Annotated in this window: 414 protein-coding genes, 1 tRNA gene, 3 pseudogenes and 3 riboswitches (1 of these 421 cut by a window edge); of the genes and pseudogenes, 172 read left to right on the forward strand and 246 right to left on the reverse strand. The window is 71.2% G+C overall.

Features of this window, described 5'->3' with window-relative positions:
• Positions 1-5 precede the first annotated feature (5 nt).
• From SSP29_RS13120 to SSP29_RS13140, 5 genes are all read right to left on the reverse strand, one after another.
• Positions 6-719 (reverse strand): VIT1/CCC1 transporter family protein, encoded by a 714-nt coding sequence (locus tag SSP29_RS13120; RefSeq protein WP_089100797.1) that lies wholly within the window; start codon positions 717-719, stop codon positions 6-8.
• Between the two features lie 65 nt (positions 720-784).
• On the reverse strand, positions 785-2,011 hold the full coding sequence (locus tag SSP29_RS13125) for an amidohydrolase family protein (protein WP_089100798.1): 1,227 nt from the start codon (positions 2,009-2,011) through the stop codon (positions 785-787).
• On the reverse strand, positions 2,008-3,294 hold the full coding sequence (locus SSP29_RS13130) for an amidohydrolase family protein (protein ID WP_089101586.1): 1,287 nt from the start codon (positions 3,292-3,294) through the stop codon (positions 2,008-2,010). The genes SSP29_RS13125 and SSP29_RS13130 overlap by 4 nt, the downstream gene beginning before the upstream one ends.
• A 13-nt stretch (positions 3,295-3,307) precedes the next feature.
• Positions 3,308-4,192, reverse strand: coding sequence for an SDR family NAD(P)-dependent oxidoreductase (locus tag SSP29_RS13135; protein ID WP_089100799.1), 885 nt, complete (start codon positions 4,190-4,192; stop codon positions 3,308-3,310).
• Positions 4,192-4,995: an acetoacetate decarboxylase family protein gene (locus tag SSP29_RS13140; protein WP_089100800.1), complete on the reverse strand. Its 804-nt coding sequence runs from the start codon at positions 4,993-4,995 to the stop codon at positions 4,192-4,194. The genes SSP29_RS13135 and SSP29_RS13140 overlap by 1 nt, the downstream gene beginning before the upstream one ends.
• Before the next feature lie 207 nt (positions 4,996-5,202).
• On the opposite strand from SSP29_RS13140, the gene SSP29_RS13145 reads away from it, so the two are divergent.
• The 5 genes from SSP29_RS13145 to SSP29_RS13165 all read left to right on the forward strand — a co-directional run bounded on the left by SSP29_RS13145 (position 5,203) and on the right by SSP29_RS13165 (position 10,039).
• Positions 5,203-6,192, forward strand: coding sequence for a DEDDh family exonuclease (locus tag SSP29_RS13145; RefSeq protein WP_089101587.1), 990 nt, complete (start codon positions 5,203-5,205; stop codon positions 6,190-6,192).
• A 113-nt stretch (positions 6,193-6,305) separates the two neighbouring features.
• The gene (locus tag SSP29_RS13150; RefSeq protein ID WP_089101588.1) at positions 6,306-6,539 is read left to right on the forward strand and encodes a metallothionein; all 234 of its coding nucleotides are present in this window, start codon (positions 6,306-6,308) and stop codon (positions 6,537-6,539) included.
• Between the two features lie 86 nt (positions 6,540-6,625).
• Positions 6,626-7,423, forward strand: coding sequence for an SURF1 family cytochrome oxidase biogenesis protein (locus SSP29_RS13155; protein ID WP_174855968.1), 798 nt, complete (start codon positions 6,626-6,628; stop codon positions 7,421-7,423).
• Positions 7,424-7,493: 70 nt separating this feature from the next.
• Positions 7,494-9,278: a glycoside hydrolase family 15 protein gene (locus SSP29_RS13160; protein WP_089100802.1), complete on the forward strand. Its 1,785-nt coding sequence runs from the start codon at positions 7,494-7,496 to the stop codon at positions 9,276-9,278.
• A gap of 5 nt (positions 9,279-9,283) precedes the next feature.
• Complete coding sequence (locus SSP29_RS13165; protein WP_089100803.1) at positions 9,284-10,039, forward strand: SDR family oxidoreductase; 756 nt, start codon at positions 9,284-9,286, stop codon at positions 10,037-10,039.
• A gap of 115 nt (positions 10,040-10,154) precedes the next feature.
• On the opposite strand, the gene amaP is transcribed toward SSP29_RS13165, so the two are convergent.
• From amaP to SSP29_RS13190, 5 genes are read right to left on the reverse strand one after another with little or no spacing between them, the layout of a single operon-like run.
• A complete protein-coding gene (gene amaP, locus SSP29_RS13170; RefSeq protein ID WP_089100804.1) occupies positions 10,155-10,733 on the reverse strand; it encodes an alkaline shock response membrane anchor protein AmaP in 579 nt (192 codons plus the stop codon).
• Positions 10,734-10,737: 4 nt separating this feature from the next.
• Positions 10,738-11,346, reverse strand: a complete 609-nt coding sequence (locus SSP29_RS13175) for a DUF6286 domain-containing protein (protein WP_089100805.1) — start codon at positions 11,344-11,346, stop codon at positions 10,738-10,740.
• Entirely contained in the window at positions 11,346-11,705 is a 360-nt protein-coding gene (locus SSP29_RS13180; RefSeq protein WP_089100806.1) for an Asp23/Gls24 family envelope stress response protein, read from the reverse strand. The genes SSP29_RS13175 and SSP29_RS13180 overlap by 1 nt, the downstream gene beginning before the upstream one ends.
• Entirely contained in the window at positions 11,702-11,896 is a 195-nt protein-coding gene (locus tag SSP29_RS13185) for a hypothetical protein (protein ID WP_089100807.1), read from the reverse strand. The genes SSP29_RS13180 and SSP29_RS13185 overlap by 4 nt, the downstream gene beginning before the upstream one ends.
• Before the next feature lie 19 nt (positions 11,897-11,915).
• Positions 11,916-12,380 (reverse strand): Asp23/Gls24 family envelope stress response protein, encoded by a 465-nt coding sequence (locus tag SSP29_RS13190; protein ID WP_089101589.1) that lies wholly within the window; start codon positions 12,378-12,380, stop codon positions 11,916-11,918.
• A gap of 87 nt (positions 12,381-12,467) precedes the next feature.
• Here SSP29_RS13190 and SSP29_RS13195 point away from each other — a divergent pair, with 87 nt between their 5' ends.
• The gene (locus SSP29_RS13195) at positions 12,468-13,163 is read left to right on the forward strand and encodes a nucleopolyhedrovirus P10 family protein (RefSeq protein ID WP_089100808.1); all 696 of its coding nucleotides are present in this window, start codon (positions 12,468-12,470) and stop codon (positions 13,161-13,163) included.
• 84 nt (positions 13,164-13,247) lie between these two features.
• On the opposite strand, the gene SSP29_RS13200 is transcribed toward SSP29_RS13195, so the two are convergent.
• From SSP29_RS13200 to SSP29_RS59685, 4 genes are all read right to left on the reverse strand, one after another.
• On the reverse strand, positions 13,248-14,051 hold the full coding sequence (locus SSP29_RS13200; RefSeq protein WP_089100809.1) for an enoyl-CoA hydratase/isomerase family protein: 804 nt from the start codon (positions 14,049-14,051) through the stop codon (positions 13,248-13,250).
• Between the two features lie 128 nt (positions 14,052-14,179).
• Entirely contained in the window at positions 14,180-14,398 is a 219-nt protein-coding gene (locus SSP29_RS13205; protein ID WP_046727957.1) for a helix-turn-helix domain-containing protein, read from the reverse strand.
• Between the two features lie 377 nt (positions 14,399-14,775).
• Positions 14,776-16,374 (reverse strand): ABC-F family ATP-binding cassette domain-containing protein, encoded by a 1,599-nt coding sequence (locus SSP29_RS55530; RefSeq protein WP_089100810.1) that lies wholly within the window; start codon positions 16,372-16,374, stop codon positions 14,776-14,778.
• A 92-nt stretch (positions 16,375-16,466) separates the two neighbouring features.
• Positions 16,467-17,618 carry a PQQ-binding-like beta-propeller repeat protein gene (locus SSP29_RS59685; RefSeq protein ID WP_245883100.1) on the reverse strand — a complete coding sequence of 384 codons (1,152 nt, stop codon included), beginning with the start codon at positions 17,616-17,618 and terminating at the stop codon, positions 16,467-16,469.
• Between the two features lie 208 nt (positions 17,619-17,826).
• On the opposite strand from SSP29_RS59685, the gene ypfJ reads away from it, so the two are divergent.
• Together ypfJ and SSP29_RS13225 are read left to right on the forward strand one after the other, a co-directional pair.
• Complete coding sequence (gene ypfJ / locus SSP29_RS13220; RefSeq protein WP_089100811.1) at positions 17,827-18,717, forward strand: KPN_02809 family neutral zinc metallopeptidase; 891 nt, start codon at positions 17,827-17,829, stop codon at positions 18,715-18,717.
• A gap of 116 nt (positions 18,718-18,833) precedes the next feature.
• Positions 18,834-19,247 carry a VOC family protein gene (locus tag SSP29_RS13225; protein ID WP_089100812.1) on the forward strand — a complete coding sequence of 138 codons (414 nt, stop codon included), beginning with the start codon at positions 18,834-18,836 and terminating at the stop codon, positions 19,245-19,247.
• A 45-nt stretch (positions 19,248-19,292) separates the two neighbouring features.
• Here SSP29_RS13225 and SSP29_RS13230 read toward each other — a convergent pair whose 3' ends face one another.
• The 3 genes from SSP29_RS13230 to SSP29_RS55540 form a co-directional block, all read right to left on the reverse strand.
• Entirely contained in the window at positions 19,293-20,675 is a 1,383-nt protein-coding gene (locus SSP29_RS13230) for a hypothetical protein (protein ID WP_089100813.1), read from the reverse strand.
• Positions 20,676-21,158: 483 nt separating this feature from the next.
• Positions 21,159-22,286, reverse strand: coding sequence for an alpha/beta hydrolase (locus SSP29_RS13235; protein WP_089100814.1), 1,128 nt, complete (start codon positions 22,284-22,286; stop codon positions 21,159-21,161).
• A 183-nt stretch (positions 22,287-22,469) separates the two neighbouring features.
• Positions 22,470-23,204 (reverse strand): class II aldolase/adducin family protein, encoded by a 735-nt coding sequence (locus SSP29_RS55540; protein ID WP_089100815.1) that lies wholly within the window; start codon positions 23,202-23,204, stop codon positions 22,470-22,472.
• 196 nt (positions 23,205-23,400) lie between these two features.
• Here SSP29_RS55540 and SSP29_RS55545 point away from each other — a divergent pair, with 196 nt between their 5' ends.
• The 5 genes from SSP29_RS55545 to SSP29_RS13265 all read left to right on the forward strand — a co-directional run bounded on the left by SSP29_RS55545 (position 23,401) and on the right by SSP29_RS13265 (position 27,413).
• Positions 23,401-24,171 carry a lysozyme gene (locus tag SSP29_RS55545; protein WP_089100816.1) on the forward strand — a complete coding sequence of 257 codons (771 nt, stop codon included), beginning with the start codon at positions 23,401-23,403 and terminating at the stop codon, positions 24,169-24,171.
• Positions 24,172-24,345: 174 nt separating this feature from the next.
• The gene (locus SSP29_RS13250) at positions 24,346-25,590 is read left to right on the forward strand and encodes an inorganic phosphate transporter (RefSeq protein ID WP_089100817.1); all 1,245 of its coding nucleotides are present in this window, start codon (positions 24,346-24,348) and stop codon (positions 25,588-25,590) included.
• A gap of 19 nt (positions 25,591-25,609) precedes the next feature.
• Positions 25,610-25,837: a hypothetical protein gene (locus tag SSP29_RS13255; RefSeq protein WP_089100818.1), complete on the forward strand. Its 228-nt coding sequence runs from the start codon at positions 25,610-25,612 to the stop codon at positions 25,835-25,837.
• A gap of 247 nt (positions 25,838-26,084) precedes the next feature.
• Positions 26,085-26,942, forward strand: a complete 858-nt coding sequence (locus SSP29_RS13260; RefSeq protein WP_089100819.1) for a helix-turn-helix domain-containing protein — start codon at positions 26,085-26,087, stop codon at positions 26,940-26,942.
• A gap of 3 nt (positions 26,943-26,945) precedes the next feature.
• Positions 26,946-27,413, forward strand: a complete 468-nt coding sequence (locus SSP29_RS13265) for a hypothetical protein (RefSeq protein WP_145968889.1) — start codon at positions 26,946-26,948, stop codon at positions 27,411-27,413.
• A 253-nt stretch (positions 27,414-27,666) separates the two neighbouring features.
• On the opposite strand, the gene SSP29_RS61185 is transcribed toward SSP29_RS13265, so the two are convergent.
• Positions 27,667-28,008: a DUF397 domain-containing protein gene (locus SSP29_RS61185; protein ID WP_368669240.1), complete on the reverse strand. Its 342-nt coding sequence runs from the start codon at positions 28,006-28,008 to the stop codon at positions 27,667-27,669.
• Positions 28,009-28,135: 127 nt separating this feature from the next.
• Positions 28,136-28,277, forward strand: a riboswitch (cobalamin riboswitch).
• 100 nt (positions 28,278-28,377) lie between these two features.
• Here SSP29_RS61185 and SSP29_RS13275 point away from each other — a divergent pair.
• The 7 genes and pseudogenes from SSP29_RS13275 (at position 28,378) to cobI (ending at position 39,459) form a co-directional block, all read left to right on the forward strand.
• Positions 28,378-29,343, forward strand: a complete 966-nt coding sequence (locus SSP29_RS13275; protein ID WP_089100822.1) for a cobalamin biosynthesis protein — start codon at positions 28,378-28,380, stop codon at positions 29,341-29,343.
• Positions 29,340-30,875, forward strand: coding sequence for a cobyric acid synthase (locus tag SSP29_RS13280; protein WP_089100823.1), 1,536 nt, complete (start codon positions 29,340-29,342; stop codon positions 30,873-30,875). Before SSP29_RS13275 ends, SSP29_RS13280 begins: the two co-directional genes overlap by 4 nt.
• Entirely contained in the window at positions 30,872-34,528 is a 3,657-nt protein-coding gene (gene cobN / locus SSP29_RS13285) for a cobaltochelatase subunit CobN (protein WP_089100824.1), read from the forward strand. Before SSP29_RS13280 ends, cobN begins: the two co-directional genes overlap by 4 nt.
• On the forward strand, positions 34,525-36,525 hold the full coding sequence (locus tag SSP29_RS13290) for a putative cobaltochelatase (RefSeq protein ID WP_089100825.1): 2,001 nt from the start codon (positions 34,525-34,527) through the stop codon (positions 36,523-36,525). Before cobN ends, SSP29_RS13290 begins: the two co-directional genes overlap by 4 nt.
• On the forward strand, positions 36,525-37,124 hold the full coding sequence (gene cobO / locus SSP29_RS13295) for a cob(I)yrinic acid a,c-diamide adenosyltransferase (RefSeq protein ID WP_089100826.1): 600 nt from the start codon (positions 36,525-36,527) through the stop codon (positions 37,122-37,124). The genes SSP29_RS13290 and cobO overlap by 1 nt, the downstream gene beginning before the upstream one ends.
• A 2-nt stretch (positions 37,125-37,126) precedes the next feature.
• Positions 37,127-38,728 (forward strand): annotated as a pseudogene (locus SSP29_RS13300) (cobyrinic acid a,c-diamide synthase CobB); the annotation flags it as partial.
• The gene (gene cobI, locus SSP29_RS13305) at positions 38,713-39,459 is read left to right on the forward strand and encodes a precorrin-2 C(20)-methyltransferase (protein ID WP_089100828.1); all 747 of its coding nucleotides are present in this window, start codon (positions 38,713-38,715) and stop codon (positions 39,457-39,459) included. The pseudogene SSP29_RS13300 and the gene cobI, both read left to right, overlap by 16 nt.
• An 11-nt stretch (positions 39,460-39,470) precedes the next feature.
• Here the strand turns inward: cobI and SSP29_RS13310 are convergent, their stop codons facing one another.
• Entirely contained in the window at positions 39,471-40,199 is a 729-nt protein-coding gene (locus SSP29_RS13310) for a ZIP family metal transporter (RefSeq protein WP_089100829.1), read from the reverse strand.
• A gap of 84 nt (positions 40,200-40,283) precedes the next feature.
• On the opposite strand from SSP29_RS13310, the gene cobM reads away from it, so the two are divergent.
• From cobM to cobC, 6 genes are read left to right on the forward strand one after another with little or no spacing between them, the layout of a single operon-like run.
• Entirely contained in the window at positions 40,284-41,120 is an 837-nt protein-coding gene (gene cobM, locus SSP29_RS13315) for a precorrin-4 C(11)-methyltransferase (protein ID WP_089100830.1), read from the forward strand.
• Entirely contained in the window at positions 41,117-42,388 is a 1,272-nt protein-coding gene (gene cbiE / locus SSP29_RS13320) for a precorrin-6y C5,15-methyltransferase (decarboxylating) subunit CbiE (protein WP_089100831.1), read from the forward strand. The genes cobM and cbiE overlap by 4 nt, the downstream gene beginning before the upstream one ends.
• Complete coding sequence (gene cobJ / locus SSP29_RS13325) at positions 42,385-44,088, forward strand: precorrin-3B C(17)-methyltransferase (RefSeq protein ID WP_089100832.1); 1,704 nt, start codon at positions 42,385-42,387, stop codon at positions 44,086-44,088. Before cbiE ends, cobJ begins: the two co-directional genes overlap by 4 nt.
• Entirely contained in the window at positions 44,085-44,669 is a 585-nt protein-coding gene (locus SSP29_RS13330) for a precorrin-8X methylmutase (RefSeq protein ID WP_089100833.1), read from the forward strand. The genes cobJ and SSP29_RS13330 overlap by 4 nt, the downstream gene beginning before the upstream one ends.
• Positions 44,666-45,592, forward strand: coding sequence for a sirohydrochlorin chelatase (locus tag SSP29_RS13335; RefSeq protein WP_089100834.1), 927 nt, complete (start codon positions 44,666-44,668; stop codon positions 45,590-45,592). Before SSP29_RS13330 ends, SSP29_RS13335 begins: the two co-directional genes overlap by 4 nt.
• Positions 45,582-46,694, forward strand: a complete 1,113-nt coding sequence (gene cobC, locus SSP29_RS13340) for an Rv2231c family histidinol phosphate aminotransferase CobC (RefSeq protein ID WP_089101591.1) — start codon at positions 45,582-45,584, stop codon at positions 46,692-46,694. Before SSP29_RS13335 ends, cobC begins: the two co-directional genes overlap by 11 nt.
• Before the next feature lie 102 nt (positions 46,695-46,796).
• Here cobC and SSP29_RS13345 read toward each other — a convergent pair whose 3' ends face one another.
• The 5 genes from SSP29_RS13345 to SSP29_RS55560 all read right to left on the reverse strand — a co-directional run bounded on the left by SSP29_RS13345 (position 46,797) and on the right by SSP29_RS55560 (position 51,531).
• Positions 46,797-47,726, reverse strand: coding sequence for an SCO1860 family LAETG-anchored protein (locus tag SSP29_RS13345; RefSeq protein ID WP_089100835.1), 930 nt, complete (start codon positions 47,724-47,726; stop codon positions 46,797-46,799).
• A 142-nt stretch (positions 47,727-47,868) separates the two neighbouring features.
• Entirely contained in the window at positions 47,869-48,960 is a 1,092-nt protein-coding gene (locus SSP29_RS13350; protein ID WP_089100836.1) for an amidohydrolase family protein, read from the reverse strand.
• 116 nt (positions 48,961-49,076) lie between these two features.
• Positions 49,077-49,847 carry an amino acid ABC transporter ATP-binding protein gene (locus SSP29_RS13355; RefSeq protein ID WP_089100837.1) on the reverse strand — a complete coding sequence of 257 codons (771 nt, stop codon included), beginning with the start codon at positions 49,845-49,847 and terminating at the stop codon, positions 49,077-49,079.
• A complete protein-coding gene (locus SSP29_RS13360) occupies positions 49,844-50,680 on the reverse strand; it encodes an amino acid ABC transporter permease (protein ID WP_089101592.1) in 837 nt (278 codons plus the stop codon). The genes SSP29_RS13355 and SSP29_RS13360 overlap by 4 nt, the downstream gene beginning before the upstream one ends.
• On the reverse strand, positions 50,677-51,531 hold the full coding sequence (locus tag SSP29_RS55560) for a transporter substrate-binding domain-containing protein (protein ID WP_089100838.1): 855 nt from the start codon (positions 51,529-51,531) through the stop codon (positions 50,677-50,679). The genes SSP29_RS13360 and SSP29_RS55560 overlap by 4 nt, the downstream gene beginning before the upstream one ends.
• 219 nt (positions 51,532-51,750) lie before the next feature.
• Between SSP29_RS55560 and SSP29_RS13370 the strand changes: the two genes are divergently transcribed.
• The 5 genes from SSP29_RS13370 (at position 51,751) to thpD (ending at position 56,294) form a co-directional block, all read left to right on the forward strand.
• Positions 51,751-52,851: a pyridoxal-phosphate-dependent aminotransferase family protein gene (locus tag SSP29_RS13370; RefSeq protein WP_089101593.1), complete on the forward strand. Its 1,101-nt coding sequence runs from the start codon at positions 51,751-51,753 to the stop codon at positions 52,849-52,851.
• 295 nt (positions 52,852-53,146) lie between these two features.
• On the forward strand, positions 53,147-53,662 hold the full coding sequence (gene ectA, locus SSP29_RS13375) for a diaminobutyrate acetyltransferase (RefSeq protein WP_089100839.1): 516 nt from the start codon (positions 53,147-53,149) through the stop codon (positions 53,660-53,662).
• 9 nt (positions 53,663-53,671) lie between these two features.
• Positions 53,672-54,943, forward strand: a complete 1,272-nt coding sequence (gene ectB / locus SSP29_RS13380; protein ID WP_089100840.1) for a diaminobutyrate--2-oxoglutarate transaminase — start codon at positions 53,672-53,674, stop codon at positions 54,941-54,943.
• A gap of 62 nt (positions 54,944-55,005) precedes the next feature.
• The gene (locus tag SSP29_RS55565; protein ID WP_089100841.1) at positions 55,006-55,404 is read left to right on the forward strand and encodes an ectoine synthase; all 399 of its coding nucleotides are present in this window, start codon (positions 55,006-55,008) and stop codon (positions 55,402-55,404) included.
• A gap of 2 nt (positions 55,405-55,406) precedes the next feature.
• Complete coding sequence (gene thpD, locus SSP29_RS13390) at positions 55,407-56,294, forward strand: ectoine hydroxylase (RefSeq protein ID WP_089100842.1); 888 nt, start codon at positions 55,407-55,409, stop codon at positions 56,292-56,294.
• A 197-nt stretch (positions 56,295-56,491) separates the two neighbouring features.
• Here thpD and SSP29_RS13395 read toward each other — a convergent pair whose 3' ends face one another.
• Positions 56,492-57,142, reverse strand: a complete 651-nt coding sequence (locus SSP29_RS13395) for an NAD(P)-dependent oxidoreductase (protein WP_089100843.1) — start codon at positions 57,140-57,142, stop codon at positions 56,492-56,494.
• 417 nt (positions 57,143-57,559) lie between these two features.
• Positions 57,560-58,621 carry an alkene reductase gene (locus SSP29_RS13400; protein ID WP_089100844.1) on the reverse strand — a complete coding sequence of 354 codons (1,062 nt, stop codon included), beginning with the start codon at positions 58,619-58,621 and terminating at the stop codon, positions 57,560-57,562.
• A 152-nt stretch (positions 58,622-58,773) separates the two neighbouring features.
• On the opposite strand from SSP29_RS13400, the gene SSP29_RS13405 reads away from it, so the two are divergent.
• Positions 58,774-59,274, forward strand: a complete 501-nt coding sequence (locus SSP29_RS13405) for a MarR family winged helix-turn-helix transcriptional regulator (protein ID WP_089100845.1) — start codon at positions 58,774-58,776, stop codon at positions 59,272-59,274.
• 31 nt (positions 59,275-59,305) lie between these two features.
• Here the strand turns inward: SSP29_RS13405 and SSP29_RS13410 are convergent, their stop codons facing one another.
• From SSP29_RS13410 to SSP29_RS13425, 4 genes are all read right to left on the reverse strand, one after another.
• Positions 59,306-60,367 (reverse strand): aminotransferase class V-fold PLP-dependent enzyme, encoded by a 1,062-nt coding sequence (locus SSP29_RS13410; RefSeq protein ID WP_089100846.1) that lies wholly within the window; start codon positions 60,365-60,367, stop codon positions 59,306-59,308.
• Between the two features lie 120 nt (positions 60,368-60,487).
• Positions 60,488-61,204, reverse strand: a complete 717-nt coding sequence (locus SSP29_RS13415) for a DsbA family oxidoreductase (RefSeq protein WP_089100847.1) — start codon at positions 61,202-61,204, stop codon at positions 60,488-60,490.
• A 64-nt stretch (positions 61,205-61,268) separates the two neighbouring features.
• Complete coding sequence (locus SSP29_RS13420; RefSeq protein WP_150134093.1) at positions 61,269-61,772, reverse strand: GNAT family N-acetyltransferase; 504 nt, start codon at positions 61,770-61,772, stop codon at positions 61,269-61,271.
• The gene (locus tag SSP29_RS13425; protein WP_089101595.1) at positions 61,769-62,746 is read right to left on the reverse strand and encodes a GlxA family transcriptional regulator; all 978 of its coding nucleotides are present in this window, start codon (positions 62,744-62,746) and stop codon (positions 61,769-61,771) included. The genes SSP29_RS13420 and SSP29_RS13425 overlap by 4 nt, the downstream gene beginning before the upstream one ends.
• 70 nt (positions 62,747-62,816) lie before the next feature.
• Here SSP29_RS13425 and SSP29_RS13430 point away from each other — a divergent pair, with 70 nt between their 5' ends.
• Positions 62,817-64,208 carry an MFS transporter gene (locus tag SSP29_RS13430; protein WP_089100848.1) on the forward strand — a complete coding sequence of 464 codons (1,392 nt, stop codon included), beginning with the start codon at positions 62,817-62,819 and terminating at the stop codon, positions 64,206-64,208.
• On the opposite strand, the gene SSP29_RS13435 is transcribed toward SSP29_RS13430, so the two are convergent.
• Together SSP29_RS13435 and SSP29_RS13440 are read right to left on the reverse strand one after the other, a co-directional pair.
• A complete protein-coding gene (locus SSP29_RS13435; protein WP_089100849.1) occupies positions 64,168-64,776 on the reverse strand; it encodes a DUF1349 domain-containing protein in 609 nt (202 codons plus the stop codon). The two genes, SSP29_RS13430 and SSP29_RS13435, sit on opposite strands and share 41 nt — an antisense overlap.
• A 223-nt stretch (positions 64,777-64,999) precedes the next feature.
• The gene (locus SSP29_RS13440; protein WP_089100850.1) at positions 65,000-66,529 is read right to left on the reverse strand and encodes an aldehyde dehydrogenase (NADP(+)); all 1,530 of its coding nucleotides are present in this window, start codon (positions 66,527-66,529) and stop codon (positions 65,000-65,002) included.
• Between the two features lie 156 nt (positions 66,530-66,685).
• On the opposite strand from SSP29_RS13440, the gene SSP29_RS13445 reads away from it, so the two are divergent.
• Positions 66,686-67,459: an IclR family transcriptional regulator gene (locus SSP29_RS13445; protein WP_089100851.1), complete on the forward strand. Its 774-nt coding sequence runs from the start codon at positions 66,686-66,688 to the stop codon at positions 67,457-67,459.
• Between the two features lie 84 nt (positions 67,460-67,543).
• The gene (locus SSP29_RS13450) at positions 67,544-69,004 is read left to right on the forward strand and encodes a peptidoglycan D,D-transpeptidase FtsI family protein (protein WP_089100852.1); all 1,461 of its coding nucleotides are present in this window, start codon (positions 67,544-67,546) and stop codon (positions 69,002-69,004) included.
• Positions 69,005-69,078: 74 nt separating this feature from the next.
• Here the strand turns inward: SSP29_RS13450 and SSP29_RS13455 are convergent, their stop codons facing one another.
• On the reverse strand, positions 69,079-70,530 hold the full coding sequence (locus SSP29_RS13455) for an NCS2 family permease (RefSeq protein WP_089100853.1): 1,452 nt from the start codon (positions 70,528-70,530) through the stop codon (positions 69,079-69,081).
• Positions 70,531-70,813: 283 nt separating this feature from the next.
• On the opposite strand from SSP29_RS13455, the gene SSP29_RS13460 reads away from it, so the two are divergent.
• On the forward strand, positions 70,814-71,386 hold the full coding sequence (locus SSP29_RS13460) for a SigE family RNA polymerase sigma factor (RefSeq protein ID WP_089100854.1): 573 nt from the start codon (positions 70,814-70,816) through the stop codon (positions 71,384-71,386).
• Complete coding sequence (locus SSP29_RS13465; protein WP_089100855.1) at positions 71,383-72,234, forward strand: hypothetical protein; 852 nt, start codon at positions 71,383-71,385, stop codon at positions 72,232-72,234. The genes SSP29_RS13460 and SSP29_RS13465 overlap by 4 nt, the downstream gene beginning before the upstream one ends.
• A gap of 110 nt (positions 72,235-72,344) precedes the next feature.
• Here SSP29_RS13465 and SSP29_RS13470 read toward each other — a convergent pair whose 3' ends face one another.
• The 16 genes from SSP29_RS13470 to SSP29_RS13545 form a co-directional block, all read right to left on the reverse strand.
• Entirely contained in the window at positions 72,345-73,499 is a 1,155-nt protein-coding gene (locus tag SSP29_RS13470) for a right-handed parallel beta-helix repeat-containing protein (RefSeq protein WP_089100856.1), read from the reverse strand.
• Between the two features lie 162 nt (positions 73,500-73,661).
• Positions 73,662-74,459: an HAD family acid phosphatase gene (locus SSP29_RS13475; protein WP_089100857.1), complete on the reverse strand. Its 798-nt coding sequence runs from the start codon at positions 74,457-74,459 to the stop codon at positions 73,662-73,664.
• A gap of 118 nt (positions 74,460-74,577) precedes the next feature.
• Positions 74,578-75,681 (reverse strand): right-handed parallel beta-helix repeat-containing protein, encoded by a 1,104-nt coding sequence (locus SSP29_RS13480; protein WP_089101596.1) that lies wholly within the window; start codon positions 75,679-75,681, stop codon positions 74,578-74,580.
• Positions 75,682-75,712: 31 nt separating this feature from the next.
• A complete protein-coding gene (locus SSP29_RS13485; RefSeq protein ID WP_089101597.1) occupies positions 75,713-76,702 on the reverse strand; it encodes a pectinesterase family protein in 990 nt (329 codons plus the stop codon).
• 49 nt (positions 76,703-76,751) lie between these two features.
• Complete coding sequence (locus SSP29_RS13490; RefSeq protein WP_089100858.1) at positions 76,752-77,867, reverse strand: pectinesterase family protein; 1,116 nt, start codon at positions 77,865-77,867, stop codon at positions 76,752-76,754.
• A gap of 102 nt (positions 77,868-77,969) precedes the next feature.
• Complete coding sequence (locus SSP29_RS13495; protein WP_438363793.1) at positions 77,970-79,286, reverse strand: pectate lyase family protein; 1,317 nt, start codon at positions 79,284-79,286, stop codon at positions 77,970-77,972.
• A gap of 13 nt (positions 79,287-79,299) precedes the next feature.
• Complete coding sequence (locus tag SSP29_RS13500) at positions 79,300-80,073, reverse strand: rhamnogalacturonan acetylesterase (RefSeq protein WP_089100860.1); 774 nt, start codon at positions 80,071-80,073, stop codon at positions 79,300-79,302.
• Between the two features lie 108 nt (positions 80,074-80,181).
• Positions 80,182-81,516 carry an ABC transporter substrate-binding protein gene (locus SSP29_RS13505; RefSeq protein WP_089100861.1) on the reverse strand — a complete coding sequence of 445 codons (1,335 nt, stop codon included), beginning with the start codon at positions 81,514-81,516 and terminating at the stop codon, positions 80,182-80,184.
• Positions 81,517-81,623: 107 nt separating this feature from the next.
• Positions 81,624-82,763, reverse strand: a complete 1,140-nt coding sequence (locus SSP29_RS13510) for a Gfo/Idh/MocA family protein (protein WP_089100862.1) — start codon at positions 82,761-82,763, stop codon at positions 81,624-81,626.
• A gap of 70 nt (positions 82,764-82,833) precedes the next feature.
• Positions 82,834-83,718 carry a carbohydrate ABC transporter permease gene (locus tag SSP29_RS13515; RefSeq protein WP_089100863.1) on the reverse strand — a complete coding sequence of 295 codons (885 nt, stop codon included), beginning with the start codon at positions 83,716-83,718 and terminating at the stop codon, positions 82,834-82,836.
• Positions 83,715-84,650, reverse strand: coding sequence for a carbohydrate ABC transporter permease (locus SSP29_RS13520; protein ID WP_089100864.1), 936 nt, complete (start codon positions 84,648-84,650; stop codon positions 83,715-83,717). The genes SSP29_RS13515 and SSP29_RS13520 overlap by 4 nt, the downstream gene beginning before the upstream one ends.
• A gap of 97 nt (positions 84,651-84,747) precedes the next feature.
• Positions 84,748-86,502, reverse strand: a complete 1,755-nt coding sequence (gene araD, locus SSP29_RS13525) for an L-arabinonate dehydratase (protein WP_089100865.1) — start codon at positions 86,500-86,502, stop codon at positions 84,748-84,750.
• The gene (locus SSP29_RS13530; RefSeq protein WP_089100866.1) at positions 86,490-87,401 is read right to left on the reverse strand and encodes a dihydrodipicolinate synthase family protein; all 912 of its coding nucleotides are present in this window, start codon (positions 87,399-87,401) and stop codon (positions 86,490-86,492) included. The genes araD and SSP29_RS13530 overlap by 13 nt, the downstream gene beginning before the upstream one ends.
• On the reverse strand, positions 87,398-88,054 hold the full coding sequence (locus tag SSP29_RS13535) for a GntR family transcriptional regulator (protein ID WP_089100867.1): 657 nt from the start codon (positions 88,052-88,054) through the stop codon (positions 87,398-87,400). The genes SSP29_RS13530 and SSP29_RS13535 overlap by 4 nt, the downstream gene beginning before the upstream one ends.
• 284 nt (positions 88,055-88,338) lie before the next feature.
• The gene (locus SSP29_RS13540; protein ID WP_089100868.1) at positions 88,339-89,091 is read right to left on the reverse strand and encodes an MBL fold metallo-hydrolase; all 753 of its coding nucleotides are present in this window, start codon (positions 89,089-89,091) and stop codon (positions 88,339-88,341) included.
• Positions 89,092-89,199: 108 nt separating this feature from the next.
• On the reverse strand, positions 89,200-89,781 hold the full coding sequence (locus tag SSP29_RS13545) for a TIGR03086 family metal-binding protein (RefSeq protein ID WP_089100869.1): 582 nt from the start codon (positions 89,779-89,781) through the stop codon (positions 89,200-89,202).
• Positions 89,782-89,954: 173 nt separating this feature from the next.
• On the opposite strand from SSP29_RS13545, the gene SSP29_RS13550 reads away from it, so the two are divergent.
• The gene (locus SSP29_RS13550; protein ID WP_089100870.1) at positions 89,955-91,184 is read left to right on the forward strand and encodes an MFS transporter; all 1,230 of its coding nucleotides are present in this window, start codon (positions 89,955-89,957) and stop codon (positions 91,182-91,184) included.
• Here the strand turns inward: SSP29_RS13550 and SSP29_RS13555 are convergent.
• Both SSP29_RS13555 and SSP29_RS13560 read right to left on the reverse strand, forming a co-directional pair.
• Entirely contained in the window at positions 91,127-92,284 is a 1,158-nt protein-coding gene (locus SSP29_RS13555; protein WP_089101598.1) for a hypothetical protein, read from the reverse strand. The two genes, SSP29_RS13550 and SSP29_RS13555, sit on opposite strands and share 58 nt — an antisense overlap.
• Positions 92,285-92,313: 29 nt before the next feature.
• Positions 92,314-93,255 carry a 5-dehydro-4-deoxyglucarate dehydratase gene (locus SSP29_RS13560; RefSeq protein WP_089100871.1) on the reverse strand — a complete coding sequence of 314 codons (942 nt, stop codon included), beginning with the start codon at positions 93,253-93,255 and terminating at the stop codon, positions 92,314-92,316.
• 284 nt (positions 93,256-93,539) lie between these two features.
• On the opposite strand from SSP29_RS13560, the gene SSP29_RS13565 reads away from it, so the two are divergent.
• The 7 genes from SSP29_RS13565 (at position 93,540) to SSP29_RS13595 (ending at position 100,936) form a co-directional block, all read left to right on the forward strand.
• Positions 93,540-94,349 (forward strand): NAD-dependent epimerase/dehydratase family protein, encoded by an 810-nt coding sequence (locus SSP29_RS13565; protein ID WP_089100872.1) that lies wholly within the window; start codon positions 93,540-93,542, stop codon positions 94,347-94,349.
• Between the two features lie 285 nt (positions 94,350-94,634).
• Positions 94,635-95,405 carry a DeoR/GlpR family DNA-binding transcription regulator gene (locus tag SSP29_RS13570; RefSeq protein WP_089100873.1) on the forward strand — a complete coding sequence of 257 codons (771 nt, stop codon included), beginning with the start codon at positions 94,635-94,637 and terminating at the stop codon, positions 95,403-95,405.
• 132 nt (positions 95,406-95,537) lie between these two features.
• The gene (locus tag SSP29_RS13575) at positions 95,538-96,908 is read left to right on the forward strand and encodes an ABC transporter substrate-binding protein (RefSeq protein WP_089100874.1); all 1,371 of its coding nucleotides are present in this window, start codon (positions 95,538-95,540) and stop codon (positions 96,906-96,908) included.
• Positions 96,905-97,846: a carbohydrate ABC transporter permease gene (locus SSP29_RS13580; RefSeq protein WP_089100875.1), complete on the forward strand. Its 942-nt coding sequence runs from the start codon at positions 96,905-96,907 to the stop codon at positions 97,844-97,846. The genes SSP29_RS13575 and SSP29_RS13580 overlap by 4 nt, the downstream gene beginning before the upstream one ends.
• Entirely contained in the window at positions 97,843-98,679 is an 837-nt protein-coding gene (locus tag SSP29_RS13585) for a carbohydrate ABC transporter permease (protein WP_150134107.1), read from the forward strand. The genes SSP29_RS13580 and SSP29_RS13585 overlap by 4 nt, the downstream gene beginning before the upstream one ends.
• Entirely contained in the window at positions 98,676-99,665 is a 990-nt protein-coding gene (locus tag SSP29_RS13590) for a zinc-dependent alcohol dehydrogenase family protein (protein ID WP_089100876.1), read from the forward strand. Before SSP29_RS13585 ends, SSP29_RS13590 begins: the two co-directional genes overlap by 4 nt.
• 71 nt (positions 99,666-99,736) lie before the next feature.
• A complete protein-coding gene (locus SSP29_RS13595) occupies positions 99,737-100,936 on the forward strand; it encodes a TerD family protein (protein WP_089100877.1) in 1,200 nt (399 codons plus the stop codon).
• Between the two features lie 34 nt (positions 100,937-100,970).
• Here SSP29_RS13595 and SSP29_RS13600 read toward each other — a convergent pair whose 3' ends face one another.
• The gene (locus SSP29_RS13600; RefSeq protein WP_089100878.1) at positions 100,971-101,537 is read right to left on the reverse strand and encodes a TetR/AcrR family transcriptional regulator; all 567 of its coding nucleotides are present in this window, start codon (positions 101,535-101,537) and stop codon (positions 100,971-100,973) included.
• Positions 101,538-101,689: 152 nt separating this feature from the next.
• Between SSP29_RS13600 and SSP29_RS13605 the strand changes: the two genes are divergently transcribed.
• Positions 101,690-103,138: an MFS transporter gene (locus tag SSP29_RS13605; protein ID WP_089100879.1), complete on the forward strand. Its 1,449-nt coding sequence runs from the start codon at positions 101,690-101,692 to the stop codon at positions 103,136-103,138.
• 449 nt (positions 103,139-103,587) lie between these two features.
• Here the strand turns inward: SSP29_RS13605 and SSP29_RS13610 are convergent, their stop codons facing one another.
• The gene (locus SSP29_RS13610; protein WP_089100880.1) at positions 103,588-104,604 is read right to left on the reverse strand and encodes a 1-aminocyclopropane-1-carboxylate deaminase; all 1,017 of its coding nucleotides are present in this window, start codon (positions 104,602-104,604) and stop codon (positions 103,588-103,590) included.
• Positions 104,605-104,626: 22 nt separating this feature from the next.
• Positions 104,627-105,283 carry a GntR family transcriptional regulator gene (locus tag SSP29_RS13615; RefSeq protein WP_089100881.1) on the reverse strand — a complete coding sequence of 219 codons (657 nt, stop codon included), beginning with the start codon at positions 105,281-105,283 and terminating at the stop codon, positions 104,627-104,629.
• Between the two features lie 112 nt (positions 105,284-105,395).
• Between SSP29_RS13615 and SSP29_RS13620 the strand changes: the two genes are divergently transcribed.
• A complete protein-coding gene (locus SSP29_RS13620; protein ID WP_089100882.1) occupies positions 105,396-106,892 on the forward strand; it encodes a hypothetical protein in 1,497 nt (498 codons plus the stop codon).
• A 310-nt stretch (positions 106,893-107,202) separates the two neighbouring features.
• Complete coding sequence (locus SSP29_RS13625) at positions 107,203-108,831, forward strand: IS200/IS605 family element transposase accessory protein TnpB (RefSeq protein ID WP_089100883.1); 1,629 nt, start codon at positions 107,203-107,205, stop codon at positions 108,829-108,831.
• A gap of 498 nt (positions 108,832-109,329) precedes the next feature.
• Here SSP29_RS13625 and SSP29_RS13635 read toward each other — a convergent pair whose 3' ends face one another.
• Complete coding sequence (locus SSP29_RS13635) at positions 109,330-110,760, reverse strand: hypothetical protein (protein WP_089100885.1); 1,431 nt, start codon at positions 110,758-110,760, stop codon at positions 109,330-109,332.
• 342 nt (positions 110,761-111,102) lie between these two features.
• Between SSP29_RS13635 and SSP29_RS13640 the strand changes: the two genes are divergently transcribed.
• The gene (locus tag SSP29_RS13640; protein WP_089100886.1) at positions 111,103-112,929 is read left to right on the forward strand and encodes a DUF8508 domain-containing protein; all 1,827 of its coding nucleotides are present in this window, start codon (positions 111,103-111,105) and stop codon (positions 112,927-112,929) included.
• 49 nt (positions 112,930-112,978) lie between these two features.
• Here the strand turns inward: SSP29_RS13640 and SSP29_RS13645 are convergent, their stop codons facing one another.
• The 5 genes from SSP29_RS13645 to SSP29_RS13665 all read right to left on the reverse strand — a co-directional run bounded on the left by SSP29_RS13645 (position 112,979) and on the right by SSP29_RS13665 (position 116,642).
• Positions 112,979-113,716: an SRPBCC family protein gene (locus SSP29_RS13645; RefSeq protein ID WP_089100887.1), complete on the reverse strand. Its 738-nt coding sequence runs from the start codon at positions 113,714-113,716 to the stop codon at positions 112,979-112,981.
• Positions 113,717-113,728: 12 nt separating this feature from the next.
• A complete protein-coding gene (locus SSP29_RS13650; protein WP_150134109.1) occupies positions 113,729-114,547 on the reverse strand; it encodes an ArsR/SmtB family transcription factor in 819 nt (272 codons plus the stop codon).
• A 94-nt stretch (positions 114,548-114,641) separates the two neighbouring features.
• Positions 114,642-115,319, reverse strand: a complete 678-nt coding sequence (locus SSP29_RS13655) for a hypothetical protein (RefSeq protein ID WP_089100888.1) — start codon at positions 115,317-115,319, stop codon at positions 114,642-114,644.
• Complete coding sequence (locus tag SSP29_RS13660; protein ID WP_107436214.1) at positions 115,316-115,507, reverse strand: hypothetical protein; 192 nt, start codon at positions 115,505-115,507, stop codon at positions 115,316-115,318. The genes SSP29_RS13655 and SSP29_RS13660 overlap by 4 nt, the downstream gene beginning before the upstream one ends.
• Before the next feature lie 112 nt (positions 115,508-115,619).
• Positions 115,620-116,642: a GlxA family transcriptional regulator gene (locus SSP29_RS13665; RefSeq protein ID WP_089100890.1), complete on the reverse strand. Its 1,023-nt coding sequence runs from the start codon at positions 116,640-116,642 to the stop codon at positions 115,620-115,622.
• Between the two features lie 71 nt (positions 116,643-116,713).
• Between SSP29_RS13665 and SSP29_RS13670 the strand changes: the two genes are divergently transcribed.
• Both SSP29_RS13670 and dapA read left to right on the forward strand, forming a co-directional pair.
• Entirely contained in the window at positions 116,714-117,295 is a 582-nt protein-coding gene (locus SSP29_RS13670) for an HD domain-containing protein (protein WP_089100891.1), read from the forward strand.
• A gap of 405 nt (positions 117,296-117,700) precedes the next feature.
• Positions 117,701-118,612: a 4-hydroxy-tetrahydrodipicolinate synthase gene (dapA, locus tag SSP29_RS13675; protein ID WP_089100892.1), complete on the forward strand. Its 912-nt coding sequence runs from the start codon at positions 117,701-117,703 to the stop codon at positions 118,610-118,612.
• On the opposite strand, the gene SSP29_RS13680 is transcribed toward dapA, so the two are convergent.
• Positions 118,613-119,830: a hypothetical protein gene (locus tag SSP29_RS13680; RefSeq protein WP_089100893.1), complete on the reverse strand. Its 1,218-nt coding sequence runs from the start codon at positions 119,828-119,830 to the stop codon at positions 118,613-118,615.
• Entirely contained in the window at positions 119,827-120,387 is a 561-nt protein-coding gene (locus SSP29_RS13685; RefSeq protein ID WP_089101600.1) for a SigE family RNA polymerase sigma factor, read from the reverse strand. The genes SSP29_RS13680 and SSP29_RS13685 overlap by 4 nt, the downstream gene beginning before the upstream one ends.
• A gap of 141 nt (positions 120,388-120,528) precedes the next feature.
• Here SSP29_RS13685 and SSP29_RS13690 point away from each other — a divergent pair, with 141 nt between their 5' ends.
• The gene (locus SSP29_RS13690) at positions 120,529-121,038 is read left to right on the forward strand and encodes an HAD domain-containing protein (RefSeq protein WP_089100894.1); all 510 of its coding nucleotides are present in this window, start codon (positions 120,529-120,531) and stop codon (positions 121,036-121,038) included.
• A gap of 113 nt (positions 121,039-121,151) precedes the next feature.
• A complete protein-coding gene (locus SSP29_RS13695; RefSeq protein WP_089100895.1) occupies positions 121,152-121,625 on the forward strand; it encodes a hypothetical protein in 474 nt (157 codons plus the stop codon).
• Between the two features lie 132 nt (positions 121,626-121,757).
• Here SSP29_RS13695 and dapD read toward each other — a convergent pair whose 3' ends face one another.
• From dapD to SSP29_RS13720, 5 genes are all read right to left on the reverse strand, one after another.
• On the reverse strand, positions 121,758-122,747 hold the full coding sequence (gene dapD, locus SSP29_RS13700; protein ID WP_089100896.1) for a 2,3,4,5-tetrahydropyridine-2,6-dicarboxylate N-succinyltransferase: 990 nt from the start codon (positions 122,745-122,747) through the stop codon (positions 121,758-121,760).
• A gap of 129 nt (positions 122,748-122,876) precedes the next feature.
• Positions 122,877-123,860: a CU044_5270 family protein gene (locus SSP29_RS13705; protein WP_089100897.1), complete on the reverse strand. Its 984-nt coding sequence runs from the start codon at positions 123,858-123,860 to the stop codon at positions 122,877-122,879.
• A gap of 2 nt (positions 123,861-123,862) precedes the next feature.
• Positions 123,863-124,468, reverse strand: coding sequence for an RNA polymerase sigma factor (locus tag SSP29_RS13710; protein WP_089100898.1), 606 nt, complete (start codon positions 124,466-124,468; stop codon positions 123,863-123,865).
• Positions 124,469-124,585: 117 nt separating this feature from the next.
• On the reverse strand, positions 124,586-125,122 hold the full coding sequence (locus SSP29_RS13715; RefSeq protein WP_089100899.1) for a TetR/AcrR family transcriptional regulator: 537 nt from the start codon (positions 125,120-125,122) through the stop codon (positions 124,586-124,588).
• Positions 125,122-125,442 (reverse strand): DMT family transporter, encoded by a 321-nt coding sequence (locus tag SSP29_RS13720; protein ID WP_089100900.1) that lies wholly within the window; start codon positions 125,440-125,442, stop codon positions 125,122-125,124. The genes SSP29_RS13715 and SSP29_RS13720 overlap by 1 nt, the downstream gene beginning before the upstream one ends.
• A gap of 269 nt (positions 125,443-125,711) precedes the next feature.
• Between SSP29_RS13720 and SSP29_RS13725 the strand changes: the two genes are divergently transcribed.
• On the forward strand, positions 125,712-126,584 hold the full coding sequence (locus tag SSP29_RS13725) for an AbfB domain-containing protein (protein ID WP_089100901.1): 873 nt from the start codon (positions 125,712-125,714) through the stop codon (positions 126,582-126,584).
• A gap of 59 nt (positions 126,585-126,643) precedes the next feature.
• On the opposite strand, the gene SSP29_RS13730 is transcribed toward SSP29_RS13725, so the two are convergent.
• The 8 genes from SSP29_RS13730 to SSP29_RS13765 are packed head-to-tail and all read right to left on the reverse strand — an operon-like array spanning position 126,644 to position 133,199.
• Complete coding sequence (locus SSP29_RS13730; RefSeq protein ID WP_046733484.1) at positions 126,644-126,976, reverse strand: metal-sulfur cluster assembly factor; 333 nt, start codon at positions 126,974-126,976, stop codon at positions 126,644-126,646.
• Positions 126,973-127,440 (reverse strand): Fe-S cluster assembly sulfur transfer protein SufU, encoded by a 468-nt coding sequence (gene sufU / locus SSP29_RS13735; protein WP_089100902.1) that lies wholly within the window; start codon positions 127,438-127,440, stop codon positions 126,973-126,975. The genes SSP29_RS13730 and sufU overlap by 4 nt, the downstream gene beginning before the upstream one ends.
• Before the next feature lie 18 nt (positions 127,441-127,458).
• Positions 127,459-128,715, reverse strand: a complete 1,257-nt coding sequence (locus tag SSP29_RS13740) for a cysteine desulfurase (protein ID WP_089100903.1) — start codon at positions 128,713-128,715, stop codon at positions 127,459-127,461.
• A complete protein-coding gene (gene sufC / locus SSP29_RS13745) occupies positions 128,712-129,476 on the reverse strand; it encodes a Fe-S cluster assembly ATPase SufC (protein ID WP_089100904.1) in 765 nt (254 codons plus the stop codon). Before sufC ends, SSP29_RS13740 begins: the two co-directional genes overlap by 4 nt.
• 7 nt (positions 129,477-129,483) lie before the next feature.
• Complete coding sequence (locus SSP29_RS13750) at positions 129,484-129,810, reverse strand: non-heme iron oxygenase ferredoxin subunit (protein WP_089100905.1); 327 nt, start codon at positions 129,808-129,810, stop codon at positions 129,484-129,486.
• Positions 129,807-130,991: a Fe-S cluster assembly protein SufD gene (sufD, locus tag SSP29_RS13755; RefSeq protein WP_089100906.1), complete on the reverse strand. Its 1,185-nt coding sequence runs from the start codon at positions 130,989-130,991 to the stop codon at positions 129,807-129,809. Before sufD ends, SSP29_RS13750 begins: the two co-directional genes overlap by 4 nt.
• Positions 130,992-131,046: 55 nt before the next feature.
• Entirely contained in the window at positions 131,047-132,468 is a 1,422-nt protein-coding gene (sufB, locus tag SSP29_RS13760) for a Fe-S cluster assembly protein SufB (protein WP_089100907.1), read from the reverse strand.
• On the reverse strand, positions 132,465-133,199 hold the full coding sequence (locus SSP29_RS13765; RefSeq protein ID WP_089100908.1) for a helix-turn-helix transcriptional regulator: 735 nt from the start codon (positions 133,197-133,199) through the stop codon (positions 132,465-132,467). Before SSP29_RS13765 ends, sufB begins: the two co-directional genes overlap by 4 nt.
• A gap of 184 nt (positions 133,200-133,383) precedes the next feature.
• Here SSP29_RS13765 and SSP29_RS13770 point away from each other — a divergent pair, with 184 nt between their 5' ends.
• The 4 genes from SSP29_RS13770 (at position 133,384) to SSP29_RS13785 (ending at position 138,338) form a co-directional block, all read left to right on the forward strand.
• Positions 133,384-134,187 carry an AAC(3) family N-acetyltransferase gene (locus SSP29_RS13770; RefSeq protein WP_089100909.1) on the forward strand — a complete coding sequence of 268 codons (804 nt, stop codon included), beginning with the start codon at positions 133,384-133,386 and terminating at the stop codon, positions 134,185-134,187.
• A 46-nt stretch (positions 134,188-134,233) separates the two neighbouring features.
• Positions 134,234-135,157 carry an ABC transporter ATP-binding protein gene (locus tag SSP29_RS13775; RefSeq protein ID WP_089100910.1) on the forward strand — a complete coding sequence of 308 codons (924 nt, stop codon included), beginning with the start codon at positions 134,234-134,236 and terminating at the stop codon, positions 135,155-135,157.
• Positions 135,158-135,337: 180 nt separating this feature from the next.
• The gene (locus SSP29_RS13780; RefSeq protein WP_089100911.1) at positions 135,338-136,120 is read left to right on the forward strand and encodes an ABC transporter permease; all 783 of its coding nucleotides are present in this window, start codon (positions 135,338-135,340) and stop codon (positions 136,118-136,120) included.
• Positions 136,121-136,304: 184 nt separating this feature from the next.
• A complete protein-coding gene (locus SSP29_RS13785; RefSeq protein ID WP_145968890.1) occupies positions 136,305-138,338 on the forward strand; it encodes a glycogen debranching N-terminal domain-containing protein in 2,034 nt (677 codons plus the stop codon).
• Positions 138,339-138,368: 30 nt separating this feature from the next.
• Here SSP29_RS13785 and SSP29_RS52500 read toward each other — a convergent pair whose 3' ends face one another.
• A complete protein-coding gene (locus SSP29_RS52500) occupies positions 138,369-139,577 on the reverse strand; it encodes a glycosyltransferase family 4 protein (protein WP_167449915.1) in 1,209 nt (402 codons plus the stop codon).
• A 223-nt stretch (positions 139,578-139,800) separates the two neighbouring features.
• Between SSP29_RS52500 and SSP29_RS13800 the strand changes: the two genes are divergently transcribed.
• The 3 genes from SSP29_RS13800 to SSP29_RS13810 are packed head-to-tail and all read left to right on the forward strand — an operon-like array spanning position 139,801 to position 146,291.
• Entirely contained in the window at positions 139,801-142,494 is a 2,694-nt protein-coding gene (locus tag SSP29_RS13800) for an NB-ARC domain-containing protein (protein ID WP_275539761.1), read from the forward strand.
• A 46-nt stretch (positions 142,495-142,540) separates the two neighbouring features.
• The gene (locus SSP29_RS13805; protein ID WP_218036905.1) at positions 142,541-145,198 is read left to right on the forward strand and encodes a tetratricopeptide repeat protein; all 2,658 of its coding nucleotides are present in this window, start codon (positions 142,541-142,543) and stop codon (positions 145,196-145,198) included.
• Positions 145,199-145,253: 55 nt separating this feature from the next.
• On the forward strand, positions 145,254-146,291 hold the full coding sequence (locus SSP29_RS13810) for a COX15/CtaA family protein (protein WP_089100915.1): 1,038 nt from the start codon (positions 145,254-145,256) through the stop codon (positions 146,289-146,291).
• Here the strand turns inward: SSP29_RS13810 and SSP29_RS13815 are convergent.
• The 4 genes from SSP29_RS13815 to SSP29_RS13830 form a co-directional block, all read right to left on the reverse strand.
• Complete coding sequence (locus tag SSP29_RS13815) at positions 146,234-146,986, reverse strand: nucleotidyltransferase (RefSeq protein ID WP_089100916.1); 753 nt, start codon at positions 146,984-146,986, stop codon at positions 146,234-146,236. The two genes, SSP29_RS13810 and SSP29_RS13815, sit on opposite strands and share 58 nt — an antisense overlap.
• Before the next feature lie 18 nt (positions 146,987-147,004).
• On the reverse strand, positions 147,005-148,111 hold the full coding sequence (locus SSP29_RS13820; RefSeq protein ID WP_089100917.1) for an amidohydrolase family protein: 1,107 nt from the start codon (positions 148,109-148,111) through the stop codon (positions 147,005-147,007).
• A 177-nt stretch (positions 148,112-148,288) separates the two neighbouring features.
• Entirely contained in the window at positions 148,289-148,609 is a 321-nt protein-coding gene (locus SSP29_RS13825) for a hypothetical protein (protein ID WP_089100918.1), read from the reverse strand.
• Between the two features lie 67 nt (positions 148,610-148,676).
• Positions 148,677-149,630: a heme o synthase gene (locus SSP29_RS13830; protein ID WP_089100919.1), complete on the reverse strand. Its 954-nt coding sequence runs from the start codon at positions 149,628-149,630 to the stop codon at positions 148,677-148,679.
• 379 nt (positions 149,631-150,009) lie between these two features.
• Here SSP29_RS13830 and tkt point away from each other — a divergent pair, with 379 nt between their 5' ends.
• The 5 genes from tkt to pgl are packed head-to-tail and all read left to right on the forward strand — an operon-like array spanning position 150,010 to position 156,690.
• Complete coding sequence (gene tkt, locus SSP29_RS13840) at positions 150,010-152,118, forward strand: transketolase (protein ID WP_089100920.1); 2,109 nt, start codon at positions 150,010-150,012, stop codon at positions 152,116-152,118.
• A gap of 32 nt (positions 152,119-152,150) precedes the next feature.
• Positions 152,151-153,269, forward strand: a complete 1,119-nt coding sequence (tal, locus tag SSP29_RS13845; RefSeq protein ID WP_089100921.1) for a transaldolase — start codon at positions 152,151-152,153, stop codon at positions 153,267-153,269.
• Between the two features lie 3 nt (positions 153,270-153,272).
• Positions 153,273-154,796 carry a glucose-6-phosphate dehydrogenase gene (gene zwf / locus SSP29_RS13850; RefSeq protein WP_089100922.1) on the forward strand — a complete coding sequence of 508 codons (1,524 nt, stop codon included), beginning with the start codon at positions 153,273-153,275 and terminating at the stop codon, positions 154,794-154,796.
• Positions 154,793-155,911: a glucose-6-phosphate dehydrogenase assembly protein OpcA gene (gene opcA / locus SSP29_RS13855; RefSeq protein ID WP_089100923.1), complete on the forward strand. Its 1,119-nt coding sequence runs from the start codon at positions 154,793-154,795 to the stop codon at positions 155,909-155,911. The genes zwf and opcA overlap by 4 nt, the downstream gene beginning before the upstream one ends.
• The gene (gene pgl, locus SSP29_RS13860; RefSeq protein ID WP_089100924.1) at positions 155,908-156,690 is read left to right on the forward strand and encodes a 6-phosphogluconolactonase; all 783 of its coding nucleotides are present in this window, start codon (positions 155,908-155,910) and stop codon (positions 156,688-156,690) included. Before opcA ends, pgl begins: the two co-directional genes overlap by 4 nt.
• A gap of 61 nt (positions 156,691-156,751) precedes the next feature.
• Here the strand turns inward: pgl and pgi are convergent, their stop codons facing one another.
• From pgi to uvrC, 12 genes are all read right to left on the reverse strand, one after another.
• The gene (pgi, locus tag SSP29_RS13865; protein WP_089100925.1) at positions 156,752-158,404 is read right to left on the reverse strand and encodes a glucose-6-phosphate isomerase; all 1,653 of its coding nucleotides are present in this window, start codon (positions 158,402-158,404) and stop codon (positions 156,752-156,754) included.
• Positions 158,405-158,475: 71 nt separating this feature from the next.
• Positions 158,476-159,732: an MFS transporter gene (locus tag SSP29_RS13870; protein ID WP_089100926.1), complete on the reverse strand. Its 1,257-nt coding sequence runs from the start codon at positions 159,730-159,732 to the stop codon at positions 158,476-158,478.
• A gap of 123 nt (positions 159,733-159,855) precedes the next feature.
• Positions 159,856-160,191, reverse strand: a complete 336-nt coding sequence (locus SSP29_RS13875; RefSeq protein WP_003976875.1) for an RNA polymerase-binding protein RbpA — start codon at positions 160,189-160,191, stop codon at positions 159,856-159,858.
• Positions 160,192-160,401: 210 nt separating this feature from the next.
• Positions 160,402-160,632 (reverse strand): preprotein translocase subunit SecG, encoded by a 231-nt coding sequence (gene secG, locus SSP29_RS13880; protein ID WP_217544850.1) that lies wholly within the window; start codon positions 160,630-160,632, stop codon positions 160,402-160,404.
• A gap of 117 nt (positions 160,633-160,749) precedes the next feature.
• Positions 160,750-161,526, reverse strand: a complete 777-nt coding sequence (gene tpiA, locus SSP29_RS13885; RefSeq protein WP_089100928.1) for a triose-phosphate isomerase — start codon at positions 161,524-161,526, stop codon at positions 160,750-160,752.
• 6 nt (positions 161,527-161,532) lie between these two features.
• The gene (locus SSP29_RS13890; RefSeq protein ID WP_089100929.1) at positions 161,533-162,744 is read right to left on the reverse strand and encodes a phosphoglycerate kinase; all 1,212 of its coding nucleotides are present in this window, start codon (positions 162,742-162,744) and stop codon (positions 161,533-161,535) included.
• 151 nt (positions 162,745-162,895) lie between these two features.
• On the reverse strand, positions 162,896-163,906 hold the full coding sequence (gene gap, locus SSP29_RS13895) for a type I glyceraldehyde-3-phosphate dehydrogenase (RefSeq protein ID WP_089100930.1): 1,011 nt from the start codon (positions 163,904-163,906) through the stop codon (positions 162,896-162,898).
• 274 nt (positions 163,907-164,180) lie between these two features.
• Positions 164,181-167,135, reverse strand: a complete 2,955-nt coding sequence (locus SSP29_RS13900; RefSeq protein ID WP_089100931.1) for a M14 family metallopeptidase — start codon at positions 167,133-167,135, stop codon at positions 164,181-164,183.
• A gap of 168 nt (positions 167,136-167,303) precedes the next feature.
• Positions 167,304-168,293: a DNA-binding protein WhiA gene (gene whiA, locus SSP29_RS13905; protein WP_089100932.1), complete on the reverse strand. Its 990-nt coding sequence runs from the start codon at positions 168,291-168,293 to the stop codon at positions 167,304-167,306.
• Complete coding sequence (locus SSP29_RS13910) at positions 168,284-169,351, reverse strand: gluconeogenesis factor YvcK family protein (protein ID WP_089100933.1); 1,068 nt, start codon at positions 169,349-169,351, stop codon at positions 168,284-168,286. Before SSP29_RS13910 ends, whiA begins: the two co-directional genes overlap by 10 nt.
• Positions 169,348-170,400, reverse strand: coding sequence for an RNase adapter RapZ (gene rapZ / locus SSP29_RS13915; protein WP_089100934.1), 1,053 nt, complete (start codon positions 170,398-170,400; stop codon positions 169,348-169,350). Before rapZ ends, SSP29_RS13910 begins: the two co-directional genes overlap by 4 nt.
• On the reverse strand, positions 170,397-172,529 hold the full coding sequence (gene uvrC, locus SSP29_RS13920; protein WP_089100935.1) for an excinuclease ABC subunit UvrC: 2,133 nt from the start codon (positions 172,527-172,529) through the stop codon (positions 170,397-170,399). Before uvrC ends, rapZ begins: the two co-directional genes overlap by 4 nt.
• A 692-nt stretch (positions 172,530-173,221) precedes the next feature.
• Between uvrC and SSP29_RS13925 the strand changes: the two genes are divergently transcribed.
• Positions 173,222-174,169 carry a hypothetical protein gene (locus SSP29_RS13925; protein WP_089100936.1) on the forward strand — a complete coding sequence of 316 codons (948 nt, stop codon included), beginning with the start codon at positions 173,222-173,224 and terminating at the stop codon, positions 174,167-174,169.
• 26 nt (positions 174,170-174,195) lie between these two features.
• On the opposite strand, the gene SSP29_RS13930 is transcribed toward SSP29_RS13925, so the two are convergent.
• Complete coding sequence (locus SSP29_RS13930; RefSeq protein WP_089100937.1) at positions 174,196-174,624, reverse strand: Rieske (2Fe-2S) protein; 429 nt, start codon at positions 174,622-174,624, stop codon at positions 174,196-174,198.
• A gap of 262 nt (positions 174,625-174,886) precedes the next feature.
• On the opposite strand from SSP29_RS13930, the gene SSP29_RS13935 reads away from it, so the two are divergent.
• The gene (locus tag SSP29_RS13935) at positions 174,887-175,999 is read left to right on the forward strand and encodes a LacI family DNA-binding transcriptional regulator (protein WP_089100938.1); all 1,113 of its coding nucleotides are present in this window, start codon (positions 174,887-174,889) and stop codon (positions 175,997-175,999) included.
• Complete coding sequence (locus SSP29_RS13940) at positions 175,996-176,907, forward strand: carbohydrate kinase family protein (RefSeq protein ID WP_089100939.1); 912 nt, start codon at positions 175,996-175,998, stop codon at positions 176,905-176,907. The genes SSP29_RS13935 and SSP29_RS13940 overlap by 4 nt, the downstream gene beginning before the upstream one ends.
• 186 nt (positions 176,908-177,093) lie before the next feature.
• On the opposite strand, the gene uvrA is transcribed toward SSP29_RS13940, so the two are convergent.
• A complete protein-coding gene (gene uvrA, locus SSP29_RS13945) occupies positions 177,094-180,123 on the reverse strand; it encodes an excinuclease ABC subunit UvrA (RefSeq protein ID WP_089100940.1) in 3,030 nt (1,009 codons plus the stop codon).
• Positions 180,124-180,347: 224 nt separating this feature from the next.
• Between uvrA and SSP29_RS13950 the strand changes: the two genes are divergently transcribed.
• The 5 genes from SSP29_RS13950 (at position 180,348) to SSP29_RS13970 (ending at position 184,635) form a co-directional block, all read left to right on the forward strand.
• Positions 180,348-181,037 (forward strand): maleylpyruvate isomerase family mycothiol-dependent enzyme, encoded by a 690-nt coding sequence (locus SSP29_RS13950; protein WP_089100941.1) that lies wholly within the window; start codon positions 180,348-180,350, stop codon positions 181,035-181,037.
• A 55-nt stretch (positions 181,038-181,092) separates the two neighbouring features.
• Positions 181,093-181,749 (forward strand): MBL fold metallo-hydrolase, encoded by a 657-nt coding sequence (locus SSP29_RS13955; protein ID WP_089100942.1) that lies wholly within the window; start codon positions 181,093-181,095, stop codon positions 181,747-181,749.
• A 332-nt stretch (positions 181,750-182,081) separates the two neighbouring features.
• A complete protein-coding gene (locus SSP29_RS13960; RefSeq protein WP_089100943.1) occupies positions 182,082-182,966 on the forward strand; it encodes an ABC transporter substrate-binding protein in 885 nt (294 codons plus the stop codon).
• Positions 182,963-183,886, forward strand: a complete 924-nt coding sequence (locus SSP29_RS13965) for an amino acid ABC transporter permease (RefSeq protein WP_089100944.1) — start codon at positions 182,963-182,965, stop codon at positions 183,884-183,886. The genes SSP29_RS13960 and SSP29_RS13965 overlap by 4 nt, the downstream gene beginning before the upstream one ends.
• The gene (locus SSP29_RS13970) at positions 183,883-184,635 is read left to right on the forward strand and encodes an amino acid ABC transporter ATP-binding protein (protein ID WP_150134125.1); all 753 of its coding nucleotides are present in this window, start codon (positions 183,883-183,885) and stop codon (positions 184,633-184,635) included. Before SSP29_RS13965 ends, SSP29_RS13970 begins: the two co-directional genes overlap by 4 nt.
• A gap of 4 nt (positions 184,636-184,639) precedes the next feature.
• On the opposite strand, the gene aroQ is transcribed toward SSP29_RS13970, so the two are convergent.
• The gene (gene aroQ, locus SSP29_RS13975; protein ID WP_089100945.1) at positions 184,640-185,113 is read right to left on the reverse strand and encodes a type II 3-dehydroquinate dehydratase; all 474 of its coding nucleotides are present in this window, start codon (positions 185,111-185,113) and stop codon (positions 184,640-184,642) included.
• 158 nt (positions 185,114-185,271) lie between these two features.
• On the opposite strand from aroQ, the gene SSP29_RS13980 reads away from it, so the two are divergent.
• Positions 185,272-186,576 carry an MFS transporter gene (locus SSP29_RS13980; protein ID WP_150134127.1) on the forward strand — a complete coding sequence of 435 codons (1,305 nt, stop codon included), beginning with the start codon at positions 185,272-185,274 and terminating at the stop codon, positions 186,574-186,576.
• Between the two features lie 15 nt (positions 186,577-186,591).
• Here SSP29_RS13980 and SSP29_RS13985 read toward each other — a convergent pair whose 3' ends face one another.
• From SSP29_RS13985 to SSP29_RS14015, 7 genes are all read right to left on the reverse strand, one after another.
• Complete coding sequence (locus SSP29_RS13985) at positions 186,592-187,692, reverse strand: calcium:cation antiporter (RefSeq protein WP_089100947.1); 1,101 nt, start codon at positions 187,690-187,692, stop codon at positions 186,592-186,594.
• A 110-nt stretch (positions 187,693-187,802) separates the two neighbouring features.
• Positions 187,803-188,105: a hypothetical protein gene (locus tag SSP29_RS13990; protein WP_150134128.1), complete on the reverse strand. Its 303-nt coding sequence runs from the start codon at positions 188,103-188,105 to the stop codon at positions 187,803-187,805.
• Between the two features lie 130 nt (positions 188,106-188,235).
• On the reverse strand, positions 188,236-189,237 hold the full coding sequence (locus SSP29_RS13995) for a TerC/Alx family metal homeostasis membrane protein (protein ID WP_089100948.1): 1,002 nt from the start codon (positions 189,235-189,237) through the stop codon (positions 188,236-188,238).
• A 222-nt stretch (positions 189,238-189,459) separates the two neighbouring features.
• On the reverse strand, positions 189,460-191,577 hold the full coding sequence (locus SSP29_RS14000; RefSeq protein WP_089100949.1) for a TerD family protein: 2,118 nt from the start codon (positions 191,575-191,577) through the stop codon (positions 189,460-189,462).
• 50 nt (positions 191,578-191,627) lie between these two features.
• Complete coding sequence (locus SSP29_RS14005; protein ID WP_089100950.1) at positions 191,628-192,206, reverse strand: TerD family protein; 579 nt, start codon at positions 192,204-192,206, stop codon at positions 191,628-191,630.
• A 157-nt stretch (positions 192,207-192,363) separates the two neighbouring features.
• The gene (gene uvrB / locus SSP29_RS14010; protein WP_089100951.1) at positions 192,364-194,511 is read right to left on the reverse strand and encodes an excinuclease ABC subunit UvrB; all 2,148 of its coding nucleotides are present in this window, start codon (positions 194,509-194,511) and stop codon (positions 192,364-192,366) included.
• A 40-nt stretch (positions 194,512-194,551) separates the two neighbouring features.
• Positions 194,552-195,418, reverse strand: a complete 867-nt coding sequence (locus SSP29_RS14015; RefSeq protein ID WP_089100952.1) for an MHYT domain-containing protein — start codon at positions 195,416-195,418, stop codon at positions 194,552-194,554.
• Positions 195,419-195,695: 277 nt separating this feature from the next.
• On the opposite strand from SSP29_RS14015, the gene SSP29_RS14020 reads away from it, so the two are divergent.
• Together SSP29_RS14020 and SSP29_RS14025 are read left to right on the forward strand one after the other, a co-directional pair.
• Complete coding sequence (locus SSP29_RS14020) at positions 195,696-196,565, forward strand: glycerophosphodiester phosphodiesterase (protein WP_089100953.1); 870 nt, start codon at positions 195,696-195,698, stop codon at positions 196,563-196,565.
• Positions 196,566-196,615: 50 nt separating this feature from the next.
• Positions 196,616-197,170 carry a methylated-DNA--[protein]-cysteine S-methyltransferase gene (locus tag SSP29_RS14025; RefSeq protein WP_089100954.1) on the forward strand — a complete coding sequence of 185 codons (555 nt, stop codon included), beginning with the start codon at positions 196,616-196,618 and terminating at the stop codon, positions 197,168-197,170.
• 43 nt (positions 197,171-197,213) lie between these two features.
• On the opposite strand, the gene SSP29_RS14030 is transcribed toward SSP29_RS14025, so the two are convergent.
• Positions 197,214-197,642 (reverse strand): VOC family protein, encoded by a 429-nt coding sequence (locus tag SSP29_RS14030; protein WP_089100955.1) that lies wholly within the window; start codon positions 197,640-197,642, stop codon positions 197,214-197,216.
• 97 nt (positions 197,643-197,739) lie between these two features.
• Here SSP29_RS14030 and SSP29_RS14035 point away from each other — a divergent pair, with 97 nt between their 5' ends.
• Together SSP29_RS14035 and SSP29_RS14040 are read left to right on the forward strand one after the other, a co-directional pair.
• Entirely contained in the window at positions 197,740-198,648 is a 909-nt protein-coding gene (locus SSP29_RS14035; protein WP_089100956.1) for a pseudouridine-5'-phosphate glycosidase, read from the forward strand.
• A 110-nt stretch (positions 198,649-198,758) separates the two neighbouring features.
• Positions 198,759-199,703: a carbohydrate kinase family protein gene (locus SSP29_RS14040; RefSeq protein ID WP_089101605.1), complete on the forward strand. Its 945-nt coding sequence runs from the start codon at positions 198,759-198,761 to the stop codon at positions 199,701-199,703.
• Positions 199,704-199,927: 224 nt separating this feature from the next.
• On the opposite strand, the gene SSP29_RS14045 is transcribed toward SSP29_RS14040, so the two are convergent.
• Positions 199,928-200,722 (reverse strand): methyltransferase, encoded by a 795-nt coding sequence (locus SSP29_RS14045; RefSeq protein ID WP_089100957.1) that lies wholly within the window; start codon positions 200,720-200,722, stop codon positions 199,928-199,930.
• A gap of 280 nt (positions 200,723-201,002) precedes the next feature.
• Here SSP29_RS14045 and SSP29_RS14050 point away from each other — a divergent pair, with 280 nt between their 5' ends.
• Entirely contained in the window at positions 201,003-202,130 is a 1,128-nt protein-coding gene (locus SSP29_RS14050; protein ID WP_089100958.1) for a magnesium and cobalt transport protein CorA, read from the forward strand.
• A gap of 23 nt (positions 202,131-202,153) precedes the next feature.
• Here the strand turns inward: SSP29_RS14050 and SSP29_RS14055 are convergent, their stop codons facing one another.
• On the reverse strand, positions 202,154-202,567 hold the full coding sequence (locus SSP29_RS14055) for a PPOX class F420-dependent oxidoreductase (protein ID WP_089100959.1): 414 nt from the start codon (positions 202,565-202,567) through the stop codon (positions 202,154-202,156).
• Positions 202,568-202,702: 135 nt separating this feature from the next.
• Positions 202,703-203,335: a nucleoside/nucleotide kinase family protein gene (locus SSP29_RS14060; RefSeq protein ID WP_089100960.1), complete on the reverse strand. Its 633-nt coding sequence runs from the start codon at positions 203,333-203,335 to the stop codon at positions 202,703-202,705.
• Positions 203,336-203,514: 179 nt separating this feature from the next.
• On the opposite strand from SSP29_RS14060, the gene SSP29_RS14065 reads away from it, so the two are divergent.
• The 6 genes from SSP29_RS14065 (at position 203,515) to SSP29_RS59710 (ending at position 207,678) form a co-directional block, all read left to right on the forward strand.
• On the forward strand, positions 203,515-204,216 hold the full coding sequence (locus SSP29_RS14065; RefSeq protein ID WP_089100961.1) for a DUF2293 domain-containing protein: 702 nt from the start codon (positions 203,515-203,517) through the stop codon (positions 204,214-204,216).
• Between the two features lie 175 nt (positions 204,217-204,391).
• Entirely contained in the window at positions 204,392-204,871 is a 480-nt protein-coding gene (locus SSP29_RS14070; RefSeq protein WP_089101606.1) for an anthrone oxygenase family protein, read from the forward strand.
• 222 nt (positions 204,872-205,093) lie between these two features.
• Entirely contained in the window at positions 205,094-206,581 is a 1,488-nt protein-coding gene (locus tag SSP29_RS14075) for a glutamate synthase subunit beta (RefSeq protein ID WP_089100962.1), read from the forward strand.
• A gap of 227 nt (positions 206,582-206,808) precedes the next feature.
• Positions 206,809-207,009: a hypothetical protein gene (locus SSP29_RS59695; protein ID WP_150134133.1), complete on the forward strand. Its 201-nt coding sequence runs from the start codon at positions 206,809-206,811 to the stop codon at positions 207,007-207,009.
• Positions 207,010-207,189: 180 nt separating this feature from the next.
• Positions 207,190-207,336 carry a PEP/pyruvate-binding domain-containing protein gene (locus SSP29_RS61190; RefSeq protein WP_150134134.1) on the forward strand — a complete coding sequence of 49 codons (147 nt, stop codon included), beginning with the start codon at positions 207,190-207,192 and terminating at the stop codon, positions 207,334-207,336.
• A gap of 36 nt (positions 207,337-207,372) precedes the next feature.
• Positions 207,373-207,678 carry a phosphatase domain-containing protein gene (locus tag SSP29_RS59710; protein ID WP_275539763.1) on the forward strand — a complete coding sequence of 102 codons (306 nt, stop codon included), beginning with the start codon at positions 207,373-207,375 and terminating at the stop codon, positions 207,676-207,678.
• A 150-nt stretch (positions 207,679-207,828) separates the two neighbouring features.
• On the opposite strand, the gene SSP29_RS14090 is transcribed toward SSP29_RS59710, so the two are convergent.
• A complete protein-coding gene (locus SSP29_RS14090; protein ID WP_089100964.1) occupies positions 207,829-208,104 on the reverse strand; it encodes a DUF397 domain-containing protein in 276 nt (91 codons plus the stop codon).
• The gene (locus SSP29_RS14095) at positions 208,105-208,965 is read right to left on the reverse strand and encodes a Sco1979 family transcriptional regulator (protein WP_089100965.1); all 861 of its coding nucleotides are present in this window, start codon (positions 208,963-208,965) and stop codon (positions 208,105-208,107) included.
• Positions 208,966-209,328: 363 nt separating this feature from the next.
• Between SSP29_RS14095 and SSP29_RS14100 the strand changes: the two genes are divergently transcribed.
• The 3 genes from SSP29_RS14100 (at position 209,329) to SSP29_RS14110 (ending at position 212,653) form a co-directional block, all read left to right on the forward strand.
• Positions 209,329-210,036, forward strand: a complete 708-nt coding sequence (locus tag SSP29_RS14100) for an ATP-binding protein (protein ID WP_089100966.1) — start codon at positions 209,329-209,331, stop codon at positions 210,034-210,036.
• Positions 210,033-210,470: a hypothetical protein gene (locus SSP29_RS14105; RefSeq protein WP_089100967.1), complete on the forward strand. Its 438-nt coding sequence runs from the start codon at positions 210,033-210,035 to the stop codon at positions 210,468-210,470. Before SSP29_RS14100 ends, SSP29_RS14105 begins: the two co-directional genes overlap by 4 nt.
• A 308-nt stretch (positions 210,471-210,778) precedes the next feature.
• Positions 210,779-212,653 (forward strand): ABC transporter ATP-binding protein, encoded by a 1,875-nt coding sequence (locus tag SSP29_RS14110; protein ID WP_089101607.1) that lies wholly within the window; start codon positions 210,779-210,781, stop codon positions 212,651-212,653.
• 279 nt (positions 212,654-212,932) lie between these two features.
• Here the strand turns inward: SSP29_RS14110 and SSP29_RS55590 are convergent, their stop codons facing one another.
• Together SSP29_RS55590 and SSP29_RS14120 are read right to left on the reverse strand one after the other, a co-directional pair.
• Complete coding sequence (locus tag SSP29_RS55590) at positions 212,933-213,112, reverse strand: DUF8839 family protein (protein WP_089100968.1); 180 nt, start codon at positions 213,110-213,112, stop codon at positions 212,933-212,935.
• Positions 213,113-213,266: 154 nt separating this feature from the next.
• Positions 213,267-213,923: a DUF899 domain-containing protein gene (locus SSP29_RS14120; protein ID WP_089100969.1), complete on the reverse strand. Its 657-nt coding sequence runs from the start codon at positions 213,921-213,923 to the stop codon at positions 213,267-213,269.
• Between the two features lie 237 nt (positions 213,924-214,160).
• On the opposite strand from SSP29_RS14120, the gene SSP29_RS14125 reads away from it, so the two are divergent.
• Positions 214,161-215,117, forward strand: coding sequence for an endonuclease/exonuclease/phosphatase family protein (locus SSP29_RS14125; protein WP_089100970.1), 957 nt, complete (start codon positions 214,161-214,163; stop codon positions 215,115-215,117).
• Between the two features lie 129 nt (positions 215,118-215,246).
• Here the strand turns inward: SSP29_RS14125 and SSP29_RS14130 are convergent, their stop codons facing one another.
• The 3 genes from SSP29_RS14130 to SSP29_RS14145 form a co-directional block, all read right to left on the reverse strand.
• Positions 215,247-217,103 carry an FUSC family protein gene (locus SSP29_RS14130; protein ID WP_245883102.1) on the reverse strand — a complete coding sequence of 619 codons (1,857 nt, stop codon included), beginning with the start codon at positions 217,101-217,103 and terminating at the stop codon, positions 215,247-215,249.
• 560 nt (positions 217,104-217,663) lie between these two features.
• On the reverse strand, positions 217,664-218,395 hold the full coding sequence (locus SSP29_RS14140; protein WP_089100973.1) for a DUF7873 family protein: 732 nt from the start codon (positions 218,393-218,395) through the stop codon (positions 217,664-217,666).
• A 63-nt stretch (positions 218,396-218,458) separates the two neighbouring features.
• On the reverse strand, positions 218,459-219,226 hold the full coding sequence (locus SSP29_RS14145) for a nucleotidyltransferase domain-containing protein (protein ID WP_089101608.1): 768 nt from the start codon (positions 219,224-219,226) through the stop codon (positions 218,459-218,461).
• 186 nt (positions 219,227-219,412) lie between these two features.
• On the opposite strand from SSP29_RS14145, the gene SSP29_RS14150 reads away from it, so the two are divergent.
• Complete coding sequence (locus SSP29_RS14150; protein WP_089100974.1) at positions 219,413-219,826, forward strand: RidA family protein; 414 nt, start codon at positions 219,413-219,415, stop codon at positions 219,824-219,826.
• Positions 219,823-220,275, forward strand: a complete 453-nt coding sequence (locus tag SSP29_RS14155; RefSeq protein ID WP_089100975.1) for a GNAT family N-acetyltransferase — start codon at positions 219,823-219,825, stop codon at positions 220,273-220,275. Before SSP29_RS14150 ends, SSP29_RS14155 begins: the two co-directional genes overlap by 4 nt.
• Positions 220,276-220,317: 42 nt before the next feature.
• Here SSP29_RS14155 and SSP29_RS14160 read toward each other — a convergent pair whose 3' ends face one another.
• Complete coding sequence (locus SSP29_RS14160) at positions 220,318-221,046, reverse strand: aspartate/glutamate racemase family protein (protein WP_089100976.1); 729 nt, start codon at positions 221,044-221,046, stop codon at positions 220,318-220,320.
• A 5-nt stretch (positions 221,047-221,051) separates the two neighbouring features.
• Complete coding sequence (locus tag SSP29_RS14165) at positions 221,052-222,533, reverse strand: NCS1 family nucleobase:cation symporter-1 (RefSeq protein ID WP_089100977.1); 1,482 nt, start codon at positions 222,531-222,533, stop codon at positions 221,052-221,054.
• Positions 222,534-222,713: 180 nt separating this feature from the next.
• Between SSP29_RS14165 and SSP29_RS14170 the strand changes: the two genes are divergently transcribed.
• Together SSP29_RS14170 and SSP29_RS14175 are read left to right on the forward strand one after the other, a co-directional pair.
• Complete coding sequence (locus tag SSP29_RS14170; RefSeq protein WP_089100978.1) at positions 222,714-223,382, forward strand: GntR family transcriptional regulator; 669 nt, start codon at positions 222,714-222,716, stop codon at positions 223,380-223,382.
• Positions 223,383-223,665: 283 nt separating this feature from the next.
• Positions 223,666-225,138, forward strand: a complete 1,473-nt coding sequence (locus tag SSP29_RS14175; RefSeq protein ID WP_089101609.1) for a LamG domain-containing protein — start codon at positions 223,666-223,668, stop codon at positions 225,136-225,138.
• Between the two features lie 22 nt (positions 225,139-225,160).
• Here the strand turns inward: SSP29_RS14175 and SSP29_RS14180 are convergent, their stop codons facing one another.
• A complete protein-coding gene (locus SSP29_RS14180; protein ID WP_089100979.1) occupies positions 225,161-225,862 on the reverse strand; it encodes a uracil-DNA glycosylase in 702 nt (233 codons plus the stop codon).
• 300 nt (positions 225,863-226,162) lie between these two features.
• Here SSP29_RS14180 and SSP29_RS14185 point away from each other — a divergent pair, with 300 nt between their 5' ends.
• Positions 226,163-226,783, forward strand: a complete 621-nt coding sequence (locus tag SSP29_RS14185; RefSeq protein ID WP_089100980.1) for an RNA-binding S4 domain-containing protein — start codon at positions 226,163-226,165, stop codon at positions 226,781-226,783.
• Positions 226,784-226,871: 88 nt separating this feature from the next.
• Here the strand turns inward: SSP29_RS14185 and SSP29_RS14190 are convergent, their stop codons facing one another.
• The gene (locus SSP29_RS14190) at positions 226,872-227,564 is read right to left on the reverse strand and encodes a class I SAM-dependent methyltransferase (RefSeq protein ID WP_150134141.1); all 693 of its coding nucleotides are present in this window, start codon (positions 227,562-227,564) and stop codon (positions 226,872-226,874) included.
• 115 nt (positions 227,565-227,679) lie between these two features.
• On the reverse strand, positions 227,680-228,594 hold the full coding sequence (locus tag SSP29_RS14195) for an acyltransferase domain-containing protein (protein WP_089100981.1): 915 nt from the start codon (positions 228,592-228,594) through the stop codon (positions 227,680-227,682).
• A gap of 65 nt (positions 228,595-228,659) precedes the next feature.
• Between SSP29_RS14195 and SSP29_RS14200 the strand changes: the two genes are divergently transcribed.
• A complete protein-coding gene (locus tag SSP29_RS14200) occupies positions 228,660-228,959 on the forward strand; it encodes a DUF6343 family protein (RefSeq protein WP_089100982.1) in 300 nt (99 codons plus the stop codon).
• A gap of 57 nt (positions 228,960-229,016) precedes the next feature.
• On the opposite strand, the gene SSP29_RS14205 is transcribed toward SSP29_RS14200, so the two are convergent.
• From SSP29_RS14205 to rpsA, 5 genes are all read right to left on the reverse strand, one after another.
• The gene (locus SSP29_RS14205; protein ID WP_089100983.1) at positions 229,017-229,403 is read right to left on the reverse strand and encodes a tetratricopeptide repeat protein; all 387 of its coding nucleotides are present in this window, start codon (positions 229,401-229,403) and stop codon (positions 229,017-229,019) included.
• Positions 229,404-229,453: 50 nt separating this feature from the next.
• On the reverse strand, positions 229,454-230,086 hold the full coding sequence (coaE, locus tag SSP29_RS14210) for a dephospho-CoA kinase (protein WP_089100984.1): 633 nt from the start codon (positions 230,084-230,086) through the stop codon (positions 229,454-229,456).
• A 106-nt stretch (positions 230,087-230,192) separates the two neighbouring features.
• Positions 230,193-231,131, reverse strand: coding sequence for a PAC2 family protein (locus tag SSP29_RS14215; RefSeq protein WP_089100985.1), 939 nt, complete (start codon positions 231,129-231,131; stop codon positions 230,193-230,195).
• A gap of 165 nt (positions 231,132-231,296) precedes the next feature.
• A complete protein-coding gene (locus SSP29_RS14220; protein WP_218036907.1) occupies positions 231,297-232,823 on the reverse strand; it encodes a flavin monoamine oxidase family protein in 1,527 nt (508 codons plus the stop codon).
• Between the two features lie 350 nt (positions 232,824-233,173).
• Positions 233,174-234,670, reverse strand: coding sequence for a 30S ribosomal protein S1 (rpsA, locus tag SSP29_RS14225; protein WP_046729628.1), 1,497 nt, complete (start codon positions 234,668-234,670; stop codon positions 233,174-233,176).
• A gap of 368 nt (positions 234,671-235,038) precedes the next feature.
• Between rpsA and SSP29_RS14230 the strand changes: the two genes are divergently transcribed.
• Entirely contained in the window at positions 235,039-235,887 is an 849-nt protein-coding gene (locus tag SSP29_RS14230) for a class I SAM-dependent methyltransferase (RefSeq protein WP_089100987.1), read from the forward strand.
• An 85-nt stretch (positions 235,888-235,972) separates the two neighbouring features.
• Positions 235,973-238,462: an ATP-dependent helicase HrpB gene (gene hrpB, locus SSP29_RS14235; protein ID WP_089100988.1), complete on the forward strand. Its 2,490-nt coding sequence runs from the start codon at positions 235,973-235,975 to the stop codon at positions 238,460-238,462.
• Here hrpB and pgfA read toward each other — a convergent pair.
• The 3 genes from pgfA to SSP29_RS14245 form a co-directional block, all read right to left on the reverse strand.
• Positions 238,452-239,444, reverse strand: coding sequence for a cell envelope lipid trafficking protein PgfA (gene pgfA / locus SSP29_RS14240; RefSeq protein WP_089100989.1), 993 nt, complete (start codon positions 239,442-239,444; stop codon positions 238,452-238,454). The genes hrpB and pgfA overlap by 11 nt on opposite strands.
• Before the next feature lie 21 nt (positions 239,445-239,465).
• Entirely contained in the window at positions 239,466-239,600 is a 135-nt protein-coding gene (locus SSP29_RS51530) for an SPW_0924 family protein (RefSeq protein WP_107436188.1), read from the reverse strand.
• Positions 239,601-239,751: 151 nt separating this feature from the next.
• Positions 239,752-241,509 carry a lytic transglycosylase domain-containing protein gene (locus SSP29_RS14245; RefSeq protein ID WP_089100990.1) on the reverse strand — a complete coding sequence of 586 codons (1,758 nt, stop codon included), beginning with the start codon at positions 241,507-241,509 and terminating at the stop codon, positions 239,752-239,754.
• 313 nt (positions 241,510-241,822) lie between these two features.
• Between SSP29_RS14245 and SSP29_RS14250 the strand changes: the two genes are divergently transcribed.
• The gene (locus SSP29_RS14250) at positions 241,823-242,662 is read left to right on the forward strand and encodes a DUF4184 family protein (protein WP_089100991.1); all 840 of its coding nucleotides are present in this window, start codon (positions 241,823-241,825) and stop codon (positions 242,660-242,662) included.
• On the opposite strand, the gene SSP29_RS52505 is transcribed toward SSP29_RS14250, so the two are convergent.
• Together SSP29_RS52505 and polA are read right to left on the reverse strand one after the other, a co-directional pair.
• On the reverse strand, positions 242,598-242,975 hold the full coding sequence (locus SSP29_RS52505; protein ID WP_145968892.1) for a hypothetical protein: 378 nt from the start codon (positions 242,973-242,975) through the stop codon (positions 242,598-242,600). The two genes, SSP29_RS14250 and SSP29_RS52505, sit on opposite strands and share 65 nt — an antisense overlap.
• A 603-nt stretch (positions 242,976-243,578) precedes the next feature.
• Positions 243,579-246,305, reverse strand: coding sequence for a DNA polymerase I (polA, locus tag SSP29_RS14265; RefSeq protein WP_089100994.1), 2,727 nt, complete (start codon positions 246,303-246,305; stop codon positions 243,579-243,581).
• A 365-nt stretch (positions 246,306-246,670) separates the two neighbouring features.
• Between polA and SSP29_RS14270 the strand changes: the two genes are divergently transcribed.
• The 9 genes from SSP29_RS14270 (at position 246,671) to SSP29_RS14310 (ending at position 256,656) form a co-directional block, all read left to right on the forward strand.
• Complete coding sequence (locus tag SSP29_RS14270; RefSeq protein ID WP_089100995.1) at positions 246,671-248,965, forward strand: FdhF/YdeP family oxidoreductase; 2,295 nt, start codon at positions 246,671-246,673, stop codon at positions 248,963-248,965.
• Between the two features lie 90 nt (positions 248,966-249,055).
• Complete coding sequence (locus SSP29_RS14275) at positions 249,056-249,541, forward strand: PaaI family thioesterase (protein ID WP_089100996.1); 486 nt, start codon at positions 249,056-249,058, stop codon at positions 249,539-249,541.
• 58 nt (positions 249,542-249,599) lie between these two features.
• Positions 249,600-249,986, forward strand: coding sequence for a hypothetical protein (locus SSP29_RS14280; protein ID WP_150134146.1), 387 nt, complete (start codon positions 249,600-249,602; stop codon positions 249,984-249,986).
• A gap of 56 nt (positions 249,987-250,042) precedes the next feature.
• Positions 250,043-250,585, forward strand: a complete 543-nt coding sequence (locus SSP29_RS14285) for a Tat pathway signal sequence domain protein (protein WP_245883124.1) — start codon at positions 250,043-250,045, stop codon at positions 250,583-250,585.
• Between the two features lie 305 nt (positions 250,586-250,890).
• Complete coding sequence (locus SSP29_RS14290; RefSeq protein WP_089100999.1) at positions 250,891-252,126, forward strand: branched-chain amino acid ABC transporter substrate-binding protein; 1,236 nt, start codon at positions 250,891-250,893, stop codon at positions 252,124-252,126.
• Positions 252,127-252,240: 114 nt separating this feature from the next.
• Positions 252,241-253,173: a branched-chain amino acid ABC transporter permease gene (locus tag SSP29_RS14295; protein ID WP_089101000.1), complete on the forward strand. Its 933-nt coding sequence runs from the start codon at positions 252,241-252,243 to the stop codon at positions 253,171-253,173.
• 5 nt (positions 253,174-253,178) lie between these two features.
• A complete protein-coding gene (locus tag SSP29_RS14300) occupies positions 253,179-255,020 on the forward strand; it encodes a branched-chain amino acid ABC transporter permease (protein ID WP_089101001.1) in 1,842 nt (613 codons plus the stop codon).
• Positions 255,021-255,025: 5 nt separating this feature from the next.
• On the forward strand, positions 255,026-255,943 hold the full coding sequence (locus SSP29_RS14305; RefSeq protein ID WP_089101002.1) for an ABC transporter ATP-binding protein: 918 nt from the start codon (positions 255,026-255,028) through the stop codon (positions 255,941-255,943).
• Positions 255,940-256,656 carry an ABC transporter ATP-binding protein gene (locus SSP29_RS14310; RefSeq protein WP_089101003.1) on the forward strand — a complete coding sequence of 239 codons (717 nt, stop codon included), beginning with the start codon at positions 255,940-255,942 and terminating at the stop codon, positions 256,654-256,656. Before SSP29_RS14305 ends, SSP29_RS14310 begins: the two co-directional genes overlap by 4 nt.
• A 165-nt stretch (positions 256,657-256,821) precedes the next feature.
• Here the strand turns inward: SSP29_RS14310 and SSP29_RS14315 are convergent, their stop codons facing one another.
• Positions 256,822-257,475, reverse strand: coding sequence for an ANTAR domain-containing response regulator (locus SSP29_RS14315; protein ID WP_089101004.1), 654 nt, complete (start codon positions 257,473-257,475; stop codon positions 256,822-256,824).
• A 100-nt stretch (positions 257,476-257,575) separates the two neighbouring features.
• On the opposite strand from SSP29_RS14315, the gene SSP29_RS14320 reads away from it, so the two are divergent.
• A tRNA-Leu gene (locus SSP29_RS14320) sits at positions 257,576-257,650 on the forward strand.
• A gap of 76 nt (positions 257,651-257,726) precedes the next feature.
• Here the strand turns inward: SSP29_RS14320 and pyk are convergent.
• Together pyk and SSP29_RS14330 are read right to left on the reverse strand one after the other, a co-directional pair.
• Positions 257,727-259,163, reverse strand: coding sequence for a pyruvate kinase (gene pyk / locus SSP29_RS14325; protein WP_089101005.1), 1,437 nt, complete (start codon positions 259,161-259,163; stop codon positions 257,727-257,729).
• 187 nt (positions 259,164-259,350) lie between these two features.
• On the reverse strand, positions 259,351-260,061 hold the full coding sequence (locus tag SSP29_RS14330; protein ID WP_089101006.1) for an SIMPL domain-containing protein: 711 nt from the start codon (positions 260,059-260,061) through the stop codon (positions 259,351-259,353).
• A 150-nt stretch (positions 260,062-260,211) separates the two neighbouring features.
• Here SSP29_RS14330 and SSP29_RS14335 point away from each other — a divergent pair, with 150 nt between their 5' ends.
• A complete protein-coding gene (locus SSP29_RS14335; RefSeq protein WP_089101007.1) occupies positions 260,212-262,017 on the forward strand; it encodes a bifunctional metallophosphatase/5'-nucleotidase in 1,806 nt (601 codons plus the stop codon).
• A 59-nt stretch (positions 262,018-262,076) separates the two neighbouring features.
• Here the strand turns inward: SSP29_RS14335 and SSP29_RS14340 are convergent, their stop codons facing one another.
• Positions 262,077-263,483: a lysine N(6)-hydroxylase/L-ornithine N(5)-oxygenase family protein gene (locus tag SSP29_RS14340; protein ID WP_089101008.1), complete on the reverse strand. Its 1,407-nt coding sequence runs from the start codon at positions 263,481-263,483 to the stop codon at positions 262,077-262,079.
• On the reverse strand, positions 263,480-264,838 hold the full coding sequence (locus SSP29_RS14345) for a pyridoxal phosphate-dependent decarboxylase family protein (RefSeq protein WP_089101009.1): 1,359 nt from the start codon (positions 264,836-264,838) through the stop codon (positions 263,480-263,482). Before SSP29_RS14345 ends, SSP29_RS14340 begins: the two co-directional genes overlap by 4 nt.
• A gap of 218 nt (positions 264,839-265,056) precedes the next feature.
• Here SSP29_RS14345 and SSP29_RS14350 point away from each other — a divergent pair, with 218 nt between their 5' ends.
• Positions 265,057-265,605, forward strand: coding sequence for a GNAT family N-acetyltransferase (locus SSP29_RS14350; protein ID WP_150134149.1), 549 nt, complete (start codon positions 265,057-265,059; stop codon positions 265,603-265,605).
• Positions 265,606-265,640: 35 nt separating this feature from the next.
• On the opposite strand, the gene SSP29_RS14355 is transcribed toward SSP29_RS14350, so the two are convergent.
• From SSP29_RS14355 to SSP29_RS14370, 4 genes are all read right to left on the reverse strand, one after another.
• Complete coding sequence (locus SSP29_RS14355) at positions 265,641-266,471, reverse strand: NAD(P)H-binding protein (RefSeq protein WP_089101011.1); 831 nt, start codon at positions 266,469-266,471, stop codon at positions 265,641-265,643.
• A gap of 113 nt (positions 266,472-266,584) precedes the next feature.
• A complete protein-coding gene (gene pepN, locus SSP29_RS14360; RefSeq protein WP_167449918.1) occupies positions 266,585-269,068 on the reverse strand; it encodes an aminopeptidase N in 2,484 nt (827 codons plus the stop codon).
• 207 nt (positions 269,069-269,275) lie between these two features.
• Positions 269,276-269,626: a chorismate mutase gene (locus SSP29_RS14365; protein ID WP_089101013.1), complete on the reverse strand. Its 351-nt coding sequence runs from the start codon at positions 269,624-269,626 to the stop codon at positions 269,276-269,278.
• Between the two features lie 35 nt (positions 269,627-269,661).
• Complete coding sequence (locus SSP29_RS14370) at positions 269,662-270,558, reverse strand: helix-turn-helix domain-containing protein (protein ID WP_089101611.1); 897 nt, start codon at positions 270,556-270,558, stop codon at positions 269,662-269,664.
• A 107-nt stretch (positions 270,559-270,665) separates the two neighbouring features.
• On the opposite strand from SSP29_RS14370, the gene SSP29_RS14375 reads away from it, so the two are divergent.
• Both SSP29_RS14375 and SSP29_RS14380 read left to right on the forward strand, forming a co-directional pair.
• Entirely contained in the window at positions 270,666-272,417 is a 1,752-nt protein-coding gene (locus SSP29_RS14375; RefSeq protein ID WP_089101014.1) for a glycoside hydrolase family 35 protein, read from the forward strand.
• Positions 272,418-272,573: 156 nt separating this feature from the next.
• Positions 272,574-273,464 (forward strand): hypothetical protein, encoded by an 891-nt coding sequence (locus SSP29_RS14380; RefSeq protein ID WP_089101015.1) that lies wholly within the window; start codon positions 272,574-272,576, stop codon positions 273,462-273,464.
• A 15-nt stretch (positions 273,465-273,479) separates the two neighbouring features.
• On the opposite strand, the gene SSP29_RS14385 is transcribed toward SSP29_RS14380, so the two are convergent.
• Entirely contained in the window at positions 273,480-274,484 is a 1,005-nt protein-coding gene (locus SSP29_RS14385; protein WP_089101016.1) for an SDR family oxidoreductase, read from the reverse strand.
• Between the two features lies 1 nt (position 274,485).
• Positions 274,486-275,244 (reverse strand): SDR family oxidoreductase, encoded by a 759-nt coding sequence (locus SSP29_RS14390; protein WP_089101017.1) that lies wholly within the window; start codon positions 275,242-275,244, stop codon positions 274,486-274,488.
• A gap of 101 nt (positions 275,245-275,345) precedes the next feature.
• Here SSP29_RS14390 and SSP29_RS14395 point away from each other — a divergent pair, with 101 nt between their 5' ends.
• From SSP29_RS14395 to SSP29_RS14410, 4 genes are read left to right on the forward strand one after another with little or no spacing between them, the layout of a single operon-like run.
• Positions 275,346-276,098: an enoyl-CoA hydratase family protein gene (locus SSP29_RS14395; RefSeq protein ID WP_089101018.1), complete on the forward strand. Its 753-nt coding sequence runs from the start codon at positions 275,346-275,348 to the stop codon at positions 276,096-276,098.
• The gene (locus SSP29_RS14400) at positions 276,091-276,939 is read left to right on the forward strand and encodes a CoA transferase subunit A (RefSeq protein WP_089101019.1); all 849 of its coding nucleotides are present in this window, start codon (positions 276,091-276,093) and stop codon (positions 276,937-276,939) included. Before SSP29_RS14395 ends, SSP29_RS14400 begins: the two co-directional genes overlap by 8 nt.
• Before the next feature lie 14 nt (positions 276,940-276,953).
• Positions 276,954-277,682 (forward strand): CoA-transferase subunit beta, encoded by a 729-nt coding sequence (locus SSP29_RS14405; protein WP_089101020.1) that lies wholly within the window; start codon positions 276,954-276,956, stop codon positions 277,680-277,682.
• Entirely contained in the window at positions 277,682-278,731 is a 1,050-nt protein-coding gene (locus SSP29_RS14410) for an NAD(P)H-dependent flavin oxidoreductase (protein ID WP_089101021.1), read from the forward strand. Before SSP29_RS14405 ends, SSP29_RS14410 begins: the two co-directional genes overlap by 1 nt.
• 4 nt (positions 278,732-278,735) lie before the next feature.
• Here SSP29_RS14410 and SSP29_RS14415 read toward each other — a convergent pair whose 3' ends face one another.
• From SSP29_RS14415 to SSP29_RS14425, 3 genes are read right to left on the reverse strand one after another with little or no spacing between them, the layout of a single operon-like run.
• Positions 278,736-279,893, reverse strand: coding sequence for an acetyl-CoA C-acetyltransferase (locus SSP29_RS14415; RefSeq protein ID WP_089101022.1), 1,158 nt, complete (start codon positions 279,891-279,893; stop codon positions 278,736-278,738).
• Positions 279,894-279,939: 46 nt separating this feature from the next.
• A complete protein-coding gene (locus tag SSP29_RS14420) occupies positions 279,940-280,575 on the reverse strand; it encodes a TetR/AcrR family transcriptional regulator (protein WP_089101612.1) in 636 nt (211 codons plus the stop codon).
• A 15-nt stretch (positions 280,576-280,590) separates the two neighbouring features.
• Positions 280,591-281,379 (reverse strand): SDR family oxidoreductase, encoded by a 789-nt coding sequence (locus SSP29_RS14425; protein ID WP_089101023.1) that lies wholly within the window; start codon positions 281,377-281,379, stop codon positions 280,591-280,593.
• Between the two features lie 53 nt (positions 281,380-281,432).
• Here SSP29_RS14425 and SSP29_RS14430 point away from each other — a divergent pair, with 53 nt between their 5' ends.
• Together SSP29_RS14430 and SSP29_RS14435 are read left to right on the forward strand one after the other, a co-directional pair.
• Positions 281,433-282,572, forward strand: a complete 1,140-nt coding sequence (locus SSP29_RS14430) for an acyl-CoA dehydrogenase family protein (RefSeq protein WP_089101613.1) — start codon at positions 281,433-281,435, stop codon at positions 282,570-282,572.
• Between the two features lies 1 nt (position 282,573).
• Positions 282,574-283,533, forward strand: a complete 960-nt coding sequence (locus tag SSP29_RS14435) for an acyl-CoA dehydrogenase family protein (protein WP_089101024.1) — start codon at positions 282,574-282,576, stop codon at positions 283,531-283,533.
• 105 nt (positions 283,534-283,638) lie between these two features.
• Here SSP29_RS14435 and qcrB (SSP29_RS14440) read toward each other — a convergent pair whose 3' ends face one another.
• The 5 genes from qcrB (SSP29_RS14440) to SSP29_RS14460 form a co-directional block, all read right to left on the reverse strand.
• Entirely contained in the window at positions 283,639-285,300 is a 1,662-nt protein-coding gene (gene qcrB, locus SSP29_RS14440; RefSeq protein WP_089101025.1) for a cytochrome bc1 complex cytochrome b subunit, read from the reverse strand.
• A gap of 77 nt (positions 285,301-285,377) precedes the next feature.
• Positions 285,378-286,103, reverse strand: a complete 726-nt coding sequence (locus SSP29_RS14445) for a vWA domain-containing protein (RefSeq protein ID WP_089101614.1) — start codon at positions 286,101-286,103, stop codon at positions 285,378-285,380.
• A 182-nt stretch (positions 286,104-286,285) separates the two neighbouring features.
• Entirely contained in the window at positions 286,286-287,746 is a 1,461-nt protein-coding gene (locus SSP29_RS14450) for a glutamate synthase subunit beta (RefSeq protein ID WP_089101026.1), read from the reverse strand.
• A complete protein-coding gene (gltB, locus tag SSP29_RS14455; protein WP_245883103.1) occupies positions 287,739-292,277 on the reverse strand; it encodes a glutamate synthase large subunit in 4,539 nt (1,512 codons plus the stop codon). Before gltB ends, SSP29_RS14450 begins: the two co-directional genes overlap by 8 nt.
• Before the next feature lie 431 nt (positions 292,278-292,708).
• Positions 292,709-293,440: a VIT1/CCC1 transporter family protein gene (locus tag SSP29_RS14460; RefSeq protein ID WP_089101028.1), complete on the reverse strand. Its 732-nt coding sequence runs from the start codon at positions 293,438-293,440 to the stop codon at positions 292,709-292,711.
• 298 nt (positions 293,441-293,738) lie between these two features.
• Between SSP29_RS14460 and SSP29_RS14465 the strand changes: the two are divergent.
• The 7 genes and pseudogenes from SSP29_RS14465 to SSP29_RS14495 all read left to right on the forward strand — a co-directional run.
• A pseudogene (locus tag SSP29_RS14465) lies at positions 293,739-294,728 on the forward strand (ADP-ribosylglycohydrolase family protein); the annotation flags it as partial.
• Between the two features lie 353 nt (positions 294,729-295,081).
• On the forward strand, positions 295,082-296,200 hold the full coding sequence (locus SSP29_RS14470) for an ADP-ribosylglycohydrolase family protein (RefSeq protein WP_089101029.1): 1,119 nt from the start codon (positions 295,082-295,084) through the stop codon (positions 296,198-296,200).
• Between the two features lie 8 nt (positions 296,201-296,208).
• A complete protein-coding gene (locus SSP29_RS14475; protein WP_089101030.1) occupies positions 296,209-297,384 on the forward strand; it encodes an ADP-ribosylglycohydrolase family protein in 1,176 nt (391 codons plus the stop codon).
• The gene (locus SSP29_RS14480; protein WP_089101031.1) at positions 297,372-298,931 is read left to right on the forward strand and encodes an ADP-ribosylglycohydrolase family protein; all 1,560 of its coding nucleotides are present in this window, start codon (positions 297,372-297,374) and stop codon (positions 298,929-298,931) included. Before SSP29_RS14475 ends, SSP29_RS14480 begins: the two co-directional genes overlap by 13 nt.
• On the forward strand, positions 298,928-299,821 hold the full coding sequence (gene rbsK / locus SSP29_RS14485) for a ribokinase (RefSeq protein ID WP_089101032.1): 894 nt from the start codon (positions 298,928-298,930) through the stop codon (positions 299,819-299,821). The genes SSP29_RS14480 and rbsK overlap by 4 nt, the downstream gene beginning before the upstream one ends.
• A gap of 62 nt (positions 299,822-299,883) precedes the next feature.
• A complete protein-coding gene (locus tag SSP29_RS14490; protein WP_089101033.1) occupies positions 299,884-301,104 on the forward strand; it encodes a CaiB/BaiF CoA transferase family protein in 1,221 nt (406 codons plus the stop codon).
• The gene (locus tag SSP29_RS14495) at positions 301,101-301,922 is read left to right on the forward strand and encodes an HpcH/HpaI aldolase/citrate lyase family protein (protein ID WP_089101034.1); all 822 of its coding nucleotides are present in this window, start codon (positions 301,101-301,103) and stop codon (positions 301,920-301,922) included. Before SSP29_RS14490 ends, SSP29_RS14495 begins: the two co-directional genes overlap by 4 nt.
• 165 nt (positions 301,923-302,087) lie before the next feature.
• Here SSP29_RS14495 and lgt read toward each other — a convergent pair whose 3' ends face one another.
• The 11 genes from lgt to hisI all read right to left on the reverse strand — a co-directional run bounded on the left by lgt (position 302,088) and on the right by hisI (position 311,126).
• Positions 302,088-303,107, reverse strand: coding sequence for a prolipoprotein diacylglyceryl transferase (gene lgt / locus SSP29_RS14500; RefSeq protein WP_089101035.1), 1,020 nt, complete (start codon positions 303,105-303,107; stop codon positions 302,088-302,090).
• A 92-nt stretch (positions 303,108-303,199) separates the two neighbouring features.
• Positions 303,200-303,976 carry a DsbA family protein gene (locus SSP29_RS14505; protein WP_089101036.1) on the reverse strand — a complete coding sequence of 259 codons (777 nt, stop codon included), beginning with the start codon at positions 303,974-303,976 and terminating at the stop codon, positions 303,200-303,202.
• Positions 303,977-304,093: 117 nt separating this feature from the next.
• Positions 304,094-304,912: a tryptophan synthase subunit alpha gene (gene trpA / locus SSP29_RS14510; protein WP_089101037.1), complete on the reverse strand. Its 819-nt coding sequence runs from the start codon at positions 304,910-304,912 to the stop codon at positions 304,094-304,096.
• Positions 304,909-306,192, reverse strand: coding sequence for a tryptophan synthase subunit beta (trpB, locus tag SSP29_RS14515; protein WP_089101038.1), 1,284 nt, complete (start codon positions 306,190-306,192; stop codon positions 304,909-304,911). The genes trpA and trpB overlap by 4 nt, the downstream gene beginning before the upstream one ends.
• A gap of 78 nt (positions 306,193-306,270) precedes the next feature.
• A complete protein-coding gene (trpM, locus tag SSP29_RS61195) occupies positions 306,271-306,471 on the reverse strand; it encodes a tryptophan biosynthesis modulator TrpM (RefSeq protein ID WP_089101039.1) in 201 nt (66 codons plus the stop codon).
• 21 nt (positions 306,472-306,492) lie between these two features.
• On the reverse strand, positions 306,493-307,302 hold the full coding sequence (trpC, locus tag SSP29_RS14525) for an indole-3-glycerol phosphate synthase TrpC (protein WP_089101040.1): 810 nt from the start codon (positions 307,300-307,302) through the stop codon (positions 306,493-306,495).
• 138 nt (positions 307,303-307,440) lie between these two features.
• The gene (locus SSP29_RS14530; RefSeq protein ID WP_089101041.1) at positions 307,441-307,890 is read right to left on the reverse strand and encodes a DUF2752 domain-containing protein; all 450 of its coding nucleotides are present in this window, start codon (positions 307,888-307,890) and stop codon (positions 307,441-307,443) included.
• Between the two features lie 79 nt (positions 307,891-307,969).
• Positions 307,970-308,230: an HGxxPAAW family protein gene (locus SSP29_RS14535; RefSeq protein WP_089101042.1), complete on the reverse strand. Its 261-nt coding sequence runs from the start codon at positions 308,228-308,230 to the stop codon at positions 307,970-307,972.
• 239 nt (positions 308,231-308,469) lie between these two features.
• Complete coding sequence (locus SSP29_RS14540) at positions 308,470-309,114, reverse strand: TIGR02234 family membrane protein (protein ID WP_089101043.1); 645 nt, start codon at positions 309,112-309,114, stop codon at positions 308,470-308,472.
• Between the two features lie 72 nt (positions 309,115-309,186).
• Positions 309,187-310,674, reverse strand: a complete 1,488-nt coding sequence (locus SSP29_RS14545) for an anthranilate synthase component I (protein WP_089101044.1) — start codon at positions 310,672-310,674, stop codon at positions 309,187-309,189.
• 11 nt (positions 310,675-310,685) lie between these two features.
• On the reverse strand, positions 310,686-311,126 hold the full coding sequence (gene hisI / locus SSP29_RS14550; RefSeq protein WP_174855969.1) for a phosphoribosyl-AMP cyclohydrolase: 441 nt from the start codon (positions 311,124-311,126) through the stop codon (positions 310,686-310,688).
• A gap of 73 nt (positions 311,127-311,199) precedes the next feature.
• On the opposite strand from hisI, the gene SSP29_RS14555 reads away from it, so the two are divergent.
• Positions 311,200-311,835, forward strand: a complete 636-nt coding sequence (locus SSP29_RS14555; protein ID WP_089101045.1) for a TIGR03085 family metal-binding protein — start codon at positions 311,200-311,202, stop codon at positions 311,833-311,835.
• A gap of 10 nt (positions 311,836-311,845) precedes the next feature.
• Positions 311,846-312,244 carry a VOC family protein gene (locus SSP29_RS14560; RefSeq protein WP_089101046.1) on the forward strand — a complete coding sequence of 133 codons (399 nt, stop codon included), beginning with the start codon at positions 311,846-311,848 and terminating at the stop codon, positions 312,242-312,244.
• 6 nt (positions 312,245-312,250) lie between these two features.
• Here SSP29_RS14560 and SSP29_RS14565 read toward each other — a convergent pair whose 3' ends face one another.
• From SSP29_RS14565 to hisD, 10 genes are all read right to left on the reverse strand, one after another.
• Positions 312,251-313,495, reverse strand: coding sequence for an MFS transporter (locus tag SSP29_RS14565; protein WP_089101047.1), 1,245 nt, complete (start codon positions 313,493-313,495; stop codon positions 312,251-312,253).
• Positions 313,496-313,510: 15 nt separating this feature from the next.
• Positions 313,511-314,101, reverse strand: a complete 591-nt coding sequence (locus SSP29_RS14570) for an ArsR/SmtB family transcription factor (RefSeq protein ID WP_089101048.1) — start codon at positions 314,099-314,101, stop codon at positions 313,511-313,513.
• A gap of 124 nt (positions 314,102-314,225) precedes the next feature.
• A complete protein-coding gene (gene hisF / locus SSP29_RS14575) occupies positions 314,226-314,981 on the reverse strand; it encodes an imidazole glycerol phosphate synthase subunit HisF (RefSeq protein WP_089101049.1) in 756 nt (251 codons plus the stop codon).
• Positions 314,978-315,382 carry a RidA family protein gene (locus tag SSP29_RS14580; RefSeq protein WP_089101050.1) on the reverse strand — a complete coding sequence of 135 codons (405 nt, stop codon included), beginning with the start codon at positions 315,380-315,382 and terminating at the stop codon, positions 314,978-314,980. The genes hisF and SSP29_RS14580 overlap by 4 nt, the downstream gene beginning before the upstream one ends.
• Positions 315,379-316,104 carry a bifunctional 1-(5-phosphoribosyl)-5-((5-phosphoribosylamino)methylideneamino)imidazole-4-carboxamide isomerase/phosphoribosylanthranilate isomerase PriA gene (gene priA / locus SSP29_RS14585; RefSeq protein WP_089101051.1) on the reverse strand — a complete coding sequence of 242 codons (726 nt, stop codon included), beginning with the start codon at positions 316,102-316,104 and terminating at the stop codon, positions 315,379-315,381. Before priA ends, SSP29_RS14580 begins: the two co-directional genes overlap by 4 nt.
• A complete protein-coding gene (hisH, locus tag SSP29_RS14590; protein WP_438363794.1) occupies positions 316,101-316,760 on the reverse strand; it encodes an imidazole glycerol phosphate synthase subunit HisH in 660 nt (219 codons plus the stop codon). Before hisH ends, priA begins: the two co-directional genes overlap by 4 nt.
• Positions 316,751-316,915, reverse strand: a complete 165-nt coding sequence (locus SSP29_RS58445; protein WP_167449919.1) for a CG2302 family histidine operon protein — start codon at positions 316,913-316,915, stop codon at positions 316,751-316,753. The genes hisH and SSP29_RS58445 overlap by 10 nt, the downstream gene beginning before the upstream one ends.
• A gap of 4 nt (positions 316,916-316,919) precedes the next feature.
• Positions 316,920-317,513, reverse strand: a complete 594-nt coding sequence (gene hisB / locus SSP29_RS14595) for an imidazoleglycerol-phosphate dehydratase HisB (protein WP_089101053.1) — start codon at positions 317,511-317,513, stop codon at positions 316,920-316,922.
• On the reverse strand, positions 317,510-318,619 hold the full coding sequence (locus SSP29_RS14600; protein ID WP_089101054.1) for a histidinol-phosphate transaminase: 1,110 nt from the start codon (positions 318,617-318,619) through the stop codon (positions 317,510-317,512). Before SSP29_RS14600 ends, hisB begins: the two co-directional genes overlap by 4 nt.
• Entirely contained in the window at positions 318,616-319,941 is a 1,326-nt protein-coding gene (gene hisD / locus SSP29_RS14605) for a histidinol dehydrogenase (RefSeq protein ID WP_089101055.1), read from the reverse strand. The genes SSP29_RS14600 and hisD overlap by 4 nt, the downstream gene beginning before the upstream one ends.
• 200 nt (positions 319,942-320,141) lie before the next feature.
• Here hisD and SSP29_RS14610 point away from each other — a divergent pair, with 200 nt between their 5' ends.
• The 4 genes from SSP29_RS14610 (at position 320,142) to ybaK (ending at position 324,200) form a co-directional block, all read left to right on the forward strand.
• Positions 320,142-321,719 carry an oxidoreductase gene (locus tag SSP29_RS14610; protein ID WP_089101056.1) on the forward strand — a complete coding sequence of 526 codons (1,578 nt, stop codon included), beginning with the start codon at positions 320,142-320,144 and terminating at the stop codon, positions 321,717-321,719.
• Positions 321,720-321,857: 138 nt separating this feature from the next.
• On the forward strand, positions 321,858-322,922 hold the full coding sequence (locus tag SSP29_RS14615; protein ID WP_245883104.1) for a hypothetical protein: 1,065 nt from the start codon (positions 321,858-321,860) through the stop codon (positions 322,920-322,922).
• Between the two features lie 11 nt (positions 322,923-322,933).
• Complete coding sequence (locus SSP29_RS14620; protein WP_089101058.1) at positions 322,934-323,674, forward strand: LON peptidase substrate-binding domain-containing protein; 741 nt, start codon at positions 322,934-322,936, stop codon at positions 323,672-323,674.
• Between the two features lie 16 nt (positions 323,675-323,690).
• The gene (ybaK, locus tag SSP29_RS14625; protein ID WP_089101059.1) at positions 323,691-324,200 is read left to right on the forward strand and encodes a Cys-tRNA(Pro) deacylase; all 510 of its coding nucleotides are present in this window, start codon (positions 323,691-323,693) and stop codon (positions 324,198-324,200) included.
• Between the two features lie 313 nt (positions 324,201-324,513).
• Here ybaK and SSP29_RS14630 read toward each other — a convergent pair whose 3' ends face one another.
• From SSP29_RS14630 to SSP29_RS14645, 4 genes are all read right to left on the reverse strand, one after another.
• Positions 324,514-325,188 carry a DUF2567 domain-containing protein gene (locus tag SSP29_RS14630; RefSeq protein WP_089101060.1) on the reverse strand — a complete coding sequence of 225 codons (675 nt, stop codon included), beginning with the start codon at positions 325,186-325,188 and terminating at the stop codon, positions 324,514-324,516.
• Between the two features lie 34 nt (positions 325,189-325,222).
• Positions 325,223-326,050, reverse strand: coding sequence for an ABC transporter permease (locus SSP29_RS14635; protein ID WP_089101061.1), 828 nt, complete (start codon positions 326,048-326,050; stop codon positions 325,223-325,225).
• A gap of 88 nt (positions 326,051-326,138) precedes the next feature.
• Entirely contained in the window at positions 326,139-327,113 is a 975-nt protein-coding gene (locus SSP29_RS14640; protein WP_089101062.1) for an ABC transporter ATP-binding protein, read from the reverse strand.
• A gap of 226 nt (positions 327,114-327,339) precedes the next feature.
• Positions 327,340-328,569 carry an NYN domain-containing protein gene (locus SSP29_RS14645; RefSeq protein ID WP_089101063.1) on the reverse strand — a complete coding sequence of 410 codons (1,230 nt, stop codon included), beginning with the start codon at positions 328,567-328,569 and terminating at the stop codon, positions 327,340-327,342.
• Positions 328,570-328,789: 220 nt separating this feature from the next.
• Here SSP29_RS14645 and SSP29_RS58450 point away from each other — a divergent pair, with 220 nt between their 5' ends.
• The gene (locus SSP29_RS58450) at positions 328,790-328,966 is read left to right on the forward strand and encodes a hypothetical protein (RefSeq protein ID WP_167449920.1); all 177 of its coding nucleotides are present in this window, start codon (positions 328,790-328,792) and stop codon (positions 328,964-328,966) included.
• Between the two features lie 111 nt (positions 328,967-329,077).
• Here SSP29_RS58450 and dnaE read toward each other — a convergent pair whose 3' ends face one another.
• Entirely contained in the window at positions 329,078-332,617 is a 3,540-nt protein-coding gene (gene dnaE / locus SSP29_RS14650; protein WP_089101064.1) for a DNA polymerase III subunit alpha, read from the reverse strand.
• Between the two features lie 223 nt (positions 332,618-332,840).
• Here dnaE and SSP29_RS14655 point away from each other — a divergent pair, with 223 nt between their 5' ends.
• Entirely contained in the window at positions 332,841-334,214 is a 1,374-nt protein-coding gene (locus SSP29_RS14655; RefSeq protein ID WP_089101065.1) for a DUF2252 domain-containing protein, read from the forward strand.
• Positions 334,215-334,226: 12 nt separating this feature from the next.
• Here SSP29_RS14655 and SSP29_RS14660 read toward each other — a convergent pair whose 3' ends face one another.
• Positions 334,227-335,471 (reverse strand): RNA-guided endonuclease InsQ/TnpB family protein, encoded by a 1,245-nt coding sequence (locus SSP29_RS14660; RefSeq protein ID WP_089101616.1) that lies wholly within the window; start codon positions 335,469-335,471, stop codon positions 334,227-334,229.
• Between the two features lie 383 nt (positions 335,472-335,854).
• On the opposite strand from SSP29_RS14660, the gene SSP29_RS14665 reads away from it, so the two are divergent.
• From SSP29_RS14665 to SSP29_RS14675, 3 genes are all read left to right on the forward strand, one after another.
• Positions 335,855-336,547: a hypothetical protein gene (locus tag SSP29_RS14665; RefSeq protein ID WP_089101066.1), complete on the forward strand. Its 693-nt coding sequence runs from the start codon at positions 335,855-335,857 to the stop codon at positions 336,545-336,547.
• A gap of 109 nt (positions 336,548-336,656) precedes the next feature.
• Positions 336,657-337,475 (forward strand): thioredoxin domain-containing protein, encoded by an 819-nt coding sequence (locus SSP29_RS14670; RefSeq protein WP_089101617.1) that lies wholly within the window; start codon positions 336,657-336,659, stop codon positions 337,473-337,475.
• Positions 337,476-337,580: 105 nt separating this feature from the next.
• Positions 337,581-339,251: an alkaline phosphatase D family protein gene (locus tag SSP29_RS14675; protein WP_089101067.1), complete on the forward strand. Its 1,671-nt coding sequence runs from the start codon at positions 337,581-337,583 to the stop codon at positions 339,249-339,251.
• A 7-nt stretch (positions 339,252-339,258) separates the two neighbouring features.
• On the opposite strand, the gene SSP29_RS14680 is transcribed toward SSP29_RS14675, so the two are convergent.
• Positions 339,259-339,828, reverse strand: a complete 570-nt coding sequence (locus tag SSP29_RS14680; protein ID WP_089101068.1) for a dienelactone hydrolase family protein — start codon at positions 339,826-339,828, stop codon at positions 339,259-339,261.
• A 138-nt stretch (positions 339,829-339,966) separates the two neighbouring features.
• On the opposite strand from SSP29_RS14680, the gene SSP29_RS14685 reads away from it, so the two are divergent.
• On the forward strand, positions 339,967-341,085 hold the full coding sequence (locus SSP29_RS14685; protein WP_089101618.1) for a mechanosensitive ion channel family protein: 1,119 nt from the start codon (positions 339,967-339,969) through the stop codon (positions 341,083-341,085).
• A gap of 9 nt (positions 341,086-341,094) precedes the next feature.
• On the opposite strand, the gene SSP29_RS14690 is transcribed toward SSP29_RS14685, so the two are convergent.
• The 6 genes from SSP29_RS14690 to SSP29_RS14715 all read right to left on the reverse strand — a co-directional run bounded on the left by SSP29_RS14690 (position 341,095) and on the right by SSP29_RS14715 (position 347,019).
• Positions 341,095-341,835: an SDR family NAD(P)-dependent oxidoreductase gene (locus SSP29_RS14690; protein ID WP_089101069.1), complete on the reverse strand. Its 741-nt coding sequence runs from the start codon at positions 341,833-341,835 to the stop codon at positions 341,095-341,097.
• A 200-nt stretch (positions 341,836-342,035) separates the two neighbouring features.
• Entirely contained in the window at positions 342,036-343,622 is a 1,587-nt protein-coding gene (locus SSP29_RS14695; RefSeq protein ID WP_089101070.1) for a Na+/H+ antiporter, read from the reverse strand.
• A 351-nt stretch (positions 343,623-343,973) separates the two neighbouring features.
• Complete coding sequence (locus tag SSP29_RS14700; protein ID WP_089101071.1) at positions 343,974-344,444, reverse strand: GNAT family N-acetyltransferase; 471 nt, start codon at positions 344,442-344,444, stop codon at positions 343,974-343,976.
• Positions 344,441-345,385, reverse strand: coding sequence for an RluA family pseudouridine synthase (locus tag SSP29_RS14705; RefSeq protein ID WP_089101072.1), 945 nt, complete (start codon positions 345,383-345,385; stop codon positions 344,441-344,443). The genes SSP29_RS14700 and SSP29_RS14705 overlap by 4 nt, the downstream gene beginning before the upstream one ends.
• Positions 345,386-345,443: 58 nt before the next feature.
• A complete protein-coding gene (lspA, locus tag SSP29_RS14710) occupies positions 345,444-346,058 on the reverse strand; it encodes a signal peptidase II (protein ID WP_089101073.1) in 615 nt (204 codons plus the stop codon).
• Positions 346,059-346,125: 67 nt separating this feature from the next.
• Positions 346,126-347,019, reverse strand: a complete 894-nt coding sequence (locus SSP29_RS14715) for a TraR/DksA family transcriptional regulator (RefSeq protein ID WP_089101074.1) — start codon at positions 347,017-347,019, stop codon at positions 346,126-346,128.
• A gap of 614 nt (positions 347,020-347,633) precedes the next feature.
• Here SSP29_RS14715 and ileS point away from each other — a divergent pair.
• Positions 347,634-350,771 (forward strand): isoleucine--tRNA ligase, encoded by a 3,138-nt coding sequence (gene ileS / locus SSP29_RS14725; RefSeq protein WP_089101075.1) that lies wholly within the window; start codon positions 347,634-347,636, stop codon positions 350,769-350,771.
• Between the two features lie 378 nt (positions 350,772-351,149).
• Here ileS and SSP29_RS14730 read toward each other — a convergent pair whose 3' ends face one another.
• From SSP29_RS14730 to rsmH, 16 genes are all read right to left on the reverse strand, one after another.
• Complete coding sequence (locus tag SSP29_RS14730) at positions 351,150-352,454, reverse strand: DivIVA domain-containing protein (protein ID WP_089101076.1); 1,305 nt, start codon at positions 352,452-352,454, stop codon at positions 351,150-351,152.
• A 56-nt stretch (positions 352,455-352,510) separates the two neighbouring features.
• Positions 352,511-352,795 (reverse strand): YggT family protein, encoded by a 285-nt coding sequence (locus tag SSP29_RS14735; protein WP_046729537.1) that lies wholly within the window; start codon positions 352,793-352,795, stop codon positions 352,511-352,513.
• A 51-nt stretch (positions 352,796-352,846) separates the two neighbouring features.
• Positions 352,847-353,488, reverse strand: coding sequence for a cell division protein SepF (locus SSP29_RS14740; protein ID WP_089101077.1), 642 nt, complete (start codon positions 353,486-353,488; stop codon positions 352,847-352,849).
• A gap of 126 nt (positions 353,489-353,614) precedes the next feature.
• Positions 353,615-354,334: a YggS family pyridoxal phosphate-dependent enzyme gene (locus SSP29_RS14745; RefSeq protein ID WP_089101078.1), complete on the reverse strand. Its 720-nt coding sequence runs from the start codon at positions 354,332-354,334 to the stop codon at positions 353,615-353,617.
• A 6-nt stretch (positions 354,335-354,340) separates the two neighbouring features.
• On the reverse strand, positions 354,341-355,069 hold the full coding sequence (pgeF, locus tag SSP29_RS14750) for a peptidoglycan editing factor PgeF (protein WP_089101079.1): 729 nt from the start codon (positions 355,067-355,069) through the stop codon (positions 354,341-354,343).
• 10 nt (positions 355,070-355,079) lie between these two features.
• Positions 355,080-356,276 (reverse strand): cell division protein FtsZ, encoded by a 1,197-nt coding sequence (gene ftsZ / locus SSP29_RS14755; protein ID WP_089101080.1) that lies wholly within the window; start codon positions 356,274-356,276, stop codon positions 355,080-355,082.
• Between the two features lie 277 nt (positions 356,277-356,553).
• Positions 356,554-357,351 carry a cell division protein FtsQ/DivIB gene (locus SSP29_RS14760; protein WP_089101619.1) on the reverse strand — a complete coding sequence of 266 codons (798 nt, stop codon included), beginning with the start codon at positions 357,349-357,351 and terminating at the stop codon, positions 356,554-356,556.
• 29 nt (positions 357,352-357,380) lie between these two features.
• Positions 357,381-358,469, reverse strand: a complete 1,089-nt coding sequence (murG, locus tag SSP29_RS14765) for an undecaprenyldiphospho-muramoylpentapeptide beta-N-acetylglucosaminyltransferase (protein WP_089101081.1) — start codon at positions 358,467-358,469, stop codon at positions 357,381-357,383.
• 6 nt (positions 358,470-358,475) lie between these two features.
• Positions 358,476-359,831, reverse strand: coding sequence for a putative lipid II flippase FtsW (ftsW, locus tag SSP29_RS14770; RefSeq protein WP_089101082.1), 1,356 nt, complete (start codon positions 359,829-359,831; stop codon positions 358,476-358,478).
• Positions 359,832-359,897: 66 nt separating this feature from the next.
• Positions 359,898-361,316 carry a UDP-N-acetylmuramoyl-L-alanine--D-glutamate ligase gene (murD, locus tag SSP29_RS14775; protein ID WP_089101083.1) on the reverse strand — a complete coding sequence of 473 codons (1,419 nt, stop codon included), beginning with the start codon at positions 361,314-361,316 and terminating at the stop codon, positions 359,898-359,900.
• The gene (mraY, locus tag SSP29_RS14780; protein ID WP_089101084.1) at positions 361,298-362,368 is read right to left on the reverse strand and encodes a phospho-N-acetylmuramoyl-pentapeptide-transferase; all 1,071 of its coding nucleotides are present in this window, start codon (positions 362,366-362,368) and stop codon (positions 361,298-361,300) included. The genes murD and mraY overlap by 19 nt, the downstream gene beginning before the upstream one ends.
• On the reverse strand, positions 362,368-363,795 hold the full coding sequence (locus SSP29_RS14785; RefSeq protein ID WP_089101085.1) for a UDP-N-acetylmuramoyl-tripeptide--D-alanyl-D-alanine ligase: 1,428 nt from the start codon (positions 363,793-363,795) through the stop codon (positions 362,368-362,370). Before SSP29_RS14785 ends, mraY begins: the two co-directional genes overlap by 1 nt.
• 28 nt (positions 363,796-363,823) lie before the next feature.
• Entirely contained in the window at positions 363,824-365,479 is a 1,656-nt protein-coding gene (locus tag SSP29_RS14790; protein ID WP_150134186.1) for a UDP-N-acetylmuramoyl-L-alanyl-D-glutamate--2,6-diaminopimelate ligase, read from the reverse strand.
• A gap of 42 nt (positions 365,480-365,521) precedes the next feature.
• Complete coding sequence (locus tag SSP29_RS14795; protein WP_150134187.1) at positions 365,522-367,309, reverse strand: peptidoglycan D,D-transpeptidase FtsI family protein; 1,788 nt, start codon at positions 367,307-367,309, stop codon at positions 365,522-365,524.
• 209 nt (positions 367,310-367,518) lie between these two features.
• Positions 367,519-368,082, reverse strand: a complete 564-nt coding sequence (gene ftsL, locus SSP29_RS14800) for a cell division protein FtsL (protein WP_089101088.1) — start codon at positions 368,080-368,082, stop codon at positions 367,519-367,521.
• A 33-nt stretch (positions 368,083-368,115) separates the two neighbouring features.
• The gene (rsmH, locus tag SSP29_RS14805) at positions 368,116-369,072 is read right to left on the reverse strand and encodes a 16S rRNA (cytosine(1402)-N(4))-methyltransferase RsmH (RefSeq protein ID WP_089101089.1); all 957 of its coding nucleotides are present in this window, start codon (positions 369,070-369,072) and stop codon (positions 368,116-368,118) included.
• Positions 369,073-369,426: 354 nt separating this feature from the next.
• Between rsmH and SSP29_RS14810 the strand changes: the two genes are divergently transcribed.
• From SSP29_RS14810 to SSP29_RS14825, 4 genes are all read left to right on the forward strand, one after another.
• The gene (locus tag SSP29_RS14810; RefSeq protein ID WP_089101090.1) at positions 369,427-369,975 is read left to right on the forward strand and encodes a beta-class carbonic anhydrase; all 549 of its coding nucleotides are present in this window, start codon (positions 369,427-369,429) and stop codon (positions 369,973-369,975) included.
• Between the two features lie 393 nt (positions 369,976-370,368).
• Complete coding sequence (locus SSP29_RS14815; RefSeq protein ID WP_089101091.1) at positions 370,369-371,409, forward strand: AAA family ATPase; 1,041 nt, start codon at positions 370,369-370,371, stop codon at positions 371,407-371,409.
• Positions 371,409-372,755: a DUF58 domain-containing protein gene (locus tag SSP29_RS14820; RefSeq protein WP_089101092.1), complete on the forward strand. Its 1,347-nt coding sequence runs from the start codon at positions 371,409-371,411 to the stop codon at positions 372,753-372,755. The genes SSP29_RS14815 and SSP29_RS14820 overlap by 1 nt, the downstream gene beginning before the upstream one ends.
• Positions 372,755-375,139: a transglutaminase TgpA family protein gene (locus SSP29_RS14825; RefSeq protein WP_089101093.1), complete on the forward strand. Its 2,385-nt coding sequence runs from the start codon at positions 372,755-372,757 to the stop codon at positions 375,137-375,139. The genes SSP29_RS14820 and SSP29_RS14825 overlap by 1 nt, the downstream gene beginning before the upstream one ends.
• Positions 375,140-375,476: 337 nt before the next feature.
• Here SSP29_RS14825 and SSP29_RS14830 read toward each other — a convergent pair whose 3' ends face one another.
• The 3 genes from SSP29_RS14830 to SSP29_RS14840 all read right to left on the reverse strand — a co-directional run bounded on the left by SSP29_RS14830 (position 375,477) and on the right by SSP29_RS14840 (position 377,658).
• Positions 375,477-375,863 (reverse strand): SCO2097 family morphological protein, encoded by a 387-nt coding sequence (locus SSP29_RS14830; RefSeq protein WP_089101094.1) that lies wholly within the window; start codon positions 375,861-375,863, stop codon positions 375,477-375,479.
• A 277-nt stretch (positions 375,864-376,140) separates the two neighbouring features.
• Positions 376,141-376,911 carry a class I SAM-dependent methyltransferase gene (locus SSP29_RS14835; protein ID WP_089101095.1) on the reverse strand — a complete coding sequence of 257 codons (771 nt, stop codon included), beginning with the start codon at positions 376,909-376,911 and terminating at the stop codon, positions 376,141-376,143.
• Between the two features lie 183 nt (positions 376,912-377,094).
• Entirely contained in the window at positions 377,095-377,658 is a 564-nt protein-coding gene (locus SSP29_RS14840) for an SAV_6107 family HEPN domain-containing protein (RefSeq protein WP_089101096.1), read from the reverse strand.
• 174 nt (positions 377,659-377,832) lie between these two features.
• On the opposite strand from SSP29_RS14840, the gene SSP29_RS14845 reads away from it, so the two are divergent.
• From SSP29_RS14845 to SSP29_RS14865, 5 genes are all read left to right on the forward strand, one after another.
• Entirely contained in the window at positions 377,833-378,645 is an 813-nt protein-coding gene (locus SSP29_RS14845; RefSeq protein WP_089101097.1) for an ATP-binding cassette domain-containing protein, read from the forward strand.
• Positions 378,617-380,701 (forward strand): YhgE/Pip domain-containing protein, encoded by a 2,085-nt coding sequence (locus SSP29_RS14850; protein WP_089101098.1) that lies wholly within the window; start codon positions 378,617-378,619, stop codon positions 380,699-380,701. The genes SSP29_RS14845 and SSP29_RS14850 overlap by 29 nt, the downstream gene beginning before the upstream one ends.
• Positions 380,702-380,762: 61 nt before the next feature.
• Positions 380,763-381,389 (forward strand): TetR/AcrR family transcriptional regulator, encoded by a 627-nt coding sequence (locus SSP29_RS14855; protein WP_089101099.1) that lies wholly within the window; start codon positions 380,763-380,765, stop codon positions 381,387-381,389.
• Between the two features lie 414 nt (positions 381,390-381,803).
• Positions 381,804-382,418 carry a DUF4126 domain-containing protein gene (locus SSP29_RS14860; protein WP_089101100.1) on the forward strand — a complete coding sequence of 205 codons (615 nt, stop codon included), beginning with the start codon at positions 381,804-381,806 and terminating at the stop codon, positions 382,416-382,418.
• A gap of 47 nt (positions 382,419-382,465) precedes the next feature.
• Positions 382,466-383,938, forward strand: coding sequence for a phytoene desaturase family protein (locus tag SSP29_RS14865; protein WP_089101101.1), 1,473 nt, complete (start codon positions 382,466-382,468; stop codon positions 383,936-383,938).
• 20 nt (positions 383,939-383,958) lie between these two features.
• Here the strand turns inward: SSP29_RS14865 and SSP29_RS14870 are convergent, their stop codons facing one another.
• From SSP29_RS14870 to SSP29_RS14890, 5 genes are all read right to left on the reverse strand, one after another.
• Positions 383,959-384,966 carry an SCO2102 family sporulation regulator gene (locus SSP29_RS14870; protein ID WP_089101102.1) on the reverse strand — a complete coding sequence of 336 codons (1,008 nt, stop codon included), beginning with the start codon at positions 384,964-384,966 and terminating at the stop codon, positions 383,959-383,961.
• Positions 384,967-385,022: 56 nt separating this feature from the next.
• Complete coding sequence (gene metF / locus SSP29_RS14875; protein WP_089101103.1) at positions 385,023-385,946, reverse strand: methylenetetrahydrofolate reductase [NAD(P)H]; 924 nt, start codon at positions 385,944-385,946, stop codon at positions 385,023-385,025.
• A gap of 139 nt (positions 385,947-386,085) precedes the next feature.
• The gene (thiE, locus tag SSP29_RS14880; protein ID WP_089101104.1) at positions 386,086-386,733 is read right to left on the reverse strand and encodes a thiamine phosphate synthase; all 648 of its coding nucleotides are present in this window, start codon (positions 386,731-386,733) and stop codon (positions 386,086-386,088) included.
• Between the two features lie 31 nt (positions 386,734-386,764).
• Positions 386,765-387,130, reverse strand: a complete 366-nt coding sequence (locus tag SSP29_RS14885) for an Rv2175c family DNA-binding protein (RefSeq protein WP_089101105.1) — start codon at positions 387,128-387,130, stop codon at positions 386,765-386,767.
• 133 nt (positions 387,131-387,263) lie between these two features.
• Positions 387,264-388,502 carry an NAD(P)/FAD-dependent oxidoreductase gene (locus SSP29_RS14890; protein ID WP_150134192.1) on the reverse strand — a complete coding sequence of 413 codons (1,239 nt, stop codon included), beginning with the start codon at positions 388,500-388,502 and terminating at the stop codon, positions 387,264-387,266.
• 129 nt (positions 388,503-388,631) lie between these two features.
• A riboswitch (TPP riboswitch) is annotated at positions 388,632-388,743 on the forward strand.
• On the opposite strand from SSP29_RS14890, the gene thiO reads away from it, so the two are divergent.
• The 5 genes from thiO to SSP29_RS14915 all read left to right on the forward strand — a co-directional run bounded on the left by thiO (position 388,741) and on the right by SSP29_RS14915 (position 394,002).
• Positions 388,741-389,901 carry a glycine oxidase ThiO gene (thiO, locus tag SSP29_RS14895; RefSeq protein WP_089101107.1) on the forward strand — a complete coding sequence of 387 codons (1,161 nt, stop codon included), beginning with the start codon at positions 388,741-388,743 and terminating at the stop codon, positions 389,899-389,901. (Overlaps the previous riboswitch by 3 nt.)
• 11 nt (positions 389,902-389,912) lie before the next feature.
• A complete protein-coding gene (thiS, locus tag SSP29_RS14900; protein WP_089101620.1) occupies positions 389,913-390,125 on the forward strand; it encodes a sulfur carrier protein ThiS in 213 nt (70 codons plus the stop codon).
• Between the two features lie 3 nt (positions 390,126-390,128).
• Positions 390,129-390,923 carry a thiazole synthase gene (locus tag SSP29_RS14905; RefSeq protein WP_089101108.1) on the forward strand — a complete coding sequence of 265 codons (795 nt, stop codon included), beginning with the start codon at positions 390,129-390,131 and terminating at the stop codon, positions 390,921-390,923.
• 207 nt (positions 390,924-391,130) lie between these two features.
• The gene (pknB, locus tag SSP29_RS14910; RefSeq protein WP_089101109.1) at positions 391,131-393,089 is read left to right on the forward strand and encodes a Stk1 family PASTA domain-containing Ser/Thr kinase; all 1,959 of its coding nucleotides are present in this window, start codon (positions 391,131-391,133) and stop codon (positions 393,087-393,089) included.
• Positions 393,090-393,123: 34 nt separating this feature from the next.
• Positions 393,124-394,002, forward strand: a complete 879-nt coding sequence (locus SSP29_RS14915) for a deoxyribonuclease IV (RefSeq protein ID WP_089101110.1) — start codon at positions 393,124-393,126, stop codon at positions 394,000-394,002.
• An 18-nt stretch (positions 394,003-394,020) separates the two neighbouring features.
• On the opposite strand, the gene SSP29_RS14920 is transcribed toward SSP29_RS14915, so the two are convergent.
• The 5 genes from SSP29_RS14920 to SSP29_RS14940 all read right to left on the reverse strand — a co-directional run bounded on the left by SSP29_RS14920 (position 394,021) and on the right by SSP29_RS14940 (position 399,419).
• Positions 394,021-394,512 carry a Pycsar system effector family protein gene (locus SSP29_RS14920; protein ID WP_089101111.1) on the reverse strand — a complete coding sequence of 164 codons (492 nt, stop codon included), beginning with the start codon at positions 394,510-394,512 and terminating at the stop codon, positions 394,021-394,023.
• Positions 394,509-395,594: a hypothetical protein gene (locus SSP29_RS14925; protein WP_089101112.1), complete on the reverse strand. Its 1,086-nt coding sequence runs from the start codon at positions 395,592-395,594 to the stop codon at positions 394,509-394,511. Before SSP29_RS14925 ends, SSP29_RS14920 begins: the two co-directional genes overlap by 4 nt.
• Positions 395,591-397,795, reverse strand: a complete 2,205-nt coding sequence (locus SSP29_RS14930; protein ID WP_089101113.1) for a hypothetical protein — start codon at positions 397,793-397,795, stop codon at positions 395,591-395,593. Before SSP29_RS14930 ends, SSP29_RS14925 begins: the two co-directional genes overlap by 4 nt.
• Positions 397,792-398,640 carry a nucleotidyl cyclase domain-containing protein gene (locus SSP29_RS14935; RefSeq protein WP_089101114.1) on the reverse strand — a complete coding sequence of 283 codons (849 nt, stop codon included), beginning with the start codon at positions 398,638-398,640 and terminating at the stop codon, positions 397,792-397,794. Before SSP29_RS14935 ends, SSP29_RS14930 begins: the two co-directional genes overlap by 4 nt.
• A gap of 110 nt (positions 398,641-398,750) precedes the next feature.
• A complete protein-coding gene (locus SSP29_RS14940) occupies positions 398,751-399,419 on the reverse strand; it encodes a Crp/Fnr family transcriptional regulator (protein ID WP_089101115.1) in 669 nt (222 codons plus the stop codon).
• A 264-nt stretch (positions 399,420-399,683) separates the two neighbouring features.
• Here SSP29_RS14940 and SSP29_RS14945 point away from each other — a divergent pair, with 264 nt between their 5' ends.
• Positions 399,684-400,202, forward strand: a complete 519-nt coding sequence (locus SSP29_RS14945) for a DUF4396 domain-containing protein (protein ID WP_089101116.1) — start codon at positions 399,684-399,686, stop codon at positions 400,200-400,202.
• 11 nt (positions 400,203-400,213) lie between these two features.
• Here SSP29_RS14945 and SSP29_RS14950 read toward each other — a convergent pair whose 3' ends face one another.
• Complete coding sequence (locus tag SSP29_RS14950; protein WP_089101117.1) at positions 400,214-400,846, reverse strand: sulfite oxidase-like oxidoreductase; 633 nt, start codon at positions 400,844-400,846, stop codon at positions 400,214-400,216.
• A 199-nt stretch (positions 400,847-401,045) separates the two neighbouring features.
• Between SSP29_RS14950 and bfr the strand changes: the two genes are divergently transcribed.
• Positions 401,046-401,528, forward strand: a complete 483-nt coding sequence (bfr, locus tag SSP29_RS14955) for a bacterioferritin (RefSeq protein WP_089101118.1) — start codon at positions 401,046-401,048, stop codon at positions 401,526-401,528.
• Between the two features lies 1 nt (position 401,529).
• On the opposite strand, the gene SSP29_RS14960 is transcribed toward bfr, so the two are convergent.
• Positions 401,530-401,781: a (2Fe-2S)-binding protein gene (locus tag SSP29_RS14960; protein WP_089101119.1), complete on the reverse strand. Its 252-nt coding sequence runs from the start codon at positions 401,779-401,781 to the stop codon at positions 401,530-401,532.
• A 161-nt stretch (positions 401,782-401,942) separates the two neighbouring features.
• Positions 401,943-403,295, reverse strand: a complete 1,353-nt coding sequence (locus tag SSP29_RS14965; protein WP_089101120.1) for a class II 3-deoxy-7-phosphoheptulonate synthase — start codon at positions 403,293-403,295, stop codon at positions 401,943-401,945.
• A gap of 106 nt (positions 403,296-403,401) precedes the next feature.
• Between SSP29_RS14965 and SSP29_RS61200 the strand changes: the two genes are divergently transcribed.
• Positions 403,402-403,458, forward strand: coding sequence for a trp operon leader peptide (locus tag SSP29_RS61200; protein WP_071659820.1), 57 nt, complete (start codon positions 403,402-403,404; stop codon positions 403,456-403,458).
• Between the two features lie 109 nt (positions 403,459-403,567).
• Positions 403,568-405,448 (forward strand): anthranilate synthase family protein, encoded by a 1,881-nt coding sequence (locus SSP29_RS14975; protein WP_089101122.1) that lies wholly within the window; start codon positions 403,568-403,570, stop codon positions 405,446-405,448.
• Between the two features lie 62 nt (positions 405,449-405,510).
• On the opposite strand, the gene SSP29_RS14980 is transcribed toward SSP29_RS14975, so the two are convergent.
• The 4 genes from SSP29_RS14980 to SSP29_RS14995 form a co-directional block, all read right to left on the reverse strand.
• Positions 405,511-406,539 carry a 6-phosphofructokinase gene (locus SSP29_RS14980; RefSeq protein ID WP_089101123.1) on the reverse strand — a complete coding sequence of 343 codons (1,029 nt, stop codon included), beginning with the start codon at positions 406,537-406,539 and terminating at the stop codon, positions 405,511-405,513.
• A 138-nt stretch (positions 406,540-406,677) separates the two neighbouring features.
• Positions 406,678-407,340, reverse strand: a complete 663-nt coding sequence (locus tag SSP29_RS14985; protein ID WP_089101124.1) for a response regulator — start codon at positions 407,338-407,340, stop codon at positions 406,678-406,680.
• Positions 407,337-408,551, reverse strand: coding sequence for a MacS family sensor histidine kinase (gene macS, locus SSP29_RS14990; RefSeq protein WP_089101125.1), 1,215 nt, complete (start codon positions 408,549-408,551; stop codon positions 407,337-407,339). Before macS ends, SSP29_RS14985 begins: the two co-directional genes overlap by 4 nt.
• Positions 408,552-408,590: 39 nt before the next feature.
• The gene (locus SSP29_RS14995) at positions 408,591-409,316 is read right to left on the reverse strand and encodes a lysophospholipid acyltransferase family protein (protein WP_150134198.1); all 726 of its coding nucleotides are present in this window, start codon (positions 409,314-409,316) and stop codon (positions 408,591-408,593) included.
• Positions 409,317-409,505: 189 nt separating this feature from the next.
• On the opposite strand from SSP29_RS14995, the gene SSP29_RS15000 reads away from it, so the two are divergent.
• The 4 genes from SSP29_RS15000 (at position 409,506) to SSP29_RS15015 (ending at position 412,694) form a co-directional block, all read left to right on the forward strand.
• A complete protein-coding gene (locus SSP29_RS15000) occupies positions 409,506-410,285 on the forward strand; it encodes an alpha/beta hydrolase (RefSeq protein WP_089101127.1) in 780 nt (259 codons plus the stop codon).
• Positions 410,278-410,871: a hypothetical protein gene (locus SSP29_RS15005; protein WP_089101128.1), complete on the forward strand. Its 594-nt coding sequence runs from the start codon at positions 410,278-410,280 to the stop codon at positions 410,869-410,871. The genes SSP29_RS15000 and SSP29_RS15005 overlap by 8 nt, the downstream gene beginning before the upstream one ends.
• Positions 410,872-411,073: 202 nt before the next feature.
• Entirely contained in the window at positions 411,074-411,697 is a 624-nt protein-coding gene (locus tag SSP29_RS15010; RefSeq protein ID WP_089101129.1) for an RNA polymerase sigma factor, read from the forward strand.
• Positions 411,690-412,694: a CU044_5270 family protein gene (locus tag SSP29_RS15015; RefSeq protein WP_150134200.1), complete on the forward strand. Its 1,005-nt coding sequence runs from the start codon at positions 411,690-411,692 to the stop codon at positions 412,692-412,694. Before SSP29_RS15010 ends, SSP29_RS15015 begins: the two co-directional genes overlap by 8 nt.
• 143 nt (positions 412,695-412,837) lie before the next feature.
• Here the strand turns inward: SSP29_RS15015 and SSP29_RS15020 are convergent, their stop codons facing one another.
• From SSP29_RS15020 to SSP29_RS15045, 6 genes are all read right to left on the reverse strand, one after another.
• Entirely contained in the window at positions 412,838-413,584 is a 747-nt protein-coding gene (locus SSP29_RS15020) for an endonuclease/exonuclease/phosphatase family protein (RefSeq protein WP_089101130.1), read from the reverse strand.
• A 152-nt stretch (positions 413,585-413,736) separates the two neighbouring features.
• A complete protein-coding gene (locus SSP29_RS15025; protein WP_089101131.1) occupies positions 413,737-414,690 on the reverse strand; it encodes an ROK family glucokinase in 954 nt (317 codons plus the stop codon).
• Between the two features lie 134 nt (positions 414,691-414,824).
• The gene (locus SSP29_RS15030; protein WP_089101132.1) at positions 414,825-415,286 is read right to left on the reverse strand and encodes a DUF5304 domain-containing protein; all 462 of its coding nucleotides are present in this window, start codon (positions 415,284-415,286) and stop codon (positions 414,825-414,827) included.
• A 75-nt stretch (positions 415,287-415,361) separates the two neighbouring features.
• Positions 415,362-416,516: an ArsA family ATPase gene (locus tag SSP29_RS15035; RefSeq protein WP_089101133.1), complete on the reverse strand. Its 1,155-nt coding sequence runs from the start codon at positions 416,514-416,516 to the stop codon at positions 415,362-415,364.
• Between the two features lie 294 nt (positions 416,517-416,810).
• On the reverse strand, positions 416,811-417,254 hold the full coding sequence (locus tag SSP29_RS15040; RefSeq protein WP_089101134.1) for an SRPBCC family protein: 444 nt from the start codon (positions 417,252-417,254) through the stop codon (positions 416,811-416,813).
• Positions 417,255-417,375: 121 nt separating this feature from the next.
• Positions 417,376-418,173, reverse strand: coding sequence for a metallophosphoesterase family protein (locus SSP29_RS15045; protein ID WP_089101135.1), 798 nt, complete (start codon positions 418,171-418,173; stop codon positions 417,376-417,378).
• A 316-nt stretch (positions 418,174-418,489) separates the two neighbouring features.
• Between SSP29_RS15045 and SSP29_RS15050 the strand changes: the two genes are divergently transcribed.
• Positions 418,490-420,286 carry an AMP-dependent synthetase/ligase gene (locus SSP29_RS15050; protein ID WP_089101136.1) on the forward strand — a complete coding sequence of 599 codons (1,797 nt, stop codon included), beginning with the start codon at positions 418,490-418,492 and terminating at the stop codon, positions 420,284-420,286.
• A 28-nt stretch (positions 420,287-420,314) separates the two neighbouring features.
• On the opposite strand, the gene SSP29_RS15055 is transcribed toward SSP29_RS15050, so the two are convergent.
• Together SSP29_RS15055 and SSP29_RS15060 are read right to left on the reverse strand one after the other, a co-directional pair.
• Complete coding sequence (locus SSP29_RS15055) at positions 420,315-421,949, reverse strand: GMC oxidoreductase (protein ID WP_150134201.1); 1,635 nt, start codon at positions 421,947-421,949, stop codon at positions 420,315-420,317.
• 159 nt (positions 421,950-422,108) lie between these two features.
• Complete coding sequence (locus SSP29_RS15060; RefSeq protein ID WP_089101138.1) at positions 422,109-423,251, reverse strand: glycosyltransferase family 4 protein; 1,143 nt, start codon at positions 423,249-423,251, stop codon at positions 422,109-422,111.
• A 114-nt stretch (positions 423,252-423,365) separates the two neighbouring features.
• Here SSP29_RS15060 and SSP29_RS55620 point away from each other — a divergent pair, with 114 nt between their 5' ends.
• Positions 423,366-424,601, forward strand: coding sequence for a glycosyltransferase 87 family protein (locus SSP29_RS55620; RefSeq protein WP_089101139.1), 1,236 nt, complete (start codon positions 423,366-423,368; stop codon positions 424,599-424,601).
• Here SSP29_RS55620 and SSP29_RS15070 read toward each other — a convergent pair.
• Positions 424,562-425,875 carry an MATE family efflux transporter gene (locus SSP29_RS15070; RefSeq protein WP_089101140.1) on the reverse strand — a complete coding sequence of 438 codons (1,314 nt, stop codon included), beginning with the start codon at positions 425,873-425,875 and terminating at the stop codon, positions 424,562-424,564. The genes SSP29_RS55620 and SSP29_RS15070 overlap by 40 nt on opposite strands.
• 91 nt (positions 425,876-425,966) lie before the next feature.
• Here SSP29_RS15070 and SSP29_RS15075 point away from each other — a divergent pair, with 91 nt between their 5' ends.
• On the forward strand, positions 425,967-426,500 hold the full coding sequence (locus SSP29_RS15075) for a PadR family transcriptional regulator (protein WP_089101141.1): 534 nt from the start codon (positions 425,967-425,969) through the stop codon (positions 426,498-426,500).
• Here the strand turns inward: SSP29_RS15075 and SSP29_RS15080 are convergent.
• Together SSP29_RS15080 and SSP29_RS15085 are read right to left on the reverse strand one after the other, a co-directional pair.
• Positions 426,485-427,681, reverse strand: coding sequence for a hypothetical protein (locus SSP29_RS15080; protein WP_150134204.1), 1,197 nt, complete (start codon positions 427,679-427,681; stop codon positions 426,485-426,487). The two genes, SSP29_RS15075 and SSP29_RS15080, sit on opposite strands and share 16 nt — an antisense overlap.
• Positions 427,682-427,711: 30 nt before the next feature.
• Positions 427,712-428,731 carry a C40 family peptidase gene (locus SSP29_RS15085; protein ID WP_174855970.1) on the reverse strand — a complete coding sequence of 340 codons (1,020 nt, stop codon included), beginning with the start codon at positions 428,729-428,731 and terminating at the stop codon, positions 427,712-427,714.
• Between the two features lie 446 nt (positions 428,732-429,177).
• On the opposite strand from SSP29_RS15085, the pseudogene SSP29_RS15090 reads away from it, so the two are divergent.
• Positions 429,178-429,730: pseudogene (locus SSP29_RS15090) on the forward strand (hypothetical protein); the annotation flags it as partial.
• Positions 429,731-430,011: 281 nt separating this feature from the next.
• Here SSP29_RS15090 and SSP29_RS15095 read toward each other — a convergent pair.
• The 3 genes from SSP29_RS15095 to SSP29_RS15105 all read right to left on the reverse strand — a co-directional run bounded on the left by SSP29_RS15095 (position 430,012) and on the right by SSP29_RS15105 (position 432,880).
• Positions 430,012-431,046 carry a C40 family peptidase gene (locus SSP29_RS15095; protein WP_089101144.1) on the reverse strand — a complete coding sequence of 345 codons (1,035 nt, stop codon included), beginning with the start codon at positions 431,044-431,046 and terminating at the stop codon, positions 430,012-430,014.
• Positions 431,047-431,256: 210 nt separating this feature from the next.
• Entirely contained in the window at positions 431,257-432,600 is a 1,344-nt protein-coding gene (locus SSP29_RS15100) for an NYN domain-containing protein (RefSeq protein ID WP_089101145.1), read from the reverse strand.
• 40 nt (positions 432,601-432,640) lie between these two features.
• Positions 432,641-432,880 carry a hypothetical protein gene (locus SSP29_RS15105; protein WP_009309707.1) on the reverse strand — a complete coding sequence of 80 codons (240 nt, stop codon included), beginning with the start codon at positions 432,878-432,880 and terminating at the stop codon, positions 432,641-432,643.
• A gap of 153 nt (positions 432,881-433,033) precedes the next feature.
• Here SSP29_RS15105 and SSP29_RS15110 point away from each other — a divergent pair, with 153 nt between their 5' ends.
• Positions 433,034-433,828, forward strand: coding sequence for a rhomboid family intramembrane serine protease (locus SSP29_RS15110; RefSeq protein ID WP_089101623.1), 795 nt, complete (start codon positions 433,034-433,036; stop codon positions 433,826-433,828).
• Positions 433,825-434,106: an Lrp/AsnC family transcriptional regulator gene (locus SSP29_RS15115; RefSeq protein WP_089101146.1), complete on the forward strand. Its 282-nt coding sequence runs from the start codon at positions 433,825-433,827 to the stop codon at positions 434,104-434,106. Before SSP29_RS15110 ends, SSP29_RS15115 begins: the two co-directional genes overlap by 4 nt.
• 150 nt (positions 434,107-434,256) lie before the next feature.
• Here SSP29_RS15115 and SSP29_RS15120 read toward each other — a convergent pair whose 3' ends face one another.
• The 6 genes from SSP29_RS15120 to ctaE all read right to left on the reverse strand — a co-directional run bounded on the left by SSP29_RS15120 (position 434,257) and on the right by ctaE (position 441,447).
• Complete coding sequence (locus SSP29_RS15120; protein ID WP_089101147.1) at positions 434,257-435,618, reverse strand: aminotransferase class V-fold PLP-dependent enzyme; 1,362 nt, start codon at positions 435,616-435,618, stop codon at positions 434,257-434,259.
• Positions 435,619-435,788: 170 nt separating this feature from the next.
• A riboswitch (SAM riboswitch) is annotated at positions 435,789-435,905 on the reverse strand.
• A gap of 139 nt (positions 435,906-436,044) precedes the next feature.
• Complete coding sequence (gene trpD, locus SSP29_RS15125; RefSeq protein ID WP_089101148.1) at positions 436,045-437,109, reverse strand: anthranilate phosphoribosyltransferase; 1,065 nt, start codon at positions 437,107-437,109, stop codon at positions 436,045-436,047.
• Positions 437,110-437,241: 132 nt separating this feature from the next.
• Positions 437,242-438,879 carry a cytochrome bc1 complex cytochrome b subunit gene (gene qcrB / locus SSP29_RS15130; protein ID WP_089101149.1) on the reverse strand — a complete coding sequence of 546 codons (1,638 nt, stop codon included), beginning with the start codon at positions 438,877-438,879 and terminating at the stop codon, positions 437,242-437,244.
• Positions 438,876-439,940, reverse strand: coding sequence for a cytochrome bc1 complex Rieske iron-sulfur subunit (gene qcrA / locus SSP29_RS15135; protein ID WP_089101150.1), 1,065 nt, complete (start codon positions 439,938-439,940; stop codon positions 438,876-438,878). Before qcrA ends, qcrB (SSP29_RS15130) begins: the two co-directional genes overlap by 4 nt.
• A complete protein-coding gene (gene qcrC, locus SSP29_RS15140; protein WP_089101151.1) occupies positions 439,937-440,749 on the reverse strand; it encodes a cytochrome bc1 complex diheme cytochrome c subunit in 813 nt (270 codons plus the stop codon). Before qcrC ends, qcrA begins: the two co-directional genes overlap by 4 nt.
• 77 nt (positions 440,750-440,826) lie before the next feature.
• Positions 440,827-441,447: an aa3-type cytochrome oxidase subunit III gene (ctaE, locus tag SSP29_RS15145; protein ID WP_089101152.1), complete on the reverse strand. Its 621-nt coding sequence runs from the start codon at positions 441,445-441,447 to the stop codon at positions 440,827-440,829.
• A 178-nt stretch (positions 441,448-441,625) separates the two neighbouring features.
• Here ctaE and SSP29_RS15150 point away from each other — a divergent pair, with 178 nt between their 5' ends.
• Positions 441,626-442,027: a response regulator gene (locus tag SSP29_RS15150; protein ID WP_089101153.1), complete on the forward strand. Its 402-nt coding sequence runs from the start codon at positions 441,626-441,628 to the stop codon at positions 442,025-442,027.
• Positions 442,028-442,152: 125 nt separating this feature from the next.
• On the opposite strand, the gene SSP29_RS15155 is transcribed toward SSP29_RS15150, so the two are convergent.
• The 4 genes from SSP29_RS15155 to ctaC form a co-directional block, all read right to left on the reverse strand.
• Entirely contained in the window at positions 442,153-443,415 is a 1,263-nt protein-coding gene (locus tag SSP29_RS15155) for a L,D-transpeptidase (RefSeq protein WP_089101154.1), read from the reverse strand.
• A 152-nt stretch (positions 443,416-443,567) separates the two neighbouring features.
• A complete protein-coding gene (locus tag SSP29_RS15160) occupies positions 443,568-443,966 on the reverse strand; it encodes a cytochrome c oxidase subunit 4 (RefSeq protein WP_089101155.1) in 399 nt (132 codons plus the stop codon).
• Complete coding sequence (gene ctaD, locus SSP29_RS15165; RefSeq protein WP_089101156.1) at positions 443,963-445,696, reverse strand: aa3-type cytochrome oxidase subunit I; 1,734 nt, start codon at positions 445,694-445,696, stop codon at positions 443,963-443,965. Before ctaD ends, SSP29_RS15160 begins: the two co-directional genes overlap by 4 nt.
• Positions 445,693-446,655 (reverse strand): aa3-type cytochrome oxidase subunit II, encoded by a 963-nt coding sequence (ctaC, locus tag SSP29_RS15170; RefSeq protein WP_089101157.1) that lies wholly within the window; start codon positions 446,653-446,655, stop codon positions 445,693-445,695. The genes ctaD and ctaC overlap by 4 nt, the downstream gene beginning before the upstream one ends.
• A gap of 324 nt (positions 446,656-446,979) precedes the next feature.
• Between ctaC and SSP29_RS15175 the strand changes: the two genes are divergently transcribed.
• Positions 446,980-448,356 (forward strand): cysteine desulfurase/sulfurtransferase TusA family protein, encoded by a 1,377-nt coding sequence (locus tag SSP29_RS15175; RefSeq protein WP_089101158.1) that lies wholly within the window; start codon positions 446,980-446,982, stop codon positions 448,354-448,356.
• Between the two features lie 87 nt (positions 448,357-448,443).
• Here the strand turns inward: SSP29_RS15175 and SSP29_RS15180 are convergent, their stop codons facing one another.
• Entirely contained in the window at positions 448,444-449,418 is a 975-nt protein-coding gene (locus SSP29_RS15180) for a carbohydrate kinase family protein (RefSeq protein ID WP_089101159.1), read from the reverse strand.
• Positions 449,419-449,551: 133 nt separating this feature from the next.
• On the opposite strand from SSP29_RS15180, the gene SSP29_RS15185 reads away from it, so the two are divergent.
• Both SSP29_RS15185 and SSP29_RS15190 read left to right on the forward strand, forming a co-directional pair.
• On the forward strand, positions 449,552-449,761 hold the full coding sequence (locus tag SSP29_RS15185; protein ID WP_089101160.1) for a hypothetical protein: 210 nt from the start codon (positions 449,552-449,554) through the stop codon (positions 449,759-449,761).
• 104 nt (positions 449,762-449,865) lie between these two features.
• On the forward strand, positions 449,866-451,761 hold the full coding sequence (locus tag SSP29_RS15190; protein ID WP_150134210.1) for a hypothetical protein: 1,896 nt from the start codon (positions 449,866-449,868) through the stop codon (positions 451,759-451,761).
• Positions 451,762-451,850: 89 nt separating this feature from the next.
• Here the strand turns inward: SSP29_RS15190 and SSP29_RS15195 are convergent, their stop codons facing one another.
• Positions 451,851-452,207, reverse strand: a complete 357-nt coding sequence (locus SSP29_RS15195; RefSeq protein WP_030951236.1) for an iron-sulfur cluster assembly accessory protein — start codon at positions 452,205-452,207, stop codon at positions 451,851-451,853.
• A gap of 324 nt (positions 452,208-452,531) precedes the next feature.
• Between SSP29_RS15195 and nadA the strand changes: the two genes are divergently transcribed.
• On the forward strand, positions 452,532-453,728 hold the full coding sequence (gene nadA / locus SSP29_RS15200) for a quinolinate synthase NadA (protein WP_089101625.1): 1,197 nt from the start codon (positions 452,532-452,534) through the stop codon (positions 453,726-453,728).
• Between the two features lie 40 nt (positions 453,729-453,768).
• On the opposite strand, the gene SSP29_RS15205 is transcribed toward nadA, so the two are convergent.
• From SSP29_RS15205 to SSP29_RS15215, 3 genes are all read right to left on the reverse strand, one after another.
• Complete coding sequence (locus tag SSP29_RS15205; protein ID WP_089101161.1) at positions 453,769-455,994, reverse strand: protein kinase domain-containing protein; 2,226 nt, start codon at positions 455,992-455,994, stop codon at positions 453,769-453,771.
• Between the two features lie 277 nt (positions 455,995-456,271).
• Complete coding sequence (locus SSP29_RS15210; RefSeq protein ID WP_089101162.1) at positions 456,272-456,955, reverse strand: response regulator; 684 nt, start codon at positions 456,953-456,955, stop codon at positions 456,272-456,274.
• Positions 456,952-456,988, reverse strand: the 3' end of a protein-coding gene (locus SSP29_RS15215; protein WP_089101163.1) for a sensor histidine kinase. 1,232 nt of this gene lie beyond the right edge of the window; 37 of the gene's 1,269 nt are visible here — the last part of the coding sequence; its start codon lies off the right edge, out of view — the gene reads right to left on this strand; its stop codon occupies positions 456,952-456,954. The genes SSP29_RS15210 and SSP29_RS15215 overlap by 4 nt, the downstream gene beginning before the upstream one ends.

A 456,988-nucleotide genomic window follows, 5' to 3' on the forward strand; every position in this document is an offset into this window, starting at 1 on the left:
AGGCCCTAGACCCCCACCGCCCCCAGCAGACTCCCCGCCCCGTAGGTGACCCCCATGGCCAGCGCCCCGCCGATCACGTTCCGCAGCATCGCCGGTCCCACCGCCGCCGCCCCCAGCCGTGCGCTGCTCCACCCCGTCAGGACCAGGGCCGCGAGGACCGATCCCACCGTCACCGGCAGCCGCCAGTCCGCCGGTGGCAGGACGATCGCCAGCAGCGGCAGCAGCGCCCCGACCGTGAACGCCAGGAAGCTGGCGAGCGCCGCGTTCCACGGGTTGGTGAGCTCGTCCGGGTCGATGCCCAGCTCGACGCTCGCGTGGGCCTTCAGCGCGTCCCGTTCCGTCAGCTGGACGGCCGCCTCACGAGCCACGTCCCGCGACAGACCGCGCCGCTCCAGCAGCTCGGTCAGCTCCTCCAGCTCGGCCTCGGGCTGCTCCTTCAGCTCCCGTTTCTCCTGCGCCAGCGCGGCCAGTTCGGAGTCGCGCTGGGTGGAGACCGACACGTACTCCCCCGCCGCCATCGACATCGACCCGGCGAGCAGCCCCGCCAGGCCCGCCGTCAGCAGGGCGCCCCGGTCGGCGGTGGCGCCCGCGACGCCGACGACGATGCCCGCCGTCGACACGATGCCGTCGTTCGCGCCCAGTACGGCCGCCCGCAGCCAGTTCAGCCGGGAGCCGAGCGCTCCCCCGTGGGCCTCGTTGTCGTGCGTTGGTTCGGTCACAGCAGGGAGGATCGCACCCCGGGGCCGGTACATGCCGTACTGACTTCACCGGACCCGTACCGACGTCACCAGACCCGCACCGAGGCCCCGCGTGCGAACACCGGGCTCGTCGCGTCCGCCGGCGGCTCCGGGAGCGGCTCGGCGATCTCGGCGACCGTCGGTCCCACCTTCGCCGCGATCGGGTCCAGGAGGTCCAGGTCGAAGCCGTACACGCGGGCCGCGTTGCCGCCGAGCATCGCCGCCAGCTCGTCGCGCGGGACGCCGGCGAAGGCGAAGCGCAGGCCCTCCCTGGTGTACGGGTAGGTCCCCTCGTCGTGCGGGTAGTCGCTGCCCCACATGATCTTGTCCACGCCGATGCGGTCGCGCAGCGGGACTTCGTGCGGGCGCATGAAGCTGGCGCCGACGAAGCAGTTGTCGTGCCAGACCGCCGACGGGGGCTCGCCCATCGACTCCGCCAGTCCCACGCCGAACTTCGCCTCGGCGGTCGTCGCCTTCGCCGCCGCCAGCAGGCGGCCGTGGTAGTAGTCCAGCATGGCCAGGACCCCGGGGATCCAGCCGGAGCCCTGTTCGGTCAGGACCAGTCGCAGGTCCGGGTGGCGGCGGAAGGCGCCGCCGAAGACCAGGTGCCACAGCGCGCGGTGCGAGAACCAGGTCGTCTCGACCATGAAGACCGCGCGGGCAGCCGGTTCGTCGCCGAGCGGCGGGGAGGCCGAACCCGCGTGGTGGTTGACGGGGACGCCGAGTTCCGCGCAGACGGCCCAGATCGGGTCGTACACGCGCGCGTGCAGTTCGGGCAGGCCCGAGCCGGGCGGGGTGCCCGGGAGCATCAGGCCGCCTTTCAGGCCTGCCCCGGCCGCCCGGCGGATCTCCTTCACGGCCTCCTCGACGTCGTTGAGGAGGATCTGGAAGACGCCCGCCCTGCGGCCCGGTGCGGCGGCGCAGAAGTCGGCCAGCCAGCGGTTGTGGGCGCGCAGACCCGCCCAGCGCCGCTCGAACTCCGCCGCCGTCGGCGCGGGGGCCATGAGCGAGCCGGACGGGAAGAACGGCGGGATGGTGTTCGGGAAGATCACCTCCGCGACGATCCCGTCCTCCTCCAGCTCCGCCAGCCGCCGCGCGGAGTTCCAGTTCCGGTCCGCCGAGTCGGCGAGCAGGTCCTCGTACGGGTTGACGTACGTCGCCGCCCACATGTCGAAGTCGTCGTGGTAGCGCTTCTCCAGGTAGGGGCGGTAGTCGAGGAGGTCCGCCCCCGCGTGGCAGTCGGCCGAGATCACCGTGTAGCGGTCGTCGCTCACGACGTCACCCCCAGGGTCGGGAAGTCGTTGCCGGTCAGCCAGTGGCGGCCCACCTCGCGCGAGCGGGCCCAGGAGGCCTCCACGGCCGCCTGGTCGGCCTGCTGGCCGAGGTCGGACGGGGTGGGGCCGATGCGGCGGGCCAGCGGGGTCAGGCGCTCCACGTCGAAGCCGAAGACCTCGGCCGCCGCGAGGCCCAGCATCCGGCGGGTCTCGGCCACCGGGATGTCGTGGAAGGTCCGGCGCAGCCACGCGCGCGTGTCCGGCCAGGTGCCCTCGGGATGCGGGAAGTCGCTGCCCCAGAGGATGTTGTCGACGCCGATCTCGTAGCGCTGGGCGAGTTCCCGGCGCTTGGTGTTGGTGGCGCAGACGAACACCTGGCGGTCCAGGTACTCGTGCGGCGGGCGCCGCAGTTCCTCGAACGGGGAGAGTTTCTTGCCACCGTGCGCGCCGAGGTAGAGGCGGTCCATGAACCACAGCAGGTTCGGCAGCCACCAGCAGCCCGACTCGGCGACGCCGAAGCGCAGTCCGGGATGGCGTTCGAAGACGCCGGACCAGAGCAGGAACCACAGCGGGCGGGCCGGCCACCACGTCACCTCGCTGACGTAGATGCCGAGATGGTCGCCGTACTCGTGGCGCGGGGCCGCGCCGGAGTGGGTGAGGACCGGCATCCCGCACTCGGCGGCGGCCGCCCAGACGAGGTCGTAACGACGGTCGTGGTAGGGCTCCTTGTCGACCCACATGGAGGGGATCATCAGGGCGCCGAGGCCGGACTCCTTCGCGCGGTGCACCTCGGCGACGACGCGGTCCGTCGGGGCCGTGACCGGCAACAGGGCCACCCCGCAGTGCCGTTCGGGGTGCTCGGACACGAAGTCGGCCAGCCAGCGGTTGTGGGCCTGCGCGCCCGCCATGCCCAGCTCCGGGTCCTGGTCCCCGGACAGGCCGAGGCCGACCCCGAACGGTGCCGCGGTCCGGCTGTCGACCGCGTCGGCGTCCGGGAAGACCACCTCCGCGGCCACCCCGTCGCCGTCCAGCTCCTTCAGGCGCTGCGCGCCGTCCCAGCCGCCGCGCAGCCCCTCCTCGTTGTCCTGGAACCACTTGGCCGCGAACGCCTCGTTGCGGATGCCGAGCCGGGTCATCTCCTCCCGGCGGCGGTCGCGCCCGGCGAGGAACTCGTCGAAGTCCCGGTGGAACCGGGCGTCCAGATAGGGCCGGTACTCCTCGGTGGGCAGCCCGGCGTGGCAGTCGGAGGAGATGATCAGGTATGGGTCGTCGTACGCGGTCACCACTGCCCCCTGTTCAGTCCAGGATGAAGCTTTCGAGGTACGACGGGTTCGCCCGGTCCAGCATCGACCGCGCCCGCGCCCGGATCTGGGCGTCGCTGTGCTCGCCGGCCGGCAGCAGCCAGAAGCGGTCCGCGCGGATGCCCGCCACGACGAACTCGGCGACCTCCTCGACGGGCGTGAAGGCGACCTCCTTGCCCGCCTCGCGCATCGCCGTCTCCCACTGGCCGAGGCTGCGGTACGGCGTCCTGCGCGGCCGTTCCTTGGCGTAGCGGTCGGGGCGGTTGCGGTGTGACTCCCACAGGCCCGTGCGCAGCATGTGCGGCCCCGGGAAGAGCACGGAGGCGCCCACGCGCGCGTGCTCCGCCCTGAGATGGGCGTACAGGGACTCGGTGAGCGTGACGACGGCCGCCTTGGTGACCGCGTACACGGAGGCCGTGGGCAGCGGTGCGATACCGCCGTCGCCGGAGGATGTATTGACCACATGACCGGGTTGACCCGACTTGATCATCCTCGGCACGAATGCCTGGACGCCGTGGAAGACTCCCCACACATTGACCTCGAACGCCCACTTCCAGTCGTTCGGTTCGTGCTCCCACATCCGGCCCTCGGCGCCGGAGCCGACCCCGGCGTTGTTGCACAGGACGTGCACCGCGCCATAGGTGTCGTAGGCCGACTCGGCCAGCTCCAGGACCTGTTCGCGGACTCCGACGTCGACCACGCGCGCGTGCACGTCGGCGCCCTCCGCGCGCAGCCCGTCGGCGGCCTTCTCCAGAGCGGCCGGCTCCACGTCGGCGAGGACCACCTTCAGGCCCTCGGCGGCGAACCGCCGGGCCATCGCGAGCCCGATCCCGCTCGCCGCGCCGGTGACGACGGCGACCTGTCCTTCGCACAGCTCCATCAGGCTCCGCCCCCTTCGCTGGCCTCCGGGGGCGCGTCGTGGATCTGGCGCGGGTCGTCGTAGCGCTGGTGGACGTACGGCAACAGGGCCTGGGCGTCGACCCGTTCGGCGACCCGGCCGCGCTGGTCGCTGGTCTTCTCGCCGAGGGTGAGGTCCAGCAGGCGCAGTACCGGCAGATCGGCGACCGGGTCGTACGCCGACTCGCGGAGGATCACCTCCCCGGTGACGCGCTCCAGCCGGCGGACCTTCTCCTCGCGTACGCAGTGCACCAGCAGCGGTTCGCCGTCGAAGCCCGAACCGTCCACCGCCGGGAGGAACTTGAAGTAGAAGTCCGTCTTCGGGGCGGGCGCGGGCAGCGGCAGCGGGCCGTCGACCGTGCCGCGCACCTCGACGAAGGCGACGCCGTGCCGGGCGAGGGCCGCGCGGACGCGGTCGCCGTCGCGTTCGACGGTCACCTCGCCGAGTTTCTTGGGCTCGCCGAAGACCTCGCGGCCGCCGGTGAGGGCACGCTCGTGGGTCATCGGCATGACCAGCGGGTACCACCCCTCGACCGCGCCGTGCGCGGCGGCGACCGCGAACGAGCCCGCACCGAGCGGGTATCCGGGCAGTTCGACCTTGCTGATGTTGACGCGGGCCAGGGGCCGGCCGGCCGGCTTGAGCGGCGGCGGCAGGACGGCCGCGACCGCGTCCGGGTCGGTCTCCCAGACGGCCACCACCCCGGTGGACCAGACGTCGGGAAGCTTCGTGGTGCGCGCGGCCGCGATCTCCGCCCCGGTCCGAGCGCCGTACCGTACGCGTACCATCCGCCGTACCGCCCTTCCGTCGGCCGTCTGCGCGCCGGGCGGGGTGCACGCTTGCACCGGGCGGCGAAAAGGTCCATAGCCACGCGAAGGGCAATCAGGACAGCCGGGCGACCGGGGCGGACGGGGAATCAGGACATTCGAACGGGCGGCTGCGGCAGGCGACCTGACGGACAGGGCTGTCGGTCCGGGCCCGTATCCTCAATGACCATGCTCGAAGACCGTACGACCACAGTGTCCCCCGGCACCCCGTGGCCCGCCGCGTATCCCAAGGGGTACGCCGTCGTCGATGTGGAGACCACCGGACTGGCCCGGGACGACCGGATAATCAGCGCGGCCGTCTACCGGCTGGACGAGCGCGGCGAGGTCGAGGACCACTGGTACACGCTGGTCAACCCCGAGCGCGATCCGGGCCCCGTGTGGATCCACGGCCTGACGAGCGAGGTACTCGAAGGCGCGCCGCTCTTCACCGACGTCGCCGAGGAGTTCTCGGCCCGGCTGGACGGCCGGGTGCTGGTCGCGCACAACGCGGTCTTCGACTGGCAGATGATCGCACGGGAGTACGCCCGGGCGAAGGCCGAGGCCCCGGTGCGGCAGCGGCTGTGCACGATCGCGCTCTCCAAGGAGCTGGGCCTGCCGCTGCCCAACCACAAACTGGAGACCCTGGCCGCACACTTCGGTGTCGTACAGCGGCGGGCGCACCACGCACTGGACGACGCGCGGGTGCTCGCGGAGGCGTTCCGGCCCAGTCTGCGGGCCGCGGCGGCGGGCAACGTAAGGCTGCCGCTCCTTGAGTGCCGGCCGCTCACGGAGTGGTCGGACACGCCCCGCATCGGGCAGCAGGCGGGCGGGGGCCACGGCGGCTACCGGCCGAGCAGCTGGCGGCCGTCCCGCAAGCGGCCGGCGTGCCCCTACCCGAACCCGGGACAGTACGAGGACGGCAAACCGCTGCGGCAGGGCATGCGGGTGGCGTTCTCCGGGGACACCTCGATCGACCGGGAGCTGCTGGAGGACCGGGCGGCCGAGGCCGGTCTGCACGTCTCCACGAGCATCTCGCGGCTCACGAGCCTGCTCGTCACCAACGACCCCGACTCGGGCACGTCGAAGGTCCTCAAGGCCCGTCAGTTCGGGACGCCGGTCGTCGACGAGGCGGCCTTCGGACAGCTGCTGCGGGACGTGGCGCCGGCCACCGGGACATGACCGCGCCGGCGGGCCGTACACCCGTCCGCACAGGCCGTACGGACGGGTGATTGCCGTACGACTCGCCCGGCGCCCGCTCGCCCCCGCGCGGCCGACCGCCCACCCTGTGGCGCATGGCGAAATGTGAAGTCTGCGGCAATGACTACGGAATGACCTTCGAGGTGCACGCGCAGGGCGCGGTCCATGTCTTCGACTGCTTCTCCTGTGCGATCCACCGCATGGCCCCGCTCTGCGAGCACTGCAAGGTCTCGATCATCGGGCAGGGCGTCGAGGCCGACAACCAGTGGTTCTGCGGCGCCCACTGCGCCCGCGAGGCCGGGAAGGCGGGCATCGTCGACCGCGTGTGACCGCCCGCTCCGTGTGACCGCCGAGCCGGCCCTCTGGGGGGACCCTCCCTCAGGGGGCCGAAACGCGAGGAGTACGGTCTTTGTTCGTGTACCGCTTCCTGTTGACCCGGCAGTGGGTGATCCTCACCCTCATCTCGCTGCTTCTCATCCCCACGATGATCCGCCTGGGGTTCTGGCAGAAGCACCGGTACGAGGAGCGCAGCGCCCGCAACCAGCTGGCCGCCGAGGCGCTCGGCGCCAAGCCGGTGCCGGTCGAGCAGGTGACCGAACCGGGTCACGCCGTGACCCGCAAGGAGCGGTACCACACCGTCACCGCGACCGGCACCTTCGACACCGCCGACGAGGTCGTCGTCCGCCGCCGTACCAACTCCGACGACGAGGTCGGCTACCACGTCCTCACCCCCCTCGTCCTGACCGACGGCAAGGTGCTGCTGGTCAACCGGGGCTGGATCCCGTCGGACGGCCCGAGCCAGACCGCCTTCCCGAAGATCCCGGCACCGCCGGCCGGCACGGTCACCATCCAGGGCCGGCTGATGCCCGACGAGACCACCGCGGCCAGCGGCATCAAGGACCTCAAGGGCCTGCCCGACCGGCAGATCATGCTGATCAACAGCGAGGAGCAGGCGCGCCGGCTCGGCAAGCAGGTGCTCGGCGGCTACATCGAGCAGACGGCGCCCCAGCCCAAGGGCGACACCCCGGAACAGATCTCCGACCCGGGCAAGGAAGACGCCCCGCTGAACTACGCGTACATGATCCAGTGGTGGCTGTTCGCCGCGGGTGTCCCCTACGGCTTCTTCGTGCTGGTCCGCCGTGAGGCACGCACGCGTGCGGAGGCGGCGGCGGAGCAGGAGACGGCCGAGGAAGCGGAACCGGCCGCCGTCTGAGCGCCGTGCCGCGTCACTCCCCCGGCCCACCCCCTGGTTCGCGCCCCGACCGGACGGGAAACCGGGTCCCGTGGACCGACGCATCGAGGACTACGCGCTCATCGGCGACGAGCAGACCGCGGCCCTGGTCGGCCGGGACGGCTCCATCGACTGGCTGTGCCTGCCCCGCTTCGACTCGGCGGCCTGTTTCGCCAGGCTCCTGGGCGACGAGGACCACGGCCACTGGCGGATCGCCCCGCAAGGCGCCACCACCTGCACCCGGCGCGGCTACCGGCCCGACACCCTGGTCCTGGACACCGAGTGGGAGAGCGCCGAGGGCACGGTCCGCGTCACCGACCTGATGCCCCAGCGCGACCGCGCACCCGACGTCGTACGCATCGTCGAGGGCGTCAGCGGCCGCGTCACCGTGCACAGCACGCTCCGCCTGCGTTTCGACTACGGCTCGGTCATCCCGTGGATGCGCCGCTCAGGCGGGCACCGGGTCGCCGTCGCCGGGCCGGATTCGGTGTGGCTGCGCAGCGATCCGTCCGTGCGCACCTGGGGCGAGGACTTCGGCACGCACTCGGAGTTCACCGTCGCCGAGGGCGAGCGGGTCGCTTTCGTGCTCACCTGGCACCCCTCGCACGAGCCGCGCCCGCCGCTCGTGGACCCGTACGAGGCGCTGCGCACCAGCGTCACCGACTGGCGGCGCTGGACCGCCCGCTGCAGCTACCACGGCCCGCACCGGGACACGGTCGTGCGCTCCCTGATCACCCTCAAGGCGCTCAGCTACGCGCCCACCGGCGGCATCGTCGCCGCGGCCACCAGCTCGCTGCCCGAGGAGATGGGCGGGGTGCGCAACTGGGACTACCGGTTCTGCTGGCTGCGCGACTCCACCCTCACCCTCGGCGCCCTGCTCGCCGCCGGCTACCACAAGGAGGCCGAGCGCTGGCGCGACTGGCTGGTCCGCGCGGTCGCCGGCGACCCGGCGGACCTGCAGATCATGTACGGCCTCGCGGGCGAGCGCCGGCTGCCCGAGTTCGAACTGTCCTGGCTGCCCGGCTTCGCCGACTCCAGGCCGGTACGCGTCGGCAACAGCGCCGTCGACCAGCTCCAGCTGGACGTGTACGGCGAGGTCATGGACTCGCTGTCGCTGGCCCGCACCGCCGGACTGCCCACCAAGCCGCACATGTGGGCCATCCAGTGCGCGCTGATGAAGTTCCTGCAGAAGGTCTGGCGGCAGCCGGACGAGGGCCTGTGGGAGGTGCGCGGAGGCCGCCGGCACTTCGTGCACTCCAAGGTGCTGGTGTGGGTGGCCGCGGACCGCGCGGTACGGACCATGGAGGACTACGCGGAGCTCAAGGGCGATCTGCAGGGCTGGCGCGCGCTGCGCGACGAGGTGCACCGGGAGGTGTGCGAGAAGGGGTTCGACCCGAAGCGCAACACCTTCACCCAGTACTACGGTTCCCGCGAACTCGACGCCTCGCTGCTGCTGATCCCGCGCGTCGGCTTCCTGCCGCCGGACGACCCCCGGGTGGTCGGCACGGTGGACGCGATCCGCGACGACCTGGGCCAGAGCGGGTTCCTGCGCCGTTACGACACGGACGCGATCGGCGTCGACGGGATGCCGGGCGGCGAGGGCGCCTTCCTGGCCTGCTCGTTCTGGCTCGCCGACGCCCTGCACATGACGGGCCGCACCGACGAGGCGAAGGAACTGTTCGAACGGCTGGTGGGCCTCGTCAACGACGTGGGGCTGCTGTCCGAGGAGTACGACCCGGAGACCGGGCGCCAGCTGGGCAACTTCCCGCAGGCGTTCAGTCACATCGGGCTGGTGAACACCGCCCTCACGCTCTTCGACGGCGAGCATGCAGGATAGGGGCCATGGATCTTGGACTGAAGGACCGGGTGTACGTCGTCACCGGAGCCACCCGCGGGCTGGGCCACGCGGCCGCGCGCGAGCTGGTCGCGGACGGGGCGAAGGTCGTGGTGACCGGCCGGGACGAGAAGCGGGCCGCCGACGTGGCGGCCGGGCTGGGGCCGAACGCCGTGGGCGCCGCCGTCGACAACGCGGATCCGTCGGCGCCGGAGCGGCTGATCGCGGTCGCGCGCGAGCGTTTCGGAGGGTTCGACGGCATCCTCGTGAGCGTGGGCGGGCCCGCGGCCGGGTTCGTCGCGGACAACACGGACGAGCAGTGGCAGAGCGCGTTCGAGTCGGTGTTCCTGGGGGCCGTACGGCTCGCCCGCACGGCCGCGGCCGAGCTGGAGGACGGCGGGGTCATCGGGTTCGTGCTGTCCGCGTCGGTGTACGAGCCGATTCCGGGGCTGACGATCTCCAACGGGCTGCGGCCGGGGCTGGCCGGGTTCGCCAAGTCGCTGGCGGACGAGCTGGGGCCGCGCGGGATCCGGGTGGTGGGGTTGCTGCCGTCCCGGATCGACACGGACCGGGTGCGGGAGTTGGACACCATGTCCGCGGACCCGGAGGCGACGCGGGCCGAGCACGAGTCGCGGATTCCGTTGCGGCGGTACGGGGCGCCGGAGGAGTTCGGGCGGGTGGCGGCGTTCTTGATGTCTCCGGCCGCGTCCTATCTGACGGGCGTCATGGTGCCTGTGGACGGGGGGATGAGGCACGGGTTCTGACGGTCGGTTTTACGGGTGCGGGTGGGTGGGGGCTTGTCGCGCCCACGCGGCGGCAGCCGCAAATCGACACAGCCCCGCGCCCCTAAAAGAAGGGGCGCGTCGCCGGACGGCGCTGTCAAGTCACCCTTTCCGCACGATGTTTCACCGACGTCAGTCGGACCTCCGCGGGGAGCTTTTCCAGCGCCGCCGAGTCTCTGGCATGTGTCAGGGCCTGGGCCGTCAGGTCGTCCAGAGCCTCGCCCGGGGCCACGTCCGGCTCCAGTTGGAGCCATACCCGTACCTGCGGTGCCGTGCGGGTGCCCCGTAGGACCGCCTGGGCGTGGGAGACGCCCTGCTGGTGGGCCGCGTCCGTGGCCAGGACCGTCTCCAGGGCCCTGCCGCGCAGCAACGCGCTCTCGCCGTCTCCCGTGTCCACCCGGACCTCGGTCAGGCGGCGTCGGCGCAGTTGCGCGGTGAGCCACCACAGGGCGAGCAGGACCAGGACGGCCAGTGCGGCCAGGACCGTCGGCCACCACCAGCCCGCGTCACGCCAGTGGGTGCGCTCGGCCGTGCTGAGCAGGACGTCGTGGCGGCCCTGGTGGATCCACCAGGACGGGGACGGCGCGCCGAGGCCGACGGCCAGGACCGAGCCGCCGAGGGCCAGGAGCAGGAGGCCCGCGAGGGCGATCAGTACGCGGTTGACGGTGCCGAGCACGGCGTCACCCCTTCCGGCCGGGGCGGATCACGTGGAGGGTCAGGGCGGGTGGACGGGCCAGCCCCATCGCGCGGATCGCGTCGGTCAGGGCCGCCTCCAGGTCGCCCCGCACCTCGTCGAGTTCGCGGAAGTGGGACACGGCGAGGACGTGGGCGCGGGAGCGGCGCAGCCGTACCCGTACCCGGCGCACGCCCGAGATCTCCATGGCCCTGTCGCGCAGCAGCAGGGCGGCCGCGTCACGGCGCAGCCCGGCGCGGACGTCGGGGTGGATGCGGCGCATGGGCAGGAGGTCCCGCAGGCCGGGCGTGACGGCCAGGATCAGCAGCCACAGGCCGAGGGCGGCGGCGATGCCCGCGCCCGCCAGGACCCAGGTGTCGTCGAGGGGCTGCTCCGCGAGACGGTGGGCCAGTGCGCGGCGCCAGTGCATGGCAGGGTGGTGGGCCCGTACAGCCGCGATGTCGTACAGGAAGGCGCCCGCGGTCACCAGGACGAGCACCGCGACCAGGGCCGCGGGGGCCCGGCGCGGGGACCAGAAGCGGGGCTCGTGGCCGGCCGGGGGTGCGGCCGGTGGTGGCGGCGGCTTCTCGACGACCGGTGCCTGCTCGGTGCTCATCACGCCCTCCCCTGGGTCTGGACCGGGTGCAGCCGTTCCACGTGGACGGCGACCTCCGGTACCTCCATGTCCACCAACGCGCCTACCCGCTCGACCACATGCCGACGCACGGCCGCGCACCGGGCGCCGATGTCGGACGGGTAGTCCAGTTCCAGGTGGACCCGGACGCGCGCCGTGTCATGGTGGGTGACCACGGTGGCGTGCGGGGGTACGGCGTCCTTCGGGAGGGGGCCGAGCGCCTCGCGGGCCGCCTGTGCGGCGATCTTCGCCACGACCCGGTCGGCGATCCGGATGGCGCCGCGCTCGCCGGGCGCCACGACCGTCGGGGCGCCGTGCGTCTCACCGCTCGCGGAGCTCATCGCCGGCGGTCACGCCGGTCGTCGCGGCTGCGGAAGAAGTCGCCGAGTTCGATGTCCCCCTCCGCGAACCGGCCGACGACGAACCCGATGGCTCCGAGCGCCGCCACCAGCAGAAAGGCGCCGAACCCGCCGAAGTACCCGGCGAAGCCCAGCGCCATGCCGGCGATCATGCCGACAACGGCCATGCTCATGGTGCGCTCCCCTCAGCGGTCACTGGAGCCGGGACTCCGGCTCCTCTTCCTCTTCCTCCGGAAGCTTCACATCACTCACCGCGATGTTGACCTCGACCACTTCGAGCCCGGTCATGCGCTCCACGGCCGCGATCACGTTCTCCCGGACCGCGCGGGCCACATCCGCGATCGACACGCCGTAGTCCACGACGATCTCCAGGTCGAGCGCGGTCTGCACCTCGCCGACCTCGGCCTTCACGCCCCGGCTCACGGACTTGGAGCCGCCCGGCACCCGGTCGCGCACGACGCCGAAGGTGCGGGCGAGGCCGCTGCCCATCGCGTGCACGCCGACCACGTCGCGGGCCGCCAGTCCGGCGATCTTCTCCACGACTCCGTCGGCGATCGTCGTCCGCCCCCGGGTCGCCGGGTCGCCGCCGCCGCGCCTGACGGTCTTCCGGGTCTGTACCGTCGGGTCCTTCTCGGGCTCCGCCGCCATCTCGGTCATCGCCGTGCGTCCCTTCCCGTCGTCGTCCTGCAACCACGGTACGTGCGGATGTCCTGTCGTGCCCCGGAGATGCGGCAGGCTGGAGCAATGACGGCGGACCGACGGACAGACACGGTACGGCACCCCCTGGGCTTCGGCAGGCTGCTTCCGCTGGGCGGGCCGCGGGACGGGGCGTGGCTCGCGGAGGCGGCGGCGGACGCGGTGCTGCGGCGGGCGGCGGCCGAGGTGGCGGGGGTGCGGCTGGGTGCGGTGCGGATCGCCCTGGCGGATCCGGCGGACGTGGCGGAGGCCGTCGTTCCGTCACCGCCCGGTGCGGTACCGCCGGGGGTGCTGCGGCTTTCGGCGGACTTCGCGGCGACGGCCGCCGAGCCCCTGCCGTCGACGGCGTCCCGGCTGCGGCGGGCGCTGGCCGCGGCCACGGTACGGCTCGGGCTTGCGGTGACCGAGGTGGACCTGCGGGTGACCGACCTGCTGGAGGAGGAACCGGCGGCGCCGGAGGCGGTACGGGTGCCCCGGCCACCGTCGGTCCGGGAGGGGACGGATCCCGAGGGCGCCCGGGTGACGACGGCGGCGCTGGCGGTGCCGGGGGTGGCACGGGTGACGGGGGCGCTGAGCCGGGAGGTCCACTTCGACGCTGCGCTGCCACGCCGGCATGTGCGGGTGGAGGTGGCGCTGACCGACGGCCCGCGGGCCGTGGAGGTGGCCCGACGGGTCCGTACGGCGGTCGGCGAGGCGTTGGACGACCAGCCGACGGTGGCTGTGCTTGTAACGAGCGTCGATTGAAGCGCCCCGTCAGGGGCGCGGGACTGTATCGATATGCGGCTACCGCCGCGTGGGCGCGACCAGCCCCCACCGGCCCGCGGTGAACTACTCGCCCACCCCTGCAAGGTCCCGCAGCCGCCGAGCCTGCGCCTGCCGCTCGGCAGCCCGCTGCTCGTCGTAGGTGCGGCCGGCGGCACCCTGCAGCAACGCCTTGGTCTCCACCACCGCATCCCGCGGCGCAGCCAACAGCGCACCGGCCAGGTCCCGTACCGCCGCGTCGAGTTCGCCCACCGGCACGGCAACGCTCGCCAGCCCGGAGGCCACCGCCTCCTCGGCCTGGACGTATCGTCCGGTCGCGCAGATCTCCAGCGCGCGGGCGTAGCCGACGAGGGAGACCAGCGGATGCGTACCGGTCAGGTCCGGCACCAGTCCGAGGCTGGTCTCGCGCATGGCGAACTGCACGTCGTCCGCGACGACGCGCAGGTCACACGCAAGAGCCAGCTGGAAGCCGGCCCCGATGGCGTGTCCCTGCACGGCGGCGATCGACACGATGTCGCTCTGCCGCCACCAGGTGAACGCCTCCTGGAATTCGGCGATGGCCGCGTCGAGTCCGGCGTCGTCACGGCGCGCGAGCTCGACGAAGGTCGGCTCGCCCGGGATCCCCTCCGGCGTGAACATCTGCCGGTCGAGGCCCGCGGAGAAGGACTGGCCCTCACCGCGCAGCACGACGACCCGGACCGACCCGGGCAGCGACCGCCCGGCATCGGCCAACGCCCGCCAGAGTGCGGGACTCTGGGCGTTGCGCTTGGCCGGGTTGGTCAGCGTCACCGTGGCGAGCGCGTCGTCGACGGTGAGCCGTACGCCGTCCTTGTCGAGAACAGGAGTGAGGTCCTGGTCGGGCGAAGCCATGGGGCGCCTCCGATGTGTGCGGTCATCACGCATTGCCTTACGGCATGCTAAGTGACTGCACAGTAACCACCCGGTCGATCACCCGACCGACCGGGTGGCCACCATCGAAGCCGATGGGCCGCCCGGGGTCAGGACGCGGCTTTCTTGCCCCGCGTCGCCCCGCCACGCCCACGCAGCGTGACACCCGACTCACTGAGCATCCGGTGGACGAAGCCATACGAGCGGCCGGTTTCCTCGGCCAGTGCCCGAATGCTCGCACCGGAGTCGTACTTCTTCTTCAGGTCTGCCGCGAGCTTGTCGCGCGCGGCGCCGGTCACCCGGCTGCCCTTCTTCAGAGTCTCGGCCACCCGTGCCTCCTCATGGGAAGTGCGCTCTGGTCCCCTCATGATCACCCCTCCGGGGCGCGATGGCCACCCATTCGGCAAGGTCCGTGAGACATCGTTGTGACGACAGGAGCGCATCCCCACATGCGGAATCTGTGATTCCGCCGAGGGCCGTCCACGGAGCCGAACGGGTTCATCCGCGAAGTGCCAGGTCAGAAGCAGAAAGCGGCCGATCCCTTGTCGACAAAGGGATCGGCCGCAAAATCGATGTAGGACACACCTCGATACGAGGAGATCTCACACAGATGATGGATCACCGATAGGCCGAATGATCCATAGCCAGTGGATCAGGCATTCGATCAAACGAGGTCGACGCGATCGGATCTTCGGATCCTCGGATCTCAGGCGAGGGCGACCAGGTCCGCGTAGTCGGCGCCCCACAGGTCCTCGACGCCGTCGGGCAGCAGGATGATCCGCTCGGGCTGGAGCGCCTCCACGGCACCCTCGTCGTGGGTGACGAGGACGACCGCGCCCTTGTAGGTGCGCAGGGCGCCGAGGATCTCCTCGCGGCTGGCGGGGTCGAGGTTGTTGGTCGGCTCGTCCAGGAGCAGGACGTTCGCGGAGGAGACGACCAGGGTGGCGAGGGCGAGACGGGTCTTCTCGCCGCCGGAGAGGACACCGGCCGGCTTGTCGACGTCGTCACCGGAGAACAGGAACGAGCCGAGCGTCTTGCGGACCTCGACGAGGTCCAGGTCGGGGGCCGCCGAGCGCATGTTCTCCAGGACCGTGCGCTCCGGGTCCAGGGTCTCGTGCTCCTGGGCGTAGTAGCCGAGCTTGAGGCCGTGCCCCTCGATGACCTCGCCGGTGTCGGGCTGCTCGACGCCGCCGAGCAGCCGCAGCAGGGTGGTCTTGCCGGCGCCGTTGAGCCCGAGGATGACGACCCTCGACCCCTTGTCGATGGCCAGGTCGACGTCGGTGAAGATCTCCAGCGAGCCGTACGACTTCGACAGGCCCTCGGCGGTCAGCGGGGTCTTGCCGCAGGGCGAGGGTTCCGGGAAGCGCAGCTTGGCGACCTTGTCGGAGACGCGGACGGCGTCCAGGCCGGACAGCAGCTTGTCGGCGCGGCGGGCCATGTTCTGCGCGGCGACCGTCTTGGTGGCCTTGGCGCGCATCTTGTCGGCCTGCGAGTGCAGTGCGGCGGCCTTCTTCTCGGCGTTGGCACGCTCGCGCTTGCGGCGCTTCTCGTCGGCCTCGCGCTGCTGCTGGTAGAGCTTCCAGCCCATGTTGTAGACGTCGATCTGGGAACGGTTGGCGTCCAGGTAGAAGACCTTGTTGACGACCGTCTCGACCAGGTCGACGTCGTGGGAGATCACGATGAAGCCGCCGCGGTAGGTCTTCAGGTAGTCGCGCAGCCAGACGATCGAGTCGGCGTCGAGGTGGTTGGTCGGCTCGTCGAGCAGCAGGGTGTCGGCGTCCGAGAACAGGATGCGGGCCAGCTCGATACGGCGGCGCTGACCGCCGGAGAGCGTGTGCAGGGGCTGGCCGAGCACCCGGTCGGGCAGGTTGAGCGCGGCGGCGATGGTGGCGGCCTCGGCCTCGGCGGCGTAACCGCCCTTGGTGAGGAACTCGGTCTCCTGGCGCTCGTACTGCCTGAGCGCCTTCTCGCGGGTGGCGCCCTGGCCGTTGGCGATGCGCTGTTCGTTCTCGCGCATCTTGCGGATCAGTACGTCCAGGCCGCGCGCGGAGAGGACGCGGTCGCGGGCGAGCACGTCGAGGTCGCCGGTGCGGGGGTCCTGCGGGAGGTAGCCGACCTCGCCGGAGCGGGTGACGGTGCCCGCGGCGGGGATGCCGTCACCGGCCAGGACCTTGGTGAGGGTGGTCTTGCCGGCGCCGTTGCGGCCGACCAGACCGATGCGGTCACCCTTGGCGACACGGAACGTGGCGTTCTCGATGAGGATGCGCGCACCGGCGCGCAGCTCGATACCGGAGGCGGAGATCACGGACAGACTCCAGAGCGTACGGATAGTGACGGGTGGGCGGCTGAGGACGTTCCCGCCGTCTAATGCGCGAGGAGAATGGCCATGGGCCAAGTCTAACGGGGCGGCGCAAGCGCTTTTTCGGTGCGCGGGTGTTCGGGGCGGCCCGCGCCGGGGCGCTCGTTGCCCAGCGGTGTGCGGTGCGGAGCGATTCCGCCCAGGTCGTCCACGGCGACGAGCTGCGCGGTCCAGGCGCCGTGCGCGCAGGGCTGGGCGACGAGCAGGGCGGGGCCGTGACGTACGGCACGTTCGGGGCGGAACGCGCAGCCCGCGCGTGCGGGCAGCACCCAGCGCAGGTCGCCGTCGGCGGTGCGGTACGCGGCGATGCGGGCCGGGGTCACGATCGCGAGGATGCCGCGGCCCAGGGGGCGCAGGACGCCGGCGCCGCCCCTGGTGCGCAGCCAGCCGGTCGCCGCGGGCAGGGCACGGTGCCAGCGCACGGAGCGGCCGTCGGTGTCGGTGACGAGCCCGTCGTCCCAGACGGTGAACGCGTGCCCGCGCGCGGGCAGCACGCTGAGCGGGCGGCGCCCCACGCGCGCGTAGCGCCAGCGCAGGGTCCGCCCGTCGTAGGCCTCGACGACGTCGCCACGCGCGCGTGCGGTGTGCGCGGGCGGGCCGGGGGTGAGGCGGTCGCCGTAGGGGGCGGGGCGGATCTGGTGGGCGACGGAGAGGAGCACCGCCGCCAGGAGCAGGACGAGGGCGGGGGCGAGGAGGCGCTTGAGGGGCCTGCGGGCGGGGGGTGCCGCCGGGAAGGCGGTCGGTGCCCGCTGTGGAAAGACCGCCGAAGACCGCTCCGGAACGGTGGCCCGGGGCTGCTTGGGGCGGGCGGTCGCATACGGCTCGGGGCGGGCGGTCGGGGGCTGCTCGGGGAGAACCGTCGGGGGCTGGTCGCGGCAGGCGGTCAGAGACTGCTCGGGGAGAACCGTCGGGGGCTGGTCGCGGCAGGCGGTCAGAGACTGCTCGGGGAGAACCGTCGGGGGCTGGTCGCGGCAGGCGGTCAGAGACTGCTCGGGGAGAACCGTCGGGGGCTGGTCGCGGCAGGCGGTCAGAGACTGCTCGGGGAGAACCGTCGGGGGCTGGTCGCGGCAGGCGGTCAGAGACTGCTCGGGGAGGGCCGTCTGGGGCTGGTCGCGGCGGGCGGTCGCAGACTGTGCCGGGCAGGCCTCGGTGTCGGGTGGCTCGGTCCTCCCGTGGTGCAGAACCGCCACCCCTTCCCCCTTCGGCGCCCGAGCGGGCACCCCTGTGCCATGAGTCAGGCGCAGAGCGTAGCCACGCCCGGCACGGGCGGGCGGGCGTGACGCGGGGGCGGGGCGGGACATCGCCCGTTCGGGCGTTCGTCCGGTCATCGGCGCGAAGTGACGGCGCCGATGGCGCAAGGTGGTTGTGGGGGACGGTGCGAGCAGAAGGCGGTGCCCCATGCAGTTCGACGACGACGCGAACCTGGACACCTCCGAGGTGCAGGATGTGCGGAGCAGCCGGATCCCGGGCGGAAAGGCGACCGTCGGCGGCGGCCTGGTCGGCCTCATCGCGCTGCTTCTCGCCCTGTTCCTCGGTGTCGGCCCGGACCAGCTGGGCCTCTCCTCCGGGGACAGCTCGCCCGCGCCCGCCTCCTCCTCGCTGGCGCAGGTACAGCAGAGCTGCCGTACCGGAAAGGACGCGAACAGCAAGGAGGACTGCCGGATCGTGGCCGTGGTCAACAGCGTGCAGGACTTCTGGACGCAGGAGTTCCGGCAGCGCCACGGCACCTACACGGCCTCCCCCACGGTCTTCTTCAGCGGGCGGGTCGGCACCGCGTGCGGGACGGCGACCGCGGCGGTGGGGCCGTTCTACTGCCCGGGCGACCGGAAGGTCTATCTGGACCTGGGCTTCTTCGACGAGCTGCGGTCCAAGTTCGGGGCGAGCGGCGGGCCGTTCGCCCAGGCGTACGTCGTGGCGCACGAGTACGGGCACCATGTGCAGGACCTGATGGGCACGTTGAGCAGGTCGCAGTCCAATCTGACCGGCGTGAACAGCAATTCGGTGCGGGTGGAGCTGCAGGCCGACTGCTACGCAGGGGTGTGGGCGCACCACGCCACGACCACGAAGGACGAGTCGACCGGCCGGCCGCTGATCACCAGTCTGACGGCCGCGGACATCCAGGACGGGCTGGACGCGGCGGCGGCCGTGGGGGACGACCGGATCCAGGAGCGGTTCCAGGGGCGGGTGACGCCGGAGACGTGGACGCACGGGTCGGCGCAGCAGCGGCAGCAGTGGTTCTACCAGGGGTACCGGAGCGGGGACATGGCGCGCTGCAACACCTTCCGCTGAGTCGCCGACCTGCAACGACGGTGCGGGCCGGGGACGTTGTCAGTGCCGGGTGCAAGACTGGGGACCAGGCCGGAACGACGGCTTTCGGGGGACCGGTACACAAGGGAGTGATCGGGATGGCGGGCACGAGTGGCGGGCGGCCGAGTATCTATCCGTCGCTGCTGTACACGGACGCGAAGGCTGCGATCAAGCAGCTGACGGAGGCCTTCGGCTTCACCGAACTGTCGGTGTACGAGGGCGAGGACGGCATGGTGCTCCACGCCGAGCTGGTGCAGGGCAACGGCGCGATCATGCTGGGTTCCAAGGGCCGCGGCGGCCGGTTCGACGCGGCGATGGAGGGCGCGGGCCCGACCGGGGTGTACCTCGTCGTGGACGACGTCGACGCGCACCACCAGCGCGCCGTGGACCACGGCGCCGAGATCCTGATGCCCCCGACGGACCAGGACTACGGTTCGCGGGACTACATGGCCCGGGACGTCGAGGGCAACATCTGGAGCTTCGGCACGTACGCCCCGGAGATAGGGGTCTGATCCGCCTCGGCCCGACCCGGCGGCCGGCCCGGTCTGTAGCTGCCGCTAGCCGCCGGTGTGCACCTGGAAGGCGGCCCTGCGGACGGCTTTGGCCAGCGCCGGGTCGGGGTGGGCGGCGGCGAGCGCGACCAGGACCTGCACGGTGCGTGGGTGACCGACCGCGCGCACCTCGTCGAGCAGCACGGGGACGGTGGGCTGCAGCGCCGACTCCAGGTGGCGGACCAGCAGCGGCGCCTCGCCGTGGTCGGCGACCGCGGCGGCCGTGTCCACCCAGAGCCAGGTCGCCTCTTCCCTGGTGAGCACCTCGTGGGCGTCCTCGGGGTCGATCCCGTCGTGCTCGGCCAGCCACAGCAGGGCGTACGGCCGCAGGGTCGGCTCGTCGGCGACCGCGCGGACGTCCGGTTCGGCAGGGGCGCCGACGACGCGCAGCGCCTCGAAGGCGAGGCCGCGCAGCAGGGCGTCCTCGCCGCGGGCGGCGTCCACGAGTTCGGTGACGGCGCCGCCGACGGGGCGGGCGGCGAGCCAGGCGCGGTACTCGGCGCGGGCCGCGTTGGGGCGGAGCTGGGCACAGCCGCGCAGCATCTCCTCGGCGGCGACCTCGATGTTCCCGGCGGGGCTCTGCGCGGCGACGCAGATCTGCTCCAGCTTGACCCAGACCGCCCAGCTGCCCAGCGGGGTGAGGGTGGCCTGGCCGTCGCCGTAGGTCAGCGCTCCGACGGAGGCGAGGGCGTGCAGGGCCCAGTCGAGGAGAGGGGCGAGCTCGGCCTCGTCGGCGGGGGCCGGGTCCTCGGCCGGGGCGTGGTCCGCCGGGTCGGCGTCGGCGGAGCGCACGGCGGCGAGCGGCCCGGCGGTCCCGGTCTCCGTGTCGTAGGGGACCTCGCAGCGCTCGGTGCGCAGTTCGGTGACCCGCTGCCCCAGCAGGTCCAGGAGCTGCTCGACCGGGACGGGACCGGCGGACAGCTGGAGGAAGGAGAGCACCTGGGGCATGGCCGAGACGACCTCGGCGACGGCGGCGGCCTCGAACTCCGCGGGCTCCGGGTGAGCGAGCGACCAGGCGTCGAAGAGGGCGACCCAGCCGCGCAGCACGGCACTGTCGTCGCGGTCCCAGGCGCGCAGGCGCCAGCCGGGGCGTGCGCTGTCGCCGTGCACCTCGACCAGACCGGCGAGGCGGGCGGTGTCCCAGTCGGCGCGGACCTGAGCGACGGTCAGGCCCAGGTCCTCGGACGCGCGTTCGGCGGACGCGTCGGAGAGGGTGGCCTTGCCGTCGGCGGTGGCGCCGTCGCTGCCGGGCCCGAGGGCGGTGTCGGCCCAGTGGGCCACGCGGGCCGCGCCGGCGAGGCCGGACCGAGCCATTCTGGCCAGCTCGGCGGGGGCCGGGGTGCCCTCGGGCGGGCGGGGTGCGGGGCGGCGCGCGGGCCGCTGGTTCATCGCTCGGGGGGCGGCGGCCAGGGGTCGCGTTCGGACGAGTCGAAGCCTTGAGTCGCGCGGGATACGGGACGTCACGGGTGCAGTCTTCCGGTTGACGGTCCGAAAACCCAAACGGAATGTCACGGCGGGCGACGGGGTGGGCCAACGCACGGGGTGCGAGGGGAGGCGGGGAGACATGTTCAGGCCAGTGGTACGGCCTTAAACGGAACCTTCGGAACCGGCTGGAATCGGGGTCTCCGGCTTGGGACGGGGAGGGGTCGGGAACGCGGAGGGGAAGGGCCGGCGGGTGCGGGAAGAATCACATCGGGATGCCATCGGGCGAAGGGGCGCGCTTCAAGGGGCGCACGCGTCGAAGAGCGCGCATCAGGGGCGCGCGCTTCGGGCGGCGCGCGTAGGCGGGACCGCGCGCATCCGGCAGCGCACACACCAGGGAGCGCACGCGCCGGGGCACACCACATCGGGGGCGCATTGCATCAGCGCGCATCACATCAGCGGTGTGAGGAACCGGCGCAGCCGTTCCTCGTACTCCTCCGGGTCGGCGTTCCACATCGCGCCGTGCGGGGCGTCCGGGACGGTGTGCAGGGCCACCCGGTCGGGGCGCCGCTCGGCGAGCCGGCGGGAGTACGCCCAGGGGGCCACCGTGTCGTCCGGGCCGTGCACGATCAGGGTGGGCACGGTGAGGTGGTCCGGGTCGACGGGGTCGCCGACGTGGTCGGCGTGCAGGCCGGCGCGGCCCTGGGCGGCGCGCACCGCGAGCGGCAGCAGGGGCTCGGGGGTGTGCCGGGCCTGGGCGAGGGCGCGCAGGGTGGCCTCCCAGCTGAGCACCGGGGAGTCCAGGACAAGGCCGGAGATCCGTTCGCGCAGTGCCGAGTGGGCGGCGGCGCGCAGCGCCATGGTGGCGCCGGTGGACCAGCCGTACAGGACGACACGGCGGGCGCCGTAGCGGACGGCGTAGCGGATCGCCGCGTCCAGGTCGCGCCACTCGCTCTCGCCGAGGTGGTTCAGGCCGTCCGGCGGGCGCGGGGCGCCGAGGTCGCCGCGGTAGGCGAGGGCGAGCACCGGCAGGCGCCGGGCGTGCAGGAACGCCAGGACGTTCATGGGGTGCTCGCGGGTGGTACCGAGGCCGTGCACCGCGATCACCCAGGTGTCCCGGTGGCCGGGCACGAACCAGGCGGGCAGCGCGCCGAGTTCGCCGGGCAGGTCGATGTCGGCGTACTCCAGGCCCAGGGCGGTGTCCGGGTTGCCGATGTGGACGTTGGCGGTGAGCCAGGCCCTGTCGCCGGTCGCGAAGGTGCCGTGGGTCACGCGCTCCAGCCGCCGTACGACGGTGTCGGCGGTGTCCGCGGCGGCCTCCAGGACGGCTCCGACGACCGCGTGCGAGCCGTCGCCGGCCAGGCCGTAGGTGCCGGGGCGCAGCGAGGCGAGGTCCCGGGTGAGGGTGATGCGGCCGGCCGCGGTGCCGTGCACGGTGAGCCGGGGTTCGGTGGGCAGGGGCCGGCCGGGCGGTGCCTTCAGCGCGGCGTCACTGGCGAACCGCCCCGCGGCCACACCGGCCGCACCGGCGGCCAGTACGGCACCGAGGGCAGCGGCCGTGACTTTGACTGGGCGCACCTGTCCAGTGTCGGGGCGGACATCGACGGCGGCCAGTGGAGCGGCGGGGGGCTTCTGCGAGCGGGGCGGGCTTTCGGGCGGGCGAGGGCGGTCCGGCACCGCGGGAAAGGTCCGCCGCAACTCGGCGCCGTCGCGGCCCGGCGCCGTCGCGGCGGGCAGCGAGCGAGGGCGATCCGAGCGGGCTCAGCCCCGTCGCTGCCCGTAACCGCGGAGCCGTTCGCCCGCCTCCGCCACCTGTTCCGGCGACAGCAGGCTCGGGGTCAGACCGGGCACCGAGGACGCCGTCAGCCACAGCCGGCACATCCACTCCAGCTGGGCGGTGCGGTCGTAGGCCTGGGTCAGGGTGGTGCCGTAGGTGATCGTGCCGTGGTTCTGGAGGAGGCAGCCGGAGCGGCCGGTCAGGGCGCGGAGCATGTTCTCGGCCAACTCGCCGGAGCCGTACGTCGCATACGGGGCAACCCGGACCGCGCCACCGAGGGCGGCGGACATGTAGTGGATCGCCGGCAGCTCGGGGACGAGCGTCGAGACGGCCGTCGCGTGGACGGCGTGGGTGTGGACGACCGCCCCGGCGTCGGTGCTGCCGTAGACGGCGAGGTGCATCGGCAGTTCGCTGGTCGGGACCAGGGTGCCGAGGACCTGGCGGCCGGAGAGGTCCACCCCCGTCACGTCGTCCGGGGTGAGCCTGTCGTACGGCACGCCCGACGGCGTGACCAGCACGGTGTCGCCGACGCGGACCGAGACGTTGCCGGAGGTGCCGACGACCAGTCCGTCGGACACCGTGCGCCGGGCCGTGGCGACGAGTTCGAGCCAGGCACTCGCCTCCTCCGCGCGTACATCCCGCCTTCGCGGCTCCGACACACCCTGTGCGCCGGCGGGTCCGTCCCGTCCGTCACGCTCGTCCCGCCGCTGCTCAGCCATGGCCCGATCCTGCCAGGCGACGTCCCAACCGGCCCGCGCGGCAGGGCACTTTAGACCGGGCGTCCCGAATCCAGTAGAGCGCAAATCGACACAAAGCGTTCCATTTCCCGTCTTGGCCGAAGATCGCCGAGGATACGCCGATCTTCCAATAATCTCTGGACGATTTTTCGTACACGTAGCCATTCCGGGGGGAAACATGGCCCGTGACCGCATTCCGCCGTCCCGCCACCGCATCCGCATCCGCATCCGCATCCTGGCGGCGTCCCTGGCGGCGCTCGCCCTCGCGGGGACCACGGCCGCGCTCGCCGGGACACCGGCGTCCGCGGCGAGCCTGCCGAAGGGGCACGACGTCTCCTCGCACCAGAAGAACGTCGACTGGCCGAGCGCCAAGGCGAAAGGCGCCAGGTTCGTATACATCAAGGCAACCGAGTCCACCACCTACCGCAACCCGTACTTCGACCAGCAGTACAACGGTTCGCGCCGGGCGGGAATCCTGCGGGGCGCCTACCACTTCGCCCTGCCGGACAAGTCGTCGGGCGCCCGGCAGGCCGCGTACTTCGTGAGCCACGGCGGCACCTGGACGGCGGACGGCTGGACGCTGCCGCCCGCGCTCGACGTCGAGTACAACCCGTACGACAAGAAGCACAGGTGCTACGGACTGAGCCACTCCGGGATGGTCAAGTGGATCAGGTCCTTCAGCGATGAACTGCAGCGGGAGACCGGCCGGCGGCCGGTGATCTACACGACCACCAACTGGTGGAACCTCTGCACCGGCGGCAGCAGCGCGTTCGCCGCCGACCATGCGCTGTGGATCGCCCGCCACGGCTCGGCGGACGCGGGAACGCTGCCGGCCGGATGGTCGTCCTGGACCTTCTGGCAGTACGACAACAGCGGCAGCCTGCCGGGTGACCAGAATCTCTTCAACGGGTCGGCGGGCCGGCTGAGGTCGTTTGCCTCGGGCCTCTAGTCAAGGGGGGACTGGGCCGCCGGACCGGCACCGGGACGGCGGCTTCGGTCCACCCAGCCCCGGGACACCCTCAAGTCGATTTCATACACCGCCAAGACCGCCCCAGTTCACTTTCCGTTCATCCAGGTTGCCTACGGTCAAACAGCCAATGACCTCGAAAGATTGCCTGGGTAAATGGAAAACTTCTCGCTGATCTTGGCGATTGTGGTGGTAACCGCACTCGCGTTTGATTTCACGAACGGTTTCCACGACACCGCCAACGCGATGGCCACCACCATCTCGACCGGTGCGCTCAAGCCCAAGATCGCGGTGACCATGTCCGCCGCGCTCAACCTGGTGGGCGCCTTCCTCTCGGTGGAGGTCGCCAACACGATCTCCAAGGGTCTCGTCGACGAGAACGGCATTCGTCCCGAGGTCATCTTCGCCGCGCTCGTCGGCGCCATCCTCTGGAACCTCGTGACCTGGCTGGTGGGCCTGCCCTCCAGTTCCTCGCACGCCCTGATGGGTGGTCTGATCGGCGCCACCGTCGCCTCCGCCGGCCTCGGCGCGGTCCACGGCGACGTGCTCGTCACCAAGGTCCTGCTCCCGGCGGTCGCCGCCCCCGTGGTCGCGGGCCTCGCGGCGATGCTCGCCACCCGGCTGTCCTACGGGATCGGCAAGAACGCCGACGACAACGCCACCCGCAAGGGCTTCCGCGCCGGCCAGATCGCCTCCGCCGGACTGGTCTCGCTCGCGCACGGCACCAACGACGCGCAGAAGACGATGGGCATCATCACCCTCGCGCTGATCGCGGGCGGCTCCATCGCCCCCGGCTCGAACCCTCCCACCTGGGTCATCCTCTCCGCCGGCCTCGCGATCGCGCTCGGCACCTACATCGGCGGCTGGCGGATCATCCGCACCATGGGCAAGGGCCTGACCGACCTCCAGCCGCAGCAGGGCTTCGCCGCCCAGACCAGCGCGGCCACCGCCATCCTGGCCTCCTCCCACCTCGGCTTCTCCCTCTCCACCACGCACGTCGTCTCCGGTTCGGTGATGGGCGCGGGCCTCGGCCGCAAGGGCGGCACGGTCCGCTGGTCCACGGCGACCCGCATGATGGTCGCCTGGGTGCTCACGCTCCCGGCCGCCGCGCTGGTCGGCGCCCTCGCCGAGTCCGTGACGGACCTCGGCGACTGGGGCACGGCGGTCGTCGCCGTCTTCCTCGTGGCCGCCAGCGCCGCGATCTGGAAGCTCTCCCGCCGCGAGGTCGTGGACAGCGGCAACGTCAACGACACCGACGCCACGGAGCCGGCCGGCGTGGTGACCACGGCGATCGCCGCCGTGACCCCGCCGCCCGCGGGCACGGTCACGGAGGACCTGACCGCCATGATCCCCGCCCCCGCCCCGGCCGCTCCCGCGACCGACCCGGCCGCCACCGTCTGACCCCCGAGGAAGAAGCGACATGAACATCGACTGGGCAGCCATCGGCTCCGTCTTCGGCGTCAGCCTCGTGGCCACGGTCGGCCTGGTGGCCCTCTTCACCCTCGGCATCAAGGGCCTCTCCGCCCGCGAACGCGCCACCGCCCAGGGCAACTCCGCAACCCTGGCAGTGACCGCCGCCTACCTCTGCTTCGCCGGCTGCGCGGCCGCCGTGGCATGGGGCATCCACCTGATCGTGGCGAAGGCCTGAGGCCTCGGGCGAACCACCACTCCCTACCGTCCCGCGGGGCGGGGAAGCGCACATTCACGCTTCCCCGCCCCGCGTTTCGCATGTCCTGATCAGACGTAGCCGACACGCCACCATCAGGTCGCCATATCCGCAGGAAATGGCGAAGTGACATATGGCATATTGGGCATAGCCACCTGGTATGGTCGAAGCGATCCCAGCGTTCCGCCAGTCCCGCACTTCGGCCCAGACGCAAAGAAATGAGGGCAGGATGCCCCGGCCATTGGATCCGAGCCTGAACCGACGCAGGCTACGCATCGAGCTGCGCAGGGCACGGGAGAAGGCCGAGTTGACTCAACGTGAGGCGGCCGAAGCCCTGGAGTGGTCGCTCTCCAAAATCATCCGCATCGAGGCCGGCGCAGTCAGCCTTTCGGTCACCGACCTGCGGGCCCTGCTCACCCGCTACGGGGTGACGGACGCCCAGCTCGTCTCCGAACTGGAAGAGGCGGCCCGGGGCTCCAAGGGACAGAGCTGGTGGACGCCCTTCGCCGACGTACTGAACCCGCCGTTCACCCAGTACCTGGGATACGAGAGCGCCGCCGACACCGTACGCACCTACCACGCCATTGCCGTCCCGGGCTTCCTGCAGACGGAGGACTACGCAGAGGCACTGCTCGCCCCTCAGGCTCCGAAGGAGCAGGTGCGCCGCGTGGTGGAACTGCGCACGGCCCGCCAGGACCGGCTCTTCGAGGGAGACGAGTCCCCCGAGCTGATGTTCGTGGTCGACGAGGCGGCCCTGCGCCGCCGGATCGGCGAACCCGCCGTGATGCGCCGTCAGCTGCAGCACCTCAAGAACCTGATGGAGCACCCCCGGGTGACCCTCCAGGTGCTGTCCTTCGACGCGGGCGCCCACTATGCGACGCTCGGCAGCTTCATCCTGCTCGGTTTCAAGGACGACGACGACCTGCTGTGGCTGGAGCACGCGACGGGACAGATCGCCGTCCGGGACGACCACGAACTCATCGCCCGGTACCAGGAGTGCTTCGCGCTGCTCACCGACATGGCACTCAAGGGTGACGATGCCGTCGCCCTGATCGACGACGCAGCACGGGACTTCGGCACCAGTTAGGCCATGAGCCCTACGGGAGGGGCGATGGGGCGGCTCACCGAACAACTTACTGCAGCACTGCGGTTCCGGGGACGTGAGCGCTTCCATGTGATGACGGAGGCCGATGCGCCCCCTGAGGAGCCTCAGCGCATCGATCCCCTGTCGGACAACCAGTTACTCGACCGCATCACCGACCACGACCCGAAGACCGAGAACTTCAAGGCCATTCGCGATGCCGAGAGCAATCAGCGCATAGCGGAGGACCAGGCGTTCTCCAGAACCGCGATCCAGCGGTTCGCCGCCGCGACCCTGTGCATAGTCGCGGTCGTGCTCTCCCTGGGCTTCCTCTGCTACGCGGCTCGTGGCATCCACCTGTCGATACCGAGGCCGGTGGCCGTCGCTCTGGGACTGGCCGCCACGAGTGCCTTCAGCGCGGCCGGTGTCGCTCTCGGCCGTTTCCTGCGGCGCCCGGGCCGGGGCGGGCAGGAGTGAGGTGCACGAGACGACGGACCGGTTCCAGGCCGTATCCCCAGCCCACGCCCCCGGCCAAGGCGACGGCGAGCGCCACCGTCCCCCAGACGATCAACTTGTTCCCAGTGCCGTCCACCAGGAGCGAACCGGCTGCTCCCGCCACGCTCGCCACCAGACCGCACATCACGCAGTACCCCGCGAGGACTAGCCCGTCAGTTCGGTGTGTCCCCCGGCTTCCGCTGTCGCTCCACATCTGGCTCCCCTCCCAGGTCGGTCACATCCGCTCGGCGTCGCTGAAAGGGCGGGATCTGAGCCCCACGAGAAACAAGTGCCAGGGGCTTCGCGCGAGATGGATGAGTGCCGAGCCTGTCGGATCCTTCGTGTCGCGGACCAGCACCCCTCCCGAGACGACGGCAATCCCCACGCAGGTATCGCCGTTCAACGAATGGCTGCTGATCCGCCACGCACGCGCGGACGGGCCCCCGTCGACCACACCGACCTCCTCGACTCGCGAGTTCGCATCTCGAAGGTGTCCGCCGATGCCAGCAAACCGTAGCGTCGCCGCACGCAGCCGGACAGGCCCTCCGAGGAATGGGCCGCAAACGCCCTCCACCACTCGCCCTACCGCTCGCCGGACTCTCTTTTTCAGTCTAGAGAGACCGGACCCGGTCGGCCAGTGACCAAACCAGCCTGTGTGTGGGCCTCAGCACACTCCTCCGTAGCAGGTCAACGGCAAGTTGACGGGTCTTCCAGGGGCGTGGTGGACTTCCGGAGCCATGTACGGCGGCAAGGGAGGAAGCCGGTGTGAATCCGGCGCGGTCCCGCCACTGTCACCGGGGTAGCAATCCCCGGGAGCCAGGAACTCTCACCGCCGGTCTCGTCGAACCAGGGCGCGGACACCCTGAGTGAGGACATATCGCCATGCGCGGCTGCCGACCGAGGTTCAGTACCCGGCCCGTCCCCGACCCCGCGGCCGGCTGAGCCGATGGGTGCCGATCGCGTCTTCGCGTACGGCGCCGCCGCCGGCCTTCTCGGTGATCTGCTGCTCGGCGACCCACGCCGGGGGCATCCGGTCGCCGTGTTCGGGCGGGCGGCCGGGGCCGTGGAGCGGGTGCTGTGGCGGGACCACCGCGGGTGGGGCGCGCTGCACACCGCCGTGTGCGCCGGTGGCGCCGTGGCGCTGGGCGCCGTGGCCCAACGGGTCGTACGACCGTCCACCGCCGCGTCCGTCGCGCTCACCGCGGCCGCCACCTGGGCCGTCGTCGGGGGCACTTCACTGTCCCGCGAGGCCCGCGCCATCGGGCGCGCCCTGGAGGCGGGCGACGTCGAGGCGGCCCGTGCGCGGCTGCCGCATCTGTGCGGACGGGATCCGCAGGCCCTGGACGCCGACGGGATCGCACGGGCGGTCGTGGAGTCCGTCGCCGAGAACACCAGCGACGCCGTCGTCGGCGCGCTGGTGTGGGGAGCCGTCGGCGGGGTGCCGGGGCTCCTCGGGTTCCGGGCCGTCAACACCCTGGACGCCATGGTCGGGCACAAGTCGGCCCGGTACCGGCGGTACGGATGGGCTTCGGCGCGGCTGGACGACGTGGCGGGCTGGCCGGGAGCGCGGCTCACCGCCGTACTGGCCGCCGTGGCCGGGAGTGACACCAAGGGAGCGGTGCGGGCCTGGCGGGCCGACGCGGCGAAGCATCCGAGTCCCAACGCCGGACCCGTGGAGGCTTCGTTCGCCGGGGCGTTGGGGGTGCGGCTCGGGGGGACGTTGTCGTATGGCGGGCGGGTCGAGCACCGGCCGGTGCTGAACGGGGAGGGGCGGGCAGTGGAGGTCGCGGACATCGGTCGGGCGGTGCGGTTGTCGCGGCGGGTGGGGTGGCTGGCGCTGGGGGCGAGTGCGGCGGGGGCGAGTGCGGTAGGGGCCCTGCTGCGCGGATCGCTCTCGGGGAGGGCGTCATGAACAACGGCGGTCTCCTCGTGGCCGGTACCACCTCCGACGCCGGCAAGAGCGTCGTCACCGCCGGTATCTGCCGGTGGCTGGTGCGGCAGGGTGTGAAAGTCGCGCCGTTCAAGGCGCAGAACATGTCCCTCAACTCCTTCGTCACGCGCGAAGGTGCCGAGATCGGGCGGGCGCAGGCCATGCAGGCGCAGGCCTGCCGGGTGGAGCCGACCGCGCTCATGAACCCCGTGCTGCTCAAGCCCGGTGGCGAGCAGAGCAGTCAGGTCGTGCTGCTCGGCAGGCCGGTCGGTGAGCTGAGCGCACGCGGGTACCACGGTGGGCGGCAGCAGCGGCTGCTCGGGACCGTGCTCGACTGTCTCGCCGAGTTGCGGAGCACGTATGACGCGGTGATCTGTGAGGGGGCCGGCAGTCCGGCGGAGATCAACCTGCGCCGGACCGACATCGTGAACATGGGGATCGCCCGGAACGCCGGGCTGCCCGTGCTCGTGGTCGGGGACATCGACCGCGGGGGCGTCTTCGCCTCCTTCTTCGGGACCGTCGCGCTGCTCTCGCCGGAGGACCAGGCCCTCGTCGCCGGCTTCCTCGTCAACAAGTTCCGGGGTGACGTTTCCCTCCTTGAGCCGGGTCTCGACATGCTGCACGGGCTCACCGGGCGGCACACCTACGGTGTCCTCCCCTTCCGGCACGGGCTCGGGATCGACGAGGAGGACGGGCTCCGGGTGTCCCTGCGGGGTACCGTCCGGGAGTCGAACACGGCCCCGCCCGTCGGGGAGGACGTGCTCCGGGTCGCCGTCTGCGCGATCCCCCTGATGTCCAACTTCACGGACGTGGACGCGCTGGCCGCCGAACCGGGCGTCGTGGTGCGGTTCGTGGACCGGCCGGAGGAGCTGGCCGACGCCGATCTCGTCATCATCCCCGGCACCCGGGGGACGGTCCGCGCCCTGGAGTGGCTGCACGAGCGGGGGCTCGCGGACGCGCTGCGGCGCCGGGCCGCCGAGGGGCGGCCCGTGCTCGGCATCTGCGGTGGCTACCAGATCCTCGGCGAGCACATCGAGGACGAGGTCGAGAGCCGCAAGGGGGCCGTCGACGGGCTCGGTGTGCTGCCCGTACGCGTCCGGTTCGCCCGGGAGAAGACGCTCACCCGGCCCGTCGGGAAGGCCCTCGGCGAGCGCGTCGAGGGGTACGAGATCCATCACGGGGTCGGTGAAGTGACCGGCGGGGAAGCGTTCATCTCTGATGACAGAGGACACAGCCTGGACGGCTGCCGGGTCGGGCAGACCTGGGGCACGCACTGGCACGGCTCCCTGGAGTCGGACGGTTTCCGGCGGGCCTTCCTGCGCGAGGTGGCGGCCGCCGCGGGCCGCCGGTTCGTGCCGGCCCCCGACACCTCGTTCGCCGCGCTGCGCGAGGAGCAGCTCGACCGGCTCGGCGACCTGATCGAACAGCACGCGGACACGGACGCGCTCTGGCGGCTCATCGAGTCGGGCGCGCCGCAAGGACTGCCTTTCATTCCACCGGGAGCGCCCGCATGAGCACTGTGTTGTTGTTGTCGACCGCAGACACCGATCTGCTGGCGGCCCGGGCCGCCTCCGGTGCCGACTACCGGATCGGCAATCCGACGCGCGTCGACGTCACGGCGGAGCTGCCCGCGCTCGTCGAGGGCGCGGACATCGCCGTCGTACGGCTGCTCGGCGGCAAGCGTGCCTGGGAGGACGGGCTCGCCGCGCTCAAGGCCGCCGGTGTCCCGACCGTGCTGCTCGGCGGCGAGACGGTGCCGGACGCCGAGCTGATGGCCGAGTCGTCGGTGCCGGCGGGTGTGGTCGCCGAGGCCCTCCGGTACCTCGTCGAGGGCGGCCCCGCCAACCTCACCGAGCTGGCCCGGTTCCTCTCCGACACCGTGCTGCTGACCGGCGAGGGGTTCGTCGAACCGCAGAAGATGCCCGAGTACGGCGTGCACGGCTCCCGTACCCGGGAGAGCGGCCGGCCGACCGTAGGGGTGCTCTTCTACCGGGCCCATGAACTGAGCGGCAACACCGCCTTCGTGGACACCCTGTGCGACGCGATCGAGGCACGCGGCGCCAACGCCCTTCCGGTGTACTGCGGTTCGCTGCGCGGGGCGGACGCCGGGCTGTACGAGATCCTCGCCGAGGCCGACGCGCTGGTCGCGACCGTCCTGGCGGCCGGCGGCACGCACGCCTCGCAGGCCTCGGCCGGCGGCGACGAGGAGGCCTGGGACATCGGGGCGCTCGCCGACCTCGACGTGCCGGTGCTGCAGGGCCTCTGTCTGACCTCCTCCCGGCAGGCCTGGGACGAGTCCGACGCCGCCCTCTCCCCCATGGACGCGGCGATGCAGGTCGCGATCCCGGAGTTCGACGGACGGCTGATCACGGTCCCCTTCTCCTTCAAGGAGCGGGGGCCGGACGACGTCCCGGTGTACGTCGCCGACCCCGAGCGGGCCGGACGCGTCGCCGGAATCGCCGTACGGCACGCGCGGCTGCGGCACCAGCCGAACGCGGAGAAGAAGATCGCGCTGGTCTTCACCGCGTACCCGACCAAGCACTCGCGCGTCGGCAACGCGGTGGGGCTCGACACCCCCGCCTCGGCGGTAGGCGTGCTGGACGCGCTGCGGGATGCCGGGTACGTGGTCGAGGGACACCCGGACAACGGCGACGAGTTGATCCACCGGCTCATCAACGCCGGTGGCCACGACGTCGAATGGCTCACCGAGGAGCAGCTGGCCGCGGCGCCCGCGCGGGTGCCGCTCGCGGACTACCGGGCGTGGTTCGAGAAGCTCGACCCGCAGCTCCGGGACGCGATGACGCAGGCGTGGGGCGAGCCCCCGGGCTCGCTGTACGTCGACGGCGACGACATCGTGCTGGCCTCCCTCCAGTTCGGGAACGTCGTCGTCATGATCCAGCCGCCGCGCGGCTTCGGCGAGAACCCGATCGCGATCTACCACGACCCCGACATGCCGCCGTCCCACCACTACATGGCGGCGTACCGGTGGCTCGACAACTCTTTCGGCGCCGACGCGATCGTCCACATGGGCAAGCACGGCACCCTGGAGTGGCTGCCCGGCAAGGGCCTCGGCCTCAGCGGCGGGTGTGCGCCGGACGCCGTGCTCGGCGAACTGCCGCTGGTCTACCCGTTCATCGTCAACGACCCGGGTGAGGGCACCCAGGCCAAGCGGCGCGGGCACGCCACGGTCGTCGACCACCTGGTGCCGCCGATGGCCCGTGCCGACACCTACGGCGACCTGGCCAAGCTGGAGCAGCTGCTCGACGAGTACGCGCTGGTGTCGGATCTGGACCCGACGAAGGCGCCGGCCGTCCGGGCGCAGATCTGGACGCTGGTGAAGGCGGCCGAGCTCCACCACGACCTGCACGTGGACGAGCAGCCGGAGGAGGACGACTTCGACTCGTTCGTCATGCACATCGACGGCTATCTGTGCGAGATCAAGGACGTGCAGATCCGCGACGGCCTGCACATTCTGGGTGGCGGCCCGGTCGGCGAGCCGCGGGTGAACCTGGTGCTGGCCGTGCTGCGCGCCTCGCAGGTGTGGGGTGGGCAGGCCAACGCGCTGCCGGGGCTCAGGGCCTGCTTCGCGGCCCATTTCGGGCTGGTGGAGAAGGAGTTGCTGGCCGAGCCGGGCGCGCCGGTGAAGGTGCCGGTGGAGCTGACGGATCTCGTCGAGGGTCCGTCGCGTACCGCCGCCGACGCGATCGACCTGCTGGAGCAGCTGTGCCGCCGGGTCGCGGAGGGCATGGAGCAGCGGGACTGGGCCGTCGCCGAGAGCCGCGTGATCGTACGGGAGGTCCTCGGCACCGAACTGCCGGACGGCGTGGCGGTGCTGGAGTTCGCGTGCAACGAGGTCGTACCGCGCCTCGCCCGGACCACGGACGAGATCGGGCACATCCTGAAGGCCCTGGACGGCGGTTACGTCCCGGCCGGCCCGTCCGGCTCCCCCACCCGCGGCCTGGTCAACGTCTTGCCCACCGGCCGGAACTTCTACTCGGTCGACCCCAAGGCCATCCCGTCCCGGCTGAGTTGGGAGGTCGGCCAGTCGCTCGCGGACTCGCTCGTGCAGCGGTACCTCCAGGACACCGGCGCGTATCCGAAGTCCGTCGGCCTGACGGTGTGGGGCACGTCGGCGATGCGCACGCAGGGCGACGACATCGCCGAGATCCTGGCGCTGCTGGGCTGCCGTCCGGTGTGGGACGAGGCGTCGCGGCGCGTGACCGGCTTCGAGGTGATCCCCCTCGGCGAGCTGGGTCGGCCGCGCATCGACGTCACGGTGCGGATCTCCGGCTTCTTCCGGGACGCGTTCCCGCACGTGGTCGGGTTGATCGACGACGCGGTGCGCAGGGTCGCCGAGCTGGACGAGCCGGCGGAGTCCAACTACGTGCGGGCCCACGCCGACGAGGACACGGCCGAACACGGCGACCGGCGGCGCGCGACGGCCCGTGTCTTCGGGTCCAAGCCGGGGGCCTACGGCGCCGGGCTGCTGCCGCTGATCGACGCCCGCAACTGGCGCTCCGACGCCGACCTCGCCGAGGTGTACGCGGTGTGGGGCGGTTACGCCTACGGGCGCGGGCTCGACGGGCGGGCGGCGCGCGGGGACATGGAGACCGCGTTCAGGCGGATCGCCGTCGCCGCGAAGAACGTGGACACCCGCGAGCACGACCTCGTGGACGCCGACGACTACTTCCAGTACCACGGCGGCATGGTCGCCATGGTGCGCCATCTGACCGGCACCAACCCCGAGGCGTACGTGGGTGATTCGGCCACGCCGGACCAGGTGAAGACCCGGACGCTGGGCGAGGAGACGCACCGCGTCTTCCGGGCGCGGGTCGTGAACCCCCGCTGGATGGCGGCCATGCGCCGGCACGGCTACAAGGGCGCCTTCGAGATGGCGGCGACCGTCGACTACCTCTTCGGCTACGACGCCACCGCCGGGGTCGTGGACGACTGGATGTACGAGAAGCTCAGCGCGGAGTACGTCTTCGACGCGGAGAACCGGGACTTCATGAAGAAGTCCAACCCGTGGGCGCTGCGCGGCATCACCGAACGGCTCCTGGAGGCCGCCGACCGGGGCCTGTGGGCCGAGCCGGACGCGGACACCCTGGAGCGGCTGCGGGCGACGTACCTGGAGCTGGAAGGCGACTTGGAGGGCGACGACCAGTGAGTACCCCGTTCCCGTTCACGGCCGTCGTCGGCCAGGACGACCTGCGCCTCGCGCTGCTGCTGAACGCCGTCTCGCCGGCGGTCGGCGGCGTGCTGGTGCGCGGTGAGAAGGGCACGGCGAAGAGCACCGCCGTACGTGCCCTGTCGGCGCTGCTGCCCGGCGTGGACGTCGTCGCCGGCTGCCGTTTCTCCTGCGACCCGGCCGCCCCGGACCCGGCCTGCCCGGACGGCCCGCACGAACCGGGCGCCTACGAGTCCCGCCCGGCGCGGATGGTCGAACTGCCGGTCGGCGCCTCCGAGGACCGGCTCGTGGGCGCGCTGGACATCGAACGTGCCCTGGCGGAGGGCGTGAAGGCCTTCGAGCCGGGCCTGCTGGCCGACGCGCACCGGGGCATCCTCTACGTCGACGAGGTCAACCTTCTCCACGACCACCTGGTCGACCTGCTGCTGGACGCGGCCGCGATGGGCGCGTCGTACGTGGAGCGCGAGGGGGTGTCGGTCCGGCACGCGGCGCGCTTCCTGCTCGTCGGGACGATGAACCCGGAAGAGGGCGAACTGCGGCCGCAGTTGCTCGACCGGTTCGGACTCACGGTCGAGGTGGCCGCCTCCCGCGAGCCCGACCAGCGGGTGGAGGTCGTCCGGCGGCGGCTCGCGTACGACGACGATCCGGCCGGTTTCGCGACGCGTTGGGCCGGCGAGGAGGCCGCCGTACGGCAACGGATCGTGGCGGCACGGGAGTTGCTGCCGTCGGTGCGGCTGAGCGACGGGGCGCTGCGGCAGATCGCGGCGACCTGCGCGGCCTTCGAGGTCGACGGCATGCGCGCCGACATCGTGATGGCCCGGACGGCGACCGCGCTGGCCGCGTGGGCCGGACGGACCGAGGTGCTGGCGGAGGACGTACGGCAGGCCGCGCTGCTGGCGCTGCCGCACCGCAGGCGCCGTAATCCCTTCGACGCCCCGGGACTCGACGAGGACAAGCTGGACCAGACGCTGGAGGAGTTCTCCGGCGAGGACGACGAGGACCCCGATCCGGACGGCCCCGGCGGAGGGGGCGGCGGCCCGTCGCCCGAGGACGGCGGCCCGCAGGGCGGCGACACGGGTGCGCGGCCCGAGGCCGGCGAGGACGGCGAACCACAGGCCTCCGGCGCCGGTGCGGGCGAGCAGGCTCCGGCGCGGGCGTCCGAGCCCTTCCGCACCAGGGTGCTGAGCGTGCCGGGCATCGGGGAGGGCGTCGCCGGACGGCGGTCCCGGGCCCGTACCGAGCACGGGCGTACGACGGGTGCGCGGCGGCCCCGCGGGACCCTGACCAAGCTGCACCTGGCGGCGACCGTGCAGGCCGCCGCCCCGCATCAGCGGGCGCGCGGGCGGTCCGGGCCGGGGCTCGTGCTGCGGCGGGACGATCTGCGGCAGGCGAACCGGGAGGGGCGCGAGGGGAACCTCGTGCTGTTCGTGGTCGACGCGTCCGGGTCGATGGCGGCCCGGCAGCGGATGAGCGCGGTGAAGGGGGCCGTGCTGTCGCTGCTGCTCGACGCGTATCAGCGGCGGGACAAGGTGGGGCTGGTCACCTTCCGGGGGGCCGCGGCCGATGTGGCCCTGCCGCCGACGTCGTCGGTGGACGCGGCCGCGTCCCGGCTGGAGTCGCTGCCGACCGGGGGGCGTACGCCGCTCGCGGCCGGGCTGCTCAAGGCGCATGACGTGCTGCGGGTGGAGCGGTTGCGGGATCCGGCGCGGCGGGCGCTGCTGGTCGTGGTGACGGACGGACGTGCCACCGGCGGGCCGGAACCCGTCGCGCTGGCCGGCCGGGCCGCTCGGCTGTTCGCCGCCGACGGGGTGGCTTCCGTGGTCGTGGACTGCGAGTCCGGGCCGGTGCGGCTGGGGCTCGCCGGGCAGTTGGCGGGTGACCTGGGCGGTGCGGCGGTGACGCTCGACGAACTGCGGGCGGACTCGATCGCCGGGCTGGTCAAGGACGTTCAGGGTCGTTCGAGGAGGGCCGCGTAATGCCGCAGGGACAGCCGAGTGTCGTGCCCGATGACGGTCTGACGACCCGGCAGCGGCGCAACCGGCCGCTCGTCGTGGTGCACACGGGGATCGGGAAGGGCAAGTCCACCGCCGCCTTCGGGCTCGCGCTGCGGGCCTGGAACCAGGGGTGGCCCATCGGGGTGTTCCAGTTCGTCAAGTCGGCGAAGTGGAAGGTCGGCGAGGAGAACGCGCTGCGGGTGCTGGGCGCCTCCGGCGAGGGCGGCTCCGTCGACTGGCACAAGATGGGCGAGGGCTGGTCCTGGGTCCAGCGCGACGCGCAGATGGACAACGAGGAGAAGGCCCGGGAGGGCTGGGAGCAGGTCAAGCGGGATCTGGCGGCCGAGACGTACCAGCTGTACGTGCTCGACGAGTTCGCGTACCCGATGCACTGGGGGTGGGTGGACACCGACGAGGTCGTCGAGGTGCTGCGGAACCGGCCCGGGACCCAGCATGTCGTGATCACCGGGCGGAACGCGCCGGAGAAGCTCGTCGACTTCGCCGACCTCGTCACCGACATGTCCAAGGTCAAGCACCCGATGGACGCGGGGCAGAAGGGGCAGAGGGGCATCGAGTGGTGATGTCCTCGTCCGTGCCCCGGCTGGTCATCGCCGCGCCCTCCTCGGGCAGCGGCAAGACCACCGTCGCCACCGGGCTGATGGCCGCGTTCGCCGCGCGGGGGCTCGCCGTGTCCCCGCACAAGGTCGGGCCGGACTACATCGACCCCGGGTACCACGCGCTCGCGACCGGGCGGGTGGGGCGGAACCTCGACGCGTACCTGTGCGGGCCGGAGCTGGTCGGTCCGCTGTTCGCGCATGGTGCGCGGGGCTGTGACCTGGCCGTCGTCGAGGGTGTGATGGGGCTGTACGACGGGGCCGCGGGGGAAGGGGAACTGGCGTCCACCGCGCATGTCGCGAAGCTGTTGCGGGCGCCGGTGGTGCTGGTCGTGGACGCGTCGTCGCAGTCGCGGTCGGTGGCGGCGCTGGTGCACGGGTTCGCGTCGTGGGATCCGGAGGTGCGGGTCGGGGGCGTGATCCTGAACAAGGTGGGGTCGGACCGGCACGAGGAGTTGCTGCGGGAGGCGCTGGAGGCCTCCGGGGTACCGGTGTTCGGGGTGCTGCGGCGGGTGGCCCAGGTGGATACGCCGTCGCGGCATCTGGGGCTGGTGCCGGTGGCGGAGCGGCGGGGGGAGGCGGTTGCCGCCGTGGCGGCGATGGCCGCGCAGGTCTCCGACGGGTGTGACCTGGAGGCGTTGCTGGGGTTGGCTCGGGGGGCCGGGGCGTTGCCGGGTGCGGCGTGGGATGCGGCTGAGGCCCTGGCTTCCTCGCCCCCGCCGCCCCTGCCCGTCCCATCACCAGGGGCTGCCGCCCCTTCGACCCCGCCTTCGGGGGCTGCCGCCCCCGGACCCCCGCTTCGGCCTGAACGGCCTCGTCCTCAAACGCCGGACGGGCTGGAGGGAGCGCGCGCCGGCCTTCGTCCTCAGGCATCGGACGGGCTGGAGGAGGTGCGCGCCGGCCTTCGTCATCAGGCATCGGACGGGCTGGAGGAGGTGCGCGCCGGCCTTCGTCATCGGGCATCGGCGAGGCCGGTTGTTGCGGTTGCCGGCGGGCCCGCTTTCAGCTTCTCCTACGCCGAGCACACCGAGTTGCTTGCCGCCGCCGGGGCCGAGGTCGTCGTGTTCGATCCGCTTCGGGACGAGGGGTTGCCCGACGGGACGTGCGGGTTGGTTGTCGGGGGCGGGTTCCCCGAGGTGTACGGCGGTGAGTTGGCGGCCAACGAGGCGCTCAGGAAGGACGTCGCCGCCCTCGCGGAGCGCGGCGCTCCGGTCGCCGCCGAGTGTGCCGGGCTGCTGTATCTGGGCCGGGAGCTGGACGGGCTGCCCATGTGCGGGGTGCTGGATGTGCAGGCGCGCATGTCGGAGCGGCTCACTCTCGGCTACCGGGATGCCGTCGCCGTGAGCGACAGTGTGCTGGCCGTCGCCGGTACGCGGATGCGGGGGCACGAGTTTCACCGGACGGTGGTGGAGCCGGGGGCGGGGGCGGCTCCCGCGTGGGGTGTGCGCACGCCCCGGCCGCGTGTCGAAGGTTTTGTACAGCGGGGTGTGCACGCCAGTTATCTGCACACGCACTGGGCGTCCGAGCCCGGTGTGGCCCGAAGGTTCGTGGAGAGGTGCCGGACGTCATGAGCAGCAGCAGGTTGGTCGGAGTCGGTGTCGGGCCCGGCGATCCCGAGCTGGTGACCGTCAAGGGGGTCAACGCCCTGCGCGCGGCCGCCGTCGTCGTGGTGCCGGTGATGGACACCGGCGAACGGGGGCGGGCCGAGGCCACCGTGCTGCACTACGTCGGCGGGGAGAAGGTCGTACGGGTCGTCTTCGCGCTGAACGAGCGCAGTGACCGGGGGCGGCGGGAGGCCGCCTGGGACGCGGCGGGGGCCAGGGTGGCCGAGTTGCTGCGCGGGCACGGGACGGTCGCCTTCGCCACCATCGGGGATCCGAATGTCTACTCGACGTTCACGTATCTCGCGCAGACGATCGCCGAGCTGGTGCCGGGCGTGGTCGTGGAGACCGTTCCCGGGATCACCGCCATGCAGGACCTCGCCGCCCGCACCGGGGCCGTGCTCACCGAGGGGACCGAGCCGCTGACGCTGGTGCCGGTGACGGCGGGGGCCGAGGTGCTCAAGGACGCGCTGGGCGGCCCGGGGACGGTCGTGGCGTACAAGTTCGGGCGGCAGGCCGGTGCGGTCGTGGCGGCGCTGCGGGAGACCGGGCGGCTGGAGGATGCCGTGTGGGGGTCGGCGCTGGGGCTGGCGGAGGAGTCGATCCGGCCCGCCGCCGAGTTGGACGGCTCCCCGCTGCCGTACCTCTCCACGCTCATCGCGCCCCCGCGCCGGGACGGTGGCAGAGGCGGGAAGCTGTGAGCGGTCGGGCGTCAGCTGGAAATGCCCACCACCAGCCAGATGAACGCCGCGCCCGCCACCGTGCACAGCAGCGTCGAGCGGGCCGGGTGCTCGTGGTGGGCCTCGGGGAGGATCTCGGCGGCGGCCAGGTAGAGCAGGACGCCGCCGAAGAGGCCGAGATAGCCGCCGAGCAGGGCCTCCGGGATGGTGACGAAGACCGTGGAGAGGGCGCCGAGTACCGGCGCGCAGGCGTCGGCGACCAGCATCGCCACCGCCCGGCGGCGCGCGTTGCCGTACAGGCTCGTGATCGTGAACGTGTTGAAGCCGTCCGCGAAGTCGTGGGCGATGACGGCGAGCGCGACCGCCGCGCCCATGCCGCCGCCCACCTGGAAGGCCGCGCCGATCGCCACGCCGTCCATCGCGCTGTGGCCGACCATCGCCCCGGCCGCCGTCAGGCCCACCTCGGGCGCCCGGTGACCGTGCTCGTCGCCGCCGTGGGCGGCCTGGCGGAGGGCCAGGGTGCGCTCCACCAGATGGGCCAGCAGGAATCCGGCCACGAACAGGAGCAGGGCGGCCGGTACGCCGAAGACCGCGCGGCCGGCCGCGCGCAGCGCCTCCGGCAGCAGGTCGAGGCCGACCACCCCGAGCATCAGACCGCCGGCCAGGCCCAGGACCAGGTGGCGACGGTCGGTCACGCGCTGTGCCGTCCAGCCGCCGGCCAGCGTCATCAGGAACGCGCCGAGCGCGACGAAGACCGCCATGTGCCCTTGCTATCCGATCGACCCGCCTCAGCGCACATCCAGCAGCACCCGTAACACCCTTTGTCCAGAGAGGACCGAATTTCCATGGCCGATGCCGCCGCCGCAGCAGGCGCTCCCGCCGGCAAGGTGACCTTCGTCGGTGCCGGCCCCGGCGCCGCCGATCTGCTGACGTTCCGGGCCGCGCGCGCGATCGCCGAGGCCGACGTCGTGATCTGGGCCGCGAGCCTGGTCCAGGCGGAGGTCCTCCAGCACGCGCGCGAGGACGCGGAGGTTCTTGATTCCGCGACGATGTCGCTGGAAGACGTGGTCGCCGTTTACGAGAGGGCTCATACCCACGGGCTGCGGGTCGCCCGGATCCACTCCGGGGATCCGGCGCTCTGGGGCGGTACGCAGGAGCAGGTGGACCGGTGTGCCGGGATCGGCATCGAGGTCGAGATCGTGCCCGGTGTCTCCTCCTTCTCGGCGGTGGCCGCGCTGGCCCAGCGTGAGCTGACCATTCCCGAGGTGGCGCAGTCCGTCGTGCTCACCCGGCTCGGCGGCGGCAAGACGCCGATGCCGCCCGGGGAGGAGGTGCGGGAGTTCGCCCGGCACGGGACCACCATGGCGATCTTCCTCTCCGCCGCGCGCAGCGGGCAGCTGGTGCGCGAGCTGCTGGAGGGCGGCTACCCGACCTCCACCCCGGTCGTCGTCGCCTATCAGGCGACCTGGCCGGAGGAGCTGGTCGTGAAGTGCACGATCGAGACGCTGGAGGAGACGGTCAAGGAGCACAAGCTCTGGAAGCACACCCTCTTCCTGGTCGGCCCGGCCCTGGACGCCCACGGCACCCGCTCGCATCTCTACCACCCCGGCCACTTCCACGGCTTCCGCAAGGCCGACCCTCAGGCCCGGCGGGCGCTGCGCGAGCGGGGGGCCAGTACATGATCACGGTGGTCGGTACGGGGACGGGAGCGTCCCCGGCTGCGGAGACGCTGGCCGGTGCCGAGCTGGTCGTGGGCGGTAGGCGGCACCTGGAGTCCGTACGGCTGCCGGAGGGGGCCGAGCGGATCGTCCTCGGGCCGCTGGCGCCCGCCCTCGACACCATCGAGGAGTACGTCGGCAAGGACCGGCCCGTGACCGTGCTGGCCTCGGGGGATCCCGGGTTCTTCGGGATCGTGCGGGTGCTGGCCGAACGGTTCGGGGCTCAGGCGCTGGACGTGCGCCCCGGTGTGTCCTCGGTGGCCGCCGCCTTCGCGCGGGTCGGGCTGCCCTGGGACGACGCGGTGGTGGTGAGCGCGCACGGGCGCGAGCTGCGGACGGCGGTGAACGTGTGCCGAGCGCATCCGAAGGTCGCGGTGCTGACGGGGCCGGGGGCGGGTCCGGCGGAGCTGGGGGCGGCGCTGCGGCACGCCTTCGGCACGCCGCAGACCACGTCCGCGCCCGCGGCCGGCGCGCGTGTCCTCGTCGTCGCCTCGGCGCTCGGCTCCGCGCGGGAGAACGTCGAGTGGGTCACGCCCGCCGAAGCCGCCGCCCGGGACTGGGGGGCGGACGTGAGCGTGGTGCTGTGCCTGGACGAGGCGCGGACGCTGAGTGCGGTACGGACGGTGGCGGGCGGCCGGGCGGAGCCCGCCGGGTGGGCCCTCGGTGAGGACGAGTTCGCGCACCGCGACTCCATGATCACCAAGTTCGAGGTACGGGCGCTGGCCCTGGCCCGGCTCGGACCCCGGCCGGGTGACCTGGTCTGGGACATCGGCGCGGGGTCGGGGTCGGTGGCCGTGGAGTGCGCACGCCTGGGCGCCGCCGCCGTCGCCGTGGAGAAGGCGGCGGACGGGGTCGAGCGGATCGCCGCCAACGCCCGGGCGCACGGGGTGTACGTGGATGTGGTGTGTGACATGGCACCGGACGCGTTGCCCGGACTCCCCGATCCCGACGCCGTGTTCATCGGCGGGGGCGGGGCCGAGCTCCCCGCCATCGTCACCGCCTGCGCGGCCCGCGCCCGGCGCACGGTGGTGGTCGCGATGGCCGCCCTGGACCGGGTGCCGGCGGCGCGTGCGGCGCTCACCGGTGCCGGGTTCTCCTGCGACGGGGTGCTGCTGCAGTCGTCGCGTCTTGCTCCGCTGCCGGGTGAGGTCACCCGACTGGCGGCGACCAATCCCGTGTTCCTGCTCTGGGGGACGCGAACCCCCTTGTCTGAAGAAGGAGTTGCTCAGTGATCGGCCTGATTTCCGCCACCGCGGCGGGGGCGGCGGCGCGCGACCGGCTGGCCGCGGCGTGGCCGGACCGCACGCGGGTGTACGACGGTCCCGTCAAGGACGCCGTACGGTCCGCGTTCGCGGAGTGCGAGCAGCTGGTGTGTTTCCTGGCCACGGGTGCGGTGGTGAGGCTGATCGCCCCGCTGCTGGGCGACAAGGCGACCGACCCGGGTGTGGTGTGCGTCGACGAGGGCGGGCGGTTCGCCGTGTCGCTGGTCGGCGGGCACGGCGGTGGCGCGAACGAACTCGCCGGGGAGGTGGGTGAGTTGCTGGCCGCGCAGCCGGTGGTGACCACCGCGACCGACTCGGTCGGGCTGCCCGGACTCGACACCCTCGGCTTCCCGGTCGAGGGCTCGGTGGCCACCGTGTCGCGGGCCCTGCTGGACGGCGAACCGGTGGCCCTGCGCGCCGAGTCGGCGTGGCCGCTGCCACCGCTGCCGCTGGCGCAGGAGGGCGCCCACGCCGTACGGCTGACCGACCGCGCGGTCGAAGCCGCCGAGAACGAGGTGCTGTTGCGGCCGCCGTCCCTGGTCGTCGGCGTCGGTGCCGCCAAGGGCGCCCCCGTCGACGAGGTGCTCGCGCTCATCGGCACGGCCCTGCGGGACGCGGGGCTGTCGCCGCGTAGCATCGCCGAACTCGCCACCGTCGACGCCAAGGCCGAGGAGCCCGGGATCGTCGAGGCGGCCGCACGGCTCGGGGTCCCGCTGGTGACGTACTCCGCCGGGAAGCTGGCCGGGGTCCAGGTCCCCAACCCCTCCAACGCTCCCCTCGCCGCCGTCGGCACCCCGTCCGTCGCCGAGGCCGCCGCGCTGGTGCGGGGCGGCGAACTCCTCGTGCCCAAGCGGAAGTCGGAGCGGGAGGACGGCCGGCCCGCCATGGCGACCTGTGCCGTCGTACGGCGTCCGGCGCGCGGGCGGCTCGCGGTCGTCGGGCTCGGCCCGGGCGCCCGGGACCTGCTCACCCCGCGTGCCAGGGCCGAACTCCGGCGCGCCTCCGTGCTCGTCGGCCTCGACCAGTACGTCGACCAGATCCGCGACCTGCTGCGGCCCGGCACCCGGATCCTGGAGTCGGGGCTCGGCGCCGAGGAGGAACGGGCGCGTACCGCGGTCGCCGAGGCGCGCGCCGGGCATGCGGTCGCGCTGATCGGCAGCGGGGACGCCGGCGTGTACGCGATGGCCTCCCCCGCGCTCGCCGAGGCCTCCGACGACATCGACGTGATCGGCGTGCCGGGGGTCACCGCGGCGCTCGCGGCCGGGGCGATCCTGGGCGCGCCGCTCGGCCACGACCATGTCTCGATCAGCCTGTCCGACCTGCACACGCCGTGGGAGGTCATCGAGCGCCGGGTGCGCGCGGCGGCCGAGGCCGACATCGTGGTGACGTTCTACAACCCGCGTTCCCGGGGCCGCGACTGGCAGCTGCCCAAGGCGCTCGCGATCCTCGCCGGGCACCGCGAGCCGACCACGCCCGTCGGTGTCGTACGCAACGCCTCGCGCCCCGACGAGTCGAGCCGGCTGACCACCCTGGGTGCGCTGGACCCGGCGTGGGTCGACATGATGACCGTCGTGACCGTGGGCAACACGGCGACCCGGAACATCGCCGGGCGCATGGTCACCCCGCGCGGCTACCGCTGGCAGGAGAGCGCTCAGGAGGAGGGCAAGTGAACCGGATCGTCCACCCCATCGAGCAGGAGTCCTTCCGGCGGCTGCGCGCCCGCCTGGACACCTCGCACTTCCCGCCGCTGACCCGGGCGGTGGTGGAGCGGGTCGTCCACTCCGCCGCCGACCTGGAGTACGCGGCCGACCTGGTGACCGACGAGGGCGACCTGGTGAAGGCGCATGCCGCGCTGCACGCCGGGGCGCCGGTCGTCGTGGACGTCGAGATGGTCGCCGCCGGGATCACCCGCCGGGAGACGGTGTGCCGGCTGCGGGACGCCGAGGCCGGGCCGGGCCTGACCCGTTCGGCACACGCGATCCGGCTGGCGTACGAGGAGGTCGGGCCCGGCGCCCTGTGGGTGATCGGCAACGCGCCGACCGCCCTGGAGGAGTTGCTGAGGCTGGACGCCTCCCCCGCGCTCGTCATCGGTCTGCCCGTCGGCTTCGTCGGCGCCGTCGAGTCCAAGGCCGCGTTGCGGGAGAGCGGACTGCCCGCCGTCAGCAACGTGTCCGAGAAGGGCGGCTCGGCGGTAGCCGCCGCCGCGCTCAACGCCCTGCTGTACCACCCCACTTCCGAGGAGACGCTGTGACCACCCCGCCCGCCCTGCTCATCGCCGGCCACGGCACCCGGGACGACGCCGGGGCCGAGGCGTTCCGCGACTTCGTACGGGAGCTGGGGCGCCGCCACCCCGAACTGCCCGTCGCGGGCGGCTTCATCGAGCTGTCCCCGCCGCCGCTCGGCGACGCCGTCGGCGAGCTGGTGGAGCAGGGCGTGCGGCGGTTCGCCGCGGTACCGCTGATGCTGGTCTCCGCCGGGCACGCCAAGGGCGACATCCCGGCCGCGCTGGCGCGGGAGAAGGAACGGCACCCGGGGATCTCGTACACCTACGGCCGCCCGCTCGGGCCTCACCCTTCCCTGCTGTCGGTCCTTGAGCGGCGTCTGGACGAGGCGCTGGGCGGTTCCTCGCGGGCCGCGCAGGACCGTGCGGACGTGACCGTGCTGCTGGTGGGCCGCGGTTCGACGGACCCCGACGCCAACGCCGAGGTGCACAAGGCGGCCCGGCTGCTCTGGGAGGGGCGCGGGTACGCCGGTGTGGAGACGGCGTTCGTGTCGCTGGCGGCGCCGGACGTGCCGAGCGGGCTCGACCGGTGTCTGAAACTGGGGGCGCGCCGGATCGTCGTCCTGCCGTACTTTCTCTTCACCGGGATCCTGCCGGACCGGGTGCGGCAGCAGACCGAGGGCTGGGCGGCCGCGCACCCGGAGGTCGAGGTGCGTTCGGCGGACGTCATCGGGCCCGAGCCGGAACTGCTCGACCTGGTGATGGAGCGGTACCGGGAGGCGGTCGAGGGTGATCTGCGGATGAACTGCGACTCGTGCGTGTACCGGATCGCGCTGCCCGGATTCGAGGACAAGGTCGGGCTGCCGCAGCAGCCGCACTTCCACCCGGACGACGACGGACACCACCACGGACACGGACACCACCACCATGGCGGGCACGCGCATGCGCACTGAGGACGGCTCCGGCGGCCCCGGAGGCGACAGAGACTCCGGAGGTTCCGGAGGCGGGCACGATCTGCGGCACCACGGCGACGCCGAGGTCCGGGACGGCGGTACGGAGCTCGTCGACCTCGCGGTCAACGTGCGCACCGGCACTCCCCCGGTCTGGCTGCGGGAGCGGATCGCCGAGTCCCTGGGCGGGCTCGCGGCCTACCCGGACGGACGGGCGGCACGGGCGGCGGTCGCGGCACGGCACGGGCTGCCGGTGGAGCGGGTGCTGCTGACGGCGGGCGCCGCGGAGGCGTTCGTGCTGCTGGCGCGGGCGCTGAAGGTGCGTCAACCGGTGGTGGTACACCCGCAGTTCACCGAGCCGGAGGCGGCGCTGCGGGACGCCGGGCACACCGTGGACCGGGTGCTGCTGCGGGAGGCGGACGGGTTCCGGCTGGATCCCGCGGCCGTCCCGGAGGACGCCGACCTGGTGGTGATCGGCAATCCGACCAACCCGACGTCGGTGCTGCATCCGGCCGAGGCGATCGCCCGGCTCGCCCGTCCTGGGCGGACGCTGGTGGTCGACGAGGCGTTCATGGACGCGGTGCCGGGCGAGCGGGAGGCGCTGGCCGGGCGGACCGACGTGCCGGGTCTGGTGGTGCTGCGCAGTCTCACGAAGACGTGGGGGCTGGCCGGGCTGCGGATCGGGTACGTGCTGGCGGCGCCGGAGATCATCGCCGAGTTGGAGCGGGCACAGCCGTTGTGGCCGGTGTCCACGCCGGCGCTGGCGGCGGCCGAGGCGTGTGTGGCGCCGCGCGCGCTGGCGGAGGCGGCCCATGCGGCGCACCGCGTCGCCGCCGACCGGGCCCATCTGGTGGCGGGGCTTGAGGAGTTCGCGCCGGAGGGGGTGCGGGTGGCGGGGCCCGCGGAGGGGCCGTTCGTGCTCGTCCGGATGGCGGAGGCGGCGGCCGTGCGCCGGCAACTGCGGGTGCTGGGGTACGCCGTGCGGCGGGGGGACACGTTTCCCGGCCTTGACGAGGAGTGGGTGCGGATCGCGGTGCGGGACCGGGTGACGGTGAACCGGTTCTTGCAGGCGCTTGATCAGGCGTTGATGTTGATACGGGTGTGAGGCGAGGGGGCCGGGGAACTGCGGGCCGTGGGCGAGTGGGTCTCGTCGTGGCTGGTCGCGCAGTTCCCCGCGCCCCTAAAGGGGCGCCTTCAGCGGGCGCTCTCAAGAACTCCTGCGACGAACCAGAAGAAACACTCCTCCCCCGGCGACCATGAGCGCGAGCGCACCACCCGCCACATACGGCGTCACCGAACTGCCGCCCGTCTCCGCCAGCTTCGTCTCCTTTGCCGGAGCTCCCTGCACCTTCACGTCGGACACCGGATCGGTCGGGTCGGACGGATCAGCCGGATCGGCCTGGGCGGCCGCGGGATCCGGCGGCGTCTCGCACGTTGCCTTCGCAAGGGTCAGGGTTCCTTCCACCTCGGCCACGTTGAGCTTCAGCGGGTTGACGGAGACCTTGAGTTCGAGGGCGCTTGCCGCCGCCGAGGTCGATGTCGTCTCGCGCTTGGACAGGTCGAGGCGGACCTCGCCGACGCCGGGGACCTTGACGTCGGTGGGGCCGCCCGCGCTCAGCGTCACGCGCTTGCCGAGCACGGTGACGGCGCCGAGCACGTTGGCGGAGGCCTCCGGCCGCCTGCCGGTCTCGCAGACGGCCTTGGACGTGACCGTGTCGAGTTCGACGAGGGACAGCAGGGGCAGGCCCGGCAGGTGCAGCCGGGCGTGGGCGAGGTGGACGGAGGCCTCGGCACGGCCGTCGGCGACCGTCGCCCTGGCCGCGGCGACGTCCGCGCCGAGGACGTGGAACGGCTTGCCGCCGTCCACTCCGTCGAGCGTGGCGGTCAGCGCGGTCCGGTCGGAACTCTGCGGTGCCCGGACCTCGTTCAGGGAGACCGCGAGCGGGACGTTCACGGTCTTGTCGAGGAGGGAGACGCGCAGGCCGGTGCGCAGGACGACGGCGCTCGCGCGACCGTGGTCGGTGGTCGCGTGTGCGGTGCCCGCGCCGGCCAGAGCCGCGGGACCTGCGGCCAGGGCCGCGGCCGTCGCGAAGGTCGCGAGACGGCGTGCGGGCATACGGAATGTGTCGCTGTTCAAGGTGGTGGGACCCCCAGAGGAAACTTGCTCGGGACCCGCCAAGAATTACGCACTGTGGGTGAACGGGCGGCAATCCTGCGTTACTTCACTCAATAGTGGACTTTCCACGCGCGTATTCGAATCGGCAGGCACAGGCGTTCCTTTACTCGACGACCTGCCCGTTCAGGACCACCCGGCGGGGGGACGCGAGGACGCGTACGTCGGCGCGCGGGTCGCTCTCGTACACCACGAGGTCCGCCGGTGCGCCCTCCTCCAGGCCGGGCCGGCCGAGCCAGGCGCGGGCCGCCCAGCTGGTCGCCGCGAGCGCGTCGAGGGGCGGGATCCCGACGGTGACCAGTTCGGCGACCTCGCCCGCGACCAGGCCGTGGGCGAGGGTGCCGCCGGCGTCGGTTCCGACGTAGACCGGGATACCGGCGTCGTAGGCGCTCCGGACGGTGTCGTAGCGGCGTTCGTGGAGCCGGCGCATATGGGCCGACCAGCACGGGAACTTGGTGTCGCCGCCCGCCGCGAGCTGCGGGAAGGTGGCGATGTTGACGAGGGTCGGGACGATCGCGACACCGCGGGAGGCGAAGAGGGGGATCAGGTCCTCCGTCAGTCCCGTCGCGTGCTCGATGCAGTCGATGCCGGCCTCGACCAGGTCCTGGAGCGAGCTCTCGGCGAAGCAGTGGGCGGTGACCCGGGCGCCGAGCCGGTGCGCCTCGGCGATCGCGGCCTCCACGGCGTCCCGCGGCCAGCTCGGCGCCAGGTCACCCAGATCACGGTCGATCCAGTCGCCGACCAGCTTGACCCAGCCGTCGCCGCGGCGGGCCTCCTGGGCGACGTATGCGACCAGGTCCGCCGGCTCGATCTCGTGGGCGAAGTTCCTTATGTAGCGGCGGGTGCGGGCGATGTGCCGGCCGGCCCGGATGATCTTCGGGAGGTCGTCGCGGTCGTCGACCCAGCGGGTGTCGGAGGGCGATCCGGCGTCCCGGATGAGGAGGGTGCCGGCCTCGCGGTCGGTGAGGGCCTGTTTCTCGGCGGTCGCCGCGTCGACCGGGCCGTGCGGGCCGAGGCCGACGTGGCAGTGGGCGTCGACGAGGCCGGGGAGGGCCCAGCCTTCGACGGTCCGGATGTCCTGGGTGCCGAAGGGGCGGTCGTAGGAGATGCGTCCGCCGAGGACCCAAAGCTCGTCGCGGACGTCGTCGGGGCCGACAAGGATCCGTCCCTTTACGTGCAGCACCGCTTGATCGCTCATGGGACGCACGATAGTTCGTCGGGTGCGGGTGCGTCGTGGCTGGTCGCGCCCGCGCGGCGGTAGCCGCATATCGAATGCAGCCCCGCGCCCCTTTGGGGCGCGTTCCCCACAGCGCGCTATGAAGCATCCTCTTCCACATCCGCCATCGCCGGATCCAGCAGCCGTGACAGGAAGTGGCGGGTCCGGTCATGCGTGGGGTTGCCGATGACCTGCTCCGGGGCGCCCTCCTCCACGATCACTCCGCCGTCCATGAAGACCACCCGGTCGGCGACCTCGCGGGCGAAGGTCATCTCATGGGTGACCACCATCATGGTCATGCCCTCCTGCGCCAGCATCCGCATCACCGCCAGGACGTCCCCGACCAGCTCCGGGTCGAGGGCCGACGTCGGCTCGTCGAAGAGCATCACCTCGGGGCCCATGGACAGCGCACGGGCGATCGCCACCCGCTGCTGCTGGCCGCCGGAGAGGGAGGCGGGGTAGGCGTCCGCCTTCTCCGACAGGCCCACGCGGGCGAGGTTCTCGGCGGCCACGCGCGCGGCCCGCGCCTTGTCCCGCCGGAGCACCCGGCGCTGCGGCAGCGTGAGGTTCTCGGTCACCGTCAGATGCGGGAACAGGTTGAACTGCTGGAAGACCATGCCGATACGGCGGCGCACGGCGTCGATGTCGACGTCCGGGTCCGTCAACTCGGTGCCGCCGACGAACACCTGGCCCTTGGTGGGTTCCTCAAGGAGGTTGACGCACCTCAGCAACGTCGACTTGCCGGAGCCGGACGGGCCGATGACGCAGACGACCTCGCCCTGGCCGATCTCCAGGTCGATGCCGCGCAGCACCTCGTTGTCGCCGAAGGACTTGTGCAGGCCCTTCACGTCGATCTCGGGTCGGCTCATCTGACGGCCTCCTGGGCCTTCGCCTCCATGCGGCGGACGACGAAGCCGAGCGGGATCGTGACCAGCAGGTAGCACAGGCCGGCGACGAGGATCGGCGTGGAGTTGGCGGTCGTACTGGCCAGGTCGCGGCCGTACTTGGACAGTTCGCGCTCCTCCAGGGTGACGCCGAGGAAGAGGACCAGGGAGGAGTCCTTGAAGAGCAGGACCAGTTCGTTGGTCAGCGGCGGGAGGATGATGCGGAACGCCTGGGGGATGACGATCGAGATCATCGCGCGCGCCGGGGAGAAGCCCAGGGAACGGGCCGCCTCCATCTGCCCCTTGGGGACCGCCTGGATGCCCGCGCGGATCGTCTCGGCCATGTAGGCGGCGGCGACCAGGCCGAGGGCCAGGGCCACCTTGCCGTAGGTGCCGCCGACGATCTCCGTGCCCGGGAAGGCGAGCGGGACGGCGACGCCGATGAAGATGAAGATCAGCAGGGCGGGCAGGCCGCGGAAGATCTCGATGTAGATGCCGGCCAGCCAGCGGTACGGCCCGACCGACGACAGCCGCATCAGTGCGATCACCATGCCGAGGGCCAGTCCGACGACGAAGCCGGACAGCGTGTAGAGCACGGTGTTCTTCAGCGCCAGCGTGATGACGTCCGGGAACATCTGCTGTGCGATGTCCCACTGGGCGAACTGGTTCTGGAGCCGTCCCCAGTCGGCGCCGGCCGCGAACGCGACCACGGCGGCGACGAAGACGACGTACTGCGCACCGCGCGACAGCCGGCGCTTCTGCCGCCGGGACAGGCCCTTCCTGCGTGGCTGGAGTCCGGTGTCCGTGCCTACGGTCATGAGGCGGCGGGGGACGCGGCCGAGGCGTCGTAGGGACCGATCCACTTCTCGTACAGCTCCTTGTACGTGCCGTCGGCCTTGGCGTCGGCGATCGCCTTGTTGACGGCGGCGAGGAGCTTGGTGTTGCCCTTCTTCACCGTGAAGCCGTACTGCTCACCGGTGTTGATGTTGCCGGCGACCTGGAAGGCGTTCGCGTTGGCCTTGTCCTTCAGCCAGCCCTGGACCACCGGGTAGTCGATGACCACGGCCTTGACCTGGCCGGTGCGCAGGCCGTTGAGGACGGCGTCGGAGGACTCGAAGGAGACCGGGTCGAAGCCCTGCTTCCTGACGTAGTCCTCGCCGGTGGTCTGCGCCTGGGCGCCCAGCTGCACCTTCTTGGCCTTGGCGTCGGCGAGCGAGGTGATGCCGCTGTTCTTGTCGACGAGGAGGGCCTGGGTGGCGTCGAAGTAGGGGTCGGAGAAGTCGACGTTCTTCTTGCGCTCGGCGGTGATGGTCATGCCGGCCGCGGCCAGGTCGCACTCGCCGGAGTTGAGGAAGGCGCCGGTCTTGAAGTTCTCGAACGGCGTGTCGAGGATCTGCTGCTTCACGCCGAGGTTCTTGGCGACCAGGTCGATCATCGAGACGTCGAAGCCCTGCACCTTGCCGTCGATCTCCGACTGGAACGGCGGGTACGGCAGGTGGGTGCAGGTGGTGAGCTGCCCGGCCTTGACGAGTACGACCCCGCCGGCGGCCGTTCTGGAGGCGCTGGAGCCGTTGCCGCTCGACGTGCAGCCGGCCACGAGGGCAAGCCCGGCCGCGGCGGTGACGGCGGCCAGGGCGCGAGCCCGGCGGCGCCCGAGGAGCGTGGTCACGAGACCTCCCGTGGGTCTGTGGAGGCTCCCCCGCGAAGCTGTGAGGGAGCTTTGGATTCCGATTCTGCGGGTTCCGATTATAAGGAGATGTTTGGGTTCCTCAAACCAAACCCATGGCGGTGGAGCCGTCCGGCCTAAGAAGTCGCCGGTCTCAGGCGTGGACGGGTGCCGGTTACGCTCGTCTTGATCCACCTGTCCGTGACTGAGGAGAGCACCGCCGTGACCCACCCCTTCCTCGACCTGCCCCCGCTGACCGCCGCCCGTTTCGCCGCGATCGAGGACCGGGTGGCCCGCCTGCTGGACACCCGGCAGGACGTCGTGATCACGCAGGGCGAGGCGCTGCTGCCACTGGAGGGCGCGATCAGGGCGGCGGCCGGGCCCGGCACCACCGCGCTGAACGTGATCACCGGCCCGTACGGGCAGACGTTCGGGAACTGGCTGCGGGACTGCGGCGCGACGGTGGTCGACCTCGCGGTGCCGTTCCACACGGCGGTGACGGCCGGGCAGATCCGGGAGGCGTTCGCCGCCCACCCGGAGATCGACTTCGTGTCCCTCGTGCACGCGGAGGCGGCGACCGGCAACACCAATCCGGTCGCGGAGATCGGCGAGGCGGTACGGGCCCACGGCGCCCTCTTCTACCTGGACGCGGTCGCCTCGGTCGGGGCCGAGCCGGTGCTGCCGGACGCCTGGGGCGTGGACCTGTGCGTGATCGGGGCCCAGAAGGCCATGGGCGGTCCTGCCGGGGTCTCGGCGGTGTCGGTGAGCGAGCGGGCATGGGCCCGGATGGCGGCGAACCCGCAGGCTCCGCGCCGCTCGTACCTCTCCCTGCTGGACTGGAAGGAGCGCTGGGTCGACGGCGGCCGCAAGGTGCTGCTGCACGCTCCGGCACAGCTGGAGATGCTGGCGCTTGAGGCGTGCCTGGAGCGGATCGAGGCGGACGGCCTGGACACCGTGATGGCCCGGCACCGCACGGCCGCGCTGGCCACCCGGGCGGGCGCGGCAGCCCTGGGCGGCGGCCTGGAGCCGTACGTGTACGCGGAGTCCGACGCGGCACCGGTGGCCACGACGCTGCGGGTGCCGTCGGGCGTGGTGGCGTCGGAACTGGCCGCCGAGGCCCTGGCGGGCGACGGCACCCTGCCGCTGGCCGCGGGCGGGGGCGCGCTGGCCAAGGAGATGATCCGGGTCAACCACTACGGGGTGGACGCGACGGCCGAGGCCGTCCGGTCGAGCCTGGCGGCGCTCGGCGCGGGACTGGCGCGGCGGGGGCTGACGGTGGACCCGGAGGGGGCCCGGCAGGCGGTGGAGTCCGCCTGGCGGTAGACGGTCCGGCCGGCGGGCGCCGACGGAAGCGTATCGGCGGCGTTACCGGCATCCGAATTCCAAGTAATTTCGAATTCCCTTTCCCGCGATGGCTTACCCGAGTTCTTCTGCCCGCTTTTTGCGATGCTAAACCGGGGGAATTTCATCCGGATTTCAACCCTGTGACGCACCCCACATAACCGGGCCATTTGCCCGCTTTGTAGCGGGTCATATCGGTACATACAGGCACGGCAGGTCGGGCCATCGACTCCACCTGCCGTGCATTTTTGTATTTGCCTCGCTAAATTCAATCCGCATGACTGCCCCACAAGCAGACCTGATCGTCGACCGCCCGCTGGTGACCGACGGCGCCGCTCTCTGGCGTATGGCCAAGGATTCCGGAAGCCTCGATCTGAACTCCTCCTACAGCTATCTGCTGTGGTGCCGGGACTTCGCCGGCACCTCGGCGGTGGCGCGCGGCGCGGACGGCGAGCCCGTCGGGTTCGTGACCGGATACACCCGGCCGGACCGGCCGGACACGCTGCTCGTCTGGCAGGTGGCCGTGGACGCCGCGCAGCGCGGGCGCGGCATCGCGGCCCGGCTGCTGGACGGGCTCACGGCACAGGTGGCCGCCGACCGGCCGCTCACCGCCGTCGAGACCACCATCACGCCCGGCAACACCGCCTCCGAGCGCCTGTTCACCTCGTACGCCGCCCGGCACGGCGCCACCGTCGAGCGCTCGGTGCTGTTCGAGGCCGGTGAGTTCCCCGACGGTCCGCACGACCCCGAAGTCCTCTACCGCATCGGCCCCTTGACCCCCACATCGCACTGAGGAGCCCCCGTGACCATCACCCAGCCCGACCTCAGCGTCTTCGAGACCCTGGAGTCCGAGGTCCGCAGCTACTGCCGCGGCTGGCCGACCGTGTTCGACCGGGCCCGGGGCAGCCGCATGCACGACGAGGACGGCCACGAGTACCTCGACTTCTTCGCCGGCGCCGGATCACTCAACTACGGCCACAACAACCCCGTGCTGAAACGGGCGTTGCTGGACTACCTGGAACGGGACGGGGTCACCCACGGCCTCGACATGTCGACGGTGGCCAAGCGGTCGTTCCTGCAGACCTTCCAGGACCTGGTGCTGCGGCCGCGCGAGCTGCCGTACAAGGTCATGTTCCCGGGGCCGACGGGGACGAACGCCGTCGAGTCGGCGCTCAAGCTCGCCCGGAAGGTGAAGGGGCGCGAGGCGATCGTGTCGTTCACCAACGCCTTCCACGGGATGTCCCTCGGGTCGCTGGCCGTCACCGGCAACGCCTTCAAACGGGCCGGGGCCGGGATCCCGCTGGTGCACGGGACGCCCATGCCGTTCGACAACTACTTCGACGGGACCGTGCCGGACTTCCTGTGGTTCGAGCGGCTGTTGGAGGACCAGGGGTCCGGGCTCAACAAGCCGGCCGCGGTGATCGTGGAGACCGTGCAGGGCGAGGGCGGCATCAACGTCGCCCGGCCCGAATGGCTGCGCGCCCTCAAGGCGCTCTGCGAGCGGCAGGACATGCTGCTGATCGTCGACGACATCCAGATGGGCTGCGGGCGGACCGGTGCCTTCTTCTCCTTCGAGGAGGCGGGGATCGTCCCCGACATCGTCACCGTCTCGAAGTCCATCAGCGGCTACGGACTGCCCATGTCCCTGTGCCTGTTCCGGCCCGAGCTGGACGTGTGGGAGCCGGGCGAGCACAACGGCACCTTCCGCGGCAACAACCCCGCCTTCGTCACCGCGACCGCCGCCCTGGAGACCTACTGGGCCGACGGCCCGGCGATGGAGAAGCAGACCCGGGCCAAGGGCGAACAGGTCGAACAGGGGCTCATCGCGATCGTCGAGGAGAACCTCGCCGACGTGAAGGAGTACCGGGGGCGGGGCCTGGTGTGGGGCCTGGAGTTCCACGAGAAGGAGCGGGCCGGGCGGATCGCCGCCCGCGCCTTCGAACTCGGGCTGCTCATCGAGACGTCGGGGCCGGAGAGCGAGGTCGTCAAACTGCTGCCCGCCCTGACCGTCACCCCGGACGAGCTGGACGAGGGACTGAGCATCCTCGCCCGGGCCGTCCGCGAAACCGCCTGACCGGATCCGTAACAAGCCGGATCGGAACAAGCCGGATCGAACCAAGGAGGCTGTACACCACCGTGATCGTCCGTTCGTTCAAGGAGATCGAAGGCACCGACCGCCATGTGAGGTCCGCGTCCGGGACCTGGGAGAGCAAACGCATCGTCCTCGCGAAGGAACGGGTCGGCTTCTCGCTGCACGAGACCGTCCTGTACGCGGGCACGGAGACGTCGATGTGGTACGCCAACCACATCGAGGCCGTCGTCTGCGTCGAGGGCGAGGCCGAGCTGACCGACCACGAGACCGGGACGTCGTACCGGATCACGCCCGGGACCATGTACCTCCTCGACGGGCACGAACGTCACACGCTGCGCGTCAAGGAGGACTTCCGCTGCGTCTGCGTGTTCAACCCGCCGGTCACCGGCCGGGAGGACCACGACGAGAACGGCGTCTATCCCCTGCTGACGGAGGAGGGCTGACCATGACCACGATCACCGACCTGTACCCGAGCCGCGGCCCCGCCGAGGTCGCCGTCCCCCGCAGGGACCCGGTCGTCTGGTCGGCGCCCGGCGCGCCCGGCCCGATCGCCGCGGACCGGCTGGAGGCGTTCGAGCGCGACGGCTTCCTGGCCATCGACCAACTCATCGGTGACGACGAAGTCGCGCTCTGTCAGCGCGAGTTGGAGCGACTGCTCGCCGACCCGGCGGTCCGGGCCGACGAACGCGCCATCGTGGAGCCGAAGTCCGAGGAGATCCGGTCCGTCTTCGAAGTGCACCGGATCAGCGAGGTGTTCGCGAACCTGGTGCGCGACGAGCGGGTGGTCGGCCGGGCCCGGCAGATCCTCGGCTCGGACGTGTACGTCCACCAGTCCCGGATCAACGTCAAGCCCGGGTTCGGGGCCGGCGGCTTCTACTGGCACTCGGACTTCGAGACCTGGCACGCCGAGGACGGCCTGCCGAACATGCGCGCGGTGTCCGTCTCGATCGCCCTGACCGAGAACCACGACACCAACGGCGGTCTGATGATCATGCCGGGCTCGCACCGGACGTTCCTGGGCTGCGCGGGCGCCACGCCCGAGGACAACTACAAGAAGTCGCTGCAGATGCAGGACGCGGGCACACCGTCGGACGAGGCGCTCACCGCCATGGCGGGCGAGTACGGCATCAAACTGTTCACCGGCAGGGCCGGTTCGGCGACCTGGTTCGACTGCAACTGCATGCACGGCAGCAGCGAGAACATCACACCGTTCCCGCGCAGCAACGTCTTCATCGTGTTCAACAGCGTGGAGAACACGGCGGTGGAGCCGTTCGCCGCGCCGGTGCGCCGGCCGGAGTTCATCGGGGCACGGGACTTCACGCCCGTGCGGTGAGACCGCACCCGGCCTGACCAGGCAGGAAAGAGCTGCCCCGAGAAGCAGCCGGATCCGCCTCCCTCGGAAGGGCGGCCCGTCCGGCTGCTCACGGCTGTCCCCCGGCCGCGGCTACGAGCAGGAGATGACGGAACTACTGTGGGGGCGCCCTGCCGGAGCCGCCGGATGTCGCCCCGGCCACATCCCGGGGCTCGGGATCAGTAGCCGACGGTGAAGCGCTCGCCGATGTGCTGAGGTCGTTCGATCTCATCGAGCAGGGCGACCGCGTAGTCCTCGGCGGAGATGCGGCTGCTGCCGTCCTGGGCGACGATCAGATCGTCCGTGGCGGTGCGGTAGGCGCCGGTACGCTCGCCCGGCTCGATCGTCGCGGCAGGGCTGAGGCTGGTCCACTTCACGTCCCTGACGGTGCGGCAGAAGTCCAGGGCGTCCCCGTGGGCGTGCATGATCTGGAGCAGCGGCTCCGGCAGGCCCTCGGCGTCCCAGACCTGCTTGCCGTCCGGCGTGTACAGGGAACCCGCGCCGCCGACCAGGACGAGCCGGGGTTCGTCGCCCCCCAGTGTGCGGATGCCGGCGACCAGGGCCTCGGCACTGGGCCTGATCGTGGCGATGTGGCCCGGCCCGTCGCCTCCGCCGACCGCACTGATGACGACGTCATGCCCCTTGGCCGCCCCGGCGACGGCTGCAGGGTCCAGGACGTCACCGGTGACCACGGTCAAGTTGGCGTTGTCCCGGGCGAGCTTCGCCGGGTCGCGTACGACCGCTGTGACCATGTGGCCGCGACGGAGCGCCTCGTCCAGAACGCGGGATCCGATGGTGCCGGTGGCGCCGAACAGGATGATCTTGGACATGCCAGTCTCCAGTTCCCGTTGATCGTCTCAGGGTCCGCAGATTAGTGAGACCTCCCGTGGCGGACATGAGGCATCGGGCCGCTCCAGGTGAACATGACCCGTTCAGGCGATACCGTCAGAGCGCAGGACCACCCCGGGGCGCCCCCGGCTCCGGCAACCGCCTCGAAGCCGTGCTCGCCGTGTGCTTCTTCGGGATCACCGGAGTGCGCGCCGTCTGCGTAGTGCACGACGGTCTCTGGCAGTCGGCGGGCCTGGCCTCCCTCCCCCGGGGACCCCTGTGCGGCCCCGTAAGACCGATCAGGGGCGTGTCCGCGCACCTCAGGCGGCCGCTTTGACGCCGCGGCACGGGTACGGCGGGCCGAGTTCGTCAGGGCGCGGGACTGCACGCCCGTCCGCCGTGGCGGCCCCCGGGCCGTGTCACAGTGCCGGGTAGTCCGTGTATCCCTCGGCCCCGCCGCCGTAGAACGTCGCCGGGTTCGCGGTGTTGAACGGGCCGCCGGCCCTGAGCCGGGCCGGGAGGTCCGGGTTGGCGAGGAAGAGCTGTCCGTAGGAGACGAGGTCGGCCGTGCCGTCCTCGACGAGGGCGAGGGCCGCCGGGCCGGTGGGGCCCTCGGTCGCCGGGTTGAGGACGAACACCCCGCTGAACCGCTTGCGCAGCGCGGTGGTCAGCTCCCGGGTGCCCGGTACCTCCATCACGTGCAGATACGCCAGGCCCAGCGGCTCCACCGCGTCGACCAGCGCCGTGTACGCCGGCTCCGGCTCGGGCTCGTCGATGTCGTTGAACGGGTTGCCCGGGGACAGCCGCAGGGCGGTGCGCTCGGCGCCGACGGCCTCCGCCACCGCCTTGACGGCCGCCACCGCGAACCGGATGCGGGCGGCCGGGGAGCCGCCCCACTCGTCGGTGCGCCGGTTGCTGCCCGGGGCCAGGAACTGGTGGATCAGGTAACCGTTGGCGCCGTGCAGTTCGACGCCGTCGAAACCGGCCGCCACGGCGGCCCGGGCGGCGGCCGCGTACTCGGCGACGGTGGCGTGGACCTCGCCGTCGGTCAGCGCGCGCGGCTCGACGAAGTCCTTCGGGCCCTCGTGGGTGTACACCTGGCCGCGGGCGGTGACCGCGGAGGGCGCGACGTTGACCAGCCCGTCCGGCAGCAGGTCGGGGTGGCCGATCCGGCCCGTGTGCATGAGCTGGGCGAAGATCAGGCCGCCGGCGGCGTGCACGGCGTCGGTGACGGTGCGCCAGGCGGCGATCTGCTCGGCGGTGTGCAGGCCGGGGGTGTCCGGGTAGCCCTGGCCGACCGCCGAGGGCTGGATGCCCTCGGTCACGATCAGGCCCGCGGAGGCGCGCTGGGTGTAGTACTCCGCCATGAGCGCGGTGGGCAGACCGCCCTGTGCGGCACGGCTGCGCGTCATCGGAGCCATCGCGATGCGGTTGGCCAGGCGGTGCCCGGGAAGGTCGATCGGTTCGAAGGCAGTGGTCACGGCGTCTCCAGGGATACTTTTATTGGTCGGCCACGTAAAACGGCGCCGCCTACTCTACCCCAGTCATTGGCCGACCAATTAAATCCCTCCGAGCGGGTCTGAGTAGGCTTCGAGGACGGTTACCCGGAAGTCGGAGAGGTGCGGGAGCGACGATGGACGCCACCAAGGAACCGGCGGCGCACGCGGCCGGATGCGGCTGTGTGCTGCCCGCGGCCGCCCAGGGCGGTCCGGTCAGCCACGCGCTGAGCCGGGTGGCGCGGCTGCACCGCACCGCCGCCGCCGGGCTGCTGCGCGGGCTCGGCCTCTATCCGGGCCAGGAGCTGGTGATGATGCACCTGTGGGAGAGCGGCCCGGCCCGGCAGGCGGACCTGATAAAGATGCTCGGCCTGGACCCCTCCACGGTGACCAAGATGCTCCAGCGGCTGGAGCAGGCCGGCCAGGTGCGGCGGCTGCCGGACCCCGCGGACCGGCGCGCGGTACTGGTGGAGGCCACCGAGTCCGGGGCCCGGCTGCTGACCGAGGTGGAGCGGGTGTGGACCGCGCTGGAGGAGGAGAGCCTCGCCGGTCTGGACCCGGCCGAGCGCGAGCAGCTGCTCACCCTGCTCGGCCGGGTCGAGGCCAACCTGTGGACCCGCAACGCGGCACGGACCTGACGTCCGGGGCGGCTCCGGCAGGCCGGCCCGGTCAGCCCGCGAGGGCGTCGAGCAGGCGGTCCACGTCGGCGGGCGTGTTGAAGAGGTGGAAGGCCGCGCGCAGGTTGCCCGCGCGGTTGGAGACCTCGATGCCGGCCCGGCTCAGCTCGGGCTGACGGCCGCCGAGCCCGGGAACCGAGACGATCGCCGAGCCGGGGGCGGGCACCGGCTCGTGTCCGAGGGCCGCGAGCCCGGCGCGGAACCGGTCGGCGAGGCCCACGTCGTGGGCGTGCACGGCGGCCACGCCGAGTTCCTCGATCAGGTCGAGCGAGCGGCGCAGGCCGGCGAACGTGAACAGGGCGTGGGTGAGGTCGAACCGCCGGGCGGAGTGGGCGAGTTCGGCGACCGGGCCGTAGCAGCTGTCCCACGGCTCCTCGCCCGCGACCCAGCCCGCGAGGACCGGGGTCAGCCCGCCGAAGTCCTCGGGGACCACGAGGAAGGCCGCGCCGTGCGGGCCGAGCAGCCACTTGAAGGAGACGGACGCGGTGAAGTCGTACGCGTCGGCGTCCATCGGCAGCCAGCCGGCCGCCTGGGAGAAGTCGACGTAGGTGCGGGCCCCGTGCGCGCGGGCGGCCTCGCGCAGCGCGGGCAGGTCGGCGATCCGGCCGTCCGCCGACTGCGCCGCGCTGACCGCGACGAGGGCGGTGCCCGGCCGGACGGACTCGGCGAGGCGCTCCAGCGGCACCGCGCGGACCTTGAGGTCGCCGCGGACGTGGAAGGGGTTCAGCACGGAGGTGAAGTCGTCCTCGGCGGTGAGGACTTCGGCGCCGGCCGGCAGCGAGGCGGCGATCACGCCGGAGTGCGCGGCGACCGAGGCGCCCGCCGCGACCCGGGTGGCCGGGACGCCGGCGAGCCGGGCGTAGCCGGCCCGGCACGCCTCGACGTCCTCGTACAGCGAGGTCAGGGGCCGGCCCTCGGCCCGCAGCACTGCCGCCTCGTGCAGGGCGGCCACGGTACGGGCGGGCAGCAGGCCGTTGCTGGCGGTGTTGAGGTAGGTGCTCTTCGGGGTGAACTCGGCGCGGACGAGGCTCTCGAACGTCTCCGTGGTCTCCATGCGTCCACTCTGCGGCCCGGGGAACCCCCCGTCCATTGCGGATTTTTACGTGGATCCGCTAAGCGACGCTTATACGACGGCCCTGACCTGGACTTTTCCCGTGCCTGGCCCGGCCGTGTCTCAGTGCTGCGGCACCGCGCACCCGTCCGGACCGCAGGCCTCCGCGCCGCCCTCGTCGATGAGCTTCAGCGGGGGACGCGCTCCCCAGGCCTGGCTGAGCGCCTGCGTGAACACCTCGGCGGGCTGGGCCCCCGAGACCCCGTACTTCCGGTCGAGGACGAAGAACGGCACCCCGTTCGCACCGAGCTCGGCGGCCTCGCGCTCGTCGGCGCGGACCTCGTCGGCGTAGCGGGAGGGGTCGGCGAGCACCTCGCGCACGGCCGCCGCGTCCAGCCCGGCCTCCGCGGCCAGCTCCACGAGCCGCTCCTCGCCCTCGCTGAAGACGGACCGCTCCTCGGCGAAGTTCGCCCGGTACAGGATCTGGATCAGCTCGTCCTGGCGGCCCTGCTCCTTGGCGAAGTGCAGCAGCCGGTGCAGGTCGAAGGTGTTGCCGTGGTCGCGGCCACGGGTGCGGTACGCCAGGCCCTCGGCGGCGGCCTGCGCGCCCAGGTTGTCCTCGCCGGCCTGGGCCTGCGCCTCGCTCATGCCGTACTTCCTGGTGAGCATGGCGAGCACGGGCTGGACGTCGTCCTTGGCGCGGCCGGGGTCCAGCTCGAAGGAGCGGTGCACGACCTCGACGTCGTCGCGGTGCGGGAAAGCGGCGAGCGCCTTCTCAAAACGCGCTTTCCCGACATAGCACCAGGGGCAAGCGATATCGGACCAGATCTCGACGCGCATGTTGTCGGCTCTCCAGGTAGTCACAAGAGGTCTCTCAACTACCTGAACCTTCAAACAGCCAGCGTCATTCCCCGCCCACCGCGTACCGCAGGTACACGTGGTGATCGCCCTCGGCCGGCGGGTTCTCCGGGTCCGGCACCCAGCCCTGGCGGGCGTAGAAGGCCTGGGCCCGCCGGTTGTCGACGTGCACGTCCAGCACGGCGGTCCGCCTGCCGTCGGCCCGCCACTGTTCCAGACAGGCGGTGTGCAGGGCGGTGCCGACACCGGCACGCCAGCGGTCGGGGTCGACATGGAACTGGAACAGCTTGACCGTTTCGGCAGCGGCGCCCTCCGGGGTGCGGAAGGAGGCGACCCCGATGATGGCGCCCGCTTCCACCACGCACAGCACCTGCCCGTCGGGCCGTTCGACGGCGCCGCGCCAGGCGGCCGTCCAGTCGATGCCGTCGTCCGGGAGGCCGTCCGGGTAGTACGTCGACCGGGCCCGGTGGTGCAGCGCCGCGATCGTCTCCGCCTCCGCGGACAGGGCCGTACGGATCACGCGGAGCCCCTTCACACTGTCACTGATCATGCCAGGGAGGACGTGACCGCGTCCGCGCCGGTTCCGAGCCGGCTGAACTGGGCCCGGTAGGCGGTCGGGGTGAGACCGGTGCGGCGGACCAGGTGGGCACGGAGGGAGTCGGCGGTGCCGAGGCCGCAGGCGGCGGCCACCTGGTCCATGGGGAGCGTGGTGGTCTCCAGCAACTCCCTGGCCCGCTCCACGCGCTGGTGCAGCAGCCACTGCAGCGGGCTGACCCCGCTCTCGGCGTGGAAACGGCGGGTGAGGGTGCGCACGGAGACCCCGGCGTGCCGGGCCAGGTCGGTGAGGGTGAGCGGCTTGTCGAGGTTGCGCATGGCCCAGCCGCGGGTGTCGGCGCAGGCGCTCCCGCGCTCGGGCGGCAGCGGGGTGTGGGTGAACTGGGTCTGCCCGCCCGGCCGTACGGGCGCGACCAGGGCGAGGCGGGCGACCTCGTTGGCGACGGCGGCGCCGTAGTCGGTGCGGACGAGGTGCAGGCACAGGTCGATGCCGGCGGCGTAGCCGGAGGAGGTGAGGAAGGGGCCGTCCTGGGCGTAGAGGACGTCGCCCTGGACGTCGACATCGGGGTGCCGGCGGCGCAGTTCGTCGGCGTGCGTCCAGTAGGTGGTCGCCCTCCGCCCCTTGAGCAGTCCGGCCTCCGCGAGGGAGAAGGCGCCGGTGCAGATGGAGGCGATGCGCACCCCCGCGTCGGCGGCCTCGCGCAGCGCCACCAGCACCCGGGGGTCCGGCGAGTAGAGCTTGCCGGTGCCGGCCACGATCACGGTGTCCGCCTCCCGCAGCACCTCCAGCCCGTGCGGGACGTGCAGGTCCAGGCCGCCCGTCGTGGGCACCGGGCCGGGGTCGGGCGCGCAGATCACCACCTCGTACCCGGGCCGCCCGTCGACCTCGACCTTGTCGAACAGCAGCTCCGGAATGGCGAGGTTGAACATCGACACGGGCGGGGACGCGACGACCGCGACTCGCAGCATGGCCAGAACCTCCGGATGCATGGCGTTCGGGCCACTACTCTACGCCGCGCCCGGTCAGCAGCATGGAGCCATGCCAACCGACCAGACCCGACGGCCCGCCCGACTCGACGCCGGAAAAGGCGAGTTGAGGAAGGGGCCGAGCCACACCCCCGCCCTCACCCTGACCGCCGCCCTGCTGGGCTTCGCGCTCATCACCCTCGACGCGTCCGTGGTGAACGTGGCCCTGCCCGCGATCGGCTCGGCGCTCGGCGGCGGCCTGTCCGGACTCCAGTGGACGGTGGACGCCTACACGCTGGCCTTCGCCGCCCTGATGCTCTCCACCGGCGCCTTCGCGGACCGGGCCGGCGCGAGCCGGGCGTACGGCATCGGTATCGCCGTCTTCACCCTCGCCTCGGCGGCCTGCGGCCTGGCCCCGACCCTCCCGGTGCTGATCGGCGCGCGCGTGGTGCAGGGCGCCGCGGCGGCCGTCGTCCTCCCGGCGTCGCTCTCCCTGGTACGGCATGCGTACGCGGATCCCGCACAGCGCGCGAAGGCGGTGGCGCTGTGGGGAGCCGGTGGCTCGGTCGCGCTGGCGCTGGGCCCGGTGGCGGGCGGGGCGCTGACCGCGGCCTGGGACTGGCGCGGGATCTTCTTCATCAACCTGCCGCTCGGGGCGGTCGCCCTGCTCCTGCTGGTGCGCGCCCCGCGCTCGGAGCGCCGCCCGGCCCCGCTGGACCTGCCCGGCCAGCTCATCGCCGTCGTCACCCTCACCGCCCTCACCTTCGCGGTCATCGAGGGCGGTACGACAGGACTCGCGGCCTTCGCCGTGGCGCTGGCCGGCGCCGTCCTGTTCGCCCGCGTCGAGCGACGGCAGGCGCACCCGGTGGTCCCCCTGGAGCTGTTCCGGGACCGGGCGGTACGGGTGTCCGTGGCGGCCGGGGCGGCGTGCAGCGTGGCCTTCTACGGCGTGGTGTTCGTCTTCTCGCTCTTCTTCCAGCAGGTCCAGGGCCGTTCGGCGCTGTACACCGGGCTGCTGTTCCTGCCGATGTCCGGGCTGATCGGGGTGACCAACGTGGTGTCCGGAAAGCTGACCGCCCGCCACGGCCCGCGGCTGCCGATGCTGATCGGCCAGGCGCTGGCCGCGGCCGGCCTGCTGGGCCTGCTGTCCGTCGGCTCCGGCACGCCCGCCGTCGTGGTGGCCGTCCTGCTGGTCCCGATGGCGCTCGGCTGCGCGCTGACCGTGCCGCCGCTGACCGTCGTGATGATGGAGTCCGTACCGGCCGAGCGGGCCGGCCTGGCGGCCGGGGTGCTCAACGCGGCCCGGCAGGTGGCCGGCGGACTCGGGATCGCGGTGTTCGGCGCCCTGGTCGGCGGCGGCTTCGCCGCCGGGATGCGGGCGAGTCTGACGCTGGCCGCGGCCCTGTTCGCCGCGACCTTCGTCCTCAGCTTCCGTCGCGCAGGTCGGCCGGCCAGTCGGGCCTGAACTCGATGTGGTCGTACGTCACCACGCACCCCTCCCCCATCGGCGACTGGGTCATGAAGCCGACCAGGGCGCCCTCCGTCTCCTTCTCGCCGCCCAGGGTGAACAGCCGCACGAAGACCCACTTCTTGCCGTCCCGGGAGGCGTGGAAGGCGAGCGCCCGCCCGGTCCGGCTGATCCGCAGCCAGACCGAACTTCCCTCCACCGTGAAGGCGTTGGAGTCGTCGGAGTGCCCCCGGGTGACCACGGTGCAGACGGTGGGCACGTCCGGGGAGTTCTCCAGGCAGAGCTTGGCCCAGGCCCGGTCGCCGACGTGGACGTACAGCACACCGGCGTCGAAGGCGGCACCGAACCCGACGGTGACCCGGGCGATCAGCTGGAAGTCCCCTTCGGGCGCCCCGAGCAGCCGGGGCGCGTCCGAGGCGGGATCCAGCGCCTCCCCGGTGGGCGACACGAACCGGTCCTGCCGGGCCCCGGCCCACCCGGTGAGCACCCCGTCCTCATAGAACCAGTGCCCGTCGGGCCCATAGGTACGGAGGGAGAAAGGAAGTTCGGGAAGTTCGACGTCCATGGTCAGATTCTGTCAGCAGAACCATCCGACATGCGCACGGCCAACCAACCCAATGCTGCGCGGGGCCGAGCATGAAAGCCAGGGCAAGCCCAGCCGCCCCAAAGGGGCGCGGGGCCGAGCATGAAAGCCAGGACAGGCCCAGCCAACCTGAAGGGGCGCGGGGAACTGCGCGACCAGCCACGAACAACCCGCAGCCGCCGAACCACCCCACGCCCCCACGGCGCTACCGCTCCAGAACCCCGTTGAACCGCCGAGGAAGCCCCAGCGGATTGCCGTCCTTCAGCTCGGCCGGCAGCAAAGCCTCCGGCGCCCCCTGATAGGCCACCGGCCGCAGCCACCGCTCAATGGCCGTACCGCCCACGGAAGTCGACGTCGACGTGGTGGCCGGGTACGGCCCGCCGTGATGCTGGGCCGGGGCCACGGCGACCCCCGTCGGCCAGCCGTTCACCAGCACGCGCCCGGCCAGCGGCGTCAGCTCCGCGAGGATCTCCGCCCCCAGCCCCTCCCCCGCGGCCTCCTCGGCAGAGACATGCACCGTCGCCGTGAGGTTCCCCGGCAGCCGCGACAGCACCGCCGTCGCCTCGCCCCGGTCCTCGTAGCGGACCACCACGGTCACCGGCCCGAAGCACTCCTCGATGAGCAGGTCATGGACCCCCTCCTCGCCCAGCCTCGCCGCCGGCACCGTCAGGAACCCGGCGCTCACGGTGTGCTCGCCGCCCGCCCCGGGCGTCACCGGGGTCTCCACGTCGGGGAGTCCGGCACGCTCGGCGACCCCGGCGACGAAGTTGTCCCGCATCCGGTGGTCGAGCAGCACGCCCGCGTCGGTGTTGCTGACCGCGTCCGTGAGGGACTTGACCAGGCCGTCACCGGCGGCGCCGGCCGGCACCAGCACCAGGCCCGGCTTCACGCAGAACTGCCCGACGCCCAGCGTCATCGACCCGGCGAGCCCGGTACCGATCTCCTCGGCCCGCTCGGTGGCCGCGGCCTCCGTGACGAGGACCGGGTTCAGGGAGCCCAGCTCGCCGTGGAAGGGGATCGGCACCGGACGCGCGGCGGCCGCGTCGAAGAGCGCACGCCCGCCCCGGACGGAACCGGTGAAGCCCGCGGCGGCGACCAGCGGGTGCCCGATCAGCTCGATGCCGGCCTGGAAGCCGTGCACGAGACCGACGACGGCCTCCGGGATGCCGTGCTCGGCCGCGGCCAGGCGCAGCACCTTGGCGACCAGCTCGGACAGGGCCGGGTGGTCGGGGTGGGCCTTGACGACGACCGGGTTGCCGGCGGCCAGCGCGCTCGCGGTGTCGCCGCCGGCGACGGAGAAGGCGAAGGGGAAGTTGGAGGCCGAGTAGACGGCGACGACACCCAGCGGGACCTTGTAGCGGCGCAGGTCCGGGATGGGCGGGGTGGCGGTGGCGTCGGGGTGGTTGATGATGACGTCGAGGAAGGCGCCCTCGTCCACGATGTCGGCGAAGGCCCGCAGCTGGTAGACGGTACGGGCAAGTTCCCCGGTCAGCCGGACGGGGCCGAGCGCGGTCTCCGCGTCGGCGGCCTCGACCAGCCGGTCCTTCGCCGCGTCGAGTCCGGCGGCGGCCGAGCGCAGGAAGGCGGCGCGGACCGTACGGTCGGCGAGGAAGCCACGGGCGGCGTGCGCGGCCGTGACGACGGCGTCGACCTCCTCGGCTGTGGCCTCCACCGCAACCTGTTCACGCTGCTTCCCGGTGCGCGGGTCGACACTCCAGACTGGTGCTGCTGCCACCGCGGGTCCCTCCATGGTTGCGTTCTGCCGCAATATCCGGGTCATATCCGGGTCATTCACCAGGGATGTTCGATATACTGAACGCTGTCTCTGATGATGAATATGCTGTTGGAGACTATAACCACGGTTTCTCGTCCAACGAAGGGGTCAAGGGCGATGTCGGCAGGCGAGACAGGCGGCGGGGCACAGGTCAAGTCCGCGGTACGGACCGTGGAGTTGCTGGAGTACTTCGCCGGCCGGCCCGGTATGCACTCCCTCGCGGCCGTCCAGGAGGCCGTCGGATATCCCAAGTCCAGTCTCTACATGCTGCTGCGCACCCTGGTAGAGCTGGGCTGGGTGGAGACGGACGCGACCGGCACCCGGTACGGCATCGGGGTGCGGGCCCTGCTGGTCGGCACGTCGTACATCGACGGCGACGAGGTGGTCGCCGCGGCCCGCCCGACCCTGGACCGGCTCTCCGACGACACCACGGAGACCATCCACCTCGCGCGTCTCGACGGCACGAACGTGGTCTACCTGGCCACCCGGCAGTCCCAGCACTACCTGCGCCCCTTCACCCGGGTCGGCCGCCGCCTGCCCGCGCACTCCACCTCGCTCGGCAAGGCGCTGCTCGCCACCCACACCGACGAGCAGGTCCGCAAACTGCTGCCGGAGACGCTCCCCCCTCTCACCGAGCACACCATCACGGACCGCGAGAAGCTCATCGAGGAGCTCCACCAGATCCGTGAGCAGGGCTTCGCGATCGACCGCGAGGAGAACACGCTCGGGCTGCGCTGCTTCGGCGTGGCGATCCCCTACCGCACCCCGGCCCGCGACGCGATCAGCTGCTCGGTCCCGGTGGCCCGCCTCACTCCGGCCCACGAACAGATGATCAAGGACGCCCTGTTCGACGCGCGGGACCGCCTGACGCTGGCGACGCGCCGGCTCTGACCCGGCGGGGCTCGCGTGAGCAGCCCATGAGAAATCCGTCCGCAGGGAACGGAGACCCCGTCTTCGCTCGTCTGTCTGAGCGGGATGAACAAGACGATCAGGCGGGCGTCCGTCTTCGCGCTGCTGCTCGTGCTCGCTCTGCTGGTCAGGGCGACATGGGTGCAGTTCTACGACGGCCAGGCCCTCGCGGACAACACGAACAACCGGCGCAACGTCATCGAGACGTACTCGCAGCCGCTCGGGAACATCATCGTGGCCGGTGAGTCGATCACCGGCTCGGCCAGGACGTCGGGCAGCAGCGACCTCAAGTACAAGCGCACGTACACGGACGGCAAGCTCTACGCGGCGGTGACGGGCTATGCCTCGCAGAGCTATGCCCCGACCCAGCTGGAGGGCATCTACCAGGACCTGCTGAACGGCACCGACAACCGGCTCAAGACGGTCATGGACACGGTCACCGGCGAGCGTGCCGAGCCGGGCAACGTGATCACGACGATCGACCCGGGCGTCCAGAAGGCGGCGTACCGGGCGCTCGGCGGCAAGAAGGGCGCGGCGGTCGCGATCGACCCGGAGACCGGCAAGATCCTGGCGGTCGTGTCGACCCCGTCGTACGACCCCTCCTCGCTCACCGACGCCAACACCGCCGGTGCGGCCTGGAAGAAGCTGACCGCCGACAGCGACAAGCCGCTCACCAACCGGGCGCTGCGCCAGCCGCTGCCGCCGGGCTCGACGTTCAAGCTGGTGGTCGCGGCGGCGGCGCTGGAGGACGGCCTCTACGCGAACGTCGACACGAAGACCGAGAGCCCGGACCCGTACACCCTGCCCGGCACGACGACCCCGCTGAAGAACGAGAACACCTCGGCGCCCTGCGAGAACGCCTCGATCCGCACGGCCCTGCGCTACTCCTGCAACAACGTCTTCGGGAAGATGGCCGTCGACCTGGGCCAGGACAAGGTCAGGGCGATGGCCGAGAAGTTCGGCTTCGACGACGACAAGCTGGACACGCCGGTGCGGGCCTACGCCAGCGTGTACCCGTCGAACATGGACAAGGCCCAGACCGGCCTCTCCGGCATCGGCCAGTTCGACGTCACGGCGACCCCGCTCCAGATGGCCATGGTGTCGGCCGCCATAGCCAACGGCGGCAAGCTGGTCTCCCCGCATATGGTCTCGCAGATCACGAACAGCGGTGGTGACGTGCTGAAGGACTACGACGACGAGGCGAGCAGCAAGCAGATCGTCAGTTCCTCGACCGCGGAGCAGTTGCAGTCCGCGATGCAGACGGTCGTCAAGGACGGCACGGGCACCAACGCGCTGATCGACGGCGTGACGGTGGGCGGCAAGACGGGCACGGCCCAGCACGGCGAGAACAACAGCAAGACGCCGTACGCCTGGTTCACGTCGTACGGCAAGTCCGACAGCACGGGCAAGGAGGTCGCGGTGGCGGTCCTGGTCGAGCAGTCGGACGCGGCACGGTCGGAGGTCAGCGGCAACGGGCTGGCGGCACCGGTGGCGAAGGCGATGATGGAGGCGGCGTTGAAGAACTAGGGGGTTCCCTGCGCGATCGGCTGCGGGTTTCGTCGTGGCTGGTCGCGCAGTTCCCCGCGCCCCTACGGGGCGCTTCACTTCACGCCGAGCACCTGCTCCACCGGATCAATCGCGAAGTACACCAGGAACAGCGCCGAAACGGCCCACAGCAGCCAGTTGACCTCCTTCGCCTTCCCCAGCACCGCCTTGATCACGACGTACGCCAGGAACCCCGCCCCGATGCCGTCCGTGATGGAGTAGGTGAACGGCATCGCGGCGATCGTCAGGAACGCCGGGATCGCGATCTCGTACTTGTCCCAGTCGATGTGCTTGACGTGGGTCATCATCAGGAAGCCCACGGCGATCAGCGCGGGCGCCGCCGCCTGGAGCGGGACGATGGTGAGCAGCGGAGTGAGGAAGAGGGCCAGGCCGAACAGGCCGCCGGTGACCAGGTTGGCGAAGCCGGTGCGCGCGCCCTCCCCCACCCCCGCCGCCGACTCGATGTACGCCGTGTTGGAGGAGGCCGAGCCGAGGCCGCCGGCCACCGCCGCCGCGCCGTCGATGAACAGCACCCGCCCGATGCCCGGCACCTGCCCCTGGTCGTCGAGCAGCCCGGCCTCCGCGCTGATGCCGACGATCGTGCCCATGGCGTCGAAGAAGTCGGACAGGATCAGGGTGAAGACCAGCAGTACGGCCGTCAGGACGCCGGCCTTGGCGAAACCGCCGAACAGGCTGAAGTGACCGACGAGCCCGAAGTCGGGCGTGCCCACGATCTTGTCGGGGATCTTCGGCGTGGTCAGGCCCCAGCTCTTGACGTCGGCGGCGGAGTTGATGACGACCGCCACGACGGTCATCGTGACGATGCTGATCAGGATCGCGCCCTTCACCTTGCGCGCGACCAGCGCGATGGTCAGGAGCACGCCAACACAGAAGACGAGCACGGGCCAGCCGGTGAGCCGTCCGACGGCACCCAGCTGCACCGGCACGGTGGTGTCCGCGGCGTCCGGGATCCGGCTGACGAAGCCCGCGTCGACGAAGCCGATGAACGCGATGAACAGGCCGATGCCGACACCGATCGCCTGCTTCAGCTGCTGCGGGATGGCGTTCATGATCGCCTTGCGCAGGCCGGTCAGGACGAGCACACAGATCAGCAGGCCTTCGAGGACGACCAGGCCCATCGCGTCGGACCAGCTCATCAGCGGTGCCAGCTGGAAGGCCACGACGGCGTTGAGGCCGAGACCGGCGGCGATGGCGAGGGGCAGGTTGCCGCCGACGCCCATGACGACCGTCATGACGCAGGCCACCAGCGCGGTGGCGGTGACGAGTTGGCCGGTGTCGAGGGTGTGGCCGAACTTGTCCTTGGCGCTGCCGAGGATGATGGGGTTCAGGACAAGGATGTAGGCCATGGTGAAGAACGTGGCGAAGCCGCCGCGTATCTCGCGGCCGAAGGTGGATCCCCGTTCGGAGATCTTGAAGAACCGGTCGACGCCGTTCCCGGCAGGTGGCGCGGCCCCCTGCGGCCGGACCGCCTTCTGCGTCTCGGACATGGTCGTACTCCTCGTCCCCTGAGCGTGCGTGTGCGGATGCTGGCTGGATTGTTCCCGCGCTGAACCTGTTTCAGGTTTTCCCCGTGTTACGGAATCGCCCTCGGTGTGGTTCGGTGGACCACACCGCGTCCGGCCCCTCGCACGAAGCACATCGAACCCCCGTACGACGCACACGAAATGATCACTGCTACGCTCCGGATCTCGCCGGAACGTTCCTCCGGATACTCGCAAGCCGCCGCATGTCATCTACATGACACAGAATCCCTGACAGAAGAGGTCACCCGTGGGCTCAGTCGTCGACGACGCCGCCTCCGTGGAGTTCCATGCCTTCTTCGAACGCCACTACGCCGAACTCGCCCGTCTCGCCCATCTGCTGACCGGTGAGGCGGACGCCGCCGACGATCTGGCCGCCGACGCCCTGCTGGCGCTGTGGCACCGCTGGGACCGGGTCCGGGCCGCCGACCACCCGGTCGCCTACGCCCGCGGTGTCGTCGCCAACCTGGCCCGCACCCGCATCCGCAGCGCCGTGCGCGAGCGGCGCCGTATCGCCCTGTTCTGGTCGCACCGCGAGGAGACCGCCGAGAACCCCGACGTCGCCGGCGTGGTCGACGTACAGGGGGCGTTGCGCCGTCTGCCGTTCCGCAAGCGGGCGTGTGTGGTGCTCCGGCATGCGTTCGACCTGTCGGAGAAGGACACCGCGCTCGCCCTGGGGATCTCGGTGGGTACCGTTAAGAGCCAGACGTCGAAGGGCATGGCTGAGCTGCAGCGGCTGCTCGGCGACTCGCAGGGTGTTCCGCAGAGGGTGCACGCGGCGATGGTGCCGCGGACCGGGGAGAGCGGAGGAAGGAACCGATGAGGCAGCAGGACGTGCACGACGAGCTGCGCGCCCGGCTGCACGAGGCGGCCGAGGCGCACGAACCCGACCGCGCCCGGATCCTGGCCCGGGTCGAGCGGGGCATGGCCGCGCAGGGCCGCCCGAACCATCGCGCCACCCTTCCGCCCGTGTTCGGCTGGGTCCGGGTGGTCAGCGCCACGGCCGCGGTCGCCGCGGTCCTCGGGGTCGGCGGCTACGCGGTCGCCTCGGCCGTGAAGGACCCGCCCACCGAGAAGACGGTCGCCGTGTCGCCGACGCCCTCCGCGTCCCCGGACGCGACCAGCCGCCCGCCGTCCCGCACGGCCGCCCCGCCGGCTTCCGGCGTGCCCTCGAAGAACGCGTCCCCCAAGGCGAGTTCGACGCCTTCGTCGACCCCGAAGGCCTCCGCCACCCCCGCGGCACCCGTCGCGGAGGGCGAGAAGGACGGCCCCCTCTGGTCGGACGGCTCGGTGGACCCGCACAGCAACGACTTCTGGGCGCAGTCCAACGTGACCCTGAAGACCTCGGGGCAGCTGACGGCACTCACCGTCCAGCTGAAGGTGGCCCAGACGGGCGGGGTGTCCAACGCCGGGGCCTGGCGCTCGCTGCCGGAGACCGACTTCACCCAGTCGGTCACCGAGCAGGACGGCTTCCTGGTCTACACGTGGACACTCAAGCCCGGCAGCAAGGTCGCGGTCGGCGAGTGGGTGTTCGCGGGCCAGTACAACCACAAGCAGGGCGGCCGCGACGCCAAGAACGACAGCTACACCATCACCGGCACCGCGGCGGGCAAGCAGTACGCGGTGACGGGCGACTTCGCAACGCACACGACAGCCGACGGCGACTCATAGGAATACGGCGCCTCTCCGCGCCCCTTCAGGGGCGCGGGGCTGTGTCGATATGCGGCTCCGCCGCGTGGGCGCGACCAGCCACAACGGGCCGCGCAGCCCGCGACGCACCGTCAGTCCATGGTGGATCCGATCGTCGCCGACCCGGTGGTCAGAAACACCGTCACCGGCAACGCCCCACTCGTCGCCCTCGCCCCGTACGCGGACGTCGCGTCCGTCGACTTGAACGCCGGCGTACTCACCCCGCCGTCCCAGCTGTTCGCGGCGGACACGGCCCTGGCCCCCAGCTTGTCCGCCCCGCCCTTGTCGCTCACCGCGAGGTTCCGCGCCAGCCGGGCCTTGCCGGTCTCGAAGAAGAACCCGGCCTGGGCGTTCGCGTAGGCCGTGTTGCGGTTCAGGACGATCGCCCCGGTGTTGGAGTTCTCGGTGAACCCGTTCAGCGTGTTGTCCCAGGCCGCGTTGTCGTTGACGACGTGCGCGACGGCGACGCCCCCGCCGCCCAGCTTGAACCCGTTGCCGTTGCCCTCGAACGCGGAGTCGTTCCAGCGGTTCCTGCCGTTGCCGAAGGCCCAGCTGTGCTCGATCCTGACGGGGGACGAGAACTGCCACAGGTCAAGACCGTCGTCCGAGTTGTTGTACAGACGCGCGCCGGTCACCTTGTTGCCGGTGCCCGAGCCGAACTTGATGGCGATGCCGTCGGCGTTCTGCCCGTGCCCGGCCTTGTCGTAGTTGCCGTAGCTGTCCAGGTTCTGGACGAGGTTGTCCACGGTGTTGTCGCCGCGCAGCGTGAACCCGGAGTCGCCGTTGTCCGCGGTCACGAGGTTCTTGAAGATGCCGCCCGTGGACGAGGTGACGACGAAGCCCTGGGCCGGGGAGTTCTGGAAGGTGAGGTCCTGGACGGTCCAGTAGCTGCCGTAGATCCCGGTGAGCCACTGGCCGGCGGGCAGCTTGGAGCCGTCGATCTTCACCTTCTCGCCGCTGTAGGCCTTGAGCGTGATGCGGTTCGAAGCGGTGCCGCTGACCGTCGACTTCAGGGTGGCGGTCGGGTAGTAGGTGCCCGCGCGCACCTGGATGACGGTACCGGCGACGGCGCCCGCGACGGCCGACTCCAGCTGTGCGGTGGTGGAGACGGTGACCGTGCTGGTGGCGGCCTGGGCACCGCCGTTCGACAGGCCGAGGTAGACGCCTCCCGCCCCCGCGGCGACGGCCACCGCCGCGGCGATCGAGAGGGTACGCGTCCTGCGGTGGCGTCCGGTGCTGAAGCGCACTGGCCGTTCCTTTCCTTGACGTCCGTGACGTGCTGAACGTGCTGGACGTGATCGACGAGGGAGCGAAACGGGCCGGAGGGGCCGCCCCGGCCCGTTTCTGTCTCCCAGTCGCCGCCGTGGCCGGAAAGGGTTGCCACGGACGGTCAGGATTCTCCGCCGGCGTCAGGACACGAAGTACGTCGGGTTCGGCAGCTTGTACGTGCGGTTCGCGTAGCCGCCGTCCAGGTCCGAGTACTGGTCGCCGAAGTTGGCGACGATGTCGTAGCCCAGGTCCTTCTCGATGTGCTCGCGCGTGCCGGACTTGTACTGCACGGTCGTGCAGGTCCAGGTGCCCGGCGTGGCGCAGGAGCTCAGGTAGGACGGCGGGTTGGCCTTGTCCTTGAGGAACATGTGGGCGGCGTCGAGGTTGACGTCGGCGCCGATCTTCTTCAGGTTCTCGACGGCGGCGCTGCGCTGCGCCTCGCTGAGCCCGGAGTTGTAGAAGACCTCGACGCCTTCGCTCTGGGCGTACCGGACGAGCTCGGCGCTGCCGAACACGCCCGGCCGGTCGGCCTTGTTGACGTAGTCGGCCCACGTGGTCGAGTTGTACGTGTAGTTGTAGCGCTTCTCGTAGTCGAGGCTGAGCAGCAGCGTGTCGTCGATGTCGAAGACGACCGCGGGCTTCTCGCCGTGGCGGTGCGCCTTGCGCGCGGCCCGGTCGATGTAGCGCTTGGCGTCCGCGTCGATGCGGGCCAGGTCCTTGGCGTAGGGGCTGGTCGGCGAGGCCTGGTAGACGCCGTTGGCGTCGGCGGCGGTGCCGTAGTAGGCGTCGATGTCCTTCACCAGGAGCCCGATGTTGTACGGCTCGTGGGTGGAGTTCGCGGTCGACTGGCCGGCCGTGGCGGCACCGGCGCCGTAGAGGGCACCGCCGGCGACGGCACACACGGCGGCGATCGCCGCGAGACGAAGTGACTTATGCATGACAGGAGTTCTACGCGCGTCATCCGGGTGGGCGCGAGACCCGTTGCCTGATCGATATCTCATCGGCGGGCAAAAAACGGGTCAAGCGCCCTGGAGGGAGTCCTTCCGGTTCTCCGGTTCAGTTCATGGTGGCTCCGATGGTCGTGCTCCCCGTCGTCAGGAAGGTGGTGGCCGGCAGCGAGCCGTCCGACTGGCGGGCGTTGTACGTGGTGGTGGCGTCCGTCGACTTGAAGGCCGGGGTGCTGATGCCGCTGTCCCAGCTGTTGCCGGCGGAGACCACCGAGGAGCCCTTGCTGACCGGTCCGCTGCCGTTGCTCACGGCGAGGTTCTTGCCGAGCCGGGCCGCGCTGGTGGCGAAGTAGTAGCCCCAGTTGCCGTTGGCGTAGGCGGTGGTGCGGTTGATGACGATCGCGCCGGTGTTGGAGTTCTCGGTGAACCCGTTTCCGGCGTTGCCCCAGGCGGCCGAGTTGTTGACGACGTGCGCGACCACCTCGCCGTCGCCGCCCAGCTTGTAGCCGTTGCCGTCCCCGGCGAACGCCGAGTCGCTCCAGCGGTTGACGCCGTTGCCGAAGGACCAGGTGTGCTCGACGGTGACCGGCGAGGAGAAGGACCAGAAGTCGATCCCGTCGTCCGAGTTGTTGTAGGTCCGTGCCCCGGTGATCAGGTTCCCGGTCCCGGAGCCGAACTTGACGGCGATCCCGTCGGCGTTCTCCCCGTGGGTGGCGGCGTCGTAGTTGCCGTAGGTGTCGATGTTCCTGACGGTGTTGTCGACCGTCCCGTCCCCGGTGAGCGTGAAGCCGGAGTCGCCGCCGTTGATGGTCTTGATGTTGTTCCAGTTGGTGCCGGTGCAGGACTGGCAGACCACCGCGCTGTCCGGGGAGTTCTGGAAGGTGATGTTCGAGACGTTCCAGTAGTCCGCGGTCAGCTTGAAGATCCAGGATCCGGAGGGCAGCGAGGAACCGTCGATCTTGACCGTCTCCGAGCCGTACGCGGTGAGCGTGACCGGCGCGGCGGAGGTGCCGTTGGCCGTGGACTGGAGGGTGGCCGTCGGGTAGTAGGTGCCGCCGCGGACCTGGATGACCTCGCCGGCGGTGGCGTTGAGGATGGCGTTGGACAGGTCGGTGGAGTTGCTGACCACGACGGTCGCCGCGTGTGCCGGGGTGGCGATGACGGCGAGACCGAGCGATGCCGTGGTCACGGCGAGCGCGGTGAAGGTGCTGATTCGACGCATGACGTGCGGGTCCTTTCGTCGATCAGAAGGAACGGATCTGCTGGGGCTTCCAGTCGCCGAGATAGGTCGCGGGGGTGTGCGACGCGGCCTCGGCGTCGGTGAGCTGGGGCCGGTTCCCGGGGACGGTGATCACCGAGCCCGGCCCTGAGTTGCGGTACTCGCGGAACCGCATGGACTGCCAGGGGTAGGCGTCCCGCATGTTCGTGTAGGGCGCGACGGGGTCGATCCCGGGGCCGATGAGACTGTCCCGCACGACCAGCGAGGGCCAGGCGGTGGTCTCGTACGTCGGCACCCAGGGCCGCGCCAGTTTGTACGCCCCGTCCTCCGCGCCGGAGGAGAACCGGCAGCGGACGGCGAGGAACCCGTGCGGGTTGGCACGGGCGGTCGAGGGGGCGAACACCATGCCCTTGGGGGTGAAGGCCACGTCCCGTTGCAGGGTGCGGAAGTGGCAGTGCTCGTACACCGCGGTGGCCCGCCCGAAGACGAAGTCGACGTCGCCCTCGATGTAACACCCCCGGAAGCACTGCCGGTCGAAGGAGCCGAGTTCGGTGGTGTCGGCGAACAGGGTGTCCTGGTGGGCGAGGAGCCGTACGTTCTCGACGTGGGTGCGGTCCCCGGTCAGGTAGGCGGCGACGGCCTGGGTGCCAGTGATGTCCGGGTGGTCGGCGCGCAGCCAGTCGTTGGCGAGGGTGAGGTCGCGCACCCGGAGCCCGGCGGCGGCCGAGGCGAAGGTGGCCGAGCCGGCCGTGCCGTAGGTCCCCGAACCGTCCGGTCGCTGCGTCCCGTTGGCGTTGTCGTGGACGATGACCGCGGCCCGGGGATCACGGCTCGCGCCCCGCAGTGTCAGCTCCTCCTTGTCGGCAGGCACGTTGACGACCTCGCGGTACGTCCCCGGGTGCACGACGATCGTCCACCCCCGCCCCGGCACCGCGTCCACGGCCGCCTGGACGGAGTCACCGGGCCGGACGTGCAGGACCCGGCGGTCCCGGGTAAAGGCCGTGGCCGATCCCATGGCCAGCGCGGCCGCTCCGGCGGCGAGAAGTGCGCGTCGGGTCGGCACGTCAGCACTCCTTCCACGGGGTCCAGTCGCCGAGACAGGCCTCCCGGGTCGCGGACCCGGCCTGTTCGGCGGTGAGCTGGGGCCGGTTCCCGGGGACGGTGATCGCCGCGCCGGGCCCGGAGTTGCGGTACTCGGCGAAGCGCTGGCTCTGCCAGGGGAAGGCGTCCGACATGTTGGTGTAGGGGGCGACGGCGTCGATGCCCGGGCCGAGCCAGGAGTCGCGGACGACGAGCGAGGGGCGGGCCGTGGTGTCGGAGCTGGGCACCCAGGGGCGGGCCAGCTTGTAGGCGGCAGCCGGGGCTTCGCCGCTGATACGGCTCCGGCTGACCAGGTAGCCGTACGGGTTGGCGTTCGCCGTCGACGGAGCGAGCACGAACCCGTAGGGGGCGGCCGCCAGGTCGGTCCGGTCCAGGGTGCGGAAGTGGCACCCCTCGTACACCGCCGTGGCCCGCCCGAAGACGAAGTCGACGTCGCCCTCGGCATAGCAGTGTGCGAAGTACTGCCGGGCGAAGACGCCGAGGGCCGTCGAGTCGGCATACAGGGTGTCCTGGTGGCCGAGGAACCGGCAGTGGTGGAAGGCGCTGCGGTCGCCCTGCACCTTGAGGGCGACGGCCTGGGTGGCGCTGATGTCGGGGTGGTCGGCGCGCAGCCAGTCGTTGGCGAAGGTGATCCAGCGGGCGGTGAAGCCGTCGGCCTGCACGGTGGTGGTGGCGGAGCCGGTGGTGCCGTACGTCCCGCCGCCGGGCTTCGGGGTGCCGGCCGCGTTGTCGTACACGATGACGACGTCCCGCGGGTTCTCGGTGGCGCCGATCCAGGTGGCCTCGGTGCGGGTGGTGTCGACGGCGACCGTCTCCCGGTAGACGCCCGGGGCGAGGACCAGCGTCCGGCCGCTGCCGGTGGCGGCGGTCACGGCGGCCTGGACGGTGGTGAAGTCGCCACGGCCGTGCGGGTCGACGTACAGGGTCTGCGCGGTGCGGCGGCGCTCCGGGGAGCCGTACCGCCCGAAGGGGCGAGCGGTGGCGTGCGCCGGGCGGGCGGCCAGTGCGAGCGCGGCGCCCGCCCCGGCGCCCGCGAGCAGGAAACCCCGTCTGGACAGGGGAAGGTGGGGCGAGGACATGCGGGTGCTCCTTGAAGAGGGAGAGGGGTGGCGGTACTCCTTGCCGTGGGGGGTGGGGCCGGGGCGGACTCCGCTGAGCGCCCCGGCCGCGACGAACGCGCGTCAGCGCAGGTGACCGGCGCCCGCGCCGCAGTCGACGATGCGCGGCACGGCCGGTGCCGGATCGACCTTCGTCCGCAGGGTCGGGGTCCAGGTCGAGCCCGCCGTGAGGGTCTCCGCCGGGATCTGCGCGTTGTGGACGGCGATCAGGTCCGTCACTTCACCGTTGACGTAGTTGTCGTCGGCGGTGAGCGTCGACTCGTTCCACTTCTTCAGGATCGAGCCGGCCTTGACGGAGTCGGGCAGGGTGAACGCGTTGTGCTCGGCGACGAGCTGGGACTCGATCCCGATGCCGTAGCTGTAGCCGTAGCCGTCCTCGGCGACGAAGTGGTTGTTGTAGGAGTCGACCTGCCCGAACCGCACCCGGGGCGCCCGCTCCACCAGGTTGGAGAACAGGTTGTGGTGGAAGGTGACCTTGAGGTGCCCCCGGTCGACGGCCGCGGTGGACGCGCTGTCGCTGTTGCCGACGAGGATCGTCTTGTCGTGATCCGCGAAGACGTTCCAGGAGGCCGTGACGTAGTCGGCGCCCTTGACGATGTCCAGCTCGCCGTCGTGCTGTTCGTAGATCCGCCCGAAGTAGTACGGCAGCGTGCTGTCCGGGTGGTCGCCGTCGGTGAACGTGTTGTGGTCCATCCACACGTGGGTGGACCCGTAGATGACCGCGCTGTCGTACTCGGAGTTCCAGTTGCCGTCCGCGGTGTCGGTCGGGTCCCACTGCGGGAAGCAGTCGAGGGGGCTCTCGAAGCCCAGGTTGCGGACGATGACGTTGTCGACGGCCTTGATCTGCAGGCTGGCGCCCTTGAAACCGGCGTCCTTGCCGATGCCGACGATGGTGGTGTTGGGCGGGACGTACGCCTTGATGTAGGCGTCCTGGGCGGCCTGCGAGGTGCGGCGCAGCCCCTCCGGGCTGTCGTCGGGCTCGTTGTCGAGGTTGGTGGAGTGCCCCCAGGCCTCGGGTGAGTACGTGGCGAGGTAGGCGTCGAAGTCGTAGCCGGGCACGGCGAACGAGTCACAGCTCGGCCCGTCGGCGTCGATCGTCCCCTCGACTCTGATGATCTTCGGCGCGCTGCCGCCGTCCGCCAGCGCGGCCTTGAACCCGTCCCAGGTGGTGACGGTGTAGACGTGCGCGGCGTCGGCGGCGGACCCGCCGGTGGTCCCGGTGGTGGCCGCGCCCCAGCCGTCGTTCGCCGTCAGCACCTGCCGGTCGAGCGCGACCCGGTGGGGTCCGGCGGCCTGGGCGGTTCCGGTCACGGCCAGCACGAGGGCCGTGCAGCCCACGAGCACCATCATGACGCGTCCATGACATATCTGTGTACGCACTGTGCGGGTCTCCTCAGCTTGCGGGTGGCCAGGTGATCCAGGACGTGGGGATGTCCTTGTGCAGCCGGACGACGTCGTGCCGGGCCAGCACCCGGGTGCGCAGCAGCTCCTGCGCCACGAGCCGGGCCACGGCGATGGCCCCCGGCGGGTTGAAGTGCGTGTTGTCCTGCTCGGTGTCCGTCCAGTTGAAGTACGTCTTGGTCGCCTCGACCCCGAGCGACTGCCACAACGCGAGCGACAGCGCCTCGGTGTCGAGCAGCGCGACACGTTCCCGCGCGGCGAGCGCGCGCATCGCCGCCGGGTAGTCCCCGTGCGTCGGCACGGCATTGCCGTCGGCGTCGAACCGCCGGCGCTCGACGGGCGTGGCGAGAACCGGCCGGGCACCGCGCGCACGGGCGCCTTCGATGTAGCGCCGCAGGTAGTCCTGGTAAGTACTCCAGGGCTCGGTGTACCGGGTGGGGTCGCCGCTCTTCTCGTCGTTGTGCGCGAACTGGACGACCAGCAGATCGTGCGGCCGGATGTCGGCGAGGATGGCGTCAAGCCGCCCCTCGTCGACGAAGCTCTTCGAACTCCGCCCGTTCACGGCCTGGTTGGAGACGGCGATTTCCTCCCGGAGAAAGAAGGGAAGCGCCATTCCCCACCCGGTTTCCGGAGCCGCATCGGCGTATTTCTGGGCGGCGGTGGAGTCTCCGGCGATGTAGAGCGTACGTTTCCTGTCGGGAGAACGCCCGACGAGGGGAACGGCGGCGAGGGCAGCGGAAGTTACCTGCCTGCGCGTAAGGAACACGAGGGCCGCCTCTCAAAGAGGGGATGAGGTTTCTTACCTAGGGGCGCGGGGAACTGCGCGACCAGCCACGACGGATCCGCAGTCCCCCACCACCGAAACCACCCGATCTCAGTGGTGCTTCTTCCAGTCCGCCTGAGCCTTATCAATCTGGTCGGCCAGCGTGTCCAGGAACTCCTTCGCCGTCATCTTCCCGAGCAGCACCTTCTGGAAGTTCGGCTCGTTGTCCGCCTTGGAAATGGTGTTCCAGTCCGGCAGATAGTAAGGAAGCTGCACGATCTTGGTCGACGCCCCGTTCAACGCCTCGGCGGCCAGCTTCGTCGGCTCCGACGCCTGCACCCACGCATCCTGCGCTGCCTCGTTGTTCGCCGGCACCTGCCCCGCCGACTCGTTCCACTTGCTGTTGGCCTCGTGGGACGCGGCGAACTCGATGAACTTCCAGGCCGCGGACTTGTTCTTGCCGGACTTGAAAAGACCCAGACCGTCCACGGGGTTGGAGACCTGCACCCGGGTGCCGTCGTCCAGCGTCGGATTCGGAATCCCCTTGAACTTCCCGCTCAGTGCCTTCTCGTGGTCGGCGTAGGAACCGAGGTTGTGGCTCAGCATCCCGATCGTGCCGGAATCCCACTGCGCGACCATCTTGGTGAAGTCGTTGTTGACGTCGGCGGACGGGGTGTCCTTCTTGTACAGCCCGACGTACTTCTCAAGGGCGGCGACGTTCTCGGGGTCGTTGACGGTGGTCTTGTCACCGTTCCAGAAGGAGGTGATCCCGCTCTGCCCGTACATGGCGTCCAGCGCCTGGGCGATGGATCCCTCGCCGCCCCGGATGGTGTACCCGAACCTGTTCTTCGCCTGGTCGGTGAGTTCGCCTGCGGCCGCGTAGAACTTCGTCCAGGTGGTCGGCGGGTCCAGCTTGGCCGCACTGAACAGATCGGTCCGGTACCAGAGCGTGCCGTTGTTCGCGGAGGTCGGCACGGAGTACGTCTTTCCGTCCCCGCCCGCGGACTTCACGCTGTCCAGGAACTTCTCGTTGAGCCTGCCGTTCAGCGAGCTCTTCGCGAGCCGGCTGTCCAGCGGCTCCAGCGCCCCCTGCGCGGCGATCTCCGCGAGCATCGCGGTGCCGACCCCGCCGACGTCGGGCAGCCCGCCGCCCTGGATGGCGGTGTCGTACTTGGACTGGACACTGGCCGCGGGCACCCCGACGTACTTGACCTTGATGTCGGGGTTCTGCTTCTCGAAGTCGGCGATGATCTCCTTCCAGACGTCGGTGCGGACACCGCCGTTGTTGTCCCAGAAGGTGATCGTGCCCTTCCCGGAGCCCTCGCTGCCCTTGTCCCCCGCGCTGCCGCTGCCGCTGTCACCGCAGGCGGTGGCGGTCAGCGCGAGGACGGAACCCAGGGCGACGGCGACGGCCGCGCGCCTGCTTCTGCGGTTGCTGCTCTTCATTGATCGGCTCTCTTCTGTCTCTTCTACGGGTCGCTTCGTCGGGATCCAGCGGAGAAAGGGAGCTGTGGAGTGGTGAGGAGACGGCGCCCGCGGCAGCAGGCCGTCCGTCAGATACGCACCTCGTTCGGCGGACCCCACGGGGCGCCCAGTTCGGAGTAGAGGGAGAGGGTGTCGGCGCAGGCCGCGACCAGTGCGTCGATGCCGGTCACGACCCGGCGCTCCGCCTCGGGCAGGTAGCGCCAGGCGTCGGCGGGCAGCGCGGCCGGGTCGCCGGCCAGTCGAATCGCTTCGACGACCTTCATGAAGGCGCCGGTCGCGTCCGGCTCCACCAACAGGGCGGCACCGGTGGTGAGGTGGTCGGCGAGGTTCTCCAGCAGGTCCGTGCTGCCGTACTCGATCTCCTCCGGGCCGTGGCCCGCCCGCTGCACCAGCACCCGGTCCTGCTTGTACCAGTGGGTGATCCGGCCGCCGGTGCCGTGCACCAGGACGTACGGGTCCCCCGGCTCCTCGGCGCAGAGCGTGGCGGCGACCGTGACCGGGCCGCGCGGGGTGGTGACGCGGACGCAGGAGGTGTCGTCGGACTCGATGTCGTTGGCGCGCAGCAGCTCGGTCTCGATGCCGGTGACGTCCTCGGCGCGGTCGGTGCCGAGCAGGGCGAGGCCGGTGGCGACGGCGTGCGCGAGGGGGTTGGTGAGGACCCCGTCGACGACGTCGACGCCGTTCAGCCGCCGCTTGCCGGCCCAGGGCGCCCGCCGGTAGTAGGACTCCGGGCGGGCCCAGGCACCCGCGCCGCCCACACCCACCACGTCACCGATGGCGCCCTCCGCGATCAGCCGCCGGATCGCGGGCACGGCGTGCGAGCCCAGCGACTGGAAGCCGATCTGGCAGGCCACGCCGGCCTTGGCGACCCCGTCGGCCATCCGCCGGAACTCGGCGTACGAGGGCGCCGGCGGCTTCTCCAGGAGCACGTGCACGCCCCGCTCGGCGGCCGTCAGGGCCAGGTCCGTGTGGGTGGGGATCGGGGTGCAGATCACGGCGATCCGGGCGCCGGTCGCCTCCAGCAGGGCGCCGAAGTCGGCGGACTGGGCGGGCTGCCCGAGCCCCTCCGGCAGCTCGTCCGCGCCCAGCGGGGTCAGCTCGCAGATCCCGGCGAGCCGTACGACGCCCTTCTCCTGGAGCCGGCGGATGTTCTCCAGATGCCAGCGGCCGTGGCCGCGCGCACCCGCCAGGACGAGGTCGATGGTCATGGGGTCCTCCCTGCGTCGTCGATCTTTGCGTGCAGGGTAAGCGTTTGCCCCGGGCCGCCCGTGAGGTGTCTCATCCCTTCACCGCCCCCGCGCTGAAGCCGGTGATCAGCCACTTCTGGATGAAGGCGAAGACGATCACGACGGGTACGGCGGCGATGATGCCGCCCGCGGCCAGCGCGCCCAGGTCCACGCTGTCGGAGCTCATCAGGGTGTTGAGGCCGACGGGGATGGTCTGCTTGCTCTGGTCCGACAGGAACATCAGGGCGAACAGGAAGTGGTTCCACGCGTGCACGAAGGCGAAGGAGCCGACCGCGATCAGCCCGGGCCGCAGCAGCGGCAGGACGACGATCCGGAAGGCGGTCAGCCGGTTGCAGCCGTCGACCCAGGCGGCCTCCTCCAGGGAGTACGGCACGTTCCGGATGAAGCCGCTGATCAGGATCATCGACAGCGGGAGCTGGAAGACGGTCTCGGCGATGATCACACTGCCGAGGGAGTTGATCATCTGGAGCCTGGCGAAGATCTGGAAGAGCGGGACGAGGAGCAGCGCGCCCGGCACGAACTGGGAGCAGAGCAGGGCGAGCATGAAGCCGCGCTTGAGCCTGAAGTCGAAGCGGGCGAGGGCGTAGCCGCCGGCCAGCGCGACGACCGTGGTCAGCACCAGGGTCGAGACTCCGACGTAGACGCTGTTGGTGAAGTAGGTGCCGAAGCTGCGCTCGGTCCACACCTTCCGGAAGTGGTCGAAGGTGACCGGCCAGGGGACGAGGGAGGTGGAGCCGGCCGGGCGGAGGGCGAAGAGCAGGATCCAGTAGAAGGGGATCAGGGTGAAGAGGAGGTAGATCCCGAGGGGGAGGTAGATCTGCCAGCGGGGGGCCTCGTCCCAGGCACGGCGCCTCTTCCCCGGCCGGGCGGGCTCGGACACGACGGGCTCGGCCGCGGGGGCGATCTCGGTGATCACTTGGTCTCGCCCCCGAACTTGCTCAGCCGCAGGTAGACGATGGAGCAGAAGAGCAGGATCACGAAGGCCACCGTGGTCAGCGCGGACGCGTAGCCGAAGTTGTGGGCGTCGACGCTGGTGTTGGCGATGTAGAGGGGAAGGGTCGTCGTCTCCCCCGCCGGGCCGCCTCCGGTCAGGGTGTAGAGCAGGTCGACGTTGTTGAACTCCCACACCGCGCGCAGCAGGGTGGCGAGGACGATGGCGTCCTTGAGGTGCGGCAGGGTGATGTGCCAGAACTGCTTGAGCCGGCCGGCCCCGTCGACCTCGGCGGCCTCGTACAGGTCCTTGGAGACGGACTGGAGGTCGGCGAGGATGAGGATCGCGAAGAAGGGCACGCCCCGCCACAGGTCGGCGACGACGGCCGCCGGGAAGACCGTCGACGTGTCGGAGAGCCAACTGGTGCCGTACGACCCGATGCCCGCGTCGGCGAGGTAACGCGTGATGCCCGTCTGGGAGTTGTAGAGCAGCACCCAGATCGCGGAGGTCAGCACCCCGGAGACGGCCCACGGCGAGAAGACCAGCGCCCGGCCCAGCGCCCGCCCCGCGAACGACTGGTTGACGATCAGCGCGAGCGCGAGCCCGAACAGCAGCTGCAGTCCGACCTCCGCCACGACCCACTTGGCGCTGAAGGTCAGCGTGTCCCAGAACTGCGGGTCGTGCGCGAAGGCCTGTGTGAAGTTGCCGAGGCCCGCGAAGCCGTTCCGCCAGGGCTTGGTGGGGTTGTAGTTCTGCAGGCTGTAGTAGAAGACGCTGAGCACCGGGTAGGCGATGAAGCCCAGCATCAGCAGGGCCGCCGGGGCGATCAGCAGGTACGGCAGCCTGCGCGGCGTCGCGGAGGCACGGCGCCGCCGGGGTGGCGCGGGCGGTTTCGCCACGGCTGCGGCTTGGGCCATGTCCTGTTCTCCGTTCGCAGTGGGGCAATTACAGTGCGCAAGGGAAGCGCTTGCTAGACGGACGTGGTTGAAGCGCTTCGACGATCGTCAGAGAGAGTCAGCCCGCGTACGGGTCGGGCACTTCTCCCGGCCGGGCCAGGAACTCGAAGTCGCAGCCGGTGTCGGCCTGGGTGATCTGCCGGTCGTAGAGCGCGCCGTATCCGCGCTCGTACCGCGCGGGCGGCGGCGTCCACTCGGCCCGGCGCCGCGCCAGCTCCTCGTCGTCCACGTCGAGCCGGAGAACGCGGGCCGCGACGTCGAGGGTGATGGAGTCCCCGGTGCGGACGAGCGCGAGGGGTCCGCCGATGTACGACTCGGGCGCGATGTGCAGCACGCAGGCGCCGTAACTGGTGCCGCTCATCCGGGCGTCGGAGATCCGCACCATGTCCCGCACGCCCTGCTTGAGGAGGTGGTCGGGGATGGGCAGCATGCCGTACTCGGGCATGCCGGGACCGCCCTTGGGCCCGGCGTTGCGCAGCACGAGCACACTGTCGGCGGTGATGCCCAGCGACGGATCGTTGATGGTGCGCTGCATGGTCCGGTAGTCGTCGAAGACGACCGCGCGACCGGTGTGCCTGAGCAGGTGGGGCTCGGCGGCGATGTGCTTGATGACCGCGCCGTCCGGGCAGAGGTTGCCGCGCAGCACGGCGACTCCGCCTTCGGCGGCCACCGGGTTGGACCGCGGCCGGATGACGTCGTCGTCGTGCACCCGGGCGCCGGCCAGCTGATCGCGGTAGGTGTCGTACGACACCGTGGGCCGGTCCAGGTGGAGCAGGTCGGGGATGCGGGAGAGGAAGCCGGGGAGGCCGCCCGCGAAGTGGAAGTCCTCCATGAGGTACTTCTGACCGCCGGGGCGGACGTTGGCGAGGACGGGCACGGTGCGGGCGATGCGGTCGAAGTCGTCCAGGGTGAGCCGCACCCCGGCGCGTCCGGCCATGGCGATGAGGTGGATGACGGCGTTGGTGGAGCCGCCGAGCCCGAGGACGGTGGTGACGGCGTCCTCGAAGGCCTCGGGGGTGAGGAGCCGGGAGAGCCTCAGGTCCCGGTGGACGAGTTCGACGATGCGCATCCCGGCACTGGCGGCCATGCGGTCGTGCCCGGAGTCGACGGCCGGGATGCTGGACGCGCCCGGGACGGTGACGCCGAGCGCCTCGGCGGCGGCGGTGAGGGTGGAGGCGGTCCCCATGGTCATGCAGTGACCCGGCGAGCGGGCGAGCCCGCTCTCCAGCTCCGACATCTCGCAGTCGCCGATGAGACCGGCGCGCTTGTCGTCCCAGTACTTCCACATGTCGGTGCCGGAGCCGAGGACCTCGCCCCGCCAGTGACCGGGGAGCATGGGCCCCGCGGGCACGAAGACGGTGGGCAGGTCGACGGAGGCCGCGCCCATGAGGAGAGCCGGGGTGGACTTGTCGCAGCCGCCCATCAGCACGGCCCCGTCGACCGGGTACGACCGCAGCAGTTCCTCGGTCTCCATGGAGAGGAGGTTGCGGTAGAGCATGGGGGTCGGCTTCTGGAAGGTCTCCGAGAGGGTGGCGACCGGGAACTCCAGCGGGAATCCGCCGGCCTGCCAGACGCCCCGCTTGACCGCCTGCGCCCGGTCACGGAGGTGCACATGACAGGGGTTGATGTCGGACCAGGTGTTGAGGACCGCGATGACCGGCTTGCCGAGGTGCTCCTCGGGGAGGTAGCCGAGCTGGCGGGTGCGGGCGCGGTGGCTGAAGGAGCGGAGCCCGTCGGTGCCGTACCACTGGTGGCTTCTGAGCTCTTCGGGCCGCTTGCGCGGCACGTTCCCGCCGGCGTTCACAGCGACCATCCGGCGGCTATGGCGGCGACCTCGGCGCGCCGTTCCTCGGGCAGCCGCCTGCTGGGCGGGCGGACGTCGCCACGGCAGAGGCCGAGGGACGCGAGGGCCTCCTTGACGACGGTGACGTTGTCGGCGGAGCCGTTCGCGGCGCGGAGTTCCTCGAAGCGGCGGATCTGTTCCCAGACCTTCATGGCGGCCGGGTAGTCCCCCGATCGAAGCGCTTCGATCATATGCAGCGAAACGGCCGGGGAGACGTTCACGAGGCCGGAGGTAAAGCCGGTGGCGCCGGCCGAGAAGTAGGAGGGTGCGTAGGGTTCGGCGAGCCCCGCGACCCAGACGAAGCGGTCGAGCCCCGCGTCACGGGCGAAGGCGGCGAACTTGGCGGCGTCCGGGACGGCGTACTTGACGCCGATCACGTTGGGGCAGGCGTCGGCGAGTTCGGCGAGGCGGGCGCCGGGGAGCTGGGCGTTGCGGATGTACGGGACGACGCCGAGGTCGGGGACGGACGCGGCGATGGCCCGGTGGTAGTCGACCCAGCCGGCCTGCGAGACGTACGGGTGGACGGGCTGATGGACCATCACCATGTGTGCGCCGTGCTCGCGGGCGTGCCGGGCGGAGGCGACGGCGGTGGCGATGTCGTGCCCGACGCCGACGAGGATCGAGGCCCGCGCCCCCGCCTCGTCGAGGGTCGACTCGGTGACGAGCTGCCGCTCCTGGGGGGCGAGGGCGTAGAACTCGCCGGTGTTGCCGTTGGGGGTCAGGGTGCGGACGCCGCCGTCGAGGAGCCGGCGCAGCAGGGCCCGGTGGGCGTCCTGGTCGACGCTGCCGTCCGCGGCGAAGGGGGTCACCGGGATGGCCACCACGTCGGCCAGGGCCGCCCGTTGGGACTCGAACGCCACGCTGCTCATTCCTGGCCCTCCTGGTCGGCCGCCCCGGGGAACGCCCGGTCGACGAAGGACGCGATGTGGGCGTGCAGGGTGCGGGCGGCACCGTCGGCGTCGCCCGCGAGCGCCAGCCGCAGGATCTCGCGATGCTCGCCGGCCTCCTGTTCCCAGGAGGGGGAGGCGGCCCAGGCGACGGCGGAGACGAGGGCGGCCTGGTCGCGGACCTCGTCGAGCATCCGGCCGAGGAGCGGGTTGCCGCACGGGAGGTAGAGGGCGCGGTGGAAGTCGCGGTTGGCGAGGGAGCGTTCGGCGGTGTCGCCGGCGTCGTCGGCGCGGGTGAGGGCGTCGCGCGCGGCGTCCAGGGAGGCGCCGCGTCGCACGGCCCGCCGGAGGGCCTCGGGTTCGAGGAGCAGCCGTACGTCGTAGACCTCGCGCGCCATGTCCGCGTCCACCATGCGCACCGTGACGCCCTTGTACTGGCTCATCACGACCAGCCCGGTCCCGGCGAGGGTCTTGAGCGCCTCCCGCACGGGGGTCTTGGACACCCCGAACTGCGCGGCTAGCTCGGTCTCCACCAGGGCCTGACCCGGGGTCAGCTGTCCGGTCAGGATGCGGTGTTTGATCGCGTCCAGCACGAACTGCGTACGGGACGGAATCGGCATGGGCACAGAGGTCATGCGCGCCTCTCGGGGTCACGTATCAGGTGCGGGACCTGATCTGACGTATCTGATCTCGCGTATCGCGTCTCATATATGACGTATGAAGTGCGACGCGGATGAAGGTAGGAGGACCGCTGTGTTTCGTCAATGCTTCTGACAAGGACGGCCGGGAGGGACTGCGGAGGCGCCTGTTCAGCAGCAGCCGTCTCCGGGGTCGCGCCGGGGGCCGGACGACGGAGCGGGGGGGGCGACGAGCGGGGGCGACGAGCGGGGCGCGCTTCCGCCCGGTGACCCGCCACGTTTCAGAAGCCCCTCGCCTCCCCCTCCCGTGCCACGCTGGTGGGCCGCCCCGACACCACTCCCGCACGGGCCGCCGCCATCTCCCGGGTCAGTGCCGGCCCCACATGGGTGATGAGCAGCTCCCGTGCCCCCGCGTCCCGAGCGATCCGTCCCGCGTCCTCCGGGGTCAGATGAACCCGTTCGCCTTCGCGATGCCTGTCGAGGTCGGCCTCGCACAGGAAGACGTCCGCCCGGGCGGCCAGCTCGGCCAGGGCGGCGCACGGTCCGCTGTCGCCGGAGTACGCGAGCACGCTCCCCTGGCACTCGGCACGCAATCCGTAGGCCTCCGTGCCGTGAGCCACCGCCCGGGTGGCGAGCCGCAGGTTCCAGTGCTGGACGGCGTGGCCGTCGTACAGCGGCCGGAAGTCGAACACCCCGCCCAGGAAGCCCAGATCCGGCCGGCCGAAGAAGCCCGCCAGCCGCTGCGCGCACTCCTGGGGCGCGTAGACCGGGATCGGTGCGGCCGGTGTCAGTCCGCCGAAGGCGTAGGCGTACGCGGCGGCCAGCAGATCCGCACTGTGATCCGCGTGCAGATGCGAGATCCAGATCGCCGTGAGCCGCGCCGGATCCGTGTGCCGCTGCAACTCCGCGAACGTCCCCGTCCCCGCGTCCACCCATACCTCGGCACCGCCGCCCCGCACCAGGTAACCGGAGCACGGTCGGCCGGGCCGGGGGCAGGGAGAGGCGGTGCCGAGGACGGTGAGGCTCAATGGCATGGCGAGGAGAGTACGGATCCGGGTCCCCGCCCGCTCACGGATTGAGCCCTTTTACGGCCGGCCCCTATGGGCCGGCCTCTCCCCACCGGCCCCCTTTCGGCCTGCCCCTCACGGCTTCCATCCCGGGTCCCGGCCGCTCAGGCCCACCGCCCGGTCCAGCAGCCGCGCGCTCTCCGGCACCGGCACGAGGGGGCCGAACGGGCCGCGGTCGCCGGCCGCCGCCATCCGCAGGAAGCCGTACGCCGCCTCCAGCGCCGCCGGGTCCGGGACGTACTCCTGGCCCGTGGCCCGGGCCAGGTCCCAGCCGTGGACGACCAGTTCGTCGGCGGCCACCGCACCCGCCACCCCGCCCGGCAGGTCGATCCCGCCGGCCCGCGTCATGCCGTCCCACGCGGACGGGTCCCGCCAGGCCTCCGCCAGCGCGTCGAGCGCCTTGGGCAGTTCCTGCCGCCACTCCGGTCCGAGCACCGGCAGTGACGCGTCGGGGCGGTGGTCGGTCGTGGTTCCCAGATTCTTGCGGGCGGCGTCCCGGAAGGCCACGGACAGGCCCGCCACATGGCCCAGCAGGTGCCGGACCGCGTAGTCCGGACACGGCGTCGACCCCGCGAGCTGCCCGTCCGCCACCCGCTCCGCGAGCTCCGCCACGATCCTCGCCTGCGGGCCCAGGTCGATCATGGTCGTACCAGTCATCGTGCTGCCTCCCGGTGCACCGGCTCAGTCGTCGTCCTCTTCAGGAGGCAGACCGGACCACCTTGCGAAACTCATCGATCCGCCACACCGACACCCCGCCCAGGAAGCACCACGCCGTTCTAAGGCACCTTCCCGATCCGGGCACCCCCGCCTTAGCCCCACGATGACCAGGCATGACGACCACCTCCTGGGCCGTGGCCCGGCTGCTCCGCGACCGTAACGCGGCGCTCTATCTCATCGGCGTCGTGGTGTCCGGCTTCGGTACCTCCGCGCTCTGGCTCGTGTCCGGCGTCTGGGTCAAGGACCTCACCGGCTCCGACGGCCTCGCCGCACTCTGCACCGCCGCCCTCTGGGCCCCCACCCTCCTCGGCCCCGCCCTCGGCACCCTCGCCGACCGCGTGCGCCGCAAACCCCTGGTGATCCGCACGAACCTCGCCCTCGCCCTTCTCCTGCTGTCCCTCTGGACGGTCTCCTCCCCCGCCGACGTCCGGCTGCTCTTCGCCGTCCTCCTCCTCTACGGCGCGGCGGGCGTCGTCGCGGACGCGGCCGAATCCGCCCTCGTCGTCGCCGCCGTCGACCCCGCCCTCCTCGGCGACTTCAACGGGTTGCGGATGACCGCCCGCGAGGGCATGAAGCTGGTCGCCCCGCTGACCGGCGCCGCGCTGTACACGGCGTACGGCGGACCGAGCGTGGCGCTGCTGGACGCCTGCACGTTCGTGCTGGCGGCAGGGCTGTGCGCACTGCTCCGGGTGCGGGAGGAACGGCCCGAACGGGTGCGCGGCAACTGGCGGCGGCAGACCGCCGAGGGGGTCCGGCTGCTCTGGGCGCACCCGGCCCTGCGGCCGCTGGTCCGGGCCGGCGGCGCCACGATGTGCCTCGCCTCCCTCGGCAGCAGCCTGAACTACGCCGTGGTGGACGCCCTCGGCCACTCCCCCGCCTACACGGGGGTGATGTACGCCGTCCAGGGCGTCGGCTCGGTCGGTGTCGGGCTGGTGGCGGGGCCCGCGCTGCGGCGGCTCGGCGAGCGGCGGTTCGCGGCGTACGGGATCGCGCTGACGGGGGTGGCGGTGGCCGGGCGGGTGGTGCCATGTGACATGGCACTGCTCGCGTGCAGCCTCGCGGGCGGTCTGGGCCTGCCCTGCGTCCTGATCGCCGCCTACACCGCCGTACAGCGCGAGATCCCGGCCGCCGCGCTGGGGCGGGCGACCGCGACGGCCGACACGCTGATGTTCACACCGAACGTGGTCGGACTGGCCGTCGGGGCCGCCCTCGTCGAACTCGTCGACCACCGGCCGCTGTTGCTGCTCCTCGGCGGCGCGCTGCTGGCGACCGCCGGGTCACTGGCTCACCGCAGCGCCTCCCGCACCGCCGCAAGGTCGCCGTCGGACGCCAACCCGGCGTGATACAGCCGCAGTTCGGTCGCGCCCAGCTCGCGGGCACGCGCGGCGTCGGCCGCGAGGGTTCCGGGGCTGCCGCCCATCCCGGAGACCACCGTGAAGTTGGCGGCCAGGACCGTGTCGCCCCGCGTGTGCTCGGCGAAGGGCGTCAGCAGGGCCGTACCGCCCGTGCAGGGGACCACGACGCCGTCCGCGACGGACAGGATCCAGGCCGGGTCCACTCCCGCGTTGGCTCCGCAGTGGTACGTCACCGGGTCCGCGTGGAGGAGGACCTGGAAGCCCTCGGGCGCCGCTGCGCGTACGGCGGCCACGGCCGTCTCCTGGAGTGTGCGGGCCTGCCCGTCGCGCCACGCGCGCGTGGCCGTCGCCACCGGCTCGCCGAGCAGCTTCTCCACCGTCGGCCAGCCGGCGTCGTCGCCGGTGCCCCGCCAGAGCGGCTCCAGGGCCTCCCGTACGGCGGCGGCCAGTTCGTCGGCGGCCAGGCCCTGTTCGCCGTACCCGGTCCGGCACGTGGGGCAGAAGCAGAGCGCCATCAGGTACTGGCCGGCGTCCCCCAGGCCGACCCCGGCGGTCTTGTCGTGGGCGTGCAGGTGCTGGAGGCCGTACCAGCCGAGGGACTCCAGTTCGGTGCCGGCCGCGCCGGGGCGTACGGCGGCCTCGGCGGCGAGGTCGGCCAGGTACGCGCGCGTGGCGGGCTGGGCGATGCAGGGTGCCCAGGGGTAGCGGTCGCCGTAGGCGTTGACGACGGAGGTGTCCGGATGCTCGGCGCCCAGGCGGGAGTTGTGGGCGAGGACCACCCAGGTGTGGACGTCGAGGCCGGCGCCGCGCAGGGCTTCGGCCGCCTCGCCGTAGGCGTCGCCGGGGGCCCAGTCGCCGGCCGGGTAGGGGCGCAGCTCCCGGCCGGTCCAGCGGTCGTCCGCCGGGTAGTAGACGGCGGCGTGTTCGGCGGTGACGATGCGGTGGCGGGGGTGGCGGGGGGTGAGCGCGCGGGTGGAGTGGTAGGCGGAGGCCAGGGTCGCCTGGTGCACGCCGAGCGCGGCGATGCGGTCCGGCGCCGCCGGGTCCCCGTTGACGTCCCAGGGGTATACGAACGCCGACGCCTTCAGTCGCCCTGTCCGGCTCTCTCCGGAATGCGTCACGCGTCCTCCTCCAGCAGCGCGTACCCGCGCTCGATCAGCTGGGCGAGCTGCTTGACATGGTCCTCGGTCGGCTCGTGCAGCGGGGGACGGACCTCGCCGACCTCCAGGCCGCGCAGCCGTACCCCGGCCTTGACGAGCGAGACGGCGTATCCCCGGCCCTGGGCGCGGAGTTCGACGAAGGGGCGGTAGAAGCCGTCCAGCAGGCGCTCGGCCGTCGCCCGGTCCCCGTCGCGCAGGGCGGCGTGGAAGGCGAGGGCGATCTCGGGGGCGAAGCAGAAGACGGCGGAGGAGTAGAGGTCGATGCCGATGGCCTGGTAGGCGAGCTGGGTCTGTTCGGCGGTGGGCAGGCCGTTGAAGTAGAGGAAGTCGCCCGGGGCCTCGGTGCGGACGGCGCTGACGATGCGCTGCATGAGGTCCAGGTCGCCGAGGCCGTCCTTGAAGCCGATGACGCCCTCGGTGCGGGCGAGTTCGACGACCGTGGGCGGGGTGAACACGGCGTTGTCCCGCTGGTAGACGATCACGGGGAGGGCGGTGGCCGCCGCCACCTCCCGGTAGTGCCGCAGCAGGCCCTCCTGGCCGGCGACCACCAGGTAGGGCGGCATGGCGAGGAGGCCGTCGGCGCCCGCGGCCTCGGCGAGACGCGCGTAGCGTACGGCGAGCGCGGTGCCGTAGCCGGCGCCGGCCACCACCGGTACCCGCCCGTCGGCCGCCGCCACGGCCGCGCCCACGCAGGCCTCGAACTCCTCGGGCAGCAGTGCGTGGAACTCCCCCGTGCCGCAGCAGGCGAAGACGGCGGCGGCGCCGGCCTCGACGCCCCGGCGGACGTGCTCGCGGTAGGTGTCGAGGTCGAGGGAGCCGTCGGGGCCGTAGGCGGTGACGGGGAAGAAGAGCGGCCCGCGCGGATCACGAAGCCGGGCGGCGAGAGGGGCTGGCGTCACGGGCGCTCCCTGTCGAGGCGGTCGACGCCGTTCGCTGTGGAACAGACCGGGTAGATCTGACAGATCGGCATGTCGATGCATGTTTCTGATCGGCGTCTATATTCATGAACGTGACCACGTTACGAGGCCGCGTCCGGGCCGGTCAAGGCGGCAAACGACCAACAGTCGAGCGGATTCCCGCACTCCACGGCACACTTGACTCGGCACGTCGCACCTCCCTAGCGTGTCCATGAATGTGAATGCCATACACGGACGCGACCGGCGCTGATCCAAGGAGACCGTGGATGCCCACTCCCCGCACGCTACTGCTCACCGGTGCCGCCGGCGGACTCGGCACCCTGATGCGGTCCCTGCTCCCGGAGTACGGCTACGAGCTGCGCCTGTTGGACGTGCGCCCGATCGAGGGCGAACCGGACGCGATCACCGCCGATCTCGGCGACACGGCGGCGCTGCGCGAGGCGGTGCGGGGCGTGGACGCGGTGCTCCACCTCGCGGGGATCTCCCTGGAGGCGCCCTTCGAGAAGATCCTCCGCTCGAACATCGAGGGCACCTACAACCTGTACGAGGCCGCCCGCCAGGAGGGCGTCCCGCGCATCGTCTTCGCCTCTTCCAACCATGCCGTCGGCTTCACCCCGGCACCGGGTGCGGGCGACCCCCTCATCGCAATCGACACCCCGCGCCGCCCGGACACCTTCTACGGCCTGTCCAAGTCGTTCGGCGAGGACCTCGCCCAGCTGTACTGGGACAAGCACGGCCTGGAGACCGTCTCCGTCCGCATCGGCTCCTGCTTCGCGGAGCCGGCCGACGTACGGATGCTCTCGGTGTGGATGAGCCCCGCCGACGGCGCCCGCCTCTTCCACGCGGCCCTGACCGCCGAGGAGGTCGGCCACACCGTCGTCTACGGCTCCTCCGCCAACACCAGGCTGTGGTGGGACCTGGGCACCGCGCGGGCGCTCGGCTACGAGCCGCAGGACGACTCCGAGCAGTTCGCCGCGAAGCTGATCGCCGAGCGCGGCGAGCTGGACCCGGGGAACCCGGCCCACACCCACCTGGGCGGCCGCTTCGTGAACGACCCGCCGATCTGGCCGTACTAGAGGGCGTAGCGACGCCGAGAACACACCGAAGCAGTACCGAAAACGATCGTTCGAGACAGCGGACGGGCACCGAACGGGCCCGTCCGCTTCCTATTCGGGCACAGATCATGCCCGATCTCACGTCACCCACAGCAGCGCCCCAGGTCCGAGACGGGCACGCCTGAGCGCAACCGGGCGTATACGGGCAGCATCGGGTTCGCAACAGGCCTGGTCAGGGCCGTGCGCCGGAGGTACAACTTCCCCCATGGCCCGAACGGGCAGCTCCACAGGGAAGTGGGTGACGGTATGACCACCAGGACGGCGGAAGAGCGCCAGCGCGAGATCGTGCGGGCCGCCCGGACCACCGGTTCCGTGGACGTCACCGCGCTCGCCGCCGAGCTGGGCGTGGCCAAGGAGACCATCCGGCGCGATCTGCGCGCCCTGGAGGACCACGGGCTGGTGCGGCGCACCCACGGCGGCGCCTACCCGGTGGAGAGCGCCGGTTTCGAGACCACGCTCGCGTTCCGGTCGACCAGCCATGTCCCGGAGAAGCGCCGGGTCGCGTCCGCCGCCGCCGAGCTGATAGGCGACGCCGAGACCGTCTTCGTCGACGAGGGCTTCACCCCCCAGCTCATCGCCGAGGCGCTGCCCGGGGACCGGCCGCTGACCGTGGTCACCGCGTCCCTGCCGGTGGCGGGTGCGCTCGCGGAGGCCGAGAACGTCTCCGTCCTGCTGCTCGGCGGACGGGTCCGCTCCGGCACCCTCGCCACCGTCGACCACTGGACGACGAAGATGCTCGCCGGCTTCGTCATCGACCTCGCCTACATCGGCGCCAACGGCATCTCCCGCGAGCACGGCCTGACCACCCCCGACCCGGCGGTCAGCGAGGTGAAGGCGCAGGCGATCCGGGCCGCGCGCCGCACCGTGTTCGCGGGCGTGCACACCAAGTTCGGGGCGGTCAGCTTCTGCCGGTTCGCGGAGATCGGCGAGCTGGAGGCCATCGTCACCAGCACCCTGCTGCCCGCCTCCGAGGCCCACCGCTACTCGCTCCAGGGCCCCCAGGTCATCCGCGTCTGACCCGCCGAGCCGCCTGACCCACCGAGCCGCCCGACACACCGAACCGTCCGACAAACCGAACACAGTCCCCGAGCCGCACACCCGCGCCCACCCGGGCCCGTTATATCCCCATAAGTTCTCCAGGAGCACCCCATGCGAACCCAGAGCCGACGAACGCCCCGCGCCCTGTTTGCGGTGGCCGCCGCAGGAACGCTGACCACCTCGCTGCTCGCCGGCTGTTCGGGCGCCGGCGCGGGCGGCGGTTCCTCCGCCCACTCCATCAACGTCCTGATGGTGAACAACCCGCAGATGGTGGAGCTGCAGAAGCTCACCGCGGCCAACTTCACCAAGGACACCGGGATCAAGGTGAACTTCACCGTGCTGCCCGAGAACGACGTCCGGGACAAGATCAGCCAGGACTTCGCCAACCAGGCCGGCCAGTACGACGTCGCCACGCTCTCGAACTACGAGATCCCGATCTACGCCAAGAACGGCTGGCTGGAGCCGATGGACTCGTACGTCAAGAAGGACACCGCCTTCGACCAGCAGGACATCCTCAAGCCGATGCAGCAGGCCCTCACCGCGGCGGACGGCAAGCTGTACGGCGAACCCTTCTACGGCGAGTCGTCCTTCCTGATGTACCGCAAGGACGTCTTCCAGAAGAAGGGGCTGACCATGCCGGCCCACCCCACCTGGCAGCAGGTCGCCGACCTGGCCGCCAAGGTGGACGGCGCGGAGCCCGGCATGAAGGGCATCTGTCTGCGCGGGCTGCCCGGCTGGGGCGAGATGCTGGCCCCGCTGACCACGGTCGTCAACACCTTCGGCGGCACCTGGTTCGACAAGGACTGGAAGGCTCAGCTGGACGCCCCCGAGTTCAAGCAGGCCACGCAGTTCTACGTCGACCTGGTCCGCAAGCACGGCGAGGCCGGCGCCGCCCAGTCCGGCTTCGCCGAGTGCCTGAACGACACGACCCAGGGCAAGACCGCGATGTGGTACGACGCCACCTCCGGCGCGGGTTCGCTGGAGGCCTCCGGCTCCCCGGTGAAGGGCAAGATGGGCTACGTCCCGGCGCCGGTCGAGAAGACCGACAGCTCCGGCTGGCTCTACACCTGGGCGTGGGGCATCCAGAAGGCGTCCAAGAACCCGGACGACGCCTGGAAGTTCATCTCGTGGGCGTCGAGCAAGGGCTACGAGAACCTCGTGGGCGAGAAGGCGGGCTGGGCCAACGTGCCGGCCGGCAAGCGCACCTCGACGTACGACATCCCGCAGTACCGCAAGGAGGCGGCCGCCTTCGCGGACGTCACCCGGGACGCCATCGCCGGCGCCAAGCCCAACGACCCGGGTGTGCAGCCGCGGCCCGCGCCCGGCATCCAGTTCGTCGACATCCCCGAGTTCACCGACCTGGGCACCAAGGTCTCCCAGGAGATCAGCTCCGCCGTCGCCGGCCAGCAGTCCGTGGACGACGCGCTGAAGAAGGCACAGAAGCTCGCCGAGGCCGTCGGCAAGAAGTACGAGGGATCATGACCGCCACCGCCTCCCCCCGGGTCGCCGCCGCCACCGCGCGGCCGGCGCCCCGGCCCCCGTCCGACCGTCTGCGGGCCTGGGCCACCCGGGCCCCGCTGCTGCCCGCGCTGGTCTTCATGATCGTGGTGACCCAGCTGCCGTTCGTGGCGACCGTGGTGATCTCGTTCTTCGACTGGAACGCGCTCTATCCGAAGGACCGCCACTTCACCGGCATCGACAACTACCGCCAGGTCCTGACCGACCCGGACCTGCGCCACTCGGTGTGGACGACGGTCCTGCTGACGGTCACCGTGGTACTGGTCAGCCTGGTCCTGGGACTGGTGGTGGCCCTGCTGCTGAACCGGAAGTTCCGGGGCCGGGGCGTGGTCCGCACGCTGATGATCGCGCCGTTCCTGATCGTCCCGGTCGCGGCGGCGCTGCTGTGGAAGCACGTGCTCTACAACCCCGAGTACGGCCTGCTCAACGGCCTGCTGCACTACGTCGGCGGCCCCCAGCCGGACTGGATCTCCGACAACCCGCTGCTCGCGGTCGAGGCCGCCCTGGTGTGGCAGTGGACGCCGTTCATGATGCTGATCCTGCTGGCCGGGCTGCAGAGCCGCGACCAGCAGCAGCTGGAGGCGGCCCGGGTGGACGGCGCGAGCGACTGGCAGATCTTCCGCTACCTGACCCTCCCGCATCTGCGCCGGTACCTCGAACTCGGCGGCCTGCTGGGATCGATCTACATCGTGCAGAACTTCGACGCGGTCTTCACGATCACCTCCGGCGGCCTGGGTACCGCCAACCTCCCCTACACCGTCTACCAGAGCTTCTACCAGGCGCACGAGAACGGCCTCGCCTCGGCCGCGGGCGTCGTGGTGGTCATCGGCTCGATCATCATCGCGACCTTCGCCCTGCGTGTGGTGTCGTCGCTGTTCCGCGAGGAGGTGTCCCGCGCATGAACACCGCCCTGAACGTCCTGCGGCGCAACGGACTCGGGCTGGTCGCGTGGCTGACCGGGATCGTGTTCTTCCTGCCCATCGCCTGGATGGCGCTGACGTCCTTCCACTCCGAGGCGGACGCGGCGACCAACCCGCCGTCCTTCACCGCCGGCCTCACCCTGGACAGCTACCGCGAGTTCTTCGGCGTCGGCGGCGGGGCGAGCCCGTGGCCCGCCCTGATCAACTCGGCGATGGCGTCGGTGGTCTCCACGCTCTTCGTCCTCCTGCTGGCCTTCCCCGCGGCCTACGCGCTGTCGATCCGCCGGGTGCGGAAGTGGACGGACGTGCTGTTCTTCTTCCTCTCCACGAAGATGCTGCCGGCCGTGGCGGGCCTGCTGCCGATCTACCTGTTCGCGAAGAACGCCGGGATGCTCGACAACATCTGGCTCCTGATCATCCTCTACACCTCCATGAACCTGCCGATCGCGGTGTGGATGATGCAGTCCTTCCTCGCCGAGGTCCCGGTCGAGGTCATCGAGGCCGCGCGGGTGGACGGGGCCCGGCTGCCGACGATCCTCGCGCGCGTGGTCGCCCCCATCTCCCTCCCGGGCGTCGCCGCCACCGCGCTGATCTGCTTCATCTTCAGCTGGAACGAACTGCTCTTCGCACGCGTGCTGACGGGCGTGGTCGCCGAGACCGCCCCCGTCTTCCTGACCGGCTTCATCACCAGCCAGGGCCTGTTCCTGGCGAAGGTGTGCGCCGCGTCGCTCGTCGTCTCCCTGCCGGTGCTCGCCGCGGGGTTCACCGCCCAGGACAAACTGGTCCAGGGCCTGTCCTTGGGAGCCGTGAAATGAAGGCCGCCGTCATCGAGTCCGTGGGCCGCGCCGTCGTCACCGAGGTCCCCGACCCGACACCGGGCCCCCGCGAGGTCGTCGTGGAGGTGGCCGCCTGCGGCCTGTGCGGCACGGACCTGCACATCCTCCAGGGCGAGTTCGCCCCCAAGCTGCCGATCGTGCCGGGCCACGAGTTCGCCGGCGAGGTGGTCGGCGTCGGCTCCCAGGTGACCGAGGTGGCGATCGGCGACCGGGTCGCGGTCGACCCGTCCCTGTACTGCCACGAGTGCCGGCAGTGCCGCAACGGCCACAACAACCTCTGCGAGCGGTGGGCCGCGATCGGCGTGACCGTGCCGGGCGGGGCCGCGCAGTACGCGGTGGCCCCGGTCGCCAACTGCGTGAAGCTCCCCGAGCACGTCCGCACCCAGGACGCGGCCCTGGTCGAGCCCCTGTCGTGCGCGGTGCGCGGCTACGACGTCCTCCAGTCCCGGCTGGGCGCGCACGTCCTCATCTACGGCTCGGGGACGATGGGGCTGATGATGCTGGAGCTGGCCAAGCGGACCGGCGCGGCGAGCGTGGACGTGGTGGACCTGAACCCCGTCCGGCTGGAGACCGCCCGACAGCTCGGCGTCTCCGGGTCCGCGGCGAACCCCGACGAGCTGGACCGCCCGCAGGGCTGGGACCTGGTGATCGACGCGACCGGCAACGCGGCGGCGATCCAGGACGGCCTGGAGCGGGTCGCCAAGGCGGGCACGTTCCTCCAGTTCGGCGTCGCCGACTACGCGACCCGGGTGACGATCGACCCGTACCGCATCTACAACCAGGAGATCACCATCACCGGCTCCATGGCCGTCCTGCACAGCTACGAGCGGGCGGCGGAGCTGTTCGCGAACGGCGTCCTGGACCCGGACGTCTTCATCAGCGACCGCCTCCCGCTGGACAGCTATCCGCAGGCGCTGGAGCAGTTCGCGGCGGGCGTGGGACGGAAGATCGTCGTGATCCCCTGACCCGTTCGGGGGCCGGATCCCGGGTAAGGGAACAGTAAAGCGGGGTCGTTCGTTCACGGGGCATGACAGCTATGACCCCTGGCTCGAACATCCCTCTTCCCGCCCCCCGGGTGGCGGTGGACGTCGCCGCTCCGGTGCGGCTCGACGTGTCGGGCCTGCTGCTCACGGGCGACGGCAAGGTGCGCTCCGACGACGACTTCATCTTCTACAACCAGCCGATCGGGCCCGGTGTGACGTACCGCTCCGGCGGCGGTACGGCACCGGACGCGATCGTCGTCGACACGGCCGCCCTGCCGCCCGGCATCGAGAAGATCGTGGTCACCGCGAGCCCCGACGCCGCCGGCCAGACCTTCCAGGGCATCGAGCCGACGGCGACGATCCGCAACGCGGACGACGGCTCGGTGCTGGCCACCTTCACGCCGCCGCAGCTGGGCACGGAGACGGCCCTGGTGGTCGTGGAGATCTATCTGCGCGGCGGCGCGTGGAAGGCGCGCGCGGTGGGGCAGGGGTACGCGAACGGACTGGCCGGCATCGCCACGGACTTCGGCGTGACCGTGGAGGAGCCGGCACCCGCCCCGGCGGCCCCGGTCGCCCGGCCGGCGGCCCCCGTCGCCCAGCCAGCGGCCCCGGTCGCCCAACCCGCACCCCCCGCGGCTCCCCCGGCCCCGCCCGCGGCGCCCGCTCCCGGCACCGGGAAGATCAACCTCGACAAGGGCAGGGTCAGCCTCCAGAAGAACCAGACCGTGTCCCTGGTCAAGGGCGGCCGCCCGCTGCTCTCCCAGGTCAAGATGGGCCTGGGCTGGGAACCGGCGTTCCGCGGCAAGGACATCGACCTGGACGCCTCGGTCATCGCGTACGGCCCGCAGCGCGACCACGTCGACAGCTGCTACTTCGGCAAGCTGTCCATCCTGGGCGGCGCGATCAAGCACTCCGGCGACAACCTCACCGGCGAGGGCGGCGGAGACGACGAGGTGATCGTGGTCGACCTCGGCCGGATCCCCCCGGAGGTCACCGGCCTGGTCTTCACGGTCAACTCGTTCTCCGGCCAGAAGTTCACCGAGGTCGCCAAGGCCTACTGCCGCCTGCTGGACGCCGCGACCGGCGAGGAGCTGGTCCGCTTCGACCTGACGAGCGCCGAGGCGCAGACGGGCGTGATGATGGCGAAGCTGGTCCGCCAGTTCACCGGTGAGTGGGACATGACGGCGATGGGCTCGTTCGTGAAGGCCCGTACGGTACGGAACATGGTGAAGCCGGGGGCGGAGGCGCTCTGACCCGAGCTCGGTGACGGGTGTGCGGCCGTGGGCGCTACGGCCGCAACCCCTCCGTGAGCAGTGACAGATAGCGCCGGATCTCCTTGCCCTGCCCGTCGGCCAGTTCCGACGCCGTGGCCAGTCCGTGCGCCAGGCGCAGGACCTCGATCGGCTCGATGTCGGAGCGCAGGGTGCCCTCCGCCTTCGCCGCGTCCACCAGACGGGTCGCCGCGCCGCGGACCGTCACACCGCAGGCCGCGACCGTGGCCGAACTGCCGTCCGTGACCGCGGAACCCAGCAGGGCCTTCAGGCCGCGCACCTGGATGGTGGCGACGCACAGTTCGTTCAGCCACTCGGTCAGCGCCGCGCCCGGCGGAAGGACCGCGGCGAACTCGTCGGCCTTCGCCGCCAGCCCCTCCAGCCGGTCCACGAACGCGGCCTCCAGCAGCGCCTGCCGGGTCGGGAAATGCCGGTAGAGCGTGCCGGAGCCGACGCCCGCCCGTTTGGCGATGTCATCGAGGGACGCGTTCTCCCCCTGCTCGGCGAAGGCCTCGACGGCGACCTCCAGCAGCCGCTCGTAGTTACGGCGAGCGTCCGCGCGCATGGGCCTGACCTGCGTCATCCAGTTACTCCTTGCGAACCGGGGACTCTCTCCGTATCTTATCGAAGACTAAACGGAGACAGTCCCCGCTTACCGTCGTGTGCTCCACGGGCAGTCCGTCTGCCCGTACTTCACCATGCCCGCGCCGGGGACGCACAGACCGGGAGAACCTCATGTCCGCCCCGTCCAGCCCGTCCGCCCCGTCCACCGCCGCCGACACCCCGCCGGACTCCCCGCACCCCGCGAGGCTCGGCTCCGCCCTCCTCGTCATCGTCACCGCCTACATGATGGTCGGCGTCGACTCCACCGTCGTCAACGTCGCGCTGCCCGACATCCAGCAGGGCCTGGGGTTCAGCCGTACCGGCCTGTCCTGGGTACTCAACGCCTACACCCTCGCCTTCGGCGGTCTGCTGCTGCTCGGCGGGCGGGTCGGCGACGTCGTGGGCCGCCGTCGTACGCTCGGCGCCGGAGCGCTGCTGTTCGCGCTGTCCTCGCTGCTCGGCGGAGTCGCCGCGGAGGGCGGCTGGCTGCTCGCGGCACGCGCGCTGCAGGGCGTCGGCGCCGCGCTAATCGCCCCCAGCACCCTGGCCCTGATCACCACCAACTTCCCCCAGGGCCCGCGCCGGCACCGCGCCCTGAGCGTCTACTCCTCCATGGCCGGCATCGGCGGCTCCGCCGGCCTGGTCCTGGGCGGCATGCTCACGTCGTGGGCGTCCTGGCGCTGGGCCCTGCTCATCAACGTGCCCATCGGCATCGCCCTGTTCGTGGCCCTGCCCCGGTTCGTCGCCGAGACCCCGCGGCACGCGGGCCGCTTCGACCTCGCGGGCGCGCTGACCGGGACGGCCGGGATGACCTCGCTGGTGTACGCGTTCATCCGGGTCTCGGAGGAGGGCTGGACCGACACCCAGTCCCTGCTCGGCTTCGGCTGCGCCGTCGCGCTGCTCTTCGGCTTCGCCCTGATCGAGTCCCGGGCCGGCCAGCCGATCATGCCGCTGGGGCTGTTCGGCGACCGGGACCGGGCGGGCGGCTATCTCACCATCATGCTGCTGCCCGCGGGCATGTTCGGCGCCTTCTACTTCCTCACCCTCATCTGCCAGCAGGTCCTGGAGTACAGCCCGCTGCGCGCCGGGTTCGCCTTCCTGCCCATGACCCTGGCGATGTTCACCATGGTGCGGCTGCTGCCGAGGCTGCTGGCCCGCCTCGGGGCCAAGCCGGTGCTGCTGACCGGCATCGCCCTGCTGGTCGTCGCCGGCGGGTGGCTGTGGCGGCTGCGGCCCGGCGACGGCTACGTCACCGGGCTGCTCGGTCCGCTGCTGCTGCTCGGCGTGGGCGTCGGCCTGAGCTTCATGCCGCTCAACGCGACCATCCTCGCCCGTATCGAGCCCCGGGAGGCGGGGGCCGCGTCCGGACTGCTGCAGACGCTGCAGTGGCTCGGCGGCACCCTCGGACTCGCCGTCCTGGTCACCGTGTACGGCACGGTGACCAGGCAGGCGAGCGGCAGCCCGGCCGAGATCCTCACCCACGGCGCGTCCCGCGCCTTCGGCATCGGGTCGCTGGTGGCCATGGTCGCGTTGCTGGTGGCGGGGTTCGTGATCACAGGTCCGCGGAGGCATGGGGCCTAGGGCCTGTCTGACAATTCCCGTCTGCCTCGCGACGCCATGCACGCACTCTCGCCGCACCGGGCGCAGACCCAAGTACGTCCAGTACGAGGGCCTACGCCCGGCACGCCGAGAGCACGCACCTGACGCCGCGAGGCCGCCCTCCGGGCGACGACGGGAATTGTCAGACAGGCCCTAGGCGATCGTCGTCGGCTGCGGGTGTGTGGGGGCTGGTCGCGCCCACGCGGCGGCAGCCGCAAATCAGCTACAGCCCCGCGCCCCTGACGGGGCGCTTTCGGAACCGGGGCGACATCGATCCGAGCGGGTCCGGTGAAGTCCGCCGGTCCGGCAGCGCCCCCGAAGGGGCGCTGGGGGTACCCCCGGCCGAAGGCTGGGGGAGGAACTGCGCGACCAGCCACGACGGCGCCGCAGCCGACAACCGACGCACACCGGCCGGACGATCGACAGACCGTCTAGAACAGAGCGCTGTACGCGTTCAGCGCCGGCTGGCCGCCCAGGTGGGCGTAGAGCACCGTGGAGTCGGCGGGGATCTCGCCCCGCTCGACCAGGTCGACCATCCCCGCCATCGACTTGCCCTCGTACACCGGGTCGGTGACCATGCCCTCGGTGCGGGCGGCGAGGCGCATGGCGTCCAGGGTGGTGTCGTCCGGGATGCCGTAGACACCGGCGTGGTAGCGGTCGTCGAGTTCGACGTCGTCGATCGTCAGGTCCCGCTTGAGGCCTATCAACTGGCCGGTGCGATGGGCGATCCTGGCGACCTGTTCGCGGGTTTCGGCGGGCTTGGCCGAGGCGTCGATGCCGATGACCCTACGTTCGCGGCCGCCCGCCTCCTCCAGCGCGGCGAACCCGGCGACCATGCCGGCCTGGGTCGAGCCGGTCACCGAGCAGACCACGACCGTGTCGAAGAAGACGCCCAACTGCTGCTCCTGCTCGGCTACTTCGTAGGCCCAGCCGGCGAAGCCGAGGCCGCCGAGCGGGTGGTCGGAGGCACCGGCCGGGATGGCGTACGGCTTGCCGCCGGACTCCTCGACCTCGCGCAGCGCCAGTTCCCAGCTCTCCTTGAACCCGATCCCGAACCCGGCCCGGACCAGGCGTACGTCGGCTCCCGCCAGCCTGCTGATGAGAATGTTGCCGACCTTGTCGTACACCGAGTCCGGCCACTCCACCCAGCTCTCCTGCACCAGCACGCACTTGAGCCCGGCGCGGGCGGCCACGGCGGCGACCTGGCGGGTGTGGTTGGACTGCACCCCGCCGATGGAGACGAGGGTGTCGCAGCCCTTGGCGAGCGCGTCGGCGACCAGGTACTCCAGCTTGCGCGTCTTGTTCCCGCCGTACGCGACACCGGAGTTGCAGTCCTCCCGCTTGGCCCACAGCGCGGCGCCGCCGAGGCGGGCGGTGAGGCGCTCCAGCGGGTGCACCGGCGAGGGGCCGAAGAGGAGGGGGTAACGGTCGTAGGAGGAAAGGGACATGGGGCGCCTCCTGGTGGCGTGGTCAGTCGGTGGTGTCGGCGTCGGCCAGGTCGGAGAGGGTGCGCCAGATGTCGGCGGTGACCCGGACCGCCGCCTCCGTGTCGCCGGCCGCGCACGCCTCGATGAGCCGTTCGTGCAGGCCGGGCGAGCGGCAGGAGCCGCCCTCGCCGAAGCGGCGGCGCTCCAGGCGGCGGATGAGGGGGGTGTAGCGGGCGACGGTGGCGGCGGCCGCGCGGTTGCCGGCCACCCGGACCAGCACGTCGTGCAGTTCGTCGTCGGCGCGCAGGGCCTCGTCCACGTCACCCGTCTGTACGGCGGCCGCGAAACGGACGTTGGACACGCGCATCTCGTCCAGGTCCGAGTCCCGCAGCCGGGGTACGGCGACCCGGGTGACCAGCTCGTGCATGGCGCCGACCACGGCCGCCGCGTCCCGCACCTCGGCCGCCACGACCGGGGTGACCCGGGTGTAGCTCTGCGGCTTGCTCTCCAGGAGCCCCTCGTCGACGAGGCGCGCGAACGCCTCCCGCACGGGCGCCCGGGACAGCCCGAGCCGATCCGCGAGCTCGGCATCGCGCACCACCGCGCCGGGTTCGATCTCCCCGGCGACGATGGCATCCCGGATCGCGGCGTAGGCGCGGTCTCGGAGCAGGGTGCGGGGCAGGGGGCGTAGGGCTTCCACAGATTGAAATGTTAGATATCAACCTCGTTCCAGACAAGCATGCGACTCCATGACAGTTCTCGCTACGCTGCGGAGCCGCATATCTGCCGGAGGCACAACGCCTGGGGGACATATGGACGAACAGCCGCAGGAGACCGATGAGGGCGGCGGCTACGGCGTGCCCAACGAGTTGACGGACGTGGAGGAGGTGGCCACAGCCATCGTCCGCGTACTGAGCGTCCTCGTCACCGATCACGAGCCGAGGGAAGAGGACGAGCAGCGGGTGGTCCTCACCGTCAGCGCGGACATCGAGCGCGGCGGTACGGACATCGCCGAGATTGATCAGCAACTGAGGGGCAAGTACCTTGAATTCGATGATCGACCTCGCGCCCGCTGGGAGGTGGAGGCGGAATTCGAGGCCGTCGCGACTCTGGCCGACATTCTCGTCGGCTCCCGACGGCGCCCCGACACGCAGATCGTCGGGCCGTCGAGCCTGGAGATGCTGGTCCGGGCTGAGAACGAGGGCTCCGTGCCGCTCACTAAGGGCGTCCCGGCCACACGACACGAGATATCGACACCACTCGGACCGCTCAAGATCACGGTCGGCCCGCCATCAGCCGCTCTGCTGTTGCGCTTGGCTCTGAGGCAATCCGGCATGGAGTGGCTGAAGGTGCTAGACCGACGAGTTCTCTTCGACCACCTGCTCGGCCAGGAGAAGCGAAGGGGAATCGCGGAGGGCTCCGTCGCCCGGATCTCGGCGCAGCGTGTGCTCCGGGTGGCCGCCTTGCCCCGTCTCCTGGCACTGCGGGTCGATGGGCCCCAAGACACTGACACGGACGAATTGGAGCGGGCCGCCACCGCGTTCCGGGGGCGGCTGGCGTACGAGAGCGACGTCGTCCTCGCTCCGGTTCTGGACGTCGACCGACTCGAAGGCTCCTCCCAGCCACGCCTGGTTCGTCAACTACCGCTGCTTGCACCAGAGTTCGTGGCGGCCATCGGGCAAGGGACGCCCACCGGAGTCATCGGCGACCAGTTGCTCGGCGACACGCACGACCTGGACGAGGAACTGTCCGAGCGGTACCTCCGAGCGATCGCCGCGAGCGACGCCTTCGCGGCGTTCATGGGGTATTACCACGTGCTGGAGTACAGCATGGAGGAGGAGTGGTTCCGGGCGCTGCGCGACCGGGTCACAGCGGTGAGCGGGGTGTTGGAACGGCCAGCGGACATCAGGAAAGCGGTCAAGCCGGCGGCGCAGGCACTCGGGGTCAGCCAGGAGAGCATCAAGTGGAGCGAGCTGAATGCTCTGTACGCGGTGCTGCACAGTCATCTGGACGTCCGCGCGCTCGCCGTGGACCTCGACCGGTATCTCACCGGCGCGGCAGACTACTTCGCGGGCGCCACCGTCCCCTTCACCCAGGTGCCCTCACTGGACTTCCGGCAAGCCGACGACGCGACGCTCAGGACACTCGTGGCCGATCGCATCTACAAAGTGCGGTGCGCTGTCACGCACAGCAAGGAGTCCAGTGACCGGTACAGCCCCTACACCGACGAGCTGTTTCTCGGCCGCGAGATACCGCTGGTGAGGATCGCGGCCGAGCATCGTCTCTTCCCTCCCGCCCAACGGTTGTGAGGAGACCCGCCTGCCCTGGCGCCCGGCGTCGGCCGGACATGGGCGAGGGGCAGGGGGCTCGGCTCAGCTGACGGTCAGCAATTCTGACACCTCCAGGGCCCGGTGATGGCGAACACGATGTCGGAGTGAACAGATGGTGAGCGACGGCACGCGAGTGTGTTCTGGCACGTATGACTGAGTCTTCGGGCAGTGATGAGTGCACGCGCTGGAGGGGAACGAAGATTCTTGTCTCGAATGCGTGACCGTGGCCGATGGCGGTCGTTGAGCGTGGTGATGGATTTCTGTTGCACCGGGTTGGGGGGTACGGACGGTGGGTGGGCTGCGGGAGGTAACGGCGCCGTTCCTGGTGTCCGGCCCCTCGGGAGTTGCGATCCGTACCCGGCTCAAGAACATGAGCGCCGGGGACGAGAAGGTTCTGCGCCTGGTCGGCGACCATCTTGGTTCGCTGGCCTCCCGTGATCTCAAGGCGCGGTGCGCGGCCGGACTGGAACACGACAGCGAGCAATGGGCACAGCGCAAGCGTGCTCTCACCGAAAAGTCGTCCTCCCGCTGGGCTGGCAGCATCACGAAGGCCACCCACGATCAGTGGGCGCTGGCCCGGCGTGGCCGACTCGCACACATCCACAGCCTTCAGGCAGGCATGCAGACGATCAGGCACCGACTGTCCCTACCCGTGAGCGAAAAGGGAAGCAAGCGTGCCCCCGGCGGGTACCGCAGCAAACGCGAGTGGTTCGCGAAGACCAGGCGTCTGCACGTCCTCGAAGACCGGCTGGCCACCGAGCGAGCCGACTGGGAGGCAGGTGTCGTACACGTGGTGCGCGGCGGCAAGCGGCTGCTGACCACCCGCCACCACTTGGAGCACGCAGAACTCACCGAAGCCGGGTGGCGCGCCAGATGGGCAGCCCAGCGCCGCTTTCTCCAGGCAGACGGCGAGTCCGGGAAGCGGTACGGCAACGAGACCATCCGCGTCACCCCTGACGGCGAGGTCTCTCTCAAGCTCCCCGCACCGCTGGCGCACCTGGCCAACGCCCCGCACGGCCGGTACCTGCTCGCCGCCAGGGCGTCCTTCGCGCACCGGGGTGAGCAGTGGGCCGACCGAGTCACCGCCAACCGGGCCGTGGCCTACCGCATCCACGAAGACGTAGGCCGGGGCCGCTGGTACCTGACTGCCTCCTGGACTCACCCGCCAGTCCAAACGGTGCCGCTGGAAGCGGCCCGCGCGAACGGTGTGCTCGGCGTGGACACCAACGCCGATCACCTCGCCGCCTGGCGCCTGGACCGGCACGGCAACCCCGTCGGCGAACCGCTCCGCTTCGGCTACGACCTGACCGGCACCACGCAGCACCGCGACGCCCAAATTCGGCACGCACTGATCCGACTGCTGCACTGGGCCAGGCGCCACGGACTCGCCATCGCCATCGAGGACCTGGACTTCACCGCCGAGACCACCCGGGAGAAGCACGGTCGCAAGAAGCGGTTCCGCAAGCTGATCTCTGGCCTGCCCACCTCGCGGCTGCGGACCCGACTCGTGAGCATGGCGGCCGAACTCGGCATCCCCGTCATCGCCGTCGACCCCGCCTACACCTCCCGATGGGGCGCCCAACACTGGCAGAAACCCCTCACCAGTAACAACAGGAAGACCACCCGCCACGACGCAGCCGCCGTGGCGATCGGAAGACGCGCCCTGGGACACCCGATCCGGCGACGGACGGCACCGCCCCCTGCTCACCGGAGCGATGAGCACGGGCATCGGACCGTCCAGGCCCGACCGGGTGTCCCAGGGGGCGAGGGAAACCGCCCCCGCATCTCCGGGCCACGGATACGATCCGCGCGCACCGGAAACGGCGCGAACGCGGTCGACCAGAACGCCCAACACCGTTGGGGGCGTTCGGCTGAGCATGAATCCTGGCAACAGGACTCACTCCCGCTCAGTCTCTAGGAACGGTCTGGATGTTGGCGTACAGGGTCCTACCGTCGGCGGGAAGGCGACGCCGGAACCTCGCTGTAGTCCAACTCGTCTTCGGTGCCGATGTTCAGCTCGTTGCAGGCGATCGGGTAGGTAGGACCGCTGCCGGTGGCGCCGACAGATGCCGGCGCTTTCGTCGCCCTCAGACAGGCTCGGGTTGACACCGACGAGGACATTCAGGGTGAGGGTGCCGCGCTTGGGGTCGACAGCGGCCTCGTGGGCGTACCGGCCCAGCGCCATGACGGGGCTTCGGTCCTCGGGGTAGGCCTCAAAGCCGTAGCCGTGGTCCCTGGTCACGCCGGCGGCACCGGCTTTATCCTCGGTCTCGTCGCAGGTGAGCCAGATGCCGCACGGGATGTTGCCGCTCACAACGCACCGTGCCGCCTGCTCTCTTCCCGCCGCGACGGCGCCCACCCCAAGCGGCGGCACCCGGCGGTGCCCAACCTCCGCACACCCCCACCCCTTCGGCCCCTACCCCCCGTGCTGCGAGCGTGCCTTGAAAGCCGCCTTGCGGGCCTCCTTGGCCACCTTCTTGTCCGGGTGGAGGCGGCCCATCGCCTCAAGTACGTCGGCCGTGTCGGGGTGTCCGACCCGCCACGCCTCGGCGAAGAACCCGCTGTGCTGCTGGGCCAGGCCCTCCACCAGCGCCCGCAGTTCCTCGGAGTTCCCCTCGGCGGCCAGCTGCGCGGCCACCGTGTCGATGGTCAGCCAGAAGATCATGTCCTGGGAGGGCGCCGGCACGTCGGCGGCACCGCGTTCGACCAGCCAGACCCTTGCCAGGCCGCCCAGCTCGGGGTCGTCGAGGACCTCGCGGAGGGCGGGCTCGGCCTCGGGGCCGAGCAGCGACAGCGCCTGCTGGCAGCGCAGCCGCCGCAGCGGAGCGCCCGCGTCCGCACCGCGCGCGGCGGCCAGCAGTTCCCGGGCCGCGGCGAGGGATTCCCGGCGGGCCAGCCACTGCTCGGTCTCGGCCTGCGCAGCCCCCTGCGGAAACGCGGCCGTACCGTCGAGCAGCGCGTCCGCGCCCTTGTCGGCGAGCTCCCCGACCGCCGGCGCCTCGAAGCCGGCCTCCAGCAGCCGCGCCCGCAGCCCGTACGCGCCGAGCGGGGTGAGCCGCACCATGCCGTAGCGGGAGACGTCGGCCTCGTCGACCGGCCCCGCCGCCGGCTCCTCCTCCGCGTCGGCCATCAGCGCCTCGTCGACCGGCTGGTACTCGACGAGCCCGACCGGCTCAAGGAGCCGGAACTGGTCGTCGAGCCGCATCATCGCGTCGGAGACCTGTTCGAGGACGTCGTTGGTCGGCTCCCCCATGTCGCTGGGCACGATCATCGACGCGGCGAGCGCGGGCAGCGGCACCGGCGCCTCACCGGGACCGCCCTCGCTCACGGTCAGCAGGTACAGGTTGCCGAGGACGCCGTCGAGGAAGTCCGCCTCCCCCTCGGGGTCCCAGCCGAGTGACGAGAAATCGACCTCGCCGCCCTCGCCGAGCGCATCGACAATTCCATCCAGGTCGGGCACGCTCGCGTCCGCGATGACGGTCTCCAGCGCGGCCCGCCACACCGCGAGGACGTCATGCGGCGAGCCCCCGGTGAGCAGCGCCAGCTCCTCCCCCGCCGCCACCGTGCCGGCCTCCTCGTCGGCGATCTCGACGAGTCCGGTGTCCACGGCGACCCGCCAGGCCTCACCGGCGTAGGCGGCCGCGTCGTCCCCGGTGAGTCCGAGCGCCTCGGCCGCGGCCGGGAGCTGCTCCTCGACCAGTTCGCCACCTGCGTCCACGCGGGTGTCGGGGCCGGCCCAGCGGGCGAGCCGGGCGGCCCGGGCGAGCAGCGGCGTGGACAGTGCGGCATGCGCCAGCTCCGCTTCGGAACGCAACCGCACCGGGGGCAGGGGGGCGCTGTCAGACATCGGCTGGTTCTCCTCGGACGCCTCAACGGTCGTACGGCGACATGGACACCGTATCGACGGCCGTACGACCACCTGGACGCCGTACGGCTCAGCCGCTCAGCCTAGACGGATTTCCACCCATGCCGCCCGGTTCATCTACCCGCCGGACCCCGTACATGGCTGAAACCTTGACAACTGCCCTGATCAGGCAGGAGATTGACGCGCGTAGAAAACGGGAGGACAACTGTTCACCCTGCATCTACGCGTGTCACATCCGCGTTACCTGGCATATATGAACGTGTCATGAACGCACCATAAACCGCCCTCGTCCCGGCGCTTCCGTATGTCCCCGGAGGGATTCCCTTGCCGAGCAGGTCTTCCGCGCGTCTCGCCGCGCTCACCGTCGCCGCCGTCTGCAGCGCGGCGTCCACCGTCGCCCTCACCTCGCCCGCCCAGGCCGGCGGGCTGCGTATCCACGACATCCAGGGCACCACCCGTACATCGCCGTACGCCGGCCAGAAGGTGACGGACGTCCCCGGCATCGTCACGGGCACGCGCACCTACGGCTCCTCCAGAGGTTTCTGGCTCCAGGATCCGACGCCGGACGACAACCCGGCCACCAGCGAGGGCGTCTTCGTCTTCACCAGCTCCACCCCGAAGGTCGCGGTCGGCGACTCCGTCACGGTCACCGGCACGGTCTCGGAGTACGTCCCGGGCGGTGCCTCGACCGGCAACCAGTCGCTGACCGAGATCACCAAGCCGACGATCACCACCGTCTCCACCGGCAACGCGGTCCCGGCGCCGGTCGTGATCGACAAGAAGTCGGTGCCGAGCGCGTACACCCCGGCGGGTGACACGGCCGCGAGCGGCTCGGTCAACGGCCTGACCCTGCAGCCGAAGAAGTACGCCCTGGACTACTACGAGTCCCTGGAGGGCATGAACGTCCAGGTCAAGAACGCCCGCGTGGTCACCGCCACCGACCCGTACGCGGAGCTGTGGGTCACGGTGAAGCCGCACGAGAACCGCACCAACCGCGGCGGCTCGCTCTACCGCTCCTACCGCGACCAGAACACCGGCCGCCTGCAGATCCAGTCCCTCGGCTCGACCGCCGACTTCCCGGTGGCGAACGTCGGCGACACCCTGACCGGCGCCACGACCGGTCCGATGGACTACAACCAGTACGGCGGCTACACCCTCGTCGCGAGCGCGCTGGGCACCCTGAAGAGCGGCGGCCTGCAGCGCGAGACGACGAAGAAGCAGTCGCAGGGCGAGCTGGCGGTGGCGACCTACAACGTCGAGAACCTCGACCCCTCCGACGGCACCTTCGCCGCGCACGCCGCCGCGATCGTGAACAACCTCCAGTCGCCCGACATCGTGTCCCTGGAGGAGATCCAGGACAACAACGGCGCGACGGACGACGGCACGGTCGCCGCCGACGTGACGGTGAACAAGCTGATCGACGCGATCGTCGCGGCCGGCGGCCCGAAGTACCAGTGGCGTTCCATCAACCCGGTCAACGACCAGGACGGCGGCGAGCCCGGCGGCAACATCCGCCAGGTCTTCCTGTTCAACCCCGAGCGGGTGTCCTTCGTCGACCGCGCGGGCGGCGACTCCACCACCGCGGTGGCCGTCACCAAGGTGAACGGCAAGGCCCAGCTGACCGCCTCCCCCGGCCGTGTCGACCCGGCGAACTCCGCCTGGACGACCAGCCGCAAGCCGCTCGCCGGTGAGTTCGTCTTCCACGGCAAGACCGTCTTCGTGATCGCCAACCACCTCAACTCCAAGGGCGGCGACCAGGGGCTGACCTCGCAGTACCAGCCGGTGGTGCGCAGCTCGGAGACCCAGCGCCACGCGCAGGCGACGCTGGTCAACGCGTTCGTCAAGAACATCCTCGCCGTCCAGAAGGACGCCGAGGTCATCGCGCTCGGCGACATGAACGACTTCGACTTCTCCGGCACCACCAAGATCCTGGAGAAGGGCGGCGCGCTCTGGTCGGCGATCCAGTCGCTGCCGACGAAGGAGCGCTACACCTACGACTACCAGGGCAACGAGCAGGTCCTGGACCAGATCCTGATCAGCAAGCAGATCCGCGGCAAGGGCGACTTCGCGTACGACAGCGTGCACATCAACTCGGAGTTCCACGACCAGGTCAGCGACCACGACCCGCAGGTGCTGCGCTTCCGCCCCTGACGGCTCGAAGGCCCCGCTGACGGCCTGACGGCCTGACGGTGGACCGGATTCAGGACTGGCTGAACACTCCGTTCAGCCAGTCCTGCCAGGCGGTCTCGTTCGCCTCGGCGTCGGCGTCCGGCGCGAAGTCGTGGATGCTGATGCCGACCGGGGCGCCCCAGTGGTTGCGCCCGAAGAACCGGACGAGGGCGTCGTCGGTGCGCAGCCCGATGAAGTACGGGTCGCGGTAGTCGACCACCGCGTCCAGGGCCCGCCCGCCGGGCCCCCGGACGCTCGCCTTCGCACCCTCGGCCACGTCGTCCGGCAGGCCGAGGGCGCGGCCCACGGCGGTGAAGGCGTCCGGCGCCTGGGACGCCTCCGGCCCGTTCAGCTGGGCGAAGCTCACCGGGCGGGGCGCGAAGTGGGTGAGGTACTCGCGCAGGGTGTGCAGGTAGAAGTCGGTGTGCCTGCTCGCGCCGTCGTACTGGTTGTCCCAGTCGTCGGTGAAGATCCCGCTGTGCACATAGCGCACCCAGGCGCGGCGGCCGCCGTCGCGCTCCTCGATGACGTGTTCCAGCTGGTTGGCGCTCTGGGTGGGGAAGCCGACGTCCTCGCTGCGGGTGACCAGGTGGTGCGGCGGGTCGTAGGCGGTGACGGTGGAGCCGAAGGCCGCCGTGCCGCCCACCCGGGGCTCGGGCGGCTGCATCGGCCACAGGTATCCGCCGGTGCCGTGGGTGATCGCCTCCCACACCTCTCCGGGCGTGGCGTCGACCTCGAACTCACGGACGATCTCGAATTCCTTGGACATGGAGACTCCTGCTCAGCTTCCGAGTGCGGACTGGTCCTCGACCGCGGACCGGGTCCCGTCCTTGTCTGCCGGACGGCTCGCCCCCTCTGCCGCGGGGCGGGTTTCGTCTTCGGCGGCGCGCCGGGTCTCACCCTCGACCGCCGAACGAGTCTCGCCCTCGACCGCCGAACGGGTCACGCCCTCGACCGCCGAACGGGTTGCGCCGTCGGCCGCGGGCGGGATCCCGTCCCCGGCTGCGGGCCGCGGCGCGTCCTTGACCGTCGGATGGACGGCGACCACGATCCGGTGGTCCCGGCCGGCCTCCGCGTCGGGTGCGTCGTACTTGCGGATGAGCGCGCTCACGCCCGCCGTCAGTTCCTGTATGAAGGCCGCGCGGTCGGCGGCGGAGGCGAAGCGGACCTCGCCGTCCAGCGCGTAGGTCGCCAGCCGCTTGCGGGCCTTGGCCGCCCCGCTGATCAGCATGCCGACATCGCGCACCAGGCGCGCGCCGAGCGCGAGCAGCCAGCGCGCGGAGAGCTGGTCGCGGAACCGGTCCGGGTCCGGCTGCACGGCGGGCAGGGCGGCCGGCGAGATGACGTACGACGCGGCGGTCGCGCGCATCAGCCGCTCGGTGACATTGCCCTTGCGCCGCTCGCCGGCCAGCTCGACCAGGCCGTGCCGTTCCAGCGCCTTCAGGTGGTAGTTCACCTTCTGCCGGGGCAGCCCGACCCTGCCGGCCAGCATCGCGGCCGACGCGGGCGCGCCGGCCAGTTCGGCGAGCAGCCTGGCCCGTATGGGGTCCAGCGACACGGCCGCTGCCTCGGGGTCCTCGATCACGGTGACGTCCAGCATGACTCCACCGTCCCACCGAAAACTTTTTTTGTCCACGCAGACGGAGTTTTCGGCGGGACGGTGGAGCTGAGCCCTGTCTCGGCGGCGGCCGCCCTCAGCCCTGTTCCCCCCGTTCGCCGAGGCGGGCCAGTTGGCTCTGGAACCAGTCGAGGCGGGCCTGCAACAGGGCGGCCTCCGCGACCAGTTCGGGCACCCCGAAGCCCTCGCCCGCCACCGGCGGGCCGCCGCCGGCCCCCGCACCCCCGGCGATCACCCGCAGCCCCTGCCCCGCCAGCCGGGCGAACCCGGCGAGCGAGACGGACGCACGCGCGCGTACACAGCCCGCGCAGGCGGCCGCAAGGGCGCGCCAACCGGGCCTGCCCCAGCCCGCGTCGGCGAGCGCGGCGGCCGCCGCACCGCAGGCGCACGGCCCGACGGTGGCGGTCCGCACCCGCTGCCGGGCGTAGCGGAAACCGCGCTCGAAACGGATGTAGGCGCCGAGGACGGAGACTTCGAGCAGCACGGCCGCCCGGTGCTCGGCGGTGCACAACAGGGCCTCGGCGACCTCCCGTTCGTGCACACAGTGAAAGCCGCAGTCGCACAGCCGCGCGGGCGGGCGGTGCCGCCGGCCGTAGACGCAGGACGCGTCGTCCAGCACTCCGTACGGCAGCGCACCGCCCAGCGACACACCGGTGAACCCGGCCCGTGCGCCGTCCTGGGACAGCATCGGGTGGGCGATCTTGTAGCCGGTCGGCGGCTCCGCCGGACGTTCCGCCGGGAGCCGCAGCCTCATCGGGCGGCCGGGGCCTCTTCGGAGGCGGACGCGGCCCGGGGTTCGCGGATCTCGTGGATCTCGCGGATCTCGTGGATCTCTTCGTGGAGTTCGGGGAGTTCGATTACTTCGTCCACTCCGTCTGCTTCGCCGTGGACGAGCGGCCGCTCCTCAGCGACCCCGGTGGCCAGTGCCTTGCCCAGCTTCATGGCGCCTCCCATGACCCATGACCTGCCGTCGGTGACCGTCCGGCCCATAGTGACCCATGAGGGGTCGAGTTGGACACAGGGCCTCGGGTGCACCGATTCCCCATGCTGTTTGTCAAGGCGTTCCGGTCAGGTTCGAGAGGACAGGCGGGCGACGGGATGAGGCCACGTCCGCTCGCGCCTCCTGCCGGAACAGAGCGCGGTACTCCTGGGGCGAGGTCCCGACACGTCTGTGGAAGGCTGCGCGCACGGACGCCGGATTCCCGAGTCCGGTCAGTCGCCCGATCCGCTCGATGGGCTCTGTGGTTGCTTCCAGCAGTTCGCGCGCGCGGTCGATGCGTGCATCGGTCAGCCAGGCCATGGGTGAGGTCCCGGTCTCGTTGCGAAAGCGGCGGACCAGGGTGCGCCGAGCCATGTGGGCACGTGCGGCGAGATCGTCGACGGTAATCGTCGCTGCCATGTTCTCGAGCATCCAGTCCCGGACGGTGGCGAGTTCCTGGCTGCTCGGCCGGCTGCGGAGCTGGTCGATGTACTGCGCCTGGCCGCCGGGTCGTTGGGGCGGCGCCACCAGGAGACGCGCCCTTGCGTTCGAGGCGGCGGCTCCGTGGTCGATCCGGATGAGGTGGAGACACAGGTCGATTCCGGCGGTCACGCCTGCCGAGGTGAGGATGTCGCCGTCGTCGACGAACATGCGGTTCGGTTGGACCTCGATGCTGGGGTAGCGCCTTTGAAGCTGGTCGGACACCTGCCAATGGGTCGTGGCCGGCCGTCCGTCGAGAAGACCTGCCGCCGCCAAGGCGAACGCTCCGGAGCAGATGGACACGATGCGTGCGCCGCGGCCGTGCGCCGCGCGGAGAGCGGTCAGGGCCGCGCTCGGGACGTCGGCGTCAACGTCGTCGTAGCCCGGGACGATGACGGTGTCTGCTTTTTCGAGCGCATCAAGGCCGGCCGCGCCGGTGACGGAGAACCCTGCGCGGGCCACGGGCACGACCTGCTCATACGTCGCGACCGTCAGCTCGTAGTTCGGGTCCATCGAGAAGACCTGCGCCGCGATGCCCAGCTCAAGCGGCAGCACACCGGGCAGGCTCAGTACGACAACGTGATGACGCAGAGGCACGGCCACACCATCGGAGATCATGGCCCAATCGTAGCGGAGGAAGGCCCTCGGGCCACTTTTTGCGGACGGCGGCGGCCGCTTAGGTTCTGACCATGAACGATCCTCTGGTTGTACCAACCGGCGACATCGCCGAGGCAGCCCTCGCGATCCTGCACGAGACGGTGGACCAGCAGATTGCCGACCACAGCCTGCGCAGTTTCTACTTCGCACGGTTGACTGCTCGGCAAGAAGGCCTGGTGACCGATGCGGCATACGACGAGGGTCTGCTGTTCGCCGCCACGGTCATGCACGACCTCGGGCTGGGGACGCTCGCCGGGGGCAAGGCACGATTCGAGGTCGAAGGCGCGGACCTCGCCGCAAAGCTGCTGGCCGAGCACGGGGTCCCTGACGGCGACATCAGCCGGGTCTGGGAAGCCATCGCCCTGCACAGCTCGCTCGGCCTCGCCGACCGCATGGGCCTGCTGACCTACCTGACCCACAAGGGCGTCTTCACCGACGGTGGCCGCTTCACCGAGCTTTCCCCCCAGCTGCAGGAGCCCGTGCGTCTCGCCTACCCGCGGTCGCCCGATGACCGCTCGCTCCAGGCGGCCATCATCAAGCACGCCCGAAAGTCTCCGAAGGCGGCGCCGCCCTTCTCCATCGCGGCTGAACTGCTCAGGCAAGCCGGCGGCTGACGGAAGCCGGAGACAGGCCGGCGGTACACCCGAGCCGACCGAGGGCCGGGCGCTCCGATCGGTCGTGACCGGAGTCGGCAGCCGTCGATCACCACACAGTGGCGGTGGGCCTTGCCTGCATCGATACCGGCCCAGATGGCGGCCACTCGGTTCCCCCGTACGTCGGGCTGCGCGGACGTGCCACGGACGACCTAGCTGCCGATTCCCTACGGAGCGATCATGCGCAATTCCCGATTGGCAGAAGGTTGAAAGCCACACCCGCCACCCCTGGGTGGGCCAACCATACGAAGGGATCGCCCGTCCCGGTCAACGACGTAGGGAAAGGTTGACGACTTAGCATTCCTAAGACGTATCCGGTAGAAAAATTAAGTAGAGCTAAGCTGTCGTGCCGCCGAGACTACCCCCATGACGAACCGACGCGACACCGCCCGTCCGCCCCGCCCCTTCGGCCGCACCCTCTGTGCGATGGTCACCCCCTTCACCGACGCGGGGGCGCTCGACGTCGACGGCGCGCGGCGGCTGGCCGCGCATCTGGTGGCGGAGGGCTGTGACGGTCTGGTGCTGAACGGCACCACCGGCGAGTCGCCGACCACGACGGACACGGAGAAGGCGGAGCTGATCGCGGCCGTCCGGGAGGCGGTGGGCGAGCGGGTGCCGCTGGTGGCGGGCGTGGGCACCGCGGACACCCGGCACACCGTCGAGCTGGCGCTGGCGGCGGAGAAGGCGGGCGCGGACGGGGTGCTGGTGGTGTCGCCGTACTACAGCAGGCCGCCGCAGGACGCGTTGGAGGCGCACTTCCTGGAGGTGGCCGAGGCGAGCGGGCTGCCGGTGATGCTGTACGACATCCCGGGCCGCACCGGCACCCGGATCGAGCCGGAGACGATGGTCCGGCTCGCCGCCCATCCCCGGATCGTGGCCGTGAAGGACTGCTCGTACGACTTCCTCGGTGCCCAGAAGGTGCTGGCGCACACGGACCTGGCGTACTACGCGGGCTGCGACGAACACATCCTCGCCCTGTACGCGGTGGGCGCGGCCGGCTGTGTGAGCACGGTGGCCAATGTCGTCCCCGCGCGGATCGCGGCGATCCTGGACGCGTTCGACGCGGGCGACACCGCCCGCGCGACCGGACTCCAGCTGCGGGCCACGCCGTTGATCGAGGCGGTGACGGCCGCGGGGCTGCCGGGCACGGTCACGGCGAAGGCGCTGCTCGCCGGGGTCGGCCTGCCTGCGGGCCCGGTGCGGGCACCGTTGCGGCCCGCCGGCCGGGAGGCGGCCGACGGGCTGCGGGCGGTGTACGAGGAGCTCGTGGCCGGCTGATCAGCGGCGGGCGAAGACGGGCTGCCACGCTTTCAGCTCGTCGTACATATCCTTCTGGACCCCGCTCAGCGGCACGATCTTGTCGCTGCCGATCGTCACGAGCACCAGCCGGGCCCGGTACGGCTCGTCCAGGCCGGACGCCCTCTCCCAGGCGATGAGCCGCCGGTCGTCGGCCCAGGCCAGCAGGTCGCCGCCGCGGACCTTGGTGATCTCCTTGCCGGTGCGGGGATCGCGGATCGAGGAGTACGACTTCCCTGGGGCGACCTCCTTCGTCAGACCGAGCGCGGCGAGCCGGCCGTTCGGGGACAGCCGTGCGTCGACGTCCGCGCGCAGGTACTTCTCGTCCGCCGGGGCGGCGATCTTGGCGCCGTCGAGGTCGTAGAACTGCTGCGTCCCGTCCCTGTCGCCGATGACACGCGCGTACACCTGGTCGCCGGTGCGGCTGAAGGAGAAGTCACCGCGCGCGATGTCGTTGCGGTCGGACACGACCCCGGTCCAGGAGCCCTTGCCGGAGGCCACGCCGAGGTCGTAGAAGCCGGTCCGGCTCGATGTGGCGAACGCGGGTCCCCAGTCCCAGCCGCCCTTGTCGTTCTGGGCCTTGGCCCGCACGTCGGGGTTCTCGTCGTACGTCGTCGCCAGGAGCCGGGTCCCGTCGTACGAGAAGGCGAGTGCGCCGACCCGGTGCTCGACCGGGATCCACCGTTCGACCTTGCGCGTCGCGAGGTCGAGCAGGCCGATCCGGCGGACGGGCAGGTTCTGCTCCAGCACTGCGGCCGTCCGCAGGCCCGGAGCGACGGCGACGAAGGACCACCGGGAGTCCTTCACGTATGTGCCGGTCCCCGGGTCGAGCAGCCAGTACGTGCGTACACCGATGCCCCGGTCGTCCGTCTGCGGCACGGTCCGCCAGGTGTAGTACGCGGCGAGCGCCGTCTGCCCGGCCGCGACGAGCAGGCGCGGCGGCGACTGGTCCGGGTGCCCGGTGATCCCGTTCTGCTGCACGACTCCGGCCGGACGCACATCGCTCTTCCCGGAGTCCAGCAGCGGCACCGTCACCGCGACGGCGACCACGGCAGCCGTCGCGGCGGCCACGGCGGCGAGCCTGCGGGTGCGCCGACGCCGGCGGACCGCCAGCACCCGGTCGGCGAAGCCCGGTCCCGCCGACGGCTGTTCGGCGGCCTGTTCGCGCAGGGTGTCCCGTACGAGTTCCTCGACGTTCACGGCCGCACCTCCACGGGCGAGTAGTCACGGGACGGCGGCTGTTCGCGGCCGGGGGCCGGGGCGAGGGCGGCCAGTTCGGGCGCGAGAGTGCGCAGCCGGGCCAGGGAACGGTGGGTGGTGGAGCGTACGGTGCCGACGGAGCAGCCGAGCAGGCGGGCCACGTCGGCCTCCGGCAGGTCCTCGAAGTAGCGCAGGACCAGGACGGTGCGCTGGCGGGCGGTGAGCCGGGACAGGGCCGCGCGCAGGACGAGGCGCAGGTCGGCGGCGGAGGTCGTGTCGGGCGCCGCGCGGGCCTCCGGTGGTTCGGGAACGCTCAGTTCGCGGCGTCGCCACTTCAGCCGCCAGCGGCTGATCTGCTGCCGGTAGAGGACCTGCCGTACATAGGCCTCCGGCTCGTCGATGCGCTGCCAGCGGCCGGCCGCCTTGATCAGGGCGTTCTGCAGCAGGTCCTCGGCCGCGTGCCGGTCGCCGCCGGTCAGCAGCACGGCCGTCTTCAGCAGTGCCGAGGACCGACCGTCCACGAACTCCCGAAAACTCTCCTGCAGTTCCGCATCCATCGTCACCTTCTCTTCCCCCGGGCCCGCGTGGTGTCCGGGCCCTGTATCCGTGGTGACGCGTGCGGAGCGGCGCCACTATGCCTGTACGGCACGGAGAAATATTCACCGCTGCCCTGCCGCCCGCTGCCGTACGTTGGCCCGGTGAGCCGCCCCCTGCTGTTCCTGGACGTCGACGGCCCCCTCAACCCGTACGCCGCCAAGCCCGAGCGACGCCCCGCGGGATATACGACGATCCGTGCGACCGTCCGCCCGGGGCGCCCGCTGCGGGTGTGGCTGAACCCGTCACACGGCCCGGCGCTGCTCGCCCTCGGTTACGAGCTGTGCTGGGCGACCACCTGGATGGCCGAGGCCAACCGCTGGATCGCCCCGGTCGTCGGCCTGCCCGAGCTGCCGTACGTCGACTTCGGCCGGGGCCTGCTGGCGGAGCGGCCGGACGGGGTCCACTGGAAGACGGAGGCGATCGTGGCATACGCCGAGGGGCGCCCGTTCGCCTGGGTGGACGACGAACAGAGCCCGGCTGACACGCGGTACGTCCGCGCCCACCACCCCGGCCCGGCCCTGCTGCATCACGTCGACCCCCGCATCGGGCTGCGAGAGGCCGACTTCACCGCACTGGCGGAGTTCAGAGCGGCCGTGCCACAGGACGGCTGAGCCCCCTCCCATCAACGGGGCAAAAGCGCGCTCGGCACGCAGTTGGCAGGCACCGCACCCAACCAACGTCATCACTTTCTGCATCCGGCAATTACTCTGTGTATGGTCTTCTCATGGCCGCTCCCCGTGCCGTCCGCCGCCTCCTGCTCGTCACCGGCTTTCTGGTGCTTGTGCAGGCGGGGGTCGGCTTGGTCATCAATCTCTACGGCCTCTTTCCGTTTCACCGTCAGAGCTCGCAGGCGGGGGCCCCTCGCATCAGGGCCTACGAGAGTTTCGCCTGGGCGGTCGGGCACGGCACCCCCGCCCTCGCCGTGCACACCGCGCTCGGCCTCACGCTCGTCCTGCTGTCGATCGTCGCGGCGACGCGCGCCGTGCTGCTCCGTCAGCGCGCGGTCGCGTTCTGGACCGTGCTCGGGGCGCTCCTGGTCATCGGAGCCGCTGCATTCGGCGGGAGCTTTCTCGCCAACGGCAAGACCCTCTACTCACTGCTGATGGCCCTGTTCGCGCTGAGCTCCGAGGTGTGCTTCCACCTCGCCGTCGACCTTCTGCCTTCTGGGCGGCACAGAGCTGTGGCGTCGAACCCGTGAGCGCCCGCCCCCGGGCCGTCCTCGGGCCGTGGAAGGGCGCTCGGTGGTGACCGACGTCGACAACCGCCGACGGCTCAGCAGCAAGTCAGAGCGGTGATCGATGAGGCGGCCGCAGGTCACGGCCGCCGTACGTCAGTTGTGGCTGTGCAGGATCTCGTTCAGGCCGCCCCAGACCGCGTTGTTCGGGCGGGCCTCGACGGCGCCGGTGACCGAGTTGCGGCGGAAGAGGATGTTGGAGGCGCCGTTCAGCTCGCGGGCCTTGACGATCTGGCCGTCGGGCATGGTGACGCGGGTGCCCGCGGTGACGTACAGGCCGGCCTCGACCACGCACTCGTCGCCGAGGGCGATGCCGACGCCCGCCTCGGCACCGATCAGGCACCGCTCGCCGATGGAGATGATCACGTTGCCGCCGCCGGAGAGCGTGCCCATGGTGGAGGCGCCGCCGCCGATGTCCGAGCCGTCGCCGACCACGACACCGGCCGAGATACGGCCCTCGACCATCGAGGTGCCGAGCGTGCCGGCGTTGAAGTTGACGAAGCCCTCGTGCATGACGGTGGTGCCCTCGGAGAGGTGCGCGCCGAGGCGGACCCGGTCGGCGTCGGCGATGCGCACGCCCTTCGGGGCGACGTAGTCCGTCATCCGCGGGAACTTGTCGACGGAGGTCACCTGGAGGTGCAGGCCCTCGGCGCGGGCGTTCAGCCGCACCTTCTCGATGTCGTCGACGGCGACCGGGCCGAGGGAGGTCCAGGCGACGTTGGCGAGCAGGCCGAAGATGCCGTCCAGGCTCTGGCCGTGCGGCTTCACCAGGCGGTGCGAGAGCAGGTGCAGGCGCAGGTAGGCGTCGTGGGTGTCGAGCGGCTTGTCGTCGAGGGAGGAGATGACCGTACGGACCGCGACGACCTCGACACCGCGGCGGGCGTCCGGGCCGAGCGCCTTCGCGGCGCCCTCGCCGAGCAGTTCCACGGCCTGCTCCGCGGACAGCCGCTCGGTGCCGGACGGGCCGGGCTCGGCGAGGAGTTCGGGGGCGGGGAACCAGGTGTCGAGAACGGTGCCGTCGGCGGCGATCGTGGCGAGGCCGGCGGCGGCGGCACCGGTGGGACGAGGAGCAGTCGTGTCGGTCATGAGGGCAACCTAACCGGCCGGGGGCCGGGGAGGCGAACCAGCGTGCGGGGCGTCTCGAGAGGCGGACCGTGAAGATCCGCCGGGCGGCCCGCACTCCCCTGCGGTGCGGGCCGCCCGGGATCCGGGGGGTCAGGGTCGCTCGCCGGCCTTGTCCACCACCGCGGTCGTGACCCGTTCGTTTGCGTCGGCGACCTTGCCGTCCACGACCGTGCACCAGCCCACGACGTGGTAGGTCCGCGGGTCGATCAGCGTCTGTTCGGCCATCCTGGCCTTGCCGTCGGCCTTGCGCGGGTGCAGGTCGATGCCGACGCCGGCGACGTCGTGGGTCAGGGCGACGACCTTGCGGCCGGTGACCGTGTCGACCAGGTGGCCGGTGATCCTCTGGTCGGGCAGGAGCGCCAGGGCACGGTACAGAGAGGCCAGCCCCGCGGGCGGCACGAGGTCGGCCTGGAGGAGGGCGCTGATCTCGGCGTAGTCGTTCCACGCCTTGGCTCCGGGGCCCACTTCGGTGTCCTCGACGGCGTTCCTCTCACGGAGCGCCCGCAGCGTCCCCTCGCCGTCGGCCGGCAGTGCGGCCATGAATCGGTACACCTCACGCGGCGAGTCGTAGTCGGTCGGCCCCAGGCTGCTGGCACGTCCCCGGCTGATCGTGATTCCGGGATCGCCGACCGCCGGGTGCTTGGCCCGCTGTTCGCCGTCGTAACGGTTCCAGTCCTCGGACGAGGGTTCCACGTCATCTGGATCCCTCGCCATGGTCGTGTAGATCCACTGCTTCCCGGTGGGCTCGGTGCCCGCCGGCTGCTTGTCCAGCACGTCGGCAGCCCGTTCCAGGAAGTCGTGCGCACTCATCCCCTTCAGGTCGATGTCCGGCGTCGCGGGCTGCACCCTGCGTCCCTTGCTGGTCCCGCCCGCCAGCAGGGCGGCGGTGAGGGCGACGGCGGTCACCGCGGCCACGACCGCGACGATCACGAAATCCCGCCGCTGCCACCGGGCCCGGCGCCGCTCCCCGGTCCGTACCGCGTCGGTCAGCAGGGCGCGCCCCGCCGCCAGCCGTGCCCGGTCCGGCACCGGCGCGTCGGCGCGCAGCGCGCGCACCTCGGTCATCTCGTCCATCGCTATACCACCTCCGCGGTGTCGCCCATGAATGCCGGATCGGCGCCCAGCGCCGTACGCACCTTGCGCCGAGCCCGGTTGAGCCGGGAGCGGACCGTGCCGACCGGGATGTCCAGTGCCTCGGCGACCTCCTGGTAGGTGAGGTCGGCCCAGGCGACGAGCAGCAGGACGTGCCGGTCGCCCGCCGTCAGTGCGGCGAGGGCGCCGGCGAGCGGGCCCTGGGCGTCGATCCGGCTGTCGGTGTCCTCGACCCAGGACTCGCTCCAGGAAGCGGCCACCGGGTCGTGCCCGGTGCGGGCCAGCGCCTTGAGCGCCCGCACCTCGGCCCGGCGCTGCTTGCCGATCAGGTTGCCCGCGATGCCGTACAGCCAGGGGCGCGCGTTGGGGCGTGCGAGGTCGTAGCGGGAGCGGATCCGGAAGGCGAGGAGGAAGGTGTCCGCGGTGATGTCGTCGGCGGCGGTGTCGCCGAGTCTGCGGGCCGCGTAGCGGTGGATGTCGGGCGCGTAGCGGTCGTAGAGCCGGGCGAAGAGCTCTGGTTGCTCCAGTGACTGGGCGACGGTCTCCGCGTCGTCCCCCGCCTGTGCCGTGGCCGGCGGCGGTCCGCTCACGAGGGCTCCCCTTGGTTCGTCGGTGCGTGCCTGTCACCCCCTGTTCCCCGATGTCCGCCGGAGGGTTCACGGTGATCCGGCCGGCTCGGCGGGAGGGGAGCGACGGGCGCGCTCCGCTCAGGGAATCACGCGCCCCAGGACCTCCCGCGCGTACCCCTCGTCGTACGGCGTTCCCGTCAGCAGCACCTGGAGGCAGATCCCGTCCATCAGCGCGACCAGCGCCCGCGCCGTGACCGGGTCGGTGCGGTGGACGAGCCGTTCGGCGAGGTCGTCGGCCCACTCGGCGGCGACGGGGCGCAGGGCCGGGCGGCGCAGGGCGGCGAGGTAGAGCTCGTACTCAAGTTCCACGGCGGTACGGTCACCGCTCAGCCAGTCGCCGAGGATCCCGGCGAGGGCGGTGGCGAGGTCCGCCGAGGAGTCGTCCAGGTCTCCGTATGCGGCGACCGCCTTGGCGAAGCCCTCGTTCGCCTGCCGCAGCGCGGCGACCATCAGCTCGTCGAGGGTCTTGAAGTGGTACGTCGTCGAGCCGAGCGGCACGTCCGCCTCGGCGGCGACCGAGCGGTGGCTCAGCCCGGCCAGGCCTTTCTCGCCCACCACCCGGATCGCCGCGTCGATGATCCGCTGCCGGCGCTCGGGGTCGTAGCGGCGGGGCATCAGTGCGCGCCTCCCAGGTTCAGGACCACCACGCCGCCGACGATCAGCAGGATCCCGGCCACCTTGACCGGGGTCAGTGCCTCCCCGAACAGCAGCAGGCCCAGCACGGCGATGGCGGCGGTGCCGGCCCCGGACCAGATCGCGTACGCCGTGCCGATCGACACGGTCTTCAGCGTCTCGGCCAGCAGCAGGAACGAGACGACGTATCCCAGTGTCGTCAGCAGCGACGGCCAGAGTCTGCTGAAGCCGTCCGCGTACTTCATCGCCGTCGTGGCGGCGACCTCGGCGGCTATGGCGCCGGCGAGCGTCAGATATCCCATGTGTACGAGTGTACGCAACGATGTGTACGGCTGTACATAACCTCGGGCGGCGAGCCGCCAACGGAGGACACCGAGAACGGCGTTCGGCCCCCCGTGCGCCACACGAAGATGTTTAATTCTCATAGAAACCGCTAGCTGAAACGGCTCCCTGGAGCCCCGCGACTCCACTAGTGTGTGCACCTCTGTGATCCACCACTGCTTCACAGTTCACCCACCTCACCTTCACACCCCCGGCCGCCGCTGCCTTGGCGCCGCTGGAGGAAACGCGCATGCCAGAAATCACCCCCCAACCCCCGCCGCATCCCTCCTGGGAGAACGGCTGGGCCCCCGACACCTCCCGGGCTCCCGGAACCCGAAGACTCTGGCTGGCGGGCACGCTGGCCGTCGCCACCGTCGTCGCCTGCGTCACCGCGATAGCCGTCAGCCACAAGACTCCTGACAAGGTGTCATCGGCTCCCCCTGCGTCCGCGAGCACCGACAGCGGCCCCGGTCTGCTCTCCTTCGCCTCGCCGTCGGCGTCGGACACGGCCGCTCCGCCCAAGGGCACGTCGGAGATGTCGGCGACCTCGCCGACCGCGTCCGTGTCCGTGTCCGTGTCCGTGTCCGCCACGGCGACGGCCACCGCGTCCGGCGCCGGCCCGAAGAGCTCGCCGTCCGGCGCGAAGCCGTCCAAGTCCTCGCCCTCCAAGGGCAGTTCGGGCGGCTCGGCACAACAGCCCAGCACCACACAGAAGTCGGTCCGCTCGGTCAACTACCCGGACCGCTACTGGCATGTGAGCGGCGGCTTCGTGAAGCTGGACGCGCCGGCCGGCTCGGAGTCCCGCGAGGACTCCACGTTCACCGTGGTCAAGGGCCTGGCGAACAGCTCCTGCTACTCGTTCCGGACGTCCGACGGGAAGTACCTGAGGCACCGCAACTTCCTGCTGCGCGCCGACAGCAACGACGGCTCGTCCCTGTTCAAGCAGGACGCCACCTTCTGCGCCCGGACCTCGTCCTACTCGGGCGCGGTCATGCTGGAGTCGGTGAACTACCCCGGCCGTTTCCTGCGCCACCAGAACTTCCAGCTGAAGCTGGTCTCCTACCAGAACAGCGACCTGTACCGCGCGGACTCCGCGTTCCGGTTCGTGGACCCGCTGGCCTGAGCACACGCGCGTGAAAGCGGCGGCACCCGGAAGGTGCCGCCGCTTTCACGTAACCGGTCTCAGACGTTGAACCCGAGCGCCCGCAGCTGCTCACGGCCGTCGTCCGTGATCTTGTCGGGGCCCCACGGGGGCATCCAGACCCAGTTGATGCGCAGCTCGTTGACGATGCCGTCCGTGGCGGACTTGGCCTGGTCCTCGATCACATCGGTCAGCGGGCAGGCCGCCGACGTCAGGGTCATGTCGATCGTCGCGATGTTCGCGTCGTCGATGTGGATGCCGTAGATCAGACCGAGGTTGACGACGTCGATGCCCAGCTCGGGGTCGACGACGTCGTACAGCGCCTCGCGGAGTTCTTCCTCCGAGGCCGGCTTCATCTCAGCGGTCTCGCTCATGCCGTCTTCCTTTCGACGTCGGCGCCACCCAGTGCCTGGGCCGTCGCGTCCTTCCACGCCATCCAGCTCAGGAGGGCGCACTTGACCCGGGCCGGGTACTTGGAGACACCGGCGAACGCGACCGCGTCCTCCAGGACCTCCTCCATCGCGTCGTCGGGCTCCAGCCGGCCCTTGGACTGCATCAGCTCCAGGAAGGTCTCCTGGATCTTCTGCGCGTCGGCCAGGTCCTTGCCGACGAGGAGATCGTTCAGCACGGAGGCCGAAGCCTGGCTGATGGAGCAGCCCTGGCCCTCGTACGAGACGTCCTCGATCGTCGTTCCGTCGTACTTCACTCGGAGGGTGATCTCGTCGCCGCACGTCGGGTTCACATGGTGCACCTCGGCGTCGCCATCCCTCAGACCACGCCCGTGCGGGTGCTTGTAGTGGTCCAGGATGACTTCCTGGTACATCGAGTCCAGCTTCACGGTTTCAGCTCACGCCCTTCAGCCGAAGAAGTTCCGTACGTGCTCCAGGCCCTCGACCAGTGCGTCGATCTCGGCCGGCGTGGAGTACAGATAGAACGACGCTCGCGTGGTCGCAGGAATTCCGTAGCGGAGGCAGACGGGCCGCGCGCAGTGATGACCGACACGTACCGCGATGCCCTGCTCGTCGAGGACCTGGCCCACGTCGTGCGGGTGGATGTCCCCGAGGGTGAAGGAGATCGCGGCGCCCCGGTCCTCGGCCGTGGTGGGGCCGATGATCCTCAGGTCCGGGACCTGCTGGAGGCGCTGGACCGCGTACTCGGTCAGCGCGTGCTCATGGGCGAGGATCCTGTCCATGCCGATGGCGTTCAGGTAGTCGATCGCCGCACCGAGGCCGACCGCCTGGGCGATCGGCGGGGTGCCCGCCTCGAACTTGTGCGGGGCCGGGGCGTACGTCGACGAGTGCATCGACACGGTCTCGATCATCTCGCCGCCGCCGAGGAACGGCGGCAGGTCCTCCAGGAGCTCCTGGCGGCCCCAGAGGACGCCGATGCCGGTCGGGCCGCACATCTTGTGGCCGGTGAAGGCCACGAAGTCGGCCTGGAGGGCCTGCACGTCCAGCGGCATGTGGGGGGCGGCCTGGGAGGCGTCGATGCAGACGAGGGCGCCGACCTCCTGGGCGCGGCGCACTATCGCCTCGACCGGGTTGACCGTGCCCAGGATGTTCGACACCAGCACGAAGGAGACGATCTTCGTCTTCTCGGTGATGATCTCGTCGATGTTGGACAGGTCGAGGCGGCCGTCGTCGGTGAGGCCGAACCACTTCAGCTTCGCACCGGTGCGCTGCGCGAGCAGCTGCCACGGCACGATGTTGGAGTGGTGCTCCATCTCCGTGATGACGATCTCGGTCTCGTGGTCCACCCGGTAGGGCTCGTCGGCCCAGCCGAGCATGTTCGCCACGAGGTTCAGCGACTCGGAGGCGTTCTTGGTGAAGATCACCTCGTCGCGGCTGGGCGCGTTGATGAATTCCGCGACCTTGTCGCGCGCGCCCTCGTACATCGCCGTGGCCTCCTCGGCGAGCACATGCACACCGCGGTGGACGTTGGCGTTGTGGCGCTCGTAGTACTCGCTGAGGACGTCCAGTACCTGGCGCGGCTTCTGGCTGGTCGCCGCGTTGTCCAGGTACACGAGCTTCTTGCCGTCGTGGACCAGACGGTCCAGGACGGGGAAGTCCTTGCGGATCGCCTCGGTGTCGAGGAGGCCCGGCAACTGTGTCACGCGGATACGCCACCCTTCGTGTAAGCCTCGTAGCCCTCGTCCTCCAGCTTGTCGGCGAGCTCGGCGCCGCCGGACTCGACGATCCGGCCGGCGGAGAAGACGTGGACGAAGTCGGGCTTGATGTAGCGCAGGATGCGCGTGTAGTGCGTGATCAGCAGGGTGCCGACCTCGCCGGTCTCGCGGACGCGGTTGACGCCCTCGGAGACGATGCGAAGGGCGTCGACGTCGAGGCCGGAGTCGGTCTCGTCGAGGATCGCGATCTTCGGCTTGAGCAGTTCGAGCTGGAGGATCTCGTGGCGCTTCTTCTCGCCGCCGGAGAAGCCCTCGTTGACGTTGCGCTCGGCGAAGGAGGGGTCCATGGACAGGCGCTCCATGGTCTCCTTGACCTCCTTCACCCAGGTGCGCAGCTTGGGGGCCTCGCCGCGGATGGCGGTGGCGGAGGTGCGCAGGAAGTTGGAGACCGAGACGCCGGGGACCTCGACCGGGTACTGCATCGCCAGGAACAGGCCCGCGCGGGCGCGCTCGTCGACGGACATCTCCAGGACGTCCTCGCCGTCGAGGGTGACGGTGCCGCCGGTGATCGTGTACTTCGGGTGACCCGCGAGCGAGTAGGCGAGGGTGGACTTGCCGGAGCCGTTGGGGCCCATGATGGCGTGCGTCTCGCCCTGCTTCACGGTGAGGTCGACGCCCTTGAGGATCTCCTTCGTGGCGTTGTCGGCCTCGACGGTGACGTGCAGGTCTCGGATTTCAAGCGTTGCCATGGGTGCCTCAGGACTCCTGGGTGAGGGAGACGAGCACGTCGTCCCCTTCGATCTTTACGGGGTAAACGGGGACGGGGCGCGTGGCCGGGAGGCCGGACGGCTTGCCGGTGCGCAGGTCGAAGCTGGAGCCGTGCAGCCAGCACTCGATCTGGCAGTCCTCCACCTCGCCCTCGGAGAGCGAGACGTTGGCGTGGGAGCAGATGTCGTAGATGGCGAACACCTCTCCCTCGGTGCGGACGACCGAGACCGGCGTGCCGTCGAGTTCCACCCGCTTCGGGGTGTCCTCCTCCAGCTCGCTCAGCCCGCAGGCGCGTACGAACGCAGTGGACGTCATGCGACCGAGGCCTCCAGCTCCTCCTCGATCTTGGCGAGCAGGCGCTCCTCGATGTCGGCGACACCGATCTGCTGGACCAGCTCGGCGAAGAAGCCGCGGACGACGAGGCGGCGGGCCTCGTGCTGCGGGATGCCGCGGGCCATCAGGTAGAAGAGCTGCTCGTCGTCGAAGCGGCCGGTGGCGGAGGCGTGGCCGGCGCCGACGATCTCGCCGGTCTCGATCTCCAGGTTCGGCACCGAGTCGACGCGCGCGCCGTCCGTGAGGACCAGGTTGCGGTTCATCTCGTAGGTGTCGGTGCCCTCGGCCTTGGCCTCGATGAGGACGTCGCCGATCCACACCGCGTGCGCGTCCTCGCCCTGGAGCGCGCCCTTGTAGGCGACGTTGGACTTGCAGTGCGGGGTGTTGTGGTCGACCAGCAGGCGGTGCTCCTGGTGCTGCCCGGCGTCGGTGAAGTACAGGCCGTACAGCTCGGCCTCGCCGCCGGTGCCGGCGTAGGAGACGCGCGGGTGCAGTCGTACGACGTCGCCGCCGAAGGTGACGACCACGGACTTGAAGCTGGCGTCGCGGCCGACCAGGGCGTTGTGCTGGGCCACGTGGACGGCCTTGTCGTCCCAGTCCTGGACGGAGACGACAGTCAGCTTGGCGCCGTCGCCCAGGACGTACTCGACGTTGGCGGCGGTGACCACGTCACCGGTGTGGTCGATGACGACGACGGCCTCGGCGAAGGCGCCCAGCTCGATGACCTGGTGGCCGAAGGCGACCCCGCCCTGGCCGTGCACGCTGATCCGGATCGGCTCGGTGAGCACCGTCTCCTTGGGGACGGTGACCACGCCGGCCTGCTCGAAGGCGGAGTAGGCCTGGGCGGCGACCCGGTCCACCGGGGTGCCGGCCCGGCCGAGCCGGGCGTCGTCGCGGCCGACCAGCTCGACGGTGACGCCCTCGGGGGCCTCCACCGCGACCTTCAGGCTGTCGCCGGTGGCGACCGCCGTGCCGTCGTGCAGCCCGCGCAGGCGCTCCAGCGGGGTGAACCGCCACTCCTCCTCGCGGCCGTGCGGGACCGGGAAGTCCGCGACGTCGAAGGAGGGGGGCGCGCTCATGCGCGTGGCGACGGTCGACTCGGCGGCCACCGCGATGGCGCCTGCGGTGGTGGAGCCCACCGGGGTGTTCTGAGCCTCAGCCATGGCTGTCGGTCTGCTCGCTTTCTTACGTGAGTGGCTTGACGGTGACGGCGGTCGCTTAGCCGACCGCGCCTTCCATCTGGAGCTCGATCAGCCGGTTGAGTTCGAGGGCGTACTCCATGGGCAGCTCCTTCGCGATCGGCTCGACGAAGCCGCGCACGATCATCGCCATCGCCTCGAACTCGGTCATGCCGCGGCTCATCAGGTAGAAGAGCTGGTCGTCGCTGACCTTGGAGACGGTCGCCTCGTGGCCCATGGACACGTCGTCCTCGCGGACGTCCACGTAGGGGTACGTGTCGGAACGGGAGATCGTGTCGACGAGCAGCGCGTCGCACAGCACGTTCGACTTGGAGCCGTGGGCGCCCTCACCGATCTCGACCAGACCGCGGTACGAGGTGCGGCCACCGCCACGCGCCACGGACTTCGACACGATGTTGGACGACGTGTTCGGCGCCATGTGGACCATCTTGGAGCCGGCGTCCTGGTGCTGGCCCTCGCCCGCGAAGGCGATGGAGAGGGTCTCGCCCTTGGCGTGCTCGCCCATCAGGTAGACGGCCGGGTACTTCATCGTCACCTTGGAGCCGATGTTGCCGTCGATCCACTCCATGGTGGCGCCCTCGTAGGCGACGGCGCGCTTGGTGACCAGGTTGTAGACGTTGTTCGACCAGTTCTGGATGGTCGTGTAGCGGCAGCGGGCGTTCTTCTTGACGATGATCTCGACGACCGCGGAGTGCAGCGAGTCCGACTTGTAGATCGGGGCCGTACAGCCCTCGACGTAGTGCACGTAGGCACCCTCGTCGACGATGATCAGGGTCCGCTCGAACTGGCCCATGTTCTCCGTGTTGATACGGAAGTAGGCCTGGAGCGGGATCTCGACCTGCACGCCCTTCGGCACGTAGATGAAGGAACCGCCGGACCACACCGCGCTGTTCAGCGACGCGAACTTGTTGTCACCGACCGGGATGACGGTGCCGAAGTACTCCTTGAAGAGGTCCGGGTGCTCCTTCAGCGCGGTGTCGGTGTCGAGGAAGATGACGCCCTGCTCCTCCAGGTCCTCGCGGATCTGGTGGTAGACGACCTCCGACTCGTACTGGGCGGCGACACCGGCGACCAGGCGCTGCTTCTCGGCCTCCGGGATGCCCAGCTTGTCGTAGGTGTTCTTGATGTCCTCGGGCAGGTCCTCCCAGGACTCCGCCTGCTTCTCCGTGGAGCGCACGAAGTACTTGATGTTGTCGAAGTCGATGCCGGAGAGGTCCGAGCCCCAGTTCGGCATGGGCTTCTTCTCGAAGAGGCGCAGGCCCTTGAGACGGAGCTTGGTCATCCACTCCGGCTCGGACTTCTTCGCGGAGATGTCCCGGACGACGTCCTCGTTGATGCCACGCTTGGCGGAGGCGCCGGCCGTGTCGGAGTCGGCCCAGCCGTATTCGTACTTGCCCAGGCCTTCGAGCTCAGGGTGGGCAGTCTCCGTGGGGAGAGTCATGCGGGGTTCCTCCCGGCCGTGCTAGCAGATGCGTCAGTGGAAATCTTGGGGATGAACGTCGTGCAGACGCCGTCGCCGTGCGCGATGGTCGCCAGTCGCTGGACGTGCGTTCCGAGCAGCTCGGCGAAGATCTCCGTCTCCGCCTCGCACAGCTGGGGGAACTGCTCCGCGACATGGGCGACCGGGCAGTGGTGCTGGCACAGCTGCTCGCCGACCGGTGCGGTGCGCGCCGTTGCAGCGTACCCGTCCAGGCTCAGGGCCTTGGCCAGCGCTTCGGTGCGCTCGTCGGGGCTCACGCTCTCGATCGCCTTGCGGTAGGCACTCGCCTGGGCCGTGATCCGGGCCCGCGCGAAGGCGGCGACCGCCTCCTGGCCGCCTCCCTGCTCGGCGATCCAGCGCAGCGCGTCGGCGGCGAGCTTGTCGTAGGACTGGTCGAAGGCGTCCCGGCCGCAGTCGGTGAGGACGAAGACCTTGGCGGGCCGGCCGCGCGTCCGCGCGCCGTACACCCGCTGCTCGCGCGCCTCCACGACGTCGTCGGCGACCAGGGCGTCCAGATGCCGGCGTACGGCCGCGGGGGTCAGGCCCAGGCGTCCGGCCAGCTCGGTGACGGTCGACGGGCCGTGGTCCAGGATCGACCGCGCGACCCGGTTGCGCGTCGAGCGCTCACCGGTCGCTAGCTCCTCCTGCCGGGTCCCCGTGGGGGTCTCCCGAGCCTCGCCGACGTTTTTCACAACGCCATTGTTGCGTAATTCCTCAGGACCAGGCAAGCGGCGTCCGGGCGACGGGACGGTGCCCTGCATCACTTAGGCATACCTAACCTGCCACCCGCCCTGACCTGCGGAAACGATCTTTGATCGATCATCCCTCGGCCCATTGGGTGGCGTTCCGCGGCCCCCTCCGGAACACTCCGGAACCATGCCCACACCGCCCCCCACCGGCCCTCTTGTCACCCGGGACGCCCTCGCGGACGAGCTCCGCCTGCTGGGTGTCAAGACCGGCGAGACCCTCCTCGCACACACCTCGCTCAGCTCCCTCGGCTGGGTGAACGGCGGAGCCGTGGCCGTCGTCCAGGCCCTCCTGGACGCCCTCGGTCCGGACGGCACCCTGGTGGTCCCCACCCAGACCGGCGACCTCTCGGACCCCGCGGTCTGGCAGAACCCGCCGGTGCCCGAGGAATGGTGGGAGACGATCCGGGCCACCATGCCGCCCTACGACCCCCGGACCACCCCCACCCGCGGGGTCGGCGTGATCCCGGAGACCGTGCGGACCTGGCCCGGTGCCCTGCGCAGCGCCCACCCGCAGACCTCCTTCGCGGCCGTCGGCCCCCGCGCGGCGGAGATCCTCGACGGCCACGACCCCGACTGCCGGCTCGGCGAGCGCAGCCCGCTGGCCCGGCTGGAGAAGCTGCACGCGCGCGTGCTCATGCTCGGCACCGGCTACGCCACCTGCACCAGCTTCCATCTCGCCGAGTACCGGATCCCCTCCCCCCGCGTCCGGGTCGGCCGCCCGGCTCCCGGCGGCGGCTGGGAGGAGGTCACCGAGGTGGCGATCACCTCCGACCGCTTCGACGAACTGGGCTACGACTTCGAACGCGACCGCCCGGTGGTGGTCCGCGGCCCGGTCGGCGCGGCCGAGGCCCGGCTCTTCCCGGTGGCGGAAGCCGTGGCCTACGCCGAGCGGTGGCTGGCCGTACACCGACCCCGTGAGGAGGAGATCTAGCACCCGGCCGTCCGGGTGACGGCAGCCGAACCTAGACTCTGTCACCATGCGAAGTGAGCCGGTGGTCCAGGTGCGGGACCTGGTGAAGCGGTACGGCACCAAGACCGCTGTGAACGGCCTCGATCTGACCGCCGAGGCGGGCGTGACCGCCGTACTCGGCCCCAACGGGGCGGGCAAGACGACCACGATCGAGACCTGTGAGGGGTACCGCAGGCCGGATTCCGGCGCGGTGCGCGTCCTGGGCCTCGATCCGGTACGGCAGTCCGCCGAGCTGCGCCCCAGAGTCGGCGTGATGCTCCAGTCCGGGGGCGTCTACTCGGGCGCCCGAGCCGACGAGATGCTGCGGCACGTGGCGAAGCTGCACGCGCATCCGCTGGACGTGGACGCGCTGATGGAGCGGCTGGGCCTCGGCAGCTGCGGCCGGACGTCGTACCGCCGCCTCTCCGGCGGCCAGCAGCAGCGCCTCGCGCTCGCCATGGCCGTGGTCGGACGCCCGGAACTGGTCTTCCTCGACGAGCCGACGGCAGGCCTCGACCCCCAGGCCCGCCGGGCCACCTGGGACCTCGTCCGGGACCTGCGCACCGACGGCGTCTCGGTCATCCTCACCACGCACTACATGGAGGAGGCCGAGCAGCTCGCCGACGACGTCGCCATCATCGACGCCGGCCGGGTGATCGCCAAGGGCTCCCCCGAGGAGCTGTGCAAGGGCGGCGCCGAGAACACCCTGCGGTTCACCGGCCGCCCCGGCCTCGACGTCGGCTCGCTCCTCAAGGCGCTGCCGGCCGACTCCACGGCCGCCGAGCTGACCCCGGGCTCCTACCGGGTCATCGGCAAGGTCAACCCGCAGCTGCTGGCGACGGTCACCTCGTGGTGCGCCCAGCACGGCGTGATGCCCGACCGCATCTCGGTGGAACGGCACACGCTGGAGGACGTCTTTCTGGAGCTCACAGGCAAGGAGCTGCGCTCATGATTCCGGCCCGCACATGGATCGGCTGGGGGTCCGGGGGTTATCCCCCGGGAAGGCACAGCCTGGAACTCACAGGCAAGGAGCTGCGCTCATGATTCCGGCCCGCACATGGATCGGCTGGGGGTCCGGGGGTTATCCCCCGGGAGGGCACAGCCTGGAACTCACAGGCAAGGAGCTGCGCTCATGACCACCGCGACCGACACCGGCACCGGCACCTTCACCCCCCGGCCGGGTGCCGCCCCGCTCCCCCGCATGATCGCGGCGCAGGCGGCCCTGGAGACCAGGATGCTGCTCCGCAACGGCGAGCAGCTGCTGCTGACGGTGGTGATCCCGACGCTCATCCTCGTGCTCTTCAGCTCGGTGGACGTCGTCGACACGGGATCCGGCAAGTCGGTCGACTTCCTGGCCCCCGGCGTCCTGGCCCTCGCCGTCATGTCGACGGCCTTCACCGGCCAGGCCATCGCGACCGGCTTCGAACGCCGCTACGGAGTCCTCAAGCGCCTCGCCTCCTCCCCGCTCCCCCGCTGGGCCCTGATGACGGCCAAGACCGCGTCGGTCCTGGTCACGGAGGTCCTCCAGGTGATCCTCCTGACGGTGATCGCCCTCGCCCTCGGCTGGTCCCCGCACGGCAACCCCCTCGCGGTCCTGCTCCTCCTGGTCCTCGGCACGGCCGCCTTCTCCGGCCTCGGCCTCCTGATGGCGGGCACCCTCAAGGCGGAGGCGACTCTGGCCGCCGCCAACCTGGTGTTCCTGCTGCTGCTCGTGGGCGGCGGGGTCATCGTCCCGCTGGACAAGTTCGGCGGGGCCCAGTCCGTTCTCGGCCTGCTCCCGATTTCCGCACTGTCGGACGGCCTGCGGGACGTGCTGCAGCACGGGGCGGGGATGCCTTGGGGAGACCTGGGGATTCTGGCGGTGTGGGCTGTGGTGGGGCTGGGGGCGGCCGGGAAGTTCTTCCGCTGGGAGTAAAGCGGGAACGCAGCGCCGAATCGACTTTCGTCTCCGAATACCCCCGCGGCGGGCCCACTGGTGACACCCTTGGGGTCTCATTTCGGCAAGGGCTACGGAAGGGGAAGAGCCCCCCGTGCAAGAACCTCTGGACCCGTCCGCAAGAGAACATCTGCAGCCGCTGCTGCACGATGTGGTTCTCTGCGTGACCGCACCGGCCTTCACTGCCTCGCCGCGGAACGGGCAGCTGACGGGCACCGGCGTCGACGGCTTCTACGACCACGACCGGCGGTTGCTGCACACACTGCGCCTCCTCGTCGACGGCCGGGAACCTGAGCCCATGGGTGTGCAGCCGCTGGGTCCGGACCGGGTGAAGTTCACCGCCGTTCACCGGTACACGCAGGACGGCACCGACGATCCGTCGGTGATCGTCGAACGAACGCGGACGGCCGGCGGAGAAGAGTCCCTGACGATTCGCAACACCGGTACGCTGCCGCGCCGGCTGCATGTGTCGCTGACGACCGCCACGGACCTCGTGAGCGTCGCAGACGTCAAACGCGGGCACCGTGGCCCGGCCGTACCGTGCACGGCCGGCCCGATGTCGCTGTCCTGGGTGTCCCGCGGAGAACACGCCCAGGTCACCGTGGCGTCCGCACCCGCGCCCGAGGTGTCCGCCGGGCTTGAGGAGGGCACGCTCACCTGGGGTGCGGTGGCCCTGCCCGGGAACTCGTCCTGGACGGCCCGGCTCACCGTGACCGGTGGCGCGGAAACAGCGCCGTCGGACCAACCGGTGGCCCCGCGTACTCCTGCTCCCTGGGCCGAGCCGACCGTGCGCGGCGACGCGCGCCTGGTCGAACTCGTCCGCAGCGGGCTCCAGGACCTGGACGCCCTGCGGCTCGCCGACCCGCTGCGCACCGAACCCGACGGTCCCGAGGATCAGTTCATCGCCGCGGGCTGTCCCTGGTACCTGACACTGTTCGGCCGAGACTCGATCTGGTCGGCGCGCATGATGCTGCCCCTGGGCACGGATCTGGCCCGCGGCACCCTGTGGGCCCTCGCGCGCCGTCAGGGCACGGCCCACGACCTGTTCCGCGAGGAAGCCCCCGGCCGCATTCTCCACGAACTGCGCCCGGCCGACACCGAACACGGCCACGGCCTGCGTCTTCCCTCCCGCTACTACGGCTCCGTCGATGCCACTCCCCTGTTCGTCACTCTGCTCGTCGAGGCCTGGCACTGGGGTCTCCCCGACGCCGACGTCGACGCGCTGCTTCCCTTCGCGGAGCGCGCGATGGACTGGGTCGTACGGAGCTGTCTCCAGGACGAGGACCGCCTCCTGCGCTATCACTCCCGCTCCGGGGGACTGCGCCACCAGTCCTGGAAGGACAGCGCTGACGCGGTCCGTGACGCCGAAGGACGGCATGTGGGACCGCCCCTGGCCGTGTGCGAGGTCCAGGGGTACGCGTACGAGGCCGCAGTCGGTCTGGCCGGGCTGCTGGAGCACCGGGGCCGTCACGACCACGCCGACGAGCTGCGCTACTGGGCCGGTGCCCTGCGCAAGCGCTTCGCCGAGCTGTTCTGGATCCCGGCCGCCTCGGGGCCCGCTCTCCGCTATCCGGCTGTTGCGGTGGGACAGAAGGGCGAGCCCGTGACCGGTGCCGCCTCGAACATGGGGCACCTCCTGTCGACGGGAATCATCGACCCCGCCGCATGCGCAGACGTCGCCGCCTGGCTGGCCGCGCCCGGCCTGAGTTCGGGCTGGGGACTGCGCAGCCGGTCGGCGGACATGCCGGGCTTCAATCCGTTCAGCTATCACGGCGGCGCTGTGTGGACACACGACACCGCCATCGCCGTACACGGTCTGTGCTCCACCGGACATCGCCGCGAAGCGCTGGTGCTCGCCGAGGGGCTGCTCGACGCGTCGGCGCACTTCGACCACCGGATGCCGGAGCTCTACGGGGGTGAGACGCGGGAGCGGTTCTCCCCGCCTCCGCTCCCCTACCCGGCCACCTGCCGGCCGCAGGGCTGGTCGGCGGCTTCGGGAATGGCGCTGCTCACGGCTCTGCTCGGGCTGCGGCCCGATGCCTCCCGACGTGTGCTCACCGTCGCCCCCGCCCACCCGGCGCCGCTTCTGGTGGAGGGGCTGGTGCTGGCCGGACACACCCTGGACGTGGAGATCACCGCCGCCGGAGAGGGCAAATGCTCCGTGCTCCCTGACGGCTGGCGGGTGGAGAACGGCTGAGTCCGGCTGTCGTACCCGTGTCGTGCCCGGCTACGCCCGCATGGCGAGGAGGCGTTCGTACTCGTCGAGCATCGGGTCCACATGGACGTGCCCCAGATCGAAGTGCGCCCGCACATGGGCGCGCCCCGCGGCCCCGGCCCGCCGAGCCAGTGACGGGTCGGCGAGCAGCCGCCACACCTCGTCCGCGAACCTGGCGGCCAGCGCCTCCTCGCTCTCCCCGGCGCTCGGTGTGACCAGAGTGCTGCCGCTCTCTCCCAGGCCCCCCACCGCCATGACGACCACCGGACGGGCGGCGCACATCGCCTCCAGCGGAGCGAGACCCATGGGCTCCGCGAAACGCGACGGGTACACCACGACCGCGGCTTCCTCGTACAGCTTGCGCATGTCGTCGACGCCGGCTTCCCTGAACTCCACGTCCCGGCCCGGTCCTTCCTCCAGACCGCACTCGCGGATCAGCCGGCGCAGCCGTGCCCGGAAGCCCTCGGCCTCGTGCCGGAAGTCCACGGTGGTGGAGGGATTGGTCAGCACCAGCCGGGGCCGGACCGCGGAGCCGTGCCGCGAGAGGCTCCGGCCACGGACGATGATGTCGTGCACCATGCGAATGGCCAGCTCGGCTCCCTTCTTGGGAACGAGCCGGGCGGGCAGGAGCACAATGGGCCGGGAGCCGGTCTCCTCCAGTTCGGGAATGTCCATGAAGGCGCTGGTGTCGACGCCCAGGTAGGTACGGCTGACGGGCTGCGCGAGCACGTCGGCGCATTCGCCGGCCAGGAAGTCCGACACCGCGTGGTGGGTGTCCCACACAGCGCACTCCCTCGCCATCCGTTCGTCCTCGGGATGACGTCTGAGATTGTGGTAGGTGTGCGGCAGCGCGAGCCCCAGTTCGTCTTTGAGCAGCCGCAGGGCGCGGGCGGGAACCGCGGAGAACTGGTGCAGGTTGTGCCCGTGCACCAGACGGATACGGTCGCCCGGCACGGCGAGTTCGGTACGGAACCAGTCACGCATCTCATGGACGGTCGCGCCGCTCTGCCGATGCGGTCGCGCCAGATCCAGCAGATGGTGCTGCCGGATGCGAATCCCGTCGCCCGGTGACCGGGCCCCCGTCGTCCCGGTGAAGACGGTGACCCGGTGGCCTCTGGCCGTCAGAGCTCTCGCATACGACCACAGATGGGTCTCCACTCCCCCCACGCAGGGCGGGAACGCCCAGTGCAGGAGCCCGATGTGGATCCCCTCCCGCGCCACGGTTTCCTGCCCTCGGGTTGTCTGCTGCCGAACCACCGCACCTCCGGGTGTTGGGACCTCATCGCCGTCCCGGCGCGCTCCGCACCGGGCCGCTTCGCTCATCTCTGTTCGCGCCGACGGCCAACGGGGACAATGGACAGTACTGCGGGCGGTTTCGGGGGGCGCCATGGCACTTGGCTACACCAGCAGGTCAGTTGTCACGCATCGACGGCTCAAGATCGCCATGACCTATGCCACGGGTGCCGGGGCGGCCTTTCTGTCCGTGATCGCACAGGCCACTCATGGCACAGCCCTCCTGTCTCTCGCCGCGAGCGCCGGCGTGTTGGGCGGGGTGTCCGCGATATCGGGCTACAGCGTCCATCGTCCCAGAACCGGGCGTCGCACATCCCATCTCAACGCCCCGGTCCGGTCGGAGCCGTTCGTGGGAAGGGACGAGGAACTCCGGCTCGTTTCAGACAAATTGAGGCTCCAGGAGGACAGACCCAACGAGTTACGGATCTGTGTGATCCACGGCATGGGTGGTGTCGGCAAGACAGAGCTGGCCGCTCACTTCGCCAAGAAGCGGTGGGACGAGACCCGAGCGCTCGTCTGGTGGCTCAAGGCGTCGGCCTACGGGCTCCTCACCAGCCAGCTGCTGGAGCTGGCCGACTTCCTGGACGTCCCCGGGCACGAGTCGAAGAGCGTGGTCCTCAACCGGCTGTGGAGCCGGCTGAGAGAGGAGCCGGACTGGCTGCTGGTGTACGACGACGTCCAGGACAGAAGCCTGGGGCCGCTGCGCAACGAGCGGGAGGACATGCGTCCCTTTCTCCTGCCCACGGACGTTCCGGGCGCGGTGGTGATCACCACTCAGGTGATCAACGTCCTTGACCAGTACGACATAACAGCGGAGCGGATCGGGCTTCGCCAGCTCGGGCCGGAAGACGGACTGGCGCTCCTGCAGGCGCGGATCAACGTCCGGGACGACGGCCCCGGCGATGCCGACGACACCCGGGTGCTCGACGAACTGGGCAGCGCCCTCGGCTGGCTTCCGCTCTCCCTCGTCCAGGCCGGCAGCTACATCGACACGGAAGGTGTGCCCGCGAAGGACTACCTGCGCAAGCTGCGGGAACACCCGAGCATCGGCGCCGACGCGGATGCCACGATCGGCCTCGCCATCGCACGGGTCGTCGATGCGGAGCCCAGGGCCGAGGACCTCCTGCGCCTGTGTGCGTTCCTGGCTCCCGAGGGCATACCACGGCGGCTCCTGCGCGATCCGCAGTTCCGGCCGCTGGTTCCGCCCTCGCTGCGGAACCTGCTGGCGGAGGAGCACGGTTTCGCCAAGGTGACACGGCTGCTGCGTGATCGCTGGCTGCTCAGCGTCGGCAAGAGCGGCCAGGGCGCCGCGGAGCACTACAGCATGCACCTCCAGATCCAGCGGTCCGTGAAGGAGGGCATGGACGCGACGGCGCGTGTGATGTGGGCGCAGACGATCGTGCGGGTCGTGGAAGCCGCCTTCGCCCAGGCGTCCGGTGCACCGTCCGAGCAGGCCGACGGCGAGATCGGCAGGGAGAGTCTGATGCCGCATGTCCAGGCCATCCGGCGGGCCGTGGAGGAGGACGGCGCATGGGCCACCGACCCGCACGGGGACAGGCCGGCCCGCGAGGCGCTGGCACGTCTGATGCACCAGGCAGGGGACTACCAGGAACACCGCGGGGTGTACCAGCGGGATGTCCTCTCCTACTACGCGCACGAGGCCTCGATACGCGTGCACGGGATCGGCGGTGACCGTGAACGCATCCAGTCCCTGCTGGACGTGGCACGCCAGAAGTACCGGCTGGCCGATCTCGAGGCCGCGGAGGAGGAGTGCGGCTCGGTGGACGGGGAATGCGGCGCCGCGCTGTCGGGGGTCATGCCCGAGGAGGAGCGATCGGGACTGCTGCGGCTGCGCGCCGAGTGCCTGTTGCTCCAGGCGGACGTCCTGCGTGAGCGGGTCAAGTTCACCGAGGCCGAGGAGGCCGTGACCGAGGCGGTGGGACTGTTCGGGGAAGGGGGCCCTGAGTGGCTGGGGCTCGACCGGGCACGCATCGAGATGAGGCTCGGGCAGATCCACCGCAACGCCGGGCACCTTTCGCAGGCACTCGACCACTACGGCAGAGCCGAGACCCTGATACCGCCGCATGACGGCGAAGAACCGTCCGAGTACACGCTCTTCCGTGCCGAACTCGTCTTCTGCAGGGGGATCCTGGAGCAGGACCGGGGGAACCTGCAGGCGGCGGAGGAACATCTCCGTCTGGCACTCTCACGTTTTCCGCCCAACCCGGCGAGCGACAACTTCGAGACCGCCCAGATCGAGAAGTTCCTGGCCGACGTGGTGCGGCGACGCAGCGAAGCCACCCGCGCGCTGGCCAGAGGACGCCGCTCGCCGCTCGTGCGCCTGCGGCTGCGGCGCAGTGCCATCCGGCAACTGCGGGAGGCGGACCAGCTGCTGTCGCAAGCCGTGGACCAGCACAGGAAGCGCCGGGAGGCGGAGAACCACAAGTACGCGGCCTGTCTCAACAAGCGCGGATCACTCCGTCTGGCCCAGGGCCGGACGAAAGAGGCGGAGAAGGACCTCCTCAAGGCGGAGGCCATCTACGTCAGTGCCTACAAAGCGGACCACCCCTACCGGGCCAAGACTCTCGCGCGGCTGGCCGAGGTTCTGCTGGTGGCGGGTCCCCCAGGCCGCAAGGTCAGGCTGGCGACCGGCGACGAGTGCGATGCCGGAGAGGTCCTGGTCATGGCCGAGCGCATCTTCGTGACCCAGCTGGGCCCTCACCATCCGGTTCTCGTGGCGGTGTACGAGCGCCTGGCCCGCTGTGCCCACGACGAGGAAACCGCAGCCGGCCTGCGTCGGCGCGCCGCTCACATCCGGGAGGTGACACGGAGCGCCGACGGGTGACCGACGGCCGCGCGCACGCCGAACCCCGACCGCAGAGGTGTTCGTCTTGAAGAAGCAAACGACAGCGACGAGCGGGCGCCCGCGGAAGCGGAACCCGTGGATGGGCCGGTACGCCGTAGCGGCCTGCCCGGTCACGGCCCCGGTGATCGTTGCCGACCGCTTGGGCACGCCCGCGCTGTGGGCCGTCCTCTCGGTGGCTGTCCTCCTCGCCGTCACTTCCGGTTTCTCCATGCGACATCCGTCCGGACCCGGCGGGAGCCCCACGGCGAGGGAGCGGGCCGCCCTCCCCGGACCACCCCACAACCTGCCCGTTCTCAGCACGTACTTCACCGGCCGCGCCGCCGAGACCCAGCGCATCGTGGGCGTGCTGCGCGGCCCGGACCGCGGACGCCGACGGGACGAGCGGCCCGTGCCCCGTGTCTGTGTGCTGTACGGGGCAACCGGCGCAGGCAAGTCCGAACTCGCCGTGGCCTACGCCCGCGACCAGTTGGACCGGCACTCGGTGACGTGGTGGCTCAACGCCTCCGGGCCCGACGCGCTGCGCACGGAGTTGCTGGAGTTCGCCCAGTACGTGGGCATCCACGACCAGGAGAGCAAGAACGTCGTCCTCATGAACCTGTGGCGCTGGCTGCGCGACCAGCGCAACTGGCTGCTCGTGTACGACGGATGGCCCGCCTACGAGGACGAGCTGCGCCGCCTGCTGCCGTCGGAGGGCGACGGCGAGGTGCTGATCACCACTCAGCAGCACCAGGGGTGGGACGGCCTGCGCGCGAGCCACGTCGAACTCCGGGTCTTCCAGGGGAACGAGGGCATCGAGTTCCTGCGGCGGCGCTTCGGCATCGAGCCGAAAGAGGACTCGGAGCAGGACCTGGAGGCCTTCACCCGGCTCGGCCGTCGGCTCGGCTGGCTGCCGCTGGCCCTCGAACAGGCAGCGGCCTACATCGTCCAGGCGGAGACGACCGTGGTCGAGTACCTGCGCGACCTGCCCGGCGGAGCCTCGGTCGAGGACACCGTCCGGCTCGCCGTCTCCCGCATCTCGGAGACCTCTCCCGCCGCGGTGGATCTGCTGCGGCTGTGCACGTTCCTCGCCTCGGAGGACGTGCAGAAGACCATGCTGATGCAGTACCGGTCGGTCCTCCCGGTCCGGCTGCGGACGGTGATGGCCGACCCGGTCACCTTCAACCGCGCGGTTCTGCTGCTGGTGGACCACTCCCTGCTGACACGCAGCGGGGACTGGCGCGACGGATCCGCCGCCTACGGCATGCACCCACGCGTCCAGACCCTGATCCATGACGGGCTGAGTCTGGCCGAACGCCTGGAGTGGTCCCAGGCGGCTGTGCGGCTCGTGGAGGCCTGCTTCCCCACGACTCCGGACCTGCTGGCGTCCAGGCCGGTGTGCGAACGGCTGATGCCGCACGTCGAGGCCGTCATCGACAAGCTCGCCTGGGGCGACGACGCCGACGGCGGGCTCGGTGCGTCCCAGGACCCCGAGGCGCTGGCCCGGCTGCTGCACCGCGTCGGCGCCTATCAGGAGCACCGCTGCGACTGGGTGCGTGCCCTGGACTTCTTCGAACGGGAGGCCGAGCTGCGCGAGATCGGCAACGACGGCGACCTCCTCGGCCGGGCGACGGCGCGGTACGCCGTGGCCCGTCAGCACTTTCTGCTGGCCAGTCTGGACGACGCCGAGCGGGAGTGCCGCCTCGCTCTCCGGCTCTGCGACGGCCACGAGGAGGAGGCGTTTCTCCGGTTACGGGCCAGCTGCCAGCGGCAGCTGGGAGGCATCATGCGCGAGCGCAACCGCTTCTCGGAGGCACTGTCGGCGGTCCAGACCGCGGTCGAGATCTACGAGGGTCAGGCGTGGCGGGAGGAGAGCCTCGACTGGGCCGTCGCCGAACAGGAGATCGGCCTGATCCACCGAAACGCGGGGCACCTCACCCAGGCCGCCGGCCACTACGAGCGGGCAGAGCGGCGCATACCCAGCCGAGGCATCCAGGAGCCCCCCGACTACACGGTGTTCCGCGCCATGCTCCAGCGCGATCTCGGCATCGTCGCCCAGGACAGGGGACAACTGGAGCACGCGGAGGAGAGGCTGACCGAGGCCCTGACGGTGTTTGGCGCCCATCGGGGACCGGAGGACTTCGAGACGGCCCAGATCGCCAAGTTCCTGTCGGACGTGCTCCGTCGGCGCAGCGAGAGCCACAAGGAGCAGGCACGCCGCAGCCTTCGCCTCCTGCACCGCCGCGACCTGAGCCGCCGGGCCCGCGCCGAGCTGGACCGGGCCGAGCGGCTCCTCGGCCCGGTGGTGGAGCTGCACCGCAAACGCAGCGAGACGGAGGAGCACAGGTACGCGGCGTGCCTCAACAAGCTGGGCTCCTTACGGCTCGCGCAGGGCCGGACGGCCGAGGCGAGGCGGACGCTGGAACAGGCCGAGGCGATCTACCTGCGGCTCTACGGCGAGCGGCACTACTACCGCGCCAAGTCCCTGACCCGGCTCGGTCCCGTGCTGCGCGCCCAGGGCGACGGCGGCGCCGCGGAGCGTGTGCTCCGGGAAGCGAACGGGATCTTCCGGGCGGCCCTCGGTGACGACCACCCCGCGCTGATGGCGGTGTGCGAGCACCTGTCCGACTGCGCCTCGGACCGCGGTGACCACGAGGAGGCCGGCCGGCTCCGGCGCGAGGCGGCCCGCATCCGCCGGTCGCTGTGACACCGGGATCCCGATCCCCGACCCTCGTGAACGCATGCACAAGCAGCCCCCTACCATGGTGCCCGTGCCAAAACTGACCCCCACCGACCTCGTAGCGGCGCTGCGCAACCCGCTCGCCTTCATTGCCGATCGCTGGACCCCGGATCCCCGGACCGTCCGGCGGGCGGCGCTCGCCGCGCTCGTCATGTCGGTGGTCATCGTGGTCACCGGCGGCGCGGTGCGCCTCACCGGCTCCGGCCTCGGCTGCCCGACCTGGCCCGAGTGCACCGACGGCTCGCTGACCCCGACGACCGCGCTGAGCTACCACAGCGCCATCGAGTTCACGAACCGCATGCTGACCTACGTGCTGTGCGCCGCGGTCGGCTGGGCGATCATCGCCGCCCGGTCCGAGAAGCCGTACCGGCGCAGTCTGACCCGGCTGGGCTGGGCGCAGTTCTGGATCGTGATGAGCAACGCGGTCCTCGGCGGCGTCGTGGTGCTCGTCGGCCTCAACCCGTACACCGTCGCCGCGCACTTCCTGCTGGCGACGGCCCTGATCACGGTCGCCGCCCTGATGTGGCAGCGCACCCGTGAGGGTGACGGGGAACCGCGGCCGTTGGTCGGCAAGGCGGTGCAGCAGCTGGTGTGGGCGCTGGTGGTCGTGACGCTGCTGCTCATCACGGCCGGCACGGTGGTGACCGGCGCGGGACCGCACCCGGGCGACTCCGGCGACGTCGAGCGCATCGACGTCAGCTGGTCGGGCGTAGCCGAGCTGCACGCGGTGTTCGCCTGGATCGTGGTGTCGCTGACCTTCGCGCTGTGGTTCTTCCTCAAGGGCGTCGACGCGCCCCAGGGACCGCGGGACCGCGTCCGCGACCTGTTCCTGATCCTGCTCGGTCAGGGCGTGATCGGGTACGTCCAGTACTTCACGCACCTGCCCACGGTCCTGGTCGGCCTGCACATGTTCGGCTCCTGCCTGGTGTGGATCGGCGTGCTGCGAGTCCTGCTGTCCCTGCGGGAACGCGCCGACGTCGCGGCCGACGCCGGTCTGCCCGTTCAGTCGTACGACACCGACGCCGACGCCGTGAGCGCGTCGATCGCCGGACCCAGGTAGTCCCGGGTCAGCCGGGCCCGGCGCACCGTCCACTCCTCGGTGGGCGGCGCGGGGTCGCCGTAGCGGCGGCTTCGGATGTCCTCGACGACCTCGGCGGGCGCGCCCAGACCGGGCAGCAGGTCCAGGGCCTCGCGTTTGGAGATCAGGCGGCCCTCGCGTGCGGTGACGGTGGCGCGGGCGAAGGTGATCATGCCCAGGTCGACCCAGACGTCCCGGGTCCACAGCGGGGCCTTGTCGACGACGGGCCGCCAGTAGTCCCGCTGGTCGCGGACGACGAAGTCGCCGAGTTCCCGGTCCGTCACCGGTGGCAGCAGCCCGGCGGGCTCCTGGCCGTACAGCACCCGTCCGAAGGCGTGCAGCTCACGCCGGGTCACCAGACTGACCGGCCGCTTGAACAGCTGCTCGTACGCCCAGGTCAGATGGGACCGGGCGGGGTCGGCCGCGGTCGACGGGGTCAGATAGGTGCAGTGCAGGACGGCGGCGAGCGGCAGCGCGCGCAGCCGGGCGTGCGCTACGGCGATCTTCCATACGACGGCCGGGGTCACCGGGCCCGGCAGCACCGCGATCAGGTCCAGGTCGCTGCGGCCCTCCCGGTAGTCGTCGCCCGCGGCGAGCGAGCCGTGCGCCCACACGGCCACGGGGTCCAGTGCCGACAGTTCACGGACGAAGCGCGCCAGTAACGTCTCGGTCTCCATGCGCTCAGTCTGTACAGCTCACCCCAGGCCGTACACCCGTCTCGCGTTCCCCGCCGCGATCAGCCTGGCCACGCGTTGTGCGTCCCCGAGGGACCAGGCGCCCTCGGCGACCCAGGTGCCCAGCACCCGGGCGAGGGACTCGCGGAAGAGGCGGGCGCCGACCACGTGCAGCTCGGGCAGGCCGTGGGCGCCGCTGGAGAAGAGGATCTTGCCGAAGGGGGCCAGTTCCAGGAGCTCGGCGAGGATCGTGGCGGCGCGGGCGCCGGTGCGGACCAGCGCCGCGCCCGAGTCGGCGTAGACGTGCGGGAAGACGCCGGCGAGATGGGCGGCATGGCGGTGGTACGGGTAGCCGTGGAGCAGGACCAGGTCGGTGCCCAGGCCCGCGGTGGCGCGGACGAAGTCGGTGAGCAGGACCGGGTCGGTGCGGTCGATCCGGGCACCGGGCTCACCGAGGCCCGCGTGCAGCTGGAGGGGGAGGCCGGAGGCCACGGCGATCCAGAGCAGGTGCCGTAGCAGGACCGGGTCGGTCAGCTCGCCGCCGACCCGGCGGGCCGCCAGCCAGCGGCCGGCCGCGCCTCTGACCTCGCCGGGGCCGGGGGGCTCGGGGGCCAGGGCCAGGCCGTGCCGGAGACCGGCGACGGAGGTGAAGGCGACCGCGTTCGCCGCCGCGCCGTGCACCGACTCGGCGAGGTTGGCGAGGAAGGACTCGACGGTGCCGGAGGTGTCGGCGACCTGCTCGGCGAGCAGTTCCAGGCGGACGATCTCGCGGGCCTCCGCGTCGCCGGTCGAGGCCATCTCGGTGGGACCCGTGAGGTCGCCGGGGAGGCCGGTGTCGACGAGGTAGGTGGTGATGCCGCTGCCGCGCAGGAGACGGCGGCCGGCCTCCAGGACGCCGAGCTCACGGCGCCGGGCCAGGTAGCGGGCCGGTGCGCAGTGGGGTTCCAGGCCGAGGAGCGGGGGGCACCAGCGTCGTACGGCGAAACCGGTCTGGGTGTCGAAGAGGGTGGTGCCGGCGGCCGGGGGGCCTTCGGTACGGGCGAGCTGGGCCTCGAAGGTGCCCAGGCCCAGCTCGGTGCGGAGCACTCCGTGGCAGTACTGGTCCACCAGGGACGGCGTTTCGATCATCCGGGCTCCCGTGTGGACGGCTGCATGTCCGTCTTAACGGGTGAACCGGGATGGAGGTCGCGGTCGGGGGTGGGTGGTACCGGTTGAATGGCGGCTGCGGGCCGGATGGGGCTGGTCGCGCCCACGCGGCGGAGCCGCATATCAGATACAGCCCCGCGCCCCTTACGGGGCGCCTGTTCAGCCGCCGATCTGAATGCCGGCCATCCGCTTCCACTCGTACGGGCCCGTCTGGACCTTCGCCGCGAACTCGCCGTCGAAGGACTCGTGGACGGTGATGCCCGCCTTCTCCACTGCCTGCTGGGCGATCTCGGTGCTCGGTGCCACCAGGTCGCCCCAGCCGCCGTCCTCGCCGACCAGGACGATGCGGGCGCCGCGTTCGCCGATGTAGGCCACCTGGCCCTCGGCGCCGCCGTGGGCCTTGGCGAAGGCGCTGATCTCCTTGGCGAGGCGCGCCACCTTGCGCTCGGCCTTCTGGTCAACCTGCTGCGTGTCTGCCATGGACAGGATGCTACTCACGAGTAGATCCACTGGCGAGGGCAGGGCGGTGTGATGTGGGTCCGTGCGGTCAGCGCAGGAAGGGGTCCACGGCCACCGCCACGAACAGCAGCGACACATAGGTGATCGACCAGTGGAACAGCCGCATCTCCTTGAGCTTCCCGCCCGTGACCTCCGCCTTCGCGCGGTTCTGCAGCCCGTGCGCCTCCCACAGCCACCAGCCGCCCGCCACCAGGGCGACCAGCGTGTAGAACCAGCCGGTGTAGCCGAGGGGGGTGAGGAGCAGGGAGACGCCGACCATCACCCAGCTGTAGATGACGATCTGCTTGGCGACCACCTTGTTGGAGGCGACGACCGGCAGCATCGGCACGCCCACGCGCGCGTAGTCGTCCTTCACCTTCATGGAGAGCGGCCAGTAGTGCGGCGGCGTCCAGAAGAACATGACGAGGAAGAGGATGACCGGCGCCCACGACATGGAGTCCGTGACGGCCGACCAGCCGATCAGCACCGGCAGGCAGCCGGCGATGCCGCCCCACACGATGTTCTGCGAGGTACGGCGTTTGAGGATCATCGTGTAGACGACGACGTAGAAGAGCAGCGCTCCGAGTGACAGCCAGGCACTCAGCCAGTTGACGGTGAAACCGAACAGCAGTGTGGAGACGACCGCCAGGGTGATGCCGAAGGCGAGGCACTCGCGCGGGCTGACCATGCCGGTCACCAGCGGACGCTGCGAGGTGCGGTCCATCAGCGCGTCGATGTCCCGGTCGATGTACATGTTCAGCGCGTTGGCGCCGCCCGCCGAGAGGTAGCCGCCGAGGCAGGTGAGCAGCACCAGCGTCAGGTCGGGCACGCCCTGCTGCGCCAGGAACATCACCGGAACGGTGGTGATGAGCAGCAGCTCGATGATCCGCGGCTTGGTCAGCGCCACGAAAGCTTTGACACGGGCCCCGAACGGCCGGTGGCTCGGGCTCTCGCTCGCACCGAGCACCCCCGCTGGACGGGATTCGACGGCCGTCACGCACACCCCTGACAGAGAACTCCCAGCGAGCCCCGCCGTGTGAACTGACGGTAAAGGCTCGCGCGTACCACGCCACTTTAGACGTTGCCCATACCTCGACCTTCGCGGGGGTGGGGTCGTGTTGGAGGGCGTCTCGGAAGAGGGGGGAGGGGGCTCGGTTGAGTAGTCAGATGAGCGGTTCCGTATTCATGTGCCGAATGCCTTCTCGGCCAGTCGGGAGGCGGATCCCCGAGAGTCCCGGCAGTCTGGAAACACTCGAAAAAATGCACGTCCTTACGGGGGTAGGCTCGACAACGGCCGGTGGGCACCCAGTGCACCGGCAGCCGGTGCCGGCGTGTGCCCGAGGACCGGTAACCGAACATGTGGAGAGGAGCCCTGACCCAGGGTGAGCACCAAGCCGACCACCACAGACCTCGACTGGACCGAGTTGGACCAGCGGGCCGTCGACACCGCCCGCGTCCTGGCCGCCGACGCCGTACAGAAGGTCGGCAACGGCCATCCGGGTACGGCGATGAGCCTGGCGCCGGCCGCGTACACCCTCTTCCAGAAGGTGATGCGGCACGACCCGTCCGACCCCGACTGGGTGGGCCGCGACCGCTTCGTGCTGTCCGCAGGTCACTCGTCGCTGACCCTCTACACGCAGCTCTACCTGGCCGGTTTCGGCCTGGAGCTGGAAGACCTCGAAGCCTTCCGCACCTGGGGCTCGAAGACCCCCGGTCACCCGGAGTACGGCCACACCAAGGGCGTGGAGACCACCACCGGTCCGCTGGGCCAGGGTGTCGCCAACGCCGTCGGCATGGCCATGGCCGCCCGCTACGAGCGCGGTCTGTTCGACCCGGACGCGCCGCAGGGCGAGTCCCCCTTCGACCACTTCGTCTACTGCATCGCCGGTGACGGCTGCCTCCAGGAGGGCATCTCCGCCGAGGCGTCCTCGATGGCCGGCCACCAGAAGCTCGGCAACCTGGTCCTGCTGTGGGACGACAACCACATCTCGATCGAGGGCGACACCGAGACGGCCGTCTCCGAGGACACCGTCAAGCGGTTCGAGGCGTACGGCTGGCACGTGCAGCGGATCGCCCCGAAGCCGGACGGCGACCTGGACCCGCACGCCATCTACAACGCGATCGAGGCCGCGAAGAAGGTGACGGACAAGCCGTCCTTCATCGCGATGCGCTCGATCATCGCCTGGCCCGCCCCGAACGCGCAGAACACCGAGGCCGCCCACGGCTCGGCGCTCGGCGCGGACGAGGTCGCGGCCACCAAGCGCGTCCTCGGCTTCGACCCGGAGAAGAGCTTCGACGTCGCCGAGGAGGTCATCGCCCACACCCGCCAGGCCGGGGAGCGCGGCGCGGCCGCCAAGGCCGAGTGGGAGAAGTCCTTCCAGCTGTGGCGGGACAACAACGCCGAGCGGGCCGCCGAGTTCGACCGCATCGCCGCGGGCGAGCTGCCCAAGGGCTGGGAGGAGAAGATCCCGGTCTTCGAGCCCGGCAAGGGCGTCGCGACCCGTGCCGCCTCCGGCAAGGTGCTCCAGGCCCTCGGCGCCGTGATCCCCGAGCTGTGGGGCGGCTCCGCCGACCTCGCCGGCTCGAACAACACGACCATCGACAAGAACAGCTCGTTCCTGCCGGCGGACAACCCGCTGCCGGGCGCGAACCCCTACGGCCGCACCATCCACTTCGGTATCCGCGAGCACTCCATGGCCGCGGAGATGAACGGCATCACCCTGCACGGCAACACCCGTGTCTACGGCGGTACGTTCCTCGTCTTCTCCGACTACATGCGCAACTCCGTGCGGCTGTCGGCGCTGATGCACCTGCCGGTGACGTACGTGTGGACCCACGACTCCATCGGCCTCGGCGAGGACGGCCCGACGCACCAGCCGGTCGAGCACCTCGCCTCGCTGCGCGCCATCCCGGGCCTGAACGTGGTCCGCCCGGCCGACGCCAACGAGACCGCGATCGCCTGGCGCGAGATCCTCAGGCGCTACACGAAGGTCTTCGGCAAGGGCGCCCCGCACGGCCTGGCGCTGACCCGCCAGGGCGTGCCGGTGTACGAGTCCAACGAGGACACGGTCAAGGGCGGCTACGTCCTCTTCGAGGCGTCCGGCGGGACCCCCGAGGTCATCCTCGTCGCGACCGGTTCCGAGGTGCACGTGGCCGTCGAGGCGCGCGAGCAGCTGGAGGCCGACGGCGTGCCCACGCGAGTGGTGTCCATGCCGTGCGTGGAGTGGTTCGAGGAGCAGGACCAGGCCTACAAGGACGCTGTCCTGCCGCCGTCCGTGAAGGCGCGTGTGTCGGTCGAGGCGGGTATCGGCCTCACCTGGCACAAGTACGTCGGGGACGCCGGCCGGATCGTTTCCCTGGAGCACTTCGGTGCTTCCGCCGACGGCAAGGTGCTCTTCCAGGAGTTCGGCTTCAATGCCGAGCACGTCGCCGCCGAGGCGAAGAAATCGATCGCCAAGGCCCGGGAATCCATCACCGCCGCCCAGCGCTGACGCTATATACGACACGTAGGAGATGTAATTCCATGACAGACGCACTCAAGCGCCTCTCCGACGAAGGCGTCGCGATCTGGCTGGACGACCTGTCGCGCAAGCGGATCACGTCCGGCAACCTCGCCGAGCTGATCGACCAGCAGCACGTCGTGGGCGTCACCACCAACCCGACGATCTTCCAGAAGGCGATCTCTTCGGGCGACGGCTACCAGCAGCAGGTCTCGGACCTCGCCGCCCGCAAGGTCACCGTCGAAGAGGCCATTCGCATGATCACCACGGCGGACGTCCGCGACGCCGCCGACATCCTGCGCCCGGTGTTCGACGCGACCGACGGCCAGGACGGCCGCGTGTCGATCGAGGTCGACCCGCGGCTCGCACACCACACGAAGGCGACGATCGCCGAGGCCAAGCAGCTGGCCTGGCTGGTCGACCGCCCCAACACCCTGATCAAGATCCCGGCCACCAGGGCGGGTCTGCCGGCGATCACCGAGGTCATCGGCCTCGGTATCAGCGTCAACGTCACGCTGATCTTCTCGCTGGAGCGCTACCGCGAGGTCATGGACGCCTACCTGGCCGGTCTGGAGAAGGCCAAGGAGCGCGGCCTCGACCTGTCGCTCATCCGTTCGGTGGCGTCGTTCTTCGTGTCCCGCGTGGACACCGAGATCGACAAGCGCCTGAACGATGTGGGCACCGACGAGGCCAAGGCGCTGCGCGGCAAGGCCGCCGTCGCCAACGCGCGCCTCGCCTACCAGGCGTACGAAGAGGTCTTCTCCACCGCTCGCTGGAGCGCGCTGGAGAGCGCGGGCGCCAACAAGCAGCGTCCGCTGTGGGCCTCCACCGGCGTCAAGGACCCGGCGTACAAGGACACCCTGTACGTCGACGACCTGGTCGCGCCGAACACGGTGAACACCATGCCGGAGGCCACCCTCGTCGCGGTCGAGGACCACGGCGGCATCACCGGCGACACGATCACGGGCACGTACGAGCAGGCCCGCGCCGACCTCGACGCCGTCGAGAAGCTCGGGATCTCGTACGACGACGTGGTCCAGGTACTGGAGGACGAGGGCGTCGAGAAGTTCGCGGCGTCCTGGAACGACCTGCTCAAGTCGACCCAGGCGGAGCTGGAGCGCCTGGCCCCCTCGGAGGGCTGAACTCTGTCAAGCAGCAACCCGCTGCGTGACCCCGCAGACCGACGGCTCCCGCGCATCGCGGGGCCGTCCGGTCTGGTCATCTTCGGCGTCACGGGCGACCTCTCCCGTAAGAAGCTCATGCCCGCCGTCTACGACCTCGCCAACCGGGGTCTGCTGCCGCCGGGCTTCTCCCTGGTCGGCTTCGCCCGCCGTGAGTGGGCCCACGAGGACTTCGCCGCCGAGGTCCACGACGCCGTCAAGGACCACGCGCGCACGCCGTTCCGCGAGGAGGTCTGGCAGCAGCTCATCCAGGGGATGCGCTTCGTCCAGGGCACCTTCGACGACGACGACGCGTTCGAGCGGCTGCGCTCCACCATCGAGGAACTGGACAAGGCGCAGGGCACGGGCGGCAACTTCGCCTTCTACCTGTCCGTCCCGCCGCGCTCCTTCCCGGTGGTCATCCAGCAGCTGAAGAAGCACGGGCTGGCCGACCAGTCGGGCGGCTCCTGGCGGCGCGCCGTCATCGAGAAGCCCTTCGGCCACGACCTGAAGTCGGCCGAGGAGCTCAACAAGGTCGTGCACGAGGTGTTCGAACCGGACCAGGTGTTCCGGATCGACCACTACCTCGGCAAGGAGACCGTCCAGAACATCCTGGCGCTGCGCTTCGCCAACACCATGTACGAGCCGATCTGGAACCGGTCCTTCGTGGACCACGTGCAGATCACCATGGCCGAGGACATCGGTATCGGCGGCCGCGCCGGCTACTACGACGGCATCGGCTCGGCCCGTGACGTCATCCAGAACCACCTGCTCCAGCTCATGGCCCTCACCGCCATGGAGGAGCCGGCCTCCTTCGACGCGGACGCGCTCGCGGCGGAGAAGGAGAAGGTGCTCGGCGCGGTACGGCTGCCGAAGGACCTGGGCCGGTCGACCGTGCGCGGCCAGTACGCGGCCGGCTGGCAGGGCGGCGAGAAGGTCATCGGCTACCTCGAAGAGGACGGCATCGACACCAAGTCGAAGACCGACACCTACGCGGCCGTCAAACTCGGCATCGACAACCGCCGCTGGGCGGGCGTCCCCTTCTACCTGCGCACCGGCAAGCGGCTCGGCCGCCGCGTCACCGAGATCGCGGTGGTCTTCCAGCGGGCCCCGCACTCCCCCTTCGACCACACGGCGACGGAGGAACTGGGCCAGAACGCGATCGTCATCCGCGTCCAGCCCGACGAGGGCATCACGGTCCGCTTCGGCTCCAAGGTGCCGGGCACCTCGATGGAGATCCGGGACGTGTCGATGGACTTCGCCTACGGCGAGTCGTTCACCGAGTCCTCACCCGAGGCGTACGAGCGGCTGATCCTGGACGTGCTGCTGGGCGACTCCAACCTCTTCCCGCGCACGGAGGAGGTCGAGCTGTCCTGGAAGATCCTCGACCCGATCGAGGACCACTGGGACAAGCACGGCAGGCCCGCCCAGTACAAGTCCGGCACCTGGGGCCCCGCCGAGGCCGACGAGATGCTGGCACGAGACGGACGGAGCTGGCGCCGCCCATGAAGATAGACCTCACGGACACCACGGCCGGCAAGGTCAACAAGGCGCTGGTGCAGGGCCGCCGGGCCATCGGCACGCCCGCCGTGGGCATGGTGCTGACCCTCGTCATCGTCACCGACGAGGAGAACGCGTACGACGCCCTGAAGGCCGCCGGCGACGCCTCGCACGAGCACCCCTCGCGCACGCTGGTCGTCATCAAGCGCGTCTCCCGCTCCCCCCGCGACCGTACGGTGTCCCGCCTGGACGCCGAGGTCCGGGTGGGCGCGGACGCGGGCTCCGGCGAGACGGTGATCCTGCGCCTGTACGGCGAGGTCGCCGACCACGCCGACTCGGTCGTGCTGCCGCTGCTGCTGCCGGACGCGCCGGTCGTCGTCTGGTGGCCGGTGAACGCCCCGCTCGATCCGGCGAAGGACCCGCTGGGCGCCCTCGCCCAGCGCCGGGTCACCGACACCTACTCCTCCGAGCAGCCGGTACGGGAGCTGTCCGCCCGCGCGGACGCCTACACCCCCGGCGACACGGACCTGTCCTGGACCCGGATCACGCCCTGGCGCTCGATGCTGGCGGCGGCCCTGGACCAGGTGGTCTGCGAGGTCAAGGCGGTCGAGGTGGAGGGCGAGGAGTTCAACCCGAGCTGCGAGCTGCTGGCGATGTGGCTCGCGGACCGGCTGGACGTCCCCGTCAAGCGCTCGCTGTCGGCCGGCCCCGGTCTGACCGCGGTCCGGCTCGACACCAGCGAGGGCGCGATCGCCCTCGACCGCGCGGACGGCTCCCTCGCCACCCTGTCCATCGACGGCCAGCCCGACCGTGCGGTGGCGCTGAAGCGGCGCGACACGGCCGAGCTGATCGCGGAGGAGCTGCGCCGGCTCGACCCGGACGACACCTACGCGTCGGCGCTGCGGTTCGGCGTGGAGCGCCTGAACGCGTCGGCGGCCCCGGCTCCGGCCGCTGCTGAACCGGCAGCGGTACCGGCGGCTGCGGCCGCCCAGGCCGTTCCGGCCGCCCAGGGCTCCGAGCCGCCGGCCAAAGGAGAACCGGCCGTCGAAGCCGCTGCCGCGGAAGCTCCCGCGCCCGAAGCGGCGGCGAAGGAACCGCTGAAGAAGAGGGCGAAGGCGACATGAGCACCCCCCAGCTGGTCGTGCACCGCGACAAGGAGCTGATGGCGCAGGCCGCCGCGGCCCGGCTGATCACGAAGATCGTGGACGCCCAGGCCTCCCGGGGCGAGGCGTCCGTGGTCCTCACCGGCGGCCGCAACGGAAACGGCCTGCTGGCGGCCCTGGCGGCGGCCCCGGCGCGGGACGCCATCGACTGGAGCCGGCTCGACCTGTGGTGGGGCGACGAACGCTTCCTTCCCGAGGGCGACCCGGAGCGCAATGTCACCCAGGCCCGTGACGCCCTGCTCGGCCAGGTCCCGGTGGACCCGAAGCGCGTGCACGCCATGCCCGCGTCGGACGGCCCCTGGGGCACGGACGTGGACGCGGCGGCCGAGGCCTACGCGGCGGAGCTGGCCCGCACGGCCGGCCCCGAGAACCACGGTTCGGTGCCCACCTTCGACGTCCTGATGCTGGGCGTCGGCCCGGACACCCACGTGGCCTCGCTCTTCCCGGAGCTGCCCGCGGTCCGGGAGACGGAACGCACGGTGGTCGGCGTCCACGGCGCCCCCAAGCCGCCGCCGACCCGTGTCTCCCTCACCCTCCCCGCCATCCGCTCGGCCCGCGAGGTCTGGCTGCTGGCGGCGGGCGAGGACAAGGCCGAGGCCGTCGCCATCGCCCTCTCGGGCGCGGGCGAGATCCAGGCCCCGGCAGCGGGCGCCCAGGGCCGCCAGCGCACCCTGTGGCTCCTGGACGCGACAGCGGCCTCCCAGCTGCCACGCTCGCTGTATCCGCCGGCTTCGCCGTGACGAAGTACTGAAAAAGAACCCGTACGGCCCGGACGGCCGTACGGGTTCTTCTGTGCCCGGCCTAACGCCCGCGCAGTTCCCGGTACCTGGCCACCAGCGCCGTCGTCGACGCGTCCAGGCCGGGTACCTCGGTGCCCTCGGTCAGCGCGGGCTCGATGCGCTTGGCGAGGACCTTGCCCAGCTCCACGCCCCACTGGTCGAAGGAGTCGATGTTCCAGACGGCGCCCTGGGTGAACACCTTGTGTTCGTAGAGGGCGACGAGCTGGCCGAGGACGGACGGGGTGAGTTCCTTCGCGAGGATGGTCGTCGTCGGGTGGTTGCCCTTGAAGGTGCGGTGCGCCACCTGCTCCTCGGCCACGCCCTCCGCGCGGACCTCGTCGGCCGTCTTGCCGAAGGCCAGCGCCTGCGTCTGCGCGAAGAAGTTCGCCATCAACAGGTCGTGCTGCGCCTTGAGTTCACCGCTCAGCTCGGCGACCGGCTCGGCGAAGCCGATGAAGTCCGCCGGGATCAGCTTGGTGCCCTGGTGGATCAACTGGTAGTACGCGTGCTGGCCGTTGGTGCCGGGCGTGCCCCACACCACCGGGCCGGTCTGCCAGTCGACCTCCTTGCCGTCGCGCGCCACGTACTTGCCGTTGGACTCCATGTCCAGCTGCTGGAGGTAGGCGGTGAACTTGGAGAGGTAGTGCGAGTACGGCAGCACCGCGTGTGACTGGGCGTCGTGGAAGTTGCCGTACCAGATGCCCAGCAGGCCCAGCAGGAGAGGGACGTTGGACTCGGCGGGGGCGGTGCGGAAGTGCTCGTCGACCAGGTGGAAGCCGTCGAGCATCTCGCGGAAGCGGTCCGGGCCGATGGCGATCATCAGGGAGAGGCCGATGGCGGAGTCGTAGGAGTAGCGGCCGCCGACCCAGTCCCAGAACTCGAACATGTTGGCCGTGTCGATGCCGAAGTCCGACACCTTCTCGGAGTTCGTGGAGAGGGCGACGAAGTGCTTGGCGACCGCTTCCGGGCCGGCCTTCAGCTCGGTGAGGAGCCAGTTGCGGGCGGAGGTCGCGTTGGTGATCGTCTCGATCGTGGTGAACGTCTTGGAGGCGATGATGAAGAGGGTCTCCGCCGGGTCCAGGTCGCGGGTGGCCTCGTGCAGGTCGGCGCCGTCGACGTTGGAGACGAAGCGGACCGTGAGGTCGCGGTCGGTGAAGCTGCGCAGCACCTCGTAGGCCATCGCCGGGCCGAGGTCGGAGCCGCCGATGCCGACGTTGATCACGTTCCTGATGCGCTTGCCGGTGTGGCCGGTCCAGGCGCCGGAGCGGACCCGGTCGGCGAAGGAGCTCATCTTGTCCAGGACCGCGTGCACCTGCGGCACCACGTTCTCGCCGTCGACCTCGATCACCGCGTCGCGCGGGGCGCGCAGGGCGGTGTGCAGCACCGCGCGGTTCTCGGTGACGTTGATCTTCTCGCCGCGGAACATGGCGTCCCGCAGGCCGAAGACGTCGGTGGCGGCGGCCAGCTCCCGCAGCAGCCGCAGCGTCTCGTCGTTGACCAGGTGCTTCGAGTAGTCGATGTGGAGGTCGCCGACCTGGAGGGTGTAGCCCGTGCCGCGTCCCGGGTCGGCGGCGAACAGGTCCCGCAGACGGGTGTCGGCGAGCTCCTCCCGGTGCTTGGCGAGCGCGGTCCACTCGGGCGTCTGGTTGAGCCTGGTACGGCCGTCTGCGTTCATTCCGACTTCAGCCTTCTTCCTTGCACCTGTCCTGTTGCGTGCCTGTGCCGCTGCCGTTCCAACCTAGTTGATCAGCTCGGGGCACGGCCTGCCGTCGCGTTGTCCCGCGGCGCAACAACAGGTACGTCCGGCTTGCGCACCGGTATCAACGAGGTGACGGCCAGCCCGAAGAGGGCGGCGGCCAGCAGCGCGGGGCCGTTCAGGCCGTAGGCTGCCGCGACGGCTCCGCCGAGCAGGGCACCGAGCGGCGCGCCGGACGTGGAGGAGGTGCGGAAGGCGGAGGCGATCCGGCCGGTCATCGACTCGGGCGCGCGTTGCTGCATCAGCGTGACCTGGTTGACGTTCCACACCATGTTCATCGCGCCGAGCAGCAGCATGCCGGCGACCAGGGCGCCGAGGTGCCGGACGGTGCCGATGAGAAGCAGGGCCGACGTCTGGACGGTCCCGGCGACCAGCAGGGCCCGCACCCGGCCGGTGCGGCGGGCGATGCGCTGGGCGAGGAAGCCGCCGGTGATGCTGCCGGCCGAGTACGCGGTCATGGCGGCCGCGTATCCCGCGGTACCGGCGTGCAGCCAGCGCGTCACGTGCAGTACCAGGGTGGCGATCAGGGCGCCCATGCCGATGTTGCAGAGCAGGGTGGCGACGCAGGTGGCCCGCAGGGCGCGGTCCTGCCACAGGGCGCGCAGACCCTCGCCGATCTCCGTGCGCAGGGTGCTGCCGGCCGGGCGTGGCGCTCGCTCCGGCGGCCGTGTCCGGAGGGAGGCGACCAGGGCGGCGGCCGCCAGGTAGGTGCTCGCGTCGGCCGCGAAGGGCATGAACGCGCCGGCCGTCAGGAGCAGCGGCACGAGCGGGGCCCCGAGCAGGCCGCCGGCGATCTGCTGGCCGGTCATCAGCCGGGCGTTGGCCCCGCCCAGGGCCTGCCGGTCTACCAGGGAGGGCAGCAGGGCCGTGGAGGCGTTGTCGAAGAGCGTCTGCAGGGTGGTGAGCGCGAAGGCGAGCAGGAGCAGCAGCGGGATCGAGGCGTGACCGAGTGCCACGGCGAGTGCGAAGGCGGCGACGAGCAGTCCTCGTACCGTGTCCACGGCCCACATGGCGCGCCGCTGGTCCACCCGGTCCGCGACGGCACCGCCGAGCAGCCCGAACAGCAGCCACGGCACATAGCCGCAGGCGGTCACCGAGGCGATGGCGAGCGGGGCGTCGGTCAGACGCGCGGCCAGCAGGGGCAGCGCGGACGTCCGTAACGCGTCTCCGAACCGGGAGACCACGGCTGCCGTCCACAGCCGCCCGAATCCCCCGCGCCACACGGGTGTCGCCTCGCCCGTCGTCATCCTCGCCCCCTCACGATGCGCCGATGCACAAACCGTAGAGGGCACCACTGACAACGGGCCGGGCCCCGGCCGCGGAGACAGCTCCGGCCAGGCGCCTTGTGGGCACCCGGCCGGCCTCAACTCCTAGATCTCGCCCCGCAGTTTGGCGAGCGCCTCGGCGAGGATCGCCTCGCCGTCCGCGTCGCTGCGCCGCTCCCGTACGTACGCGAGGTGCGTCTTGTACGGCTCGGTGCGCGGCGGGTCCGGCGGGTTGTCCCGGTCCTGGCCGGCCGGGAAGCCACAGCGCGGGCAGTCCCAGGTCTCGGGCACCTGCGCGTCGCTGGCGAAGCTCGGCTGCGTCTCATGCCCGTTGGAGCACCAGAAGGAGATGCGCAGACGGGGCGCGGACTCACCGCGCTCGGCCTCGCCCATCGGCCCCGCCCCGACCCGGCTACCTCGGATCGCGTTGCCACTTGCCACGGTCGTAACTCCCTGCGTGATGGTGCCGCGAAGCGAGTCGGCGTGTCGCTTCGTTGCGAGCGCCTCAGTCTACGTAAGGCCCAACGCGCGTCCAGTGGTGGGAGTTACCGCCCCCGCACCTAGACGCAAGCCCCATGATAGGCCGCGCTCAGGTGCGCGTACCGAACATGGGGCCTTACGTACAGATTGTGCGTGTGTGCGAGTCGCGGATCAGCTGTTCGTCTTCATCAGGAGACCGAGGACCACGATGCACGCGAACCACAGCAGACCGATGATCAGGGTGATCCGGTCCAGGTTCCGCTCGGCGACCGAGGAGCCGCCGACGGAGGACTGCATGCCGCCACCGAACATGTCGGAGAGGCCGCCGCCCTTGCCCTTGTGCATCAGCACCAGCAGCATCAGCAGCAGGCTGAAGACGATCAGGGCGATCGAGAACCCCAAAACCACGGCTGGACCAACTCTCTCGGATTCGGATGAACGACGGGGACAAAGCGGCAAGCCACCTTGTCCCCGCAAGGGTACGACGGATCGTCCCCGAGGCCTACTCGCTCGGCCTGATCACTGATCGCGGAAGCGCACGATCTTGACGAATTCGTCCGCGTCCAGCGAGGCACCGCCGACCAGGGCGCCGTCGATGTCGGCCTGCGCCATGATCTCGGCCACGTTGCCTGCCTTGACGGAGCCGCCGTACTGGATGCGGACCTGGTCGGCCAGCTCCTGGCTGTACAGCTCGGCGAGCTTGGCGCGGATCGCGGCGCAGACCTCCTGGGCGTCCGCGGCGCCGCAGACCTTGCCGGTGCCGATGGCCCACACGGGCTCGTAGGCGATCACGACCGACTCGGCCTGCTCGGCCGGGAGGTCCTTGAGGCCGCCCTCGACCTGGGCGAGGGTGTGGGCGACGTGGTTGCCCGCCTCGCGGACGTCCAGCTCCTCGCCGACACACAGGATCGGGGTCAGACCGTGCTTGTAGGCGGCCTTGACCTTGGCGTTCACGATCTCGTCGGTCTCGGCGTGGTACTGGCGGCGCTCGGAGTGGCCGATGACCACGTACGTGCACTTCAGCTTGGCCAGCATCGGGCCGGAGATCTCGCCGGTGTAGGCACCGGAGTCGTGTGCCGAGAGGTCCTGGGCGCCGTACTTGATCTTGAGCTTGTCGCCGTCGACCAGGGTCTGCACGGAGCGCAGGTCGGTGAAGGGCGGCAGGACGGCGACCTCGACGGCCTCGTAGTCCTTGTCGGCCAGGGCGAAGGCGAGCTTCTGGACGTGCGCGATGGCCTCAAGGTGGTTGAGGTTCATCTTCCAGTTGCCCGCCATGATCGGCGTGCGAGTGGTCATACGGGGTCAGTCCTCCAGTGCGGCGAGGCCGGGGAGCGTCTTACCCTCGAGGTATTCGAGGGAGGCGCCGCCACCGGTCGAGATGTGTCCGAACGCGTTCTCGTCGAAGCCGAGGATGCGCACGGCGGCTGCGGAGTCCCCGCCGCCGACGACGGTGAAGCCCTTGGACTCGACGAGGGCCTGGGCGACCGCCCGGGTGCCCGCGGCGTAGTCGGGGTGCTCGAAGACGCCCATGGGGCCGTTCCAGAAGACGGTGGCCGCGTCGGCGAGCTTCGAGGCGTACAGCTTGCTGGTCTCCGGGCCGATGTCCAGGCCCATCTGACCGGCCGGCATGGCGTCCGCGGCGACCGTGCCGGGGTTGGCCGGAGCCTTGCCCGACAGGTCCGGGAACTCGGGAGCGACCAGGGTGTCGACGGGCAGGACGATCTCCACGCCGGTCTTCTCGGCGCGCTCCAGGTACTCGGTGACGGTCGCGAGCTGGTCCTCCTGGAGGAGGGAGCTGCCGACCTCGTAGCCCTTGGCCTTGAGGAAGGTGTAGACCATGCCGCCGCCGACGAGGATGCGGTCGGCCTTGCCGAGCAGCTGGTCGATCACGGCGAGCTTGTCGGAGACCTTGGCGCCGCCGAGCACCACCACGTAGGGGCGCTGGACGTCCTCGGTGAGCTTCTTCAGGACACCGACCTCGGTGGCGATCAGGTAGCCGGCGTAGTGCGGCAGCCGGGCCGGGAGGTCGTAGACGGAGGCGTGCTTGCGGTGCACGGCGCCGAAGCCGTCGCCGACGTAGACGTCCGCCAGGGCGGCGAGCCGGTCGGCGAACTCGCCGCGCTCGGTGTCGTCCTTGGAGGTCTCGCCGGCGTTGAAGCGCAGGTTCTCGATGACGGCGACCTGGCCGGGCTGCAGGCCGTTCACCGCGTCGTGGGCGGCGGGGCCGACGGTGTCCTGGGCGAACGCGATCGGCGCGTCGAGCAGTTCACCGAGCCGCTCGGCGGCCTGGAGCAGGGAGAACTTCGGGTCCGGGGCGCCCTTGGGGCGGCCCAGGTGCGAGGCGACGACCACCTTGGCGCCCGCGTCGGCCAGGGCCTTGACGGTGGGCAGGACGGCACGGATGCGGCCGTCGTCGGTGATGAGACCGTCGGCCATCGGCACGTTGAGGTCGGCGCGGACGAAGACCCGCTTGCCGTCGACCCCTTCGGCGAGGAGTTCGTCGATCGTCTTCATGGTTGGGGACTCCTACAGGAGGGCTCTTGATCGTACGAGGACTGATCGAACCGTATGTCGTCGGGTCGATCCTTACGTGCGTCAGGGCCCGGGCGGCGCGACCGTGCGCTGCCCGAGCCCTGCTACCGCATCGTGGTGCCTGTTCGGCCGATCAGAGCTGGTCGCCGACGAAGACCGTGAGGTCGACGAGGCGGTTGGAGTAGCCCCACTCGTTGTCGTACCAGCCGAGGATCTTCACCGTGTTGCCCTCCTGGACCATGGTCAGGGAGGAGTCGAAGGTGCAGGAGGCCGGGTCGCCGACGATGTCCGAGGAGACGATCTCGTCCTCGGTGTACGCCAGGTAGCCCTTCAGGTCGCCGTCCTCGGAGGCCTTCTTGAACGCGGCGTTGACCTCGTCCTTGGTGACCTCGCGCTGCAGCGTCACGACCAGGTCGGTGGCGGAGCCGGTCGGGACCGGGACGCGCATGGCGATGCCGTCCAGCTTGCCCTTGAGCTGCGGGAGGACCAGCGCGGTGGCCTTGGCGGCACCGGTGGTGGTCGGGATGATGTTCTCGGCGGCGGCACGCGCGCGACGCAGGTCCTTGTGCGGGAAGTCCAGGATGCGCTGGTCGTTGGTGTACGCGTGCACCGTCGTCATCAGGCCCTTGACGATGCCGAAGTTCTCGTCGAGGACCTTCGCCATCGGCGCCACACAGTTGGTGGTGCAGGAGGCGTTGGAGATGACGTGGTGGTTGGCCGCGTCGTACTTGTCCTGGTTGACGCCCATCACGATGGTGATGTCCTCGTTCTTGGCCGGAGCCGAGATGAGGACCTTCTTGGCGCCGCCGGCGATGTGCTTGGCGGCGTCTTCCTTGTTGGTGAAGATGCCGGTCGACTCGATGACGATGTCGACGCCCAGGTCGCCCCACGGGATGTCGGCGGGGTTGCGCTCGGACAGCACCTTGATGGTGTGGCCGTCGACGGTGATCGTGTCGGCGGTGTGCGACACCTCGGCCTTCAGGCGTCCGAGGATCGTGTCGTACTTCAGCAGGTGTGCGGTGGTCGCGGTGTCACCCAGGTCGTTGACAGCCACGATCTCGATGTCAGCGCCCTGCTCCAGCAGCGCGCGGAAGTAGTTGCGACCGATACGACCGAAGCCGTTGATGCCTACGCGGATCGTCACGAACCGATCTCCTCGTTGGTACGCCGGCCATGCGGTGCCGGCGAGCTGTATTTGGGATGTCCCCGACCACCCATGACCCTACCTCCCTGAGGCTCCCGCGGTGACATCCAGATGCCCCATACACGGCGAGGCGGTCCGTACCCGCCAGTAGGGGTACGGACCACCTCGGATCGATGGTCGTTTCACACCGTTTTGTCACGGAATGCCGACCGGTTTTTACCGCCCTTTCACTCGTTCGTGAGCGGGTCGGCTCACATGTCGAGTGCCGTCGGCGTCAGTTGTCGAGTGCTGTCAACGCCTTCTTCACCAGAGCGGCACGATCGGCCGCGGAACTGACCTGTTCCAGGCCGAAACCGAGCAGCACGGTGCGGTCGGTGGTGATCGCGCCGTACGTCTTGAACAGGGCTCCGGTGCGCGTCCAGTCCTTGAGGACGGCCGGGCTGCCCGCGGGCGGTCCGGTCACGCTCCAGGGGCCGAGGGAGGTCTCGAAGCCCTCGGTCTCGGTGGCCGTGCCGCCCACCACGAGCGAGGCGTCGTCGACGAGGACGCCGTGCCCGCCGGTGCTCGGGTCGGTGATGTAGCCGATGGAGACCTCGACGGACTTCCCCGCGTAGGCGCTCAGGTCGAAGCTCACCGGCTGCCAGCCCGCCGAGCTGCCGGTGAAGCTGTTCCACGAGCCACTGGTGCCGCTCGCGGTGCACTGGTTGTCCGCGATGGTCAGGTAGTGCTTGAGCCACGGATGCTCGGCGATCAGGAAGCCGGCCCCGCACTCGCTCGGTACGGTGCTGCTGGTGGCGCCGCCCTTCTCGGGGAGGGTCGTCCAGTCGTCGGCGCCGACGACGTGCGCCTCGACCACCGCGTGGTCGTAGCCGGGTTCGGTGTCCCACAGCAGCTTGGCGCTGAGGGTCGGCTGCTGGGACGCGGTGACACCGGTGAGGTCGATGGTGCGGGTGAGGCGCTTGTAGGCGTCGTCGGTGTGGACGGCCGCGGCCATGTACGACCCCGAGTACGGCCCGTACGGGTTGACGGTGCCGGCGAACTGGCCCGCGCCCGCGCTGGCGAACTGGGGGTAGGTGCCGGGCGAGAGCTCGTCGGAGGTGACGGCGTAGGTGCCGGCCTTGTCGAGCGGGTTGGCGGACGTGCCGCTCAGGGCCCCGCTGAAGCCGTCCAGCGTGCCGGAGCCGGCGAAGCCGGTGGCCCCGGGTGTCGACGTACGGGAGTAGGCGCCCAGGTAGTACTGGCTGAAGTCGTTCGACGGGGTGCCGTCGCCGAGGTTCACGCTGCCGCCGGCCAGCTCGCCCGCCTCGATCAGCTTGCCGCCCTCGTTGAGGTAGGCGCGCAGCTGGAGCTGGGTGTCGTTGCCGGGACCGCTCGTGCCCGAGTAGTGGACGACGGTCCTGAAGTGCTTCAGCACGCCGAGCGCGTCGGGCGCGCCCTGGGTGGCGACGTCCCAGACGACCGCCTTGTGCCCGGCCGCCTTCAGCGCGTCGGCGTAGGTCTGCGCCTGGGTGGCCTTGGCACCCTCCTCGGCGACCACCAGGGTGTCCGCCTTGGGCCGCTCGGCGACGGTGTACGTGAAGTGCGAGCTGGAGACCTTCTTGCCGCTCTTCGTCTCACCGGTGAACCACACCTCGACCTTGTCGCCCGGGTCGCCGTCCTTCACCTTGGCCCGGTACTCGTCGAAGTAGAGGTTGTCGCCGCCGCCGTACGTCTCGCCGCCCTTCCAGGGCTTGAGTGCCCTGTCCAGCGTGCGGCCGCCGTTGACGCGGTACTTGAGCTCCTTGTCGCGGATCGCCTTGCGGACGACGACGGAGACCTCCTGGTCGGCGCCGCGCGAGTACGACGTGGAGAACGTCGCCGGCGTGAAGTCGGCGGCGCTCAGGCCGACCGAGGAGCTCGGCTGGTCGGGGTGGGCGGCGGTCTCGGCGACGGAGAGCGCGAAGGGGATGTTCTTCTCGAACTCGTCCTGGATCAGCTTCGCGTCGTCCGGGAAGTTGAAGACCGACTGGCAGTCGGCGGCGTTCCAGGCGTCGTTCGGGTCGATGTTCGAGGCCGTCTGGCAGGTCGACATCTCGGGGGTGAACATCGCCATGCCGTTGACGTTCGACGCGTGGCCGTCCGCCTCGCCGTTGGTCGTGTACAGCTCCGAGGAGACCTGCGAGTGGTAGCCGGGGATCGCCGGGTTGTCCGGGGTGCCGGCGAGCGCCTTGTAGAGGACGTCGTCCGGGGTCGGGGTGGCCACCTGCCAGCCGACGCCGTAGAGGAGGAGTTCGGCGGCGGAGTGGTAGTTGATGCCGTACGTGAACCCGATCCGCTTCTCGAAGTCGTCCAGCGCCCTGGTCTCGGGCTCGGACTCGGGGCTCGCGCCGCGGTAGGTCTCGCTGGTGGGGTTGGGGGACGAACCCTCGTCGTCGTAGCCCCACTTGTAGCCGAAGTTGCGGTTGAGGTCGACGCCGTCACCCGTGCTGATGACACCGTCGCCGTTGACGTCCCGCAGGTTCTTGCGCCACAGGCGGGTGTCGGAGTTCTGGAAGGTGTAGTCGTAGCCGTCGGGGTTGGCGGACAGCACGAACCACAGCTCGGTGGAGTCGACGATCTTCTTGATGCGCTTGTCGGTGCTGTAGTTGTCCAGGTAGTAGTGCATCAGCCGGCGGGTCATCTCCGGCGTGATCCATTCGCGTGCGTGCTGGTTGGACAGATACAGCACGGAGGGCTTGGAGCCGTCCTTCGACTTCTTCGCGCCCTTGGTCAGTTTGAGCGCGAGGATGTCCTGGCCGCCGACGGTCTTGCCGATGGACTCCACCTTGGTCAGACCGGGGTTGGCCTGCGCGGTCGCGAGGATCTCCTGTTCGAGCCCGCCGCTGCCGCTGTACGGGCGGAACACGCCCTGGGAGGCGTTCTCGACCCGCGCCTCGGCCTTGGCCGACACCGTGTGCTCGGTGAGGCCGACGCCCTGCTTCTCCAGCTTCTTCGCCTGCTGGTCGGTGAGGTACAGCTCGACTTCGGTCTTGCCGGATCCGGTGACCTGGTCGCCGAGTTCATGGCCGTCCTGCCCGGCTTCGAGCAGGAGGGGAATCTGTTTCTTGGTGACGTCGGCGTGGAAGACCTTGACCTGGTCGGGGTCGGGTTTCGGGGAACTCCCGGTCTGCGCCTGCGCCATGGGTGCGAGTGCGGCTCCGCCGATCAGGAGCGCGCCGACAGCGAGGATCGATCTCGCTCTGTGTCTCATGTACCCCCCTAGCAGTGGTCCGCCACTGCGGCGAACCCATGCCAGGCTCATGACACTTCATGATCCAGTCAAGGGCGACTCACGGACAGTTCACGGTGGCTTAAAAGGGATGCAAACGCCGGTGCCGACGACCGTCGCGGCCGTCGGCACCGGTGGGTTGACGATGCCTCAGCCTGCGAGGTTGTCGGCCAGCTCCTCGGAGAGGTTGGCCTCGGTGCCCGGGATGCCCAGATCGGACGCACGCTTGTCGGCCATCGCGAGCAGACGGCGGATCCGGCCGGCGACGGCGTCCTTGGTGAGCGGCGGGTCGGCGAGCGCGCCCAGCTCCTCCAGGGAGGCCTGCTTGTGCTCCATCCGGAGCCGGCCGGCCGCCGCGAGGTGCTCGGGAACCTCGTCGGCGAGGATCTCCAGGGCGCGCTGGACCCTGGCCCCGGCAGCTACGGCCGCGCGTGCGGAGCGGCGCAGGTTGGCGTCGTCGAAGTTGGCCAGGCGGTTCGCGGTGGCGCGGACCTCGCGGCGCATCCGGCGTTCCTCCCAGGCCAGCACCGACTCGTGCGCGCCGAGGCGGGTCAGCAGCGCGCCGATCGCGTCACCGTCACGGACGACCACCCGGTCCACCCCGCGCACCTCACGGGCCTTCGCGGCGATGGACAGCCGGCGGGCGGCGCCGACCAGCGCGAGCGCGGCCTCCGGGCCCGGGCAGGTCACCTCCAGTGAGGAGGAGCGGCCGGGCTCGGTCAGCGAGCCGTGCGCCAGGAAGGCGCCGCGCCAGGCCGCCTCGGCGTCGCAGGTGGCCCCGGAGACGACCTGCGGGGGCAGCCCCCGGATCGGCCGGCCCCGGCCGTCCACCAGGCCGGTCTGGCGGGCCAGCTGGTCACCGCCCGCCACCACGCGCACGACGTACCGGGAGCCGCGGCGCAGCCCGCCGGGTGCCATCACGATCAGCTCGGAACTGTGGCCGAAGATCTCCAGGATGTCCCGCTTGAGGCGCCGGGCCGCCATCGCGGTGTCCAGCTCCGCCTCGATCACGATGCGCCCGCTCACGAGGTGGAGGCCGCCCGCGAACCGCAGAATGGCGGAGACCTCCGCCTTCCGGCAGCAGGTCCGGGTGACGGGTAGCCGGGAGATCTCGTCCTTCACCGCTGCCGTCATCGCCATGGGCCGATCCTTCCATGCATCCGAAAAATACGGTCGTACGCGGCGGCCAACAGCTCCGGGTCGTGCCGGGGTGAACCGTCGGTCCGGGCCACGGGGCTCAGCTCGACCGCGGCTCCCAGCCGCTTGGCGGCCTCGGTGAGCGAGTCGCGGTCGGGCACGGCGGCCTCGTCGGCCAGCACCACGTCCAGGGCGAGTTTAGGGGCGTGTCGCCCCAAAACCTCCAAATGACGCTGCGGTGAGAAGCCCTCGGTTTCTCCCGGCTGCGGTGCCAGGTTCAGCGAGAGGACCTTACGGGCCTTGGTCTCGGTGAGCGCGTCGAGCAGATCGGGGACGAGCAGGTGCGGGATCACCGACGAGAACCAGGATCCCGGGCCGAGCACCACCCAGTCCGCGTCCAGCACGGCCTCGACCGCCTCCGGCACCGCCGGCGGGTCGTGCGGCACCAGGTGGACGGACTGCACCTCGCCGGGCGTGAGCGCCACGGTGGCCTGCCCCCGGACGATGTCCACCTCCTCTGGCCGCTCCGGGTCGTGCCCCTTGACCAGGGCCTGCAGCTCCAGCGGCACCGCGGACATCGGCAGCACGCGTCCGTGCGCGCCGAGCAGCTTGCCGACCAGGTCCAGGGCCTGGACGTGGTCGCCTAGCTGTTCCCACAGGGCGACGATCAGCAGATTGCCGACCGCGTGCTCGTGCAGGTCGCCCTTGGACTGGAAGCGGTGCTGGATGACCCGGGCCCAGGTCTGGCCCCAGTCGTCGTCACCGCACAGGGCGGCGAGGGCCTTGCGCAGATCACCCGGAGGAAGCACGCCCAGCTCGTCACGGAGCCGCCCGCTGGAGCCGCCGTCGTCGGCCACGGTGACGACGGCGGTGAGGTCGCCGGTGATCCGGCGCAGGGCGGCGAGCGAGGCGGACAGTCCCATGCCGCCGCCCAGGGCGACCACCTTGGGCTGGGCACCGCGGCGGCGCGGCCGGGCGCCGCGGGCCTCGACGGGACGGCCCGCGCGGGACTCGGGCGCCATCCGGCGCAGCCTGCTCAGCCGTGGAGTGCGCTCGGTCACTCGCGCCCCATGTCCCGGTGCACGACTACGGTCTCCACTCCCTCGGCGGCCAGGCGGGCTGCGAGCTTCTCGGACACGGCGACCGAGCGGTGCTTGCCGCCCGTGCAGCCGATGGCGATCGTCACATAGCGCTTGCCCTCCCGCCGGTACCCGGTCGCGATCAGCCGCAGCAGCTCGGCGTACCGGTCGAGGAACTCCTTGGCGCCCGGCTGGTTGAACACGTACGCCGACACCTCCTCGTTGAGGCCGGTGTACGGGCGCAGCTCCGGCACCCAGTGCGGGTTGGGCAGGAACCGCATGTCGGCGACCAGGTCGGCGTCGACCGGCAGGCCGTACTTGAAGCCGAACGACATCACCGTCGCCCGCAGCTCGGGCTCCTCGTCGCCGGCGAACTGGGCGTCCATCTTGGCGCGCAGCTCGTGCACGTTGAGGCTGGAGGTGTCGATCACCAGGTCGGCGTCACCGCGCAGCTCGCGCAGCAGCTCCCGCTCGGCCGCGATGCCGTCGACGATCCGGCCGTCGCCCTGCAGCGGGTGCGGGCGGCGCACCGACTCGAAGCGGCGGACCAGGGCGTCGTCCGAGGACTCCAGGAAGACGATCCGGCGCGTGACGCCCCGGCTGTCGAGGTCGGCCAGGGACTCGCGCAGGTTGTCGAAGAAGCGCCGGCCGCGCACGTCGACCACGACCGCGATCCGGGCCACGTTGCCCTGGGAGCGGGCGCCCAGCTCGACCATGGTGGGGATGAGGGCCGGCGGGAGGTTGTCCACGACGAACCAGCCGAGGTCCTCCAGGCACTTCGCCGCCGTCGACCGGCCCGCTCCCGACATGCCGGAGATGATCACCAGCTCGGGGATGGCCGCCTCGGGCACCCCGGCCGGAGTGGCATCCGTACTCACTTCACCTCCGTTTTCCTGAACCGCATCCGCTTCCGCTCCCGCTTCCTGCGGCTGATGCTGGCGTGCCTCGTTGTGCGTTTCCTGGGGCTCGCCCTGCGTTTCGCTGAACGCCGGATCTCGCTGTGCTGTGGGCTGTGCGTCGCGCTCGGTCATCTCTCCTGGCCCCGTCGATCGTCCGGGGCGCCCGCGGGTACGGGCTCCCCCGAGGCGTCCGCCGTCGTCTCGGGCGCCTCGTCTTCCCTGTCATCCATGATCTCTCCGGTCGCCGTGTTCACGGCGGGTGCGGCCGGGGCCGCCTGGGCGAGGGCCACGGCGATGGTCTCGGCCGTCTTGCGGCCTATCCCGGGCACTTCCTGGATCTGCTCGATTGTGGCGGACCGCAGCTTCTTCACCGAGCCGAAATGCTTGATCAACGCCTGTTTGCGGGTTTCGCCGAGGCCCGGTACGTCGTCCAGGGGGCCGGCGCGGAAGCGCTTGGCCCGCTTGGTGCGCTGGTAGGTGATGGCGAAGCGGTGCGCCTCGTCACGGACGCGCTGGAGGAGGTAGAGGCCCTCGCTGGTGCGGGGCAGCACCACGGGGTCGTCGTCCTCGGGCAGCCAGACCTCTTCGAGGCGCTTGGCGAGGCCGCAGACGGCGATGTCGTCGATACCGAGCTCGTCGAGCGCCCGCTTGGCCGCGGCGACCTGTGGCCGGCCGCCGTCGACGACCACGAGCTGGGGCGGGTAGGCGAACTTCCTGGGGCGGCCGTCCTCGTCCTTGAAACCGTTGACCGAGCCGGCGTCGGGGTCGGTTCCGGTTTCCGTTCCGGTTTCGGAGGGGGCAGGGGTGCCGGGGTCCATGAGGGCGTCCTCGGCGCCGTCCTCCGCCCACTCACCGGTCCGCTCCTTCTCGGCGAGGTAGCGGCGGAAGCGGCGGGTGATCACCTCGTGCATCGAGCGCACGTCGTCCTGGCCGGCGAAGCCCTTGATCTGGAAGCGGCGGTACTCGCTCTTGCGCTGCAGGCCGTCCTCGAAAACGACCATGGAGGCCACCACGTCGTCGCCCTGGAGGTGCGAGATGTCGTAGCACTCGATGCGCAGCGGGGCGCTGTCCAGGTCCAGGGCGTCGGCGATCTCCTCCAGCGCGCGCGAGCGGGTGGTGAGGTCGGAGGCCCGCTTGGTCTTGTGCAGGGCGAGCGACTGCTGCGCGTTGCGCTGCACGGTCTCCATCAGGGCCTTCTTGTCGCCGCGCTGCGGGATGCGCAGCGAGACGTTGGCCCCGCGGCGGCCGGTGAGCCACTCCTGGACCGGCTCGACCGGCTCGGGCAGAGCCGGGACCAGCACCTCCTTGGGGACGGCGTCCCCCGTCTCCTCGCCGTAGAGCTGCTGGAGGGCGTGCTCGACAAGGGCACCGGTGGTGACGTCCTCCACCTTGTCCGTCACCCAGCCGCGCTGGCCGCGCACGCGTCCGCCGCGCACGTGGAAGATCTGGACGGCCGCCTCCAGCTCGTCCTCCGCAACGGCGATGAGGTCGGCGTCCGTCGCGTCGGCGAGCACGACCGCGTTCTTCTCCATGGCCTTCTTCAGGGCCTCGATGTCGTCGCGCAGCCGGGCGGCCCGCTCGTACTCCATCTCCTCGGCGGCCTCCATCATCTGCTTCTCCAGACGGCGGAGGTAGGTGCCCGTGCGGCCCGCCATGAAGTCGCAGAACTCCTCGGCCAGTTCGCCGTGGTCCTCCGGGGAGATCCGGCCGACGCAGGGGGCCGAGCACTTGCCGATGTAGCCGAGCAGACAGGGGCGGCCGGTGCGGGCGGCGTTCTTGAACACCCCGGCCGAGCAGGTGCGCACCGGGAACACGCGCAGCATCAGGTCGACGGTGTCCCGGATCGCCCACGCGTGGCCGTACGGCCCGAAGTAGCGCACGCCCTTCTTCTTGTGACCCCGCATCACCTGGACCCGCGGGAACTCCTCGTTCATCGTCACCGCGAGGTACGGGTAGCTCTTGTCGTCGCGGTACTTCACATTGAACCGGGGGTCGTACTCCTTGATCCAGGAGTACTCCAGCTGGAGCGCCTCGACCTCCGTGGACACCACGGTCCACTCCACGGACGCCGCGGTGGTGACCATCGTCCGGGTGCGGGGGTGCAGGCCCGCCAGGTCCTGGAAGTAGTTCGCCAGGCGCTGGCGCAGGCTCTTCGCCTTTCCGACGTAGATCACCCGGCGGTGCTCGTCGCGGAACCTGTACACCCCGGGAGAGTCCGGGATCTGTCCCGGCTTGGGGCGGTAGCTGGAGGGGTCGGCCATGTCTCACACCCTACTGGCGAGCACCGACACCGCGACGGGCCTGTGGACAACCGTCCAGGGGACCGGAGGGCCGACGGTCACTTCCGGGAGGCGGAGCCGACGGGACAGCGGGGGCGGCCGGCCCAGGGACGGCAGGGGTAGCGGACCGATGGCAGCTCGCGGGGCCGGCGTAGGCAGGGGTATCCGCCGTCGGAGCGAGGTCTCCGCGTCTCCGGGCAAGCGCCCAGCCTCCCTCTCCCCCGGCGGCCCACCGCCCGCCTGGAAAGCGGATCGCGAAATCGGACACCTCGGCGCCATTGCGAGCCGTTCCGGCATGCCGCACTCGCGGGCCCGGTCCGCGACCGGCGCGGAGCCGCTGGGCCGGTCGTGACGGATCTTGCGCGGCTTCCTCCCCAAATCGGCACCTTCCCCACGAACGATCTCCGGCCTCCTGGCCGACGGCGGCACCGCCGCACCCGCACGATCCCGCCGGTCACGGGGGTCGCGCCTCGGCCAGGTGAGTTCTCTCGACCGGCCGAAGGTGTTGTCGGGGATTGGTCAACACGCTTCAATGCGGGGGAACTCGGGGCCGTGAGCGACGGCCTGCGGACGCGGCGTGCCCAGGTGCGGCCGCCCCGGCGCCGACGGGGTGGCCCCGAACCTCGACAACGGCCTGACCAGCCGTTGCACCCCCCAACAGAGAGGCCCCCTGCATGCGGCACGGCACACAGCACGCGGACGTCGCCACCGCGGAACTGGACTCGGCCCTGCGCGGCGGCCCCTTCCACGTGGCCCTGCGCGCCGCGATCGCCGCCCGTGGGCTGCCGCTCCAGCGCGTGCAGCACCATCTGTCGCGCTACGGCGTAAAAGTGGGCGTCACCAGCCTGAGCTACTGGCAACAGGGCGCCCGCCGCCCCCAGCGCCCGGAGTCGCTGCGGGCCGTCCGCGCGCTGGAGGAGATCCTCCAGCTCCCGGACGAGTCCCTGATCCGGCTGCTCGCCGAGACCGACCAGGATCCGGCCGTGCGCCGCCCCGCCGCCCGTTCGTACCGCTCACTGATCGAGGCCTGTGACGTCCTGGACCGGCTGCAGGCCGAGCTCGGCTGGTCCCTCGACGGCGGCCTGCACACCCTGGGACACCACGAGCGGGTGCGGATCGGCGCCCACCGTGAACTGGCCGCCCGGGAGTCCCAGCACATCGTGCGCGCCCACCGGGACGGCATCGACCGCTTCGTGGCCGTCCACCACGGCGACCCCGGCTGCGCCCCGCAGCACATGACCGTGCACGCACTGGAGAACTGCCGCGCGGGACGCGTCCGTTCGGACCAGGAGACCGGCCTCCTGGTCGCCGAACTCCTCTTCGGCACCCGGCTGCGCTCCGGCGACACCTTTCTCTTCCGCTACGCCGTCGAGGACGGCACGGCCGGTGTCTCACGCGAGTACGTCCGCAGTTTCGGCTTTCCCGGCGGCCAGTACTCCCTTCAGGTGCGCTTCGCCGCCGACGCGCTGCCGACACGCTGCCACCGGTTCGCCCAGCACTCGGCGGCGGCCCCGCGCAGCGGCCGGCAGACCCTGCCGCTGAGCGGGCTGCACCGCTCCGTCCACCTGGTCGAGCCCCGGGTACGGCCGGGCCTCCTGGGGATCGGCTGGGACTGGGATTGAACCGGCGTTGAGCCCCACCCCTCGGATCAGGCGCCGGGTCCCGCCACGATCCGGCCGTCCGCGGCCTTCACCGGCAGTTCGTTCAACGGCTCGGTGGCCGGTGACCGCACCACCTTCCCGGTCAGGGCGTCGAACTCGCTGCCGTGGCAGGGGCAGACCAGCGTCGTGCCCTGGAGCTTGTTGATCGGGCACCCCGCGTGCGTGCAGATCGTGCTGTACGCCTTCAGCCCGCCGTCGGCGGACCGGCTGACCACCACGTTGTGCTCCCGGTAGAGCCGGGCGCCGCCCTTGGCGACCTCGCTCTCGGCTCCGAGGTCGACCGGCGCGGTCGGTGTGGCCTCGGCCGAAGCCACACCGCCGGGTGCCTTGCAGGCGGCTGTCCCCAGCCCGGCGACCGATGTGACGGCCGCTCCGCGCAGGACGGTACGGCGACTCGCGGAGGGACGGGCGGTCACAAGGGACTCCTGGTGGATCGGGACGGTGCGGGACGACACTACCTGGGCGGATCGTCCCGCTTCGGGGTGGGGGGCGCGGTGCCGGGCGTGAGGGTCGGCGGTTCACCGAATGGGACGTAAACGCTTACGCAAGCGTTTACGCGGCCATGTCGCATGGGGTAGCTTCCCGGCCGAAGGCCCCACGGCAGCCCGAGCGGAACCAGGCGGCCCGAGCGGGAAAAGGAGCCCTTGCCCAGGGCGGGAAGCGACGAGGAGAGCCTCCATGCCCACCATGGCCGACGTCGCCCGGAGCGCCGGCGTCTCGGTGGCGACCGTCTCCCATGTGCTGAACGAGACCCGCCCGGTGCTGCCCCACACCCGTCAGGCCGTGCTCGACGCCGTCGAGAGGCTGGGCTACACGCCCAACACCCTCGCCCGCTCCCTGGTGACCAGCCGCACCCGCTCCATCGGGCTCGCGGTGTCGGCGATCAGCAACCCCTACTTCACGGAGATCCTCCAGGGCGTCGAGGCCGCTGCCCTGGAGCACGGCTACAGCCTGCTCATCGCCGACCCGCACGACGACCCCGAGCACGAACGCAAGGTCGTCCAGCTCCTCCACGAACGCCGCGTCGACGGCCTGATCGTCGCCCCTTCCGCCGACCCACGCGCACTCCTCGGTTACCTCGCCCGTCATGCCGTACCGACCGTCCTCCTCGACCGGGTCATCGACGGCCGCGCGGACACCGCCCCGACCTTCGACCAGGTCTGCGCGGAGAACACCGAGCCGATGACCCGGCTCGTCACCCATCTGGCCGGTCTCGGGCACCGCCGGATCGGCCTGGTCGCAGGGCTGCCCGGGCTGAGCACCACCGGCGAGCGGATCACCGGCTACCGGCAGGGCCTGGCCCTGGCAGGACTGGCCCCCGACGACAACCTGATCGTCCCCGGCAACTCCGAATCCGCGGGCGCCGAGCAGGCCACCGCCGCTCTGCTGTCGCTCGCCGCCCCGCCCACGGCACTCGTCACCGCCAACAACGCGATGACCATCGGCGCCCTGCGCACCCTGCGCGCGCAGGGCCTCTCCGTACCGGACGACATCGCCCTGTGCTGCTTCGACGACTTCGCCTGGGCCGATCTCTTCTCACCCCGGCTCACCGCCATCGCCCAGCCCAGCAGGGAACTCGGCGCCGAGGCGGTCCGCGTGCTCCTCGAACGGCTGGCCTCACCCGGCCGGCCCGCCCGGACCGTACGGCTCCCGTGCACCTTCGTGCACCGGACGTCGTGCGGCTGCCGGGAGGAGGACGGCGAGGCGCCTGGAGCCACACGGGCCGCGCGGTCCGAGCGGCCCAGGTACTCCGAGAACCCCGTGCACCCCGAGAAAGGATCCCTCTCGTGATCGTCGTCGCCGGTGAAGCACTGATCGATCTGGTACCGCAGGGCACGGGCGCCCTCGCGGCCCTGCAGCCGGCGCTCGGCGGCGGCCCGTACAACACGGCCGTGGCCCTCGGCCGCCTCGGCTCCCCCACCGCGTTCTGCTCCCGCGCCTCCCACGACGCCTTCGGCGAGGCCCTGCTGGACGGGCTGCGGCGAGCGGGTGTGGACGTCTCCCTCGTGGAGCGCGGCCCGGAACCGACCACCCTCGCGGCCGCGACGATCGACCAGCGGGGCTCCGCCTCTTACTCCTTCTACGTCGAGGGCACCGCCGACCGCCTGTTCACCGCCCCCGCCGGTCTCCCCGCCACGACCCGCGCCGTGTCCTTCGGCACGCTCTCGCTCGTCCTGGAACCGGGGGCGAGCGCCTACGAGGAGCTGATGCGCGATGCGGCCGGGCAGGGCCTGTTCACCGCACTCGACCCGAACATCCGGGCGGGTCTGATCACGGATCCGGACGCCTACCGGGCGCGTTTCAAGAACTGGCTGCCCTCGGTGACTCTCCTCAAGCTCTCGGAGGAGGACGCGCTGTGGCTGGGCGGCACCCCGCACGAATGGCTGTCGGCGGGCCCCTCGGCCGTGGTGATCACCCATGGCGGTGACGGTCTCAGTGCCTTCACCCGCGACGGCACCGTGTACGCCGTCCCCGGTGAGGAGGTCGCCGTCGTGGACACGATCGGCGCCGGTGACACGGTGAACGCGGCTCTGCTGCACGGTCTGGCCGCTCAGGACGCGCTGTCCGCCGAGGCGCTGCTGGAGCTGGGCGCCGACGGCTGGACGAGGCTGCTGCGATTCGCGGCGCGGGCAGCCGCGATCACCTGCTCCCGGGCGGGTGCGGAGCCGCCGTACGCCTCCGAACTCGGGGACCTGTAAGGGACGTTCGGCTTCTTCGGACCCGTTCGACGGATCCATCGGTTCCGCTGAGCTCGCTGTTGAGGAGTCAAGGTTCGTCGTGGCCGCGGGGATCGGGCGGCTGAATATGGAACGAGCGGCGTCCCGCGGGAGGTTCCCGCGGGACGCCGCTCGTTCTGGATCTGCCGGAGCAGGTGACGCGGAGTCTCAGGCCTTGCGGGCCCGCGTCGTCTTCTTCGCGGGCATCGCCTTCTTCACGGCCCCGGCCGCCTTCTTCGTGGCCGTGTTGTCGGCGGTCGTGGCGGTCGCCGTCTTCCTCGCCGTGGACTTCGCCGCGACCGTCTTCTTCGCCGCCGTCCTGCGCGGGGCCTTCACCGAGCTGGCGTCGCTGATGCGGTCGGCGCCGAGGATCTCGCGCAGGAACTTGCCGGTGTGGCTGGCCGGGACGCCGGCCACCTCCTCGGGCGTGCCCTCCGCGACGACGAGTCCGCCGCCGGCGCCGCCTTCCGGACCCATGTCGACGACCCAGTCCGCGGTCTTGATCACGTCGAGGTTGTGCTCGATGACGATGACCGTGTTGCCCTTGTCGACAAGGCCCCCGAGGACCTTCAGCAGCTTGCTGATGTCCTCGAAGTGCAGACCGGTGGTCGGCTCGTCGAGGACGTAGACCGTGCGCCCGGTGGAGCGCTTCTGCAGTTCGCTGGCGAGCTTCACACGCTGCGCCTCACCGCCGGACAGGGTGGTCGCGGACTGGCCGAGGCGGACGTAGCCGAGGCCGACGTCCTTCAGCGTGTTGAGGTGCCGGGCGATCGACGGGACTGCCTCGAAGAACCCCGTGGCCTCCTCGATCGGCATGTTCAGGACCTCGGAGATGGACTTGCCCTTGTAGTGGACCTCCAGGGTCTCCCGGTTGTACCGGGCGCCGTGGCAGACCTCGCACGGGACGTAGACGTCCGGGAGGAAGTTCATCTCGATCTTGATGGTGCCGTCGCCCGCGCAGTTCTCGCAGCGGCCGCCCTTGACGTTGAAGGAGAAGCGACCCGGCAGGTAGCCGCGGACCTTCGCCTCGGTGGTCTCGGCGAACAGCTTGCGGATGTGGTCGAAGACGCCGGTGTACGTCGCCGGGTTCGATCGCGGGGTGCGGCCGATGGGCGACTGGTCGACGTGCACGACCTTGTCCACGAGGTCGTCGCCGTCCACGCGCGTGTGCCGGCCGGGGACGTTCCGCGCGCCGTTGAGCTCGCGCGCCAGGTGCGTGTACAGGATGTCGTTGACCAGCGTCGACTTGCCGGAGCCGGACACGCCCGTGACCGCCGTGAACACGCCCAGCGGGAAGGACACGTCGATGTCCTGGAGGTTGTTCTCCCGCGCACCGTGCACGGTGAGCCGCCGGGACGGGTCCTGCGGGCGGCGGATGTCGGGCAGCGGGATCGCCTTCTTGCCGGACAGGTACTGGCCGGTCTGCGACTCCTCGTTGGCCAGCAGCCCCTTGAGGGAGCCGCTGTGCACGACCCTGCCGCCGTGCTCGCCGGCGCCGGGGCCGATGTCGACGACCCAGTCGGCGACCTTGATGGTGTCCTCGTCGTGCTCGACGACGATGAGCGTGTTGCCCATGTCGCGCAGCCGGACCAGGGTCTCGATCAGCCGGTGGTTGTCGCGCTGGTGCAGACCGATCGACGGCTCATCGAGGACGTACAGGACGCCGACGAGGCCGGAGCCGATCTGGGTGGCCAGACGGATGCGCTGGGCCTCGCCGCCGGAGAGGGTGCCGGCCGCGCGGTTCAGCGAGAGGTAGTCCAGGCCTACGTCGACCAGGAACCGCAGCCGCTCGTTGACCTCCTTGAGCACGCGCTCGGCGATCTTCTTGTCGCGGGCGTTGAGCTTGAGCTCGCCCAGGAAGTCCGCGCAGTCGCTGATGGACATCCCGGAGACCTCGGCGATCGACTTCTCCATGATCGTGACCGCGAGGACGATCGGCTTGAGCCGGGTGCCCTGACAGGTGGGGCAAGGCACCTCGCGCATGTAGCCCTCGAAGCGCTCGCGGCTGGCGTCGCTCTCGGACTCGCTGTGCCGGCGCTTGACGAACGGCACGGCGCCCTCGAAGGGCGTGGTGTACACGCGCTCGCGTCCGTACCGGTTGCGGTAGCGGACCTCGATCTGTGTCTTGTGGCCGTAGAGCAGGGCCTTCTTGGCACGCTGCGGCAGCCCGGCGAACGGGATGTCGGTGCGGAATCCCAGCGCGTCCGCGAGAGCGCCGATCAGGCGGCCGAAGTAGTCCTTGGTGTGGCCGTGCGACCAGGGGTGGATGGCGCCCTCGTCGAGGGACTTGTCCTCGTCCGGGACGATCAGCTCCGGGTCGACCTCCATGCGCGTGCCGATGCCGGTGCACTCGGGGCAGGCGCCGAAGGGTGAGTTGAAGGAGAAGGAGCGGGGCTCCAGCTCCTCGAAGGACAGGTCGTCGTACGGGCAGTACAGGTGCTCCGAGTACATGCGCTCGCGCTCGGGGTCGTCCTCGGGGAGGTCGACGAAGTCGAGCACGACCATGCCGCCGGAGAGGCCGAGCGCGGTCTCCACGGAGTCGGTGAGGCGGCGCTTGGCGGTGTCCTTCACCGTGAGGCGGTCGACGACCACCTCGATGGTGTGCTTCTCCTGCTTCTTCAGGGTCGGCGGCTCGGAGAGCTGGACGGTCTCGCCGTCCACGCGCGCGCGTGAGTAGCCCTTGGTCTGGAGGTCGGCGAAGAGGTCGACGAACTCGCCCTTGCGCTCGCGCACCAGTGGCGAGAGCACCTGGAAACGGCTCCCCTCCGGGAGCTCCAGGACCTTGTCCACGATGGCCTGCGGCGACTGGCGCGAGATCGGGCGGCCGCACTCGGGGCAGTGCGGCTTGCCGATGCGCGCGAAGAGCAGCCGGAGGTAGTCGTAGACCTCGGTGATGGTGCCGACCGTCGAGCGCGGGTTGCGCGAGGTGGACTTCTGGTCGATGGACACCGCGGGGGACAGGCCCTCGATGAAGTCCACGTCGGGCTTGTCCATCTGCCCGAGGAACTGGCGGGCGTACGAGGAGAGCGACTCCACGTAGCGACGCTGGCCCTCGGCGAAGATCGTGTCGAAGGCCAGGGAGGACTTGCCCGACCCGGACAGGCCCGTGAAGACGATGAGCGAGTCACGAGGCAGGTCGAGCGAGACATTCTTGAGGTTGTGCTCGCGCGCGCCACGGACGATGAGACGGTCGGCCACAGCCGGTCCGCACCTTTCTTGAGAGAAGTGACAGGGGCAGGGCCCCGTGCTTCTTCAGACTAGGGGGAGCCACTGACAACGCCGGTCGGATTCCTGGATGCATCAACAATCCCGGACCATCCAGCATGCCCGACGCCGCCACCGACGATATAGCACGCGCATTCGATTTACGGAGCTCGTGCGAAACCTTCACCCGAAGGTGTGGCGGGGCTACTGTCAGCCCCATGACTGATCACGCTCATGACCTGGCGTCTGTACAGGAAGCGACCGAACGACTCCTCACCGCAGTCGCCGCACTGGACAACGCGGCCGGCGCCCGGCCGTCACGGCTGCCCGGCTGGACGGTCGGCCATGTCCTGGCCCACCTCGCCCGCAACGCGGACGCGCTCGCCAACGTCCTGGACGGACGGCCCATGTACACCTCCGCCGGGGCACGGGACGCCGACATCGAGCGGGACGCGCCGCGCGCGCTCGACGTGCAGCTCGACGACCTGCGCGAGAGCCACGCCGGGTTCGGGGCCCGAGCGGCCGAGCCCGCGGACTGGACGCGCACGGTGGAGCTGCGCAACGGGGTCACCGACGCCGCGGCCCGGGTGCCGTTCCGCCGCTGGGCCGAGGTCGAGCTGCACCATGTCGACCTCGGGATCGGGTACGAGCTGGAGGACCTGCCGGAGGAGTTCACGGAGCGGGAGATCGACTTTCTCGCGGAACGCTTCGGCGGGCACCAGGAGGTCCCGTCGACCGGTCTGCGCAGCGACAGCGGCCGGGTCTGGACGACGGGCGGTGGCGCGCCAGGAGGTCCGGTCGCCGTCGAGGGATCCGCCGCCGACCTGCTGGGCTGGCTCGCCGGCCGCCGCGACGGCTCGGCCCTGGTCGTGAAGGGCGGCGCCCTGCCCGCGCTTCCGCCCCTGTAACCCGCGTGCAGCGCGCGGCACATCGGCGCCCGCTCCCCGCTATAGGCTGATCGCCATGACGTACAGCGGAGAGGTGACGGTCGGCGGACCGGCGGACGTGCACGAGCTCAAGGACCTGATGATCACCAAGATCGCGGTCGGGCCTATGGACAACAACGCCTATCTGCTGCGCTGCCGCGCCACCGACGAGCAACTGCTGATCGACGCGGCCAACGACGCGGAGACGCTCCTCGGCATGATCGGTGACGACGGCATCGCGTCCGTCGTCACCACCCATCAGCACGGCGACCACTGGCAGGCGCTGGCCGAGGTCGTCGCCGCCACCGGCGCGCGGACGTACGCGGGCCGGGAGGACGCCCCGGGCATCCCCGTCACCACCGACGTCCTCGTCGGCGACGGCGACGTGATCCGGGTCGGCCGTGTCGAACTGACCGCCCGCCATCTGGTCGGCCACACCCCGGGCTCCATCGCCCTGGTCTACGACGACCCGCACGGTCATCCGCACGTCTTCACCGGGGACTGCCTCTTCCCGGGCGGTGTCGGCAACACGCGCAAGGACCCGAAGGCCTTCGCCAGCCTGATCCACGACGTGGAGACGAGGATCTTCGACGTCCTGCCGGACGAGACCTGGGTGTACCCGGGGCACGGCAACGACACCACGCTGGGCACGGAGCGCCCGCACCTGCCGGAGTGGCACGCGCGCGGGTGGTGAGCGCGGGCGCGGGAGGTGAACGCAGCCGCGGGTGGTGAGGGCGGGCGCGCGTTCCTTCACGCGCGCCCCGTGTGAACAGTTCGCACGCGCCGGCCTCCAGCGCACGCTCCCCGCGCGCGCCGTCGCGCAGTCAACTGGTGGCAGCCCCGCACAGGATGACGGCTCCTGCGCGGTACGGGCCGCCGGTCATCATTCCCCGCCCTCGGCCGGCGGCCCCGGCGTGTCCGCTCCCCCGCGCGCAACGTTCACAAGACCGCAACACCCGTTCCCAGCATGCGGACAAATACCCTCTTGACCTGGACAAACGCGGAGTTCGCTGTCACTCTCCCGCCATGCACCCTGCCCCGAGCGCACTGCGTCGCGCTGCCGCCGCCGTCACCATAGCCCTGCTCGCCACCGCCGTCGGCTGCGCTCCGCAGCCGGACGAGAAGGCGTCCGGCACGTCCTCCTCGTCGGCCGGAACCACCTGTGCCAAGGGCGGACTGGCCACCAAGACCTCCGGCAAGCTGACGATCGCGACCGACGAACCGGCGTACGAGCCGTGGTTCAAGGACGACAAGCCGGCCAACGGCGAGGGCTTCGAGTCGGCGGTCGCGTATGCCGTGGCGAAGCAGCTGGGGTACGACAAGAGCGCGGTCGTCTGGCAGAGCGTGCCGTTCAACAAGGCGTTCGCGCCCGGTGTGAAGACCTTCGACTTCGACATCAACCAGGTGTCCATCAGCACCGAGCGCAAGCAGGCCGTGGACTTCTCGTCCGGCTACTACGACGTGCGCCAGGCCGTCATCGCGCTCAAGGGCAGCAAGGCCGCGAAGGCGACGAGCATCGCGGATCTCAAGGGCCTCAAGCTGGGCGCGCAGGTCGGCACGACGAGCCTCGACTACATCACCGACGTGGTGAAGCCGTCGCAGCAGCCCGCCGTGTACGCCAAGAACGACCAGGCCAAGTCGGCGCTGAAGAACGGCCAGGTGGACGCGATCGTCACCGACCTGCCGACCGCCTTCTACATCACCGCGGCCGAGGTGACGGACGCGAAGATCGTGGGCCAGTTCGAGAACCAGGGCGGTACGCCCGAGCAGTTCGGCCTGGTCCTCGACAAGGGCAGCGACCTCACCTTGTGCGTGAGCGGCGCGGTCGACGCGCTGCGCAAGGACGGCACGCTGGCGAAGCTGGAGAAGCAGTGGCTCTCCGACGCCGTCGACGCCCCGGTGCTCAAGTGACCGTCACGAAGGACGAGTCCGGACAGGAGGACGCGGACGACAAGGGCGACATGCCGGCCGGTGTTCCGGACGACGGCTACGCGCCCTCCGCGCGACGGCTGGAGCGGGAGCGCTACAAGCGTGCCCGCGCCCGCCGCGCCACCGCGATCGCCGCGCTCTCGACGCTGGTCACGGCGGTCGTGCTCTATCTGGTCGTCGTCAGCGCGCCCGGCTGGCCGCGCACCAAGGAGACCTTCTTCAACGGGCAGTACGCGCGCGAGGCGTTGCCGAAGGTCCTCGAAGGGCTGTGGCTGAACGTCCGGCTGCTCGTCATCTGCGGTGCCGCCGTACTGGTCCTCGGCATGCTGATCGCCATCGCGCGCACGCTGCGCGGACCGGTGTTCTTCCCGCTGCGGGCGCTGGCGGCCGCGTACACCGACTTCTTCCGCGGGCTGCCGCTGATCATCAACCTGATGATCGTGGTCCTGGGCGTCCCGGCGCTGCGCCTGCAGGGCGTGACGGTCGATCCGGTGCTGCTGGGCGGTACGGCGCTGACGCTGACGTACTCCGCGTACGTCGCCGAGGTGTTCCGCGCCGGCATCGAGTCCGTCCACCCCTCGCAGCGCGCGGCGGCCCGCTCGCTCGGCCTCACCAACCGGCAGGCTCTTCGCTACGTCGTACTCCCCCAGGCGGTACGGCGTCAGGTGCCGCCGCTGCTGAACGACCTGGTGTCGCTCCAGAAGGACACCGGTCTGGTGTCGATCGGCGGCGCGATCGACGCCGTACGGGCGGCGGACATCATCGTGGGCCGCAGCCTCAACTACACGCCGTACATCATCGCGGGGCTGGTCTTCGTGGCGCTGACCATCCCGATGACCCGCTTCACGGACTGGGTGACGGCCCGGATGGACCGCCGGCGCGCCCAGGGAGGATCCATATGAGCGACGCGCCTGTCCTGCGCATGGAGTCCGTCCGCAAGGCGTTCGGGGATTCGGTCGTACTGCGGGACGTGGACCTGGAGGTCGCCCCGCACACGGTGACGGCGCTGATCGGCGCCTCCGGCTCCGGCAAGTCGACGTTGCTGCGCTGCGCCAACCTCCTGGAGGAGATCGACGACGGCGCGATCTGGCTGGACGGCGAGGAGATCACCGACCCGCGCGCCGACCAGGACGCGGTGCGCCGCCGTATCGGCGTGGTCTTCCAGGCGTACAATCTCTTCCCGCACATGACCGTGCTGGACAACATCACCCTGGCGCCGCGGCGGGTGCACGGAGTCTCCCGCACGGAGGCCGAGGAGCGGGCCAGGGAGCTGCTGGAGCGCCTCGGACTGGGCGACAAGGCCGGCGCCTACCCCGACCGGCTGAGCGGCGGTCAGCAGCAGCGGGCGGCGATCGTGCGCGCCCTGGCGGTGCGGCCCCGGCTGCTGCTGCTCGACGAGATCACCGCCGCCCTCGACCCGGAGCTGGTGGGCGAGGTGCTCACCGTGGTCCGTGATCTGAAGGGCGAGGGGATGACCATGGTGCTGGCGACGCACGAGATGGGCTTCGCCCGGGACGTCGCCGACCAGATCTGCTTCCTCGACGGCGGCGTCGTACTCGAAAGCGGCTCGGCCGAGCAGGTGTTCGGCGATCCGCAGCAGGAGCGCACCCGGCGCTTCCTGCGGCGGATCGTGGAGGCCGGACGGCTCTGAGGCGCTACGCGTCCGCGGTCGTGGCGCCGACCAGCGCCGCGACCCGCTCCACGCCGAACACGTAACCCTGCACGCCGCATCCGGCGATCACTCCGTCGGCGCGCAGGGAGACGTAGGAGTGGTGCCGGAACGACTCGCGCTTGTGGATGTTGGAGATGTGGACCTCCAACACCGGCACGCCGTCACAGGTGTTGAGGGCATCCAGGATGGCGACCGAGGTGTGCGAGTAGGCGCCCGGGTTGATGACGATCCCGCAGTGGTCGAGGCGTGCCTCGTGGATCCAGTCGACCAGTTCGCCCTCGTGGTTGGACTGCCGGAAGTCCACCGTGCCGCCGTGCGCGGCCGCCGCCTTGGCACACAGGGCCTCGATGTCGGCGAGTGTGTCGGAGCCGTAGATCTCGGGCTGGCGCTGGCCGAGCAGGTTCAGGTTGGGTCCGTTGAGGATCATGATCGGGGCGTTGGCCAGGGTGCGGGGCACGATTCCTCCGGTCCGTGGAAAATCCATGGGAAAGACGTACGGCCCGGGAAGGACCGCTGCTCGGTCCGGTGTATCACGGTGTGCGGCGGCTCCTGTGCGGGGCGTCTCACCTCCGTGCGCCCCCGTAACCCATGATCACCCTGGGTAGTTGACGGAGCATGCATGATGCACGCACCGTAAGGGCCCCCTCGATGCTGCGGCTGGCGGCCGCCTCGCTCGCCGGGACCGCGATCGAGTTCTACGACTTCTTCGCCTACGGGACGGCCGCGGCGCTCGTCCTGGGGCCGCTGTTCTTCCCGACGTTCTCGCCGCTCGCAGGGACGCTGGCGGCGTTCGGGACGTTCGGTGTGGGGTTCGTGGCCCGCCCGCTGGGCTCGGTGCTGTTCGGGCACATCGGGGACCGGCGCGGCCGGCGTCCGGTCCTGGTCGCGTCCCTGCTGCTGACCGGTGCCTCGACGGTCGCCGTCGGGTGCGTGCCGACGTACGGCACGCTGGGTGTGGCCGCTCCCGTGCTGCTCCTGGTGCTGCGCTTCCTGCAGGGGCTGGGGGTCGGCGGGGAGTGGGGCGGGGCGGTGCTGCTGACCGCGGAGCACGCGCCCGCCGGGCGGCGCGCCCTGTGGTCGAGCTTTCCGCAGATCGGTCCGGCCATCGGCTTCCTGTTCGCCAACGGCGTGATGCTGGCCCTGTCGGCGTCCCTGACGGACGCCCAGTTCGCGCAGTGGGGCTGGCGGGTGCCGTTCTGGGCGGCCGGAGCACTGGCGCTGGGCGGACTGTGGCTGCGTTCGTCGCTCCCCGAGAGCCCGCAGTTCCTGGAGATCGACGAGCCCGCGCGCATGCCCTTCGCCGAGGTCGTACGGCATCACTGGCGGCTGGTGCTGCTGACGGCGGGGGCGCTCGCGATCGGGTACGCGGTGTTCTACGCGGTGACGACCTGGTCGCTGGCGTACGGGACGGAGCGGCTCGGGGTGAGCCGTACCGTCATGCTGACCTGCGTGATGGCCGCCGTCGTGGTGAAGGGGTCGCTCACGCCGGTGATGGCCCTGCTGGGCGACCGCTACGGGCGGCGGCCACTGTGCCTGGCGGGGTGCACGGCTGCGGCACTGTGGATGTTCCCGATGGTCGCGCTGCTGGCCACCGGTCAGCCGCTGCTGATGTTCCTCGGGTTCACCGGTGCCCTGATCGCCTTCATCACCATGTTCTCGGTGATCGCCGCCTATCTGCCGGAGCTCTACGAGCTCCGGGTGCGCTGCACCGGTGCCGCCGTCGGCTACAACCTCGGCGGGGTGCTCGGGGGTGCGCTGACGCCGATCGTGGCGACGGCGCTGGCGGAGCACAGCGGGCGCGTGCCGTGGGCCGTGGGGGCGTATCTGACGGCGATCGCGCTGCTGAGCCTGGGGTGCTTCGCACTGCTGCCGGAGACGCGTCCGGTGCCGGTGGCGGCGGTCGAGCCGGTCGCCGGGTGAGGGCTTCCGGACCGGCTACGGGTTGATCGCCAGTTCCAGGTAGGCGGCGAACAGCACCAGGTGGACGCCGCCTTGCAGCGGTGTGGCCCGGCCCGGCACCACGGTCAGGGAGCTGACCACCACGGTCAGCGCGAGCAGCAGCATGTGGGTGGCGCTCAGGCCGAGGACCAGGGGGCCGGAGAGCCAGACGGAGGCGAGTGCCACTGCGGGGATGGTCAGGCCGATGCTGGCCATGGCCGAGCCGAGCGCCAGGTTGAGGCTGGTCTGCACCCGGTCACGGCGGGCCGAGCGCAGGGCGGCGATGGTCTCGGGGAGCAGCACGAGCAGGGCGATGACCACACCGACGACGGCTTGGTGCAGGCCGGCCGCCGCGACGCCCGACTCCATCGTCGGCGACACACCCTTGGCCAGTCCGACGACCCCGACCAGAGCAAGTCCCAGCAGGCCGAGGCTGATCCAGGCGGCGCGCGCGGACGGGGCCGCGGCGTGGTCGTCGGCGGTGATCACCTCGCCCTGCCGGGTGATCGGCAGGAAGTAGTCACGGTGCCGTACGGTCTGGGTCGCCACGAACAGGCCGTACAGGATCAGCGACGACAGGGCCGCGAACGTCAGTTGCACACCGGAGAACTCCGGGCCCGGTTTGCTGGTGGTGAAGGTCGGCAGCACCAGGCTGAGCGTGGCCAGGGTGGCCACCGTCGCCAGCGCGGCACCGGTGCCCTCGGGGTTGAAGACCGCGGTGCCGTGGCGGAGCGAGGCGACGAGGAGACAGAGGCCGACGATGCCGTTGCAAGTGATCATCACGGCGGCGAAGACCGTGTCCCGGGCCAGGGTGGAGCTCTTGGCGCCGCCGTCGACCATGAGGGTGACGATCAGGGCGACCTCGATGATCGTGACGGCGATGGCGAGGACCAGGGAGCCGAAGGGTTCGCCGACCCGGTGGGCCACGACCTCGGCGTGGTGGACCGCGGCGAGGACCGATCCGGCGAGGACCACGGTCACCAGCGCGACGACCGCGCCGGGCAGACTACGGCCCCAGGTGAACAGGAGCAGGACGACCGCGAGCACCGGCACGAGGAGCGTCCACTGGGTGGTGAGCGGCCTGAGCCGAGTGATCATGCAGCGATGGTGGCAGAGGCGTACACGCTTCGCATTCCGGTCCTTTCTGGCTCCGGGGGCCCGCCGCGGGCGCGGCACGGCCCCCGGGTCGTACGGGTGCGGTCGGGCGGTTACGTGAAGTCGGTCAGGTCCACGACGTCACAGTCGGTGAAGGACGGCGGCCGGATACACAGGGCGGCCATCTGCTCGGCGAACTTGCTCGTCTCGGGGTCGTTGCTGTTCTGCATGGCCTCCTCGTAGGAGTTGAACTCGATGACGCCGAGGTAGTGGCCGGGCCGGCTCCGGTCCTTGAGGATCAGGCGGCGCGTGGGGCTGTTCTCGCGGCCGGCGAGCCGGCTGCCCATCTCGTCGGCGAGGGCCTTCATCTCGTCGATGCGGTCGGTCTCGAAGTCGATGATCTGGACGAATGTCACGGTTGCCTCCACCGGGCGGCGGCATCCCCGGACCGGGGACGTTCCGCCACCCAACGAAGCAGCCTGAGCGGTGGGTCGGCAATGCGCTTCGCACCACTGCGCGGGGTGGTTGTTCCTACGTCCGACGTGGTCAGACGTCGATGCTGTCCTTCGGAGCGCCTTCGCTCGGAGCCTGCGCCGCCTCGGCCGCCGCCTGCTTCCTGGAGGCCCTCAGGCTGGTGATCGTGGTGACGATCAGGACCCCGCAGATCACGCCGAGCGAGACCGGGATGCTGATCTCCGGCACATGGACGCCGGACTCGTGAAGCGCGTGCAGCACCAGCTTGACGCCGATGAAGCCGAGGATGATCGACAGGCCGTAGGACAGGTGGACCAGCTTCCTCAGCAGTCCGCCGACGAGGAAGTACAGCTGCCGCAGACCCATCAGCGCGAAGGCGTTGGCCGTGAAGACGATGTACGGGTCCTGCGTCAGGCCGAAGATCGCGGGGATGGAGTCCAGCGCGAACAGTACGTCGGTCGTACCGATCGCGAGCATCACGACCAGCATCGGGGTCATGACCCGCTTGCCGTTCTGCTGGATCCACAGCTTGGTGCCGTGGTAGCGGTCGGCCACGCCGAACCTGCGCTCCGCGGCCTTGAGCAGCTTGTTCTCCTCGAACTCCTCTTCCTCCTCGTCGGCCCGGGCCTCCTGGATCAGCTTCCAGGCGGTCCAGATGAGGAAGGCACCGAAGAGGTAGAAGACCCACGAGAAGCTGGCGAGGATCGCGGCGCCCGCGGCGATGAAGGCGGCCCGCAGCACCAGGGCTATGAGGACACCAACGAGCAGCACCCGCTGCTGGTACTGCGAGGGCACAGCGAACTTCGCCATGATCAGGACGAAGACGAAGAGGTTGTCGACGCTCAGCGACTTCTCGGTGATGAAGCCCGCGAAGAACTCGCCGGCGGGCTGGCCGCCGCCGAAGACGAGCAGGCCGAGGCCGAAGAGTCCGGCCAGGGCGATCCAGACGACGGTCCAGATTCCGGCTTCCTTGATGGACACGTCATGCGGTTTGCGGCCGATGAAGAAGTCGACCGCGATCAGGGCGGCCAGACCCAGGATGGTGAGGACCCACAGGGTCACGGATACATCCACTGTTGCCTCCGGTTAGTGAACGGCAAAGATTTCGCGTTGCGCTACCGGAGGTCTCTTCCACCCGAGACGGGCCGACGCCCCGGGATCCGACCGGATCCGTATTGACGGGTACGCCGCAGCAGACAGGGAGTACTCCCCTCCGTACGGAGAACAGTACCCCAATCACCAAGGGAAGGTAAAGCACTTGGCAAAAGAAAGACCAAATTGCCAGCTCAGGGGACTTTACATGCGCTTGGTGCGGGCTGCCGAGACCTGGGTGAGCACCTGCTGGAGCACATGGCTGCCAGGAGGTACGAGGCAGGGCTCGTAGGTCCAGGCATGTCCCACCCACGGGTCGGCCAGGTGATCGTCCGGTACCGGGGTGAGTCGCATCAGCGAACGCCAGAGCGGATCGAGCAACGGGCCGTAGGCGGCGGCGTCCTCACGATCGGCGACCAGGAGGAGATGGACTCCGACGTCCGGGCCTTCGTCCGCGAGATAGCGCAGTTGGGTGACGGCCCGGTCGTCGAAGCCGTGCGGGAAGTCGTTCACGATCAGCAGCTGCCGCGAGGTGTCCAGACCGGGCGGCAGCGCGTCTGGCGCACCGCCGCGGACCGCCATCTGCACAAGGTCGACGCGCTCGGTGAGCCGCCCCAGCACGCCCGTCACACCGGCGGCACCCGTCGCGGGCGGCGCGTCCAGCGCACCGGCCCCCGTCAGCGGGGCGAGTGCGGACGCGCCGGCACCGGCCGGATCGATGACCTGCACGCCGAACTCCCCCGCCGGATGGACGGCGAGCAGCCGGGCCGTGAGCGCCACCGCCGACTGCAGAGCGAGGTGCCGCAGCTCACCTGCCTCCTCGTGCCGGGACGCGTCGGGCACGCCGCTGTCGATCCACAGGCCCCGCTCCAGAGGCAGCCGGACCAGCATCGGGATGCGCAGCGGGGCGCTCTCCGGCAGGCGGAGGTCGCCCAGCCGGATGGCCAGCGGCGGCTCCGCCGGCACCCGGTAGCCGTGCCAGACCGGGTTGTCCCAGCGGGCGTACTCCGGTGGCAGCGCGGGCTCGACGACCTCGGACTCGGCGGTGAGCTGGGCGAGGTCCCGGTCGAGAGCCGCCCGGGCCTGGTCGACCAGCTGGGCCTGCCGGGCCTCGGCCGCCTCGCGTGCTGCGTCGCCCACCGAGCCCAGTCGGCTGCGCGGGTCGGAGAGGACCTGGTCGAGCTCCTTCTCCATGCGCGACTCGGCGAAGTCGAGAGCGCTGCGATAGGCGGCGGTGGAGCGGGCCAGGTCCTCGAACATGCCCCAGACCTGGTTGTAGAGCCGCTCGTCCATGGACCAGCCGACCGCGTCACCGGCGACGGGCGGCGCGGGCCCGTCTGCCGAAGTGGGAGCCTCGGGGGCCGGGGGCCCGGACGCCTGGCGGCGCTTCGGATGCGTGTAGTCGATGGGGCCGCCGGTGGGTGTGGCGGCCGCCGGGAGGCCCGAACCGACGGCGTCCGGGGTGCCGCCCGGCCCGCCGGACGCCGAGGCCCCGCCCGGCCCGCCGGAGGCCGAGGCCCCGCCCGGTCCGCCGGAGGCCGGGAGCCGGCCCGATTCACCGGATGCCGGGGGCCGGCCGCCGTCGGGCGCCGGGGCCATCTCGGCGGCTCCCTCGGAGAGGGCAGGCAGGCCGACGCTGTCGCCGGATGTCTGGACGTCGTACGGAGACCCGGCGGCGGAGGCGGTGCCCTGCAGATCTGGGCCGGTGACGGGGGCGGCCGTACGACGGGAGCGGTCGGTGTCCGCGGTGCGCGCCGGGACCGAGCGGGCCAGACCGCGCGCCACCGCTTCCTCGATCCCACGGGCGAGTTCGGCGGCCTGGGGCAGGCCCTGGTCGGTGAGGAGCGCCGTGAGGCCGTCCGCGTAGCCCTGGCCCACCGCGCGGATCTTCCAGGCGGCCTGGCGGCGGTAGAGCTCCAGAGCGACGACCGCCGACTCTGCGTCAAGGCCGGTGAGGGTGTAGCCGGCGACCTCGGTGCCGTCGAGGCCGGTGACCGCGGCACGCGGTGCGGCGAGGGCGCCGAAGCGGAGCGGACCGCCGGGCGCGGCGGGCAGGGCGATCAGGACGCTGACCCGGTGCACGGTCTCGGGCATGGCGTCGAGGTCGACGGCGAGCCGGTGTTCGGCGGCCGCCTGCCGGGAGACCTCGATCCCGGGCAGCGTGGGCGCGCCCGGATGGGCCACCCCGTCGCCGTCCCGCACCCGCCCGCTCTCGTCGGCGAGGGTGGCCCCGGCCAGGACCGGCGCGGCGGCCGAGATCCGGATCTCGATCCGGTTCCGCGAGAGCGGATGGTTCTGCCCGCGCACCAGCTCGGCCGTCATTGCCCGTGTCCCCCTGTGTGTCGTTGACCTCGTGTGCCGCCGGGCCGCTGCTAGAGGATGGGCAGGATCGACGGCACCAGGTCCTGGAAGGTGCGGCCCTTGGCCGGGACGCCCAGGGCCGTCAGCGTCCAGCCGGATCCCGACCGGTGCACCTTCGCCATGATCTGGGCGGTGTACTCGCCGCCGCCGTCGAGCGTGTAGCGGGCGAGTTCCTGGCCGGTGGTCTCGTCGACCAGCCGGCAGAAGGCGTTCTGCACTTCCTGGAAGGTCTGGCCGGTGAAGGAGTTGACGGTGAAGATGATCTGGTCGACATGGACCGGGACGCGTGCGAGGTCGACGAGGATGGCCTCGTCGTCGCCGCCCTGGCCCGCGCCGCCGACGAGGTTGTCGCCCGTGTGGCGGACCGAGCCGTCGTCGCTCACCAGGTGGCGGAAGAACACGACGTCGACGGGCTGCTTGTCGGCGAACAGCACCGCCGAGGCGTCCAGGTCGATCTCACGGGTACGCGAACCGAACAGCCCGCGCCGGGGCGCCGCCTTCCAACCAAGACCCATGCGGACCGCGCTCAGGGAGCCGCCGTCCTTCTTCTCCAGGCTGATGGCCTGACCCTTGGTCATGTTGACGGTCACGGCTGCTTCCCCTCGTCAGATGTCCCCTGCTGCCGCGGAGTCCGCGGTTGACCAAAACCCTATGCAGCGCCACTGACAGTGCCGAACCCTGGCCCGCGCTTTGTGTCGGTCTTGCAACACTTCGCGCCCTTGCCGGGGTCCGGCGGAAGCCCAGAGGTCAGGCCAGGCCCGCCTCCCTCATCTGGCGCAGTTCCTTCTTCATCTCGGAGACCTCGTCGCGCAGCCGGGCCGCGATCTCGAACTGCAGATCCGCGGCGGCGGCACGCATACGCTCCGTCATCTCCTCGATCTGTTCGGCGAGTTCGGCCGCCGGACGATCGGTGGGCACCGCTTCCTTCGCCTTGCCCTTGGCGGCCTTGCCTGCCTTCGCGCCCTTGGCCGCCTTGTCCCCCAGGGAGGGAACCGGGGCCTTGGCACCCTTGCCGTCCTTCAGCTTGCGGTAGCCCGAGCCGAGCAGCTGTTCGGTGTCGACCTCTTCGCGGGCGATCTGCGCGACGATGTCGTTGATCTTCTTCCGGAGCGGCTGCGGATCGATGCCGTTCGCCGTGTTGTAGGCGACCTGCTTCTCCCGGCGCCGGTTGGTCTCGTCGATGGCCCTCTCCATCGCCGGGGTGATCTTGTCGGCGTACATGTGGACCTCGCCGGAGACGTTGCGCGCCGCGCGGCCGATGGTCTGGATCAGCGAGGTGCCGGAGCGCAGGAAGCCCTCCTTGTCCGCGTCGAGGATCGCCACCAGGGACACCTCGGGCAGGTCGAGGCCCTCACGGAGGAGGTTGATGCCGACCAGGACGTCGAACTCGCCGGAGCGCAGCTCGCGCAGCAGCTCGACGCGGCGCAGGGTGTCGACGTCGCTGTGCAGATAGCGCACCTGGATGCCGAGCTCCAGGAAGTAGTCCGTGAGGTCCTCGGCCATCTTCTTGGTGAGTGTGGTGACCAGGACGCGCTCGTCCTTCTCGGTGCGCTTGCGGATCTCGTGCACCAGGTCGTCGATCTGGCCCTCGGTGGGCTTGACGACGACCTCCGGGTCGACCAGGCCGGTGGGACGGATGATCTGCTCGACGACGCCGTCCCCACGGGAGAGCTCATATTTACCGGGGGTCGCCGACAGGTACACGGCCTGCCCGATCCGCTCCTGGAACTCCTCCCACTTCAGGGGGCGGTTGTCCAGGGCGGAGGGCAGCCGGAAGCCGTGGTCCACGAGGGTGCGCTTGCGGGAGGCGTCGCCCTCGTACATGGCACCGATCTGCGGCACGGTGACATGCGACTCGTCGATGACGAGCAGGAAGTCGTCCGGGAAGTAGTCGAGCAGGGTGTTCGGCGGGGAGCCGGGCAGGCGGCCGTCGAAGTGCATCGAGTAGTTCTCCACGCCGGAGCAGCTGCCGATCTGGCGGAGCATCTCGATGTCGTACGTGGTGCGCATCCGCAGCCGCTGGGCCTCCAGGAGCTTGCCCTGTTTCTCCAGTTCCGCCAGGCGCTCCCCCAGTTCCTTCTCGATGTCGTTGACGGCCCGCTCCAGGCGCTCGGGACCCGCGATGTAGTGGGAGGCCGGGAAGACGTACAGCTGCTGGTCGTCGCTGATGATCTCGCCGGTGAGCGGGTGCAGCGTGGACAGTGCCTCGATCTCGTCGCCGAACATCTCGATGCGGACGGCGAGCTCCTCGTAGACCGGGAAGATCTCGATGGTGTCGCCTCGGACGCGGAAGGTGCCGCGGGTGAACGCCATGTCGTTGCGCGTGTACTGGATGTCCACGAAGCGGCGCAGCAGGTCGTCGCGGTCGATCTCGTCGCCCACGCGCAGCGGGACCATCCGGTCGACGTACTCCTGCGGGGTACCGAGGCCGTAGATGCAGGAGACGGAGGCGACCACGATCACGTCGCGGCGGGTGAGCAGCGAGTTGGTGGCGGAGTGGCGCAGCCGCTCGACCTCCTCGTTGATCGAGGAGTCCTTCTCGATGTAGGTGTCCGACTGCGGGACGTACGCCTCGGGCTGGTAGTAGTCGTAGTACGAGACGAAGTATTCGACCGCGTTGTTCGGGAGAAGCTCGCGGAACTCGTTGGCCAGCTGGGCTGCCAGCGTCTTGTTCGGCGCCATCACCAGGGTGGGGCGCTGGAGCTTCTCGATCATCCACGCGGTGGTGGCGGACTTGCCGGTGCCGGTCGCGCCGAGCAGGACGACATCCTTCTCACCGGCCTCGATGCGCTTGGCCAGCTCGGCGATGGCCGCCGGCTGGTCGCCGCTGGGCTGGTACGGGCTGACGACCTCGAAAGGCGCCACCGTGCGTTCGATGTGGGAAACGGGCCGCATGGGTTCCACCGTACGACCCCGCACTGACAACCGGTTCTGATCAGCGGTTCTGCGGGGTGCGCGAGCTGTGGTGGCTCTGCTGGCGGCCGACGCGGGGCTGCGGGCGGCGACTCGGGTGGTGGCCGACCTCGCCGGCCGGCACGCCCGGCTTGTGCTCCACGCGGAGCCGGTCGGGCTTGCCCGTGACCATCAGCGGGTCGAAGATCACCACAACCGCGGCGAGGCAGAGGAAGGCCAGCGGGCCGATCAGCATGGGGGCGAGCAGGGAGGCGGGCGAGTCGCCCGGGGACGTCACGCCGGCGCTGTGCAGGTGGACGGTGAGGGCGGCCATGCCGGTGTAGTGCATGCCGCTGACGGCGAGTCCCATGACGAGGCTCGCGCCGACGCTCCACAGGAAGCCACGGACCTGCCCGGCCGCCCACAGGGCCGAGGTGGCGGCCACGACCCCTATCAGGACCGACCCGGCCACCGTGAACGTGTTGTACTCCAGCGTTCCGTTGAGGCGCAGGCCGGCCATGCCGAGGTAGTGCATCGAGGCGATGCCCAGACCGGTGATGGTGCCGCCCGTGAAGAGCGCGGTTCCGGTGGCGCCCCGGTAGCCGACTATGAAGATCCCGACGCTCACCATGACGATGGCGAGTCCGAGGCTCGCATAGGTGAGGGGCTTGTCGTAGTGGATCGGCGTCTCCTTGACGCTGAACCCCATCATGGCGACGAAGTGCATGGTCCATATGCCGGAGCCGATCGCCGCGGAGCCCAGGGCGAGCCAGGCGGGCCGCCAGGAGTGGGCCACCAGCATCGCCCGGGTCGTGCAGCGCAGCCCGAGGGCGCCACCGAGGCAGGCCATCAGATAGGCCACCAGCGGGGTGACGACCCCATAGCTGAATCCGTCGACCGTGCCCTGCATGCGCGGCTGCCCTTCACCCTTTGCGTCCCGGAATATGTGCAATGCGCCCCCGTCCCAGGACCGCCCGAGCGGTCAGGGTTGACGCAGAGAGTATGACCCGCGCCGGAATGGTCGAACGATTTTCCGGCAAAGAAACACGCCCTTGCCGCAGTTGTGCGGCAACAGTGAGCGGCCTTGGGCAACTCCATTCAATCTGTGGCCATCCCGTACCCGACCGTCGTTGACTCACTGCTGTCACTCTTGTGCTGTCCGTAGTCGATCGACGCGAGGAGTACGCATGCACGCGCGCGCAGTCGCCGCCACGGCCACCGCGCTGCTGGGAGCGGCCGCCCTCTTGAGCCCCGTCCCCGCGGCCCGGGCCGGCGACGCCGCCGAGCCCACGGTGCTGGCGCACCGGGGTGCCTCCGCCTACGCCCCGGAGAACACGCAGGCCGCCATCGACAAGGCGGCCGCACTGGGCTTCACCTGGGTCGAGAACGACGTCCAACGCACCAAGGACGGCCGGCTCGTCGTCATCCACGACGACAGTCTCCAGCGCACCACCGACGTCGAACAGGTCTTTCCCGGCCGGGCGCCCTGGAAAGTGAAGGACTTCACCGCGGCCGAGATCGCCCGGCTGGACGCGGGCAGCTGGTTCTCCCGTTCGTACACGGGCACGCGTGTGCCGACGCTGGCGCAGTACATGCGCCGGGTCGAGCACAACCACGAGAAGCTGCTCCTGGAGATCAAGAACCCGGAGCTGTACCCCGGCATCGAGCAGCAGATCCTCAAGCTGCTGGGCAACGAGGGCTGGCTGGACCGCCGGCACCTGGGCCGGCTCGTCGTCCAGAGCTTCAGCGCGGACAGCCTGCGCATCGTGCACGGTCTCAGGCCCGACGTGACGACCGGCTACCTCGGCACCCCGTCCGTGGCGTCCCTGCACCGGTACGCGGGCTTCGCCGACCTGGTCAACCCCTCGGTGGACTCGATCTCCGCCGGCTATGTGAACACCGTGCACTCGGTCGACGGACCGCACGGCAGGCGGCTGCGCGTCTTCACCTGGACGGTGAACGACGCGGTCACCACCTGGAAGGCCGTCGGCTACGGCGTGGACGGCATCATCACCAACAGACCCGACGTGGTGCGGGCCGCGCTGCGGGCGAGCTGAGCACGGCCGGGCGGCGGGCGTTGTCAGTGGCGGGCCCTACGGTGGGACACATGGACAGCGAAGGGCAGTACGGGCAGCGGGTGGTGTGGGCCGTCGTGGGCACCGACATCGGTCCGCTGCTGCTCGCGGCGACCGGCAGCGGCCTGGTCAACGTGGTGTTCCATGCCACCGACGCGGTACGGGAGCGGACGGTGGAGCGGCTGGCGGCCCGGCTGGGCACCGAGCCCGTCGAGGATCCCGCGGACCCGGTGCTGGCCGAGGCGATAACCCAGCTGCGGGCGTACTTCGCGGGCCGGCGGCAGGACTTCGACCTGCCGCTGGACTGGTCGCTGATCTCCGGCTTCAACCGGCAGGTGCTGCGCGAACTGGCCGCCGGTGTGCCGTACGGCACGGTGGTCGGGTACGGCGATCTGGCGGGGCGGGTCGGGCAGCCCGGCGGGGCGCAGGCGGTGGGCGCGGCGATGGGCGCCAATCCGCTTCCGGTCGTCGTGCCCTGTCACCGGGTGGTGGAGAGCGACGGCGGGATCGGCGGGTTCGGGGGCGGGCTGGAGACCAAGCGGAAGCTGCTCGCCCTGGAGGGTGTGCTGCCCGAGCCACTGTTCTGAGGCACGCTCCCCGAGCCCGGTCGGGCGGTCCCCGCCCGCTCGGTCAGTCGTAGTGCCGCGCCTCGATGACGTTGCCGTCGGGATCCCGGAAGTAGAAGTTGCGCGGGGCCTTGCCGCGGGCGCCGAACGAGTCGTGTCCGATGTCGGTCATGGGGACGGCGTGCTCGGTGAGGCGGGCGCGCAGGGCGCCGAAGGCGTCGGAGGACAGGGACAGACAGACATGGTTCACGGGGTGGCCCGCGCTGTCGGCGGCGCCGTGAAGTGCGGGCATGCGCTCGGCGAGGGTGAGCGGCGCGAGGTCGATGATGGTCTCCTCGTTGACCCGCACGGAGGGGAAGGGCACCTCTCCCGCGGTGAACTCGGCGATCCGCAGCGGCTCCAGGCCGAGCATCCGCTCGTAGAAGCCGGCCGCGACGGCCGGATCGGCGACCCAGAGGACGACGTGGTCCAGACGTACCGGGTGATTCGTCATGTCGCCCAGGCTGGTGGCGTCCCCCACAGGCCGCAAGCGTTTAGCCGGGTGCGGCCCCCGCCAGAGATGAGGGAAGACCGACGGACAGGAGGCAGGCATGGTGCTGGTGGTGTCTGAAAAGGTCAGGGAGGCGCTCGACGCGGGTCGTGCGGTGGTCGCCCTGGAGTCCACGATCATCGCGCACGGGCTGCCGCGCCCGCGGAACCTCCAGGTGGCGCTGGAGCTGGAGGACACGGTACGGCGGTCGGGCGCGGTACCCGCGACCATCGCCGTGCTGGACGGGCGGCCCCATGTCGGCCTGGACAAGGAGCAGTTGGAGCGGATCGCCAACGAGGACGGGATCCGCAAGCTGAGCCACCGCGACCTGCCGCTCGCCGTGGCGGCGGGGGCGAGCGGGGCGACCACCGTGTCGGCGACGGCGCAGCTGGCGGCACTCGCCGGCCTCCGGGTGTTCGCGACGGGCGGTCTCGGCGGGGTGCACCGCGAATGGACGGCGACCCAGGACGAGTCCGCCGACCTGGGCCTGCTGGCACGTACCCGGATCACGGTGGTGTGCGCGGGCGTGAAGTCGATCCTGGACGTGCCGGCCACCCTCCAGCGACTGGAGACCCTGGGCGTGGCCGTCGCCGGATACGGCACCGAACGCTTCCCCGGCTTCTACCTGTCCGACTCCGGGTATCCGGTGGACTGGACGCTTCAGACCCCGGAGCAGGTCGCGGACGTCATGCGGGCGCAGGACGCGCTCGACGCGGCGGACACGGCGCTGATCGTCGCCAACCCCGTCCCGGAGACGGAGCAGCTCGACCCCGCGCTGCACGCGCGCGTGCTCGCCGACGCGCTGCAGGCGTGCGACGCGGAAGGGATCACCGGTCAGGCGGTCACACCGTTCCTGCTCGGCTATCTGGTCCGGCACACGGACGGCGCCTCGCTGGAGGCCAACCTGGCGGCCGTGCGCGGCAATGTCCGGCTGGCGGCGCGGATCGCCTCCGCGTGGGCCCGGGGGTGACGACCGAGCGGGAGGCACGGCGGGGCGATGCCGCGGCAGCGGGCGCGGAGGGGACGCCCGGCCGGGAGGCGACGCCGCCCGGGAAACGGGCGCCGGACTGGGACGAAGCACTGGACGGGGACGGGGTACCGGACGGAGGCGGGGCGCCCGGCCGGGGCGGGGCGCTGCTGGTTGTCGGGGACGTCGTCACCGACGTCGTCGCGCGGTACCGGGGACCGCTCGCGGCCGGCACCGACACGGGCGCGGCGATCCGGACCCTGCCCGGCGGGGCGGGCGCCAATGTGGCCTGCTGGGCCGCCCACACGGGCTGTGCGGACGTACGGCTGCTGGGGCGGGTGGGCGCGGACGCGGCGCAGTGGCACGAGCGGGAGCTGGTCGCCGCCGGGGTGCGGCCCCGGCTCGTGGTGGACCCGGAGGCGGCGACGGGGACGGTGATCTGTCTGGTCGACAACGGTGCCTCGGCCGAGCGCACCTTCCTCACGGACAGCGGGGCGTCCCTGCGACTGGAGCCCGCCGACTGGTCGGACGCGCTGCTCGACGGGGTGGCCCGGCTGCATCTCTCCGGCTATCTGCTGTTCTCCGAACCGAGCCGGGCGCTGGTGGCGGTGGCGCTGGCGGCGGCACGCGCGCGTGGCGTGCCGGTGAGCCTGGACCCGGCGTCGGCCGGGTTTCTCGTGGCACTGGGCGTGGACCGCTTTCTGGAGCTCGTCGAGGGGGTGGACGTCCTGCTGCCGAGCCGGGACGAGGCCTGTCTGCTGACGGGGCTGCCCGATCCGGCGGACGCCGCGGCCAAGCTGAGCCGCCAGGTACCGCTGGTCGTGGCCAAGGCGGGGGCGGACGGCGCGCTGGTGGCCCGGTCGGGCGGCGTCCTGGCACGCGTCCCGGCCGCACCGGCGACGCCCCGGGACACCACGGGCGCCGGTGACGCCTTCACCGGGGCGTTCCTCGCCGCGCTGGTCGCCGGCGCGGACGCTCGGGAGGCGGCGGCGCGGGGCTGCCGGGCGGGCGCACGGGCAGTGGAACGCGTGGGCGCGAGACCGCCCGCCCGCGACTGACCACGCCTCGCCGGGAATGGGCCCCGCTGATCACGGCACCCCGCCGAAGCCGACGCAACCGACCACAGCGGCCCCGCCCGAAGCCGACGCGACCGATCGCAGCGCCCCGCCAGGAGTCAGCGCGACCGATCGCAGCGCCCCGCCAGGAGCCGACGCGACGGCCCACAGCACCCCGCCCGGAGCGTGCGGCACCGACGACGGCACCGCGCCAGGCATCGGCGGGCCTACGCCTTGCGGCCCCATGCCGAGATCATCGGGGCGGTGGCGAGGTCCATGGTGCCCGTCGCCACGTTCGCCAGATGCCGGTCGATGTCCTCGTCGGTGGCCAGGCCGGCCGTGACGAGCCGGTCGCGGATCTGCCGGACGGTGGCCATCTCCAGGGCGGTGCAGGCGGGCGAGGCGACGGGGAAGTAGGCGTCGGCCTCCACCTGGTGCAGCCCGGCCTCGCGGAGCAGCCGCGGGAGCTTGCGGCCGTACGACAGGTCGGCGCCTCGTTCGGCGAGGAGCTTGCGGAAGCCCTGGCGCAGGCGGTTGGCGAGCTGCTGCTCGGGGCCGTACTCGTAGGGGCAGGTCAGAGGCTGGAGGGCAGGGTCGGCGTCCTCGATGAGGAGATGTCCGCCGGGACGCAGTGCCTTGATCATGGAGCGCAACGCCCTTTCCCGGTCCGGCACATGGACCAGGACGAGCCGGGCGTGCACCAGGTCGAAGCCCTCCCCCGGCGGCTCCTCGGCGCCGACGTCGTGGGTGCGGACCTCGACCGGCGCACGGGCGGCCGCGGCGAGCAGCGAGGTGTCGATGTCCGTGGCGACGACCTGACCGGTCGGCCCGACCTTCTCGGCCAGCCAGGACACCACAGAGGTGCCGCCGGCCCCGACCTCCCAGCAGCGCCGGCCCGCTCCGAGACCGAGTGCCTCAAGGTGGCGGAAGGTGGTCGGGTCGAAGAGGCTCGCGAAGGCGTCGAAGCGCTGTGCGGCCTCGCTCTGGCGGTTGTCGAGGAGATATCCGTCGGCCTGTGTCATGAGGGCGATGATCCCAGTTGCCCGGCTTGTCCGCGGCGGCCGACGCTCCGCTGCGGCGGGCGTGCCGTCGGCGGACACGGGGAACCCGGATGACTCCGACAACTCGCGGTCGACCGGCGGGAACCCGGGTCGGGTATCCGGTTGTCCGCAGTTGTCCACAGGCGGGAACCAACCGGAACTCGCCGTTCCCACAGGCTTACCCGTGTCTCACACCGGGCTGGCAGACTTGCCGGGCAAGACGGGAAGCGCTGCACGAGTGGATCCACGCAAGGAGATCCGGATGACGATGGCAGGGAATCTGCGGAAGGTCACGGGGCTGGGCAGGGCCGGCGGCCTGCGCAGGGTGGCGCGGCTGGCCCGACGGCTGCCCCGCGTCGACCTGAACCATCACGCACGGTCTCCACTGGGCTCCTCGGTGGTCAACTGCGTGACGTACCAGGACGGGGTGCGGGTCCCGGAGTGCAGCGATCTGTTCTCCGCCGTGGAACGGGTCCGCAAGAAGGGCGAGGGGTTCGTCTGGCTGGGGCTGCACGAACCGACGGACAGCGAGTTCGCGGGCATCGCCGACCTGTTCGACCTGCACCCGCTGGCCGTGGAGGACGCGGTCGAGGCCCATCAGCGCCCGAAGGTGGAGCGGTACGGCGAGACGCTGTTCGCGGTGTTCAAGACGGTCTGCTACGTCGAGCACGAGAAGCTGACGGCGACCAGCGAGGTGGTCGACACCGGCGAGATCATGGTGTTCGTCGGCGAGGACTTCGTGATCACGGTACGGCACGGCCGGCACGGCTCGCTGGGGCCGCTGCGCGAGGAGCTGGAGGCCACGCCGCACCAGCTCGCCAAGGGGCCGGCGGCGGTTCTGCACGCGATCGCGGACCATGTGGTCGACGACTATCTGAGCGTCACGGACTCGGTGCAGGGCGATATCGACCAGGTCGAGGCGGACGTGTTCGCGGAGAACGGCGCACGGGCCGACCCGGGCCGGATCTACCAGATGAAACGTGAACTGCTGGAACTGAAGCGGGCGGTGGTGCCGCTCGCCAGGCCGATGGAGGAGCTGACCACCCGGCCGATACGGGTGATCGACCCGGAGATACAGGCCTACTTCAGGGATGTGCTCGACCATCTGATGCGGGCGAAGGAACAGATCGCAGCCTTCGACGAGTTGCTCAACTCCATTCTCCAGGCGCATCTGGCGCAGGTGACGGTCGCCCAGAACGAGGACATGCGGAAGATCACGGCCTGGGCGGCGGTGATCGCCGTGCCGACGATGGTGTGCGGCGTGTACGGCATGAACTTCGATCACATGCCGGAGCTGCACTGGCGGTTCGGCTACCCGCTCGTCATCGGCGTCATATCCGTGGCATGTCTGGTGCTGTACCGGGGCTTCAGGCGCAACGGCTGGCTCTGAGCCGTTCGCCCGCGAGCGGCACCTCAGGCGGAGAAGGCGACGACCCTGCGCGGCACGACCCTGATGATCAGGCGGGTCTCGTCGTCCTTCTCGGCGGGCGGGTCGATGCCGAGGTACTTGTGGGAGAGCTCGTGCGGGAGCCGCTTGTCCTCGTCCGGGAGGATCTCGGCGGTGCCGCGGATCTCGGCCGAGTGGTAGGGGTTGGCCAGGTCGAAGACCGTGAGGCTGATGCGGGGGTCACGGCGGAGATTGCGTACCTTCTGGCGGCCGCCGGTGGAGGAGAAGAGCACGGTGTCGCCCTCGCGTTTGATCCAGACCACCGAGTTGTGCGGGGCGCCGTCGGGGCCGAGGGTGGCGACGCTGGCGAAGTTCCTGGCGTCGAGGAGGGCCCGGAGCGAGTCGTCGAAGGTGACGGGAGTGATCGAGGAGGTCGGCATGCAGCCAGGCTACTTAGATGCGCGCGCATATAAAGGCGGTTTGCCGGATCGCCCCCGGGAGCCGGCCGCTGCTGACCGGTCGAGTCCGGACCGGTCGCGTCCAAGCCGGTCGCGTCCGAACCGCCGCCGGGCCGCTCAGCCACTCCATGCCGGGTGGCGCGGGTCGTCGGCGCGGACCAGGACGTCGGCCGTGCCGGCGGGGTCGGTCTCGGCCTCGTAGCGCTCGAAGGCGGGGAGTGTCCAGTGGTCGGTCTCGGGGGTACGGCGGCGCAGGGCGCCGGAGGTCAGAAGGAGGTGGACGGTCAGGTCGAACGGGAACCAGTGCCGCAGCAGGAGCGGTCCGTGCAGCAACAGGAGACCGTCGGGCGGGAGCTGGACATAGGGGCTGCGGGTGGCTCGGTCGGTGACCGGGTCCCACAGGTCGGGCAGGACGCGGCCGGTCCCGCCGGGGTCGAGGGGGCCGAAGACCTCGCGCCACAGGGCGTTGGTGTCGAACCAGCCGCCGTAGTACGACTCCGCGTCACCGCGCCCGTGCTCCAGGCGCAGCGAGGCCGGGCGCAGGAAGCCCTCGGTGCCCACGACCAGCGACGGCCGGCCCCGTACGCGCAGCGCTTCACCGACGCGCTCCGCGAGGTCGCCGGGCAGGGCGGCCGGGGCGCCGTCGAAGGCGACGCGCGGCCAGGCGCTCCCGTCGGCGGGCTTCAGTTCGACCAGCCGCTCGGCGAGGCGCTCGGCGAGCCGGTCCCAGGTGATCGCTTCGAGTCGCACAGGATCATGATGCCGGGTCGGCCGTTCGGGCACGCGGGGCAGGTCGCGGGGCCGGGCAGCGGCGGCGGTGGGGGGCGGGTGTGACGGGCCGCGAGCAGGGCGGGAAGAAGGCGTCGGCCGGCTCACAAGGGGGCGCGGACGACGTGAGATCAGCCCCAGGGAAGGGGAAAGTACCGCATATGACCCGCCTCGCAACTCCCCCTCACCACGGTGGACTTCTGGTCGTGCAGCCGCTGCGGCACAAGCGGTGTGCGGCGTGCAGCCGGGGGCCGCTGTCGCTGCTGGTGGTGGAGGACGGGGTACCGCGGTGCCTGGAGTGTGCCGATCTCGGGCATCTGGTGTTCCTGCCGCGTGGCGATACGGCACTGACCCGGCGATCGCGGGAGGAGAGCACGCTGTCGGCGGTGGTGGTCCGGTACAACCGGCGCAAGAGCCGGTACGAGCGGCAGGGCGTCCTCGTCGAGGAGGCCGCGCTGGCCCGGGCCGAGGCGCGGTGCCTGGCCGACGCCGAGGCACGGCGGCGGCGCCGGGCACGGGACGCGAAGCGGCGGGCGGCCGAGGACGTGCGGTTCACGGAGGCGTTCGCGGCGGAGATCCTGCGCCTGTTTCCGGGCTGCCCGGTGGACCGGGCCCGGGCGATCGCGGCGCACGCGTCGGTGCGGGGCAGCGGGCGGGTCGGGCGGACCGCGGCCGGGCGGGCGCTGTCGGAGGGGGCGGTGATATCGGCGGTGGTGGCGGGGGTACGGCACGTGGACACGCCGTACGACCAGTTGCTGATGAGCGGGGTGCCGCGGTACGAGGCGCGGCGGCGGATCGCGCGGACGGTGGAGGCGGTGCTTCGGGAGTGGGAGGCCGGGGTGGAGATCCGCTTGACCGGGTGACGGCGGGCAGGGAGCAGGAATCGGGACGGCGACGGGGACGGGGACGGAGGTGGACGTGGGAGTGATTCTGATCGGATGTGTATGTGGACGGGTTTCACAGTCATGGGGAAGGGTGGTCTGTGGGCATTGACCTGAGTGGCGGAGGTGTCCAGGGGCGAGAGTGGGGGTGGTGGTCGTGATCGACGGGCCGTATTACGTGCTGGTCCTGCTGGGGGTGCTGGGGACCGGACTGGTGGCGGGGGTGTTCTGCGGGTTCTCGGCCTTCGTGATGCGCGGGCTGGCCTCGTTGCCCCCTGCGCAGGGGGTCGCCGCGATGAACGCGATCAACCGGGCGGCCCTGACCCCGGCGTTCATGCTGGTGTTCGCGGGGGCGGCGGTGGTCTGCGCGATGATCGCGGTGGTGACGTTCGTGGTGTGGCCGGACGACGGGAAGGCGGAGCTGCTGCTGGGCAGCGGGCTGTATCTGTTCGGTTCGTTCGGGCTGACCGCGATGGCGAACGTGCCCCGGAACGAGGCGCTGGCCAAGCTGGAGCCGGGCACCCCGGAGGCCCTGTCCTACTGGCCCGTGTACGTGCGCGACTGGACGCTCTGGAACCACGTGCGCACCGTCGCGTCGGCCGCCGCGGCGCTCGTCTACGTGCTGGCGCTGTCCTGAGGGAGACGTGGGAGCAGACTGACCCCTGGCTGGACGTGGGCTGGATCCCGGCTGGTCCCCGCCTGGTCCCCGGCTGACCCCCGGCTGGCTTCCCCCTGAGGAAACCCCGCCAGAAAGCGCTGTCAGCCACTCTGCGGGCGTCACCGAGGGGACGTATCGTGGCCGAAAGAGTGCCGCCCGATGACGCACGGCCTGGGGCAACCGCACGCGAGGAAGACGACCATGGCCGATCCCAAGGGGTTCATGACCACACCGCGCGAGGAGTGGCCGCGGCGGCCCGTCGAGGAGCGGGTCCGGGACTGGGACGAGGTGTACGTCCCCGGGGCGCTGCTGCCGATCATCAGCAAGCAGGCCGACCGCTGCATGGACTGCGGGGTGCCGTTCTGCCACGACGCGTGTCCGCTGGGGAACCTGATCCCCGAGTGGAACGACCTCGTGTCGCGGGAGGACTGGCGGCGGGCGAGCGACCGGCTGCACGCCACGAACAACTTCCCCGAGTTCACGGGACGGTTGTGCCCGGCGCCGTGCGAGGCGGGGTGTGTGCTCGCGATCAACCAGCCCGCCGTCACGATCAAGAACGTCGAGTGCGCCATCGCGGACCGTGCCTGGGCGGAGGGGTTCGCCTCGCCGCGGCCACCGGAGCGGCTTTCCGGGCGGACCGTCGCGGTGATCGGGTCGGGGCCCACCGGGCTCGCGGCGGCGCAGCAGCTGACCCGGGCCGGTCACACGGTCGCCGTGTACGAGAAGGACGACCGGCTCGGCGGGCTGATGCGCTACGGCATTCCCGAGTTCAAGATGGAGAAGCGTCACCTGGACCGGCGGCTGGGCCAGATGCGGGCCGAGGGGACGAAGTTCCGTACCTCGGTGACGGTCGGGCGGGACGTGCGGGCGACGGAGCTGCGGGCCCGGTACGACGCGGTGGTGATCGCGACCGGGGCCACGGCGTGGCGGGAACTTTCGGTGCCGGGCCGGGAGTTGGACGGGATACAGCAGGCGATGGAGTATCTGCCGCTGGCCAACCGGGTGTGCCAGGGAGATCTGACCGAGTCGCCGATGTCGGCGGCCGGGAAGCATGTGGTGATCGTGGGCGGGGGTGACACGGGGGCGGACTGTCTGGGGACGGCGCTGCGGGAGCGGGCCGCGTCGGTGACCCAGCTGGACATCTACGCGCAGCCGGGCGCCGAGCGGGACGAGGACCTCGAGCCGTGGCCGACGTATCCGAAGATCTACCGGCTGTCGGCGGCGCACGAGGAGGCCCGGGATCTGGAGACGGCGCCCTCGGCGGACGCCGACGCGCGGTTGTTCGCGGCGTCGACGCTTCGCTTCACGGGCGACGAAAGCGGGCATGTGCGGTCGCTGCATCTGGTGGAGGTGGACGAGGCGCGGCTGCCGGTGCCGGGGACCGGGCGGACGCTCCCCGCCGACCTGGTGCTGCTCGCGCTCGGTTTCTCCGGGCCCGACCGGGAGGACGGGCTCATCGACCAGCTGGGAGTGGCGACGGCGCCGCGCGGGACCGTCTCCCGGGACGCGGGGTTCGCCACGAACGTGCCCGGCGTGTTCGCGGCCGGGGACGCGGCGCGTGGGCAGTCGCTGATCGTGTGGGCGATCGCGGAGGGGAGAGCGGTGGCGGCGGCCGTCGACCGCTATCTGACGGGAAGTTCGCAACTGCCGTCGCCTATAACGCCGCACGACCGGCCCCTGACGGTGTAGCCGCCGCTGACGAGTCCGGGGGCGGGGCACGGCGAATGGGGTGGCGGTCGCCGGCGCAGGCGTGGGCGGTGTGGGTTCTCGGGGTTCTCGGCCCTGGGGAGGAGGCGGGGCGTACTGCTGGGGGACGAGCCGGTCGGGGTGTTCTCCTTCCGGCTCACGAACCGTCGTCAGGCGCAGGGCCATCCCCGCGCGTCCCCCCTGTTGACGGCCGGTTCTGGAGGGTGTTGATGACGACGCTCGACGAACGTCATGGGCTGGTCGAGGCGCAGGGCCCCGTCGCCGTTCCGCTGGACCAGCCGCTCGCCGCTCTTCCCCTGCGTGCCGGTGCCAAGGCCGCCAACCTCGCACGGGCCGCGAGTGCCGGGGTGCCGGTGCTCCCCGGATTCGTCGTCCCCGACGGCGCCCACGACGATCCGGCCGCCCTGTGACCGGCCTGGCAGGAGCTCTCCGAGGGCGGTGCCCGGCCGCTGGTCGTACGGTCGTCGTCGCCCCAGGAGGACACCGGGCCCTCGTCGCTGGCGGGGCAGTTCGCGTCCGTTCTCGACGTTCGCGGCTGGGCGGACTTCGGTACGGCGGTAGCGGCCGTGCTCGACGGAACCGTCGCGCCCATGGCGGTGCTGGTCCAGCCGATGCTGACCGCCCGCGTCGGCGGGGTGATGTTCGGGACCGATCCCGTTGCGGGGCGCGCCGACCGGATGCTGGTGAGTGCGGTGCGTGGTGGGCCGGACCGGCTGGTCGGCGGTGAACAGGCGTGACACCGGCGCGGTGCTCACCGCGGCCAACTGCTGCGGCTGGCGCGGCTCGCGCAGGTCCGGCGGTTCCTGGAGGTGGTCGCCGCCGCGCCGGGGCGGGTGTTCGTGCACTGCGGTGCCGGGGTCGGGCGGACCGGGACGATGGCTGCCGCGTATCTCGTGCAGATCGGGGAGCAGTCGCCGGTGGCGGCGGTCCGGCGCAACCTCGCGGTCGGACCGCCGTCGATCGAGCAGATCTACTACGGACTGGGCCTCGGCCGGGACCGGCTGCGGCAGCCGCCGTTCCCGGTGGTGGCCGTCAGCCGGCTGATGGACGCGCCCCGGCGGCTGTGGCCCTGGCTGTGACCTCCGCGTTCTGACGGCTCATGGCCTGCGCGCGCCGCCGTCCGGTGGCCTTGCCGGTGTCGATCACGAGGCACTCCGTAAGCGTCTGCCGTGGTCGATGATCAATTCAGCACCATTACAAAGGAGGTTGAACAAGGAAAAGAAGCAGGTTCAGGAGAGCAGGAAGTCGGCCTCCCCCGCTTTGGCGCCCTCGATGAAGGCCGTCATCTCGTCCGTGGTGTAGATCAGGGCCGGCCCGTCCGGGTCCGTCGACTGGCGGACGGCGATCCGGCCGTCGGCCAGCTTCATCGCCTCCAGGCAGTTGCCCCCGTTGCCGCCGCTCCACGGCTTGTGCCAGCCCTCGCTGCCCAGTTCCCGGGCAGGCATGCCGTTGTAGATCCGCTCGGTGCGGTTCCGCGGCCCGGACTGGGGCTTTATGCGATCCATTCACAGCTCCTTGCGGAGATCCCGGAGGATCTCCTTCGTGCGTTGTGCCGTAGCGGCCTGCGCCGCCATGCGGTCCATGACCTCCAGGTGGGTCGCCACCTCGGTGCGCGCGTCCAGGTAGACGGCGCCGGTCAGGTACTCGCTGTAGACCATGTCCGGCAGTTCGGGCATGGCAAATCGGAACAGCACGAAGGGCCCGTACGTCCCCGGGTGCGGCCCGCTGGAGAACGGGGCGACCTGGAGCGTCACATTGGGCAGCTTCGTGACCTCTAGCAGTCGGTCGATCTGCGCGCGCATCACCTCCGGACCGCCGACCGGGCGGCGCAGGGCGGTCTCGTCCATCACCGCCCAGAAGCGGGGGGCATCGGTACGGGTGAGCAGTTGCTGGCGTTCCATGCGCAGGGCGACATGGCGCTCGATCTCCTCCGGCTCCGTCTGGCCGACGGCGCCGGATTTCAGCACCCCACGCGCGTAGTCCTCGGTCTGCATCAGCCCGGGCACGAAGTGCGGCTCGTAGGAGCGGATCAGGCTCGCCGCGCCCTCCAGGCTGACGTACATGGAGAACCAGCTCGGCAGGATGTCGTGGAACCGCTGCCACCAGCCGGGCCTGTTGGCCTCCTCGGCGAGCCGGACGAAGAGGTCGGCCTCGTCGTCGGTCACCCCGTAGGCCTTCAGGAGCAGTTGGAGGTACGGGATCTTGAGGGCGACCTCGGCCATCTCCATACGGCGGACGGTGGCGGGCGCCACGCGGAGCACACGGGCGGCCTCCTCGCGCTTGAGCCCTGCGCGTTCCCGCAGGTCGAGGAGGCGCCGACCGAGGACCACCTGGCCCACCGTCGGCGCGGACCGCGGCTCGCTCACGCTCCCACCTCCACGAAGTTCCCTGACCGGCCTGCCCATCGGGCTCACCGGCGTCCTGGCCGCCACGCACATACAGGTGTCACCCGGCATGCTGACAGCCCAGCGGCGCCATTCGAAGACTCATTCGAAGATCTGACGGAATGACCGGAATGGCCAGGAAGACCGATGTGACCAAACAGCCGGAACAATCCTGTTCGGTCACATCGGTCGCATTGGCCGGATCGGTCCGCCGAATCCTCACTGATCCCAACTGGCGCCGCTCGACATGCTGTTGCGAGCAGTGTGCCACGGCCCTTCACCGCGTCACACAGCACTCTGCATATTTCAGAGTGACACTTGCCAAGTGTTCACGGCGGGGAGATAGTGGCAAGCGTGATTCCGTCCGCGCCCTTAGGAACAGACGCCGCCGCAGACCGTCTCGGTCTCGGTGCTGATGGGGGTCCTCCTGTGCGAACTCCTTCGAGCGTGGGGGAGGCAGCCGACCCAGGTGAGGGCACCGCCAAGCGCCGGTTCCGGTTCGAACTGGCCGCTCATCCGGGTTCCCCCGCCCAGGCGAGACGCCTGGTGCGTGCCCGGCTGACCGGCTGGTCGGTCTGCGCGGACACCTGCGACACCGCCGCCCTCGTCATATCCGAGCTGGTCACCAACGCGATCGTGCACACCGTGAGCAGTCGCGTCGTGTGCGAGTTGCACGACCATGACGACACGGTGCGTATCGCCGTGCACGACGAGGGCTGTTCGCCCGATGAGCCCCACCCGTCCCCGCAGCGCCCGGAGGAGGAGCACGGGAGGGGATTGCTCCTCGTCGACGCGCTGTGTCAGGCCTGGGGGGCTCAGCAGCACGGGCCCGGGCTGCTGGTCTGGGCGGAGCTGCCGCGCCAGACCGATGCCGCCCGGGACAGCGCCGAACCGCGCAACGACCTGGGCTGGGGTGCTCGCCCCGTTCCGGGGCCGTCGCACGGCTCGCCCCACGGGCCCGCGCACACTCCGGTGCACCCACCGTCGTCGGGCTCCGGCGCGGAGGGGCAGTCCGAGGCTCTGGGGCCGGTGCCCCGGCGGAGGCAGCCATGACCGGCGCGCCCGGCTCCGGCCAGTCGCTGGGCCTCGACACCCTGGTCCGCCTGAAGCGCGACCGCCGGTCGTCCCTCACGGGCGGCGCCGGCGGGTCGTTCCCCGTGCCCGAGGGCATGACGGCGCCGCTGGGCTGCGACGCCGTGGCCGTACCGGCGCGGCTCGGACCGCTGGTGGTACCGCGGCTGCCGCGGGTGGGGTGCGTGTACGCCGATGGCACGCACTGGTGGTGGATCGTCCCGTCGGACTCCGACGACGCCCTCCCCTGGCCCGCCCCGGCCCGCTACAGCCCGGGCGCCCCGCTCCCCGGCACCGCCCGCCTGATCCACCGCCCCGAGGGCACGCTGCCCTACACCCCGCCGATTCCGCTGTACCTGGCCCTCTGCCGGGTGACGGGAACGACACCGGAGTGGTACCGCCCCCTGAGCGCATGACGCTGCGCGGCTTCGGCCGACAGGGGGTACGGCCGACCGGTGCCGGCGCGAGGTGACCGGCCGTCGGAAGTACGAGACACCTTCGGGCTCGCCTCGGGGTCGCCTCGGTCCGCACCCCCCGCGCACTCCCCCACGCCCCGCAAGCCTCGTCGCGCGCCCTGCCCGGTGGCCGCTCCGCCCGCGATAGTGGCCGTTCGTCCACGACCACGGCCCCGGGGAGGATCGCGGTGAGGAAGAGGCGGGACACGGCGGCGTCCGAGGTGTCGGAGTCGGAGCAGCTGCTGTTCGGGGGACCGCTCCGCTACGACATGGGCTGGAGCCAGCACGGGAACGCCTTCCTGGAGCTGGACTTCCGCGCCATGATGACCCGGCTGCCCGGCATGCTCGCGTCCAGTCTGCGGCTGGCCCGGCAGGCGGACGCCCCGGCCGCGCGGATCGTGCTGGCCTCGCAGGTGGGCGTCGGGGTGGCCCAGGCGGTGAGCCTGCTCGCCGTGAACAGCGTGCTGGGCCGGCTGATCGGCTCCGGCACCATCGAGGAACGGCTGCGCAGCGCCGCCCCCGCACTGGTGATCATGGCCGTGGTCATGTTCGTGGCCGCCCTGCTGCGCGCGGCGTCCACGTACGCCACCGGCCGCCTGGAACCCAAGGTCGAGCGGGTGGCGACCGAGATGTACCTGGAGCGGGCCGCGGCCGTCGAACTCGCCGCGATCGAGGACCACGCCTTCCACAAACTGCTGGACACCGCGCAGTACGGCGCTTCCTCGGCCCGCCGCATGATCAGTTACGGCACCCGCGTGGTGAACGCGATGATCTCGCTGATCACCGCGGCCGGTGTGCTGACCGTGCTGCACCCGGCCCTCCTCCCGCTGCTGATCACGATGACGATCCCGAGCGCCTGGGGCGCCCTGACCAACGCCAGGCGCCGCTACGAGTCGTTCCACACCTGGGTGCAGCACGCCCGCGCCGGCCACCTGATCAGCGCCCTGCTCACCGAGCCGGAGGCGGCGCCGGAGATCCGGGTGCACGGGGTCGGCCCGTTCCTGCTGCGGCACTACCGGGCGATGTCGGAGACGGCCGAGGCGGAACAGGCCCGGCTGGCCCGGCTCGCGGCCCGTACCGGCCTGATCGCGGCGGCCTGGACCGGCCTCGCGACCGTCGCCACCTACGCGACGCTGGGCGGGCTGCTGCTGAGCGGGGCGATGGCCCTGTCGGTGGCCGGAACGGCGGTGATCGCGATCCGCTCCGGCTCGGCGAGCCTCAACACCCTCGTGCTGGAGATCAACACGCTGCACGAGGAGGCGCTGTTCGTCGGCGACCTGGAGCGGCTGTACGTCGAGGCGGCGGACCGCGCGATCCCGGTCGGCGGCGATCCGCTCCCCGACGACCCGCAGGAGATCCGCTTCGAGAACGTCACCTTCGCCTATCCGAGTGATCACCCGGACGATGCCACCCGCCCGGCCCTGGACGACGTCACCCTCACCCTCCCCCTCGGCCGGATCGTCGCCCTGGTCGGCGAGAACGGCTCCGGCAAGACCACCCTGGTCAAGCTGCTGGCCGGGCTGTACCAGCCGGACCGCGGCCGCATCCTGTGGGACGGCGTCGACGCGGCGCGGGCCGACCGGCACCGGCTCGCCGAACGCATCGCCATGGTCGCCCAGGACTTCAAGCGCTGGCCGTTCACCGCCAAGGTCAACGTGGCCGTCGGCCGCTCATCGGCACCGCTCACCGACGAACGGCTGGCCGCCTCGGTCACGGAGGCGGGCGCCGAGGAGGTGGTCGACGATCTGCCGCGCGGTCTGGACACCCTGCTGGCCCGCAACTTCAGCGGCGGGCACGAGCTGTCCGGCGGCCAGTGGCAGCGGCTGGGCATCGCGCGGGCCGCCTACCGGCGCGGTCACATCCTGATCGTGGACGAGCCGACGGCCGCCCTGGACGCCCGCGCCGAGCTGGAGGTCTTCGAGAAGATCCGCGCACTGGCGGGCAACGGGCAGACCGTCGTACTGATCACGCACCGGCTGGCGTCGGTCCGGCACGCGGATCTGGTGCACGTCCTCGACCAGGGCCGGGTGGTGGAGTCGGGCACCCCCGACGAACTCCTGGCGAGCGGCGGTGTCTACGCAGAGCTGTACGCGCTCCAGGCGGACCAGTTCACGGCGAAGCTGCCGGTCCGCAAGGCCAGTTGACCCGTCGGCTAGGCCCTGTCGTTTGGATCAGCCTGGCTATGAGGTGCGGCACCTTTCGACCGACCCGAGCGGGGCCTGGTGCGTGCAGCTGCAAGGCGGAGGAGGCGTAGACGATCAGCCGCTGCCGCGGCGGGCGACGCGGTGGGGGCACCTCCCGGCCGAAGGCTGGGGGACGTCGGCGAGTGACGACAACGCCGCTGGGGGTCCCCCCACGCTTTTAAGGCAGTGGGGGAGTGCGTGCCAGCCCCCGCGACGCCGGGATGATCCAAACGACAGGGCCTAGGCCTCGGCACCGCCGGTGCCGCGCACGATGACCAGGAACGTGTCCGTGGCCAGATCCATCACGACCTCGGCAGGCAGCCCTTCCAGCCGCCGCGCCTGCGCGAACTCCTCCGCAGGCCATGATCCTCGCGGTCCGCCTGCGGGAAAGCGTTCGAGCACGGTTCGCCCGCTCACCATCCTGCACCTCCAGAAATGCGTCGTACCTCTAGGAGTTAACGCTCTGGAGAACGCGAATGGCTCGCCCGGTGACGCTACTGAGACATAGTCGACACGCCGTCGGCGCGGACGGTGAGGGTCCGTTGACTTTCGGCCACTTCCGTGACCGACTGTGTCAGTCTTCGTACTCGTCGTGATAACGGACGCGGTCGCTGCCCTCCGGCACCCGGCCGAGGGCCGTCAGGTCGAGCAGGGAGGTGGTCGTGCCGAGTCCGTCGAGGCCGCCGTCGTACACCGAATAGGTGTGGAAGACCCGGTCGTGCTCCCGCAGGAAGCAGCTGATCCCGGGCCGTTCGACCGGTTCGTCGTCCACGACGATGGTCGCCTCGAAGTCGCGGTTGAAGTCGCGGTTGAAGTCGCCGTGGTACGAGGAGTACCAGGGCAGCGTCCAGCCCATCCGCGCCTTGAACGGCAGGATCCTGGTGAACGGCGCCCGGGAGACCACCGCGAACGAGGTGCCGCGCGCCCGCAGATGGGCGAGATGGCCGATCTGGTCCAGGAAGGCGGCGCAGCCGGGGCAGCCGGCCTCCCACTCCGGGGCGAACATGTAGTGATGGACGACGAGTTGGACCCGCCCGTCGAAGAGGTCCAACAAAGTCGCCTTGCCGTCGCCCCCTTCGAAGACGTACTCCGGATCCACCTCGACCATGGGCAGCCGGCGCCGCTCGGCACTCAGCGCCTCCCTGGCCCGCGCGAGCGCCTCCTCCTTGTCCAGTAACTCCGCACGCGCGGCGCGCCACCGCTCACGCGAGACGATCTCCGGAAGCGACATGGGGCCCTCCTGTACAACGGTCGGTTCCGGGTGGTGACCGCGGGAGGGCGGAGAACTCATCGGTGCGGCCGGAGTTTTTTTCGGGCGAGCCACGGCAGGCGGGAGCGGAGCTCATCGCCCCGACGTACGGCACGGTCCTCGACCCGGGTGAGCCGAACCGCGCATCCGGTCCCGGCTCTGTCGCGGCGCGGGCCGGACGAGCACGCTGGCCGCACCACCTCCTGGAAGGAGCCCGGCATGCTCCTGGGCACCTGGAACCTCGAAAACCTCTACCGGCCCGGCAGCCCCTACGGCCCCAAGGACAAGTCCGCCTACGAGGCGAAGCTCGCCGCCCTCGCCTCCGTGATCGGCGCGCTCGACCCGACCCTGCTCGGCGTCCAGGAGGTCGGGGACCCCGACGCCTTGGCGGACCTGGCCGAACTGCTGGGCCCGAGCTGGCTGTTCGCCCTCTCCTCGCACCCCGACGGCCGGGGCATCCGGGTCGGCTTCCTGGCCCGAACCGAGCTGACGGTGACCGCCGACACGGCCGCGTTCCCGGCCGGCCTGCGCCCGGTGCAGACGGACGACTCGGGCGGGACCGCCGCCGGGGCCGGGCGCGGCTTCCTGGCGGTCACGGTCCAGGCCCCGGCCGGACCGCTCACGGTGGCGGTGGCCCACCTCAAGTCCAAGCTGCTGACCTACCCCGGCGACCGTTTCTACCCGCACGACGAGGGCGAACGGGCGCGCTACGGGGCGTACGCCCTCTACCGGCGCGCCGCCGAGGCGACGGCGCTGCGGGCACTGGCGGACGAACTGCTCGCCGGGCAGGGCACGTCCCGCGACATCGCGGTCCTCGGCGACCTCAACGACGAGGTACAGGCGGCCACCACCCAGATCCTCCTCGGCCCGCCCGGCTCCGAACTCGGCACCACCGGCTACGACCACGCCGACAAGGGCGACGCCGTACGGCTGTGGGACACGGCCCCGCGCATACCGGCCGACCAGCGCTACTCCCGCGTCGACTCCGGGCGGCACGAACTGATCGACCACATACTCCTCAGCCACCGGCTGGTGCACCGGTTGTCGGAGGCGGGCACGGGAGTGCCGGGCACCACCGCACCGCCGGACCTGCCGTCGGTGGGCGAGGACCCGGCGAAGCGGCGCGGGGTCCCGGGCTCGGACCATGCACCGGTGTGGGCACGGTTCACGGACTGAGACCGCGCACCGCCCACGGGTTGGGTACCGCCCACGGCTTGGGTGCCGCCCACGGCTTGGGTGCCGCCCACGGCTTGGGTGTCGCCCGCGCTTCGGGCACCGCCCACGCCTTGGGCGCCGACCTGCTGACTACGCGGCGACCGGCATCCGCGGCACCACGAGCCCGAGCCGCTGCCCGTCCCGCTCCAACTCGGCGGCAAGGTCTTCGAGTTGCCGGGTGTGCCGGGCGGTGAGCCGCCCCGTCTCGTCGAGGTGCACGGCACACGCGGTGGTGGTGTCCACGAGCCGTTCGAGTACGGCGGCCACGGCGTCCGTGCCCTCGGTGTGCCGGGCGAGGGCGGGCAGTTCGGCGGCGGCGAGGGCGATCGCGGTGCGGGCCTCGGCGAGGGTGCGGTAGGCCTCGCGGCGCAGCGCCCAGCGCTCGCCGCGGTCGCCGGAGCCGCTCAGTACGTGGTCGAGATAGGCGTGTGCGGCCCGCCCGGCCGACCCGAGGCGGGCCCGCACCCCGCCACCCCGTTTCCCCGCCATCGGCAGATGGCCGACGATCAGCACGATCGCGCAGGCCAGCAGTGTCTCGCCGATGCGGCTGACGGAGGCCTGCGGTTCGCCGCCGACCATGACCAGGGCGAGTACGAGGACGGTGACGACGGCGGTCTGGGCGCCGAAGTGCCGGGTGGACACCGGGATGACCGCCCCGCAGACGGCCACCAGCGCGATGAGCCCTTCGGGCCGGGGCAGTACCGCGGCGAGGCCCGCGAAGACGAGGGCGCCGAGCACGGTGCCCGCGGCCCGGCACAGCACCCGGGAGGCGAGCGGCCCGAGGTCGGGCTTGACGAGGAAGACGGCGGTGGCGGGCAGCCAGTACCAGTGCTGGTGCTCGCCGTACCAGCGGGCGTGGTGCAGGGCCTGGGCGATGGCGGCGCTGGCCCCGAAGCAGAGGGCGACCCGCAGCCCGTACTCCCGCCCGCCGCTGCCGAGCGCGGCCCGTACGAGGTCGAGGGCGGGGCGGCGCCGGGCCGGTGGCCGCTGCTCGCCGCCCTGGGCCCGGTCGAAGGTCTCCGCGGCGCGCAGCAGGGCGCCGTCGAGAGCGCGCAGTGCGGGCGCGGACCGCGAGGGTGCGGGCAGCGGCCCGGTGCCGCCGTTCGCCCGGACGGCGAGGGCGAGCCGCCGGGGTCCCTCGGCCGCCCGCGCGGATATCGGCTCCCCGGCCCAGGCGAGGGCGGTGGCCGCCTCGGCGAGGGGCAGGGCCGCGGCGTACTGCGCATGCAGCCGGCGTTCGGCGGCGGAACTGGCGTACCGCCGCAGCCGGGGCCCGGTGAGCGCGTCCTGGGCGTGGTCGAGCGCGGCGGTGAGGGCGGCGCGCCGGGGGCCGGCCGCCGCGCCGCCCACCGCGTCGAGCAGGTCGGCGACGGCGTCGTACACGGCTCCGACGGCGTCCCGTTCCCCGTCGAAGCGGAAGTCACCGGCGATCGCGCCGGGGGTGGGCAGGGCGAGCCGCAGCACCAGCAGCCATCCGGCCCCGGCGAGGAAGGCGAGGGCCCGCTGCCAGCCCGCCTCGGCGACCGGCATCCCGGCGCCGATTGCGGCGGCGACCAGCAACTGCGTCCCGGCTCCGGAGGCGACGGTCCCGACGGCACTCATGCCGCCGGCGACCAGCCCGAGTCCGGTGAGCAGCAGGGTCAGGGGTACGGCGGTGAGGTGCTCCCCGCCGTACGTCCCGACGAGCAGCCCGAGCGCACCGGCTGCCGCGGGCACCCCGAGCCGCCGTACGGCCGACCGCCGGCTGCCCGGCCGGTCGTTGATCCCGGCGAGCATGGCGGCGATGGCGGCGACGACGCCGAGGGAGGTGCGGTGGAGCAGGACGGCGGTGAGCAGCAACGGCCCGGCGGCCAGCGCCCCTCTGGTCACCGCGCTCCAGGGCACGGGCCCGCGCTGGGCGCGCAGGGCGTGGGCGAGCCAGGGCGGCAGGGCGTTACGACGGGACACGGGGCTCCTGTCCGGACGAGGGCGGGGTGTGCCTTCGGGCGACGGTGGCCGGGCTGTTGGCTTCGGTGTCCACGGTAGATCGTGTTCCGGTACGGAAAGGTGCGTTCGCATTTCATGGGTGTGACAAGTGCCCCGGAGAGCCGCGTTCTTTATGAACGCAATTCCGTGCGGGCCCGATTCGGGGCGGAACGCGAGCGGGCCCGAGGGCGTAGCCTGCCCCCGGGCCCCGGAATGCCACCCATCGTCACACGCCGGCACACTTGAGAACCCGGGTCAGTCGTAAGGTCGCCGCGTCCTTCCTTTGGACCACCACGCATCGAGCTGCGCGGGCAGGACTTGAACCTGCATTTCGACGTACTGGGGCCCGGGCCCGGTCGATCCGGCGATCGGCGGCGAATGCTGAGTCTGGAGCGAGAGTCTGAGATTCAACGCGGTCCGCCCGGTGTGCACGGCATGCGTGGTGTGCACTTGTGGGTACGACCGCTCTTCACGACAAGGCTCAGCTTCAGCTTTGCGCTCCTCGCGCACCCCGGCCGCAGGGGCCGGGGAGTCTGGAAAGGCTATCCGAAGAGATAGCCGAACACGGCGTCCCCGACCCGCTGGTCGACGACGTCGGCGCCGTTCGCCTCCTCACGGGCGAACTTGACCGCCTGCTGCAACTTCTCGACCCGGTCGAGGAGTTCGTTGACGCGCCGTGCGGGCAGGGCGCCCGAGAACTTCACGGTGGTCCAATACCCCACCGGAATGTCCTCGTAGTACACCTCGACCTGGGCCGGATGCTTCTCGGTGGCCTCGGCCTTCACGTGGTTGCGAGGCACCTTCTTGGTGCGCAGGGTGCGCACGGGCTCGGTCTTCCAGGCGTCGGTGGAGGGATCCTGGACCCACGACTCGGAGGCGTCGAGCACGGGCAGCTTCCGTACGAAGGTGTTGAGGTCGACGAGCTGCTTCTCCAGGAACAGCAGATAGGCGACGGGCACGTCGGTGACCAGCACCCGCCCGTCCACCTTCACATCGGCCCTGGCCTCGCAGTTCGCCCAGTCCTTGGTGGCGGTCACGTCGAAGAGCCGCGTCAGCGTGGCCGAGGTCTCCCGCAGCACGTCCTCGGCCTTGACCTGAACCCGCGTGGACTCGGGCGGCAGCTGCTCGCCCTCCTCGTCCTTCGGCTGATACGTCCGCGAGATACCGGCCAGCAACGCGGGCTTCTGCAACCCGTGATGAGCCGATGTCAGGTCCTGGTGAGCCTTGGACTTGATGCCCTTCTCGACCGCGATGATCTGATTGAGTTTCGCCACGTGAAGGACGGTAGCAGCGGCAACTGGCCTATTCCCAACCATTATTTCGAGCGGACGGATACGTCACCCGAATCCGAATAGCAGCTCTGCCCCGGCAACGGCTCCGGCCAACTCCACGGATTCCGCCCGCAATCCGCCGAGGATGTCGTCGACGCCCCGCAGCCCGGCCCGCTCCAGCAGCCGTTTCTCGTTCGTCACCCACTCCCCCCGGGCCGCGAGAACGGCGTGACCGGTCTGGAGGGCGGCCGTGGCGACGGCGCCGGCGACCTCGGTGAGGCGGCCGTTCGGGGCGTGGTTGGCCTTCGCGTAGGCGAGGGTGGCGCGGGCGACACCACGCCAGTGTTCGGGGGCGGTGGCACGCAGTCGTTCGGGATAGGCCGCCGGGCGGGGCAGGGTGCCGCTGAGCACGCGGTTGACCGCCAGCTCGGCGACGACCAGGTAGCTGGGGATCCCGGCGAGATGGAACAGCAACGGCTCCACCCGGAACCGCCCCGCCTCCGCCTCGGCCAGCTCCCGCTCGACCACGTCGAGATCGCGGTAGTGCACGTCCACGCGGCGACCGTCGACGGTCAGCCAGGCCCCGCCGTTGAAGACACCACCGCCCCACCCGCCGACCTCGGAGACCTCGCCCTCCCACCCGAGGGCGCGGAGGTCGGCGGGGTCGAAGGGACCGCGGTAGTAGACGGCCAGGTCCCAGTCGCTGTCGGGACGGTGGGTGCCCTGGGCTCGGGAGCCGCCGAGAGCGACGGCCCGGACCGTGGGGAGGGCGGCCAGGCGGTCGGTGACGGCCGCGAGGAAGGTCCGGTCGGGCTCGGCGTTCGTGGCGGGCATGGCCCACAGCATCCCGCGCGGCCCGTTGTCAGTGCCACGCGTTATCAATGGAAGGCGCTGGGGGGCGGAGAGTGCCTTCGGCGGTCTGCCTGTCCTGCGCCGCCCGCGGCGGGAAAATCGGGTGCGGCCGCCCCGCGCGAGCGCGGATGATCGACGGGTCGTCCGTCGTTCGCTTCAGGAGCCCCAGTGATCCAGCGCGTCACCGCCCCGGCTCTCTTTCCGCCGCCCGGCTACTCCCACGTCTCCGTCGTCGAGGCCGGTACGAAGCTCGCGTTCCTCGCCGGTTCCGTTCCGCTGGACGACGAGGGGAGGCTCGTCGGGGAGGGGGATCCGCCGCGGCAGGCCGAGCGGGTGATCGCGAACCTGCGGGAGCAGCTCCGCTCGGTCGGCAGCGACCTGGAGCATGTGCTGACGACCGATGTGTACGTCGTGAGCAGTGAGCCCGCGGTGCTGTCCAGCGTCTGGGAGGTCGTCGAGGCCTCCGGGCTCAGTGCCGGGCCGCACTCGTCGACGCTGGTAGGGGTCGCCTGTCTGGGGTACACCGGGCAGCTGGTGGAGATCACGGCCACCGCCGTCGTACCGGAGGGGACGCAGGGATGAACGCCGAGGTCGCACTGCGCCGCGCCGGCGGACCGGACGCCGCCGGGGTCGCCGATGTCTACCTGCGGTCGTACAGCACCGCCCTGCCCACCGTCGTCCGGCCGCGCTCGGACGACGAGGTGCGCGCGTACATCCGGGACGTCGTGGTGCCGGAGCGGGAGACGTGGCTGGCGGAGGCCGGTGGCCGGGTCGTCGGGATGATGGTCCTCGCGGGGGATCTGCTGTCGCAGCTGTATCTGGCCCCCGAGTGGCGGGGCCGCGGCATCGGTGACCGGTTCGTCGCGCTGGCCAAGGAGCGCTCCCCGCAGGGGCTCACGCTCTGGACCTTCCAGGTCAACAAGCCCGCCCACCGCTTCTACGAGCGGCACGGCTTCGTCGCCGTCGAGTACACGGACGGCAGCGGGAACGAGGAGCGGGAGCCGGATGTGCGGTACGTGTGGACGCCCTGACCCGGACCTTCCCGCTACGGCGGCCCCACTACGGCCGCCTCGCTACGGCCGCCCGGGTGCGGCCCCCCACACCCGTCGCTTCGCCAGCGGCTTCCGGTAGCTCCCCGCCCGGCTGGTCGTGAGTCCCAGCGTCACCAGCGACTCGGCCAGCTTCACCGCCGCGCCGACGCCGTCGACCACCGGAACCCCGAGCTTCTCCCCCACCACGCGCTGCAGCCCCGTCATCCCGGCACAGCCGAGGACCAGGACCTCGGCGCCGGCGTCCCGGACCCGCTCGGCCGCCGCGAGGAACGCGGCCTCCGTGCGCCCGGGGTCAGCGGCGAGGTCGAGGACGCCGAGTCCGGTGCCGGCGACGGCGACGCAGTTGCGGGCCACCCCGGCGGTCTCCAGGCTGTCCTCGATCTGCCCGCGCGACCGGTCCAGGGTGGTGACGACGCCGTACCGGCGGCCCAGCAGACAGGCCAGGTGGGCCGCGGCCTCGGTGATGTCGACGACGGGTACGTCCACCAGCTCCCGTACGCCCTCGCGCCCGTGCTCGCCGAAGCCGGCCAGGACCACCGCGTCGTACGGCGGACCGCCGTACGTCCGCAGCGCGTCCAGGACCGCGGCCGCCGACAGGTAGCTGTCGAGCCAGCCCTCCGCCGACTCGGGTCCCCAGGCCGGGGTCAGCCCGGTCACGGCGGTGCCCGGGCCTGCGGCGGCCCGGGCACCTCGTACGATCTCCGCGGTCATCTCCTGCGTGGTGTTGCAGTTGGTGACGACGATCCGCACGTCCTTCAGACCTCCTCGGCCACGGTGACGGGGGCGGGGGCGGGGGCCGGGGCGCGGTCACCGCGGCACAGCGTCAGGTAGAGGCCCGCGGCCAGCGCCGTGCCGATGAACCAGGAGTACGGCGCCACGTCGCTGAACGTCTTCACCAGCGCGAGCACGGCCGCGACCGCCGCCGAGGGCAGGAACGCCCACAGGGCCTTGGGGTTGACGCCCTTGCGGTAGTGGTACGGGGAGCCGGGAGTCGCGTCGAAGAGTTCCCGGACGTCCACCCGGCCGCGCTTGACCCAGTAGTAGTCGACCATGATCACGCCGAACAGCGGGCCCAGGAAGGCACCGAGACCGCCGAGGAAGTAGTTGACGACGGTGGGGTTGGAGAAGAGGTTCCAGGGGGTGACGACCAGGGCCGCGACGGTGCTGATCATGCCGCCGACCCTGAAGCTGATCTTCTGCGGCCAGACGTTGGCCAGGTCGTACGCCGGCGAGACGAAGTTGGCGACGATGTTGACGCCCATCGTGGCGACCGCGAAGGTCAGCGCCGCCACGACCAGGACCCAGGTGTTGCCGACCTTGGCGACCAGTTCGGCCGGGTCGGTGATGGCCTCGCCGAAGACCTCCAGGGAGCCGGCCGTGACGATCACGGAGACGACCACGAAGGCCGTGGAGTTGATCGGCAGGCCCCAGAAGTTGCCGCGGCGGACGGTGCGGTAGTCCGGGGCGAAGCGCGAGAAGTCGCAGAAGTTGAGCATCAGGGTGCCGTAGGTGGCCAGGATCAGGCCGATCGCGCCGAACCACTGCCGCCACTGCTCGCCGGTGGAGACCGGGTGCGGGGTGGAGGTGAGCGAGATGGTCCAGTGGGCCTTGGCCAGGATCCAGACCGCGAGGGCGATCATGACCAGCCAGATCGCCGGGCCGCAGAAGTCCTGGAACCTGCGGATCGTCTCCATGCCCCGGCTGATGATCGCCGCCTGGATCAGCCAGAGCGAGACGAAGGAGATCCAGCCGAGCGTGTCCAGGCCCAGGAAGGAGCTCTCCGTCAGGGACTTCAGGCCCGGCCAGGCCGCCAGCAGCATCACGTTGACGGCGACGGACGCCAGATAGGTCTGGATGCCGTACCACATGATGGCGATCACGGCCCTGATCAGCGCCGGGATGTTGGCGCCCCAGACGCCGAAGCTGATCCGGCTCACCACTGGGAACGGCACGCCGTGGCGCTGGCCGATCCTCCCCATCCAGTTCATGCCGACGTAGATGAGCACGAAGCCGACGAGGAGGGAGGTGAAGACCTGCCAGACGTTCATGCCGAGGACCAGCAGGCCGGCGGCGAAGGTGTAGTTGCCGAGGTTGTGGACGTCGGACATCCACATGGCGAAGAGGTCGAAGACCTTCCAGTTCCGCTGCTCGGCGGGGGCGAGGTCTTCGTTGGTGAGCCGGGGGTCGGGGGCGAACGCGGGTGCGCCGGTGGCTTCGGCGCGGTCGGCGAGGGACACGGGGCCTCCAGGGACTACGGGGCGGGGAGGGAGGAGGACGGCTGCCGGGTGCGGTGAGCGTCAGGTACGCCAACTTTTGGTATACCAAACTGCTGTCATGGTGCTCCCGTCAAGCGTTCCGACCGATGTCGGTCCCGTTACGGCTCCGTAAAAGCCCCCCGGGTCGGCGAAAATGACCTCATGGGCTCCCCCACCACGAAGATCGAACCCCTGGGCGCGGTGCGCGAGCGCGTCCTCGCGACCCTGCGGCAGGACATCATCGCGGGGCGCCTCGGCCCTGGTGACCGGCTGGTGGAACGGGAGCTCGCCGAGCGGTTCGGGGTCTCCCGGGTACCGGTCCGGGAGGCGATCCGGGCCCTGGTCGCCGAGGGCTTCGTCCTCTTCGAGTCGGCCCGCCGTACGGTCGTCCGCCGGCTGACCCCGACCGACGTCAAGGAACTCTTCGAGCTGCGCGAGGCGTTGGAGGTGTACGCGGCCGGGCTGGCGGCGGCGCGGGCGACCCCGGAGGCGCTGGCCGAGCTGCGGGAGCTGCTCGACCGGGCGGCCACGGCGACCGAGGCGGGCGACGCCGAGACCATCACCGACATCAACACCCGTTTCCACGACCGGATCCTGGCCCTGGCCGGCAACAGCCTGCTCATCTCGGTCATGGAACCGGTCGACGGCCGGCTGCGCTGGCTCACCCGGAGGAACGAGGAGTGGCCCCAGCTCCTCACCGAGCACCGCGAGTTGTACGACGCGATCGCCTCCGGCGACCCGGACCGCGCCCGCGCCCGCGCACTCGGCCACGTCCAGGCCAACTACCGGTCGACGGTACGGCACCTGTTCGGCGAGGACACCGGCGCCTAAGCGCTCCGCTGGAAGTGCCGCGATGTGCCGACTGCCGTCTGCCGACTGCCGACTGCGGCGCCGTCGTGGCTGGTCGCGCAGTTCCTCCCCCAGCCTTCGGCCGGGGGTACGCCCAGCGCCCCTTCGGGGGCGCTGCCGAACCGCAGCGGACTTCGCCGGGCCCGCTTGGCTGCCCGACCCGGCTCTCCACAGGAACACCGGTTCGCACAGGAAGCTCCTAGAGTTCTCCTCGCCGGTGAAGATCGAAACGGTTCCGGACGGACCCGACGGGGAGGGTATGACCATGGTGAGCAGACGAGGGCTGTTGGGCGGAGCCGCGCTGGTGGGGATGGGCGCGGTGGCCGGCATGGCGGTGGGTGCGGGGACCGCCGCCGCCGACGAGCCGCTGGACACGCCGTTCACCCCGGTCGCCGCGCCGCATCTGGCCGAGGCCGAGCAGCTGGTGCGGTACCAGCGGCTGCTGGCGGCCGGATATCTGCCGACGGGCCTGGCCGGGCACTGGCCGCTGGACGGCTCCGGCGCCGACCGCTCCGGCCTCGAACACCCGGTCGCCCCGGGCTCCGGCACGAGCTGGACCAGTCTGCGCGCGGGCGGCGAACTGAGCTTCGACGGCACCTCCGGCGCCTACGCCGCCACCGCATCCGTCCTGGACACCACCGCCCCGTTCACGGTCACGGCCTGGGTCCGGCTGGCCGACGACGCCGTGCTCACGAACATGTACACGGCCGTGAGCCAGGACGGCGGCAGCGCCAGCCGCTTCCTGCTCCAGTACGACGACGCGGCCGGGACCTGGGCGTTCAAGGTGCGCAGCGAGGACCAGAGCACCAAGGTCTCGGCGCTCGCCGCCGCCCCGGTGACGAAGACGGGAGTCTGGACCCACCTGGCAGGCGTCTGGGACGGCACCCGCGTCCAGCTCTATGTGAACGGCGTCCTGGAAGGCAGCGCCGACAACACCCTGTCCTGGGCCGCGCCCCAGGGCTTCAGCATCGGCCGGGCCCGCTGGGACGGCGGTTACGTGAACCGCTTCAAGGGCACGATCGACGACGTCCGCGCCTACGGCCGTGCCCTCGACGCCGATGAGATCGCCCTGGTCAGCGGGCGGACGGCACGCGCCAACAACGTCTATCTGACGGACACGTCGGCGACCGTGACCTGGGGCCGCCCGGACGACCTCGCCGGCTGGGTGGCCCGGGCCCGCTGCTCGTCCTTCGTCACGGCGCTGCTCAAGCACACCTACGGCTGGGCCACCGACGCCTACTTCGTCCAGTACTTCCAGGAGAAGGGCCCGGAGGCCGCCGACTACTGCTCGGCGTTCCGGAACGGCACCGCCGGCCCGCGCTTCCGCCGCATCCGCAAGGTCACCGAGCTGCTGCCGGGCGATCTGATCGCCGTCGACTACAACGGGCAGGACGCGGAGAACACCGGGCACATCGTCATGGTCCGCGAGGTCAAGGGCGTCTTCAGCGGGGTCGCCGACTTCACCGGCGAGACCCAGTACGCCGTCGAGATCGTCGACTGCACCTCCGACCCGCACGGTGTCTACGGCCTCAGCAACTACCCCCGATACCCGGACACCCGCATGGTCGGCAACGTGGACGGCGAGAGCTTCCAGGGCGTCGGCATCGGCCACATGATGTTCTACGCCTCCGACACCACCGGCGAGTTCTCCCGGTACCGCTGGAGCGTCAACTCCTCGGTCTCCACCGGCACCCACACGGTGGACGACCGCCCGGTGGCGGCGGCCCGGATCGTCTGAGCCCCGCCGCTCACGCCGGCCCTCACCCCAGTCCGGCCGCCTCCGCCGCCGTCCGCAGCACGTCGCGGAGCATCTCGGGGGTGAGGCGACCGGTGAAGGTGTTCCGCTGGCTGACGTGGAAGCAGCCGAAGAGGTCCAGGCCGCCGAGGCCGACCCGGGTGCCGTGGGCGAAGGCCGGGCGGGGCCGGGGCACGGTCCAGCCCGCCGTCGCGAAGGCCAGCAGCGCGGCCTGCCAGCCGAAGGCGCCGAGCACGACGGCTGCGCGCAGCGTCGGGCGCAACAGCGTCAGCTCCTCCACCAGCCAGTGGCGGCAGGTGTCGCGCTCCTCGGGGGTCGGCTTGTTGGCGGGCGGGGCGCAGTGCACGGGCGCGGTGACGCGCACGCCGTACAGCTCCAGGCCGTCGTCGGCGCTCACCGACGTCGGCTGCGAGGCGAGCCCGACGTCGTACAGCGCCTGGTACAGCACGTCACCGGAACGGTCACCGGTGAACATCCGGCCGGTGCGGTTGCCACCGTGCGCGGCCGGGGCGAGGCCGATGATCAACAGCCGGGCGTCGGCCGACCCGAAGCCGGGAACGGGCCGGCCCCAGTACGTCCAGTCTGCGAACGCGGCGCGCTTGGTACGTGCCACGTCCTCCCGCCACGCGACGAGGCGGGGACAGGCACGGCAGCCGCTGACGCGCTGGTCGAGGTCAGCGAGCCGGGTGCGCGGGGTGCGGTTCACGTTTCAACGGTAGGGCCGGTCGACCGGGTGGAGGCGGAAAAAGGGGGCCGGGGGACGAGGGCGAGGTTTACCGGAGCGGCTCGGTCTGGGTGTCGGGGGTGTGCGGGAGCACCGTGCCGGGCTGTGCGGGGTGGCGACGCTTGTCTGTGCGGGGTGGCGACCGCGGGTTGTCTGTGGCTGATCGCGCAGTTCCTCCCCCAGCCTTCGGCCGGGGGTACCCCCAGCGCTCCTTTGGGGCGCGATGGCGGGGGCCGGCAAAACGGTTCCGCCGGGGTCGGCTCGGGGGGCTAAGGTCGGGGCATGGCTTCTGAGGATGCGGTCGACGGCAGGGAGCTCGCGAGCGGAGGGACCGGGGCACCCGCCTCAGCCGGGCCTGACGAAGGAGCCGAGGCCCCCGCCACTCCGGCTCCCGACCCCGCCGCGATCGCCGCGGCCGTCGCAGCCGCCGAGGCCGCGGGGCCGGCTCCCGGGGAGAACGTTCGGATCGACAGCTGGATCTGGGCCGTCCGCCTGATCAAGACCCGCTCCATGGGGGCCACCGCCTGCAAGGGCGGGCATGTCCAGGTGAACGGCGAGCGCGTCAAGCCCTCCCACTCCGTGCGCGTCGGCGATGAGGTGCGGCTGCGCAACGAGGGGCGGGAGCGGGTCGTCGTCGTGAAACGGCTGATCCGCAAGCGGGTCGGCGCCCCGGTGGCCGCCGTGTGCTACATCGACAACTCCCCGCCGCCCCCGCCCCGCGAGGCCTTCTCCCCCATCGGCATCCGCGACCGCGGCACCGGCCGCCCCACCAAGCGCGACCGCCGCGAACTGGAACGACTGCGCGGCCTCGGCGGGATGGGTGGAACCGGCACGGGTGGGGCAGGCGCGGGTGGGATGGGCTCGACAGGCCGGGCGAGTGGAGGACACCCCGGCGGACGGTGATCAAGGTGATCAACCGGGGCGGCCCCACAGGGCTCGGCTCGCCCAGGCCAGGTGACCCGGCTCCTCCCCGCTCGGCGGCTCCCCCGCGCTAAGCCGTCGGCACCGCCCTCACCCACGTCCCGTCCTCGGTCAGATACTCGGCCACCTCCAGTCCCGCCTCCGCGAGCGCCTGCTCGAACTGTTCCTCGGTGAGCGGCCGGGCCAGGAAGGTCTGGGTCCAGGTCGCGTCCGGGAACTCGTACTCCGCGTGCACCGAGTCCACCCCGTCCCCGACCGGCTCGGCCGACACGATCCGGACGGTGTAGCCGCTGGGGTCGGTCCGCTCCCGCGGGACCCTCGTGTGGTAATCCGCGCCCTCCCGCTGGATGAGCACGCAGCCGCCGTCCGCCACGTGCGCCACGCAGGTGCGCAGCATGCCCCGGCGCACCTCCGGATCCCCGGTGTGCACCAGGAACGACGCGAGCATGACCACGTCGAACTTCTCGCCCAGGTCGAGCCCTTCGATGGTGCCGCGTATGGTGCGCGCCCCGCGTACACGCTCCAGCATCTCCGCCGACTCGTCCACCGCCGTGACCGTGAACCCGCGCTCCAGGAGCGGGTGCGTCATGCGCCCCACGCCGCAGCCCAGCTCCAGGATGCGGGCGCCGGCCGGGATCGCCGCCTCGATGATGTCCGGCTCTTCCCCGACGGCCAGGCGCGAGTAGAGCTCGACCGCGCAGCCGTCCGGGGTGATCGCTCCGGGTCCTGTTCCCTCGTACCCCTCACGCATTTCGATCGTCATGCCCGAACAACGGCCCGTCTCCGCACCGCCGTTCCCGGACCCCAATGGTTCACTCGTTCGAGTAGTTCGAACGTCCGGTGGGAACTTTTCCGCAGCGGGGCTCGGTCGACGGCCGTCACCGGTCCCACGGGAACCATCCGTGCCCGACGTACCAGTGGCCGCCCGCCCGCAGATGGTCGCCGACCGCCCGCTCCACCGAAGTCCGCCGGGGCAGATCCCGTACCGGCAGGTCCGGGTCGCCGAAGACGAAGCCGACCGGTGTGGTGTCGGCCGGCTCCGGGTCCACCCACCCGGGCCGGAACCGCTCCTGGAAACGGACGATGTTGGAGCCTGCCGGAAGGTGTTGTCGCAGCTGTGGATCGAGCAGCCAGGAGTGGCAGGTCGCGACGGTGTGGGGCTCCTCGGGGAAGTGCCGGGCGAAGAACTCCCGGGCGCGGTCCACGGAGCGGTCGCAGGCGACCGGGGTGAGCGGCCCGAGGAAGTCGGGGATGTGCAGGTCCAGGGAGGGCTCGCCGCCGGTCACGTCGGTTCCGGCCGCCTTGATCGCCTGTGCCGTGCGGTCGCCGAGCCACGTCCGCTCGTACTGCAGGCGTCCCAGCTGGTAGAGGCGGCCGCAGAAGTGGCGGGTGAGCCAGTGCGCCTGGCGCGCCGCCAGTCCGCCGCTGCCGATTCGTCTGCGGTGCAGTGCCATGCCGCGGCCGAGGTCGGCGAGCGTGTGCCGGGAGACGTCGTCGGGAATGCCGCGCGCCCGGTGCACCGCGCGGGCGTGTGGCACCGCCATGAGGAAGACGTACACGAGGAAGTACTCGCCCAGCGCGTCCGGAGCCTGGGCGGCCCGGTCGGCGAGCCCGGCCGGGTCGTCCACCTCCCGCACCACACCGGTCACGTCCTCGGCGCCCTCTTCCAGCAGCCGCCGGAGCCCGGGGTCGGCGGTCACGGCCCGTCGCAGTGCCACCAGATCGTTGATGTCCTCGTGCGGCACGGCGAGGTCGAGGAGCAGGTCGGGCAGGTCGTCGGCGTCCGGCAGCACGTCAGGGTCCCCCTTGGTGAACGTCAGGTCGAGGAGTACGTTGCAGACAGGAGTGGTGATCCGGGATGCGTACAGGCAGTGAACCGGCGACCGCCCGCAGTGCGCTGCGGGCGCGGTTGTGGCTGAGCGTGTGGGGGCTGGCCTGGGCGATCTTCGGCACGGCGGCGTTCGCGCTGGTCGGACGTCCCGGCTGGGCGGCGGCCTGCGGGGTGCTGTGGCTGGTGGCCACCGTGGACATGGCCGTGATCCTCAGGCACATCCGGCAGGGCCCGCACTATCAGCCGGGCCGAGATGTGCCGCCGTACCGGCCCGCGGACACCCGCCCGCCGCGGTTCCGGCCACCGCCGCAGCACCGTCATCCGTGAGGAAGCACCGGCCCACGCATCGTCCGCACACCCACCGTCGGCTCCCGCACCGTCGGCTCACGCGCCGCTGTCGAAGCGGGCCGCCTTCAGGTACTCCGGGTTCGGGTCCAGGGCGGCCGCCAGCCGGAAGTGGCGTATCGCGAGGTCGGTGCGGCCCTGGCGCTGGTAGGTGCGGGCGAGCGCGAAGTGGGCGAACGCGTTGTCCGGCTCGCGCTCCAGGACGATGGTGAACTCCAGCTCGGCGGGGCGCAGTTGCGCGGCGGCGAAGAAGGCACGTGCGCGCAGCAGCCGGGCGGCGGTGTTCTCGGGGTGTGCGGCGATCACTCCGTCGAGCAGCTTCACCGCGCCCCGCGGGTCCCGTGCGTTGAGCAGTTGCTCGGCGGCACGGAAGTCGATGACATGCGTCTCCGGAGTACGTCCGGTCGAACCGCTGGTCTCGGGCACGGCAAAGTCCTTCCCTCACTCGAGCGGTTCAACGCCCGGACGGGTGTCCGCTATTTCGAAGACGCATTCCACTCGTTCGAACCGGACGCCTGCGCCCGGCGCACGAGGTCGGCCCACACCTCCCCGACGCGCCGTTGCAGCGCGTCCAGGGGGACGTCGTTGTCGATCACGATGTCCGCGATCTCCAGGCGCTTCTCGCGCGTAGCCTGCGCGGCCATGCGCGCGCGGGCGTCCTCCTCCGTCATCCCCCGCAGCCGTGTCAGCCGGTCCAGCTGGGTCTCGGGGGCGGCGTCCACGACGATCACGACGTCGTAGAGCGGCACGAGGGCGTTCTCCGCGAGGAGCGGGACGTCGTGGACCACGACGGCATCGTCGGCGGCCGAGTTCTCCAGCTCACGGGAGCGGGCCCCGACCAGGGGGTGCACGATCGAGTTCAGTACGGCGAGCCTCTCGGGGTCGGCGAAGACGATCGAGCCCAGCTTCGGCCGGTCCAGGCTGCCGTCGGCGGCCAGCACCTGCGGTCCGAAGGCCTCGGCCACGGCCGCCAGGCCGGGGGTCCCGGGCGCGACGACCTCACGCGCGATGCGGTCCGCGTCGATCAGCACCGCGCCGTGCCCGACGAGCAGCCGGGACACCTCGCTCTTGCCGGCGCCGATCCCGCCGGTGAGGCCAACTTTCAGCATGCCCCGAAGCTTAGGCCCTGCCACCGACACCGGCCCTCACGGGTCTCGGTCGCCGCCCCGGCCATGGCTTGCCGCCCGGCCGGCGCGGGTCGCGTGCGGGCGGGCCTCAGTTGTCGCCCTCGCGCTCCGCGAGGAAGCGCTCGAACTCGAGGCCGATCTCGTCCGCGGAGGGGATCTCCACCGGCTCGGCGAGCATGTTGCCCCGGGTCTCGGCGCCCGCGGCCGCGTCGTACTGGTGCTCAAGTCCCTGCACCAGGGCGGTGAGCTCCTCGTCACCCTCCTGGATCTGGCTGTCGATCTCTGTCTGCGTGCGGTACGCGTCCGTGCGCAGGGCGTGCGCGATACCGGGGAGCACCAGGCCGGTGGCGCCCGTGACGGCCTCCAGGACGGTCAGGGCGGCGTCCGGGTAGGGCGAGCGGGCGATGTAATGCGGCACGTGCGCGGCGACGCCCAGGACGTCGTGGCCGGCCTCCATGAGGCGGAACTCGAGCAGCGCCTCGGCGCTGCCGGGCACCTGGGCCTCGTCGAAGGGGCTGCGGTGTCCGGGGACGAGGTCGGTGCGGTTGCCGTGCGGGGTGAGGCCGACGGGGCGGGTGTGCGGGACGCCCATCGGGATGCCGTGGAAGTTCACGGACAGGCGTACTCCGAGCCGCTCCACGATCTGCTGGACGGCGGCGGCGAAGCGCTCCCACTCGACGTCGGGCTCGGGGCCGGACAGCAGGAGGAACGGCGCGCCGGTGGCGTCCTGGACGAGCCGGACCTCGATGCTCGGCTCCTCGTAGTCGGTCCAGCGGTCCCGCTTGAAGGTCAGCAGCGGGCGGCGCGCCCGGTAGTCCACGAGCCGGTCGTGGTCGAAGCGGGCGACGACCTGGTGGGGCAGCGAGTCGAGCAGCCGGTCGACGATCTGGTCGCCGGTCTCGCCCGCGTCGATGTATCCGTCGAAGTGGTAGAGCATGACAAGACCGGCCGACTCCTGGGCCAGCGCCATGTCGACGACTGCCAGCCCCTTCGGCTCCCATGCGTACAAACCCTGCGGATCAAGCACTGTGACCGCTCCTCCTCGTGTTCGTACGGGTCAACGCGGCACTGACCACAGGCATTCCCGCCGGCGCCCCGAACAGGCGCCCCTCATCGCCTTCTCATGCCGGGAGCGGGTGCACGCGCGCGTGCGTGCGTCCGCACCGGACGCGGTCACGCGCGCGTGCCGGGGTCAGGCCGTCATCACGCGCTTGTGGAGCGCCGTCACCGCCTTGCGCGCCGAGCTGAACGCGCCGTGCTGCCAGGCGTCCGTGTAGCTGAGCCAGTCGCCGGCGAACGATACCCGGCCGGTGGGCTCGTTCAGGGGCTTGTAGCGCGCGTCGTCGGGGCCGCCGGGGGTGTCGTGCCAGGCGGCCTCCAGGTGGGGTGTCTGGCGCCAGTGGTGGGAGAAGGAGGAGACCAGTTCGGTGCGGTACTTGTCGCCGTAGATCTTCACGCCGGCGGCGACCGCGCGCTGTTCGCGCTGGGCCGGGGTGAGCTTGGCATAGGAGTCGGCGTCGTCGTCGTAGTTGTAGTAGCCGATGAGGACGCCCCGTTCGCCGTGGAAGCCGTACGAGGGGTGCCAGATGTGGGTGACGTCCTGGTCGGTCTCGGTGATGCCGCCGTAGATGTTGTGGTCCAGCTCCCACCAGCGGGAGCCGTACTCCAGGCCGATCTTGGCCGCCGACGACGGGGTGACGGCCTCCAGGGCGCTCTGCACTCCGGAGCCCAGGTTGTGCGCCACCTTGGCGAGGATGTTGGGCGGCATGGCGGCCACGCAGTAGTCGGCCTCGACGACCTTGGTACGGCCGCCCTGGGTGTACGTCACGGTGACACCGTGCCCCGTGTCGGTGATCTTGGAGACGGCGGCTCCGGTGCGGATGCGATGGGCGCCGATCGCCCGGGTGAGCGCCTTCGGTATCTGGTCCATGCCGCCGACCGGCTGGAACATCAGCATCGCCTGGTCGAAGCCGAACTCGAAGGAGAAATAGCGTCCGACACCGCTCGCGAGCACCGCGGAGGCGGTCGGGACGTCGCCGAGGAGCACACCGGGGGTGCCGGCGGCGGCCGGTACGGTCGTGTATCCGCGCCGCTCCCCGCCCTCGTACGTCAGCGTGTCGCCGAGTTCGCCCCAGTCCTTGAGGAACTCGACGAGCCGCTCCTGGTCGGTGGCCGTCAACTCCTTGTCCAGCGCACCCTTGTTCGTGGCTTTGGCGAGCAACTCCGAGACGTAGCCGTACACGTCGGCCTTGGCGGTGCGGTACCGCTCCGGCTTCGTCATGCCGGCGGACTCGTTGTAGATGTAGGCGTCGGCGTTGATGTTCGTGAACACCTGGATGGGGACGCCGAGTTCACGGCAGTAGTCGAGGGTGATCATCCACTGCGGGATCCGGGCCGGTCCGGCGTTCATGTAGTGGCCGTCGGCGAACCGCGCGGTCTGCGTGTTGCCGTAGAGGTCGGTGGTCGAGTCACCGCCGCGCACGGTGAAGTTGCGTCCGCCGGTACGGTCCCTGGCCTCCAGGATCGTACAGTCGTAGCCGGCCTTGCCCAGTTCGTAGGCGGTCGCGAGGCCGGCGATGCCACCGCCGAGGACGACGACCCTGGCGGCCGCGCGCCCGGTGAGGGTGAAGTCGCTCGCGCTGAGCGCCCGGAAGGGCTGTTCGCGCTGGGCGGCCTGGGCGGTGGGGGCGAGCCCGAGGGCTCCCATGGTGGCGAACATGGCGCCGGCGCCGCCGGTGAGGCCGACGTTCCTCAGAAACGACCGCCGACTCGTCCCCGACCTGTACTGAGGCTGTGTCATGACGCGACTCCCCTTCCGATCTTGAACGAAGACCGGGGAAGCGTCCCAGCGCCGCGTTACGGCCCAGCGGCTATTCGTGTATCCCACACGTTTCGACCGGCGGCCAAGCCAACTCCCTTGGGGGCGCGGGGCTGTATTCATTTGCGGCTCCGCCGCGTGGGCGCGCCCAGCCCCCACCGGCCGCCGGCCGAAGTACAACCGGACAACACCAAGGGGCCGCACCTCGAAAGGTACGGCCCCTCGGTCAGGAGCTACAGCTCAGTGAGCGTTCAGCTCTGGCCACCCGCGAGCTTCTCGCGCAGCGCGGCCAGCGCCTCGTCCGAGGCCAGCGCACCGGAGGTGTCGGCGCCCTCGGAGGAGTACGAACCGCCACCCGCGGCCGGAGCCGCACCCGCGGCGTCGCCACCCTCGGCAGCGGCAGCGGCGTCGGCCTCGCGGCTCTTGATGACCTGCTGCTGGTGCTGCTCGAAGCGCTGCTGCGCCTCGGCGTACTGGTGCTCCCACGCCTCGCGCTGGGTCTCGTAGCCCTCGAGCCAGTCGTTGGTCTCGGGGTCGAAGCCCTCGGGGTAGATGTAGTTGCCCTGGTCGTCGTAGGACGCGGCCATGCCGTACAGGGTCGGGTCGAACTCGACCGTGGCCGGGTCGGCACCGAAGGCCTCGTTGGCCTGCTTCAGCGAGAGGCTGATGCGGCGGCGCTCGAGGTCGATGTCGATGACCTTGACGAAGATCTCGTCGTTGACCTGGACGACCTGCTCCGGGATCTCCACGTGGCGCTCGGCCAGTTCGGAGATGTGGACCAGACCCTCGATGCCCTCGTCGACGCGGACGAACGCACCGAACGGAACCAGCTTCGTGACCTTACCGGGCACGACCTGGCCGATCTGGTGGGTGCGGGCGAACTGCTGCCACGGGTCTTCCTGGGTCGCCTTCAGCGACAGGGAGACGCGCTCGCGGTCCATGTCGACGTCGAGGACCTCGACGGTGACCTCCTGGCCGACCTCGACAACCTCGGACGGGTGGTCGATGTGCTTCCAGGACAGCTCGGAGACGTGGACCAGACCGTCGACGCCACCCAGGTCCACGAAGGCACCGAAGTTGACGATCGAGGAGACCACACCGGAGCGGACCTGACCCTTCTGGAGGGTCGTGAGGAACGTCTGGCGGACCTCGGACTGGGTCTGCTCCAGCCAGGCACGGCGAGACAGGACCACGTTGTTGCGGTTCTTGTCCAGCTCGATGATCTTCGCCTCGAGCTCCTTGCCCACGTAGGGCTGGAGGTCGCGGACGCGGCGCATCTCGACCAGGGAGGCCGGGAGGAAGCCACGGAGGCCGATGTCGAGGATGAGACCACCCTTGACGACCTCGATGACGGTACCGGTGACGATGCCGTCCTCTTCCTTGATCTTCTCGATGGTGCCCCAGGCACGCTCGTACTGGGCGCGCTTCTTCGAGAGGATCAGGCGGCCTTCCTTGTCCTCCTTCTGGAGGACAAGGGCCTCGATCTCGTCACCGACGGCGACGACCTCGTTGGGGTCGACGTCGTGCTTGATCGAGAGCTCGCGGCTCGGGATGACACCTTCGGTCTTGTAACCGATGTCGAGCAGGACCTCGTCCCGGTCGACCTTCACGATGACGCCGTCGACGATGTCGCCGTCGTTGAAGTACTTGATCGTCTCGTCGATCGCGGCGAGGAAGGCTTCCTCGTTACCGATGTCGTTGACCGCTACCTGCGGGGTGGTGGCGGTGGTCTCGGTGCTGCTCGTCATGTGAGAAAGGGCTCCGGTACGGACATTGAAGTCGTAGGTACTGCTTACGCCGGGAGCCTGTTTCGCTCTGCAGAAGCCGGACAGCCTGGGAAGCGCCACCCGAAACACCGGTGACGCCTCGACAACCGAGGGGACATACATACAGATGCGAGCGCAGCCTGCTACGTCTGAGGTGCGCAGGCCCGCAGCGCAACTTGTAGCATACGGGGGCAGCCGGGCAGGGTCAATGCGCGAAGGCGCACACCCGGGGCGGATCACCGCATTCCCGGCACAAGAAACGTCCCACCAGGCCACGCAGGCCTGAGGGACCCCCTCCGTGACACACCCCTGACGGGGTTGCACGGAAGAGTACGACGAGGGAGCCGATCATCCAAGAGCCCGATTCGTTCGACCTCGCGGAGGCCGGTGCGACGACCGGCGCCGAGGCCGAACCGGAAGCCACCCGGCGTGCCGCCGGGGTCGCGGAGAGCAGCCGGGCCAACCGGGGCTGGTGGGACCGCAACGCCGACGAGTACCAGGTCGAGCACGGCACGTTCCTCGGCGACGACCGTTTCGTGTGGGGCCCCGAGGGCCTCGACGAGGTGGAGGCGGAGCTGCTCGGCCCGCCGGAGGAGCTGAAGGGCAAGGACGTCCTGGAGATCGGCGCCGGCGCGGCCCAGTGCTCGCGCTGGCTGGCCGCCCAGGGCGCCCGCCCGGTCGCCCTGGACCTCTCGCACCGCCAGCTCCAGCACGCGCTGCGCATCGGCGGATCGTTTCCCCTGGTCTGCGCGGACGCGGGCGCGCTGCCCTTCGCGGACGCCTCCTTCGACCTGGTGTGCTCGGCGTACGGCGCGCTTCCCTTCGTCGCCGATCCGCGCCTGGTGCTGCGCGAGGCGCGGCGGGTGCTGCGGCCGGGCGGGCGGTTCGTCTTCTCGGTGACGCACCCGATCCGCTGGGCGTTCCCCGACGAGCCCGGCCCCGAAGGGCTCTCGGTCTCCGCCTCCTACTTCGACCGGACGCCGTACGTCGAGCAGGACGAGGACGGCCGCGCGGTCTACGTCGAGCACCACCGGACGCTCGGCGACCGGGTCCGGGACATCGCCTCCTCGGGTTTCCGGCTCGTCGACCTGGTGGAGCCGGAGTGGCCGGCCTGGAACACGTCCGAGTGGGGCGGCTGGTCCCCGCTGCGGGGCAATCTCATTCCCGGGACGGCGATCTTCGTGTGCGAGCGGGACTGAGCGTCGCCCGATCAGGACCGGGCGTCCATTAAGGAACCGCACGCGCGCGTGAGGGGCGTTTCCGTGGGCGTACGACACTAGGGGCGTGATCCGTTACGACGCCCTGGACGCGCTGCCCGTGCGGCAGGCCCTGCCCGGTCTGCGCGACGCCCTGGAGGGACACGGCACCGCCGTCCTCGTGGCACCGCCCGGCACCGGCAAGACGACGCTGGTGCCGCTGGCGCTGGCCGGGCTGCTGGGCGAGGGGTCCGCGCGGCGGGTGGTGGTGGCCGAGCCGCGCCGGATCGCCGCCCGCGCGGCGGCCCGCCGGATGGCCTGGCTGCTCGGCGAGCAGGTCGGGCGGAGCGTCGGCTACACCGTGCGCGGCGAACGGGTCGTGGGACGGCACGCGCGCGTGGAGGTCGTCACGACCGGTGTGCTGTTGCAGCGTCTGCAACGCGACCAGGAACTGTCCGGCGTGGACGTCGTGATCCTCGACGAGTGCCACGAACGCCATCTGGACGCGGACACGGTGGCGGCCTTCCTCTGGGACGTACGGGAGACCCTGCGGCCGGAGCTGCGCCTGGTGGCCGCGTCCGCGACGACGGACGCGCAGGGGTGGGCGCGGCTGCTGGGCGGAGCGCCGGTGGTCGAGGCGGCCGGTGTCTCGTACCCCGTGGAGACGGTGTGGGCGCCGCCGCCGCGTCCGGTACGGCCGCCGCACGGGATGCGCGTCGACCCGGCGCTGCTGGCGCACGTGGTCTCGGTGGTGCGGCGGGCCCTGGCCGAGCGGGAGGGGGACGTGCTGTGCTTCCTGCCGGGCGTGGGCGAGATCGCGCGCGTGGCCGGCCGGCTGGGCGAGATCGGGGACGGCATCGGGGCCGTGGAGGTGCTCCAGGTGCACGGCAGGGCACCGGCCTCCGTGCAGGACGCGGTGCTGGCGCCCGGGGCCCGGCGCCGGGTGGTGCTCGCGACCGCGGTCGCCGAGTCCTCGCTCACCGTCCCCGGGGTACGGGTGGTCGTCGACGCGGGGCTCGCCCGGGAGCCGCGGGTGGACCACGCGCGCGGACTGAGCGCGCTGGCGACGGTACGGGCGTCCCGCGCGGCCGGGCGGCAGCGGGCGGGGCGGGCCGGGCGTGAGGCGCCGGGGGCGGTGTACCGCTGCTGGTCCGAGGCCGAGGACACCCGGCTGACGGCCTTTCCGGCCCCGGAGATCAGGGTGGCCGACCTGACCGCGTTCGCCCTCCAGGCGGCCTGCTGGGGCGATCCGGGGGCCTCGGGGCTGGCGCTGCTGGACCCGCCGCCGGCCGGGGCGATGGCGGCGGCGCGGGAGGTGCTGACGGCGATCGGCGCGGTCGACTCCGCCGGACGGGCGACGGAACGCGGGGCGCGGCTGGCCCGGCTGGGGGTGCATCCACGGCTGGGGCGGGCGCTGCTGGACACCCCGGGCGGGGGTGCCGAGGTGGTCGCGCTGCTGAGCGAGGAGGCTCCGCGGGAGTACGGGGACGACCTGGCGGCCGCGCTGCGCGCCGCCCGGCGGGGCGGGGACGCCTATGCCGGGCGCTGGCTCGCGGAGGTGCGGCGGCTGAAGGCGGACGGCGAGGGTGCGTCGGCGTCCGGCGTGGACGACCGCACCGTGGGACGCGTCGCCGCCCTCGCCTTCCCCGAGCGGGTCGCCAGGGCCGACGGAGGGTCGTACCTCATGGCCTCCGGTACCCGGGCCGAGCTCGGTGACGGCAGCCCGTTGCGCGGTGCGCCGTGGATCGCCGTGGCCGTCGCGGACCGTCCCGTCGGCAGCGGACACGCGCGCGTGCGGCTCGCCGCGGTGGTGGACGAGGACACGGCCAGGGCGGCGGCCGCGTCGCTGTACGCGGAGGACCAGGAGGTCCGCTGGGCCGACGGGGACGTCGTCGCGCGGCGGGTGGAGCGGCTCGGGGCGATCGAGCTCGCGGTGCGGCCGTTGCGGGACGCCGACCCGGCCCTCGTCCGCGATGCGCTGCTCGACGGGCTGCGGCGCGAAGGGCTCGGCCTGTTGCGGTGGACTCCCGACGCCGCCGTGCTGCGGCAGCGGCTCGCCTTCCTCCGGCTGCACCTCGGCGAGCCCTGGCCGGATGTGTCCGACGACGCGCTGCACGCGCGCGTGGACGAATGGCTGGAGCCGGAGCTCGGCCGGGCCCGGCGGCGGGCCGATCTCGGGCGGATCGACGCCGGGGAGGCGCTGCGGCGGCTGCTGCCGTGGGCCGGCGGGGAGGCGGGCCGGCTGGACGAGCTGGCGCCGGAGCGGATCCCCGTGCCGAGTGGGTCGCGGATCCGGGTCGACTACGGGAATTCCGAACAGCCGGTGCTCGCCGTGAAGTTGCAGGAGATGTTCGGGTTGCAGGAGTCGCCCGCGGTGGCCGGGGTGCCGGTGCTGGTGCATCTGCTGTCGCCGGCCGGGCGGCCCGCCGCGGTCACGGCCGACCTCGCCTCGTTCTGGAGGGACGGGTACAAGGGCGTACGGGCCGAGCTGCGCGGGCGGTATCCGAAGCATCCCTGGCCCGAGGATCCCGCCACGGCCGAGCCCACCCGGCACACCAACGCGCGGCTCAGACGCTGACCGGCTCCGGCACCGAGGAGTCCACCTGCTCCGGATCGGCCGGGCGGCGGCTGCGGGCCTCCAGGTAGAGGGAGAGGGCGAGCAGCGCGATGCCGAGGGACAGGAACCCCCAGGGGAGGTAGGAGGTCAGCATCAGGACGAGGGTGCGGTTGTGCTTGACCAGGGCGACCGTGCTCTCGATGTAGTCCTCGCGCATCTTCACGTCGCCGGCGAACGCCGTCACCTTGGCGCGGCCGCCCAGCAGAGTGCCGCCGCGCAGCTCCTCCTTGTGGATCTCCTCGCCGTAGACGGGCGCCCCGGTGGCCGGCTCGACCCAGAACCTGCGGACCGTGGTGTACCAGCGGGTGGTGCCGGTCTTGGCGACGGACTCGGCGGTGATGCCCTGCACCGGCAGCTTCTTGGGCATCGGGACCTTGGTCCAGGGGATGGTCTGCTCGAAGTAGTAGACCTTGACGCCCCGGAAGGTCTGCGTCCCCTTGTAGTGGATGGGGTTGGTGGTGCGGGTCTGCGCGTCGAAGTACTCGTAGTCCCGCTTCTCGGTCAGGAACGGGAACTTGAACTCGATGCCGTCCCGTGCCACCGGGTCGCCGTCGACCATCTCGCCGGTGGCGTGCACGGGTTCCTGGCTGTGGGCGTCGAAGATGTAGCGCTCGGGGATCTCGGAGACCATCTTGCCGTCGGGTCCCTGGACGTAGGACAGGCCGTCCCAGACGACGACGTCCCGGCCCGCCGTCTTCTCGATCCTCTTCGCGGCCGCCACGTTGCCCTTGAGGGTCTGCACGATGGTGACCTGGGGGACCTTCTTCGCCGTCATGGTGCCGTAGTCGAGGAGCGTGGCGTTCTTCGCCACCAGGACCATGTCCTGGTACTGGTTCGCCGGGATCTTGGCGAGCCGCGGGAAGGCGTACCAGCGCAGCAGCGGGGACAGCGCCGCGAAGAACACGGCACAGGCGAGCAGGACCAGACTGGCCTTGCGGCGCATCTCGGCCTCCCGGGGCGGCGGTTACGGGTGGGACGGCACCGTGGTGAGCAGCGGCTTGGGGGACGTCTTTCCGTCCGGCGACCCCAGGGCGCTGATCGTCACGACCAGGACGACCGCGAGGACGAGACCGGTCGCGGCGGCGATCAGGGCACGCATGCGGGGCCTCCCTACGGCCGACGACTTCCTGATGGATCGTCAGGTCCGGGCACCGTAGCAACGGGAGGGTGAGATGAGAACAGGTCGTACGACGACGAGGGCGCCGTCCCGCGTCGGCGGGAGGGCGCCCTGGGCGTCGTACGACGGTGGATCAGGAGGTGGCGGAAGCGCTCGGCGAGGCGGAGGCCGTGGCGGAAGCGGACGCGCTCGGCGAGGCGCTGGGCGACGGGCTCGACGAGGGGTCGGCCGCCGCGACCGTCAGCTCGACGGTGAGCGTGGCGCCGCCGGTGGTGGTGATGCGGAGCAGGAATGTGCCGGTGGTGTCGTCCGCGTACAGCTTGGGCAGCGTGAGCAGGCCGTTCGCGTCCGTCTGGAGGTCCGCGAGGGTGCGCACGGCGTTGCCGTTCGCATCCTTGAAGTACGGGCCCTTGTCGTTCTCACCGGTGTCGTCCGCCGACTTGACGAGGGTGGCGGTGGCGGCGACCTTGCCGGCGGCGGCGCCCTGGTAGGTGGCCTTCACCTGCACCTGGTCGGTGAACTCGCCGCCCGGGGTGCAGGTCGGCGCGGTGGTGTTGGCGAGCGCGAGGGTGTCGGCGGCGCGCGCGGTGACGGTCGCGTCGTAGTCGACGCCCTTGACCGTGCGGCCGACCACACTGGCGTGGACCGTGAAGTCGCCGGTCTTCTCGCCCGCCTGGAGCGCCGGGGCGACGGCGACGCCCTTGCTGTCGGTGACGACCGTGGCGACGGTCTCGCCGCCGGCGAAGGTCGCGTCCGTGTCCCCGACGATGGTGAAGCGGACCCGGATCTTGGCGACGATCCGGCCGGCCTTTGTCTCCGCGCGCGTGCTGATCTGCTTGTCGAACGCGCCGCCGGCCATCGCCGTGAGCGTGGCGGTGCCCGCGGCCTCCAGGTGGTCCACGGTGTCGGTGGCCGTGGGCGGCAGGGTGGGCGTGCTCGGGGGGCTCGGCGTGGGCTCGTCGGGCTTGGGCGTGGTCTTGGTCGGCTTCGTCGTGGAGCCGTCGGAACCATCGCCGGAACCGGAGCCGGTCGAGCCGTCGCTGCGGTGCGAGGGCAGGGTTCCCGTGCCGTTCGGGACCGAGTGGGTGCCCTTGCGGTAGAACTCGTACCAGGACATGACCAGGTTGAGGTAGGCCTGCGAGTTGTTGTAGCTGAGGATCGCGCTGTTCATGTCGGCCTGGACGGACAGGTCCCAGCCGTAGCGGCACAGGTAGTGGCCGGCGGCGAGCGCCGCGTCGTAGACGTTGTTGGGGTCCTTGACGCCGTCGCCGTTGCCGTCGCGGCCCGCCCATGCCCAGGTCGAGGGGATGAACTGCATGGGGCCGACGGCCTGGTCGTACTGGCTGTTGCCGTCGTACTTGCCGCCGTCGGTGTCCTGGATGAGCGCGAAGCCGTTGCCGTCGAGCTCGGGGCCGAGAATCCGGTGCAGGGTGTTGCCCTCGGCGTCGACATCGCCGCCGCGGGCCTGGCCGGACTCGACCTTGCCGATGGCCGCGAGCAGCTGCCAGGGCAGGTTGCAGCCGGGCTTGGAAGCGCGCAGCTCCGCCTCGGCCTTCTTGTAGGCGTCGAGGACGGTGGCGGGTATGCCGGCCTCGGCCGCGCCCCGGCTGACGGCGGTGCCGATGCTCGACGAGGGGGCCGTGGGGCTCGCGCTGGGGTTCGGGCTGTTGAGCGGCGGCAGGTCCGTGTAGTACGGCGAGTTGCCGGTGGCGCCGTCGGCCGCCCCGGCGCCGTCGGGCGCGGAGGTGCTGGCGCCGGCGTTGGCCTGTCTGCCCGTGTCTCCGGTGGTGGCGCCCGGAGCCTGGGAAGCGGACAGAGCCGCTACCGCCAACGCGGCCGCGGCGGTCGTCGCCGCTCCCTTGCGCAGCCGACTGCCGAATTGCGCCGCCATAAGGTGAACCCCTCCCCTGGACGCCTTCTGAGCGCCCGTCTCCGTCTGTCCGCTCGCCTCTGGTGTGACGGTCGACCCGGTGCTGTGGTTGCCCCCTGTTACCTCTTTCGCGTGGTGAGGTAGCGCATCCGGCCGTGCACGCCGGGGCGGCGACCCAGGCGACCCTACGACAACTTCCTTTCCACGGACACCCGGCGGTGCCCGATTTTCACCAGTTGGCCATTCCCCGTTGAACGATGGTGGTGTCGCGGATACTTGCCGTACGCGATCACTTGTTCGGCGCTCCGGCCGACGACTCTTCCAGGGGGCCCGGGTGCCGTTCACTCTCAGCCATGCCGCCGCCGTGCTGCCCGCCGTGCGGGGCGACGGGACCGGGCGCGGGCGGCTGGTCCCGGCGGTGCTCGTCGCGGGGTCCTTCGCGCCCGACCTCACCTACTACGCGGCGAGCGCGGTGCCGGACGCGATGGAGTTCGGCGGGTTCACGCACTCCTTCGCCGGTGTCCTCACCGTCGACGTGCTGTTCGCCTGGGCGCTGGTGGCGCTGTGGCTGCTGGTCCGGGAACCGGTGGTGGCCCTCGCGCCCCGGGCCCGGCAGGGTCGGGTGGCCGCGCTGCTGCGCTGCGGGGCGCCACGCGCGCGTGCGGGGCGCTCGGTGGCCGCGTGGTGGTACGTCTCGGCCGTGCTCGGCGGGCTCACGCACGTCGTCTGGGACGCGTTCACGCACCACAACCGCTGGGGGACACGACTGATCCCGGCCATCGGCCACAACCTCGCGGGCATTCCGCTGTACACCCTGCTCCAGTACGGCAGTTCGGCGGTGGGCGCGGCCGTGCTCGCCGTGTTCGCGGTCCGCGCGGTACGGCGGGCGCCGACGGCGGAGCCGGTGGGCGTGCCGCTGCTGTCGGTACGGGACCGTTGCTGGGCCGGCGCCGCGATCGTCGGCTGTGCCCTGCTCGCGGCGGTGCGGCGGGCGGTGCGGTGGTGGGACTACTGGGGGGCTACGGCGAAGCCCTGGGAGCTGCTCCCCACGGTGCTCTTCGGAGCGGGCGCGGGGCTGTTGCTCGGGGTGCTGGGGTATGCCGTGGCGGTCAGGGTGTGGCGTCCGGCTCCGGTGGCCGACGGCGTGCGGCCGAGTCCGTCGGCCGTTCGGTGAGGCTCGCCACGAACACGGTCATGGTCCGGGGGCGGCGGGGGCCGGGGAACGCGGTGAAGAGCAGCGCGAGGTATCTGCGGGAGAGGTCGAGCCACTGGCGCAGGTCGGGGCGGGCGCGCAGCCTGCGCCGGAGGCGGGTGGCCGTCCGGCGCACGGTGACCGCGAGGTCGGTGGGGATGCGGGCGGAGCTGGCGCTGGCCGCTTGGGCCGGGGCCGACGGGGACGCCGTGACCTGAGCGGAGGCGGAGGCGGAACGGGCCTTGGCCGGGGGCCTGCTCTGGGGCGTCCGGCGGTGAACCATACGTATACCCATGGCCGCATCCTTGCCGGTGGCGGGGGCCGGGGCGTTCTGACGGGGTCCACGCGAGTGACGAGGCGTCGCCCCCCCCTTTTCCCCGCCGCCCCTCTCCTGTCTCCGCCGCCTCGTCTTCTTTCTCCGCCGCCTCGTCTTCTTCCGCCGCCGCCCCCTCTTCTCTTTCCGCCGCGACGGTGCTCAGCCGCGACGGTGGCTTCCGGCGGTGCCGAACCGGGCGCATCCCGTGGGTTCGGCACCGCCGGACAGCGCCGCTGTGGCTGCTCGCCGTTGCGGCGGAGAAAAGGGGGGCGGCGGAGAAAGGGGGGCGGCGCATGGGGAGAGGCAGGAGAGAAGGGAGGGCAGGAGAGAAGGGAGGGCGGGAGGGAAGGCGGGAGGGAGGGAAGGCGAGAGGGACGGCGGGAGGGAGGGAAGGCGGGAGGGAGGGTGGGAGCGCCGCCACCGAAAATCGGGCAGCGGCACCCTCCGCCGGTCTCCTTGAGCCGCGCCCCCTGTCGACCTCCGTTTGAGACGCCCCCCTGTCGGCCTCTGTTGAGACGCGCCCCCCTGTCGGCCTCGTGGGTCGGCTCGGCGCGCGTGTTCTGTCGGCTCCCGCCGGAGGCGTCAGTGCGCTGCCGATTCCCAGTCCGGGCCCACGCCCACCGAGACGTCCAGGGGGGCCCTGAGGTGGACCGCGTCGGACATCTGGTCGCGGAGGAGGGATTCGACCCGGTCCCGCTCGCCGGGGGCGATCTCCAGGACGATTTCGTCGTGGACCTGGAGGAGCATGCGGGACTTCAGCTCCGACTCGCGGAGTGCGCCGTCCACCCTCAGCATGGCGATCTTGACGATGTCCGCCGCCGTGCCCTGGATGGGCGCGTTGAGGGCCATCCGCTCGGCCGCCTCCCGGCGCTGGCGGTTGTCGCTGTTGAGGTCGGGGAGGTAGCGGCGGCGGCCGAAGAGTGTCGCCGTGTACCCGGTGGCACGGGCCTCGTCGACGACCCGGTGCAGGTAGTCGCGGACCCCGCCGAAGCGCTCGAAGTACGTGTCCATCAGGGCCCGGGCCTCGCCCGCGTCGATGTTCAGCTGCTGGGAGAGGCCGAAGGCCGACAGGCCGTACGCGAGGCCGTACGACATCGCCTTGATCTTGCGGCGCATCTCCGCGTCGACGGCCGACCGGTCGACGTCGAACACCTGGGAGGCGACCGTGTTGTGCAGGTCCTCCCCGGAGGTGAACGCCTCGATCAGGCCCTCGTCCTCGGAGAGATGGGCCATCACACGCAGCTCGATCTGGCTGTAGTCCGCGGTCATGAGCGACTCGAAGCCCTCGCCCACGACGAAGCCCCGGCGGATCGCCCGGCCCTCGTCGGTACGGACCGGGATGTTCTGGAGGTTGGGGTCGGTGGAGGAGAGCCGGCCGGTCGCGGCGACGGTCTGGTTGAAGGTGGTGTGGATACGGCCGTCGGCGGCGACGGTCTTGATCAGGCCCTCGACCGTGACCCTCAGCTTGGCCTGCTCGCGGTGCCGGAGCATGATCACCGGCAGTTCGCTCTCGGTCTGGCCGGCGAGCCAGGCGAGCGCGTCGGCGTCGGTGGTGTAACCCGTCTTGGTCTTCTTGGTCTTCGGGAGCGCCAGCTCGCCGAAGAGGACCTCCTGGAGCTGCTTGGGCGAGCCCAGGTTGAACTCGTGGCCGGCCGCCGCGTGCGCCTCCTTCACGGCCTGCTGCACCGCGCCCGCGAACATCTGCTCCATCGCTTCCAGATGCGCACGGTCGGCCGCGATGCCGTGCCGCTCCATGCGGGCGAGCAGGACCGACGTGGGCAGTTCCATGTCACGCAGGAGATCCGCCGCGCCGACCTCCTGGAGCCGCTCCCCGAAGGCCTCGCCGAGGTCGAGGATCGCGCGGGCCTGGATCATCAGCGCCTCGGCCTCGGCGCCGTCGTCCGCGCCGAACGCCAGCTGGCCGTCGGCCGCGGCGGCGGGGGCCAGCTCGCGGTGCAGGTACTCCATGGACAGCGCGTCCAGGTCGAAGGAGCGGCGGCCGGGCTTGACGAGGTAGGCGGCGAGCGCGGTGTCCATGGTGACGCCCTCGATGGTCCAGCCGTGCTCGGCGAAGACCCGCATGGCGCCCTTGGCGTTGTGGAAGACCTTGGGCCGCGCGGCGTCGGCCAGCCAGGCCGCCCACGCGTTCTCGTCGGCCTCGTCCAGCTCGGCGGGGTCGAACCAGGCGGCCGGGCCGACGGCCGTGGCGAGGGCGACCTCGGCGACCGAGCCGGTGCCGAGCGCCCAGGTGTCGACGGTGGCGATGCCCAGTGGCGCCGTGCCGTGCCCGGCGAGCCAGCCGGCCAGCTCGCCGGTGCCCAGGACCGTGGCGTCGACTTCCACGCCCGCCTCGGCGACCGGCGTGGACTCGGCCTCCTCGGCGCCCGGGTCGACGGCGTAGAGCCGCTCGCGCAGCGACGGGTTGCGGATCTCCAGGGTGTCCAGGATCATCGCGACGCTCTTGCGGTCGTACGGCGCGCGCTCCAGGTCGGCGACCGTCTTCGGCAGCTCCACGCCGCGCTCCAGCTCGGTGAGCCGGCGGTTCAGCTTGACGGACTCCAGGTGGTCGCGGAGGTTCTGGCCGGCCTTGCCCTTCACCTCGTCGACGCGCTCGACCAACTCGGCGAAGGAGCCGAACTGGTTGATCCACTTCGCGGCTGTCTTCTCGCCGACGCCCGGAATGCCGGGGAGGTTGTCGGACGGGTCACCGCGCAGGGCCGCGAAGTCGGGGTACTGGGCGGGCGTCAAGCCGTACTTCTCGAAAACCTTCTCCGGGGTGAACCTGGTCAGCTCGGAGACGCCCTTCGTCGGGTAGAGGACCGTGGTGTGCTCGGTGACCAGCTGGAAGGAGTCGCGGTCGCCGGTGACGATCAGGACCTCGAAGCCCGCGGCCTCGGCCTGGGTGGCGAGGGTGGCGATGATGTCGTCGGCCTCGAAGCCCGCGACGGCGAAGCGCTGCGCGTGCATGGCGTCGAGCAGCTCGCCGATCAGCTCGACCTGGCCCTTGAACTCGTCCGGGGTCTTCGAGCGGTTCGCCTTGTACTCGGTGAACTCCTCGGAGCGCCAGGTCTTGCGGGAGACGTCGAACGCCACCGCGAAGTGCGTGGGCGCCTCGTCACGCAGGGTGTTGGCCAGCATCGACGCGAAGCCGTAGATCGCGTTCGTCGGCTGGCCCGTCGCGGTCGTGAAGTTCTCCGCGGGCAGCGCGAAGAACGCGCGGTAGGCCAGCGAGTGCCCGTCCATGAGCATCAGCCGGGGACGGGGGCCGCCGGGGGTCTTGTCGGTCTGCTTCGCTGCTGTCTCTGCCACGCCCCCGATCCTGCCACGCCGCACTGACAGTGAGGGCCGACGGTGTGGGTTGCGGTGACATCGGCGGCGCCGGGCGGCGTCGCCGTGACCGATCGCCGTTGCGGCCGATCGCCGTCGCGCCGGAAAGCTCGCGGGAGCGGCGGAGGCCGGGGAGGAGCAGGCGAGCGGGGATCAGCGGACCGGCAGCTGCGAGCCGTTCGGCGGGTACGCGGGTACGCGGATCCGGGCGGGCAGGGCTGGGAGGGCCGGCCCCGTCAAGCATAGGTTCCGTTTCGCTCGGCAGACCGTGCTCGATCGTTGTCGGTGGCACGTGCGAGTATCGGGTGTCCAGGGCAGTGGTGCCGGTGTAGTAGGGAGAGCGTGCGATGGCGACGAAGCCGCCCAAGGAGGATCCGGTCCAGGACGCGCCGCAGGTCGCGGAGCCGAAGCACGCGGCCGCCGGGCTGCCCGCCATCGGGCACACGCTGCGCATCGCCCAGCAGCAGATGGGCGTGAAGCGCACCGCGCTGACGCTGCTGCGCGTCAACCAGAAGGACGGCTTCGACTGCCCCGGCTGCGCCTGGCCGGAGCCCGATCACCGGCACGCGGCCGAGTTCTGCGAGAACGGCGCCAAGGCGGTCGCCGAGGAGGCCACCCTCCGCAGGGTGACGCCCGAGTTCTTCGCGGAGCACTCCGTGGCCGACCTGCACCACCGCAGCGGTTACTGGCTCGGTCAGCAGGGGCGGCTCACCCACCCCATGTATCTCGCCGAGGGCGCCGAGCACTACGAGCCGGTCGGCTGGGAGCGCGCCTTCGACATCATCGGCGAGGAGATCGCCGCCCTCTCCTCCCCCGACGAGGCGGTCTTCTACACCTCGGGGCGGACCAGCAACGAGGCCGCGTTCCTGTACCAGCTGTTCGCACGCGAACTGGGCACCAACAACCTGCCGGACTGCTCCAACATGTGCCACGAGTCCTCGGGCTCGGCGCTGACCGAGACGATCGGCATCGGCAAGGGCAGCGTCCTGCTGGAGGACCTGTACAAGGCGGATCTGATCATCGTCGCCGGGCAGAATCCGGGGACCAACCATCCCCGGATGCTCTCCGCCCTGGAGAAGGCCAAGGCCAACGGCGCGAGGATCATCAGCGTCAATCCGCTCCCGGAAGCCGGCCTGGAGCGGTTCAAGAACCCGCAGACCCCCCAGGGCATGCTCAAGGGCGCCGCGCTGACCGACCTGTTCCTGCAGATCCGCATCGGCGGCGACCAGGCCCTGTTCCGGCTCCTCAACAAGCTCGTCCTCGAGACGGACGGCGCGGTCGACGAGGAGTTCGTACGCGAACACACGCACGGGTACGAGGAGTTCGCGCAGGCCGCCCGCGCCGCCGACTGGCACGAGACACTCACCGCCACCGGACTCACGCGCGAGGAGATCGAGAAGGCCCTCGGGATGGTGCTCGCCTCGGAGCGCACCATCGTCTGCTGGGCCATGGGGCTCACCCAGCACAAGCACTCGGTGCCGACCATCCGGGAGGTCGTCAACTTCCTGCTGCTGCGCGGCAACATCGGCCGGACCGGCGCGGGCGTCTGTCCGGTGCGCGGCCACTCGAACGTGCAGGGCGACCGCACGATGGGCATCTTCGAGCGTCCTGCCCCGGCCTTCCTGGACGCCCTGGAGAAGGAGTTCGGATTCGCGCCCCCGCGCGAGCACGGCTTCGACGTCGTGCGGGCCATCGAGGCGCTGCGCGACGGCGAGGCGAAGGTCTTCTTCGCGATGGGCGGCAACTTCGTCGGGGCCACCCCCGACACGGAGGTCACCGAGGCGGCGATGCGGCGCGCGCGGCTGACCGTGCACGTGTCGACGAAGCTCAACCGCTCGCACGTCGTCACCGGCGCGCGGGCGCTGATCCTGCCGACGCTCGGCCGGACCGAGCGCGACCTCCAGGGCAGCGGCGAGCAGTTCGTCACGGTCGAGGACTCCATGGGCATGGTGCACGCCTCACGCGGCCGCCTGGAGCCCGCGAGCCCGCACCTGCTGTCGGAGCCGGCGATCGTGTGCCGGCTGGCCCGCCGGGTGCTCAGCGAGAACAGCCGTACGCCGTGGCAGGAGTTCGAGAAGGACTACGCGACGGTCCGCGACCGCATCGCGCGCGTGATCCCCGGCTTCGACGACTTCAACGCGCGCGTGGCGCACCCGGGCGGCTTCGCGCTCCCGCACGCCCCGCGCGACGAGCGCCGGTTCCCGACGGCCACCGGCAGGGCGAACTTCACGGCGGCCCCGGTGGAGTACCCCGAACTGCCCGAGGGCCGGCTGCTGTTGCAGACGCTGCGCTCGCACGACCAGTACAACACCACGATCTACGGCCTGGACGACCGCTACCGGGGCATCAGGAACGGGCGCCGGGTGGTCCTGGTGAACCCGGAGGACGCCCGGCTGCTGGGCGTCGCCGACGGGGCGTACGTGGACCTGGTCGGCGAGTGGAAGGACGACGTGGAGCGCCGGGCGCCGGGCTTCCGGGTGGTGCACTACCCGACCGCCCGGGGCTGCGCGGCCGCGTACTACCCGGAGACCAATGTGCTGGTGCCGCTCGACGCCACCGCGGACACCAGCAACACCCCGGCCAGCAAGTCCGTGGTGATCCGTCTGGAGGCCGGTGTGCCGCACCCGAGGGCCGCCGTCTGAGCGCCCGCTCAGTCCGTCTGGAAGAATCGGCGGCCGACTGAGCGTTTGCTCAGTCGGGAGAGACAGCCGCACGACGAACGGAGCCGGCCCATGGGCGAGCAGCAGCATGTGAAGTTCCCGCAGGAGGTCATCGACGAGTACGCCGCGCTCGGTGTCGACCTGCGGGCCCTGTTCTCGGCGGGCCACCTCGGCAACCGCATGGGCGTGCAGATCGTGGAGGCCTCCGCGGAGCGGGTCGTCGGCACCATGCCGGTGGAGGGCAACACCCAGCCGTACGGGCTGCTGCACGGCGGTGCCAGCGCGGTGCTGGCGGAGACCCTGGGCTCGGTCGGTTCGATGCTGCACGGCGGCAGTGCGAAGATCGCGGTGGGTGTCGACCTGAACTGCACGCATCACCGCGGGGCCCGCTCCGGCCTGGTCACCGGTGTGGCCACGCCCGTCCACCGGGGGCGTTCGACGGCGACGTACGAGATCGTGATCAGCGACGAGGAGGGCCGGCGGGTGTGCACGGCCCGACTCACCTGCCTGCTGCGGGACCTGGACGGCACGACGGCGGCCTCCGCGGTCCAGGCCTGAGGGCCACCCCGCGGCGCACCCATTGCTCCCCCGCCGTCCGCGCCCGTAACGTCGGTGCATGGGACGGCGAGGAGGCGCCCTGCCGGGGCTGAGCGCAGTGGGGATCGGTCTGGCCCTGCTGACGGGCTGCGGCGCCCCCGGCGGCGCCGAGCGCGCCGCGGCGAGCTCCGCGACCCCGTCGGCGACCTCCGCCGCCGAGCTGTGCGCCACGATCGTGGCGCACTGGTCGCGCGAGGTCCTGGACAGCGGCACCTACGGCGACTACCAGTCGATGGGACTGTCGAACGGACAGTACGAGATCCTCCGGGACGTCGTGGACGCCGCGCGGGCCGTGAAACGCAGCCAGGGGGCCGCCGCCGCCGACCGGTTGATCGACCGCCGGTCACACGCCGCCTGCACCGAGCGGTACCGCCACGGCGTGCCGACGGGAGGCCCCTGGAGGTGAGCGCAACGAGCGGCATCGGCCCCGTCGAACCGGGCGAGGGCACCCGGACACGGGAGGTGCGGGACGCCCTTGAGACGGCCGCTCCTCCCCCGCACCCCGCCCGCCGCCGCATGGCCCTGGCCCTCGCCGCCGCGGCCGTCCTCGTCGCGGGCGGCGGCTATCTCGTCGCGACCCGCCCGCATCCCCCGGCGCCGGCACCCGCCGAAGTCCCCTACCCCGCACAGACGGTGGCGTTCGCCTTCCTGGACGGCCGGGCAACTCCCCCCGGCGCCCCGCCCCGCAGCTTCAGCTTCGCGGTACGGATGACCGTGACGGACGGGCCGCCGGTCACCGTACCCAGGGTGACCCAGCCCTACGCGGGCCTCACGCTGACCGAGTCGCCGCCCACCCCCTTTCGGACAGAAGCGGGCTCATCACGCGAGATCACGATCACGATGCATGTGACCGATTGCAGAACAGTTCCGAAGGATGCCGGACTTCCTTTCCTGGACGTAACCCTGCGTAATACCCGCGCAATACAGGTGCAGAGTTTCATCCTGGGCCCCCGCTACGCACAGCACCTCTCACACGCCCTGAAAGTCGCCTGTAGCAACAGTTAGCAACCATTCCGGGTAATCACCAAAACGCCTGAGACGCCTGATCCGACGACCGCCGGTCCTGCGGGTTCTCACGATGCGGACAGGGCGAATCGGCCTGAATTCCACTCTTCTCCGCACCGTGTACCGCTCTGCATTACCTCGTGTCATAACAAGAGCGTCACAGCATGGGTCAGACCCTCCTCCACATTCCCCCCACCCGCCTAGAGTCACGGCCAGTCACGACACCGACGGATTCTCTCCGCGACCGGGGGGCGTGACTCGACCGCTTCCACGGGGATGCGGTTGTTCAGGGGAAAGGACTGATCGTGCGTCAACGTTCGCTCATCGCCATCACCGCCGCGCTGGCAGCGGGAGCACTCACCCTCACGGCCTGCGGTTCGCGAGACAGCGGCGACAAGGGCTCCGACTCCGGCAGTGGCACCACCGTCACCATCGGCGTCGACGCTCCTCTGACCGGCGACCTGTCCGCGCTCGGCCTGGGTATCAAGAACTCGGTGGACCTGGCGGTCAAGCAGGCCAACAAGAAGAAGTACGTCTCCGGCGTCACGTTCAAGATCGAGGCCAAGGACGACCAGGCCCAGCCCTCCTCCGGCCAGGCCAACGCCTCCGCCTTCGTCAGCGACAGCAGTGTCTACGGCGTGGTCGGCCCGCTGAACTCCTCGGTCGCCCAGTCGATGCAGAAGGTGTTCGACGACGCGAAGCTGGTCGAGGTCTCCCCGGCCAACACCAACCCGGCGCTGACCCAGGGCGACAACTGGCAGACGTCGAAGTCGCGGCCGTACAAGTCGTACTTCCGTACCGCGACCACGGACGCCATCCAGGGCCCGTACGCCGCGCAGTACGTCTACAACACGGCGAAGCTGACCAAGGCCTTCATCATCGACGACAAGAAGACCTACGGCGCCGGCCTCGCCGCCACCTTCACCGGCGAGTTCAAGAAGCTCGGCGGCAAGGTGGTCGGCACCGAGCACATCAACCCCGACTCCAAGGACTACTCCGCGGTCGTCACCAAGGTGAAGAACTCGGGCGCCACCGTGGTCTACTACGGCGGCGAGTACCCGCAGGCCGGTCCGCTGAGCAAGCAGCTCAAGGCCGCGGGCGCCAAGATCCCGCTGGTCGGCGGTGACGGCATCTACGCCGACGACTACATCAAGCTGGCGGGCACCGCGGCCGCCGGTGACATGGCCACCTCGGTCGGCGCGCCGGTCGAGACCCTCGCCTCCGCCAAGGAGTTCGTCGACAACTACAAGGCGGGCGGCTACTCGGAGGCGTACGGCGCCTACGGCGGCTACTCCTACGACTCCGCCTGGGCGATCATCGAGGCCGTGAAGAAGGTCGTCGACGACAACGGCGGCAAGCTGCCGTCCGACGCCCGCGCGAAGATCACCGCCGCGGTGCAGAACGTCTCCTTCGACGGTGTGACCGGCAAGGTCTCCTTCGACGAGTACGGTGACGCGACCAACAAGCAGCTCACCGTCTACAAGGTCGACGGCGGGGCTTGGAAGGCAGCCACCTCGGGCACGTACACGCCGAGCAGCTGACCCACACCCGCACGCATCACCGAGCCGCGCGGGGCGCTGTTCCACTGGCGCCCCGCGCGGACTCGCATCCGGCCTCATCCGTCGAAACTTTCCGAACGTCTCGGAGGACATGCGGTGAACGAACTGCCGCAGCAGCTGGTCAACGGCCTGCTACTGGGATCCATGTACGGGCTGGTCGCCATTGGCTACACGATGGTCTATGGCATCGTCCAGCTCATCAACTTCGCCCACGGCGAGATCTTCATGACCGGCGCCTTCGGCGCGCTCACGGTCTACGCGTATGTACTGCCCGGCGGCACCTCGATGTGGATAGCTCTCCCGCTGATGCTGGTGGGCGCGATCATCGTCGCCGTCCTGGTCGCCGTCGGAGCGGAACGGTTCGCCTACCGCCCCCTGCGCACCGCGCCGCGTCTCGCCCCCCTCATCACCGCCATCGGCCTCTCCCTGGCCCTGCAGCAGGCGGTGTGGGCCTGGTACCCCGAGGCGAAGTCCGCCCGTACCTTCCCGACCATCCCGGGCGGGCCCTTCAACATCGGCAACGTGACGATCCAGACCGGTGACATCTTCCTGGTGGTCGTGGCCCCGCTCAGCATGGCCTTCCTCGCATACTTCGTGATGCGCACCCGCACCGGCCGCGGCATGCAGGCCACCGCCCAGGATCCGGACACCGCGAAGCTGATGGGCGTCAACACCGACCGCATCATCGTGATCGCGTTCGCCCTCGGTGCCGCCTTCGCCGCCATCGGCGGTGTCGCCTACGGCCTCAAGTACGGCCAGATCGACTTCAAGATGGGCTTCCTGCTCGGTCTGAAGGCCTTCACCGCGGCCGTCCTCGGCGGTATCGGCAACATCTACGGCGCCATGCTCGGCGGCCTCGTCCTCGGTGTCGCCGAGGCCCTGTCGACCGCCTACATCTCGGACATCCCCGGCATGGACAAGTTCGGCAGCCAGTCCTGGGCCGACGTCTGGGCGTTCGTACTCCTCATCCTCGTACTGCTGTTCAGACCACAGGGTCTGCTCGGCGAACGCGTCGCGGACAGGGCGTGACACCGATGACCACAGAGACCACCGCATCCGAGACTCCCGAGACCCCGGAGACCGCGAGCGCCCCGGCGCCCGCAGCGTCCGGTCTGATCGGACTGCCGGCCCCGCTCGGCCGCGCCCTCGCCACCGGCGGCGGCATCCTCGCCGTCGTCTCCGCGTTCATGTCGTGGACCTGGACCTCCGCCTTCCCCGGCGACCTCACCGTCTACGGCTACCCGGGCGGCCTGCAGGTCCTGGTGCTGATCGGCGGCATCCTCACCACCCTGTTCGGCCTCGCCTCCTACGGCGTCAGGGGCCTGGGCGCACTGACGCCGGGCAGCGCCGACAGCGCGCTGAAGATGGCGGCGCTGGGTACCTTCGGCACCGCCTGGTACACCGTCATCGCCATCAGCGACGAGCTCGGCGGTGTGGTGAACCTGGACCCGGGTGGCTTCGTCGTCGCGATCGCCACCCTGGCCGCCGTGATCGGTGCGCTGGCCCTGCCGTTCGAGCGGCCGGAGCCCGACCCGGTCGACCCGGACGACACCGGCTGGGAGCTCTTCAAGCACAACTCCCGCCAGAACTGGACCAACTTCCGCGCGGCCTTCGCCACCAAGGCGCCGGCCCCGGCGCCCACGCTGCCGTCCTGGGCCGAGATCCTCGTCATCATCGCGGCCATGGCCGTGGGCCTGTTCGTCTTCAGCTACGGCATCGGCACCGCGTACGACGAGCTGTTCATCGGCTTCCTGATCATGGCCGGCTTCGGTTTCGCCTCCCTCTCCAAGGCCGGGATCGTGGCCCGCGTCTCGGCGATCACCGCGAAGCACCGCAACATCACCATGATCGGCGCCTTCGTCGCCGCCGCGGCCTTCCCGTTCACCCAGTCCAACGACCAGTACGCGACGATCGGCGTCTACATCCTGATCTTCGCGACGGTCGCGCTCGGCCTGAACATCGTCGTCGGCCTCGCCGGCCTCCTCGACCTCGGTTACGTCGCCTTCCTCGGTGTCGGCGCCTACACCGCGGCCCTGGTCTCCGGCTCGCCGTCGTCGCCGCTGCACGTGCAGTGGCCGTTCTGGGCGTCGGCGCTGCTCGGTGCGGTCGTCGCGATGATCTTCGGTGTCGTGATCGGCGCGCCGACGCTGCGACTGCGCGGCGACTACCTGGCCATCGTGACGCTCGGCTTCGGTGAGATCTTCCGTATCACCGTCCTGAACCTGGACGGCACCTCGGGCCCGGACGTCACCAACGGCTCCAACGGCATCTCGTCGATCCCGAACCTGAACATCCTCGGCTTCGACTTCGGCGCCCAGCACCAGATCCTCGGCTCCACCATCGGCCGGTTCGCCAACTACCTGCTGCTGATGCTGATCATCACGCTCATCGTGGTCATCGTCTTCCGGCGCAGCAGCGACTCCCGGATCGGCCGCGCCTGGGTCGCCATCCGCGAGGACGAGACCGCCGCACTCGCCATGGGCATCAACGGCTTCCGGGTCAAGCTCATCGCCTTCGCCCTGGGCGCCTGCCTGGCCGGCCTCTCCGGCTCGGTCCAGGCCCACGTCACCTACACGGTGACCCCGGAGCAGTACCAGTTCGCCTACGTCGTGCCGCCCAACTCGGCGTTCCTGCTGGCCGCGGTGGTCCTCGGCGGCATGGGCACCATCTCCGGCCCGCTCGTCGGCGCCTCCCTGCTGTACCTGATCCCGGCCAAGCTCCAGTTCCTCGGCGACTACCAGCTCTTCGCCTTCGGCGTCACGCTCATCCTGCTGATGCGCTTCCGCCCTGAGGGCCTCATCCCCAACCGGCGCCGCCAGCTCGAGTTCCACGAAGAGGCCGAAGCGCCCGCCGTCCTCACCAAGGCAGGGGCCTGACCACGATGACCACGGAAACCCCCATCCCGGACACCGCCCCCGCCGCCCCCGGCGAGGTCGTGCTCGACGCCCGCGGTGTGACCATGCGCTTCGGCGGTCTGACCGCCGTCCGCAATGTCGACTTCACCGTCCGCAGCGGCGAGATCGTCGGCCTGATCGGCCCCAACGGAGCCGGCAAGACGACCTTCTTCAACTGCCTGACCGGCCTCTACATCCCCACCGAGGGCGAGGTCCGCTACAAGGGCCAGGTCCTGCCGCCGAAGTCCTTCAAGGTCACGGCGGCCGGCATCGCCCGTACCTTCCAGAACATCCGGCTGTTCGCCAACATGACGGTCCTGGAGAACGTCCTGGTCGGCCGCCACACCCGCACCAAGGAGGGTCTCTGGTCGGCCCTGCTGCGGGGCCCCGGCTTCCACCGCGCCGAGGCGGCCTCCCGGGCCCGCGCCATGGAACTCCTGGAGTTCGTGGGCCTGGAGAAGAAGGCCGAGCACCTCGCCCGCAACCTGCCCTACGGCGAACAGCGCAAGCTGGAGATCGCCCGCGCGCTGGCGAGCGAGCCGGGGCTGCTGCTCCTCGACGAGCCGACGGCCGGCATGAACCCGCAGGAGACCCGCACCACCGAGGAACTGGTCTTCGCGATCCGCGACAAGGGCATCGCCGTGCTCGTCATCGAGCACGACATGCGCTTCATCTTCAACCTGTGCGACCGGGTCGCCGTCCTGGTGCAGGGCGAGAAGCTCGTCGAGGGCGACAGCGCGACCGTGCAGGGCGACGAGCGGGTCATCGCCGCGTACCTGGGCGAGCCGTTCGAGAACGCGCCGGGCGACGAGGAGGTCGCCGAGGTCGAGGCGGCGGAAGCGGCGGCCGAGCCCGAAGCCGACAACACGTCCGACGCCGTGCCCGGCAAGGAGAACGACCGATGACCGCACTGCTCGAAGTAGAGGACCTGCGGGTCGCCTACGGCAAGATCGAGGCCGTCAAGGGCATCTCCTTCAAGGTCGAGGCCGGCCAGGTCGTCACCCTGATCGGCACCAACGGCGCCGGCAAGACGACGACCCTGCGTACGCTGTCCGGGCTGCTCAAGCCGGTCGGCGGGCAGATCCGGTTCAACGGCAAGTCGCTGAAGAAGGTCCCGGCCCACCAGGTGGTCTCGCTGGGCCTCGCCCACTCCCCCGAGGGGCGGCACATCTTCCCGCGCATGACCATCGAGGACAACCTGCGCCTCGGTGCGTTCCTGCGCAGCGACAAGCCGGGCATCGAGAAGGACATCCAGCGGGCCTACGAGCTCTTCCCGATCCTGGGCGAGCGGCGCAAGCAGGCCGCGGGCACCCTCTCGGGCGGTGAGCAGCAGATGCTGGCGATGGGGCGCGCGCTGATGTCCCAGCCGAAGCTGCTGATGCTGGACGAGCCGTCGATGGGGCTGTCGCCGATCATGATGCAGAAGATCATGGCGACGATCGCCGAGCTGAAGTCGCAGGGTACGACGATTCTGCTGGTCGAGCAGAACGCGCAGGCGGCGCTGTCGCTGGCCGACCAGGGGCATGTGATGGAGGTCGGCAACATCGTGCTGTCGGGCAGCGGGCAGGATCTGCTGACCGATGAGTCGGTGCGGAAGGCCTATTTGGGTGAGGACTAGGTCGTCGGTCGGCTGACTGACGGTGGGGGCTGGTCGCGCCCACGCGGCGGAGCCGCACATCGATAACAGCCCCGCGCCCCTGAAGGGGCGCTCCCCTTGGCGGCGCTACAAAGGCCCGCGTCCCCTTCTCCGGGGCGCGGGCCTTGGCGTTCGTACGTGTGCGGGTCAGCCCTTGCTGGACTTCTTCTCCTCGCTGTCCGCGATGACGGCCTCGGCGACCTGCTGCATCGACATGCGGCGGTCCATCGACGTCTTCTGGATCCAGCGGAACGCGGCCGGCTCGGTCAGGCCGTACTCGGTCTGGAGAATGGACTTCGCGCGGTCGACCAGCTTGCGGGTCTCCAGGCGCAGGGTGAGGTCGGCGACCTCCTTCTCCAGCTGCCGCAGCTCGTTGAAGCGGGAGACGGCCATCTCGATCGCCGGAACGACGTCGCTCTTGCTGAACGGCTTGACCAGGTACGCCATCGCGCCGGCGTCCCGGGCCCGCTCGACGAGGTCGCGCTGCGAGAAGGCGGTGAGCATCAGAACCGGGGCGATGGACTCCTCGGCGATCTTCTCGGCCGCCGAGATGCCGTCCAGCTTGGGCATCTTGACGTCGAGGATGACGAGGTCGGGGCGGTGTTCGCGGGCCAGTTCGACGGCCTGCTCGCCGTCACCGGCCTCACCGACGACCGTGTACCCCTCCTCCTCCAGCATCTCTTTCAGGTCGAGCCGGATCAGGGCCTCGTCCTCGGCGATGACGACACGGGTCGTCAGCGGAGGCACGTGCGACTTGTCGTCGGGTGCGTCGACTGGCTGGGGCGACTCGGCGGCGGTCACGGGGGCTCCTCGTTCAGGGCAGGGGTACTGCTGACAAGAGCCTACCTAGCTACGGTATGGTGGACGCGCGGAGGGTCGGGGATCACCTTTGATTCTTCGAGCCCCGGTAGCCCAATTGGCAGCAGGCAACGGATTCAAAACCCGTACAGTGTCGGTTCGAGTCCGACCCGGGGCACTTTTCCTTGGATTCCAAGGTCGCGTTATTGCGTGGCCGAAGGGCCTCTCCGCAGTGCGGAGAGGCCCTTCGCGCGTTACTTGGGGCTGTCGTCCTCACCGATGTGGTGCACCCGGACCATGTTGGTGGAGCCGGAGACACCGGGCGGGGAGCCCGCCGTGATGACCACGATGTCGCCTTTCTGGCAGCGGCCGTACTTCAGCAGCAGCTCGTCCACCTGGTCGACCATCTTGTCCGTCGAGTCGACGTGCGGGCCGAGGAAGGTCTCGACGCCCCAGGTGAGGTTGAGCTGGGAGCGGGTGGCCGGTTCCGGGGTGAAGGCGAGCAGCGGGATCGGCGAACGGTAGCGGGACAGCCGGCGGACCGTGTCTCCCGACTCGGTGAACGCGACGAGGAACTTCGCGTTCAGGAAGTCGCCCATCTCGGCGGCGGCCCGGGCGACCGCGCCGCCCTGGGTGCGGGGCTTGTTGCTCTCGGTCAGCGGCGGCAGGCCCTTGGCGAGGATGTCCTCCTCGGCCGCCTCGACGATCTTCGCCATGGTGCGGACGGTCTCGATCGGGTACTTGCCGACGCTGGTCTCGCCGGAGAGCATCACCGCGTCCGTGCCGTCGATGACCGCGTTGGCGACGTCGGAGGCCTCGGCGCGGGTGGGGCGGGAGTTCTCGATCATCGAGTCGAGCATCTGGGTGGCGACGATGACAGGCTTGGCGTTGCGCTTGGCGAGCTTGATCGCGCGCTTCTGGACGATCGGCACCTGCTCCAGCGGCATCTCCACGCCCAGGTCGCCGCGGGCGACCATGATGCCGTCGAAGGCGGCCACGATGGAGTCGATGTTCTCGACGGCCTGCGGCTTCTCGACCTTGGCGATCACGGGGAGGCGGCGGCCCTCCTCGTCCATGATGCGGTGGACGTCCTCGATGTCCCGGCCACTGCGCACGAACGACAGGGCGATCACGTCGACGCCGGTGCGCAGCGCCCAGCGCAGGTCGGCCTCGTCCTTGTCGGACAGGGCCGGGACGGAGACGGCGACCCCGGGGAGGTTGAGGCCCTTGTGGTCGGAGACCATGCCGCCCTCGACCACCGTGGTGTGTACGCGGGGGCCGTCGACGTGGGTGACCTCCAGGCAGACCTTGCCGTCGTCGACGAGGACGCGCTCACCGGGGGTGACGTCACCGGCCAGACCCGTGTACGTCGTCCCGCACTGGTGCCGGTCGCCCTCGGCGCCCTCCTCCACCGTGATGACGAAGGCATCACCGCGTTCGAGGAGTACGGGGCCTTCGGTGAAGCGGCCGAGCCGGATCTTCGGGCCTTGAAGGTCGGCGAGGATCCCGACACTGCGACCGGACTCGTCGGAGGCCTTGCGGACACGCTGGTAGCGCTCCTCGTGCTCGGCGTGGGAGCCGTGGCTGAGGTTGAATCGGGCGACGTCCATTCCGGCCTCGACCAGGGCCTTGATCTGGTCGTACGAGTCGGTGGCGGGCCCCAGAGTACAAACGATCTTTGCTCGGCGCATGCTTCGAGCCTAGGCCTTACCGGCGGGTAGAGAATTGGTGGTACATGACGACCCAACAACCTTTGCGTGAAGGCCTATTGACAAGTGTTGAATTGTGCGGCACTCCGCTCCTATGAGCATCTCGCATTTGTTGAACGCGGCAATGCCGGCGCTCGTCTATTCGAGATGCCGGACACCGCCTTCGGGATCACAGTTCCGGCGGTGCCATCGTGAACTGTGCGCCGACCTGAGCGGTCACGCGCAGTTGCGGCGGTTCGAGATCCAGGGGCTCGGCGGGTGTCGGCAGCTCGGCGGCCGCCCTGCTGCGGACTCCGCCGCCGAAGGCCGCCCGGAGCGGCCGCGGGGCCTCGACGCCGGTGTCGGCGAGCTCGATCAGGGCGGCGAGGGACGTACCGAGCGCGCTCGCGTACTCGCGGGCCCGCTGCACCGCCTCGGCGACCGCCCGCCGCCGGGCCTCCGCGTGCACGGGTGAGTCGGGGCGCAGCGACCACCAGGGGCCGTCGACCCTCGTCAGCTCCAAGTCGGCGAGCCTGGTGACGAGTTCGCCGAGCACGGTGAAGTCGGTGAACTCGGCGGTGAGCTGCACCCGTCCGTGGTAGCTGCGTACCCGCTCACCCCGACCGCGCTCGGCGAATTCGGGGGCGACGGAGAAGGCCCCCGTCGACAGCCGCTCCAGCGCGTCGCCGTACGACTTGATCAGGTCCAGGGCGGCGGTGTTGCGGCGGGTGAGGTCGTCCAGGGTCGAACGGCGGTCCCGGCCCCGGGCGCTGACCAGGACGCCGATCCGGGCCAGTTCGGGCTCGACCTCCAGCTCGGACTCGCCGCGCACGACGAGGAGCGGGGCGTCGGGTGTGCCGGCCGCCCGGTGCTCCCCAGGCGAGGTCGAGGGTGAGGTCATACGCCCCACTCTGTCACGCCATCCCCGCTTGTGCGCCCCGGAGTTCACAGTCCGGGTCACCAGATCGAAACCTCCCGGACCTGTTGCCGTCAGTCATGCCCAGGACAGAATCTACGCGCGTCGTTGACCGAATCCAGAGGAGATCAAAACATGCCCTTGAACCGCCGGAAGTTCCTCAAGAAGTCCGCCGCGACCGGAGCGGGAGTGGCGATCGCCGGCGCGGCGGCGGCCCCGGCACAGGCCGCGCAGGCTTCCGCGGCCCATGCCAAGCAGCCCAAGCGGTACTCCCTCACCGTCATGGGCACCACCGACCTGCACGGGCACGTCTTCAACTGGGACTACTTCAAGGACGCGGAGTACTCCGACAAGGCCGGCAACGCGATGGGCCTGGCGCGTATCTCGACCCTGGTCGAGCAGGTACGCAAGGAGAAGGGCCGCCGCAACACCCTGCTCCTTGACGCCGGTGACACCATCCAGGGCACCCCGCTGACGTACTACTACGCCAAGGTCGACCCGATCACCGCCAAGGGCGGCCCGGTGCACCCGATGGCGCAGGCCATGAACGCGATCGGGTACGACGCGGCGGCGCTCGGCAACCACGAGTTCAACTACGGCATCGAGACCCTGCGCAAGTTCGAGGACCAGCTGCGCTTCCCGCTGCTCGGCGCCAATGCGGTCGACGCGAAGACCCTGAAGCCGGCCTTCCCGCCGTACTTCATCAAGAAGTTCCACGTCCCGGGCGCTCCCCCGGTCAAGGTCGCCGTGCTCGGCCTGACCAACCCGGGCATCGCGATCTGGGACAAGGCCTACGTCCAGGGCAGGCTCGCCTTCCCGGGCCTGGAGGAGCAGGCCGCGAAGTGGGTGCCGAAGCTGAAGGCGATGGGCGCGGACGTGGTCGTGGTCTCGGCCCACTCCGGCTCCTCCGGCACCTCCTCCTACGGCGACCAGGTGCCGTACGTCGAGAACGCGGCCGCGAACGTCGCCAGGCAGGTGCCGGGCATCGACGCGGTCCTGGTCGGCCACGCGCACGTGGAGATCCCGGAACTGAAGGTCGTCAACGAGGCCACCGGCAGGACCGTCGTGCTCTCCGAGCCGCTCTGCTACGCCGAGCGCCTCACCCTCTTCGACATCGAGCTGGTGTTCGGCAAGGGCAGGTGGGAGGTCGAGTCGGTCGCGGCCTCGCTGCTGAACTCCAACACGGTCGCCGACGACCCGAAGATCACCCGTCTCCTCAAGGACGAGCACGCCGAGGTCGTCGCCTACGTCAACCAGGTCGTCGGCACCGCGACCGAGACGCTCACCACGGTCGACGCCCGCTACCAGGACGCCCCGATCATCGACCTGATCACCAAGGTCCAGGAGGACGTGGTCAAGGCGGCCCTGGCGGGCACCGAGTACGCGTCGCTGCCGGTGATCGCACAGGCCTCGCCGTTCTCGCGCACCTCCGAGATCCCGGCGGGCAAGGTGACCATCCGGGACCTGTCCGGCCTCTACGTCTACGACAACACCCTGGTCGCCAAGCTGATGACGGGCGCGCAGATCCGCGCCTACCTGGAGTACTCGGCGGAGTACTTCGTCCAGACGGCCGCCGACGCGACCGTCGACGTGGAGAAACTGACGAACGCGAACAACCGTCCGGACTACAACTACGACTACGTCTCCGGCCTCCGGTACGAGATCGACATCGCGCAGGCGGCCGGGGCGCGGATCAAGAACCTGACCTACGACGGCGCCGCCCTCGACGACACCCGGCAGTTCGTGCTGGCGGTGAACAACTACCGCGCCAACGGCGGCGGCGCGTTCCCGTACGTCGCCTCGGCCAAGGAGCTGTGGTCGGAGTCGACGGAGATCCGCACCCGGATCGCGGAGTGGGTGACGGCCAAGGGTGTCCTGGACCCGAAGGACTTCGCGTCGGTGGACTGGAAGCTGACCCGCGACGGCACGCCGGTGTTCTGAGCGGTCCCGAAGGGCGCCGGGCCGGGGACCGGCGCCCTCTCGATCGGTCGGCGACGCGCTCAGTCGACCAGCGGCGTGAGCTGCCTCGGCTGCTGCTGCGCCGGGACCCGCTCCTCCGGCCGCTCCAGGCCGAAGCTGGTGAAGGCGGTGCGCGCGGGCAGTGGGTAGGGGTCCTTGCCGGTCAGGGAGTTGAGGATGGTGGCGCTGCGCCAGGCGGCCAGGCCCAGGTCCGGCGCGCCGACGCCGTGGGTGTGGAGTTCCGCGTTCTGGACGTACGCCTTTCCGGTCACCGACGAGTCGAGGACGAGCCGGAACCGCTCGTCCACACGCGGGCGTTCGCTGTTGTCCCGGCGCAGATAGGGGTCGAGTCCGGCCAGCAGGCGGCCGACGGGGCGTTCGCGGTAGCCGGTGGCCAGGACGACGGCGTCGGTGGTGAGCCGGGAGCGGGTGCCCTGCTGGACGTGTTCGAGGTGGAGCTCGACCTTGGTGGTGGCGACCCGTCCGGCGGTGCGGACCTGGACGCCGGGGGTCAGGACGGCCTCGGGCCAGCCGCCGTGCAGCGTACGGCGGTACAGCTCGTCGTGGACGGCGGCGATGGTGTCGGCGTCGATGCCCCGGTGCAGCTGCCACTGGGAGGAGACGATCCGGTCCCGGACGGGCTCCGCGAGGGCGTGGAAGTAGCGGGTGTAGTCGGGGGTGAAGTGCTCCAGGCCGAGCTTGGAGTACTCCATGGGCGCGAACGCCTCGCCGCGCCCGATCCAGTGCAGCTTCTCGCGGCCAGCGGGCCGGTGGCGCAGCAGGTCGAGGAAGACCTCGGCGCCGGACTGCCCGGAGCCCACGACGGTGACGTGCTCGGCGGCGAGGAAGGCCTCGCGGTGGTCGAGGTAGTCGGCCGCGTGGATCACCGGAACGCCCGCGGACTCCACGAGGGGCTTGAGCGGATCGGGCACGTACGGCACGGTCCCGACCCCGAGCACGACGTTCTTCGTGTACGTACGGCCGAGCGACTCGGCCTCGCCCTCCGCGTCGAGCCGGGTGAAGTCGACCTCGAAGAGATCGCGTTCGGAGTTCCAGCGGACGGCGTCGACCTGGTGGGAGAAACGCAGTCCGGGCAGGCTCTCGGCGACCCAGCGGCAGTACGCGTCGTACTCGGCGCGCCGGATGTGGAAGCGCTCGGCGAAGTAGAAGGGGAAGAGCCGGTCGCGCGCCTTGAGGTAGTTGAGGAACGACCAGGGGCTGGCGGGGTCGGCGAGGGTCACCAGGTCGGCGAGGAACGGGACCTGGATGGTGGCTCCGTCGATCAGCAGCCCGGGGTGCCAGTGGAAACCCGGGCGCTGCTCGTAGAAGACCGCGTCGAGTTCGGCGAGCGGGTGGGCCAGTGCGGCGAGGGAGAGGTTGAACGGTCCGATGCCCACGCCGACCAGGTCGCGGGGTGCTTCGGGCTCGTGGTGTGGGGGGTTGGTCATCTGGGAGCGGTTCCTTCCACGAGTTTGAGGAGGAGGGCCAGTTCGTCCGGCCGGGTGTGGGGGTTGAGCAGGGTGGCCTTGAGCCAGAGCCGGCCGTCGAGCCGGGCCCGGCCGAGTACCGCCCGGCCGTCGTGCAGCAGCCTGCGCCGTACGCCGGCGACGTCGTCGTCGGTGGCTCCGGTGGGGCGGAACAGCACCGTGCTGATGTTGGGCCGGTCGTAGAGCTCGAAGCCGGGGTGCTCGCGGACCAGGGCGGCGAAATCCCGCGCTCGGGCGCACACCTGGTCGACCAGCGCGCCGAGTCCGGTACGGCCCAGGGTCTTGAGGGTGACCGCGATCTTGAGGACGTCGGGGCGCCGGGTGGTGCGCAGTGAGCGGCCGAGCAGGTCGGGATAGCCGGCCTCGGTGTCGTCGTCGGCGTTGAGGTAGTCGGCGTGCTGGTGGAGGACGCCGAGCTCGGCCGGGCGGGCGACGGCGAGGAGACCGGCGGCGACCGGCTGCCAGCCGAGTTTGTGCAGGTCGAGGGTGACGCTGTGGGCACGCTCCAGGCCGGCGAGCTTGTCCCGGTGCCGGTCGCTGAAGACCAGGCCGCCCCCGTAGGCGGCGTCGACGTGCAGCCGGGCGCCGTGGGCGGCGCAGAGCCCGGCGATCTCGGGGAGCGGGTCGATGAGCCCGGCGTCGGTGGTGCCGGCGGTGGCGGCGACCAGCAGGGGCCGGGGCAGGCGGGTGAGGGCGTCGTGGAGGGCGGCCGGGTCGAGGGTGCCGTTCGGGGCGGGGACCACGACGGGGTCGGGCAGGCCGAGCAGCCAGGCGGCGCGGGGCAGCGAGTGGTGGGCGTTGGCCCCGCAGACCAGCCGGACGCCGCCGCCGGAGGCCTCGCGGGCCAGCAGCAGGGCCAGCTGGTTGGACTCGGTGCCGCCGGTGGTGACCACCGCGTCGGAGAGGCCGATGGTGTGCGCGAGGGTGCGGGTGACCAGCGCTTCCAGGGCGGAGGCAGCCGGGGCCTGGTCCCAGGAGTCCAGGGAGGGGTTGAGGGCGCTCGCGGCGAGGTCGGCGGCGGTCGCGACGGCCAGCGGCGGGCAGTGCAGATGCGCCGCGCACAGCGGGTCGGCGGGGTCGGCGGCGCCCTCGGCCAGGGCGGTCACCAGGGTGCGCAGGGCGTCGGGGTCGCCGTCGTCCGGGAGTACGTCCCCCACGGCGTCCGCGATCCGCTCGGCCACCGTCTCCGGACCGCCCGCGGGCAGCGGTCCGCCGCGCGCCCGGCCGCCCTCGCGCAGCGCGTCGAGCACGGTGTCGAGCAGAGGCCGCAGGGCGTCGGGGCCCTGGGGTCCGGATGCGAGGGGCGGCGTACTCATGGGCTCTCCTCGGGGCGCTGGCCGAAGGGGGTTGTCCACAGGGGGAGTTCCAGCTTGTACGGGATTGGGTCTGCGCGTCCCCAAAGCCCAACGATCGGAACCCGAAAGTGGGTACTGCCGTGCGGGGAAAACCTGTCGGGGCGGTGCGCCCCGGGTGCGTCGGAGCAAGCGGTGCAAGGGCGTTGAGACCGCGGCTGACCGGGGTTAACGTCGGTCGCGTGGTTGACGCGTGGATGATCGACGTGCCCGGTGAGCGGGTGCTGGTGCGGGAGCCGCGGCCCGCGGACGAGGTACCGCTGCTGGACCTCTTCGAGGCCTGCGAGGACTGGTTCGTGGCGGCGACGGGGCTGCCGTCGGGTCCGGGAGACGTGCAGTCCCTGTTCTACGGGCTGCCCGAGGGCGCCGACCCCGGCGACAAGGTGCTGCTGGTGCTGGAGCGGGACGGGGTCGTCTCGGGCCTGGTGGACGCCGTACGCAACCATCCGGCGCCCGGCGCGGTCGCGGTGGGGCTGTTCCTGCTGGCGCCCTGGGCACGCGGCCGGGGTCTCGGGCGGGCGCTGGCCGAGTCGCTGCTCGCGCATGCCGAGGGGGTGTCCCTGGTGACGGCGTCGGTGCCGCCGGGCTGGCGCTCCGGGGAGTGCTTCCTGGAGCGCCTGGGCTTCACGCTGGGTGTGGTGACGCCCGGTACGGCCGAGGTGGGGAACCGGCGGGCGGGGCCGCGGGAGGGCGGGGTGCGCCGGGCGGAACTGCGGCTGGCCGCGGGCTGACCGGCCCGGCGCCCGGCCGGTGCGGGACCGGACCGTCAGGGGCGGAAGTCGGCCGCGTGGTCGGTGGCCCACTGCCCGAAGGTGCGGGCCGGGCTGCCGGTGATCTCCTCGACCGTGGTGGTGATCTCCGGTGGGACGCCTACGGTGGCCGCGAAGGTCTTCAGCAGGCCCTGGAGGAACTCCGGCGGGGTTCCCGGGAACAGCGGGGCCGCCTCCTCCGGCGCCACCTCGACGAAGGTCAGCTCGCGGCCGAGAGCCTGCCCGATGGCCGCGATCTGGTCGGTGTTGGTGGTCGCGGCGGGGCCGGTGAGGCGGTGGACGGCGCCCTCGTGGCCGTCGTCGAGGAGGGCGCGTTCGGCGACCGCGGCGATGTCGTCCTCGTGGATGGGTGCCGTGAGCATGCCGGCGAAGACGCCCCGCACGGTGTCGCCGACGCGGATCTGGGGCGCCCACTGGAGGGCGTTGGTGGCGAACGCGTTGGGGCGCAGGAACGTCCAGGCGAGCCCGCTGTCGCGGATCTGCCGCTCGGCGGTGGCGTGCATGACGTGGATCGGGTGGGTCTCGTCGGCGCCCTCCTGGATGATCCCGGAGGAGAGCAGGACGACATGGCGCACCCCGGCCGTGCGGGCCGCTTGCAGGAGCTCGGGCAGCCGCCCGCCGGCCCCCTGGACGTACAGGAAGAGCTCGGTCGCCCCCGCGAACAGCGGGGCCAGGTCCTCCGGCCGGAACCTCACCACCTCGGCCTTGTCGGGCAGGCCGGCCGTCTCCGGGGCACGGGTGAGCGCCCGCACGGCCCGTCCGTCGGCGACGAGACGTGTGACGAGGGCACGGCCGACGTTGCCGGTGGCACCGGTGACTACGATCACGGGTTTCTCCCTGGGGTTCTGGTGCTTCTTGGGCACCGAGCCTAGGAGCGGCGGCCGGTCCCCGCATCGTGATTAGGGACCGGCCGCGCCCGTGTCGTCGTACGTCCGCCGTCCTACGCCTCGCGGACCCGCAACGCCCTTTCCAGGTCGTCCAGTTCGTCGATCAGGCGGCGGCGCAGGGCCGTGACCGGCTCGGCGTGGTCCAGGCAGGCCCGGCCCAGGGCGAGGTTCTCGGCGTCGACGGCGTGGGCGGGGAAGGCCTGCCGGCCGGTGACCGTGGCGATGCGGGGACCGCGCCGGGCGGCGACGGCGACCGCGTCCTGGTAGTAGCGCGGCACGTAGTCGCGGACCAGGTCGGCCTGTTCGGGGTGCCAGAAGCCCTCGGCGGTGGCCGTGAACAGGTAGTTGGACAGCTCGTCGCCGCCGAACATCGCCTCCCAGGCCGTGCGCTTGGCCTCGGGGTCGGGAAGCGCGGCCCGGCAGCGGGCGGCGCCTTCCTGGCCGCTGGCGCTGGGGTCGCGGACCAGTTCGGCGGCGATCCGGTCCTCGTCGACGGCGCCCAGGACGGCGAGCCGGCTCATGATGCGCCAGCGCAGCTCGGGGTCGAGCTCGGGCCCGCCGGGCACGGTGCCCTCGGCGAGCCAGGCGGCGATCGTGTCGGGGTGGGCGGCGGCGGCGATGAAGTGCCGTACGGCGATCAGACGCAGCCCGGGGTTGTCGCCGTCCTCGGTGCGCCGGATGAAGTCGCGGCACAGGGCGGAGACGGTGGCGAGGGCGGCCGGGCGGTCCTCGGGCCTGAGGTACCGGTCGACGACGTGGACCGCGGTGAAGGCCAGCACGCCCTGGACGAGGGCGAGGTCGGTCTCGTGCGGGAGGTGCGCGCGGGCGGTCTCCAGATAGGCGGCGTGCGGGAGCTCCCCGTCGCGGACGGCGTCCCGCAGGGCGTTCCAGACCACCGCGCGGGTCAGCGGGTCGGGCAGGCCCGACAGGTGGGCCCGGACGGTCTCGGCGGACTCGGCGTCGAAGCGGACCTTGGCGTAGGTCAGGTCGCCGTCGTTGAGCACGAGCAGGGCGGGGCGCTTGCCGAGGGCCTGGGGGGCGGTCTGCGGGATGTCGAGGTCGATGCGCTCGCGCAGGGTGAGCCGGCCCTCGTCGGCGAGGTCCTGGTCGTAGACGCCGACGCAGATGCGGTGCGGGCGGCTGCCGGTGCGCTCGACGGTGAGGGTGCGGGTGCCGTCGGAGGCGGTGGCCAGGACCGGGGTGAGGGTGTCGACGCCGGTGGTGCGCAGCCAGGTGTCGGCCCAGGCGTGCACGTCGCGTTCGGTGGCGGCGGCGAGGGAGTCGATGAAGTCCGCGAGGGTGGCGTTGCCGAACCGGTGCCGCTGGAAGTGGATGTTGATGCCGGCCAGGAAGTCCTTCTCGCCCGTCCAGGCGACCAGCTGGCGCAGCGCGGAGGCGCCCTTGGCGTAGGAGATGCCGTCGAAGTTGAGCAGGGCGGCGGCGGTGTCGTCGACGGCCTCGGGGGCGACCGGGTGGGTGGAGGGGCGCTGGTCGGCGTCGTAGCCCCAGGCCTTGCGGGCCACCCCGAAGTCGACCCAGGTGTCGGTGAAGCGGGTGGCCTCGGTGAGGGTCTGGTAGCCCATGTACTCGGCGAACGACTCGTTCAGCCAGATGTCGTCCCACCACCTGAGGGTGACGAGGTCGCCGAACCACATGTGGGCCATCTCGTGGGCGATGACCATCGCGCGGGTCTGCCGCTCGGTGTCGGTGACGGCGGAGCGGTAGACGAACTCGTCGCGGAAGGTGACCAGGCCCGGGTTCTCCATGGCGCCGGCGTTGAACTCGGGGACGAACGCCTGGTCGTAGGAGTCGAAGGGGTAGGGCTCCTCGAACTTCTCGTGGTAGCGGTCGTAGCACGCGCGCGTGATGTCGAGGATCTCCTCGGCGTCGGCGTCGAGGTGGGGTGCGAGGGAGCGGCGGCAGTGGATGCCGAAGGGCAGTCCGCGGTGCTCGGTGCGCACCGAGTGCCAGGGCCCGGCGGCGACGGCGACCAGGTAGGTGGAGATCAGCGGGGTGGCGGCGGCCCGCCAGCGGCCGTCGCCGAGGTGCTCGGTGACGCCGTTGGCGAGCACCGTCCAGCCCTCGGGGGCGGTCACGGACAGCTCGAAGACGGCCTTCAGGTCGGGCTGGTCGAAGGCAGCGAAGACGCGCTGCACGTCGTCCATGAAGAGCTGGGTGTAGACGTACGTCGCGTCGTCCGAGGGATCGGTGAAGCGGTGCATGCCCTCGCCGGTGCGCGAGTAGCGCATGGTGGCGTCGACGCGCAGCTCGTGCTCGCCCGCGGTGAGGTTCTTCAGGGGCAGTCGGTCCTGGTCCAGCGTCCCGGGGTCGAGGGACTGTCCGTCGAGGGTGACGGCGCGCAGTTCGACGGGCTTCATCTCGACGAACGTGTCGCCGTCGGATCGGGCCGTGAACCTGATCACGGTACGGGAGTCGAAGGTCTCGTCCCCGGTGGTCAGGTCGAGGTCGATCGTGTAGCGGTGGACGTCGAGGAGCTCGGCGCGGCTCTGCGCTTCGTCGCGAGTCAGTACGGACATGCGGGCCATGCTGCCTGATGACACTGACATCGCACAGGGGCGGGGGCGGTACGCGGCTTATGTCCGGCCCGGGGTTGTGAGGTGGCACGGGACGGCACCGGTGGGCGCCACCCTGCGCCCGGAGCGACTGTTCGAGCGCCTCGTCACCGCACGGGGGTCGCCCGGCGGTGCCGGACGCTCTTCGAGGCGTACGACGGGCTTCCCGGATCAGTGCCCGTCCGTCTCCCGGTTGTTGACGGTGTCCTCGGCGATGGACTCGTGGTGCCTGATCACCTCGGCGATGATGAAGTTCAGGAACTTCTCGGCGAAGGCGGGGTCGAGCTTGGCGTTCTCGGCGAGGGCGCGCAGCCGGGCGATCTGCCGGGCCTCGCGGGCGGGGTCCGCCGGGGGCAGCTGGTGGACCGCCTTGAGGCGGCCGACCTGCTGGGTGGCCTTGAAGCGTTCGGCGAGCATGTGGACGACGGCCGCGTCGATGTTGTCGATGCTGTCGCGCAGCCGGCCGAGCTCCGCGCGGACGGCGGGGTCGACGGCACCGGTACCGGTGTTGCTGGTGGTCATGGGCGTCAACCCTAAGGGGGGCGGCAGGGTGATCTCTAAGGGCCGTCGACGGGTTCGGCCACCGGCGGACCCGGTTCGCCGTCCTCCTGGAGGCCTTCGTTCCAGTCGTCGGGCACGGCCCGGCTCTGCTGGGCCCGGAAGCGCACCGGGGCGGCGCCCACCCGGCGGGTGAACAGACGGGAGAAGTAGGCCGGATCGTCATAGCCGACGCGGCGGGCGACCGCGGCGACGGACAGTTCGGTGGTGGCGAGGAGTTCCTGGGCCCGGCCGAGCCGGATGCCGATCAGATAGTCCTTCGGGCTGCAGCCGGCGACCCGGCGGACCGCGGCGCGCAGCTCGGCCGGGGTCATGCCGTGCCGGACCGCGTGGTCGGCGACGGTCATCCCGGTGCAGGCGTCCCGGGCGAGCGCGTGCAGCACCGGGTCGCCGTCGGGGGCGAGGTCGGCACGCGCGCGACGCAGGGCGACCAGGAGCTCGTGCACGGCGGCGCCGGTCTCGACCTCCAGGAGGGGGTTGCCCTGGCGGGCGGCCCGGGCGATGCGGGCGATGACGTCCCGGGGTCCGGAGGCGTCCGCGAGGGGCACCACGGGCCGCTCGGGCTCGATGTAGCCGAGTTCCGTGTAGGTCGCGGTGTCGGGCCCGGTGAAGGTCACGAAGGCCTCGTCCCAGCCGCTGTCCGGATCGGGCCCGTAGTGGTGGGGGACGCCGGGCGTGAGCCACACCAGCGCGGGGGCGGTGACGGCGGTACGGCGCCCGTCGGGTGTGCGGTACCAGCCCCGGCCCGAACTGATCACCACGGCGACGTGATGTTCGAGCAGGCGCGGGCCGACGGCGGGCACCGCGCCGTACTGGAGGCCGACGCCCCAGCAGACGAGACCGAGCCGACGGTGGACGGCGCCGGGCGTGAAGAACCGCATCCAGGTGCGGAAGATCGGCGCTTCTCCGGGCACTGCGCGCCCCTTCCATGCGTCTCTTCCGTCCAAGTGCTGCTGATCTTTGTCCATGGTTTCGGCGCACGCCAGCAGGCCAAGGTGAGCGTATGAGCGACTTCACGGTGGGCGAAACCGATTTCCTGCTGGACGGCCGGCCGGTACGGCTGCTGTCCGGCGCGCTGCACTACTTCCGGGTGCACGAGGACCAGTGGGACCACAGGCTGGCGCTGCTGCGCGCCATGGGGCTGAACTGCGTGGAGACGTACGTCCCGTGGAACCTGCACGAGCCGCACCCCGGTGCCTTCCGGGACGTCGGGGCCCTCGGCCGGTTCCTGGACGCGGCACGGGAGGCGGGCCTGTGGGCGATCGTGCGGCCGGGGCCGTACATCTGCGCGGAGTGGGAGAACGGCGGTCTGCCGCACTGGGTGACGGGCGAGCTGGGCGCGCGGGCACGCACGCGTGACGAGCGCTTCCTCGGGTACGTGGACCGCTGGTTCCGCCGGCTGCTGCCCGAGGTCACGTCGCGGCAGCTGGACCGGGGCGGCCCGGTGATCATGGTGCAGGTCGAGAACGAGTACGGCAGCTACGGCTCCGACGCCGCCTACCTGGCCCACCTCACCGACCTGCTGCGGGCCGAGGGTGTCACGGTGCCGCTGGTCACCTCGGACGGCCCCGAGGACCACATGCTCACCGGCGGCTCGGTCCCCGGGCTGCTCGCGACGGTGAACTTCGGCTCGCACGCGCGCGTGGCCTTCGAGACGCTGCGCCGCCACCAGCCGCGGGGCCCGCTGATGTGCATGGAGTTCTGGTGCGGCTGGTTCGACCACTGGGGCGGCGAGCACGTCGTACGGGACGCCGAGGACGCGGCGGCGGCACTCCGGGAGATCCTGGAGTGCGGGGCGTCGGTCAACGTCTACATGGCGCACGGCGGCACCAACTTCGCCGGCTGGGCGGGCGCCAACCGCCCCGGCGGCGAGCTGCATGAGGGCCCGCTGGAGGCGGACGTGACGTCGTACGACTACGACGCGCCGATCGACGAGTACGGCCGCCCCACGGAGAAGTTCTGGCGCTTCCGCGAGGTCCTCGCCGGGTACCACGACGGCCCGCTGCCCGAACCGCCGTCGGCGCCCGTCCCGTTGGCTTCGCCGACGGACGTGGAACTGACCGCCTGGGCATCCCTGGCCGGCGTCCTGGAGACCCTCGGCACCCCGGAACGCGTCCACCCGGTCCCGCCCACCTTCGAGGAGCTGGACATCGCCCGGGGCCTGGTCCGCTACGAGGCGGACGTGCCGGGCCCGCGCCAGCCGTACCCGCTCACCGCGCGGGGCCTGCGCGACCTCGCGGTCGTGTACGTCGACGGCGAGCGGGCCGGGGTCCTCACCGAGGAGGAACCCCAGCTCAAGAAGCCAGTCGCCGGCCCCGCGCGCGTGGAGCTCTGGGTGGAGTCCCTGGGCCGCGTCAACTACGGTCCCCGCTCCGGCGAGCCGAAGGGCATCACCGGAGGCCTCCTGCACGAACGCCAGTTCCTGCACGGGGTACGCGCGCGTGGGCTCGACCTGGACGCCTTCGAGGGGGGCGTGGGTGAGGTGCCTTTCGCTCCGCTTCCGGAGGACGGCGCGCCGGGCCTGTACCGGGGGACGGTCACGGTTCACGGCGCAGGGGACGCGCGCGTGGAACTCCCCGGCTGGACCCGGGGCTTCGTCTGGATCAACGGCTTCAACCTGGGCCGCTACTGGTCGACGGGCCCACAGGAGTCGCTGTACGTGCCGGGCCCGGTCCTGAAGGAGGGCGAGAACGAGGTGTGGGTCCTGGAACTCCAGGAATCGAATCAGGCAACGGTACGTCTGGCGCCCCTCTAGGGGCGCGGGGCTGTATCGATTTGCGGCTGCCGCCGCGTGGGCGCGATCAACCCCCACCGGCCCGCGGTGTCCGGACAACCTTCCGGCCCCCCAATTTCCCCTATCCCCCGCATACTGTGAAAGACAGCTCCGGCGGCGTCTGTGGGGGTAAGGGACGTGGCGAACGGCGGCCCGGTAGAGCACGGCTACCCGCACCTGGACACCGTGCGGGCCGCCATCACGGCGTTGTACCGGCGCCTGTCGTACGACACCGTCCAGACCTTCGCCACCAGCGTGCTCCCCGCCGACGTCGCGTTCTGTGACACCGACGACCTCCACCTCGGCTCGCAGCGCGTCGCCCGCGAGATGGTCCGGCACTTCCGCCTGCCCGACGCCCGCATGATCGTCGGCTTCAAGGACATGGCCCACGCGGCGAACGTCGAACTGACCGCGGGCCCCGAGTATTTCGTCGAGCTGAACGACCGTTTCCGCACCCACCGCAGGGACATCGGCGCGGCCCTCGCCCATGAGGTGATGCACGTCTACCTGCACCGCCTGGACCTGTCCTTCCCGAGCGTGCGGGAGAACGAGATCCTCACGGACACGGCGACCACCTACCTGGGGGCCGGCTGGCTGCTCCTGGACGCCTACCGGGAGCACGGCGAGGCGTCCCAGAAGCTCGGCTACCTCACCCCGGAGGAGTTCGGCTACGTGCTGGCCAAGCGCTCCCTCGTCTTCCACGAGGATCCGTCGGTGTGGTTCACCAGCCCGCAGGCCTACACGTCGTACCAGAAGGGCATGGCCCGGGCCCGCCAGGACGAGGAGCAGCCACCGCTCAGCGCGGCCGGCTGGGCGGGCCGCCGCCGCTACGCCCGCGACCGCCGCCACGCCCCCACGGCGCCGCCCCCGCAGCCGGCCGCCTCCTACGCCTTCACCCCCGACAGCGGCGGCCGGCTGCGGGTCTCGTTCCCGTGTCCGACCTGCCACCAGCGGATCAGGGTGCCGGTACGGGGCCGGGTCCGGGCCCGCTGCTCGCTGTGCCGGACGGTACTGGAGTGCGACACCTAGCCTCTGCCACCGGCCTCACGCCCCGTACACCGCTCCCGGCGCCGCCGCCCCGGCCAGCAGTTTCAGCGCCGTCTCCCCCGCCTCCGCCGGGGTCCGCCGGGCCCCCTTGTCGGCGGTCGGACCAGGCCGCCATCCCTCCATGACGGTGATCCGGCCGCCCTCCGTCTCGAACACCCGCCCGGTGACGCCGGCGCTCGCGGCGGAGCCGAGCCAGACGACGAGCGGGGAGACGTTCCCGGGGGCCATCGCGTCGAAGCCGGTGTCGGGGGCGGCCATGGTCGCGGCGAAGGCGTGCTCGGTCATCCGGGTGCGGGCGGCCGGGGCGATGGCGTTGACCTGGACGCCGTAGCGGGCCAGTTCCGCCGCCGCGACCAGGGTGAGACCGATGATGCCGGCCTTGGCGGCGCTGTAGTTGCCCTGCCCGACCGAGCCCAGCAGGCCCGCGCCGCTGCTGGTGTTGACGATGCGGGCGACCGGGGTGCGGCCCGCCTTGGCCTCGGCCCGCCAGTGCGCGGCCGCGTGCCGCAGCGGCAGGAAGTGGCCCTTGAGATGCACCCGCATGACCGCGTCCCAGTCGTCCTCGGCGAGGTTGACCAGCATGCGGTCGCGCAGGAAGCCGGCGTTGTTGACCAGGGTGTCCAGGCGGCCGTACGCGTCCAGGGCCGCTGCCACCAGGGACTCGGCACCGGCGTCCGTCGCGATGTCGCCGCCGTGCGCCACCGCCTCGCCGCCGGCCGCCCGGATCTCGTCCACGACGGCCTCGGCGGGACTGGCAGGACTGGCAGGGGTGGCGGGACCGGCAGGGCTGGCGAGGGTTGCGGGACTGGCAGGGGTGGCAGGGCCGACAGGGGTGGCGGGGCCGGCGGGACCGTCCGCGCCCGGCGCGCCGTCGAGGCCGACGCCGAGGTCGTTGACGACGACCCGGGCGCCCTCGGCGGCGAAGGCCAGCGCATGGGCCCGGCCGAGCCCGCGCCCGGCGCCGGTGACGACCACGACCCGGCCCGCACAGATTCCGCTCATCTCAGTCCTCCTTGTCGGATGGCTTGTTGGCAGTCGCCGCGTCCAGGAAGGGCGGCCGCTCCCCGCCCCCGTGCACGAGCAGACTCGCCCCGCTGATGTAGGCGGCCGCGCCGGAGGCGAGGAAGACGGCGGCGGCACCGACGTCGGACGGGGCGGCGAGGCGGCCGAGCGGGACGGTCCGGGAGACGGCGTCGACACCGTCCGGGCCGCCGTAGTGGAGGTGGGCCAGCTCGGTGCGGACCATGCCGACCACGAGGGTGTTGACGCGGACCTCCGGCGCCCACTCCACCGCCATGGACCGGGCGAGGTTCTCCAGCCCCGCCTTGGCCGCGCCGTAGGCGGCGGAGCCCGGTGAGGGGCGGCCGCCGCTGACGCTGCTGATCATCACCACCGCTCCCCGGGCCCGCCGGAGGTGCTCGTACGCGGCGAGGGAGGCGGTCAGCGGGGTGACGAGGTTCAGCTCGATCACCCGGGCGTGCCGCTCGGGGTCCGCGTCGGCGAGCCGCCGGTAGGGGGTGCCGCCCGCGTTGTTGACGAGCACGTCGACCCGGGGCAGGGCGTCGAAGAAGGCGCGTACGGCGGGTGGGTCGCGCAGGTCGAGGGGGGTGAACTCGACGCCTTCGAGGTGTTGTTCGGGTGGCCGGCGGGCACAGGCCACGACGTGGGCACCGGCCTCGGCGAAGGCCCGTGCGATCCCGGCGCCCACGCCCCTGGTACCGCCGGTGACGACGACAGTCCTGCCGCTCGGCGAGTTATCCACAGGGCCTCCCGCTTGTCAGCGCCGACTGCTAGCTTCGAAGCCTCACACCTAACAAATGTTTGGTGGAAAGGCAGCTGAGTGCGAAGGTAGCTGATGCGTCCATGGGTGTCTCCACCTCGTGTCCGGAAAAGGGAATCGCGCTCGTCACGGTCGACCACCCGCCGGTGAACGCCCTGCCGGTGCACGGCTGGTTCGCGCTGGCGGACGCGGTGCGCGCGGCAGGCCGCGACCCCGGGACCCGGTGCGTCGTGCTGACCGCGCGCGGCCGGGGCTTCAACGCGGGCGTGGACATCAAGGAGATACAGCAGGACGGGCACGAGGCACTGCTCGGCGCCAACCGGGGCTGCGCGGAGGCCTTCGCGGCGGTGTACGAGTGCGAGACCCCGGTGGTGGCCGCGGTGCACGGTTTCTGTCTGGGCGGCGGGATAGGCCTGGTGGGCAACGCGGACGCGATCGTGGCGAGCGAGGACGCCGTCTTCGGGCTGCCGGAGCTGGACCGGGGCGCCCTGGGCGCGGCCACCCATCTGGCCCGTCTGGTCCCGCCGCATCTGATGCGGACGCTGTACTACACCTCGCGCACGGCGACCGCGGCCGAGTTGCATGCGCACGGCTCGGTCTGGCGGGTCGTGCCCCGCGGGGACCTCGGCTCCGCGGCACTGGAGCTGGCGCGGGAGATAGCCGCCAAGGACGGCCGGCTGCTGCGCCTGGCCAAGGCCGCCATCAACGGCATCGACCCCGTCGACGTGCGGCGGAGCTACCGCTTCGAACAGGGCTTCACCTTCGAGGCCGCCCTCAGCGGGGTGGCCGACCGGGTCCGCGACACCTTCGGGAAGGAGGGTGCTGGGAGTGACTGACAAGACGATGACCGCCGACGAGGCCGTCTCCGGGCTGGCGAGCGGCATGACCCTCGGCATCGGCGGCTGGGGTTCCCGGCGCAAGCCGATGTCCCTGGTCAGAGCAGTGCTCCGGAGCGGCATCGACGATCTCACCCTGGTCTCGTACGGCGGCCCGGACGTCGGGATGCTGGTCGCGGCCGGCCGGGTGCGCAAGCTGGTGACGGCCTTCGTCACCCTCGACTCCGTCCCGCTCGAACCGCACTACCGCGCGGCACGCGAACGCGGGGCGTTCGAGCTGACGGAGGTCGACGAGGGCATGTTCATGTGGGGCCTGCACGCGGCCGCGAACCGGCTGCCGTTCCTGCCGGTGCGCGCGGGGCTCGGCTCGGACGTCATGCGGGTCAACCCCGGCCTGCGGACGGTCACTTCGCCGTACGACGACGGGGAGACGTTCGTGGCGATGCCCGCCCTGCGCCTGGACGCGGCGCTGGTCCACGTCAACCGCGCCGACCGGCTGGGCAACGGCCAGTACCTGGGGCCGGACCCGTACTTCGACGACCTGTTCTGCGAGGCGGCGGACGCGGCCTACGTCTCCTGCGAGCGGATCGTGGACACGGCCGAGCTGACGAAGGAGGCGGCCCCGCAGTCGCTGCTGGTCAAGCGGCTGAACGTGACGGGGGTGGTGGAGGCGCCGGGCGGCGCGCACTTCACCTCCTGCGCACCCGACTACGGACGGGACGAGGAGTTCCAGCGGCTGTACGCAACGACGTCGTGGGCGGAGTTCTCCGGGCGCTTCCTGGCCGGGGACGAGGAGGCGTACCGGTCGGCGGTGCGGAACTGGCAGGAGGGGCAGGGGTGACGGACACACCACGCATGGACACATCGCGCTCCGACTACTGCGTCATCGCCTGCGCGGAGGCCTGGCGCGGCTCCGGTGAGATCCTGGCAAGCCCGATGGGCCTGATCCCCTCCCTGGGCGCACGCCTGGCCCGGCTGACCTTCGCACCGGACCTGCTGCTGACCGACGGCGAGGCCCTGCTGGTCCGCCCGGACGGAACGCCCGAGGGCTGGCTGCCCTACCGGCAGCACCTCGCCCTGGTGGCCGGCGGGCGGCGGCACGTGATGATGGGCGCGAGCCAGCTCGACCGGTACGGCAACCAGAACATCTCCTGCATCGGCGACTGGACACAGCCCCGCCGCCAACTGCTCGGGGTACGCGGAGCGACGCTCAACACGCTGAACAACCCGACGAGTTACTGGGTCCCGAAGCACTCCCGGCGGGTGTTCGTGGCAAAGGTCGACATGGTGTGCGGGGTGGGGTACGACCGGGTCGCCGCGCACCCCGGCACCGGCCGCTTCCACCGCATCCCGAGAGTCGTCACCGATCTGGGCGTCCTCGACTTCGAGACCCCCGACCGCTCGATGCGGCTGGCCGCACTGCATCCGGGGGTGAGCGTCGACCAGGTGCGGGAGGCGACGGACTTCGAACTCGCCGTCCCGGACGAGGTGCCGTACACCCGCGAACCGAGCGCGGCGGAGCTGCGGCTGATCCGCGAGGTGCTCGATCCGGCCGGTGCGCGGACGAAGGAGGTCGCCGGCTGATGGACACCGCGCTGACCCGGCTGGTCGGGGTCCGGCATCCGATCGTGCAGACGGGGATGGGCTGGGTGGCGGGCCCCCGCCTGGTCTCGGCCACCGCCAACGCCGGAGCGCTCGGCATCCTGGCCTCCGCCACGATGACCCTCGACCGGTTGCGTACCGCGATAGCCGAGGTGCGCTGCCGTACGGAGGCGCCGTTCGGGGTGAACCTGCGGGCGGACGCGGCCGACGCCGGCGACCGGGTCCGGCTGATCATCGACGGGGGTGTGCGGGTGGCGTCCTTCGCGCTCGCCCCCTCCCCCGAGCTGATCGCCGAGCTGAAGGCGGCGGGTGTGGTGGTGATCCCGTCCGTGGGGGCGCGGCGGCACGCCGAGAAGGTGGCGGCGTGGGGCGCGGACGCGGTGATCGTGCAGGGCGGCGAGGGCGGCGGGCACACCGGCGAGGTGGCGACCAGCGTGCTGCTGCCCCAGGTGGTGGACGCGGTACGGATACCCGTGGTGGCCGCCGGGGGGTTCTTCGACGGCCGGGGGCTGCTGGCGGCGCTGGCGTACGGGGCGGCGGGGGTCGCGATGGGCACGCGGTTCCTGCTCACTTCGGACTCGACGGTGCCGGACGCGGTGAAGGCGAGGTATCTGGCGGCGACGGTCAGGGACGTCACGGTGACCAGGGCGGTGGACGGGCTGCCGCACCGGATGCTGCGGACCGATCTGGTGGCCGGGCTGGAGCGTTCGGGCCGGGCCCGGAGCCTGCTGCACGCGATCCGCCGTGCGGCGGGGTTCCGGAAGCTGTCCGGGCTCACCTGGCGGCAGCTTGTCCAGGACGGCCTGGCCCTGCGGCACGGCAGGGAACTGTCGTGGAGTCAGGTGCTGCTGGCCGCGAACACGCCGATGCTGCTCAGGTCGGCGATGGTGGACGGCCGTACGGATCTCGGGGTGATGGCGTCCGGGCAGGTCGCCGGGGTGATCGACGACCTGCCGTCGTGCGCCGAACTGGTGGACCGGATCATGAAGGAGGCGGAGGAGACACGGGACCGGCTCATGGCCCTGAAGTGAGGACTCACAGCCGCTCGATGATCGTCACGTTCGCCTGCCCACCGCCCTCGCACATGGTCTGGAGGCCGAATCGGCCGCCGGTGCGTTCCAGTTCGTGCAGGAGGGTCGTCATCAGCTTGACGCCGGTGGCGCCGAGCGGGTGGCCGAGGGCTATCGCGCCGCCGTTGACGTTGACCTTGGCGGGGTCGGCGCCGGTCTCCTTGAGCCAGGCGAGGACGACCGGGGCGAAGGCCTCGTTGATCTCGACCAGGTCGATGGCGTCGATGGTGAGACCGGTCTTCTTCAGGGCGTGGGCGGTGGCCGGGATCGGGGCGGAGAGCATCCGGATGGGGTCCTCGCCGCGGACGGAGAGGTGGTGGACGCGGGCGCGGGGGCGCAGCCCGTGTTCGCGGACCGCCCGTTCGGAGGCGAGGAGCATGGCGGCGGCGCCGTCGGAGACCTGGGAGGAGCAGGCGGCGGTGATGGTGCCGCCGTCGAGGACCGGTTTAAGGGCGGCCATCTTCTCCAGGGAGGTGTCCCGGCGCGGCCCCTCGTCCACCGAGACCGGCCCGTAGGGGACCGTCTCCCGTTCGAAGCGGCCCTCGTCGATGGCGCTGAGCGCCCGCCGGTGGGAGCGCAGGGCGAACTCCTCCTGGTCCCGGCGGCTGATGCCCCACTTGGCGGCGATCATCTCGGCGCCGGCGAACTGGTTGACGGGCCGGCTGCCGTACCGGGCCCGCCAGCCCTCGCTGCCGAGGAAGGGGCCCTCGGTCAGGCCCAGCGGCTCGGCGGCCTGGCGGGAGGCGAAGGCGATGGGGATCAGGGACATGTTCTGGACGCCGCCGGCGACCACCAGGTCCTGGGTGCCGGAGAGGACGGCCTGGGCGGCGAAGTGCACGGCCTGCTGCGAGGAGCCGCACTGGCGGTCGACGGTGACGCCCGGCACCTCCTCGGGCAGCCCGGCCGCCAGCCAGCAGGTCCGGGCGATGTCACCGGCCTGCGGACCCACGGCGTCCAGGCAGCCGAAGACGACGTCCTCGACGGCGGCCGGGTCCACGCCCGACCGCCGCACCAGGGCGGTCAGCACATGGGCGCCCAGATCGGCCGGGTGGACCCCGCTCAGTCCGCCCTTGCGCCGCCCGACCGGCGTGCGCACCGCTTCGACGATGTAGGCCTCGGCCATGTCAGCAACTCCCTCGGCAGAAAGGGGCTTTCAACGAATGGGTGAGCTACTCGCGGACGGCGATCCCGTCCAGCACCATCGACAGGTACTGCCGGGCGATCTCCTCCGGGCTGTGCTGCCCGCCGGGCCGGTACCAGGAGGCGGCGACCCACACCGTGTCGCGCACGAACCGGTAGGTGAGGCGGACGTCGAGGTCGGCGCGGAAGACGTGCGCGGCGACCCCGCGCTCCAGCGTCGACAGCCATGCCTTCTCGAACCTGCGCTGCGACTCGGCGAGGAAGCCGAACCGCTCCTGCGCGACCAGCTGCTTGCTCTCCTTCTGGTAGATGGCGACGGCGGCGCGGTGCCGGTCGATCTCCCGGAAGGACTCGGTGACCAGGGCTTCGAGGGTCTCGCGGGGACCGAGACCGGCGTCCAGGACGGTGTCGTAGCCGTCCCAGAGCTCGTCGAGGAAGGTCCGCAGGATCTCCTCCAGCATCGACTCCTTGGAGTCGAAGTGGTAGTAGAGGCTGCCGGCGAGCATGCCCGCGTGGTCCGCGATCTTGCGTACGGTGGTTGCGTTGTAGCCCTGCTCGGCGAAGACCTCGGCGGCGGTTTCGAGGAGTTCGCGGCGTCGAGCCTGGGCGGCGCCGGCCGCGGGCCTTCTCGCGGCGGTCACCTGGGGCTTCTTCTTGGTCGGCACGGGCACATTCTCGTCCTACGGATGCTGGCTGCTGACGGAGAGGACCTCTCCGGTGAGGTAGGAGGAGTAGCCGGAGGCCAGGAAGACGATGGCGTTGGCCACCTCCCACGGCTCGGCGTACCGTCCGAAGGCCTCGCGGGCGGTGAGCTCCGCCAGCAGCTCGGCCGACGTCACCTTCACCAGGTGCGGGTGCATGGCGAGGCTCGGTGCCACGGCGTTGACCCGCACGCCGTACCCGGCCGCCTCGATCGCCGCGCACCGGGTCAGCGCCATCACCCCGGCCTTGGCGGCGGCGTAGTGGGCCTGTCCGGCCTGGGCCCGCCAGCCGACGACGGAGGAGTTGTTGACTATCACCCCGCCGTGCCCGCTCTCGCGGAAGAGCCGGAGGGCGGCGCGCACGCACCGGAAGGTGCCGTTGAGGGTGACGTCGAGCACCCGCGACCACTGTTCGTCACCCATGTCGACGAGCGTCGAGGTCCCGCCGAGTCCGGCGTTGTTGACGACGATGTCCAGCCGTCCGTGCACTCGTACGGCGGTGTCGAAGAGTCCCTGCACCCGGGCCTCGTCGGTGACATCGCACGGGAAGGCGGTCACGGCGCCCGGATGTTCACCCGCCAGTTCGGCCTCGTACTCCTTCAGCCGCCGCGCGTGCGCGTCACTGATCAGCACGCGGGCGCCCTCCTCCAGGAAACGGCGCGCGGTCGCCCCGCCGATCCCCGCCCCGGCCGCGGCGGTGATGACGGCGGTGCGCCCTGCAAGCAGCCCGTGCCCGGGCACGTACTCCGGACTCTCGACGCCTGTCATGGGCCCACGCTAACCTACCAAACACTTGTTAGGGAAGGACGGTGACGACGACCGTGGACCTGACCCACAGCCCGGCGGACGAGGAGTTCCGCGCCGAGGCCCGCGCCTGGCTCCGGGCGCATGTGCCGCCCGGCCCGCTGCCCTCCCTGGAGACGGCCGAGGGCTTCGCGGCGCACCGCGCCTGGGAGGCCGAACTGGCCGCGGACCGCTGGTCGGTGGTGTCCTGGCCCGAGGAGTACGGCGGCCGGGCCGCGGGGCTGATGCGGTGGCTGGTCTTCGAGGAGGAGTACTGGGCGGCGGGCGCGCCGGGCCGGGTCGGCCAGAACGGCGTCAGTCTGCTCGCGCCGACCCTGTTCGAGCACGGGACGCCGGAGCAGCGCGCGCGGGTGCTGCCGCCGATGGCCACCGGCGAGGTGGTCTGGGCGCAGGCGTGGTCCGAGCCCGGGGCCGGTTCCGACCTTGCCTCCCTCGCCTCCAGGGCCGTGCGGACGGACGGCGGCTGGCTGCTGACCGGCCAGAAGACCTGGTCGTCACGGGCGGCCTTCGCCGACCGCGCGTTCGGCCTCTTCCGCAGCGAGCCGCACCTGCCCAAGCCGCATCAGGGGCTCACCTACCTGATGTTCGATCTGCGCGCGCCGGGGGTGACCGTCCGCCCGATCGGCCGTCTCGACGGGAAGCCGGCGTTCGCGGAGCTGTTCCTGGACGAGGTGTTCGTGCCCGACGAGGACGTGATCGGCGAGCCGGGCCGGGGCTGGCGGATCGCGATGTCGACGGCGGGGAACGAGCGGGGGCTGACCCTGCGGTCGCCGGGGCGGTTCCTGGCCGCCGCCGACCGGTTGCGGGACCTCTGGCAGGCACGGGGCGAACCGGAGTCCGCCGCGGCCCGGGTGGCCGACGCGGTCGTCGGCGCCCGCGCGTATCAGCTGTTCACCTACGCGGCCGCGGCCCGCTTCCTGGACGGCGAGTCGCTCGGTCCGGAGTCCAGTCTGAACAAGGTGTTCTGGTCGGAGCTCGACCTGGCGCTGCACGAGACGGCGCTCGATCTGCTGGGCGCCGAGGGCGAGCTGGCGGACACGCCGTGGTCGGAGGGCTATGTCTTCTCCCTCGCCGGTCCGATCTACGCGGGCACCAACGAGATCCAGCGCGACATCATCGCCGAGCGGCTGCTCGGCCTGCCGAAGGGACGCCGCTGACATGCGTTTCCTCCTCGACACCGAGCAGCGGGACTTCGCCGACGCCCTGCGGGGGCTGCTGACGGCAGCGGACACGCCGGCGGTGGTACGGGACTGGAGCCGCGGCGAGCATGAGGGCGGGCGGGCGTTGTGGGGTCGTATCGGCGAGGCGGGGGTGTTCGGGCTGGCGGTGCCGGAGGAGTACGGCGGGATGGGCCGCCGGCCTGTCGAACTCGCCGTGGCCTTCACCGAGTTGGGGCGGTACGCGGTGCCGGGTCCGCTGGCGGAGACGGTGGCGGCGGCCGTGCTGCTCGATGACGGCGAGGACCTCGCCAAACGGTTCCTGCCGGGGATCGCGTCGGGAGAGACGGTGGCGACGGTGGCGTTCGAGCAGCACGGGTACGGGTTCGCGCTGGACGGGGACGCGGCCGATGTGCGGCTCGCGGCCACGCCGGAGGGCCTGCGGCTGTCCCCCGGCGCCGGGGCGGTACGCCGGTCCCTGGACCCCGCCCGCCGGCTCACACCGCTGTTTCCCGTCGGTGAGCTGATCAGCACGGAGCCGCCGTGGGCCGAGGCACTGGCCTGGGCCCGGCTGGCCACGGCCGCGCAGGCGCTGGGGTTGGGGCTGGCCCTGCTGGACAGAACGGTGGCGTACGTGAAGCAGCGGACTCAGTTCGGTGTGCCCGTCGGGTCCTTCCAGGCGGTCAGGCATCGGCTGGCCGACGTGAAGATCGCGCTGGAGTTCGCCCGGCCGCTCGTCTTCGGGGCGGCGGTCACGATGACTCCGTCGGATGTGGCCGCGGCGAAGCTCAGCGCCTGCGCGGCAGCGTATGCCGGAGCGCGGGCCGCGCTCCAACTGCATGGGGCGATCGGCTATACGGCGGAGTACGACCTGTCGTTGTGGCTGACCAAGGCACGTGCACTGCGGGGTGCCTGGGGGGCGCCGGAGGAGTGCAGAAGGGTGGTTCTGGAGCGTCGTTAGCCGCAGGTTGTGTGTGGCTGGTCGCGCCCACGCGGCGGCAGCCGCATATCGAGAACAGCCCCGCGCCCCCAAGAGCAAAAGACGGGGCGCTTCACCTCACGGCGTTCAGTGGTGGTCCCCGCTCGTGATCTCCCGGTACTCCTCCTTCGTCGGCTTCGGGATGTGCGTGTCGGGACCGTACATCCCCTTCGCCAGGCTCGCCCGTACCCGCTGGGCGATGGTGACCTTGCGCCGTACGCCGTTCGCGTCCTCAAGCGGCCCTATCTCGTAGGGCGGGTTCTGTTCGTGCTGGGTCAGGACGAACAGGCTTCCCTGGCTGAGGGGTTCGTGGACCTCGATGTACTCGCCGTGCGGAAGCAGCTTGATGAGGCCGGTCTCCCTGCCGTGCAGGACCTTGTCGCGGTCCCGGCGCTGCAGGCCGAGGCAGATCCGTTTGGTGGCGATGAAGGCGAGGACGGGGACGACGAAGACGGAGATCCGCACGAACCAGGTGATGGAGTTGATGGAGAGATGGAGATGGGTGGCCACGACGTCGTTGCCGCCGCCGATCAGCAGCACGAAGTACTCGCTGAGCCAGGCCACGCCGAGGCCGGTGCGTACGGGGACGTTGCGCGGGCGGTCGAGGATGTGGTGCTCGCGTTTGTCGCCGGTGATCCACGCCTCGATGAACGGGTAGACGCCGATGGCCAGGAGGAAGAGCGGGAAGAGCGAGAAGGGGATGAGGACGCCCAGCTCCAGGGTGTGGCCCCAGGCGTTGATCTCCCAGCCGGGCATGACGCGGATCAGGCCCTCGGAGAAGCCCAGGTACCAGTCGGGCTGGGCACCGGTGGTCACCAGGTCGGGGCGGTAGGGGCCGAAGGCCCACACCGGGTTGACGGTGGCGATGCCGCCGATGATCGCGAGGATGCCGAAGACGAGGAAGAAGAAGCCGCCGGCCTTGGCCATGTAGACCGGCAGGAAGGGCATGCCGACCACGCTCTTCTGGTCGCGTCCGGGCGCCGGGTACTGGGTGTGCTTGTGGTAGAAGACCAGGATCAGGTGGGCGACGACCAGACCCAGCATGATCCCGGGCAGCAGCAGCACGTGGATCGGGAAGAACCGCGAGATGATGTCGTGGCCCGGGAACTCCCCGCCGAACAGGAACATCGAGATGTACGAGCCGACGATCGGGATCGACAGGATCGCGCCGTCGGCGAACCGGACGCCGGTGCCGGAGAGCAGGTCGTCGGGGAGCGAGTAGCCGGTCAGGCCGGTGAGGATGGCGAGGAACAGCAGGAGCCAGCCGAACAGCCAGTTGACCTCGCGGGGCTTGCGGAAGGCGCCGGTGAAGAACACCCGCATCATGTGGACGAGCATGCCGGCCACGAAGACCAGCGCCGCCCAGTGGTGGATCTGCCGGATCAGCAGGCCGCCGCGCACGTCGAAGCTGATGTGCAGCGTCGACTCGTACGCCTTGGTCATGATGATGCCGTTCAACGGCTGGTAGGTGCCGTGGTAGACGACCTCGGCGCCGCTGGGCTCGAAGAACAGGGTGAGGTAGATGCCCGTGAGGATCAGGATGAGGAAGCTGTAGAGACAGATCTCCCCCAGCATGAAGGACCAGTGGTCCGGGAACACCTTGCGCATGTTCGCCTTGGCCAGGCCGTAGATCCCGAGCCGGCTGTCAGCCCAGTCCGCGAGCTTCTCGCCCTTGCCGGGCGGCTCCGCTCGCTGCGCCGAACTCCCCACCCGTGCCTGACCGTTCACCGTTCGTGCCGCGTCGTCCATACGTCGCGTCGCCTCCCCGCCGGATCACCCCTCAGGGTGGCATGCCGGAGCGCTACAGCCAACGGGGCGACGTAAACTCAGCCCGCCCCGACGATGCCCGCCGCCCGCGCCGCCGCCAGCCACTGCGGGAACTCTCCGACGAGACAGTCGTACAGCTCGCCGTCCGGCACCTTCCCCGGGTCCGAACCGGCGTGGAAGAAGCCCGCGTTGTCCACCGCCCGCCTGCCCGGCACCGCCAGTTCGTCGAGCTTGCGCAGGAAGTCGAACTGTTTGCTGTGCGGGTCGCCGAAGCCGACGAACTGCCAGAACAGCGGCAGCCTGGCCGCCTTGCACAGGTAGCGTTCCGCGGCGAGCTTGTTGATCGGGCCGCCGTCGGTCTGGAAGACGACCAGGGCGGGGGCGGTGGCCCCGCTGTCGAGGTAGTGGTCGATCACGGCGTCCATGGCCAGGTGGTAGCTGGTCTTGCCCATGTGCCCGAGCCCGGCCGCGATCTTCTCGATCCGGCCCGTGTGTTCGGCCAGTTCGATGTCGGTGACCGCGTCGATGTCGGTGGAGAAGAAGACGACGGGAACCCGGCCGTCGTCGTCCAGGTGTGCGGAGAGGCCGAGGACCCGGTCGGCGAGCGCCTGCACGCTGCCGTCGGCGTAGTACGGCTTCATCGAGCCGGAGTAGTCGACCACCAGGTAGACGGCGGCGCGGAGTCCGTCCAGACCGTGCTTGGTGAGGGAGATCCCGGCCGACTTGTACGACTCGACCAGCGCGGGCGCGGTCTGCTCCACCTTGCTGAGACTGATCGCGGCCATGCCCTGCTCCCCCTCGCCCATGATTCAGGAGGCCGAGGTTACTTGATCAGCGAACATGCGGCGGCGCCTGCCCAGTCGTCCGGTCGGGGACTGTGGGGCAGGCGCCGTCTCGGGGGGTCTGGGGGGTATCCCCCCAGATATCCCGCCCGTACGCCTTTGTACGGGACGTTCTTCGGGATGGGTCAGACCATCAGCGAGCGGTCCGTCGGGCGGATCGGGGCCGGGAGGTCGCTCGCTCCGGTGAGGAAGCGGTCGACGCCCTTGGCGGCCGAGCGGCCCTCGGCGATCGCCCAGACGATCAGGGACTGGCCGCGGCCCGCGTCACCCGCGACGAAGACGCCGGGGACGTTGGTCTGGAAGTCGGCGTCACGGGCGACGTTGCCGCGCTCGTCGAGTTCGAGACCGAACTGCTCGACCACGCCGTTGACCCGGTCGGTGCCGGTGAAGCCCATGGCCAGGGTGACCAGCTGGGCCGGGATCCTGCGCTCGGTGCCCGGCTTCGGGGTCAGCCTGCCCTCGATGAACTCCACCTCGGTGAGGTGCAGCCACTGGACGTTGCCGTCCTCGTCGCCCTCGAAGTGGGTGGTGGAGACGGAGTAGACCCGCTCGCCGCCCTCCTCGTGCGCCGAGGTGACCTTGTAGAGCATCGGGAAGGTCGGCCACGGCTGGTTCGGCGCGCGGTCCTCGCCCGGACGGGGCATGATCTCCAGCTGGGTGACCGAGGCCGCGCCCTGGCGGTGGGCGGTGCCCACGCAGTCCGCGCCGGTGTCGCCGCCGCCGATCACGACCACGTGCTTGCCCTCGGCCGTGATCGGGGAGGTGACGTAGTCGCCCTCCTGGACCTTGTTGGCCAGGGGCAGGTACTCCATCGCCTGGTAGACGCCCTTGAGCTCGCGGCCGGGAACCGGGAGGTCACGGGCGGTCGTCGCACCGGCGGCGATGACGACCGCGTCGTACCGCTTCTTCAGGTCGGTCGCCTTGAGGTCGATGCCGATCTCGATGCCGGTACGGAAGCGGGTGCCCTCCGCGCGCATCTGCTCGATACGGCGGTTGATGTGCCGCTTCTCCATCTTGAACTCGGGGATGCCGTAGCGGAGCAGGCCGCCGATGCGGTCGGCGCGCTCGTAGACCGCGACGGTGTGGCCGGCCCGGGTCAGCTGCTGGGCGGCGGCCAGACCGGCCGGGCCCGAGCCGATGACGGCGACGGTCTTGCCGGACAGGCGCTCGGGGGCCTGCGGGGCGACGGTCCCGGCCTCCCACGCCTGGTCGATGATGGAGACCTCGACGTTCTTGATGGTGACGGCCGGCTGGTTGATGCCGAGCACGCACGCCGACTCGCAGGGGGCCGGGCAGAGGCGACCGGTGAACTCCGGGAAGTTGTTGGTCGCGTGCAGGCGCTCCGAGGCGGCCGTCCAGTCCTCGCGGTAGGCGAAGTCGTTCCACTCGGGGATCAGGTTCCCGAGCGGACAGCCGTTGTGGCAGAACGGGATGCCGCAGTCCATGCACCGGCTGGCCTGCTTGCTGATGATCGGCAGCAGCGAGCCCGGGACGTAGACCTCGTTCCAGTCCTTGACGCGGTCGGCGACGGGACGGGTCTTGGCGACCTCACGGCCGTGGTTCAGGAAGCCCTTCGGGTCAGCCATTGATCGCCGCCTCCATCATCTTCTCGTGGGTCTCGGTCTCGGAGAGACCCGCTCGCTCGGCGGCGTCCTTGGCGGCGAGCACTGCCTTGTACGTGCTGGGGATGATCTTGCTGAACCGCTGGACGGCCGTGTCCCAGTCGGCGAGCAGCTTCTCGGCGACCGTCGAGCCGGTGTCCTCGGCGTGGCGGCGCACCACTTCGTGCAGCCACTGCTTGTCCGCGTCGTCCAGGGCCTCGACCGCGTCCACGCTGGCGACGTTGACGTTGTCGCGGTTCAGGTCGATGACGTAGGCGACACCGCCCGACATGCCGGCCGCGAAGTTGCGGCCCGTCTCGCCGAGGACCACCGCGTGACCGCCGGTCATGTACTCGCAGCCGTGGTCGCCCACGCCCTCCGAGACCACCAGCGCACCGGAGTTACGGACGCAGAATCGTTCACCCGTACGACCCCGCAGGAACAGCTCGCCACCGGTCGCGCCGTACGCGATGGTGTTGCCCGCGATGGTGGAGTACTCGGCGAGGTGGTCGGCGTTCCGGTCGGGACGCACGATCACCCGGCCGCCCGACAGGCCCTTGCCGACGTAGTCGTTGGCGTCGCCCTCCAGGCGGAGCGTGACACCGCGCGGCAGGAAGGCGCCGAAGGACTGGCCGGCCGAGCCGGTGAAGGTGATGTCGATGGTGTCGTCGGGCAGGCCCGCGCCGCCGAACTTCTTCGTCACCTCGTGGCCGAGCATGGTGCCGACCGTGCGGTTGATGTTGCGCACCTTGATCTGGGCGCGCACCGGCTGGGCGTCGGTGGCGCTGGAGGCGGCCAGGGCGTCGGAGGCGAGCTTGATCAGCTCGTTGTCCAGGGCCTTCTCCAGGCCGTGGTCCTGCGCGATCGTCCGGTGCAGGGCGGCGCCCTCGGGGAGCTCGGGCACGTAGAAGAGCGGGGCCAGGTCGAGGCCCTGCGCCTTCCAGTGGTTGACGGCACGGGTGACGTCGAGCGCCTCCGCGTGGCCGACGGCCTCCTCGATGGAGCGGAAGCCCAGCTCGGCGAGGATCTCGCGGACCTCCTCGGCGATGAACCTGAAGAAGTTCACCACGTACTCGGCCTTGCCGGAGAAGCGGTCGCGCAGCACCGGGTTCTGGGTGGCGACGCCGACCGGGCAGGTGTCGAGGTGGCAGACGCGCATCATGATGCAGCCGGAGACGACGAGCGGCGCGGTCGCGAAACCGAACTCCTCGGCGCCGAGCAGCGCGGCGATGACGACGTCACGGCCGGTCTTCAGCTGGCCGTCGGTCTGCACGACGATGCGGTCGCGCAGGCCGTTGAGCAGCAGGGTCTGCTGGGTCTCGGCGAGGCCGAGCTCCCAGGGGCCGCCCGCGTGCTTGAGGGACGTCAGCGGCGACGCACCCGTGCCACCGTCGTGACCCGAGATGAGCACCACGTCCGCGTGCGCCTTGGAGACACCCGCCGCGACCGTGCCGACGCCGACCTCGGAGACCAGCTTGACGTGAATCCGCGCCTGCGGGTTCGCGTTCTTGAGGTCGTGGATCAGCTGGGCCAGGTCCTCGATGGAGTAGATGTCGTGGTGCGGCGGCGGGGAGATCAGGCCGACGCCCGGGGTGGAGTGCCGGGTCTTGGCGACCCACGGGTAGACCTTGTGGCCGGGCAGCTGGCCGCCCTCGCCGGGCTTGGCGCCCTGGGCCATCTTGATCTGGATGTCGTCGGCGTTGACCAGGTACTCGGACGTGACGCCGAAGCGGCCGGAGGCGACCTGCTTGATGGCGCTGCGCCGCGCCGGGTCGTACAGGCGGTCCGGGTCCTCGCCGCCCTCACCCGTGTTGGACTTGCCGCCCAGCTGGTTCATGGCGATGGCGAGGGTCTCGTGGGCCTCGCGCGAGATGGAGCCGTAGGACATGGCACCGGTCGAGAACCGCTTGACGATCTCGGAGACCGGCTCGACCTCGTCGACGGAGATCGCTTCCCGGTCGCTCTTGAAGCCGAAGAGGCCGCGCAGCGTCATCAGCCGCTCGGACTGCTCGTTCACGCGGTCCGTGTACTTCTTGAAGATGTCGTAGCGGTTGGCACGGGTCGAGTGCTGGAGGCGGAAGACCGTCTCCGGGTCGAACAGGTGCGGCTCGCCCTCGCGGCGCCACTGGTATTCGCCGCCTATGTCGAGGGCGCGGTGCGCAGGGGCGATGCCGGAGGCCGGGTACGCCTTGGCGTGGCGGGCGGCGACCTCCTTGGCGATGACGTCGATGCCGACGCCGCCGATCTTGGAGGCGGTGCCGTTGAAGTACTTGTCGACGAAGCCCGCTTCGAGACCGACGGCCTCGAAGACCTGGGCGCCGCGGTAGGAGGCGACCGTCGAGATGCCCATCTTGGACATGACCTTCAGGACACCCTTGCCGAGGGCGTAGATCAGGTTGCGGATGGCCTGCTCGGACTCCATGCCCGGCAGGAAGGTGCCCGCGCGGGTCAGGTCCTCGACGGACTCCATGGCCAGGTACGGGTTGACGGCGGCGGCGCCGAAGCCGATCAGCAGGGCGACGTGGTGGACCTCGCGGACGTCACCGGCCTCGACCAGCAGGCCCACCTGGGTGCGCTGCTTGGTGCGGATGAGGTGGTGGTGGACGGCCGCGGTGAGCAGCAGCGAGGGGATCGGCGCGTGCTCGGCGTCCGAGTGCCGGTCCGACAGGACGATCAGGCGGGCGCCGTTCTCGATGGCCGCGTCGGCCTCGGCGCAGATCTCCTCGATCCGCGCGGCCAGCGCCTCGCCGCCGCCGGAGACCCGGTACAGGCCGGACAGGGTCGCGGCCTTGAAGCCGGGCATGTCGCCGTCGGCGTTGATGTGGATGAGCTTGGCCAGCTCGTCGTTGTCGATCACCGGGAAGGGCAGCACGACCGAGCGGCAGGACGCGGCGTTCGGGTCGAGCAGGTTGCCCGCGGGGCCGAGGGACGAACGCAGCGAGGTGACGAGCTCCTCGCGGATCGCGTCCAGCGGCGGGTTGGTGACCTGGGCGAACAGCTGGGTGAAGTAGTCGAAGAGCAGCCGCGGGCGCTCGGAGAGGGCCGCGATCGGGCTGTCCGTGCCCATGGAGCCGATCGGCTCGGCGCCGGCCTTGGCCATCGGCGCGAGGATGACGCGCAGCTCCTCCTCGGTGTAGCCGAAGGTCTGCTGGCGGCGGGTGACCGAGGCGTGGGTGTGCACGATGTGCTCGCGCTCGGGCAGGTCGGAGAGCTCGATCTCACCGGCCTCCAGCCACTCGGCGTACGGCTGGGCGGCGGCGAGGCCGGCCTTGATCTCGTCGTCCTCGATGATGCGGTGCTCGACGGTGTCGACGAGGAACATCTTGCCGGGCTGCAGGCGGCCCTTGCGAACGACCTTGGCGGGGTCGATGTCGAGGACGCCGACCTCGGAGCCGAGGACGACCAGGCCCTCGTCGGTGACCCAGTAGCGGCCGGGACGCAGACCGTTGCGGTCGAGAACGGCGCCGACCTGGGAGCCGTCGGTGAAGGTGACGCAGGCGGGGCCGTCCCAGGGCTCCATCATCGTGGAGTGGAAGCCGTAGAAGGCGCGGCGGGCCGGGTCCATGGAGTCGTGGTTCTCCCACGCCTCCGGGATCATCATCAGCACGGAGTGCGGCAGCGAACGCCCGCCCAGGTGCAGGAGCTCCAGCACCTCGTCGAAGGAGGCCGAGTCGGAGGCGTCGGGCGTACAGATCGGGAAGACCCGGTCCAGCTTGTCCTGCGGGCCGAACAGGTCGGAGACCAGCTGGGACTCGCGGGCGACCATCCAGTTCCGGTTGCCCTTGACGGTGTTGATCTCACCGTTGTGGGCGACGAAGCGGTAGGGGTGGGCGAGCGGCCACGACGGGAAGGTGTTCGTGGAGAACCGGGAGTGCACGAGCGCGATCGCGGATGCGAAGCGGCGGTCGGACAGGTCCGGGAAGAAGGGCTCCAGCTGGCCGGTGGTCAGCATGCCCTTGTAGACGATGGTCCGCGCGGACAGCGACGGGAAGTAGACGTCGACCTCGCGCTCGGCGCGCTTGCGCAGCACGAACGCCTTGCGGTCCAGCGCGATGCCCTCGCTGGCTCCGTCGGTCACGAAAACCTGCCGGAAGACCGGCATGGTGGAGCGGGCGGTGGCGCCGAGCAGCTGCGGGGCGACCGGAACCTCGCGCCAGCCGAGGACGGTGAGGCCCTCCTCGTCCGCGATCGTCTCGATCTGCGAGACAGCGTTCTCGGTGCCGTCCTCCGGGAGGAAGGCGATACCGACGGCGTACGAACCGGCCGCCGGCAGCTCGAATCCGGCCACCTCGCGGAAGAAGGCGTCGGGCACCTGGGAGAGCAGGCCCGCACCGTCGCCGGAGTCGGGCTCGGAGCCGGTCGCGCCGCGGTGCTCAAGGTTGCGCAGAACCGTGAGCGCCTGCTCGACCAGCGCATGGCTCGCCTCGCCGGTGAGGGTGGCCACGAAGCCGACGCCACAGGCGTCGCGCTCGTTGCGGGGGTCGTACATACCCTGCGCAGCAGGGCGAGCATCCATGAACGACCAGTTTCGGCCGTTCGAGGAGTGCTGGGACGGCTGGCGCGGCGTACGCATCGGCTCTCCCGTCGTCGTCAGTGGCGTATAGCAGGTGCCGAGGGACGACGCTGGCCCTCTGCGTTTTTGTTGCGAAATTTCACGCAGGTTACATGATGGAGCGGTTCTCGGGAACTGGATACACCGTTCCAACATGCGGACGCCGCAGGGGTTTACGGCGACGTACCGCTCAAAGCGGTGAAGGTGGTGGGGGACCGATCCGGACAGATCCGTGCCCATCGGTCCGCAGGGGCGGGGGTGAGCGTCGCGCCACCCCACAGGTGCATGGCAGGCCTCATTGCCTGCGGCGCTTACGGCTCATGCCCAGTGGTTAAGCATTCGAAACCAGCGAGTAACGGGTACTTATGCGGCCCAACGCATAGCTACCAGTCGCACTATCCTACGACCGTCCCGAACAGGGTGCCCAGGGCGTACGTCACACCGGCCGCCGCGCCACCCAGCGCGAGCTGCCGCAGACCGCTGAACCACCAGCTCCGCGCGGTCACCCTGGCCACCACGGCACCGCACCCGAACAGTCCGGCGAGCGCCAGCAGCAGGGCGGGCCAGAACGCGGTCGCGCCGAGCAGGAACGGCAGTACGGGCAGCAGTGCGCCCAGCGCGAACGACCCGAAGGACGAGACGGCGGCGACCAGCGGCGAGGGCAGGTCGCCGGGGTCGATCCCGAGCTCCTCACGGGCGTGTATCTCCAGCGCCTGCTCGGGGTCGGCGGACAGCTGCCGGGCGACCTCCCGGGCCAGCTCCGGCTCGACGCCCCTCGCCTCGTACAGCGCGGCCAGCTCGGCCTCCTCGTCCTGCGGGTGCCTGCGCAGCTCCCTGCGCTCCACGTCCAGCTCGGCCTCGACGAGCTCGCGCTGCGAGGCGACGGAGGTGTACTCGCCGGCGGCCATCGAGAAGGCGCCGGCGGCCAGACCCGCGAGCCCGGTGATGACGATGGTCTGATGGCCGACGGCTCCGCCCGCCACACCGGTCATCAGAGCGAGGTTGGAGACCAGCCCGTCCATGGCACCGAAGACGGCGGGCCGCAGCCATCCGCCGTTGACGTCCCGGTGGGTGTGGTTGTCGCGGTGGGCTTCGTGCAGGGTCGCCCGGGTCTCGATCACGGCCATGAGGGGTCCCCCAAAAGGTCTCTCAGCGCGCCCCGAATAAGCTGAGGCAAAGCTAACTTTGGACAAGTTCTATCTTTCGACAACGCTGACAGTACGCCGGGGCATTCCTCGCCGCCAGCAAGGAAAGGCTGGGCTAACCTGCGGTTTTACCCCCCTCCGCTCACACGTGCGAGGTACTGCACAGATGTCGACCGGGTGATGTGGAGGCCCGTCAGGCTGCGGTCAACCGCCGTTGGTGGGACACATCCGCAAACGGTTCCGCGTCCCCGCGCGAAACCCCTCCCGGAGAGGCCCGCCCATGTCCTCGATCACCTGCACCCCGCCGGTCCCCGCTCCCGGGGAGCCCGCCCCCGAACTGCGCGACCGGGCTCGGGGCGCGCTGCTGGGCCTGGCCGTGGGCGACGCGCTGGGGGCGCCGGCGGAGAACATGAAGCCCTCCGAGATCCGCGCGCGCTGGGGCCGCATCACGGGATACGTGACCGACCACCCCGCCGGTACGGACGACACCGAGTACGCGATCTTCTCCGGCCTCCTCCTCGCCCGGCACGGCTCGGCCCTCACCCCGGCCCATGCCGAGGCGGCCTGGCACGAGTGGATCGCCGACCGGGCCGAGGGCCCCTTCAAGGGCGCGGGCTTCAGTGAACGCGGCACCCTGGAGAACCTCCGCCGGGGCCTGGCCGCCCCCATCTCCGCCCAGCACCGGCACGCCTGGAGCGACGGCCTGGCCATGCGGGCGGCCCCGTTCGGCGTCTTCGCGGCGGGCCGCCCCGCCGAGGCGGCCCGGCTCGTCGCCGTCGACGGCTCGGTGAGCCACGAGGGCGAGGGCATCTACGGCGGCCAGGCGGTGGCGGCGGGGGTCGCGGCGGCGATGGCGGGGGCCCCGCCGACGGCGGTGGTCGCGGCGGCGCTCGCGGTGATCCCGGACGACTCCTGGACCGCCCGCTCCCTGCGCCGCGCGGTGTCGGTGGCCCACCGGGGCGAACGGGCGGTGCGCTCCGCGGTGGTCATCGGCGGCTACCCGTGGACCGACCTGGCCCCGGAGGCGGTGGCCCTGGCCTTCGGCGCGTACGCGGCGGCGGACGGCGACTTCCGGGACGCGGTGCTGACGGCCGTGAACATGGGGCGCGACGCGGACACGACGGCCGCGGTGGCCGGCGCGCTGGCGGGCGCGACGACGGGAGAGACGTCGATCCCACCGGAGTGGGCAGCAGCGATCGGCCCGGCACGAGGCAGCTGCCTGCCGTCGATGGCGGGGCAGCATGTGCTGGAGGTGGCGGAACTCCTGACAGCTGCGGCTTCGCCACAGACCGAGCCACAGCCCTCGACACCAGCACGGCTGCCGACCGAGCCACGGCCTTGGGCCACAGCCGATCCGCCGACCGAGCCCCAACCCGAACCGCTCAGCCTCATCCCGACCGAGCCCCAACCCGAACCGCTCAGCCTCATCCCGACCGAGCCGCAGCCGTCCGCACCAGCCTTTCCGCCGACCGAGCCACACCCCTCCGCACCATCCTTTCTGCCCACCGAGCCACAACCCCCTGCACCAGCCTTTCTGCCCACCGAGTCGGGTGGTGGGTGGGCGAGGTCTTGGGGGTCCAGGGGGCGGAGCCCCCTGGGGGCCGGCTGCGGCGAAGGGCTCCGGTGAACCGGCGTCGTATCGAGGGCCTCCTGCTGGGCCTCGCCGCAGGCGACGCCGCCGGCTGGCCTTCCGCGCGGCACCGCGCATCCCGCATGCCGGAATGGACCCGCCGCCTCACCCGCGAACTCGACACCTTCGCCGAACAGAACGCGACCACCACCCTCCCCGTCCCCATCGCCCTCAACCAACCCCCCGAGCCCCTCCGCCTCGGCCCCTCCGACGACGCCGAGTGGGCGGCCTTCGCCGCGGAAGCCGTCCTGCGCGCCGGCGACGACACCGCCCTCGGCGACCTCAGCCGTGAGCTCCGCACCCGCGCCGCCATCGACCTCACCTGGACCGCGGTCGCCTCCGAGGTCGCCGCCGCGGCCGAACGCGCCCCGGAGGTCGAGTCGGCCGTACTCCCCCTGCGCGCCCGCATCTCCGTCCGCGCCGGTCTCGGCAATCTCGCCGCCGGCCTGCGCCCGCCCGCCACCGGCCACGACAACCCGCACTACTTCGACGACGCCGCCTGCGTCCGTGCCTGCGCGCTCGCCGTCGCCCACCCCGGCGACCCCCAACGCGCCTCCGACCTCGCCGAGTTCGACGCCCGCTACACCCAGGACGGCGACGGCGTGCACGGCGCCCGCGCCATGGCCGCGGCCCTCGCGCTCGCCCTCGTCGGCGCCGAGGTCGAGACCTGCGTGGCCGCAGCGCTCACCGAACTCCCCGAGTCCACCGAGATCGGCCGCAACGCCCGCCACGCCCTGACCCTCACCGGCGCCACGGACACGGCATTCGCCCTGGTCCCCCTCCTCGAACACCAAATCGTCGACCACGTCTACAGCTACGGAATCGCCGCCGCCGAAACCGTCCCGGTCGCCCTCGCCCTCGCCACCGCCGCGCGCGGCCGGATCGCCGAGGCCGTACCCGCCGCCGCGTGTCTGTCGAGGGTCGCCGACTCCGCCCCCGCCCTGGCCGGTGCCCTCACCGGCGCCCTCGGCGGCGCCGATGCGATTCCGCCGTCCTGGCGGGACGCCTGCCGCACCCTCTCCGGCTGTGCCCTCCCCCGCCTCACCGGCACGGACCTCGTGGAACTCGCCGAACTCCTGGAAGCCACACAACCGGCCCGTCCAGGTGGATGATTCGGTGCATGACGCCCAAAGGAGAAGAAAGCGCCGGAGCTTCGCTCGCCGACCGGATCACCGGAGCACTGGTCGGGGCCGCCGTCGGCGACGCCCTCGGCGGTCCGGTCGAGGGCTACTCCCCCGACCAGATCCTCGAACGCCACGGCGGCCGCGTCCACAGCATCGTCGGCCCCTGGAACGGCGACGACTGGCGCACCGCCCGTCCCATCGCGCCGTACCACAAGGGCGACGGGCACGTCACCGACGACACCTTGATGACCCATGCGCTGGTCCGGGTGTACGACCGGGTCCGCGACCATCTCGACGCGTACGCGATCGCCGACCACCTGGTCCCCGACCTGATGACCAACCCCCGCTGGATCCCGGAACTGGAGACGGAGACCATCCCCCTCCACCGGATCTTCCTCGCGGAGAAGTGGCTGGCGACCCGCCTCCACTACGGCCATGCCGACCCCCGGGAAGCCGGCGTCGGCAACATCGTCAACTGCGGTGCGGCGATGTACATGGCCCCGGTCGGCCTGGTCAACGCGGCACACCCGCGGGCGGCGTACGCCGAGGCGCTGGACATCACGGGCGCCCACCAGTCGTCGTACGGCAGGGAGGCGGCGGGCGTCTTCGCGGCGGCGGTGGCGGCGGCGACGGCGCCCGGCGCGACACCGGACTCCGTGGTCGGCGTCTGCCTGTCCATGGCGAAGGATGGCACCCGCGAGGCGATCGAGCGCGTCTGTGAAACGGCGGCACACCACTCCGACTTCGAGTCGGCGCTCGCCCCGCTCCGCGACGCGGTCGCCCCCTACGACACGGTGGGCCCCGACTACCGGTCCCCCTCCCTCGGCGCCCGCCGCCCCTCCCGCCTCCACGCCATCGAGGAACTCCCCGTCGCCCTGGGCATGTTGCTGGTGGCCGACGGCGACTACCGGCACGCCGTCCTCGGTTCCGTCAACTACGGCCGGGACTGCGACTCCATCGCGACGATGGCGGGCGCGATCGCCGGCGCGCTGGGCTCGCCGGTTCCGGAGGACTGGTCGAAGCGGGTCGCGGAGGCCAGCCGCCTCGACCTCTGGGAACCGCCCCGTGTCCTGGCCGGGGTGGCTCGGGAGGTCTTCGCCCGCGACGTCGAACGCCGCCGAGTCCACGAGGAGTCCTTCGCCCGCCTCGGAGGCCCGAGTTGCTCCGACTGACCTGGGTCCAGCCGGAGGATCTGCTGGGCCATGAGCTGCGCCAGGCCCGGCAGGACGGCCGGGAGCCCTCGGCCGTCGAGGCGAGGTGGCGGGCGGCGGGGGGCGCGGACGCACCGGACCGGGCGGGTGCGTCGGAGCGGCGGGCGTCGCGCTATCTCCGCCAGCTGGCGGAGGACCTGCTCGACGAACTCGCGGACCTGCCGAGCCGGTTGAACGAGCCGACGGACCTGGCCGAGATCAAGGCGCTGTGCCCGCAGTGGCCGAACGCCCACCGGGGAGGGCGGTGCGGACCGTCGTGCGACTGCGGCTGCGATGTGGCTGATCGCACCCACGCGGCGGAGCCGCAAATGTCTCAGCCCCGCGCCCCTGACGGGGCGCTGCCCAGCCGTGTCTCTCATCCAGCCGCGGGCAGTCGTGCCGCTGGGGCGGCACGGGTGGGCGCGGGCGGCACCCGGCAAGCGCCGGTGAGCGTCCCTACCCCCCGGCCCCCACACCCCCGCGCCTACCACGCCGCCTGGCTCGGCAGAGCCGTCGGCTGTCTCCTCGGCAAGCCCGTCGAGAAGCTCCCCCTGCACGCCATCCGCGAACTCGCCCGCGCCACCGGCAACTGGCCCCTGGACCAGTACTTCACCGCCCACGGCGTCCCCACGGAACTCCTCTCCGCCCACCCCTGGAACCGCCGCTCGGCACCCACCTCCCTCGCCGAGAACATCGACGGCATGCCCGAGGACGACGACCTCAACTACCCCCTCCTCAACCTCCTCCTGCTCCAACGCCACACCAGGGACTTCACCACCACCGACGTCGCCGCGCTCTGGCTCGACGAACTCCCCGCCGGCCGCACCTTCACCGCCGAACGCATCGCCTACCGCAACCTCCTCACCGGCATCGAGCCCCCGCACACCGCCCGCCACCGCAACCCCTTCCGCGAGTGGATCGGCGCCCTCATCCGCGCCGACGTGCACGGCTGGACCAACCCCGGCGACCCGGCCGCCGCGGCCGAACAGGCCCACCGCGACGCCACCCTCACCCACACGGCCAACGGCGTCTACGCGGCGATGTTCACGGCGGCCGTCATCGCCACCGCCGCCACCGGCACCCACGACGTCCACGCCTGTCTGCGCACCGGCCGCACGGTGATCCCGCCCCGCTCCCGGCTCGCCCGCGCCGTCGACCACGCGATCCGGCTCGCCGAGGAACACGACGACTTCGACACCGTCGTGGACGAACTCCACGCCATCCACTCCCCCACCCACCACTGGGTGCACGCCATCCCCAACACCGCCCTGACCGCCGCCGCCCTCACCCACGCCGACGGCGACTTCACCGGCTCCGTCTGCCGCGCGGTGAGCGGCGGTTGGGACACCGACTCGAACGGGGCGACCGCCGGCTCCGTCGCCGGTCTGCTCGCGGGCGACCCCGACGCACTCCCCGACCGCTGGACGACCCCGCTCAAGAACCGACTCGCCACCTCCGTCGCCGGCTTCGACAGCACCGGCTTCGACGCCCTCGCCCACCTCACCCACCTGGAGGCGACCCGCTCATGACCCACATCGCCGTACTCGGCAGCATGAACATGGACCTCGTCGCGTACGCCGAGAAGGCCCCGCAGCTCGGCGAGACCGTGACGGGACGGGCGTTCCGCACGATCCCCGGCGGCAAGGGCGCCAACCAGGCGATCGCCGCCGCCCGCGCCGGCGCCACCGTCTCGATGATCGGCGCGGTCGGCCACGACGTCTACGGCTCCCGGATGCGCGAGACCCTCGAACACTCCGGCGTGGACACGGACTCGCTGCGCACGATCGAGGGCCCCTCCGGCACCGCGCACATCGTCGTGGACGACGAGGGCGGCAACGCGATCGTGGTGGTCCCCGGCGCGAACGGCACCGTCGACCATCTCGCGCCCGGCGACGAGGGCGTCATCGCCTCCGCCGACACCCTGCTCCTCCAACTGGAGATCCCGCTCGCCGCGGTCGTGGCCGGTGCGGAGGCCGCCCGCCGCCACGGCGTGCGGACCATCCTCACTCCGTCCCCCGCCCATCCGCTCCCGTTCGAACTCCTCCACAACATCGACCTGCTGGTGCCCAACGAGCGGGAGGCGGCCACCCTCACCGACCGCGGTGACCCGCGCGACGCGGCGGCCGCGCTCCTCGACCGGGTACCGCAGGTCGTGGTCACGCTCGGCGCGGCCGGCAGCCTCTACCTCACCCGCGACGCCGCCCCCCTCGTCATCCCCGCACCCCGGGTGACCGCCGTCGACTCGACGGGCGCGGGCGACACCTTCGTCGGCGCCCTCGCGGTGGCCCTCGCCGAGGAGAAACCGATCCGCGAGGCCCTGTCCTGGGCGGCCGCCGCGGCGGCGATCTCCGTACAACGGGAGGGGGCGACGGAGTCGATGCCGTACCGCCCGGAGATCGAGGCCCAGTACACCGCATGAGTACGACACCCACGACACCCACGACAGGCACGGCAGCCACGGCAGCCACGAACACGACAGCCATGAGCCCGGCGGGGCGCCCCGAGTCACCGCCCCCTCCGCCGCCCCTCACCGGTCTGCGCGTCCTCGATCTCGCCACCCTCTTCGCCGGTCCGCTCGCCGCCACCCTGCTCGGTGACTTCGGTGCCGAGGTCATCAAGGTCGAGCACCCCGCCAAGCCCGACCCCTCCCGAGGCCACGGCCCGGCCAAACAGGGCGTCGGCCTGTGGTGGAAGCTGCTCGGCCGCAACAAGCGCACCCTCACCCTCGACCTGTCCAAGCCCGGCGGCCGCTCCACCCTGCTCCGGCTCGCCGCCACCGCCGACGTGATCATCGAGAACTTCCGCCCCGGCACCCTGGAGAAGTGGGACCTCGGCTGGGCGGAGCTCTCCGCAGCCAACCCGCGCCTGGTCCTGACCCGGGTCACCGCCTTCGGCCAGTTCGGCCCGTACGCCCACCGCCCCGGCTTCGGCACCCTCGCCGAGGCGATGAGCGGCTTCGCGGCGATCACCGGCGAGCCGGACGCCCCGCCGACACTGCCCCCGTTCGGGCTCGCCGACTCCATCGCGGCACTGGCGACCGCGTACGCCGTCATGACCGCGCTCGCGGCCCGGGACCGCACCGGCGGGGGCCAGGTCGTCGACATGGCGATCATCGAGCCGATCCTGGCCGTCCTCGGCCCCCAGCCCACCTGGTACGACCAGCTCGGCTACGTCCAGGCACGCACCGGCAACCGGTCCGCCAACAACGCCCCGCGCAACACCTACCGCACGGCGGACGGGAGCTGGGTCGCGGTGTCCACCTCGGCCCAGTCGATCGCCGAACGCGTGCTGCGGCTGGTCGGGCGCCCGGAGCTGATCGACGAGCCGTGGTTCGCGACCGGTGCCGGCCGGGCCGCGCACGCCGACGTCCTCGACGCGGCCGTCGGCGACTGGGTCGCCACCCGCTCCCGTACCGAGGTGCTGGCCGAGTTCGAGAAGGCGGAGGCGGCGGTGGCGCCGGTCCAGGACGTACGGGACGTCATGGAGGACCCCCAGTACCAGGCCCTCAACACGATCACCACCGTCCCCGACCCCGAACTGGGCCCGCTGCGCATGCAGAACGTCCTCTTCCGGCTCTCCGCCACCCCCGGCGCGATCCGCTGGACCGGCCGCCCGCACGGCGCCGACACGGACGAGGTCCTGACCGAGCTGGGCCTGACCCCGGCCCAGGTGCGGGCCCTGCGCGAGGAGGGCGCCGTATGACCACCGTGCCCTTCCCCCTGACCTGGCTGTACGTCCCCGGAGACCGGCCGCATGTCGTCGCCAAGGCGCTGGTCTCCGGAACCGACGTGGTGGTGATCGACCTGGAGGACGCGGTCGCCCCCGACCGCAAGGACCACGCCCGCGCCGCCACCGCCGAGCTCCTCGCCCACCACCAGCCGGTCCCGGTCCACGTCCGGATCAACGGCCTGGACACGCCCTGGGCACAGGACGACATCCAGGCCCTGCTCGGCCTCCCCGGCCTCGCCGGGCTGCGCCTCCCGAAGGTGACGGGCCCCGAGGACATCCGCCACCTCGCCACCCGGACCACCGCCCTCCCCCTCTACGCCCTGCTCGAATCGGCCCTCGGCATCGAACACGCCTACGCCATCGCCGCCGCCCACCCCGCCCTGCGGGGCATCTCCCTGGGCGAGGCGGACCTACGGGCCGACCTGGGTGTACGGGACGACATCGGCCTCGACTGGTCCCGGTCCCGGATCGTGGTCGCCGCGCGGGCCGCGGGCCTGGCCCCACCGCCCCAGTCGGTCCACCCCGACACCCGCGACCTCAACGGCCTCGCCGCCTCCTGCGCGCACGGCCGCGCCCTGGGCTTCCTGGGCCGCGCCGCGATCCACCCCCGTCAGCTCCCGATCATCGAACGGGCCTACCTCCCCACGGAGGCCGAACTGGAACAGGCGGAGACGGTCATCAAGGCAGCCACCACAGAGCAGGGCGCCCAGGCCCTCCCCGACGGCAGCTTCATCGACGCAGCGGTGGTGGCAGCGGCCCGCAGAACCCTGTCCCTCACAAACCGCCGGTGATCCCTTTCACAGGCGATCCCCTCCGCCGGTTTTTCCTTCCGCCGCAACGGCGAGACCCACAACGGCCTTGTCCGGCGGCGCCGGACCCGGCGCACCCCGTCGGCCCGCACACGAAGAGGGCGCCCGGTTCGAGCCCGGGCGCCCTCTTCGTCGTATCGCGGCAGGTCAGCTCTTCTTGCTCCCCGACCCGGCCTCGTCCTTGGCCTCGTCCTGGTCCTTGGCCTCGCCGTCGGCGTCATCCTCGGCTTCGGCTTCGGCTTCGGCCTCGTCGCCGGAGGCCTCGGCGTCCTTCGCCTCAACGGCCTCAACGGCCTCACCGGCACCGCCGGCACCGGTGTCACCCTCGGCCTCGACGGCCTCGTCGGAGGCGCCCGGCTCGACCACCGTCTCCCGGCCCGGCCGCTTCTTCGCCGAGAGCACCATGTACAGCACCGCGAGCAGGAACACGATCATCGCGGTCCAGTCGTTGAGGCGCAGACCGAGGATGTGGTGGGCGTCGTCGACGCGCATGTACTCGATCCAGCCGCGGCCCACACAGTACGCGGCGACGTACAGGGCGAAGGCGCGGCCGTGTCCGAGCTTGAAGCGGCGGTCGGCCCAGATGACCAGGAAGCCGACGCCGATGCACCACAGGGACTCGTAGAGGAAGGTCGGGTGGTAGTAGCCCGGGATCCGGCCGCCCTCGGAGGAGGTGATGTGCAGGGCCCACGGCACATGGGTCTCGCGGCCGTACAGCTCCTGGTTGAACCAGTTGCCCCAGCGGCCGATCGCCTGGGCGAAGGCGATGCCGGGGGCGATGGCGTCGGCGTAGGCGGGCAGCGGGATGCCCCGGCGCCGGCAGCCGATCCACGCACCCACCGCACCGAGCGCGATCGCGCCCCAGATGCCGAGGCCGCCCTGCCAGACCTTGAACGCGTCGACCCAGTCGCGGCCCGCGCTGAAGTACAGCTCGTAGTCCGTGATCACGTGGTAGAGGCGCCCGCCGACCAGACCGAACGGCACGGCCCAGACCGCGATGTCGGCCACGGTGCCGGCCCGCCCGCCCCGGGCGATCCAGCGCTTGTTGCCGAGCCAGACGGCTACGAAGACACCGATGATGATGCAGAACGCGTAGCCGCGCAGCGGGATGGGTCCGAGGTGGATCACTCCGCGCGACGGGCTGGGAATGTAGGCAAGTTCTTCCATGGCAGGGTCGACGCTACCGTGCCGGACCGGGCCGACGGCAACCAGCCCGGCTACGGCTCCATAACGGGGACGTGAGAAACACTTAACCCCGCTTACTGCTTGTTCGCGTCCTCGACCAGCTGCTTCAGCTTGGCCGGGGTCATGGTCTGGTCCTCGTAGATGTTCTTGCCGCCGAGCAGGACGGTCGGGGTGCCGTTGAACTTGCCCGCCTGGAAGGCCTGGTTGGATTTCACGACCCAGGAGTTGTGCGTGCCGTCCTTGACGCACTTCTGGAACGCCGGCGTGTTCAGCCCTTGGACCTTGCCGGCCAGCTCGATCAGCTTGTCGTTGCCGGCGAACGCGTCGTCGGTCTCCTTCGGCTGGTTCTCGTACAGCACGTCGTGGAAGTCGCGGAACTTCCCGGCGTCCTGGGCGCAGGCCGCCGCGTTGGCCGCGTTCCGGGAGCCGCTGCCGCCGAGGTTGCCGTCGATCAGCGTGACCAGGTGGTACTCGATTCTGAGCTGGCCGGCGTCGACCAGCTCGTGGAGCGTCGGGCGGTACGCCGTCTCGAAGGCCTGGCAGGCCGGGCAGCGGAAGTCCTCCCAGACGGTGAGCGTCGCCTTGGCGTCGTCCTTGCCGACCGGGATGGCGAGACTGTCCTTGCCCTGCGCGCCGGAGGGCGCCACGACCGGGCCCGAGCTCGCGCTGTTCTTGTCCTTGCCCGCGTTCGCGGCGACCACGCCGATCACCGCCGCCAGGCCCAGGACGCAGACGACGCTCGCGCCCACGATCAGCGCGCGCCGCCGCTTGTCCGCGGCCCGCTGCTTCTCGCGCTCGGCCGCCAGCCGCTCACGGGCCATCCGCTTTCCGTCACGATTCTTCTCGCTCACACCCCCAGAACGAACCGGGGAGGCGCACCGCGCCTCCCCGGTCCCAGGTCCACCCGTTCGGGTGACCGAATGTTCTGTTGTGTCCGGCGGTACCCCGATGGGTCTACGCCTGCGGGTCTACACCTGTCCGCGCACGCCCTTCGCCAGGTCCCCGGCGAGTTCGCGGACGGCCGCCACGCCGGCCGCGTGGTCCGGCGCGTCCAGCATCCGCTTCACGAAGGCCGAACCGACGATCACGCCGTCGGCGAAGCCGGCGACCTCGGCGGCCTGGGCCGCGTTGGAAACACCGAGGCCGACGCAGACGGGCAGGTCGGTGCCGGTGGCCCGGGTGCGCTCCACCAGGTCCTGGGCCTGCGCCCCGACCGATTCACGCGTACCGGTGACGCCCATCAGCGAGGCCGCGTAGACGAAGCCGCTGCCCGCCGCGGTGATCTTCGCGAGCCGCTCGTCCTTGCTGCTCGGCGCCACCACGAAGACGGTCGCGAGACCGTGCTTCTCGGCGTGCTCCCTCCAGAGGGCCGACTCCTGCACCGGCAGGTCGGGCAGGATGCAGCCCGCGCCGCCCGCCTCGGCGAGCTCCGCGGTGAAGCGCTCGACGCCGTAGCGGTCGATGGGGTTCCAGTACGTCATGACGAGGATCGGCCTGCCGGTGGCCTCGTAGGCCTCCTTGACCGTGCGCATGACGTCCGCGATCCGCACACCGCCGCGCAGGGCGATGTCGTCGGCGGTCTGGATGACCGGGCCGTCGAGGACCGGGTCGCTGTGCGGCAGTCCGACCTCGACGACGTCCGCGCCGCCGTCGAGCACGGCCTTGATCGCCTCGATGCCGCCGTCCACGGTCGGGAACCCGGCCGGGAGGTAGGCGATGAGCGCGGACCGGCCCTCGGCCTTGGCACCCGCGAGGGTGTCCGACAGCAGCTGAATGTTCCCGCTCACTTGGCGTCCCCCTCGATCTCGGCGGTGTCGGCGGCATTGGCCGCGACCTCGGCATCGGCGTCGTACAGGCCGAAGTAGCGCGCGGCGGTGTCCATGTCCTTGTCGCCGCGGCCGGACAGGTTGACGACGATCAGCCCGTCCTTGCCGAGCTCCCGGCCGACCTCCAGGGCGCCGGCGAGGGCGTGGGCGCTCTCGATGGCCGGGATGATGCCCTCGGTGCGGGAGAGCAGGCGCAGGGCCTGCATGGCCGCGTCGTCGGTGACCGCGCGGTACTCGCCGCGGCCGGAGTCCTTGAGGTAGGAGTGCTCGGGGCCGATGCCCGGGTAGTCCAGACCGGCCGAGATCGAGTACGGCTCGGTGATCTGGCCCTCGTCGTCCTGGAGGACGTACGACCGGGAGCCGTGCAGGATGCCGGGCTCGCCGGCGGTGAGGGTGGCCGCATGCTCGCCGGTCTCGATGCCGTGCCCCGCGGGCTCGCAGCCGATAAGGCGGACGCCCTCGTCGGGGATGAAGGCGTGGAAGAGGCCGATGGCGTTGGAGCCGCCGCCGACGCAGGCGATCGCGGCATCGGGGAGCCGGCCGGCCCGCTCCAGGATCTGGCGGCGGGCCTCGACGCCGATCACTCGGTGGAAGTCGCGGACCATCGCCGGGAAGGGGTGCGGTCCCGCGACCGTACCGAACAGGTAGTGGGTGTGGTCGACGTTGGCCACCCAGTCGCGGAACGCCTCGTTGATGGCGTCCTTGAGGGTGCGGCTGCCGGACTTCACGGCGATGACCTCGGCGCCGAGCATGCGCATCCGGGCCACGTTGAGGGCCTGGCGCTGGGTGTCGATCTCGCCCATGTAGATGGTGCAGTCGAGGCCGAACAGCGCGCAGGCGGTGGCCGTCGCGACGCCGTGCTGGCCGGCGCCGGTCTCCGCGATCACGCGGGTCTTGCCCATGCGCTTGGTGAGCAGGGCCTGGCCGAGCACGTTGTTGATCTTGTGCGAGCCGGTGTGGTTCAGGTCCTCGCGCTTGAGGAAGATCCGGGCGCCGCCCGCGTGCTCCGCGAAACGGGGCACCTCGGTGAGGGAGCTGGGGCGGCCGGTGTAGTTGACCATCAGGTCGTCGAGCTCGCGGGCGAACTCGGGGTCGTGCTTGGCCTTGTCGTACTCGACGGCGACCTCGTCCACGGCGGCGACGAGGGCCTCCGGGATGAACTTGCCGCCGAAGGCGCCGAAGTAGCCCTCGGGGGAGGGCACCTGACCTTCGGGATCAGGGAAGAAGTAGTCGCTGGGCATGCCAATACCTCACGGTGAGTGCCGATGAAAAAACACTATTCGCCGTGGGGGCGGAGGTGTGTTCGTGACTGCGGGCCGTCAGTGGCTTGTCGCGCAGTTCCCCGCGCCCCTACAGGTTGGCTGCTGCCATCGCATGCCGTTCACTTGCCCAGGCTCATCACCGATGACATAACGCACCCTGCGGCCGTGGACACGCCTCGCCGGGGCTCGGCAGCCCCTCGGGCGGCAGCCGCGCGCGAGGCGGGCGTACCGGTCCACGGTCGTCACGGTGGGAGTCATCGGGATCAGCCTAGCGGGTGATCAGGGCCTGCCGTGCCGGAGTGCGGGGTGTTCGCCCGCCGCCACCAGGTCGGCCACCGCCGACTTGGGGTCGCGGCCCGTCACCAGGGACTCGCCGACCAGGACCGCGTCGGCGCCCGCGTTGGCGTACGCGATCAGGTCGTGCGGGCCGCGGACGCCGGACTCGGCGACCTTGACGATGTGGTCGGGGATCTCGGGGGCGACCCGCTCGAAGGTGGAGCGGTCGACCTCCAGGGTCTTCAGGTTGCGCGCGTTGACACCGATCACCTTGGCGCCCGCGTCCACCGCGCGCTCGGCCTCGTCCTCGTCGTGGACCTCGACGAGCGGGGTGAGGCCGATCGACTCGGCGCGCTCGATCAGCGACTCCAGGGCCGGCTGGTCGAGGGCGGCGACGATCAGCAGCGCGAGGTCGGCACCGTACGCACGGGCCTCCCACAGCTGGTACGACGTGACGATGAAGTCCTTGCGCAGCACCGGGATGTCCACCCGGGCCCGGACCGCCTCCAGGTCGGCCAGCGAGCCGCCGAAGCGGCGCTGCTCGGTCAGGACCGAGATGACGGCCGCGCCGCCCGCCTCGTAGTCCGCGGCGAGCCCGGCCGGGTCGGCGATCGCGGCCAGCGCGCCCTTGGACGGGCTGGAGCGCTTGACCTCGCAGATGACCTTGACGCCCTCACCGCGCAGCGCGGCCACGCCGTCCTTGGCGGCCCTTGCCTGCGCCGCGCGCTCCTTGAGCTCGTCGAGGCTGACGCGCGCCTGCCGCTCCGCGAGGTCGGCACGGACTCCGTCGATGATCTCGTCGAGCACACTCACGCGAGCGGTCCCCTTCCGGTTCCGGACGGTTCTTCCAGTCGGGTCAAAACCCATGGTCATATCGATGGTATCCGCAGGACGGCGCAGGCCTCGCATCCGGCTGACGCCGACCCCTCTACCTGGACGTTCACCAGTTGATCAAGGATGCAACCAGCCGCCGAAGGGCAGGTTCCGGACAACGGTGAAGACCAGCAGCAACGCGCCGAGGCTCCACATCCCCACCGGCCTGAGCTCGATCCGGGCAGGTCGGCCGCGTGCCGCGCGCACCACCCAGACGGTCCACAGCACGGCGAAGGCCAGATAGGCGAGCACGCCCGCCGCGTTGTCCCGCAGCGCGGCCAGGAGGTCGCCGTGGACGAACGCGTGTGCGCTGCGCAGGCCCCCGCAGCCGGGGCAGTACAGGCCGGTGAGCCGGTAGAGCGGGCAGACCGGGTAGTGGCCGGGCTGGTTGGGGTCGACGGTGCCGACGTAGGCGAAGGCCCCGACGACGGCACCCAGCACGGAGACGGGCACGGCCAGCCGGCCCCGGAGGGAGGCCGTCACCGGTGGTACGGCTGCGCTGTGGCTGTCGGCGTTCACGCCTCGCATTGTGCCCCGTACGGTCGGCACACGCGATCGAGGGGCGCCCCGGACCTGGTCCGGGGCGCCCCTCGACAAGCGCAGGCGGTCAGCTCTCGGCGCCGACCGGCTCGCGGGTCGCGACCGGGGCACTGTGGGAGGTCACCAGAGCGGCCTGCTTCGGCATGCCGAGGCCCATGGCGCGCATGATGCCGCCCACCACACCGCCGAGGACCACGATCGCCATACCGGCCCAGAAACCCAGCGGCTGCGCCATCACCATGAAGGCGCCCGCGACGCAGAAACCGATGAAGGCGATGGTGACGCCGGTCCAGGCGGCCGGGGTGTGACCGTGGCTGTTGCCCGCCATGACTTGCTCCTCGTTGCTCGTACGTGTCCTTCCGGACGCTCGCTCCCGATTGTCCCGCACGCACCCGGCTGCGTGGAGCGGGGGTGACGTCTGATTCGCCACATCGCCTGAAGCGCCCCGTAAGGGGCGCGGGGCTGTGTTTGATATGCGGCTCCGCCGCGTGGGCGCGACCAGCCCCCACGGCGCCGCAGACGCACGACGCGCCGGACCGCCCCCTCTTCGGCGCCCCCAGCGAAGCGTCACGCGCCGGTGGGATCCTCGCCCCGGTCCAGCGCCTTCCAGATGTCCTCGGGCCGGTCGGGATCGACCGGCTTCGGCGCGCGGCGCGGCCGCTCCGCCCCCGTGCCGCGTTCGTAGCGGCCGGACATGGCGGGCCACAGCCGGCCGTAGCGCAGCGCCAGCAGCCCGGCGACCAGGATGAGCACGCCGCCGGCCGCGGCGACGTACGGCCAGCCGGTGTGGCTGAGGGCGTCGACCGTGGCGGACGTGTCGCCGCTGGCCTCGGCGGCCTTCTCGTCGAGCGCGGAGCCGTCGGAGGCGCCGAGCAGGGCCGCGGCGGCGATGCCGGCGCCGGAGAGCGCGAGCAGCCCGGCGACCAGGAAGCGGCCGGCCCGGCGGACGGCGAAGACGGCGACGAGCGCGGCGAGGCCCACTATGGCGAGGGCCGCGGGGACGCCCGTGACGTCGCTGCCTCTGGCGGTCAGCGGGAAGGCGCCACCGGCCACCGTCGCGGTGCCCTCGGCCCAGCGCTGCCGGCTGGACAGCAGGGCCACGGCCGCGCCGAGCGCGCCGAACAGCAGCGCGACGGCGAGGCTGCGGCGGCCGGACCCGGTGGGTTCGCCGGCTTCGGAACGGGGGTGAGGAACAGCAGTCACGTACTCCACTATCGCTTGAACCCCGGGCGAACGGTCACCCGGGGTCGGGTGAGAAGCGCCCCACTTGCCCGGTCCGTGCGCCTACTTGCCCAGTCTGTTGGCCGTGTGCACCGCCCGCAGGACCGCCGCCGCCTTGTTCCGGCACTCCTGGTCCTCGGCGACCGGGTCGGAGTCGGCGACGATGCCGGCGCCCGCCTGGACGTACGCCGTGCCGTCGCGGAGCAGGGCGGTGCGGATGGCGATGGCCGTGTCGGAGTCGCCGGCGAAGTCGAGGTAGCCGACGCAGCCGCCGTACAGCCCCCGCCTCGACGGCTCCAGTTCGTCGATGATCTGCATCGCCCGGGGCTTGGGGGCGCCGGAGAGGGTGCCGGCCGGGAAGCAGGCGGTGAGGACGTCGAAGGCGGTGCGGCCCTCGGCGACCTTTCCGGTGACCGTCGAGACGATGTGCATGACGTGCGAGTACCGCTCGACGGACATGAAGTCGACGACCTCGACGGAGCCGGGCTGGCAGACCCGCCCCAGGTCGTTGCGCCCGAGGTCGACGAGCATGAGGTGCTCGGCGCGTTCCTTGGGGTCGGCCATCAGCTCGTCGGCGAGGGCCTGGTCCTCCTGCGGGGTGGCCCCGCGCGGCCGGGTGCCGGCGATGGGGTGCACCATGGCCTGCCCGTCCTCGACCTTGACCAGGGCCTCCGGGGAGGAGCCGACGACGTCGAAGCCGTCGAACCGGAAGAGGTACATGTACGGGGACGGGTTGGTGGCCCTGAGGACCCGGTAGACGTCCAGCGCACTGGCCGTGCACGGGGTCTCGAAGCGCTGGGAGGGGACGACCTGGAAGGCCTCGCCCGCGCGGATGCGCTCCTTGATGTCCTCGACGGCCACCTGGAAGTCGGGGCCGCCCCACAGGGCGGTGTACTCGGGGAGCTCGGAGGGCGGCAGGACGGCGGGCGGCTGGGCGACCGGGCGGGAGAGGTCGGCCTCCATGGCGTCCAGGCGGGCCACGGCGTCCGCGTGGGCCTCGTCGACGCCCGTGTCGAGGTCGTTGTGGTTGATCGCGTTGGCGATCAGCAGGACCGAGCCCTCCCAGTGGTCCATGACGGCGAGGTCGCTGGTGAGGAGCATGGTCAGCTCGGGGAGCCGCAGGTCGTCGCGCTCCCCCGGGCCGATCTTCTCCAGGCGGCGCACGATGTCGTAGCCGAGGTAGCCGACCATGCCGCCGGTGAACGGGGGCAGCTCCTGGTCGTGCGGGGTGTGCAGGGCCTCGATGGTGGCGCGCAGGGCGGCCAGCGGGTCGCCGTCGACGGGCACGCCGACGGGCGGGGTGCCGAGCCAGTGGGCCTGGCCGTCGCGGGCGGTGAGGGTGGCGGCGGAGCGGACCCCCACGAAGGAGTACCGAGACCATTGATACGCCGTGCGGCCGTTCTCGGCGGACTCCAGCAGGAAGGTGCCGGGGCGCTCTGCGGCGAGCTTGCGGTAGAGCGCGACCGGGGTGTCGCCGTCGGCGAGGAGCTTGCGGGTGACCGGGATGACACGCCGGTCGGTCGCGAGCTTGCGGAAGGTCTCGAGGTCCATGGCGGCAGACCTTACTGACCGGAGGCCGGGACGCCGGAATCGGCGCCTTCGTGACCGTGCGCGGCGTCCTTCAGGAGCACGTCGGCGTCGAAGCAGGTGCGGTCGCCGGTGTGGCAGGCGGCGCCGACCTGGTCGACCTTGACCAGCAGGGTGTCGGCGTCGCAGTCCAGGGCGACCGACTTCACCCACTGGAAGTGGCCCGAGGTGTCGCCCTTGACCCAGTACTCCCGGCGGCTGCGCGACCAGTAGGTGCAGCGGCCGGTGGTGAGGGTCCGGTGCAGCGCCTCGTCGTCCATCCAGCCGAGCATCAGCACCTCGCCGGTGTCGTACTGCTGGGCGATGGCGGGCAGGAGTCCGTCGGCGCTGCGCTTGAGGCGGGCGGCGATCTCCGGGGCGAGGCCACTGGACGGGGGCGTACCCGTCGTACCGGTCGTACTGGTCATGGGTGCCATTGTGCCGCGCGGCACCGACAGTCACGGTCCGTGTCCACTGTCCGGACGGTGCGTGTGGTCGTAGGCTGGCCGTATGTCGACCTTCGCCAAGCGTGAACGGCTCCTGCTCGCCGACCTCTTGGAGACCGCCGGTCCCGAGGCACCGACCCTCTGCGAGGGCTGGCTGACCCGTGATCTGGCCGCGCACGTGGTGGTGCGCGAACGCCGGCCGGACGCGGCCGGGGGCACGATGATCAAGCAGCTGGCGCCACGCCTCGAGAAGGTGACGGCCGAGTTCGCGGCGAAGCCGTACGAGGAGCTGATCCAGCTGATCCGCACCGGTCCGCCGCGGTTCTCGCCGTTCCAGCTCAAGCAGGTGGACGAGGCGGCCAACACGGTCGAGTTCTACGTGCACACCGAGGACGTCCGGCGGGCCCAGCCGGACTGGTCGGCGCGGGAGCTGGACCCGGTCTTCCAGGACGCCCTGTGGTCCCGCCTGGAGCGCACCGCCCGGCTGCTCGGCCGGGGCCTGCCGACGGGCCTGGTGCTGCGCCGCCCGGACGGCCAGACGGCGGTCGCCCATCGCGGTGCCCCGGTGGTGACGGTGACCGGCGAGCCCTCCGAACTGCTGATGTTCGCGTTCGGCCGGACGAGCACGGCGAAGGTCGAGGTGGCCGGCGACGAGAACGCGATCGCCAAGCTGCACGAGTCCAGGACGCTGGGCATCTGAGGAGCCCCCGGTGATCAGGGTCTCGATGACCAGCGTCTACGTGGACGACGTGCCGAAGGCGCACGCCTTCTACACGGACGTCCTCGGCTTCGAGACCCGCACCCGGCTGGACCTGGGCGGCGGCACCCTGTTCATCACGGTCGGCGCCCCGCAGGGCGCCCAGCCCGACCTCCAGCTCCTGCTGGAGCCCGGCCAGGGCCCCATCGCGGACCCGTACCGCAGGGCCGTGTACGAGGCGGGCCTGCCGGCCATCGTCTTCTCCGTGGACGACCTCCGTTCGGAGTACGACCGCCTGCGCGCCCTGGGCGTCCGCTTCCCGCACGAGCCGCAGGACCAGGGCCCGGTGGTCGCCGCCGTCCTGGACGACACGGTCGGCAACCTGATCCAGCTGACCCAGCCGAAGGACTGACCGCCCTCACCGGGGCAGCTCGGCCCGGCGCAGCGCGGGCACGGCCAGGGCGACGACTCCCCCGAGCCCGCAGACAACGGCGCCGACCACGTAGACCGGACCGGGACCGAAGGCGCCGATCGCGGCGGCCGTGAAGGGCATGCTGAGCGGGGTGAGACCGAGGCTGATCAGGCTGGAGACGGCGGTGACCCGGCCGAGGTAGGCGGGCTCGGCCTGGGTCTGCAGCAGCGCCCCGCACATGGCGCCGCTGAGCCCGGCGAGCAGGCCGATCATCAGGGCGACGCCGATCGCGCCGACGAGGCCCGGTACGAAGGCGAGGGCACCGATCGCGACGGACCCGGCGAGGATCGAGACGCCGGCGACCAGACCCGCGCGCGGCAGCCGGCCGCGCACGGTCAGCAGCAGGGAGGCGGCACCGGCACCGGCACCGAACCCCGCGAGCACCCAGCCCACCCCGGCCGCTCCCCAGCCGCGCCGGTCGGCGAGCAGGGTCAGTCCGACGTTGAGGGGGCTGACGAAACCCAGGTCGCCGAGGGCGATGGCCAGCATCAGCGGAGCCAGGACGCGGTGGCGGCGGACGTGGGCCAGGCCGGCCCGCAGGTCCTGCCAGGGGGTGGGGGCGGTGGCGCGGTCGTCGGCCGGGAGTTCCCGCACCCGCAGGGACATCAGCAGGGGGACCGACACGGCGATGAGCAGCCCTGCGAGGCCGAAGGCGGCCGCCGTGCCGCCGACCGCCACGCCGAGGCCGCCCAGCGGGGCGCCGAGGATGCTTGCAACGCGGATGGCGAGACCGCGCATGCCCTGCACGCGCGCGAGTTGGTCACGGCTGGTCACGCGCGCGGGAAGGGCGCCCACGGCGGGCATGAACACGGCGTCGACGATGCCGAAGACCAGGGCCAGTGCGGCAAGGGGCCACAGGCCAGGGCTGGTCAGGAAGAGCAGCGCGGCCACGGCGAGGACGGCCGCGCAGCGCACCGCGTCGCTGCCGATGACGACCCGGCGCGGCCCAAGCCGGTCGGCGACCACCCCGCCGAAGAGCATCAGCACGGCCCTGGGCATCGCGCTGACGGACATCACGACCCCGGCCTGCGCGGGCGAGCCGCCCTGGACGGCTGCCCAGGAGAGCGCGATGTAGTAGACGCTGTCGCCGACCATCGAGGAGGTGTAGGCACCCAGCCACCGCAGGACGTTGGGGTCGCGGTGGGCGGGGCGGGGCGCGGCGGTGGCCGGGGCTGTGAGGGTCGCGGTCACGGAGGTGGGCCCTTCTCAGCGGCGGAACGGGAAGCCGTACACGTGCAGCGCGACGTGCTCGCGCCCTTCGGTGTCGCCGTTCGCATCGGCGGACCGGCCTTTCTCGTCGTACTTCCTGGCCAGCGCGACCAGTTCCTCGCGAAGTTCGTCCAGTTCGGCCGCGGTCAGGCGGAGCAGGGACTCGCTGTCGGGTGCGGCGGCGTTCCACTCGGTGCTCCAGGTGGCGCGCTCGTCGAGGTAGCGGCGGTACATGTCGGCCCGCTGCTCGTGGAAGAGCCGGGTGGCGGCGAGGTGGGCGGCGGCCTTCTCGGGTGCGTCACGGAAGTCCCGGTCCCGGATGCTGATGCCGTCCGACGCGGGCTGCCACCAGCGCTCCCGGCCGTCCGTGCTCTGCGGCTCAGCCTCCTCGATCAGGCCGTGCTCGGCGAGCTTGCGCAGGTGGTAGCTGACCAGCGAGACGGCCTCGTCGACCTGGTCGGCGAGCTGCGAGGCCGTCGCTTTGCCGGCCACGCACAGGCCTCGGTAGAGCTGCATGCGCAGCGGGTGGGCAAGCGCCTTGAGGGTGCCCACGTCGGTGATCGGGCGGTCCCGCTCCCTGTCCGTCATGTCGACGAACCTAGACAGGAAAGGAAAGTTTCGCAATATATTTTGCACAACTTTCCTTTCTCATCTGCTCATGAGAAGGCCCCGGCCACCCACCAGGGCACCGGGGCCGAAGCTCAGCGCAGTGTCACCGCACCGGGTGGCCCGCCTCGCGCAGGGTCTGCTTGACCTCGCCGATCCTCAGGTCGCCGAAGTGGAAGACGGAGGCCGCCAGGACCGCGTCGGCGCCCGCTGCGACGGCCGGGGGGAAGTGGGCGAGGGCGCCGGCGCCGCCGGAGGCGATGACCGGGACCGTGACGTGCTTGCGGACGGCGGTGATCATCTCCAGGTCGTAGCCGTCCTTGGTGCCGTCCGCGTCCATCGAGTTGAGCAGGATCTCGCCCGCGCCCAGCTCGGCGGCCCGGTGTGCCCACTCGACCGCGTCGATGCCGGTGCCGCGGCGGCCGCCGTGGGTGGTGACCTCGAAGGAGCCCGATTCGGTGCGGCGGGCGTCGACCGAGAGGACCAGGACCTGACGGCCGAAGCGTTCCGCGATCTCGCGGATCAGGTCCGGGCGGGCGATGGCCGCCGTGTTGACGCCCACCTTGTCGGCACCGGCGCGGAGCAGCTTGTCGACGTCCTCGGCGGTGCGGACGCCGCCGCCGACCGTCAGGGGGATGAAGACCTGCTCGGCGGTGCGGCGGACCACGTCGTAGGTGGTCTCACGGTTGCCGGAGGACGCGGTGATGTCCAGGAAGGTCAGCTCGTCGGCGCCCTCCGCGTCGTACACCTTGGCCATCTCGACCGGGTCGCCCGCGTCGCGCAGGTTCTGGAAGTTGACGCCCTTGACGACCCGGCCGTTGTCCACGTCCAGGCAGGGGATGACTCGGACCGCCAGGGTCATGAATCCACGGCTCCTCTGTATGCCTCTAGCTCTGCTTCGACCAGGATGCGCGGGTCGACGAAGCCGGTCACCACGACGAACGTGGTCACCGGGCGCACCGGGTCGAAGACCTCCTTGTGGGCGCGTCCCACCGCGTCCATGTCGCGCGCGTGCGCGAGGAACAGGCGGGTGCGGATCACGGACTCCGGTCCGAGCCCGAACTCGGCGAGCGCCTCCAGGGCGGTGCCGAAGGCCGTCATGGCCTGCTCGTACGGGTCGCCCTCCCCGTACAGCACGGAGCCCTTGAAGGACGTCGTACCGCCCACCAGCACGCGGTCGCCCGCCGCGACGGCGCGGGCGAAACCGAAGGTCTCCTCCCAGGGACTTCCGCTCTGCACGCGCCGTACGGCATCGGACGTCATGGTGACACTGCCTCCAGTGCTTCTTCCAAGGTGAACGCCTTGGCGTACAGCGCCTTTCCGACGATGGCGCCCTCGACACCGAGGGGTACCAGGCCGGCCAGCGCACGGAGGTCGTCCAGCGACGACACGCCGCCGGAGGCCACGACCGGCCGGTCCGTCGCGGCGCACACGTTCTTCAGGAGCTCCAGGTTCGGGCCCTGGAGGGTGCCGTCCTTGGCGATGTCGGTGACGACGTAGCGGGCGCAGCCCTCCTGGTCGAGGCGGGCGAGCGTCTCGTAGAGGTCACCGCCGTCGCGGGTCCAGCCGCGGCCCCTGAGGGTCGTACCGCGTACGTCCAGGCCGACCGCGATCTTGTCGCCGTGCTCGGCGATGACCTTGGCGACCCACTGAGGGGTCTCCAGGGCGGCCGTGCCGAGGTTCACCCGGGTGCAGCCGGTGGCGAGCGCCGCGGCCAGGGTGGCGTCGTCGCGGATGCCGCCGGAGAGCTCGACCTTGATGTCCATCGCCTTCGTGACCTCGGCGACCAGCGCGCGGTTGTCGCCGGTGCCGAACGCCGCGTCCAGGTCGACCAGGTGCAGCCACTCGGCGCCCGACCGCTGCCAGGCGAGGGCGGCCTCCAGGGGGGAGCCGTAGGAGGTCTCGGTCCCGGACTCGCCGTGCACGAGGCGGACGGCCTGGCCGTCGCGGACGTCGACGGCGGGGAGGAGTTCGAGCGTGCTCACAGTGTTCCGATCCAGTTGGTGAGGAGCTGGGCGCCGGCGTCGCCGGACTTCTCGGGGTGGAACTGGGTGGCCCACAGGGCGCCGTTCTCCACGGCGGCCACGAACGGCTTGCCGTGGGTCGTCCAGGTCACGAGGGGGGCCCGCAGCGCGGCGTTGTGCGTCTCCAGCGACCAGTCGTGGACGGCATAGGAGTGCACGAAGTAGAAGCGCGCGTCGGCGTCCAGGCCGGCGAACAGCTCGGAGCCGGCCGGTGCGTCCACGGTGTTCCAGCCCATGTGCGGGACGATCTCGGCCTGGAGCGGCTCGACCGAGCCGGGCCACTCGTCGAGGCCGTCGGTCTCCACGCCGTGCTCGATGCCGCGCGCGAACAGGATCTGCATGCCGACGCAGATCCCCATCACCGGCCGCCCGCCGGACAGCCGGCGGTCGATGATCCAGTCCCCGCGCGCCCCGCGCAGGCCCTCCATGCAGGCGGCGAAGGCGCCCACGCCGGGCACCAGCAGGCCGTCCGCGTTCATGGCCCTGTCGAAGTCACGGGTGATCTCGACGTCGGCCCCGGCACGGGCGAGGGCGCGCTCGGCCGACCGGACGTTGCCGAAGCCGTAGTCGAAGACGACGACCTTCTTGGAAGCCGCGGAAGCTGCGCTCAATTCCACACCTCCAGCCTCATGACACCGGCCACCAGGCACATCGCGGCGCCGATCGAGAGCAGCACGATCAGGCTGGTGGGCATCTTCTGCTTGACGAAGGAGACGATGCCGCCGACCAGGAAGAGGCCGACGACGATCAGCAGGGAGGACAGACTGTTCATGGCTTTACAGCGCACCCTTCGTCGACGGGAGGATGCCGGCCGCGCGCGGGTCGCGCTCGGAGGCGTAGCGCAGCGCCCTCGCGAGCGCCTTGAACTGGCACTCCACGATGTGGTGCGCGTTGCGCCCGTAGGGCACGTGCACGTGCAGGGCGATCTGCGCCTGGGCGACGAAGGACTCCAGGATGTGCCGGGTCATCGTGGTGTCGTACTCGCCGATCATCGGCGCCATCTTCTCCGGCTCCGTGTGCACGAGGTACGGGCGGCCGGACAGGTCGACCGTGACCTGGGCGAGGGACTCGTCCAGCGGGACCGTGCAGTTGCCGAAGCGGTAGATGCCCACCTTGTCGCCGAGGGCCTGCTTGAAGGCGGCGCCGAGGGCGAGGGCGGTGTCCTCGATGGTGTGGTGCGAGTCGATGTGCAGGTCGCCGTCGGTCTTCACGGTGAGGTCGAACAGACCGTGCCGGCCGAGCTGGTCGAGCATGTGGTCGTAGAAGCCGACGCCGGTCTTGACGTCGGTCTTGCCGGTGCCGTCGAGGTCGATCTCGACGAGGACCGAGGTCTCCTTGGTGGTGCGCTCCACGCGCCCTACGCGGGTCATGCGTCCAGCTCCTTCTTGACTTCACGTACCGCGTCGAGGAACGCGTCGTTCTCTTCGGGGGTTCCGGCGGACACCCGCAGGAACCCGGGCACGCCGTTGTCCCGGACGAGGACTCCCCGGTCGAGGATCTTCTGCCACACCGCGTGCGGGTCCGCGAACCGCCCGAACTGCACGAAGTTGGCGTCCGACTCGGTGACTTCGAGGCCCGCCGCCCGCAGTTCGGCGACCAGCCGGTCCCGCTCGGCCTTCAGCTGCTCGACGTACTTCAGCAGGGTGTCGGTGTGCTCCAGGGCGGCCAGCGCGGTCGCCTGGGTGATCGCCGACAGGTGGTACGGCAGCCGTACGAGCTGTACGGCGTCCACCACCGCGGGGTGCGCGGCGAGGTAGCCGAGGCGCAGGCCGGCCGCGCCGAAGGCCTTCGACATGGTCCGGGAGACGACGAGATTCGGCCGACCTTCGAGCAGCGGCAGCAGCGAGGCGCCGTGGCTGAACTCGATGTAGGCCTCGTCCACGACGACCATCGAGGGCTTGGCGGCCTGGGCGGCCTCGTAGAGCGCGAGGACCGTCTCGGCCGGCACCGCGTTGCCGGTGGGGTTGTTGGGGGTAGTGATGAAGACGACGTCCGGCCTGTGCTCGGCGATGGCCGCCGAGGCGGCCTCGACGTCGAGCGTGAAGTCCTCGTTGCGGGGGCCGGAGATCCAGCGGGTGCCGGTGCCGCGCGAGATGAGCGAGTGCATCGAGTACGACGGCTCGAAGCCGATCGCCGTGCGGCCGGGGCCGCCGAAGGTCTGCAGCAGCTGCTGGATGACCTCGTTGGAGCCGTTGGCCGCCCACACGTTCTCGACGGAGAGCGGGTGGTTGCCGGTCTTCGTCAGGTACTTGGCCAGTTCGGTGCGGAGCTGGACCGCGTCCCGGTCGGGGTAGCGGTTCAGGTCGCGGGCGGCCTCGCGCACCCGCTCCGTGATCCGCTCGACCAGCGGCTCGGGCAGCGGGTACGGGTTCTCGTTGGTGTTCAGCCGTACCGGGACGTCCAGTTGGGGCGCGCCGTAGGGGGACTTGCCGCGCAGCTCGTCCCGTACGGGGAGATCGTCGATTCCGAGGTTCACTTGCTCGCCGGTACCTTCCACCCGAACCTTGCCTTGACCGCCGCGCCGTGCGCGGGCAGGTCCTCCGCCTCCGCCAGCGTGACCACGTGGTGCGCGACCTCCGCCAGCGCGTCCTTCGTGTAGTCGACGACGTGGATGCCGCGCAGGAAGGACTGGACGGACAGCCCGGAGGAGTGGCAGGCGCAGCCGCCGGTGGGCAGCACGTGGTTGGACCCGGCCGCGTAGTCCCCGAGGGAGACCGGCGCCCAGGGGCCGATGAAGATCGCGCCCGCGTTCCTGACCCGGTCGGCCACGGCGGCGGCGTCGGCGGTCTGGATCTCCAGGTGCTCGGCGCCGTACGCGTCGACGACCCTCAGGCCCTCCTCGACGCCGTCGACCAGGACGATCGCGGACTGCCGGCCCGCGAGCGCCGGGACGATCCGGTCGTCGACGTGCTTGGTGGCCGCGACCTGCGGCGCCAGCTCCTTCTCCACCGCGTCGGCCAGCTCGGCCGAGTCGGTGACCAGGACGGCGGCGGCCAGCGGGTCGTGCTCTGCCTGGCTGATCAGGTCGGCGGCGACGTGCACGGGGTCGGCGGTGGAGTCGGCGAGGACGGCGATCTCGGTCGGTCCCGCCTCGGCGTCGATGCCGATCCTGCCGGTGAAGTAGCGCTTGGCGGCGGCCACCCAGATGTTGCCCGGGCCGGTGACCATGTTGGCGGGCGGGCAGGACTCGGTGCCGTACGCGAACATCGCGACGGCGGTGGCGCCGCCGGCCGCGTACACCTCGTCGACGCCGAGCAGGGCGCAGGCGGCAAGGATCGTCGGGTGCGGCAGGCCCCCGAACTCGGCCTGCGGCGGGGAGGCGAGGGCGATCGACTCGACGCCGGCCTCCTGCGCGGGCACCACGTTCATGACCACGGACGAGGGGTAGACGGACCGGCCGCCGGGTGCGTAGAGCCCGACCCGCTCGACCGGTACCCACTTCTCGGTCACCGAGCCGCCGGGCACGACCTGGGTCGTGCGGTTCGTACGGCGCTGCTCGCGGTGGACGAGGCGGGCGCGCCGGATGGACTCCTCCAGGGCCGCGCGCACGGCCGGGTCGAGTTCCGCCAGGGCCTTGTCGAGCGCCTCGGCGGGCACCCGCACCTGGTCCAGCTTCACCCCGTCGAACTTCTCCGCGAAGTCGATCAGCGCCGCGTCGCCCCGATGATGCACGGCCTCGCAGATCGGACGCACCTTCTCCAGGGCGGCCGAGACGTCGAAGTCGGCTCGGGGCAGCAGGTCGCGCAGGGCGGGACCCTCGGGGAGGGCGTCGCCGCGCAGATCGATTCGGGAGATCACGGAATCAATTCTCTCAGACGGCACTCACGGCCCGTCCGCGCGTATCAATGGCTGATACAGAACGTGAGCCGACGGCCGGTACATAGCCTGGCCGGAACCCGGAAGATCACGTTCACTTCGTGTGTTCGGGATCTCACGCACCGGGCATCACCGGTTGTACCGAACATGACTCACGAGTAGTTGAGGAAGAAGGAAATGCCGTGACCGAGGGGGACGGCGTCCGGGACGGGGATCTGCCGGACGATCTGACCGCGGCCGAGGCCGGTATGTGGCAGGCGTTCCGCAACGGCAGTGTGTACGACCTGAGCAGCGGTGACATGCACGTGGACGATCCGCACGGCGGCCACCCGTGGGGGCCCGAGCGGACCGTGCGGGCCCGGATCGTCTGCTGGCTGCTGCTCGACGGGCCGCCGGCGCTGGCGGGCCGGGTGGCCTCGCTGAAGCTGGCCGGCGTGCGGATCACCGGCACCCTGGACCTGGCGGGCGGCACGGTCACGCCGTACGTGGAGCTGCGCGGCTGCCGGTTCGACGACGAGATCCTGCTGCCGGAGGCGCATTTCACGACCGTGCGGCTGGTCGACTGTGCGGCGCCGCGCCTTGAGGCCGCCCGGGTGCACACGGAGGGCGACCTGCACCTGCCGCGCTGCCGTTTCCTCGGCGGTGTCCGGCTGACCGACGCGCACATCGGCACCGACCTGCTGCTGAACCAGGCGGTGGTGTACCGGGACCGCAGCGGGCGGTCGATCGCGGCGGACGGCATGACCGTCGGCCAGGACCTGCAGGCGGAGCTCCTGGAGTCGCACGGGGAGCTGAGCCTGCGCAGCGCCAAGGTGGGCGTCTCGCTGAGCCTGCGCGGGGCGCGGCTGCGCAACCCCGACGGGCGGTTCGCGCTGAACGCGCCCCAGCTGACCGTCGGCCGGACCCTGTACCTGACCCCGGCCGGGGTGGGCGGCCCCTGGCAGAGCGGGACGACCCCGGCGCGCGGCACGCGGATCCAGCGGTTCGAGTGCCAGGGCGGGATCCGGCTGGACGACGGGCGGTTCGGGGACGCGGTGGACCTGGAGCGGGCGAGGTTCGCCTTCACGGACGTCCAGGAGCTGTCGCTGCGCCGGGTGCAGGCGCCGGAGCTGCGGTTCCTCGGGGAGGAGCCGCAGCGCGGAGCGGTGCTGCTGTCGGGCGCCCGGACCACCAACCTGGTCGACCGGGCGACCAGCTGGCCGGGCCCGGGGCGGCTGCACATGGGCGGGTTCGTCTACGAGAACCTGGTCCCGCAGGGCCCGTTCCCGCTGACCCGGCGCCTGGACTGGGTGGCGGCGTCGACCGCCGAGTACAACCCGGAGCCCTACGAGCGGCTCGCGACCGTGCTGCGGGCCGCCGGCGAGGACGAGGACGCGCGCGAGGTGCTGCTCGCCAAGCAGCGGCGGCGGCGCGAGACGCTGCCGCCGGCCGCCAAGCTCTGGGGGTTCGCGCAGGACCTGACGGTGGCCTACGGCTACCGGCCGGGCCGGGCGGCGGTGTGGATGGCGGTGCTGTGGGCGGCGGGCACGCTCGCGTTCACGCACGCCCCGCATCCGCCGATGAACTCCGGCGGCCACCCGGCCTGGGATCCGGCGCTGTTCGTCCTGGACCTGCTGCTGCCGGTGATCGACCTGGGCCAGGTCGGCCAGTGGCGGCTCACCGGCGGCTGGCAGTGGGCGGCGGCGGTGATGATCCTGCTGGGCTGGATCCTGGCGACGACGGTGGCGGCGGGGGCGACGAGGCTGCTGAGGCGGGGGTGACCGCTGGGCGAGGGTGACCTCTGACAGGTACCGAACAGATGAGCAACAGTCACCTTTTACGCGTCCTTGACCGGCGGGCGTACAACTTTCATGGAGTTGGCCATACCGTCTGGCGCTGCCCCGACCTGCGGACTTTCAATGGTCGTCACCATGGCTTCGCTGCGCGCGCTCTTCCGTTCCGCACGGAGGGCAACGACCGCTTCGTCTCTCGGCGCCGGGCCGCTCCCGGCCGACGACGAGGTGTTCCTCGACGCGCCCGACGAACGGCTGGCGCCGGCGCTGGTCGCGGCCGGCCGGGGCGAGTACGAACCCGCCGCGAAGCTGCTGGCCGGCACCAGGGACGCGGCCGAGTGGGAGGAACGGGACCGGTACGTGCGCCGGCTCGCCCTCTTCGCGCGCTCCCGCGTCGAGTGGCTCGAACAGTGGGCCGCGGCCGCCGCCCTGGACCCGGACCTGCTTCCGGTCCAGGCCCAGCTCGCGGTCGACCACGCCTGGGACTCCCCGGCCCGCGCGGAACTCCTGCGCCCGCTCAGTCCGCTGATCACGGCGGCCGCGCGCGGCGACGACCGGGACCCGGTGCCGTGGCGGATCGCGCTCGACCACGCCCGCGGGACGAACGCGGGCCACAAGTACTTCGAGGAGCTGTGGGAGGCGGCGGTCCGCCGCGCCCCGCACCACTCCGGCTGCCATGTGGCGGCGCTGCGCTATCTGGCCACGTACTGGCACGGCTCGCACCACGAGTGCTTCGACTTCGCCGACCTGGCCGCGCAGGACGCCCCGCCGGACTCGCTCGTCCAGGCCCTGCCGGCCCGCGCCGCCTTCGCCTACCTCACGGACGGCTGCGGCCCCGAGGTGCCGCGTGCCCGCCTGGACGCGGCGGCCGACCGGGCGATCGCCCTCTCCGCGCGGTTCCCGGCGGCCGATCTCTGGCCGGCCGAGGTCCGCAACCAGCTGATGTACCTGCTGGTCCGCCTGGAACGCTGGGAGGCGGCCCGCACCCAGCTGCGCCTGATCGGCCCGTACGTCACGTCCTTCCCCTGGGACCGCCTCTCCGACGACCCGCTGGGCCATTTTCTGCGGCTGCGCACCCACCTGCTGGCCGGTACGGAACCTCCGCCCGAGGCCGAACCGACCCCCTCGCCGAGGGCCGCGGGGCGCCCACGGACCGAGCACGGCGGACATGTCACCGCCGATGACCACTAGGCTGTGGCGCCGTGACCACCGTCCGTCTCCCACTCTTCCCACTGAACTCGGTGCTGTTCCCGGGGCTGGTGCTGCCGCTGAACGTCTTCGAGGAGCGCTATCGCGCCATGATGCGCGACCTGCTGAAGACGCCCGAGGAGGAACCGCGCCGGTTCGCCGTCGTGGCGATCCGCGACGGCCACGAAGTGGCACCGAGCGCGCCGGGCATGCCGGACCCGACGGCCCAGCCCGACAGGGGCCCGGCGGCCGGCTTCGGACCCGACCCGCTCAAGTCCCTCCATCGGGTGGGCTGTGTGGCGGACGCGGCGACGATCCGGGAGCGGGCGAACGGCACGTTCGAGGTGCTGGCCACGGGTACGAACCGGGTGCGGCTGCTCTCCGTCGACTCGTCGGGCCCGTTCCTGACGGCGGAGCTGGAGCAGCTGTCCGAGGAGCAGGGCGACGAGGCGGGCGCGCTGGCCGAAGGGGTCCTGCGGGCCTTCCGCCAGTACCAGAAGCGCCTGGCGGGCGCACGTGAGCGCTCACTGTCGTCCGGCGTGGACCTCCCCGACGAACCCTCCGTGGTCTCCTACCTGGTCGCGGCCGCGATGATGCACGACATCCCCACCAAGCAGCGCCTGCTCCAGGCCCCCGACACCGCCTCCCGCCTCCGCGACGAGCTGAAACTCCTTCGCTCGGAGACGGCGATCATCCGTAACCTGCCGTCACTGCCCGCGGCGGAGCTGACGCGGGCGCCGACGAGTCTGAACTGAGCCGGGATTTCCTGACATGCCGAAGAAGCCGAAGAAGCAGCAGCAGTCCGGGGGCGGCGGCACCCCGGCCACGGTGGCCCTGACCACGGCGGGGGTGGACTTCACGGTCCACTCCTACGACCACGACCCCGCCCACCCGTCCTACGGCGAGGAGGCGGCGGAGGCGATGGGCGTGTCCCCGGACCGTGTCTTCAAGACCCTGGTCGCCGACGTGGACGGCGCGCTCACGGTGGCGGTGGTCCCGGTGGCGGGCAGCCTGGACCTCAAAGCCCTGGCGACTGCGGTCGGCGGCAAACGCGCGGCGATGGCGGACCCGGCCCTCGCCGAGCGCACGACGGGCTACGTCCGCGGCGGCATCTCCCCGCTCGGCCAGCGCAAGAGACTCCCCACGGTCCTGGACGCGTCGGCCTCGGCCCACACCACCATCTGCGTCTCGGCAGGCCGCCGTGGCCTGGAGGTGGAGCTCACCCCGACCGCCCTCGCCACCCTCACGAACGCGACCCTGGCCCCCATCGGACGTGCGTGACCCCTCGACGAAGTCTCCGTGCTCGGTTAAGTACGGAAGACATGTCGAAGAAGACACGGAAAAGGAAGTGGCGCCTGAAGAAGGCCCGCTCGAACCACGGTCGCCGTCCGGCATAGGAACACGCGGGGCGCGGGCAACACGAAACCCCGACCGCACAGCTCCCCGCGCCCCACCCTCCACCCCGTCCGGCGTTCGAGGACGAGACCGGTCAGGCCGATGCGGGGGTGCGGGGGCGGCAGCCCCCGGAGCGGGGGGTCCAAGGGGGCCCACCCCCTGGAGGACGGGACGGGTAGGGGCGGCGGGGGCGAGAAAGCTACGCCGGCGGAGCGGCGTACGGGCCGTCCTCGTACGGCGGCTCCGGGTCCCGCGGACCGAACAGCGCCGTCAACCCCAGATGCACCACCAACGCCGACAACGACCACGCCAGCAACGCCCCCCTCGCCCCGAGCTTCAGCGGCGCCGAGAACGTCACCCCCTTGCCCACAGCCTCCGCATGGGCGATCACATCCTGCTCCGGCCCCAGCCACACCCCCAGCCGCCAGGCCAGCACGGACGCGAGCAGCCCCCCGACCCCCAGCCCCACCACCAGCGGCACACCGCCACGCCGCCGCCACAGAAACACCACGACCGCGCTCACGACCCCGAAGGCCAGCGCCAGCAGCGTGAACGTCCCGTCCACCCCCGCCGCCTGCTCCCCCTCGCTGTCCTTGAGGTAGACCGCCCAGCTCTTGCCGGACTGGTCCCCCACCAGCGGTACATGCGGCGCCAGCCACAGCCACAGCAGCCCGAGCAGCACACCACTCACCGCCACCGCGACGGCGATCACGGCGCCTTCCCGCAGTTCGGTCTTCATCCCGGGACCGTCCTGTCCGTACGCTGCGTACTGTCCGTACTCTCCCGCGGCCTCCCCGGCAGGCGGCGGCGCCTGCCAGGCCTGGTGCGAGGGCTGGTCGTGCGGCGGCGGAGGCGGCGTCAGCGGTGCGGTCACGATGCCATCGTGCCAGGTCGGCCTGTGGGGCGCGTCACCGGACGGCAGCCCTGCGGTACGCCCAGGTGGCGACGGCCAGCGAGACGACCCCCACCCCGGCGCACACCCCCAGGTCAGCGAGGACGACGGCCCAGTCGGGCCGCGCCCCGAAGGTGCGGGCGAAGGCCTCGACGCCGTACGTCGAAGGCAGCAGGTCGCGCGCGAACTGGATGATCCCCGGCATCCGGTCCGGCGGCAGCACCCCGAGCAGCAGCGCCGCGGACATGCCCAGCTGGCCGAGCAGTGTGGCGATCTCGGGCCGGGACGCGAGCAGCCCGCAGGCCGCCCCGAGCCCCGCCAGGGCGGCCCCGGCGAGCGGGATCACGGCGAGGAGGATCCACAGGTTCGCGAGCGGCAGCCCGAACAGCACGCATCCGAAGACGGCGGTCACCAGCGTCCCCGGCACGGTGAAGGAGGCGTACGCCGCGGCCGCCCCGAGCACCACCGAGGCCGGCGGCACGGGCAGCGTGGCGTAGTGGTCGAGCCCGCCGCTCGCCCGCAGCTGTCCGAAGTACTGCGCGAGCAGGTTCAGCGCCACGTAGGCCACCACGACCACCGCCGAGCCCGCCACCACGGACTGGGCCTCGCCCCGCGAGTCCACCACCCCGCGCATCATGATCATGATGCCGACGGACTGGAAGGTCGCGACGAACAGCAGCGGGATCCGCGCCACCCGGGCCCGGGACAGCTGCGCACGGTAGACGGCCACCAGCGACGGCCACAGCCGCGCACGCGGGCCCAGCTCGGCCACCGGGGCGTCCGGCGCCGTCTCCTCCACGGCCAGGGCACCGCCCGGCAGAACCTCCGCGGGTACGACACTCACGTCGCGCTGCTCCCTTTCCGTGCGGCACCTGCGGCCCGTACTGCTGCCGCGTCTTTCCGTACGCGCCTGGCCGCCGTCGTGTTCACCCTCACGCCTTCACCAGCCCCTGCCGTGCGGCGCCGCCCAGCGCCAGGTATACGTCCTCCAGGCTGGGCGTGGCGAGGGTGAAGTCGTCGAGGGCGGCGAAGGCGGCCCCGCCGGTCACCGTGGCGACGACGGCACGCGCCTCCTCGGGCGCGAGCCGCAGCGTCCAGCGCCGGCCGGACTCGACGGCACGCTCCCGCAGGACGGCCACCTCGGGCACCTCCAGCGGCGCCCGCTCCCGCCACACCAGCTCGACCCGGACCTCGCCGGCGACGCGTTCCTTGAGCCCGGCGGGGGTGTCGCAGGCGATGACCCGTCCCTGGTCGAGGACGGCGACCCGGTCGAGCACCGTCTCGGCCTCGATGACGTTGTGGGTGACCAGCACCACGGTGGCCCCCTGCTCGGCCCGCCGCCGGTCCACGGCGGCCCACACGGCCCGCCGGGCCACCGGGTCCATCCCGGTCGTCGGCTCGTCGAGCACGAGCAACGGCCGCTCCCCGACCAGCGCGGCGGCGAAACAGGCCAGCCGCCGCTGTCCTCCGGAGAGCTTCTTGAGCGCCCGCCCGGCGATGGGCGTCAGGCCCAGTTCCTCCAGCACGGCGTCGCGCTCGCTCCGGGCCTGCCGTACGTCCAGGCCGCGCAGCCGCCCGGTGGTCTCGGCCGCCAGGGACACGGTCAGCTCGTCGAGGGCGCTGGACTCCTGCCCGAGGTAGGCGAGGATCCGCGCGGCCCGCTCCGGATGCCGCACGATGTCGTGCCCGAGGATCTGGACGCTGCCCGCGTCCGGCCGCAGCAGCCCGGTGAGCTGCCGTACGAGCGTCGACTTGCCGGCCCCGTTCGGCCCGAGCAGCCCGAAGATCTCCCCGCGCCGGACATCGAGCTCCACCCCGTCGGTGGCCCGCACCTCGGGCACGGCGGGGGCGCCACGCCGCCCTCTGACCGCGGCGTAGGTCTTGGTCAGCCCACGCACGGCACACACGACGTCACCCTGCTGCCGAAGTGCCCGACCCACGCCCGTACTCACAAGGGACGAGACTACGGGGTCGCCCCCGTTTACTCGCCTTTGGGGCGCCCAGCTTCTTGACTCCGTAAGGACAGCGCCCCTGAAAGGGGCGCGGGGCCGTGTCAATTTGCGGCTGCCGCCGCGTGGGCGCGAACGACCCCCACCGGCCCGCAGCCGAAATCATCCCTCCGCCCTCCCTCAATCACTCCGCCGACGCATGCTCCCCGGCCCCCGCCGGCACATCGAACTCTCTCCAGAACCCCGCCCGAATGGCGTACCGGTCGTGCTCGTCGATCTGGTCGTCCTTGTGCGCCAGCAGCCCGAACCTCGCCGCGTACCGCAGCAGCTCCCCGTCGATCCGGTGCGGAATCCGCGGATACATCCCCGACAGCTTGTGCAGATGGCTCTGGTCGCCGAGCCGCGACATCCACCGCTTGGCGAACACCTGTCCGACCTCGTACGGATCTCCGCCGACGGTCGTGATGTCCTCCTCCCGGTCGGCCCACCGCTGCTCCGCAGTGGTCAGCTGCGCCAGCGTCGGCATGGAGGCCGCCTCCGCCGACTCCGCCGCACTCCCCGGCCGGTCCACCCACCCCTTGTCGGAGGACCACCGCAGGGTGGCCGTCGCCGGATGCTGGACCGGCTGCGCGCCCGGCGCGCCCGGCGCCCGCAGCGCGGCGAGGTCCTTGGGCGTCGGCACCCCCTTGGGCGTCGGCATCCGCTCCGGCGCCCCGTTCTCCGCCGCACCCGCCCCTGGCGCCCGGTCGGCGTCCTCGGGCACCGCCTCCGCCGCTGCCGCCAGCGAGGACTCGGGCAGCGGCGCCGAGAGGATCGCGGCGATCTCCGGCCGCGGCACCGGCGGCGGCGCACAGACCGCGGTCAGCTCCTTGGCCCGTACCGCCTGGGTGATCCACACCCGGTCCAGGACCCGCCGCTCGTCGGCCTCGGCGACCAGGTCCTCGGACTGGTTGTAGTCCCCGTCGGCGGCCTGCACGGCCCACAGGTGCACGGCGACCCCGTGCTCCTTGGCGGCCATCATGCCCGGCAGCAGGTCCCCGTCGCCGGTTACCAGCACCACGTCGGAGCAAGCCCGGTTCCTGGCCAGCTCGGTCAGCTCGGCGTGCATGGCCGCGTCCACGCCCTTCTGCGCCCAGCGTCCGTCGCTGCGGGTCAGCGCGCCGAGCCGGACGGTCACCCGGGGCATCACGCGCAGCCGGCGGTGTTCCGGCTGGGGAACACGGTCGGGGGCGCCGTCGAACCAGTAGATGCGCAGCAGTGGACGCTCGGTGTCGGACTCCGCGCGGTCGCGCAGCGCCTGGATGAGCGCGGCGTGGTCGACGGTGATCCGGGATCGGGAGGGCTCACCGGCGAGGAGACTGGCGGCGGCACCCAGCAGATACCCGGCGTCCACCAGGACGATGCAGCGGTCCACGCGACTCACCCTCTTTCCGGGAGGTTTGCTTTCGGGGCTTCCTTCGAGTCTGCCCGACCACGCGGGGGTTAACGGCCCGAACTCGATCTTCGGCGTGGCGTTTCGGGACCTTGCTCTCCGACAAGCCCTGTTACACACGGTAATTATCCGAAATGCGTCTGTTGTCAGCCTATGTGAATCTGAATTCGGCCCCTAGATCCCCCACAGGAGGCAGATCACCATGGCCAAGAACAAGAACCGCAAGGGTGGCTCTCAGAACCGCACCTCGCAGACCGAGCAGACCCACGAGCACCCGCAGCGTACGTCGACGGAGTCCCAGGACTCACCGGTGTCGCACATCCAGGGCAGCCCTGCGGACGTTGCGAAGAAGAAGCAGAAGAGCTTCGGCCACAACTGAGCGGACTGACCAGGTCCCACCGGGCTGTTGAAGCCCAGGCACGCAGGAGGGGCGCACCCGTTGAGGGTGCGCCCCTTCCGCGCGCGTACGACCGTTCGTACGGGGTGAGGCCTAGCCGGCCAGGCAGGACGGGCCGAGCAGCACCTTGAGGTCGCCGAACAGCGCCGGGTCCGGCTTCACCCGGTGCCGGTCGAGGCGCAGCACGGTGGTCTTGGTCGGGCCCTGGAGCTTGATCCGGACCTCGCTGTCACCCTTGTGGTGGCTGAGGATCTCGCCGAGGCGGCTGACCATCGGCGGGGTGACCCGGGTGGCGGGGATGGTGAGGATCACGGGCGCGTTGGTGCCTGCGTTGGAGAGATCCGGGACCGCCAGTTCCATCCCCACCAGCCGGGGCACGTCCTCGCGCTTGTCGAGGCGGCCCTTGACGAACACCACCGCGTCCTCGACGAGTTGGGTCGAGATCAGCTGGTAGCTCGCCGGGAAGAACATGCACTCGATGGAGCCCGCGAGGTCCTCGACGGTGGCGATCGCCCAGGCGTTGCCCTGCTTGGTCATCTTGCGCTGGAGACCGGAGATGATGCCGCCGATGGTGACCACCGCGCCGTCCGCGTGCTCGCCGCCGGTGAGCTGGGCGATGCCCGCGTCGGCCTTGTCGGAGAGCACGTGCTCCAGGCCGAAGAGCGGGTGGTCGGAGACGTAGAGACCGAGCATCTCCCGCTCCTGGGCGAGCAGATAGGTCTTGTCCCACTCCTCGGTGGTGAACTCGACGTCCAGTCCGAAGCCGGGCTCGCTGCTCTCCTCCTCGCCCATGCCGCCGAAGAGGTCGAACTGGCCCTCGGCCTCCTTGCGCTTGACCGCGACCACGTTGTCGATCATCGAGTCGAAGTGCGCGGTGAGGCCCTTGCGGGTGTGCCCCAGGGCGTCGAAGGCGCCCGCCTTGATCAGCGACTCCGTGGTCCGCTTGTTGCAGGCGACCGCCTCGACCTTGTCGAGGTAGTCGGGGAAGGAGCCGTACTTGCCCTTGGCCTTGCGGCTCCTGATGATCGAATCCACCACGTTCGTGCCGACGTTGCGGACGGCTTCGAGGCCGAAGAGGATCACGTCGTCGCCCTGCGCGGCGAAGTTGTGCACCGACTCGTTGACGTTCGGCGGCAGCACCTTGATGCCCATGCGCCGGCACTCGTTGAGGTAGACGGCCGACTTGTCCTTGTCGTCCTTGACCGAGGTGAGCAGACCGGCCATGTACTCGGCGGGGTGGTTCGCCTTGAGGTAGGCGGTCCAGTACGAGACCAGGCCGTACGCGGCGGAGTGCGCCTTGTTGAACGCGTATCCGGCGAACGGGACCAGCACGTCCCACAGGGCCTGGATGGCCTCGTCGCTGTAGCCGTTCTTCTGGGCGCCGGCCTGGAAGATGGTGAAGTTCTTGGCCAGTTCGTCGGGCTTCTTCTTGCCCATCACGCGGCGCAGGATGTCGGCCTCGCCGAGCGAGTACCCGGCGATGATCTGGGCGGCCTTCTGTACCTGCTCCTGGTAGACGATCAGGCCGTAGGTGACGGCCAGGACCTCTTCGAGGGGCTCCTCCAGCTCCTTGTGGATCGGGGTGATCTCCTGGAGCTTGTTCTTGCGGAGCGCGTAGTTGGTGTGCGAGTCCATGCCCATCGGGCCCGGACGGTAGAGCGCGGAGACGGCGGAGATGTCTTCGAAGTTGTCGGGCTTCATCAGGCGCAGCAGCGAGCGCATGGGGCCGCCGTCGAACTGGAAGACGCCCAGGGTGTCACCGCGCTGGAGCAGTTCGAAGGTCTTCGGATCGTCGAGCGGCAGGGCCAGCAGGTCGAGGTCGATGCCCTTGTTGGACTTCACCATCTTGACGGCGTCGTCCATGATCGTCAGGTTGCGCAGGCCGAGGAAGTCCATCTTCAGCAGGCCGAGCGACTCGCACTGCGGGTAGTCCCACTGCGTGATGGTCACGCCGTCCGTGTGCCGCACCCAGATCGGGGCGTGGTCGACGATGGGCTCGCTGGACATGATCACGCCGGCGGCGTGCACGCCCATCTGCCGCACCAGGCCCTCGACGCCCTTCGCGGTGTCGATGACCTTCTTGACGTCCGGCTCGTTCTCGTACATCCCGCGGATCTCGCCGGCCTCGTTGTAGCGCGGGTGCGAGGGGTTGGTGATGCCGTCCAGGTCGATGCCCTTGCCGAGGACGTCGGCGGGCATCGCCTTGGTGAGGCGGTCGCCCATCGCGTACGGGTAGCCCAGCACGCGCGCGGAGTCCTTGATGGCGTTCTTGGCCTTGATCTTGCCGTAGGTGCCGATCATGGCGACCTTGTCGGCGCCGTACTTCTCGGTCACGTACCTGATCACCTCGACGCGCCGACGCTCGTCGAAGTCGATGTCGACGTCGGGCATGGAGACGCGCTCGGGGTTCAGGAACCGCTCGAAGATCAGGCCGTGCGGGATCGGGTCCAGGTCGGTGATGCCCATGGCGTAGGCGACGATCGAGCCGGCCGCGGAACCTCGGCCGGGGCCGACCGCGATGCCGTTGTTCTTGGCCCACATGATGAAGTCCGCGACGACGAGGAAGTAGCCCGGGAACCCCATCTGGATGATGACGTCCAGCTCGTACTCGACCTGCTTCTGGCGGTCGTCCGGGACCCCGCCGGGGAAGCGGCGGTCCATGCCCCGGCGGACCTCCTCCTTGAACCAGGTGACCTCGGTGTAGCCGTCGGGGATGTCGAACTTCGGCATGAGGTTCTTCGCCTCGAACATGCCGGTGGTGTCGACCATCTCGGCGATCAGGAGGGTGTTGGCGCAGCCCTCCTGCCAGGCGTCCGAGGAGTCGACGGCGTACATCTCGTCCGTGGACTTCAGGTAGTAGCCGGTGCCGTCGAACTTGAAGCGGTCCGGGTCGGAGAGGTTCTTGCCGGTCTGGATGCACAGCAGGGCGTCGTGAGCGGTCGCCTCGTGCGCGTACGTGTAGTGCGAGTCGTTCGTCACCAGCGGCGGGATGCCGAGCTTCTTGCCGATCTCCAGGAGGCCGTCGCGGACCCGGTGCTCGATCTCGATGCCGTGGTCCATCAGCTCCAGGAAGTAGCGGTCCTTGCCGAAGATGTCCTGGTAGTCGGCGGCCGCCTTCAGCGCCTCGTCGTACTGCCCGAGACGCAGCCGGGTCTGGAGCTCGCCGGAGGGGCAGCCGGTGGAGGCCACGATCCCCTCGGACCACTGGGCGATGGTCTCCTTGTCCATCCGGGGCCACTTCTGCAGCCAGCCCTCGGCGTACGCGTCCGAGGAGAGCCGGAAGAGGTTGTGCAGGCCCGTGCTGTTCACGGCCCACATCGTCTTGTGGGTGTAACCGCCGGAACCGGAGACGTCGTCCCGCTTCTGGTGCGGCTGGCCCCACTGGATCTTGCGCTTGTTGCGCCGGGACTCGGGGGCGACGTACGCCTCGATCCCGATGATCGGGGTGACCCCGGCCTTCTTCGCCGTATGGAAGAAGTCGTACGCCCCGTGGAGGTTGCCGTGGTCGGACATGGCGATGTGCGTCATGCCCATCTCGTTGCAGGCGTTGAACATGTCCTTGAGCCGCGCGGCACCGTCCAGCAGCGAGTACTGGGTGTGGACGTGCAGGTGCGTGAAGGGCGGCTTTGACACGGTTTCGGCCTCCGAGGGAAAACAGGCGTCGACGATCGTCCGACCGGCTGCGGACGGTCTGGTGGGACAGCGGAATCCTATGCCTCGGCACTGACACCGGGCGGCCTGCCCCGCGTACCTTCGTGCCAAGAAAGCGGGCACTCCCGGGGACCTTCGCACGTTGGTCCGGGCGAGAGATCCGCGCCACATGTCAGGCACCACCCGTACCAGGAGGCACCCAGCGATGCCGGTCCCCCAGCTCAACGGCGAGCAGCGCGGCGAGGAGATCCTCGCCGTCTTCGACACCGCCTTCGGCGAGCTCCTGGCCGCCGACCCGGCCGCGTTCCGCGTGAAGTTCCGGAAGATGGCGGCCTCGGCCTTCGCCTTCTACCGGGGCACGGCCGCGCTCTTCTACCACGACCTGGACGCGGAGACCGCAGGGCGGGGTGGTGGGAGGACGTCTGCCCTGGGCGGCGGTCGGATATACACCGGTCCGTACCTCGACGAGCGCACCTCGCGCGTGTGGATCCACGGCGACCTGCACGCGGAGAACTTCGGCACGTACATGGACTCCAACGGCCGCCTGGTCTTCAACGTCAACGACTTCGACGAGGCCTACGTCGGCCCGTTCACCTGGGACCTGAAGCGCTTCGCCGCCTCCGTCGCGCTGATCGGGTACGCGAAGGCGCTCGGCGACGAGCAGATCACCGAGCTGGTCGAGGTGTACGCGGAGGCGTACCGCGAGCGCATCCACGCGCTGGCGACGGGCGCGAAGAGCGACGAGGTGCCGCCGTTCACCCTGGACACCGCCGAGGGCCCGCTGCTCGGCGCGCTCCGCGCGGCCCGCTCGCTGACCCGTTTCGAGCTGCTGGACTCGATGACGGAGATCCGCGACTGGGAGCGTCGCTTCGCCTCCGGCGGCGGCTCCATCGAGCTGGACGCCGCCACCCGCTACAAGGTCCTGGCCGCCTTCGACGGCTACCTGGAGACCCTCCCCGAGTCGTCCCTGTCCCGTCCGGACTCCTACCGCGTGAAGGACGTCGTGGGCCGCCGCGGGATCGGCATCGGCTCGGCCGGCCTGCCGTCGTACAACATCCTCCTGGAGGGCGCCACGGACGCCCTGGAGAACGACGTGGTGATCTACATCAAGCAGGCGCAGACCCCGGCCGTCTCCCGGCACGTCACGGACCCGGCGATCCGGGACTACTTCCAGCACGAGGGCCACCGCACGGTGATCTCGCAGCGCGCCCTGCAGGCGCACGCCGACCCGTGGCTGGGCTGGACCGAGCTGGACGGCGCGGGGCAGCTGGTCGCCGAGGTGTCGCCGTACGCGGTGGACCTGGACTGGAGCGACCTCGACGACCCGGAGGAGATCGCGGCGGTCGTCGCCGACCTCGGCCGGGCCACGGCGTCCATGCACTCGGCGGCCGACGACCAGTCCGGCGAGTCCCTGGTGCCGTTCTCCACCGAGCGGGCCATCGACGCGGCGATCGCCGCCGACGAGGACGGCTTCGCGGGCCTGCTCACCGACTTCGCGCACAGCTACGGCGCACGCGCGCGTGCCGACCACCAGATCTTCGTCGACCTCTTCCGCAACGGCCGCATTCCAGGGCTTTGACATGCTCCCTGACTAAGGTCCAGGGAATCCGGCCTGGGTCGTCCGACCCTTCCGGGTGCTTCCTGCTTCACCGCGCTGTGCGGGCACGTGTGCCCGTCTTACCGGCGCTCCACAGGCGTTTGACGTCTCCACCCGTCCGGCGGCGACGATACGACGTCCTTCGACAAGGACGTTATTGCTTGCGTTGTGGTCGCGGTCGTGCACGGTGTGGCACTCACTGCACGTCCACTCCCGGACGTTCAGCGGCTTGGGACCGTCCCGGAATCCGCAAGCCGAACAGACTTGCGAGGACGGGAAAGCACGGTCCACCTTCACGAAGGTACGGCCGTGCCTGACCGCCTTGTACTCCAGCATCCCTACGAACGAGGACCATCCCGCGTCGTGCACCGACTTGGCGAGCCGGGTACGCCCCAAGCCGGACACCAGGAGGTCTTCCACATACACCGCTTGGTTATCACGGATGATCTGCGTGGATGCCTTGTGGTGAAAGTCCCGGCGCCGGTCGGTGACCTTGGCGTGCTGGCGTGCGACCTTGATACGAGCCTTGGCCCGGTTCTTCGATCCCTTGATCTTGCGGGACAGCTCCCGCTGGAGGCGCCTGAGCTTCTTCTCCGCCCGACGCAGGAAGCGCCGGCTGTCGATCTTCGTCCCATCGGACAGGACAGCAAAAGCGGACAGGCCGAGGTCGATACCGCACTCCGTCTCCACCTCCGGGAGGATGGACGGCTCGGTGTCGACGACGAAGCTGAGGAAGTACCGGCCGGAGCTGTCCTTGGTGACGGTCAAGGACGTGGGCGCGGCCGGAAGCCTGCGGGACCACTTGACCTTGAGATCGCCGACCTTGGCCACGTACACCGTGCCATTCTCCTGGAGGGAGAAGGCGTTGGTGTTGAGGCGGATCGACTGACGGGTGTCCCTCTTCGACTTGTAGCGCGGGGGACCGACCTTGCTGCCCTGCCGCTTGCCCTTGACTGATTCGAAGAAGTTCCTGTAAGCGGCATCCAGGTCCCGCAGAGACTGTTGGAGCACGACTGCCGACACGTCGGCGAGCCAGGCGCGTTCCTTGGTGCGCTTGGCCTTGGTGATACGAAGCCGGGACAGCTCCGCCGACTTCACATACGGCAGCCCCGCCGCATGCGCTTCCTTCCGGTCACGCAGACAGTCGTTCCACACCACACGGGCACACCCGAACGCACTAGCCAGCGCACGGCGCTGGGAGGCGTCCGGGTAGGCCCGGTAGTTGTAGCGGAGCTGCACACCGATCACCGTATTGATGCTGTACCACCGCTCGCACCGGAAGATCACATTCCATTTAAATTGCACGTGAAGTGAACAAAGGTGTTCGAGGTCTCAGCAACACCGAGTGACCGACCGGATGCCCGTGCCGCGATGCGCGGGCATCCGGTGGCCGCCCTCACACTTCTGCGCGCGCTGCGGCGGAGCGCCCTGACGATCACCGGCGAGAACGTCGCACGACAAGAAGCACCCGCGCCAGCCTGCAGGTCAGACCTGCCTTGGGGTACGCTCCACCCTCGGTATGAACCCCAACGCTTTCAAGCAACGCCACCAGTAACCTTCGCGGATTCACAGGGCCCTTTTAGGAGTCCCCTACATGAGTACGTGACAGACTCTCCACCGCTATGGACATATCCGGGACTCAGCTCAGAGCCGTGCGCGCGGCGCTGTTCACGGCCTTCGTCGTGACGCTCAGCACCGCGTCGCACGTGCTGCTGTCCCGGGCCCCGCTGCCGTTCACGACGGTGGCCGCGGTCGCCGCCGGCGTGTTCGTCACTGCTTACGCGCTGGCGGGCCGCGAGCGCGGCTTCGGCCGGATCGCGGCCCTGCTGATCCCGCTGGAGCTGGCCGCCGACACGGTCTTCACCACCGGCCAGCACGCCTGTTACGGCCGGGCCGGCGGCCCCATCGCCGGCCCGCTGCGCGCCGTCGGCCTCGACGTGCTCTGCCACGGCGGCACGGTCGGCACCCCGCTGGTCCGGATGACCGGCGGCTCCCGCGCCGCCACGGCCCTCGCGCACGCCGACCCGGCCGCTGCCTGGCTGCTGCTCGCCGCGCACGTCTGCGTCGGTCTGCTCGCCGCGGCCTGGCTGCGCCGCGGCGAGCGCGCCCTGACCCAGCTGCTGCGCGCCGTCGCCGCCACCACCTTCCGCCCGCTGCTGCTCGCGGTCGCCGCGGGCACGGTCCGGCAGGCTCCGGTACGACGCCTGCCGCGCCCGGCGCCGCGCCCGGCCGCCGCCCGCGGCCTGCTCCTCGTGCACTCCCTGGGACGGCGCGGACCGCCGTGCTCCGGGGCGCTCGCCCTGTCCTTCGTCTGAGCGCCTCTTCCACCCGAGCACGTCCCTCGTCCGAGTACTCCGAGTACGACGAGTCCCCCACACGTATCCCGCGTACGACATGTGCGCGTCCCCTATGGAGATCACCAACATGAGCAAGCGGAACAGCGCAGCTGCCAAGAACGCGGCCCGGGAGCGGCTGCGCGCCGAGCGCGAGAAGCAGGCCAAGCGTGCCAAGGTCAGGCGGCAGCTCATCGTGGCCAGTTCGGTCGTGGCCGTACTGGCCGCGGCGGGCGGCATAGGCTACGCCGTCGTCCAGGCCAACAAGCCCAGCTACTGGAACGGCCTGAAGGACGCCAAGGTCGTCACCCCGGCCAACACCACCGGCACCAAGGGCACCACGGTCGTCATCGGCAAGGCGAGCGCCAAGAAGACCCTCAAGATCTACGAGGACCCGCGCTGCCCGATCTGCGCCCAGTTCGAGCAGACCGTCGGCTCGACCGTGAAGAAGGACATCGACGACGGCAAGTTCAAGATCGAGTACATCGGTGGCACGTTCATCGACGACAAGGACAACGGCGAGGGCTCCAAGAACGCGCTGAGCGCCATGGGCGCCGCGCTGAACATCAGCCCCGAGGCGTTCCTCGAGTACAAGACCGCGCTGTACTCGACCAAGTGGCACCCGGACGAGACCACCGACAAGTTCAAGGACGACTCGTACCTCATCAAGGTCGCGAACACGGTCCCCGCGCTGAAGAACAACACGAAGTTCGACGACGCCGTCAAGAAGGGCACCTACGACGCCTGGGCGATGGCCATGTCGAACCTCTTCAACACCAACAAGGACGGCGTGACGGGCACCCCGAGCTTCGTCATGAACGGCAAGATGCTGACGGCCGACTCCAGCGGCAACCCGCCGATGACGGTCGACGCCTTCAACACCGTGGTGGACGCGGCGCTCAAGGCGTGACCCGGGTCCCTGCGCACAGGGCCCGGACCGCCTCCGCGTGAAGAGCAGGCGAACTTTTATTTGTTCGCCTGCTCTTGTCCATACTGGTCAGTAACCTCATCGGACGTGACCAGTCGATACCGATCAACTCAGGCCTCCGAGGGTGCCAACTCCCTCGCCCCCCGCCGCCGTACGGTCGTCAAGGCCGCGGCGGCGACCGCTGTCCTGGCCGCCCCGCTGGCCGCCGCGCTGCCGGCCCGGGCCGCCTCGGACGCGCCCGCCTTCCTGCACGGCATCGCCTCCGGCGACCCGCTGCCCGACGGCGTCCTGCTGTGGACCCGGGTGACGCCGACCGCCGAAGCGACTCCCGGTTCCGGGGTCGGCCCGGACACCGAGGTCAGCTGGGTCGTCGCCACCGACAAGGCGCTCACGAACGTGGTCTCGAAGGGCTCCACCACCGCGACCGCCGCCTCCGACCACACCGTCAAGGCCGACATCCGCGGCCTGGCCCCGGCCACCGACTACTGGTTCCGCTTCTCGGCCGGCTCCACGGACTCCCCGGTGGCACGCACCCGCACCGCGCCGGCGACGGACGCCACCGTCTCGGGCCTGCGCTTCGGCGTGGTCTCCTGCGCCAACTGGGAGGCCGGCTACTTCGCCTCCTACCGCCATCTGGCCGCCCGCAACGACCTGGACGCCTGGCTGCACCTGGGCGACTACATCTACGAGTACGGCACCGGCGAGTACGGCACCCGCGACACCGTCGTCCGTGAGCACGCGCCCACCCACGAGATCATCACACTCGCGGACCACCGCATACGGCACGGCAAGTACAAGACCGACACCGATCTGCAGGCCCTGCACGCCAAGGCGCCGGTCGTCGCGATCTGGGACGACCACGAGTTCGCCAACGACTCCTGGTCCGGCGGCGCCGAGAACCACACCGAGGGCACCGAAGGCACCTGGACGGCCCGTCAGGCCGCCGCCAAGCAGGCCTACTTCGAGTGGATGCCGGTCCGCCCGGCCATCGCCGGCACCACCTACCGCCGGCTGCGCTTCGGCAAGCTCGCCGACCTCTCCCTGCTCGACCTGCGCTCCTTCCGCTCCCAGCAGGTGTCCACGGGCAGCGGCTCGGTCGACGACCCGGACCGCACCATCACCGGCCGCGCCCAGCTCGACTGGCTGAAGGCCGGGCTGAAGGCCTCCGACACCACCTGGCGGCTGGTCGGCAACTCGGTGATGATCTCGCCGTTCGCCATCGGCTCGCTCTCCGCCGACCTGCTCAAGCCGCTCGCCAAGCTGCTCGGGCTGCCCCAGGACGGCCTCGCCCTCAACACCGACCAGTGGGACGGCTACACCGACGACCGCCGCGAGCTGCTGGCCCACCTGCGCTCCAACGCGATCTCCAACACCGTCTTCCTGACCGGCGACATCCACATGGCGTGGGCCAACGATGTGCCGGTGGACGCCGGTACCTACCCGCTGTCGGCCTCCGCCGCCACGGAGTTCGTGGTCACCTCGGTGACCTCCGACAACCTGGACGACATCCTCAAGGTCTCCCCGGGCGTCGTCTCCACGCTCGCCGCGCCGGTCATCCAGCTGGCCAACCGGCATGTCCACTGGGTCGACACCGACCGGCACGGCTACGGCATCCTGGACATCACGGCCGCGCGGGCGCAGATGGACTACTACGTCCTCTCCGACAAGACGAAGGCCGACGCCACCTCGGCCTGGGAGCGGTCGTACCGCACGCGCAGCGGCACCCAGAAGGTCGAGCGCACCTACGACCCGGTGTAACCGTCACCTACAGCGTGTCGAGGAAGCCGAGTGCCACCCGCCAGGTGGCCTCGGCGGCCTCCTCGTCGTAGTCCGGCAGACCAGGGTCGGTGTAGAGGTGACCGGCCCCCGCGTACCGGTAGATCTCCACATCGGCGCCGGCCCGGCCCATCTGCAGATACCAGGCGCTCAGCCAGTCGTCCGTCTCGAAGGCGTCCGGCTCGGCCACGTGCAGCTGCACCGGCAGGTCGTCCACCGAGGCGCTCGGCGCGATGTCCGACGTGCCGTGCAGAAGCAGCAGCCCCCGCGCCCGCTCGTCGCCCAGCGCCAGCGTCTGTGCGATCGAGGCGCCCAGCGAGAACCCGGCGTACACCAGCCCGCGCTCCGAGTACGGCGCCGCCGCCAGCACGGCCCGCTTCAGCAGCTCGTCCTTGCCGATCGACTCGTTGAACTCCATGCCCTCCTCGACCGTGTCGAACGTGCGACCCTCGAACAGGTCCGGCGTCCACACCTCGTGCCCCGCGGCACGCAGCCTGTCGGCGGCCGCGCGCACCGCGGGCCTGAGGCCATAGGTCGAGTGAAAGAGCATGATGTTCATGCGCCCATGGTGCCAGCCACCACCGACAACACCCGCCGTACCCGGCGCGCCGACCGCTCCGGCCACGACCGTGACGCCCTTGTCACCGGGCGGCATGTTCAGAACCCCGCAGATCCGGTTACGTTCGGGTCCATGGAGATGGAGAACGTACTCCGCCCGCTGATCGTGGTCGGCGGCGCCGTCGTCCTCACCCTGCTGATCGGCTGGGCGACCGACCTGCTGCTGCGCAAGGCCGACGCACGGCACAGCGAGACACCCCTGTGGGGCCTGCTGCGCCGCGCCCGCGTCCCCTACCAGCTGGTGCTCTGCGCGGCCCTGCTCAGAGGGTCCTATGCCCAGGCCGAGCTGATCCTGAAGCACCGGGTCGCCGCCGGCCAGGTCCTGACCCTGGTGCTGATCGGGTCGGTCGCCTGGCTGGTGGTGCGGATCGCCGGGGCCGTCGTGGAGTCGACCTACACCCGCTACGCCCGCGCCCACCACGACGCGGCCCGGGTCCGCCGGGTGCGTACCCAGGTGTCGCTGATCATGCGGGTGGTGACGGCGATCGTCGGCGTGATGGCCGTGGCGGCGATGCTGCTGACCTTCCCTGCGATGCGCGCGGCCGGTGCCTCGCTGCTGGCCTCCGCCGGAATCCTCGGCATCGTCGCCGGTGTGGCCGCCCAGTCCACGCTGGCGAACATGTTCGCCGGTCTGCAGATCGCCTTCGGCGACATGGTGCGCCTCGGAGACACGGTCGTGGTCGACGGCGAGTGGGGCACGGTCGAAGAGATCACCCTGACCTTTCTGACGGTACGGACCTGGGACGAGCGCCGGATCACCATGCCGGTGTCGTACTTCACCTCCAAACCCTTCGAGAACTGGTCGCGGGGCACCCCGCAGATGACCGGGACCGTCTACTGGCACCTCGACCACTCGGCACCGATCGAGCCGATGCGCGAGAAGCTCCGGGACATCCTGCGGGAGTGCCCGGCCTGGGACGGGCGGGACCACGGGCTGGTGGTCACCGACAGCACACCGAACACCATCCAGGTGCGCGCGCTGGTGACCGCCAAGGACGCGGACGACGTCTGGAAGGTCCGGGTGACCGTCCGCGAGCAGATGATCACCTGGCTGAACGCGGAGCACCCGTACGCCCTGCCCCGGGTCAACACCGCCGACGCCGTCCTGCCACCGGGCGGGATCATCCCCTCCCAGGACGGGGCGGCGGCCGCGGCCGGCCGGCGGCTGCACGAACCGCCCCGCACCGGCCGCGACTGAGGCCGTACCTCAGTGGCCGCGCTCGGCGCCGCCGTTGACCTGGATGATCTGCGAGGTGACGTGCCCGGCGGCCGGGGAGGCCAGCCAGTGCAGGGTGGCGGCGACGTCACCGGGTGTGCCGGCCCGCCCGGTCGCCGTCTCGGCCACAAGCTGCTCCCGCCGGGCCTCCGCCACCGGCCCGCCGAAGAAGTCGGTGTCCTCGGTGTACCCGGGCGCGACCACGTTCACGGTGACCCCGCGCGGCCCCAACTGCCGGGCCAGGTCATGGGCATAGGGGTGCAGAGCGGCCTTGGAGGCGGCGTACGACCCGGTACCCGAGCCCCGGAAGGCCGCTATGGAACTGATGAACAGCACCCGCCCGCCGGGGTCGGCGAGCCGGTCCTTCAACGCCTCCGTGAGCAGGACGGAGGTCAGCGTGTTCTGCCGGAAGTTGCCGGTCCAGTTGCGCGCGGCGGCGTCGAGCGGATCGCCGGCATCCGCGTCGGCCGCGCGCGCCGCGTTTCCTCCGGCGCTGTGAACGAGCACATCGACGGTCCCGAACTCCTCGGCGACGAACCGTGCGACTGCGCGCACCTGTTCCGGTTCGGCCAGATCGGCGGCGTACACCTCCGCCCCCGGCACCCCCGCCTTCTCCAGCACCTCTCTGCGCCGCCCGAGCAGCAGCACCCGATCCCCGTCCCCGGCGAACACCCGCGCGGCCGCGAGCCCGATCCCGGTCCCTCCACCACTGATCACAATGTTCCGAGCCATGATCCGAGACTACGAGCGGAGAGCCGACGGCGCCTGTGGCTGTCCACAGGTGCCATATTTTTGTATTACCGCTGCCACACGTGACCGACAGACCACGCAGGGCCGAGCGACCACGGCCGACCGGCCGCCGACGGTGCTCGGCCCCCGCGCCGGACGCCCGCCCTTCGAGCAACCGAACGGGCGATGCGCGGGTGGGCGAACTAGCGCAGGCTGCGGACGTCCAGGTGGCGCAGCACCCGGTCCACGATCTCCGGATCCGCCCCCGGTTCGCTCCGCGCCGCCAGCACCTCGTGCCGTGCCGCGCTCAGCATCTCCTGCTGGATCCGCCGCAGCCTCTTCAGCCGCCGCATCCGCTTCTCGTGGCCCTCCCGCCGCTCGTCCTCCACCACGTCGGGACTGATCCGGAACCCGATCTCGAAGGCCCGCCGCAACATCTGCTCCGTCACGTCCTCCGGCAACTCCTCGACCTGCTCGATCTCCTTCAGGCGCCGCCGTGCCGCCTTCGCCGCCCGTACCGCCAGCTCCTTCTCGATCTCCTTCTCGCGGTCGGTGTCGGCCCGTACCCCCAGCCGCTTCACCAGCCACGGCAGGGTCAGCCCCTGGAGCACCAGCGTCGCCATGATCACGCCGAAGGCGATGAAGACGATCTCGTCCCGGTCCGGGAACGCCGACCCGTCGTCCGTCTTCAGGGGGATGGCCAGGGCCAGCGCCACCGACGCCACCCCGCGCATCCCGGCCCACCACATCACGATGGTCTCCCGCCAGCTGGTCGGGATCTCCTCGTCGTAGTCCCGCCGGGCGTGCAGCCGCTTGGTCAGCCAGGTCGCCGGCAGCAGCCACACCAGCCGGACCAGGACGACCACGCCGACGATCGTGGCCGCCCAGCCGAGCATCTCGCTCCAGCGGCCGGCCGCCGTGCGGATCGCGTTGTGCAGCTCCAGGCCGATCAGCCCGAAGGCGACTCCGGTGACGAGCGTGTCGACGATGTCCCAGAAGGTGTAGCCGGCCAGCCGGGTCATCACGTCGTCGGCGTCGGTGGCGTACTCGGCGATGAACAGCGCGGTGGTGAGCACGGCGAGCACCCCGGAGCCGTGCAGTTCCTCGGCGATGACGTAGGAGGCGTACGGGACGATCAGGGTCAGGCCGATCTGCAGGGTCGCGTCGCCGAGGATGTCCATCAGCCGGTTCGCGCCCCAGCCGAGCACCAGTCCCACGACGACCGCGACCACGGCGGACAGCAGGAAGTCCAGCCCGGCCCGCCACGGCGAGAACGTGCCGCTGACCACGGCGGCGATGGCGACGTGGTAGAGAACGATGGCCGTGACGTCGTTGAAGAGGCCCTCGCCCTCCAGGATCGACACCAGCCGGCGCGGCAGCCCGAGCTGTCCGGCGACGGCGGTCGCGGCGACCGGGTCGGGCGGGGCGACCAGCGCGCCCAGCGCGACCGCGGCGGCGATCGGCAGTCCGGGCACGATCGCGTTGGCGACGACGGCCACGCACAGCGTCGTGACGAAGACCAGGGCCACGGCGAGCAGGAAGATCGGCCGTTTGTTGGCCGTGAACTGCCGCCAGGAGGTCCGCCGTACGGCGGCGTAGAGCAGCGGCGGCAGCAGGCCGGGCAGGATCAGCTCGGGCGGGATGTTCACGTTCGGCACGAAGTCGGCCACCGCGAGGACGATCCCGAACAGCGTCATCAGCACGGGCGCCGGCAGTCCGAGCCGGTCTCCCACCGGAACACTCACCAGGGCCCCGAGCAGCAGCACGAACAGCAGGGCCAACTGATCCACGGCCAGCGCTCCGGGAAGATCGACGACGCAACGGCAGCCTCAAGCGTGCCACGGCGGCCTCCCGGCCCGCGTATCTGCGACGCGCCCTTTTTGCCTGCCGCAACGACGATCGGCTCTGGCCGGCCACGACGGCGATCGGCTTTCGTCCGCCACGTCGGCGATCGGCTTTCGTCCGCCACGTCGGCGATCGGCTTTCGTCCGCCACGTCGGCGATCGGCTTTCGTCCGCCACGTCGGCGATCGGCTTTCGTCCGCCACGTCGGTGATCGGCCACGGCGCCGCAGCCCGCGGCGCCGGACGACCGCCGCCGTCCCTCGCCGTCTCCCCCGCCACCGTCCCTCGCCGTCCCCGGCTACAAAGCCCTGCGCATCCCCCGGTGCGGGATGCCCGCCTCCTCGTACTCCGGGCCGTAGGGCTCGTAGCCCAGCCGCTCGTAGAAGCCCAGCGCGTGGGTCTGCGCGTGCAGGTCCACGGCGGTCAGGCCACGCGCGCGTGCGGCCTCCTCGATGGCCCGGACGAGGGCGACACCGATACCGAGGCCGCGGGCCTCCTGGGAGACCGCGAGCCGGCCGAGCGAGCCGAGGGACGGGTCGCCGCCGGTCTTCGCCGCGGCCGGCTCGCCGTACAGCAGCCGGCCGGTGCCGAGCGGTACGCCGTCCGCGCGGACCGCCAGGACATGCACGGCGACGGGGTCGTACTCGTCGTACTCCAGGTCCTCGGGGACGCCCTGCTCGGCCACGAAGACCTGCTTGCGCACCGCGAAGCACGCCTCCAGGTCGGCGGGGTCCCCGGCGACCCGCACCGCGTACGCGCGCGTGCTCATCCGTACGTCTCCTCGCGGACCTGGCCGAGCGCCTGCTGCAGGTCGGCCGGGTACTCGCTCTCGAACTCGGCCCACTCGCCGTCCCCGGGGTGCTCGAAACCGAGCCGGACCGCGTGCAGCCACTGGCGGGTGAGGTGCAGCCGCTTGGCGAGCGTCGGGTCGGCGCCGTAGGTCAGGTCGCCGACGCAGGGGTGGCGGTGGGCGGCCATGTGGACGCGGATCTGGTGGGTGCGGCCGGTCTCCAGCTTCACGTCGAGCAGGGAGGCCGCGCGGAACGCCTCGACGAGGTCGTAGTGGGTCACGGAGGGCTTGCCGTCGGCCGTGACCGCCCACTTGTAGTCGTGCTGCGGGTGGCGGCCGATGGGGGCGTCGATGGTGCCGCTGGTCGGGTCGGGGTGGCCCTGGACGAGCGTGTGGTAGCGCTTGTCGACCGTGCGCTCCTTGAACTGGCGCTTCAGCGACGTGTACGCCCGCTCCGACTTGGCGACCACCATCAGGCCCGACGTGCCGACGTCGAGGCGGTGCACGATGCCCTGGCGCTCGGCGGCGCCGGAGGTGGAGATCCGGTAGCCGGCGGCGGCGAGACCGCCGATCACGGTCGGGCCGGTCCAGCCGGGGCTGGGGTGCGCGGCGACGCCGACCGGCTTGACGATCACGACCACGTCATCGTCGTCGTGCACGATCTCCATGCCCTCGACGGGCTCCGCGACGATCTGCACGGGCGCGGGCGCCCCCGGCATCTCGACCTCCAGCCAGGCCCCGCCGCGCACCCGCTCGGACTTGCCGACCACCGAGCCGTCGACCTGGACCTTGCCCGCCGCGGCCAGCTCGGCCGCCTTGGTGCGGGAGAAGCCGAACATGCGGGAGATGGCGGCATCGACGCGCTCGCCCTCCAGGCCGTCGGGCACGGGCAGGGTACGGATCTCGGGAATCGTGGTCACCCGTCGAGTATGCCGGACCGCGCCGACAGCCCCGTACGCACGCAGGCCCCGGGGCCGCTCAGTCCTTGTGGACGGTCCCGTCCGGGTCCAGGCCGCGGAAGGAGAGCAGCACGATCAGGATGCCGCCGCAGACGATCGCCGAGTCGGCCAGGTTGAACACCGCGAAGCCCTTGGGCGCGATGAAGTCGACGACCTGGCCCTCGAAGATCCCCGGCGAGCGGAAGATCCGGTCGGTGAGGTTGCCGAGCGCGCCGCCGAGCAGCAGGCCGAGCGCGACCGCCCAGGGGAAGCTGTACAGCTTGCGCGCCAGCCGGAAGATCACGACGATCACGGCCGCCGCGATCACCGTGAAGATGATCGTGAAGGCGCCGCCGAAGCCGAAGGCCGCGCCCGGGTTGCGGATCGCGTGGAACTCCAGCAAGTCGCCGATGACCTCGATCGGCGCGTGGTGCTCCAGCTTCGCGACCACGATCATCTTGCTGACCAGGTCGAGGGCGTACGCGAAGGCGGCCACCGCGAACAGCACGGCGATGCGGCGCCCGCGCCCGGGCCGCCGGTCCGCGGTGGACTGCTGATCCGCACCGGACGCGTCCGACGCGCCGGGCGCCGCCGTCCGCTCGCCGTCGTCGTCCGGGGTACCCGGCGTACCGATGATGCGTTCCGCCTCTGCCACGTGAGTCCCTCAACCTAGGTGCCTGCCTCGGGACGAGACTACGGCACACCCCAGGGGACCCCGATGTTCAGTAGCGGCGTTCCTGCTTCTGCTTGCACTCCACGCACAGAGTGGCCCGCGGGAAGGCCTGCATCCGGGCCTTGCCGATGGGGTTCCCGCAGTTCTCGCAGAGTCCGTAGGTGCCCGCGTCCAGCTTCTGCAGGGCGCGCTCGGTCTGTTCGAGCATCTCGCGCGCGTTGGCGGCCAGTGCCAGTTCGTGCTCGCGGGTGATGTTCTTGGTGCCGGTGTCGGCCTGGTCGTCGCCGGCGCCGTCGCCGGAGTCCCGCATCAGGCCGGCCAGGGCGCTGTCGGACGCGTCGAGCTCGGTGCGCAGCCGCAGCGCCTCGGTCATCAGCTCGGTGCGCGCCTCCTCGACCTCCTGCGGCGTCCACGGGGCCTCGCCGGGACGCACCGCGAGTTCGCCCGGAACCGCCGTGGCGACCCGCGCCTTGGGAACGGCGGTCTCCGCCGCCCTGGCCGTGCCAGGAGTCTTCTTCGCAACCACCGTCGTGGCTCCCGTCTGCTTCGCGGCCCGCGCCGCGCCCGCTTTCTTGGCCGTGCTCTTCTTGGCCGTGCCCTTCTCCGCCGCGGTCCTCGTCGCCGCGGCCCTGGACGCGCTCTTCTCCGGCTTCTCCGACCTGTCCACGGTGTCCTTCACCACCGCGGCCGCCTTCCCGGCCGCCTTCGCCCCGTCGGCCTTCTTCGCGACGGCCTTCTTCTCCGCCGCCTTCCTCACCGGCGCCTTCTTCGCGGCCGAGTTCCTGGCGGAGCCCTTTTCACCCGGTGTCTTCCCGGAAGGAGCCGCCGCTGTCGCGCGCGTGCCCTGCTTTTCTCCGCCCCCCGTGGTGTCGCCGTCGGAGGCAGCCGCGCCCCTGGACCGGCCGGACGCCGACTGCTTAACGGCGGTCTTCTTCGCCACCATGGCCGCGGCCCCTTCACATATTGTGATCTTGCACGCGAATCGTGCTGGGACGATAAATCGACTTGAGTCCCGCGGCAACGGGGCACGCCGCCCGATCCGCCTGCCCCGCACCCCCCACGCAGCAGGTATGCATGCGTTGTGCCCAGCTCCCCGCGCGGTAATCCGCCGAGCCGGACATCCCAGGATGCGAACACGCGTACCGCGCCATTCGGGTCATCCCTGCCGGACGGCCACCGGGCGCCGACCGCGCCGGGACGGGCGCCCCGAAAACGGGTCGGCCGCTGTCCGCGCGGCGCCGTACACTGGGCGGAGCGAGAAGCGTGGATGGGGACGAGTAGCGGCGTACGCAGCCCAGAGCGACCCGGGGACGGTGGAAGCCCGGGGGCGAGCGCGACGTGAAGATCACCCCGGAGCCGCCGGAGGAAAGCCGCAGCCGAGAGGCGGGGGCGAGTAGAACCGGCTTCGCGACCCCAATGAGGGGGCTCACCGGCGCGTACGGCGACCGGAGGGCCAAGGAGGGTGGTACCGCGGGAGCGCGCCGCACACGGCGTACGGAAGGCAAGGCTCTCGTCCCTCCGACGGAAGGCAGCAAGTCCGTTGGAGGAAGCTCGCAGATGACAGCGCCGACGTACCGCCAGGTGCCCGCACAGGTCGACCTGCCCGCCCTTGAGCACGCCGTGCTCGACTTCTGGCGCGAGCAGAAGATCTTCGCCAAGACCCTGGAGCAGTCCGAGGGCCGCCCCGAGTGGGTGTTCTACGAGGGCCCGCCCACCGCCAACGGCATGCCCGGCGCCCACCACATCGAGGCGCGCGTCTTCAAGGACGTCTTCCCCCGCTTCCGCACCATGCGCGGCTACCACGTGGCCCGCAAGGCCGGCTGGGACTGCCACGGCCTGCCCGTGGAGCTCGCGGTCGAGAAGGAGCTGGGCTTCAGCGGCAAGCCGGACATCGAGAAGTACGGCATCGCCGAGTTCAACGCCAAGTGCCGGGAGTCGGTGACCCGGCACACCGATGCCTTCGAGGCGCTGACGACCCGCATGGGGTACTGGACCGACCTGGACGACGCCTACCGCACGATGGACCCCGAGTACATCGAGTCGGTCTGGTGGTCGCTGAAGACGATCTTCGACAAGGATCTGCTGGTCCAGGACCACCGCGTCGCCCCCTGGTGCCCGCGCTGCGGCACCGGCCTGTCCGACCACGAGCTGGCGCAGGGCTACGAGACGGTCGTCGACCCCTCCGTGTACGTCCGTTTCCCGCTCACCTCCGGTCCGCTCGCCGGCCAGGCCGCGCTCCTGGTGTGGACGACCACCCCGTGGACCCTGGTGTCCAACACGGCGGTCGCCGCGCACCCCGAGGTCACCTACGTCGTCGCGACGGACGGCGAGGAGAAGCTCGTCGTCGCCGAGCCGCTGGTCGGCAAGGCGCTCGGCGAGGGCTGGGAGACCACGGGCCAGACCTTCACCGGCGCCGAAATGGAGCACTGGACCTATCAACGTCCGTTCGAGCTCGTGGAGTTCCCGGAACCGGCGCACTACGTCGTGAACGCGGAGTACGTCACGACCGAGGACGGTACGGGTCTGGTCCACCAGTCCCCCGCCTTCGGCGAGGACGACCTCAAGGTCTGCCGCGCCTACGGCCTGCCGGTGGTGAACCCGGTCCGCCCGGACGGCACCTTCGAGGAGGACGTGCCGCTGGTCGGCGGTGTCTTCTTCAAGAAGGCCGACGAACAGCTCACCGAGGACCTGTTGCAGCGCGGCCTCCTCTTCAAGCACCTTCCGTACGAACACAGCTACCCGCACTGCTGGCGGTGCCACACCGCGCTGCTCTACTACGCGCAGCCGTCCTGGTACATCCGCACGACGGCGATCAAGGACCGTCTCCTCGCGGAGAACGAGAACACCAACTGGTTCCCGGACACGGTCAAGCACGGCCGGTACGGCGACTGGCTGAACAACAACATCGACTGGGCGCTGTCCCGCAACCGCTACTGGGGCACCCCGCTGCCGATCTGGCGCTGCGAGGACGACCACCTCACCTGCGTCGGCTCCCGCGCGGAGCTGACGGAGCTGACCGGCACCGACCAGTCGGAGCTGGACCCGCACCGCCCCTTCATCGACGACGTCACCTTCGCCTGCCCGCAGTGCGCGAAGACGGCCACGCGCGTGCCGGAGGTCATCGACGCCTGGTACGACTCGGGTTCGATGCCGTTCGCACAGTGGGGCTACCCGCACAAGAACAAGGAGCTGTTCGAGAGCCGTTACCCGGCGCAGTTCATCTCCGAGGCGATCGACCAGACGCGCGGGTGGTTCTACACCCTCATGGCCGTCGGCACGCTGGTCTTCGACAGGTCGTCGTACGAGAACGTGGTCTGCCTCGGTCACATCCTCGCCGAGGACGGCCGCAAGATGTCCAAGCACCTGGGCAACACCCTGGAGCCGATCCCGCTGATGGACCGCCACGGGGCCGACGCGGTGCGCTGGTTCATGGCGGCCGGGGGTTCGCCGTGGGCGGCCCGCCGGGTGGGCCACGGCACCATCCAGGAGGTCGTCCGCAAGACGCTGCTGACGTACTGGAACACGGTCGCCTTCCAGGCGCTGTACGCCCGTACGTCGAACTGGGCGCCGTCCGCGGCGGACCCGGCCCCGGCCGACCGCCCGGTCCTGGACCGCTGGCTGCTCTCCGAACTGCACGCGCTCACCGACCAGGTGACGCAGGCGCTGGAGGCGTACGACACCCAGCGCGCCGGCAAGCTGCTGTCGGCGTTCGTCGACGACCTGTCCAACTGGTACGTCCGCCGTTCGCGGCGCCGTTTCTGGCAGGGCGAGAAGGCCGCGCTGCGCACGCTGCACGAGGTCGTGGAGACGGTCACCAAGCTGATGGCCCCGCTGACCCCGTTCATCACCGAGCGGGTGTGGCAGGACCTGGTGGCGCCGGTGACCCCGGGCGCCCCGGAGTCGGTGCACCTGGCGGCGTGGCCGGAGGCCGACCTGGGCGCGATCGACCCGGAGCTGTCCAAGCAGATGGTTCTGGTACGACGGCTCGTGGAGCTGGGCCGGGCCACGCGCGCGGAGTCGGGCGTGAAGACGCGGCAGCCGCTGTCCCGGGCACTGGTCGCGGCGGTGGGCTTCGACGCGCTCGACCCGGAGCTGCACACGCAGATCACCGACGAGCTGAACGTGTCCTCGCTGGCGTCGCTGTCCGAGGTGGGCGGTTCACTGGTGGACACCACGGCCAAGGCCAACTTCCGGGCGCTGGGCAAGCGGTTCGGCAAGCGGGTGCAGGACGTGGCCAAGGCGGTCGCCGCGGCGGACGCGGCCGCGCTGTCACTGGCGCTGCGTGAGGGCACGGCGTCCGTGGAGGTCGACGGCGAGACGGTGACGCTGGCGCCGGACGAGGTGATCATCACGGAGACGCCTCGTGAGGGCTGGTCGGTGGCGTCGGACTCCGGTGCGACCGTCGCGCTCGACCTGGAGATCACCGAGGAGCTGCGGCAGGCCGGGCTCGCCCGGGACGCGATCCGGCTGATCCAGGAGGCGCGCAAGAACAGCGGGCTGGACGTGGCCGACCGGATCGCGCTCAGGTGGGTGTCGACCGACCCGGCGGTGATCGCGGCGCTGGCGGAGCACGCTGCGCTGATCGCCGACGAGGTTCTGGCGACCGACTTCTCTCAAGGCGAGGGGGATGACGGTTACGGCGATCCCTTCACCGACGAAGGGTTGTCGCTGACGTTCCGTCTGCGCAAGGCGTAGGCGCCGACGCTGTTCGAGAAGGGCCCGGTCTCCGCGGTGGGGATCGGGCCTTTCTCGTACGTGCGGGTCGGAGTCCTCATCGTGCGCCCACGCGGCGGCAGCCGCACATCGACACAGCCCCGCGCCCCTGATGCGCGAGCCCCTTTCCCAAGCTGCGGGTCGGCTTGCTGAGCGTGCGCCCACGCGGCGGCAGCCGCACATCGATACAGCCCCGCGCCCCTGGGTGGGGCCTCCGAGCGCCCCTCCAGCAGGGACGAGTGAGTGCTCCTTCAGGAGGCACGCGCAACCCGCGTAAAAAGGGCGGGGCCCCGGATCGAAATCCGGGGCCCCGCCCTTTTGAACGCCTGCCGACGACTACGCCGCGCTACGCGGCCGCCGTCAGTTGTCGTCCTCGTCGATGAGGAAGCCGCGCATCGGGGACGGCGCCTGGCCCATCGGGGACGGGCCCTGCGGGCGTACCGGTGCCATCGGCTGGGTCATCGCCGGCGTCATCTGCTGCTGGCCGCCGTAGGACGGGCCGGCGGGGGACGGGCCGCCGCCCATCTGCGGGTTGCCGCCGTAGGACGGGGCGCTCGCGCCGGCCGGAGCCATGGAGGGCGCCGGGGACGGCGGGAGGGAGGCCGCGGCCGGGGTGCGCGGCGGCGCCAGGGAGTCGTCGGCCTGGGTCTCCAGCTGACGCAGCTGCGACTCCAGGTACGACTTCAGACGCGTGCGGTACTCGCGCTCGAAGCCGCGCAGGTCCTCGACCTTGCGCTCCAGCGTGGCGCGCGCGGACTCCAGGGAGCCCATGGCGACGCGGTGCTTCTCCTGCGCGTCCCGCTCCAGCGCGTCGGCCTTGGCACGGGCGTCACGCTCCAGACCCTCGGCGCGGCTGCGGGCCTCGCCGACGATCTTGTTGGCCTCGGAACGGGCCTCGGCGATCGCCTGGTCGGCGGTCTGCTGGGCCAGCGAGAGCACACGGGCGGCGCTGTCGCCACCGGGGCCCTGACCGGGGCCGCCCATCGGACCACCCATGGGGCCGCCCATCGGACCACCCATCTGCTGCTGCATGGGCGGCTGACCGCCCATCGGGGCCATGCCCTGGCCCATCGGGCCGGGACCCTGGCCCATGCCCTGGCCCATGCCCTGGCCCATCGGACCGGGACCCTGGCCCATGCCCTGACCCATCGGACCGGGACCCATCGGGCCCTGGCCCATCGGGCCGGGACCCTGCGGACCGCCCTGGCCACTGGGACCGGCCGGCAGCTGCGGGGCGCCGCTCGGCAGCTGCGGGGGACCGCCCATGGGGCCACCCATCTGCTGCTGCGGCGGGCCCGATATGCCGGCGGGCACCGGAGCGCCGGGGCCTCGCATGCCCTGCTGAGGCATCCCCTGCTGAGGCATGCCCTGCTGAGGCATCCCCTGCTGGGGCATACCGCCCTGAGGCATCCCGCCCTGCTGAGGCATGCCGCCCTGCTGCTGGTCCTGCGGCTCCGGAGGCTTGCGCATGTTCTGCTGGTTCTGGGCAGCAGCGCGCGTGGCCGCGGCCAGCTTGGCGCGCAGGTCCTCGTTCTCGCGGAGCAGGCGCGTCAGTTCGGCTTCGACCTCATCGAGGAAGGCATCGACCTCGTCCTCGTCATAGCCTTCTCGGAGGCGGACGGTCGTGAACTGCTTGTTCCGCACGTCCTCGGGGGTCAACGGCATCTCTTCACCTCAACGTAGTCGTCGGCGTTCGGCAAGACGGTAGGTCACATCGCTCATCACAGCCGACCAACGATCGCAATCAGGATGTAGACGATGATCATCAGCACGAAGAAGGACAGGTCGAGCGCCACGCCCCCGAGACGCAGCGGCGGGATGAACCGCCGCAGAAGCTTGAGCGGTGGATCGGTGACAGTGTAGGTGGCCTCAAGTACGACCACCATCGCCTTGCCGGGTTGCCATGAGCGGGCGAACTGGAACACGTAGTCCATGACCAACCGGAAGATGAGCACGATGAGGAAGCACATCAGCGCGATGTAGATCACATCCAGAAACACGCTCATGGTCCGTGCTTTCCCTCTCCCCTGTTACGTGCCTTGTACCGGTCTTGCGTCTCAGCTCTGGTTGAAGAACCCGCCCTCTGCGATGCGGGCCTTGTCCTCCGCCGTGACATCGACGTTAGCAGGCGACAACAGGAACACCTTCTGCGTCACCCGCTCGATGCTGCCGTGAAGACCAAACACCAAACCAGCCGCAAAGTCGACAAGTCGCTTCGCGTCTGTGTCATCCATCTCAGTCAGATTCATGATCACCGGGGTGCCCTCACGGAAGTGTTCCCCGATGGTACGGGCCTCGTTGTAGGTCCGGGGGTGAAGTGTGGTGATCCGGTAAGGCTCTCGTTCCGACACGACCTTGGGCATGATCACCGGTGCGTTCTTCTCCAGGCTTGCGCGTTCTTGTGTGATGGACGCCACGGGGGCGATGCGCGCCGGGCGCCCCGATTCCGCGGGGAGCGAAGCGGAATGCGACATCGGCTCACGCGGGGGCGACGGCTGTACCACTCGTACCGAATCGTCCCTTTGGGACTGGTGTGCACCGTGGGACTGGTGTGACGGCTCGTGCCGTCGATGATCCCGCTCGGGCTCCGGGTCCAGTTCGGGCTCGAAGTCGTCATCGGGGTCGAATCCGCGGCCGTCGTACCCATCGTCCTCCACGAGGCCGAGGTAGACCGCCATCTTGCGCATCGCGCCGGCCATGCTCTGAGTCCTCCGCTCTGTGGTGGATCGGTGACGACTGCCAAGTCCCGCGATCCACACGGTCGTTGTGCCCACTCTGGGCGGCATTGACCATATTTTCTGCTGTGGTCCGACTTCCTGGCGACGTTACCCGAGCCTGGGGCGGACTCCGAGTACCGCGGTGCCGACGCGTACATGTGTCGCCCCGGCCGCCACGGCTTCCTCAAGGTCCGCACTCATCCCTGCGGAGACCATGTTCGCAGCCGGATGGGCCCGGCGCAGGTCAGTCGACAAATCCATCAACCGCTCGAACGCCGCGCGTTGCCGCCCCGCGTACTCCCCGGTGAGCGGAGCGACGGTCATGAGGCCGTCGAGCCGCAGTCCCGGCGATCCGGCGACGAGGGCGGCCAACTCTTCGATTCCGCCCGGCGCCACGCCGCCGCGCTCCCCCCTTCCGCTCGCGCCCGCGTCGAGCGCGACCTGGAGGAGACACCCGACCTCGCGCCCGGCCCGCACCGCCTCCCTGGACAGCGCGTCCACGAGCTTGGAACGATCGACCGACTGCACGACATCCGCATAACCCACCACGGATCGCACTTTATTGGTCTGCAATTGACCAACAAAGTGCCAGTTCAGGGGAAGATCCGTACATTCGGCGGCCTTGGGGGCCGCGTCCTGGTCCCGGTTCTCGGCGACATGGCGCACCCCGAGCCCCGACAGGATCCGCACGTCACTCGCCGGATAGGTCTTGGTGACCACGATGAGGGTCACCTCCTCCCGCTTGCGCCCGGCCGCCGCACAGGCGGCGGCGATGCGCTCCTCCACTTTCGCCAGATTTGCGGCGAGTTCGGCCTTACGGTCCGTCATGTCCTATCAGTCCAGCCACACATAGCCGGCGAGCCGCCCGGTGGTGCGGTCCCGGCGGTACGAGAAGTGATCGCCCGACTCCAGCGTGCACACCGGCGACTGCGCCCGGTCGAGCACCCCGGCGCGCGCGAGCTGTGCGTGCACTCCGGCGCTCACGTCGACCGCGGGAGTGCCCCAGCTTGTCTCTGCATGCGCCGTCGGCTCCATGGCGGCCACCTCGGCGCGCATCGCCTCCGGCACCTCGTAGCACCGGCCGCAGACGGCGGGTCCGGTGCGGGCGACGATCCGGGCCGGGTCGGCGCCGAGCGACTCCATGGCGTCGATCGCGGCGGGCACGATCCCCTTCACCATGCCCGGCCGGCCGGCGTGGGCGGCCGCGACCACTTTGGCGACCGGGTCGGCCATCAGGACCGGCACGCAGTCGGCGGTGAGGACGGCGAGGGCGAGTCCTCGGGCCGCGGTCACCAGCCCGTCGACGTCGGGCGTGAGCCGGGTGGTCCACGGACCTTCGACCTCGGCCACGTCGTTGCCGTGGACCTGGTTCATCCAGACCACCCGGCCGGGGTCCAGGCCGAGCGACTTGGCGGCGATCTCCCGGTTGGTCCGTACCACGCCGGGGTCGTCGCCGACCGCCCCGCCCAGGTTGAGCTCCTCGTACGGAGCGGCGCTCACCCCGCCCCACCTGTCGGTGAAGGCGAAGTGCGCGCCGCTCACGGTTTCGCGCTGTCCTATCACGTCGTAAGGATCACTTGAGGAAGTCCGGTACGTCCAGTTCCTCGGCCGCGCTGTCCGTGTAGGAACGGGACGGCGGGACCGGCGGGGCGACCGGGATGTCGGCCACCGGCTCGGGCGCCGGCTCCGGCTCCTCCTTCGGGGTCACGCTGCCGAGCGAGCCGAAGGAGGGGCGCTCGGGCTCCCGTCGTGCCGGAGCGGGCTCCTCGCGGCGGGCGGAGGCCGAGGACGAGCCGAGGACGTTGTCCCGGCGGGCCGGGGGCTGGCCCCCGTCGAAGCCGGCCGCGATGACCGTGACGCGGACCTCGTCGCCGAGGGCGTCGTCGATGACCGCACCGAAGATGATGTTGGCCTCGGGGTGGGCGGCCTCGCTGACCAGCTGGGCGGCCTCGTTGATCTCGAAGAGGCCGAGGTCGGAGCCGCCGGAGATGGAGAGCAGCACGCCCCGGGCGCCGTCGATGGAGGCCTCCAGGAGCGGCGAGGAGATCGCCATCTCGGCGGCGGCCACCGCGCGGTCGTCGCCGCGGGCCGAGCCGATGCCCATGAGGGCCGAACCGGCCTCGGACATGACCGACTTGACGTCGGCGAAGTCGAGGTTGATCAGGCCGGGGGTGGTGATGAGGTCGGTGATGCCCTGGACACCGGAGAGCAGGACCTGGTCGGCCGACTTGAACGCGTCGAGCACCGAGACCTGGCGGTCCGAGATGGACAGCAGCCGGTCGTTCGGGATGACGATGAGGGTGTCGACCTCTTCGCGCAGTTCGGCGATGCCGTCCTCGGCCTGGTTGGCGCGGCGCCGGCCCTCGAAGGTGAAGGGGCGGGTGACCACGCCGATGGTGAGGGCGCCCAGCGAGCGCGCGATGTTGGCCACGACGGGCGCGCCGCCGGTGCCGGTGCCGCCGCCTTCGCCGGCCGTCACGAAGACCATGTCGGCCCCCTTGAGGACCTCCTCGATCTCCTCACGGTGGTCCTCGGCGGCCTTGCGGCCGACGGCCGGGTTGGCGCCGGCGCCGAGTCCACGGGTGAGTTCACGGCCGACGTCGAGCTTGACGTCGGCGTCGCTCATCAACAGCGCCTGTGCGTCGGTGTTGATGGCGATGAACTCGACGCCCTTGAGACCGACCTCGATCATCCGGTTGATGGCATTGACACCACCGCCGCCGACACCGATGACCTTGATGACTGCGAGGTAGTTCTGCGGTGCTGCCACGTCGAAGGCCTCTCGCCTCGAATTACGTTGCCGTCCACGTGCGGGGTCCGCGCGGGACGGCAGATGCCGATTGGGACGGTCCGTAGCGCCGACCCGAACCCTAACGTTGAAGTTTAGGGTTACCAGTGTGTCTGTTCCCTGGAGTCTTCTGAACAGGACACTAAGTCGACAAGTGGCGCGCGTTCAACGAACACGCCGAACCTCCCGTTTTTCTTTTCACCCTATGTGATCAGGCATAGCAGTGCCCAACCAGGGTGCTGGCCTGCGCTGATGTGCGTCAACTCGCTGATGACGCAGGGGCGGTGGGAACGCTTACGTCGAAGTGCCGGGCCCCGGAAGCCGCTTTCATGAGCGCGGTGAGCGTGCGCGCCTTGGCGGCGCCGTTCTCGGCACTGCCCCACTCGACGGTGCGGCCGCCGCCCAACTCCAGCGAGATGTCGTCGTAGGAACGGACCTTGAGGGTCCGGGTGTCCCGGCGGACGGCGGCCGGAATGGCACGCGCGACCTCGACCGCTTCCCGCACCAGCCGCTCGGTGCCGAACCGGCGCAGGCTCGCGGTGGCCGAACCCGACCGGGAGAGAGTCAATTCCAGCGCCGGAACGCCTTTCGGTGCCTGCGAAACCATGGCGAACCGGACGCCTTTCCTGTCCACTTCGGTGAACTTTCCGCCCTTTTCGATGAGCAGCACCGGAGTGCGCTCGATTACTTTCAGCCCGATTCCACGGGGCCAGGAACGGACCACGTCCACCACGTCGATGCGGGGCAGTCTCCGGCGCAGCCGAGCCTCGATCCCGTCGGTGTCGACGGACACCATGGGCACCCCGACCGGGACGTCGGCGGCCTCCAGGACCTGCTCGGGCGTCAGAACGGCCGTACCGGACACGGAGACATGGCGCACGCGCAGCCATGGGGAGCCGTACAGCAGCCAGACGGAGCCGGACCCGAGGAGCAGCACGCACAGCGCCAGGACGACGGTCCTGCGAAAGCGGCGGTTCCGCAGCCGCCGGACGAGCGGCGGGCCGGACGACCCCTGCTGGCGTTCACCGCGTTCGGCGGTGGTGGTCGGTCCGGCCACGCTGCTCACTTGCCTTTCGTCATACGGTCCTACCGGCTTGAGGCGATCGCCTCGTACACCATGCCGACGAGCAGGTCGTCGGCGTCCCGGCGGCCGAACTCGCTTGCCGCGCGGGACATCTCGTACAGCCGGTGGGGGTCGGCGAGCACGGGCAGGACGTTCTGCTGCACCCACTCCGGAGTGAGTTCCGCGTCGTCGACCAGCAGGCCGCCGCCGGCCTTGACCACCGGCTGGGCGTTCAGCCGCTGTTCGCCGTTGCCGATGGGCAGCGGGACGTAAGCGGCCGGGAGCCCGACGGCGGAGAGTTCGGCGACGGTCATCGCGCCCGCGCGGCAGAGCATCATGTCGGCCGCGGCGTAAGCGAGGTCCATCCGGTCCAGGTAACTTACCGGGATATAGGGGGGCATTCCCGGCATCTGGTGTACCTGCGGCAGTTCGTTCTTCGGGCCGACCGCGTGCAGGATCTGGATGCCGGCCTGCTGGAGCCAGGGCGCGACCTGCTGGATGACCTCGTTGAGGCGGCGGGCGCCCTGGGAACCGCCGGAGACCAGCAGCGTGGGCAGGTTGGGGTCGAGGCCGAAGCGGTGCCGGGCCTCGGGACGGGCCGCGGCGCGGTCCAGGAGGGAGATGGAGCGGCGCAGCGGGATGCCGATGTAGCGGGCGTCGCGCAGCTTGCTGTCCGGGGTGGAGACGGCGACCTTGGCGGCGTACCGGGAGCCGATCTTGTTGGCGAGGCCGGGGCGGGCGTTGGCCTCGTGGATCACGATGGGCACGCCGAGGCGCTTGGCGGCGAGGTACGCGGGCAGGGCCACATAGCCGCCGAAGCCGGCGACGCAGTCCGCCTTGGTGCGCTCCAGGATCTGCTCGGCGGCCTTGATGGTGCCGCGCAGCCGGCCGGGGACGGTGATCAGCTCGGGGGTGGGCCTGCGGGGCAGCGGCACCGCCGGGATCAGCGCCAGCTCATAGCCCCGCTGCGGGACGAGCGTGGTCTCCAGGCCGCGTTCCGTGCCCAGGGCCGTGATCCCCACGGTGGGGTCCTGCCTGCGCAGGGCGTCCGCGAGGGCGAGCGCGGGCTCGATGTGGCCGGCGGTCCCCCCACCAGCGAGTACGACATGCACCGAAATTCACCGCTCTCCGGACGAGCGCGCCACCGGGGCACGCCGTCGCATCGTGTTCCATCTCCGAGGCCCCCGAGGGCCCCCGGCTCCCCGCTTTCTACCAAAGCGAGGTTGCCGCATCGCAAGCGCCGCCCGCGCAGCGGGCTCGTCGCGTGCGAAGGCGATCAGCAGCCCGATGGCGAACATGGTCGGCAGCAGGGCGGAGCCTCCGTAGGAGAACAGCGGGAGGGGGACGCCGGCGATCGGCAGCAGGCCGAGCACCGCACCGATGTTGATCACCGCCTGGGCGGTGATCCAGGTGGTCACACCTCCCGCGGCGTACCTCACGAAGGGGTCCTCCGTGCGTCCGGCCACGCGGATACCCGCATAGCCTAGAGCCGCGAAGAGGGCCAGTACCGACAGCGTCCCCGCCAGGCCCAGTTCCTCACCGGTGACGGCGAAGATGAAGTCGGTGTGGGCTTCGGGGAGTTGGCCCCATTTTTCCACACTCGCACCGAGTCCGGATCCGAAGAGCCCGCCGCTGGCCAGGGCGTAGATGCCATGAACCGCCTGCCAGCAGTCGGCGACCCCGGTCTTCGGTTCGGTGGCGCCGATGCAGGCGAGCCGGGCCATCCGGTTGGGGCTGGTCTTGATGAGGATGAACCCGAGCACGCCCGCGATGGACAGCACACCGGCGAACAGCCGGGTCGGCGCCCCCGCCAGCCACAGCAGGCCGAACAGGATCGCGGTCAGGATGATCGCGGTACCCATGTCGCCGCCGAGCATGATCAGCCCGAGCAGCAGGAAGCTCACCGGAACGAGCGGCACCAGCATGTGCTTCCACTGGGTCAGCAGCCGTCTCTCCTGCTTGCGGGCCATCAGGTCGGCGCCCCACAGCACCAGGGCGAGCTTGCCGAACTCGCTGGGCTGGATCTGGAAGGAGCCGCCGAGGGAGATCCAGTTCTGGTTGCCGTTGACCGACATGCCTATCCCCGGCACCTGCACGAGCGCCATCATGAAGACGGCTCCGGCGAGGATCGGGTAGGCGAGCGCCCGGTGCAGTTTCACCGGCATGCGGGACGCGACGAGCAGCAGTACGCCGCCGATGGAGGCGGCCAGGAACTGTTTGCGGAAGAAGAACGAGCCCGGCAGCGACATCTGCAGCGCGGTGATCTGGGAGGCCGAGTAGACCATCACAAGACCCAGCACGATGATGAACAGACTGCCGCCGAGGATCAGGTAGTACGCGGTCAGCGGCCGGTCCCAGGCCCGGTGGGCGCGCGTGTAGAGCCGCCGCAGCGGGTTCTCGCGCGACGCCCGGGGCGTGGCGGGCCGCCGGACCGCTCGCTGTACGGGCGGCCGGCCGGTGCGGCTACCGGGCATCAACGCCTCCGCTGAACGTCGACCGTCCCACGCGTCCCTCCCAAGGTCGCCCGGCAGGCGGCCGGGTCAGGCGCCGAGTTCGCGAACAGCCTGGGCGAACGCGTCACCGCGCTTGTTGTAGTTGGCGAACATGTCCATGGAGGCACAGGCGGGCGCAAGGAGCACCGTGTCTCCGGCGACGGCGAGTCGCCGCGCCTCCTGGACCGCCGCGAGCATCGCCCCAGTGTCGGTCCGGTCGAGGTCGACGACCGGGACTTCCGGCGCGTGTCGCGCGAGGGCGTCCCGGATGAGGGCGCGATCGGCGCCGATGAGCACCACACCGCGAAGTCGCTTTGCCGACTTGGCGACCAGTTCGTCGAAGGTCGCGCCCTTCGCCAGACCGCCCGCAATCCACACGATCGACTCATATGACGCCAACGAGGCTTCCGCTGCGTGCGTGTTGGTGGCCTTGGAGTCGTCGACGTAGGCGACCCCGTCCACATCGGCCACGTGCGCGATGCGGTGGGCGTCCGGGGTGAAGTTCCGCAGCCCGTCCCGTACGGCCGTGGGGGGCACCCCGAAGGCGCGGGCGAGGGCCGCCGCCGCGAGGGCGTTGGCGATGTTGTGCGGGGCCGGCGGGTTGACGTCGGAGACCTCGGCCAGCTCCTGGGCGTTCTTCTGCCGGTTCTCGACGAAGGCGCGGTCCACGAGGATGCCGTCCACGACGCCGAGTTGGGAGGGCCCCGGGGTGCCGAGGGTGAAGCCGACGGCCCGGCAGCCCTCCTCGACGTCGGCCTCGCGCACCAGCTCCTCGGTGAGCTTGTCGGCGACGTTGTAGACGCAGGCGACCCGGTTGCCCTCGTAGATACGGCCCTTGTCCTTGGCGTACGCCTCCATGGAGCCGTGCCAGTCGAGGTGGTCGGGGGCGAGGTTCAGTACGGCCGCCGAGTGGGCGCGCAGCGAGGGCGCCCAGTGCAGCTGGTAGCTCGACAGCTCCACGGCCAGGACGTCGTACTCCTCGTCCCCGAGGACCGCGTCGAGCAGCGAGACGCCGATGTTGCCGACGGCGGCCGTGCGCAGGCCGGCGGCCTTCAGGATGGACGCCAGCATCTGGACCGTGGTGGTCTTGCCGTTGGTGCCGGTGACGGCCAGCCAGGGAGCCGCGTCGGGGCCGCGCAGCCGCCAGGCCAGCTCGACATCGCCCCAGATCTCGATGCCGGCCGCACGGGCCGCCTGGAACAGCGGCTTGTCCGGCTTCCAGCCGGGCGCGGTGACGATCAGTTCGGTGCCCTCGGGCAGGGTGGCGCCGTCTCCGAGCCGTACCGTGACGCCCAGCGCCTCCAGTTCGGCGGCCTGCTCACGCGCGCGTGCGTCGTCGCCGTCGTTGACGACCGTGACGATCGCGCCCCGCGCGTGCAGCACCCTGGCCGCCGGGACACCGGAGACGCCGAGCCCGGCGACGGTGACGTGCTTGCCCTGCCAGTCGGTCACTTGTCCGCTGCCCATCCTGCGTAGAAGAGGCCCAGTCCGACAATCACACAGATGCCCTGGATGATCCAGAAGCGGACCACCACAAGGACTTCGGACCAGCCCTTGAGTTCGAAGTGGTGCTGGAGCGGTGCCATCCGGAAGACGCGCCTGCCGGTGAGCCGGAAGGAGCCGACCTGGATGACGACCGACATGGTGATGAGGACGAACAGACCGCCCATGATGGCGACGAGGAGTTCGGTGCGGGACAGGATCGCCAGGCCCGTGAGGACACCGCCGAGCGCGAGCGAACCGGTGTCGCCCATGAAGATCTTGGCCGGCGAGGTGTTCCACCACAGGAAGCCGAGGCAGGAACCCATCAGCGCGGAGGCGATGACCGCGAGGTCCAGCGGGTCGCGCACCTCGTAGCAGGCGTTGGGGTTGGTCAGGGTGACCGCGTTGGCGCAGGACTCCTGGAACTGCCAGACGCCGATGAACGTGTAGGCGCCGAAGACGAGCACGGAGGCGCCGGTGGCGAGGCCGTCCAGACCGTCGGTCAGGTTCACGCCGTTGGACATCGCGAGGATCATGAACAGCGCCCAGACCACGAACAGCACCGGGCCGATGGACCAGCCGAAGTCCGTGATGAACGACAGCTTCGTGGACGCCGGGGTGTTGCCGCGGGCGTCGGCGAACATCAGCGACAGCACCGCGAAGGAGATACCGACGATCAGCTGGCCGGCCATCTTCGCCTTGGCCCGCAGGCCCAGCGAACGCCGCTTGACGATCTTGATGTAGTCGTCCAGGAAGCCGACCAGGCCCATCCCGCACATCAGGCCGAGCACCAGCACGCCCGAGTAGGTCGGGGTGTAGCCGGTGATCACCTTGGACAGGAAGTAGGCGGCGACCGTCGCGAAGATGAAGGCGATACCGCCCATCGTCGGCGTACCGCGCTTGCTGGCGTGCTCGCGCGGGCCGTCGTCACGGATGTACTGGCCGTAGCCCTTGCGGGCGAGGAGCTTGATCAGCAGCGGGGTGCCGACCAGGGTCAGGAAGAGACCGATGACGCCCGAGAAGAGGATCTGCTTCATCATCGGGCATCAACACCCTCGGCACCGGACTCCAGAAGCGCCTGCGCAACGCTCTCCAGGCCCACCGACCGTGATGCCTTCACGAGGACGACGTCCCCCGGGCGCAACTCGCTGCGCAACAGGTCGACCGCCGCCTGTGCGTCGGACACGTGCACCGACTCCTCACCCCACGAACCCTCGTTATATGCGCCCAGTTGCAGCCAGGAGGCTTCCACTCCCCCGACGGCGACGAGCTTGCCGACATTGAGCCGGACGGCGAGCCGTCCGACCGCGTCGTGCTCGGCGAGCGCCTCGTCCCCGAGCTCGGCCATCTTGCCGAGCACCGCCCACGTGCGTCCCCCCTTTGCCTGTGAGGCTGTGCCCATGGCCGCGAGCGCGCGCAGCGCGGCTCGCATGGACTCGGGGTTGGCGTTGTAGGCGTCGTTGACGATGGTCACGCCGTCCGGGCGCTCCGTGACCTCCATACGCCAGCGGGAGAGGGAGCCCGCCTCGGAGAGCGCGAGGGCGATCTCTTCCGCGGACATGCCCAGCTCATGGGCGACGGCGGCCGCGGCGAGCGCGTTCGACACGTGGTGCTCACCGTACAGGCGCATGGTCACATCGCTTGCACCGGAGGGTGTGTGAAGGCTGAACGCGGGCTGTCCCGTGTCCGTGAGTCGTACGTTCTCGGCCCGTACGTCCGCTTCGGCCGACTCTCCGAAAAGGACCACCTTCGCCTTGGTACGGGTGGCCATGGCCCGCACCAACGGGTCGTCCGCGTTGAGGATCGCGGCGCCGCCCTCCTCGGCCGCGGGCAGGGCCTCCACCAACTCGCCCTTCGCCTGGGCGATCTGCTCCCGGCCGCCGAACTCGCCGATGTGGGCGGTGCCGACGTTGAGGACCAGGCCGATCTTCGGGGGCGTCAGATCGGTGAGGTAGCGGATGTGGCCGATGCCGCGGGCGCCCATCTCCAGCACCAGGAACTTCGTCTCCTCGGTGGCGGACAGGGCGGTCAGCGGCAGCCCGATCTCGTTGTTGAGCGAGCCGGGTGTGAACACGGTCGGCGCCTTGGTGCGCAGCACCTGGGCGATGAGGTCCTTGGTGCTGGTCTTGCCGGCCGAGCCGGTCAGCGCCACGAGGGTCGCGCCGAGCCGTCGTACGACATGGCGGGCGAGGGCTCCGAGGGCCCTCTGGACGTCGTCCACGACGATCGCGGGCACGCCGACGGGGCGCGACGCCAGTACGGCGACCGCGCCCTGCTCGACGACCTGGGCGGCGAAGTCGTGGCCGTCCACGCGCTCACCCGCGAAGGCGGCGAAGAGACTGCCCGGCCCCACCTCGCGGGAGTCCCGGACGACCTCACCGGTGACCAGGACGGACGGATCCGGTATGTCGTGCGTCTGCCCGCCGACGACTTCTGCGATCTCGGCGAGAGAGAGGGCGATCACAAGTTCATCCCCTGGGTCTTCTGGATTTTCATCCCTGGGTTTTCTGGATGGCTTCGCGGAGGACCTGACGGTCGTCGAAGGGACGGATCACGCCGGCGATGTCCTGGCCCTGCTCGTGGCCCTTGCCGGCGACCAGCACGGTGTCGCCGGGGTGCGCGCGGGCGACGGCGGCTTCGATCGCGGCGGCCCGGTCCTCGAAGAGGAGCACCTCGCCGCGCTCGTGGGCGGGCACCGACGCCGCGCCTTCGAGCATGGCCGCGAGGATGGCGAGAGGGTCCTCGGAGCGGGGGTTGTCGGAGGTCAGTACGGCCGTGTCGGCGAGCCGGGCCGCGGCGGCGCCCATCGGGGCGCGCTTGGTGCGGTCGCGGTCGCCGCCGCAGCCGAGGACGACGAGCAGCCGGCCCTTGGTGACCTTGCGAAGCGCCCTGAGGACCGACTCGACGGCGTCCGTCTTGTGGGCGTAGTCGACGACCGCGAGGTAGGGCTGTCCGGCGTCCACGCGCTCCAGACGGCCCGGGACGCCCGGCACCGCGGCGATGCCGTCGGCGGCGGTCTGCGGGTCGAGCCCGGCGGCGGCGAGGGCGACGATCGCGGCGAGGGTGTTCGCCACGTTGAAGGGGCCAGGCAGCGGCGACTTGGCGGCGACCCGGACGCCCCCGGGCCCGGTGACGGTGAACGTCGAGTCCATCGGGCCGATGTGGACGTCGGTGGCCCGCCAGTCGGCGTCCGGGTGGCCCTCGGCGGAGTAGGTGACGACCGGGACGGTGGCCTCCCGGGCGAGCCGGCGGCCGTACTCGTCGTCGGCGTTGACCACTCCCCGTCTGCTGCGTTTCGGGGTGAAAAGCTGCGCCTTGGCCCGGTAGTAGTCCTCCATGTCGGAGTGGAACTCCATGTGTTCCGGGCTGAGGTTGGTGAAGACGGCGATGTCGAAGACGCAGCCGTCGACCCGGCCGAGGACCAGGGCGTGGCTGGAGACCTCCATGGCGACGGCCTCGACCCCGCGCTCGCGCATCACGGCGAACAGGGCCTGGAGGTCGGTGGCCTCGGGGGTGGTGCGCTCGGACTTGATGCGCTCGTCGCCGATGCGCGTCTCGACCGTGCCGATCAGGCCGGTGTTGCGCGTGGTCTTCAGACCGCCCTCGACCAGGTACGCCGTGGTGGTCTTCCCGGACGTGCCGGTGATGCCGATCTGGAGCAGGTCGCCGCCGGGACGGCCGTAGATGGTGGCCGCGAGTTCGCCCATCCGCGCGCGCGGGTCGTCGACGACCAGGACCGGCAGGCCGGTGGCGGCGGCGCGCGCGGCGCCCGTCGGGTCGGTCAGTACGGCGACCGCGCCGAGGCCGGCGGCCTGGGCGACGAAGTCGGCGCCGTGCAGCCGGGCGCCCGGCAGGGCGGCGTACAGGTCGCCGGGGCGGACCGCGCGCGAGTCATGGGTGATGCCCGTGACCTCGGCGCTGCTGTCCGGTTCGGCGGCACCCAGCTGGCCGGCGAGTTCCGCGAGGGGTGTGGCGGAGGTCCGTACCGGCCTGGGCGGCCCCGGATGTGTCACGGAAGCGCCCTTCTGGGTGGTTTGGGACTGATCAGCGTGTGGCACGGCGGTGAGCGTACCGGGCGCACCCGCTCCGGAGCGAAGCGAGGGGCGCGGGGTCCCGTGGTTCCCGGGATCGGGGGTGATCGTTGTCACGAGCTCGTTCCTGGTGGTCTGTGCGAAGTGCTGAGGTGCTGATCAGGGCTTGTAGTCGACGGGCAGGTCGGCCGCCTTGGCGCCGGTCGGCGGGATCTGGAGGGTCTTGAGGGCGAACTCCATCACCTGCTTGTAGATCGGGCCGCAGATCTGGCCGCCGAAGTAGCTGCCGGCGGTGGCGTTCTGGATGGCGCAGTAGACGGTGATGCGGGGCTTGTCGGCGGGTGCGAACCCGGCGAACGACGAGGTGTAGCCGCGGTACCTGCCGGTGGCCGGATCCACTCGGTTGGCGGTGCCGGTCTTGCCGGCGACGTTGTAACCGGGGATGGCCGCCTTGGCGCCGGTGCCCTGCTCGTCGTCCACGACGGACTCCAGCATCTCGGCGAGCGTCGTGGCCGTCTTCGCACTGATCACGCGGGTCTTCTCGGGCTGGGCGGCCGGGGTGTAGCGGCCGTCGGCGCCCTTGGTGCCGCGCACCAGGGTCGGGTCGACGCGGACCCCGCCGTTGGCGATGGTCGAGTAGACGGAGGCCGCCTGCATGGCGTTGATGGAGAAGCCCTGGCCGAAAGGAATCGTGTACTGCTGCGACGTCGACCACTTGTCCGGCGAGGCCAGGATGCCCTTGGTCTCGCCGGGGAAGCCGAGCCCGGAGTAGCTGCCGATGCCGAACTTGCGCAGGTACGAGTAGAGGACCTGGTTGGCCTGTTCCTGGGTCTTGCCGAGCTGGCCGGCGGCGAGGATGGTGCCGATGTTGCTGGACTTGGCGAGCACGCCGTTGAGCGTGAGGTACCAGGTCGCGTGGTCGACGTCGTCCTTGAAGAGCCGGTCGCCGCGGTGCAGCCGGTTGGGCACCACCACGTGGGTGAGCGGGGTGGCGGCGTTCTGCTCCAGGACGGCCGCCATCGACATCACCTTGGCCGTGGAGCCGGGCTCGTAGGCGTCCTGGAGGGCCGCGTTGCCCATGTCGGCGGAGTCGGCCGTCGACAGGTCGTTCGGGTCGAAGCCGGGCGAGTTGGCCATGGCCAGGATCTGGCCGGTCCTGGTGTCCTGGACGACCACATAGCCGCGGTCCGCCTTGGACTTCTTGACCTGCTCGGTGATGGCGTTCTGCGCGGCCCACTGGATGTCGCGGTCGATGGTCAGCTCGACGTCGGAGCCGGCCACGGCCGGGGTCTCGGTGGAACCCGCGGTGGGCACCTCGCGGCCGCCGGACTGGGCGTAGCGGATCTTGCCGTCCTTGCCGGTCAGCTCCTTGTCGAGCTGCTGCTCGATGCCGCCGCCGCCCTTGCCCTCGGCGTTGACCCAGCCCAGTATCCCGGCGGCCAGGTCGCCGTTCGGGTACACGCGCTGGCTGCTCGGGTCGGCGAAGACGCCGGCCAGCACGTTGACGGTGTTGGCGTCGGTCCCGGCCTTGGCGGTGAGCGCGGCCTTCAGGTCCTTGATCTGCTTCCAGACCTGCGGGGTCTGCCGGGTCGCGAGCCGGACGTAGCGCAGCTCCTTGTTCTTCGGCTGCAGCAGCTTGAGCAGGTCGGCCTGGTTCCTGCCGAGGATCGGGGCGAGCAGCGCGGCGGCCTGCTCGGGCCCGTCGTCCACCCTGAGCTGCTTGCTGGTGAACATCGTGGGGTCGGCGGTGATGTCGTACGCGTCCTCGCTGATCGCCAGCGCCACGCCGTTGCGGTCGGTGATCCCGCCGCGCTCGGCGGCCAGGGTGTGCACGACGTACCGGTTCTGCTCGGCCTTCGCCGCGTACGCGCTGGCGTCGACGGCCTGGACCTGGAGCAGGCGTCCGACGAAGACCATCAGCACGAGGGCCAGGGCGAGGCCGACCATGCGCAGCCGGGGACGGGGGCTGCCTAGGCGCAGGGGGGGTGCGGCCGGGGGGCGCGGGCCGCTCGGACGGCGGACCGGGCGGGCGCCGGGACCGGGGCCGGACCGGCTCCGGACGGTACCCCTGGGGTCCCGGGGGCGGGGCGGCCTGGCGGGGCCGGGCACGCGGCGGCGCGGCGGTTGCCTGTCTCCAGAAGTGTCTGGCACTTCCGTCACCTGCCGGGGGTCGTGGTCGGGGATGTCACGGGCGTGAGCGTCGGGGTCGGGGTGGGCGTCGGCGCGGGTGCCGTCACCGGCACGGAGGCCGCAGGGGTCGTCACCGGCACGGAGGCGGTGGGCGTCGGGGTGGGCACGGCGGCGGACGGCGTGCCGATGGCCTCGGGGGCGAGGGGCACGGTGGTCTGCCGCAGGGCGGCGGGGCCGGGGATGCCCTTGACGGTGCCGTCCGGGTCGAGGAAGGCCGGGTCGCCGCCGGGGACCATGCCGAGCTCGCGGGCGCGGCGCTGGAGCGCGTCGGGGGCGGAGTAGGCGTCGATGTCCCGTTGCAGGGCCTGTTCCTCGTCCGTGAGGTTCTTGGTCTGCTTCTGCAGGTCGTCGAGTTTGAACGAGCCCTCGCTGAGCGCCGAGTTCAGCACCAGCAGGCCGATCAGACCGCCGCTGAGGAGCAGGACGACGAGCAGGACGAACGGGGTGCGGGCGGCCCGGTTGGCACGGCCGGCCGGAAAGAGCCGGGCGAGCCGGGCCGCCCGTCCCCGGAGCTCGGGTTTCCTACTCACGTGTCCTCCGGTGGGTCCGGAAACCCCGCTCGCTCACTCGGCTTCCTCCCTGATGCGCTGGGCTCCCCGAAGACGCGCCGGCGCCGCCCGGCGGTTCTCGGCGACCTCTTCCTCGGTGGGAAGTTCGGCACCGCGCGTGAGCAGCTTGAGCCGGGGCTGGTACTGCTCGGGCACGACCGGCAGCCCGGGCGGCGCGGTGGTGGCGGCGCCGGCCGCGAACACCTGCTTGACGAGGCGGTCTTCGAGCGAGTGGTACGACAGTACGGCGATCCGGCCGCCGACCGCGAGGGCCTTCACGGCGGCCGGGATCGCCCTTTCCAGGACGGCCAGTTCGCCGTTGACCTCGATGCGCAGCGCCTGGAAGGTGCGCTTGGCCGGGTTGCCGCCGGTGCGCTTGGCGGCCTGCGGCAGCGAGTCCCGGATCAGCTCGACGAGCCGGGCGCTGTTGCTGAACGGCTCCTTCTCGCGCTCCCGGACGATCGCCGAGACGATCCGCTTGGCCTGCTTCTCCTCGCCGTACGCGAACAGGATCCGGACGAGGTCGCCGGCCGGGTAGGTGTTGAGGACCTCGGCGGCGCTGATGCCGGTCGTCTGGTCCATGCGCATGTCGAGGGGGGCGTCCTGGGCGTAGGCGAAGCCGCGGCCGGCCTCGTCCAGTTGCATGGAGGAGACGCCGAGGTCGAACAGCACGCCCTGCACGCGCGCGATGCCGAGGCGTTCGAGTACGTCGGGCAGTTCGTCGTAGACGGCGTGCACCAGGGTGGCGCGCTCGCCGAAGGGGGCGAGCCGCTCGCCGGACAGGCGCAGGGCCTCCTTGTCGCGGTCCAGGGCGACCAGGCGGGCCTCGGGGAAGCGGGTGAGCAGCGCCTCGCTGTGGCCGCCGAGGCCGAGGGTGCAGTCGACGACCACGCTGCCCGGCCGCTCCAGGGCGGGCGCCAGCAGATCCAGGCACCGCTGGAGCATCACCGGGACGTGTCGACTCTGGCTCAAGGGGGCCTCTCAGGTCCGGCACGGGGGACGCACCGCCGGGTCCCCGCCCGCTCGGTACGCGCGCCGCGCACGTGGGGAGACGGCCCGGGCGCCGTGCCGGGGTCTCCAGGGGATTTCACCAGCGGGGAGAGCCTCGCCTCCCGCTTCGCGTCACTTTAGTCCACCGTGTCGCGCGGTCAATCAACCGGCCTGCGCGGCGCGTACGGCGTCCCGGCCGGGGTGTGATTCATCGGGAATCACCCGGGCGGCCCCGGTTTGCCCTCCGTGTGGGTTAGCTCACAACAAGCCACGATGACGTTCTTTGTCCCCTCTCACAGCAGGCCGTGACCAGGGGTGACCAGTACCGTCATGACTATGACGACTTCCGCAGCAGCTCCCACTGGATCCGAAGGCGCCATAACCGCCGGCGGCACTGTGACGGATCGCCTGGTCGACGCCAACCGGACCTACGCGGGTGCCTTCACCGACCCCGGCATGGACGCCCGGCCCGTACTGCACGTGGCCGTGGTGGCCTGCATGGACGCCCGCCTCGACCTGCACGCCGCGCTCGGCCTGGAGCTCGGCGACTGCCACACCATCCGCAACGCCGGCGGTGTGGTCACCGACGACGTGATCCGCTCGCTCACCATCAGCCAGCGCAAGCTCGGCACCCGCAGCATCGTGCTGATCCACCACACCGGCTGCGGTCTGGAGGCCCTCACGGAGGACTTCCGCACCGAGCTGGAGATGGAGGTCGGCCAGCGCCCGGCCTGGGCGGTGGAGTCCTTCCGGGACGTCGACCAGGACGTGCGGCAGTCCATGCAGCGGGTGCGCACCTCGCCGTTCCTGCTGCACGCCGACGACGTACGCGGCTTCGTCTTCGACGTCCGCACCGGCCTCCTGCGCGAGGTCGACCCGGCCTGACCGGCTCCCGGCCCGGCTGCCCGCCTCGGAACCGACACCGCAGGCAGCCGGGCGCACCGGCCGCCGCCCCCCGGCCCGGACGCCTCGCCGTGCGTCCGGCGGACCGTGTCGCAGCGCGCCGATCCGGTCGCCCGGCCCGTGGAGCAGACCGCGCGCCCCGGAACACGCCCGCCGTAAGCTGTCGGCCCGCTGTCGAATAGGCGGTCGAAAGCCCGTAAGACCGACATAGTGCGGGCAGTTGTCCACAGGCGAGTGACACGAATCGGTAACGGCAGCAAGAATGCGGTGTGAGACGTCGCGCGGAACCATTCACGCGTGGTGTCCGTGATTCGGGGTGGGCCGGTTGTGCGAGACGACGCACCGGCCGAGCAATAACGGGCCGAGGAGGGCCGGGTGACGACCTATGACGATCGAGCGAGCCTCACTGATCTGACCGCCACTGTGGAGCGGGTCCGCAGTTCGGTGGAGGGAGTGATCGAGGGCAAGCCCGAGGTCGTACGGCTTTCGCTGACCGTGCTGCTCGCCGAGGGACATCTTCTGATCGAGGACGTCCCGGGCGTGGGCAAGACGATGCTGGCGAAGGCTTTGGCACGGTCCATCGACTGCACGGTGCGGCGTATCCAGTTCACGCCCGACCTGCTGCCGTCGGACATCACCGGCGTGTCCATCTGGGACCAGCAGCGCCGGGACTTCGAGTTCAAACCGGGAGCCATCTTCGCCCAGATCGTGATCGGCGACGAGATCAACCGCGCCTCGCCGAAGACCCAGTCCGCGCTGCTGGAGTCGATGGAGGAGCGCCAGGTCACCATCGACGGGCAGACCTATGAACTGCCCAGCCCGTTCATGGTGGTGGCCACCCAGAACCCGGTCGAGATGGAGGGCACCTACCCGCTGCCCGAGGCCCAGCGCGACCGCTTCATGGCCCGCGTCTCGGTCGGCTACCCCAGCGTGGAGGCCGAGTTGCAGATGCTCGACATCCACGGCGGGGTGAGCCCCCTGGAGGACCTCCAGCCAGTGGCGCACGCCCATGACGTCGTGAAGCTGATCGAGGCCGTGCGCGGGGTCCACGTCGCCGAGCCGGTCCGGCGGTACGCGGTGAACCTGGTCGCCGCCACCCGCACCCACCCCGACCTCAGACTCGGCGCCTCCCCGCGCGCCACGCTGCACCTGCTGCGCGCGGCGAAGGCGTCCGCGGCCCTGAGCGGCCGGGAGTACGCGCTGCCGGACGACGTGCAGGCGCTCGCCGTCGCGGTGCTGGCCCACCGGCTGCTGCCCACCGCCCAGGCCCAGCTCAACCGGCGCACCGCGGAGCAGGTCGTCCAGGAGATCCTGCAGTCGACCCCGGTGCCCGCGGCCACCCAGCAGCAGGCCGGCTTCGGCGGTCTGGGCCGGGGTGTGCCGGCCTATCCCCAGCAGCCCCCGCGGAGTCTTTGATGGGCGCCCCGGCGGAGGCCGACGGGGAGGAGACGGGCGGGATCCGCACGGCCCTGGCCGGGCTGACCACCCGCGGCCGCTCCTTCCTCGCGGCCGGCATCGCGGCGGTGATCTGCGCGTACATACTCGGCCAGAGCGATCTGCGCCGGGTCGGGCTGCTGCTCGCCGTGCTGCCGCTGATCTGCGCCGCCGTGCTCTACCGCACCCGCTACCGGGTGGCCGGCAGCCGACGGCTCTCCCCCGCGCGGGTGCCGGCCGGCAGCGAGGCCCGGGTCCATCTGCGGATGGACAACGTCTCGCGGCTGCCCACCGGTCTGCTGATGCTCCAGGACCGGGTGCCCTACGTCCTCGGGCCGCGCCCGCGGTTCGTCCTGGACCGGGTGGAGCCGGGCGGCCGCCGCGAGGTGTCCTACCGGGTCCGCTCGGACCTGCGCGGCCGCTATCCGCTGGGCCCGCTCCAGCTGCGCCTGACCGACCCGTTCGGCATGTGCGAACTGACCCGTTCCTTCTCGACGTTCGACACCCTCACCGTCATCCCGAAGGTGGAGCCGCTGCCGCCGATCCGGCTCAGCGGCGAGGCGAAGGGGTACGGCGACGGGCGGCAGCGCTCACTGGCCCTGGCCGGCGAGGACGACGTGATCCCGCGCGGCTACCGCTACGGCGACGACCTGCGCCGGGTGCACTGGCGCTCCACCGCCCGCTACGGCGAGCTGATGGTGCGCCGCGAGGAGCAGCCGCAGCGCGCCCGCTGCACGGTCCTCCTTGACACCCGGGGCGGCGCCTACGAGGGAGCGGGCCCCGACTCGGCGTTCGAGTGGGCGGTGTCCGGTGCCGCCTCGGTCCTGGTCCACATGCTCGAACGCGGCTTCTCGGTCCGGCTGTTGACGGACACCGGAAGCTCGGTGCCGGGCGAGGGCGCCGACGGCTTCGCGGGCTCCGGCCACGAGTCGGCGGAGGCGGCCGGGCTGATGATGGACACCCTGGCCGTGATCGACCACTCGGACGGCACGGGCCTGTCCCGGGCCTACGCCGTACTGCGCGGCGGGAACGAGGGGCTGCTGGTGGCCTTCCTGGGCGACCTCGACGAGGAGCAGGCGACGGTGGCCGCGAAGATGCGCCAGCGCAGCGGCGGCGCCGTCGCCTTCGTGCTGGACCCGGACACCTGGGTCCGGGAGCCGAGCGACGTGCCCGCCCCCGGCAACGGGCACGAGGAGCGGCTGCGGATGCTGCGCGAGGCCGGCTGGACGGCCGTGAGCGTGCCGCGTGCCGCCGCGCTGACCGAGCTGTGGCGGCAGGCCGACCGGGAGCGCACCGGACTGGCCGCGCTGAGCGGGGAGGCCCGGTGATGAGCGGACGGGCCCGGCTCGCCCTCGCCGCGGCGGCGGCGACGCTGATGGCGTCCTGTGCCCTGCTGCCGCTGGTCTCCCCGAGTACCTGGCTGTTCCAGGCGGCGTTCCTGGTGGCGGTCCAGACGGGCGCGGGCGCGGCCGCCCGGCGGGTGCCGCTGGCCCGGCCGCTGACCGTGGCCGCGCAGGCCCTGGTCACGCTGCTGATGCTGACCGTGGTCTTCGCCCGGAGCCACGCGATCGCCGGGGTGGTCCCCGGCCCGGACACCTTCCGGTACTTCGGCGACCTGCTCCAGCAGGGCTCGGACGACGTCAGCCGGTATGCGATACCCGCGCCGCTGACGCCCGGCATCCGGCTGATGGTCGTCGGCGGGGTGCTGGTCGTCGGGCTGGTCGTGGACACCCTCGCGGTGACCTTCCGCAGCGCGGCCCCGGCCGGGCTGCCGCTGCTCGCGCTGTACTCGGTGGCGGCGGGCCTGTCCGACGGGCCGAGCGACTGGCTGTGGTTCCTGGTGGCGGCGGCCGGCTATCTGATGCTGCTGCTCGCCGAGGGCCGGGACCGGCTGTCGCAGTGGGGCCGGGTGTTCGGCGGGGCCGCGCGCACCCCGGGCGCCCAGGAGAGCGGCGCGGTGGCCCCGGTGCGCACCGGGCGCCGGATCGGCTTCGCCGTACTGAGCGTCGCGCTGTTCGTGCCGTTGGCGATGCCCTCGATCCAGGGCGGCCTGCTGGACGGCGCCGGGGCCGGTGTCGGCGTGGGCAACGGGAACGGCGGCACGATCTCCGCGGTCAACCCGCTGGTGTCGCTGCGGGACAGCCTCAACGTGGACGAGGACCGCCAGGTGCTGTCCGTGCGGACCAGCAGCGACGACGTCTCGGACCTGTATCTGCGGATCGTCTCCCTGGACGACTTCGACGGCACCACCTGGAAGCCGGCCCAGCGGCACATCACCGCCGTGCCGAACACGTTCCCGACCCCGGCCGGACTGAGCGGCGACGTCCGGCGGACGACGGTGAAGTCGACGATCTCGGCCGCCGACTGGTACGCCCAGGACTGGCTGCCGATGCCGTACCCGCCGAGCGGGGTGAAGGTGGCCGGCACCTGGCGCTACGAGCCCGTCGGGATGACCCTGGTCGGCGACCACGGGCAGAACACGCGCGGTGAGACCTACCAGGTCACCAGCCTGGACGTGCAGCCGACGGCGGAGCAGCTGGCCGCGGCGCCGGAGCCGACGGCGGCCATGAAGAAGGACTACACCAAGGTGCCCTCCTCGCTGCCGTCGGTGGTGGCGCAGACGGCGAAGGAGGTCACCGCCGGCTCGGCGAACCACTACGAGGAGGCGGTCAAGCTCCAGGACTACTTCGCGGTGACGGGCGGCTTCCAGTACGACACCCAGGTGGAGGTCGGCCGGGGCGAGGGCGCGATCGCGAACTTCCTGAAGCAGAAGCGCGGTTTCTGCGTGCACTTCTCCTTCGCGATGGCCGCGATGGCCCGGACGCTGGGCATCCCGGCCCGGGTCGCGGTGGGCTTCGCACCGGGCACCCCGCAGGCCGACGGCACCGTGTCGGTGGGCCTGAAGGACGCGCACGCCTGGCCGGAGCTGTACTTCGAGGGCGTGGGCTGGACCCGCTTCGAGCCGACCCCGACCCGGGGCACGACGCCCTCGTACACGGTGTCGGACACGCCCGGCTCCTCCGTGCCGGACGAGACCCTGCCCTCCAAGGGCGCCTCGACGGCGCCGTCGGCCTCGGCCTCGCAGAGCGAGAGCTGCCCGGCGCAGCTGCGCAGGCAGGACGCCTGCGCCAGCCCGTCCGCGGCGGCCGCGGTGCAGAGCGGCGACGGCGGGCCGCCGTGGTGGCAGCTGGCCCTGTGGGCGCTCGGCGGGCTCGTCGTGGTGGCGTTGCCGCTGTCGCCGATGCTGTACCGGCAGCAGGTTCGTGCCCGCAGGCTCGGGGCCCACGACCGCACGCCCGCCGGCGTGGCGGCGCACACGCTGGCGGTCTGGCTGGAACTGACGGACACCGCCTGGGACTTCGGCATCCTGCCGGACGACTCGCAGACCCCGCGCAACGCGGCCACCCGGATCGTCCGGCTCGGCGGTCTGGATCCGGTCGCCGGGGCCTCGGTGCACCGGGTGGCGGACGCGGTCGAACAGGTGCTGTACGCGCCACGGCCGCAGCCGACGGCCGGCCTCGGGGACGACGTCCGCAGGGTGACGGCCGCGTTCAACGGCACGGTCGGTGTCCCCTCGCGGCTGCGGGCGCTGTTCGCTCCGCGGTCGGCCGTGCGCGTGGTGTGGGCGGCGTCGGCGGGGCGGGCCCGGCTGCGGGAGCGGGTGGCGGCGGCCCGGCCGACCCTGCGGAAGCCGTCGGAGCAGGAGGGCTGACTGGGGCGGCGCGGGGGGGGTGGGGTCGCTTACCGGCGCTTGCAGGGTGCCGCCCGCGCCCACCCGTGCCGCCCTGGGGGCACCTCCCAGGCCCTTAAGGCACTGGGGGAGGCACGACTGCCCGCGGCTGAGAAGAAGCGGCGGGCGAAGCGCCCCGTAAGGGGCGCGGGGAACTGCGCGACCAGCCCCCACGCACCCGCAGTGACGCACGGCCCGCAGCAAGGTCACGGCTCCGGCCGACCGCGCAGCGCCCGGCAACGCCTGAGGGGTGACCATCCAGTGACGGTCACCCCTCAGTCACGTTCTGTTCGGCCTGTCGGCCTCTCCGGCGAAGCCGTCAGTGGCCCTGTTCGTCACGCCGGCGCTGCCAGCGCTCCTCGATACGGTCCATCATGGAACGCTTCGGCCGACCCTGGCGGCGGGCCTGCGGGCCTGCGGGCTGCTCGCCGGGCTTGGGGGCCTTGCGCCAGCCGGTGACGGCGAGGACCGCGCAGCCCAGCATGACGAGGAAGCCCACCACGCTGACCCAGATCTGCAGCGTGACCATTCCGGCGATGAGGAGCGCGATACCCACGAGGAAGCCTGCGACCGCCTGGTAGACCCGTCGCCGGGTGAACGTCCGCAGCCCGTTGCCCTCAAGCGCTGTCGCGAACTTGGGGTCTTCGGCGTACAGCGCTCGCTCCATCTGCTCAAGCATTCGCTGCTCGTGCTCCGAGAGCGGCACGGCGTCCTCCTCATCGTGCAGTCGCCGGGGCGACCCGGGGGGTCCCTTCAGGATAGGCAGGGAATCGCCCCCGTGAAACCCGCCCCTCTAGGCCAATTGGCCAACCGGAAACCGCCATGACGGTTCTGGCTCGCTGAGACTTCCATTCCCCAGCAGCCGACCCGTCATGCCGGGCGATCTCCCTCGATCATACGGCGCAAACCCCTCGATCGGGGGGCCTGTGGCGTACTCCATCCGCTGCCGAGCCCCTGATCAGCGGGCTCGTCTCAGGAGACTCTCAGACCCCGGCGGCACCCGGTGTCTCGCCGAGCACATGCAGCTGGGTGGCGACGGCGTGGAAGGCCGGGAGTTCGGCCGCGGCGGCCTCCAGCCTGAGCAGGGCGTCGAGGGCGCCGGGCTCGGTGTCCACCAGGACTCCGGGGACCAGGTCGGCGAAGACCCGCACACCGTGCACGGCGGCGACGGCCAGGCCCGCGCCCTCGACCAGGGCGGTGAGCTGGTCCGCGGAGAAGCGGCGGGGCATCGGGTCGCCGCTGCCCCAGCGGCCGTCGGGGTCCTCCAGGGCCTGCTTGGCCTCCTTGAAGTGACCGGCGAGGGCGCGGGCGACCACGGCCCCGCCGACCCCGGCGGCAAGCAGGCTGAGGACGCCCTCGGAGCGCAGCGCTGCCACCGTGTTGCGCACGCCCTCGGCCGGGTCGTCGACGTACTCCAGGACGCCGTGGCACAGCACCACGTCGTGGCCGCCGCGCTCGACCACGTCGAACAGGCCGAGGACGTCGCCCTGGACGCCCTTGACCCGGTCGGCCACGCCGGCCTCGGCGGCGCGGCGCTCCAGCGCGAACAACGCGTTCGGGCTGGGGTCGACGACGGTGACGCGGTGGCCGAGACGGGCCAGGGGGACGGCGAAGTTGCCGCTGCCGCCACCGGTGTCCAGGACGTCCAGCGCGTCCCGGCCGGTGGCCTTGACCCGGCGGTCGAGGGCCTCCTGGAGGACCTCCCAGACCACGGCGGTACGGAGAGAGGCGCGGGGTCGAGTGGGGTCCGGCACGGCAGTTGACTCCTCGGCGCGGCACCGCCTGTTGCCCGGCGGCGCGAACTCGGTGCCTCCCCGGCCCGGGGTGCGGGAGGAGGGAAGGCTTCAGGCGCTCTCCACCCTATTGCCTCCGCCGCCCCGCCCCCTATTGCCTCCGCCGTCCCGCCCGGTCAACTCGCGTCGGCGGCTCCCGCCCGGTCATCCCGCGTCGGGCAGCTCCCTTCCCGGGGCGCCGGCCGGCCGCTCCCCGTCCTCCCGTCGCGCCTGCGGCAGCACCGGCTGGAGGACGAGCATCCGCTCGACGATGCGGAGGAACATCGCCACGTCGCGTATCAGGTCGTCGGCGTCCCGGCGACCGGCCGCGCCCTGGATGCCGGCCTCGGCGCGGGCCCGGCGGCCGGCGCCGGAGGCGAAGAGGGCGCTCCACTCGGTGAGCTCGGGCGCCACCTCGGGGAGCACCTCCCAGGCGCTGCGGATCCGGGCCCGGCGCCGGGGCGAGGTCTCGGGGCGGGCGCGGGCGGCGAGCACGGCGGCCGCGGTGCGCAGGGCGGCCAGGTGGGCGGTCGCATAGCGCTCGTTGGGGGTGTTGAGCAGTTCGGCCTCGTCGAGGGTGACGCGGGCCTGGGTGAGCAGGTCGAGGGCGGCGGGCGGGGCCGTGGCCCGGCGGAGTACGGGGTGCACATCGCTCGCCGGGCCGGTCAGTGAGGGGGCAGGGCCGGTGGCGCGGCGCCGGTGGGCGGCGGCCGCTGAGGAGTTGGCCATGACGAACCTCCTGTCGTCTGAGTGACGGCTCCCTCACACGGGGTGCCGTATGTGCCCATCGTGAGGTATGGCACTGACAATCCGTTCTGACCTGGGCTTTTGCTTCGATCGCAAGTTCGGGCTACTTTTTGCACTGACCAGTCAGTTCAAAAACAACGCCACAGGGGGGAACCTGTGCACGGCGTACCTGTCACGGCCGAGGGCCTCGGGCTCAAGGGGCCGCGCGGCTGGGCGTTCCAGGGGATCTCCCTGGACGCCGGGCCCGGCGCGCTGATCGCGGTGGAAGGGCCGTCCGGCTCCGGGCGCACCTGTCTGCTGCTCGCGCTCACCGGCCGGATGAAGACCACCGAGGGCACCGCGACCGTCGGCGGGGCCCGGCTGCCGGGGCAGCTCGCGGCCGTACGGCGGTTCAGCGCGGTGGCCAACGTGGCCGGGGTCACCGACCTCGAACCCGCCCTGACCGTCGCCGAGCACCTGCGCGAACGGGCCCTGCTGCAACGCCGGTTCGGCGACTCGCTGCGCGCGCTGCTGCGGCCCCGCGCGGACCGCAGGGCACGGGCACAGCGGCGCGTCGACGACGCCCTGGCCGCCGCCGGGCTCGACCTGGAGTCGCTGCCCAAGGGCGCCCGTACCGCCGTACGGGACCTGGAGCGGATCGAGGCGCTGCGGCTGTCCGTGGCGCTGGCCATGGTCGGGAAGCCCCGGCTGCTCGCCGTGGACGACGCGGACCTGAAGCTGTCGCAGGCCGAACGGACGGACGTGCAGGCGCTGTTGGCGTCGATCGCCGCGTCCGGGACGACGGTGGTGGCGGTGTGCGGAGAGGCCCTGACCGGGGCCGTCGTCGTGCACACCGGGAGCACCGGGGCAACGGAGACTTCGCAAGAGCCGGAAGAGCCGGAAGAGCCGGAAGAGCCGGAAGAGTCGGAAGAGTCGGAAGAGTCGGGAGAGGAGGCCGGCGATGCGCTCGCCGCGACTGGCCGCGCTTGAGCTCAGGCGCTTTGGACGGGGCAGGCTGCCACGCGCCGCCCTGGTGGCCCTGCTGGTGCTGCCGCTGCTGTACGGCGCGCTGTACCTGTGGTCGTTCTGGGATCCGTACGGCCGCCTCGACCACGTCCCCGTGGCGCTCGTGAACGACGACAAGGGAGCGACGGCGAGCGGCAGGAGGCTCACCGCGGGCGACGACATCGTGGCCGGGCTCAAGGACAGCAGGACCTTCGACTGGCACGAGGTGAGCGCCGCCGAGGCGCGCCGGGGCGTCGAGGACGGCACGTACTACCTGTCGCTGACCATGCCCGCCGACCTCAGCGCGCGCATCGCCTCCAGCGCGGGCGACTCCCCGGAGACCGGCGCGCTCCAGGTGCGCACGAACGACGCGAACAACTACATCGTCGGGCAGATCTCCCGCACGGTCTTCAACGAGGTGCGCTCGGCCGCGTCCACCAAGGCGTCCCGGTCCTTCCTGGACCGGATCTTCATCTCGTTCGCCGACATCCACGGGCAGACGGTGAAGGCCGCCGAGGGTGCCGACACGCTCACCGGTGGCATCGGGAAGGCCCAGAAGGGGTCCAAGGACCTCGCGGACGGCCTGAAGGACGCCAAGACCGGCAGCGGGAAGCTCGCCAAGGGGATCAGGAAGCTGGATGCGGGCGCGGCGACGCTGGCGGACGGCTCGCAGCAGGTCGCGGACGGCACCCAGGTCCTGGCGGACCAGGTCGACGGGGTCTACGGCAAGGTCGGCCCGTACCTGGCGAAGAACGAGAAGACCATCGGTGACACGGCGCAGCTGGTCGCCGACTCGGCGCGGACCGTCCGGGACAACCTCGGCGTCCTGGTGAAGACCGCTCCGGCGGCCGCGAAGACCGCCCACGCGGCCGCCGGCACGCTGGACGAGGTCTACGCGGCGCGCTGTTCGGCGGAGCTGCTCACCGACCCGGTCTGCCCCGATCTGAAGAAGGCCCGGGACGCGGCCGACGACGTGGCCGCCGTCGCCGACGACCTCGACACGCTGATCGCCGGCCAGAACGGCGACCTGAGGACGCTCGACGCGCACCTCGGCACGCTCCAGACCCAGGCGCAGGCCCTCGCCGACCGCGCCCCGCACCTGTCCGAGGACGTCGCCGACGCCGTCAAGAAGATCGACAAGCTGAACGGCGGCGCGGCCCGGGTGGCCGCGGGCGCCGCGAGGCTGCACACCGGGCTCGGCACGGCCACCACCGGCGCCACCGGCCTCGACAGCGGCATCGGCAAGCTGAAGACCGGCGCCTACGACCTCAGCGGCGGGATGTACAAGCTCGCCGACGGCTCCAGCACGCTGGCCGGCGGCCTGCACGACGGCGCGGCGAAGATCCCCGACTACGACACACAGGACCGCGACCGGCGCACCGGGGTCATGTCCGACCCGGTCCAGCTCGCCTCGCAGGACCTGCACAAGGCGCCCAACTACGGTACCGGGTTCGCCCCGTACTTCATCCCGCTCTCCCTGTGGGTCGGCGCGATGGTGGCCTACATGCTGATCCAGCCGCTCAACCGGCGTGCCCTGGCGGCCGGTTCGGCGGCCTGGCGGATCGCGCTGGCGGGCTGGCTGCCCGTGGTCGCGATCGGCGTGCTGCAGACGGCCGCCCTGATGGCCGTCCTGCACTGGGCGATCGGGCTCCAGATGGTCCGCGCGACCGGGACGGTCGGGTTCCTGTTCCTGGTGGCGGCCTGCTTCGCGGCGATCGTGCAGTGGCTGAACGCGCGCTTCGGGGCGGCGGGACGGATCCTGGTCCTCGCCCTGCTGATGCTCCAGCTGACGTCGGCGGGCGGCACGTATCCCGTCCAGACCAGCCCGGGCTTCTTCGACGCGATCCACCCGTTCCTGCCGATGAGCTATGTCGTGGCGGCGCTGCGGCGGCTGATCACGGGCGGCGGGCTGGGGCCGGTGTGGCAGGCCTGCGCCGTCCTGGTGGCGTTCACGGCGGGTGCCCTGGCGCTCACCGCGTTGTCCGCCCGGCGCCGCCAGGTGTGGACGCTGGACCGCCTGCATCCCGAGCTGAGCCTGTGAGGCCTCGATGACCTCCTCTTCCGTGCCCGCGGAGGCCGCTGTTCCTGTGAGAATCGGGAGCATGGAAAGCAGCAGCACCACGGGCGGCAGCACACGCCGTGAGGCCACCCGGCAGAAGCTCTACGAGGCCGCCGTCACGCTCATCGCCGAGCAGGGCTTCTCGGCCACCACGGTGGACGAGATCGCCGAGCGGGCCGGCGTCGCGAAGGGCACGGTCTATTACAACTTCGCGAGCAAGTCGGTCCTCTTCGAGGAGTTGCTGCGGCACGGCGTGGGTCTGCTCACCGCGTCCCTGCGGGACGCCGCCGAGCAGACCGCGCGCGAGGGCGGCAGCCGGGTCGACGCCCTGGACGCGATGGTCCGCGCGGGTCTCGTCTTCATCGACCGCTACCCGGCCTTCACACAGCTCTACGTGGCGGAGCTGTGGCGCACCAACCGGGCCTGGCAGTCGACGCTGATGGTGGTCCGGCAGCAGGCCGTCGCGGTCGTCGAGGGCGTGCTGCGCGAGGGCGTGGAAGGCGGCGAGTTCAGCGACGAGATCGACGTCCAGCTGACGGCGGCCGCGCTGGTCGGGATGGTGCTGGTGGCGGCGCTGGACTGGAAGTCCTTCCAGCCGGAGCGCTCCCTGGACGACGTCCACGCGGCACTGTCCCGGCTGCTGCAGGGGCGGGTGAGCGGGAAGGGCTGAGCCCTTCCGGGACCGGCACGCGCGCGTGGCCGCGGGAAAGCCGCACGCGCGCGTGGCCAGACGAAAGCGCCGGTCCGCGGTGGCCGCGTCCCCCGCGGGCCGCCGTCGGACCGGCGCCTTCCGTACTCCCCCGTGTTCCCCCGGTTTCCCGCTGTTCTCCCGGGTCCCCTCTCCCCCGTGTCTCGCTTCCGCCGACGCGAATCGGCGGAAGGAGCGGTCGAGGGCGCCGGCGCCGTTCCGCCGCCCCGTGTCGGCGGTACCGGACCTCGCGCCCCTTTCCGTGTCTCCACTCTCTCGTTCACGCAGGTCGCGGCCCATCCGCGCGCGTACTCAACTCGCTCCCTAGGTACGCGTACTCAGGTGTGCGCACGCAGGCCCAGGACGCGCGGCCGCCGACTGGTTACGATCGCGTCCGTGTCGGTACTCCCCTTGGTCTTCACCAGCGGCTGGGCCAGCGGAATCAACGCCTATGCGGTGGTGCTGCTGCTCGGTCTCTTCGGCGCGACGGGCCTGAGCGACGACGTCCCCGAGACGCTGCAGCGCCCCGAGGTGCTGATCGTCGCGGGCGTGCTGTTCCTGTGCGAGGCGGTCGCCGACAAGATCCCGTACGTCGACTCGGTGTGGGACTCCGTGCACACGGTGATCCGGCCGGTGGCGGGCGCCTGGGTCGGGGCGCTGCTCGCCGGGCACAGCGGCTCGCTCTCGGACGTGACGGCCGGGCTGGTCGGCGGTTCCACGGCCCTCGCCAGCCACACCGTGAAGGCCGGTACCCGGATGGCGATCAACACCTCCCCCGAGCCGTTCAGCAACATCGTGGTGAGCCTGGCGGAGGATCTCGGGGTCGCCGGCATCGTGACGTTCGCGATGTTCCATCCGCTGCCGGCGGCGATCATCGCGGGTGTGCTGCTGGCCACCGGCCTGATCGTGCTGGTGTTCCTGATCTCCCGGATCCGGCGCTTCTGGCGCCGCCGCGCCCAGCGCCGTGAGGAACGGCGGCTCGCGGCGCAGGTGGGACGGCCTCCCGGCTGACGGCCCGCCGGACCGGAGTGTCAGTGGCGGTCGATAAAGTCGCGGGCATGGGACGGATTGCGGTGATCGGCGCCGGGATGGGCGCCATGGCGGCGGCCGCCCGGCTGGCCGTCGCGGGCCACCGGGTGACGGTGTACGAGCGGACGGACACGTACGGCGGCGGGGTGCGCCGGTTCGAGCGCGACGGGTTCGCCTTCGACACCGGACCGGGGCTGCTGCCGCTGCCCGCCGTGTACCGCGACCTGTTCGTCAAGACCGGCAAGGAGCCGCTGGAGGACTGCGTCGAGCTGGTCCAGGTGGACCCGTCGGCCCGGCACGTCTTCGCCGACGGCACCCAGGTGTCCCTGCCGAACGCGTCCCGCGCGGGCGTCGTCACCGCCCTCGACGAGGCGCTCGGGGCGGGCGCCGGGCAGCGCTGGGGCGACTTCCTGGTGCGGGCCAGGGAGGCCTGGGACCGCACCAGGCGCCCGCTCCTGGAGGAACCGCTGTGGCCGAACTGGCAGGTGCTGGCCGAGCGCGAGCCGTACCCGTCGGTGCCGCACAAGAAGCTGCTGCGCACCCGTCGGGCGGCCACGGTCACCGAGATCGGCGCCTGGGAGCTGCGCGACGAGCGCCTCGCCGCCGTCCTGGAGAGCCACGCGCTCGCGTACGGCCTCGACCCGCGCACCGCTCCGGCGAGCGCGGCCGTGCTGCCGTACCTGGAGCACGCCTTCGGCACCTGGTACGTGCGCGGTGGCATGCGGGAGTTGGCGCGCGCGCTGTACGAGCGGTGCGTGCAGCGGCGGGTCGGGTTCGTCTTCGGCGCCGAGGTCACCGGGGTCCTGGAGAAGGACGGCCGGGCGGCGGGGGTGGAGCTCGCCGACGGGAGCGTGGCCGAGGCCGACTTCGTGGTGGCGGGGGTGGCACCGGAAGCGCTGAGCCACCCCGCGGCACGGGCCGGCGGCGGGCCCGCGCCCCGGCGGTGCCTGCCGAGCCGGCTGACGGTACTGCTGGCGCTGCGGGGCGGGCGGCCCGAGGGGGCCGTGCACCGGACCGTCGTGCACGCGGCGGACCGTGCCGCCGAGTTGGAGGGGCTGTTCGGCTCCGCCCCGGCCGCGCCGGGGACTGTCACGGTGCTGCGGCCCGACGACCCGGCGCTGGTCCCGGACGCGGGTCACGAGGCGGTCGCGCTGGTCTCGACGGTGCCCGCCGGGAGCGGCGGCCCCGGCGGGGCCGAGGACATGATCACCGTGGCCGAGCGGGCCGTCCCCGGGCTGCGGGACCGGCTGCTCTGGCAGGAGGTGCGCACCCCGGCCGACATCGCCGCGGAGACCGGCTCGGCCAGCGGGGCGGTGCCGCCCCCGGCGCTCGCGGCCGCCGCCGGAGCCCTGCTGTACCCGGCCAACACCGGCGCTCTGCCGGGCCTGTTCACCGCCGGAGGCTGGTCGCACCCCGGTGGCGGGCTTCCGCACGCGGGCATGTCGGGGGCACTGGTGGCGGGGCTGATCGTGGAGGGACCGGAGTTCCGCGGCTCGCAGTGAGCCGGGCCTTCGGGAACGCTTCAGAAACGGTACTGCTGCTCGTCGTACCCGTTGTTGCCCTGCTGGCCCTGCTGCTGCCCCTGCCCGTCGCCGCCCTGGCCCTGGTAGGGGTACTGCTGCTCCTGCGGGAGTTCGCCGCCGTAGGTCTCGTCGGCGCGCTGCTGCGGGACCCAGACACCGCCCGCCGGGGTCTCGCCGTAGCCGCCGGTGCCGTACTGGCCCTGGGCGTACCCCTGCTGGTCGTACTGCTGGGTGCCGTACGACGACTGGTCGTACCCGGCGCCGTAGTTCTGGTTGTTGCCGATGTACGGGTCGGAGTAGTTGGCGTACTGCTGCTGGGCGCCCGTGTCGTAGCCGTACTGCTGCTGGCCGTAACCGGAGTAGTCGTAGGCGTAGTTCTGGTCGGTGCCCTGGGCGGCGTACGCCTGGTCCTGGCCGGCGGTCGCGTAGGCGGCCTGCTGGTCGCCGGCGGCCGCGTAGCCGGAGTCGCGGTAGACGCCGTAGGAGCCGGTGTCCTCGGGCATCGGCTGCGGCTCGTAGACCGTGGTGGACTCGGCCGCGCCGGGCTCCATGGTGCGGGCCGCCGGGGTGAAGACGTCGTCACGGTCGTACTCGTCACCGCCGCCGTAGGCCGGCATGCTGCCCGTGGCGTAGGCGCCCTGCTGCTCGGCGTAGGCGGCGTCGGCCGCGTCCGGGTCGGTGGCCTCCAGGCCCGGGTCCTCGTCCGGTTCGCCGCGGCGGCGCTTGGTCAGGCCGCCGTCACCGTCCGTGCCGGGGCGCTTGACCGCCCAGCCGGCCTCGAAGCCGCGGCGGAACGACAGCGTGACGTAGGTCTGGCCGACCGCGAAGGCGATCGCGCCCACGCCGATCACGACGACCGACGGGATCAGGACACCGAAGACGACACCGACGAAGCCGACGAAGGCGAGCAGCCGCCAGCGCAGCCGCGCCTTGTACTGCAGCAGCACCTCGCCGAGCAACCACAGCGCGACGATGCCGAACGCTACGTAGAGGACCGTCCAGCCCATGTACGCCCCTCCTCCTGTGACCGCTACGCAGTGTGTCCTACTCCGGTGCGGCCGGTCTAGGCCCGCGGGGGATGGTGCAGGCCCAGGTTCTCGTAGATTTCCAGCGTCGCCGTGGAGTTGTTGAGCGTGATGAAGTGCAGTCCTGGCACTCCCTCGGCCAGCAGCCGGGCGCAGAACTCCGTGGCGTACTCGATGCCAATGGAGCGTACCGCCGCCGGATCGTCTTTCGCTGTGAGGATCCGCTCTTTCAGGGCGTCCGGGAAGGCTGCGTTGCTGAGTTTGGGCAGCCGTTCCAGCATCTTCACACTGGTGACTGGCAGGATTTCCGGAATCACCGGTGTCTCGCAGCCGGCCGCGACGACCCGGTCACGAAGGCGAAGGTACGACTCGTCCTGGAAGAACATCTGCGTGATGGCGTAGTCGGCGCCCGCGCGGCACTTGTCGACGAAGTGCCGGACGTCGGTGTCCCAGTCGCTGGAGCGCGGGTGCATCTCCGGGAAGGCAGCGACGCCCACGCAGAAGTCGCCCGACTCCTTGATGAGCCGCACGAGTTCGGCCGCGTAGGTCAGACCCTGCGGGTGCGCCACCCACTCCCCCATCGGGTCGCCGGGCGGGTCGCCGCGCACCGCGAGCATGTTGCGGATCCCGGCGTCCGCGTACTGGCCGATGATGTTGCGCAGCTCGGCCAGCGAGTGGTCGACCGCGGTGAGGTGGGCGACCGGGGTGAGCGTGGTGTCGGCGACGATCTGCTGGGTCTCCCTGACCGTGCCCGCGCGGGTCGAACCGCCGGCGCCGTAGGTCACGGAGACGAAGTCGGGGGCAACCGCCTCGACCCTGCGGAGCGCGCTCCACAGGTTCCGCTCACCCTTGGGGGTCTTCGGCGCCGAGAACTCGAACGAGTACGTGGCCTTGCCGGTGGCGAGCATGTCGCGCACGGTGCGTGCGCGGTCAGTCCTGGTCGATGCGGTTCCTAGGGCCATACCCGCAGGTTAGCCAGGGGCGGACGGCCACCCAACCGAACTCGTGATATTTGCCCGAATTGTCGAGCTCGTGTCCGGATACTGGACAAGTTTCCGGACAGCAGGACGGCCGGACGGCCGAACCGGAGTACGCCTACGCCTACGCCGACCGCAGCCGCTTGGCGAACTCGGCCGCCGCCGCGCCCGGGTCGTCGGCCGCGGTGAGCGCGCGGACCACGACCACCCGGCGGGCACCCGCGTCCAGCACCTGGTCGAGGTTGCCGAGGTCGATGCCGCCGATGGCGAACCAGGGGCGGTCGGTGCCCAGCGCGGCGGTGTACCGCACCAGGCCGAGGCCGGGGGCGGGGCGGCCGGGCTTGGTGGGGGTGGGCCAGCAGGGGCCGGTGCAGAAGTAGTCCACGCCGTCCTGCACGGCGGCCGCGGCGGCCTCGGACTCGGCGTGCGTGGAGCGGCCGATCAGGACGTCCGGGCCGAGGATCGCGCGGGCGGCCGGGACCGGCAGGTCGCCCTGGCCGAGGTGGAGCACGTCGGCGCCGGCCGCGTGGGCCACGTCCGCGCGGTCGTTGACCGCGAGCAGCTTGCCGTGCCGGGCGCAGGCGTCGGCGAACACGGCGAGGTGCTCCAGCTCCTCGGCGGCCTCCACGCCCTTGTCGCGCAGCTGCACGATGTCGACACCGCCCGCCAGGACCGCGTCCAGGAACTCGGCGAGGTCGCCCTGCTCCTTACGGGCGTCCGTGCACAGGTAGAGCCGGGCGTCGGCCAGCTGGGCGCGGGCGGTGTCGGTCATCGGTGTCCCCCGTCGATTCGGTACTGGTTGCTCAGACGGCGAGCGCCTGGGCGCGGCGCTTCACCTCCGTGCCACGATTCTCGCTGAGCGCCTGCGCGGGGGTGCCGGGCAGGGTCTCGTCGGGAGTGAAGAGCCACTCCAGCATCTCTTCGTCCGTGAAGCCGTCGTCCCGCAGGAGCGTCAAGGTGCCGGTCAGGCCCTTGACGACCTTGTCCCCGTCGACGAAGGCGGCGGGGACGTGCAGTGCCTTGTTCTCACCACGGCGGACGGCGATGAGCTGGCCCTCCTTGACCAGCTGCCGCACGCGCGTCACCTCGACGTCCATCATCTCTGCGATGTCGGGGAGGGTGAGCCAGGCGGGGACGAGAGCATCGATGTTCGTGTCAATCTCGGTCACGGGACAAGGGTAGGCGTTCCGCCGGGTGGGCCGCGATGGGTGGTGCCGGGTATGTGTCGGTGGTCGGGTGCGGCGCCGTGGGGGCTGGCCGCGCCCACGCGGCGGAGCCGCATATCAATACAGCCCCGCGCCCCTATCGGGGCGCTGCAGTCGCGTTCTTCAAAGGGCGGGCCGGGTCGGAGAGGGCCTCGGCGTCCATTCGGGTGTCTGCTTCGATCAGGCGGCGGCCCTGGGCCAGATCTCGGGGGCGGCCTACCGCCAGTAGGGCGACCAGGCGGGTCTCGCGGAGCCAGCAGACGCTCCAGGACGGGCCCGTCGGGTCGCCGCGCCAGACCAGGTGGTCGGCGGCGGCGTGGTGGCCGGCGTACTGGACGAAGCGGCCGAACTGCTCCGACCAGAAGTACGGCACCGGGTCGTAGACCGCGTCGGACTCGCCGAGGATGTTGGCGGCGACCGTGCGCGGGCCCTGGAGGGCGTTGTCCCAGTGGTGGACCAGCAGGCGCTCGCCGTAGCGGCCGGACGGGAAGGAGGCGCAGTCGCCGACCGCGTAGACGTCCGGGACGCTGGTGTGCAGACGGTCGTCGGCCAGCACGTCGCCGTGGGTGCCCAGCTCGATGCCGGAGCCGGCCAGCCAGGCGGTGGCGGGGCGGGCTCCGATGCCGACCACTACGGCGCCCGCGGGCAGCCGCGAGCCGTCGTCGAGCACCACCGCGCCGGGCTCGACGCCGGCCACGCGCGCGTGGGTGCGCAGTTCGGTGCCGCTGTCCGCATACCAGGCGGTCATCGGCGCGGCGACCTCGGCCGGGAGCGCTCCCGCGAGCGGCCGGTCGGCGGCCTCCACGACCGTCACGGCGCAGCCGGCCTCGCGGGCCGCGGTGGCGAACTCGGCGCCGATCCAGCCCGCGCCGACTACCACGATGTCGTGCTGCCGGGCGAGCACGGGCCGCAGCCGCTCGGCGTCGTCCAGGGTGCGCAGCAGGTGGACGCCGGGCACGCCCTCGGTGCCGGGCAGCGTGATCGGCTCGGCGCCGGTGGCGAGGACCAGGACGTCGTACGCCACCGGTCCGGTCTCGGTGTCCAGCTCGTGGTCGGCGGTGCGCACGCCCAGCGCGTCGCGGCCGAGTGCCAGCTCGATGCCGAGCGCATCGAAGTCGACCTCGAAGGCGGAGCCCTCCGACTTGCCGAGCAGCACGGCCTTGGACAGCGGCGGCCGGTCGTACGGCTGGTGCGGCTCGGCGCCGATCAGCGTGACGGTGCCGGTGAACCCGCGCTCGCGCAGGGCGACGGCGGTCTGCACCCCGGCCATGCCCGCGCCCACGACCACCACGCGCCGTGTCTGTGACGTGCTCCGTCGCTGCGTCTGCTCGCTCACCTGATCACCATAGACAAGAACGATAGACAACTGACAAAGAGTCAGTCAGGGGGCGTGGCGAGTGACCTGTTCCACAGCGCCGTCCGAGGCCGTCTTACAAGGGCGGAGCTCCGCGGGCTAGGGTGGCGGGGAAGCACACGCGGGAGCCCGGACGCACCGGGCTGAGAGGGAGGCTGGCGGCCTCCGACCGTACGAACCTGATCCGGGTCATGCCGGCGAAGGGAGGGGCTGGACGCCCATGTCCTCACGTACGTCCGACGTCCTCGTCATCGGGGGCGGAATCATCGGCCTGGTCACGGCCTGGCGCGCCGCGCAGCGCGGGCTCGCCACCGCTGTGGTGGACCCCGCGCCCGGCGGCGGGGCCGCGCAGGTCGCGGCCGGGATGCTGGCCGCGGTCACCGAACTGCACTACGGCGAGCAGACCCTGCTGGGGCTCAACCTGGCCTCCGCCGCCCGCTATCCCGCCTTCGCCGCAGAGCTGACCGAGCTCACCGGCCACGACCTCGGCTACCGGCGCTGCGGCACCCTCGCGGTCGCGCTGGACGCCGACGACCGCGCCCATCTGCGCGAGCTGCACGCGCTCCAGCAGCAGTCGGGCCTGGAGTCCGAGTGGCTGTCCGGGCGGGAGTGCCGGCGCCTGGAGCCGATGCTCGCGCCGGGGGTGCGCGGCGGGCTGCGGGTCGACGGCGACCACCAGATCGACCCCCGCCGGCTGGCGGCCGCGCTGGTGGCCGCGTGCGAGCGGGCCGGGGTGGTCTTCCACCGCGACTGGGCCGAGCGGCTGGAGGTGGTACGGGGGCGGGCCACCGGTGTCGTCACCCGCGCGGGTGACACGTGGGGCGCCGGGCAGGTGGTGCTCGCCGGCGGGAGCCTGAGCGGGCGGCTGGCGGGCGTGCCGGACGACGTGCTGCCGCCGGTGCGGCCGGTGAAGGGGCAGGTGCTGCGGCTGACCGTGCCCGCGCGGTACGCGCCGTTCCTCAGCCGGACCGTACGGGCCGTGGTGCGCGGCGGGAACGTCTACCTGGTGCCCCGGGAGAACGGCGAACTGGTCGTCGGCGCGACCAGCGAGGAGCTCGGCTGGGACACGACGGTCACGGCGGGCGGCGTGTACGAGCTGCTGCGCGACGCGCACGAGCTGGTGCCCGGGATCACCGAACTGCCCCTGACCGAGACTCGGGCCGGACTGCGCCCCGGCTCCCCCGACAACGCGCCGCTGCTCGGGCCGACCCGCCTCGACGGGCTGCTGCTGGCCACCGGGCACTACCGCAACGGGGTGCTGCTCACGCCGGTCACGGGAGACGTGATGGCGGAGCTGCTGGCCGGCGGCGAGCTGCCGGAGGAGGCCCGTCCGTTCACGCCGAGGCGATTCGGCGACGTACTCGTGGAGCAGACCGCATGAACATGCCCGTCATGAACGCCCCCGTCACCATCTCCGTCAACGGGGAGCGCCGGGAGATCGCCCCGGGCACCGCTCTCGACACGCTCGTACGGTCCCTCACCGCCGCGCCCTCCGGGGTGGCCGCGGCCGTCAACGAGACCGTCGTACCGCGCGGGCAGTGGGCGTCGACCGGGCTCGCCGAAGGCGACCGGGTGGAAGTCCTGACCGCCGTGCAGGGAGGCTGAGCCATGGCCGACGACCCGTTCGTGCTCGGGGGTACGACTTTCTCCTCCCGGCTGATCATGGGGACCGGGGGTGCGCCCAGCCTGGAGGTGCTGGAGCGGGCGCTCGTCGCGTCCGGGACCGAGCTGACCACGGTCGCGATGCGGCGGGTGGACCCGGGGGTACGGGGATCCGTGCTGTCGGTCCTCGACCGGCTCGGGATCCGGGTGCTGCCGAACACCGCAGGGTGCTACACCGCCGGGGAGGCCGTACTGACGGCCCGGCTGGCACGGGAGGCGCTGGGGACCTCGCTGGTCAAGCTGGAGGTCATCGCCGACGAGCGGACCTTGCTCCCCGACCCGATCGAGCTCCTTGACGCGGCGGAGACGCTGGTGGACGACGGGTTCACGGTGCTGCCGTACACGAACGACGATCCCGTGCTGGCCCGGAAGCTGGAGGACGTGGGGTGCGCCGCGGTGATGCCGCTGGGGTCGCCGATCGGGTCCGGGCTCGGGATCCGCAACCCGCACAACTTCCAGCTGATCGTCGAGCACGCGCGCGTGCCGGTGATTCTGGACGCGGGAGCCGGTACGGCGTCGGACGTGGCGCTGGCGATGGAGCTGGGGTGTGCGGGGGTGATGCTGGCGTCGGCGGTGACGCGGGCGCAGGATCCCGAGCGGATGGCTTGCGCCATGCGGGCCGGGGTGGAGGCGGGGCGGCTGGCCCGGCTGGCGGGGCGGATTCCCCGTCGGTACCTCGCCGAGGCGTCGTCTCCGACGGAGGGCGTGGCTCGCCTCGATCCGGAGCGCCCGGCGTTCTAGTCCTGCCTCGTCTCCCACCCGTGCACCACCCGAAACTGTTCGCTGGAAGGCCGGACTCTCCTGCGGGGGCTGACCGCCGTCGGCGGCCGCGGCTTGTCGGGCGGGGCGTATTTCAGCCAGGTGCGAAGCGTCACAGGTGCGCTGCAGTCCCCCGGGGAAAGCGGTCTCACCTGTGGGGGTGTCAGCCGGTGCTCGTACACTCGCTGGGTGGATACGACCCTTCAGGACCCCCTCGTCGGGCAGGTGCTCGACGGCCGGTATCGCGTCGACGCGCGGATCGCCGTCGGCGGGATGGCCACGGTCTACCGGGCCCTGGACATCCGGCTGGACCGCGTGCTCGCGCTGAAGGTGATGCACCCGGCGCTCGCCGCCGACGGGTCCTTCGTGGAGAGGTTCATCCGGGAGGCCAAGTCGGTCGCCCGGTTGGCCCACCCGAACGTCGTCCAGGTCTACGACCAGGGGGCCGACCGGTCGTACGTGTATCTGGCCATGGAGTACGTCGCCGGCTGCACCCTGCGTGACGTGCTGCGCGAGCGCGGCGCGCTGCAGCCGCGGGCCGCGCTGGACATCCTGGAGCCGGTGCTGGCCGCGCTGGGCGCCGCGCACCGCGCCGGGTTCGTGCACCGGGACATGAAGCCCGAGAACGTGTTGATAGGGGACGACGGGCGGGTCAAGGTCGCGGACTTCGGGCTGGTGCGGTCCGTGGACTCCGTCACCAGTACGACCGGCGCCGTGCTCGGCACCGTGTCGTACCTCGCGCCCGAGCAGGTCGAGAACGGGGCCGCCGATCCGCGCGTCGACGTCTACGCGTGCGGTGTCGTGCTGTACGAGATGCTCACCGGGCAGAAGCCGCACGACTCGGATTCACCCGCGGTGATCCTCTACAAGCACCTGCACGAGGACGTGCCGGCACCCTCCGCCGTCGTGCCGGGACTCGCCTACGAGCTGGACGAGCTGGTCGCCCGCGGGACCGCCCGCGATCCCGAGGTCCGGCCGTACGACGCCGTCGCGCTGCTCGCCCTGCTGCGGCAGGCCCGGAGCGTGCTCGGCGCCGAGCAGCTGGACGCCGTGCCGCCGCAGGCGCTGGCGGACGCGCACGACATCGGCGAGGACCGGACCAGTGTCATACCCCGGTCCCTGACCGTGCCCCGGCCGCTGCCCGTCAACGAGGAGGACGAGGGGGTGCTGCGGACCAGCAGGTTCGAGGCGCCGCCGTCCCCCACGCTCGGCTTCGCTCGCGCGGGGGCACCCCCATCCGACCGGCGGCGCGGGGGCCGCCGGTCCCGGCGCGGGCTGCTGACGCTGGTGGTCGCCGTACTGATCGTCTTCGGCGCGGGCGCCGGTGTCTGGTACATCAACTCCGGGCAGTTCACCAAGGTCCCGCCGCTGCTGTCGAAGACCGAGGCCCAGGCCACCGCGCGGCTCAAGGAGGCCGGGCTCGACGTCGGGTCGGTCGAGCACGCCTACAGCGACACGGTGAAGCGGGGCACGGTGATCAGCACCGACCCGGCGGCCGGCAAGCGCATCCGCAGCAACGACTCGGTGACGCTCACCGTCTCGGACGGCCCCGAGACGGTGAGCGTGCCGGATGTGCAGGGGCGGACGCTGGCCAGGGCCAGGTCGCTGCTCACCGCGGACGGGCTCGCACCGGGCATGGTGACCCGGGAGTTCAGTGAGGACGTGCCCAAGGGGTCGGTCATCTCGTCCGACCCGGGGGCCGGGACCGAGCGGCACGCGGGGACCGCGATCGCGCTCGTCGTCAGCAAGGGTGCCCCCGTCGACGTCCCGGACGTCACCGGCGACGACCTGGACGAGGCCCGGCAGGAGCTCCAGGAGGCCGGGCTGAAGGTGACGGTGTCCGCGACCGAGATCAACTCCGAGTACGACCAGGGGCAGGTCGCCCAGCAGACCCCGGCGGGCGACGCGCAGGCCGCCGAGGGCGACACCGTGACGCTGACGCTGTCCAAGGGACCGGAGCTGGTCGAGGTGCCGAACGTGGTCGGGGCCACCGTGGACGACGCGACCAAGCTGCTGGAGCAGTCCGGTTTCCAGGTCAAGGAGAACCGCGGGCTGCTCGGGCTGTTCGGCGACACCGTGAAGAAGCAGTCGGTGGACGCCGGGGAACAGGCGCCCAAGGGGTCGACGATCACCATCACCATCCGGTGACCGGGGGCGGGCCGCGCCGTGACACCCTGGACGGGTGAAGAGTCAGCAGTCAGGTCCCGCCCGCAACCCCGTCGGCGGCCATGTCCCGGTGGCCGGCGGTCTGCACTCGGTGGGGCTGTCGTACGCCCGTGAGCTGAAGGCCGAGACCGTGCAGGTCTTCGTCGCCAACCCGCGCGGCTGGGCCACCCCGGCGGGCAGCCCGAAGCAGGACGAGGCGTTTCGCGCGGCCTGCGCGGAGGGATCCGTCCCGGCGTACGTGCACGCCCCGTACCTGATCAACTTCGGCTCGCACACCGAGGCGACCGTGGAGAAGTCGGTGGAGTCGCTGCGGCACTCGCTGCGCCGCGGCCGGGAGATCGGGGCGCTCGGGGTGGTCGTGCACACCGGGAGCGCGACCGGCGGGCGGGCCCGGGACGTGGCGCTGAAGCAGGTACGCACGCATCTGCTGCCGCTCCTCGACGAACTGACCCACGACGACGATCCGTTCCTGCTTCTGGAGTCCACCGCCGGGCAGGGCGCCTCGCTCTGCTCGCGGACCTGGGACTTCGGGCCGTACTTCGAGGCGCTGGACGCCCATCCGAAGCTGGGCGTCTGCCTGGACACCTGTCACATCTTCGCCGCCGGGCACGACCTGACCGGGCCGAGCGGGATGCACCAGACGCTGGACCTGCTGGTGGACACCGTCGGCGAGGGGCGGCTGAAGCTGATCCACGCCAACGACTCCAAGGACGTCGTCGGCGCGCACAAGGACCGGCACGAGAACATCGGCTCCGGTCACATCGGCGAGGACCCGTTCCGGGCGCTGATGACCCACCCGGCGACCGCGGGCGTACCGCTGATCATCGAGACGCCCGGTGGCAAGGAGGGGCACGCCGCCGACGTCGAGCGCCTCAAGCGGCTCCGGGACGGCTGACGCCCCTCGTCGGACGGCTCACCCCACCGCCAGCGGCACCGCCGCCAGCAGCAGCCCCGCGCCGAGCAGTGCCATCGACCGGCGCAGCCAGCGGTACTTCGCCGACAGGATCACGCTGACGTCCTGGAGCTGGGTGAGCAGCCAGCCCACCTGGTCCGCCCCGGCGTCGGCGGCGGCACGGCGCAGCGCCTCCGGGTCGATGCCGTACAGGGCGTCGGCGTAGAAGGTCGGGCCGGGTGCCGAGCGGACCGTGCGGGTGCGGGGCACGATCACCGCGAGCAGCAGCAGGGTGCCGGCCGCCCAGAGCGCCCCGCCCGCCGCGAGGAAGGCCAGGGCGAGGCCCGACGCGCCGGACGGCGCTCCCCTGCCGAGCACCAGCGCCGGCACCGCGACGGCGCCCGAGAGCAGGACGGACGCCTTCACGTCCGCCCTGCCCAGGTCCTCGCGCACGGTCGCCAGCAGCCGTTCGGCGACGTAGTACGCGGCGGCGTCGGGCTCGCCCGGGGTCATCGGCGCGCCTCGGGGCTGGAGTCGTCCTCCACCCCCGTCCCCTGCCCGGGGACGGCGTCCGCCGGTGGCGCCGGCGGAACCGGCGGGGGCGCGTCGGCCGGGAGCAGCGGGGGTGCGGGCGGCATCGGGGGCATGGGCGGCACCGGCAGCGAGGTCGGGGCCTGCGGCAGGCCGTGCGGGAAGACGCCGGTGGAGACCGTGCGGCTGTAGTCGATGAGGGCCTGGACCTGGTCGTCGATCTGGTGGCGCTGGACCACGCCCTGGTTGATCAGGTTGGTCAGGTAGTCCAGGGCGCCCTGGCGCTGGTCGCGGGCCTGCTGCTGGAGCGCGCCGAGGATCTCGGCCGCCCGGCCCGGGTCCGAGGCGAGCAGGTGGGCGTACTGGACGGTCTCGCCGGCCGTGATCAGCTTCTGGGCGTCGTCCATGTTGGCCGCGATCCGTGCCTTGGTGACGTTGTCGATGGCCTCCTGGACCACACCGCCCTTCTCCACCGCGACCATCTGGGCCTGGTGGTCGGCGGCGGCCTGCCCGAGGTCGATACGGACGAACACCTGGGTGGCGAGGCCCAGTTCGGCGCCGAAGTCACCCCACCGGCCGCTGGCCAGCTCGTCCTGGATGGCCTCGTCGACCTGTTGGGCCGAGTCCAGGCTGTAGCGGCGGCTGAGCCCGCGTAACCGGGCCTCCAGGGACGGGCGGAGCATCCGCTCCACGTCGACCACGCGCTTCTCGGCGGCGGTGTAGAAGTCGCGGACCTCCCAGTTGACGTCCGCCCCCGCCCTGAACTGGGCCCGGTCGCCGAGGGTGGGCAGGGCCAGCTGGAAGGAGACCTGGTGCTGGCCGCGCGCGATCCAGCACACCGAGGTCGGCTTGCCCATCAGCGGCTTGTTGAAGTGCTCGGCGCCGCGGACGGTGATGATGCTGTGCCCGCCGTTCTTGTAGTAGAGCACCGACGCCACCTGGCTGTTGCGGTGCCGGTAGGCGGCCTGCGGGGCGAACTCGCGGACGAAGGGGCCTCTGAGGTCGTGCGGCAGGACGAACTCCTCGTCCTGGGGCGGCCACGGCTGCCACTGGTTGTGCGTCATGGTGTACTCGCTCCCTGGACCGCCCCCCACAGGCGGCGGACCTGCTGTTCGTTCAGTGGTTGGTCGGGGTCTTCGGTGAGTTCCCTGATGAGGGCCAGCAGCCGGTTGCGGTCGTCGTGGCTGTGCACGAGGAGCGGCAGGAACCGCTCCAGGCGGTCGGCCCAGGGCTGGTCGGCCGAGCCGCGCAGCCAGTCGGACAGGGTCTCGATCGCCGCCTCGTAGGACCGTGGGGTCTGCAGCGCGGTCCACAGGAGCCCGGCGAGTTCCGGGGCGAGGGCGGGCCGGACGGCGGCCAGGGCCAGCATCAGCGGCCAGTCGCCGTAGCCCTCCAGGTCCTCGTGCTGGTTCCAGAGGTCGGTGACGGGCACGGAGGCGAGGTAGACCGTGGACTGCAGGCCGAGGTCCTGCTGGGGCCGGCGCTCGTCGGAGAGCCAGGCACGGATCCGGCGCAGGGTCCGGGGCTCGGGGTGGGCGCCGGCGAAGTGGGCGACCTGGACGGCCGCGCCGGAGCGCAGCCTGCCCTCCTCCCAGACGCCGATCCCGCCGAGCAGGTCGAGGCTCTCGCGGTCCGTGTCGGTGGCCCGGCCCCGGCCGAGCACGGCGCCTGCCGTCCAGCGCAGGTGTTCGTCGCCGTAGCGGGCCCAGGAGCCGATCAGGGCGCGGATGGCGGTGCCGACCTCCGGGGAGCGCAGCGCCACGTCGAGGACGGTCGCGGCGAACAGCCGGCGGCGGGCCCGCTCGGCCTGGGCCATGGGCTGCACCAGTTCGTGCACGGTGTGCGAGAGGTCGAGGCGGCACAGCTGGCCCGCCGCCACCGCGGCCCGCACCCAGACCTGGGGCCGGTCGTCCTCGCAGAGCCCGGCCAGCCAGCGCAGCACGGGTCCGCGCGCGTTGTGCCGGTGCTGCCAGAGGTGGCCGAGGACGGCCGGGGCGAGGGCCTCGCCGCCGAACCGCACGGTGCGCACCGGGACTTCCTCGGTGCCGACCTCCTCGGTGCCGAGTTCGGCGACCGCGCGGGCGGAGACCAGCCGGGCGTCGACGCCGTCGCTGAACAGCGGGCGGCCGGGCGTGGCCTCGGGGTCGACGGTGACGGCCAGTTCCCAGGCGAGCACCTCGGCGGCCTCGGCGACGGCGCTGAGCGAGGCTCCGTCGAGGACGGCGACGGCGATCCGGTAGGCCGCGTCCCGCAGCCGCTCCGGGGTCTCGGAGCGGACCCCGCCGGCGAACCATTCGGCGGCCTGGTTCTCGGCGAACTTCCGGCATTCGGCGAGGAGTTCGTCGTGGGTGAGCTCGTCCCTGGTGTGCCGGGCGAGGAGCCGTGCGTAGTGGGCGGCCTCCGCGGGCCGCAGTTCGTCGAGTCCGCGTGCCTCCAGGACGTCGGGGTCCAGGGCGGTCGCCCGGGCCCGCTCGTACAGCTCGGGGGCCTTGTCCGCCAGTTCGAGGGCGAGGTGGCCTTCGAGTACGGCGGTCTGGACGGCCGGGGTGTGGGCGCGGTAGTAGCGGCCGCTGCGGGAGAGCACGTCACCGGGTTCGGGGGTGGCCAGCAGGACCGCGTACGCCTCCTTCCTGCCGAGCAGTTCGCAGAGCCGGTCGAGGCCGGTCTCGTCCGGCAACCCGGTGGCGCTCGGCTCCAGGGCGTAGCCGTGGCCGTCGCTGATCTGGTCGTCGTCGAGTCTGTCCAGGTCGGTGCGCGGGTCGAGCCGGGAGACCCGGCCGTCGGTCAGGCCGTCCAGCAGGGACAGGGCGGTGTAGGCGCGGCCGGTGCCGGGCTGGCCGTAGAGCACCAGGAGGCGTCCGGCGCGCAGTTGCTCGCGGTGTTCGCCGTAGTCCGCCGGTTCCTGGAAGACCTGGCGCAGTCTGCGCAGCTGGTCCTCCGGGAGCGGGCCGGCGAGGACGCGTTCGGCCGCCTGCCGGCTGTAGAAGTTCATGGTGCCGACGGATCCGGAGCTGATGAGGGTGCCGGTGCCGTGCTGGCTCACGGTCGAGCGGTAGATCCGGGAGGCGGCGGCCGCCGCGCCGGGCAGCGCCTCCTCGCCGAGCGGGTCGGCGGCCGAGCCGCCGATGACGTCGGCCTTCTCCGGCTCGGGCGCGCCGCCGGACTCGGCGCCCTGCGGCTTGTCCGGCTCGGCCTTCTGCTGCGGCTGCGGCTGCTGCGGCGGTTTCGGGCCGCCCTGGGGCGGCGGGGGGTTCTGGGCGTTCACCGGCCACCGCCGCGGCGGTCGCTGTTGAGGGTCTCGATCCGTTCGGCGGCGATGATCTCTCCGTCGCCGTGCTGGTGGATGTTCTGGACGAAGCGGCCCCCGGTGTCCGTGGCGGCGGGCGGCCGCGGCGGTGTGCTCGCCGTCGTACCGGTCGGCCCCGGCGTCCCGTCCGGTCCGGCGACGGAGTCGGGCGCCGGCTCCGCGGACCGCGCGGTCGCCTCGCGCGGCTCGGGCGACTCGGACGGCTCGGGCGGCTCGGACGGCTCGGGCGGCTCGGAGCGGCCGGGGACCATGAACCAGGCGGTGGTGCGGCCCTCCTTGAGCTCCACGTCGTGCCGGCGGTAGTGCCCGGGGTCCACCCAGCGCCCGCCGGGCAGGACGAAGTCCTCGTGCACGCGGTCGGAGGCGATCACCACCAGGGGCGCGCCGTCCGCGGCCTTGAGGATCGCCTTCGCGGTGCCGCAGTCGCACAGCCGGCAGGCCAGGTCGACGGCGCGCCCGGAACGGCCGTAGGCGTCGGCCGTGACCCGGCCGATGTGCAGTCCCACGCGCAGCCGCAGCGGTTTCCTGAGGTCCCGGTTGCTCTCCCGGAGGTTCTGGTGGAGCTGCTCGACCCACTCCCCCACGACCCGGGCGGGCGGCACGTCGGGCGCCAGCACGCTGAGGATGCCGTCGCCGCGGTCCTCCTGGTAGAGGCGCGGCGGGCTGATGCCGGCCTGTTCGAAGGCGGTGCCCGTGACGTCGTAGAGTCTGCGCCGCATCTCGGGTTTCTCGGTGTCGGACAGCAGGCCCGAGCCCTGCGCGTCCACGTTCACGATGAAGCCGTACGCGGCTTCCCCCTCCATCGTTCTCTCCTCCCTGCCGTCCCGCCGGACCATCGGCCCCTCGGCTGTGATGGTCGCGGAGCCGGACGGTCGCCGCTGTAGCCGTTTACACAGCGCGGGACATGTGCTTGTCAGGTCTCCGTGGTGTGTGGTTGTCCGGCGGCGAGCAGGCGGAGCGGGTCCAGGTCGGCCACGGCCAGGGTGCCGGGGCCGGTGCGGACCAGGCCCTGTTCCCGTAACAGGCGCAGGGCCTTGGCGACGGCCTCGCGGGTGGAGCCCACGGACGCGGCCAGCTCGTGCTGCGCGAGGGGCAGCCGTATGGTCACGGCCTCGTTCTCCGGCCGGCCGGTGCGGTCGGCGAGTTCGACCAGGCGCTCGGCGAGCCGTTGCAGCACGGTCATGGAGGCCAGGGCCCGGCGCTCGTGGTCCGCGCTGCGCAGCCGCTCGGTGAGCTGGTTCATCATCAGCGCGTTGGCGTGCGGCCGGGAGGCGAGGAACCGCCGGAACCGCTCCCCGGGTACGACCAGTCCGGTCACCTGGCCGAGGGTGCTCACCGAGGCGCTGCGCGGGCGGCCGTCGAGCGCCGCCATGTCGCCGACGACCTCGCCGGCCCGGCGCAGCGCCAGGATCAGCCGGCCGCCGCGCTCGGTCGGCGTCCACACCGTGCACCAGCCGCCGAGCAGGACCACCGCGAAGGTGGTGCGGTCGCCTTCCGCGACGACCGTGTCGTACGGCGGGTACTCGTGCCGGGTGCCGAGTCCCGCAAGTGCCTCCCGGTCCCCCGGACCGAGGCTCCCCATGAAGGTATGCCGCTCTCCGAACAGCCCCACCGTCGTCCCCCGACCGCTCGCCCCCGAACCGGATCACAAGCGGAACCCCAAGGGCCCCGCGGATCCGTCTCCGCCCGGCGCGTCTCCCGCCAGGCAAGAATCTCAGCGTAGCGCTCTGGGCACGGAATGTGCGTGCCGTTACCGGAACGAGCCCGGACCCTTCCGTGGAATACCCCTGGGGGGTATATATGTTGGCGTCGCAGAAGGATCCGCACCTGACACCGGGGGCCGGCCATGGACCACGAGCACGCCGTCCACGAGCACACCGAACACACTCACGCACCGCACACATCCCACGAGGCACACGGCAGCACCGGCGCCTCCTGGGCCATGGCCGCCCAGGCCACCCTGCACTGCCTCACCGGCTGCGCCGTCGGCGAGGTGCTCGGCATGGTCGTCGGCACGGCGTTCGGCTGGGGGAACCTGCCGACCACGCTACTGGCGATCGTGCTGGCGTTCTTCTTCGGCTACGCGCTGACCATGCGCGGGGTCCTGAAGGCGGGCGTCGACCTCCGCACCGCCCTGCGGGTGGCGCTGGCCGCGGACACCCTCTCCATCGCCGTGATGGAGCTGATCGACAACGGCACGATCCTGGTCTGGCCGGCCGCGATGGACGCCCAGCTGGGCGACGTCCTGTTCTGGATCTCGCTGGCCGTCTCGCTCGTACTCGCGTTCGCGGTGACCACACCGGTCAACAAGTGGACGATCGGGCGGGGCAGGGGGCACGCGGTGGTGCACCGGTACCACCACTGAGCGGCGGGACCTCAGAGCTCCGGACCGTCTCCCGGCCCCTCCTGGTAGGAGTAGCGCTGCTCCTTCCAGGGGTCGCCGATGTTGTGGTAGCCGCGCTCCTCCCAGAAGCCGCGGCGGTCGGCGGTCATGTACTCGATGCCGCGGACCCACTTGGGGCCCTTCCAGGCATACAGGTGAGGGACGACCAGCCGGACCGGGAAACCGTGCTCGGCGGTGAGGAGTTCGCCGTCCTTGTGGGTGGCGAAGAGGGTGTGCTCGGCGGCGAAGTCCGCGAGGCGCAGGTTGGAGCTGAAGCCGTACTCCGCCCAGACCATCACATGGGTGACATCGGGGGCGGGCGGCGCGAGCTCCAGGACGGTCCGCGCCGGGACCCCGCCCCACTCCGCGCCGAGCATGCTGAACTTCGTCACACAGTGCAGGTCGGCGACCACGGTGGCGTACGGCAGGGCCGTGAACTGCTCGTGGTTCCAGATGTGCGCACCCGAGTCGGCGGTGGCACCGAAGACCCGGAACTCCCAGCGCTCGGGCCGGAACTTGGGCACCGGGCCGTAGTGCGTGACCGGCCAGCCGCGCTGCAGTCGCTGCCCCGGCGGAAGCCCGGCTCCCGCGGCTTCCCGAGACGCGTGCTCCACCGGATGACCCATGCCTTCCATCCTGACAGACCACGGGCGGTGCACCCGACCAGGCAGACCACTCAAAGATCAGCAAATCGCTCAACTAGTACCAGGCATGCACTTACTTACTAAGTACGCACTTACTGGACGATCTTCCGCACCGGTGCAATCATGCGCCGCAAACGTCCCATCTGTCCGGTACGGAACCCATGCGGAAGGAGCCTCTGCGATGCAGGGCGACCCCGAGGTCATCGAATTCCTCAACGAGCAGCTCACCGGCGAGCTCACCGCGATCAACCAGTACTTCCTGCACGCGAAGATGCAGGAGAACTTCGGCTGGTACAAGCTCGCGAAGTACACCCGGCACGAGTCGTTCGACGAGATGAAGCACGCCGAGGTGCTCACCGACCGGATTCTGTTCCTGGAGGGGCTGCCCAACTACCAGCGGCTGTTCCACGTCCGCGTGGGGCAGACCGTGAAGGAGATGTTCGAGGCCGACCGGCAGATCGAGGTGGAGGCGATCGACCGCCTCAAGCGCGGGATCAAGGTGATGCGCGAGAAGGGCGACATCACGTCCGCGAACATCTTCGAGGACATCCTGGAGGACGAGGAGCACCACATCGACTACCTCGACACCCAGCTGGAGCTGGTGGAGAAGCTCGGCGAGGCGCTCTACATCTCGCAGATCATCGAGCAGCCCGAGAGCAGCTGAGTCAGGCGGCTTCGTCGAGTGCGCCGAGCGCGTCGACCGCTTCGAGCCCGGAGAGCGCCGGGCGGCCCTGGTCGGCCGGCTCGTGGCGGGGGCAGGCGCCCCGGCCGAGAATCGCCTGGATGCGGCGGACGCACGAACCGCAGTCCGTGCCCGCCTTGCAGGCGGACGCTATCTGGCGAGGGGTGCAGGCACCGTTCTCCGCGTGCTGCTTGACCTGCGCCTCGGTCACCCCGAAACAGCTGCAGACGTACACGCGGATTCACCTCCCGCCGGGATCGATAGTGGTGCCGCCCCGACTGATCGGTGAGGCTAACCTAACCTTACCCGTCGCCCGGGGAGCGCAAAAGTGGAGTGGGGTGCGGATCGCATGTGATCCGCGCCCCACTCTTCCCGCGGGACTGCCCGCGAGGCCGCCTACTGGTCGCGGTACATCTCCGCGACGAGGAACGCCAGGTCCAGGGACTGGCTGCGGTTCAGCCGCGGGTCGCAGGCCGTCTCGTAGCGCTGGTGCAGGTCGTCGACGAAGATCTCGTCGCCGCCGCCCACGCACTCGGTGACGTCGTCGCCGGTGAGCTCCACATGGATGCCGCCCGGGTGGGTGCCGAGCGTCTTGTGGACCTCGAAGAAGCCCTTGACCTCGTCGAGCACGTCGTCGAAGCGGCGGGTCTTGTGGCCCGAGGCCGCCTCGAAGGTGTTGCCGTGCATCGGGTCGGTCACCCAGGCCACGGTGGCGCCCGAGGCGGTGACCTTCTCGACCAGCTCGGGGAGCTTGTCACGGACCTTGTCCGCGCCCATCCGGACCACGAAGGTCAGCCGGCCCGGCTCGCGGTCCGGGTCGAGGCGGTCGATGTACTTCAGCGCCTCCTCGGCCGTCGTCGTCGGGCCGAGCTTGAGGCCGATCGGGTTGCGGATCCTTGAGGCGAACTCGATGTGCGCCCCGTCCAGCTGCCGGGTGCGCTCGCCGATCCACACCATGTGCGCCGAGACGTCGTACAGCTTGCCGGTGCGCGAGTCGACCCTGGTCAGGGCGGACTCGTAGTCCAGCAGCAGCGCCTCGTGCGAGGAGAAGAACTCGACCGTCTTGAACTCCTCGGGCTCCGCGCCGCAGGCCCGCATGAAGTTCAGCGCGTTGTCGATCTCGCGGGCGAGCTGCTCGTAGCGCTGGCCCGACGGGGAGGACTTCACGAAGTCCTGGTTCCAGGCGTGCACCTGGCGCAGGTCCGCGTAACCGCCGGTGGTGAAGGCACGCACCAGGTTCAGCGTCGAGGCGGAGGCGTTGTACATCCGCTTCAGCCGCTCGGGGTCCGGGATGCGGGCCTTCTCGTCGAAGTCGAAGCCGTTGACCGAGTCGCCGCGGTACGTCGGCAGGGTCACGCCGTCGCGGGTCTCGGTCCCCTTGGAGCGCGGCTTGCTGTACTGGCCGGCGATCCGGCCCACCTTCACCACGGGCACCGACGCCGCGTACGTCAGTACGGCACCCATCTGGAGGAGGGTCTTGAGCTTGTTGCGGATGTGGTCGGCCGACACCGCGTCGAAGGCCTCGGCGCAGTCTCCGCCCTGGAGGAGGAACGCCTCTCCCTTGGCGACGGCCGCCATCCGGGCGCGCAGCTGGTCGCACTCGCCCGCGAAGACGAGCGGCGGATACGACTCCAGCTCCGCAACGGCTGCGCGCAGAGCCTCGGGGTCGGGGTACTCGGGCTGCTGCGCCGCGGGCAGGTTTCGCCAGGTGTTGCCAGCGCCAAGGCTGGTCTTAGCGTTCACGGTCACCTCGTAAACATTACGGGGTCGTGTCGCCATGTTTTCCTCCGGCTCGACTGGTGAGACGAAGCGATTGTCCTGTGGACAGGGCGCGGAGTGGGGTAGGGTTTTTCGCATGTTCGCGCATTCGACCCAGAACTGGTGGTGGACCGCTTCTCCGGCGGCCCACTGACTGCGCGTACGCAAGACTTCGCGAAGGCCGCCCGGAGGGGCGGCCTTCGGCGTTCCCGGGGCCGTTCCTCTCTCACCTGTCTCACCTGACAAAGGACCGCAGAGGAACCATGGACCTGAACCGGCTGCTCCACGACGACCGCCCCTTCGCCCTGCTCCGCCGCCGTACCCCCGGCCACGACGAGAGCACGGTGGAGCTCCTGCTCGGCCCGGTCACCGCCCACGACCGGCTCGCCGACCTGCCCGAGGAGGGGCTCGCCCTCGTTCCGTACCGGCAGATCCGGGAGCGGGGGTTCGACGTCCGGGACGACGGGACGCCGCTGCTGGTGCTGACCCCGACAGTGGTATGTCACATTCCACTGGACGAGGCCCTCGCCACCCTCCCCTCCCACGACGTCCGCGTCGAGTCCGGCGCCTTCGACGTCGACGACGACGCGTACGCGCAGATCGTCGGCCGCGTGCTGCGGGAGGAGATCGGGCACGGTGAGGGGGCGAACTTCGTGATCCGGCGGACGTACGAGGGCGAGATCCCGGGCTTCGGGCGCGCCGACGCGCTGGCCCTGTTCCGGAGGCTGCTGGTGGGCGAGCGGGGCGCGTACTGGACGTTCGTCGTGCACACCGGGGACCGGACGCTGGTCGGCGCGAGCCCCGAGGTGCACGTCCGGATGTCCGGCGGCACGGTGGTCATGAACCCGATCAGCGGCACGTACCGCTATCCCGCCGAGGGCCCCACCCCCGAGCACCTGCTCGGCTTCCTCGCCGACGGCAAGGAGATCGAGGAGCTGTCGATGGTCGTCGACGAGGAGCTCAAGATGATGTGCACGGTGGGCGACATGGGCGGTGTGGTCGTCGGGCCGCGGCTGAAGGAGATGGCGCACCTCGCGCACACCGAGTACGAGCTGCGCGGCCGGTCCTCGCTGGACGTGCGGGAGGTCCTGAAGGAGACCATGTTCGCGGCGACCGTGACCGGGTCCCCGGTGCAGAACGCCTGCCGGGTGATCGAGCGGCACGAGGTGGGCGGGCGGGGCTACTACGCCGGTGCGCTGGCCCTGCTCGGCCGGGACTCCGGGGGTGCCCAGACCCTCGACTCCCCCATCCTGATCCGTACCGCCGACATCGACGCGCAGGGCCGGCTGCGGGTCCCCGTCGGCGCCACCCTGGTGCGCGGCTCGGACCCGGCGAGCGAGGTCGCGGAGACGCACGCGAAGGCAGCCGGAGTGCTGGCGGCCCTCGGGGTACGGCCGTCACGGCCGCGCGCCGAGCAGACGCGCCCCCGGCTGGCCGACGACCCGCGGGTGCGGGCCGCGCTGGACGGGCGGCGGGCCGCGCTGGCGCCGTTCTGGCTGCGGATGCAGGAGCGGTCCGGGGAACTGACCGGGCACGCTCTCGTGGTGGACGCCGAGGACACGTTCACGGCGATGCTCGCGCATGTGCTGCGGGCCGGCGGGCTGGACGTCACCGTCCGGCGGTACGACGAGCCGGGGCTGCGGGCGGCGGTGCTCGCGTACCAGGGGCCGGTCGTGCTGGGCCCGGGGCCAGGTGACCCGTCCGACCTGGACGATCCGAAGATGCGGTTCCTGCGGGAGCTGACGGCGACCGTGCTCCGGGAGCACCGGCACGGGGTGCTGGGCGTCTGCCTCGGGCACGAGCTGATCGCGGCGGAGCTGGGGCTGGACATCGTCCGCAAGGAGGTCCCCTACCAGGGGGCGCAGGCGACCGTGGACCTGTTCGGGCGCCCGGAGACGGTCGGCTTCTACAACAGCTTCGTGGCCCGCTGCGACGAGGAGGCGGCGCGGGAGCTGGCGGCGCACGGTGTCGAGGTGAGCCGGGCGGAGAACGGCGAGGTGCACGCGGTACGGGGACCCGGCTTCGCCGGGGTGCAGTTCCACCCCGAGTCGATCCTCACGCTGAACGGGGCCGCCGTGGTGCGGGACCTGGTCGGCCGGCTGCGCGGTACCGGCACGCTCTCCGAACGGCGGCCGGCCCGGTAGTCCGGGACGCCGTCCCGGGCGGGCCCGGCCCTGTCGGGGCGCGGGCCCGCCCGGACCCGGGCTCAGCCGAAGAACACCCCGACCTCCTCGTACAGCTTCAGGTCGACGGTCTTCAGCTTGGCCGTGGCCTCAGCGATCGGTACCCGGACGATGTCGGTGCCGCGCAGCGCGACCATCTTGCCGAAGTCCCCGTCGCGGACGGCGTCGACGGCGTGCAGGCCGAAGCGGGTGGCCAGCCAGCGGTCGAAGGCGCTGGGCGTGCCGCCGCGCTGGATGTGCCCGAGGACGGTGGTCCGGGCCTCCTTGCCGGTGCGCTTCTCGATCTCCTTGGCCAGCCACTCGCCGACCCCGGACAGCCGGACGTGCCCGAAGGAGTCCAGGGACCCGTCCTTGAGGACGACGTCGCCGTCCTTCGGCATGGCGCCCTCGGCGACGACCACGATCGGGGCGTACGACGCCTTGAAGCGGGAGGTGACCCAGGCACACACCTGCTCGACGTCGAAGCGCTGTTCGGGGATGAGGATGACGTTGGCGCCGCCCGCGAGCCCGGAGTGCAGGGCGATCCAGCCGGTGTGCCGGCCCATCACCTCGCAGACCAGGATCCGCATGTGGGACTCGGCGGTGGTGTGCAGCCGGTCGATGGCCTCGGTGGCGATGCCGACCGCGGTGTCGAAGCCGAAGGTGTAGTCGGTGGCGGAGAGGTCGTTGTCGATGGTCTTCGGTACGCCGACGACGGGCACGCCGTACTCGTCGGTGAGGCGGGCGGCGACGCCGAGGGTGTCCTCGCCGCCGATCGCGATCAGCGCGTCGACCTCCAGCTTGGCGAGGTTGTCCTTGATGCGGCGGATGCCGTTCTCCTGCTTGAGCGGATTGGTCCGCGAGGAGCCGAGGATGGTGCCGCCGCGGGGCAGGATGCCGCGTACGGCGGGGATGTCGAGGCGGACGGTGTCGCCTTCGAGGGGTCCGCGCCAGCCGTCCCGGAAGCCGACGAAGTCATAGCCGTACTCCTGCACGCCCTTGCGGACGATGCCCCGGATGACGGCGTTGAGCCCGGGGCAGTCGCCGCCTCCGGTCAGTACTCCGACCCGCATGGAAATGTCCCTTCGCCGCGGTTGCCTGGTGGGACTCACGCTAATGGTGATCCAGCTCACACAGGGATGGGCGCGGAAGGGCAATTCCGGTGAATTGTCGGGCGGTTGGTTTACGCGTCGCCCGAAGATCAGATCAGATCAGTCTTCGTCGAGTCCGGCCTCTATCGCGTAGCGCACCAGCTCCACCCTGTTGTGCAGCTGGAGCTTGCCGAGGGTGTTCTGCACGTGGTTCTGCACGGTGCGGTGGGAGATGACCAGGCGTTCGGCGATCTGCTTGTAGCTCAGGCCCTTGGCGACCAGCCGCAGCACCTCGGTCTCGCGGTCGGTGAGCCGGGGCGCGTCGGGCCGGCCGGCGTCCGCGGCCGGGGCCGGCTCGGAGGCCAGGCGGCGGTACTCGCCGAGGACCAGTCCGGCGAGACCGGGCGTGAACACCGGGTCGCCGACCGCGGTACGGCGGACCGCGTCGAGGAGTTCCTCGGTCGAGGCGGACTTGAGCAGGTAGCCGGTCGCGCCGGACTTCACCGCCTCCAGGACGTCGGCGTGCTCGCCGCTCGCCGAGAGGACCAGGACCCGCAACGCCGGGTTGTGGCCGACGAGTTCCTTGCAGACCTGGACACCCGGCTTGGCCGGCAGGTTGAGGTCCAGGACGAGGACGTCGGGCCCGGCGGCCTTGGCGCGGCGCACCGCCTGGTCGCCGTCCCCGGCGGTGGCGACCACCTCGAACCCGGACTCGGCCAGGTCCCGGGCGACCGCGTCCCGCCACATGGGGTGGTCGTCGACCACCATGACCTTGATGCTCATCGCCGCTCCGCCTTCCCCGGGGAGACCTTCGGTACCTTCAGTTCCACTTCCGTGCCCTGCCCGGGGACCGAGACCAGCTCGGCGCTGCCGCCGAGGTCGCGCAGCCGCCCCCGGATCGACTGGGCCACCCCGAGCCGCCCCTCCCCCTCGGCCTGGGCGAGCCGGCCCTCCGGGATGCCGGGGCCGTCGTCCCGTACGGTCACCACGACCTCGCCGGGGTCGTCCTCGACCAGGATCCAGGCCCGCGCCCCGTCCCCCGCGTGCCTGCGCACATTGTCCAGGGCGGCACCCACGGCCGCGGCCAGCTCGCGGGCGGCGCCCGGCGGCAGCTCCACCGGCGCGCCGGGCTCGGCGAGGCTCACCCGGGATCCGGCGTACCGCGCGAGCAGCGTGCGCAGGTCGACGGGACCGCTGTCGTCGGGCTCCTCGACCAGGCGGACGACCGCGCCCTGGGACGCGTCCTCCGAGACCCGGGAGAGCGGCACCAGGCCGCCGGAGACCAGCGTCCGCAGCGCCACCTCCTGCTCGCCCGCCAGCCGGCCCAGTTCGGCCGCGTCGCCGCCGAGGACGGTGCCGCGCCGCTGCACCATGGCGAGCACCTGGAGCACGCCGTCGTGGATGTCCCGGGCGAGCCGCTCCCGTTCCCGGGTCGCCGCCTCGATCTCCAGGGCGCGGGCGAGGGTGCGCTCGGAGGCGCGGGCGACCTCGACGACGTAGCCGATGGCGATGGAGGCGACCCAGACCAGGATCACGCTGTGGACGGTGTCGCGGGCCGGGCGGCCGCGCTCGACCAGGTTGGCGACGGCGACCGGCGTGGAGGCGAACGCGGCCCAGCGCCAGCCGCCCTTGAGGGCGTAGGCGAGGACCGAGCCGGCCGTCCATATCGACGGCAGGGTCGGGCCGCCCCGGTCGATGTGGCCCTGGGTGACCACCCAGGGGGTCAGCACGATGCCGGTGAGCGCGATGGCGAGGTCGACGGCGAGGAAGCGCTTGGTGCAGGCCGCCGCGCTCTGCACGCGGGGCAGGGTCGCCAGGGTCCAGACGGTCAGGACGGCGAAGTAGGCGATGGCGACGCCCGCGCGGTCGTAGTCGTCGTAGGCCGAGGCGAACAGGCCGATCGCGTACAGCAGGGTCAGCACGCGGTAGCCGGTGAGGGCACGCCACAGGGGCTGCTCGACCGACATCCGTATGACGCGTTCCCGCCTGCTCATGTCCCCCAGTCCCCCCTGCCAGTCCCCCTGCCGCCGGTCCTAGGACTCGGCGGCCTTCTTCTCGGCTCTCCGCGCCGCGTCCTTCTCGGCCTTCGCGGCCTCCGCGATCTGCCGCTTGGCGGCCGTCGCGTAGATGTCCACGTACTCCTGGCCGGAGAGTTTCATGATCTCGTACATGACCTCGTCGGTCACCGCGCGCAGCACGAACCGGTCGTGCTCCATGCCCTGGTAACGGCTGAAGTCCAGCGGCTTGCCGATCCGGATGCCCGGCCGCATCAGCTTGGGCATCACCTGCCCCGGCGGCTGGATCTTCTCCGTGTCGATCATGGCGACCGGGATGACCGGGGCGCCGGTCGCGAGCGCCACGCGCGCGAGGCCGCCGGGCTTGCCCCGGTACAGGCGGCCGTCGGGCGAGCGGGTGCCCTCCGGGTAGATGCCGAACAGCTCGCCGCGCTCCAGCACGTCTATGCCGCTCTGCACCGCCGCCTCGCCCGCGCCGCGCGCGCCGGAGCGGTCCACCGGGAGCTGGCCGACGCCCTTGAAGAAGGCGGCCGTGAGGCGGCCCTTCACGCCGGGCGTGGTGAAGTACTCGGCCTTCGCGATGAAGGTGACCTTGCGGTCCAGCACCGCGGGCAGGAAGAACGAGTCGGAGAAGGACAGGTGGTTACTCGCCAGAATCGCCGGGCCCTCGGCCGGGACGTTCTCCAGGCCCTCCACCCAGGGCCTGAAGGTGACCTTCAGCGGTCCCCCGATGGCGACCTTCATCGCGCCGTACAACAACCGAGTGCCTCCTGTTTCCGTCGAACAGACCTTAACCCGGAGCGCCGGGAATGGGCCCGACGACCCTGGTCGGTGTCAGTGCCGTCGCGTACGGTGAAGCACAACTGGAGTCGTCGTCCACGGCTCTCGCAGTTCCGCCCTCTCGAACGAAATCGAAAGAATTGGAGACCGAAGGTGCCGGTTCTCCCCGGAGCCGAGCCGTACCGCCATGACGGCGGGGAGGCCGGCGTCCTCCTCTGCCACGGTTTCACCGGCTCGCCCCAGTCGCTGCGCCCCTGGGCGGAGCACCATGCGGCACACGGCCTGAGCGTGTCCCTGCCCCTGCTGCCCGGGCACGGCACCCGCTGGGAGGACATGCAGGTCACCGGCTGGCAGGACTGGTACGCGGAGGTGGACCGCGAGCTGCGGCTGCTGCGCGAGCGCTGCTCCCAGGTGTTCGTGGCGGGCCTGTCCATGGGCGGCACGCTGGCGCTGCGGCTGGCCGCGAGGAACGGTACGGGTGTGGACGGCGTGGTGATCGTCAACCCGGCGAACAAGGTGCACGGCCTGTCGGCGTACGCCCTTCCGGTGGCCCGGCATCTCGTCCGCACGACGAAGGGCATCGCCAGCGACATCGCCAAGCCGGGCGCCGCGGAGACGGGGTACGACCGGGTGCCGCTGCACTGCGCGCACTCGCTGCGGAACTTCTTCCGCCAGGTGGACAAGGAGCTGCCGCAGGTGACCCAGCCGCTGCTGCTCCTGCGCAGCACCCGGGACCATGTGGTTCCGGCGGTGGATTCCGCCCGGATCCTGAGCCGGGTGTCGTCCACGGACGTAACGGAGGTCGTGCTGGAACAGAGTTACCACGTGGCGACGTTGGACCATGACGCGGACCGGATCTTCGAGGAGAGCCTTGCCTTCATCGGCCGGCTCGCACCCAGTGTCGGCAAGGAAGGGACGGCCGCAGTTGGCTGAGCACGACTCCGACCGCGAGGACCGCGAGCCGGACGAGCCGGGGGTGCCCTTCGACGAGGAGGCCGCCTGGGCGGCGATCGTCGCGGGGTACGGCGAGGAACCGCCGGACCCTCCGGGCACGAAGCCCTACAACAAGCCGGTGCAGGATCTCGCACTGCCGGCGACCGACGAGGACGAGACCGAGGCGGGCGCCGAGGCCGCCGGGACCGCGGCCGGGGCGGCCGAGGAGCAGCGGCCCGTGCAGCCGCTGGGCGGTTCCGTCTCCTTCGCGCCCGGCGTGGGCCCGCGTGACTACTCGGCGCCGGAGGCGTCCGAGGACGACTTCGACGAGGACGACGACGGGCACTTCGTGCCGCCCGAGCCGCCGCCGCTGCCGGAGACCGACGCCACGGCCAAGTTCGCGTGGCTGGGCGTGGTGGGCGGACCGGTCCTGCTGTTGCTCGCGGTGCTGCTGGGCTGGGACATGACCTGGTGGCTGGCGACGCTGGGCATCGGCGGCTTCCTCGGCGGGTTCGTCACGCTGGTGACCAGAATGAAGACCGACGACGACGAGGACGGCGACCCCGGGCGGGGCGCCGTCGTCTGACCGATCAACGCCCGCCCGAGGGCCCGTCCGGAGTCACTCCGGACGGGCCCTCGTGTTTCCGGGACCGAACCCCTGTCCCGAAAAAAGGGGGCTCGGAAAGGCGAACTCGAAAAAAGGGAACTCGCTTCCGTCGACCGGCGAAGGAGAGGTGAACCACCAAGCCCAAGCCTTCGAGGCGTTCGGACGAACGGAAGGAGACCCGATGACCGTAGGACCACCGGGCACCGGTACCCGCGACAGAGAGAGCGCGGACAGCGACGCCCGGGTGATCGCGCGGTCCCGGGACGAGCCCGAGCAGTTCGCCGTGCTCTTCGACCGGTACGCCGACGCCGTGCACCGTTACGCGGCCCGGCGGCTGGGTCCGGAGGCGGCGGAGGATCTGATGGCGGAGACCTTCGTCACCGCCTTCCAGCGACGCCACACGTACGACCTCGCACGAGCCGACGCCCGCCCGTGGCTGTTCGGCATCGCGACCAACCTCGTGGGCCGGCACCGCCGGGCCGAGGCACGCCGGTTCCGGGCGCTGTCCCGGCTGCCGGAGCCGGTGGAGCACGAGGAGCCGGTCGCGGAACGGGCGGTCGACAGGGCCGGCGCCACGGGGGTGCGTCGGCAACTGGCGGCAGCGCTGGGCGGATTGTCCGCCCGGCACCGCGATGTCGTCCTGCTGGTGGCGTGGGCCGGCCTCGACTACGAGGAGGCCGCCGAGGCGCTCGGGGTGCCGGTCGGCACCATCAGATCACGGCTGCACCGGGCCCGCGGCAGACTGCGCGAGGCACTGGGCGGAACCGATCCGACGGCTTTCCGGGAGGCGGACGCCCGTGCGTGACATCGACGAACTGCGTGAACTGAGGGACTTCGACATGGGGGCTCCGCCGCTCGACGACGAGACCAGGCAGCGGGTGCGGGCCCGCCTGAGCGCGGCGATGGACAGCACCGCCGTGCGCGTACGGCCCCGCCGCCCCGTCCTGCGCATCGCCCTGACGGCCGGGCTGGCCACCGCGGTCGCCGCCGGCGTACTGGTCGCCGTACGGGACGACGACGGCGCCCGGACCCACCGCGCGGCGGAGCCGCCGGCCACCAGCGCGCCCGCCATGCGGAACGTGAGCGCGCAGACGGTGCTCAGGGGGGCCGCCGACTACGCACGCAGGCACGAGCGGACGGTCCGCCCGCGCGACGACCAGTTCATCTACTCCAAGGAGATCATCAAGGAGACGAACCAGAAGACCGGTGCCACGAGGAGCTACACCGACGAGAACTGGCGCTCGGTGGACGGCTCCGAGCGGGGCTGGACGATGGAGATCGGCAAGGGCTGGTGGTCGCCGCCGCTGAAGAAGGGCGAGAGCGTCTGGCCGCCGCAGGACTGGGGCACGCTGCGCAAACTGCCGACCGACCCCGAGCAGCTGATCCTGTCGATCGCGAACGAGTTCGGCGGGAGGACGACCTCGCTCGACGGCCTCGGCGACGAGGAGTGGTCGCAGATCCACTTCAGCCTCGCCGGGCTGCTGAAGCTGGTCCCGGTGATGCCGGAGGGGCTGCGTCCGGCCGCGTACGAGGCGCTCGGCATGGTGCCGGGGGTGAAGGTCGTGCCGGGCCAGAAGGACGCGAAGGGGCGTACCGGGGTGGCCATCACATACGTCGACCCGACGCTCCCGAAGGGCTCGGTGGGCTTCGGCGGCTACTTCATCTTCGACCCCGTGACGTACGAGTTCCTCGGCTTCCGCGACGTGCGCACCTCGGGCGACGGCGCGGCCATGAAGACGTACACCCAGCTCTCGTATCTCGACAGCTGGGCCGTCGTGGACAAGGTGAAGCAGCGGCCGTAGAGGGCTAGGAGACAGCGGGGACCCTGAGGGCGGCCAGGACCGGGAGATGGGCAGAACCTCCCGACGCCGCCCTCGCACTGCTCGGCCCGAGGGGCCCCACAGGCTTCGGGCGGCTGCGCCGGACTCCGTCCGGCGGCTCTGCTTCAGGCTGCGGGCACCCGCAGTGCAGCCAGCACGGGCAAGTGGTCCGTTGCCCGTGCGAGGTCTGCCCGGGCCACGCCGGGCAGGTCCTCGGGGACGCCGCAGCCGAGCACCTCGATGCCCTTCGTCGCGAAGACGGCGTCGATGCGCTGGTGGGGGTCGGTGGACCAGGAGGTGAACTCGCCGCCCCAGGGAGCGGTGGTACGGCAGTCCTGGAAGGCGTCGGCCAGGCGGCGGAAGGTGCGGCCGTCGGGGCGGTCGTTGAGGTCGCCGCCGGCGATGGCGTGCTCCACCCCCATGCCGGCGACCCGGTCGAGGAGCAGGCCGCCCTGCTCGTAGCGCTCGTCCTGCTGGAGGCTGAGGTGGAAGCTGGTGACGCCGAGGCGGGCGCCGCCGAACCGGACGACGGCGGTCGCGAGGCCGCGGCGGTGCAGGCCGGGGGTGAGGGGGAGGAGGACGTCCTCGGTGCGCTCGACGGTGGCGCGGAGGTCGCAGAGGATCGCCGGGCCGGCTGCCGTGCCGCCCCCGGTGAGGATCACCAGGTCGGAGGCCGAGGCCAGCCGGGCGAGCTTCTTGCGCCAGCGGAAGAAACGGGGGGCTTCCTGGATCAGGACGAGGTCGGGGGCGCAGGCCCTGATGACGCGGGCGAGGGCGTCGGTGTCGTCCCGCATGGAGCGGATGTTGTAGCTGAGGACGCGGATGACGGCGGAACCGTCGGGCTCTGTGTGGGAGTTGGGGAGCGACGCCATGTGGAGCAATCTACGCGGCGATGGAAAGGGCCGCGCGCCCAATGGCTCGGGGCGCGAGGTTTGTGCGCGACTGCCGGTTGTGGGTGGCTTGTCGCGCAGTTCCTCGCGCCCCTGGGGAGTTGCGGTTGCCGCATCCCGGAAATCCAGGGCGATTACATGATCGGGTCGGGCTCTCTCGCCAGGTCCGCCGCGCCGACCAGGCCGGCCTCGTTGCCCAGCTGGGCCGCGATGACCTCGGCGACCGGGCGCCAGTTGCCGCCTACCAGCCAGCGCTTGTAGGACTTGCGGATCGGGTCGAGGACCAGTTCGCCCTCGTCCGAGAGGCCGCCGCCGACGATGAACGCGGAGGGGTCGAAGAGGGAGGCCAGGTCGGCGAGGCCGGCGCCGGCCCAGCGGGCGAGCTCGCGGTAGGAGTCGACGGCGACCGGGTCGCCCTGCCGGGCGGCCATGGAGATGTGCTTGCCCTCGATGCCCTCGGGGGTGCCGTCACCGAGGCCGAGCAGGATCTCGGCGTGCTCGGGGGTGGCGTTCGCGCGCTGCTTGGCGTAGCGGACCAGGGCACGGCCCGAGGCGTACTGCTCCCAGCAGCCCTGCGAGCCGCAGCCGCACAGCAGCCCGTCCGGGACCATCCGGATGTGCCCGAACTCGGCGGCGACGCCGAAGTGCCCGCGGCGCAGCTTGTTGCCGATGATGATGCCGCCGCCGAGGCCGGTGCCGAGGGTGATGCAGATGACGTTGCGGTGGCCCTTGCCGGCGCCGAACTTGTACTCGCCCCAGGCGGCGGCGTTCGCGTCGTTCTCCACGACCACGGGGAGGCCGACGCGGGCCTCGACCTCCTCCTTCAACGGCTCCTGGCGCCAGTCGATGTTGGGCGCGAAGTAGACCGTGGAGCGCTGCCGGTTCACGTAACCGGCGGCGCCGATGCCCACGCCGACGATCTCGTGCCCGGCGCGCGCACCCTCTACGGCGGAAGCAATGGCGTCCACGATGCCCTCGGGCGTGCCCGGGGTCGGCACCTTGTGGGTCGAGAGGATGTTGCCTTCCTCATCGACCACGCCGGCCGCGATCTTCGTGCCGCCGATGTCGACGCCGATGGTGAGTCCCATGAATCCCTCAGTTTCGGTCGAGCCCCGCTACGGCCAACCGTACCCGAGGCCCTGCCGTCGGGTTCTCGTCGTCCGTCCGGTGAACGGACCGGTCGGCGGTAGGGGGCGCGGGACGGAGGGAATCGACGGGGCTGTCAGTCCAGGTCGATGCGTTCACCGGGGCCGGCGTCGTCGCCCGGGTCGTGCTTGCCGGAGGTCCAGCGGGTCTCCTGGGCCTGGACCGCGGAGCGGTAGGCGGCGAGGAGTTCGCCGCCCGCCGCGGCCAGGTGGTCGAAGACGTCCGGGTTGCGCTCTATCACGGGCTCGACGGCGTTCTTCGCCTGCTGGACGACCTGCCGGACCACCTGCTGGGCGGCCGGTCCGGCGACCGCCCCGAGCAGCGGGGTCTGGAGGCCGGACAGCTTGTCGGCGACGGCGTCGACGAGTTTGCGCAGTTCCTCGGCGGCGGACCCGGGCGGCGGGCCGTACTGGGCGCGGCGGCGGGCCTTCTCCGCCTGCAGGTCCTCGGCGCAGGCGGTGGCCCAGGCGTCGGCGTCCGTCGCCCGTACCTCGTCCGCGGCCTCGGAGGCGTCGGCTGCGGGGCGCTCTTCGCTCATGACGGACTCCTGACTGGACTCCTGACTACGGTTCGTCTCTACGACGTTACCCGAACGGGCGTACCGGTTTCACCGTCAGCGCGGCCACAGCTCCGGGTCCGGTGCGAAGCGCAGCCGCAGCTCGCCGTCGCGCAGTCCGGCCCCGGCGACGGTGCAGCGGCGCAGGGCCGACGGCAGGGCGACGATCCGGCGGAAGCCGCCCACGGTGATCACCACTTCGTCGCCGCGCCGGACGAGGTCGAGGTCGTCCCGTATCGCGCCGGGCAGCGGGATGTGCCAGACGAGGACGCCGTCCTCCTCGATCCGGTCGGCGACGGGCCACTCGACCGGGGTGGGCACGGTGTTGACGCCGGGCACGGCGAGCGCGGCGAGGTCGTCGGTGCCGCGCGGGTCGTGCCCCAGGTGGGCGACGGCCTTGACCTCGTACGTCTCCCCCCATTCCGCGAGGGTCTTGCGCTGCTGGGCGACGAGGGTGTGCAGGGGCGTGGCCTCGGGCAGCACGCGGTTGGCGACCAGGGTCGCGGCGGGCAGTCCGCGCAGGGCGAGGCCGAGGCGGGCGGTGCGGACGGCGTCGGCGCCGGCCGGTCCGGGTTCGGCGACCAGGCGTACGGCGGTGGCGCGGTCGGCGAGGACGGCCTCCACGGCGGCCAGCTCGACGTCCCAGCGGGCTGCCGTCTCGTACAGCCAGTCCGCGGGCATGGGTACGCCGGCCAGGCGGCCGAGGACCGGGCGCAGGGCGCGGGCCGCCTGCCGCTCGGGCGGGAGCAGGCGGCGCAGGTACCGGCGGAGCTCCTCGGGGAGGGCGAGGAGGGCGAGCGCCTGCGGGGCGGGCGGGAGGTCCACGACGAGCAGTTCGTACCGCTCGGAGAGGGCGGCGTCGCGCAGGGCCCGGAGGAAGGACAGCTCCTCGGCGCCGGGCAGGGGGGTGAGCTCCTCGGCGTCCAGGCGGGAGGCGCCCAGGAGGTCGAGGACGTTCGCGGCGCGGGTCTGGAAGGCGGTGAGGTCCTCGCGGAAGCGGGCGGCGGCGTCGGGGCGCCAGGCGGCGAGGGTGGGGGTGACGCGGGTGGGCTCCGGTCCTGTCGCCACGCCCAGGGCGGCGCCGAGGGTGTCCGTGCGGTCGGCGCTGAGCACGAGGGTGGGGGTGCCCTCGGCCGAGGCGCGCAGGGCGGTGGCCGCGGCGACGGTCGTACGGCCGCTGCCGCCCGGGCCGGTGATCAGGATGGTGCGCATGAGGGTGAACCGTAACTGAAGCGGGCCTTGCCTGTAGGTGCCCGGCGCTGAGGGGAGCGAGTTTCGCTTACCGGCGCTCGCAGGGTGCCTCCCCCAGAGGGGGGACCCCCAGCGCCCACCCGTGCCGCCCAGCGGCACGACTGCCCGCGGCTATGTATGCAGGACGCGGCTGGGCAGCGCCCCGTCAGGGGCGCGGGGCTGTATCAATTTGCGGCTACCGCCGCGTGGGCGCGACCAGCCACGACGGACCCGCACCCGGGAGACCACGGGTACCCCCGCGACGCGCCCCCTACCTCACTTCTCCCCCGACTCCACCCTCTTCTTCAACCCGGCCAGTGCCCGGTCGATGATGACCTTCTCCGCCTTGCGCTTGATCATCCCGAGCATCGGGATCTTGACGTCCACGGTCAGCGAGTACGTGACCTCCGTCGAACCCGCGCCCGCCGGCTTCAGCAGGTACGAGCCGTCCAGGGACCGCAGCATCTGGGACTTCACCAGCGTCCAGGAGACCTCGTTGTCGCCGGTCCAGGTGTATCCGAGGACCTGGTCGTCCTTGATCGCACCGGCGTCCATGACAAGGCGCACCTGCTCGGCACGGCCCCGGGCGTCGGTCTTCAGAACCTCCGCCTCCTTCACTTCGCCGGTCCAGTCCGGGTAACGGGCGAAGTCGGCGATCACCGCCATCACGTCGGCCGGGGCCGCCTCGATCGTGATGCTCGAGCTGGTGTGTTCCGCCATCGCCGTGGCTCCTCCAGATGCGGGCCGGTAAGAGAGGTCGCTGCATACGCGTGCGCACGCGTATGCAGCGTGAAGGCTACCGCGCGTCCGACCAGCCGACTTCACCCCCTGTCCGGGGTCGTCACCATTCCAGCGCCCAGGGCCGTCCCGTACCCGCGAAGTGCCCGACGTTCACGCACTCGGTGGCCCCGATCCGCATCCGCTTCACCAGCGGCTGGTGGACATGTCCGAAGAGCGAATACCGGGGGCGGGTGCGGCGGATGGCGTCCAGCAGGGCCCGGCTGCCCCGTTCGAAACGGCGCGCGACGGTGTCGTACACCAACTCCGGAACCTCCGGCGGGATGTGCGTGCACAGCACGTCGACCTCGCCGACCGCCTCGATCTTCGCCGCGTACTCCTCGTCGGAGATCTCGTAGGGGGTGCGCATCGGGGTCCGCAGCCCGCCGCCGACGAAGCCGAAGACCCGCCCGCCGATCTCCACCCGCTCGCCGTCCAGCACCGTCGTGCCCGGCCCGGCGTACTCCCGCCACAGCGGCGGCATGTCGACGTTGCCGTACGTCGCGTACGTCGGTGCCGGGAACGCCGCGAACATCTCGGCGTACTGCTTGCGCACCGCCTTCTCGATCGCCGTCGCCCGGTCCATGCCGATCCCGCCCCACAGCCGGGCGCCGAGTTCCCGCGCCTCCTCGAAGCGGCGGGCGGTGCGGAGTTCGACGAGGCGGTCGGCGTTCTCGACGCCGAACAGGTCGGGGAAGATGCCGCGGGAGTGGTCGGCGTAGTCGAGGAAGAGGACGAGGTCGCCGAGACAGATCAGGGCGTCGGCGCCGTCGCCGGCCCGTGCCAGGTCACGGGCGTTGCCGTGCACGTCGCTGACCACGTGGACGCGGGTCCTCGGGACGCCGGAGGGTGTGGCTGCCATGGTGATCAAGCGTAGGCCTGTGCGGCAAACGTGAACAGGCGATGGCCGGGCCGCCGGTTACTGGTCAGTCACTAAGGCCGTGGACTACCGTACGCCAAGGAACACCAACCTGTGTGACGCACCGAACATCTCGCCGGACCCCCCTGTCGAAGAAGCCATACCGGCGGGTAACGTCCGGGCAGTCCAGTCGTGCTCAGGATTTCAACCAACGGATCTTCCAGCCCGTGGCGAAGCCCTGAGCACCTGCCCGAGCCTTGGACCGCACCGTCGCATCGCACAACGTCGTGGCGTCGGCGCCCTATGAGGAGCAGCAGTCTTGCGCGAGTTCAGCCTTCCGGCTTTGTACGAGGTCCCCGCGGACGGCAATCTGACCGACATCGTCCGCAGAAACGCCGCGCAGCATCCGAACGTCGCCGTCATGGCCCGCAAGGTCGGCGGTGTCTGGCAGGACGTGACCGCCACCGCCTTCCTGGCCGAGGTGCACGCGGCCGCGAAGGGCCTCATCGCCTCCGGCATCCAGCCGGGCGACCGGGTCGGCCTGATGTCCCGCACCCGCTACGAGTGGACGCTCCTCGACTTCGCGATCTGGAGCGCCGGCGCGGTCACCGTGCCGGTGTACGAGACCAGCTCGCCGGAGCAGGTGCAGTGGATCCTCAGCGACTCCGGCGCGACCGCCTGCATCGTGGAACTCGACAACCACGCGGCCGCCGTCGAGTCGGTGCGCGAGACGCTGCCCGCCCTCAAGCACGTCTGGCAGATCGAGGCCGGCGCCCTGGAGGAACTCGGCAGACTCGGCCAGGGCGTCACCGACGCCACCGTCGACGCGCGCAGCTCGCAGGCGAAGGCGGACGACCCGGCGACCATCGTTTACACGAGCGGTACGACCGGCCGCCCCAAGGGCTGTGTCCTCACCCACCGCGCCTTCTTCGCGGAGTGCGGCAACATCGTGGAGCGCCTGCGCCCCCTCTTCCGCACCGGCGAGTGTTCGGTCCTCCTCTTCCTCCCGCTCGCGCACGTCTTCGGCCGGCTGGTCCAGATCGCCCCGATGATGGCGCCGATCAAGCTGGGCTGCGTCCCGGACATCAAGAACCTCACCGACGAACTGGCCGCGTTCCGGCCGACGCTGATCCTCGGTGTCCCGCGCGTCTTCGAGAAGGTCTACAACTCGGCGCGCGCCAAGGCGCAGGCGGACGGCAAGGGCAAGATCTTCGACAAGGCCGCGGACACCGCGATCGCGTACAGCAAGGCGCTGGACACCCCGCCGGGCCCGTCCCTGGGCCTGAAGATCAAGCACAAGACCTTCGACAAGCTGGTCTACAGCAAGCTGCGCGCGGTGCTCGGCGGCAAGGGCGAGTACGCCATCTCCGGCGGCGCCCCGCTCGGCGAGCGCCTGGGCCACTTCTTCCGCGGCATCGGCTTCACGGTCCTGGAGGGCTACGGCCTGACCGAGTCCTGTGCGGCGACCGCGTTCAACCCCTGGGACCGGCAGAAGATCGGCACGGTCGGACAGCCGCTGCCCGGCTCCGTGATCCGCATCGCGGACGACGGGGAGGTGCTGCTGCACGGCGAGCACCTGTTCAAGGAGTACTGGAACAACCCGGCCGCGACCGCCGAGGCGCTGGCCGACGGCTGGTTCCACACCGGGGACATCGGCACCCTGGACGAGGACGGCTACCTCAGGATCACCGGCCGCAAGAAGGAGATCATCGTCACCGCGGGCGGCAAGAACGTCGCCCCGGCCGTGATCGAGGACCGCATCCGCGCGCACGCGCTGGTCGCGGAGTGCATGGTGGTGGGCGACGGGCGGCCGTTCGTGGGCGCGCTGATCACCATCGACGACGAGTTCCTGGGCCGCTGGGCGGCCGACCACGGCAAACCGACGGGCTCCACCGCGGCGTCGCTGCGTGACGACCCGGATCTGATCGCGGCGATCCAGGCCGCTGTCGACGACGGCAACGCCGCGGTGTCGAAGGCGGAATCGGTGCGGAAGTTCCGCATTCTGTCCTCCCAGTTCTCGGAGGAGTCGGGCCACCTGACGCCGTCCCTGAAGCTCAAGCGCAACGTGGTGGCGAAGGACTACGCGGACGAGATCGAGGCCATCTACCAGAAGTAGAGCGGCACTCGGGGCATCCTCCCGGTGCTCAGAAGTCCTCGGCGAGAACCCGTTCCATCGTCCGCTCGGCGAGCGCGGTGATGGTGACGAACGGGTTCACGCCGATGTTCCCGGGCACCAGCGAACCGTCCGTGACGTACAGCTTGGAGTACCCCTTCACCCTCCCGTAGTCGTCGGTCGCCTGCCCCAGTACGCAGCCGCCCAGCGGGTGGTAGCAGAAGTCGTCCGCGAAGACCTTGCTCGCCGAGCCGAACAGGTCGTACCGGTAGATCGTCGCGTTGGCCGCGTTGATCCGGTCGAACAGCTTCTTGGCCATGGCGACCGAGACCGCGCTCTGCGCCGCGGTCCAGCCCAGCTTCACCCCGCCGCTCGCGGAGTCGTAGGTGAAGGACGCCCGTTGGGGGTTCTTGGTGATCGCCAGGTAGAGGCTCACCCAGGTCTCGAACCCGATGGGCAGCGGGGCGATCTCGGCGAAGACCGGGTTGTCGGTGTTGGCCCAGTCGTCGATGCCCATGACCGGCATGGTCGCCTGGTTGGCGCCGGTGGTGTCCCAGATGTGGTTGGCGCGCCCGAGCATGGTGTTGCCGTTGGTGCTCCAGCCGCCCCCCACACTGGAGTTGAGCGCGGGCAGCGCACCGGTGTCCCGGGCCCGGACGAGCAGCTCGGTGGTCCCCAGACTCCCGCCTCCCAGGAACAGATAGGTGCAGCTGTACTGCTTGCTCTCGACGACGGCCCCGGTCGTGTCGATCCGGTCGACGCTCAGCACGTACGACCCGTCGCTCGCCCGCGTGACGGCCTTCACCTTCTCCAGGGTGTGGATGGTGACGTTGCCGGTGCCGAGGGCGGCGGCGAGGTAGGTCTTGTCGAGGCTCTTCTTGCCGTAGTTGTTGCCGTAGATGACCTCCTGGGCGAGCGCGGACTTGGTGGCGGTGCCGGCGGCCTCCTGCTGCATGTAGCCGAAGTCGTAGACGTTCGGTACGAAGGTGGTCTTGAGCCCGGTGTTGGCGGCGGCCTTCCGGGACGTCCGGGTGAACTGGTACCACTCGGTCGACTCGAACCAGGTGGAGTCGACGGTGTTGACGCCCAGCATGGTGCGGGCGCGCGGGAAGTACGTGTTGTACATCGCGCTCGCGTCCACCGTCGGGAACTGCTCGGCGAAGTACGACTGGAGCGGGGTGACCGCCATCCCCCCGTTGACCAGCGACCCGCCCCCGACACCGCGCCCGACGTACACGGACATGTTGTCGTAGTGCACCCGGTCGAGCACTCCCGGATAGGCGGTGATGTCCTTGTTGACGACGTCCAGCCAGAGGAAGGTGGCGAGCGGGGCCTCCGTGCGGGTCTTGAACCACATGGACCGCTTGTCCGGGGCGGCGGTGGAACAGAAGATCTTGCCGTCGGAGCCGGCCGTGTTCCACAGCTGGCCCATCTCGATCATGACGGTCCGGATCCCGGCCTGCCCGAGCCGGAGCGCGGCCACGGCCCCGCCGTACCCGGAACCGACCACGATGGCCGGGGCGTTGTCGACGTCGGCCGCCTCCTCGGCGGCCTGCGCCGACTGGAGACCGACACGGGTGAGACCGGCCGCGGCGGCGGTCTGGAGGGCGATCATGCCCAGGATGTGACGCCTAGTCAGCTGACGCTGCATCAGTTTTGCTGTCATGCGCGCAGCATGTGCGGATTTTCCGGTTCCGCCTAGAGATAAAACAGAGTTGGTGACAAGCGCCCCGCAAGGGGCGCGGGGCTGTATTTGATATGCGGCTGCCGCCGCGTGGGCGCGACAAGCCCCCACCGGCCCGCAGCCGGACAACGGCGCAGGCCCCTAAAGCAACTCCTTCAACCTCTCCGCAAGGAGATCCCACCGCCACTTCTCCTCAACCCACTGCCGCCCGCGCTCCCCCATCCGCTGACGCAGTTCGGAGTCTCCCAGGAGAGCCACAATGCGCTCAGCGGCCTCCTCCACCGAACCGCCCCGCACCACCCACCCGGTCTCCCCGTCAAGGACCGCGTCCGGCGCCCCGCCCGAGTCCCCGGCGACGACCGGCAGCCCGGTCGCCGAGGCCTCCAGGTACACGATCCCGAGCCCCTCCACGTCCAGCCCGCCCCGCCGGGTCCGGCACGGCATCGCGAACACGTCCCCGGCGCCGAAGTGCGCGGGCAGCTCGGTCCACGGCACGGCCCCCGTGAACCGCACCGACGCCTCGACCCCGGTCTCCCGCACCAGCCGCCGCAGCTCCTTCTCGTACGGCCCGCCGCCCACGATCAGCAGCACCGCGTCCGGCTCGGCGGCCAGGATCAGCGGCATCGCGAGGATCAGCGTGTCCTGCCCCTTGCGCGGCACCAGCCGCGACACGCACACGACCACCGGCCGCTCGGTCAGCCCCAGCCGCGCCCGCACCTCGGCGCCCCCGGAACCGGGGTGAAAGGTCTTCTCGTCCACCCCCGGCGGCAGCTGCACCATCCGCCCCGCCGCCCCGGCGCTCAGCGCGGTCGCGATCCGGGACCGCGTGTACTCGCCGAGATAGGTGATCGTGTCGGTCGCGTCCCCGATCCGCCCGAGCAGCCGCCGGGCCGCGGGCAGCTGCGCCCAGCCGACCTCGTGCCCGTGGGTCGTGGCGACCAGCCGCTGCGCCCCGGCCTTCCGCAGCGCCGGCGCCATCAGCCCGAGCGGAGCCGCCGCCCCGAACCACACGGACGTGCACCCGTGCTCCCGCAGCAGCCCGACCGCCGTCCGGGTCGCCCCGGGCGTCGGCAGCAGCATCGTCGTACGGTCGCGTACGACGGTGAACGGCTGCTCCGCGTCGAACGCGGCGGTGGCCTCGGCACCCTCCCGGCCCCGCTTCCACGTGGAGGCGTAGACGACCAGCCGCTCGGGGTCCAGCCGCAGGGCCATGTTGTGCAGAAAGGCCTGGATACCGCCCGGCCGGGGCGGGAAGTCATTGGTCACGATGAGCGTCTTGTGCATCGCCGCAGACCATACCCGCACAGGGCGTTCGGCCGTGCTTCATGGCCCCCGCACAGGACGTCGGGAGATCATGTGGCGCACTCGACACGGCGATGCCGACGGACAGGGGCTCAGGTGGACAGGACGGGCGTGCGGCGTGCCCTGGTGTTGCTGCTGGCCGCCTGGGGCGCCACCCGGCTGGTGCTGCTGCTGTTCGCCCTGAAGGTGTTCGTGTTCCCCGGCGCGGACGTCACCACCGACGTGTCCGTCATCTACCAGGGCTGGTACGAGGTCCTGCGGCACGGAACGTTTCCTCTGGACGACGTCACCTGGCAGTACCCGCCCGCGGCCGCCCTGGCGATCCTCTCCCCCGTGCTGCTGCCCTTCCTGGACTACCCGACCGCCTTCTTCGTGCTGGCCTGCCTGGCCGACCTGGTGGTCCTGTGCCTCCTCCTCTACGCCGGTCTGCGCCCCGGCCGGACCCTGCGCGGCGCCTCGGTCTGGGTGCTCGGCGTCCCGCTCCTCGGCCCGACCGTCTACTCCCGCTACGACCTGATGGTCACCGCCGTCGCCGTCGCCGCGCTGCTCGCCGGGGCCCGGCATCCCCGGATCATGGGCGCGCTGGCCGGCTTCGGCGCGATGGTCAAGGTGTGGCCGGCACTGCTGCTCGTGGGTGCCGTACGGCGGCGGGCCTGGGCGTCGGCGGCGGTCACGGCGGGCGCGGTCGGCGCGCTGTTCGCGGTGGCCATGCCCGGCGCGTTCGCCTTCCTGACCTTCCAGCGGGACCGGGGCACCGAGGTGGAGTCCCTGGGTGCGCTGGTCTTCCACATCGCCCGGCACTTCGGCTGGCACGGCGAGGTGCTGCTCAACTACGGCTCGATCGAGTTCCTCGGCCCGGACGTGCAGGCGGTGAGCACGGCGGCCCTGCTGCTCACCGCGCTCGCGTTCGGCTGGCTGCTGCTGTGGCGGCTGTCGGCGGTCCGCTTCCGGTCCCACACGCTCGCGGACGCCGCCTTCACCGCCGTCCTGATGTTCACGGTCACCAGCCGGGTGATCAGCCCGCAGTACATGGTGTGGCTGGTGGGCCTGGCCGCCGTCTGCCTCTGCTTCCGCGCCAGTCGCATGGCCCTGCCCGCGGTGCTGCTCCTCCTGGCGACCTTCGTGACGGTCCTGGAGTTCCCGGTCGGCTTCTCGCACGTCGTGGTGAGCGACTGGTACGGCATCACCCTGCTGGTCCTGCGCAACGGCCTCCTGCTCGCGGCGACGGTCACGGCGGCCCGCGTGCTGTGGCGCGCCACGGTGACCGAGACGGCCGTCGCCCCCTTCCCGTCTCAGGCCACCCGCACGAAGGACACCCCGGTCTCCTCCTGAGCCCGGGACAGCAGTACCCCCACGGCCGCGCACTGCACCGCCATGGCGAGGGCCAGCGCCAGGCAGATCCCGGGCAGCCCGAACGCCGACAGGGCGTGGGCGAGCAGCAGCTGGACGGCCGTACCCAGCACGGTCACCCGCAGCAGCGCCGGCGCCCCGCCGCTGCCCTCGAAGACCCCGCCGAGCGCGATGAAACCGGCCATCAGGAGCAGATAGGGCCCGACGCAGCGCAGGAACAGCACGCCCTGGTGGGCGACGGCGGGCCCGGCGCCGAAGGCGGCCATGATCCAGGGCGCGGTCGCGGCGAGCAGTGCGGCGGCGGCAAGCCCGACCGCCCCCGACACCAGCACCGCCTGCCGGCCGGTCTCCCTGCGGGCGTCGCCGCCCTCGCCGCGGCTGTGCGCCGTGTGGATGGCGGCCGCCTGGCGCACCGCGTAGAAGGCCATCGTCGCGACGTACATGACCTTGTACGCGATCGCGTACGCGGCGACCGCCGGCACCCCGAGCCGGGCCACGATCGCCACCAGCGCCAGCGCGCCGCCCTGCCGGACGGTGAAGTCGGCGGACATGGGCAGCCCGGTGCGCAGGGTCCGGCGCAGGGCGGCGGGTACCGGTTCGGCAGCCGCGGACGCGGCCGCGGTGCACAGCAGGGCGTTGCGGCGCAGGGCCCGCAGGCCCGCTCCCAGAGCCACGCAGCGGCACAGCACGGTCGAGGCGGCGGCGCCCCGGACGCCGTACAGGTGGATGAGGAACGGGTCGCAGACCAGGATCAGGGCGTTGGCCAGCAGGGCCAGGCGCATCGGCGTGCGGGTGTCGCCGGTGCCCTTGAGGATGCCGTCGACCAGTTGCTGGGCGAAGAAGACGGTCATGCCCGGCAGGGAGATCGCGAAGTAGGCGGTGGCGAGGGGCAGGGCCGGACCCGGGCCGCCGAAGACCAGCCGGGCCAGGGGCTCGCGCAGCAGCAGCCCGCCGACCACGACCACCGGGGTGACCAGGCCGCACAGCGCCCAGCCGCCGCGTACGGCGGCCCGTACCGCGCCGGGGTCCCGGGCCCCTCTGGCGTGTGCGACGAGCACGGTCGTGCCGGAGGCGAAGACCAGGGCGACGCCGAGCAGCACGTTCTCGGCGTTGGTCGCGACGGCGACGGCGGCCACGGCGGCGGAGCCGAGCCGGGACACCCAGACCGTGTTGATGATCCCGGCGGCGACGGAGGCGAGCAGCGAGAAGTAGACGGGGCGGGCGAGCGAGACGAGCTGCTTGCGGTGGGCGTTCACGGTGGTCCCCCTCATGACGGTGTGCCTCTAATCGAGGTATCTCGAATAGAGGTAACATGGGGGTCGCGACGTCCGCAAGGAGGAATGCAGCGTGCTGGAACTGTCGATCCTGGGCTTCCTCGCCGAGGAGCCGTTGCACGGCTATGAGCTCAAGGAGCGGATCAAGGCGCTGAGCGGGCACGTCCGCCCGGTCAGCGACGGCGCCCTCTATCCGGCGATCGCACGGCTGGTCGCCGCCGGCCGGCTGGACCAGCACACCGAGGAGGGGGCGGGCGCGGCCCCACGCCGGGTGCTGTCGCTGACCGAGCAGGGCCGGGCGGACCTGCTCGACCGGCTGCGCCACCCCAAGCAGGCGGAGATCACCGACCACGTCCGCTTCAACACGGTCCTGGCCTTCCTGCGCCACCTCCCGGACCGGGCGGAGCAGGCGGCCGTGCTGCGTCGCCGGCTGGACTTCCTTCAGACCCCGTCGAGCTTCTTCTACCGGGACGGCGAGCCGGTGCGGGCGGAGGAGAGCGGGGACCTGTTCCGGGAGGGGATGCTGCGGGTCGCGCGGGCGACCGGCACGGCCGAGCGGGCCTGGCTGGCGGAGGCGATCGAGCGGCTGGCTCAGTCGCCGAGCTGAGCCGTCAGGTAGTCGCGCCAGCGGGCGGTGAAGTCCGGCAGGGTCGTTCCGAGTTCGGTCTTCAGCGCGTCCTCGACCGCGCCCGCCCGCTCCTTGTGCGCGCCGACGGCCCGGTAGAAGGCGCCGAGCTTCTCCTCGCCCCAGTGACCGGCGATCATCCGGCAGGCCAGCCAGCCGCCCTCGTAGGCCTGGGCCAGCTTGGTGGGGTCGTCGGTGAAGCCGAAGTCCTTGTCCGCCGGGAGGTCTTCGGGGACGTCTCCGGCCTCGACGGCGCGGGCGAGTTCCGGTGCGGCCTCGGTGGGCGTACGGCCGGTGTCGAGGTAGCCGATCCAGTCGGCGTAGCCCTCGGAGAGCCAGAGCGGGGTGGCGGCCGTGGTGTGGGCACGGGTGGCCACATGGGTCGTCTCGTGGGTGAGGACGACCTGTCTGCCGACCGAGCCGAGCCCGGCGTACGCCTCCGGGTTGAGGATGACCCGGTCCGCGGGCGCCTGGCCCGAGCCGCCCGCCTCGCCGGTGGTGACGGCGGCGATGCCCCGGTAGTTGGAGGCGGGGGCACCCAGCAGGCCCGCCATCCCGTTCAGCGACCCGGGTACGAGCAGGACCACCCGCCGGGTCCAGTCCGTGCCCCAGGCCTTGGAGACCTGGGGGACGGCGGTGTCGGCGAGCCGGGCGTAGCCGCGCAGCACGGCCCCGGACTGGCCGACGCCGAGGACGAGGGCGTGGGCGGACTTGAGGGCGGTGACCTTGCCCTGGTCCCAGAGTTGTTGCGCGGACTTCTTGGCGGGCTTGTCGTATGTGACATACCACCGTCCGTCGGCGGTGCGGCTGAGTGTGACCGTACGGTCCGTCGTCACCGGCGCCTTGTCGTAGCCCTGTATCCGGTAGCTGAGCCGCGCGTCGGCGGTGGCGCCGGCGCCGTCGGGGTGGAGGGCGGTCAGCCGGTAGCTCCAGTCGGCGAGCGGTACGGCCCGCAGGTTCGCGTACGGGCTCCGGGTGCCGGTCTCGGCGTACGCCTTCTCGTCATGGCCGAGGACCGCGGCCGCGCGGCGGTCCAGGACCTGCTGCACCTGGGCCATGGCCGCGCCGGTCGACGACTGCCCGCCGCCGCATCCGGCCAGCGGCAGGAGCACCAGACACAGCCCCACCGCTCCTGAGCGCCACGCCCGTCCACGACCAGCCACTTTCCGATCGTAAGGGCAGGAGCCCGGAAGTCAGGGCCGGGTGACGGAGGAGACGGGCATCATTCCGACCGGGTCGTAGCGGACCGGGGCGCCCGGGTAGGGGGCGTGGATGACCTGGCCGTTGCCGACGTACATGGCCACATGGCTGGCGTCGGAGCGGTAGACGACCAGGTCACCGGGTTGCGCCTGGGAGAGCGGGACCTGGCGGCCGGCGTAGCGCTGCTCCTGCGAGGTGCGCGGGAGGTGGATCCCGGCGTGGGCGTACGACCACTGCATCAGGCCCGAGCAGTCGAAGCCGGAGGGGCCGCTGGCGCCCCAGACGTACGGCTTGCCGAGGGCGGAGCGGGCGGCGGCGATCGCGGCGGCGGCGCGTCCGTCGGAGACGGCGATGTCGGAGAGGGCGGGCAGGTCGGCCCGGCCGTCGCCGCGGGAGGCGTGCTCGAAGGCGGCGCGATCGGCGGCGGGCATCGCGTTGAGGAGTTGCCGGGCCCTGGCGAGCTTGTTCTCCACGACGGCCTTGTGGGAGGCGACCGCCCTGCGGCTGTGCTCCAGTTCGGCGAGCTTCCCGGCGGCCTCGGTGCGCTCCTGGGCGAGTTCGCGCATCGCCGTCCGGAGCTGCCTGAGCTGTCCGGCCCGGCGGACGTCGATACGGTCGATCAGGGAGGCCCGGTCGAGGTAGTCCTGGGGGTCGTCGGAGAACAGCAGGGCCACGGTGGGGTCGATGCCGCCGGAGCGGTACTGGGCGCCGGCGAGCGAACCGAGCGCCTCCCGCATGGTGTTGATGCGCTGCTGCTGGCGGGCGACGCGGTCCTGGGAGTCGTGCACCTCGCGGCGCAGCGCACCGGCCCGCTCGTCGGCCTTGTCGTAGGCCTGGGTCGCCTCCTCGGCCTGCTGGTACAGCCGGTCCACCTCGGCGCGGCTGTCGGCGTGCGGCGCGGCGCTCGCCGGTACGGCACCGAGCGCGGCGGCCGCGGCCGACAGCACGCAGAGAGCGGCACCGGCGCCCCGGTTGAAACCGGACGACGGTGCGAGACGGCGATGAGACCCCACGGCGGTCCTTCTGCTGGCGGACATGTACCGCTTCCCCCGGCGCGGGGACGGGGGTGCCCCGGCGCCGGAGGAAACGCGCCCGACAGTAGCCGCGCGATCGCACCCCGGCCAAAGACCTCGGCGGCCACGCAAGCGTGACGCCCCGCCGCTGACGCAGGTCACCGGCGGGGCGTGGAGTCAGTTCCGGTTGCCGCGATTCGCCCGTTCGGGCGCCACGGCAAGTTGATCTTCGGCCGTACGGGTGTCGCGGTAGCCGGATGGGGTGGCAGCTGCTGCCGGTTGACCTTGCATGAGCATGTTCTGGCTTGCAGAGGTGAGAGCCCCGGCCGCCGGGTGCACGGACTTCCGGGAGAAACAGATGTCCTTCTGTCGAATGCGTGACCCCTTTCGATGGTGATCGTTGGATGCGATGGAAGGATCTTCGGGCTGCGAGTGGGGGTGACACAGTGAGCGGGCTGCGGGATGTGGCGGCGTCGTTCGTCGTGCCCGGTCCGACGGGGGTCGCGATCCGCGACCGGCTGAAGGCCCTCACCAGCGAAGACGAGAAGCTGCTGCGCCTGGTCGGTGACCATCTGGGCGCACTTGCGTCCCGAGATCTGAAGGCACGGTGTTCAGCCCGGCCGGAGCACGACAGCGTGCAGTGGGCGCAGCGCAAGCGGTTCCTGACCGGGGATTCCTCCTCCCGCTGGGCCGGGAGTATCACGAAGGCCACCCATGATCAGTGGGCGCTCGCCCGGCGCGGCCGTCTGGCGCACATCCACAGCCTTCAGGCGGGCGTGCGCACGATCGCGCACCGGCTGTCCCTGCCCGTGGGTGAGCAGGGTTCCAGGCACGCGCCCGGCGGCTACCGCAGCAGGCAGGAATGGTTCGCCAAATCCCGCCGTCTGAACGTCCTGGAAGACCGGCTTCAGGCGGCACGGGCCGACTGGCAGGCCGGCATTGTGCACGTGGTGCGCGGAGGCAATCGACTGCTGACCACCCGCCACGACGCAGCAGCCGTGGCGATCGGAAGGCGCGCCCTGGGACACCCGAGCCGGCGACGGACGGCACCGCCCCGTGACAACCAGAGTGATCGATACGGGCATCGGACCGTCCAGGCCAGACCGGACACCCCGGGGTGTGAGGGACACCGCCCCCGCATCCCCGGACCACGGACACGATCCGTGCCGCCCGGACGCGGAGCGAACGCGGTCGACCAGAACGCCCACCACCGTTCGGGGCGTTCGGCTGAGCATGAATCCTGGCAACAGGACTCACTCCCGCTCAGTCCTTAGGAACGGTCAGATGCGGACGCCGAACTCGAAGGTCATGTCGCTGATCGACTCGTAGCGGACGACGGCACCGGTGTGCGGGGCGTGCAGTACCTGGCCGTTGCCGGCGTACAGGCCGACGTGGTGGTAGTCGCCGTAGAAGATGACCAGGTCGCCGACCTTGAGGTCGCTCTCGCTGTAGATGCGGGTGCCGGCGTTGGCCTGTGCCTCAGAGGTGCGCGGGATGGTGACGCCGGCCTGGGCGTAGGCCCAGGAGGTCAGGCCCGAGCAGTCGAAGGAAGACGGGCCGGAGGCGCCGTAGACGTACGGCGAGCCGATCACGGACTGGGCGGCGGCGAAGGCGCTGGCGGCCCGGCTGGAGGCGGAGCCCGTGTTGCCGAGGTCCACGCGCGAGGAGGCGCGGCTGGCGGCCTGGGCCTGCTCGGCGTCGAGCGCGGCCTTCTCCTTGGCCGTCAGGGTGTTGAGCAGCTTCTGCGCGTCGGCGAGCTTGCCCTGGACGGCCGACTTCTGCTTGGCCAGCTCGGTGCGGGTGGCGGAGAGGTCCTTGAGCTTGTCGGAGGCCTCTGCCCGCTCCTGGGCGAGTTCGCGCTGTTTGTCCTGAATCTTCTTCAGGGCCTCGACCTGCTGGCTGCTCAACTGGTCGAGCGTGGACGCCTTGTCGAGGTAGTCGTCCGGGTTGGACGAGAGGAAGAGCTGGACCGACGGGTCGATGCCGCCGGAGCGGTACTGCGCGGTGGCCAGCGAACCGAGGCTGTCCCGCAGCTTGTTGAGCTCCTCCTGACCACGGGCCACGTTGTCCTGGATCGTGGATATTTCCTTCTGGAGCTTCTGCTGCTTGTCCTTGGCCCCGTCGAGCTTCTCGGTGGCCTGCTCGGCCTCCTCGTAGAGCTTGTCGACCTTCGCCTTGACCTCGTCCTTGCTCAGCTTCTCGCTGGGCGCCGCGTTGGCGGCATTGGCACTGAGGACTACGGCGGCGGCCGCCGCGGTGGTGAGCACGGTGACGCGCGCACGGCTCGGCTGCTTGGGTCGACGATGGGACGCCACGGAGACGGGCTCCTTCGTTTGAGTGATCACCCGTGTGGAGGTTCGAGCCCAGACCCTAGTGACCTACCTGTGATCAGTTCAAACCCAGCAGCGAAAAAAGTGGTCACGCAACGCACTCTTTGCACATAACTCACGAGCAGTAATGCGCGATTGACGCTACGTTGCGTGACGGTTCGGTCAATTCGGGCATTGCATATGCGGGTTGCACGTTCAGGACAGTCGCTTCAGAAGCATCGCAGAAGCCACCGGACGGGCACCCGCCTTCGCGACCCCGTCGGCGACCTCGCGGTCGGTCGAGGCGACGATCACCGGGCGGCCCGGCGGCTCGGCGCGCACCAGCTGGCGGATCAACTCGTCCGCCGTGACCCCGGGCTTGGAGAACAGCACCCGGACCCCGCGCGGCGGGGCGAGCAGCACCGGCGCGGCCAGCTCGGCGCCGTCGAAGACACAGGTGACCTCGGCGCCGGTCTGGGCGGCGAGCTGGGAGAGCTGGCCGAGCAGCCGCAGCCGCTGCTTCTCCAGCGGCATCTGCGGATAGCCGGTCTTGGTCACGTTGTAGCCGTCGACGACCAGGTGCGCCTGGGGAAGGGCGAGCAGCTGGTTGAGGATGGCCGGGTCGTTCTCGGACAGTGCGCGCGCCGCGATGTCCTTCGGGGTCATTCGTCCCGGTTCGACGGCATCCACGGTCTCGGCGGGCCGCATCGACACCGGCGGCAGGGCCAGCTCCCGGCGCAGCCCCTGGGCCGCGTCGAGGACGGTGTCGAGCAGCAGCCGCAGCCGCATGTCCTCGACGCTGCGTCCCTCGCGGGCGGCCCGGCGGCTGGCCTCCAGGGCCGCCTCGACCTCGCCGAGCCGGGCCTTGAGCCGCCGGCTCTCGCTCTCGGCGGCGGACACCTGGGCCTGCCCCTCGGTCCGCCCCGCCTCCATCTCGCCCTGCAGCTTGCGCAGGGCGGCCTCACCGCGCTTGACGTCGCTCAGCGCGGCCCGCAGCTTGCGATGAAGCGATTCCGCTTCCTTCTTGGCCGCGTCCAGATCGGCGCGCAGCCGCTCCGTCTCGGACCGGGTCTGCTCCCGCGCCCGGTCCAGCTCCTCGCGCAGCCGCTCCAGTTCGGCCCGGCTCTCCTCGTCGGCCCGCTCGGCGTCGGCCCGCTGGGCCTCCTCGCCGGCCGCCGCCACCAGCTTCACCCAGCCCGTGGGGCGCAGTACATAGGCCGCGGCCGCCACATCGAGCGGGTCCGCGGCCGGGGGCGGGGAGCCGGAGTCCAGGGCGCCGGCCAGTTCCGGCTGGGCCTCTCTCAGCTTCTCCCCGATCCGCTGCCGGAAGAGGGTGTCCGTCTCCAGCGCGGCCGCCATCGCGTTCCCGGCGAACTTGGCCCGGCGATTCGGGGCGAACCGGGCGTACTGCCGCAGCTGTGCGGGCAGTTCGGCCAGGGTCAGCCCGCCGAAGCCGTCCGACACGATCTGTACGACCCGCCGTCGCACACCGTCGGGCAACGGACGGTCAAGCACCTCGGCGGTGCCGTCGCCCGGCCCCCCGCCTGTGGTCTCCACCATCCGTCACACCCCATCACCTGTACGGGGCCGGCTCCCGGTATCAGGAGTCGGCACCCGGCCTGTCCACCAGTTCCACCTGGTCCACCGCGTTGCACCAGCGGCAGCGCACCGACTCGATGGTCTCACTGACCACCTCGCGCTCCTCGACCTTCGGCTCACCGGCCAGGTCGAGGTGCACGTACTCGACCACCTTCGACGAGCGGGTCACGTCGAAGCGCGTGAGGTTGCCGCAGAGGGTGCAGCGCCACCGCGTCGTGGCCGTCGGCAGGGGAACCGTCATCGTGGCTTGTTCGCTTCCTTCTAGTGTCCGTGACGCGCCGTCCCGACGCGTGTGGCTCGTAACCCTACGGCCTGGCGGGTACTCGATGCCGCCCCATCTGCGGCGGCGAGGCGATCTGCACCACTGCATCCCGTTACGCCATGCTCTATGTCCATGATCGGCAACTGGAACACGACGGCCGCCCGGACCCTGCGGAGCCTGAGGGGCACGTCCGCGCCCATGACGTACACCCTGATCGCCGTGTGCTGCCTGATCTTCGTGCTCGGCCCCGCCTCGGGCCTCACCCCGTCCTACGGCACCGGGGAGGCCCTGGCGGCCGCGCAGCGGGCGTATTTCCGGCACTGGGGGGTGGTTCCCGCCGACCTGTTCGACGGTCCGGCGCGGGAGGCGCTCACCCCGGCCACGGCGCTGTTCGTGCACGGCAGCTGGGTGCACCTGCTCGGCAACATGCTCTTCCTCTTCGTCTTCGGGGCGATGACCGAGGAACGGATGGGCCGCGTGGAGTTCACGCTCTTCTACATCGGCTGCGGCTACCTCGCACTGCTCGGCTACGCGGCCGCCAACGCCACGTCCCAGCAGTCGCTGGTGGGGGCGTCCGGGGCGATCTCGGCGGTCCTCGGCGCGTTCCTGTACCTGTTCCCCAGCGCCCGCGTGACCAGTCTCCTGCCCTTCCTCTTCTTCCTCCCGCTCCGCTTCCCGGCCTGGGTGGTCCTCCCCTTCTGGGCGGCCCTGCAGTGGCTGGCCCTGAACCAGGCCTCCTCCGGCCCCGGCGTGGCCTACCTCGCCCACCTGGTCGGCTTCGGACTCGGCTTCGGCTACGCGTGGGTGCGATACGGAAAGAAGAAAGGCGCGAAGCGCGGCCCTGGAAGGGCGGTGGTGGGCGACGGGCGGGCGACTAAAGTGAGGTCCGCCCCAGCTCCGGCACCCGAGGGAGAGAACCAGCCGTGATCACCGCGATCGTCCTCATCAAGACCAGCGTGGACCGGATCCCCGAGATCGCGGAACGGATCGCCGCGCTGGACAGCGTCAGCGAGGTCTTCTCCGTCACCGGTACGTACGACCTGATCGCCATGGTCCGGGTGAAGCAGCACGAGGACCTGGCCGAGGTCATCCCCGGCTCCATCAGCAAGATCCCGGGCGTCGAGGCCACGGACACGCACGTCGCGTTCCGCACGTACTCCCAGCACGACCTGGAGGCGGCGTTCGCGATCGGCCTGGACAGCTAGAAGGGGCGCTCACCGGAGTGCCCCGTAAGGGGCGCGGGGAACTGCGCGACCAGCCACGACGGACCCGCAGTGAACCACGGCGCTTCGTGCCCGGCTGCGGGCCGGTGAGGGCCGAGCGCGCGGTTCCCCGCGCCCCTTACGGGGCGCTGATCACACCGCCGGGACGCAGCGGCCTTCTTCCGTGCGGTACGTCCACTTGGCGCCGTGGGCAACCAGTTCCTTCACGGCGTTCGCGAAGCGCTCGACGTGCTCGTCCGGCGTCCCCGCGCCGAAGCTCACGCGGATGGCGTTGAGCGACTTCTCGCCCGGTGCCGCCTCCGGCGCCCCGCACTCGCCCTGGGTCTGCGGGTCGGAGCCCAGCAGCGTCCTGACCAGCGGGTGGGCGCAGAAGAGGCCGTCGCGGACGCCGATGCCGTACTCCGCGGAGAGGGCGGCGGCGAAGTGGGAGCTGTTCCAGCCGTCCACCACGAAGCTGATCACTCCGACGCGCGGGGCGTCGTCGCCGAAGAGGGAGAGGACCCGGACCTCGGGGACCTCGGCCAGCCCCGCCCGCACCTTGTCGATCAGGTGCTGCTCGCGGGCGACCAGCGTGTCGAAGCCGGCCTCGGTGAGCGCCTTGCAGGCGGATGCGATGGAGTAGGCGCCGATGACGTTCGGGGAGCCCGCCTCGTGCCGCGCCGCGCTCTCGTGCCACTCCACGGCCACTCCCCCGTCCTCGCGCCGGGTGACCTTGCGGCTGGCGCCGCCGCCCGCGAGGTAGGGGTCGGCCGCCTGGAGCCAGTCGGCGCGGCCGGCCAGGACGCCGGAGCCGAAGGGGGCGTACAGCTTGTGGCCGGAGAAGGCGACCCAGTCGACGTCCAGGTCCCGGACGGACACGGGGTGGTGCGGGGCCAGCTGGGCGGCGTCCAGGACGATCCGGGCGCCGTGCGCGTGCGCGGCGGCCGCCAGCTCGCGGACCGGCCACAGCTCGCCGGTGACGTTGGAGGCGCCGGTGACGCAGACCAGGGCCGGGCCGCGGGGGTCGCGGTCGGCGAGGGCGCGTTCCAGGGTCTCGACGGCCTGCCGCGGGGTCCGGGGCGCGTTGAGGTAGGTGACCCGGGCGTCCTTCCAGGGGAGCAGGCTCGCGTGGTGCTCGGTCTCGAAGACGAAGACCTGGCAGTCGGCGGGGACGGCGGCGGCGAGCAGGTTGAGGGAGTCGGTGGTGGAGCGGGTGAAGATCAGCTGGTCGTCGGGGCGGCAGTCGAGGAACTCGGCGACGGTCCGGCGGGCGTTCTCGAAGAGGTCCGTGGAGAGCTGGGAGAGGTAGCCGGCGCCGCGGTGGACGCTGCCGTAGTAGGGCGCGTACGCCGCCACGTCGTCCCAGACCCGCTGCAGGGCGGGGGCGCTGGCCGCGTAGTCGAGGGCGGCGTAGGTGACCTCGCCGCCGGTGACCAGCGGGACGGTGACATCACTGCCCAGAACGGACAGAGGGGCACAAACGGACTGGGCGGAGGCAACGGTGGAGACGGACATGACGGAACTCCCGTGAGAGGCAAGCCGGAATCACCGTGCGAGCGCGCGGACGACCGCGGCTCCAGCACGGAGAAAAGGAAAGGGGGATGCGGAGGCGGGGCTCTGCAGCCCTATCGCATTCGCTTGCTCACAGAAGACTCCTCGACGACCAGGACCCCTGGTGTACGAGGGGTCCGCGCTTGCCGTAGACCTCGCTGCCTACGGCCTGGTCTTCACCCGGGGCACCCCGCCACGGACGGAGGGTTGCCGGACAGTCGGCCGGGGCCTCATGACTGTCACTCATGACCTGGCAAGAAACGTAGATGAAGTGATCGCGGACGCGCAACTCCTGTCCGGATGACGGGACAGCGGGGTTCCCCTCTTTCCCGCCGCGACGGCGAACAGCCACGACGGCGGAGCCCGGCGGTGCCGGACTCCGCGCCGCCCCTACCTGTTCGTCGCCGCCGCCCAGCGCTCCAGCGTCCGCTTGGCGGCACCCGAGTCGATCGACTCCGCCGCCTTGGCCATGCCCGTCCGGAGCTGTTCGGCCAGCGTCCCCGTGCCGGGGTCCAGGGCCACCAGGGCCGCCGCCGAGTTCAGCAGCACCGCGTCCCGTACCGGCCCCTGCTCGCCGTACAGCAGCCTGCGGGCGACCTCCGCGTTGTACGACGGGTCGCCGCCCCGCAGCGCCTCCACGGGGACCAGGTCGATGCCGGCGTCACGGGGGTCGAAGGTCTCCTCCGTGACCTTGCCGTCGCGGACGATCCAGACGTGGGACGTGGCGGTCGTCGTCAGCTCGTCGAGGCCGTCGTCGCCGCGGAAGACCAGCGAGGAGTTGCCGCGCTCCGCGAAGACGCCCGCGACCACGGGGGCCATGCGCGGGTCCGCGACGCCGACCGCCTGGGCCCGGACCTTCGCGGGGTTGGTCAGCGGGCCGAGGATGTTGAAGACCGTGCGGATGCCCAACTGGCCGCGTGCGGCGCCCGCGTGACGCAGCGCCGGATGGAACTTGACGGCGAAGCAGAAGGTGATGCCGGCCTCCTCGGCGACCTCGGCGACCCGCTGCGGGGTCAGGTCGAGGTTGACGCCCAGCTTCTCCAGGACGTCCGAGGCACCGGACGCGGAGGAGGCCGCGCGGTTGCCGTGCTTGACGACCTTCGCCCCGGTGCCGGCCACCACCAGCGCCGACATCGTGGAGATGTTCACCGTCTTCGCGCCGTCACCGCCGGTGCCGACGATGTCGACGGTGCGGCCCGGCACCTCGATGACGTTGGCGTGCGCGTACATCGTGCGGACGAGCCCGTTGATCTCCTCGACCGTCTCGCCCTTGGCGCGCAGGGCGACGACGAAGCCCGCGATCTGGGCGTCGGTCGCCTGGCCGCGCATGATCTGGTCCATCGCCCAGGCCGTCGCCTCGGCGCTCTGGTCCTGGCCGTACAGCAAAGCGTTCAGTACCTCGGGCCAGGAACGGCCCGCCGCGGTGTCGCCTCCAGCGGGGGTCACAGCGCTCATAAGGCCGCTCCTGATCGTCGTACGCGAAATGAAGGTCTCACGGCCTACCCTATCCAGCTCCGGGCACCGCGAAGGGCCCCCGTCCGGTGTGCGGACGGGGGCCCTTCGGCTGTGGCGTGGCGACGCGGTGGATCAGTGGTGGCCGTGGCCGCTCGTGATCTCCTTGTACTCCTCGACGGTCGGCTTCGGGATCTGGTTGTCCTCGCCGTAGTAGGCGTTGCTCAGCTTGGCGCGGAGCTTCTCGGACCCCTTGATCTTGCGTTCGACACCGTTCTCGTCGACCGCCGGGCCGACCTGGGCCGGCTCGTACTGGTGGTGCGCCGTGAGGGTGTGCAGCTGCTCCTGCGAGAGCGGCTCGTGGACCTCGATGAACTCACCGTGCGGCAGCCGCTTGATGATGCCGGTCTCGCGACCGTGCAGCACCTTCTCGCGGTCCCGGCGCTGCAGGCCGAGGCAGATCCGCTTGGTGACGATGAACGCGATCACCGGTCCGGCGAAGAAGAAGATCCGGACGAACCAGGTCACGTCGTTGATCGACAGGTGGAAGTGGGTGGCGATGAGGTCGTTGCCACCGCCGATCAGGCCCACCATGTAGACGGTCACCCAGGCGACACCGAACCCGGTACGGGTCGGGGCGTTGCGCGGGCGGTCCAGGATATGGTGCTCGCTCTTGTCGCCGGTGACCCAGGACTCGATGAACGGGTAGACCGCGATCGCGCTCAGCACGAGCCCGAACAGGACCAGCGGGATGAAGACGCCCAGGACCAGGGTGTGGCCCCAGAAGTTGATCTCCCAGCCGGGCATGTAACGGATCAGACCCTCGGCGAAGCCCATGTACCAGTCGGGCTGGGCGCCGGTGGACACCTGGTCCGGGCGGTAGGGGCCCATGGCCCAGATCGGGTTGATCTGGGTGGTCGCCGCGATGGCCGCGATGACACCGAAGACCAGGAAGAAGAAGCCTCCGGCCTTGGCCATGTAGACCGGCAGCAGCGGCATGCCGACGACGTTCTTCTCGGACTTTCCGGGACCCGCGAACTGCGTGTGCTTGTGGTAGAAGACCAGGATCAGGTGGCCCACCACCAGGCCGAGCATGATGCCCGGCAGCAGCAGGATGTGGATCGAGTAGAACCGGGCGACGAAGTCGTGGCCGGGGAACTGCCCGCCGAAGAGGAAGAACGAGATGTACGTGCCGACGATCGGCATGGACAGGATCGCGCCCTCGGTGAAGCGGACACCGGTGCCGGAGAGCAGGTCGTCCGGGAGCGAGTAACCGGTGAAGCCGGTGAACATGCCCAGGACGAACAGCAGGAAGCCGAACAGCCAGTTGATCTCACGCGGCTTGCGGAACGCGCCGGTGAAGAACACGCGCATCATGTGCACGAACATGCCGGCGAGGAAGATCAGCGCGGCCCAGTGGTGGATCTGCCGGATGAGCAGACCACCGCGCACGTCGAAGGAGATGTGCAGGGTCGAGTTGAACGCCTCGGACATCATCTGTCCCTGGAGCGGGACGTAGCTGCCGTGGTACACCACCTCGTTCATCGACGGGTGGAAGAACAGCGTCAGATACACACCCGTGAGGATGATGATGATGAAGCTGTACAGGCACACTTCGCCCAACATGAACGACCAGTGGTCGGGGAAGATCTTGCGCATGTTGGACTTGGCGAGGGAGTAGATCCCGAGCCGTCCGTCGGCCCAGTCGGCGACGCGCTCGCCGGCCGGCGCCGTCCCGCGTTCGCGGGACTCGGTGTTCTCTGTAGTGCTCATCCGCGCTCCCAGAAGGCAGGCCCGACGGGCTCCTCGAAGTCGCCGAGCGCCTGGAGGTAGCCCTCCTCGCTCACGCCGATGCGCAGCTGCGGCAGGGCGTGACCGGCCGGGCCGAAGATCACTCGGGCGCCGTCGGAGAGGTCGAAGGTGGACTGGTGGCACGGGCAGAGCACATGGTGGGTCTGCTGCTCGTACAGCGAGATCGGGCAGCCCACGTGGGTGCAGATCTTCGAGTAGGCGACGATCCCCTCGTGCGACCACTCCAGCTCGCGCTTGTCCTTGATGTTGTCCGGCTGCAGCCGGATGATCATCAGGGCCGCCTTCGCCATGACGTTCTGGAAGTCCTCCTGGGACTCCTCGACGCCCTCGGGCTTGGCGAAGGTCAGCGAGCCGACGGCGACGTCGGAGGGACGCAGCGGCTCGTTGGTGTTCATGTTGACGAGCAGCTTGCCCTTCGACCACGCCGTGTGGCGCAGCGAGGTGCCGGGCAGCGGGCCGAGGTCGCGCAGCAGCACGACGCCGGAGAGCGGGACCAGGGTCAGCGCGCCGAACATGGTGGTGCGGATCAGCTTGCGCCGGCCGATCGCCGACTCCTTGGCACCCTGCTTGAAGTCGGCCAGGACCTTGGCCTTGACCTCCGGCGGGGCCGAGATGGCGTGCCGCTCGTCGGCGACCTCCACGTCGGACATCAGGGTGCGGGCCCAGTGGACCGCGCCCGCGCCGATGCAGAACAGCGCCGCACCGAGGGTCAGGCCCAGAGCGAAGTTCAGCGCGCTGATGTGACCGATCGGGAAGACGAAGATCGACTTGTCTTTGGGGATCGTCACATAGGAGGCGATGAAGCCGACCGTGGCCAGCATCGACACCGTGAACAGCATGGCCACGACGCGCTCGGACCGCTTGGCGGCCCGCTCGTCGATGTCCTGGATCCGGTGCTCGTGGGGCGGCAGACCGGGATCCGTGAACGGGTCCTTCTCGTCCGCCACGGTCACGGCGGTGTGCGCGTGCGTGTGGTCCTGCTCAGCGGGCAGGTTCTCTTCTGGAATGTCTTGGCTACTCATGACTTCTTGGCCTTTGCGGTCCGAGCGGCGACCCAGACGGCGACCGCGATCAGTGCACCGAGACCGAAGATCCACGCGAACAGGCCCTCGCTGACCGGCCCGATGCCGCCCAGATCGAGACCGCCGGGGTTCTCCGTGTTGCTGCTGTTGACCGCGTTCAGGTACGCGATGATGTCCTTCTTGTTCTTCTCCGTCAGCGTGGTGTCGGGGAAGGACGGCATGTTCTGCGGGCCCGTCTGCATGGCCTCGTAGATGTGCTTCGGGTCGACACCCTCAAGGCTCGGCGCGAACTTGCCCTTGGTCAGCGCACCGCCCGAGCCCACGAAGTTGTGGCACTGCGCGCAGTTGGTGCGGAAGAGCTCGCCGCCCTTGGCGATGTCGGCACCGTCCGGGCCGTACTGCTCCGAGGTGGGGACCTCGGGACCGGCACCCAGCGAGGCGATGTACGCCGCGAGCTGGTCGATCTGGGCCTGGGTGTAGATGTTCTTCTTCTTGACGACCTGCGGGCCCTGCGAGGTGGCGGCCGGCATACGGCCGGTGCCGACCTGGAAGTCGACGGCCGCGGCGCCCACGCCCACCAGGCTGGGGCCGTCGGACGAACCCTGACCGCCGGTGCCGTGGCAGCTGGCGCAGCCGACCGAGTAGAGCTTCTTGCCCTCCTCGATGGTCAGGGACTGAGATGTTTCATCGGCCTGCGCCTTGCCCGCGGGTGCGAACGCGGCGTACAGCCCCCCTGTGCATGCCAGCGCGAGGAGTAGGACGACGACCGCCGCCAACGGATGGCGTCGTCGTGCGGAGAGCTTTTTCACGGATTACCCCGGTGTCAGGATCTTCTGCGTCGATGCTTCTGGAAAGTGCGCTTCTACGGCGCGTGGTGCCGGCCCGGCTACTTGATCAGGTAGATCGTGGCGAAGAGGCCGATCCAGACGACGTCGACGAAGTGCCAGTAGTAGGACACGACGATGGCCGCGGTCGCCTGCTCGTGCGTGAACCTCTTCGCCGCGTAGGTGCGCCCCAGGACGAACAGGAAGGCGATGAGGCCGCCCGTCACGTGCATGCCGTGGAAACCGGTGGTCAGGTAGAACACCGAACCGTACGGGTCGGAGGACAGGGAGATCCCGTCCGTCCTGACCAGGTTCGTGTACTCGTAGATCTGACCGCCGATGAAGATCGCACCCATGATGAAGGTGAGGATGAACCAGCCCCGGAGCTTCTTCACGTCCCCGCGCTCGGCGGCGAACACGCCGAGCTGGCAGGTGAGGGAGGAGAGCACCAGGATCGTGGTGTTGGTCGCCGAGAAGGGGATGTCGAGATGACTCGCCATCTCCTTCCAGTGAGCCTCGCCGGTCACCGATCGCAGGGTGAAGTACATCGCGAAGAGGGCCGCGAAGAACATCAGCTCGGAACTCAGCCAGATGATGGTTCCGACGCTGGTGAGGTTCGGCCTGTTGACCGACGGGTGCGCGTGCCCGGTTTCTACTGTCGTTGCTGTCGCCACGACCGACATTATGTCGGTCGCTTATCTCGCGCTCACTCCGGGGGGTGCCGTTCGGAGTGTCCGCCCCCTGTGTAGTGCCCGGATGGCCCATCGAAGCGGTGTTCCAACAGGTGTTGACGAGGTGTTCAGGGGAGTAGCATCCGGCGCATCGGTCCTGTCCGTACGACGCTGACGTCTCGGAGGAACAATGCAGCCGACCGCCACGGTGCTGGTCTACAGCGACGACTCCAACACCCGGGAGCAGGTACGGCTGGCCGCCGGCCGGCGGCCGGCTCCCGATGTGCCGTTCGTGGAGTTCGTGGAGTGCGCGACGCCCGAGGCGGTCATCGCCGAGCTGGACAAGGGCGGGATCGATGTGTGCGTCCTGGACGGCGAGGCGGTGCCGCTGGGGGGCATGGGGGTGTGCCGGCAGATCAAGGACGAGGTGTTCAACTGCCCGCCGGTGCTGGTGCTGATCGGGCGGCCGCAGGATGCGTGGCTCGCCACGTGGAGCCGGGCGGACGCGGCTGTGACGCTGCCTGTGGAGCCGGTGGAGTTCGCGGGGGCGCTGGCGTCCTTGCTGCGGCAGAAGAGGCTGCTGAGCGCCTAGTGGGGCGGGGCGCGGGCTGAGTGCGCGAGTGCGGGCCGTGTGTGGCTGGTCGCGCCGACGCGGCGGTAGCCGCATATCGAACACAGCCCCGCGCCCCTTGCGGGGCGCTTGCCGCTGGGGGCGTTTCAAAATGCGGCCGGCTGCACTCTCGCCGCGTCCTCCGGCTTCGGGGCGTCCGGGGTGCCGTTGGTGAGGGCGCTGCCCTTGCGCCAGTCCTTCCAGGCGATGTTCCAGTCGCCGAAGCCGTTGCCGAAGTTCTCCATCTCCTTGCCGTTGGAGTTGACGACCTTCACCAGGTCACCCGGGTGGATGGTGTCGAAGAACCACTCGGCGTTCGAGGTGTTCATGCCGGTGCAGCCGTGGCTGACGTTCTCGTAGCCCTGGGAGCCCACCGACCAGGGCGCGGCGTGGACGTACTCGCCCGACCAGGTCACCCGGGTGGCATAGTAGACCGGCAGGTCGTACGAGTCCGAGGTGCCCTCGGCGATGCCGACCGTGGTGCCGCGCATGCGTACGAAGTACTGCTTCTCCAGGACGACCTTGACGCCGTTGCGGGTCTCGTAGCCCGGCTTGCCGGTCGTGACGGGGATCTGGTTGATCTCCTTGTCGTTCTTGTAGACCGTCATCTGGTGGGCGGCGGCGTCCGTGACGGCGAGGAGCTTGTCGCCGATGGTGAGCTTGAGGGGCGTGGCCGGGCCGCCCCACAGGCGGTCGCTGATCCTGACGCCGTCCAGGTTGCTGTGCACCTGGACGGTGGCGTGGGCGGGCCAGTAGTCCTTGGGCCGGTAGTGGAGTTCCTTGTCGCTCACCCAGTACCAGGAGCCCTGCACGGCCGGGACGGAGTCGACCCTGAGGGCGCGCTCGACGACGGCGCGCTGGGCCTTGTCCTTGATCTCGTGGTCGATTTGGGCGGTGACCGGCTGGCCCACGCCGTACTCGCCCGCCTTCGGGCCGAAGGTGACCTTCAGCCGCTGCCGGGTGGTGGGCACGCTGGTGTCGAAGGTGAGGACCTTGCGGCCGGGCGCGCCGTCCCCGTCCTCGGTACTGATCTGGACCGTGTAGTGGGCGTTGGCGGCCAGCGGGGAGGTGCTGTGCCAGCGGTGGCCGTCGGCGTCGAGTTCGCCCGCCACGAAGCGGCCGGTGGCGTCCTGGGCCGTGACGTCCGTGATGCGGTCCTCGTCGCTCTTGGCGACGACCTCCAGGGGCTTGTCGGGGTCGGCCCGCTTCCCCGCACCGGTGGGGGTGTTGAAGGAGATCTGGTCCGCCGCGTCGTACGGCTTGTCCGCGAGGGGGTTGCCGTCCGAACCGCAGGCGGTGACGCCCACACCGAGGGCGATCACCAGCAGGGTGCAGCTGACGACGGTACGGGCGCACGGAGAGTGACTCATATTTTCACGCTATGAGATGTTTTCTGGACCGGCGCGGCAGGTAGTCCGGACGGGGGACGGACAATGCGCCGTAGGCGGGACCGGGCCGGAAACGGCGGGAGCCCGGACCCTCCTGACAGAGGGTCCGGGCTCCCGGTGCGCTCGACGCGTGCCTACTGGGTGCGGTTCTCACCGTGGTAGTACTCGAACACCCAGCCGAAGAGGCCGATCATGATGATGGGCGCCGCGAAGTACAGCAGCCACCAGCCGACGGCGACACCGAGGAAGGCCAGCGCGCCACCGACGCCGAGGGCGAGCGGCTGCCAGCTGTGCGGGCTGAAGAACCCGATCTCACCGGCGTCGTCCGCGACGTCGGCTTCCTTGTTGTCCTGAGCACCGGCGTCCACCCGCGAGGCCGTGAAGGTCAGGTAGAAGCCGATCATGAGGCACAGGCCGAAGCCCATGAAGAGCGCCGTGGTACCGGCAGCCTCCTTCGACCACACGCCATAGACACCGGCCATGGCGAGGACGAAGACGCTCAGCCACACGAACATCCAGCCCTGGATCTTCACTTGCCGGCCTCCTTGCTGCCCGCGACAGCGGCGGCGGCGTGGCCGTGCTCCAGCTGCTCCAGGGCGGCGATCTCAGGGTGGTGCAGGTCGAAGGCCGGGGATTCGCTGCGGATCCGCGGCAGGGTGACGAAGTTGTGCCGCGGGGGCGGGCAGGAGGTCGCCCACTCCAGCGAACGGCCGTAGCCCCACGGGTCGTCGACGCCGACCGGCTTGCCGTACTTGGCCGTCTTCCACACGTTGTAGAGGAACGGCAGGATCGACAGGCCGAGCAGGAAGGAGCTGATCGACGAGATCGTGTTCAGGGTGGTGAAGCCGTCGGCCGCCAGGTAGTCGGCGTAACGACGCGGCATGCCCTCGGCACCCAGCCAGTGCTGCACCAGGAACGTGCCGTGGAAGCCGATGAACAGCGTCCAGAAGGTGATCTTGCCGAGCCGCTCGTCGAGCATCTTGCCCGTCATCTTCGGCCACCAGAAGTGGAAGCCGGAGAACATCGCGAAGACGACCGTGCCGAACACCACGTAGTGGAAGTGGGCCACCACGAAGTACGAGTCGGAGACGTGGAAGTCCATCGGCGGCGAGGCCAGGATGACACCGGTCAGACCACCGAAGGTGAAGGTGATCAGGAAGCCGGTGGCCCAGAGCATCGGTGTCTCGAAGGACAGCGATCCCTTCCACATGGTGCCGATCCAGTTGAAGAACTTCACACCGGTCGGGACCGCGATCAGGAAGGTCATGAAGGAGAAGAACGGGAGGAGCACGCCGCCGGTGACGTACATGTGGTGGGCCCACACCGTCACGGACAGACCGGCGATCGAGATGGTGGCCGCGATCAGACCCATGTAGCCGAACATCGGCTTGCGGGAGAAGACCGGGATGACCTCGGAGATGATGCCGAAGAACGGCAGCGCGATGATGTACACCTCTGGATGGCCGAAGAACCAGAAGAGGTGCTGCCAGAGCAGTGCTCCGCCGTTTGCGGCGTCGAAGACATGTGCCCCGAATTTCCGATCCGCCTCCAGCGCGAACAGCGCGGCGGCGAGGACGGGGAAGGCGAGCAGGACCAGCACGGCGGTCAGTAGCACGTTCCACACGAAGATCGGCATCCGGAACATGGTCATGCCGGGCGCACGCATGCAGATGATCGTGGTGATGAAGTTGACCGCACCGAGGATGGTGCCGAAGCCGGAGAAGGCCAGACCCATGATCCACATGTCGGCGCCGATACCCGGCGAGCGGACCGCGTCCGACAGGGGCGAGTAGGCGAACCAGCCGAAGTCGGCCGCGCCCTGCGGGGTGAGGAAGCCGCCGACCGCGATGGTCGAGCCGAACAGGTAGAGCCAGTAGGCGAACATGTTCAGCCGCGGGAAGGCGACGTCCGGGGCGCCGATCTGGAGCGGCATGATCCAGTTCGTGAAGCCGGCGAACAGCGGCGTCGCGAACATCAGCAGCATGATCGTGCCGTGCATCGTGAACGCCTGGTTGAACTGCTCGTTCGACATGATCTGCAGACCGGGGCGAGCGAGCTCGGCGCGCATCAGCAGCGCCATCACACCGCCGATCAGGAAGAACGCGAACGACGTGACCAGATACAGCGTTCCGATGGTCTTGTGGTCGGTGGTGGTGAGCCACTTGACGACCACGTTGCCGGGCTGCTTGCGCCTGACCGGCAGCTCATCTGCGTAAGAGCCTTCAGCTGCCGCGGCACCCTGAGGTTCGTTGAGGATGCTCACAGGTTGTTCGTCTCCCGGTTCTTCTCGTGGCTCGTCTGCGCGATGCCGGCGGGAATGTAACCGGTCTGCCCCTTCTTGGCGAGGTCCTTGAGGTGCTGCTGGTAACGCTCGGGCGAGACGACCTTCACGTTGAACAGCATCCGGGAGTGGTCGACGCCGCAGAGCTCGGCGCACTTGCCGAGGAAGGTGCCCTCCTGGTTGGGAGTCACCTGGAACGCGTTGGTGTGGCCCGGGATGACGTCCATCTTCATCAGGAACGGCACCACCCAGAAGGAGTGGATGACGTCACGCGAGGTGAGGACGAAGCGGACGGTCTCGCCCTCAGGGAGCCAGAGCGTCGGACCGGGGTTGCCGGTCTGCGGGTTCTTCGTGCCGGGCGTACCGACGTCGTAGACACCGCCGGCGGCCGCCGGGAAGTCCTTCTTGAACCGGTCCGGAATGGCGGCCAGGTTCGCGTCGGTCTTCGCGTCGCCGGGGACACCGTCGACGGGCGTGATGTAGTTGAAGCCCCAGCTCCACTGGAAGCCGACCACGTTGACCGTGACGTCCGGCTTCTTGTCGGTGAGGCTGAGCAGCTTCGTCTCGTCGCGGGCCGTGAAGTAGAACAGCACCGAGACGATGATGAGCGGCACCACCGTGTACAGGGCCTCGATCGGCATGTTGTACCGGGTCTGGGCCGGCACCTCGATCTTGGTGCGGCTGCGCCGGTGGAAGATGGCGCTCCAGATGATCAGACCCCACACCAGCACGCCGACGGCGAGCGCGGCGGCCCAGGAGCCCTGCCACAGGGAGAGGATCCGCGGAGCCTCTTCCGTGGTCGGGGTGGGCATACCAAGGCGGGGGAAGTCCTTGTATGTGCAACCGGTAGCGGTCGCAAGGACCAGGCCCGCGGTCATTGCCTGCAGCAGCTTCCGCCGCATCGGGCGCCGCGGCGAGCGGTCGGAGCCGTTGGGACTCACGTAGCGCCTTCCCGAGAGTCTCGCCCGCGCGGTCGGCTGCGGCCTTCTCGCTGGTCGGTCGCCGCCCTGCGTCGGGCAGGGGTTTGGATGTTTATGCGGACCAAACCCTAGCCGACGCGATTCGGGGGGTCGCGGGGAGGGGGGCATACGCGTCGCCTGTCACTCGGTTGGGGTGGGATTGGGCGCCCAATAGCTCGGGTTGATGGGGGTTTCGTGCGCGTGTGCAGGTGAGTGGGGCTGGTCGCGCCCCGCGGCGGAGCCGCATATGGGCACATCCCCGCGCCCCTGGGGTGGGTGCCCCTGAGGACGTTTTAACGTTGCTGTGTGTCCTACTTTGACGCTGCGTCTGCCGCTCCCCTTCATCCTGTTGCCCGTCAGGCCTTGTTGGCCGCTCTGGACGACGGGTGGGCCGACCCCTCTCGTCTCTACCGCGAAGGGCGCAAGGCGCGCATGCTGCTGGACGCCGCGCGGGAGGCGGCTGCCGAGGCTGTCGGCTGCCGGGCGGACGAGCTGACGTTCACCCCGTCCGGTACCCGGGCCGTCCATACGGGTCTGGCAGGCGCGTTGGCCGGTCGTCGTCGGGTCGGACGTCACCTGATCGTGTCAGCCGTCGAACACTCCTCGGTCCTCCATTCGGCCGAGGTGTTCGAGGCGGAGGGCGGGCAGGTGACCCAGGTGCCGGTGGAGCGGACGGGAGCCGTGGAGGTGGCGTCGTACGCCTCCGCGCTCCGCCCCGACACCGCGCTCGCGTGTCTCCAGTCGGCCAACCACGAGGTGGGCACCGTGCAGCCGGTGGCGGCGGTGGCCGAGGCGTGCCGGGCGGCCGGGGTGCCGTTGCTGGTGGACGCGGCGCAGTCGCTGGGGTGGGGGCGGGTCGAGGGCGACTGGTCGTTGCTGACGGCGAGCGCGCACAAATGGGGCGGGCCGAGCGGGGTCGGGCTGCTGGTCGTACGCAAGGGGGTGCGGTTCGCCGCCCAAGGAGCGGTCGACGAGCGGGAGTCGGGGCGGGCACCCGGCTTCGAGAACCTGCCGGCGATCGTCGCGGCCGCCGCGTCGCTGCGGGCCGTACGGGCGGAGGCCGAGCAGGAGGCCGTACGGCTACGGGAACTGACGGCTCGGATCCGGGCGCGGGTACCGGAGTCGGTGCCGGACGTGGAGGTGGTGGGCGACGCGGAGCGGCGACTGCCCGGGATCGTCACCTTCTCCTGTCTCTATGTCGACGGAGAGACATTGCTGCACGAGCTGGACCGGGAGGGCTTCTCCGTCTCGTCCGGATCGTCCTGCACGAGCAGCACCCTGACGCCGAGCCACGTGCTCAGGGCGATGGGCGTACTGAGCGAGGGGAACGTACGGGTGTCGCTGCCGGCGGGGGCGGCCGAGAGGGATGTGGAGCGGTTCCTGGAGGTGTTGCCCAGGGTGGTGGCGGAGGTGCGGGAGAAGCTGGGGGCGCCGGTGCCGGTGGCGGCCGTGCAGGAGGACGTACTCGTCGTGGACGCCTTGGGCAAGCGGTGCCCGATCCCCGTCATCGAACTGGCGAAGGTCATCGGCACCGTGCCGGTGGGCGGCAGGGTCCGGGTCCTGTCCGACGACGAGGCCGCCCGACTCGACATCCCCGCATGGTGCGAGATGCGGGGACAGGAGTACGAGGGTGAGGAGAAGGCAGAAAAAGGAACGGCGTACTTGGTACGCCGGGTGACCTGAGCGCCCCTTTCAGGGGCGCGGGGCTGTATCAACTTGCGGCTACCGCCGCGTGTGCGCGACCAGCCCCCACGCACCCGCAGCCAGAACTCAGACCAGATAGCCCCGGACTTCCTCCGCGGCCTCGTCCCCGTACGCCTTGGTGAACCGCTCCATGAAGTGCCCCCGCCGCAGCTGGTACTCCTGCGTGCCCACGGTCTCGATGACGAGCGTCGCCAGCATGCAGCCCACCTGGGCCGCCCGCTCCAGCGAGACCCCCCACGCGAGCCCGGACAGGAACCCGGCGCGGAACGCGTCGCCGACGCCCGTCGGGTCGGCCTTGCGCTCCTCGTCGGGGCAGCCGACCTCGATGGCCTCCTCGCCGACCCGCTCGATGCGCACCCCGCGCGCGCCGAGCGTCGTGACCCGGTGGCCGACCTTCGCGAGGATCTCCTCGTCGCTCCAGCCGGTCTTCGTCTCGATGAGCCCCTTCTCGTACTCGTTCGAGAAGAGGTACGTCGCGCCCTCCAGCAGTATCCGGATCTCGTCGCCGTTCATCCGGGCGATCTGCTGGGAGAAGTCGGCGGCGAAGGGGATGGACCGGGTCCGGCACTCCTCCGTGTGGCGGAGCATGCCCTCCGGGTCGTCCGCGCCGATCAGGACCAGGTCGAGGCCGCCCACCCGGTCGGCCACCGTCTTCAGCTCGATCAGCCGGGCCTCGCTCATCGCACCCGTGTAGAAGGAGCCGATCTGGTTGTGGTCGGCGTCGGTCGTGCACACGAAGCGCGCGGTGTGCAGGGTCTCGGAGATGCGGACGGAGTCGGTGTCGACGCCGTGCCGGTCGAGCCAGGCCCGGTACTCGTCGAAGTCGAAGCCCGCCGCGCCGACCAGGATCGGTCGGGTGCCGAGCTGTCCCATGCCGAACGCGATGTTCGCGCCGACGCCGCCCCGTCGTACGTCCAGGTTGTCGACCAGGAAGGACAGCGAGACCGTGTGCAGCTGGTCCGCGACCAACTGGTCGGCGAAGCGGCCGGGGAAGGTCATGAGGTGGTCGGTGGCGATGGAGCCGGTGACTGCGATGCGCACGGCTGGGACTCTCCTGAGGGGGAGGCGTTATTGACAGTTAACGCTACCGGGTCCGTGTGGGCGCCCTGAAGGTGCCAAAACTACCCGATAGTAGATCTTTCTTCGCGGCGCCCGACGTGCTTACGGTTCCGTCATGACGAACCTCAAGGTCCACGCCCCCGCTCCGGCCGACCTCGACGGCGACCTCGCGTCGCTGCGCGGGGACTGCGCCCGGATGGCTCCGCACTGGACGGTTCCTGATCACAGCGATGCCCGTCCCGTGCCGCCGTCACTCATCCACGGGGTGACCGTGCCGAAGAAGTCCGCCAGGCTGCTGGACGCGATGTCCGACTACGGCGACTGAGTCTCGCCCGGCGCGTTTCCAGGGAACCGCGCGCTCCCCTCCCGCGTCCCATCGCCGTCCCCCGTGAAGGGGAGGCGGGATACGACACGGCAAGGAGCGATGCGGTGAAGACCGAGGGACCCGAGAACGACGACGACGCGGCCGCGGGCGGCACCGGGGAGCCCCCCGAGGCCCGGCAGGCCACGGAGTCGCCGAAGGCTGCAGCGGCCGCCGAGGCCGACGCGCAGGCCACCGCGGAGTCCGCCGAGGGCGCTGTAACAGAGGTTCCGGAGCCGGATGAGGCCCCCGCCGCGGGCGCGGCCGCCGAGCCGGGGGTGCCCGAGCCCGAGGAGGCCCCCGAACCGGACGTGGCCCCCGCCGCCGATGCCGCCCCGGAGCCCGCGGAGCCCCCCGCCGAGCCGGACGTGGCCGAGCTTTCCCAGGCCGCCGATGCCCCCGACGCTCCCCATGCTCCCGAGCCGCCCGAGACCGAGACAAAGGCCGGGACCGCGACCGGGACCGAGACAAAGGCCGGGACCGCGACCGGGACCGGGACCAAGGCCGAGGCCGGGACCGAGACCGAGGCCGATGAAGAGGCCGAGGCCGATCACCTCGTCCCCCGCCGTCGCTCCCCCGCCCTCGTCATCGCCTCCGTGGCCGCCGCCGTCCTCCTGGTCGGCGGCGGTGGTGCCTATCTCGCCGCGAGCACCGGTTCCGGCTCCGGTTCCGGCGGCGGTACGGCCGCAGGCACGTCCGGCGGTTCCACTCCCCCGCCCCTCGCCCTGGACGGCTACTCCTCCGGCGGCAACGGCATAGCCCCGGGCGAGCCCGATCCCTACGGCGTGACCTACAAGGCGAGCGGGACGCTCCCCGCCGGCCCCGGCTCGGCCACCGTGTACCAGCCCTCCGGTGAGGTTTCCAAGGACCGGGTCGCCGCGCTGGCGAAGGCGCTCGGGGTCGAGGGGACCCCGGTGGCCGAGGGCCAGGTCTGGAAGGTCGGCACCGACAACGACGGCTCCGGCGGGAGTCTCCAGGTGAACCGGGCCGCCCCGGGCATCTGGACGTACAGCCGCTACGCCCCGGGCACCGACAACTGCAAGAGGGGCCTGGTGTGCACGCAGGACCCGGTGGCGCCGGCCGGTGACCCGGTGAGCGTGGGTGACGCCGAGAAGGCGGCGGCGCCGGTGCTGAAGGCGCTCGGCCAGGACGCCGCGAAGCTCGACGCGAGCCAGGTCATGGGCGCCCAGCGGGTGGTGAACGCCGATCCGGTGGTCGGCGGACTGCCGACGTACGGCTGGACGACCGGGCTGACCGTCAGCAAGCAGGGCGAGGTGGTCGGCGGCAACGGGATGCTCGCGACGCCGGCCAAGGGCGACACGTATCCGGTGCTGAGCGCGGCGAAGACGCTGGCACTGATGAACGCGGCGCCGGGCTCCGACCACCGGATGGGCGTCGGCGGCTGCGCCAGTCCCGTACCGCTGAAGGACCGGCTGGAGAAGCCGTGCGCCGCGTCGACGCCGTCCGCGTCGTCGGCCGTGATCGAGAAGGCGGTGTTCGGGCTTGCCGCGCAGTCCGTCGCCGGCCGGCAGGCGCTGGTGCCGTCCTGGCTGTTCCAGGTGCGCGGGGCGGCGGACGCGTACACCGTCACCTATCCGGCGGTGGACCCGGAGTACCTGGCCTCCTCCGCGTCGCCGACGCCCTCGGCGAGCGCGAGCGCCTCGGCGGGGAGCACGAAGGACGTGAAGGTGGACGGGTACACGGCCGACGGCCGCGACCTGACCGTCGCCTTCACCGGCGGGGTGTGCGCCGACTACAAGGCGACGGCGGACGAGAGCTCGGAGCAGGTGGTGGTGAAGGTGACCGCCACGCCCTGGCCGGACAAGATCTGCGTCATGATCGCCAAGCAGTACCACCAGACGGTGCGTCTGGACGCGCCGCTGGACGGCCGGAAGGTGGTCGGCACGGACGGCAAGGCCGTCCCGAAGGAGAAGGCGACGACGCTGAACCCGCAGGTGGGCTGAGGGCACGGGCAGGACGCACGGCACGACGAAGGCGGCGGTCCCTCGCGGAGGGACCGCCGCCTCAGTTGTCCACCGTGCTGCCGCCCGGCTCAGCTGAAGGAGTCGCCGCAGGCGCAGGAGCCGGTCGCGTTCGGGTTGTCGATCGTGAAGCCCTGCTTCTCGATGGTGTCGACGAAGTCGATCGACGCGCCGCCCAGGTACGGAGCGCTCATGCGGTCGGTGACGACCTTGACACCGCCGAAGTCCTTGACGACGTCACCGTCGAGGGAACGCTCGTCGAAGAAGAGCTGGTAGCGCAGGCCGGAGCAGCCACCGGGCTGGACGGCGACACGCAGGGCGAGGTCGTCACGGCCTTCCTGGTCGAGCAGGGCCTTGACCTTGGCCGCGGCGGCGTCGCTCAGAATGATGCCGTCGGTGGCGGTGCTGGTCTCGTCCGATACGGACATCTACATCTCTCCCGGGTTGTACGGAGACTGCTTGCCGACGAGTGCAACCGGCGGGTCCGCTGATTCATTCCGGCCCGGCACGCGCGTTCTCGCGTTTTTTCCTACCTCTTCATGCTCGCACACGCCCGAAGTCACGCACAGCGGTCGCGGACGTCACCCACGGCGACCTGCACACGGGGCGACCACCCCGCGTCCACCCGCCGGTCACCCTCCCGTTCGGCGCCGGGATTCACGTCACATCGACGCGATGGCCATCGTCAAAGTGACATGAAGCAGTTATGATAGATAACGTCAGAACGACGAAAAGTAGAAAGGGTGCGTGTCGTGACCACCGCCCAGACCACGGAGCTCGACGTACAGCCGACTCCGCTCGCCCTGCTGCTGCTCGGCCGTGAGGCCGACCCGAAGAGCGAGCGGGGCGTCGAATGTCCCGGCGACCTGCCCTCCCCGTCCGACCCGGATCTGGTCGCGCGTGCCCGCGCGGCCAAGGAGAAGCTCGGCGACAAGGTCTTCGTGCTCGGCCACCACTACCAGCGCGACGAGGTCATCCAGTTCGCCGATGTCACGGGCGACTCCTTCAAGCTGGCCCGGGACGCGGCCGCCCGCCCGGAGGCCGAGTACATCGTGTTCTGCGGTGTGCACTTCATGGCCGAGTCCGCCGACATCCTGACCTCGGACGACCAGAAGGTGGTCCTTCCCGACCTCGCGGCCGGCTGCTCCATGGCCGACATGGCGACGGCCGAGCAGGTCGCCGAGTGCTGGGACGTGCTGACCGAGGCCGGGATAGCCGAGCAGGTGGTGCCCGTCTCGTACATGAACTCGTCCGCGGACATCAAGGCGTTCACGGGCAAGCACGGCGGCACCATCTGCACCTCGTCGAACGCGCAGCGCGCCCTGGAGTGGGCCTTCGAGCAGGGGGAGCCCTCGGCAACAAAGGTGCTCTTCCTGCCCGACCAGCACCTCGGCCGCAACACCGCCGTCCGGGACATGGGCATGTCCCTGGACGACTGCGTCCTCTACAACCCCCACAAGCCCAACGGCGGCCTCACCGCGGAGCAGTTGCGCAACGCCAAGATGATCCTGTGGCGCGGCCACTGCTCGGTCCACGGCCGCTTCTCGCTGGACTCGGTGAACGACGTCCGCGAGCGCATCCCCGGCGTGAACGTCCTCGTCCACCCCGAGTGCAAGCACGAGGTCGTGTCGGCGGCGGACTACGTCGGCTCCACGGAGTACATCATCAAGGCGCTGGAGGCCGCCCCGGCCGGCTCCAAGTGGGCCATCGGCACCGAGCTGAACCTGGTCCGCCGCCTCGCGAACCGGTTCGCCCCCGAGGGCAAGGAGATCGTCTTCCTCGACAAGACGGTCTGCTTCTGCTCCACCATGAACCGCATCGACCTCCCCCACCTGGTCTGGACCCTGGAGTCGCTGGCCGAGGGCAACCTGGTCAACCGCATCGAGGTCGACAATGAGACGGAGGCGTTCGCCAAGCTGGCCCTGGAGCGGATGCTGGCGCTGCCGTAGGCGTAGACGTAGACGTAGCCGTAGCCATACGGCCCGTGTGTCACCCCGAGTCGACCGCTTTGCGCTCGGGGTGCGCCGGGTCGAGCGTGAAGATCGTGCCGTCGGAGGTCGACAGGACCAGGGCGCCGCGGTTGAACCAGACGGTCGGCAGCAGGCCGCTGTTGCCGAGTACCTCGGCGCGGGCGGCGGACTCCCACAGGACGGTGCCCTTCGCCGCGTCGAGCGCGACCACCCGTCCGCTCATGCCTGCCATGTACACCGTGCGCCCCTGCGCGTCCACCGAGGCCTGGCCCGGCGACTCCAGGGTCGTGTGGCTGTTCCACAGCCGGGCGCCCGTCGTCGGGGAGAAGGCGGTGACCAGGCCGCTGGAGGTGGCGAGGTAGAGCGTGCCGTGGGCCAGGGTGGGCAGCCCGCCCCGGTAGTGCTCGGGGAGTTTTGTCACGGTGATCGTGCCGGCGTCGGGGTCGACGCGGACGATGCGGGTGTAGATCAGGTCGGGGCCGTTGTTGACGTCCTGGTCGTCCGACTCCAGGAAGAGCAGCTGTCCGGAGAGCGTGCCGACGAAACTGCCCGTCTGGGCGGGCGAGTTCAGGGTGCGGGCCGATCCGGTGCCGGGGTCGATGACGAAGAACTTCGTGGCGTTCGAGCCGTCCTGGTCGCCGCACTCCACGTAGGGGTAGCCGTCCGCGGCGAGCGGCGAGCAGAGGTAGCCGGCGGGCACCGGCACGGTCCCGCGCACGGTGCCGTCCGACGCCGAGCGGACGGTGACCGTGGAGCCGTCGCCCTCCTGGGTCAGGGTCACCCCGTCCCCGTAGGCCGAGCCCAGGCTGTCGGTGCGTACCGCGTGGGACCACACCTGGGTGCCGTTCGAGGCGTCGAGCGCGAGGACGGACTGGGCCTTTCCCAGGCCGCCGCCGTCGGTGATCTGGAGTTCGACGAGGACCAGGCCGCCGTCCACGCCGAGGACGGTCGTGATGAAGTGGTCGGCCGGTACGCCCGCGGGCGCTATGCCGGAGCGCCACAGGGTCCGGCCGGTGGTGGCGTCGACCCGGGTCGGCAGCAGGGAGGTGCCGCCGCAGTAGACGGAGGAGCCGTCCGACACGCAGGAGGGCGAGGTGTCGCCCTCGTAGCCCGGTGCCTTCTTCACCCCGTGCTCGGCGGTCGCGGACACCGTTGTCTGCCAGGGCTTCCAGCCGGTGGGGAGGGTGCCCCAGCGGGATCCGGGGGACGCCGAGGAGCCGGTGCGGACCTCGGCGTCGCCGCGCCAGGGGCCCAGCAGGGAGTAGCCGGTCAGGGCCAGGGCGGTCACCACGGCCGCGGCCAGCAGCAGGCGGGAGGTGCGGCGGCGGGGGCGGCGGCCGGTGACCGGCGGGGTGGCGGCGTCGGGGGCCGTGGCGTGGCCGGGCCGCGCGGAGGGCAGGCGCAGGGTCATCGTCTGCGGTTCGGCGGACTCCGGCTCCGGCAGGGCCGCCGCGAACTCCCGGGCCAGGTCGTCGAGTCCGGGCCGGTCGGCGGGGTCCTTGGCCAGGCAGCGCTCCAGGACCGTGCGCAGCGGGCCGGTGACCCCGTCCAGCACGGGCTCGTTGTGGACCACCCGGTAGCCGGTCAGATAGGGGCTGTCGGCGTCGAAGGGGCCGCGTCCGGTGACGCAGTACACCAGCAGCGCGCCGAGCGAGAAGACGTCGGAGGCGGGGCCGACGGTACGGGCGTCGGTGAACTGTTCCGGGGACATGAACGGCGGGGTGCCGACCATCTGCCCGGTCTCGGTGAGGGTGTTGTGGTTCTCGGCGGCCCGGGAGATGCCGAAGTCGATGACGCGGGGGCCGTCCTCGGCGATCAGGACGTTGGCCGGTTTCAGGTCGCGGTGCACCACCCCGGCCCGGTGGATCTCCCGCAACGCCTCCACCAGGCCCAGGGCCAGCGGCCGGAGTTCGGCGACACGGAGCGCGCCCCGGGCCCGGATGCGGGCGGCGAGGGAGGGGCCGGGCACGTACTGGGTGGCCATCCAGGGCGTCGGCGCGTCCGGGTCGGCGTCCAGGACGGGGGCGGTGAAGGCACCGCTCACCCGGCGGGCGGCCTCGATCTCCTGCCGGAACCGGGCCCGGAAGACGGGGTCCTCGGCGTACTGGGCGTGCACCACCTTGACGGCGACCTCGCGCCCGGAGCGCGACCGGCCCCGGTAGACGATGCCCATCCCGCCGGCCCCCAGCCGGTCGGCCAGCTTGTAGCCGCCGAGGGACCGCGGGTCGTCCTTGTGCAGCGGCACTCCCAGACTCCCCTTCGCCGACCGGCAGTTCGCGGCGCCAGCATACGGAACGGCCAGGCGCGGACGGCCGGTTCCCGGAGGTGTTCCGGGAACCGGCCGCCGTTCGCGGGACCGTCGCACGGCCGCGGGCTGCGGCTCCTCGGGCGCCGGGGCAGACTCCGCGGACCCCCGGCCCGCCTTCGCCGCCCGTTTCCTGTCCCGGCGTTCCTTGCGGAGTCCGAACGCCGTGTACAGCGTCGGGGCCGGCAGCGCCGGCAGTGGCACACCCGGGCGGGGGTCAGTCCGTCCTGGGGCGTACCAGCCCCGACTCGTACGCGATCACCACGAGTTGGGCCCGGTCCCGGGCGCCCAGCTTGGCCATAGCCCGGTTGACATGGGTCTTCACGGTCAGCGGGCTGACCTCCAGGCGTTCGGCGATCTCGTCGTTGGAGTGCCCGCCGGCGACCTGGACCAGGACCTCGCGCTCCCGTGAGGTGAGCGCGTCGAGCCGGTCGGTGCGGGCCGGGTCGCGGCCGTCGTCACCGAGGTCGCCCTGGGCGAGGAAGCGGGCGATCAGGCCCTTGGTGGCCGTCGGGGAGAGCAGCGCCTCGCCGCCGGCGGCGACCCGGATGGCGCTCAGGAGTTCCTCGGGTTCGCTGCCCTTGCCCAGGAACCCGGAGGCGCCCGCGCGCAGCGCCTGGACGACGTAGTCGTCGACCTCGAAGGTCGTGAGGATCACGACACGGACGTGGGCGAGGGCGGGGTCGGTGCCGATGAGCCGGGTGGCGGCCAGTCCGTCGGTGCCCGGCATCCGGATGTCCATCAGGACGACGTCGACCTCCAAATCCTTGGCGAGCCGCACCGCCTCGGCGCCGTCGGAGGCCTCGCCGACCACCTCCATGTCGGGCTCGGAGTCGACGAGCACCCGGAACGCGCTGCGCAGCAGTGCCTGGTCGTCGGCGAGCAGGACACGGATCGTCATACGGAATCCCCCAGGGCGGCCGAACGGTCCTTC

It is taken from the genome of Streptomyces hyaluromycini (assembly GCF_002217755.1).
GTDB classification, from domain to species: Bacteria; Actinomycetota; Actinomycetes; order Streptomycetales; family Streptomycetaceae; genus Streptomyces; species Streptomyces hyaluromycini.

Bases quoted from the DNA above. Each gene is read 5' to 3' on its own strand.
- SSP29_RS13135 (WP_089100799.1), bottom strand. From the start codon at position 4,192: ATGGAGCTGTGCGAAGGACAGGTCGCCGTCGTCACCGGCGCGGCGAGC.
- SSP29_RS13140 (WP_089100800.1), bottom strand. From the start codon at position 4,995: ATGGTACGCGTACGGTACGGCGCTCGGACCGGGGCGGAGATCGCGGCC.
- SSP29_RS13145 (WP_089101587.1), top strand. From the start codon at position 5,203: ATGCTCGAAGACCGTACGACCACAGTGTCCCCCGGCACCCCGTGGCCC.
- SSP29_RS13150 (WP_089101588.1), top strand. From the start codon at position 6,306: ATGGCGAAATGTGAAGTCTGCGGCAATGACTACGGAATGACCTTCGAG.
- SSP29_RS13165 (WP_089100803.1), top strand. From the start codon at position 9,284: ATGGATCTTGGACTGAAGGACCGGGTGTACGTCGTCACCGGAGCCACC.
- SSP29_RS13175 (WP_089100805.1), bottom strand. From the start codon at position 11,346: ATGAGCACCGAGCAGGCACCGGTCGTCGAGAAGCCGCCGCCACCACCG.
- SSP29_RS13180 (WP_089100806.1), bottom strand. From the start codon at position 11,705: ATGAGCTCCGCGAGCGGTGAGACGCACGGCGCCCCGACGGTCGTGGCG.
- SSP29_RS13185 (WP_089100807.1), bottom strand. From the start codon at position 11,896: ATGAGCATGGCCGTTGTCGGCATGATCGCCGGCATGGCGCTGGGCTTC.
- SSP29_RS13190 (WP_089101589.1), bottom strand. From the start codon at position 12,380: ATGACCGAGATGGCGGCGGAGCCCGAGAAGGACCCGACGGTACAGACC.
- SSP29_RS13195 (WP_089100808.1), top strand. From the start codon at position 12,468: ATGACGGCGGACCGACGGACAGACACGGTACGGCACCCCCTGGGCTTC.
- SSP29_RS13200 (WP_089100809.1), bottom strand. From the start codon at position 14,051: ATGGCTTCGCCCGACCAGGACCTCACTCCTGTTCTCGACAAGGACGGC.
- ypfJ (WP_089100811.1), top strand. From the start codon at position 17,827: ATGCAGTTCGACGACGACGCGAACCTGGACACCTCCGAGGTGCAGGAT.
- SSP29_RS13225 (WP_089100812.1), top strand. From the start codon at position 18,834: ATGGCGGGCACGAGTGGCGGGCGGCCGAGTATCTATCCGTCGCTGCTG.
- SSP29_RS13230 (WP_089100813.1), bottom strand. From the start codon at position 20,675: ATGAACCAGCGGCCCGCGCGCCGCCCCGCACCCCGCCCGCCCGAGGGC.
- SSP29_RS55540 (WP_089100815.1), bottom strand. From the start codon at position 23,204: ATGGCTGAGCAGCGGCGGGACGAGCGTGACGGACGGGACGGACCCGCC.
- SSP29_RS55545 (WP_089100816.1), top strand. From the start codon at position 23,401: ATGGCCCGTGACCGCATTCCGCCGTCCCGCCACCGCATCCGCATCCGC.
- SSP29_RS13250 (WP_089100817.1), top strand. From the start codon at position 24,346: ATGGAAAACTTCTCGCTGATCTTGGCGATTGTGGTGGTAACCGCACTC.
- SSP29_RS13255 (WP_089100818.1), top strand. From the start codon at position 25,610: ATGAACATCGACTGGGCAGCCATCGGCTCCGTCTTCGGCGTCAGCCTC.
- SSP29_RS13260 (WP_089100819.1), top strand. From the start codon at position 26,085: ATGCCCCGGCCATTGGATCCGAGCCTGAACCGACGCAGGCTACGCATC.
- SSP29_RS13265 (WP_145968889.1), top strand. From the start codon at position 26,946: ATGAGCCCTACGGGAGGGGCGATGGGGCGGCTCACCGAACAACTTACT.
- SSP29_RS13275 (WP_089100822.1), top strand. From the start codon at position 28,378: ATGGGTGCCGATCGCGTCTTCGCGTACGGCGCCGCCGCCGGCCTTCTC.
- SSP29_RS13280 (WP_089100823.1), top strand. From the start codon at position 29,340: ATGAACAACGGCGGTCTCCTCGTGGCCGGTACCACCTCCGACGCCGGC.
- cobN (WP_089100824.1), top strand. From the start codon at position 30,872: ATGAGCACTGTGTTGTTGTTGTCGACCGCAGACACCGATCTGCTGGCG.
- cobO (WP_089100826.1), top strand. From the start codon at position 36,525: ATGCCGCAGGGACAGCCGAGTGTCGTGCCCGATGACGGTCTGACGACC.
- SSP29_RS13310 (WP_089100829.1), bottom strand. From the start codon at position 40,199: ATGGCGGTCTTCGTCGCGCTCGGCGCGTTCCTGATGACGCTGGCCGGC.
- cobM (WP_089100830.1), top strand. From the start codon at position 40,284: ATGGCCGATGCCGCCGCCGCAGCAGGCGCTCCCGCCGGCAAGGTGACC.
- cbiE (WP_089100831.1), top strand. From the start codon at position 41,117: ATGATCACGGTGGTCGGTACGGGGACGGGAGCGTCCCCGGCTGCGGAG.
- cobC (WP_089101591.1), top strand. From the start codon at position 45,582: ATGCGCACTGAGGACGGCTCCGGCGGCCCCGGAGGCGACAGAGACTCC.
- SSP29_RS13350 (WP_089100836.1), bottom strand. From the start codon at position 48,960: ATGAGCGATCAAGCGGTGCTGCACGTAAAGGGACGGATCCTTGTCGGC.
- SSP29_RS13355 (WP_089100837.1), bottom strand. From the start codon at position 49,847: ATGAGCCGACCCGAGATCGACGTGAAGGGCCTGCACAAGTCCTTCGGC.
- SSP29_RS13360 (WP_089101592.1), bottom strand. From the start codon at position 50,680: ATGACCGTAGGCACGGACACCGGACTCCAGCCACGCAGGAAGGGCCTG.
- ectA (WP_089100839.1), top strand. From the start codon at position 53,147: ATGACTGCCCCACAAGCAGACCTGATCGTCGACCGCCCGCTGGTGACC.
- thpD (WP_089100842.1), top strand. From the start codon at position 55,407: ATGACCACGATCACCGACCTGTACCCGAGCCGCGGCCCCGCCGAGGTC.
- SSP29_RS13395 (WP_089100843.1), bottom strand. From the start codon at position 57,142: ATGTCCAAGATCATCCTGTTCGGCGCCACCGGCACCATCGGATCCCGC.
- SSP29_RS13405 (WP_089100845.1), top strand. From the start codon at position 58,774: ATGGACGCCACCAAGGAACCGGCGGCGCACGCGGCCGGATGCGGCTGT.
- SSP29_RS13410 (WP_089100846.1), bottom strand. From the start codon at position 60,367: ATGGAGACCACGGAGACGTTCGAGAGCCTCGTCCGCGCCGAGTTCACC.
- SSP29_RS13415 (WP_089100847.1), bottom strand. From the start codon at position 61,204: ATGCGCGTCGAGATCTGGTCCGATATCGCTTGCCCCTGGTGCTATGTC.
- SSP29_RS13420 (WP_150134093.1), bottom strand. From the start codon at position 61,772: ATGATCAGTGACAGTGTGAAGGGGCTCCGCGTGATCCGTACGGCCCTG.
- SSP29_RS13425 (WP_089101595.1), bottom strand. From the start codon at position 62,746: ATGCTGCGAGTCGCGGTCGTCGCGTCCCCGCCCGTGTCGATGTTCAAC.
- SSP29_RS13430 (WP_089100848.1), top strand. From the start codon at position 62,817: ATGCCAACCGACCAGACCCGACGGCCCGCCCGACTCGACGCCGGAAAA.
- SSP29_RS13435 (WP_089100849.1), bottom strand. From the start codon at position 64,776: ATGGACGTCGAACTTCCCGAACTTCCTTTCTCCCTCCGTACCTATGGG.
- SSP29_RS13445 (WP_089100851.1), top strand. From the start codon at position 66,686: ATGTCGGCAGGCGAGACAGGCGGCGGGGCACAGGTCAAGTCCGCGGTA.
- SSP29_RS13450 (WP_089100852.1), top strand. From the start codon at position 67,544: ATGAACAAGACGATCAGGCGGGCGTCCGTCTTCGCGCTGCTGCTCGTG.
- SSP29_RS13455 (WP_089100853.1), bottom strand. From the start codon at position 70,530: ATGTCCGAGACGCAGAAGGCGGTCCGGCCGCAGGGGGCCGCGCCACCT.
- SSP29_RS13465 (WP_089100855.1), top strand. From the start codon at position 71,383: ATGAGGCAGCAGGACGTGCACGACGAGCTGCGCGCCCGGCTGCACGAG.
- SSP29_RS13475 (WP_089100857.1), bottom strand. From the start codon at position 74,459: ATGCATAAGTCACTTCGTCTCGCGGCGATCGCCGCCGTGTGTGCCGTC.
- SSP29_RS13485 (WP_089101597.1), bottom strand. From the start codon at position 76,702: ATGGGATCGGCCACGGCCTTTACCCGGGACCGCCGGGTCCTGCACGTC.
- SSP29_RS13490 (WP_089100858.1), bottom strand. From the start codon at position 77,867: ATGTCCTCGCCCCACCTTCCCCTGTCCAGACGGGGTTTCCTGCTCGCG.
- SSP29_RS13505 (WP_089100861.1), bottom strand. From the start codon at position 81,516: ATGAAGAGCAGCAACCGCAGAAGCAGGCGCGCGGCCGTCGCCGTCGCC.
- SSP29_RS13510 (WP_089100862.1), bottom strand. From the start codon at position 82,763: ATGACCATCGACCTCGTCCTGGCGGGTGCGCGCGGCCACGGCCGCTGG.
- SSP29_RS13520 (WP_089100864.1), bottom strand. From the start codon at position 84,650: ATGGCCCAAGCCGCAGCCGTGGCGAAACCGCCCGCGCCACCCCGGCGG.
- araD (WP_089100865.1), bottom strand. From the start codon at position 86,502: ATGGTCGCTGTGAACGCCGGCGGGAACGTGCCGCGCAAGCGGCCCGAA.
- SSP29_RS13530 (WP_089100866.1), bottom strand. From the start codon at position 87,401: ATGAGCAGCGTGGCGTTCGAGTCCCAACGGGCGGCCCTGGCCGACGTG.
- SSP29_RS13535 (WP_089100867.1), bottom strand. From the start codon at position 88,054: ATGACCTCTGTGCCCATGCCGATTCCGTCCCGTACGCAGTTCGTGCTG.
- SSP29_RS13540 (WP_089100868.1), bottom strand. From the start codon at position 89,091: ATGCCATTGAGCCTCACCGTCCTCGGCACCGCCTCTCCCTGCCCCCGG.
- SSP29_RS13545 (WP_089100869.1), bottom strand. From the start codon at position 89,781: ATGACTGGTACGACCATGATCGACCTGGGCCCGCAGGCGAGGATCGTG.
- SSP29_RS13550 (WP_089100870.1), top strand. From the start codon at position 89,955: ATGACGACCACCTCCTGGGCCGTGGCCCGGCTGCTCCGCGACCGTAAC.
- SSP29_RS13565 (WP_089100872.1), top strand. From the start codon at position 93,540: ATGCCCACTCCCCGCACGCTACTGCTCACCGGTGCCGCCGGCGGACTC.
- SSP29_RS13570 (WP_089100873.1), top strand. From the start codon at position 94,635: ATGACCACCAGGACGGCGGAAGAGCGCCAGCGCGAGATCGTGCGGGCC.
- SSP29_RS13575 (WP_089100874.1), top strand. From the start codon at position 95,538: ATGCGAACCCAGAGCCGACGAACGCCCCGCGCCCTGTTTGCGGTGGCC.
- SSP29_RS13580 (WP_089100875.1), top strand. From the start codon at position 96,905: ATGACCGCCACCGCCTCCCCCCGGGTCGCCGCCGCCACCGCGCGGCCG.
- SSP29_RS13585 (WP_150134107.1), top strand. From the start codon at position 97,843: ATGAACACCGCCCTGAACGTCCTGCGGCGCAACGGACTCGGGCTGGTC.
- SSP29_RS13590 (WP_089100876.1), top strand. From the start codon at position 98,676: ATGAAGGCCGCCGTCATCGAGTCCGTGGGCCGCGCCGTCGTCACCGAG.
- SSP29_RS13595 (WP_089100877.1), top strand. From the start codon at position 99,737: ATGACCCCTGGCTCGAACATCCCTCTTCCCGCCCCCCGGGTGGCGGTG.
- SSP29_RS13600 (WP_089100878.1), bottom strand. From the start codon at position 101,537: ATGACGCAGGTCAGGCCCATGCGCGCGGACGCTCGCCGTAACTACGAG.
- SSP29_RS13605 (WP_089100879.1), top strand. From the start codon at position 101,690: ATGTCCGCCCCGTCCAGCCCGTCCGCCCCGTCCACCGCCGCCGACACC.
- SSP29_RS13610 (WP_089100880.1), bottom strand. From the start codon at position 104,604: ATGTCCCTTTCCTCCTACGACCGTTACCCCCTCCTCTTCGGCCCCTCG.
- SSP29_RS13620 (WP_089100882.1), top strand. From the start codon at position 105,396: ATGGACGAACAGCCGCAGGAGACCGATGAGGGCGGCGGCTACGGCGTG.
- SSP29_RS13635 (WP_089100885.1), bottom strand. From the start codon at position 110,760: ATGTCTGACAGCGCCCCCCTGCCCCCGGTGCGGTTGCGTTCCGAAGCG.
- SSP29_RS13645 (WP_089100887.1), bottom strand. From the start codon at position 113,716: ATGTCCAAGGAATTCGAGATCGTCCGTGAGTTCGAGGTCGACGCCACG.
- SSP29_RS13650 (WP_150134109.1), bottom strand. From the start codon at position 114,547: ATGCTGGACGTCACCGTGATCGAGGACCCCGAGGCAGCGGCCGTGTCG.
- SSP29_RS13655 (WP_089100888.1), bottom strand. From the start codon at position 115,319: ATGAGGCTGCGGCTCCCGGCGGAACGTCCGGCGGAGCCGCCGACCGGC.
- SSP29_RS13660 (WP_107436214.1), bottom strand. From the start codon at position 115,507: ATGAAGCTGGGCAAGGCACTGGCCACCGGGGTCGCTGAGGAGCGGCCG.
- SSP29_RS13665 (WP_089100890.1), bottom strand. From the start codon at position 116,642: ATGATCTCCGATGGTGTGGCCGTGCCTCTGCGTCATCACGTTGTCGTA.
- SSP29_RS13670 (WP_089100891.1), top strand. From the start codon at position 116,714: ATGAACGATCCTCTGGTTGTACCAACCGGCGACATCGCCGAGGCAGCC.
- dapA (WP_089100892.1), top strand. From the start codon at position 117,701: ATGACGAACCGACGCGACACCGCCCGTCCGCCCCGCCCCTTCGGCCGC.
- SSP29_RS13685 (WP_089101600.1), bottom strand. From the start codon at position 120,387: ATGGATGCGGAACTGCAGGAGAGTTTTCGGGAGTTCGTGGACGGTCGG.
- SSP29_RS13695 (WP_089100895.1), top strand. From the start codon at position 121,152: ATGGCCGCTCCCCGTGCCGTCCGCCGCCTCCTGCTCGTCACCGGCTTT.
- dapD (WP_089100896.1), bottom strand. From the start codon at position 122,747: ATGACCGACACGACTGCTCCTCGTCCCACCGGTGCCGCCGCCGCCGGC.
- SSP29_RS13705 (WP_089100897.1), bottom strand. From the start codon at position 123,860: ATGGACGAGATGACCGAGGTGCGCGCGCTGCGCGCCGACGCGCCGGTG.
- SSP29_RS13715 (WP_089100899.1), bottom strand. From the start codon at position 125,122: ATGCCCCGCCGCTACGACCCCGAGCGCCGGCAGCGGATCATCGACGCG.
- SSP29_RS13720 (WP_089100900.1), bottom strand. From the start codon at position 125,442: ATGGGATATCTGACGCTCGCCGGCGCCATAGCCGCCGAGGTCGCCGCC.
- SSP29_RS13725 (WP_089100901.1), top strand. From the start codon at position 125,712: ATGCCAGAAATCACCCCCCAACCCCCGCCGCATCCCTCCTGGGAGAAC.
- SSP29_RS13730 (WP_046733484.1), bottom strand. From the start codon at position 126,976: ATGAGCGAGACCGCTGAGATGAAGCCGGCCTCGGAGGAAGAACTCCGC.
- sufC (WP_089100904.1), bottom strand. From the start codon at position 129,476: ATGGCAACGCTTGAAATCCGAGACCTGCACGTCACCGTCGAGGCCGAC.
- SSP29_RS13750 (WP_089100905.1), bottom strand. From the start codon at position 129,810: ATGACGTCCACTGCGTTCGTACGCGCCTGCGGGCTGAGCGAGCTGGAG.
- sufD (WP_089100906.1), bottom strand. From the start codon at position 130,991: ATGGCTGAGGCTCAGAACACCCCGGTGGGCTCCACCACCGCAGGCGCC.
- sufB (WP_089100907.1), bottom strand. From the start codon at position 132,468: ATGACTCTCCCCACGGAGACTGCCCACCCTGAGCTCGAAGGCCTGGGC.
- SSP29_RS13770 (WP_089100909.1), top strand. From the start codon at position 133,384: ATGCCCACACCGCCCCCCACCGGCCCTCTTGTCACCCGGGACGCCCTC.
- SSP29_RS13775 (WP_089100910.1), top strand. From the start codon at position 134,234: ATGCGAAGTGAGCCGGTGGTCCAGGTGCGGGACCTGGTGAAGCGGTAC.
- SSP29_RS13780 (WP_089100911.1), top strand. From the start codon at position 135,338: ATGACCACCGCGACCGACACCGGCACCGGCACCTTCACCCCCCGGCCG.
- SSP29_RS13800 (WP_275539761.1), top strand. From the start codon at position 139,801: ATGACCTATGCCACGGGTGCCGGGGCGGCCTTTCTGTCCGTGATCGCA.
- SSP29_RS13810 (WP_089100915.1), top strand. From the start codon at position 145,254: ATGGTGCCCGTGCCAAAACTGACCCCCACCGACCTCGTAGCGGCGCTG.
- SSP29_RS13815 (WP_089100916.1), bottom strand. From the start codon at position 146,986: ATGGAGACCGAGACGTTACTGGCGCGCTTCGTCCGTGAACTGTCGGCA.
- SSP29_RS13820 (WP_089100917.1), bottom strand. From the start codon at position 148,111: ATGATCGAAACGCCGTCCCTGGTGGACCAGTACTGCCACGGAGTGCTC.
- SSP29_RS13825 (WP_089100918.1), bottom strand. From the start codon at position 148,609: ATGGCAGACACGCAGCAGGTTGACCAGAAGGCCGAGCGCAAGGTGGCG.
- tal (WP_089100921.1), top strand. From the start codon at position 152,151: ATGACAGACGCACTCAAGCGCCTCTCCGACGAAGGCGTCGCGATCTGG.
- opcA (WP_089100923.1), top strand. From the start codon at position 154,793: ATGAAGATAGACCTCACGGACACCACGGCCGGCAAGGTCAACAAGGCG.
- pgl (WP_089100924.1), top strand. From the start codon at position 155,908: ATGAGCACCCCCCAGCTGGTCGTGCACCGCGACAAGGAGCTGATGGCG.
- pgi (WP_089100925.1), bottom strand. From the start codon at position 158,404: ATGAACGCAGACGGCCGTACCAGGCTCAACCAGACGCCCGAGTGGACC.
- SSP29_RS13870 (WP_089100926.1), bottom strand. From the start codon at position 159,732: ATGACGACGGGCGAGGCGACACCCGTGTGGCGCGGGGGATTCGGGCGG.
- tpiA (WP_089100928.1), bottom strand. From the start codon at position 161,526: ATGACCACTCGCACGCCGATCATGGCGGGCAACTGGAAGATGAACCTC.
- SSP29_RS13890 (WP_089100929.1), bottom strand. From the start codon at position 162,744: ATGAAGACGATCGACGAACTCCTCGCCGAAGGGGTCGACGGCAAGCGG.
- SSP29_RS13900 (WP_089100931.1), bottom strand. From the start codon at position 167,135: ATGAGACACAGAGCGAGATCGATCCTCGCTGTCGGCGCGCTCCTGATC.
- whiA (WP_089100932.1), bottom strand. From the start codon at position 168,293: ATGGCGATGACGGCAGCGGTGAAGGACGAGATCTCCCGGCTACCCGTC.
- rapZ (WP_089100934.1), bottom strand. From the start codon at position 170,400: ATGACCGAGCGCGACGCACAGCCCACAGCACAGCGAGATCCGGCGTTC.
- uvrC (WP_089100935.1), bottom strand. From the start codon at position 172,529: ATGGCCGACCCCTCCAGCTACCGCCCCAAGCCGGGACAGATCCCGGAC.
- SSP29_RS13925 (WP_089100936.1), top strand. From the start codon at position 173,222: ATGCGGCACGGCACACAGCACGCGGACGTCGCCACCGCGGAACTGGAC.
- SSP29_RS13935 (WP_089100938.1), top strand. From the start codon at position 174,887: ATGCCCACCATGGCCGACGTCGCCCGGAGCGCCGGCGTCTCGGTGGCG.
- SSP29_RS13950 (WP_089100941.1), top strand. From the start codon at position 180,348: ATGACTGATCACGCTCATGACCTGGCGTCTGTACAGGAAGCGACCGAA.
- SSP29_RS13955 (WP_089100942.1), top strand. From the start codon at position 181,093: ATGACGTACAGCGGAGAGGTGACGGTCGGCGGACCGGCGGACGTGCAC.
- SSP29_RS13960 (WP_089100943.1), top strand. From the start codon at position 182,082: ATGCACCCTGCCCCGAGCGCACTGCGTCGCGCTGCCGCCGCCGTCACC.
- SSP29_RS13970 (WP_150134125.1), top strand. From the start codon at position 183,883: ATGAGCGACGCGCCTGTCCTGCGCATGGAGTCCGTCCGCAAGGCGTTC.
- SSP29_RS13980 (WP_150134127.1), top strand. From the start codon at position 185,272: ATGCATGATGCACGCACCGTAAGGGCCCCCTCGATGCTGCGGCTGGCG.
- SSP29_RS13985 (WP_089100947.1), bottom strand. From the start codon at position 187,692: ATGATCACTCGGCTCAGGCCGCTCACCACCCAGTGGACGCTCCTCGTG.
- SSP29_RS14000 (WP_089100949.1), bottom strand. From the start codon at position 191,577: ATGACGGCCGAGCTGGTGCGCGGGCAGAACCATCCGCTCTCGCGGAAC.
- uvrB (WP_089100951.1), bottom strand. From the start codon at position 194,511: ATGCGGCCCGTTTCCCACATCGAACGCACGGTGGCGCCTTTCGAGGTC.
- SSP29_RS14015 (WP_089100952.1), bottom strand. From the start codon at position 195,418: ATGCAGGGCACGGTCGACGGATTCAGCTATGGGGTCGTCACCCCGCTG.
- SSP29_RS14020 (WP_089100953.1), top strand. From the start codon at position 195,696: ATGCACGCGCGCGCAGTCGCCGCCACGGCCACCGCGCTGCTGGGAGCG.
- SSP29_RS14025 (WP_089100954.1), top strand. From the start codon at position 196,616: ATGGACAGCGAAGGGCAGTACGGGCAGCGGGTGGTGTGGGCCGTCGTG.
- SSP29_RS14030 (WP_089100955.1), bottom strand. From the start codon at position 197,642: ATGACGAATCACCCGGTACGTCTGGACCACGTCGTCCTCTGGGTCGCC.
- SSP29_RS14035 (WP_089100956.1), top strand. From the start codon at position 197,740: ATGGTGCTGGTGGTGTCTGAAAAGGTCAGGGAGGCGCTCGACGCGGGT.
- SSP29_RS14045 (WP_089100957.1), bottom strand. From the start codon at position 200,722: ATGACACAGGCCGACGGATATCTCCTCGACAACCGCCAGAGCGAGGCC.
- SSP29_RS14050 (WP_089100958.1), top strand. From the start codon at position 201,003: ATGACGATGGCAGGGAATCTGCGGAAGGTCACGGGGCTGGGCAGGGCC.
- SSP29_RS14055 (WP_089100959.1), bottom strand. From the start codon at position 202,567: ATGCCGACCTCCTCGATCACTCCCGTCACCTTCGACGACTCGCTCCGG.
- SSP29_RS14065 (WP_089100961.1), top strand. From the start codon at position 203,515: ATGACCCGCCTCGCAACTCCCCCTCACCACGGTGGACTTCTGGTCGTG.
- SSP29_RS14075 (WP_089100962.1), top strand. From the start codon at position 205,094: ATGGCCGATCCCAAGGGGTTCATGACCACACCGCGCGAGGAGTGGCCG.
- SSP29_RS59695 (WP_150134133.1), top strand. From the start codon at position 206,809: ATGACGACGCTCGACGAACGTCATGGGCTGGTCGAGGCGCAGGGCCCC.
- SSP29_RS61190 (WP_150134134.1), top strand. From the start codon at position 207,190: ATGGCGGTGCTGGTCCAGCCGATGCTGACCGCCCGCGTCGGCGGGGTG.
- SSP29_RS14090 (WP_089100964.1), bottom strand. From the start codon at position 208,104: ATGGATCGCATAAAGCCCCAGTCCGGGCCGCGGAACCGCACCGAGCGG.
- SSP29_RS14105 (WP_089100967.1), top strand. From the start codon at position 210,033: ATGACCGGCGCGCCCGGCTCCGGCCAGTCGCTGGGCCTCGACACCCTG.
- SSP29_RS14110 (WP_089101607.1), top strand. From the start codon at position 210,779: ATGGGCTGGAGCCAGCACGGGAACGCCTTCCTGGAGCTGGACTTCCGC.
- SSP29_RS55590 (WP_089100968.1), bottom strand. From the start codon at position 213,112: ATGGTGAGCGGGCGAACCGTGCTCGAACGCTTTCCCGCAGGCGGACCG.
- SSP29_RS14120 (WP_089100969.1), bottom strand. From the start codon at position 213,923: ATGTCGCTTCCGGAGATCGTCTCGCGTGAGCGGTGGCGCGCCGCGCGT.
- SSP29_RS14125 (WP_089100970.1), top strand. From the start codon at position 214,161: ATGCTCCTGGGCACCTGGAACCTCGAAAACCTCTACCGGCCCGGCAGC.
- SSP29_RS14145 (WP_089101608.1), bottom strand. From the start codon at position 219,226: ATGCCCGCCACGAACGCCGAGCCCGACCGGACCTTCCTCGCGGCCGTC.
- SSP29_RS14155 (WP_089100975.1), top strand. From the start codon at position 219,823: ATGAACGCCGAGGTCGCACTGCGCCGCGCCGGCGGACCGGACGCCGCC.
- SSP29_RS14170 (WP_089100978.1), top strand. From the start codon at position 222,714: ATGGGCTCCCCCACCACGAAGATCGAACCCCTGGGCGCGGTGCGCGAG.
- SSP29_RS14175 (WP_089101609.1), top strand. From the start codon at position 223,666: ATGGTGAGCAGACGAGGGCTGTTGGGCGGAGCCGCGCTGGTGGGGATG.
- SSP29_RS14185 (WP_089100980.1), top strand. From the start codon at position 226,163: ATGGCTTCTGAGGATGCGGTCGACGGCAGGGAGCTCGCGAGCGGAGGG.
- SSP29_RS14190 (WP_150134141.1), bottom strand. From the start codon at position 227,564: ATGACGATCGAAATGCGTGAGGGGTACGAGGGAACAGGACCCGGAGCG.
- SSP29_RS14200 (WP_089100982.1), top strand. From the start codon at position 228,660: ATGCGTACAGGCAGTGAACCGGCGACCGCCCGCAGTGCGCTGCGGGCG.
- coaE (WP_089100984.1), bottom strand. From the start codon at position 230,086: ATGCTGAAAGTTGGCCTCACCGGCGGGATCGGCGCCGGCAAGAGCGAG.
- SSP29_RS14220 (WP_218036907.1), bottom strand. From the start codon at position 232,823: ATGTTCGCCACCATGGGAGCCCTCGGGCTCGCCCCCACCGCCCAGGCC.
- rpsA (WP_046729628.1), bottom strand. From the start codon at position 234,670: ATGACGAGCAGCACCGAGACCACCGCCACCACCCCGCAGGTAGCGGTC.
- pgfA (WP_089100989.1), bottom strand. From the start codon at position 239,444: ATGCGCCGCAAGGCCAGTCTGGTCCTGCTCGCCTGTGCCGTGTTCTTC.
- SSP29_RS51530 (WP_107436188.1), bottom strand. From the start codon at position 239,600: ATGCGTGCCCTGATCGCCGCCGCGACCGGTCTCGTCCTCGCGGTCGTC.
- SSP29_RS14245 (WP_089100990.1), bottom strand. From the start codon at position 241,509: ATGGCGGCGCAATTCGGCAGTCGGCTGCGCAAGGGAGCGGCGACGACC.
- SSP29_RS52505 (WP_145968892.1), bottom strand. From the start codon at position 242,975: ATGGGTATACGTATGGTTCACCGCCGGACGCCCCAGAGCAGGCCCCCG.
- SSP29_RS14270 (WP_089100995.1), top strand. From the start codon at position 246,671: ATGGCGACGAAGCCGCCCAAGGAGGATCCGGTCCAGGACGCGCCGCAG.
- SSP29_RS14275 (WP_089100996.1), top strand. From the start codon at position 249,056: ATGGGCGAGCAGCAGCATGTGAAGTTCCCGCAGGAGGTCATCGACGAG.
- SSP29_RS14280 (WP_150134146.1), top strand. From the start codon at position 249,600: ATGGGACGGCGAGGAGGCGCCCTGCCGGGGCTGAGCGCAGTGGGGATC.
- SSP29_RS14300 (WP_089101001.1), top strand. From the start codon at position 253,179: ATGACCACAGAGACCACCGCATCCGAGACTCCCGAGACCCCGGAGACC.
- SSP29_RS14305 (WP_089101002.1), top strand. From the start codon at position 255,026: ATGACCACGGAAACCCCCATCCCGGACACCGCCCCCGCCGCCCCCGGC.
- SSP29_RS14310 (WP_089101003.1), top strand. From the start codon at position 255,940: ATGACCGCACTGCTCGAAGTAGAGGACCTGCGGGTCGCCTACGGCAAG.
- pyk (WP_089101005.1), bottom strand. From the start codon at position 259,163: ATGCGCCGAGCAAAGATCGTTTGTACTCTGGGGCCCGCCACCGACTCG.
- SSP29_RS14330 (WP_089101006.1), bottom strand. From the start codon at position 260,061: ATGACCTCACCCTCGACCTCGCCTGGGGAGCACCGGGCGGCCGGCACA.
- SSP29_RS14335 (WP_089101007.1), top strand. From the start codon at position 260,212: ATGCCCTTGAACCGCCGGAAGTTCCTCAAGAAGTCCGCCGCGACCGGA.
- SSP29_RS14340 (WP_089101008.1), bottom strand. From the start codon at position 263,483: ATGACCAACCCCCCACACCACGAGCCCGAAGCACCCCGCGACCTGGTC.
- SSP29_RS14345 (WP_089101009.1), bottom strand. From the start codon at position 264,838: ATGAGTACGCCGCCCCTCGCATCCGGACCCCAGGGCCCCGACGCCCTG.
- pepN (WP_167449918.1), bottom strand. From the start codon at position 269,068: ATGTCCGTACTGACTCGCGACGAAGCGCAGAGCCGCGCCGAGCTCCTC.
- SSP29_RS14365 (WP_089101013.1), bottom strand. From the start codon at position 269,626: ATGACCACCAGCAACACCGGTACCGGTGCCGTCGACCCCGCCGTCCGC.
- SSP29_RS14375 (WP_089101014.1), top strand. From the start codon at position 270,666: ATGAGCGACTTCACGGTGGGCGAAACCGATTTCCTGCTGGACGGCCGG.
- SSP29_RS14385 (WP_089101016.1), bottom strand. From the start codon at position 274,484: ATGAGCGGAATCTGTGCGGGCCGGGTCGTGGTCGTCACCGGCGCCGGG.
- SSP29_RS14395 (WP_089101018.1), top strand. From the start codon at position 275,346: ATGGGTGTCTCCACCTCGTGTCCGGAAAAGGGAATCGCGCTCGTCACG.
- SSP29_RS14405 (WP_089101020.1), top strand. From the start codon at position 276,954: ATGGACACATCGCGCTCCGACTACTGCGTCATCGCCTGCGCGGAGGCC.
- SSP29_RS14410 (WP_089101021.1), top strand. From the start codon at position 277,682: ATGGACACCGCGCTGACCCGGCTGGTCGGGGTCCGGCATCCGATCGTG.
- SSP29_RS14415 (WP_089101022.1), bottom strand. From the start codon at position 279,893: ATGGCCGAGGCCTACATCGTCGAAGCGGTGCGCACGCCGGTCGGGCGG.
- SSP29_RS14425 (WP_089101023.1), bottom strand. From the start codon at position 281,379: ATGACAGGCGTCGAGAGTCCGGAGTACGTGCCCGGGCACGGGCTGCTT.
- SSP29_RS14435 (WP_089101024.1), top strand. From the start codon at position 282,574: ATGCGTTTCCTCCTCGACACCGAGCAGCGGGACTTCGCCGACGCCCTG.
- qcrB (WP_089101025.1), bottom strand. From the start codon at position 285,300: ATGGACGACGCGGCACGAACGGTGAACGGTCAGGCACGGGTGGGGAGT.
- SSP29_RS14445 (WP_089101614.1), bottom strand. From the start codon at position 286,103: ATGGCCGCGATCAGTCTCAGCAAGGTGGAGCAGACCGCGCCCGCGCTG.
- SSP29_RS14450 (WP_089101026.1), bottom strand. From the start codon at position 287,746: ATGGCTGACCCGAAGGGCTTCCTGAACCACGGCCGTGAGGTCGCCAAG.
- gltB (WP_245883103.1), bottom strand. From the start codon at position 292,277: ATGGATGCTCGCCCTGCTGCGCAGGGTATGTACGACCCCCGCAACGAG.
- SSP29_RS14460 (WP_089101028.1), bottom strand. From the start codon at position 293,440: ATGGCCGTGATCGAGACCCGGGCGACCCTGCACGAAGCCCACCGCGAC.
- SSP29_RS14475 (WP_089101030.1), top strand. From the start codon at position 296,209: ATGACGCCCAAAGGAGAAGAAAGCGCCGGAGCTTCGCTCGCCGACCGG.
- rbsK (WP_089101032.1), top strand. From the start codon at position 298,928: ATGACCCACATCGCCGTACTCGGCAGCATGAACATGGACCTCGTCGCG.
- SSP29_RS14490 (WP_089101033.1), top strand. From the start codon at position 299,884: ATGAGCCCGGCGGGGCGCCCCGAGTCACCGCCCCCTCCGCCGCCCCTC.
- SSP29_RS14495 (WP_089101034.1), top strand. From the start codon at position 301,101: ATGACCACCGTGCCCTTCCCCCTGACCTGGCTGTACGTCCCCGGAGAC.
- lgt (WP_089101035.1), bottom strand. From the start codon at position 303,107: ATGGAAGAACTTGCCTACATTCCCAGCCCGTCGCGCGGAGTGATCCAC.
- trpB (WP_089101038.1), bottom strand. From the start codon at position 306,192: ATGCCCAGCGACTACTTCTTCCCTGATCCCGAAGGTCAGGTGCCCTCC.
- trpM (WP_089101039.1), bottom strand. From the start codon at position 306,471: ATGACTCCCACCGTGACGACCGTGGACCGGTACGCCCGCCTCGCGCGC.
- SSP29_RS14530 (WP_089101041.1), bottom strand. From the start codon at position 307,890: ATGCGAGGCGTGAACGCCGACAGCCACAGCGCAGCCGTACCACCGGTG.
- SSP29_RS14535 (WP_089101042.1), bottom strand. From the start codon at position 308,230: ATGGCGGGCAACAGCCACGGTCACACCCCGGCCGCCTGGACCGGCGTC.
- SSP29_RS14545 (WP_089101044.1), bottom strand. From the start codon at position 310,674: ATGGACCTCGAGACCTTCCGCAAGCTCGCGACCGACCGGCGTGTCATC.
- hisI (WP_174855969.1), bottom strand. From the start codon at position 311,126: ATGGCACCCATGACCAGTACGACCGGTACGACGGGTACGCCCCCGTCC.
- SSP29_RS14555 (WP_089101045.1), top strand. From the start codon at position 311,200: ATGTCGACCTTCGCCAAGCGTGAACGGCTCCTGCTCGCCGACCTCTTG.
- SSP29_RS14570 (WP_089101048.1), bottom strand. From the start codon at position 314,101: ATGACGGACAGGGAGCGGGACCGCCCGATCACCGACGTGGGCACCCTC.
- hisF (WP_089101049.1), bottom strand. From the start codon at position 314,981: ATGACCCTGGCGGTCCGAGTCATCCCCTGCCTGGACGTGGACAACGGC.
- SSP29_RS14580 (WP_089101050.1), bottom strand. From the start codon at position 315,382: ATGACGTCCGATGCCGTACGGCGCGTGCAGAGCGGAAGTCCCTGGGAG.
- SSP29_RS58445 (WP_167449919.1), bottom strand. From the start codon at position 316,915: ATGAACAGTCTGTCCTCCCTGCTGATCGTCGTCGGCCTCTTCCTGGTC.
- hisB (WP_089101053.1), bottom strand. From the start codon at position 317,513: ATGACCCGCGTAGGGCGCGTGGAGCGCACCACCAAGGAGACCTCGGTC.
- SSP29_RS14615 (WP_245883104.1), top strand. From the start codon at position 321,858: ATGGTCGTCACCATGGCTTCGCTGCGCGCGCTCTTCCGTTCCGCACGG.
- ybaK (WP_089101059.1), top strand. From the start codon at position 323,691: ATGCCGAAGAAGCCGAAGAAGCAGCAGCAGTCCGGGGGCGGCGGCACC.
- SSP29_RS58450 (WP_167449920.1), top strand. From the start codon at position 328,790: ATGGCCAAGAACAAGAACCGCAAGGGTGGCTCTCAGAACCGCACCTCG.
- SSP29_RS14655 (WP_089101065.1), top strand. From the start codon at position 332,841: ATGCCGGTCCCCCAGCTCAACGGCGAGCAGCGCGGCGAGGAGATCCTC.
- SSP29_RS14665 (WP_089101066.1), top strand. From the start codon at position 335,855: ATGGACATATCCGGGACTCAGCTCAGAGCCGTGCGCGCGGCGCTGTTC.
- SSP29_RS14670 (WP_089101617.1), top strand. From the start codon at position 336,657: ATGAGCAAGCGGAACAGCGCAGCTGCCAAGAACGCGGCCCGGGAGCGG.
- SSP29_RS14680 (WP_089101068.1), bottom strand. From the start codon at position 339,828: ATGAACATCATGCTCTTTCACTCGACCTATGGCCTCAGGCCCGCGGTG.
- SSP29_RS14685 (WP_089101618.1), top strand. From the start codon at position 339,967: ATGGAGAACGTACTCCGCCCGCTGATCGTGGTCGGCGGCGCCGTCGTC.
- SSP29_RS14690 (WP_089101069.1), bottom strand. From the start codon at position 341,835: ATGGCTCGGAACATTGTGATCAGTGGTGGAGGGACCGGGATCGGGCTC.
- SSP29_RS14700 (WP_089101071.1), bottom strand. From the start codon at position 344,444: ATGAGCACGCGCGCGTACGCGGTGCGGGTCGCCGGGGACCCCGCCGAC.
- SSP29_RS14715 (WP_089101074.1), bottom strand. From the start codon at position 347,019: ATGGTGGCGAAGAAGACCGCCGTTAAGCAGTCGGCGTCCGGCCGGTCC.
- ileS (WP_089101075.1), top strand. From the start codon at position 347,634: ATGACAGCGCCGACGTACCGCCAGGTGCCCGCACAGGTCGACCTGCCC.
- SSP29_RS14730 (WP_089101076.1), bottom strand. From the start codon at position 352,454: ATGCCGTTGACCCCCGAGGACGTGCGGAACAAGCAGTTCACGACCGTC.
- SSP29_RS14735 (WP_046729537.1), bottom strand. From the start codon at position 352,795: ATGAGCGTGTTTCTGGATGTGATCTACATCGCGCTGATGTGCTTCCTC.
- SSP29_RS14740 (WP_089101077.1), bottom strand. From the start codon at position 353,488: ATGGCCGGCGCGATGCGCAAGATGGCGGTCTACCTCGGCCTCGTGGAG.
- SSP29_RS14745 (WP_089101078.1), bottom strand. From the start codon at position 354,334: ATGACGGACCGTAAGGCCGAACTCGCCGCAAATCTGGCGAAAGTGGAG.
- ftsW (WP_089101082.1), bottom strand. From the start codon at position 359,831: ATGCCCGGTAGCCGCACCGGCCGGCCGCCCGTACAGCGAGCGGTCCGG.
- murD (WP_089101083.1), bottom strand. From the start codon at position 361,316: ATGGGCAGCGGACAAGTGACCGACTGGCAGGGCAAGCACGTCACCGTC.
- mraY (WP_089101084.1), bottom strand. From the start codon at position 362,368: ATGAAGCAGATCCTCTTCTCGGGCGTCATCGGTCTCTTCCTGACCCTG.
- SSP29_RS14795 (WP_150134187.1), bottom strand. From the start codon at position 367,309: ATGGTCGGCCTCGCCCTGGCCCTCGTGCTGATGGTCTTCGTCGGACGC.
- SSP29_RS14810 (WP_089101090.1), top strand. From the start codon at position 369,427: ATGACGACTTCCGCAGCAGCTCCCACTGGATCCGAAGGCGCCATAACC.
- SSP29_RS14820 (WP_089101092.1), top strand. From the start codon at position 371,409: ATGGGCGCCCCGGCGGAGGCCGACGGGGAGGAGACGGGCGGGATCCGC.
- SSP29_RS14825 (WP_089101093.1), top strand. From the start codon at position 372,755: ATGAGCGGACGGGCCCGGCTCGCCCTCGCCGCGGCGGCGGCGACGCTG.
- SSP29_RS14840 (WP_089101096.1), bottom strand. From the start codon at position 377,658: ATGGCCAACTCCTCAGCGGCCGCCGCCCACCGGCGCCGCGCCACCGGC.
- SSP29_RS14850 (WP_089101098.1), top strand. From the start codon at position 378,617: ATGCGCTCGCCGCGACTGGCCGCGCTTGAGCTCAGGCGCTTTGGACGG.
- SSP29_RS14855 (WP_089101099.1), top strand. From the start codon at position 380,763: ATGGAAAGCAGCAGCACCACGGGCGGCAGCACACGCCGTGAGGCCACC.
- SSP29_RS14865 (WP_089101101.1), top strand. From the start codon at position 382,466: ATGGGACGGATTGCGGTGATCGGCGCCGGGATGGGCGCCATGGCGGCG.
- SSP29_RS14870 (WP_089101102.1), bottom strand. From the start codon at position 384,966: ATGGGCTGGACGGTCCTCTACGTAGCGTTCGGCATCGTCGCGCTGTGG.
- metF (WP_089101103.1), bottom strand. From the start codon at position 385,946: ATGGCCCTAGGAACCGCATCGACCAGGACTGACCGCGCACGCACCGTG.
- thiE (WP_089101104.1), bottom strand. From the start codon at position 386,733: ATGACCGACACCGCCCGCGCCCAGCTGGCCGACGCCCGGCTCTACCTG.
- thiO (WP_089101107.1), top strand. From the start codon at position 388,741: ATGTCCTCACGTACGTCCGACGTCCTCGTCATCGGGGGCGGAATCATC.
- thiS (WP_089101620.1), top strand. From the start codon at position 389,913: ATGAACGCCCCCGTCACCATCTCCGTCAACGGGGAGCGCCGGGAGATC.
- SSP29_RS14905 (WP_089101108.1), top strand. From the start codon at position 390,129: ATGGCCGACGACCCGTTCGTGCTCGGGGGTACGACTTTCTCCTCCCGG.
- SSP29_RS14920 (WP_089101111.1), bottom strand. From the start codon at position 394,512: ATGACCCCGGGCGAGCCCGACGCCGCCGCGTACTACGTCGCCGAACGG.
- SSP29_RS14925 (WP_089101112.1), bottom strand. From the start codon at position 395,594: ATGACGCACAACCAGTGGCAGCCGTGGCCGCCCCAGGACGAGGAGTTC.
- SSP29_RS14935 (WP_089101114.1), bottom strand. From the start codon at position 398,640: ATGGAGGGGGAAGCCGCGTACGGCTTCATCGTGAACGTGGACGCGCAG.
- SSP29_RS14940 (WP_089101115.1), bottom strand. From the start codon at position 399,419: ATGGGGAGCCTCGGTCCGGGGGACCGGGAGGCACTTGCGGGACTCGGC.
- SSP29_RS14945 (WP_089101116.1), top strand. From the start codon at position 399,684: ATGGACCACGAGCACGCCGTCCACGAGCACACCGAACACACTCACGCA.
- SSP29_RS14950 (WP_089101117.1), bottom strand. From the start codon at position 400,846: ATGGGTCATCCGGTGGAGCACGCGTCTCGGGAAGCCGCGGGAGCCGGG.
- bfr (WP_089101118.1), top strand. From the start codon at position 401,046: ATGCAGGGCGACCCCGAGGTCATCGAATTCCTCAACGAGCAGCTCACC.
- SSP29_RS14975 (WP_089101122.1), top strand. From the start codon at position 403,568: ATGGACCTGAACCGGCTGCTCCACGACGACCGCCCCTTCGCCCTGCTC.
- SSP29_RS14980 (WP_089101123.1), bottom strand. From the start codon at position 406,539: ATGCGGGTCGGAGTACTGACCGGAGGCGGCGACTGCCCCGGGCTCAAC.
- SSP29_RS14985 (WP_089101124.1), bottom strand. From the start codon at position 407,340: ATGAGCATCAAGGTCATGGTGGTCGACGACCACCCCATGTGGCGGGAC.
- macS (WP_089101125.1), bottom strand. From the start codon at position 408,551: ATGAGCAGGCGGGAACGCGTCATACGGATGTCGGTCGAGCAGCCCCTG.
- SSP29_RS14995 (WP_150134198.1), bottom strand. From the start codon at position 409,316: ATGAAGGTCGCCATCGGGGGACCGCTGAAGGTCACCTTCAGGCCCTGG.
- SSP29_RS15010 (WP_089101129.1), top strand. From the start codon at position 411,074: ATGACCGTAGGACCACCGGGCACCGGTACCCGCGACAGAGAGAGCGCG.
- SSP29_RS15020 (WP_089101130.1), bottom strand. From the start codon at position 413,584: ATGGCGTCGCTCCCCAACTCCCACACAGAGCCCGACGGTTCCGCCGTC.
- SSP29_RS15025 (WP_089101131.1), bottom strand. From the start codon at position 414,690: ATGGGACTCACCATCGGCGTCGACATCGGCGGCACGAAGATCGCGGCC.
- SSP29_RS15030 (WP_089101132.1), bottom strand. From the start codon at position 415,286: ATGAGCGAAGAGCGCCCCGCAGCCGACGCCTCCGAGGCCGCGGACGAG.
- SSP29_RS15035 (WP_089101133.1), bottom strand. From the start codon at position 416,516: ATGCGCACCATCCTGATCACCGGCCCGGGCGGCAGCGGCCGTACGACC.
- SSP29_RS15040 (WP_089101134.1), bottom strand. From the start codon at position 417,254: ATGGCGGAACACACCAGCTCGAGCATCACGATCGAGGCGGCCCCGGCC.
- SSP29_RS15045 (WP_089101135.1), bottom strand. From the start codon at position 418,173: ATGGCAGCCACACCCTCCGGCGTCCCGAGGACCCGCGTCCACGTGGTC.
- SSP29_RS15055 (WP_150134201.1), bottom strand. From the start codon at position 421,949: ATGACAGCAAAACTGATGCAGCGTCAGCTGACTAGGCGTCACATCCTG.
- SSP29_RS15060 (WP_089101138.1), bottom strand. From the start codon at position 423,251: ATGCACAAGACGCTCATCGTGACCAATGACTTCCCGCCCCGGCCGGGC.
- SSP29_RS15100 (WP_089101145.1), bottom strand. From the start codon at position 432,600: ATGGTGGAGACCACAGGCGGGGGGCCGGGCGACGGCACCGCCGAGGTG.
- SSP29_RS15105 (WP_009309707.1), bottom strand. From the start codon at position 432,880: ATGACGGTTCCCCTGCCGACGGCCACGACGCGGTGGCGCTGCACCCTC.
- SSP29_RS15110 (WP_089101623.1), top strand. From the start codon at position 433,034: ATGATCGGCAACTGGAACACGACGGCCGCCCGGACCCTGCGGAGCCTG.
- SSP29_RS15120 (WP_089101147.1), bottom strand. From the start codon at position 435,618: ATGTCCGTCTCCACCGTTGCCTCCGCCCAGTCCGTTTGTGCCCCTCTG.
- trpD (WP_089101148.1), bottom strand. From the start codon at position 437,109: ATGAGCGCTGTGACCCCCGCTGGAGGCGACACCGCGGCGGGCCGTTCC.
- qcrB (WP_089101149.1), bottom strand. From the start codon at position 438,879: ATGAGCACTACAGAGAACACCGAGTCCCGCGAACGCGGGACGGCGCCG.
- qcrA (WP_089101150.1), bottom strand. From the start codon at position 439,940: ATGAGTAGCCAAGACATTCCAGAAGAGAACCTGCCCGCTGAGCAGGAC.
- ctaE (WP_089101152.1), bottom strand. From the start codon at position 441,447: ATGTCGGTCGTGGCGACAGCAACGACAGTAGAAACCGGGCACGCGCAC.
- SSP29_RS15150 (WP_089101153.1), top strand. From the start codon at position 441,626: ATGCAGCCGACCGCCACGGTGCTGGTCTACAGCGACGACTCCAACACC.
- SSP29_RS15155 (WP_089101154.1), bottom strand. From the start codon at position 443,415: ATGAGTCACTCTCCGTGCGCCCGTACCGTCGTCAGCTGCACCCTGCTG.
- SSP29_RS15185 (WP_089101160.1), top strand. From the start codon at position 449,552: ATGACGAACCTCAAGGTCCACGCCCCCGCTCCGGCCGACCTCGACGGC.
- SSP29_RS15195 (WP_030951236.1), bottom strand. From the start codon at position 452,207: ATGTCCGTATCGGACGAGACCAGCACCGCCACCGACGGCATCATTCTG.
- SSP29_RS15210 (WP_089101162.1), bottom strand. From the start codon at position 456,955: ATGACGATCCGTGTCCTGCTCGCCGACGACCAGGCACTGCTGCGCAGC.